This window comes from Arthrobacter sp. BC5 (assembly GCF_056680255.1).
The window spans coordinates 1,018,279-1,469,197 of the sequence record NZ_CM155273.1 but is presented as its reverse complement, the minus strand read 5'-3'; the positions used below and the strand labels follow the sequence as shown (position 1 = coordinate 1,469,197).

Annotated in this window: 431 protein-coding genes, 6 tRNA genes, 4 pseudogenes and 2 riboswitches (2 of these 443 running past the window's edge); of the genes and pseudogenes, 230 read left to right on the top strand and 211 right to left on the bottom strand. The window is 68.5% G+C overall.

What is annotated here, in order from left to right:
* On the top strand, positions 1-362 hold the 3' end of the coding sequence (locus AC1MFI_RS06740) for a glycoside hydrolase family 26 protein (RefSeq protein WP_479820812.1). The gene continues 781 nt to the left of window position 1, outside the view; only the last 362 of its 1,143 coding nucleotides appear in the window; its start codon lies beyond the left edge, outside the window; the stop codon is at positions 360-362.
* 40 nt (positions 363-402) lie between these two features.
* Here AC1MFI_RS06740 and AC1MFI_RS06735 read toward each other — a convergent pair whose 3' ends face one another.
* A complete protein-coding gene (locus tag AC1MFI_RS06735; protein WP_479820341.1) occupies positions 403-1,212 on the bottom strand; it encodes a DNA-formamidopyrimidine glycosylase family protein in 810 nt (269 codons plus the stop codon).
* A gap of 301 nt (positions 1,213-1,513) precedes the next feature.
* On the opposite strand from AC1MFI_RS06735, the gene AC1MFI_RS06730 reads away from it, so the two are divergent.
* Positions 1,514-1,765: a hypothetical protein gene (locus tag AC1MFI_RS06730; RefSeq protein WP_479820340.1), complete on the top strand. Its 252-nt coding sequence runs from the start codon at positions 1,514-1,516 to the stop codon at positions 1,763-1,765.
* On the opposite strand, the gene AC1MFI_RS06725 is transcribed toward AC1MFI_RS06730, so the two are convergent.
* On the bottom strand, positions 1,715-3,004 hold the full coding sequence (locus AC1MFI_RS06725; RefSeq protein WP_479820339.1) for a multidrug effflux MFS transporter: 1,290 nt from the start codon (positions 3,002-3,004) through the stop codon (positions 1,715-1,717). The genes AC1MFI_RS06730 and AC1MFI_RS06725 overlap by 51 nt on opposite strands.
* 183 nt (positions 3,005-3,187) lie before the next feature.
* Between AC1MFI_RS06725 and AC1MFI_RS06720 the strand changes: the two genes are divergently transcribed.
* Positions 3,188-3,616: a hypothetical protein gene (locus AC1MFI_RS06720; RefSeq protein WP_479820338.1), complete on the top strand. Its 429-nt coding sequence runs from the start codon at positions 3,188-3,190 to the stop codon at positions 3,614-3,616.
* A 105-nt stretch (positions 3,617-3,721) separates the two neighbouring features.
* On the opposite strand, the gene AC1MFI_RS06715 is transcribed toward AC1MFI_RS06720, so the two are convergent.
* Positions 3,722-4,687, bottom strand: coding sequence for an NAD(P)/FAD-dependent oxidoreductase (locus AC1MFI_RS06715; RefSeq protein ID WP_479820337.1), 966 nt, complete (start codon positions 4,685-4,687; stop codon positions 3,722-3,724).
* Positions 4,688-4,741: 54 nt separating this feature from the next.
* Positions 4,742-6,913 carry a 4-alpha-glucanotransferase gene (gene malQ, locus AC1MFI_RS06710; protein ID WP_479820336.1) on the bottom strand — a complete coding sequence of 724 codons (2,172 nt, stop codon included), beginning with the start codon at positions 6,911-6,913 and terminating at the stop codon, positions 4,742-4,744.
* Between the two features lie 196 nt (positions 6,914-7,109).
* On the opposite strand from malQ, the gene AC1MFI_RS06705 reads away from it, so the two are divergent.
* Complete coding sequence (locus AC1MFI_RS06705; RefSeq protein ID WP_479820335.1) at positions 7,110-7,424, top strand: hypothetical protein; 315 nt, start codon at positions 7,110-7,112, stop codon at positions 7,422-7,424.
* A gap of 5 nt (positions 7,425-7,429) precedes the next feature.
* Here AC1MFI_RS06705 and AC1MFI_RS06700 read toward each other — a convergent pair whose 3' ends face one another.
* From AC1MFI_RS06700 to AC1MFI_RS06680, 5 genes are all read right to left on the bottom strand, one after another.
* Positions 7,430-7,903, bottom strand: coding sequence for a MarR family winged helix-turn-helix transcriptional regulator (locus tag AC1MFI_RS06700; protein WP_479820334.1), 474 nt, complete (start codon positions 7,901-7,903; stop codon positions 7,430-7,432).
* Between the two features lie 62 nt (positions 7,904-7,965).
* Positions 7,966-8,985, bottom strand: a complete 1,020-nt coding sequence (locus tag AC1MFI_RS06695; RefSeq protein WP_479820333.1) for an MBL fold metallo-hydrolase — start codon at positions 8,983-8,985, stop codon at positions 7,966-7,968.
* Between the two features lie 110 nt (positions 8,986-9,095).
* The gene (locus AC1MFI_RS06690) at positions 9,096-9,590 is read right to left on the bottom strand and encodes a nucleotide-binding protein (RefSeq protein ID WP_479820811.1); all 495 of its coding nucleotides are present in this window, start codon (positions 9,588-9,590) and stop codon (positions 9,096-9,098) included.
* A 49-nt stretch (positions 9,591-9,639) separates the two neighbouring features.
* Positions 9,640-9,744 carry an MFS transporter small subunit gene (locus AC1MFI_RS06685; RefSeq protein ID WP_479820332.1) on the bottom strand — a complete coding sequence of 35 codons (105 nt, stop codon included), beginning with the start codon at positions 9,742-9,744 and terminating at the stop codon, positions 9,640-9,642.
* 1 nt (position 9,745) lies between these two features.
* On the bottom strand, positions 9,746-11,134 hold the full coding sequence (locus AC1MFI_RS06680) for an OFA family MFS transporter (protein WP_479820331.1): 1,389 nt from the start codon (positions 11,132-11,134) through the stop codon (positions 9,746-9,748).
* 179 nt (positions 11,135-11,313) lie between these two features.
* Between AC1MFI_RS06680 and AC1MFI_RS06675 the strand changes: the two genes are divergently transcribed.
* Complete coding sequence (locus tag AC1MFI_RS06675) at positions 11,314-12,642, top strand: APC family permease (RefSeq protein ID WP_479820330.1); 1,329 nt, start codon at positions 11,314-11,316, stop codon at positions 12,640-12,642.
* Between the two features lie 89 nt (positions 12,643-12,731).
* On the opposite strand, the gene AC1MFI_RS06670 is transcribed toward AC1MFI_RS06675, so the two are convergent.
* Positions 12,732-13,274, bottom strand: coding sequence for an acyl-CoA thioesterase (locus tag AC1MFI_RS06670; protein WP_479820329.1), 543 nt, complete (start codon positions 13,272-13,274; stop codon positions 12,732-12,734).
* Positions 13,275-13,374: 100 nt separating this feature from the next.
* On the opposite strand from AC1MFI_RS06670, the gene AC1MFI_RS06665 reads away from it, so the two are divergent.
* Positions 13,375-14,376 carry an NADP-dependent oxidoreductase gene (locus tag AC1MFI_RS06665; protein WP_479820328.1) on the top strand — a complete coding sequence of 334 codons (1,002 nt, stop codon included), beginning with the start codon at positions 13,375-13,377 and terminating at the stop codon, positions 14,374-14,376.
* Positions 14,377-14,499: 123 nt separating this feature from the next.
* Here the strand turns inward: AC1MFI_RS06665 and AC1MFI_RS06660 are convergent, their stop codons facing one another.
* Positions 14,500-15,132, bottom strand: a complete 633-nt coding sequence (locus AC1MFI_RS06660; protein ID WP_479820327.1) for a GNAT family N-acetyltransferase — start codon at positions 15,130-15,132, stop codon at positions 14,500-14,502.
* Positions 15,133-15,386: 254 nt separating this feature from the next.
* On the opposite strand from AC1MFI_RS06660, the gene AC1MFI_RS06655 reads away from it, so the two are divergent.
* From AC1MFI_RS06655 to AC1MFI_RS06635, 5 genes are all read left to right on the top strand, one after another.
* Entirely contained in the window at positions 15,387-15,692 is a 306-nt protein-coding gene (locus tag AC1MFI_RS06655; protein WP_479820326.1) for a hypothetical protein, read from the top strand.
* 312 nt (positions 15,693-16,004) lie between these two features.
* Positions 16,005-16,832, top strand: coding sequence for an aldo/keto reductase (locus AC1MFI_RS06650; RefSeq protein ID WP_479820325.1), 828 nt, complete (start codon positions 16,005-16,007; stop codon positions 16,830-16,832).
* A gap of 130 nt (positions 16,833-16,962) precedes the next feature.
* The gene (locus tag AC1MFI_RS06645) at positions 16,963-17,577 is read left to right on the top strand and encodes a Rho termination factor N-terminal domain-containing protein (protein WP_479820324.1); all 615 of its coding nucleotides are present in this window, start codon (positions 16,963-16,965) and stop codon (positions 17,575-17,577) included.
* Positions 17,578-17,710: 133 nt separating this feature from the next.
* Positions 17,711-18,487, top strand: coding sequence for a sulfite exporter TauE/SafE family protein (locus AC1MFI_RS06640; RefSeq protein ID WP_479820323.1), 777 nt, complete (start codon positions 17,711-17,713; stop codon positions 18,485-18,487).
* 32 nt (positions 18,488-18,519) lie between these two features.
* Entirely contained in the window at positions 18,520-19,542 is a 1,023-nt protein-coding gene (locus AC1MFI_RS06635; RefSeq protein ID WP_479820322.1) for a zinc-binding metallopeptidase family protein, read from the top strand.
* A 10-nt stretch (positions 19,543-19,552) separates the two neighbouring features.
* Here AC1MFI_RS06635 and AC1MFI_RS06630 read toward each other — a convergent pair whose 3' ends face one another.
* The gene (locus tag AC1MFI_RS06630) at positions 19,553-20,215 is read right to left on the bottom strand and encodes a pyridoxine/pyridoxamine 5'-phosphate oxidase (RefSeq protein WP_479820321.1); all 663 of its coding nucleotides are present in this window, start codon (positions 20,213-20,215) and stop codon (positions 19,553-19,555) included.
* A 122-nt stretch (positions 20,216-20,337) separates the two neighbouring features.
* On the opposite strand from AC1MFI_RS06630, the gene AC1MFI_RS06625 reads away from it, so the two are divergent.
* From AC1MFI_RS06625 to AC1MFI_RS06610, 4 genes are all read left to right on the top strand, one after another.
* Positions 20,338-21,132: a phosphatase PAP2 family protein gene (locus AC1MFI_RS06625; protein WP_479820320.1), complete on the top strand. Its 795-nt coding sequence runs from the start codon at positions 20,338-20,340 to the stop codon at positions 21,130-21,132.
* Positions 21,119-21,772, top strand: a complete 654-nt coding sequence (locus AC1MFI_RS06620; RefSeq protein WP_479820319.1) for a TetR/AcrR family transcriptional regulator — start codon at positions 21,119-21,121, stop codon at positions 21,770-21,772. The genes AC1MFI_RS06625 and AC1MFI_RS06620 overlap by 14 nt, the downstream gene beginning before the upstream one ends.
* Before the next feature lie 235 nt (positions 21,773-22,007).
* Positions 22,008-23,489 carry an amino acid permease gene (locus tag AC1MFI_RS06615; RefSeq protein ID WP_479820318.1) on the top strand — a complete coding sequence of 494 codons (1,482 nt, stop codon included), beginning with the start codon at positions 22,008-22,010 and terminating at the stop codon, positions 23,487-23,489.
* 100 nt (positions 23,490-23,589) lie between these two features.
* Complete coding sequence (locus AC1MFI_RS06610; protein ID WP_479820317.1) at positions 23,590-24,021, top strand: DUF4190 domain-containing protein; 432 nt, start codon at positions 23,590-23,592, stop codon at positions 24,019-24,021.
* Between the two features lie 24 nt (positions 24,022-24,045).
* Here the strand turns inward: AC1MFI_RS06610 and ppk2 are convergent, their stop codons facing one another.
* Complete coding sequence (gene ppk2 / locus AC1MFI_RS06605; RefSeq protein ID WP_479820316.1) at positions 24,046-25,104, bottom strand: polyphosphate kinase 2; 1,059 nt, start codon at positions 25,102-25,104, stop codon at positions 24,046-24,048.
* Positions 25,105-25,464: 360 nt separating this feature from the next.
* Here ppk2 and AC1MFI_RS06600 point away from each other — a divergent pair, with 360 nt between their 5' ends.
* Positions 25,465-26,283: a DUF1684 domain-containing protein gene (locus AC1MFI_RS06600; RefSeq protein WP_479820315.1), complete on the top strand. Its 819-nt coding sequence runs from the start codon at positions 25,465-25,467 to the stop codon at positions 26,281-26,283.
* A gap of 28 nt (positions 26,284-26,311) precedes the next feature.
* Here AC1MFI_RS06600 and AC1MFI_RS06595 read toward each other — a convergent pair whose 3' ends face one another.
* Both AC1MFI_RS06595 and AC1MFI_RS06590 read right to left on the bottom strand, forming a co-directional pair.
* Positions 26,312-26,542 (bottom strand): hypothetical protein, encoded by a 231-nt coding sequence (locus AC1MFI_RS06595; RefSeq protein ID WP_479820314.1) that lies wholly within the window; start codon positions 26,540-26,542, stop codon positions 26,312-26,314.
* 3 nt (positions 26,543-26,545) lie between these two features.
* Positions 26,546-28,048, bottom strand: coding sequence for a glycosyltransferase family 2 protein (locus AC1MFI_RS06590; protein ID WP_479820313.1), 1,503 nt, complete (start codon positions 28,046-28,048; stop codon positions 26,546-26,548).
* A gap of 238 nt (positions 28,049-28,286) precedes the next feature.
* On the opposite strand from AC1MFI_RS06590, the gene AC1MFI_RS06585 reads away from it, so the two are divergent.
* Positions 28,287-28,949: an alpha-ketoglutarate-dependent dioxygenase AlkB family protein gene (locus AC1MFI_RS06585; RefSeq protein ID WP_479820312.1), complete on the top strand. Its 663-nt coding sequence runs from the start codon at positions 28,287-28,289 to the stop codon at positions 28,947-28,949.
* Here AC1MFI_RS06585 and AC1MFI_RS06580 read toward each other — a convergent pair.
* Entirely contained in the window at positions 28,946-29,458 is a 513-nt protein-coding gene (locus tag AC1MFI_RS06580; RefSeq protein ID WP_479820311.1) for a mycothiol transferase, read from the bottom strand. The two genes, AC1MFI_RS06585 and AC1MFI_RS06580, sit on opposite strands and share 4 nt — an antisense overlap.
* Positions 29,455-30,090 carry a GNAT family N-acetyltransferase gene (locus AC1MFI_RS06575; RefSeq protein WP_479820310.1) on the bottom strand — a complete coding sequence of 212 codons (636 nt, stop codon included), beginning with the start codon at positions 30,088-30,090 and terminating at the stop codon, positions 29,455-29,457. The genes AC1MFI_RS06580 and AC1MFI_RS06575 overlap by 4 nt, the downstream gene beginning before the upstream one ends.
* A gap of 229 nt (positions 30,091-30,319) precedes the next feature.
* Here AC1MFI_RS06575 and AC1MFI_RS06570 point away from each other — a divergent pair, with 229 nt between their 5' ends.
* Positions 30,320-30,625, top strand: a complete 306-nt coding sequence (locus AC1MFI_RS06570) for a hypothetical protein (protein ID WP_479820309.1) — start codon at positions 30,320-30,322, stop codon at positions 30,623-30,625.
* 66 nt (positions 30,626-30,691) lie between these two features.
* Here AC1MFI_RS06570 and AC1MFI_RS06565 read toward each other — a convergent pair whose 3' ends face one another.
* Positions 30,692-30,994, bottom strand: a complete 303-nt coding sequence (locus AC1MFI_RS06565) for a DUF4193 domain-containing protein (RefSeq protein ID WP_400481972.1) — start codon at positions 30,992-30,994, stop codon at positions 30,692-30,694.
* A gap of 152 nt (positions 30,995-31,146) precedes the next feature.
* Between AC1MFI_RS06565 and AC1MFI_RS06560 the strand changes: the two genes are divergently transcribed.
* The 6 genes from AC1MFI_RS06560 (at position 31,147) to AC1MFI_RS06535 (ending at position 35,686) form a co-directional block, all read left to right on the top strand.
* Positions 31,147-31,728, top strand: a complete 582-nt coding sequence (locus tag AC1MFI_RS06560) for a DUF2243 domain-containing protein (RefSeq protein WP_479820308.1) — start codon at positions 31,147-31,149, stop codon at positions 31,726-31,728.
* Complete coding sequence (locus tag AC1MFI_RS06555) at positions 31,721-32,566, top strand: cytochrome c oxidase assembly protein (protein WP_479820307.1); 846 nt, start codon at positions 31,721-31,723, stop codon at positions 32,564-32,566. Before AC1MFI_RS06560 ends, AC1MFI_RS06555 begins: the two co-directional genes overlap by 8 nt.
* A gap of 46 nt (positions 32,567-32,612) precedes the next feature.
* Positions 32,613-33,401 carry a hypothetical protein gene (locus tag AC1MFI_RS06550; RefSeq protein WP_479820306.1) on the top strand — a complete coding sequence of 263 codons (789 nt, stop codon included), beginning with the start codon at positions 32,613-32,615 and terminating at the stop codon, positions 33,399-33,401.
* A gap of 96 nt (positions 33,402-33,497) precedes the next feature.
* Positions 33,498-33,932 carry a hypothetical protein gene (locus AC1MFI_RS06545; protein WP_479820305.1) on the top strand — a complete coding sequence of 145 codons (435 nt, stop codon included), beginning with the start codon at positions 33,498-33,500 and terminating at the stop codon, positions 33,930-33,932.
* Positions 33,933-34,014: 82 nt separating this feature from the next.
* Complete coding sequence (locus AC1MFI_RS06540) at positions 34,015-35,340, top strand: alpha-amylase family glycosyl hydrolase (protein WP_479820304.1); 1,326 nt, start codon at positions 34,015-34,017, stop codon at positions 35,338-35,340.
* Between the two features lie 79 nt (positions 35,341-35,419).
* Positions 35,420-35,686: a hypothetical protein gene (locus tag AC1MFI_RS06535; RefSeq protein WP_479820303.1), complete on the top strand. Its 267-nt coding sequence runs from the start codon at positions 35,420-35,422 to the stop codon at positions 35,684-35,686.
* 60 nt (positions 35,687-35,746) lie between these two features.
* Here AC1MFI_RS06535 and AC1MFI_RS06530 read toward each other — a convergent pair.
* Positions 35,747-35,819, bottom strand: a tRNA-Ala gene (locus AC1MFI_RS06530).
* A 113-nt stretch (positions 35,820-35,932) separates the two neighbouring features.
* Here AC1MFI_RS06530 and AC1MFI_RS06525 point away from each other — a divergent pair.
* The 4 genes from AC1MFI_RS06525 (at position 35,933) to AC1MFI_RS06510 (ending at position 41,024) form a co-directional block, all read left to right on the top strand.
* On the top strand, positions 35,933-37,510 hold the full coding sequence (locus tag AC1MFI_RS06525; RefSeq protein WP_479820302.1) for a DHA2 family efflux MFS transporter permease subunit: 1,578 nt from the start codon (positions 35,933-35,935) through the stop codon (positions 37,508-37,510).
* Positions 37,511-37,546: 36 nt separating this feature from the next.
* A complete protein-coding gene (locus tag AC1MFI_RS06520) occupies positions 37,547-39,031 on the top strand; it encodes a S10 family peptidase (RefSeq protein WP_479820301.1) in 1,485 nt (494 codons plus the stop codon).
* A 65-nt stretch (positions 39,032-39,096) separates the two neighbouring features.
* Complete coding sequence (locus tag AC1MFI_RS06515; RefSeq protein ID WP_479820300.1) at positions 39,097-39,219, top strand: hypothetical protein; 123 nt, start codon at positions 39,097-39,099, stop codon at positions 39,217-39,219.
* Between the two features lie 35 nt (positions 39,220-39,254).
* A complete protein-coding gene (locus AC1MFI_RS06510; protein WP_479820809.1) occupies positions 39,255-41,024 on the top strand; it encodes a glycoside hydrolase family 15 protein in 1,770 nt (589 codons plus the stop codon).
* Between the two features lie 3 nt (positions 41,025-41,027).
* Here AC1MFI_RS06510 and AC1MFI_RS06505 read toward each other — a convergent pair whose 3' ends face one another.
* Entirely contained in the window at positions 41,028-41,528 is a 501-nt protein-coding gene (locus tag AC1MFI_RS06505; protein WP_479820299.1) for a DUF456 domain-containing protein, read from the bottom strand.
* Positions 41,529-41,655: 127 nt separating this feature from the next.
* Between AC1MFI_RS06505 and AC1MFI_RS06500 the strand changes: the two genes are divergently transcribed.
* Positions 41,656-42,741: a YrzE family protein gene (locus AC1MFI_RS06500; RefSeq protein WP_479820298.1), complete on the top strand. Its 1,086-nt coding sequence runs from the start codon at positions 41,656-41,658 to the stop codon at positions 42,739-42,741.
* An 81-nt stretch (positions 42,742-42,822) separates the two neighbouring features.
* On the opposite strand, the gene AC1MFI_RS06495 is transcribed toward AC1MFI_RS06500, so the two are convergent.
* The 4 genes from AC1MFI_RS06495 to AC1MFI_RS06480 form a co-directional block, all read right to left on the bottom strand.
* Positions 42,823-43,740, bottom strand: coding sequence for an SDR family oxidoreductase (locus AC1MFI_RS06495; RefSeq protein ID WP_479820297.1), 918 nt, complete (start codon positions 43,738-43,740; stop codon positions 42,823-42,825).
* Between the two features lie 95 nt (positions 43,741-43,835).
* Positions 43,836-44,111, bottom strand: a complete 276-nt coding sequence (locus AC1MFI_RS06490; protein ID WP_479820296.1) for a hypothetical protein — start codon at positions 44,109-44,111, stop codon at positions 43,836-43,838.
* Between the two features lie 263 nt (positions 44,112-44,374).
* Positions 44,375-45,568, bottom strand: coding sequence for an MFS transporter (locus tag AC1MFI_RS06485; RefSeq protein WP_479820295.1), 1,194 nt, complete (start codon positions 45,566-45,568; stop codon positions 44,375-44,377).
* Between the two features lie 94 nt (positions 45,569-45,662).
* On the bottom strand, positions 45,663-46,466 hold the full coding sequence (locus tag AC1MFI_RS06480; RefSeq protein ID WP_479820294.1) for an SGNH/GDSL hydrolase family protein: 804 nt from the start codon (positions 46,464-46,466) through the stop codon (positions 45,663-45,665).
* Positions 46,467-46,594: 128 nt separating this feature from the next.
* On the opposite strand from AC1MFI_RS06480, the gene AC1MFI_RS06475 reads away from it, so the two are divergent.
* The 5 genes from AC1MFI_RS06475 to AC1MFI_RS06455 all read left to right on the top strand — a co-directional run bounded on the left by AC1MFI_RS06475 (position 46,595) and on the right by AC1MFI_RS06455 (position 50,029).
* Positions 46,595-47,434 carry an SDR family oxidoreductase gene (locus AC1MFI_RS06475; RefSeq protein WP_479820293.1) on the top strand — a complete coding sequence of 280 codons (840 nt, stop codon included), beginning with the start codon at positions 46,595-46,597 and terminating at the stop codon, positions 47,432-47,434.
* Positions 47,431-48,066, top strand: coding sequence for a flavin reductase family protein (locus AC1MFI_RS06470; protein ID WP_479820292.1), 636 nt, complete (start codon positions 47,431-47,433; stop codon positions 48,064-48,066). The genes AC1MFI_RS06475 and AC1MFI_RS06470 overlap by 4 nt, the downstream gene beginning before the upstream one ends.
* Before the next feature lie 116 nt (positions 48,067-48,182).
* Positions 48,183-49,265, top strand: a complete 1,083-nt coding sequence (locus tag AC1MFI_RS06465) for a fatty acid desaturase family protein (protein WP_479820291.1) — start codon at positions 48,183-48,185, stop codon at positions 49,263-49,265.
* Positions 49,266-49,437: 172 nt separating this feature from the next.
* Positions 49,438-49,605: a hypothetical protein gene (locus AC1MFI_RS06460; RefSeq protein ID WP_479820290.1), complete on the top strand. Its 168-nt coding sequence runs from the start codon at positions 49,438-49,440 to the stop codon at positions 49,603-49,605.
* Positions 49,606-49,798: 193 nt separating this feature from the next.
* Positions 49,799-50,029, top strand: a complete 231-nt coding sequence (locus AC1MFI_RS06455; RefSeq protein WP_479820289.1) for a zinc-ribbon domain-containing protein — start codon at positions 49,799-49,801, stop codon at positions 50,027-50,029.
* A 42-nt stretch (positions 50,030-50,071) separates the two neighbouring features.
* Here AC1MFI_RS06455 and AC1MFI_RS06450 read toward each other — a convergent pair whose 3' ends face one another.
* From AC1MFI_RS06450 to AC1MFI_RS06430, 5 genes are all read right to left on the bottom strand, one after another.
* Positions 50,072-50,824, bottom strand: a complete 753-nt coding sequence (locus tag AC1MFI_RS06450; protein ID WP_479820288.1) for an anti-sigma factor domain-containing protein — start codon at positions 50,822-50,824, stop codon at positions 50,072-50,074.
* Positions 50,811-51,374 carry an RNA polymerase sigma factor gene (locus AC1MFI_RS06445; protein ID WP_479820287.1) on the bottom strand — a complete coding sequence of 188 codons (564 nt, stop codon included), beginning with the start codon at positions 51,372-51,374 and terminating at the stop codon, positions 50,811-50,813. The genes AC1MFI_RS06450 and AC1MFI_RS06445 overlap by 14 nt, the downstream gene beginning before the upstream one ends.
* A 77-nt stretch (positions 51,375-51,451) precedes the next feature.
* Positions 51,452-52,108 carry a class F sortase gene (locus AC1MFI_RS06440; protein WP_479820286.1) on the bottom strand — a complete coding sequence of 219 codons (657 nt, stop codon included), beginning with the start codon at positions 52,106-52,108 and terminating at the stop codon, positions 51,452-51,454.
* A gap of 76 nt (positions 52,109-52,184) precedes the next feature.
* Positions 52,185-53,009 carry a DUF4397 domain-containing protein gene (locus AC1MFI_RS06435; RefSeq protein ID WP_479820285.1) on the bottom strand — a complete coding sequence of 275 codons (825 nt, stop codon included), beginning with the start codon at positions 53,007-53,009 and terminating at the stop codon, positions 52,185-52,187.
* 101 nt (positions 53,010-53,110) lie between these two features.
* Positions 53,111-53,959 (bottom strand): HpcH/HpaI aldolase/citrate lyase family protein, encoded by an 849-nt coding sequence (locus AC1MFI_RS06430; protein ID WP_400481946.1) that lies wholly within the window; start codon positions 53,957-53,959, stop codon positions 53,111-53,113.
* Positions 53,960-54,133: 174 nt separating this feature from the next.
* Here AC1MFI_RS06430 and AC1MFI_RS06425 point away from each other — a divergent pair, with 174 nt between their 5' ends.
* Positions 54,134-55,417 carry an MFS transporter gene (locus AC1MFI_RS06425; RefSeq protein WP_479820808.1) on the top strand — a complete coding sequence of 428 codons (1,284 nt, stop codon included), beginning with the start codon at positions 54,134-54,136 and terminating at the stop codon, positions 55,415-55,417.
* Positions 55,418-55,645: 228 nt separating this feature from the next.
* Positions 55,646-57,328: a thiamine pyrophosphate-binding protein gene (locus AC1MFI_RS06420; RefSeq protein ID WP_479820284.1), complete on the top strand. Its 1,683-nt coding sequence runs from the start codon at positions 55,646-55,648 to the stop codon at positions 57,326-57,328.
* Position 57,329: 1 nt separating this feature from the next.
* On the opposite strand, the gene AC1MFI_RS06415 is transcribed toward AC1MFI_RS06420, so the two are convergent.
* Positions 57,330-58,136 (bottom strand): PAS domain-containing protein, encoded by an 807-nt coding sequence (locus tag AC1MFI_RS06415; RefSeq protein WP_479820283.1) that lies wholly within the window; start codon positions 58,134-58,136, stop codon positions 57,330-57,332.
* 201 nt (positions 58,137-58,337) lie between these two features.
* Here AC1MFI_RS06415 and cynS point away from each other — a divergent pair, with 201 nt between their 5' ends.
* From cynS to AC1MFI_RS06400, 3 genes are all read left to right on the top strand, one after another.
* Entirely contained in the window at positions 58,338-58,790 is a 453-nt protein-coding gene (gene cynS, locus AC1MFI_RS06410) for a cyanase (protein WP_479820282.1), read from the top strand.
* Positions 58,791-58,814: 24 nt separating this feature from the next.
* On the top strand, positions 58,815-59,639 hold the full coding sequence (locus AC1MFI_RS06405; RefSeq protein ID WP_479820281.1) for a formate/nitrite transporter family protein: 825 nt from the start codon (positions 58,815-58,817) through the stop codon (positions 59,637-59,639).
* Between the two features lie 89 nt (positions 59,640-59,728).
* Positions 59,729-60,808, top strand: coding sequence for an NADP-dependent oxidoreductase (locus tag AC1MFI_RS06400; RefSeq protein ID WP_479820280.1), 1,080 nt, complete (start codon positions 59,729-59,731; stop codon positions 60,806-60,808).
* Between the two features lie 486 nt (positions 60,809-61,294).
* Here AC1MFI_RS06400 and AC1MFI_RS06395 read toward each other — a convergent pair whose 3' ends face one another.
* The 3 genes from AC1MFI_RS06395 to AC1MFI_RS06385 all read right to left on the bottom strand — a co-directional run bounded on the left by AC1MFI_RS06395 (position 61,295) and on the right by AC1MFI_RS06385 (position 63,972).
* On the bottom strand, positions 61,295-61,954 hold the full coding sequence (locus AC1MFI_RS06395) for a methionine ABC transporter permease (protein WP_479820279.1): 660 nt from the start codon (positions 61,952-61,954) through the stop codon (positions 61,295-61,297).
* Positions 61,954-62,982 (bottom strand): methionine ABC transporter ATP-binding protein, encoded by a 1,029-nt coding sequence (locus tag AC1MFI_RS06390; protein WP_479820278.1) that lies wholly within the window; start codon positions 62,980-62,982, stop codon positions 61,954-61,956. The genes AC1MFI_RS06395 and AC1MFI_RS06390 overlap by 1 nt, the downstream gene beginning before the upstream one ends.
* Before the next feature lie 90 nt (positions 62,983-63,072).
* Positions 63,073-63,972 (bottom strand): MetQ/NlpA family ABC transporter substrate-binding protein, encoded by a 900-nt coding sequence (locus AC1MFI_RS06385; RefSeq protein ID WP_479820277.1) that lies wholly within the window; start codon positions 63,970-63,972, stop codon positions 63,073-63,075.
* 50 nt (positions 63,973-64,022) lie between these two features.
* A riboswitch (SAM riboswitch) is annotated at positions 64,023-64,138 on the bottom strand.
* A gap of 830 nt (positions 64,139-64,968) precedes the next feature.
* Between AC1MFI_RS06385 and AC1MFI_RS06380 the strand changes: the two genes are divergently transcribed.
* Together AC1MFI_RS06380 and AC1MFI_RS06375 are read left to right on the top strand one after the other, a co-directional pair.
* On the top strand, positions 64,969-66,018 hold the full coding sequence (locus AC1MFI_RS06380) for a zinc-dependent alcohol dehydrogenase family protein (RefSeq protein ID WP_479820276.1): 1,050 nt from the start codon (positions 64,969-64,971) through the stop codon (positions 66,016-66,018).
* On the top strand, positions 66,008-69,313 hold the full coding sequence (locus tag AC1MFI_RS06375; RefSeq protein WP_479820275.1) for an HAD-IA family hydrolase: 3,306 nt from the start codon (positions 66,008-66,010) through the stop codon (positions 69,311-69,313). Before AC1MFI_RS06380 ends, AC1MFI_RS06375 begins: the two co-directional genes overlap by 11 nt.
* Here AC1MFI_RS06375 and AC1MFI_RS06370 read toward each other — a convergent pair.
* From AC1MFI_RS06370 to AC1MFI_RS06350, 5 genes and pseudogenes are all read right to left on the bottom strand, one after another.
* Positions 69,276-71,873, bottom strand: a complete 2,598-nt coding sequence (locus AC1MFI_RS06370) for a cation-translocating P-type ATPase (protein WP_479820274.1) — start codon at positions 71,871-71,873, stop codon at positions 69,276-69,278. The two genes, AC1MFI_RS06375 and AC1MFI_RS06370, sit on opposite strands and share 38 nt — an antisense overlap.
* Positions 71,874-72,107: 234 nt before the next feature.
* A pseudogene (locus AC1MFI_RS06365) lies at positions 72,108-73,436 on the bottom strand (AMP-binding protein).
* A gap of 42 nt (positions 73,437-73,478) precedes the next feature.
* Entirely contained in the window at positions 73,479-74,204 is a 726-nt protein-coding gene (locus tag AC1MFI_RS06360) for an IclR family transcriptional regulator (RefSeq protein ID WP_479820273.1), read from the bottom strand.
* A 1-nt stretch (position 74,205) separates the two neighbouring features.
* Positions 74,206-76,116 carry an FAD-binding monooxygenase gene (locus AC1MFI_RS06355; RefSeq protein ID WP_479820272.1) on the bottom strand — a complete coding sequence of 637 codons (1,911 nt, stop codon included), beginning with the start codon at positions 76,114-76,116 and terminating at the stop codon, positions 74,206-74,208.
* Between the two features lie 188 nt (positions 76,117-76,304).
* Complete coding sequence (locus tag AC1MFI_RS06350; protein WP_479820271.1) at positions 76,305-76,559, bottom strand: hypothetical protein; 255 nt, start codon at positions 76,557-76,559, stop codon at positions 76,305-76,307.
* A gap of 249 nt (positions 76,560-76,808) precedes the next feature.
* Between AC1MFI_RS06350 and AC1MFI_RS06345 the strand changes: the two genes are divergently transcribed.
* The 9 genes from AC1MFI_RS06345 (at position 76,809) to AC1MFI_RS06305 (ending at position 87,294) form a co-directional block, all read left to right on the top strand.
* Positions 76,809-78,278, top strand: a complete 1,470-nt coding sequence (locus AC1MFI_RS06345) for a fumarylacetoacetate hydrolase family protein (RefSeq protein WP_479820270.1) — start codon at positions 76,809-76,811, stop codon at positions 78,276-78,278.
* Positions 78,271-79,011 (top strand): GntR family transcriptional regulator, encoded by a 741-nt coding sequence (locus tag AC1MFI_RS06340; RefSeq protein WP_479820269.1) that lies wholly within the window; start codon positions 78,271-78,273, stop codon positions 79,009-79,011. The genes AC1MFI_RS06345 and AC1MFI_RS06340 overlap by 8 nt, the downstream gene beginning before the upstream one ends.
* Complete coding sequence (hpaE, locus tag AC1MFI_RS06335) at positions 79,008-80,558, top strand: 5-carboxymethyl-2-hydroxymuconate semialdehyde dehydrogenase (RefSeq protein WP_479820268.1); 1,551 nt, start codon at positions 79,008-79,010, stop codon at positions 80,556-80,558. Before AC1MFI_RS06340 ends, hpaE begins: the two co-directional genes overlap by 4 nt.
* A gap of 31 nt (positions 80,559-80,589) precedes the next feature.
* On the top strand, positions 80,590-81,669 hold the full coding sequence (hpaD, locus tag AC1MFI_RS06330) for a 3,4-dihydroxyphenylacetate 2,3-dioxygenase (protein ID WP_479820267.1): 1,080 nt from the start codon (positions 80,590-80,592) through the stop codon (positions 81,667-81,669).
* Positions 81,670-81,688: 19 nt separating this feature from the next.
* The gene (hpaH, locus tag AC1MFI_RS06325; protein WP_479820266.1) at positions 81,689-82,474 is read left to right on the top strand and encodes a 2-oxo-hept-4-ene-1,7-dioate hydratase; all 786 of its coding nucleotides are present in this window, start codon (positions 81,689-81,691) and stop codon (positions 82,472-82,474) included.
* Positions 82,459-83,259 carry an HpcH/HpaI aldolase family protein gene (locus AC1MFI_RS06320; protein WP_479820265.1) on the top strand — a complete coding sequence of 267 codons (801 nt, stop codon included), beginning with the start codon at positions 82,459-82,461 and terminating at the stop codon, positions 83,257-83,259. Before hpaH ends, AC1MFI_RS06320 begins: the two co-directional genes overlap by 16 nt.
* Positions 83,260-83,389: 130 nt before the next feature.
* Entirely contained in the window at positions 83,390-83,809 is a 420-nt protein-coding gene (locus AC1MFI_RS06315; protein WP_479820264.1) for a hypothetical protein, read from the top strand.
* Positions 83,810-84,021: 212 nt separating this feature from the next.
* Positions 84,022-84,771, top strand: coding sequence for an HAD family hydrolase (locus AC1MFI_RS06310; protein ID WP_479820263.1), 750 nt, complete (start codon positions 84,022-84,024; stop codon positions 84,769-84,771).
* 42 nt (positions 84,772-84,813) lie between these two features.
* A complete protein-coding gene (locus tag AC1MFI_RS06305) occupies positions 84,814-87,294 on the top strand; it encodes a glycoside hydrolase family 65 protein (RefSeq protein ID WP_479820262.1) in 2,481 nt (826 codons plus the stop codon).
* 44 nt (positions 87,295-87,338) lie between these two features.
* Here AC1MFI_RS06305 and AC1MFI_RS06300 read toward each other — a convergent pair whose 3' ends face one another.
* Together AC1MFI_RS06300 and AC1MFI_RS06295 are read right to left on the bottom strand one after the other, a co-directional pair.
* Complete coding sequence (locus AC1MFI_RS06300; protein WP_479820261.1) at positions 87,339-87,665, bottom strand: L-rhamnose mutarotase; 327 nt, start codon at positions 87,663-87,665, stop codon at positions 87,339-87,341.
* 89 nt (positions 87,666-87,754) lie between these two features.
* The gene (locus AC1MFI_RS06295) at positions 87,755-88,801 is read right to left on the bottom strand and encodes a LacI family DNA-binding transcriptional regulator (protein ID WP_479820807.1); all 1,047 of its coding nucleotides are present in this window, start codon (positions 88,799-88,801) and stop codon (positions 87,755-87,757) included.
* A 221-nt stretch (positions 88,802-89,022) separates the two neighbouring features.
* On the opposite strand from AC1MFI_RS06295, the gene rhaI reads away from it, so the two are divergent.
* From rhaI to AC1MFI_RS06275, 4 genes are all read left to right on the top strand, one after another.
* On the top strand, positions 89,023-90,189 hold the full coding sequence (gene rhaI / locus AC1MFI_RS06290) for an L-rhamnose isomerase (RefSeq protein ID WP_479820260.1): 1,167 nt from the start codon (positions 89,023-89,025) through the stop codon (positions 90,187-90,189).
* A 2-nt stretch (positions 90,190-90,191) separates the two neighbouring features.
* A complete protein-coding gene (locus AC1MFI_RS06285) occupies positions 90,192-92,261 on the top strand; it encodes a bifunctional aldolase/short-chain dehydrogenase (protein ID WP_479820259.1) in 2,070 nt (689 codons plus the stop codon).
* 1 nt (position 92,262) lies between these two features.
* Positions 92,263-93,768: a rhamnulokinase gene (locus tag AC1MFI_RS06280; protein WP_479820258.1), complete on the top strand. Its 1,506-nt coding sequence runs from the start codon at positions 92,263-92,265 to the stop codon at positions 93,766-93,768.
* Positions 93,769-93,831: 63 nt separating this feature from the next.
* On the top strand, positions 93,832-95,094 hold the full coding sequence (locus AC1MFI_RS06275; RefSeq protein ID WP_479820257.1) for an alpha-hydroxy acid oxidase: 1,263 nt from the start codon (positions 93,832-93,834) through the stop codon (positions 95,092-95,094).
* Between the two features lie 12 nt (positions 95,095-95,106).
* On the opposite strand, the gene AC1MFI_RS06270 is transcribed toward AC1MFI_RS06275, so the two are convergent.
* The 4 genes from AC1MFI_RS06270 to AC1MFI_RS06255 form a co-directional block, all read right to left on the bottom strand.
* A complete protein-coding gene (locus tag AC1MFI_RS06270) occupies positions 95,107-95,505 on the bottom strand; it encodes a DUF2256 domain-containing protein (protein ID WP_479820256.1) in 399 nt (132 codons plus the stop codon).
* A 7-nt stretch (positions 95,506-95,512) separates the two neighbouring features.
* The gene (locus AC1MFI_RS06265; protein WP_479820255.1) at positions 95,513-96,355 is read right to left on the bottom strand and encodes a DUF1206 domain-containing protein; all 843 of its coding nucleotides are present in this window, start codon (positions 96,353-96,355) and stop codon (positions 95,513-95,515) included.
* A gap of 258 nt (positions 96,356-96,613) precedes the next feature.
* Positions 96,614-96,871: a TipAS antibiotic-recognition domain-containing protein gene (locus tag AC1MFI_RS06260; RefSeq protein ID WP_479820254.1), complete on the bottom strand. Its 258-nt coding sequence runs from the start codon at positions 96,869-96,871 to the stop codon at positions 96,614-96,616.
* Positions 96,853-97,116, bottom strand: coding sequence for a hypothetical protein (locus tag AC1MFI_RS06255; protein ID WP_479820253.1), 264 nt, complete (start codon positions 97,114-97,116; stop codon positions 96,853-96,855). Before AC1MFI_RS06255 ends, AC1MFI_RS06260 begins: the two co-directional genes overlap by 19 nt.
* Positions 97,117-97,271: 155 nt before the next feature.
* On the opposite strand from AC1MFI_RS06255, the gene AC1MFI_RS06250 reads away from it, so the two are divergent.
* A complete protein-coding gene (locus AC1MFI_RS06250; RefSeq protein WP_479820252.1) occupies positions 97,272-97,697 on the top strand; it encodes a helix-turn-helix domain-containing protein in 426 nt (141 codons plus the stop codon).
* A gap of 25 nt (positions 97,698-97,722) precedes the next feature.
* Here AC1MFI_RS06250 and AC1MFI_RS06245 read toward each other — a convergent pair whose 3' ends face one another.
* Entirely contained in the window at positions 97,723-98,952 is a 1,230-nt protein-coding gene (locus AC1MFI_RS06245; RefSeq protein WP_479820251.1) for a PucR family transcriptional regulator, read from the bottom strand.
* Between the two features lie 266 nt (positions 98,953-99,218).
* Between AC1MFI_RS06245 and ald the strand changes: the two genes are divergently transcribed.
* Positions 99,219-100,331 carry an alanine dehydrogenase gene (ald, locus tag AC1MFI_RS06240; RefSeq protein WP_479820806.1) on the top strand — a complete coding sequence of 371 codons (1,113 nt, stop codon included), beginning with the start codon at positions 99,219-99,221 and terminating at the stop codon, positions 100,329-100,331.
* Between the two features lie 309 nt (positions 100,332-100,640).
* Here the strand turns inward: ald and AC1MFI_RS06235 are convergent, their stop codons facing one another.
* Positions 100,641-101,441 carry a GAF and ANTAR domain-containing protein gene (locus AC1MFI_RS06235; RefSeq protein WP_479820250.1) on the bottom strand — a complete coding sequence of 267 codons (801 nt, stop codon included), beginning with the start codon at positions 101,439-101,441 and terminating at the stop codon, positions 100,641-100,643.
* 88 nt (positions 101,442-101,529) lie between these two features.
* Positions 101,530-102,138, bottom strand: coding sequence for a TetR/AcrR family transcriptional regulator (locus tag AC1MFI_RS06230; RefSeq protein WP_479820249.1), 609 nt, complete (start codon positions 102,136-102,138; stop codon positions 101,530-101,532).
* Between the two features lie 114 nt (positions 102,139-102,252).
* Here AC1MFI_RS06230 and AC1MFI_RS06225 point away from each other — a divergent pair, with 114 nt between their 5' ends.
* A complete protein-coding gene (locus tag AC1MFI_RS06225) occupies positions 102,253-102,813 on the top strand; it encodes an NAD(P)H-dependent oxidoreductase (protein WP_479820248.1) in 561 nt (186 codons plus the stop codon).
* 106 nt (positions 102,814-102,919) lie between these two features.
* On the opposite strand, the gene AC1MFI_RS06220 is transcribed toward AC1MFI_RS06225, so the two are convergent.
* The 3 genes from AC1MFI_RS06220 to AC1MFI_RS06210 all read right to left on the bottom strand — a co-directional run bounded on the left by AC1MFI_RS06220 (position 102,920) and on the right by AC1MFI_RS06210 (position 104,350).
* Positions 102,920-103,111, bottom strand: a complete 192-nt coding sequence (locus tag AC1MFI_RS06220) for a hypothetical protein (protein ID WP_479820247.1) — start codon at positions 103,109-103,111, stop codon at positions 102,920-102,922.
* A gap of 40 nt (positions 103,112-103,151) precedes the next feature.
* Positions 103,152-104,126, bottom strand: coding sequence for a lantibiotic dehydratase C-terminal domain-containing protein (locus AC1MFI_RS06215; protein WP_479820246.1), 975 nt, complete (start codon positions 104,124-104,126; stop codon positions 103,152-103,154).
* An 83-nt stretch (positions 104,127-104,209) separates the two neighbouring features.
* A complete protein-coding gene (locus tag AC1MFI_RS06210) occupies positions 104,210-104,350 on the bottom strand; it encodes a hypothetical protein (protein ID WP_479820245.1) in 141 nt (46 codons plus the stop codon).
* A gap of 374 nt (positions 104,351-104,724) precedes the next feature.
* Between AC1MFI_RS06210 and AC1MFI_RS06205 the strand changes: the two genes are divergently transcribed.
* Positions 104,725-105,693, top strand: a complete 969-nt coding sequence (locus AC1MFI_RS06205; protein WP_479820244.1) for a helix-turn-helix transcriptional regulator — start codon at positions 104,725-104,727, stop codon at positions 105,691-105,693.
* 64 nt (positions 105,694-105,757) lie between these two features.
* Entirely contained in the window at positions 105,758-107,053 is a 1,296-nt protein-coding gene (locus tag AC1MFI_RS06200; protein ID WP_479820243.1) for an aminotransferase-like domain-containing protein, read from the top strand.
* Between the two features lie 11 nt (positions 107,054-107,064).
* Here AC1MFI_RS06200 and AC1MFI_RS06195 read toward each other — a convergent pair whose 3' ends face one another.
* The 7 genes from AC1MFI_RS06195 to AC1MFI_RS06165 all read right to left on the bottom strand — a co-directional run bounded on the left by AC1MFI_RS06195 (position 107,065) and on the right by AC1MFI_RS06165 (position 113,988).
* On the bottom strand, positions 107,065-107,289 hold the full coding sequence (locus AC1MFI_RS06195) for a hypothetical protein (protein ID WP_479820242.1): 225 nt from the start codon (positions 107,287-107,289) through the stop codon (positions 107,065-107,067).
* A 10-nt stretch (positions 107,290-107,299) separates the two neighbouring features.
* Positions 107,300-108,916 (bottom strand): dihydrolipoamide acetyltransferase family protein, encoded by a 1,617-nt coding sequence (locus AC1MFI_RS06190; RefSeq protein WP_479820241.1) that lies wholly within the window; start codon positions 108,914-108,916, stop codon positions 107,300-107,302.
* 9 nt (positions 108,917-108,925) lie between these two features.
* Entirely contained in the window at positions 108,926-109,900 is a 975-nt protein-coding gene (locus AC1MFI_RS06185; RefSeq protein WP_479820240.1) for an alpha-ketoacid dehydrogenase subunit beta, read from the bottom strand.
* The gene (gene pdhA / locus AC1MFI_RS06180; protein ID WP_479820239.1) at positions 109,900-111,120 is read right to left on the bottom strand and encodes a pyruvate dehydrogenase (acetyl-transferring) E1 component subunit alpha; all 1,221 of its coding nucleotides are present in this window, start codon (positions 111,118-111,120) and stop codon (positions 109,900-109,902) included. Before pdhA ends, AC1MFI_RS06185 begins: the two co-directional genes overlap by 1 nt.
* A gap of 135 nt (positions 111,121-111,255) precedes the next feature.
* Positions 111,256-112,404, bottom strand: a complete 1,149-nt coding sequence (locus AC1MFI_RS06175; protein WP_479820238.1) for a histidinol-phosphate transaminase — start codon at positions 112,402-112,404, stop codon at positions 111,256-111,258.
* Positions 112,388-113,683: a hypothetical protein gene (locus AC1MFI_RS06170; protein ID WP_479820237.1), complete on the bottom strand. Its 1,296-nt coding sequence runs from the start codon at positions 113,681-113,683 to the stop codon at positions 112,388-112,390. The genes AC1MFI_RS06175 and AC1MFI_RS06170 overlap by 17 nt, the downstream gene beginning before the upstream one ends.
* Positions 113,680-113,988 (bottom strand): hypothetical protein, encoded by a 309-nt coding sequence (locus AC1MFI_RS06165; RefSeq protein ID WP_479820236.1) that lies wholly within the window; start codon positions 113,986-113,988, stop codon positions 113,680-113,682. Before AC1MFI_RS06165 ends, AC1MFI_RS06170 begins: the two co-directional genes overlap by 4 nt.
* A 154-nt stretch (positions 113,989-114,142) precedes the next feature.
* On the opposite strand from AC1MFI_RS06165, the gene purB reads away from it, so the two are divergent.
* From purB to AC1MFI_RS06150, 3 genes are all read left to right on the top strand, one after another.
* A complete protein-coding gene (gene purB, locus AC1MFI_RS06160; protein ID WP_479820235.1) occupies positions 114,143-115,573 on the top strand; it encodes an adenylosuccinate lyase in 1,431 nt (476 codons plus the stop codon).
* 63 nt (positions 115,574-115,636) lie between these two features.
* Positions 115,637-116,512 (top strand): endonuclease/exonuclease/phosphatase family protein, encoded by an 876-nt coding sequence (locus tag AC1MFI_RS06155; RefSeq protein WP_479820234.1) that lies wholly within the window; start codon positions 115,637-115,639, stop codon positions 116,510-116,512.
* Between the two features lie 71 nt (positions 116,513-116,583).
* Complete coding sequence (locus tag AC1MFI_RS06150; protein WP_479820233.1) at positions 116,584-118,026, top strand: lipase maturation factor family protein; 1,443 nt, start codon at positions 116,584-116,586, stop codon at positions 118,024-118,026.
* Here the strand turns inward: AC1MFI_RS06150 and AC1MFI_RS06145 are convergent.
* The 5 genes from AC1MFI_RS06145 to AC1MFI_RS06125 form a co-directional block, all read right to left on the bottom strand.
* Positions 118,003-118,569 carry a 2'-5' RNA ligase family protein gene (locus tag AC1MFI_RS06145; RefSeq protein WP_479820232.1) on the bottom strand — a complete coding sequence of 189 codons (567 nt, stop codon included), beginning with the start codon at positions 118,567-118,569 and terminating at the stop codon, positions 118,003-118,005. The two genes, AC1MFI_RS06150 and AC1MFI_RS06145, sit on opposite strands and share 24 nt — an antisense overlap.
* 48 nt (positions 118,570-118,617) lie before the next feature.
* Positions 118,618-119,535: an FHA domain-containing protein gene (locus AC1MFI_RS06140; RefSeq protein WP_479820231.1), complete on the bottom strand. Its 918-nt coding sequence runs from the start codon at positions 119,533-119,535 to the stop codon at positions 118,618-118,620.
* Between the two features lie 14 nt (positions 119,536-119,549).
* Positions 119,550-119,804 (bottom strand): hypothetical protein, encoded by a 255-nt coding sequence (locus AC1MFI_RS06135; RefSeq protein ID WP_479820230.1) that lies wholly within the window; start codon positions 119,802-119,804, stop codon positions 119,550-119,552.
* Positions 119,805-119,935: 131 nt separating this feature from the next.
* Complete coding sequence (locus tag AC1MFI_RS06130) at positions 119,936-120,919, bottom strand: aldo/keto reductase (RefSeq protein WP_479820229.1); 984 nt, start codon at positions 120,917-120,919, stop codon at positions 119,936-119,938.
* Between the two features lie 9 nt (positions 120,920-120,928).
* Positions 120,929-122,464 carry a cryptochrome/photolyase family protein gene (locus tag AC1MFI_RS06125; protein WP_479820228.1) on the bottom strand — a complete coding sequence of 512 codons (1,536 nt, stop codon included), beginning with the start codon at positions 122,462-122,464 and terminating at the stop codon, positions 120,929-120,931.
* Positions 122,465-122,598: 134 nt separating this feature from the next.
* Between AC1MFI_RS06125 and AC1MFI_RS06120 the strand changes: the two genes are divergently transcribed.
* Complete coding sequence (locus tag AC1MFI_RS06120; RefSeq protein WP_479820227.1) at positions 122,599-124,086, top strand: FAD-dependent oxidoreductase; 1,488 nt, start codon at positions 122,599-122,601, stop codon at positions 124,084-124,086.
* Positions 124,087-124,228: 142 nt separating this feature from the next.
* Here AC1MFI_RS06120 and mscL read toward each other — a convergent pair whose 3' ends face one another.
* Complete coding sequence (gene mscL / locus AC1MFI_RS06115) at positions 124,229-124,648, bottom strand: large conductance mechanosensitive channel protein MscL (protein WP_479820226.1); 420 nt, start codon at positions 124,646-124,648, stop codon at positions 124,229-124,231.
* Between the two features lie 108 nt (positions 124,649-124,756).
* Positions 124,757-125,314, bottom strand: coding sequence for a TetR family transcriptional regulator (locus AC1MFI_RS06110; protein WP_479820225.1), 558 nt, complete (start codon positions 125,312-125,314; stop codon positions 124,757-124,759).
* A 61-nt stretch (positions 125,315-125,375) separates the two neighbouring features.
* Between AC1MFI_RS06110 and AC1MFI_RS06105 the strand changes: the two genes are divergently transcribed.
* Positions 125,376-126,965 (top strand): MFS transporter, encoded by a 1,590-nt coding sequence (locus tag AC1MFI_RS06105; RefSeq protein ID WP_479820224.1) that lies wholly within the window; start codon positions 125,376-125,378, stop codon positions 126,963-126,965.
* 258 nt (positions 126,966-127,223) lie between these two features.
* Here AC1MFI_RS06105 and AC1MFI_RS06100 read toward each other — a convergent pair whose 3' ends face one another.
* On the bottom strand, positions 127,224-128,192 hold the full coding sequence (locus tag AC1MFI_RS06100) for a TIGR03885 family FMN-dependent LLM class oxidoreductase (RefSeq protein ID WP_479820805.1): 969 nt from the start codon (positions 128,190-128,192) through the stop codon (positions 127,224-127,226).
* A 60-nt stretch (positions 128,193-128,252) separates the two neighbouring features.
* Positions 128,253-129,593 carry an NADP-specific glutamate dehydrogenase gene (gene gdhA / locus AC1MFI_RS06095; RefSeq protein WP_479820223.1) on the bottom strand — a complete coding sequence of 447 codons (1,341 nt, stop codon included), beginning with the start codon at positions 129,591-129,593 and terminating at the stop codon, positions 128,253-128,255.
* Between the two features lie 837 nt (positions 129,594-130,430).
* Between gdhA and AC1MFI_RS06090 the strand changes: the two genes are divergently transcribed.
* The 3 genes from AC1MFI_RS06090 (at position 130,431) to AC1MFI_RS06080 (ending at position 133,011) form a co-directional block, all read left to right on the top strand.
* Entirely contained in the window at positions 130,431-132,044 is a 1,614-nt protein-coding gene (locus AC1MFI_RS06090) for a peptide chain release factor 3 (RefSeq protein WP_479820222.1), read from the top strand.
* Positions 132,045-132,168: 124 nt separating this feature from the next.
* On the top strand, positions 132,169-132,465 hold the full coding sequence (locus tag AC1MFI_RS06085) for a hypothetical protein (protein ID WP_479820221.1): 297 nt from the start codon (positions 132,169-132,171) through the stop codon (positions 132,463-132,465).
* An 81-nt stretch (positions 132,466-132,546) separates the two neighbouring features.
* Positions 132,547-133,011 (top strand): GyrI-like domain-containing protein, encoded by a 465-nt coding sequence (locus AC1MFI_RS06080; protein WP_479820220.1) that lies wholly within the window; start codon positions 132,547-132,549, stop codon positions 133,009-133,011.
* A 45-nt stretch (positions 133,012-133,056) separates the two neighbouring features.
* On the opposite strand, the gene AC1MFI_RS06075 is transcribed toward AC1MFI_RS06080, so the two are convergent.
* The 7 genes from AC1MFI_RS06075 to AC1MFI_RS06045 form a co-directional block, all read right to left on the bottom strand.
* A complete protein-coding gene (locus AC1MFI_RS06075) occupies positions 133,057-133,896 on the bottom strand; it encodes a CPBP family glutamic-type intramembrane protease (RefSeq protein WP_479820219.1) in 840 nt (279 codons plus the stop codon).
* Positions 133,893-134,861 carry a bactofilin family protein gene (locus AC1MFI_RS06070; protein ID WP_479820218.1) on the bottom strand — a complete coding sequence of 323 codons (969 nt, stop codon included), beginning with the start codon at positions 134,859-134,861 and terminating at the stop codon, positions 133,893-133,895. Before AC1MFI_RS06070 ends, AC1MFI_RS06075 begins: the two co-directional genes overlap by 4 nt.
* Positions 134,858-136,138, bottom strand: coding sequence for a hypothetical protein (locus AC1MFI_RS06065; RefSeq protein WP_479820217.1), 1,281 nt, complete (start codon positions 136,136-136,138; stop codon positions 134,858-134,860). The genes AC1MFI_RS06070 and AC1MFI_RS06065 overlap by 4 nt, the downstream gene beginning before the upstream one ends.
* 267 nt (positions 136,139-136,405) lie before the next feature.
* Positions 136,406-137,506: an alanine racemase gene (locus tag AC1MFI_RS06060; RefSeq protein ID WP_479820216.1), complete on the bottom strand. Its 1,101-nt coding sequence runs from the start codon at positions 137,504-137,506 to the stop codon at positions 136,406-136,408.
* A 7-nt stretch (positions 137,507-137,513) separates the two neighbouring features.
* A complete protein-coding gene (locus AC1MFI_RS06055) occupies positions 137,514-138,254 on the bottom strand; it encodes an ANTAR domain-containing protein (protein WP_479820215.1) in 741 nt (246 codons plus the stop codon).
* A 185-nt stretch (positions 138,255-138,439) separates the two neighbouring features.
* Positions 138,440-139,093 (bottom strand): DUF3105 domain-containing protein, encoded by a 654-nt coding sequence (locus AC1MFI_RS06050; RefSeq protein WP_479820214.1) that lies wholly within the window; start codon positions 139,091-139,093, stop codon positions 138,440-138,442.
* A 131-nt stretch (positions 139,094-139,224) separates the two neighbouring features.
* Positions 139,225-139,887 (bottom strand): DUF305 domain-containing protein, encoded by a 663-nt coding sequence (locus AC1MFI_RS06045; RefSeq protein WP_479820213.1) that lies wholly within the window; start codon positions 139,885-139,887, stop codon positions 139,225-139,227.
* A gap of 165 nt (positions 139,888-140,052) precedes the next feature.
* On the opposite strand from AC1MFI_RS06045, the gene AC1MFI_RS06040 reads away from it, so the two are divergent.
* Genes AC1MFI_RS06040 through AC1MFI_RS06030 form a run of 3 tightly spaced genes read left to right on the top strand, consistent with a single transcriptional unit; the run spans position 140,053 to position 142,904 of the window.
* On the top strand, positions 140,053-140,382 hold the full coding sequence (locus AC1MFI_RS06040) for a metal-sensitive transcriptional regulator (protein ID WP_479820212.1): 330 nt from the start codon (positions 140,053-140,055) through the stop codon (positions 140,380-140,382).
* 40 nt (positions 140,383-140,422) lie between these two features.
* On the top strand, positions 140,423-140,647 hold the full coding sequence (locus tag AC1MFI_RS06035; RefSeq protein WP_479820211.1) for a heavy-metal-associated domain-containing protein: 225 nt from the start codon (positions 140,423-140,425) through the stop codon (positions 140,645-140,647).
* A 1-nt stretch (position 140,648) separates the two neighbouring features.
* Positions 140,649-142,904, top strand: coding sequence for a heavy metal translocating P-type ATPase (locus AC1MFI_RS06030; protein ID WP_479820210.1), 2,256 nt, complete (start codon positions 140,649-140,651; stop codon positions 142,902-142,904).
* A 467-nt stretch (positions 142,905-143,371) separates the two neighbouring features.
* Here AC1MFI_RS06030 and AC1MFI_RS06025 read toward each other — a convergent pair whose 3' ends face one another.
* The 4 genes from AC1MFI_RS06025 to AC1MFI_RS06010 form a co-directional block, all read right to left on the bottom strand.
* Complete coding sequence (locus tag AC1MFI_RS06025; RefSeq protein WP_479820209.1) at positions 143,372-144,298, bottom strand: carbohydrate ABC transporter permease; 927 nt, start codon at positions 144,296-144,298, stop codon at positions 143,372-143,374.
* Positions 144,295-145,167: a carbohydrate ABC transporter permease gene (locus tag AC1MFI_RS06020; protein WP_479820208.1), complete on the bottom strand. Its 873-nt coding sequence runs from the start codon at positions 145,165-145,167 to the stop codon at positions 144,295-144,297. The genes AC1MFI_RS06025 and AC1MFI_RS06020 overlap by 4 nt, the downstream gene beginning before the upstream one ends.
* Before the next feature lie 302 nt (positions 145,168-145,469).
* The gene (locus AC1MFI_RS06015; protein WP_479820207.1) at positions 145,470-146,789 is read right to left on the bottom strand and encodes an extracellular solute-binding protein; all 1,320 of its coding nucleotides are present in this window, start codon (positions 146,787-146,789) and stop codon (positions 145,470-145,472) included.
* Positions 146,790-146,834: 45 nt separating this feature from the next.
* On the bottom strand, positions 146,835-148,466 hold the full coding sequence (locus tag AC1MFI_RS06010; RefSeq protein WP_479820206.1) for a GH39 family glycosyl hydrolase: 1,632 nt from the start codon (positions 148,464-148,466) through the stop codon (positions 146,835-146,837).
* A 180-nt stretch (positions 148,467-148,646) separates the two neighbouring features.
* Between AC1MFI_RS06010 and AC1MFI_RS06005 the strand changes: the two genes are divergently transcribed.
* Entirely contained in the window at positions 148,647-149,693 is a 1,047-nt protein-coding gene (locus tag AC1MFI_RS06005) for a LacI family DNA-binding transcriptional regulator (RefSeq protein WP_479820205.1), read from the top strand.
* Positions 149,694-149,788: 95 nt separating this feature from the next.
* Here AC1MFI_RS06005 and AC1MFI_RS06000 read toward each other — a convergent pair whose 3' ends face one another.
* Positions 149,789-150,331: a MarR family winged helix-turn-helix transcriptional regulator gene (locus tag AC1MFI_RS06000; protein ID WP_479820204.1), complete on the bottom strand. Its 543-nt coding sequence runs from the start codon at positions 150,329-150,331 to the stop codon at positions 149,789-149,791.
* A gap of 252 nt (positions 150,332-150,583) precedes the next feature.
* On the opposite strand from AC1MFI_RS06000, the gene AC1MFI_RS05995 reads away from it, so the two are divergent.
* Entirely contained in the window at positions 150,584-150,907 is a 324-nt protein-coding gene (locus AC1MFI_RS05995) for a nuclear transport factor 2 family protein (protein WP_479820203.1), read from the top strand.
* A 1,004-nt stretch (positions 150,908-151,911) separates the two neighbouring features.
* Here AC1MFI_RS05995 and AC1MFI_RS05990 read toward each other — a convergent pair.
* The 7 genes from AC1MFI_RS05990 to AC1MFI_RS05960 are packed head-to-tail and all read right to left on the bottom strand — an operon-like array spanning position 151,912 to position 159,099.
* Positions 151,912-153,030: a Gfo/Idh/MocA family protein gene (locus tag AC1MFI_RS05990; RefSeq protein WP_479820202.1), complete on the bottom strand. Its 1,119-nt coding sequence runs from the start codon at positions 153,028-153,030 to the stop codon at positions 151,912-151,914.
* Positions 153,015-153,710, bottom strand: coding sequence for a ThuA domain-containing protein (locus AC1MFI_RS05985; protein WP_479820201.1), 696 nt, complete (start codon positions 153,708-153,710; stop codon positions 153,015-153,017). The genes AC1MFI_RS05990 and AC1MFI_RS05985 overlap by 16 nt, the downstream gene beginning before the upstream one ends.
* Positions 153,703-154,776 (bottom strand): sugar phosphate isomerase/epimerase family protein, encoded by a 1,074-nt coding sequence (locus AC1MFI_RS05980; protein WP_479820200.1) that lies wholly within the window; start codon positions 154,774-154,776, stop codon positions 153,703-153,705. Before AC1MFI_RS05980 ends, AC1MFI_RS05985 begins: the two co-directional genes overlap by 8 nt.
* Positions 154,769-155,950, bottom strand: coding sequence for a Gfo/Idh/MocA family protein (locus AC1MFI_RS05975; protein ID WP_479820199.1), 1,182 nt, complete (start codon positions 155,948-155,950; stop codon positions 154,769-154,771). The genes AC1MFI_RS05980 and AC1MFI_RS05975 overlap by 8 nt, the downstream gene beginning before the upstream one ends.
* A 22-nt stretch (positions 155,951-155,972) precedes the next feature.
* Entirely contained in the window at positions 155,973-156,863 is an 891-nt protein-coding gene (locus tag AC1MFI_RS05970; protein WP_479820198.1) for a carbohydrate ABC transporter permease, read from the bottom strand.
* A 2-nt stretch (positions 156,864-156,865) separates the two neighbouring features.
* On the bottom strand, positions 156,866-157,783 hold the full coding sequence (locus tag AC1MFI_RS05965; protein ID WP_479820197.1) for a carbohydrate ABC transporter permease: 918 nt from the start codon (positions 157,781-157,783) through the stop codon (positions 156,866-156,868).
* Positions 157,780-159,099: an extracellular solute-binding protein gene (locus AC1MFI_RS05960; protein WP_479820196.1), complete on the bottom strand. Its 1,320-nt coding sequence runs from the start codon at positions 159,097-159,099 to the stop codon at positions 157,780-157,782. The genes AC1MFI_RS05965 and AC1MFI_RS05960 overlap by 4 nt, the downstream gene beginning before the upstream one ends.
* Positions 159,100-159,377: 278 nt before the next feature.
* Between AC1MFI_RS05960 and AC1MFI_RS05955 the strand changes: the two genes are divergently transcribed.
* The 15 genes from AC1MFI_RS05955 (at position 159,378) to AC1MFI_RS05885 (ending at position 176,947) form a co-directional block, all read left to right on the top strand.
* Positions 159,378-160,409: a LacI family DNA-binding transcriptional regulator gene (locus AC1MFI_RS05955; protein ID WP_479820195.1), complete on the top strand. Its 1,032-nt coding sequence runs from the start codon at positions 159,378-159,380 to the stop codon at positions 160,407-160,409.
* Positions 160,410-160,476: 67 nt separating this feature from the next.
* A complete protein-coding gene (locus tag AC1MFI_RS05950) occupies positions 160,477-162,219 on the top strand; it encodes a dihydroxyacetone kinase family protein (RefSeq protein ID WP_479820194.1) in 1,743 nt (580 codons plus the stop codon).
* Positions 162,220-162,228: 9 nt separating this feature from the next.
* Positions 162,229-162,684, top strand: coding sequence for a ribose-5-phosphate isomerase (locus AC1MFI_RS05945; RefSeq protein WP_479820193.1), 456 nt, complete (start codon positions 162,229-162,231; stop codon positions 162,682-162,684).
* A 7-nt stretch (positions 162,685-162,691) separates the two neighbouring features.
* Positions 162,692-163,480, top strand: a complete 789-nt coding sequence (locus tag AC1MFI_RS05940; RefSeq protein ID WP_479820192.1) for a triose-phosphate isomerase family protein — start codon at positions 162,692-162,694, stop codon at positions 163,478-163,480.
* Positions 163,461-164,177: a GntR family transcriptional regulator gene (locus AC1MFI_RS05935; protein ID WP_479820191.1), complete on the top strand. Its 717-nt coding sequence runs from the start codon at positions 163,461-163,463 to the stop codon at positions 164,175-164,177. The genes AC1MFI_RS05940 and AC1MFI_RS05935 overlap by 20 nt, the downstream gene beginning before the upstream one ends.
* A 102-nt stretch (positions 164,178-164,279) precedes the next feature.
* Positions 164,280-165,224, top strand: coding sequence for a sugar phosphate isomerase/epimerase family protein (locus tag AC1MFI_RS05930; protein ID WP_479820190.1), 945 nt, complete (start codon positions 164,280-164,282; stop codon positions 165,222-165,224).
* Positions 165,221-166,174, top strand: a complete 954-nt coding sequence (locus AC1MFI_RS05925; protein WP_479820189.1) for a 3-hydroxyacyl-CoA dehydrogenase family protein — start codon at positions 165,221-165,223, stop codon at positions 166,172-166,174. Before AC1MFI_RS05930 ends, AC1MFI_RS05925 begins: the two co-directional genes overlap by 4 nt.
* A gap of 15 nt (positions 166,175-166,189) precedes the next feature.
* Positions 166,190-166,963: an SDR family NAD(P)-dependent oxidoreductase gene (locus tag AC1MFI_RS05920; protein WP_479820804.1), complete on the top strand. Its 774-nt coding sequence runs from the start codon at positions 166,190-166,192 to the stop codon at positions 166,961-166,963.
* A gap of 142 nt (positions 166,964-167,105) precedes the next feature.
* Positions 167,106-168,485 (top strand): MFS transporter, encoded by a 1,380-nt coding sequence (locus AC1MFI_RS05915; protein WP_479820188.1) that lies wholly within the window; start codon positions 167,106-167,108, stop codon positions 168,483-168,485.
* A 101-nt stretch (positions 168,486-168,586) separates the two neighbouring features.
* A complete protein-coding gene (locus tag AC1MFI_RS05910; RefSeq protein ID WP_479820187.1) occupies positions 168,587-170,065 on the top strand; it encodes a four-carbon acid sugar kinase family protein in 1,479 nt (492 codons plus the stop codon).
* Positions 170,066-170,111: 46 nt separating this feature from the next.
* On the top strand, positions 170,112-171,008 hold the full coding sequence (locus AC1MFI_RS05905; RefSeq protein WP_479820186.1) for an NAD(P)-dependent oxidoreductase: 897 nt from the start codon (positions 170,112-170,114) through the stop codon (positions 171,006-171,008).
* Between the two features lie 440 nt (positions 171,009-171,448).
* The gene (locus tag AC1MFI_RS05900) at positions 171,449-172,519 is read left to right on the top strand and encodes an extracellular solute-binding protein (RefSeq protein WP_479820185.1); all 1,071 of its coding nucleotides are present in this window, start codon (positions 171,449-171,451) and stop codon (positions 172,517-172,519) included.
* Between the two features lie 125 nt (positions 172,520-172,644).
* Entirely contained in the window at positions 172,645-173,700 is a 1,056-nt protein-coding gene (locus AC1MFI_RS05895) for an ABC transporter ATP-binding protein (protein WP_479820184.1), read from the top strand.
* A gap of 20 nt (positions 173,701-173,720) precedes the next feature.
* Entirely contained in the window at positions 173,721-175,550 is a 1,830-nt protein-coding gene (locus AC1MFI_RS05890; protein WP_479820183.1) for an ABC transporter permease, read from the top strand.
* Between the two features lie 509 nt (positions 175,551-176,059).
* The gene (locus tag AC1MFI_RS05885; protein ID WP_479820182.1) at positions 176,060-176,947 is read left to right on the top strand and encodes a serine hydrolase; all 888 of its coding nucleotides are present in this window, start codon (positions 176,060-176,062) and stop codon (positions 176,945-176,947) included.
* Positions 176,948-176,974: 27 nt separating this feature from the next.
* On the opposite strand, the gene AC1MFI_RS05880 is transcribed toward AC1MFI_RS05885, so the two are convergent.
* A complete protein-coding gene (locus tag AC1MFI_RS05880) occupies positions 176,975-177,943 on the bottom strand; it encodes an EamA family transporter (RefSeq protein ID WP_479820181.1) in 969 nt (322 codons plus the stop codon).
* An 89-nt stretch (positions 177,944-178,032) separates the two neighbouring features.
* Between AC1MFI_RS05880 and AC1MFI_RS05875 the strand changes: the two genes are divergently transcribed.
* The 4 genes from AC1MFI_RS05875 (at position 178,033) to mmsB (ending at position 182,751) form a co-directional block, all read left to right on the top strand.
* The gene (locus AC1MFI_RS05875; RefSeq protein WP_479820180.1) at positions 178,033-178,578 is read left to right on the top strand and encodes a CGNR zinc finger domain-containing protein; all 546 of its coding nucleotides are present in this window, start codon (positions 178,033-178,035) and stop codon (positions 178,576-178,578) included.
* A gap of 229 nt (positions 178,579-178,807) precedes the next feature.
* Positions 178,808-179,926, top strand: coding sequence for a multiple monosaccharide ABC transporter substrate-binding protein (chvE, locus tag AC1MFI_RS05870; protein WP_479820179.1), 1,119 nt, complete (start codon positions 178,808-178,810; stop codon positions 179,924-179,926).
* 72 nt (positions 179,927-179,998) lie between these two features.
* Positions 179,999-181,546 (top strand): multiple monosaccharide ABC transporter ATP-binding protein, encoded by a 1,548-nt coding sequence (mmsA, locus tag AC1MFI_RS05865; RefSeq protein WP_479820178.1) that lies wholly within the window; start codon positions 179,999-180,001, stop codon positions 181,544-181,546.
* Entirely contained in the window at positions 181,543-182,751 is a 1,209-nt protein-coding gene (gene mmsB / locus AC1MFI_RS05860) for a multiple monosaccharide ABC transporter permease (protein WP_479820177.1), read from the top strand. Before mmsA ends, mmsB begins: the two co-directional genes overlap by 4 nt.
* A gap of 81 nt (positions 182,752-182,832) precedes the next feature.
* On the opposite strand, the gene AC1MFI_RS05855 is transcribed toward mmsB, so the two are convergent.
* The 4 genes and pseudogenes from AC1MFI_RS05855 to AC1MFI_RS05840 form a co-directional block, all read right to left on the bottom strand.
* Positions 182,833-184,452 (bottom strand): AAA family ATPase, encoded by a 1,620-nt coding sequence (locus AC1MFI_RS05855; protein WP_479820176.1) that lies wholly within the window; start codon positions 184,450-184,452, stop codon positions 182,833-182,835.
* A 33-nt stretch (positions 184,453-184,485) separates the two neighbouring features.
* Entirely contained in the window at positions 184,486-184,854 is a 369-nt protein-coding gene (locus tag AC1MFI_RS05850) for a hypothetical protein (protein WP_479820175.1), read from the bottom strand.
* A gap of 46 nt (positions 184,855-184,900) precedes the next feature.
* Positions 184,901-185,512: a hypothetical protein gene (locus AC1MFI_RS05845; protein WP_479820174.1), complete on the bottom strand. Its 612-nt coding sequence runs from the start codon at positions 185,510-185,512 to the stop codon at positions 184,901-184,903.
* Positions 185,513-185,652: 140 nt separating this feature from the next.
* Positions 185,653-185,775: pseudogene (locus tag AC1MFI_RS05840) on the bottom strand (DNA alkylation repair protein); the annotation flags it as partial.
* Positions 185,776-186,168: 393 nt separating this feature from the next.
* On the opposite strand from AC1MFI_RS05840, the gene AC1MFI_RS05835 reads away from it, so the two are divergent.
* The 8 genes from AC1MFI_RS05835 (at position 186,169) to AC1MFI_RS05800 (ending at position 193,633) form a co-directional block, all read left to right on the top strand.
* Complete coding sequence (locus AC1MFI_RS05835; RefSeq protein ID WP_479820173.1) at positions 186,169-186,789, top strand: hypothetical protein; 621 nt, start codon at positions 186,169-186,171, stop codon at positions 186,787-186,789.
* 141 nt (positions 186,790-186,930) lie between these two features.
* Positions 186,931-187,803 (top strand): DUF2382 domain-containing protein, encoded by an 873-nt coding sequence (locus AC1MFI_RS05830; protein WP_479820172.1) that lies wholly within the window; start codon positions 186,931-186,933, stop codon positions 187,801-187,803.
* Positions 187,804-188,274: 471 nt separating this feature from the next.
* On the top strand, positions 188,275-189,030 hold the full coding sequence (locus AC1MFI_RS05825; RefSeq protein ID WP_479820171.1) for a GAF and ANTAR domain-containing protein: 756 nt from the start codon (positions 188,275-188,277) through the stop codon (positions 189,028-189,030).
* Between the two features lie 654 nt (positions 189,031-189,684).
* Entirely contained in the window at positions 189,685-190,230 is a 546-nt protein-coding gene (locus AC1MFI_RS05820; RefSeq protein ID WP_479820170.1) for a GAF and ANTAR domain-containing protein, read from the top strand.
* Positions 190,231-190,417: 187 nt separating this feature from the next.
* The gene (locus tag AC1MFI_RS05815) at positions 190,418-190,699 is read left to right on the top strand and encodes a hypothetical protein (RefSeq protein ID WP_479820169.1); all 282 of its coding nucleotides are present in this window, start codon (positions 190,418-190,420) and stop codon (positions 190,697-190,699) included.
* Positions 190,700-190,908: 209 nt separating this feature from the next.
* Positions 190,909-191,580: a PAS and ANTAR domain-containing protein gene (locus AC1MFI_RS05810; RefSeq protein ID WP_479820168.1), complete on the top strand. Its 672-nt coding sequence runs from the start codon at positions 190,909-190,911 to the stop codon at positions 191,578-191,580.
* Positions 191,581-191,667: 87 nt separating this feature from the next.
* Complete coding sequence (locus tag AC1MFI_RS05805) at positions 191,668-192,900, top strand: saccharopine dehydrogenase family protein (RefSeq protein ID WP_479820167.1); 1,233 nt, start codon at positions 191,668-191,670, stop codon at positions 192,898-192,900.
* A gap of 514 nt (positions 192,901-193,414) precedes the next feature.
* A complete protein-coding gene (locus AC1MFI_RS05800) occupies positions 193,415-193,633 on the top strand; it encodes an ANTAR domain-containing protein (RefSeq protein ID WP_479820166.1) in 219 nt (72 codons plus the stop codon).
* A gap of 55 nt (positions 193,634-193,688) precedes the next feature.
* On the opposite strand, the gene AC1MFI_RS05795 is transcribed toward AC1MFI_RS05800, so the two are convergent.
* The 3 genes from AC1MFI_RS05795 to AC1MFI_RS05785 form a co-directional block, all read right to left on the bottom strand.
* Positions 193,689-194,996 (bottom strand): hemolysin family protein, encoded by a 1,308-nt coding sequence (locus AC1MFI_RS05795; protein ID WP_479820165.1) that lies wholly within the window; start codon positions 194,994-194,996, stop codon positions 193,689-193,691.
* A 224-nt stretch (positions 194,997-195,220) separates the two neighbouring features.
* Positions 195,221-196,156 carry an NmrA family NAD(P)-binding protein gene (locus AC1MFI_RS05790; RefSeq protein WP_479820164.1) on the bottom strand — a complete coding sequence of 312 codons (936 nt, stop codon included), beginning with the start codon at positions 196,154-196,156 and terminating at the stop codon, positions 195,221-195,223.
* A complete protein-coding gene (locus AC1MFI_RS05785; protein ID WP_479820163.1) occupies positions 196,153-196,758 on the bottom strand; it encodes a MarR family winged helix-turn-helix transcriptional regulator in 606 nt (201 codons plus the stop codon). The genes AC1MFI_RS05790 and AC1MFI_RS05785 overlap by 4 nt, the downstream gene beginning before the upstream one ends.
* 105 nt (positions 196,759-196,863) lie before the next feature.
* Between AC1MFI_RS05785 and AC1MFI_RS05780 the strand changes: the two genes are divergently transcribed.
* Positions 196,864-198,081 (top strand): epoxide hydrolase family protein, encoded by a 1,218-nt coding sequence (locus AC1MFI_RS05780; RefSeq protein WP_479820162.1) that lies wholly within the window; start codon positions 196,864-196,866, stop codon positions 198,079-198,081.
* Between the two features lie 15 nt (positions 198,082-198,096).
* Here the strand turns inward: AC1MFI_RS05780 and AC1MFI_RS05775 are convergent, their stop codons facing one another.
* Positions 198,097-199,458 (bottom strand): MATE family efflux transporter, encoded by a 1,362-nt coding sequence (locus AC1MFI_RS05775; RefSeq protein ID WP_479820161.1) that lies wholly within the window; start codon positions 199,456-199,458, stop codon positions 198,097-198,099.
* Between the two features lie 80 nt (positions 199,459-199,538).
* Between AC1MFI_RS05775 and AC1MFI_RS05770 the strand changes: the two genes are divergently transcribed.
* Together AC1MFI_RS05770 and AC1MFI_RS05765 are read left to right on the top strand one after the other, a co-directional pair.
* Entirely contained in the window at positions 199,539-199,892 is a 354-nt protein-coding gene (locus AC1MFI_RS05770; protein ID WP_479820160.1) for a hypothetical protein, read from the top strand.
* Positions 199,893-200,060: 168 nt separating this feature from the next.
* Positions 200,061-201,161, top strand: coding sequence for a S1C family serine protease (locus tag AC1MFI_RS05765; RefSeq protein WP_479820159.1), 1,101 nt, complete (start codon positions 200,061-200,063; stop codon positions 201,159-201,161).
* Positions 201,162-201,235: 74 nt separating this feature from the next.
* Here AC1MFI_RS05765 and AC1MFI_RS05760 read toward each other — a convergent pair whose 3' ends face one another.
* From AC1MFI_RS05760 to AC1MFI_RS05740, 5 genes are all read right to left on the bottom strand, one after another.
* Positions 201,236-201,973, bottom strand: coding sequence for an ANTAR domain-containing protein (locus tag AC1MFI_RS05760; protein WP_479820158.1), 738 nt, complete (start codon positions 201,971-201,973; stop codon positions 201,236-201,238).
* Between the two features lie 363 nt (positions 201,974-202,336).
* Positions 202,337-203,107 carry a metallophosphoesterase family protein gene (locus AC1MFI_RS05755; RefSeq protein ID WP_479820157.1) on the bottom strand — a complete coding sequence of 257 codons (771 nt, stop codon included), beginning with the start codon at positions 203,105-203,107 and terminating at the stop codon, positions 202,337-202,339.
* 289 nt (positions 203,108-203,396) lie between these two features.
* Entirely contained in the window at positions 203,397-203,753 is a 357-nt protein-coding gene (locus AC1MFI_RS05750) for a hypothetical protein (protein WP_479820156.1), read from the bottom strand.
* 285 nt (positions 203,754-204,038) lie between these two features.
* Complete coding sequence (locus tag AC1MFI_RS05745) at positions 204,039-205,061, bottom strand: DUF808 domain-containing protein (RefSeq protein ID WP_479820155.1); 1,023 nt, start codon at positions 205,059-205,061, stop codon at positions 204,039-204,041.
* Between the two features lie 226 nt (positions 205,062-205,287).
* Positions 205,288-206,553, bottom strand: coding sequence for a DDE-type integrase/transposase/recombinase (locus tag AC1MFI_RS05740; protein ID WP_479816192.1), 1,266 nt, complete (start codon positions 206,551-206,553; stop codon positions 205,288-205,290).
* Positions 206,554-206,762: 209 nt separating this feature from the next.
* Here AC1MFI_RS05740 and AC1MFI_RS05735 point away from each other — a divergent pair, with 209 nt between their 5' ends.
* From AC1MFI_RS05735 to AC1MFI_RS05720, 4 genes are all read left to right on the top strand, one after another.
* Positions 206,763-207,596 carry an SRPBCC family protein gene (locus tag AC1MFI_RS05735; protein WP_479820154.1) on the top strand — a complete coding sequence of 278 codons (834 nt, stop codon included), beginning with the start codon at positions 206,763-206,765 and terminating at the stop codon, positions 207,594-207,596.
* A 229-nt stretch (positions 207,597-207,825) separates the two neighbouring features.
* Positions 207,826-208,002, top strand: coding sequence for a DUF1059 domain-containing protein (locus tag AC1MFI_RS05730; protein WP_479820153.1), 177 nt, complete (start codon positions 207,826-207,828; stop codon positions 208,000-208,002).
* A gap of 65 nt (positions 208,003-208,067) precedes the next feature.
* Complete coding sequence (locus AC1MFI_RS05725) at positions 208,068-209,144, top strand: EAL domain-containing protein (RefSeq protein WP_479820152.1); 1,077 nt, start codon at positions 208,068-208,070, stop codon at positions 209,142-209,144.
* A gap of 71 nt (positions 209,145-209,215) precedes the next feature.
* Positions 209,216-209,893, top strand: a complete 678-nt coding sequence (locus AC1MFI_RS05720) for a histidine phosphatase family protein (RefSeq protein ID WP_479820151.1) — start codon at positions 209,216-209,218, stop codon at positions 209,891-209,893.
* Here AC1MFI_RS05720 and aztA read toward each other — a convergent pair.
* Entirely contained in the window at positions 209,856-210,626 is a 771-nt protein-coding gene (gene aztA / locus AC1MFI_RS05715) for a zinc ABC transporter ATP-binding protein AztA (RefSeq protein WP_479820150.1), read from the bottom strand. The genes AC1MFI_RS05720 and aztA overlap by 38 nt on opposite strands.
* A 53-nt stretch (positions 210,627-210,679) precedes the next feature.
* Between aztA and aztB the strand changes: the two genes are divergently transcribed.
* Genes aztB through aztD form a run of 4 tightly spaced genes read left to right on the top strand, consistent with a single transcriptional unit; the run spans position 210,680 to position 215,004 of the window.
* The gene (gene aztB, locus AC1MFI_RS05710; protein ID WP_479820149.1) at positions 210,680-211,567 is read left to right on the top strand and encodes a zinc ABC transporter permease AztB; all 888 of its coding nucleotides are present in this window, start codon (positions 210,680-210,682) and stop codon (positions 211,565-211,567) included.
* The gene (locus tag AC1MFI_RS05705; RefSeq protein ID WP_479820148.1) at positions 211,554-212,813 is read left to right on the top strand and encodes an ABC transporter; all 1,260 of its coding nucleotides are present in this window, start codon (positions 211,554-211,556) and stop codon (positions 212,811-212,813) included. The genes aztB and AC1MFI_RS05705 overlap by 14 nt, the downstream gene beginning before the upstream one ends.
* Positions 212,810-213,724: a zinc ABC transporter substrate-binding protein AztC gene (gene aztC / locus AC1MFI_RS05700; RefSeq protein WP_479820147.1), complete on the top strand. Its 915-nt coding sequence runs from the start codon at positions 212,810-212,812 to the stop codon at positions 213,722-213,724. Before AC1MFI_RS05705 ends, aztC begins: the two co-directional genes overlap by 4 nt.
* Positions 213,725-213,747: 23 nt before the next feature.
* Positions 213,748-215,004: a zinc metallochaperone AztD gene (aztD, locus tag AC1MFI_RS05695; protein WP_479820146.1), complete on the top strand. Its 1,257-nt coding sequence runs from the start codon at positions 213,748-213,750 to the stop codon at positions 215,002-215,004.
* A 57-nt stretch (positions 215,005-215,061) separates the two neighbouring features.
* Here aztD and AC1MFI_RS05690 read toward each other — a convergent pair whose 3' ends face one another.
* Both AC1MFI_RS05690 and AC1MFI_RS05685 read right to left on the bottom strand, forming a co-directional pair.
* Positions 215,062-215,943, bottom strand: coding sequence for a DUF4031 domain-containing protein (locus tag AC1MFI_RS05690; RefSeq protein WP_479820145.1), 882 nt, complete (start codon positions 215,941-215,943; stop codon positions 215,062-215,064).
* Between the two features lie 10 nt (positions 215,944-215,953).
* Positions 215,954-216,511, bottom strand: a complete 558-nt coding sequence (locus AC1MFI_RS05685; RefSeq protein WP_479820144.1) for a dihydrofolate reductase family protein — start codon at positions 216,509-216,511, stop codon at positions 215,954-215,956.
* A 134-nt stretch (positions 216,512-216,645) separates the two neighbouring features.
* Here AC1MFI_RS05685 and AC1MFI_RS05680 point away from each other — a divergent pair, with 134 nt between their 5' ends.
* From AC1MFI_RS05680 to AC1MFI_RS05670, 3 genes are all read left to right on the top strand, one after another.
* On the top strand, positions 216,646-217,671 hold the full coding sequence (locus AC1MFI_RS05680; RefSeq protein ID WP_479820143.1) for a sigma-70 family RNA polymerase sigma factor: 1,026 nt from the start codon (positions 216,646-216,648) through the stop codon (positions 217,669-217,671).
* A gap of 139 nt (positions 217,672-217,810) precedes the next feature.
* Entirely contained in the window at positions 217,811-218,146 is a 336-nt protein-coding gene (locus AC1MFI_RS05675) for a histone-like nucleoid-structuring protein Lsr2 (protein ID WP_479820142.1), read from the top strand.
* Between the two features lie 67 nt (positions 218,147-218,213).
* Positions 218,214-218,519 carry an NIPSNAP family protein gene (locus tag AC1MFI_RS05670; RefSeq protein WP_479820141.1) on the top strand — a complete coding sequence of 102 codons (306 nt, stop codon included), beginning with the start codon at positions 218,214-218,216 and terminating at the stop codon, positions 218,517-218,519.
* Positions 218,520-218,532: 13 nt separating this feature from the next.
* Here AC1MFI_RS05670 and AC1MFI_RS05665 read toward each other — a convergent pair whose 3' ends face one another.
* Positions 218,533-218,961, bottom strand: coding sequence for a hypothetical protein (locus AC1MFI_RS05665; RefSeq protein WP_479820140.1), 429 nt, complete (start codon positions 218,959-218,961; stop codon positions 218,533-218,535).
* A 199-nt stretch (positions 218,962-219,160) separates the two neighbouring features.
* Between AC1MFI_RS05665 and AC1MFI_RS05660 the strand changes: the two genes are divergently transcribed.
* The 4 genes from AC1MFI_RS05660 to AC1MFI_RS05645 all read left to right on the top strand — a co-directional run bounded on the left by AC1MFI_RS05660 (position 219,161) and on the right by AC1MFI_RS05645 (position 223,336).
* On the top strand, positions 219,161-220,255 hold the full coding sequence (locus tag AC1MFI_RS05660; protein ID WP_479820139.1) for a WD40/YVTN/BNR-like repeat-containing protein: 1,095 nt from the start codon (positions 219,161-219,163) through the stop codon (positions 220,253-220,255).
* A 12-nt stretch (positions 220,256-220,267) separates the two neighbouring features.
* Positions 220,268-220,564, top strand: a complete 297-nt coding sequence (locus AC1MFI_RS05655) for a MoaD/ThiS family protein (protein WP_479820138.1) — start codon at positions 220,268-220,270, stop codon at positions 220,562-220,564.
* A 173-nt stretch (positions 220,565-220,737) separates the two neighbouring features.
* Complete coding sequence (locus tag AC1MFI_RS05650; RefSeq protein WP_479820137.1) at positions 220,738-222,033, top strand: ammonium transporter; 1,296 nt, start codon at positions 220,738-220,740, stop codon at positions 222,031-222,033.
* Between the two features lie 79 nt (positions 222,034-222,112).
* On the top strand, positions 222,113-223,336 hold the full coding sequence (locus AC1MFI_RS05645; RefSeq protein WP_479820136.1) for an NRAMP family divalent metal transporter: 1,224 nt from the start codon (positions 222,113-222,115) through the stop codon (positions 223,334-223,336).
* A 63-nt stretch (positions 223,337-223,399) separates the two neighbouring features.
* On the opposite strand, the gene AC1MFI_RS05640 is transcribed toward AC1MFI_RS05645, so the two are convergent.
* Positions 223,400-223,774 (bottom strand): GNAT family N-acetyltransferase, encoded by a 375-nt coding sequence (locus tag AC1MFI_RS05640; protein ID WP_479820135.1) that lies wholly within the window; start codon positions 223,772-223,774, stop codon positions 223,400-223,402.
* 245 nt (positions 223,775-224,019) lie between these two features.
* Here AC1MFI_RS05640 and AC1MFI_RS05635 point away from each other — a divergent pair, with 245 nt between their 5' ends.
* Entirely contained in the window at positions 224,020-224,334 is a 315-nt protein-coding gene (locus tag AC1MFI_RS05635) for a histone-like nucleoid-structuring protein Lsr2 (protein ID WP_479820134.1), read from the top strand.
* A 45-nt stretch (positions 224,335-224,379) separates the two neighbouring features.
* Here the strand turns inward: AC1MFI_RS05635 and AC1MFI_RS05630 are convergent, their stop codons facing one another.
* The 7 genes from AC1MFI_RS05630 to AC1MFI_RS05600 form a co-directional block, all read right to left on the bottom strand.
* Positions 224,380-225,078: a GntR family transcriptional regulator gene (locus tag AC1MFI_RS05630; RefSeq protein ID WP_479820133.1), complete on the bottom strand. Its 699-nt coding sequence runs from the start codon at positions 225,076-225,078 to the stop codon at positions 224,380-224,382.
* A 118-nt stretch (positions 225,079-225,196) separates the two neighbouring features.
* Complete coding sequence (locus tag AC1MFI_RS05625; RefSeq protein WP_479820803.1) at positions 225,197-226,768, bottom strand: 5-oxoprolinase subunit B/C family protein; 1,572 nt, start codon at positions 226,766-226,768, stop codon at positions 225,197-225,199.
* A 79-nt stretch (positions 226,769-226,847) separates the two neighbouring features.
* The gene (locus AC1MFI_RS05620) at positions 226,848-227,606 is read right to left on the bottom strand and encodes a LamB/YcsF family protein (RefSeq protein ID WP_479820132.1); all 759 of its coding nucleotides are present in this window, start codon (positions 227,604-227,606) and stop codon (positions 226,848-226,850) included.
* A 133-nt stretch (positions 227,607-227,739) separates the two neighbouring features.
* Positions 227,740-227,946 (bottom strand): CDGSH iron-sulfur domain-containing protein, encoded by a 207-nt coding sequence (locus AC1MFI_RS05615; RefSeq protein ID WP_479820131.1) that lies wholly within the window; start codon positions 227,944-227,946, stop codon positions 227,740-227,742.
* A 47-nt stretch (positions 227,947-227,993) separates the two neighbouring features.
* The gene (locus tag AC1MFI_RS05610; RefSeq protein ID WP_479820130.1) at positions 227,994-229,028 is read right to left on the bottom strand and encodes an iron-containing redox enzyme family protein; all 1,035 of its coding nucleotides are present in this window, start codon (positions 229,026-229,028) and stop codon (positions 227,994-227,996) included.
* A gap of 228 nt (positions 229,029-229,256) precedes the next feature.
* Complete coding sequence (locus AC1MFI_RS05605) at positions 229,257-229,718, bottom strand: DUF4383 domain-containing protein (protein ID WP_479820129.1); 462 nt, start codon at positions 229,716-229,718, stop codon at positions 229,257-229,259.
* A gap of 32 nt (positions 229,719-229,750) precedes the next feature.
* The gene (locus AC1MFI_RS05600) at positions 229,751-230,632 is read right to left on the bottom strand and encodes a manganese catalase (RefSeq protein ID WP_479820128.1); all 882 of its coding nucleotides are present in this window, start codon (positions 230,630-230,632) and stop codon (positions 229,751-229,753) included.
* 281 nt (positions 230,633-230,913) lie between these two features.
* Between AC1MFI_RS05600 and AC1MFI_RS05595 the strand changes: the two genes are divergently transcribed.
* From AC1MFI_RS05595 to AC1MFI_RS05585, 3 genes are read left to right on the top strand one after another with little or no spacing between them, the layout of a single operon-like run.
* Positions 230,914-231,783 carry a hypothetical protein gene (locus tag AC1MFI_RS05595; RefSeq protein WP_479820127.1) on the top strand — a complete coding sequence of 290 codons (870 nt, stop codon included), beginning with the start codon at positions 230,914-230,916 and terminating at the stop codon, positions 231,781-231,783.
* A complete protein-coding gene (locus tag AC1MFI_RS05590; RefSeq protein ID WP_479820126.1) occupies positions 231,783-232,235 on the top strand; it encodes a phage holin family protein in 453 nt (150 codons plus the stop codon). Before AC1MFI_RS05595 ends, AC1MFI_RS05590 begins: the two co-directional genes overlap by 1 nt.
* Complete coding sequence (locus AC1MFI_RS05585) at positions 232,232-232,963, top strand: DUF3618 domain-containing protein (RefSeq protein WP_479820125.1); 732 nt, start codon at positions 232,232-232,234, stop codon at positions 232,961-232,963. Before AC1MFI_RS05590 ends, AC1MFI_RS05585 begins: the two co-directional genes overlap by 4 nt.
* A 69-nt stretch (positions 232,964-233,032) precedes the next feature.
* Here AC1MFI_RS05585 and AC1MFI_RS05580 read toward each other — a convergent pair whose 3' ends face one another.
* Positions 233,033-233,650, bottom strand: coding sequence for a cysteine hydrolase family protein (locus AC1MFI_RS05580; RefSeq protein WP_479820124.1), 618 nt, complete (start codon positions 233,648-233,650; stop codon positions 233,033-233,035).
* A complete protein-coding gene (locus tag AC1MFI_RS05575; protein ID WP_479820123.1) occupies positions 233,637-234,017 on the bottom strand; it encodes a hypothetical protein in 381 nt (126 codons plus the stop codon). Before AC1MFI_RS05575 ends, AC1MFI_RS05580 begins: the two co-directional genes overlap by 14 nt.
* Positions 234,018-234,453: 436 nt before the next feature.
* On the opposite strand from AC1MFI_RS05575, the gene AC1MFI_RS05570 reads away from it, so the two are divergent.
* Both AC1MFI_RS05570 and AC1MFI_RS05565 read left to right on the top strand, forming a co-directional pair.
* Positions 234,454-235,341: a DUF2382 domain-containing protein gene (locus AC1MFI_RS05570; RefSeq protein WP_479820122.1), complete on the top strand. Its 888-nt coding sequence runs from the start codon at positions 234,454-234,456 to the stop codon at positions 235,339-235,341.
* A 263-nt stretch (positions 235,342-235,604) separates the two neighbouring features.
* Positions 235,605-236,027, top strand: a complete 423-nt coding sequence (locus AC1MFI_RS05565; protein WP_479820121.1) for a MarR family winged helix-turn-helix transcriptional regulator — start codon at positions 235,605-235,607, stop codon at positions 236,025-236,027.
* Here the strand turns inward: AC1MFI_RS05565 and dnaB are convergent.
* From dnaB to AC1MFI_RS05490, 15 genes are all read right to left on the bottom strand, one after another.
* A complete protein-coding gene (gene dnaB / locus AC1MFI_RS05560; protein ID WP_400483495.1) occupies positions 236,024-237,400 on the bottom strand; it encodes a replicative DNA helicase in 1,377 nt (458 codons plus the stop codon). The two genes, AC1MFI_RS05565 and dnaB, sit on opposite strands and share 4 nt — an antisense overlap.
* A gap of 637 nt (positions 237,401-238,037) precedes the next feature.
* Positions 238,038-238,487: a 50S ribosomal protein L9 gene (rplI, locus tag AC1MFI_RS05555; RefSeq protein ID WP_479820120.1), complete on the bottom strand. Its 450-nt coding sequence runs from the start codon at positions 238,485-238,487 to the stop codon at positions 238,038-238,040.
* A gap of 19 nt (positions 238,488-238,506) precedes the next feature.
* Positions 238,507-238,746, bottom strand: a complete 240-nt coding sequence (gene rpsR / locus AC1MFI_RS05550; protein ID WP_005273147.1) for a 30S ribosomal protein S18 — start codon at positions 238,744-238,746, stop codon at positions 238,507-238,509.
* A gap of 108 nt (positions 238,747-238,854) precedes the next feature.
* Positions 238,855-239,454, bottom strand: a complete 600-nt coding sequence (locus tag AC1MFI_RS05545; RefSeq protein ID WP_479820119.1) for a single-stranded DNA-binding protein — start codon at positions 239,452-239,454, stop codon at positions 238,855-238,857.
* 60 nt (positions 239,455-239,514) lie between these two features.
* Positions 239,515-239,820, bottom strand: coding sequence for a 30S ribosomal protein S6 (rpsF, locus tag AC1MFI_RS05540; RefSeq protein ID WP_043442549.1), 306 nt, complete (start codon positions 239,818-239,820; stop codon positions 239,515-239,517).
* A 167-nt stretch (positions 239,821-239,987) separates the two neighbouring features.
* Complete coding sequence (locus AC1MFI_RS05535) at positions 239,988-241,271, bottom strand: M18 family aminopeptidase (protein WP_479820118.1); 1,284 nt, start codon at positions 241,269-241,271, stop codon at positions 239,988-239,990.
* 33 nt (positions 241,272-241,304) lie between these two features.
* On the bottom strand, positions 241,305-242,015 hold the full coding sequence (locus AC1MFI_RS05530; protein ID WP_479820117.1) for a response regulator: 711 nt from the start codon (positions 242,013-242,015) through the stop codon (positions 241,305-241,307).
* A complete protein-coding gene (locus AC1MFI_RS05525) occupies positions 241,963-243,285 on the bottom strand; it encodes a sensor histidine kinase (protein ID WP_479820116.1) in 1,323 nt (440 codons plus the stop codon). The genes AC1MFI_RS05530 and AC1MFI_RS05525 overlap by 53 nt, the downstream gene beginning before the upstream one ends.
* Before the next feature lie 34 nt (positions 243,286-243,319).
* A complete protein-coding gene (locus AC1MFI_RS05520; protein WP_479820115.1) occupies positions 243,320-244,219 on the bottom strand; it encodes an ABC transporter permease in 900 nt (299 codons plus the stop codon).
* Positions 244,220-244,221: 2 nt separating this feature from the next.
* Positions 244,222-245,169: an ABC transporter ATP-binding protein gene (locus AC1MFI_RS05515; protein ID WP_479820114.1), complete on the bottom strand. Its 948-nt coding sequence runs from the start codon at positions 245,167-245,169 to the stop codon at positions 244,222-244,224.
* Between the two features lie 144 nt (positions 245,170-245,313).
* Complete coding sequence (locus AC1MFI_RS05510; RefSeq protein WP_479820801.1) at positions 245,314-246,099, bottom strand: ABC transporter permease; 786 nt, start codon at positions 246,097-246,099, stop codon at positions 245,314-245,316.
* 89 nt (positions 246,100-246,188) lie between these two features.
* On the bottom strand, positions 246,189-247,178 hold the full coding sequence (locus tag AC1MFI_RS05505; protein ID WP_479820113.1) for an ATP-binding cassette domain-containing protein: 990 nt from the start codon (positions 247,176-247,178) through the stop codon (positions 246,189-246,191).
* A gap of 32 nt (positions 247,179-247,210) precedes the next feature.
* Entirely contained in the window at positions 247,211-248,404 is a 1,194-nt protein-coding gene (locus AC1MFI_RS05500; RefSeq protein ID WP_479820799.1) for an MFS transporter, read from the bottom strand.
* Positions 248,405-248,542: 138 nt separating this feature from the next.
* Positions 248,543-250,225: an ABC-F family ATP-binding cassette domain-containing protein gene (locus AC1MFI_RS05495; protein WP_479820112.1), complete on the bottom strand. Its 1,683-nt coding sequence runs from the start codon at positions 250,223-250,225 to the stop codon at positions 248,543-248,545.
* A gap of 68 nt (positions 250,226-250,293) precedes the next feature.
* On the bottom strand, positions 250,294-251,019 hold the full coding sequence (locus AC1MFI_RS05490; RefSeq protein WP_479820111.1) for a response regulator: 726 nt from the start codon (positions 251,017-251,019) through the stop codon (positions 250,294-250,296).
* Between the two features lie 102 nt (positions 251,020-251,121).
* Between AC1MFI_RS05490 and AC1MFI_RS05485 the strand changes: the two genes are divergently transcribed.
* The 4 genes from AC1MFI_RS05485 to AC1MFI_RS05470 all read left to right on the top strand — a co-directional run bounded on the left by AC1MFI_RS05485 (position 251,122) and on the right by AC1MFI_RS05470 (position 255,033).
* Positions 251,122-251,946, top strand: a complete 825-nt coding sequence (locus AC1MFI_RS05485) for an alpha/beta fold hydrolase (RefSeq protein ID WP_479820110.1) — start codon at positions 251,122-251,124, stop codon at positions 251,944-251,946.
* A 129-nt stretch (positions 251,947-252,075) separates the two neighbouring features.
* Entirely contained in the window at positions 252,076-252,519 is a 444-nt protein-coding gene (locus AC1MFI_RS05480) for a MarR family winged helix-turn-helix transcriptional regulator (protein WP_479820109.1), read from the top strand.
* Between the two features lie 202 nt (positions 252,520-252,721).
* Entirely contained in the window at positions 252,722-254,182 is a 1,461-nt protein-coding gene (locus AC1MFI_RS05475) for an aminotransferase class I/II-fold pyridoxal phosphate-dependent enzyme (protein WP_479820108.1), read from the top strand.
* A gap of 119 nt (positions 254,183-254,301) precedes the next feature.
* Positions 254,302-255,033 (top strand): GAF and ANTAR domain-containing protein, encoded by a 732-nt coding sequence (locus tag AC1MFI_RS05470; protein WP_479820107.1) that lies wholly within the window; start codon positions 254,302-254,304, stop codon positions 255,031-255,033.
* A 71-nt stretch (positions 255,034-255,104) separates the two neighbouring features.
* Here the strand turns inward: AC1MFI_RS05470 and AC1MFI_RS05465 are convergent, their stop codons facing one another.
* Genes AC1MFI_RS05465 through gcvP form a run of 4 tightly spaced genes read right to left on the bottom strand, consistent with a single transcriptional unit; the run spans position 255,105 to position 261,329 of the window.
* On the bottom strand, positions 255,105-255,911 hold the full coding sequence (locus AC1MFI_RS05465) for a methylenetetrahydrofolate reductase (protein ID WP_479820106.1): 807 nt from the start codon (positions 255,909-255,911) through the stop codon (positions 255,105-255,107).
* 6 nt (positions 255,912-255,917) lie between these two features.
* Positions 255,918-257,291 (bottom strand): L-serine ammonia-lyase, encoded by a 1,374-nt coding sequence (locus AC1MFI_RS05460; protein ID WP_479820105.1) that lies wholly within the window; start codon positions 257,289-257,291, stop codon positions 255,918-255,920.
* On the bottom strand, positions 257,288-258,421 hold the full coding sequence (gcvT, locus tag AC1MFI_RS05455; RefSeq protein WP_479820104.1) for a glycine cleavage system aminomethyltransferase GcvT: 1,134 nt from the start codon (positions 258,419-258,421) through the stop codon (positions 257,288-257,290). The genes AC1MFI_RS05460 and gcvT overlap by 4 nt, the downstream gene beginning before the upstream one ends.
* A 13-nt stretch (positions 258,422-258,434) precedes the next feature.
* On the bottom strand, positions 258,435-261,329 hold the full coding sequence (gene gcvP / locus AC1MFI_RS05450) for an aminomethyl-transferring glycine dehydrogenase (protein WP_479820103.1): 2,895 nt from the start codon (positions 261,327-261,329) through the stop codon (positions 258,435-258,437).
* 154 nt (positions 261,330-261,483) lie between these two features.
* A riboswitch (glycine riboswitch) is annotated at positions 261,484-261,586 on the bottom strand.
* Between the two features lie 217 nt (positions 261,587-261,803).
* On the opposite strand from gcvP, the gene AC1MFI_RS05445 reads away from it, so the two are divergent.
* The 6 genes from AC1MFI_RS05445 (at position 261,804) to AC1MFI_RS05420 (ending at position 268,188) form a co-directional block, all read left to right on the top strand.
* Positions 261,804-262,841 carry an SGNH/GDSL hydrolase family protein gene (locus tag AC1MFI_RS05445; protein ID WP_479820102.1) on the top strand — a complete coding sequence of 346 codons (1,038 nt, stop codon included), beginning with the start codon at positions 261,804-261,806 and terminating at the stop codon, positions 262,839-262,841.
* A gap of 99 nt (positions 262,842-262,940) precedes the next feature.
* The gene (locus tag AC1MFI_RS05440; protein ID WP_479820101.1) at positions 262,941-263,972 is read left to right on the top strand and encodes an LLM class flavin-dependent oxidoreductase; all 1,032 of its coding nucleotides are present in this window, start codon (positions 262,941-262,943) and stop codon (positions 263,970-263,972) included.
* Between the two features lie 107 nt (positions 263,973-264,079).
* On the top strand, positions 264,080-266,563 hold the full coding sequence (locus AC1MFI_RS05435; protein WP_479820100.1) for a molybdopterin oxidoreductase family protein: 2,484 nt from the start codon (positions 264,080-264,082) through the stop codon (positions 266,561-266,563).
* Positions 266,560-267,021 (top strand): hypothetical protein, encoded by a 462-nt coding sequence (locus tag AC1MFI_RS05430; protein WP_479820099.1) that lies wholly within the window; start codon positions 266,560-266,562, stop codon positions 267,019-267,021. The genes AC1MFI_RS05435 and AC1MFI_RS05430 overlap by 4 nt, the downstream gene beginning before the upstream one ends.
* Positions 267,018-267,569 carry an HPP family protein gene (locus AC1MFI_RS05425; protein WP_479820098.1) on the top strand — a complete coding sequence of 184 codons (552 nt, stop codon included), beginning with the start codon at positions 267,018-267,020 and terminating at the stop codon, positions 267,567-267,569. Before AC1MFI_RS05430 ends, AC1MFI_RS05425 begins: the two co-directional genes overlap by 4 nt.
* A 196-nt stretch (positions 267,570-267,765) precedes the next feature.
* A complete protein-coding gene (locus tag AC1MFI_RS05420) occupies positions 267,766-268,188 on the top strand; it encodes a hypothetical protein (protein ID WP_479820097.1) in 423 nt (140 codons plus the stop codon).
* On the opposite strand, the gene AC1MFI_RS05415 is transcribed toward AC1MFI_RS05420, so the two are convergent.
* The 3 genes from AC1MFI_RS05415 to AC1MFI_RS05405 all read right to left on the bottom strand — a co-directional run bounded on the left by AC1MFI_RS05415 (position 268,158) and on the right by AC1MFI_RS05405 (position 272,950).
* Positions 268,158-268,958 carry a response regulator transcription factor gene (locus AC1MFI_RS05415; RefSeq protein WP_479820096.1) on the bottom strand — a complete coding sequence of 267 codons (801 nt, stop codon included), beginning with the start codon at positions 268,956-268,958 and terminating at the stop codon, positions 268,158-268,160. The genes AC1MFI_RS05420 and AC1MFI_RS05415 overlap by 31 nt on opposite strands.
* A gap of 102 nt (positions 268,959-269,060) precedes the next feature.
* A complete protein-coding gene (locus AC1MFI_RS05410) occupies positions 269,061-271,316 on the bottom strand; it encodes a putative bifunctional diguanylate cyclase/phosphodiesterase (protein ID WP_479820095.1) in 2,256 nt (751 codons plus the stop codon).
* Between the two features lie 149 nt (positions 271,317-271,465).
* The gene (locus AC1MFI_RS05405) at positions 271,466-272,950 is read right to left on the bottom strand and encodes an MFS transporter (protein WP_479820094.1); all 1,485 of its coding nucleotides are present in this window, start codon (positions 272,948-272,950) and stop codon (positions 271,466-271,468) included.
* A gap of 87 nt (positions 272,951-273,037) precedes the next feature.
* Between AC1MFI_RS05405 and AC1MFI_RS05400 the strand changes: the two genes are divergently transcribed.
* A complete protein-coding gene (locus AC1MFI_RS05400; RefSeq protein WP_479820093.1) occupies positions 273,038-273,595 on the top strand; it encodes a TetR/AcrR family transcriptional regulator in 558 nt (185 codons plus the stop codon).
* 39 nt (positions 273,596-273,634) lie between these two features.
* Here the strand turns inward: AC1MFI_RS05400 and AC1MFI_RS05395 are convergent, their stop codons facing one another.
* The 3 genes from AC1MFI_RS05395 to AC1MFI_RS05385 are packed head-to-tail and all read right to left on the bottom strand — an operon-like array spanning position 273,635 to position 277,832.
* Positions 273,635-275,074: a phytoene desaturase family protein gene (locus AC1MFI_RS05395; RefSeq protein WP_479820092.1), complete on the bottom strand. Its 1,440-nt coding sequence runs from the start codon at positions 275,072-275,074 to the stop codon at positions 273,635-273,637.
* Positions 275,075-275,115: 41 nt separating this feature from the next.
* Positions 275,116-276,225: a lipid II:glycine glycyltransferase FemX gene (locus tag AC1MFI_RS05390; protein WP_479820091.1), complete on the bottom strand. Its 1,110-nt coding sequence runs from the start codon at positions 276,223-276,225 to the stop codon at positions 275,116-275,118.
* On the bottom strand, positions 276,222-277,832 hold the full coding sequence (locus AC1MFI_RS05385; RefSeq protein ID WP_479820090.1) for a glycosyltransferase family 87 protein: 1,611 nt from the start codon (positions 277,830-277,832) through the stop codon (positions 276,222-276,224). The genes AC1MFI_RS05390 and AC1MFI_RS05385 overlap by 4 nt, the downstream gene beginning before the upstream one ends.
* A 191-nt stretch (positions 277,833-278,023) precedes the next feature.
* On the opposite strand from AC1MFI_RS05385, the gene AC1MFI_RS05380 reads away from it, so the two are divergent.
* Positions 278,024-279,109: an inositol-3-phosphate synthase gene (locus AC1MFI_RS05380; protein ID WP_479820089.1), complete on the top strand. Its 1,086-nt coding sequence runs from the start codon at positions 278,024-278,026 to the stop codon at positions 279,107-279,109.
* Between the two features lie 105 nt (positions 279,110-279,214).
* On the opposite strand, the gene AC1MFI_RS05375 is transcribed toward AC1MFI_RS05380, so the two are convergent.
* From AC1MFI_RS05375 to AC1MFI_RS05360, 4 genes are all read right to left on the bottom strand, one after another.
* A complete protein-coding gene (locus tag AC1MFI_RS05375; protein WP_479820088.1) occupies positions 279,215-280,882 on the bottom strand; it encodes a formate--tetrahydrofolate ligase in 1,668 nt (555 codons plus the stop codon).
* A 26-nt stretch (positions 280,883-280,908) separates the two neighbouring features.
* Positions 280,909-281,679, bottom strand: coding sequence for a phosphatase (locus AC1MFI_RS05370; RefSeq protein ID WP_479820087.1), 771 nt, complete (start codon positions 281,677-281,679; stop codon positions 280,909-280,911).
* A gap of 30 nt (positions 281,680-281,709) precedes the next feature.
* Positions 281,710-282,957 (bottom strand): D-inositol-3-phosphate glycosyltransferase, encoded by a 1,248-nt coding sequence (gene mshA / locus AC1MFI_RS05365; RefSeq protein WP_479820086.1) that lies wholly within the window; start codon positions 282,955-282,957, stop codon positions 281,710-281,712.
* Positions 282,958-283,046: 89 nt separating this feature from the next.
* Positions 283,047-283,409: a MerR family transcriptional regulator gene (locus AC1MFI_RS05360; protein WP_479820798.1), complete on the bottom strand. Its 363-nt coding sequence runs from the start codon at positions 283,407-283,409 to the stop codon at positions 283,047-283,049.
* Between the two features lie 290 nt (positions 283,410-283,699).
* Between AC1MFI_RS05360 and AC1MFI_RS05355 the strand changes: the two genes are divergently transcribed.
* From AC1MFI_RS05355 to AC1MFI_RS05345, 3 genes are all read left to right on the top strand, one after another.
* A complete protein-coding gene (locus AC1MFI_RS05355; protein WP_479820085.1) occupies positions 283,700-285,223 on the top strand; it encodes a SulP family inorganic anion transporter in 1,524 nt (507 codons plus the stop codon).
* A 199-nt stretch (positions 285,224-285,422) separates the two neighbouring features.
* A complete protein-coding gene (locus AC1MFI_RS05350; RefSeq protein WP_479820084.1) occupies positions 285,423-286,337 on the top strand; it encodes an ABC transporter ATP-binding protein in 915 nt (304 codons plus the stop codon).
* Positions 286,337-287,956 (top strand): ABC transporter permease, encoded by a 1,620-nt coding sequence (locus AC1MFI_RS05345; RefSeq protein ID WP_479820083.1) that lies wholly within the window; start codon positions 286,337-286,339, stop codon positions 287,954-287,956. Before AC1MFI_RS05350 ends, AC1MFI_RS05345 begins: the two co-directional genes overlap by 1 nt.
* An 864-nt stretch (positions 287,957-288,820) precedes the next feature.
* Here AC1MFI_RS05345 and AC1MFI_RS05340 read toward each other — a convergent pair.
* Together AC1MFI_RS05340 and AC1MFI_RS05335 are read right to left on the bottom strand one after the other, a co-directional pair.
* Positions 288,821-289,471 (bottom strand): histidine phosphatase family protein, encoded by a 651-nt coding sequence (locus AC1MFI_RS05340; protein WP_479820082.1) that lies wholly within the window; start codon positions 289,469-289,471, stop codon positions 288,821-288,823.
* Positions 289,468-290,913 (bottom strand): CCA tRNA nucleotidyltransferase, encoded by a 1,446-nt coding sequence (locus AC1MFI_RS05335; RefSeq protein ID WP_479820081.1) that lies wholly within the window; start codon positions 290,911-290,913, stop codon positions 289,468-289,470. The genes AC1MFI_RS05340 and AC1MFI_RS05335 overlap by 4 nt, the downstream gene beginning before the upstream one ends.
* Before the next feature lie 192 nt (positions 290,914-291,105).
* Here AC1MFI_RS05335 and AC1MFI_RS05330 point away from each other — a divergent pair, with 192 nt between their 5' ends.
* The 5 genes from AC1MFI_RS05330 (at position 291,106) to trxA (ending at position 296,565) form a co-directional block, all read left to right on the top strand.
* Entirely contained in the window at positions 291,106-291,585 is a 480-nt protein-coding gene (locus AC1MFI_RS05330; protein WP_400483456.1) for an NUDIX hydrolase, read from the top strand.
* Between the two features lie 59 nt (positions 291,586-291,644).
* Entirely contained in the window at positions 291,645-293,372 is a 1,728-nt protein-coding gene (gene murJ / locus AC1MFI_RS05325; RefSeq protein ID WP_479820080.1) for a murein biosynthesis integral membrane protein MurJ, read from the top strand.
* A gap of 72 nt (positions 293,373-293,444) precedes the next feature.
* Positions 293,445-295,004, top strand: coding sequence for an ABC transporter substrate-binding protein (locus tag AC1MFI_RS05320; protein ID WP_479820079.1), 1,560 nt, complete (start codon positions 293,445-293,447; stop codon positions 295,002-295,004).
* Positions 295,005-295,178: 174 nt separating this feature from the next.
* Complete coding sequence (gene trxB, locus AC1MFI_RS05315; RefSeq protein WP_479820796.1) at positions 295,179-296,213, top strand: thioredoxin-disulfide reductase; 1,035 nt, start codon at positions 295,179-295,181, stop codon at positions 296,211-296,213.
* A 25-nt stretch (positions 296,214-296,238) separates the two neighbouring features.
* A complete protein-coding gene (gene trxA, locus AC1MFI_RS05310) occupies positions 296,239-296,565 on the top strand; it encodes a thioredoxin (protein ID WP_479820078.1) in 327 nt (108 codons plus the stop codon).
* Positions 296,566-299,009: 2,444 nt separating this feature from the next.
* On the opposite strand, the gene AC1MFI_RS05305 is transcribed toward trxA, so the two are convergent.
* From AC1MFI_RS05305 to rpmH, 8 genes are all read right to left on the bottom strand, one after another.
* Complete coding sequence (locus AC1MFI_RS05305) at positions 299,010-300,302, bottom strand: ParB/RepB/Spo0J family partition protein (protein WP_479820795.1); 1,293 nt, start codon at positions 300,300-300,302, stop codon at positions 299,010-299,012.
* 342 nt (positions 300,303-300,644) lie between these two features.
* Positions 300,645-301,577 (bottom strand): ParA family protein, encoded by a 933-nt coding sequence (locus tag AC1MFI_RS05300; RefSeq protein ID WP_479820793.1) that lies wholly within the window; start codon positions 301,575-301,577, stop codon positions 300,645-300,647.
* Between the two features lie 262 nt (positions 301,578-301,839).
* Entirely contained in the window at positions 301,840-302,511 is a 672-nt protein-coding gene (gene rsmG, locus AC1MFI_RS05295) for a 16S rRNA (guanine(527)-N(7))-methyltransferase RsmG (protein WP_479820077.1), read from the bottom strand.
* A complete protein-coding gene (locus tag AC1MFI_RS05290; protein ID WP_479820076.1) occupies positions 302,504-303,094 on the bottom strand; it encodes a Jag family protein in 591 nt (196 codons plus the stop codon). The genes rsmG and AC1MFI_RS05290 overlap by 8 nt, the downstream gene beginning before the upstream one ends.
* Positions 303,091-304,053: a membrane protein insertase YidC gene (yidC, locus tag AC1MFI_RS05285; RefSeq protein WP_479820075.1), complete on the bottom strand. Its 963-nt coding sequence runs from the start codon at positions 304,051-304,053 to the stop codon at positions 303,091-303,093. The genes AC1MFI_RS05290 and yidC overlap by 4 nt, the downstream gene beginning before the upstream one ends.
* A 2-nt stretch (positions 304,054-304,055) precedes the next feature.
* Positions 304,056-304,412, bottom strand: a complete 357-nt coding sequence (yidD, locus tag AC1MFI_RS05280) for a membrane protein insertion efficiency factor YidD (RefSeq protein ID WP_479820074.1) — start codon at positions 304,410-304,412, stop codon at positions 304,056-304,058.
* 2 nt (positions 304,413-304,414) lie between these two features.
* Positions 304,415-304,786: a ribonuclease P protein component gene (gene rnpA, locus AC1MFI_RS05275; protein WP_479820791.1), complete on the bottom strand. Its 372-nt coding sequence runs from the start codon at positions 304,784-304,786 to the stop codon at positions 304,415-304,417.
* Between the two features lie 91 nt (positions 304,787-304,877).
* The gene (gene rpmH / locus AC1MFI_RS05270) at positions 304,878-305,015 is read right to left on the bottom strand and encodes a 50S ribosomal protein L34 (RefSeq protein ID WP_022892375.1); all 138 of its coding nucleotides are present in this window, start codon (positions 305,013-305,015) and stop codon (positions 304,878-304,880) included.
* Positions 305,016-305,476: 461 nt separating this feature from the next.
* On the opposite strand from rpmH, the gene dnaA reads away from it, so the two are divergent.
* The 12 genes from dnaA (at position 305,477) to AC1MFI_RS05210 (ending at position 318,345) form a co-directional block, all read left to right on the top strand.
* Complete coding sequence (dnaA, locus tag AC1MFI_RS05265; protein WP_479820073.1) at positions 305,477-306,889, top strand: chromosomal replication initiator protein DnaA; 1,413 nt, start codon at positions 305,477-305,479, stop codon at positions 306,887-306,889.
* A gap of 472 nt (positions 306,890-307,361) precedes the next feature.
* Positions 307,362-308,486, top strand: coding sequence for a DNA polymerase III subunit beta (gene dnaN / locus AC1MFI_RS05260; RefSeq protein WP_479820072.1), 1,125 nt, complete (start codon positions 307,362-307,364; stop codon positions 308,484-308,486).
* Positions 308,487-308,550: 64 nt separating this feature from the next.
* The gene (gene gnd / locus AC1MFI_RS05255; RefSeq protein ID WP_479820071.1) at positions 308,551-309,447 is read left to right on the top strand and encodes a phosphogluconate dehydrogenase (NAD(+)-dependent, decarboxylating); all 897 of its coding nucleotides are present in this window, start codon (positions 308,551-308,553) and stop codon (positions 309,445-309,447) included.
* 10 nt (positions 309,448-309,457) lie between these two features.
* Positions 309,458-310,729 (top strand): DNA replication/repair protein RecF, encoded by a 1,272-nt coding sequence (gene recF / locus AC1MFI_RS05250; protein WP_479820070.1) that lies wholly within the window; start codon positions 309,458-309,460, stop codon positions 310,727-310,729.
* Entirely contained in the window at positions 310,722-311,288 is a 567-nt protein-coding gene (locus tag AC1MFI_RS05245; RefSeq protein WP_479820069.1) for a DciA family protein, read from the top strand. Before recF ends, AC1MFI_RS05245 begins: the two co-directional genes overlap by 8 nt.
* Before the next feature lie 243 nt (positions 311,289-311,531).
* On the top strand, positions 311,532-313,559 hold the full coding sequence (gene gyrB, locus AC1MFI_RS05240; protein WP_479820789.1) for a DNA topoisomerase (ATP-hydrolyzing) subunit B: 2,028 nt from the start codon (positions 311,532-311,534) through the stop codon (positions 313,557-313,559).
* A gap of 142 nt (positions 313,560-313,701) precedes the next feature.
* Entirely contained in the window at positions 313,702-316,371 is a 2,670-nt protein-coding gene (gyrA, locus tag AC1MFI_RS05235; RefSeq protein WP_479820068.1) for a DNA gyrase subunit A, read from the top strand.
* Positions 316,368-316,901: a DUF3566 domain-containing protein gene (locus AC1MFI_RS05230; protein WP_479820067.1), complete on the top strand. Its 534-nt coding sequence runs from the start codon at positions 316,368-316,370 to the stop codon at positions 316,899-316,901. Before gyrA ends, AC1MFI_RS05230 begins: the two co-directional genes overlap by 4 nt.
* Before the next feature lie 87 nt (positions 316,902-316,988).
* Positions 316,989-317,062 (top strand) — tRNA-Ile (locus tag AC1MFI_RS05225).
* Positions 317,063-317,100: 38 nt separating this feature from the next.
* Positions 317,101-317,217 (top strand): DLW-39 family protein, encoded by a 117-nt coding sequence (locus tag AC1MFI_RS05220; protein ID WP_400483440.1) that lies wholly within the window; start codon positions 317,101-317,103, stop codon positions 317,215-317,217.
* 45 nt (positions 317,218-317,262) lie between these two features.
* Positions 317,263-317,335, top strand: a tRNA-Ala gene (locus tag AC1MFI_RS05215).
* Positions 317,336-317,421: 86 nt separating this feature from the next.
* Positions 317,422-318,345 (top strand): DMT family transporter, encoded by a 924-nt coding sequence (locus AC1MFI_RS05210; RefSeq protein WP_479820066.1) that lies wholly within the window; start codon positions 317,422-317,424, stop codon positions 318,343-318,345.
* A gap of 91 nt (positions 318,346-318,436) precedes the next feature.
* Here AC1MFI_RS05210 and AC1MFI_RS05205 read toward each other — a convergent pair whose 3' ends face one another.
* On the bottom strand, positions 318,437-319,345 hold the full coding sequence (locus AC1MFI_RS05205) for a hypothetical protein (RefSeq protein ID WP_479820065.1): 909 nt from the start codon (positions 319,343-319,345) through the stop codon (positions 318,437-318,439).
* Between the two features lie 152 nt (positions 319,346-319,497).
* Between AC1MFI_RS05205 and AC1MFI_RS05200 the strand changes: the two genes are divergently transcribed.
* The gene (locus AC1MFI_RS05200) at positions 319,498-320,040 is read left to right on the top strand and encodes a peptidylprolyl isomerase (RefSeq protein WP_479820064.1); all 543 of its coding nucleotides are present in this window, start codon (positions 319,498-319,500) and stop codon (positions 320,038-320,040) included.
* A gap of 4 nt (positions 320,041-320,044) precedes the next feature.
* Entirely contained in the window at positions 320,045-320,914 is an 870-nt protein-coding gene (locus AC1MFI_RS05195; RefSeq protein ID WP_479820063.1) for a rhomboid family intramembrane serine protease, read from the top strand.
* Positions 320,915-321,244: 330 nt separating this feature from the next.
* Here AC1MFI_RS05195 and AC1MFI_RS05190 read toward each other — a convergent pair whose 3' ends face one another.
* Complete coding sequence (locus AC1MFI_RS05190; RefSeq protein WP_479820062.1) at positions 321,245-321,493, bottom strand: cell division protein CrgA; 249 nt, start codon at positions 321,491-321,493, stop codon at positions 321,245-321,247.
* A 178-nt stretch (positions 321,494-321,671) separates the two neighbouring features.
* On the opposite strand from AC1MFI_RS05190, the gene AC1MFI_RS05185 reads away from it, so the two are divergent.
* The 3 genes from AC1MFI_RS05185 to AC1MFI_RS05175 are packed head-to-tail and all read left to right on the top strand — an operon-like array spanning position 321,672 to position 323,302.
* Positions 321,672-322,487, top strand: a complete 816-nt coding sequence (locus AC1MFI_RS05185) for a class E sortase (protein ID WP_479820061.1) — start codon at positions 321,672-321,674, stop codon at positions 322,485-322,487.
* 5 nt (positions 322,488-322,492) lie between these two features.
* A complete protein-coding gene (locus AC1MFI_RS05180; RefSeq protein WP_479820060.1) occupies positions 322,493-322,654 on the top strand; it encodes a hypothetical protein in 162 nt (53 codons plus the stop codon).
* Between the two features lie 3 nt (positions 322,655-322,657).
* A complete protein-coding gene (locus AC1MFI_RS05175) occupies positions 322,658-323,302 on the top strand; it encodes an aminodeoxychorismate/anthranilate synthase component II (protein ID WP_479820059.1) in 645 nt (214 codons plus the stop codon).
* On the opposite strand, the gene pknB is transcribed toward AC1MFI_RS05175, so the two are convergent.
* From pknB to AC1MFI_RS05140, 7 genes are read right to left on the bottom strand one after another with little or no spacing between them, the layout of a single operon-like run.
* Positions 323,299-325,236, bottom strand: coding sequence for a Stk1 family PASTA domain-containing Ser/Thr kinase (pknB, locus tag AC1MFI_RS05170; protein ID WP_479820788.1), 1,938 nt, complete (start codon positions 325,234-325,236; stop codon positions 323,299-323,301). The genes AC1MFI_RS05175 and pknB overlap by 4 nt on opposite strands.
* Positions 325,237-325,273: 37 nt before the next feature.
* Positions 325,274-327,064 carry a protein kinase domain-containing protein gene (locus AC1MFI_RS05165; protein WP_479820058.1) on the bottom strand — a complete coding sequence of 597 codons (1,791 nt, stop codon included), beginning with the start codon at positions 327,062-327,064 and terminating at the stop codon, positions 325,274-325,276.
* A complete protein-coding gene (locus AC1MFI_RS05160; protein WP_479820057.1) occupies positions 327,061-328,503 on the bottom strand; it encodes a peptidoglycan D,D-transpeptidase FtsI family protein in 1,443 nt (480 codons plus the stop codon). The genes AC1MFI_RS05165 and AC1MFI_RS05160 overlap by 4 nt, the downstream gene beginning before the upstream one ends.
* The gene (locus AC1MFI_RS05155) at positions 328,500-329,924 is read right to left on the bottom strand and encodes an FtsW/RodA/SpoVE family cell cycle protein (RefSeq protein ID WP_479820056.1); all 1,425 of its coding nucleotides are present in this window, start codon (positions 329,922-329,924) and stop codon (positions 328,500-328,502) included. The genes AC1MFI_RS05160 and AC1MFI_RS05155 overlap by 4 nt, the downstream gene beginning before the upstream one ends.
* Entirely contained in the window at positions 329,917-331,506 is a 1,590-nt protein-coding gene (locus tag AC1MFI_RS05150) for a PP2C family protein-serine/threonine phosphatase (protein ID WP_479820787.1), read from the bottom strand. The genes AC1MFI_RS05155 and AC1MFI_RS05150 overlap by 8 nt, the downstream gene beginning before the upstream one ends.
* 44 nt (positions 331,507-331,550) lie before the next feature.
* Complete coding sequence (locus AC1MFI_RS05145; protein WP_479820055.1) at positions 331,551-332,039, bottom strand: FHA domain-containing protein FhaB/FipA; 489 nt, start codon at positions 332,037-332,039, stop codon at positions 331,551-331,553.
* Positions 332,036-332,776 (bottom strand): FhaA domain-containing protein, encoded by a 741-nt coding sequence (locus AC1MFI_RS05140; protein WP_479820054.1) that lies wholly within the window; start codon positions 332,774-332,776, stop codon positions 332,036-332,038. The genes AC1MFI_RS05145 and AC1MFI_RS05140 overlap by 4 nt, the downstream gene beginning before the upstream one ends.
* A gap of 318 nt (positions 332,777-333,094) precedes the next feature.
* On the opposite strand from AC1MFI_RS05140, the gene AC1MFI_RS05135 reads away from it, so the two are divergent.
* A tRNA-Leu gene (locus tag AC1MFI_RS05135) sits at positions 333,095-333,177 on the top strand.
* A 59-nt stretch (positions 333,178-333,236) separates the two neighbouring features.
* On the opposite strand, the gene AC1MFI_RS05130 is transcribed toward AC1MFI_RS05135, so the two are convergent.
* The 4 genes from AC1MFI_RS05130 to AC1MFI_RS05115 all read right to left on the bottom strand — a co-directional run bounded on the left by AC1MFI_RS05130 (position 333,237) and on the right by AC1MFI_RS05115 (position 339,751).
* On the bottom strand, positions 333,237-336,656 hold the full coding sequence (locus tag AC1MFI_RS05130) for an error-prone DNA polymerase (RefSeq protein ID WP_479820053.1): 3,420 nt from the start codon (positions 336,654-336,656) through the stop codon (positions 333,237-333,239).
* 60 nt (positions 336,657-336,716) lie between these two features.
* Positions 336,717-338,324: a DNA polymerase Y family protein gene (locus tag AC1MFI_RS05125; RefSeq protein ID WP_479820052.1), complete on the bottom strand. Its 1,608-nt coding sequence runs from the start codon at positions 338,322-338,324 to the stop codon at positions 336,717-336,719.
* Positions 338,321-339,163 (bottom strand): hypothetical protein, encoded by an 843-nt coding sequence (locus AC1MFI_RS05120; RefSeq protein ID WP_479820051.1) that lies wholly within the window; start codon positions 339,161-339,163, stop codon positions 338,321-338,323. The genes AC1MFI_RS05125 and AC1MFI_RS05120 overlap by 4 nt, the downstream gene beginning before the upstream one ends.
* 195 nt (positions 339,164-339,358) lie before the next feature.
* Complete coding sequence (locus AC1MFI_RS05115; RefSeq protein WP_479820050.1) at positions 339,359-339,751, bottom strand: DUF5997 family protein; 393 nt, start codon at positions 339,749-339,751, stop codon at positions 339,359-339,361.
* Positions 339,752-339,806: 55 nt separating this feature from the next.
* Here AC1MFI_RS05115 and AC1MFI_RS05110 point away from each other — a divergent pair, with 55 nt between their 5' ends.
* Positions 339,807-340,514: a LysR family substrate-binding domain-containing protein gene (locus AC1MFI_RS05110; RefSeq protein WP_479820049.1), complete on the top strand. Its 708-nt coding sequence runs from the start codon at positions 339,807-339,809 to the stop codon at positions 340,512-340,514.
* An 89-nt stretch (positions 340,515-340,603) separates the two neighbouring features.
* Here AC1MFI_RS05110 and budC read toward each other — a convergent pair whose 3' ends face one another.
* From budC to AC1MFI_RS05090, 4 genes are all read right to left on the bottom strand, one after another.
* Positions 340,604-341,359, bottom strand: a complete 756-nt coding sequence (gene budC, locus AC1MFI_RS05105) for a meso-2,3-butanediol dehydrogenase (protein WP_479820048.1) — start codon at positions 341,357-341,359, stop codon at positions 340,604-340,606.
* An 8-nt stretch (positions 341,360-341,367) separates the two neighbouring features.
* Positions 341,368-341,562: a hypothetical protein gene (locus AC1MFI_RS05100; RefSeq protein ID WP_479820047.1), complete on the bottom strand. Its 195-nt coding sequence runs from the start codon at positions 341,560-341,562 to the stop codon at positions 341,368-341,370.
* Between the two features lie 158 nt (positions 341,563-341,720).
* Positions 341,721-343,121 carry a GntP family permease gene (locus AC1MFI_RS05095; RefSeq protein ID WP_479820046.1) on the bottom strand — a complete coding sequence of 467 codons (1,401 nt, stop codon included), beginning with the start codon at positions 343,119-343,121 and terminating at the stop codon, positions 341,721-341,723.
* Between the two features lie 33 nt (positions 343,122-343,154).
* Positions 343,155-343,673 carry a gluconokinase gene (locus AC1MFI_RS05090; protein ID WP_479820045.1) on the bottom strand — a complete coding sequence of 173 codons (519 nt, stop codon included), beginning with the start codon at positions 343,671-343,673 and terminating at the stop codon, positions 343,155-343,157.
* Between the two features lie 160 nt (positions 343,674-343,833).
* On the opposite strand from AC1MFI_RS05090, the gene AC1MFI_RS05085 reads away from it, so the two are divergent.
* Positions 343,834-344,553 carry a FadR/GntR family transcriptional regulator gene (locus tag AC1MFI_RS05085; RefSeq protein ID WP_479820044.1) on the top strand — a complete coding sequence of 240 codons (720 nt, stop codon included), beginning with the start codon at positions 343,834-343,836 and terminating at the stop codon, positions 344,551-344,553.
* Between the two features lie 20 nt (positions 344,554-344,573).
* Here AC1MFI_RS05085 and AC1MFI_RS05080 read toward each other — a convergent pair whose 3' ends face one another.
* Both AC1MFI_RS05080 and AC1MFI_RS05075 read right to left on the bottom strand, forming a co-directional pair.
* Complete coding sequence (locus AC1MFI_RS05080; RefSeq protein ID WP_479820043.1) at positions 344,574-345,305, bottom strand: GAF and ANTAR domain-containing protein; 732 nt, start codon at positions 345,303-345,305, stop codon at positions 344,574-344,576.
* Positions 345,306-345,518: 213 nt separating this feature from the next.
* The gene (locus tag AC1MFI_RS05075; protein WP_479820042.1) at positions 345,519-346,013 is read right to left on the bottom strand and encodes a Dps family protein; all 495 of its coding nucleotides are present in this window, start codon (positions 346,011-346,013) and stop codon (positions 345,519-345,521) included.
* 204 nt (positions 346,014-346,217) lie between these two features.
* Here AC1MFI_RS05075 and AC1MFI_RS05070 point away from each other — a divergent pair.
* Positions 346,218-346,667: pseudogene (locus AC1MFI_RS05070) on the top strand (SRPBCC family protein); the annotation flags it as partial.
* Between the two features lie 161 nt (positions 346,668-346,828).
* Here AC1MFI_RS05070 and pstS (AC1MFI_RS05065) read toward each other — a convergent pair.
* The 5 genes from pstS (AC1MFI_RS05065) to AC1MFI_RS05045 all read right to left on the bottom strand — a co-directional run bounded on the left by pstS (AC1MFI_RS05065) (position 346,829) and on the right by AC1MFI_RS05045 (position 350,001).
* The gene (gene pstS, locus AC1MFI_RS05065; protein WP_479820041.1) at positions 346,829-347,938 is read right to left on the bottom strand and encodes a phosphate ABC transporter substrate-binding protein PstS; all 1,110 of its coding nucleotides are present in this window, start codon (positions 347,936-347,938) and stop codon (positions 346,829-346,831) included.
* A gap of 74 nt (positions 347,939-348,012) precedes the next feature.
* The gene (locus tag AC1MFI_RS05060) at positions 348,013-348,234 is read right to left on the bottom strand and encodes a hypothetical protein (RefSeq protein ID WP_479820040.1); all 222 of its coding nucleotides are present in this window, start codon (positions 348,232-348,234) and stop codon (positions 348,013-348,015) included.
* A 101-nt stretch (positions 348,235-348,335) separates the two neighbouring features.
* Positions 348,336-349,133, bottom strand: coding sequence for an SDR family oxidoreductase (locus AC1MFI_RS05055; protein ID WP_479820039.1), 798 nt, complete (start codon positions 349,131-349,133; stop codon positions 348,336-348,338).
* Positions 349,134-349,249: 116 nt separating this feature from the next.
* Positions 349,250-349,720, bottom strand: a complete 471-nt coding sequence (locus tag AC1MFI_RS05050; RefSeq protein ID WP_479820038.1) for an Hsp20/alpha crystallin family protein — start codon at positions 349,718-349,720, stop codon at positions 349,250-349,252.
* A 207-nt stretch (positions 349,721-349,927) separates the two neighbouring features.
* Positions 349,928-350,001, bottom strand: a tRNA-Val gene (locus tag AC1MFI_RS05045).
* Positions 350,002-350,166: 165 nt separating this feature from the next.
* Between AC1MFI_RS05045 and AC1MFI_RS05040 the strand changes: the two genes are divergently transcribed.
* The 4 genes from AC1MFI_RS05040 (at position 350,167) to nhaA (ending at position 353,351) form a co-directional block, all read left to right on the top strand.
* Positions 350,167-350,418, top strand: a complete 252-nt coding sequence (locus tag AC1MFI_RS05040) for a DUF2630 family protein (RefSeq protein ID WP_479820037.1) — start codon at positions 350,167-350,169, stop codon at positions 350,416-350,418.
* Entirely contained in the window at positions 350,415-351,086 is a 672-nt protein-coding gene (locus AC1MFI_RS05035) for a haloacid dehalogenase type II (RefSeq protein WP_479820036.1), read from the top strand. Before AC1MFI_RS05040 ends, AC1MFI_RS05035 begins: the two co-directional genes overlap by 4 nt.
* A 98-nt stretch (positions 351,087-351,184) precedes the next feature.
* Positions 351,185-351,793: a flavodoxin family protein gene (locus tag AC1MFI_RS05030; RefSeq protein WP_479820035.1), complete on the top strand. Its 609-nt coding sequence runs from the start codon at positions 351,185-351,187 to the stop codon at positions 351,791-351,793.
* A 190-nt stretch (positions 351,794-351,983) separates the two neighbouring features.
* Positions 351,984-353,351 carry a Na+/H+ antiporter NhaA gene (nhaA, locus tag AC1MFI_RS05025; protein ID WP_479820034.1) on the top strand — a complete coding sequence of 456 codons (1,368 nt, stop codon included), beginning with the start codon at positions 351,984-351,986 and terminating at the stop codon, positions 353,349-353,351.
* Positions 353,352-353,430: 79 nt separating this feature from the next.
* Here nhaA and AC1MFI_RS05020 read toward each other — a convergent pair whose 3' ends face one another.
* Together AC1MFI_RS05020 and ku are read right to left on the bottom strand one after the other, a co-directional pair.
* Positions 353,431-353,688, bottom strand: coding sequence for a hypothetical protein (locus AC1MFI_RS05020; protein ID WP_479820033.1), 258 nt, complete (start codon positions 353,686-353,688; stop codon positions 353,431-353,433).
* Positions 353,685-354,524: a non-homologous end joining protein Ku gene (gene ku, locus AC1MFI_RS05015; protein ID WP_479820032.1), complete on the bottom strand. Its 840-nt coding sequence runs from the start codon at positions 354,522-354,524 to the stop codon at positions 353,685-353,687. The genes AC1MFI_RS05020 and ku overlap by 4 nt, the downstream gene beginning before the upstream one ends.
* A 69-nt stretch (positions 354,525-354,593) precedes the next feature.
* On the opposite strand from ku, the gene AC1MFI_RS05010 reads away from it, so the two are divergent.
* The 4 genes from AC1MFI_RS05010 (at position 354,594) to AC1MFI_RS04995 (ending at position 360,642) form a co-directional block, all read left to right on the top strand.
* Positions 354,594-355,094, top strand: a complete 501-nt coding sequence (locus tag AC1MFI_RS05010) for an SRPBCC domain-containing protein (protein WP_479820031.1) — start codon at positions 354,594-354,596, stop codon at positions 355,092-355,094.
* A 77-nt stretch (positions 355,095-355,171) separates the two neighbouring features.
* Positions 355,172-357,718: an ATP-dependent DNA ligase gene (locus tag AC1MFI_RS05005; RefSeq protein WP_479820030.1), complete on the top strand. Its 2,547-nt coding sequence runs from the start codon at positions 355,172-355,174 to the stop codon at positions 357,716-357,718.
* A 40-nt stretch (positions 357,719-357,758) separates the two neighbouring features.
* Positions 357,759-360,143: a phosphoketolase family protein gene (locus AC1MFI_RS05000; RefSeq protein ID WP_479820029.1), complete on the top strand. Its 2,385-nt coding sequence runs from the start codon at positions 357,759-357,761 to the stop codon at positions 360,141-360,143.
* A 34-nt stretch (positions 360,144-360,177) separates the two neighbouring features.
* A complete protein-coding gene (locus AC1MFI_RS04995) occupies positions 360,178-360,642 on the top strand; it encodes an SRPBCC family protein (RefSeq protein WP_479820028.1) in 465 nt (154 codons plus the stop codon).
* A gap of 193 nt (positions 360,643-360,835) precedes the next feature.
* Here the strand turns inward: AC1MFI_RS04995 and AC1MFI_RS04990 are convergent, their stop codons facing one another.
* A complete protein-coding gene (locus AC1MFI_RS04990; protein ID WP_479820027.1) occupies positions 360,836-361,945 on the bottom strand; it encodes a GTP pyrophosphokinase in 1,110 nt (369 codons plus the stop codon).
* A 73-nt stretch (positions 361,946-362,018) separates the two neighbouring features.
* Here AC1MFI_RS04990 and AC1MFI_RS04985 point away from each other — a divergent pair, with 73 nt between their 5' ends.
* The gene (locus tag AC1MFI_RS04985) at positions 362,019-362,912 is read left to right on the top strand and encodes an alpha/beta hydrolase (protein ID WP_479820786.1); all 894 of its coding nucleotides are present in this window, start codon (positions 362,019-362,021) and stop codon (positions 362,910-362,912) included.
* Positions 362,913-362,927: 15 nt separating this feature from the next.
* Here the strand turns inward: AC1MFI_RS04985 and AC1MFI_RS04980 are convergent, their stop codons facing one another.
* From AC1MFI_RS04980 to AC1MFI_RS04970, 3 genes are read right to left on the bottom strand one after another with little or no spacing between them, the layout of a single operon-like run.
* Positions 362,928-363,731: an isocitrate lyase/PEP mutase family protein gene (locus tag AC1MFI_RS04980; protein WP_479820026.1), complete on the bottom strand. Its 804-nt coding sequence runs from the start codon at positions 363,729-363,731 to the stop codon at positions 362,928-362,930.
* Positions 363,728-364,366: an alpha/beta hydrolase gene (locus AC1MFI_RS04975; protein WP_479820025.1), complete on the bottom strand. Its 639-nt coding sequence runs from the start codon at positions 364,364-364,366 to the stop codon at positions 363,728-363,730. The genes AC1MFI_RS04980 and AC1MFI_RS04975 overlap by 4 nt, the downstream gene beginning before the upstream one ends.
* Positions 364,363-365,352 (bottom strand): ring-cleaving dioxygenase, encoded by a 990-nt coding sequence (locus AC1MFI_RS04970; RefSeq protein WP_479820024.1) that lies wholly within the window; start codon positions 365,350-365,352, stop codon positions 364,363-364,365. Before AC1MFI_RS04970 ends, AC1MFI_RS04975 begins: the two co-directional genes overlap by 4 nt.
* 159 nt (positions 365,353-365,511) lie before the next feature.
* Here AC1MFI_RS04970 and AC1MFI_RS04965 point away from each other — a divergent pair, with 159 nt between their 5' ends.
* The 5 genes from AC1MFI_RS04965 to AC1MFI_RS04945 all read left to right on the top strand — a co-directional run bounded on the left by AC1MFI_RS04965 (position 365,512) and on the right by AC1MFI_RS04945 (position 369,257).
* Positions 365,512-366,009, top strand: coding sequence for a PGPGW domain-containing protein (locus AC1MFI_RS04965; protein WP_479820023.1), 498 nt, complete (start codon positions 365,512-365,514; stop codon positions 366,007-366,009).
* A gap of 71 nt (positions 366,010-366,080) precedes the next feature.
* On the top strand, positions 366,081-367,004 hold the full coding sequence (locus tag AC1MFI_RS04960; protein ID WP_479820022.1) for a carbohydrate kinase family protein: 924 nt from the start codon (positions 366,081-366,083) through the stop codon (positions 367,002-367,004).
* Positions 367,005-367,045: 41 nt separating this feature from the next.
* Complete coding sequence (locus AC1MFI_RS04955) at positions 367,046-367,573, top strand: YbhB/YbcL family Raf kinase inhibitor-like protein (RefSeq protein ID WP_479820021.1); 528 nt, start codon at positions 367,046-367,048, stop codon at positions 367,571-367,573.
* A 63-nt stretch (positions 367,574-367,636) separates the two neighbouring features.
* Positions 367,637-368,446 carry an HAD family hydrolase gene (locus tag AC1MFI_RS04950; RefSeq protein ID WP_479820020.1) on the top strand — a complete coding sequence of 270 codons (810 nt, stop codon included), beginning with the start codon at positions 367,637-367,639 and terminating at the stop codon, positions 368,444-368,446.
* Positions 368,424-369,257, top strand: a complete 834-nt coding sequence (locus tag AC1MFI_RS04945; RefSeq protein WP_479820019.1) for a glycerophosphodiester phosphodiesterase family protein — start codon at positions 368,424-368,426, stop codon at positions 369,255-369,257. The genes AC1MFI_RS04950 and AC1MFI_RS04945 overlap by 23 nt, the downstream gene beginning before the upstream one ends.
* Positions 369,258-369,413: 156 nt before the next feature.
* Here AC1MFI_RS04945 and AC1MFI_RS04940 read toward each other — a convergent pair whose 3' ends face one another.
* From AC1MFI_RS04940 to AC1MFI_RS04930, 3 genes are all read right to left on the bottom strand, one after another.
* Positions 369,414-370,868, bottom strand: coding sequence for a glycoside hydrolase family 43 protein (locus AC1MFI_RS04940; RefSeq protein ID WP_479820018.1), 1,455 nt, complete (start codon positions 370,866-370,868; stop codon positions 369,414-369,416).
* A 129-nt stretch (positions 370,869-370,997) separates the two neighbouring features.
* Positions 370,998-372,035 (bottom strand): hypothetical protein, encoded by a 1,038-nt coding sequence (locus tag AC1MFI_RS04935; protein WP_479820017.1) that lies wholly within the window; start codon positions 372,033-372,035, stop codon positions 370,998-371,000.
* 39 nt (positions 372,036-372,074) lie between these two features.
* Positions 372,075-373,403 (bottom strand): uracil-xanthine permease family protein, encoded by a 1,329-nt coding sequence (locus AC1MFI_RS04930; protein ID WP_479820016.1) that lies wholly within the window; start codon positions 373,401-373,403, stop codon positions 372,075-372,077.
* 98 nt (positions 373,404-373,501) lie between these two features.
* Here AC1MFI_RS04930 and AC1MFI_RS04925 point away from each other — a divergent pair, with 98 nt between their 5' ends.
* Both AC1MFI_RS04925 and AC1MFI_RS04920 read left to right on the top strand, forming a co-directional pair.
* Positions 373,502-374,353, top strand: a complete 852-nt coding sequence (locus AC1MFI_RS04925; protein WP_479820015.1) for an SDR family NAD(P)-dependent oxidoreductase — start codon at positions 373,502-373,504, stop codon at positions 374,351-374,353.
* Positions 374,350-375,717 (top strand): aldehyde dehydrogenase family protein, encoded by a 1,368-nt coding sequence (locus tag AC1MFI_RS04920; protein ID WP_479820014.1) that lies wholly within the window; start codon positions 374,350-374,352, stop codon positions 375,715-375,717. Before AC1MFI_RS04925 ends, AC1MFI_RS04920 begins: the two co-directional genes overlap by 4 nt.
* Positions 375,718-375,726: 9 nt before the next feature.
* Here AC1MFI_RS04920 and pgm read toward each other — a convergent pair whose 3' ends face one another.
* Positions 375,727-377,358, bottom strand: coding sequence for a phosphoglucomutase (alpha-D-glucose-1,6-bisphosphate-dependent) (gene pgm, locus AC1MFI_RS04915; RefSeq protein WP_479820013.1), 1,632 nt, complete (start codon positions 377,356-377,358; stop codon positions 375,727-375,729).
* 144 nt (positions 377,359-377,502) lie between these two features.
* Between pgm and AC1MFI_RS04910 the strand changes: the two genes are divergently transcribed.
* Positions 377,503-377,670 carry a hypothetical protein gene (locus AC1MFI_RS04910; RefSeq protein ID WP_479820012.1) on the top strand — a complete coding sequence of 56 codons (168 nt, stop codon included), beginning with the start codon at positions 377,503-377,505 and terminating at the stop codon, positions 377,668-377,670.
* Between the two features lie 52 nt (positions 377,671-377,722).
* The gene (locus tag AC1MFI_RS04905) at positions 377,723-378,937 is read left to right on the top strand and encodes a glycerate kinase (RefSeq protein WP_479820011.1); all 1,215 of its coding nucleotides are present in this window, start codon (positions 377,723-377,725) and stop codon (positions 378,935-378,937) included.
* On the opposite strand, the gene AC1MFI_RS04900 is transcribed toward AC1MFI_RS04905, so the two are convergent.
* The 3 genes from AC1MFI_RS04900 to AC1MFI_RS04890 form a co-directional block, all read right to left on the bottom strand.
* The gene (locus tag AC1MFI_RS04900) at positions 378,934-380,469 is read right to left on the bottom strand and encodes a long-chain-fatty-acid--CoA ligase (protein ID WP_479820010.1); all 1,536 of its coding nucleotides are present in this window, start codon (positions 380,467-380,469) and stop codon (positions 378,934-378,936) included. The two genes, AC1MFI_RS04905 and AC1MFI_RS04900, sit on opposite strands and share 4 nt — an antisense overlap.
* A 142-nt stretch (positions 380,470-380,611) precedes the next feature.
* Complete coding sequence (locus AC1MFI_RS04895) at positions 380,612-382,075, bottom strand: peptide MFS transporter (RefSeq protein ID WP_479820009.1); 1,464 nt, start codon at positions 382,073-382,075, stop codon at positions 380,612-380,614.
* Positions 382,076-383,515: an amidase gene (locus AC1MFI_RS04890; RefSeq protein ID WP_479820008.1), complete on the bottom strand. Its 1,440-nt coding sequence runs from the start codon at positions 383,513-383,515 to the stop codon at positions 382,076-382,078.
* Between the two features lie 146 nt (positions 383,516-383,661).
* Between AC1MFI_RS04890 and AC1MFI_RS04885 the strand changes: the two genes are divergently transcribed.
* The 4 genes from AC1MFI_RS04885 (at position 383,662) to AC1MFI_RS04870 (ending at position 386,408) form a co-directional block, all read left to right on the top strand.
* A complete protein-coding gene (locus AC1MFI_RS04885; RefSeq protein WP_479820007.1) occupies positions 383,662-383,988 on the top strand; it encodes a rhodanese-like domain-containing protein in 327 nt (108 codons plus the stop codon).
* Positions 383,985-384,920 (top strand): prephenate dehydratase, encoded by a 936-nt coding sequence (gene pheA, locus AC1MFI_RS04880; protein WP_479820006.1) that lies wholly within the window; start codon positions 383,985-383,987, stop codon positions 384,918-384,920. Before AC1MFI_RS04885 ends, pheA begins: the two co-directional genes overlap by 4 nt.
* Before the next feature lie 79 nt (positions 384,921-384,999).
* Positions 385,000-385,974: a DNA topoisomerase IB gene (locus AC1MFI_RS04875; RefSeq protein WP_479820005.1), complete on the top strand. Its 975-nt coding sequence runs from the start codon at positions 385,000-385,002 to the stop codon at positions 385,972-385,974.
* 86 nt (positions 385,975-386,060) lie between these two features.
* The gene (locus AC1MFI_RS04870) at positions 386,061-386,408 is read left to right on the top strand and encodes a hypothetical protein (RefSeq protein ID WP_479820004.1); all 348 of its coding nucleotides are present in this window, start codon (positions 386,061-386,063) and stop codon (positions 386,406-386,408) included.
* A gap of 13 nt (positions 386,409-386,421) precedes the next feature.
* Here AC1MFI_RS04870 and AC1MFI_RS04865 read toward each other — a convergent pair whose 3' ends face one another.
* Positions 386,422-387,570, bottom strand: coding sequence for a diacylglycerol/lipid kinase family protein (locus AC1MFI_RS04865; RefSeq protein WP_479820003.1), 1,149 nt, complete (start codon positions 387,568-387,570; stop codon positions 386,422-386,424).
* Positions 387,571-387,637: 67 nt separating this feature from the next.
* On the opposite strand from AC1MFI_RS04865, the gene serS reads away from it, so the two are divergent.
* A complete protein-coding gene (serS, locus tag AC1MFI_RS04860; RefSeq protein ID WP_479820002.1) occupies positions 387,638-388,927 on the top strand; it encodes a serine--tRNA ligase in 1,290 nt (429 codons plus the stop codon).
* A gap of 32 nt (positions 388,928-388,959) precedes the next feature.
* Positions 388,960-389,796 carry an HAD family hydrolase gene (locus tag AC1MFI_RS04855; protein WP_479820001.1) on the top strand — a complete coding sequence of 279 codons (837 nt, stop codon included), beginning with the start codon at positions 388,960-388,962 and terminating at the stop codon, positions 389,794-389,796.
* 20 nt (positions 389,797-389,816) lie between these two features.
* On the opposite strand, the gene AC1MFI_RS04850 is transcribed toward AC1MFI_RS04855, so the two are convergent.
* From AC1MFI_RS04850 to AC1MFI_RS04840, 3 genes and pseudogenes are all read right to left on the bottom strand, one after another.
* Positions 389,817-390,476 carry a dihydrofolate reductase family protein gene (locus tag AC1MFI_RS04850; protein ID WP_479820000.1) on the bottom strand — a complete coding sequence of 220 codons (660 nt, stop codon included), beginning with the start codon at positions 390,474-390,476 and terminating at the stop codon, positions 389,817-389,819.
* Positions 390,477-390,587: 111 nt separating this feature from the next.
* Complete coding sequence (locus AC1MFI_RS04845) at positions 390,588-391,217, bottom strand: hypothetical protein (protein ID WP_479819999.1); 630 nt, start codon at positions 391,215-391,217, stop codon at positions 390,588-390,590.
* Between the two features lie 266 nt (positions 391,218-391,483).
* Positions 391,484-391,954: pseudogene (locus AC1MFI_RS04840) on the bottom strand (inorganic diphosphatase); the annotation flags it as partial.
* Positions 391,955-392,133: 179 nt separating this feature from the next.
* Here AC1MFI_RS04840 and dacB point away from each other — a divergent pair.
* From dacB to dhaM, 25 genes are all read left to right on the top strand, one after another.
* Positions 392,134-393,573 carry a D-alanyl-D-alanine carboxypeptidase/D-alanyl-D-alanine endopeptidase gene (gene dacB, locus AC1MFI_RS04835; RefSeq protein ID WP_479819998.1) on the top strand — a complete coding sequence of 480 codons (1,440 nt, stop codon included), beginning with the start codon at positions 392,134-392,136 and terminating at the stop codon, positions 393,571-393,573.
* A gap of 80 nt (positions 393,574-393,653) precedes the next feature.
* Positions 393,654-394,793 (top strand): zinc-dependent metalloprotease, encoded by a 1,140-nt coding sequence (locus AC1MFI_RS04830; RefSeq protein WP_479819997.1) that lies wholly within the window; start codon positions 393,654-393,656, stop codon positions 394,791-394,793.
* Complete coding sequence (gene tilS, locus AC1MFI_RS04825) at positions 394,786-395,904, top strand: tRNA lysidine(34) synthetase TilS (protein WP_479819996.1); 1,119 nt, start codon at positions 394,786-394,788, stop codon at positions 395,902-395,904. Before AC1MFI_RS04830 ends, tilS begins: the two co-directional genes overlap by 8 nt.
* Before the next feature lie 3 nt (positions 395,905-395,907).
* Positions 395,908-396,459, top strand: coding sequence for a hypoxanthine phosphoribosyltransferase (gene hpt, locus AC1MFI_RS04820; RefSeq protein WP_400483368.1), 552 nt, complete (start codon positions 395,908-395,910; stop codon positions 396,457-396,459).
* A gap of 175 nt (positions 396,460-396,634) precedes the next feature.
* The gene (ftsH, locus tag AC1MFI_RS04815) at positions 396,635-398,692 is read left to right on the top strand and encodes an ATP-dependent zinc metalloprotease FtsH (protein WP_479819995.1); all 2,058 of its coding nucleotides are present in this window, start codon (positions 396,635-396,637) and stop codon (positions 398,690-398,692) included.
* A gap of 68 nt (positions 398,693-398,760) precedes the next feature.
* Complete coding sequence (gene folE / locus AC1MFI_RS04810) at positions 398,761-399,378, top strand: GTP cyclohydrolase I FolE (protein ID WP_479819994.1); 618 nt, start codon at positions 398,761-398,763, stop codon at positions 399,376-399,378.
* A gap of 10 nt (positions 399,379-399,388) precedes the next feature.
* Entirely contained in the window at positions 399,389-400,300 is a 912-nt protein-coding gene (gene folP, locus AC1MFI_RS04805) for a dihydropteroate synthase (RefSeq protein ID WP_479819993.1), read from the top strand.
* Positions 400,297-400,704: a dihydroneopterin aldolase gene (gene folB, locus AC1MFI_RS04800; RefSeq protein WP_479819992.1), complete on the top strand. Its 408-nt coding sequence runs from the start codon at positions 400,297-400,299 to the stop codon at positions 400,702-400,704. The genes folP and folB overlap by 4 nt, the downstream gene beginning before the upstream one ends.
* A complete protein-coding gene (gene folK / locus AC1MFI_RS04795) occupies positions 400,701-401,195 on the top strand; it encodes a 2-amino-4-hydroxy-6-hydroxymethyldihydropteridine diphosphokinase (protein ID WP_479819991.1) in 495 nt (164 codons plus the stop codon). The genes folB and folK overlap by 4 nt, the downstream gene beginning before the upstream one ends.
* Positions 401,196-401,201: 6 nt before the next feature.
* Positions 401,202-401,687 (top strand): DUF3180 domain-containing protein, encoded by a 486-nt coding sequence (locus AC1MFI_RS04790; RefSeq protein ID WP_479819990.1) that lies wholly within the window; start codon positions 401,202-401,204, stop codon positions 401,685-401,687.
* A complete protein-coding gene (locus AC1MFI_RS04785; protein WP_479819989.1) occupies positions 401,680-402,195 on the top strand; it encodes a PH domain-containing protein in 516 nt (171 codons plus the stop codon). The genes AC1MFI_RS04790 and AC1MFI_RS04785 overlap by 8 nt, the downstream gene beginning before the upstream one ends.
* Before the next feature lie 2 nt (positions 402,196-402,197).
* Entirely contained in the window at positions 402,198-403,853 is a 1,656-nt protein-coding gene (locus tag AC1MFI_RS04780) for a PH domain-containing protein (RefSeq protein ID WP_479819988.1), read from the top strand.
* Complete coding sequence (locus AC1MFI_RS04775; protein ID WP_479819987.1) at positions 403,840-404,790, top strand: Rossmann-like and DUF2520 domain-containing protein; 951 nt, start codon at positions 403,840-403,842, stop codon at positions 404,788-404,790. The genes AC1MFI_RS04780 and AC1MFI_RS04775 overlap by 14 nt, the downstream gene beginning before the upstream one ends.
* 182 nt (positions 404,791-404,972) lie before the next feature.
* On the top strand, positions 404,973-405,800 hold the full coding sequence (panC, locus tag AC1MFI_RS04770) for a pantoate--beta-alanine ligase (RefSeq protein ID WP_479820785.1): 828 nt from the start codon (positions 404,973-404,975) through the stop codon (positions 405,798-405,800).
* A gap of 58 nt (positions 405,801-405,858) precedes the next feature.
* Positions 405,859-407,361 (top strand): lysine--tRNA ligase, encoded by a 1,503-nt coding sequence (lysS, locus tag AC1MFI_RS04765; RefSeq protein WP_479819986.1) that lies wholly within the window; start codon positions 405,859-405,861, stop codon positions 407,359-407,361.
* 2 nt (positions 407,362-407,363) lie between these two features.
* The gene (locus AC1MFI_RS04760) at positions 407,364-407,561 is read left to right on the top strand and encodes a hypothetical protein (protein ID WP_479819985.1); all 198 of its coding nucleotides are present in this window, start codon (positions 407,364-407,366) and stop codon (positions 407,559-407,561) included.
* An 86-nt stretch (positions 407,562-407,647) separates the two neighbouring features.
* Positions 407,648-407,977: a histone-like nucleoid-structuring protein Lsr2 gene (locus AC1MFI_RS04755; protein WP_479819984.1), complete on the top strand. Its 330-nt coding sequence runs from the start codon at positions 407,648-407,650 to the stop codon at positions 407,975-407,977.
* A gap of 123 nt (positions 407,978-408,100) precedes the next feature.
* Positions 408,101-410,608, top strand: coding sequence for an ATP-dependent Clp protease ATP-binding subunit (locus AC1MFI_RS04750; protein WP_479819983.1), 2,508 nt, complete (start codon positions 408,101-408,103; stop codon positions 410,606-410,608).
* Positions 410,609-410,782: 174 nt separating this feature from the next.
* Positions 410,783-412,807, top strand: a complete 2,025-nt coding sequence (locus AC1MFI_RS04745) for an alpha/beta fold hydrolase (RefSeq protein WP_479819982.1) — start codon at positions 410,783-410,785, stop codon at positions 412,805-412,807.
* 194 nt (positions 412,808-413,001) lie between these two features.
* The gene (locus tag AC1MFI_RS04740; RefSeq protein WP_479819981.1) at positions 413,002-413,892 is read left to right on the top strand and encodes a bacteriorhodopsin-like; all 891 of its coding nucleotides are present in this window, start codon (positions 413,002-413,004) and stop codon (positions 413,890-413,892) included.
* A gap of 81 nt (positions 413,893-413,973) precedes the next feature.
* On the top strand, positions 413,974-414,483 hold the full coding sequence (locus tag AC1MFI_RS04735) for an amino-acid N-acetyltransferase (protein WP_479819980.1): 510 nt from the start codon (positions 413,974-413,976) through the stop codon (positions 414,481-414,483).
* Positions 414,484-414,606: 123 nt separating this feature from the next.
* Entirely contained in the window at positions 414,607-414,783 is a 177-nt protein-coding gene (locus AC1MFI_RS04730) for a CsbD family protein (RefSeq protein WP_400483352.1), read from the top strand.
* Between the two features lie 224 nt (positions 414,784-415,007).
* Positions 415,008-416,009: a dihydroxyacetone kinase subunit DhaK gene (gene dhaK, locus AC1MFI_RS04725; protein ID WP_479819979.1), complete on the top strand. Its 1,002-nt coding sequence runs from the start codon at positions 415,008-415,010 to the stop codon at positions 416,007-416,009.
* 2 nt (positions 416,010-416,011) lie between these two features.
* Positions 416,012-416,662 (top strand): dihydroxyacetone kinase subunit DhaL, encoded by a 651-nt coding sequence (gene dhaL / locus AC1MFI_RS04720; protein ID WP_479819978.1) that lies wholly within the window; start codon positions 416,012-416,014, stop codon positions 416,660-416,662.
* Entirely contained in the window at positions 416,659-417,405 is a 747-nt protein-coding gene (dhaM, locus tag AC1MFI_RS04715; protein ID WP_479819977.1) for a dihydroxyacetone kinase phosphoryl donor subunit DhaM, read from the top strand. The genes dhaL and dhaM overlap by 4 nt, the downstream gene beginning before the upstream one ends.
* Positions 417,406-417,434: 29 nt before the next feature.
* Here the strand turns inward: dhaM and AC1MFI_RS04710 are convergent, their stop codons facing one another.
* Entirely contained in the window at positions 417,435-418,364 is a 930-nt protein-coding gene (locus AC1MFI_RS04710) for an HhH-GPD family protein (protein ID WP_479820784.1), read from the bottom strand.
* Positions 418,365-418,664: 300 nt separating this feature from the next.
* Between AC1MFI_RS04710 and AC1MFI_RS04705 the strand changes: the two genes are divergently transcribed.
* Positions 418,665-419,321 (top strand): hypothetical protein, encoded by a 657-nt coding sequence (locus AC1MFI_RS04705; RefSeq protein WP_479819976.1) that lies wholly within the window; start codon positions 418,665-418,667, stop codon positions 419,319-419,321.
* Between the two features lie 79 nt (positions 419,322-419,400).
* On the opposite strand, the gene disA is transcribed toward AC1MFI_RS04705, so the two are convergent.
* The 3 genes from disA to AC1MFI_RS04690 all read right to left on the bottom strand — a co-directional run bounded on the left by disA (position 419,401) and on the right by AC1MFI_RS04690 (position 423,294).
* The gene (gene disA, locus AC1MFI_RS04700) at positions 419,401-420,477 is read right to left on the bottom strand and encodes a DNA integrity scanning diadenylate cyclase DisA (RefSeq protein WP_479819975.1); all 1,077 of its coding nucleotides are present in this window, start codon (positions 420,475-420,477) and stop codon (positions 419,401-419,403) included.
* A gap of 241 nt (positions 420,478-420,718) precedes the next feature.
* Positions 420,719-422,104, bottom strand: a complete 1,386-nt coding sequence (radA, locus tag AC1MFI_RS04695) for a DNA repair protein RadA (protein ID WP_479819974.1) — start codon at positions 422,102-422,104, stop codon at positions 420,719-420,721.
* A 62-nt stretch (positions 422,105-422,166) separates the two neighbouring features.
* Positions 422,167-423,294 carry an FUSC family protein gene (locus AC1MFI_RS04690; protein ID WP_479819973.1) on the bottom strand — a complete coding sequence of 376 codons (1,128 nt, stop codon included), beginning with the start codon at positions 423,292-423,294 and terminating at the stop codon, positions 422,167-422,169.
* Between the two features lie 223 nt (positions 423,295-423,517).
* Between AC1MFI_RS04690 and pstS (AC1MFI_RS04685) the strand changes: the two genes are divergently transcribed.
* From pstS (AC1MFI_RS04685) to pstB, 4 genes are all read left to right on the top strand, one after another.
* Positions 423,518-424,636, top strand: a complete 1,119-nt coding sequence (gene pstS, locus AC1MFI_RS04685) for a phosphate ABC transporter substrate-binding protein PstS (protein ID WP_479819972.1) — start codon at positions 423,518-423,520, stop codon at positions 424,634-424,636.
* Between the two features lie 146 nt (positions 424,637-424,782).
* Positions 424,783-425,715, top strand: coding sequence for a phosphate ABC transporter permease subunit PstC (pstC, locus tag AC1MFI_RS04680; RefSeq protein ID WP_479819971.1), 933 nt, complete (start codon positions 424,783-424,785; stop codon positions 425,713-425,715).
* Positions 425,715-426,821 (top strand): phosphate ABC transporter permease PstA, encoded by a 1,107-nt coding sequence (gene pstA / locus AC1MFI_RS04675; RefSeq protein ID WP_479819970.1) that lies wholly within the window; start codon positions 425,715-425,717, stop codon positions 426,819-426,821. The genes pstC and pstA overlap by 1 nt, the downstream gene beginning before the upstream one ends.
* 30 nt (positions 426,822-426,851) lie before the next feature.
* Complete coding sequence (pstB, locus tag AC1MFI_RS04670; protein ID WP_400483340.1) at positions 426,852-427,631, top strand: phosphate ABC transporter ATP-binding protein PstB; 780 nt, start codon at positions 426,852-426,854, stop codon at positions 427,629-427,631.
* Between the two features lie 145 nt (positions 427,632-427,776).
* On the opposite strand, the gene AC1MFI_RS04665 is transcribed toward pstB, so the two are convergent.
* The 3 genes from AC1MFI_RS04665 to AC1MFI_RS04655 form a co-directional block, all read right to left on the bottom strand.
* Positions 427,777-428,787: an inorganic phosphate transporter gene (locus AC1MFI_RS04665; RefSeq protein ID WP_479819969.1), complete on the bottom strand. Its 1,011-nt coding sequence runs from the start codon at positions 428,785-428,787 to the stop codon at positions 427,777-427,779.
* Positions 428,788-429,405: a DUF47 domain-containing protein gene (locus AC1MFI_RS04660; protein ID WP_479819968.1), complete on the bottom strand. Its 618-nt coding sequence runs from the start codon at positions 429,403-429,405 to the stop codon at positions 428,788-428,790.
* Between the two features lie 214 nt (positions 429,406-429,619).
* The gene (locus tag AC1MFI_RS04655) at positions 429,620-430,267 is read right to left on the bottom strand and encodes a hypothetical protein (RefSeq protein ID WP_479819967.1); all 648 of its coding nucleotides are present in this window, start codon (positions 430,265-430,267) and stop codon (positions 429,620-429,622) included.
* Positions 430,268-430,417: 150 nt separating this feature from the next.
* Between AC1MFI_RS04655 and AC1MFI_RS04650 the strand changes: the two genes are divergently transcribed.
* Positions 430,418-430,494 (top strand) — tRNA-Lys (locus AC1MFI_RS04650).
* A gap of 48 nt (positions 430,495-430,542) precedes the next feature.
* Here the strand turns inward: AC1MFI_RS04650 and AC1MFI_RS04645 are convergent.
* Entirely contained in the window at positions 430,543-431,298 is a 756-nt protein-coding gene (locus AC1MFI_RS04645) for a ZIP family metal transporter (protein WP_479820783.1), read from the bottom strand.
* Positions 431,299-431,498: 200 nt separating this feature from the next.
* Here AC1MFI_RS04645 and AC1MFI_RS04640 point away from each other — a divergent pair, with 200 nt between their 5' ends.
* The 5 genes from AC1MFI_RS04640 to AC1MFI_RS04620 all read left to right on the top strand — a co-directional run bounded on the left by AC1MFI_RS04640 (position 431,499) and on the right by AC1MFI_RS04620 (position 435,607).
* The gene (locus AC1MFI_RS04640; RefSeq protein ID WP_479819966.1) at positions 431,499-432,167 is read left to right on the top strand and encodes a hypothetical protein; all 669 of its coding nucleotides are present in this window, start codon (positions 431,499-431,501) and stop codon (positions 432,165-432,167) included.
* A gap of 81 nt (positions 432,168-432,248) precedes the next feature.
* The gene (locus AC1MFI_RS04635) at positions 432,249-433,517 is read left to right on the top strand and encodes an endonuclease/exonuclease/phosphatase family protein (protein WP_479819965.1); all 1,269 of its coding nucleotides are present in this window, start codon (positions 432,249-432,251) and stop codon (positions 433,515-433,517) included.
* Positions 433,518-433,770: 253 nt separating this feature from the next.
* Positions 433,771-434,007 (top strand): hypothetical protein, encoded by a 237-nt coding sequence (locus AC1MFI_RS04630; RefSeq protein WP_479819964.1) that lies wholly within the window; start codon positions 433,771-433,773, stop codon positions 434,005-434,007.
* A 143-nt stretch (positions 434,008-434,150) separates the two neighbouring features.
* Complete coding sequence (locus AC1MFI_RS04625) at positions 434,151-434,888, top strand: hypothetical protein (protein ID WP_479819963.1); 738 nt, start codon at positions 434,151-434,153, stop codon at positions 434,886-434,888.
* Positions 434,885-435,607 (top strand): hypothetical protein, encoded by a 723-nt coding sequence (locus tag AC1MFI_RS04620; protein ID WP_479819962.1) that lies wholly within the window; start codon positions 434,885-434,887, stop codon positions 435,605-435,607. Before AC1MFI_RS04625 ends, AC1MFI_RS04620 begins: the two co-directional genes overlap by 4 nt.
* Before the next feature lie 275 nt (positions 435,608-435,882).
* On the opposite strand, the gene AC1MFI_RS04615 is transcribed toward AC1MFI_RS04620, so the two are convergent.
* The 5 genes from AC1MFI_RS04615 to AC1MFI_RS04595 all read right to left on the bottom strand — a co-directional run bounded on the left by AC1MFI_RS04615 (position 435,883) and on the right by AC1MFI_RS04595 (position 440,540).
* A complete protein-coding gene (locus AC1MFI_RS04615; RefSeq protein ID WP_400483330.1) occupies positions 435,883-436,161 on the bottom strand; it encodes an HPr family phosphocarrier protein in 279 nt (92 codons plus the stop codon).
* Between the two features lie 51 nt (positions 436,162-436,212).
* Positions 436,213-438,315 carry a PTS fructose transporter subunit IIABC gene (locus AC1MFI_RS04610; protein WP_479819961.1) on the bottom strand — a complete coding sequence of 701 codons (2,103 nt, stop codon included), beginning with the start codon at positions 438,313-438,315 and terminating at the stop codon, positions 436,213-436,215.
* The gene (locus AC1MFI_RS04605) at positions 438,315-439,337 is read right to left on the bottom strand and encodes a 1-phosphofructokinase family hexose kinase (RefSeq protein WP_479819960.1); all 1,023 of its coding nucleotides are present in this window, start codon (positions 439,335-439,337) and stop codon (positions 438,315-438,317) included. Before AC1MFI_RS04605 ends, AC1MFI_RS04610 begins: the two co-directional genes overlap by 1 nt.
* Positions 439,334-440,101, bottom strand: coding sequence for a DeoR/GlpR family DNA-binding transcription regulator (locus AC1MFI_RS04600; RefSeq protein WP_479819959.1), 768 nt, complete (start codon positions 440,099-440,101; stop codon positions 439,334-439,336). The genes AC1MFI_RS04605 and AC1MFI_RS04600 overlap by 4 nt, the downstream gene beginning before the upstream one ends.
* Positions 440,102-440,285: 184 nt before the next feature.
* Positions 440,286-440,540, bottom strand: a complete 255-nt coding sequence (locus tag AC1MFI_RS04595; protein WP_479819958.1) for a DUF6458 family protein — start codon at positions 440,538-440,540, stop codon at positions 440,286-440,288.
* A 341-nt stretch (positions 440,541-440,881) separates the two neighbouring features.
* Here AC1MFI_RS04595 and AC1MFI_RS04590 point away from each other — a divergent pair, with 341 nt between their 5' ends.
* The gene (locus AC1MFI_RS04590) at positions 440,882-441,151 is read left to right on the top strand and encodes a GlsB/YeaQ/YmgE family stress response membrane protein (protein WP_479819957.1); all 270 of its coding nucleotides are present in this window, start codon (positions 440,882-440,884) and stop codon (positions 441,149-441,151) included.
* A 161-nt stretch (positions 441,152-441,312) separates the two neighbouring features.
* The gene (locus AC1MFI_RS04585; protein ID WP_479819956.1) at positions 441,313-442,134 is read left to right on the top strand and encodes a hypothetical protein; all 822 of its coding nucleotides are present in this window, start codon (positions 441,313-441,315) and stop codon (positions 442,132-442,134) included.
* Here the strand turns inward: AC1MFI_RS04585 and AC1MFI_RS04580 are convergent.
* Positions 442,131-443,378 carry a DUF445 domain-containing protein gene (locus AC1MFI_RS04580; RefSeq protein WP_479820782.1) on the bottom strand — a complete coding sequence of 416 codons (1,248 nt, stop codon included), beginning with the start codon at positions 443,376-443,378 and terminating at the stop codon, positions 442,131-442,133. The genes AC1MFI_RS04585 and AC1MFI_RS04580 overlap by 4 nt on opposite strands.
* Positions 443,379-443,506: 128 nt before the next feature.
* On the opposite strand from AC1MFI_RS04580, the gene AC1MFI_RS04575 reads away from it, so the two are divergent.
* Positions 443,507-444,373: a glycerophosphodiester phosphodiesterase gene (locus tag AC1MFI_RS04575; protein ID WP_479819955.1), complete on the top strand. Its 867-nt coding sequence runs from the start codon at positions 443,507-443,509 to the stop codon at positions 444,371-444,373.
* Between the two features lie 21 nt (positions 444,374-444,394).
* Positions 444,395-446,227, top strand: a complete 1,833-nt coding sequence (locus AC1MFI_RS04570) for a glycoside hydrolase family 15 protein (RefSeq protein WP_479819954.1) — start codon at positions 444,395-444,397, stop codon at positions 446,225-446,227.
* Positions 446,228-446,275: 48 nt separating this feature from the next.
* Here AC1MFI_RS04570 and AC1MFI_RS04565 read toward each other — a convergent pair whose 3' ends face one another.
* On the bottom strand, positions 446,276-447,466 hold the full coding sequence (locus AC1MFI_RS04565; protein ID WP_479819953.1) for a zinc-dependent alcohol dehydrogenase: 1,191 nt from the start codon (positions 447,464-447,466) through the stop codon (positions 446,276-446,278).
* Between the two features lie 98 nt (positions 447,467-447,564).
* Here AC1MFI_RS04565 and AC1MFI_RS04560 point away from each other — a divergent pair, with 98 nt between their 5' ends.
* Together AC1MFI_RS04560 and AC1MFI_RS04555 are read left to right on the top strand one after the other, a co-directional pair.
* Positions 447,565-448,356: an AzlC family ABC transporter permease gene (locus AC1MFI_RS04560; RefSeq protein ID WP_479819952.1), complete on the top strand. Its 792-nt coding sequence runs from the start codon at positions 447,565-447,567 to the stop codon at positions 448,354-448,356.
* Positions 448,353-448,664 (top strand): AzlD domain-containing protein, encoded by a 312-nt coding sequence (locus tag AC1MFI_RS04555; protein ID WP_479819951.1) that lies wholly within the window; start codon positions 448,353-448,355, stop codon positions 448,662-448,664. The genes AC1MFI_RS04560 and AC1MFI_RS04555 overlap by 4 nt, the downstream gene beginning before the upstream one ends.
* 41 nt (positions 448,665-448,705) lie before the next feature.
* Here AC1MFI_RS04555 and AC1MFI_RS04550 read toward each other — a convergent pair whose 3' ends face one another.
* The 3 genes in view from AC1MFI_RS04550 to pta are tightly spaced (at most 32 nt apart) and all read right to left on the bottom strand, a layout consistent with a single transcriptional unit that may run on beyond the window.
* Complete coding sequence (locus AC1MFI_RS04550) at positions 448,706-449,044, bottom strand: YnfA family protein (RefSeq protein ID WP_479819950.1); 339 nt, start codon at positions 449,042-449,044, stop codon at positions 448,706-448,708.
* Between the two features lie 8 nt (positions 449,045-449,052).
* Positions 449,053-450,168 carry an acetate/propionate family kinase gene (locus AC1MFI_RS04545; RefSeq protein ID WP_479819949.1) on the bottom strand — a complete coding sequence of 372 codons (1,116 nt, stop codon included), beginning with the start codon at positions 450,166-450,168 and terminating at the stop codon, positions 449,053-449,055.
* Positions 450,169-450,200: 32 nt separating this feature from the next.
* On the bottom strand, positions 450,201-450,919 hold the 3' end of the coding sequence (gene pta / locus AC1MFI_RS04540; protein ID WP_479819948.1) for a phosphate acetyltransferase. Its footprint extends 1,363 nt past the window's final position; 719 of the gene's 2,082 nt are visible here — the last part of the coding sequence; its start codon lies off the right edge, out of view; its stop codon occupies positions 450,201-450,203.

The window sequence follows — 450,919 nt, the reverse complement described above, 5'->3', positions numbered from 1 at the left end:
CGCCCCTGGACCAGCTGTTCCCCGGCACCGGCTACGTCGATCTCGTGGCTCTCGACGGCTACAACTGGGGTACCTCGCAGTCCTGGAGCACCTGGCAGGAACCGCAGGCACTGTTCGGGGAGGGCATCGCGCAGCTCCGCCGGATCGCTCCCGGCAAGCCCATCATGATCGCCGAGACGGCTTCCTCGGAACTGGGTGGATCGAAGCCCCAGTGGATCAGCAACCTCTTCAGCTACGTCTCCGCGCAGCAGGACGTGGTGGCCCTGGTCTGGTTCCACATCAACAAGGAAGCCGACTGGCGCATCAACAGCACCACCGCGTCGGCGGATGCCTTCGCGGCGGGCCTCGCCGCCCGCCGCTGACGACACGATGACGACACGCTGACCGGAACGCGCCGGGGCGTCACCCGGAGGAGGCCCTCCACGGTTGGCAGCGCGGGCACCACCAGGTGCGACGGCGGCCGGGATCGCCGGGCACCTCGCCCCTGACGAGCACCGTGGTCCCGCACCTCAGGCACGGCTTCCCGGCCCGGCCGGCCACCCAGTGCTTCCGACCCCTGCGGGTGTTCCCCGTGGTGACCTGGTGTGCATTCGGCTGCAGGGCGGAGAAACGGAGGCATCGGGCCCCGAGTACCACCAGCGCAGGGACGTCGACATCCGCCAACGCCGTGTCCGGATGGACGCCGCGCAGGAAGCAGAGCTCGTTGGCCCAGAGGTTCCCGAAACCCGCGATGTTGCGCTGGTCGAGCAGGGCGGCAGCGACGCGCTCCCCGGGGTTCCGGCGGAGCCTGCGGATCGCCTCGTCGGCGGACCAGTCCTCCCGCAGCGGGTCCGGCCCGAGGTGCCCGACGACATCGGTCTCGCTCCGGGTCGTCAGCAGGTCGACGACAGGGAGGTCGAGTCCGTACGCCGTCGGCCCGTCCTGCACCTCGAGGATCACGCGCGCCTCCGGCAGCAGCCTGTGCGGCAACGTCCTTCCCGCGGCCGTGACGGTCCAGGACCCCTGCATCAGCAGATGCGTGTGAAGCGTCAGTCCGCCGTGGAAACGGGTCAGCAGGTGCTTGCCGTACGTCGCATGGCCCGCCACCCGCATGCCGTCCAGGACATCGGTGGCATGAGCCGGAACACGGAGGTCCCCCCGACTGAGCGTCCGGCCGTCGAGTGATCTCCTGAGCCGTGCGGCCAACCGGAAGACACTGTCACCCTCGGGCATGCTGCCTCCCCTGCCTGGTCCTCGATCCAGGAGAAGGCTAGCCCCTGCCACCCACGCAGAACCCGCCCGGGGCGCCCGCGATGGTGGTGGCGCGCGTCCTCCGGCAGCTCATGGGCGGTGTCCTCGACGCGGTGCACGGACTGCGGGCCGGGAGGCGAAGAACGCTTCGAAGCAGGGCACGGCGGCTTCCGTTATCCACATGCGATCGATACTATTTCCCTTTGCCGGGTTCCGCCCGGCACGCGTGGTCTAGAAGCGGGCCCGGCACCAGATTCCACGTCGTACCACCGAACAGGCCCCCATGAATACCAGACTGTCGCCGTCCGAAGACTTCCCGGAAGACCTCACCACCCTCGACCTGCCCGAGATCGAGGTACTGAACAGCAAGATCAACCGCGAGCTCGACTTCGAGTACGCCCGTGACGGCGAGCCGTCCCTGGAGACCGAGATCCGGCGCGAGGAAATCACCGAGGAGCTGGACCGCCGTGACCAGCAGCCGGAGTCATCGCCCGTGAGTCCCGACGTCGTCGGATCCGCCCGCCGATCCTCCTGAGGAACGCACCCCGGTCACCAGGAACAGGCCTGCCACGACCGCGCACGCCAGCATGACGACGGCGGTGGGCACGGGCGAGGACAACCCGAACGCGCCGGTGGCCGGGGCCAGCACGGCCGCAGCCGCCATGTTGGACGCGCCCAGCACGGAGGCGGCGGTACCAGCGCGGAGCCCGTGATGCTCGAGCGCGGTGGCCTGCAGCGCCGGGTTCACCAGGCCGAACGACGTCGTGAATCCCATCACCGGAGCCATGAGCCCCCAGACGCCCAGTTGCGGAGCGAGCCCGACGCTCAGCAGCAGGGCGACGGCGCTGAGGACCAGGGCCACGGCGCCGATGCGGACCGCGAGGACGGGCGACGTGCGCCGGGCCACGAGACCGCCGGCCTGCGCGCCGACCACCATGAGGGCGCCCTGCGCCCCGAACAGCAGGGCGTACCCGGTGGGAGTGAGCCCGAAGACCTCCTGGAGCAGGAAGGCGCTGCCCGCCATGAAGGACATCATCGCGGCGAAGAGGAGCCCGCCCGCTACGGCGACCGAGCGGAACTGCACGTCCCTCCACAGGCTCCCGTAGTCGCTCCGCAGGCGCACGCCCCGCCGGAGCAGGCGTCGGTCCGGCGTGTTGGTCTCGTTCCGTAGCAGGATCACCCCGGCAACGCACAGCAACACGACGCCGTAGCCGAGGAGCACCCAGAACAGGCCCCGCCATCCCACCACCTGCAGGAGCTGGGCGCCGAGTGCGGGCGAGGCGACCACGAAGACTCCCGAGGCGATGGACAGGCGGGCGAGGAACACGAGCAGTTCCTTGCCGGCGTAGAGGTCCCGGACGATCGCGAGCGCGATCACCGCGCACGCCGCCGAGCCCATGCCCTGGAAGGCCCTGCTCGCGATGAGCCATCCCAGGGACGGCGCGAGGGCACAGGAGGCTGTCGCGACGCAGTACACGAGGATCATCACCGCGAGCGGACGGGCCCGTCCGACGGCGTCCGAGAGCGGACCGGAGGCGAGCTGGCCGAGTCCCATCCCGATGAAGGCCCCGGTCAGCGTGAGCTGGACGGCTGATTCATCCGCTCCGAACTCCCGGCGGATCGCGGGGAAGGACGGCAGGTACAGGTCCATGGTGAGTGGCCAGATCACCTGCAGCATCGCAAGGGCGGTCACGAGGAGCAGGACGCGCGGTCGGCGTCGCGAGCTCTCGTCGTCCCCTTCGCGGACCGGGACCGCTCGCACCCTCTGTTCCACTGACGCCCCTCCGTCTTGGATAACGCTTTCCCACCCCATCATCCTGCATGCCGCGGATGAACGGTAGGGCTTGCCGGGCGCGTATTCCCTGCACGGCAGGAACGGCTCGGAAAACTTCCCTCGCCGCCCCCGGCCGCGTGGTCTAGATTCGGATGCATCGCAGTCCACCGAAGGGAGAACGGCATGAAGAACAAACTTGTCTTCACGGCAGGTATGGCCGCTGGGTACGTCCTCGGCACGCGCGCGGGCCGGGAGAGCTATGAGCAGATCAAGACCAAAGCCCGGGAACTCTGGAACAGCCCGAAGGTGCAGGACCGCGTCTCCTCCACCACCGGCACCATCAAGAGCAAGGCCCCCGACGTCCAGGATTCCCTGAAGGGCGTGCTGAAGAAGCGCGGTGCGGGGAGCGACGACGGCGCGAAGGCCCCCCAGGACCCGGGCCTGGACATCGGCGCCAGCGGGGACCTCCCGCTGGACGTCCCGCCGGTCGTCACCGCGACGGACACGGGAAGCACCGGGCCCACCGGTCCGAGTGGCGGCGACCCGCGCCACGTCGACGACACACCCTTCCAGGCGCAGGATGAGGAGACCCGTCCCGACGTCGGCCGGTAGGGACGTCGGCGGGAGGGACGCTCAGCTGGGCCCGCCGGGCAGAGGAGGGCCCCGGCTGAACCGGGGCCCTCCTGCGTCCGGCCCGGATCACCGACGAGCCGGACGTCACACGCCTTCGCTGACCGCCTCCTCCGCCTCCAGGCACACCTCGCAGTCCTCTTCAACGAGCAGGGCGTTGATGGCGACCGCGACCCGGTAGGCGTCTCCTGCCGCGGGCACGAGCTGGGCGGCAGGATCCGCGGCGTTGCCGACAGCCCACACCCGCTCCACCGTGGTTCGCCCGATCTCGTCGGTGGACACGCAGCCGTCCTCGCGCATATCGCACCCGAGGGTGTCGATCAAGGGAAGGCCTGCGTCCGCCCCGGGCTCGCAGAACACCGCCGAGCACGGCACCAGGGAACCGTCCTCGAGGCGGAGTCCGCTGACCGGCCGCGGGGCGTCGTCGGCCGCAGGCCCGAAGGCGAAGCCCTGCACACGTCCCTTGGCGATGCGGACGCCCCGCCGGCGCAGACGGCGCTCGTCGTCCCCGGACAGCGGCCCGAGGGTGTGGGGGAAGAAGGTGACGTCGTCGGACCACTGGCGGACCAGGAGCGCCTGGTGGATCGAGGTGGGAGAGGACCCCAGCACGCCGAGAGCCTGGTCACGGACCTCCCAGCCATGGCAGTACGGACACTGCAGCAGGCCGTGCCCCCACGCCTCCCTCGCCCCCGGGACGTCGGGAAGGACATCACGGAGGCCCGTGGCCAGGACCACGTGCCGTCCCTGGAGCGATCCACCGTCAGCAGTGCCGACCGACCACCCTTCCGGTACCTGCCGGGCTCCCTCGGCACTGACGTCGACGAATTCGACGCCGTACGGCTCGAGGTCCTGCCGGGCCAGCGCGACGAGCCGCTCCGGAGCGGTACCGTCCCTCGTGATGAACCCGTAGGCGGCATCGGCCGGAGCGTTCCGCGGCGTTCCCTGGTCGATGACCACGACGTTCCGCCGGGCCCGTCCGAGGACGAGTGCCGCGCTCAGGCCCGACACTCCCCCGCCGACGATCACGACGTCGTACATATCCTGCCTGTCCATTCCTTCATCGCACCACGCGGCGCACGCTTCCGGGGACGGAATTGGTGCTTGCGATCAGGCGATGGGCCCTGTGTGCTCCCGGTCCCCGGCGGACAGGCCCAACGCGGCGACGAGCGAGGCGAACCGAGGGTTTCCGGCGAGGTCCTCGACGAGGACCGCCCTGCCGTCGGCATCGGCCAGGGGGATCCGCCAGTTCGGGTACTCGTCGTTGGTGCCGGGCTGGTTCTGCGTCCGGCGTTCCCCGACCGCGTCGGCAAGCGCGACCCCCAGGAGCACCGACGGGGTCTGGGCGATGAACGCGTGCAGCGCCTCGACGGTCTGCTGGACACCGGCCGTGCCGTCCGTCAGCAGGTTCCGCTCCCTCAGGAGCGAGAGGAACGTGTCCTGCACGGCGCGGTCCGCAGCCTGTTCCTCCGCCACCGGGCGGCTGAGCAGCCCGAGCTTCTCCCGCAGCACCACGTGCTCGCCTGCCAGGTAGCCCGCGCTCGGCGGGAGGTCGTGCACGGTCACCGTCGTCAGGCAGCCCGCGCGGTAGGCCTCCGGGAGCAGGGGCCCGTCCTCGTCCTGCTCGAACCAGAGGATCGAGGTGCCGAGGATCTCGCGTTCGGCCAGGTACTCCTGGACGCCCGGCTCGAACACGCCGAGGTCCTCGCCGACCACGATCGCCCCTGCCCGCTCCGCCTCCAGCGCCAGGATGCCGATCAGCGCCTTGTGGTCGTAGTAGACGTAGGCGCCTGCGCCCGGCTCCGCTCCCTGCGGGATCCACCACAGCCGGAACAGCCCGAGGATGTGATCGACCCGGATGCCACCGGCGTGGCGCAGGATGTTGCGGAGCATGTCGCGGAAGGCCGCATAGCCGGATGCGGCCAGGTGCTCCGGGTGCCATGGCGGCTGGCTCCAGTCCTGGCCGTGCTGATTGAACATGTCCGGCGGGGCACCCACGCTGATCCCCGACGCGAGCACGTCCTGCAGCGCCCACGCATCCGCCCCGCTGGGATGGACCCCCACCGCGAGGTCGTGCACCACGCCGATGGACATCCCGGAACCGGTCGCTTCGAGCTGGGCCTCCTGCAACTGCTCGTCGACGAGCCACTGCAGCCACTCGTGGAACTCGATCCGTGCGGCGTGGTGCTCGGCGAAGGCGCGGGCACCCTCAGACCCGGGGCGCCCGACGTCGTCCCATTCCGGTGCGCCCGGTGCGAGCTTCTCGGCGAGCGCCGACCACAACGCGAAATCGGCCAGGCCCTGGCCCTGGTGGGAACGGTAGGCGTCGAAGTCGTGCTGACGCTGTTCGGGGCGCTCGACGGCGAAGACGAGCTCGAGCGCCTCGAGTTTGGCGGCATAGGACGCGTTCCGGTCCAGCAGATCGGTGGCGGTGTTCGCCTCTGCGAAACCTGCGGCGAGCTCCGCGATCCTCGTCCGCGCTGCGGCATCGAGCCGGGCGTGCTCCGGGATGTCCTCTAGGCGCAGGTAGAGGGGGTGGAAGTAGCGCCGGGTCGTCGGTAGATAGGGTGACGGTTCCACCGGCGGCACGGGCTCAGCGGCGTGCAGGGGGTTCACCAGCACGAAGTCGCCGCCGTGGGCTGCGGCGGCCTGCGCGATCAGACCGAGATCGGCGAGGTCACCGATGCCCCACGAGGCAGAGGAGCGGACGGAGTAGAGCTGGGCCATGAGCCCCCAGGTCCGGTGGCGCATGAGCGCCGCGGTCGTGCTCAGCCGATCCGGGGTGATCACCAGGGTGCGGGAGGTCTCCTGCCCGTCCACGCTCGCATGCAGCGTGTGCCAGCCCAGCGGCATGGCATGCGGCAAGGTGCCTTCGCGCCGCTCCACGGCCTTTCCGTCGACGGTCCGGGTCGCCACCGCCCCGGCCACCGCTCCGGTGTAGCGGATGCCGTCCTCGTCGACGGCCCAGAACTCCACCTCCGCGCCGGCGGGCACGTGGAGCATCACCGGCTCCACGTCGCTCTGGCGCACCACGACGACGGCGGGCAGCACGGAGCGCCAGGGACCGGTTTCGACATCCTCCAGCGCCCGCTCGATCGCGGCGTGGGACGAGGCATCGACACCGAGCGCCGCGAGAACCGTGACGAGGGTCTCCGGGGTGACGCGGGCGGGCTCGCCGTCCCACCCCTTGAAGGTGGTTCCCACGCGGTGCGCCTCGGCGAGTTGCTCCAGGCGTGACGGAGCTTTCGGGGCTGCTTCTTCGTGCTGCGTTGTGTCGGCCATGGCTCCAATCTAGGCGTGCATCAGGAGCCTGTGCATCCGCGGCAGCACCCCCGTGACCGATTTGACGAGGGCGGTCCCGGGTCCTGACCGGCGCCTCGAGGGCCGTATCCCTACCAGCGGGCCGAGGGCCGGACAACCTGCGGGGCAACGCCGGTGCCACTGGCGACGGCGCCGGGGGCGGTGGCACTGTGGAGCAATGGCCTACTTCCTCGAATACCTCATCCCTACGGAGAACGGCGGGGCGGAGGTGCCCCTGGACGACGCCGGCGACGGCTTCACGATCCCTGTCAGCGAGACCGCCGAACGGGTGGTCCACCTGGACACCCTGCCCGCCCGCAGCCGCATCGCCGCCGGGACGCTCGAGGACGCCCGCTCGGAGGCGGAACAGCTCCTCCTGCACAGCAAGGCCGACGCGGGGGAGCTCTTCGAGGATCCGGGTGATTCCCTCGATGCCGGATCCGGCCGGCGCGTGGGGAGATTCCGTGAGGGCGAAGGCTGGAGCGAGGGCTGATCCCGCTACCAGGTGTCCTTGGTGTAGGTGCTGTTGAGCCGGGCGATCAGTGATCCGAGCGTCTCGACGTCCTCCGGGTTCCAGCTGCGCATGAGGGCGGTGAACGCAGTGCGCCGGCCGGCCTGGGCAGCGGCCAACTGCTGCTCGCCGAGCGCCGTCAACAGCACGCGCTGCGAGCGGGCGTCGTTCGGATCGAGTTGGCGGCTGACGAGTCCCAGCCGTTCGAGCCCGGCGAGCTGTCGGCTCACCGACGGCTTCCCCACTCCGATGCTCAGGGCGATGTCCGTCGCGCGCAGGGACCCCTCGCGCTGCAGGAGCGTCAGGATCCCGTAGGCCGCGGGCTCCATCTCGGGGTGCACGTTCTTCGCGAGCGCATGGGATGTCGTCCGTTCCCTGCGCCACAGCACGCTCGTCTGCTCCTCGAGCACCTCGATGGCGCGCTCGAACTCGACGCTGTCGCGTCCCTCGGGTGTCTCCATGGGAGAAGCGTATAGATGCCCGGAACGATCGGAACCGTCTTCACGGGAGAAATTCGAAAAAGTCAGCGGGCCGGCAGCCCGTGCGTCAGGATGAAGTCCTGATGCATCCGGGTCTGCGACAGCGCCGAGAGCAACTGGAATCCGTGCAGCCCGTCCCATCCCGCGGTCCAGGTCAGGCGCGAGGCGATCTCCCAGATGCTCGGCCCGCCGGCGCGGGAGCTGTCCTCCGCCAGGACGTTCGCCACTTCCCGGGCACGCTTCAACTGGTGTTCCGCACACTCACCCGCGCGCTCTGACAGCCCTCTGAACCGGTGGCCGTGGCCCGGCAGCGCCTCGTGGAGGCCGTAGCCACGGACGCGCTCGATCGATGCCAGGTAGTCGGCCAGGGGGTTGGTTCGCGTCGCGCCGCCGAGCCCGAGGCCGGCGAACACGGTCGGCAGCACGTGGTCCCCGGTGAAGAGGAGCGCGCGGTCGTCGTCGCGCAGGCAGATATGCCCGGCCGTATGTCCTGGCGTCGCCATCACCTCGACCCGGGATCCCGGGATGCGCAGGACGTCGCCGTCGGCCAGCACGCGGTCCACGGCGACTACGAGGCCTGCGGGCGACCGGTCGACGTACTGCGCGAGTTCGCTCCTCCGCTCTGCTGGGACGCCCCACTCCTCCAGGCGGCCGACCGCCTCGTCGAGGTCGAGCAACCGCGTGCTGTGCCGCTCGAGCGCCCGGCGCTCCGCTTCATGCACCGCGAAGTCCGCTCCCGAGGCCTCACGCAACCGGGCCGCCATCCCCACATGATCAGGGTGCAGGTGGGTCCCCGTGATGCCGGTGACCACGCCGACCCCCGGACCCCCGGGAACGACGGCGGCGAGCGCCGCCATCAGCCGGTCCCAGTTGTCGTCCGAGTCCCAGCCGGGATCGACCACGTGGACGCCGCCCTCGGCGTCGAGCAGGAGATAGGTGAAGGAATAGGCGAGGTGGCCGCCCGGCATCGGCTGGGCGAGGGCCCAGATGTCCTCGCGCACCCGGTCCAGCGGCGGCAGTCCCGGATCGGACGTCTCCATCTGCGGCGTAACGGTGCTGTCCATGCATCCTTCCGGGTGGCTTGTTCCCATCAAAGCAGAGCCGCCGTGCACCCGTGACGCCGCGTTCGCCGGATCGGACGGGCGCCCCGGGCCCTTCCCTGCTGTCCGGGGACCTACTCCCAGCCCAGCAGGGCGAGGATCTGAGCGGCGATGTCCTCCGGCAGGCGGGCCGAGGTCCGGATGCGCTGCACACCCGGGGGCGTGAGCTCCGCGAGGCGCCGGGCAGCGTCCGCGCTGCGATCACGGTGCTCCTCGAACCGGCGGCCACTCTCCCGCTGCGCGAGCCTGGCGTCCACCGTCGCCGCGTCCGCCTCGAGCAGGACGCCGACCACGGCGGCAGTGTCGCCCATCGCCCCTGCCAGGGCGGCGGACTCGAGGACGGACACGGTATTGGTGTAGATCAGGCGGCGGTAGCCCAGTTCCCGATAGTTGGACCACATGGCGGCGAGGTTCCGCTCGGCCAGTCCGTGCTCCCAGGGTGCCGGATAGGCGAGGTCCAGGACGTCACCTTCGATCAGGGCGTGCCGGACACCCCGTTCGGCAAGGAGGTGGTGCAGGGCCAGCGCCACGGTGGTCTTGCCCACGCCGGAGCGCCCACCGATGAACAGGACCGAACTGCCGGTGCTGTCCGAGGGCGGGCGCCCGGAGGGCTCGATGTCAGCCCCCGAACAGGGCCGCGACGCGGGTCAGGGTCTGGAAGATGCCGTAGGCGAGGGGCACTCCCACGAGCGCCCAGACGGCGGCGATGCGTGCTCCGGTCATGTCAGGCCTCCTTCGCGAATTCTCGGGACGAGCCCGGAACGGGCTCGTGGAAGCGGGGGTCGACGGGCTTGACGAGCAGGTTCGCGATGAAACCCACGATCAGCAGTCCCACCATGGTGAGCAGTGCGGGCTGATAGGCCCCGGCATCCAGTTCACCGGGCGTGCCCTGCGAGTCGAGGAAGGCGTTCACGATCAGCGGTCCGGCGATGCCCGCGGCGGACCAGGCGGTGAGCAGACGGCCGTGGATCGCGCCGACCTGGTAGGTGCCGAAGAGGTCCCGCAGGTAGGCCGGCACGGTGGCGAAGCCGCCGCCGTAGAAGGAGATGATCACGAAGGCCAGCACCACGAACAGCAGGGTGGTGGACGAGCCGGCCAGGGCGAGCACCAGGTAGAGGACGGCTCCGACGCCGAGGTAGATCATGTAGATCCTCTTGCGCCCGATGATGTCCGACGTCGTCGACCACGCGAACCGGCCGCCCATGTTGCCGATCGAGAGCAGGCCCACGAAGCCGCCGGCGACGGCGACCGAGACCGCCGTCGTGCCGTCCGCACCGCGGAAGAAGTCCTGGATCATCGGCGAGGCCTGCTCGAGGATGCCGATACCGGCGGTCACGTTGCAGAACAGGACGATCCAGACGAGCCAGAACTGCCGGGTCCTGATCGCGTTGGCCGCGGACACGTTGTCGGTGGTGACGAGCGGCTCGGACTTCAGCTGCGACGGGTCGAAGCCGTCGGGCTTCCAGCCGTCGGCCGGCACCTTGATGGTGAAGGCGCCGAACATCATGTAGATGAAGTACACGACGGCGAGCGTGAGGAACAGCTTCCCGACGGCGTCACCGCTCGCCACCCAGCCCTCGGAGCCGGAATTCGGGTCGTACATGCGCAGCAGCTGCGTGGAGAGGGGGCTCGCGATGAGCGCGCCGCCGCCGAAGCCCATGATGGCCATGCCCGTAGCGAGGCCGGGACGGTCGGGGAACCACTTGATCAGGGTGGACACGGGCGAGATGTAGCCGATGCCGAGGCCGATGCCGCCGATGAATCCGTAGCCCAGGTAGACGAGCCACAACTGGTCGGTGAAGATCCCGAGCGCGCCGACCAGGAATCCTGAGGTCCAGAACACCGCCGAGGTGAACATGGCCTTGCGGGGACCGTTGCGGTCCACCCAGGTGCCGAGGACGGCGGCGGACAGGCCGAGCATCACGATCGCGATCGAGAAGATGATGCCGATCTGCGTGAGGGTGGCATCGAAATGGGCGGTCAGCGCCGTCTTGTAGACGCTCGTCGCGTAGGCCTGCCCGATGCACAGGTGGACGGCCAGCGCAGCCGGTGGAATGAGCCAGCGGTTGAATCCCGGTGGCGCGATGGTGTGGTCACGGTCGAGCCAACTCATCAGTGCCCTCTCTGTCGGAATGAGTGGCCGCCCCCCGGCCATCGTTGATGAAGGCAATTATGCGGTGCGTCACACCGGATGGGGGGAAATGCACGCCCGGCGGTACGCGTGGCGCGGTGAACGGCATGCGTGTACCGCAGTAACCAGCAGGCTTAGCATCCTCACCTAAACTGTCGCTCATGGCCACAACAGAACAGGTTCAGGACACCAGACTGAGCCGCGGCATCTCCGGACCGCTGCTGTATCTCTTCATCCTCGGGGACGTCCTCGGCGCCGGCGTGTACGCCCTGGTCGGCGTGATCTCGGCAGAGGTGGGCGGCGCGATCTGGATGCCCCTCATGGTGGCCCTGGCGCTGGCCCTCCTGACCGCGGGCTCGTACGCCGAACTCGTCACCAAATACCCGAAGGCCGGCGGTGCCGCCGTCTTCGCCGAGCGCGCCTTCAGGAAGCCGTTCATCTCGTTCCTCGTCGGCTTCTGCATGCTCGCGGCGGGGGTGACAAGCGCAGCAGGCCTCGCCCAGGCTTTCGCGGGGGGCTATCTCACCACCTTCGTCGATGTGCCGGCCGTGCCCGCAGCCCTGGTCTTCCTCGCCCTGTTGGCGCTGCTGAACATGCGCGGGATCAAGGAGTCGGTCCGCAGCAATGTGGTCATGACCGTCATCGAGGTCTCCGGGCTGGTCCTCGTGATCGTCGTGGTCGGGATCTTCGTGGCAGGCGGGAACGGAGATGTCTCACGCGTCAACGAGTTCCCTCCCGGCGTCGGCGCGGCCTCCGCCGTCCTGGCCGCGTCCCTGATCGCGTACTACTCCTTCGTCGGGTTCGAGGTGTCGGCGAATGTCGCCGAGGAAGTCCGCGACGTCAGCCGCGTGTACCCCCGTGCCATCTTCGGCGCCCTGCTGACTGCCGGCGTCGTCTACCTCCTGATCGGGCTCGCAGCCTCTGCCGCACTCGCCCCGGACCAGCTCGCCGGGTCCAGCTCACCCCTGCTCGACGTCGTCGCCGCCACCGGCTCGGGCATCCCGGACTGGCTCTTCAGCCTGGTGGCGCTCATCGCCGTCGCCAACGGCGCCCTGCTCACCATGATCATGTCCAGCCGCCTGACCTACGGGATGGCGGAACAGGGGCTTTTCCCCTCGATCTTCGACCGGGTGCTCCCCCGCCGTCGTACACCCTGGGTCGCCATCGTCGCCACCACGCTCGTGGCCATGGCGCTGACGCTGACCGGAGGGCTCGAATCCCTCTCGCAGACCGTGGTGCTCCTGCTCCTGTTCGTGTTCCTGAGCACCAACATCGCGGTCCTCGTCCTGCGGAAGGACGAGGTGGGCCACAGGCACTTCCGCATCCCGGTGGTCTTCCCCTACCTCGCCATCGCCTCCTGCATCCTGCTCCTCACGCAGCAGACGGGCGAGATCTGGCTGCGGGCCGCCGTCCTGCTGGCCCTGGGGCTCGCCCTGTACGGCGTGCAACGCCTCGTGCGGGGCGGGGCAGCGGGGGCATCCGGCAGATGACGCCCCCAGCACGTTCCGCGCCGGCATGCCTGCCGGCGGCAGGGACGTGCGGGCACACACCGCACGGCCCCGGGCGGCGGCGCCTGCGGTCACCAGGAATGCGGGGCGGGCTTCCGGGTACTGGGCAGCGCGTTGTTGAGGCGCCACTCGTGGATCCACTCGGGCAGGACCGTGGTTTCCGGTGGTGCGCCGAAGGCGGAGATGATGTCCTCGTTGCTGACAGGACCGGCGGCGGAGACGAGGCGCGTGGCGATGAAGGCCCTGGCGTAGATCTCGCCACCAGCCACCGCCCTCTGCTCGAAGTAGATGGCACGCTCGTCGAGACCGAGGATGCGCGTCTCGACCGAGTACCGCTGGCCGAGCTGCAACGACTTGCGGAAGCTGATGGTCTCCCCCGCCGCGACGGGGGTCCACCCGCGCCGACGCATCTGCCGCCAGACGCCGCTGCGCACCATGAGGTCGAAACGGCCGAGGTCGAAGATCGAGAAGTACATCCCGTTGTTCAGATGCATCGCGATGTCGATGTCGGTCGGCAGGACGCGCAGGGCCACGCTGCTGGAGCACCAGATGCTCAGGGTCGGGCGCCGGCGGGACAGGAAGAGCTGCAGCACTGTGCGAAGGATCAGATGCATGAGGCCATATTACTCACCGGTAACATAGATAAACGGAATAACTTCTCCGGATAGCGGGTTGGAGCCTGCAGGAAACGACACACAGAGCAGGGAGAACACCATGACCACCAGCACACAGGTCCACCTCGTCCGTCGCCCCGTCGGCACTCCACGCGCCGAGGACTTCGACACGGTGACGATGGACCTGCCCGAGCTCGGGCAGGACGAGGTGCGCGTCCGCAACGCCTACGTGTCCGTCGACCCCTACATGCGCGGCCGGATGAACGACTCGAAGTCCTACATCCCCCCGTTCGGCCTGAAGGAGGCCATGACCGGCGGTGCCGTGGGCAGGGTGGTCGAGTCCTCCTCGGCTGCACTACCCGTGGGAGCCGCCGTCCTCCACAACTACGGATGGCGTGATCTCGCGCAGGGACCGGCCAGGCTCTTCACACCCCTGTCCGAGACGGACCTGCCCCTGTCCGTCTTCCTCGGAGCAGCAGGCATGACCGGGCTGACCGCCTACGCCGGGCTCAAGCGCGTGGCCGGGCTCAGGTCGGGGGACGTCGCCTTCATCTCCGGAGCAGCCGGCGCCGTCGGCTCGATCGCAGGCCAGATAGCCCGCAAGCTCGGCGCCTCCCGCGTCATCGGCTCGGCCGGCTCCGCGGCGAAGGTGGCGCTGCTGAAGGAGAGGTACGGGTTCGACGAGGCTTTCAACTACAAGGACGCGCCGGTGCGTGAACAGTTGCGCGGCATCACCCCGGACGGCATCGACGTCTACTTCGACAACGTGGGCGGGGACCACCTGGAGGCAGCGCTCGACCGCCTCAACACCGGGGGGCGTGCAGCCCTGTGCGGTGCGATCTCTCAGTACAACAGCACGGAGCGCACACCCGGTCCCGACAACATGGGCAATCTCGTGACGCGCTCCCTCAGGCTCGAGGGCTTCATCGTGGGGCAGCACCAGGACCTGCAGCCGGAGTTCGTCCGGCAGATGGCGGCCTGGCTGTCCGATGGCAGCGTGGTCTTCGACGAAACCGTGGTGGACGGCGTCGAAAACGCCGTCGGCGCCTTCTTGGACATGATGAACGGCGCCAACACGGGCAAGATGCTCGTCCGACCCTGACCACCCGGTCGGTTCGGTGGCGGAGCGCATACTGCTCCGGCCACCTCTGCCCAGCCCTGCCACGTCACGGCCGTCGCGCGGACCGTGGCACTCACCGATCGGTGAGCGTCACGGCCAGGCGGCTCAGTCGTCGCCGGTCACGCGCAGCGTCGCTTCGAGCCGCTTCCGCTGGTCAGCCGGCAGGAGCGCCCGGTACTGCGGGAACTCCGCCAGGAATCCCCGTACCCGCGGGCAGTAGGGAACCACGGCGATACGACGCCGGTGCGCATTGAGGAACACCTGGCGGATCAGCGCGGGCTCGACGTCGACGGCGTCGAATCGCGGGTCGACGACGGCCTGGATGAGCACCGCATGCGAGCCCTTCATCTCGTACTTCACATGGCCGACCATGGTGCCGTCGCTGAAGAGCTCGAAGCGGGAGAAGAGCGAGTTGTCGCGGAAGCCGCTACGGGTCCTCGCCGGGGCGGAGCGTGTCTCCGCCTGGACCTCCCGCCGCTCGATCTCCTCCACCAGCAGTTCGTAGTGGGAGATGGCGTCCATCGGCGGGAAGTCGCGGTCCAGCAGGCGGTAGGTCTGGTTGCACAGGACCCGCAACTGGCGGGTGGAGACAGCACCGAGGTCCTCCGGGAACTCCGCCTCCTCTGCACGGGGAGACGGACTGGGCGAGACCCTGGGAGCTGCGCCCCACCCGAACTGCTCCGGCTCAGCCGGCTGTACGGACTGTGGACGGTGTTCGACAAAAGAGGAAGTTTCCATGATCAGCTCCACGATGGTGGTTCGATGGCCCGCTGCTAGGCCCTGTGCGAAACTATAGGCCCATTCTTTCTCGATGTGAAATTAAGTACCCTTAGCAATCTCGGGGAGCGCATCGTGATGGCGGCGCTGACGGCGCGAGGAGGCCTTGAGAGAATCTTGAGATTCAGTTCGGTGAGCCTTGATGCCGGGCGAACTAGCCTGAGCGGAGCACCCTGCACCTCACGCCGGGTGATCCGGTATCCGAGGAGCCCGCCTTGCAGTTCGAGACCGCCCAGCTGGCCATGACGACGTCGTCCCTCACGGTCCCCGAAGTACACGCCCACTACCTCAACTCCGGCGGATTCTTCGACGAGCTGGAGGTCGACGCCTATCTCCACGGCCTCACGCCCCTGCCCCGCGAGGAGCGCGACTGCATCGCCCAGGCCGTCAACGAACTCATCGACGACCTACTCGCCGGCGGCACGGCGGCCCACCCTCCCCGCGCCTCCTACAGCCGTCCGCCGGCCCTTCGCGCTGCGGTTGCCACCCGCGCCCCCGGACGCCGTCGACTGGTCGGATAGCTCGACGGCCAGCGGGCTTGAGCAGAAGTTGAACCAGTCCTGACCCCGCGCTGATCGAGTGCACGGCTGCCGACGAGGTTCCCAAGTCACACTCGAGATATGCCATCGGTCGGACCGGCGTCAGCCGGGCACGCAGCGTGGACACATGGTCGCGACGATCCGCGCACGTGGGGCACCGTCCTGCGGTCAAGCAGCCGGCCGCAGGACAGGACTCGCCCGTCGCTTCGCATCGCGCGGCTCACGTCGTGTTGACGGAGCACTGGCCGCCGCGACAGGCTGGGCTGACATGCCCCCTCGAGCAGGAGTCCCACCATGGCACCCGCCCCCACAGTCCAGTTGCGCAGTGGCGCCCATCTCCCCCTCCTCGGCCTCGGCACCTGGCCACTGAACGACGACGAGGCGGCCGACGCCGTCCGCGTCGCAATCGAGACCGGCTACCGGTTGATCGACACGGCCGAGAACTATCGCAACGAGAAGGGCGTGGGCGAGGGCATCCGGCGCTCCGGCGTGCCACGCGAGGAACTGTTCATCACCACCAAGTTCAACCGTGAGCACCACAGCGTGGACGGCGTGCGGCGAGCCTTCGAGGCGAGCGCCCGCCTCCTGGGCCTGGAGTACGTCGACCTGCTCCTCGTCCACTGGCCGAACCCGGACCAGGGACACCACGTCGAGGCGGTGCAGGGCATCGCCGCGCTGGTGGAGCAGGGACTCGTGCGGGCGGTGGGCACCTCGAACTACAAGCCGGCGCACCTGCAGCAGGTGATGGACGCCGGCATCGTGCCCGATGTCAACCAGATCCAGCTGGATCCCCGGCGCCCGCGGATCCAGGAACGTGCCTTCCACAACGAGCACGGGATCGTGACGGAGTCCTGGAGCCCGCTGGGTCCGGGCAGCGGGCTGCTGGAGGACCCGGGCGTCGTCTCGATCGCGGAAGCCCACGGTGTCACGCCGGCACAGGTGGTGCTGCGCTGGCACGTCCAGCAGGGCATGGTCGCCATCCCCAAGTCAGCCAACCCGGAGCGACTGGCACAGAACCTCGACATCTTCGATCTCGAGCTCTCCGGGGCGGAACTCGCACGCCTCTATCTGCTCGACACGGGCGACGCCGACATCGCGGATTCGGACGCCTTCGGGCACTGAGCGACTCCTACCCCTTCGGAACTGCTTGACAGCACACCCCACCGCCGGGATGGTAGTAAGCACGCTTAGTTCTTCGTGTCCGACCAGTGATCGGCCGGGCACGGGAGCATCGACCGGAAGGAAGATCAGCATGGCGGACGAACCCGGCAACCAGACCCCGAACACTCCCGATGTCAGCGAGACGGAACTCCGCCGGATGAAAGTGGACGAGCTCCGCAAGGAAGCCAGGGAGGAGGGGCTCTCGGGCACCTCCGGGATGCGGAAGGGCGAGCTCGTGGACGCCGTCGCCCAGGCGAAGCAGGGCAGCGCCTCGGGAACGGACGGGTCCGGCAGCGGGTCCCAGGAGTCCGACGAGGTGGGCGCCGGGCCCGACGGCGGTAGGATCCGCACGGGCCCCGAGACATCGAAGTCCCTCAAGTACTCCCAGGAGATCACCTCTCCCGACGAGGACCCCGAGCGCGAGGGCCGCAGCCTGGCGACCACGCACCATGAGGTCATCAGGCAGTGGGCGGAATCCCGCGGCGCGCGACCGGCCACCGTGGACGGAACGGAGCACGGGGACCATCTCGGTGTTCTCCGCTTCGACTTCAACGAGGACACGGACAAGCTGCGCCCCGTGAGCTGGGACGAGTGGTTCAGGACGTTCGACGAGCGCCGGCTGAACTTCATCTACCAGGAACAGCGCAAGGACGGGAACCAGTCGAACTTCTTCATCCTCGAGAGCCCCGACCGCGAGGATGCCTGACGCGGCGCCCTGCCCGGAAGGAGGGGCAGCCGGGCATATCCTTGGCCTGGTGCCCTTTCCGCCGGCAGCCGCGCCTCGATGACGGCGATGCCTCGGAGCGGCGGGCGCCCCCCGCCCGCTGAGAGGACCCCGCTTGCTCGAGATCGCCGTGATCCTGGCCGCCGGCTTCTGGGCAGGCATGATCAACGTGGTGGTGGGTTCAGGCACCCTGGTGACCTTCCCGACCCTCCTGCTCTTCGGGTACCCGCCGATCGTCGCGAACATCTCGAACAACATCGGACTCGTGGGTGGCGGCCTGTCCGGCTCGTGGGGCTACCGCCGCGAGATCGCCGCGAACAAGCGGCTCCTCCTCCGCCTCCTCCCACTCTCCGTGCTCGGCGGCCTCGGCGGCGCACTCCTGCTCCTCGTCCTGCCCGCGGAGGCCTTCCAGGCGATCGTGCCGGTCCTCATCGTGATCGGTCTGGCCATGGTGGCCCTTGCGCCGCGCGTGCAGCGGGCCGCGGCGGCCAAGGCGTGCGAGGGTGCACCCGATGCCGTGCCGTCCCGCCGTCGTTCGCTGCTCCTGCTGGCCGGCATCGGCGTCCTCGGCGTCTACGGGGGCTACTTCGGCGCCGCCCAGGGCATCCTGATCGTCGGCCTCATGACCATGGTCACGATGGAGAGCCTGCAGCGGATCAACGCCATCAAGAACGTCCTGACCACCGCCGTCAACAGCGTCGCCGCCGGCGCCTTCATGGTTCTCGCCTGGGAGTCCATCGACTGGGCCCTGGTGCTGATCATCGCCGTCGGAGCCACCCTGGGCGGCCTCCTCGGGGCCCGGGTAGGACGCCGGCTCTCCCCCTTCGCGCTGCGCGCCACCATCCTCGTGATCGGTACCGCCGCACTCATCCGCATCGTCTTCTTCGGTTGACGAGCCACCACCTACGAACTCCCGGGAACCCCATGCAACGCTTCGCCTGCACCGTCTGCTCCGCACCCCTCTTCTTCGAGAATTCCCGCTGCCTCGCCTGCGGCACCGAGCTCGGGTTCCACCGCGGCGAGCACGCCATCGTCCCGCTCGACGACGACGGCGCCTACCGCGACCTCCAGGGGCAGCTCCTGCGCCGCTGCACCAACCTCAAGCTCTCGGGATGCACCTGGCTGGTGCGGGAGGAGGGCGACGAGTGCTTCAGCTGCACCCTGACGCGGACCCGACCCGATGACCACGACACCACCGGTCTGGCGCAGTTCCTCGACGCCGAACGCTCCAAGCGGCACCTGATCTACGAACTCGATGTGCTCGGCCTGCCGATCGAGGACAGGATCCGGAATCCGGAGCGGGGACTCGCCTTCGACCTCCTCTCGAGCGTCGAGGAGAAAGTGGTGATCGGGCACCAGAACGGGCTGATCACCATAGACCTGGCGGAGACCGTCGATTCCCACCGCGAGAAGATGCGGGCCACGCTCGACGAGCCCTACCGCACCATGCTCGGTCACTTCCGGCACGAGACCGGCCACTACTTCGAGGGCACGCTCGTCTTCTCCGATCCCGGCCTCACGGAGCGGGCCCGCAGCATCTTCGGTGACGACCGCAGCAGCTACAAGGACGCCATCAAGCGGCACTACGACGAGGGCGCTCCCGACGGCTGGGAGAAGGACCACATCTCCATGTATGCCACGATGCACCCCTACGAGGACTTCGCCGAGACGTTCGCCCACTACCTGCACATCTGCGACACGGTGGACACGGCCCTGCAGTACGGGCTCGCCTCCGGTCCTGGCCCGAACACCTCGGAGGACTTCGGCGACGTGGTCCGGGACACCTGGATCCCACTCTCCGTCGCCCTCAACCAGGTCAACCGCAGCATGGGCGCCAACGACCTGTACCCGTTCGTGCTGCCCCCCGCCGTGGTCGCCAAGCTCGACTTCGTGCACAAGCTCCGCGTGCGGGTCGGGGAGCCGGTGGCGGGACCGGCAGCCGGGTAGCGGACTCCCGCTAGGGCCAGAGCAGCTCCCGGCGCCAGCCCCCGCCGAAGCGCGTGTACAGGAGCCGGGTGTGCCGCCGTTCGTGGTCGGCCTGCCAGAACTCGACGGCGTCCGGCGCCACGGTGAAGACCGTCCAGGTGGTCGACGCGAGACCGTCCGTGGCCTCGATGCGCCGTACCTGCTGCTCGACCGCCGCGTCGAGTTCCTCCCGCCCGCCCAGCACGGCGCTCTGGCTGCCCGCGAGCACCAGCGCACGGGCCACAGGGTGGCGGCGCTGGAAATCGGCGTCGTTCTCCTCCGTGGTACCGGTCGAGACCGAGCCCCGGATCCTCACCTGACGGCCCGCCGCCGGCCAGAAGAACGAGAGCGCGGCGGTCGGGTTCGCCGCCAGCTGCCGGCCCTTCGGACTGTCCCTGCTGGAGGCCACCTGCCATCCGGAGGAGGTCAGGTCCTTGAGGACCACCACGCGTGCGTCCGGCCGGCCGTCCTCCCCGACCGTCGAGAGCGTGACCGCGTGCGGTGCCGTGATGCCGTCCTCCACGGCACGCTTCAGCCAGGCCACGAACAGGTCGATCGGCGAGTCGGGCGCCGCCTCCGGATCGAAGGGTGGCATCTCCTCGGGGAAGACCGGAACACTCCGGATGATGTCGCGGATCAGGCCTGGCTCGCTCATGCCTCCAGCCTAGCTGCGCGTCCCTACCGGAACGGCGGTGTCCCGGCACCGAACCGTCAACCCTCTCCTTCGCCGCCCGCCCCCGGCGTGCTCGCCGCGGCGCGGCGGCATAGAGTCGATGGATGCCAGCCCACCAGGACCAGTACGTCGGACCACGAGACCTCACCCGGTGGTCGTCACCGCCGGGCCGCCTCCTCGTGCGGTGTGTCCGCCCCCTCGCCCGGTGGGTGGGGCCGCACGCCGCCCTGCTGCTCATCATCGCGATCGGTGGCGGTATCGCGGCTGCCCTGACGGCGGCCTCGGCCGAGGTGTACGAGTCGGTCGTCGAGGCGGACGGCGTCGCAGCCCTGGACCGGCCCGCCCTGGACCTCGCCGTCTCGCTGCGCCAGGACTGGTTCAACGCCGTCATCACCGGCTACACGAACATCGGGGGCCCGATCGGCATGCCCATCCTGGCCGTCGGGGTCATGGTGCTGCTCGCAGCCCGCCGCAGGTCCTGGACGCCGGTGATCCTGATACCCGCGGCGGCCTTCGGGTCACTGCTGATGACGGTTGCCGGAAAGGACGCGATCGGGCGCCTGCGTCCGCCGATCGAACTCGCCGTCCCGCCCTACGAGTCCTCGCCGTCGTTCCCCAGCGGCCATTCGCTCAACGCCCTGGTGATCGCGGGCATCGTGGCATACCTGCTCGTGATGCGGCAGCACCGCAAGCGCACGCGCGCGCTCACAGTCACGCTCGCCGTCCTGTTCGCCGTGACCATGGGGCTCAGCCGCGTGTACCTCGGCCACCACTGGCTCACCGATGTGCTGGTCGCCTGGACCCTCGGCATCGCGTGGCTCGCCCTCGTCATCACCGCCCACCGGCTCTTCCTGACATTCCGCCTGCACCGGACGGCAGCACGTGGTGCCCCTGCCTGAGCAGCCGCCCGCGCCCGGCGCCGTCGTACGGCCCCTGCGACGGGATGCCCAGCGCAACCGCGAGGTGGTCCTGCGGGCGGCGCGGCGCATGTTCGCCGTCCACGGAGCGGACTGCAGCTTCGAGGACATCGCCAGGGACGCCGGCGTGGGCGTGGGGACCGTGTACCGCCGGTTCCCCGACCGGCGGGCCCTCATCGAGGCGATCCTCGAACAGCGCATCCTGGACGTCGACGCCGCGGCCACGGAGGCGATGGGGCTCGACGACCCGTGGGAGGCCGCGCGGTCGTTCGTCGGTTCCGCCGCACACATGCAGCGGGAGGATCGGGGCCTGCGCGAACTGCTGCATGATCCGGGTTTCGTGTCCGCGGGGCTTGCACTGCTGCGCCGCCGACTGGCTCCTGCCGCCGAGGAACTGGCTCACCGGCTCAGGACCGCAGGCTCTGCGAGGGCGGATCTCACCGGCCAGGACCTCCTGGTCCTCGTCCGCATGCTCGGCTCGCTCACGCCGGATCCCGCCCCCGCAGGCACGCTCGACCACGCCCCTGCCGGCACCTCTGCCGACACTCCGGATGGGAGCGGGGACGTCGAGCGGTACCTGGACCTCGTCCTGGACGCGCTCCGGCGCCGGTCCGAACACTGAGCGGAGCTGCCCGCGCTCGACCGGAGGCACCATCGACCGGTCCGCCGGGTGCCCCCTCCCGCTCGAGCCACGCCCTCCTCGAGCGCGGTGTACAACCTCTTCCAGCACGGAGAGTGATCTGGAGCCCGCCGCACCGTAACGAAGTGCGGCGGGCTTCGCCGTTCCCTATCCTCGATAGGGGCCGAATGCACTCCAGCCGCCCCCATCCCCTACCCAGTGAAGGATCAGCACCCGCATGGACCTCTTTCGGACCAAGTCCATCGAGCAGTCGATCAAGGACTCCGACGAGAAGGGACACGGCCTCAAGCGGTCCCTCACCACCTGGGACCTCATGATCATGGGGGTCGCGGTGGCCGTCGGTGCCGGCATCTTCTCGGTGGGCGCCCAGGCGGCCGCCTTCAACGCCGGACCCGCCGTGACCATCTCCTTCGTCCTGGCGGCGATCACCTGCGCACTCGCGATCATGTGCTACGCCGAGTTCGCCACGGCCCTGCCGGTCGCCGGCAGCGCCTACGTCTTCACCTATGCCACGATGGGTGAACTCCTCGCCTGGATCATCGGATGGAACCTGATCCTCGAGCTGCTCATGGCGGCCGCGGTCATCGCGAAGTTCTGGGGCGTCTACCTCACCGACCTCTTCGCCGTCCTGGACCTCGACATCCCTGCGGAGGTCGGCCTGCTCGGACTGGACCTCGCCTGGGGTCCGCTGCTGATCGTCGCGATCTTCACCGCCGTGCTCATCTACGGCACCAAGCTCTCGGCCCGCGTCAACAGCGTCTTCACCGTGATCAAGATCGGCATCGTCCTGTTCGTGATCGTCGTGGGGTTCTTCTACGTCAGCCCCGAGAACTACGCACCGTTCGTGCCCGCCTCGGAGCCCGCGGCGGAGAGCGGTGCGGGCTGGGCCGACCAGCCGTTCCTCTCCTTCCTCAGCGGCGCCTCACCGGCGGCCTTCGGCTTCACCGGGATCATCTCCGGTGCGGCACTCGTCTTCTTCGCGTTCATCGGGTTCGACGTCGTCGCCACCTCCGCCGAGGAAGTGAAGAACCCGAGCCGCACGCTTCCGCGCGGCATCTTCGCCGGCCTCGCCGTGGTCAGCGTCCTCTACATCCTGGTGACCCTCGTGGTCACCGGCATGGTCTCGTACAAGGAACTCGGCGCGTCCGGTGCGCCGTCACTCGCCACCGCCTTCCAGCTCGTCGGTGCGGACTGGGCGGCCGGCATCATCTCGCTCGGGAGCCTGATCGGCCTGACCACGGTGATCATGGTCCTGCTCATGGGACTCGCCCGCGTGATCTTCGCCCTCAGCCGGGACGGCCTCCTGCCCCGGGGCCTGAGCCGCACCTCGGACAAGCACGCCACACCGGCGCGCACGCAGATCCTGTGCGGCGTCGTCGTGGCCCTGCTGGCCGGTTTCACGCAGGTCGAGGTACTCGCGGAGATGATCAACATCGGCACGCTGTCCGCGTTCATCACCGTGAGCCTCGGGATCATCGTGCTGCGCCGGAAGCGCCCGGACCTCAAGCCCGCCTTCCGCGTGCCGTTCGGCACGGTCATCCCCATCGCCTCGGCTGCACTGTGCCTCTACCTCATGTTCAACCTGGCCACCATCACGTGGGTGTTCTTCGCCGTCTGGCTCGTGATCGGTTTCGCCATCTACTTCGCCTACGGCAACCGCCACTCCCGGCTCCGCACGGGGCAGCACGCCAACGCGTAGGACCGTCCCGTCCCGCGTGCATCACCGGGTGGAACACGAGATGATGGTGCCCCGGGGCAGAAGTCCCGGGGCACCCGCACGGCCGAGCAGGAGAACCACGATGTCCCAGGACCCCTACCCCAGCGAGCGTCCCTCCTCCGGCAGGCACCCGGATCCCTACGACGGCAGCACGTACGGCAGTACGTACGGCAGCAACCCGCCGTACCAGCCCCAGCCGTACCAGCACGGGGGATACCAGCAGCCCTACCAGCCCGGCGGCTACCAGGACCCGTACCGGTCCCTCGAGGGCGAGAAGGCGGCGCAGCTCTCGCTGATCCTCGGCATCGTCGGCTTGTTCGTCGCCGGGATCATCCTGGGGCCGCTGGCCATCTGGCAGGCGAAGAAGGCGGAACGCCTGGGCGTACCGGCAACGGCGGGGAAGGTCCTCGGCTGGATCAACGTCGTGCTGTACGGCCTCGCCATCCTGTTCGTCATCCTCATGGTGATCCTCATGTTCGCGGGCTTCGCAGCGACCTCCAGCTACAGCACCTGACCCGCGGAAGGCCCTGGATACCCGCTAGAGCGAGGGAAACAGGCGGGAGGAGCGTTCGTCCGCCTCGAACACCCCCGAGCGCGGCCCGGTCCCGACGATCAGCGGGTCCGGGACACCGACCACCTCGTGGTCCTTCTCGTCGTAGTCGAGGACCGAGAGGACATACCGCAGCGCCTCGATCCGGGCCCGCTTCTTGTCATTGCTCTTGATGACGGTCCAGGGGGCGTCGGCCGTATTCGTGTAGAAGAACATGGCTTCCTTGGCCTCGGTGTATTCGTCCCACTTGTCGAGGGACTGCAGGTCCATGGGGCTCAGCTTCCAGCGGCGCACCGGATCCGAGTGGCGCTGCGCGAAACGTCGTCGCTGCTCCTCACGGGACACCGAGAACCAGAACTTGATGAGGCGCATGTCGCTGCGGACGAGCATGCGCTCGAGTTCCGGAGCCTGCCGCATGAACTCGAGGTACTCGGTGGGCGTGCAGAAGCCCATGACTCGTTCCACTCCCGCACGGTTGTACCAGGAGCGGTCGAACAGCACGATCTCGCCGCCTGAGGGGAGCACCGAGACATACCGCTGGAAGTACCACTGCGTCTGCTCCTTCTCGCTCGGCTTGTCCAGGGCGACGACCCTCGCACCACGGGGATTCAGGTTCTCGGTGAACCGCTTGATCGTGCCGCCCTTGCCGGCGGCGTCGCGCCCCTCGAAGACCACGGCCACCTTGACGCGGTTGGCCCTGACCCATCCCTGCATCTTGAGCAGTTCGATCTGCAGCGCCCTCTTCGCCTTCTGGTACTCGCGCTCCGTCATCCGGGTGCCGTACGGGTAGTCCTCCCGCCACGTCGGCTGGTCGGGGTGCGGCAGGAGCACGTGGGCCCCGTCCTCCGCATGAGGGCTGGGGACGGGGATGGCCGGGGCATCGGACGCATCGACCCCGCCCGCCGTCGTTGCACCGGCCCGATCGGCGGGAGCACCCGTGGGTTCGTCCGTCAGTTCGTCCGTCAGTTCGTCCGTGGGTTCGTCCGTCAGCTCTTCCGTGGGTTCGCCCTCATCCACTCCGGTCGCAGTTCCCGGTCCATCGGTCATTCCGCCTCCTCCTCGTGCAGCCGGCGGCGGCAGCCGTCGCACGCGTCCGCCCACCCCCGCCCCGTTCCGGAGCAGGGCGACGAGCGGTGCGTGGGGACCCGCCGGCTCGCCCAGGTCGAGCATGCATGCCGCGTGTCCATGGTCGCAGACGGGTCCGGTCAGGGCACCCGGGCCGGCCGGCCGGCGCAGGCGGTGGACGGATCAGCGACGGCTTGATAGCCCGCGCGCCGCCGGTCATGCCGTCCGGACGGGAACCAGATGAACCGGAACCAGGGAGCCGTTTGCAGCGGCGACCCGGGAATGCCGGGAGCATGCACCGGGTTCTAGCCCGAGAACGTCCCGTCGAGCCAGGAGGACACCATGAGCACCACCACGCAGACCGCCGAAGAACGGTGGCTCCGCTTCCGGGCGGCCCGCAACGCGGCCCTGGCGGAGAAGCATGGCTGGCTCACCCTGACATCCTTCCAGTGGCTCGCCGACGAGCCGGAGGGACTCGACGTCGTGCCCGGTCTCTGGCACTCGGCCGACGGTACCGCGCACCTGACCGCGCGACCCTCGGACGCCCTGACCGACCTCACGAGCGGCCATCCGGTGGACGCCACCATCACGGCGACCCTCGACGACGAGGAGTCGCTGATGTGGGTCGCCTACGGCGGGGAGGACGGGCGGCGGGTCGTCGTGGAGCTGGCCCGCCGGGCAGGCCGCTACGCCGTCCGGACCAGGGATGCGGCGTCGCCCGTCCTGGCCTCGTTCACCGGTGTCCCCGCGTTCGGCTACCGCGCCGACCTCGTGGTGGAGGGGCGGTTCGAGCCCTATGACGAGCCCAGGGAGGAACGGATCGCAACGGCCCATCCGGAGGTCCCCGGGACGCACCCGACAGTGGGCGAGGTCGTCTTCTCGCTTCCCGGCGACGCGCGGGAGTTCCGGCTGCACGCCGCGCAGGAGGAGGGAGGGTCACTGGGCATCACTTTCCACGACACCACCAACGGCTCGTCCACTGCGCCCTGGCGCAAGGTGACCGCGCGCCGCCCCCGCCCGGACGGGACCGTGATCCTGGATTTCAACAGGACGATCAACTATCCGAGCGCGTTCACGCCCTACGGGACCTGCCCCATGCCGGTCAGCGGGAACATCATCGAGGCGCCCGTCGAGGCCGGGGAGAAGAACCCGGCGTCCTGACGACGACGCCGCGACCGCGCCACGCGCCTCACTCCACCGTGTCGGGGTAGATGCTCCGGGTCTCGGCCCGGCGGTTGCGGTTGGTGACCCAGTCCGCGGGGTAGATCTTCGGCAGGACATTGGCCAGCGCCAGGGAGGCGTAGATCACCGTGTTGATGGCGACGAAGGCCGCCAGGACGGCGAACAGGCTGCTGTGCAGCATCGACTCCGGCAGGAGGATGCCGGTGGGGATGACGGGTCCGACGACTGTGGTGATCATGGCCTAGGCCTCCTGGGGGGTGAGTGGGCGTGCCGGGGCGGCATGAGTGAGGTGCTTCCAGCTGGCCTGCCGGCCGAAGGAGATGTCGATGATGCCCTTGACGTAGACGAGGTTGAGGAACATGTCGAAGAACAGCTCGGGGAACAGGGCGAGGGCGAGCAGGCGGGCTCTCCAGCCGCCCTTCCAGGCCGTGAGCACCCGTTCGAGGGTGAACAGGAGGCCCAGCCCGAGCCAGAACGGGAACCAGATCCAGGACTCGAGGGCCACGAACGTGATGATGATGAGCGCCAGGTACGCACTCAGGGCGATCACGCCGTAGCCGATGCCCAGCTGTTGCGCCCAGTACCGCATGGTCGGCGAGGTGACCCCGTACGCCCCGATGTTCTCGAGGGCCCCACGCTGCCATCGCAGGCGCTGGTTCCAGAGCGTACGCCAGGACGGCATCAGCTCGGTGACGACGGTGCATTCCTGCGGCGAGACCATCAGGCCGCCCAGGGACTTGAGCGCGATGGTCAGCTCGTTGTCCTCGGTCAGTGCCGCGGTGTCGTAGACATCCCCCCGAGCCCCGGGAATGGCGGCGCCCCGGCTCTCGGAGATGGTGCGCAGCGCCACGGGCCGGAAGAGGGACGCCGTGCCCGTGAGGACGAACACACGGCCGCGGCGACGTCGCATCTGGCGCGCGTAGCGGATGTACTCGTTGCGCTGGAACTGCCCGATCAGGCCGTGGCCCTGTTCCCCGTAGAAGAGCCCGCCGATCGCCATGAGTGCGCGGTCGTTCTCGAAGCGCACCACCGCGTTGGCCAGGAAGCCGTCGTCGAGCTGGGTGTCGGCGTCCATGACCATGACGACGTCGTTGTCCCCCTGCTGAGGCAGGACCATCGCCAGTGCCTGGTTGAGGGCGCCGGCCTTCTTCTTCGTGTTGCCGACCGACTCGATGACCTCCACACCGGCCTCACGGGCCAGGCGGACGGTGGAATCGGTGCAGTTGTCGGCGACGACGATGATGCGCCCCGGCCGGTGCGACTGGCCCTGGAGAGACGCGATGGTCTGCGGGAGTGAGGCCTCCTCGTTGTGCGCGGGGATGAGCACCGTCACGGTGACCTCGCCCGCGAACCGTCCGCGGTTGGCGGCCATGATGACCTTGGGTGCCAGGGGCTGGTGGGTCGGGTTCATGGACCGGCGTGCCTTCGTGGCGATACGGCGCTCGACGACGGCGAGTCCGGCTCCGGCCAGCAGTGCGAGTGCGATGGCCGCCAGGATGACGCTCATCTCGGGGGCGTCCGAGTTGTAGAGGACGCGCCAGATGCCGATGACGGCGTCGTGCGGGTCGGCGATCGTGGTGTCCGGCCCCTTCGCCGCGACCGCCAGCCAGAGCAGGCCCGCCGCGGCGGTCACGATCCCGGCGATCACGATGCCGACGACGCGGTCCAGCCGGCCCTTCGACGGAGTCGGCTCGGTCGAGCCCTCCAGGGGGTCCGGATCGTGGTCACTTCGTGTCATCGTCATCGGTACTTCATCTCCTTTGAGACCGGATGCCCGCAGGGGCTACCTGGTAAGCCTGATATTGCCTTCGCCTGGCTGCCGACGCAGGGCAGCGCTTCTGGAACGAGTCTTCCGTGGCATCCTCGACCCAGTCCTTCGGTAAGGGCGAAGAATCCATCAACGAAGGGCGTAGGTTCCCCGGAGTCCACGGGCAGAACCGCCACCACACCTACCCTCGTGTGGGGCAGCGCACAATGGTGGTGTGACCGAACCGACCGATGCCCTGATCCCCCGTCCGCGGAGGGAACTGGCGCCCGGCGCCGTGCACCTCCCCGGCTGGCTCGATCCCGACCACCAGCGCGAGCTCGTGGCCCTCTGCCGCACGTGGGCGAGCGGCCCGGTGCCGATGCGGGCGGTGGCGATGCCCAACGGCGGGGTCATGTCCGTGAAGAGCGTGAGCCTCGGCTGGCACTGGCTTCCGTACCGCTACAGCCGCACGGCCGACGACGTCGGCGGTGGCGCCGTCGCGCCGTTCCCCGATGTCCTCCGCACGCTGGGACGCGACGCGGTGGCCGCTGCGTACGGGCCCGGGGCGGGCTCGTCCTACGAGCCCGATGCCGCCCTGGTCAACTACTACGACGACGCCGCGAAGATGGGCATGCACCAGGACAGGGAGGAGCGGATCAACGCACCCGTGGTGTCCCTCAGCCTCGGCACGGCGTGTATCTTCCGGTTCGGCAACACGGAGAACCGGAACCGTCCGTGGCAGGACGTGGAGCTGGCATCCGGTGACCTCTTCGTCTTCGGCGGCCCCTCGCGGTTCGCCTACCACGGGGTCCTCAGGACGCTGCCGGGCACGGCGCCCGCAGGCATCGGGTTCGACGGCCGGCTCAACATCACGCTGCGCCAGACGGGGCTCGGCTAGCCCTCGGCGAGGATCATGCCGCGCGCGTAGGCGGCCTGTCCCGCGTGCTGCACGGCATCGTCGAGCACGCTCACGAGACGGACGAGCAGCGTCACCGGCGGATCCCACCGTTCATCGACGACCCGGTGCAGAGCCTCCTCGTCGAGGCCCGCCACAAGGCCCAGGGACAGCTGGTGCACGGCGTCGAAGTAGTCCAGCAACTGCTGCGCCGAATCCACCCGCACGGCGTCGACCTGGTCCGACGAATGTCCGTACCCGGTGTCCCCGTGCTCGAGGCCGAGTCCCCAGCGCTCGGCATGGCCGCTTGCGAGCCACACCTCCTCGTGGCCGAAGGCCTCGGCGAGATGGCTGTCCCCGACGCGCGTGAGGTGCCACACGAGCCAGGCGATGGAGTTCGCCGAACCACCCGGGCGGGCGGACAACTGGTCCGCGTCGAGGCCCTCCACGGCGCCACGGACCAGATCGGGCAGCCGCCCGAACGCTTCGGAGAGCACCTCGGCGGACGTCATCTGCTGCCCTGCTCGCCGGCCGCGGTACGCGACGCCATGAGCAGCCTGAACCGCCGGCGCTGCCGCGCGGGGATGAGCGAGAGGAACTGCGGATGGGCGGTCAGGAATTCCTGCGCCTCGGGGCAGTAGGGCATGACGGCGAGGCGCCTGCGATGCGCGTTGAGGAAGACCGCCTGCATCAGCACCGGTTCGAGGCCCGTGCGCCGGAACCTCGGGTCGACGACGGCGTGCAGCAGGAGGACGTCCCCACCGCGCATCTCGTACTGCACGTAGCCCGCCATGGTGCCGTTGCGATAGAGCTCGAAGCGGGAGAACAGCGCGTTGTCGCGGAACTTCTCACGGGCATCCTCGCTCCCGCGCTGCTCGGCCTGCCCCTGGCGCCGCCCGAGCTCGTCGACGAGCGCGTCATAGCGCTCCCGTGTCGCGAGCGACGGGCGTTCGGTGTCGAGGAGTGCGTACGTCCGGTTGCAGAGCATGCGCAGCTGCCGCGTCGGCGCCTCGGGGAGGTTCTCGGGGAAATCCAGGTCGGCCTGCCGGACCGGCGTGAGGTGTGCCCGCCGGTTCTCCCCGGAGGGTGGCGGCCCGTCCTGGCGTGCGGCGGGAGGTTCGAGGATGTGCGGAAAAGTGTCCATGGCTAGCTCCACGTCCGGTGGGTCCATGGCCTCCTGCTCGACCAGTTCCTGCAGTCTAGGTGTCCTGCCTCCCATTGCAAAGCTCAGCAGGCTGTCAATAACCGGCCCGCTGATGGGGAATACGCACTCCGGCAAAGCCCCGATCGGGGTCTATCATTCATGCAGTGGCTCCGCCTGGGGCGGGCCCGGGAACATAAGTCTGGGGAGACGGAATATGGAGCGTGGGCGGATGCATTATCCGTTGCGTTACAGGCGCGCACGGTCGCTGCTCTACGTGGTCGGCCTGTTCTGGTTGTGGCTGTGGCTCGGCAGCGCGGCGATGATGGAGGGTCTGTACCAGTCACCGCTGCACGCCGCCCTCGCGGTGTGGGCACTCGCCGTCGTGGTCCTGGTGTCCATCCCCGCGGCGTTGCTCGCGGCGGCCCGGATGATCCTCACGCACCCGCGCCGCACCGCCGTCGTCGTGCCCCTGGACCTCGCTCCACGCCGGCCGCAGGAGACCGCCCACTGGTGGTACGGCGAGAAGGCGTCCTGATCCGCGCCGGGACCACGAACGGCGCCACCCCGAGGGGAAGCGCCGTTCGGTTCCCGAGGGGAGAAGTCAGCCCTCGCAGTCGCTGCAGTACTGCCGGCCGTCCTTCTCCAGTGCGATCTGGCTGCGGTGGCGGACCAGGAAGCAGGAGGCGCACGTGAACTCGTCCTCCTGGGGCGGGATCACCTGGATGAGGAGTTCCTCACCGGACAGGTCGGCGCCCGGCAGGTCGATGCCCTCGGCCGTGTCGCCGTCCTCGATATCGACCGACGACGACTGCGCGTTGCTGCCGCGGTTCGCCTGGAGCGCCTCCAGGGATTCCGCTTCCTTGTCCTCGTCGTTGTTGCGCGGTGCGTCGTAGTCCGTTGCCATGCCGATGCCGTTCCTTGTGGGGGGGTTCTGGTGCCGCTGGTGCTCGTGCAGCAACCGAGTCTAGTGGCAAAAATCCGAGCGGACGCCGGTTCTGGGGCCCCTTCCCGTGATGCTTCTCATACCCGTTGGGGCGAACCGTCACGGCTGCGAAAGTGGTGGACGCCGCGGGCCGGCCGCTGGCACGCTGGGAGGAGTCCGCACCCTCCGACGACGGGGACATGACCATCGCTTCGTCCGCCAGGCCCACCGAGCCCTCCCTGCGGGGCGGGGCAGTCCATCTCCAGCGCCGCAACGTCCTGGTGGGTGTCCTGTTCGGCTGCGGGATCATCGCCTTCATCGACGAGGCCGTGTTCCACCAGCTCCTGCACTGGCACCACTTCTACGACCGGTCCACGCCGGCCGTGGGGCTCGTGTCCGACGGCGTCTTCCACGCCTTCAGCTGGTTCGCGACGGTTGCCTCCCTGTTCCTGTTCGCGGACCTCAGGAGACGCAACGCCCTTCGTGCGCGTCCCTGGCTGGGTGGCATCCTGGTGGGCGTGGGCGCCTTCCAGCTGTTCGACGGCCTGGTGCAGCACAAGCTCCTCGACCTGCACCAGGTCCGGTACGGCGTGGAGTTGCTTCCCTACGACCTGCTGTGGAACGGCGCGGCCGTCGCCTTCCTCGCAGCAGGGCTCCTGGTCCTCCTGTCCGCCAGGCGGCGCGACGGCGGGCTCGCGCACGGGGTCGATGACTGAGCACCACCCCGGGGGTGCGGGGCTCGCGCCCGAGGATCCGGCAGGCTTCGCCCTGGGCGCCGCCGTCGTCCTCGTGTGGCTCGGACTCGCCGCGCTCTACCTCCTCGCCGGGCGTGCCGCGGCCCTGCGGGGACGAAGCGCCTGGCCCGTCCGGCGGTCCGCCTCCTGGTTCACCGGGGTGGGCCTGGGGCTCGTCGTCACGGTGGGCCCCCTCGCCCGCGCCGCCGGCGGCAGCCTCTCCGCACACATGGCGGTCCATCTCGTCCTCGGCATGCTCGTCCCGCTGCTGCTCGTCCTCGGAGCTCCGGCAACCCTGTTCCTGCGCGCCGTTCCCGGCGCGACCGGGCGGCGCTACAGCAGGTTGATGCGCACCACTCCGGTACGCCTGGCCGCGCATCCGGTGACCGCGGCCCTGCTCGCCGCGGGTCCCATGGCCCTGCTGTACTGGGACGGCGCGGCCCTCGGACTGCTCCACCACCCCGTGTCCGGTCCGCTGCTGCACATGCACTTCGTCGCGTCGGGCGCGCTGTTCGCCTACGCCGTCGTCGGGGTGGATCCGAATCCGCACAGGGCGGCCGTGGGGCTCAGGGCCGCCGCGATCGTCGCCACGATCGCCGTCCACGGCGTGGTGGCGAAGCATCTCTACGCCGTGGGGAGCCAGGGCGCACTGCCGGCCGACGTTGAGCAGGCGGCGCAGCTGATGTACTACGGCGGTGACGCCGTGCATGCGCTGCTGCTCGTGGTGTTCTGCGCACAGGTCTACCGGGACGGCGGGCGACACCTTCGACGCTCCGGCCCGCCGGGGACCGCCGCTCCTCTGCCCGGCCACGTTGTGTAGCCTTGCCCCAGCGGGCCCAGGGCCCGGCGCCCACCGAAGGATCACCATGCCACGCCTCGCACCTCTTGTGGGACTCTCCCTCGCGGCCCTGCTCGCCCTGACGGCCTGCTCGTCCCCGTCCGGGAACTCCCCGGACGCACCCTCCGGAGCCACGTCCTCCTCGGAGGCGTCGCCCGGGCCCTCCGCCGCGCCGCCGTCCGGCGGGCAGCAGCCGACGGCGCCCGGTGCCGTCACCTCCGGCGGAGCAGGCAGCTACTCATCCGAGGAGCTCGCGGGCATCCTCGGCGAGGTGGCCCAGGCCGACGGCCAGGCTCTGCAGGTCATCCCCGCAGCGCAGCTGGACCAGGGCATGGACCGGGCGCGGGATTTCCTCGAGTCGGTCGTGATCACGCCCGACGACTGCTCCGTGTTCGTCTCGAACAGCCTCGAAGCCCCGGACGGCGCCGGATTCGCCGCAGGGGTGTCGGGTTCCGACGGGGACGCCGTCCAGACCGTCGTCTCGGTCTCGTCCTCCTCCGACACCGCCTTCACGCAGCACCGCCTCGATGCCGCCGCAGCAGCGATGGACGCGTGCGCCTCCTTCAGCCTCGAGGCGCAGGGCGTGGTCCTCGAGCAGACGGTCCAGGCGGTGGACGCGGAGACGGACGCAGACGGGATGTTCGGCAACCTGACGCTGCAATCCTCCGCGGACGGCGCCCGGCAGGAGACCATGACCATCATCGGGACCCGCGGCGACCTCGCGGTGACCGCCGTCAGGACGGCCGGGGACACGCTGCCCGCAGGGACGCAGGACGAACTCCAGGGCCTCATCGACGAGACACTAGCCCGCATGTGAGATAGAGGAGTGGACAGCGGTATGTCAGTCCGCATATAACTAGTTTGCAGAACTAGTTGACAGTACGGTTCGTATTCTCGATCGAAAGGGCGCACCATGACGCAGACCATCAGTGACATCCTCGGCGCGGGAGATACGGCTGTCGGCGCTCCCCTCCACTGCGGGGAGCCCATGACCCTGCGCGAGACCTCCTACCGGGGTGCCGCGTACGGCATCGTCCCGCAGCCCGTCGCCGGCTTCGACGTCGAACTCGTCTGGGCCTGCTCGTGCGGCTTCCAGCTCTCCCACGAGGAGCCCGCCGAGCTCGCGCACCCCCTGTCCCCCGCCCTGCGCCGCGTCGCTGCGGCCGCAGCGGACGTCGAGTCGGCCCTGTGGCACCTCGACCAGCTGACCGGCGAACTCGAAGCCGCGGTGCTGCGGGCGGCCGACAGTGGCGCGGCAATCGTCGATATCGCCGAAGCGGCGCACCTCGAGCCCGCGGACGTGCAGCAACTCGCCTCGGGCGGCCATCTTCTCGGCAACGTAGGCTAGGAAGGGCGCCGGACCCCTCCGGGACCGGCCCGCCGCCGCCACCCGGGCCCCGGTGGCGCACCGACGGAAGGGCGATCGCCCCATGAACGAACCCCCCTGGATCCAGCACGCCGTCTGGTGGCAGGTCTACCCCCTGGGTTTCGTGGGCGCAGAGAAGAGCGCCACCACGGATCCTGCTGTCCCGCACCGCCTGCTGGACCTGCTGCCCTGGCTCGACTACGCGGTGGAACTCGGCGCATCGGGACTTGCCCTCGGCCCCGTCTTCGCCTCCGAGACGCACGGCTACGACACGACGGACTACTTCCGGATCGACCCCCGGCTCGGGACGCTCGAGGACTTCGACACCCTTGTCGGCGAAGCGCACCAGCGCGGCCTGCGGATCCTGCTCGACGGCGTCTTCAACCACACGGGGCGCTCCTTCCCGGCCTTCCAGGATGTCCTCCTGCACGGCCCTGCTTCCGCGAGAGCGTCCTGGTTCCGGCTCGACTGGTCCGCCGGTGCCACGCCCGGCACCGAACCGGGTTACCGCGACTTCGAGGGCCACCACCACCTCGTGGCACTGAACCATGAGGAACCCGCCGTGGCGGATCTCGTCTTCGAGGTCATGGATTACTGGCTCGGCCGGGGAGCGGATGGCTGGCGGCTCGACGCCGCCTACGCCGTCCCGTCCTCCTTCTGGTCAGCGGTCACAGCGCGGGTGCGGTCCTCGCACCCGGAGGCCTATTTCGTCGGCGAGTACATCCATGGCGACTACGCGTCGGAGGTCCGGGCCGGCGGCCTCGATTCCGCCACGCAGTACGAGCTGTGGAAGGCCGTCTGGAGTTCCCTCAACGATGCCAACTTCTTCGAACTCGCGGCCGCGCTGGAGCGGCACAACTCGCTCCTGGTATCCTTCGCCCCGCTCACCTTCATCGGGAACCACGACGTCACGCGCATCGCCAGCAGACTGACCGATCCGGAGCTGCTGCCGCACGCCGTCGTGATCCTGCTCACCACCGGCGGGACGCCGTCCATCTACTACGGCGACGAGCAGGGCTACCGGGGCGTCAAGGAGGACAGGGCGGGAGGCGACGACGACGTCAGGCCGCTCTTCCCGCGCTCGCCGGGAGACCTCTCCCCCCTCGGCAGGCCCGTGTTCGAGGTCCACCAGGAGCTCATCGGACTCCGGCGGCGCCATCCCTGGCTGCACCGCGCGACATCGGACATCCTGCACCTCTCGAACGAGGTGCTCACGTACCGCATGTCGGCGGGCGGGCCCGGATCACTGGTGGTCGCACTGAATCTCTCGCAGCAGGCCCAGTCGGTCGGGACCGCCGGCACGTCCTCCGTCCTCGCGGGCCGGGCCACCCTGGAGGGCGGCCCGGGCAGGGCTCTCCTACCGGCGCGGGGCTGGGCCGTCCTGGGCTGAGGCGCGACCGCCTCCGGCACCGCGACGCAGCGATGTCGCGGATGGATAATGGAGGCAGTCGTCTGCACAGGAGGGTCGCATGAGCTCGGAAGACCAGCGCGGAAATCTCGACACCGTCGATTTCACGCCGTGGCCGCGGCCGGTTCCGCCCCACGTCCTCAACGGCGCCAAGAAGCTGCTGCTCGTGGCCGCGATCCTCGTGAGCGTCCACCAGCTCTTCCCCTCCACGAGCATCGGATCCTCGCTGAGCAGCACCTTCACCCTGCTCGTGGTGATGTCCTGGCTCGGGCCGCTCGCCCGGACCCTGGCGGCACGGCCCTGGGCGCGCAAGACCGCCGAGGAGTGACGCCATCCCATGAAAGAAGCGAGGCTCCTGCGTACAGGAGCCTCGCTTCTTCGGAAACCGTGGAGCTTAGGGGAATCGAACCCCTGACCTTTTCATTGCGAACGAAACGCTCTACCAACTGAGCTAAAGCCCCGGACACCACATCCGAACACCAACACTGTACCCAAGAGGACGGCCTGATCCCAAAGTGGCCCTCCCGCAGGAACCGGAACCGGGGTGTCGGCATGCGGGCGTAGTCTTCTCCCCATGTCCAGCAATGCCCCGCAGGCTGCCCCTGCCCCGCTCCAGGACGACGACGTACGGCCCTGGCCCGCCCTGTGGTCGCTCGTCATCGGCTTCTTCATGATCCTCGTGGATTCGACGATCGTCTCCGTCGCCACCCCCGCCATCATGGAAGGGCTGGGCGCCGGTATCGACAGCGTCATCTGGGTGACCAGCGCCTACCTGCTGGCCTACGCCGTACCGCTGCTCGTGACGGGCCGGCTCGGCGACCGTTTCGGACCCAAGCGCATCTACCTGGTGGGGCTCGTGGTCTTCACCCTCTCCAGTGCCTGGTGCGGACTCTCGGGCACGGTGGAGGCACTGATCATCGCGCGCGTCCTGCAGGGCCTGGGCGCCGCCCTCATGACACCCCAGACCATGTCCGTCATCACCCGCATCTTCCCGCCCGAACGCCGCGGGGCGGCCATGGGCCTGTGGGGTTCGGTCGCCGGCATCGCGACGCTCGTCGGCCCCGTGCTCGGCGGCGTCCTGGTCGATTCCGCCGGGTGGGAGTGGATCTTCTTCATCAACGTCCCCGTCGGCGTCGTGGGGTTCATCCTCGCCGCCCGGCTCGTCCCCGCCCTCCCGACGACATCGCACCGGTTCGACATGCTCGGTGTCTTCCTCAGCGCCGTGGGCCTGTTCTGCCTGGTCTTCGGCATCCAGGAGGGCGAGAGCTACGAGTGGGGCACCATCGCCGGCCCGCTCTCGGTGTGGTCGCTCATCATCACGGGCATCGTGCTCCTCGTGGCCTTCGTCGCCTGGCAGCGCATCAATCGCGGGGAACCGCTCGTCCCGCTCAGGCTCTTCCGCGACCGCAACTTCTCCCTGGCCAATACCTCCATCACGGCCATGGGCTTCTCGATCACCACCATGGCGCTGCCGCTGATGCTCTACGCACAGACGGTCCGCGGTCTCTCGCCGACGCAGGCAGCCCTGCTCCTCACGCCGATGGCCGTCATCTCGGGCGTCCTCGCCCCGTTCGTCGGCAAGTACGTCCAGCGCAGCAATCCCAAGTACATGGCCATCGCGGGATTCGCCGGCATGTCCGCGGCCCTCTTCTGGCTCGGATCCATCCTCACTCCCGAGGTGGCGATCTGGCAGCTCCTGCTTCCCATCTCCCTGCTCGGCCTGTCCAGCGCCGGGATCTGGGCCCCCGTCTCCCTGACGGCCACGCGCAACCTCGCGCCCTCCCTCGCAGGGGCCGGCTCGGGCGTCTACAACACGACGCGCCAGATGGGCGCCGTCCTCGGCAGCGCGGCCGTCGCCGCCGTGATGCAGTCACGCCTCATGAACAACATCGGCGACGGGGGGATGAGCGCCACTCCCGGCGCCGCACTCCCGGACGAGGCGAAGGCCGGCTACGCCCTCTCCATGGGCCAGTCGCTCTACCTGCCGGCGACCGTGATCCTTCTCGGTTTCGCAGCGGCCCTGTTCTTCGCGAAGCCCCAGCAGAACCGCGCCTGGGAGCGCGACGCCGGCGCGGCCGGCGCACCCGCTGCGGGTGCTCCCCGCCAAGGGCGCGAGGACCGGCAGCGGACTGCGGCACGCGCCGACACGTGAGCCGTTGCCTCGGGGAACTACCGGTAGTCTTCTACCATGGCTGATGAGATCAAGGACACACCGGACGACGCTGCGAAGGCCGCAGGCAACTCGGAGGCGAAGGAGGTCTCGGACGACTTCGCGGTCCGGGAGCACACCTCGCCGTCGGGCCTGAAGTACACCACGACCGCCGGGCGCCTCGTGCTCCGCCGCGAGGAGACCAAGGACGGCAAGGCGGACGGGTTCAAGGCCAAGGCCGAGATCTTCATCGTCGCCTACACCAAGCAGGACGCCGAGCCGGGCCGCCCGGTCACGTTCGCCTTCAATGGCGGTCCCGGCTCCGCCTCGGTCTGGCTCCACCTGGGTCTGCTCGGCCCCCGCCTCGTCGATTCCGGTGATGTCGGTGCCATGACGCCTGCCCCCTTCGGCCTCGTCGACAACCCCGACAGCCTCCTCGAGTCGAGCGACCTCGTGCTGATCGATCCGGTCAACACCGGTTACTCCCGGGTCGTCGAGGGAGAGAAGTCCGACGAGTTCCACGCGTTCGTACAGGACAGGGACCTCGTGGCGGAGGTGATCCGCCTCTGGACAACCCGCAACAACCGCTGGCTCTCCCCCAAGTACCTCGTCGGGGAGTCCTACGGCACGCTGCGTGCGGTCGCCGTCGCCGGCCGCCTCTTCGATGCCTACGGGATGGCGGTCAACGGGCTCGGACTCATCTCCACGGTGCTCAACATGTCCACGCTGCGCTTCTTCCCCGGCAGCGACCTCCCCTACGCGCTCCACCTGCCCACCTATGCCGCCATCGCGCACTACCACGGCCGCCACGGCGAGCGCGAGCTCTCCGATGTGGTCCGCGAGGCCGAGGAGTACGCGGCGCGGGACTTCGGCTATGCCCTCACGCAGGGCAGCCGGCTGACCGCCGAGGAGTACGAGGAGGTCGTGGCGAGGCTGCACGCCATCACCACGCTCGACGAGGGCTTCATCCGCCGCACGGACTTCCGCTGGGCGTACCACGAGTTCGCCGCGGAGATCCTCCGCTCCGAAGGGCTCGCCGTCGGCCGCATCGACGGCCGCTTCACCGCGAGGCCGGACCACCTGCAGGCCTCGGATTCCTTCGACGACCCGAGCATCCGCGCCATCACCGGGCCGTACTCCGCGGCCATGAACCACTACGTGCGCGCCGAACTCGGCTACGAGAACGACCTCCCCTACGAGATCCTCACCGCCCGCGTGCAGCCCTGGAGCTACCGGACCTTCGAAGGTGCACCCGTGGACGTCTCGGGGGTCCTGGAACGGCTCCTCGTCCACAATCCCACCCTCCGCGTCCACGTGGACTACGGGTACCACGACGGCGCCACACCCCACTTCGCCGCCGAGTACGTCTGGGCGCACATGAACCTCGATGATGCCGCCCGTGCCCGCTTCACGCACCACTACCACGAGGCCGGTCACATGATGTACCTCAACCCGATAGCACGGGAAGCCCAGCTCCGCGCGCTGCGCGCATTCGTCACCGAGGCGCAGGACGGCCAGGAATAGTAAGTAGGATGATCATGATCTCCGGCGGCGGCCGTCGCCGGACACCCGACCGTAAGGATGTCATCATGCTGAAAAGGATCCTCTGGGCGCTCGTGCCCGTCATCGCCTCCCGCGTGCTCAGCAAGCGCCGGTCAGGGCAGCAGCCGCGGGCGGACAAGACGCGCTACAACAACAAGTACGGCAGGTAGCAGCCCGCGGCGCCGGGAACGGGAAGGGATCGGCCATTCCACTTCGTGACGGAGACGGCTTCGCCGATATCCGCTCCTACGCGGCGATCGGCGATGGGCGGACGGTGGCGCTGGTGTCGATGGACGGGTCCATCGACTGGTACCCGACGCCGGACCTCGACTCGACGCCGGCCTTCGCGCGCCTGCTGGATACGAACGAAGGCTTCCTGGCCCTGGCGCCCACCGACGCCTTCTCGGTGGAGCGGCGCTACGCGGACGGCACCAACGTCCTCGAGACGACGTACACGACCGCCACCGGCACCGTCCGCGTCACGGACTCCCTCAACACAGGCGTTGCCGGCAGGCTGCCGTGGGGGGAACTCGCCCGTCGCATCGACGGCCTCTCCGGATCCGTGGACATGGCCTGGTCGGTCGTGCCCGGTACCTGCTTCGGCTCCGCATCGCCCTGGCTCGACAACGGGCCGGATGATCCGGTCCTGCGCATCGACGCCGTCGGGCTCGCCGTCCGCGGTCTCGACCACGGGCTGAGGCCGCCGGAGGGACAATCCGTCAACGGCGCGTTCACGACGTCGGCCGGGTCCCGCCACCTCGTCGCCGTCATCTCCACGCACGGCGAGCCTCTCCCCCTGCAGGACCCGCAGACCATCGACGACGGCGTGGACCGCACCATCCGCAACTGGCAGTCGTGGTCCGACAACTTCGCCTACGACGGCGACTACCGGCACGCCGTCCTCCGCAGCGCGCTGACGCTGAAGCTGCTGCTGCACAGCCCGTCCGGAGCGATCGCCGCGGCCGCCACGACATCCCTTCCCGAGAGCGCCGCAGGCGGCAAGAACTGGGACTACCGCTACGCATGGGTGCGGGACACCGCGTACACGCTGCACTCCCTCACGCGGGCAGGGCTCCGCGAGGAGGTCCACGCCGCGGTGTCGTGGATGCTCAAGAACATGCGGACCCAGGGGGCGGACCTCGAGGTGTTCACCCGCTTGAACGGCGAGATCCCCGAGGGCACGTCCCGCCCCGACCTCACGGGCTGGCGGAACAACGGGCCAGTGGTGGACGGGAACCCCGCGGCGGGCCAGCTCCAGCTGGGTGTCTTCGGCGACGTGTTCGACATCGTCTGGCAGTACGTCCAGGCCGGGCACGTACTCGACCCGGCGACCATGCGGCAGCTCGCGGACCTGGCCGACCTCACGTGCGACATCTGGCGGCGGCGCGACGCCGGCATGTGGGAACTGCCCGAGGAACGCCACTACGTCACCTCGAAGCTCGGATGCTGGAACGCACTCCGCTGCGCCGTCCTGCTCGCCGAACGAGGGCAGCTGCAGGGTCCTGTGGAGCGATGGGCCGCCGAGCGCGACCGCATCCGCGACTGGGTGCACGAGCACGGCTGGTCCGAGGAGCGCCAGAGCTATATCTGGTACCCGGGCTCCACGGAGCTGGACGCCTCGATCCTGCTGCATGCGATGAGCGGATTCGACACCGGACCGCGGATGTCCTCGACCATCGATGCCCTGCGCGAGGAGCTCGGCGCGGGCCCCCTCCTCTACCGCTACAGCGGCATGCAGCAGGAGGAGGCAACCTTCGTGGCCTGCGCCTACTGGATGGTATCCGCGCTCGTCGCCGTCGGCCGGCGCGACGAGGCGGTGGACCTCATGGAGGCGCTCCTGCCGCTCGCCAACGACGTCGGCATCATGTCGGAGATGATCGACCCGTCGGACGGATCCTTCATGGGCAACATCCCGCAGGGCCTGAGCCACCTGGCGCTGATCGTCGCGGCCCTGTCCATCTCGGGCAAGGCCTGAGGCTCAGCCCGTCGCGAAGTAGACCCACACGCCGATCACCCAGGTGGTTCCCGCGAGGCAGGCCAGGGCCAGCTCGGCGAGGATGCCGAGGCCCGTCGCCTTCAGTGCGTGCAGGCTCGAGGTGAGGGCGGCTCGGGCGGTGCGCTGCCGGGCGAATTCGCTCGCGAACAGTCCGAGCGCGAACCCGACGAACAGTCCGACGACGGGAATGACGAACATGCCGACGATCCCGGCGAGGACGCCGATCGTCACCGACCTGCCCGGGATCCGGCGCTGCCTGAGCGTGCGGCCCGTGAGCACCACGCCCGCGGCGAGGCCGGCACCGGCCAGCACGGTGCCGATCGCGAAGACCACCCATCCCTCGGTAGCGCCCACGGTCAGCGCCCACGCGAGCAGCGAGACGATGATGAGGATGCTCCCCGGCAGCACCGGAACCACCACTCCCGCGATTCCTACCGCGATGAGCGCACCGCACACGACCGTCATGAAGACCTGTAGATCCATGAGCCCAGTCTTGCACCCCACCGAACGCTGCCGCGCCGGAACAGGACCAGGTGCCGTCCGCGTGGAATACTGGTGAAAATACTAAGCCGCCTTAGCGAGCCTGCGGGCCCTGAGATCAGGAGGACCGATGAGTACACCAGGAACAGGGAACACGGACGACGGCCGCCGGGATGCTGCCGGTCACGGCCGGAACACCGACAACCCCGACACTCCCACCGAACTGATGGACACGGGAGGAGCCGGCGCAACCAGTGCGGGCCGCACCGGTGACGGCGCGGCCGGGAGCAGCACAGCGGGTTCGAACCGGTTCGGCCAGGGCAGTACCGCCGACGACGCCGCCGGCGACTACGTGCCCGGCGCCTACTCGTCCGACGACGACACGAGCGGCGAGTACGTGCCCGGCATGTACTCCGACGGCTCCCACTCCGCGGACACGGCACCGACGCGCGAGCACACCCAGGCACCGATCTCCGCATCACGTGAATCGTCGGACTACCGCGAGAGGGAGCCGAGAACGCAGGCCCACACGCAGGTGGTGCCCGTGACGGCGTCGAGGTCCGATGCGGAGCCCCGCAGCGAGGACCGGGACCGGCGGCGACCGCCCCGCGGGGCAGCCGCCGGGTCGGGGCTTCCGAGCCTCGAGGACCGCAAGCTGCTCCACCAGCGCGAGAAGGAGCACTTCGGCGGCATGAAGTTCGGCTCCGCCTTCTTCGGCTGGCTGACCGCGACCGGTATGTTCGTCCTGCTCTCGGCACTCGCAGGAGCCGTGGCCGCTCTCTTCGGTGCCGGCGCGAACCTGTCCACGTCGGACCTGACGAGTGGCTCCGGCGAGGCGCAGACCACGGGCATCACGGCCGCCGTGATCCTCGGCGTCATCCTGCTGCTCTCCTACTTCGCCGGCGGCTACGTCGCCGGGCGCATGGCGCGCTTCAGCGGCATCAAGCAGGGCGTCGCGGTCTGGCTCTGGGCCGTCATCGTCGCCGTGGTCCTCGCGATCATCGGTTTCATCGTCGGCAACCAGGCGAACGTCTCGGAGCGGTTCCAGGGCCTCGGCGTCCCCTCCTCGCAGGACCTCACGGGCCCCGGGCTGATCGGCCTGCTCGTCGTGGCCGCCGTTGCACTCATCGGGGCGATCCTGGGCGGCCTCGCCGGGATGCGCTACCACCGGAAGATCGACCGCACCGACTTCGACGCCCTCGAGGACGCGGAGTAGCACCCGGCAGGCGGTACGCACGCGACAGCCCCGGGCTCCATGAGTCCGGGGCTGTCGTCGGCTCGCCTGCCGGCACGGGCCCTACGGCGTGGGCATCCCGCCGTTGACGTTGAGGGTCTCGCCGAGGACGTAGCTCGCCTCGGAGGATGCGAGGAAGACGTACGCCGGGGCGAGCTCGGTCGGCTGACCGGCACGACCCAACGGGGTGTCCTTGCCGAACTCGGGCAATGCCTCGGCGGGCTGGCCCCCCGAAGGCTGCAGCGGCGTCCAGATGGGACCCGGCGCCACGGCATTGACGCGGATGCCCTTGGGCGCGAGCTGCTGGGCCAGGCCCTTTGTGAAGTTGTTGATGGCCGCCTTGGTGCTCGCATAGTCGACGAGCGTCGGCGACGGCTCGTACGCCTGGATGGACGTGGAGTTGATGATCGCCGAGCCGGGCTGGAGGTGCTTGAGCGCTTCCTTGGTCACGCGGAAGAACGAATAGATGTTCGTCTTGTACGTGTGGTCCAGCTGCTCGTCGCTCAGCTCCTCGAGCGATTCCACGGCCACCTGCTTGCCTGCATTGTTGACGAGGATGTCGAGCCCGCCGAGCCCGTCCACCGCCTGCTGCACGAGGGCGGTGCAGTACTCGGGGTCCTTCAGGTCACCCGGGATACAGACGGCCGTACGGCCTTCCGCCTCGATGATGCCCTTCACGACCTGCGCGTCCTCTTCCTCCTCGGGGAGATAGGACAGGGCGACGTCGGCGCCTTCACGCGCGTACGCGATGGCGACCGCCGCACCGATCCCGGAGTCGGATCCGGTGATGAGGGCCTTCCGGCCCTGCAGCCGGCCCGTCCCGCGGTAGGAGGTCTCTCCCCGGTCCGCCTTGATCGCCAGGTCGGCTTCGAGCCCGGGCTCTGGTTGCTGCTCGGCCGGCGGCGTGATGCTCTCGAACCTGGTCACCGGGTTCTGGAAGGTGTACTGGTCGGTCGATCCTGCTGTGCTCTCGGAGGTCATAAGTGTTCTCCCTGTGCAGAGTGCGTATCCGGCGCCTCGACGGTCGCCCGGCTGGAATGTCGACTGAGCCGATGAAGCTAAGCCTACTTATTACCCTAGGGGCGAGGGGTAGCCCAGACAAGTTCGCCCGTGCGCTGCAGGCCGGTGGCGCGATGCGCTGCCGCCGGGTATGCCGGTACCGGGATGAGATCGAGCGTGGCCCTGCTCCCATGGATCGGCGGCGGAGCCATGACATCGAGGACGAGCGCAGTGACCAGCAGCGGAACGAAAAGAACCGACCCCACTCCGGCGATCAGGTAGAGGGAGCCCCACGACTCCCTGCGGCCTGCTGCCACCCGGTCACGCCTACTGCGGTGGGTTGGTGTGCTCATACCCTCCACGGTCGTCCGGTCACGATGGTCCGGACAGGGGCGTTCGACCTGTTCCTACCCGGCTCGCCGGAACCGACGACGGTTCGCGTTGCTCCGGGGGCGTCAGAAGACGACGGAGAAGAAACCTGCGCCGATGCTGAGGACCAGAGCTGCCACCAGGAGCCAGACGATCGGGGTTCGGAGCTTGCGCATATGGTCCATAGTTGGTCCAGTCTAGCCGCCGGGTCGGGAGGAGGACCTGCACGCTCGCCCCGTACCCGCCCTCAGCGGTTCTTCGGCACCCGCCGCACCGAGCCGGCGGTGCTGGCGAAGAAGATCAGCACGGAGGCCAGGAGGACCAGCAGGGCCGGGGTCCAGGACCCGGAGACGTCGTGGATGTGGCCCAGCAGGGGCGGTGCCACGGCGGCGAAGCAATAGCCCACCCCCTGGACGATGGCCGACATGCGTCCGGCAGACGCCTGGTCGCGGGCCAGCCGGATGATCGCGATGAAGATCACCGTGATGCCTCCGCCCTGGGCGATGCCGCCACTGATGGACCAGAGCCACCAGAACTCGGGGGCCAGGAGCAACCCGGCGGGGACGGCGGTCCACAGGATACCCAGCGTGACGGCCACCGCCGTCGTACTCATGAACCTGGCGACGAACGGCACCCCGAGTCCGCCCACGATGGCGAGGACCTGGAAGATGGAGGATCCGGCGCCGGCCGCGGCGACGGTCATGCCGAGCTGATCATGCAGGTAGCTGGGCAGCCACGCGGTCACCCCGTAATAGGAGAACGCCTGCATGGCGAAGCCCGCCGTCAGGCCCGCCGTGATCCATCCGGAGCCCCGCACCGGTGGCAGCGCGGTGCCACCGCGATCCTCGGCGGACACCCGGAACGCATCCCTCGGGCCCACGGCCAGGGTCCAGAAGGCGACCGCGGCCACCGCGACGACGGCGATCGCCGCGAGCGCGGCCCTCCACCCCACCAGCCCGGCGAGCGGCGCGGTCACCACCGAGGTGAGGAAGGACCCGATGTTCAGCGCCGCGGTGTAGATACCCATGGCCGTACCCTGCCGCGCCGGCGTGAAGTCGCGCCGGATGATGAGCGGCACGGCGATGTTGCCCACCGTGATCGCGAGCCCGATCAGCACCGTCCCTGCCACCACCAGCAGCGGGCCGCCCGAGGAGCGCACGACCACCCCCGCCAGCACGCCGAGGATGGTCAGCGTCACCGCGAATTCGGCACCCAGCCTCCGTGTCGCGAGGGACGCCAGCGGCGCGGCAAGGGAGAAGCACAGGACCGGGATGCTCGTGAGCAGCCCCAGCAGGGCGGGCGGGAAACCCAGGTCCGCCTGCATCTGGTCCACCACCGGGGCGATGGCAACGATCGGGCCCCGCAGGTTGAGCGCCACCAACCCGATGCAGGCGAGCAGGACGTAACTCTTCGGCACCCCGGCGAGGAGCCGGCCGCTCACGGGACGGCGGACGGGAGAGGTTGGTGTTTCATCACTCCCATTGCTATCACGCCCGTTATGGGCGCACCGACGCCGTCGGGCCTGCCCGCCCGCCTCAGGCCGGGGCCACCAGCCGGGCGCGCGCCAGGCGCTTCAGCCCGTCCGCCGGCCGGACGGGCTCGGGCCACCGCGGCTGCAGGTCGTCCCCGAGCGTCACCCTCCGCAGTCGCCTCCCGAACATCGGCACCACCCATTCGCCCAGCCAGGCTGTCTCGCGGCGCAGTCCCGCCACCAGCCCCGCGTACCCCTCCCGCTCCGGCAGCCCGGGTGTGAGCGAGTGGTCGACGCCGAGGATCCGCAGCACGTGGGCGGCGAGGTTGCGGTGCCCGGCGGGCGACATGTGGATCCGGTCCGCGTCCCACAGCCCCGGATCCGAGTACTCCTCGAAGCACCAGTAGTCGACCAGGACGGCGTCGTACGTCCGCGATATGCGCCGCACGTGCTCGTTGTACAGCCAGTTGCGGCGCTTCATCGGCTCGAAGACGGGACTCAGCGGGATGTCGAATCCCGTGAACAGGAGCGGCCGGGCGCCTGACCGGGCGATCCGCTCCACCATGGCCTCGTACTCGCGCATCAGGGCAGCCATGTCGGTTCGTAGCTCGAGGATGTCGTTGCCGCCTGCGTAGAGACTGACGAGCGTGGGTTCGAGCGCCAAGGCCCGGTCCACCTGCTCGTCGCGCACGTGGTGCAGGCGCTTGCTGCGGATGGCCAGGTTCGCGTACTCCCACCCCGGGTCCTGCCGCCCGAGCTGCTTGGCCACGCGATCCGCCCAGCCGCGCACGCCGTTCGGGAAGCGCGGGTTCCAGTCACCCACCCCCTCGGTGAAGGAATCGCCGATCGCCACGAACCGTCCAGCCATTCGAGCGAGCCTAACGGCGCCGGGCAACCCGGGGGCGACGGCGGGACGAACGGGCGGTGAACACCGGACGGACGGGCCCGGAGCCGGGGTCCGGAAATATTCCGTGCGCTGCAGCGGCTGAGGGGAGTATGGAGCAACGCATCGCAGTCACAGGTTCAACCGGGACGGTCGGCGGCGGCGTCGCCCGGATCCTCGCCGGCGAGGGGACGCCGCTCGTCCTGCCGGTCAGGTCCCCGGACCGGGCGCAGCATCTGCCCGAGTCGGTCGTGCGCCGCACCACCTATGCGGACTTCGAGGCGTCCGTCGAGGCGCTTGCCGGCGTCGACGTCCTGTTCATGGTGTCCGCCGCAGAGGAACCCGACCGTGTCGCGACCCACCGCACCTTCATCGACGCGGCGAAGGAGGCCGGGGTCCGGCACGTCGTCTACACCTCGTTCCTCGGCGCCGCCCCCGACGCCGCCTTCCTGCTCGGTCGGGACCACTGGCACACGGAGGAGCACATCCGCCGCTCGGGACTGTCGTGGACGTTCCTCCGGGACAATCTCTACCTCGACTTCGTGCCGTCCCTCGCCGAGGACGGCGTGATCCGCGGGCCCGCCGGGGACGGGCTCCTGTCCGCCGTCGCGCAGGCTGATGTCGCGCGTTCGGCCGCGGCGGTGCTCCGGGACCCCGAGGCCCACACCGGCGAGTCCTACCACCTGACCGGACCGGAGGCCTTCACCCTGGCCGACGCAGCAGCGACCATCTCCGGGCTGACCCCGGCGACCGTGAGGTTCGAGGACCAGACACACGAGGAGGCGATGGCGTCCCGCGCCCACCACGGGGCACCGCACTGGCAGGTCGAGGCGTGGGTGAGTACCTATACGGCCATCGCCCGGGGAGAGATGGCCGAGGTGTCGCCCGACGTCGAGCGGCTCACCGGGCGCCGTCCGCTGAGCCTTCGCGACCTCCTGGCGGGGCAAGCGTGAACCCGCGCCGGAACGTGGTCCCGGACCCCTCGAACAGCCGCTCGTTCTACAAGTTCCTGACCTCCGTCGTCGTGCCGCGCCCCATCGCGTGGATCTCCTCCACATCAGCCGAGGGCGTGGACAACCTCGCTCCGCACTCGTTCTTCACGATCGCCTCCGTCGATCCGCCCATCGTCCAGTTCACCTCGGTGGGCCGCAAGGATTCCGTACGCAACATCGAGGCCACGGGTGAATTCGTGGTCAGCTTCACCCCGGAGGACCTCTTCGAAGCCGTCAACGCCACCGGCACCGACTTCCCGCCCGACGTCAGCGAGTTCGACGCCGTCGGGATCACCCGCGAGCCCAGTGCGACCGTGACCCCGCCCCGCGTCCTGGAATCGCCCGTGGCCCTCGAATGCAGGCTGCACCTGATCCAGGACATGGGCGACTGCACCCTCGTCTTCGGCGAGGTGCTGCATGCGGTGGTCTCCGAGGAAGTGCTCGACGGCGCCCTTCCATCGATCGACGCACTCCGACCGCTCTCGCGGCTGGGGAAGAACGAGTGGGGTACGGCGGGGACCATCCGTTCCATCACGCGCATCCCGGTGGCATCATGGCCAGGCCACTTCGGCGGCACCGCTCCGGCCCCGTGACCCTCCTGTTACTCCCGCTCAGCCACTGCTCAGGGTGCTGACATAGAGTAGGAGCATCTGCGGGTTTAGCACCCCACCCCGGGCTGGGAAGCCACCGGCTACCCCCAGGGACCCCCATGAGCGTTACCGCCGCCCCGCGTACCGTCCGCATCTCCAGGCCGAACGACGTCGTCGCCTCCTACTCGGTCCTGCTCAAGCAGGTTCGCAAGGAAGGCCTCCTGAACCGCCGTCGGCGCTTCTACGTCTCGGTGTTCGCACTCCTGGCCCTGGCCATGGGCGCGGCCTGGACAGGCTTCGCGCTCCTGGGCGACACCTGGTTCCAGCTCCTCATCGCCGCCGTCCTCGGCGTCGTCCTGACGCAGGTCGCGTTCCTGGCCCATGAGGCCTCGCACCGCCAGATCTTCAGGACCCGCGGCGCCAACGACTGGTCCGGGCGCATCCTCGCCGCCGGCGTGGTCGGTATCAGCTACGCCTGGTGGATGGACAAGCACACGCGCCACCACAACGACCCCAACACGCGCGGCAAGGACCCGGACATCGAGGTGGACACCATCTCCTTCCTCGAGGAGGACGCCGCGAAGGCCAGGGGCATCCAGGCCTGGATCACCCGCCGCCAGGGCTACCTCTTCTTCCCGCTGCTGACCATGGAGGGCATCAACCTGCACGCCCGCTCCATCAGCACCCTCTTCGCCCGCCGCGCCATCAAGGGCCGCTGGGTCGAGCTCGCGCTCCTCGGCGCCCGGTTCGGCGCCTACCTCGGCGTCCTCTTCTGGTTCCTCCCCGTCGGCATGGCCTTCGCCTTCCTGGGCGTCCAGCTCGCCGTCTTCGGCATCTACATGGGCGCGAGCTTCGCACCGAACCACAAGGGCATGCCCGTGGTACCGGAGGACAGCAAACTCGACTTCTTCCAGAAGCAGGTGCTCACCTCGCGCAACATCCGCGGCGGGTCCTTCGTCAACAACGCCTTCGGCGGACTGAACTTCCAGATCGAGCACCACCTCTTCCCCGACATGCCGCGCCCGCACCTGCGCCGCGCCGCCGTCATCGTCAGGGAACACTGCGAGCGCCTGCGCGTGCCCTACACCGAGGTGGGCGTCGCCGCCTCCTACGGTGCGGTGGTCTCCTACCTGAACCGCGTGGGACTCGCCGCCCGGGATCCCTTCGACTGCCCCATGGTCAACCGCTTCCGCAGGCCCTAGGAGACATCCCACCCCGGCACCACAGCGTCCGCCGCACCTACCTCTCCCTGGGCGGGGTTGTCCTCCGCCGTCCTGCAGTCCCTCGTCGCACCGGCCCTGGGGCCATCGGCCAGGACCTGGGAGTCTCCACCAGTGTGGCGAGGCGGTCAGCGCCAACACGGTCCTGAGGACCATGGGCAGCAGCATCGGCACGGCGGTCATCGCGGCGCTCATCACGGCGCTCATCACGTCGAACACCACAGCTCAGGGTGCCCCGTCGGACGACGCCTTCACCCCTCGGCTTCTGGGCCTCCGCGGGCGTCGGGGCCCCGGTGCTCATCGCGGCCCTGGCCGCCCCTGACTGCGGGGAGCGTGGACGGCTCAGGCGTCGGCAGGTATCGACGCCTGATCCGGATGCTGCGCCGGCAGGGGCCCCTGCCGGTCGGGATCTGCCGGTCGGCGCGGCCTCCGCATACGCCGTCCGGGAAAGCAAGGCTGCGGCGCGACGGGAGGGGACCGGACGCCTTCTCCCCGGAGGCTGGTTACGGTGGAGTATGTTCTTCCTCTTCGGCCTCACCACGCGTGAGCACCTGCAGTTCACCCGTTCCGCCACCTGCCGCTACTGCCATCAGCACGCCCCGCAACAGGTGATCCAGCGCAGGACGAAGCTGTCGGTGTTCTTCATCCCGCTGCTGACGCTCAAGAAGGCCCGGCTGCAGGTCTGCACCAACTGCGGCGGCACCTCGCGGATCAGCGGCTCGGAGCAGCGCGCCCTGGCCTACTAGCCGTCCCGTTCCTTCCCCGCGCACCAAACCCGATGCGAGCCGCTACGAGCCCTGGAGGGTTCCCCTGACCATGCTGACGCTCGAATGGGAGGGGTCGCCGTCGAAGGGTTCGTCGGAGACGTCCACGATGGGGAACTGCGCCAGGTCGATGGCGGCGGGTACCGTGAACCGTCCGTGATCCCCGTCCATGAGGCCGATGCCATACATCTGCTCGAGGTCGGGAGCGATCAGCCACACCTGCCGGTATCCCTCCGGCACCGCGCCGGCCAGATCGATGTCCAGGCTCCGCATGCCGTCCCCGGTCCGGGAGATGATCACCTCTCCGGACCCCGACCGGCCCGGTAGCGGCTCCAGCTCGGCCCGCGCCAGCACAGCTCCTTCTCCTCTCCCGCCCAGGGACTGGAACCCCCACAGGGCACCTCCGCCCACCACGACGCCGATCCCGGCGGCGACGGCCAGCCACCGCACCGCGACGAGCCGCCGTGTGCGTCCGCGTCCACCTTCGCGCGGCACGAGCAGTGACACGCTCGCGTCCTGGCGGGTGCCCGGCGCCGATGCGTCATCGCCCAGCCCTGCGGGTAGACCGAGCTCGGCCTTGATGGCCGTCCATACCTCCGGCCCTGGTCGCTCCAGCACGGGTGCCGAGCCATCGGCCTTCGCCATCGCGACGACACTCCGCAGCTCGCCCACCTCGGCGGAGCAGTCGCGGCACTGTCCCAGATGTTCCCGGGACCATCGGTCAAGGGATTCGTTCAAGGCGGCGAGACCAACGGCATCCGGATCAAGATGCTGCATTCCATTCCCCCAATCGGTGACGCAGGTGCACAAGACTCCTCCGGATGTGGCTCTTCACGGTTCCCAGCGGGAGATCCAGGCGCGCCGAGATCTGCTGGTGCGTGAGGTCCTCGTAGAACGCGAGCTTGAGGATCGAGCTCTGCGGCTCCCCCAGCAGATCGAGCTCGGAACCGAGGACCACCCGATCGGTGATCGTATCAACGCCGCGCTCCTGTGCCGCACCGGACCCGGGTGCTATCCCGGATCGCACGACCACGTGCTGCTGCCGGCTCCTCGCCGACAAGGAATCGAGGACGACGTTCCTGCAGATTCCCAGGATCCACGCCGGCACCGCCCCCGCCTCCGGATCGAAGCTGCTTCGGAAGCGCCACGCCCGCACGAACACGTCCTGGGTCACGTCCGCGGCTGCCGCGTGATCCCCCAGGGCCCTGAGTGCGACCGTATAGACGATCGGCGAGAAGGTCCGGTAGGCAGCCGCCATGGCGTTCTCGTCTCCTGCGGAGAACTCCAGGTCGGACTGCCTCGTCCATTCAGGGCCCGGAGATGCCAAGGTCCACTCCTCAAGCGCGGGGTACGGGCGCCCCGCAAGCGCAGCGTCCTGTGATCCTACGCTCCTGCCCGACCGCATCAGAGGGGTAAGGCCGTGAGGACGACGTTGTCCTCATAGTCACCCTCGTCCGGAAGCCACTCACCCCCGCACGTGATGACCTTCAGCTGGTGGTCGCCGTCGCGGGCGAAGATCGACGATCCATCCAGCGTCGCCTTCGGGACGTTCCGCACGTCCGAGACCCGGTAGCTCAACGACCGGCCGTCTTCGAGGGCGACGGTGACGATGGTTCCAACGGGTACGTCCTTCAGCTGGGCGAAGGGCATGACCTCCGTCAGGCTGTCGACGTGGGCTGCCAGAACCGCGTTACCGGCCGGGGCACCGGGGGCAGGCCCGTACCGGTACCAACCCGCCTCCCAGAAACTGTCGGGTATCTCCATGGCGTCGTTCTCATCGATACCGACGTCGACGACCTCGACCGAGATGTCGGTGCCTGCGATATCGAGGCCGACAGGCGCTGGGCCCCGGGCCCTGAGTGCCGCATCTGCCTGCTGGACGGGAACAGGGCCGAAGGTCGTCGGCAAAGGTGCGCCGCCCTCCGCCGGCAGGGGAGCAACGGCCTTCGGTTCCGTGATGGGCCGTGGCTCCGCAGGAGACTGGGCGTCGTCCTGCGCGCACCCCGAGAGGAGGACGGCGGCGAGCACGGCGCCGGCTATCGCGGGTCGTCTGGGCTGCACGGTCCCGGATCCTTCCTGTGATGATGACGGTGGTGCCGGGTGGGGAGGCGTGGCGGCGCCTCCCCACCCTGCACGTTCAGCTGGAGATCCCGGCGGCTCGCCGGCGCGAGGCCGCTACCGCGCCACCGAGGAGAACCAGCAGGAAGGCGCCGATCCCGATGGCTGCTCCGTTGTCGTCCTGTGCTGCGAGGCCGGACTGGCCTCCCGGGACTGCACCCGGGGAGGAGTGGAGTCCCTCGATCACCTGGGTGGCCAGCGCGAGGTTGCCGGCTTCGAGGCTTCCCCACGCGTACACGATCGTCGAGGTCCCTTCGGCGAGGGCCACATCCGCAGGGCCGATGACGGGATCGGTGGTTCCTGCGGCTGCAACCGCAGCCGATACCGTGCCGGCGTCGGTGGTCAGCGAGGCCTCACCGGGGTTGCTGAGGTTCGGTACGAGCACAGCGCCCCCGGCCAGGACGTCGACTGCCGGGGCAGCCGCGATATGCCGCACGGTGAGCCGCGACTTACCGGCCTCGACGGTCGAGACATCGTTCGTGTAGAAGTTCGCCGTGGGGGTTCCTCCGGCATCGAGGTTGGCCGTCGCGGTGTAGTTCCCGCCGGCAGCCAGCGTCACGTCGACAGGTCCGATGAGCGGTGCGCTCGCATCCGCGGCATCCGCCGCCGTCACGGCCAGCTGGTAGTCCCCAGCGGGCAATTCGAGGGGACCCGCCAGTTCACCCGGAGCGAAGTCGTCCAGGGTGAGAGCACCGTTGACGTACACGTCGACGGTGAGATCGGGAACTCCGTGAAGTACCGACAGTGATGCGGCGGAGGGCGTTTCCGCGGCCGTTGCCGGCGCGGCGATGGATACTGCTCCCAGAACCGCGACGGCTCCTACGGCGTACAAGCGTCTTTGCATGACAACTCCTTGATCTGGCCCCTGCGGGGGCATTTTCGCTGACACCCGGTATTACCCGCGGGCCACACGATTTGGATGCAAGGAGTCGAGGATTTTTCGAGTCAGGCGTTCCAGAGGCCGTAGGAGTCGGCGAGCGAGGAGATCTTCTGCGCACGGGCCAGGCGTGGCAGGTACGAGCCGTCCCCCACCACCGCACCCGCGGCGTGTTCGCGCAGCAGTTCCGCAGCCCAGTTGATCTCGGACTCGCTCGGCGACAGACCGCGGTTGATGGTGTCGGTGGCGTCGGTCAGCAGGCACAGCTTGCCGGTCATGCCCATGGACGCCGTCACCTTGCATGCTTCGAGCAGTTCGTCACCCAGGGCGCCGACGGTGGGACCGTCGATCGGACCGGGAAGCTGACCGACGCGCGAGGCGACCACGAGCTTGGAACGCGCGTAGGCGAGCGCCATCGGATCATCCGACGCACCGGTGTCGCGCCGGAAGTCACCGACCCCGAAGGCGAGGCGGAAGGTGCCCGGCGCACTGGCGATCGCCGTCGCGTTCTCGATGCCGAGGGCGGACTCGATCAGCGCGAGCACAGGCGTGCCGGCCTGCAGTCGCATCGCCGTGTGCGTGACCTGCTCGGGCTTCTCCGTCATGGCGAGCATGACGCCGCGCAATCCGGGCGCCTTGGACAGCGCGGCGAGGTCATCCGCCCAGTACTCCGTCTCGATGCCGTTGACGCGCACCCAGGCCGTCATGCCCGTCGACAGCGCTTCGACCACGCGCTCCCGTGCTTCCGCCTTGCCCGCCGCAGGGACGGCGTCCTCCATGTCGAACACCACGGAATCGGCCTCGGAGGTGAGGGCGGGGATGAAGGTGTCCTCGGAAGCAGCGGAAGCCAGCAGCCAGGATCGGGAGAGCTTGGCGGGGAGCGCAGCGGCGCGGCTGTTTCTGAGGGAGGTGGCCATGCTCAAACAGTACTGAGGACTGCTGCGCATTATCCACCGCCGGACGCGCGGCGCCCCGTGAACACTACGACCAAAAGGGGCCGTGCCCGCCGCTCCAGGCCTCCGAGCACCGGAGGCGGGGCCTCGGCCGTCAGGCGGGTGGCCGTCCTTGGCGCGGAGGTCCTGGCGGGGACGATGGTCGGCACCACCATCGAGTGGTACGACTTCTTCATCTTCGCCCAGGCCGCCGGCCTCGTCTTCGCCGGTCTCTATTTCGGGCCGCTCGAGGGAGAGAGCCCGGGCCTCGCCCAACTCGTCGCCTGGGCCACGATCGGCATCAGCTTCTTCTTCCGCCCCCTCGGCGCGGTGATCGCCGGTCGCCTCGGTGACAGGATCGGGCGCAAGGCGATGTTGGTCTTCACCCTCGTGATGATGGGTTCGGCCACCGCACTGATCGGCCTGCTGCCCACCTACGCGCAGATCGGCGTGTGGGCTCCTATCCTGCTCATGCTGCTGCGCATCCTGCAGGGCTTCTCCGCCGGGGGTGAATGGGGCGGCGCAGCGCTCATGGCCGTGGAGCACGCGCCCGTGGGCAGGCGCGGCTTGTGGGGCGCCTACCCCCAGATCGGCGTCCCGGTCGGCATGATCCTCGCGACCCTCGTGCTCTTCCTGCTCCGCAGCTCGATGCCCCCAGAGGCCTTCCTGGCGTGGGGGTGGCGCATCCCGTTCCTGCTGTCGGTCGTCCTGATCGTCGTGGGGTACGTCATCCGGTCGGCAGTCGCCGAAAGCCCCGTCTTCAGGCGCATGATCGAACGCAAGCGGGACACCGCCACTCCCCTGCGGAGCCTGCTGCGGACCAACAAACGCGAAGTGATCCTCGCCGCCGTCATCTTCATCGGCAACAACGCCGCGGGCTACCTCGTGATCGCCTTCCTGTCCTCCTACGCGCAGAAGAGCCTCGGCATGCCTGCTGCCCCCGTGCTCCTGGCCACCCTGCTGGCCTCCTTCGGCTGGCTCATCTTCACGCTGTACGGCGGCATCCTCTCCGACAGGATCGGGCGGGTGCGGACGTTCCAGCTCGGCTACGCACTGATCTTCGTCTGGATGATCCCGATGTTCATGATGATCGATACCCGGAGCATCTGGGCCTACGGCATCGCCGTCTTCATCCTGACCATCGGCCTCGGCTTGTCCTACGGGCCCATGTCTGCGATGTATGCGGAGATGTTCCCCGCCAACGTGCGCTACTCCGGCATCGGCATCGGCTACGCCCTCGGAGCGATCCTGGGTGGAGCCTTCGCTCCGCTCATCGCCCAGGCACTGCTCGGCAGCACGGGCTGGTCCGGGTCCATCGGGCTCTACATCATGGGCCTGTGCGTCATCTCCCTCATCGGGGTGAGTCTGGTGAAGGAGACCAGCGGCGCACCCCTGGAAGCGGACGAGGAGCCGCTGGACGCAGCGCCCGCAGGCCGGCACTAGGACACCGCGGCAGGTGACCGAGAGGCACGTCCGCGCCGTCGCCTGCCTGCCGCCGGCGCGTCGGCTATAGTGGCGATCGTCGGGCGCCGTGGAGCGCCGTGCCTGAAAAAGAGGCAATAAGGGCGCTGCAGCCCGAGGCACATACGGAAATCGCCCACCAACGTCGTCCGGGTGACCGTGTGCATCACCTGCTGCCGCCGGAGGACGTTCGTCCCGAAAAGATTCCTGATGGCCTCAGTCTCCGCCCGCGTGGTGTCCGCCCTCCATTCCGCAGCCACCGAGGTCTTCGGCGTCATGGGGAACGGCAACGCCCATTTCCTCGACGCCGTGATGTCGTCCCCCGGCTCCCTGCACTACACCGCGGTGCGCCACGAGGCAGGCGCCGTCGCAGCCGCGGACGCCTATTACCGTGCCAGTGGCCGCCTCGCCGTCGCGACCACCACCTACGGAGCGGGCTTCACGAATGCCCTCACCCCGCTCGTGGAGGCGGTGCAGGCCGGTATCCCACTCGTGCTCGTCGTCGGCGATGCTCCCACCACGGGCACCCGGCCCTGGGACGTGGACCAGCCGCTGGTGGCCAAGGGGCTGGGCGCGACGACGTTCACGGCGTCCGCGTCCCGGCCCCGGGCCGTCACCGCCGCGGCGATCGACCACGCCCTGCGGTACCGGGAAGCCGTGGTCCTCGCGATCCCCTACGACCTCGCGGGCGTCGAGGCCGCGGACGAGGACGCCGGTCCGCCGATTCCTCCCCTGCCCCTGCGGGTGCCGGGCGCGGAGGACGTCGCCCGTGCGGCCGCGCTGCTCTCGGCCGCCCGCCGCCCCCTCGTCCTGGCCGGGCGCGGGGCATGGGTGAGCGGAGCGGGCCGGGCTGCGGCGGACCTGGCCGCACGGCTCGGAGCCCTCACCGCGACGACCGGGCTGGGCGCCGGGCTCTTCGGCGACGACGCCGCGGCTCTCGGTATCGCCGGCGGCTGGGCCTCCGTACGCACGGCGCACCTGATCGGGCAGGCCGACGTCGTGCTGGTGCTCGGCGCGCGGCTGAACCAGTTCACCCTGCGCTTCGGGCACTCGTTCGGGGCCGGGGCCCGGGTCGTCCAGGTGGACGTGGCGGCCGGTCCCACGTCTCCCGCCGTCACCGACTTCGTCCGTGCCGACGCGCGGCTCGCTGCCGAAGCGCTCCTGGCCGCCGTCGAACCACGCGCCGGTGAGGCACGGTGGAGCACGACCGCCGCGGACGCCGCCCTGCGCGCCCACGACGACCGCGACGACGGCGAGCCGGTGGCGCCCGACGGCCGCCTCGACCCGCGGAGCCTGTGCCGCACGCTGGACCGGATGCTGCCCGCGGACCGCACGGTCGTGCAGGACGGCGGCCACTTCATCGGCTGGGCGCCGGGCTACCTCCGGGTTCCCGCGCCGAACCGCCTCATCATGGTGGGCACGGCCTACCAGACCATCGGCCTCGGTTTCCCCAGCGCCGTCGGGGCCGCCCGCGCACTGCCGGACTCCACGATCGTCCTGTGCACGGGGGACGGCGGAGCCCTCATGGCGCTCGCGGACCTGGAGTCGTTCCTCCGGACCGCGCGGCGCGCGGTCATCGTGGTCTTCAACGACGCAGCCTACGGGGCTGAGATCCACCAGTACGCCGTTCGCGGGATCGCCGCCGGGCCCATGATGATCGACGAGGTCGACTTCGCCGCCGTCGCGGCCGCCTTCGGCGCACGATCCGCCACGATCGCCTCCCTCGATGATCTCGCCTCCGTCGCGGGCTGGCTGGCCTCCGACGACGACGGCGCACTCCTGCTCGACTGCAGGATCTCCCGGCAGGTCGTGGCGCCGTACATGCAGGAGATCGTGGCCGTCGCCACCGGCGGGCGGGGGTCGAACTGCAGCTTGAGTGCTGGGCCCGTATAGGTCAGGGACTGGGCTTTATGGTGCGTCGCTCCCTGTTCGTCTGGCTCGGGGTGTGTCCGTACCGCTGGCGAAACGCGCGGGCGAACGAGTTCGGGTCCGAGTAGCCACTGTTGATCCATGCGGCATGCACGCTGTGCCCGCGCTCGAGGATGGTGCGGGCGTGCTCCAGGCGTATGCGGCGGATCTCCGAGGCCGGTGACCGACCGACTTCCTGGAAGAGAGCTTGCACTGAGCGGGTTGAGAGGTGTGCCGCTGCCGCAAGCTCTGATGGCGAGAACGCTGGATCTGCGAAGTGATCTCGCATGATGGCCCAGAGTCTTGTGCGGACCGCTTCGCGGGAGGGGGTTGGTGCTGGTGGATGTACGTTTCGATGTAGACGTAGCTCTGCTGTGGATCGGGCAGTGTCGGCGTCAGTGGCGGCGAAGCTCAGGAGCGTCATCTCCCCGCGACCGATGGCTCGGGTGGACCATAACACCGGGCGTGCGTCACCGTCGCGGGTCAGGAACCATTCAGTGCTTGCGCTTCCTGATCCTTTCGAACGAACGATCGGGCATTCATCAGGTGAGTAGTCGGATCCGTCGAGCTTGCTGCGGTGCAGCAGGTCATGGCTAACCCCTCCCACGACGTCTGAAGCCGTGCGGTAGCCGAGGAACGTAACCGCAGCACGATTGGCGATCATGACGGTGCCCGTGGATTCAATGACCCACAACGGTGTCGGAGCGCTGTTGATGACTTCGGCGAGCAGGGATGCATCGAGGTGCCGGCTGGTCATCTGTGGTGCCGCGTCGATTGCCGTGAGCAATGCCATGTCCACCTCCGATCTGATGATTCACGGTATGCGCCGTCTTCGCGCTGAACAGTTGCGGGCATGTTTCCCCTGCGTAAATCCTGTTCTGGCTGCGCTTTTTGCAGGATGGTCTGCGCAGACGGCCTAGGGTTCGTCCTCATTCCCCTGCTGGAGTAGGCGTAGATCGGCGCAGTGCCGCCGCCCCTCGCAACTGGAGACTTCGTGACTTCCTGGAACACTTCTCGTGATGACGCCACCGAGACCATCCGTAAATCCCTGCAACGCACCGGGGTGAGCTGGGCTGCGGTGGCCGAGCACATCGACCGTCCTCTGGTTTGGACGATCGCTGCTCTGCTCGGCTCGCACCCCGTTCCAGCGGATACCGCGACGGCGGTCGGAGAGTTGCTGGGACTCGATGACGACACCGTGATGGCCCTGCAGCAGCAGCCGTACCGGATCATCGGAGACAGCCTCAAGGCCGATCCCACGATCTACCGGTTCTACGAACTCCTGGCCGTGTACGGTCCTGCGCTCAAAGAGGCGATACACGAGGAATTCGGTGACGGCATCATGAGCGCCATCAACTGCAACGTCGCCGTCGAACGCCGCGAAGACCCCGACGGTGATCGGGTGCGCATCACCATCGACGGCAAATTCCTCAAATACCAGTGGTAGACCGAGCCTGAAACGGAGACGCGCATGTCATACGTAACACCAAAAGACTTCGCCATCCGCATGGTCGACGCAGGCCAAGCAAAGGCACTGATGTCCACCCGCGACACGCTGATTCGCAGCTATATGGCAGGGGCAATTCTTGCCCTGGCAGCAGCCTTCGCAGTAACGATCAGTGTGCAGACGGGACAACCACTCCTGGGTGCCGTCCTGTTCCCGGTCGGCTTCTGCATGCTCTACCTGCTCGGATTCGACCTCCTCACAGGCGTGTTCACCCTGGTGCCGCTGGCCTGGCTCGACAAACGCCGCGGCGTGACCGGCGCGGCGATGCTCCGCAACTGGGGCCTGGTCTTCCTGGGTAACTTCGCCGGTGCGCTGACAACGGCAATCCTGATGGCCATTGTCTTCACCTACGGATTTTCCTCACCGCCGAGCGCGGTCGGTGAGGCCATCGGCACCATCGGCGAAGGCCGCACCGTCGGTTACGCGGACCACGGCCTGGCAGGCATGCTGACGCTCTTCGTCAGAGGCGTCTTGTGCAACTGGATGGTGTCAACAGGCGTCGTCGGAGCAATGATGTCCGATAGCCTCCCGGGCAAGGTCATCGCCATGTGGATGCCGATCATGCTGTTCTTCTACATGGGCTTCGAGCATTCGATCGTCAACATGTTCCTGTTCCCCATCGGACTGATGCTCGGGGGGAACTTCACCGTCACCGACTACCTGCTCTGGAACGAGCTCCCGACGGTAGCCGGAAATCTCGTAGGAGGACTGACCTTCGTGGGATTCGTCATCTACATTACCCACGCGAAAACGGCCCCTTCCCGTGAAGGCAAGCTTCAGTACAAGTAAGTACTCGCCTCTGATGGAAGAACCAGTCGGTATCCCATCCGGCTGGTTCTCCTTCTGCCATAAAAGTGAACTGACCAGTGATCGTAGGAATGCTTCGGCCCGACTCTCCGCTCTGGAACCGTCGGAGGTTTCCACCAGACACCATGAGCTGTGGACGCTATCGCACAACGACGCGCTGCCGAACACCACGGCGCTCGACGCCCGGCAGCACTGAACACGAGATTACGGAGTTGGTTTGTCTTGAAAGCAATCGGAGTTACAGAGTTCGGTGGTCCCGAGGTTCTCACCGTCCAGGATCTCCCGAGCAACATCCTGGTAAGGAGGAAGTACGGATCAGGGTGAGGGCTGCCGCCGTCAGTCCGACTGACACGAACGTCCGCACGGGTGCTTACGACATGAGCCAGTCGGAGCCGCCCTACATGCCAGGGATGGACGCGGCCGGTGTCATCGACGAGGTGGGTGAGGGCAGTACATGGAATGTGGGCGACAGAGTCATGGCCATCGCGTTGCCCCTCGGGCAGCACGGCGGAGCCTACCCCGAATACCTCATCGCACCCGACGACTCGATCGCGCGCATCCCGGCCAACACGACGCTCGAGGAAGCCGCCACTCTTCCGATGAATGGCCTGACGTCTGTGCAGATCCTCGAGCTCGCCGCGCTGCAGCCCGGGCAGGTCATCGCTGTGACCGGTGCGGCCGGAACGCTGGGCAACTACACCATTCAGCTCACGAAGCAGCTGTGCCTGGTGGTGGTGGCTGATGCAGCACCGAAGGACCGCGACCTGGTTCAAGGCCTCGGAGCCGACCACGTCCTCGACCGCGGCGACGGACTCGCAGATCGCATCCGGGAAATCTTCCCGGATGGTGTCCACGCCGTCGCCGACACAGCACTGCTGCACAACGACGTCGTGCCGGTCGTGCGCGACGGAGGCGTCTTCGTCTCGGTACGGGGCTGGAAGGGAGAACCGACCAGAGACATCCGTTTCGAAGCGGTATGGGTGTTCGACGAGTATCGCTCCGCCGCGAAGCTCGACGGACTGCGGCAAGCTGTGGAGGAAGGCACCCTGACGCTACGCGTGGCCGACACGCTGCCCACGGAGGAAGCACTCGAAGCGCACCGTCGCCTAGAAGCCGGAGGCGTCCGCGGTCGCTTGGTGCTGACTTTCTGAACCGGCTGAGACAGCCGCTCGGACTGCCGCGGCACTCTCGATGCTCACGCAGTGGTCGTGATCAATCACGACCACTGCGTGAGCATGCCACCAATCATCGGACCCTGGAATAGTCGTCTTTCTGATGGGGCATTGCCCGCGCGAGGACTACGGCATTGCCGCATCAGAGTGCGTGAACCCGGTTCGGGGCGGAGGTGATGCCCCGGAGAGCATCGCGGGTGCTTGTTGTCCGTTCGTCTTCTCCGGCTTCCATCCAGTTGGTGATGGACGCCGTACTCAAAGCCACCGCACACGAGTCAGGTAGTAGGGAACACGACGTCTGGCCGGATTTACACCGTGGGGTCTGCTGCACGATGGGGTAACAGGTGCTAGTCACGCCGCCACCAAGTTCACACGCCCCCGCGTAGGCACGCGACTCCCTTCAGCCCCTTGAGGATCACCTCGATCAGTGACACTGGCTGCACCGGTTGCATAGCTGAGGTTGGGTCAGCGCCGGAGGACTTTCCTCGCGAGGACGTTGCCGAGGAGCTGCACTGCTTGTACGAGTAGGACGATGACGAGGACGGCGGCCCAGGTGACGACAGGATTGAACTGGCGGTATCCGTATTGGATGGCGAAGTTTCCGAGTCCTCCACCGCCGACGGACCCGGCAACTGCTGACATGTCGACGAGGGCCACGAAGATGAACGTGTACCCCAAGATCAGTGGACCGAGGGCTTCGGGGATGAGAATGGTGAGGATGATGCGCAGTCTTCCGGCTCCGACGGAGCGTGCTGCCTCGATAACGCCAGGTTGGACGGTCAGCAGGTTTTGCTCCACGATGCGGCTGATGCCGAACGTTGCGGCCAGGGACAGCGTGAAGATGATGGCGCTGTTGCCGATACCGGTTCCTGTTACCGCCCTGGCGAGGGGCTGGGCTGCGGCGAGGAAGATGATGAATGGGATGGGTCGGAAGATGTTGACGATGACGTTCAGTGTTCCGAAGACGGCGCGGTTGCCGAGGATGCTGCCTGCCCGGGTGGTGTAGAGGCCGATGCCCAGGAGGAGCCCGCCGATGCCACCGAAGAGCAGGCTGAAACCGACGATGTAGAGGGTCTCGTAGGTTGCTTCCCAGAGTTGCGGGGTGAGGGGTAGGAGGTCTTCCATCAGGCGAGCTCTCTTACATTGATTCGGCTTACCATGTGCTGCAGAGTCGCGTCGATGGCGTCGTCCTGTCCGTTGAGGGCGAGGGTGAGGTGCCCGAAGGCGCGTCCACGGATGTCGTTGATACCGCCATATACGAGTTCGAATTCGATTCCGGCGGCTGCCAGTTCGAGGAACACGGATGCTTGGGAGGGGTCCCCGTCGCGGAAGGAGAAGGTGACGATGCGTCCTTCGTGTCGTTCGCGGAGTGCTGCCAGCTCGTCCGGTGCCGGGATGCCGCGGATCACGGTGGACACGAAACGTTGGGACGAGGCTTCGCGTGGGTTGGAAAAGACGTCGAACACGTCTCCCTGTTCGACGATTCGGCCGCGGTCCATGACGGCCACCTTGGTCGCCAGAGTTTGAATGACGTCCATCTCGTGGGTGATGATCACGATGGTGATACCCAGTTCCTCGTTCACGCGGCGCAACAGGCGTAGGACCTCATGCGTGGTCTCCGGGTCCAGTGCGGAGGTTGCCTCGTCGGCCAGGAGGATTTTCGGGGATGTAGCCAGGGCCCGTGCGATACCGACGCGCTGCTTCTGGCCTCCTGAGAGCTGTTCGGGATAGTTCGAGGCCTTGTCGCTGAGCCCGACGAAATCCAACAGTTCCGTAACCCGCTCCTGGATTTCGGTGCGTGTCCTGCCGGCGACGCGGAGAGGGTAGGCGATGTTGTTCCATACAGTTTTGGCGCTGAATAGGTTGAACTGCTGAAAGATCATGCCTATATCGAGGCGGAGGGTGCGCAGTTGCCGGTCGGGAACACCTGTTACGTGTTGGCCGTCCACCACAATCTCACCGGAAGTCGCTTTCTCCAGTGCGTTGATCAGGCGCACCAGGGTGCTCTTGCCGGCGCCGGAGTACCCGATGATGCCGTAGATCTCGCCGGCCTCGATGTCGAGGCTGACATTGTCGATGGCGTTAACGGGGGCCTCACCGCGGCGCCCCGGAGGGAAGCTCTTGGTGACGTTGCGCAAGGAGATGAGAGGCATGGGGTCCTAGGTGGGAGGTTGTGCGGCCGACCCGACGACGTCGGATGGTCCTGACATGTCCACGGGCCGGCCACACGGTGTCAGAGGTGATCAGCCCTGGGCCCGGGTATCTTCCTCGACCTTCTCCAGCGAGCTCTTCAACTCCTCCGTAGGTACTTTGAGGAACTCGGCCGTTCCACCGGACGTCTCCTGCACGGCACCGGTGACTTCTTGCGTGTCCTGGTAGATACTGACCAGCTTCTGGTACGTCTCGTTGTTCTCCTCACCGGCACGTGAGGCGAATACGTTGACGTAGGCGGCTGCGGCCGGGTCAGCGGGATCGTCCTTGGCCAGGGCATCCTCGAAGCTCAGACCCGCGTCCTCGACGAAATCGTTGTTGATGATGGCTGCGGCAACATCCGGCAGAGATGTCGGGGTCAAGGAGGCATCCAGGGTGGTAACCGTGACTTTCGACGCTCCTTCGTCGATGTCGTCGATGGTGGAGAAGGCGCTGCCACCGTCCTCAAGAGTGACTAGCCCGGCGGACTGCAGGACAAGCAGCCCGCGAGCAAGATTGCTCTCGTCATTGGGTACGGCCACCGTGGCACCCTCGGGGATGTCTTCGACCGATTCGTACTGTGTGGAGTAGAGACCCAGCGGGTAGATCGCCGTCGAACCGACCGGGGTGAGCTCCTCGCCGCTCGAGACGTTGTATCGGGCGAGGTACACGAGGTGCTGGAACTGGTTCAGATCCAGCTCGCTCTCGCTGAGGGCCGGGTTGGGTTGCGTGTACTCCGCGAAGTCGATGACTTCCAAGTCAATTCCCTCCTCTGCAGCCGCATCCGTGAAGATCGCCCACTCGGGGTCACTCGCTCCGACCACACCGAGGCGTACCTTCTCGTTCTCTCCGCCAGCACCCTCCTCGGTGCTGGCGCCGGAGGAGCCGCACGCGACAGTCAGGGCGAGGAACGGGGCAAGAGCGACGGCCAGGAACTTACGGGAGGAGGTCATAATTCTTCCTTCAAGAAAAAATGCCAGGCGGACAGCCCGGCACATCGGAGAGTCCATACTTGCCGTCCAGGACATGACCCGGCGGCCGAATCTTCACCTGGAGCACCCCACTACGGGAGAGGGTTGCTGCCCAGCCGGCCAGGGCCATCGACTGGAACTCTTGATTCTGTGATGACGATAAATGACCCCTCAGCTGAGAACCAAAAAGTCACGTCCACGAACGTCATAAAGGGTCCGAACGTTTCGGCGAGCCCGCCCGGAAGCCCTCAGCCGTCGATTCGCCTCCTGCTGAATGGGCCGGTGACTCGGTCGGCGATTCTGTAGGTGCGCGGGTCCGCTCGGCCTGAGGCTGCGCGCCCGTTGGCCCGTTCGAACCGGACCCCGCTGTTCCCGCCAGCACCACCGCTCCGTTGCCGGCAACGCTGATCGGTGACACCTCCGCCACAAACCGTTCCGGCCGCTGCTCTGCGTCCGGAGGACCACCGGAACTCTTACCGGAACTCCCGCCCGTTCGCCCGGACGGGCCGGACGCGTTCGAACCACCGAGTCCACCGGTGCTTCCGGCGCCCGGTCTTCCTCCTGTACCACCGCTACTGCCGGAGCTTGCAACGCCTGCGGCTTCACGACCGCCAGTGCCGCCGGTCAGTACCGGTGCGCTGCAAGAGCTATCGATCGCCCCCGGTCGCAGCGGTAGCTGAGGCATCCGTGGCCGCGGTTGTCGCAGCGGTTCCGGTTGCCGCTGCAGTGCCTCCGCCGTTGGTCACAGCAGGCACTGCGGATAATGGCGAGACCGGTGATAGGACCGCTCCCGCCGAGTCCGGGGTCCGCCCGGCGCGGACAGGGAAGAACCACCCCCGGAGTGCAGGGCTCGTGAAGCGTACGATGGGGGCTCTACACAGGGGAGTTCCCATGGCCCTCGAGGACGGTGCACAGATCCACGATCCGGCACGGCCTCGGACGGGCAACCCCGATCCGGCCCGGAAGGGCGGGTAGGCCATGCGGGCCTGGTGGATCGACTGCGACGCCCGGCATGCCCGCGACGCCGGGCCGGTGACCGGCGTCGGCGCCCCGCCGCTGGTGTTCGGCACCCGGCCCGACCCCGTCCCCGGTCCGGGCGAGCTCCTGGTGCGGGTCAGGGCCTGCGGGGTGTGCCGGACCGACCTGCACCTGGTCGAGGGCGATCTGCCCGCGAAGCACGCGCGAACGGTGCCGGGACACGAGATCATCGGTGACGTGGTGGAGACCGGGCCCGGTTGCCGGCTCTTCCGCCTCGGCGACAGGGTGGGAATCGCGTGGCTCCGCTCGACGTGCGGCACCTGCCGCTTCTGTGTCCGCGGCGACGAGAACCTGTGCCTGTCTCCGCGGTTCACGGGCTGGGACGACGACGGCGGCTATGCCGAGCTCGTCACCGTCCCGGAGGCCTTCGCGTATGCCGTGCCGCCGGAATTCTCCGACGAGGAAGCCGCACCGCTGCTCTGCGCCGGGATCATCGGGTACCGGGCGCTGCGCCGCTCCGGGGTACGGCCGGGCGGCCGGCTCGGCATCTACGGGTTCGGAGCGTCCGCCCACCTCGCCGCGCAGGTCGCGATGTTCGAGGGAGTGGAGGTAGCCGTGATGACGCGCTCCGAGAGCGCCCGTCGCCTGGCCTCGGCCCTGGGCGCAGCCTTCGTGGGGGAAGCGGCCGCGGAACCACCGCAGCCGCTGGACGCCGCCATCCTCTTCGCGCCCGCCGGCGCCCTCGTCCCCGCCGCGCTGCGGGCGCTGGACCGTGGTGGCACCCTGGCCATCGCGGGCATCTACCTCAGCGACATCCCGGAGTTGCACTACGCCGAGGAACTCTTCCAGGAACGCCGGCTCTGCAGTGTCACGGCGAACACCCGGACCGACGGCCGGGAACTCCTGGCACTCGCCGCCCGCATCCCGCTGCGTCCCACGATCCAGCGATATGCCTTCGCCGACGCGGACCGCGCCCTGGCGGATCTGGCGGAGGACCGCGTCAACGGTGCAGCGGTCCTGCACATGGCCGGCGGGCCCGGTGGAGCCTGAGGCCGGCGTCGGCATCCCCCGAGCCGGGCCGGCGCCCCGACCCGGCCGGCACGGCACCGTCGCCCCTACCGGCGCTCCCACGGTCACTCCCACCGTCACCCCTACCGTCTCTCCCACGGTTGCGGGCACGGTCTCCCCGTTCGACGCCGTGATCCTCGATCTCGACGGCGTCGTCACGGACACGGCGTCGGTGCACCGGGCCGCCTGGAAACACCTGTTCGACGCCGTCCTGGCGGATCCACGGGTCCCACCCGGCGCGGATCTGCGCCCCTTCGCGGACAGCGACTACTACGCCTGGGTGGACGGCCGCCCCCGGGAGCAGGGCGTGGAGATGTTCCTGCGCTCCCGCGGGATCGAGCTGCCGCCCGGCACGCCGTCGGACCCACCGGAAGCCTGGACCGTGCGGGGCCTGGGCGCGGCCAAGGACGCCCTGTTCCTCGACGAGCTGCGCCGGCACGGTGTGCTGGCCTTCCCGGGCACCGTCGAGCTGATCCACCGGCTGCAGGAGAGCCGTGTCCCGTGCGCCCTGGTCACGGCGAGCCGCAACGCAGTGTCGGTGCTCGCCGCCGCGGGGCTGCAGGGGGCGTTCGACGTCGTCGTCGACGGAACGATCGCCGGGGACCTCGGGCTGCCGGGCAAACCGGACCCGGCCACCTTCCTCGAGGCGGCACGGCGGCTGAAGGCGCACCCGTCCCGCACGGTGGTCATCGAGGATGCCACGAGTGGCGTGCGCGCAGCCCGCGACGGCGGGTTCGGGCTGATCGTGGGCATCGACAGAGCGGCGCAACGGACTGCTCTCGAACGTGCCGGTGCCGACATCGTGCTCGACGACGTCCGCGAGCTGGACATGGGCCTGGTCCTCACACATCGGTGGCACCTCATCTACGAAGGGTTCGACCCCTGGCACGAGGGCCACCGCGAAGCGCTGACCACCCTGGGCAACGGCCGCATGGCCACCCGCGGCGCCGCCCCGGAGGCCCACGCGGACGCCGCCCACTACCCCGGCACCTACCTGGCGGGCATCTACAACCGGTGCCCGGAGCTCGTGCGCGGGGAGGAGGCGGAGGGCGAGCACCTGGTCAACCTCCCGAACTGGCTGCCCCTCGACCTCCGGCTGCAGGCAGGCCCGTGGTGGTCCGAGGGGGGCCTGACCCTGCTGCAGCAGCGCCGGGAGCTGGACCTGAAGCGAGCGCTCCTGTCCCGGCGGGCGGTGCTCGAGGATGCGCACGGCAGGCGGCTGGACGTCCACCAGCGCCGGATCGTCTCCATGGCCCAGCCCGGCCTGGCCGTGCTGGAGACCACCCTGACAGCCCGCGGGTGGAGCGGGGCCGTGGAGATCCGCACGGGAATCGACGCGGACGTGGTCAACGGCAACGTCCCCGAAGATGCGGCATTGGGGGGCCGTCACCTCGACGTCCTGGGCCGCCGCGTGAGTTCCGGCGTCGAGATCGTGGAGGTGCTGACCCGGCAGAGCTGCCTCCGGGTCGCCGTCGCAGTGCGGGTCGATGTCACGGGTCCGGGTGGCACCCCCGTAGAGGTGGTCAGCAGTCCCGCTCCGGACGACGCCGGGGGGACCCGCGCCCGCTGGCTGCAGCACCACGCGGCCGCCCTCGCGGACGGAGTGCCCCTGACCGTCTGCAAGACCGCCGCCGTCATCAGTTCGAGGGACCGGGCGCTGTCCTCACCCCTGTCCGCGGCGCTCGCCGTCCTGGCCCGCGCGGCGGGAGGCTTCACGCCGGCGCTCGCCGCCCACGAGGACACGTGGCGGCCGCTCCTGGAGCTGTTCGGTTTCGACCTGCATGCCGACCGTCAGACCCAGTTCGTCCTGAACCTCCATGTGTTCCATCTGCTGCAGACCCTCTCCGAGCACACCGCGGATCTCGACGCGGGCGTGCCGGCGCGCGGGCTGCACGGCGAGGGATACCGCGGGCACATCTTCTGGGACGACCTGTTCGTGCTGCCGCTGATCACGTCCCGCCTCCCGTGGGTGACCCGCTCGCTGCTGGAGTACCGGTGGCGCCGCCTGGACGCGGCCCGCGATCGCGCGCGTGTGGCCGGGCTCGCCGGGGCCATGTTCCCGTGGCGCAGCGGCAGCGACGGGACCGAGGACACCCCGCCGTGGCTCTACAACCGCTTCTCCGGGTCGTGGACGCCGGATCATTCCCACCTGCAACGCCACGGCGGCCTCGCCATCGCCTACAACGCCTGGCAGTACTACGAGGCCACCGCCGACCGCGACTGGATCCTCGGACACGGAGCGGACCTGATCGTCGAGATCGCCCGCTCCTTCGCCGCCGCCGCGGAGTACGACGCCCAGGACGGCAGGTTCCATCTGCTCGGTGTCGTAGGGCCGGACGAGTACCACGACGGCTACCCGGACCGCGCCGGGCAGGGCATCGACGACAACGCCTACACCAACGTCATGGCCTCCTGGGTCTGCTCCCGCCCCGCGAGGATCATGAACGCCGTCCGCGGCCGTGATCGCAGGGACCTGCGCCGCCGCCTCCACATCACCGGCGCCGAGCTGGACCGGTGGGACCTCCTGGCACGCCGGCTGCACGTGCCCTTCCACGACGGCGTGATCAGCCAGTTCCGGGGCTATGGGCAGCTCCGGGAGCTGGACTGGGAGCATTACCGGCGGACCTACGGGAACATCGAGCGTCTGGACCTCATCCTGGGCGCCGAGGGGGACAGCACCAACCGGTACAGGCTCTCCAAGCAGGCCGACGTCCTGATGCTGTTCTACGTCCTGGGCAAGGACCAGCTGGTGCGCAGGCTCCGACGGATGGGCTACGCCCTCACGGAGGAGCAGCAGGCGCGGACGGTGGAGTACTACCTCGCCCGTGTGGCCCACGGGTCCACCCTCAGCCGGGTGGCCCACGCCTCGGTGCTGGCGGCGTCGAACCCGGAACGCGCATGGGCCACCTTCCGTGAAGCGCTCGACGCCGATCTCGACGACACCCAGGGCGGCACCACGCGCACGGGCATCCACCTCGGCGCCATGGCCGGCAGCGTCGACGTGATCCAGCGGAGCTTTGCGGGCCTGAGGATGAGCGCCGACTCGCTCGTCTTCGCCCCGCGCCTGCCCACGGACCTGCGGCAGGTCTCCTTCCGGATCCGGTACCGGGGGCTGCCGCTGGGCGTCACCCTCGAACACGACATGCTGACGGTGATCGCCGCCGAGAGCACCGCTGATCCCGTCCGCGTCCGCGTGGGACGGGACGTGATGCTGGTGGAGCCCGGCAGCACGGTGCGGATCAGCCTGCGGCCGCCGCCGCCCTCCTCCGGCGCCTGATCCGCTTGTGCCAGGAGTCCGCCGCCAGCAGCGCGGGCATCGACAGCAGCGCCACCAGCAGACCGGCCGTCGTGGGCGGCGCATGCCCCAGCATGTCGGCGACAGGCACGATGAGCAGGAACCCCAGCAGTGCCGCGAGTTCCACGCCCGCGGCCCGCAGCATGAGCGGATTCGTCCGCCAGCCCAGCTGCCACGGCGGGACGGACTCGCTGCGGCAGGCAAAGGCATTGGCCAGTTGCGCCAGGACCACGGTGGTGAACGCCGCCCCGGAAGCCGCCGCGAGGATCCCGGCGGCGGGGAACCCCTCCCCGGGCCGCCACCCGGCCAGCCAGAGGGTGAGGGTGAAGGCGGCCATCTCGAAGACGGCCTCCACCGGGCCGAGGACCGCGAAGACGCGCACCATCAGCCGCGTATCCATGAGGTGCCGGCGTTCCGGCGGGCGTCGCATGGCCCGCTTGTCGGCCCGCTCGCTGCCCAGAGCCAGGGCCGGGAGAAGATCCGTCCCGATGTCCAGGAACAGGATCTGCAGCACCCCGAGCGCCAGCGGGAAGCTTCCGCCGGACAGCGCCCAGACCACGAAGGGAGTGAGTTCCGCGACGTTGTCGGTCAGATGGTAGGTGAGGAAGCGGCGGATGTTCGCATAGGTGGCACGGCCCTGCTCGACGGCGGCGACGATCGTCGCGAAGTCGTCGTCGAGCAGCACGAGGTCAGCCGCTTCCCGGGCGACGTCCGTTCCGCTGGCGCCCATCGCCACCCCGATATCGGCCTCCTGCAGTGCCGGGCCGTCGTTGACCCCGTCCCCGGTCATCGCCAGGACGTGTCCGCGCAGCTGCAGGGCCCGCGCGACCCTCAGCTTCTGCTCCGGGGACACCCTGCTGACCACCACGCCGTCCCGGTCCAGGAGCGCGCCGAGCAGGTGCTCGTCCTCCGGCAGGTCCTTGCCCTCGAGGACGGTCCGGTCGGGACCGAGCAGCCCGATCTCCGCGGCGATCGCCGCCGCCGTCGTCGGATGGTCCCCCGTGAGCATGGCCACCTTGATCCCGGCGGTCCGCGTGGCGCGCAGGGCTTCGGCCACCGATGCCCGTGGCGGGTCGTGCAGGCCCACGAGCCCGAGCAGTGTCAGCTGCTGTTCGAGGACTCCCGGATCGTCCGGCCAGGCCCGGTCCCGCCCGGACGTGCCGGGTAGCACCCGCTCGGCCACGGCGAGGACGCGCAGGCCGCGCCGAGCCATGTCGTCGAGCGCGGCCGCGCAGGCCGAGAGGTCGGCGGGCGCCACACACAACGGGAGCACGGATTCGGGGGCGCCCTTCAGGAGCAGGCGCCCGGCGACTGCCACGGATTCGCGCTTCCGGGCCGGGTCGAACGGCCAGCGGACGTCGACCGGAACCTCCGGAGCGCCTTGTCCGCGGTCCAGCCGGCGGGCCAACGCGTCCAGCGCCGCCTCCATGGGGTCGCCCTCAGCGGTCCATTGGTCGCCGTGCAGCACCGCCCGTCCACGGGACGCGGCGCACGCGGCCAGTGCAAGCCCGCGCGCCCGTTCGACGGCGTCCGCGCCGCCCGTGATACTCGCGCTCGGGGAGTAGCCGGAGCCGCTCAGCGTCACGGCGCCCTCCGGGGTCCAGACCTCGACGGCGCTCATCCGGTTCTGCGTCAGGGTGCCGGTCTTGTCGGTGCAGATGAACGTGGTGGACCCGAGCGTCTCGACGGCCTGCAGATGCCGTACCAGTGCGTTCCGGCCCGCCATGCGCTGGGCACCCATGGCGAGGGACAGCGTGACCGTTGGCAGGAGCCCCTCGGGGATCAGTGCCACGGACACGCCGATGGCGAACAGGAACGCGTCCCGCCAGGACGTACCGGCCAGCAGGGAGACGGCGAAGAACAGGCCGCCGATCGTCAGGGCGACCACCGAGATGATGCGGACCACCCGGCGGAGTTCGACGTCGAGGGGGCTTCGGGGTGGATGCGCGGCGGCGGTCAGGGAGGCGATCGCCGCGAGCCTCGTGCGCCTCCCGGTGGCCGTGACCTCCGCCTCGGCATTCCCGTTGACCAGGAACGTGCCGCCGAACCCCTCATCGCCGGGCTTCTTGGGCACGGGCTCGCTCTCCCCCGAGAGCATCGACTCATCCACGGTGCAGGACTCGGTCACGGCGAATTCGACGTCGCCCGGGATCCTGTCCCCGGCCGAGAGGAGCACCACGTCGCCGTGGACGATCTCCGCGGCGGGGATGCCCACCGCCCTGCCGTCACGCCGCACCAGCACCTGGGCGGGGAGCATGGCCCGGAGCTGCGCCGCCGCGCGTTCGGCGCGGGCCTCCTGCGCGTAGGCGAATACCCCGTTGATGATGACCACGATCGTCACGGCCACACCGAGTTGCGGCATGCCGGCCACGAAGGCCAGGGCTGCAGCCACCCACAGCATCACGGCGAAGAAGTGGGTGAATTCCGCGGCGAACGCCCGCCACCGTGGAACGGTGCGCGCCTGCGGCAGGAGATTGGGTCCGTCCGCTGCACGGTGCCGGGCCGCGTCCGCCGTGCTGAGGCCTTCGGCGGTCGTGGTCATGGCCGGGAACCGCTCGCGGACGGGCAGGGGGTCACCACTGCGGCTTCAGAGCGCGGCGTTCCGGCCGGCCCGGTTCGACGAGCGAGGTCCACGATCTTCTCCGACCCTAGGGGCACCGGTCCAGTATGGGCTCCTGATCCGCCCTTGGGCAGGGCCCTCCGGCACTCGTCGCGGTTCCGGACGCCAGGTCGGCGAGGAGGCCCGGGTGCTGGCCGGGCGCGGGCCCGGTGCGGGTCAGGCGCGGGGAGGGAGGTCGTAGATCCGCCTGAGCTTCCCGCTGGACCGCACGAGTGAGCCCTGCTCGACGACGGTGACGGCGCAGGTCGAGCCGATCTGGGCCTTCACCTGGTACCGCAGCTCCACGGCGGCCGCTGCGGCGTCCGCGGCCGTGACCCCCTCCCGCGGCTCCACCTTGATGGTCAGCTGGTCCATGCGCTGCCCCTCCGGGCGGGTGAGTTCGAGCTGGAAGTGCGGGCTCAGGGCCGGGATGCGCAGGGCGAGCTCCTCGACCTGCGTGGGGAAGAGGTTCACCCCGCGCACGATCACCATGTCGTCGCTCCGGCCCGTGATGCGCTCCATCCGGCGCATGCCCGGCCGCGGTACCGGGCAGCAGGCGGGTGAGGTCGTGTGTGCGGTAGCGGATGATCGGCAGTGCCTCCTTCGTCAGGGAGGTGAGGACGAGCTCGCCCGCCTGGCCGTCGTCGAGCACGATCTCCGTGAAGGGATCGAGGATCTCGGGCGGAAGTGGTCCTCCCAGAGGTGCGAGCCGTCCTTGGACTCCACGCACTCACCGGCGACACCGGGTCCCATGACCTCGGACAGCCCGTAGATGTCGCAGGCGTCGAATCCCATCCGTCCCTCGAGTTCCTGGCGCATGCCCTCGGTCCACGGTTCGGCCCCGAGGACCGCGGTCCTCAGCGACGTCGCCGTCGGGTCCATGCCCGCAGCGGCCATCGTGTCGAGGATCGTCAGGAGGTAGGTGGGCGTGGCGAGGATCGCGTCCGGTTCGAAGTCCCGGATGAGCTGGACCTGCCGCTCGGTCTGCCCACCGGAGACCGGGATGACCGTGCAGCCGAGCCGCTCCGCGCCCGCATGGGCACCGAGCCCGCCGGTGAAGAGCCCGTACCCGTACGCGTTGTGGACCTTCCAGCCCGCCCTCACGCCGGAGGCGCGCAGCGACCGCGCCACCAGCGAGGCCCAGCGGTCCAGGTCCCCCGTGGTGTACCCGACGACGGTCGGCTGACCCGTGGTGCCCGACGACGCGTGGATCCGCGCCACCTGGGACTGCGGCACGGCGAACATGCCGAACGGGTACGTGCTGCGGAGGTCCTCCTTGGTGGTGAACGGGAATGTGGCCAGGTCCGTCAGCTCACGCAGGTCCTCCGGGTGGACGCCCGCGTCGTCGAACTTCCTCCTGTACAGGGGTACGCGTGCGTAGGCATGGGCGAGCGTGGACCGAAGCCGTTCGAGCTGGACGGACTCGATGTGGTCCCGCGACCACGTCTCCTCGACGTCGAGGGCGGCGGGATCGGCGGGATCGGCTCGCAGGGGAAGAGCGGGCATGGGGACTCCTTGGCAGCGTGGGTCAGGGGTGGCGACAGGACATCACAGGACGGCTTCGACGGCGCGGGCGGCCCGGGCGACGCGGGCACCGATCTCCTCCACGCTTCGGTCGCTGCGGAGGTAGACGACGGCGAGCGCGGCAGGAAGCTGCCCGCGGACGCGAATCGGTGCGGCGACGGAGCTCACGCCCGGAATCACCTCGTCCCTGCTGACCGCATAGCCGGTGGCGGCGGCGATCCTCGACTCCTCCCGGTACGGCTCGCCCGGTGCGAGGCGCTGCCAGGAGGCCTCCGCCAGCGCCGACTGGATGGCGATACCCGGAGCGCCGGCGTCGAACCGGTGGCGTGAGCCCGGCCGCTGGACGAGGGTCCCCTCGCCGTGCGGCGGCTCCACGGCCACCAGGGTGACGCAGTGGCGCCGGTCCCGCACGGCGATGAACGCCGTCATCTGCAGGTCGGCCGCCGCCGCCGTGAGCTCCGGGAGTGCGGCCGCCTGCAGCCGGGGTGCCACTCCCCTGGCCAGGTTCACGAGCCCGGGCCCGGCCTGGAACCTCCCGCCCGCGTCCCGCACGATGAGCGCATGCTCCTCGAGCGTCCGCAGGATCCGGTAGGCGATGGAGCGGTGGACACCCAGTGCATCCGCGATCTCCGCCGTCGTCCGGCCGTCCGGCGCGCCGGCAAGGATCTCCAGGGCGCGGATGCCGCGGGACAGCGTCTGGGACGCCGGGACAGCCGCCGTCGCTGTCCGGCCCTCGTCCGAGGCCCGCATGTCAGGCCGACGCCCGCGCGGATCTCCGCTCCGACCGCGGCGGCAGCAGTGGGGCGAAGAAGCGGGCAAGGCCTGCGGCGTCGGCCAGGGGCAGCACGTGCGCCACGTACTGGTCCGGGCGGACCACGACGACGACGCCGGTGCGGTCGATCCCGCGGAGGTCGAAGATGTCCGCGGCCGGGTCCGCGGCGTACACCTTCTCGTAGTCGGTGAGCCCGAAGGGCCCCACCGCGGGCTTGAACTCCCGGGGTACCTGCCCGATATCCACCTGGGTGTGGGCCTGCTGGTAGATCACCTTCACGTCGAACCAGGCGTCCCGATCGGCTCCCCGGGGTGTGGCAGCGAGGGGCGAGTCGGCGGCACCGCCGAGCCATGCGGCGAAGTCCGCCACTCCCGATGCCGTCCCGGGTTCCGCCCGGTCCGCGAACACATAGATGCGCCACCGCCCGTCCGCCGTCGCGTGGTGGCCCAGGTGCATCGGCACGCCGTCGCAGACGCGCACCACGGGAGCGGACTTGAAGCGCTTGCCGATCGGGAAGCCCCCCGCGAGGTCCTGGTGCGTGGGCTCGGCGACCAGCACGGACGGCGCGTACTGGGTTCTGAAGCCCGCCGGGAACTCCGCCGTCTGCACGTAGAAGTCCTCGAGCTCCGAGGGGTCGGCGAACTCCTCGGGCTTCTTCGCCATCAGCATGGACCACTCCCGGTCGAATGCGATGAGGTCCTTCGCCACGACCTGGCGCTCGGCGGAGTAGGTCGCCAGCAGGCTCTCCGGGCTGCGGCCCTCGAGCACGTGGCCGAGCTTCCAGCCGAGGTTGAAGCCGTCCTGCATCGAGACGTTCATCCCCTGGCCCGCCTTCGCGCTGTGGGTATGGCAGGCATCGCCCGTGATGAAGACGCGCGGGGTGCGCTCTCCCCTCTGCTCCGGCAGGACGTCGTCGAACCTGTCCGTGAGGCGATGGCCCACCTCGTAGACGCTGTGCCAGGCGACGTTGCGCACGTCGAGCGTGTACGGGCTGAGGATCCGGTTCGCCTTCGCGATGATCTGTTCCACCGTCGTGCTGCGGACGGCTCCGTTGTCCGCGGGGTCTACCTCGCCGAGATCCACGTACATCCGGAAGAGGTGGCCGCCCTCGCGCGGAATGAGCAGGATGCTGCCGCCCGCCCCCGACTGGATGGCGCACTTGCGGCGGATGTCGGGGAAGTCGGTGACCGCCAGGGCATCCATCACCCCCCAGGCGTGGTTGGCCTGGTCCCCCGCCAGCGTGCAGCCGATCGCCTGCCGCACCCTGCTGCGGGCGCCGTCGGCACCGACCACGTACTTCGCGCGCACGATGCGCTCGGCACCCCCGCGCGTGGTGTCGACGACGGAGACGCGGACGGGGTACTCGTACCCGTCGTCGACTGTCAGGCCGGCGAACTCGACGCCGTAGTCCGGTTCCATCCGGGTGGGTGCGTTCTTCATGAACTCGGCGAAGTAGTCGAGGACCCGGGCCTGGTTGACGATGAGGTGGGGGAACTCGCTGATGCCGGTCGGGTCGTCATCCGGACGGGCCGTGCGGATGATGCGCGAGGGGTCCTGGGGGTCCGGCTTCCAGAACGCCATCTCGACGATCCGGTAGGCCTCGTCGATGATGCGGCGGGCGAACCCGAAGGCCTGGAAGGTCTCGACGCTGCGGGCCTGGATCCCGTCCGCCTGGCCGATGACGAGCCTGCCCGGGCGTCGCTCCACGATGCGCGTGGTGATGCCCGGGAACTGCGAGAGCTGCGCTGCGGCGATCATCCCCGCCGGTCCGGTACCCACGATGAGGACGTCGACCTCGTCCGGGAGTTCCGTCGGACGGGTCAGGCCGACCCCGGCGGCCGGCTGGACGCGGGGATCGCCGGACACATAGCCGTGGTGGTGGAATTGCACGGGCTGGCCTCACTCCATCGTGGTTGTGCCGCTGCCTGCTCGTTCGATAATCGAACACGCCGTTCTGCTTTTGTAGGGCGATGGTAGCCGGGAGGGCGGCGGTACTCAACGTCCTGCCCACGAGCGTCAGTCACGGGCAGGACGAGGGGCAGCGGCCTCCGCTTCGAACCGGCCGCCGGTCGGGGATCTCAGCGTCGGATGCCCTTCCAGAAGTACGCGACCGGGCCGGCGAAGTTGATCGCGATGATGGCAGCCCAGATGCCCTTGGAGCCGTTGACCGCCTCCCGGGGACGGGTTGCCAGATCCGCCCAGGCGGTGGCGGCGAGGGACAGTTGCACGGAGGCGAGGATCATCACCCTCGCCTTCTGCCTGTCCGTCAGGTCGCTCCACCGCTTGCGGGTGGCGCGCTTCGAGGGGTGGGTGCGTGCGGTGCGGTCGGCCATGGGTGTCTCCCTAGTCGGAGCCCGTGTCGGACGCGGAGCTGAAGCCTCGTCCCCGGTGCACGGGCCGGACGGAACCTTCGGGTGCTCATTCCACCACGGACCGGGCCCCACCACCATGGCAGCGGTGGGATCGATCTGCGCTCCGGAGCCTCGCCGGGTGCAGGACTGCAGGACCAGCGCCGCCCTTGACGTGTCGGGAACGCCCACCTACTCTTCGTATACGATTTCGTACTCAATGAGGAGGAACGGGTGGATCTGCTCGACGACGGCGTCCTGGCCGCAGCCCGCAAGGTCGTCGCGGTCCACCTCAACTACCCCAGCCGGGCCGCCCAGCGTGGACGCACGCCCGACCAACCGTCGTACTTCCTGAAACCGCCGTCGTCCCTGGCTCTGTCCGGTTCGACCGTGGAACGTCCCGCCGGCTGCGAGCTGCTCGGCTTCGAGGGCGAGATCGTCCTCGTCATCGGCACCCCCGCCCGCAGGGTCCCCCTCGAGACGGCCTGGAGCCACGTCCGATGGGTCACGGCCGGCAACGATCTCGGAGTGTACGACCTGCGCTACGCGGACAAGGGATCCAACCTGCGATCCAAGGGCGGGGACGGCTTCACCCCGGTGGGCCCCCGCCTGATCCCGGCGTCCGACGTCGACCCCGCCGCGCTCCGGATCCGCACCTGGCACAACGGCGCCCTGGTGCAGGACGACACCTCCGCCGACCTCCTCTTCCCGTTCGCCCGGCTTCTCGCCGACCTGTCGCAGCTCCTCACGCTCGAAGCCGGCGACATCATCCTCACCGGCACGCCGGCGGGAGCGTCGGTCGCCCGTCCGGGCGACCTGCTGGAGGTCGAGGTGGTCTCCGGCGGCCTCTCCACGGGGCGTCTGGCCACCACGGTCAGCGAGGGTACGACGCCGCTGGCCGCGTTCGGTGCCCGCCCGAAGGTCGACGACCTCCAGCGCGAGGAGGCCTACGGCTCCCGCGAAGCGGCAGGGCTCAGCGAACCAGCGGGGCCGCGCGGGGTCCTCACACCCGGACTCAGGGAGAAGCTCGGGCAGGTCTCCACCGCCACCCTCTCCTCCCAGCTCCGGAAGCGCGGCCTGAACAACGTCAGCATCGACGGCCTGACCTCCACGCAGCCGGGCCGGCGCGTGGTCGGCACCGCCCGCACCCTCCGCTATGTGCCGAACCGCGAGGACCTCTTCGCCGCCCATGGCGCGGGCTACAACGCCCAGAAGCGCGCCATCGACACCGTGGACGGGGGCGAGATCCTCGTCATGGAGGCCCGCGGAGAGAAGGGCACCGGCACCGTCGGGGACATCCTGGCCCTCCGCGCCCAGGTGCGGGGCGCCGCGGCGATCATCACGGACGGAGGCGTCCGGGACATCACCGCGGTAGCGGCCCTGGACATGCCGACCTTCTATGCCAATCCGCACCCCGCCGTGCTGGGGCGGCGCCACATCCCCTGGGACACGGACGTCACCATCGCCTGCGGCGGCACGACCGTCCAGCCCGGCGACATCATCGTGGCCGATGCCGACGGCATCCTCGTGATCCCGCCCGCCCTCGCGGCAGAACTGGCCGAGGACGCCCTCGCACAGGAACGCGAGGAGGCGTTCATCGCCGAGATGGTGGCCGGCGGCCACGGCGTGGACGGCCTGTACCCGCTGAACGCCGCCTGGCGGGAGCGCTACGATCAGTGGCGCGAGGGACACGCCGATGACTGAGCCGGCCGGCAGCTCCGGCGACGCCCCCTCGGGAGCCAGCAAGTCGCAGCAGGCCTACGACGCCGTCAAGCAGCGGATCGTGGGGGGCAGCTATCCGCCCGGGCATCGTCTGGTCCTCGCTGCGATCGCTCAGGATCTGGCAGTCAGCGTGGTGCCCGTGCGTGAGGCTATCCGCCGCCTCGAAGCCGAGGGCCTGGTCACCTTCCAGCGGAACGTCGGGGCCACCGTCGCAGGGATCGACCCCACCGAATACCTCTACACGATGCAGACCCTGAGCCTCGTCGAAGGAGCCGCGACGGCGCTGTCCGCACCGCTGATCGGCGCCGGGGACATCGCGCGCGCCCGTGCGGTCAACGAGGAGATGCGCTCCTGCCTGCAGGACTTCGACCCCCTGCGCTTCACCCGCCTGAACCAGGACTTCCACGCCATCCTCTTCGAGCGCTGCCCCAATCCTCACATCCTGGACCTGGTGCACCGCGGGTGGAACCGGCTCGCATCGCTGCGGTCCTCGACCTTCCGTTCCGTGCCGGAGCGCGCGCGCGAATCCGTCGAGGAACACGAGGAACTGCTGGCCCTGATCGACTCGGGAGCCGATGCCACCACGATCGAGTGGGCGGCCCGGCGCCACCGCGGCGCCACCCTCGACGCCTACCTCACGCACCACCGTACCCACGACGGCGCTCCCGGAGGCGCACGTGACACCGCCCACCCCCACGGTCAGGACCACTCATGACGATCCCCGGTGCACCAGCAGCGGCAGTAACCCGGCAGCGCATCCCGGAGGGACTGCCGTCTGCCCTCCGGCACTACATCGACGGCCGGTTGGTCGACTCCGTGGGCGGGGAGACGTTCGAGGTCCTGGACCCCGTGTCCAACACCGCATACGCCACCGCCGCGGCCGGGCAGAAGGAGGACATCGACCTCGCGGTGGCCGCTGCCAGGGAGGCCTTCACCGACGGACCGTGGCCGAGGATGAAGCCCCGGGAGCGTGCCCGTGTGCTCAACCGGATCGCCGACGCCGTGGAGGCCCAGGAGGACCGGCTCGCCGAACTCGAGACCTTCGACACCGGCCTGCCCATCACCCAGGCGAAGGGCCAGGCGCTGCGTGCGGCGGAGAACTTCCGCTTCTTCGCGGACCTCATCGTCGCCCAGTTCGACGACGCCATGAAGGTGCCGGGCTCGCAGATCAACTACGTGAACCGCAAGCCGATCGGCGTCGCCGGGCTCATCACGCCGTGGAACACGCCCTTCATGCTCGAGTCCTGGAAACTCGCACCGGCCCTGGCCACCGGGAACACCGTGGTCCTGAAGCCGGCCGAGTTCACGCCCCTCTCCGCGTCCCTGTGGGCTCAGATCTTCCAGGACGCGGGCCTGCCCGACGGCGTCTTCAACCTCGTCAACGGGCTCGGGGAGGAGGCCGGCGACGCCCTCGTGAAGCACCCCGACGTCCCGCTGATCTCCTTCACCGGGGAGACCACCACCGGCCGGACGATCTTCCGCAACGCTGCGGATCACCTCAAGGGGCTGTCGATGGAGCTCGGCGGGAAATCCCCCTGCGTCGTCTTCGCCGACGCGGACATCGACGCGGCGATCGACTCGGCCCTCTTCGGGGTGTTCTCGCTCAACGGCGAGCGTTGCACAGCCGGCTCCCGCATCCTCGTCGAGCGCGCCGTGTACGACGAGTTCTGCGAGAAGTACGCCGCGCGGGCGAAGGCCATCGTCGTCGGCGACCCGCACGACCCGGCCACCGAGGTCGGGGCGCTGGTGCACCCCGAGCACTACGCCAAGGTGGCCTCCTACGTGGAGATCGGCAAGACCGAAGGGCGCCTGCTCGCCGGCGGTGGCCGCCCGGAGCACCTCCCGGAGGGCAACTACATCGCCCCCACGGTCTTCGCCGACGTGGTGCCGGATGCGCGGATCTTCCAGGAGGAGATCTTCGGTCCCGTCGTCGCCCTCACGCCCTTCGACACCGACGCCGAGGCCCTGGCACTCGCGAACACCACGAAGTACGGGCTCGCGGCCTACGTGTGGACGAAGGACCTGACCCGGGCCCACACCTTCGCGCAGAGCGTCGAGGCGGGCATGGTGTGGCTCAACAGCCACAACGTCCGCGACCTCCGCACGCCCTTCGGCGGGGTCAAGGCCTCCGGCCTCGGCCACGAGGGCGGCTACCGCTCCATCGACTTCTACACCGACCAGCAGGCCGTGCACATCACCCTCGGCACCGTCCACACGCCGAAGTTCGGCAGCATCGCAGACTCCGCAGCCAACGAAGGCTGACACCCCGCCCGCTCGACGAAGAGAGAACGCCATGGCCCAGCCCATCCCCGCGCCCTCGGTCCCCGCCCCGGACATCGTCCGTTGCGCGTACATGGAGATCGTGGTCACCGACCTCGCCCGCTCACGGGAGTTCTACGTGGACGTGCTCGGCCTGCACGTCACCGAGGAGGACGACGGTGCGATCTACCTGCGTTCCCTCGAGGAGTTCATCCACCACAACCTCGTGCTGCGCAAGGGTCCGATCGCTGCCGTCGCGGCCTTCGCGTACCGCGTGAAGTCGCCTGCCGAGGTCGATGTCGCCGAGGCCTACTACCGTGAGCTCGGCTGCCGCACCGAACGCCGCACGGGAGGCTTCACGAAGGGCGTCGGCGACTCGGTCCGCGTCGAGGATCCGCTGGGGTTCCCCTATGAGTTCTTCTTCGACGTGCAGCACGTGGAGCGCCTCACGCAGCGCTACGACCTGTACTCCGCGGGTGAACTGGTGCGCCTGGACCACTTCAACCAGGTCACCCCGGACGTGCCGCGTGGCCGGGCGTACCTCGAGGACCTGGGCTTCCGGGTCTCGGAGGACATCCAGGACTCCGACGGCGTGACCTACGCCGTGTGGATGCACCGCAAGCAGACGGTGCACGACACAGCGCTGACCGGCGGCAACGGTCCCCGCATGCATCACGTTGCGTTCGCCACGCACGAGAAGCACAACATCATCCAGATCTGCGACAAGATGGGCGCCCTGCGCATCAGCGACCGCATCGAGCGCGGGCCCGGACGCCACGGCGTCTCGAACGCCTTCTACCTCTACATCCTCGACCCGGACGGTCACCGCATCGAGATCTACTGCCAGGACTACTACACCGGGGACCCCGACAATCCCACCATCACGTGGGACGTCCACGACAACCAGCGCCGTGACTGGTGGGGCAACGCCGTGGTGCCGTCCTGGTACACGGAGGCGTCCCTCGTGCTGGACCTCGACGGCACCCCGCAGCCGGTCACCGAGCGGGACGAGCGCAGCGAAATGGCCGTCACCGTCGGCGCTGACGGCTTCTCCTACACCCGCCGGGACGACGGCGGCGCGGCCGAGGGCTTCAAACTCGGCGCCCAGCTCTGAGACCCGCAGGAGGACCCCCATGCTCGATCCCCGGACCATCAGCCGGATCGCCGATGAACTGCTCGACGCCGCCCGAACGCGCGCGCCCGTCCCCCTGCTCACCGCGCGCTACCCGGGCATGACGGTGGAGGACTCCTACGCCGTCCAGAGGGTGTGGCGGCAGCGCAACGAGGAGGCGGGCCGCCGGCTCGTCGGGCGGAAGATCGGCCTCACCTCGCGGGCGATGCAGGCGGCAACCGGCATCGCGGAACCGGACTACGGCGCCATCTTCGACGACATGGTGTTCGAGACGGGCTGCTCGGTCGAGTGGCGCCGGTACGCGCACCCCCGCGTCGAGGTCGAGCTCGCCTTCGTCCTCAAGCACGACCTCGCCGGACCGGGCTGCACGATCTTCGACGTGCTCAGGGCGACCGAGTACGTGGTCCCCGCGCTCGAGATCCTGGACTCGAGGATCGAGATGGACGGCCGGACCATCGTGGACACCATCGCGGACAATGCGGCGATGGGCGCCATGGTGGTCGGCGGGCGCCCGGTTCGACCCGACGCCGTCGACCTGCGCTGGGTGTCCGCCATCCTCTACAAGAACCAGGTCGTGGAGGAGACCGGCGTGGCGGCCGGGGTACTCGACCACCCGGCTGCCGGCGTGCACTGGCTCGCCAACAAGATCGCCGCCCACGGCGACGGCCTGAAGGCCGGGGACATCATCCTCGCCGGCTCCTTCACCCGACCCCTGTGGGTCTACGAAGGCGATACCGTCCACGCCGACTACGGACCACTGGGAGCTGTGACATGCCGCTTCGACTAGGACCCACCTTCGCCGGCGACCTCGCTGCCGCGGATCGGGCGCTCGCCGGCATGTGGGTGTGCTCCGGCAGCCCGCTCGTCGCCGAGGTCTGCGCCGGATCCGGGCTGGACTGGCTCCTCATCGACGCCGAGCACAGTCCCAACGGGCTCGAATCGATCCTCGCCCAGTTGCAGGCCGTCCACGGATACCCGGTGCAGGCCCTCGTCCGACCGCCGGTCAACGACACCGTGCTCATCAAGCAGTACCTCGACCTGGGCGTCCAGAACCTCCTGATCCCGATGGTGAACACGGTGGCCGATGCCGAAGCAGCCGTCGCCGCCACTCGCTATCCCCCCGAGGGCGTCCGCGGGGTCGGCTCGGCGCTGGCCCGCGCGGCCCGCTGGAACAGGATCCCCGACTACCTCGCGGCTGCCTCCCGGACGATCAGCCTCACGGTGCAGATCGAGTCGGCGACCGCCGTCGAGGCGGTGGAGGACATCCTCACGGTCGACGGCGTGGACGCGATCTTCTTGGGTCCTTCCGACCTGGCCGCGTCCATGGGCCTGCTCGGGCAGCAGGAACATCCGGACGTGCGCGCCGCCGTAGAGCACTGCCTCTCAGTAGCCCGGTTCGCCGGGAAGCCGGCCGGCGTCAATGCGTTCAGCCCGGTCATCGCGCGGGGCTATCTGGACGCCGGCGCCCGCTTCCTCCTCGTCGGCGCCGACGTCGCCCTCCTCGCCCGCGGGTCCGAAGCCCTCGCCGCCGCGTTCGTCCCGCCGTCCGGGGGTTCCCCAGCGAGCTACTGACGGAGCCGGCTGCTCCGCCTCCAGCCGCGCGCGTCTCCGGCAACCGCTCCGGCGGCGGGCGGCTGCCTGCTACAGGCTGTGCGCCGCGTCGATCCGGCGTCGGCACGGCGCGGGTCGCTACGATCCAAGCATGAGCCGACCTCCTTCCCCCGCCCCGGCGCCCAGAGGCCCCACTGTCCTCGCTGCCCTCCTCCTCGCCGTCGTCGCGGCGTTCCAGGCTGCGCTGGCGTCCGGAGCGCCGTGGGGAAGGGCCGCCTATGGAGGCTCCCACCGGGGTTCCCTGCCCGTCAGGTACCGGACGGTAAGCACCATCTCCTCGATCGCCTATGCCGCGCTGGCCCTGGTCACGCTCGGCAGGGGCCCCGGCGCGACGACGAGGCGTCGCGTCCTGACGGGCGCCTCGGGCCTGATGGCCGTGGGCACCGTGATAAACCTGGCATCACGATCCCGTCTGGAACGGATTCTGTGGAGCCCGGTGGCGGGAATCCTTGCCGTCACCCTGCTGCACGTGGCGCGGCGAGTCCCGGCCGATGAGCACGGACGACGATAAGCGCAAGAGCCATGGGCCGGTCGGATCGCCGGTCCATCGAAGGCTAGACTGAGCCTTTCGGAGACTCCCCGTTCGGGCGGATCCGCGAAAGGCCTCCTGCCCGGATCCGGCCCTCACCTTTCCCCTCCTCGTCGATGGCGACCGTCCTCGACCCATTCCTTCCGCGCGCGCGGAAGGAATGCCATCACCCCACCTCGGAAAGCTGCCGCGCCGTGCCCCAGTCCCCAGCCTCGACCCGCCTCGCATCCCTCGAGGCGCTGCTCTTCGACCTCGACGGCGTCCTCACTCCCACGGCCGACGTCCACCGGCAAGCGTGGTCGCGATTGTTCGGCGCATTCCTGGCGTCGAAGGGGCACCATCAGGCCTACACGGACGAGGACTATCTCACCTACATCGACGGCAGGCCCCGCTACGACGGTGTGCGCGCGTTCCTCGCCTCGCGCGGCATCTCCCTGCCGGAGGGACATCCCGAGGACGGACCGGAGCTCGAGACCGTCTTCGGGCTGGGCAACCGGAAGAACAGGACCTTCAACGAGACGCTCCAGGACCGGGGCGTCACCGCGTACCCGGGTTCCGTCAAGCTGCTCGACGCCGCCGCAGCGAGCGGCGTGAAGATGGCGGTGGTCACGAGTTCACGCAACGGCGTCGCCGTCCTGAAGGCTGCCGGGCTCAGCGACCGCTTCGGGGTCGTCGTCGACGGCCTGCTCTCGATGGAACGCGGCATGGCGGGCAAGCCGGCACCGGACACCTATCTCCACGCCGCCGGCCTCCTGGGGCTTCCAGCCTCTGCCTGCGCGGTCGTCGAGGACGCGCCGTCGGGGATCGACGCCGGGAGGGCCGGTCGGTTCGGACTCGTCATCGGCGTCGATCGCGGCGTGGGCGCGGAGACGCTGCTGGCGCACGGCGCCGATCTGGTGGTCGAGGACCTCGCCGAGCTGGTCCCCCTCCTCCCCGCCCCCTGAGTTCTGCCAACGCCCCCGCTCCCCGGACACCCAGGACTTCCCATGAACCTCATCACCACAGACCCCGTCGACCGCAACCGCTTCCCCGTCGACGAGTGGGCACTCGTCGAGACCGGATTCGATGCCGGGAAGCAGGGCCACAACGAGACGCTCTTCGCCGTGGGCAATGGGTACCTCGGCATGCGGGGCAACCTCGACGAAGGCAGGGACGGGCACGCCTACGGCACGTTCATCAACGGTTTCCACGAGACGTGGCCCATCCAGCATGCGGAGGAGGCCTTCGGCTTCGCGCGGGTGGGACAGACGATCGTCAACGCCCCCGATGCGAAGATCATCCGCCTGTACGTCGACGACGAGCCCTTCGTCCTGACGGAGGCCGACATCCTGCGGCACTCACGCCGCCTCGACTTCGCCGACGGCGTCCTGACGCGCGAGGTCGAGTGGCGGACCCCCTCGGGCAAGCGCGTGCTCATCCGATCCCGCCGCATGGTATCGCTCACCGACAGGCATCTCGCGATCATCGACTACGAGGTGGAGATGCTCGACTCCGAGGCGTCCATCCTCCTCTCCAGCCAGATCCTCAACCGCCAGGACGGCGTGGACGAGTATCAGGTCAACCTCCTCCCGGAGGGCGGGGCATTCGATCCGCGGAAGGCCGAATCGTTCCGTGACCGGGTCCTCCAGCCGCGCCTCAAGCGCGTTGTCGGCTCCCGCTACCTGCTGGGCTACAGCACGACGAACTCGCAGATGACGATTGCCTGCGGGATCGAACACGACCTGGACACGGACAACGAGTGGGATGCGACGTCCCACATCGAGGACGACCTCGCGAAGCATGTGTACCGGGTCAAGGCGAAGCCGGGCCGGCCCGTCCGCCTCGTGAAGCACGTCACGTACCACACCGCGCGCGCCGTCCCGGTGCGTGAGCTCGCCGACCGCTGCAGCCGCACCCTCGATCGCGCGCGTGAGACCGCGCTGCCTGAGCACTTCCGGAACCAGCGCGACTGGCTGGCGGACTACTGGCACCGCTCCGACGTCGAGGTCGAGGGCCAGCCGGTCATCCAGCAGGCCGTCCGGTGGAACCTCTTCCAACTCGCCCAGTCCACGGCCCGCACGGACGGCGGTGGCATCGCCGCGAAGGGCGTCTCCGGATCCGGTTACGGCGGGCACTACTTCTGGGACACCGAGGTCTATGTCCTGCCCTTCCTGAGCTACACCGCGCCCGGCGTCGCACGGAACGCCCTCCGCTTCCGGCAGTCGATGCTCGAGCCTGCACGGGCGCGTGCAGCCGAACTGAACCAGCGCGGCGCACTGTTCCCGTGGCGCACGATCAACGGCCAGGAGTCGTCCGCGTACTACGCGGCGAGCACCGCCCAGTACCACATCGACGCGGACATCTCCTATGCCCTCATGCAGTACGTGGCGGCGACGGGAGACAACGACTTCCTCAACCGCGGCGCGATCGACATTCTCGTGGAGACCGCGAGGATGTGGGCCGATCTGGGGTTCTGGCGCAGCAACGGCGATGACAACTTCCACATCCATGGCGTGACGGGGCCCGACGAGTACACGACCGTGGTGAACGACAACCTGTACACGAACGTGATGGCGCGAGCCAATCTGCGTTCCGCGGTGCACGCCGTCGGATCACTCCGGGCCGTCGATCCCGCCGCCTACGAACTCATGGTCGCGCGCCTCGACCTGCGGGAGGACGAGCTGTCCGAGTGGACGCACGCCGCGGCCAGGATGCACATCCCCTTCGACGAGCGGGCGGGCATCCACCCCCAGGACGCGGCGTTCCTCGAGAAGGAGCTGTGGGACCTCGAGAACACTCCTCCGAGCAAGCGGCCCCTGCTGCTGCACTACCACCCGCTCGTGATCTACCGCTTCCAGGTACTCAAGCAGGCCGACGTCGTCCTCGCCCTCCACCTCCAGGGGCACGAGTTCACCATGGCGCAGAAGCGCTCCGACTTCGAGTACTACGAGGCCCTGACCACGGGCGACTCGACCCTGTCCGCCGTCGTCCAGTCGATCATCGCCGCTGAGGTGGGGTACCACGACCTCGCCCTCAAGTACTTCATGTCCGCCCTGTTCGTCGACCTCGCCGACCTCCACCGCAACACGTCGGACGGCATCCATGTCGCTTCGACCGGCGGGGTCTGGAGCGCCCTCGTCTACGGTTTCGGCGGCATGCGCGATCACGGCGGCCGGATCACCTTCGAGCCGCGACTGCCGGAGGGCTGGACGCGCGTGAGCTTCCACGTCACCCTCCTCGGTACCCGGGTGCGCGTGGACGTGATGCAGGACGCCCTCACCCTGACGGTGGAGACGGGCGATTCGGCGACGGTCTCGGTGCGTGGCCGCACCGTCCGGGTGACCGCCGGAGCCCCGGTGACGGTCGGTCTCGACGGCCAGGGACCGCGCCTGACCGGAACACCCACCACCAGCGACATCGAAGGGAGCCGCCGCGCCGACGGTTCCCTGGTCACGGCGTCGATCCCGAGGATCACCGTCAACCCCTGACCCGGCGGGGGCCGCGGCGGTCGGCCGCGGGCCGCTCCCTCGGCCTAGAGCTGGTCCTCGAGGTGGAAGACCTCGTCCAGCCGCAGGAAGCCCTCGTCGGGCCTCCCCTCGAGCGACACGAAGAACGGCCCCATCTCCGCCTGCCATCGGGCATTGACCCCGGTGCCGGCCATGGCCGCTTGGGACGCCGCGAAGTCCTCGCACTCCACGTATCCGATCAGCAGGCCGTCAGGGCGCAGGAACAGGGAGTAGTTGTTCCACCCGGTGTCCTTGAGCGCACGCGCCATCTCGGGCCAGATCGCCGCGTGGCGCTTCCGGTACTCGGGGATGAGCTCGGGCCGGACCTGCAACTGGAAGCACACGCGTTCCATCGGCTGAGTTTCCTTTCGTCCTGCGGCCGCCGGTGACGTCGGGCGGGGTTGAATCGTTTCATAATACTCGCCGAGGTGCCAGTTCGAACTCACCCGGTGGCGGGCCCTGCCGGGACCGGAGCGAGCGCACTCGTGCTTCCGCGTTCCACGAGCTCGGGGTCGAAGATCACCTGACGCCGCTGCGAGGCCGGCCGCTCGATCTCCTCGAGGAGGAGTTCGACGGCCATGCGCCCCATGAGCTCCGTGGGTTTCCGGACACTCGTCAGCGGGACGACGGCGGAGGCCGAGAAGTCGATGTCGTCGTACCCGATGAGCGCCAGGTCCTCGGGGATCCGGAGGCCGCGGATCAGCAGGACCGCCTGCATGACGCCGATGGCGAGGAGATCATTGGCGCAGAAGATGCCATCGGGGAGTTTCCCCGCACGGCGCTGCGCGATCGCCTCGCCGACGTCGCGGCCCGCGAGGACCGTCATGGCATCCGCCTCGACGACCTCCAGTACCGCACCGTCGTGCTCCTCGACGGCCTGGCGCGCGCCCGTCAACCGGTCCGCCACCTGGCGGTAGTCCGCCCTGGTCCCGACGAAGACTATCCGCCGCCGCCCCGCCGCGAGCAGGTGCCGGACCGCCATGTAGCCGCCGGCGACGTCGTCCACGGACACCGAACTGCAGTGGCGCTGCGGATCGACGCGGTCCACGAGCACCACGGGCATGCCGCGCCTGCGCAGCGCATCGACGCGGGGGCCTACGTCTCCGACCGGCGAGATGAGCATGCCCTGCACGCGCTGCTGCTCGAAGACGTCGATGTACCTCGCCTCACGCCCGGCATCCTGGCCGCTGTCCCCCAGCACCACCGTGCTGCCGTTCTCGGCGGCGCAGTCCTCCGCGGCACGCGCCAGGGAGGAGAAGAAGGGGTTCCCGACGTCGAGCACGATGAGGCCGATGGTGCGGCTCTGGCCCGCCCGCAGTTGCCGGGCGGCGTCGTTGCGCACGAAACCGAGCTCGTCGATCGCCCCCTGCACGCGTTCCCGCGTGGCAGCGGAGACACGCGCGGGGTGGTTGAGCACGTTGGAGACCGTACCGATCGCCACGCCTGCCCGGTCGGCGACGTCCTTGATGCTGACTGCGCGGCTGTCCATGAATCCCTCGAAGCTCGTGTCCGGTCTCGGTTGCGGCACCGGCAGGACTGTTGACACTCGTCTAGGGCAAGGATAGCTTTGAAACGTGTCAATGAAACGATTCAATGGCGCGGCAATTCTGCTTCCCTCTCCCGACCCGTCCGGGGCGGAGGAAGATCCCGAGAAATCGCGGCCCGAGGTGTGATGGAGCACCCGGTCGCCATCCGAGCTGGAGAGAGTACATGACTGTCATCGACGACATCTCGGCGGAGCTGGAGCAGCTCGCCATCGAAGTGCCCTCGTGGGCCTACGGCAATTCCGGGACCCGCTTCAAGGTGTTCGCCACTCCGGGCACGCCGCGCACCGTGCAGGAGAAGATCGCGGATGCGGGCGTGGTCAACAGGCTGACCGGTCTGGCCCCGAGTGTGGCCCTGCACATCCCGTGGGACAAGGTGGATGACTACGGCATCCTCGCCGACCACGCGGCCGAGCACGGCATGCGGCTGGGCACCGTCAACAGCAACACGTTCCAGGACGACGACTACAAGTTCGGCAGCCTCACGCACAGCGATGCCGCGGTGCGGAACAAGGCGATCGACCACATGTACGAGTGCCTCGAGGTCATGAACGTCACCGGCTCCCGCGACCTGAAGATCTGGCTCGCGGACGGCTCCAACTACCCCGGCCAGGCCGACATGCGGTCGCGCCAGGACTGGCTGCAGGAATCCCTGCGGAAGGTCTACGACCGCCTCGGCGAGGACCAGCGACTGGTGCTGGAGTACAAGTTCTTCGAGCCGGCGTTCTACCACACGGACGTTCCCGACTGGGGAACCTCCTATGCTCACTGCCTGCAGCTGGGCGAGAAGGCCCTCGTCTGCCTCGACACCGGACACCACGCCCCCGGGACCAACATCGAATTCATCGTGGCGCAGCTGATCCGGCTCGGGAAGCTGGGATCCTTCGACTTCAACTCGCGCTTCTACGCGGACGACGACCTGATCGTCGGTGCTGCGGATCCGTTCCAGCTGTTCCGCATCATGGCGGAGGTGGTCCGCGGTGGCGGCCTCGACCCCTCCAGCGGGATCGCCCTCATGCTGGACCAGTGCCACAACCTCGAGGAGAAGATCCCCGGCCAGATCCGCTCCGTGCTGAACGTGCAGGAGATGACGGCCCGTGCCCTGCTCATCGACCGGCCTGCGCTGGCCGCCGCACAGGAATCGGGCGACGTGCTGGCCGCGAACGCCATCCTGATGGACGCCTTCTACACGGACGTCCGCCCGGGCCTCGCCGCCTGGCGCGAGTCGAAGGGGCTCCCCGCGGACCCCCTGGCGGCTTTCCGCGAGAGCGGCTACCAGGAACGGATCAACAGCGAACGACAGGGCGGCCAGCAGGCCGGATGGGGAGCATGACCATGACGACGACGACAGGGCTCGCGACCAACGCCACCACGAACCCGACGGTGACCGACCTCATCGAGCGCTCCAACAGGCTCGGCGCCGACAAGCGGACCACGAACTACGCCGGCGGCAACACCTCGGCGAAGGGCACCGGCTTCGACCCGGCCACCGGCGAGGACGTGGAACTGCTCTGGGTCAAGGGCTCCGGCGGAGACCTCGGCACCCTGAAGGAGTCCGGGCTCGCCGTCCTGCGGCTCGACCGGATGAGGGCCCTGCAGGGCGTCTACCCGGGCGTGGAGCGCGAGGACGAGATGGTCGCGGCCTTCGACTACACGCTGCACGGCAAGGGCGGGGCGGCGCCGTCCATCGACACCGCCATGCACGGGCTCGTCGATGCCGCGCACGTGGACCACCTGCACCCCGACTCGGGCATCGCCATCGCGACCGCCGCCGACGGCGAGGCACTCACCGCCACGATCTTCGGCTCGAGGGTCGTCTGGGTGCCCTGGCGCCGTCCCGGTTTCCAGCTCGGGCTCGACATCGCCGCCATCAAGGAGGCCAACCCCGAGGCCATCGGCACGATCCTCGGAGGCCACGGCATCACCGCCTGGGGCGACACGTCCGCCGAGGCCGAGGCGAACTCGCTGGAGATCATCGAGACGGCTGAACGGTACATCGCCGAGCACGGCAGGGCCGAGCCCTTCGGCCCCGCCCTCGAGGGCTACGCGGCACTGCCCGAGCAGGAGCGCCGGGCCAAGGCCGCCGCCCTGGCCCCGACCATCCGGGGCCTCGCCTCCACGGACAGGGCCCAGGTGGGCCATTTCACCGACGACCCCAGGGTGCTCGACTTCCTGGCCTCCGCCGCGCACCCCCGCCTCGGCGCGCTCGGCACGAGCTGCCCGGACCACTTCCTGCGCACCAAGGTCAAGCCGCTCGTCCTCGACCTCCCGGCGGACGCCGACGTCGAGAGCTGCCTGCTGCGCCTGCGCGAACTGCACACCGAGTACCGGGCGGACTACGCCGCGTACTACGACCGCCACGCCACGGCGGACTCCCCCGCCATGCGCGGCGCGGACCCCGCGATCGTGCTGGTGCCCGGCGTCGGGATGTTCTCCTTCGGTGCCAACAAGCAGACCGCACGGGTGGCCGGGGAGTTCTACCTCAACGCCATCAACGTGATGCGCGGCGCCGAGGCCATCTCCACCTACTCCCCCATCGAGGAGAGCGAGAAGTTCCGCATCGAGTACTGGGCCCTCGAGGAGGCCAAGCTCGCACGGATGCCGAAGCCCAAGTCCCACGCCGGGCGGATCGCCCTGGTGACGGGCGCGGCGTCGGGCATCGGCAAGGCCATCGCCACACGGCTGGCCGCCGAGGGTGCGTGCGTGGTCATCGCGGACCTGAACATCGAGAGCGCGAGCTCGGTCGCCGAGGAGCTCGGTGGTTCCGACGTCGCCATCGGCGTGCAGGCCGACGTCACCGACCCTGCCCAGGTACGCCAGGCCGTGCAGGCCGCCGTGCTGGCCTTCGGCGGGCTCGACCTGGTGGTGAACAACGCCGGCCTGTCGATCTCCAAGCCGCTCCTGGAGACCACCGAGAAGGACTGGGACCTGCAGCACGACGTCATGGCGAAGGGCTCCTTCCTCATGTCGCAGGCCGCGGCGAAGGTGCTGATCGACCAGGACATGGGCGGGGACATCATCTACATCTCCTCGAAGAACTCCGTGTTCGCCGGCCCCAACAACATCGCCTACAGCGCCACGAAGGCGGACCAGGCACACCAGGTCCGCCTCCTCGCGGCCGAACTCGGCGAATACGGCGTCCGCGTCAACGGCATCAACCCCGACGGCGTGGTCCGCGGCTCCGGCATCTTCGCCGGCGGCTGGGGCGCCAAGCGGGCCGCGGTCTACGGCGTGGAGGAGGACAAGCTGGGCGAGTACTACGCGCAGCGCACCCTGCTCAAGCGCGAGGTGCTGCCGGAGAACGTAGCCAACGCCGTCGCCGTCCTGACCTCCGCCGAACTCTCGCACACCACCGGCCTGCACATCCCCGTGGACGCGGGCGTCGCCGCCGCGTTCCTGCGCTGACATGGGCGTCGGTTCCGGAGCAGTCTTCGCCGCCGTCGACATCGGGGCGTCCTCCGGACGCGTGATCCTCGGGAAGCTGACGGATGCCGGTCCGGAACTCGTCACGGTGCACCGGTTCCCCAACGGCGTGCAGTTCCTCGGTGGTGCCCTGCGCTGGGACGTCGAGGCGTTGTTCGGCGAGGTCCTCGTGGGGCTCAGGGCGGCTGCCGAGGCGGCCGCCCTGGCCGGGGACGCCGTCGCGAGCATCGGGATCGACACCTGGGCGGTGGACTACGGCCTGGTCGACGGCGCCGGCACGCTCCGCCACCTGCCGTTCAGCTACCGGGACGGACGGACCGAGGCGAGCGTCGGCGTCGTGCACGCGTCGCTGCCGCCGGAACGGCTGTACGCCCGCACGGGCCTGCAGTTCCTGCCCTTCAACACGGTGTACCAGCTGGCGGCCGAGCGGTCCCTGGACGCGGTCCAGGCACTGCTCATCCCCGACCTGCTCGCCTACCGACTGACCGGCGAGCGCCGCACCGAGGCCACGAACGCGTCGACCACGGGGCTGCTCGACGCCGCCACCGGTACCTGGGCCACCGATCTCTTCGCACCACTCGGCCTGGCGCCGGACCTCTTCCCGCCGCTCGTGGAACCCGGCGCCGTCGTCGGTACGCTTCTTCCGGAGATCGCCGTGGCCACGGGATTGCCCGGGTCCACTCAGGTGGTCGCCGTCGGATCACACGACACGGCATCTGCCGTCGCCGCGGTACCCGCGAGCTCGCCGGGCTTCGCCTACATCTCCTCGGGGACCTGGTCACTCGTGGGCGTGGAACTCGACGCCCCCATCCTCACCGACGAGAGCCGCGCGGCGAACTTCACGAACGAGCGCGGCGTCGACGGCACCATCCGGTACCTCCGTAACACCGGGGGCCTCTGGCTCCTGCAGGAGTGCCTGCGGGAGTGGGGCATCGAGGGCCCCGAACCGGACCTGACGGGCCTGCTGGCCGCAGCGGCGGAACTGCCCGGCGGCGGACCCACCATCGACGCCGACAGCACGGAGTTCCTCGCCCCCGACGACATGCCCGCCCGCATCCGCAGGGCTGCGCTGGCAACGGGGCAGGAGGCGCCGTCCTCACGGGAGGCCACGGTGCGGTGCATCCTGGACAGCCTCGCCGATGCCTACGCCCGCACCCTGCAGGATGCCGCCCGGCTGTCCGGCCAGGCCATCGACGTCATCCACGTGGTGGGCGGCGGGTCACAGAACGCCCTGCTGTGCCAACTGACGGCGGACCGGACCCACGTTCCCGTCCTGGCGGGCCCCGTGGAAGCCACGGCTCTCGGCAACATCCTCGTCCAGGCGCGTGCAGCCGGGCTGGTAGCCGCCGGCCCCGGGTTGACCGGGATCCGGGAAGCCGCGTGCGCCGCCACCAGCGCGGTCCGGTACGAGCCCTCCGGCCGGCCGGCACTGCCACCAGGTGCGCCTTCCGCCCCGATGGGCTATCTTCATGACGCCCCGGCTCGCTGAGAACTCCCCTGCCTTCCCCCGCTCCCCCTCCAGCACCTCGACCGACGTCGAAAGGATCACTCCGTGACCAAGCGCCAACTTCCCGTTCCAGCCGAGATGCTCGAGCTGATGCAGTTCAGGAAATTCGAGCTCAACGGCAAGAAGCGGCGCCTGCAGTCGGCGCTCACCATCGCGGACCTGCGCACGATCGCCAAACGCCGTACCCCGAAAGCCGCCTTCGACTACACCGACGGCGCCGCCGAGGGTGAGCTGTCGCTGACCCGCGCCCGACAGGCGTTCGAGGACATCGAGTTCCACCCCTCGATCCTCCGCCCGGCCGAGCACGTCGACACCTCGGTGGAGATCCTCGGTGGACCCAGTGCCCTCCCGTTCGGCATCGCACCCACCGGATTCACCCGCCTCATGCAGACGGAGGGCGAGACAGCGGGTGCCGGCGCAGCCGCAGCAGCGGGCATCCCCTTCACCCTGTCCACGCTCGGGACCACCTCGATCGAGGGCGTGAAGGCGGCCAACCCCACCGGGCGCAACTGGTTCCAGCTGTACGTCATGCGCCAGCGGGAGATCTCCTACGACCTCGTGCGCCGCGCCGGCGAAGCCGGCTTCGACACCCTCATGTTCACCGTCGACACGCCCGTGGCCGGCGCCCGGCTCCGCGACAAGCGCAACGGATTCTCCATCCCGCCCCAGCTGTCCATCGGAACCATCCTCAACGCGGTCCCCCGCCCCTGGTGGTGGGTCGACTTCCTCACCACCCCGAAACTCGAATTCGCGTCCCTGACCGACACCGGCGGCACCGTGGGGGACCTGCTGAACGCAGCCATGGACCCGACCATCAGCTACGACGACCTCGCCATCATCCGCGACCTGTGGCCCGGCAAGATCCTCATCAAGGGAGTCCAGAACGTCGAGGACTCCGTACGACTGGTCAACATGGGCGTCGACGGCATCATCCTGTCCAACCACGGCGGCCGCCAACTCGACCGCGCCCCCATCCCCTTCCACCTCCTGCCGCAGGTCGTGAAGGAAGTCGGCTCCGACACCACGATCATGGTCGACACCGGCATCATGAACGGAGCCGACATCGTCGCCTCGATCGCCCTGGGGGCGAAATTCACCCTCATCGGCCGCGCCTACCTCTACGGACTCATGGCCGGCGGCCGCGACGGCGTCGACAGGACCATCGCCATCCTGCGGGACGAGATCGAACGCACCATGCGCCTCCTCGGCGTCTCCCACCTCGGCGAACTCGAACCCAGGCACGTCACCCAACTCACCCGCCTCGTGCCCGTCACCAGCGCGCCGAGCACCGTGTCGACGCTGACCTAGACGCACCACCCGTCAGCGGCGTGGGCGCAGGGACACCTGCCCTTTCGCCGTCGACGGATCGACGACGGCGCCATGCTGCACCATGTCCGCGACCCCCAGGTTCACGAGCCTGCGGGCGGCGCTCCGGGCGGGCTCACCCAACAGCCGCCCACCGTCCTGGCCGAGGGCCCGGGCGGCCTCTCCGGGATCTACGCCCTGCCCGTGCGGCAGGCTCCGGAGGCGCGCGAGGAGCCAGGCCTCGAGCTCCGCATCGATCGTTCTCACCTTGCGGGCACGGCAGGCGTCACTGCAGTAGAGCACCGAGTCCCACGTCCGTTCCCACTTCTTCCGCCACTCCATGCGCCGGCCGCAGGACCGGCAGTGCTTCGACCCGGACCGCTCCGCCGGGCGTGGGCCCGTGCGCGGGCTCACCGCCCCCTCACATGCGCCCGAAGACGGCGCGGACGACGGCGAAGATCCCGTAGCAGATGAGCCCGACAGCGATCGCCGTCAGCACATACACCCCCACGGGGTGTGACTGGAGTGCCTTGAGGCTTCCGTCGAGCCCCGTCGACTCCTGCGGGCGACGGTCCAGGCCTGCGATGACGAAGAGGCCGCCGACGAGGAGGAGCGCGATCCCCTTCGCCACGTGTCCCACGACGCCGAGCGCGTTGATCACCCGGCCGCCGGCCGTGTTCTCGAAGGCGCGCAGCTCGGGACGGAATCCCCGCCGCACCCCCTTGACGACGAAATGCACCCCGATCCCGAGCACTACACCCGCCGCCACGAACACGAGGAGCACCCCCACCCCCGAGGTGAGCAGGGACCGGGTGAAGTCCACGGTGGATTCGGAGGAATCAGGGCCGTCCCCCAGGGCGAAGCGCGCGAAGGTCCCGGCCATGGACCCGTAGATGATGACGAGTGAACCGGACGAGATGTGCTTGCCGAGGCGCTGGCCACCCGTGAGATGGCGTGCGCGCACGGTCGCCTCACTGAGCTGCCACAGCGCCAGACCCGCACAGCCCACGGCTCCGAGCCACATGATGGGCGGCCCCAGCCGGCCCTCGGCGACCTCCTCGAGGGCCCCTGTCGGCTCGGCCTCCCCCGAGCCTCCGAAAGCCAGGCGTAGGGCGATCGCACCGATCAGGATGTGCACTGCAGCGAGGGCTCCGAAGCCGAACCGTGCGGCGACGTCCAGGGCACGCGTATCGGAGGCCTGTTCGGCCGCATCGGCCACCTGTCTCGCCACGCCCTGCTCATCCGCGCTGCTGTCCGTCGTCACGACGATGCTTCCACTCCTCACTACGGGTTCTGCGGGCGCCGACGCGGGGAAGGACTGCAGCGCCGGAATGCCCCAAGCATAGGAGCAACGTTTCCCCTGCGCAGCGAAATCCGTGACCGCTTCGGGCGCGCCGCAGGCGATCACGACCTGCATCACGGTCAGGCTGTCCTGGTCCCGGGCCGCACCGGTGACGCCACGGGGGAACACCGTCGTCGTGCAGGGGAGCCCCCCCGAGGACGGAACCGCTCCGCCAGGCACTCAGGAGGAGCGCGTGAGCCAGGCCACGAGCGCGGCGCGCATGAATTCGGCCCCGCCCGCGCCGCCGTAGTTCGCCGCGAATCGCGGATCCTGGACGTACATCGCCCCGAGTCCCCGGACGTATTCGGGCAGGAGCGTCCCGTCCTCGTCGCGCCGGGTCCCCGGGACGGAGGACAGCCAGGCGTCCGACATCGCCGTCGTGGCGCAGCGCCCGGCTCGTGGTGCCGCCGGGAGGACCGTCAGCTGTACCAGAACCACTGCGGCGGTCGCCAGGACGCGGGCACCGCGTGGGCGTTGAACAGGCCGCACTCGGAGCAGGTGTAGCTCGCGCTCGCCGGGATGAGATCGGTGGAGTGTTCCGCCTGCCGAGCGGGGACGAACTCCTCGAAGATCAGGTATTCGTCGGTGCGGCACCGGGGGCAGAAGGGTGCTTCGCCCTGGTCCGCGAGGGTGAAAGGGGAACCGCTCGTGCGCAGGCTCCGCCCGTGATCGATTGTCGTCATGAGATTCACCGTTCCAGTCTTGCAACCGACGCTGGGTGCAAGTAGTAAGGGTACTGATACCTAAAATATAGACGCCCCCTACCCACAGTGGAAGCAACCGTTCGTGTCACCGGTCGGCGGGTACTCGACCGGGTCCGAACTGGCACAATGACCCCATGACGGCCAGAGCTCCGAGATCCGCAGCGGCACTTCCGCCCGAGCAGGCGGGGCCCCTCCGGCGCGCCCTCACCGGCAGCAGCGATGTGACGGTCTTCGTGGACGGTACCGCACACCGGCTCCCGGAGGAGGCGCAGGCCGCCGTCGTCGATCTCCTCGCCCGCCTCTCCGACGGGGACGCGGTCCAGGTCACCTCGGTGGCCGAACTGCTGACGACCTCGCAGGCTGCCGAACTCGCCGGCATCTCGCACAGCTACCTGCGCAAGCTCACCGACGCCGGCACGCTCCCGGTCGAGTATCGCGGGTCGCACCGGCGCATCCGTCGCGCCGACGTCGAGGAGTGGCTCCGCAGCCAGGTGCGCCGCACGGACCCCTCACCCGTCACCATCGCGGGAGTGGAGCCGGAGAACCGCGCGGCTCCCTGATCGGCGCCGGCCCTCTGCCTGCCCCCTAGGAGTGCTCGAACCGGGGCCGGGCCCTCCACCTGCGGGCCTTGAGGGCCAGATGCAGTTCGAGCCGCGCCATCCCGGCGAGGGGGTCCGCGCCGATGACGGAACGGATCCTCGCGAGCCGGTTGTACACGCTGCTGCGGTGCAGGTGGAGCTGGGACGCGACGTCCTGCACCGAGCCGTTCTTGTCGTACAGCAGTTCCAGGACCGGCAGGAGTTCGTCCACGCGGTCTGCCTCGCTCAATTCGGCGAAGTGCACGCTGCCATGTGTGGGCGCCTGCCAGCCCACGGCCCCGAGGAACTGGTAGACACCGATGTCCGCGTAGGAGGAGACGTCGCCGAGGTGCGGATCCACGGCGGCGGCCTGGACGGCGTGCCGGGCCTGGCGGGAGGCCTCCGCGAGGTCGCGGGGATCGGCGGCCGGCTCACTCAACCCGAGTACGAAACGACCCGCGGGCCTGCCCGCCCGCTTCGCCACCTCGGTGCGATACCTGTCGAGGACCTGGTGCAGGGCACCTGCGCTGACCCCGGGGGCGCAGAGGAGGACCGAATACGTGGACGCTCCGGCACTGAACAGCACGGGGACGACGCCGACCGTCGCCTGCAGCGCGAGGGTGCGCTGCAGGAGGGCGGCCTCCTGCGGGTCGTCAACATCGGGACGGCCCGCCGGTTCTGCCAGTTCATGGACCAGCGCCACGCGCCATGGGCCGCGCCCACCGAGCTCACGCCAGCCGCGGAGTTCGTCGACCGCAGCGGCGACACCGCGGCAGGCCGCGAGGAAGGTCGCTTCGCGCTGCGTCCGGCGCCCGGACGACGCCGCATCCGTCTCGAGGAGCAACTCGGCGAGGCGATCGATCGTCGGCCGGACAGCCGGCAGTGCCGCGAGGATCCCGGACGCCGGATCATCGTCCGACTGCTGCTGCACCCACAGGTAACCGACACGGAAACCGCGCACCAGCAGGGGGACGCAGACGCGCCCCAGCATCCCGAGGTCCTCGTTGGCCGGGACGGCGACGGCACGGACGGCCTGCGCGATCCCGTGCCGGAGCTGCCACTCGCTGACGTCCTCCGGCACCTTCTTGCTCAGCAGGAAGTTCACGCGCACGCGGTCCGCCGAGGTCTGGTGGCTGCTGTAGGCGAGGAGCACCCCGTCGGGGTCCTCGAGGGAGAGACCGCGCCCGAGCGTTCGGGCGATGGACTCGACGACGTCCTCGATGGCCTGGTTCTGCACGGTTCCACGATAGGCGTGCGGGACGCGTCGGACGACACTTGCCGCTCCCGGACTCGACATCTGTCGATGGCGGTGCGGATGCGCACCTGCTAGTGGTCCAGCTCACACGGGATGCGCGGCCCGGTCTGGCGGTCCGGATCGGAGCGACCCGGGCCGGTGTCGCATCGGAGCGGCCCATGCTCGTCCGAAGATCCCATGACCGCCTCCCCTGGCGGTACCTATTCTTGAGCTACCCCGTCCGCCCCGATCGCACCCCGGAGAACCCCATGATCATCGGCGTCCCCAGAGAAATCAAGAACAACGAGTTCCGCGTGGCCATCACGGCGTCCGGCGTCCACGAGCTCCAGGCACATGGGCACACGGTGCTCGTGGAGCGCGGCGCGGGCGTCGGCTCGAGCATCTCGGACACCGAGTACGAGGCGGCGGGCGCAGAACTGGTCGACGCCGCGGACGAGGTGTGGGGGCGCGCGGACATGGTCCTGAAAGTCAAGGAGCCCGTCCCCGCCGAGTACCACCGCTTCCGCGAAGGACTCATCCTCTTCACCTACCTGCACCTCGCGGCCGAACCCGCCCTGACCCGGGCACTCCTCGCCTCCGGGGTCACTGCGATCGCCTACGAGACGGTCCAGGACGGACGGGCCCTGCCCCTGCTCGCGCCGATGTCCGAGGTCGCCGGGCGCCTCTCCGTGCAGGTGGGCGCGCAGGTCATGACCGCTCCCGCCGGAGGCCCGGGCCTGCTGCTGGGCGGAGTCGCCGGAGTCCGGCCGGCCAAGGTCGTCGTGCTCGGAGCGGGCGTCGCCGGCACCAACGCGACCGCGATGGCCGTCGGCACGGGTGCGGAGGTGACCATCCTCGACATCGACATCGCGCGCCTGCGAGAACTCGACGCCCTGTACGCCGGCCGGGTGAAGACCGTCGCCTCCAACGCCCTGGAGATCGAGAAGTCGGTTCTCGAGGCGGACCTGGTCATCGGCTCCGTCCTCATCCCGGGCGCACGCGCTCCGAAGCTCGTCACGAACGCTCTGGTGGCCCGCATGAAGCCCGGCAGCGTCCTCGTGGACATCGCCGTGGACCAGGGCGGCTGCTTCGAGGACTCCCGGGTCACCACGCACGAGGACCCCACCTTCACCGTGCACGGCTCGCTGTTCTACTGTGTGGGCAACATGCCGGGCGCCGTCCCGAACACCTCGACCTACGCGCTGACGAACGTCACCCTCCGCCACGCCGTCGCACTCGCGGACAGGGGCGTCCGCGGGGCCTTCGAGGCGGACGCCTCGCTCGCCCGCGGTCTGAACATCGCCGCCGGCCAGGTGGCGCACCACTCGGTGTCGCAGGCGCACGGGCTCGAACTGGCGGAGGACTGGTCCGCACTGGTCTGAGGCAGTTCTGGCGGGTCCCAGTCGGAGCGGGAAGGAGGAGCAGCCCCCCGCACCGACCGCTAACGCCCTCCGCCTGCCCGTCCCGGCCGAAAGCCCGCGGTCCGGAAGGCGCTGCCCGTGACGCACTGCGCGGGGCGGGACTCCTGCTCCCAGCAATGCCTCCTGCGGGTCGGCACCCGTGACGGTGAGGCCCGCGGCAGAGCCCGCCATACGGAATCGGGGGCGGGCCAGGGGGACGAGCGTGCCCGCCTGCAGGTGACTCGGGGTCCAGCGCCGGTACCGCCCGTCCGCCGTCGGCGACGCGAGCCCTCAGGAGGGGTCGAAGTGCGCGCGGGGTACGGTGCCGTTGAGCCCCGCGACCATTCCCGCGGCGAGGACACGGACCTTGATGTTGCGTGAGTTCGAGGCCCGGCGCAGCTTGTCGAACGCGTCCTTCTGCGAGCAACCGTCCTGGCCCATGATGATCCCCACCGCGAGGTCGATCTCGGTGCGCGTCTGCAGCACGGAGTGCAGGTCCTCCGCCGTAGCGGCGTGCTGGGCCACCCGGACGGCCAGTTTCAGTGCCTGCGAGGCCTGGGCCGAGAAGGCGCGGGCGGCCCGACGGTAGGCCTCGCTGAACACCGAGGCATCCTCCGCGTACAGGTTGAGGGCAGCGCGCGCCGATCCCTCGAGGTCCAGGGGTAGGCAGAACATGGCGCCGACGCCGGCGCGGGCGATGTGCTCCATGAATTCGGGCCAGCGGTCCTCGGACCGCACGTCGGCGATGAACACCTCGTCGTGCACGCGGAGGGCGTGCAGGCACGGGCCGTCGTTGTGGTCGTACTGGACCTCGTCCATCGCCCTGGCCCTGTCGTCGCTGCTGCCGACGGTCAGCTGCTCGTTCGACGAGCGCTGCAGGGTGACGCCACAGTAGGTGTCCCCGTCCACCCCGAGGGTCCGCGCCGTGAACTCGGCCAGCTCCTGGAGGAAGGCCTGCACGTCGGGATGGTCGATCAGCAGGTCCTGGAGACGCGCGGCAACCTCGGCGGGCGGAACGGCATCGACGGCGTCGTCCACCACGGAAAGGCGGCGGACGGACGGGCTCGCAGTCGCGCGAGGGTCCTCGGACATCACCTCGGGTAACTCCTCCCTGCATCCACTTGGCCCTGACACCGCACGGGTGCCGGCACGTGCCAGTGTACAAGGGCATGGACGATCGTCAGGCGTCGTCGGCATTCGCCGCGAGGGCGGCCACGAGGACGCGCCAGGAGGACGCGAGCCTGGCATTGGACATGCCCCGGTTCTCCTGGAGGTGCATCAGGAGCCCTGCGTTCAGGAAAGCGGCGAGCTGGTAGGCGCCGAGCTCCGGATCGCCGATCCCCACTCCGCGGAGCAGCACGGTCAGGTGCAGTCGGATGAGCTGTTGAGTCGGGTGCTCGAGGTCCGGCCCGCCCTGCTGCTCCGCGGCGCGGAGGATCTGCCCGTCGAAGCGCATCCTCTCGATACTCGCCTCGCCGAAGGCGATGAGGCGCTCGAGCGGTGGCGCCCCGGGCCCCAGGGGTGGCGGACCCGCCATGAAGGCTTCCTGGAAGGCGCGGCCGCTCTCGTCGGCGAGCGCGTGCATGAGGCCCGCGCGGTTGCCGAACCTCCGGAAGACCGTGCCCTTGCCGAGCCCGGCACGGCGTGCGACGGCGTCCGTGGTCAGCTTGTCCGGCCCGCAGGACGCGACGATCTCGGCGGCGGCAGCGAGGAGGAGTCGCCGGTTGCGCGCCGCGTCCGTCCGCTCTCCGTCGTCGCCCGCGACGCGGAGCAATCCCTCGCCCTGCATTCCGCAACTATAGCGGCGGAATAAAGCGGACCGGGGTCCGCTTTATTATGGGAAGACGCAGGTCCTGCGTTCCCGTCAGCCTGACCGCGAGGTCGCACACACTCTGGAGTATGCATGTCCACCACGATCCTGACCCTCGTCGGCAGCCTGCGCGAGGGCTCCATCAACCGCCAGCTCGCCGAAGCCGCCGTAGAACATGCACCGGACGCGGTGGACGTCGTCACCTTCGACGCCCTGAACGACATCCCGTTCTACAACGAGGACATCGACAACGACACCGACCGCCCGAAGGCGGCCGATGACCTCCGCGCCGCCGCCGCGGACGCCGACGCCGTCCTGCTCGTCTCCCCCGAGTACAACGGCACCATGCCCGCCGTCCTCAAGAACGCCATCGACTGGCTGTCCCGTCCGTTCGGTGCGGGAGCCCTCTCCAGCAAGCCTGCCGCGGTCATCGGCTCCGCCTTCGGGCAGTACGGCGGGGTGTGGGCGCACGACGAGGCCCGCCGCGCGCTCGGGGTCGCCGGCGCGTCGGTGGTCGACGACGCCAAGCTGTCCATCGGCGGCTCCATCACCCGTTTCGCGGACCTCCACCCGAAGGACGACGCGGAGGTCGCCGGGCAGGTGGCCGTGGTGCTCTCCGCCCTCGCCGGCGCCACCACCCCTGCGGCGGCCTGATTCCGAACGGACGGAAGAGGACGCCGGCGCGCAACGCGCCGGCGTCCTCCTCCGTCCTCACCTCGGTGCGGGTTCGCCTTCGGGTGGTCCCTTGGCAGGCCCGCCGTCAGTGCCAGAGGCTGTCGGCCCAGGCGGCATCCCGCAGGTAGTCCCGCGCCGGCCCGATCTCCCATAGCTGGCCCTGGGATTCGAGGACGCCGTTGTTCTGCATGGACTCGACGGCTTCCGACGAACATCCGAGAACCTCCGAGAGATCGGCGTCGTCGGCTGCCAGCACGATGGTGTTCCTGGCGTTCATGGTGCAGTCCTTTTGCTCGAGGGGCCCGACAGGCCATGGCTTACAGCGGCTTCCGCGTCCCGGTCTTCTGGTCGACCTGCGGCTTCCAGGTCCGCGCGTAGAGGCCCAGCGCTGCCTCTTCCCGGGCCACGAACCCGAGGCGGTTCAGGGCCATGTGCGCCTGGTAGACGGTGAGGTGCTGCGCGCTGCGACTCACGCGCACCTTGTCCGCCCGGTACAGGTAGGTATCCAGCGCACGGAACCAGCGGCGCCTCCAGTTCTGCACGGCGGATTCGGAGGCCGTCGCCGCCATGAGCGCGTGGAAGCCGGTCGCCTTGGATGCGACCTGCACCGCCATGGCCTCGCGGACGTCGGAGCCGCGCGGCCCGACGTCGGCGGTGCACGTCCGCAGGTGGCTGTCCCAGTAGAAGTCCCAGGAGAGCCGGCGGCGGTCCGGCCAGCCCGCCGAACGGGGACCTCGCATCATGCCCTGCGCGGCATCGAACAGCACGAGCGCGCCGAGCGCCGAGCGGCTCTGCATCCGGGGGAAACGCTGGTTTGCCCATACGGCGAGTTCGGAGCTGAGTTCGAAGACCTCTTCGGCGAGGTGGAGTCCCTCGACCCCGCCGTACTTCACGAGGTTGGCTTCGAGCTGCGGATCCGCCATCTCCTGGCCGCCGGAGTAGTAGGTGTTGTTCGCCGGCGCCGTGAAGTGCTGACGGACGACGAGCAGGGGCAGTTTCCGGGCGCTGCGCGCCTGGAGCGCGCACTGGAAGGTGCGGAGCCTTTCCAGGACGCGGGGATGGGCGTGGATGCTGAGCCTGATCTGGCTCACGACCCCCGTCGACGGGTCCTCGTAGCGCGTGAAGTACCAGCGCTTGGCGCCGAGCGCCCGGGCCTGCGCCACCAGCGGGGTGACCAGCTCTTCGATGATGCCGTCCGCTACATCGAAGCCACCCGTGGAGAGGGAGAGATGCCACCACTGAGTGCTGACGACCGTTCGTGAGGCGGTTCGAACGGCAGTCACCTGGCTCATGGCTCTCTCCTTCAGGGTTCGTGATCACCCCCGCTGGGGCGGGCTCTGGGTGGGGTCTCCGGGCTCTAGTCCGGAGCTCCCTGTTACTTCGGCCAGTCCCAGCTGCCTGCTGTGATCTGGCCCTTGGGCCAGTCCCAGCTCGCTGCGCTGGCTGACTGGCCGGCCGGCACGACAGCTCCCACCAGGATCAACAGGCCTGCAGTTGCGCCGAGTACCTTCTTCATGGCGATCCTTTCCTGCCCGTCTCCCGGGAGGTCGAGCTGTTCCGCACTGCTGTTCCGCAGCGCCCGTTTCCTCCGGGAACGCCCTCTCGGGCTTCCCTGCGAACCGGCTTCATCAGAATGTCCGGCGCCGACAGGTAGTGTCCAGCAGTACGGGTGGCCGTTTGTGGACATGGCGCGAAGAGGACGTGGACAGGATGCCCGTGGAGTCGTCGGAGTCCGTCCGCCACGAGGAATCCGCGGAAATCCGGGGTTTTCCTGGTCGCGGCGGCACGCCGGATTGCCAGTGTCCGTGATCTGTCATTAACTGGACATGTCATGTTTTTCACGACGTATTGACGCCACTGACGGGCTGGCGGCCGGGACAAGGACTGCAGATGCTGGATGCGACGTCTCTCGAGGTCTACCGGTACGCCGTCGCGCACCCGGGCTGGACCCGGTCCGAGGCCTCGGACGCTCTCGGCCTGACACTGCGCCGCATCGACCAGGCGATCGGGGAGCTCTCCCAGCGTCGGCTGCTCAGTCCCCAGGCCGGCGATGGCCAGGGACTCGTCGCGGTCTCGCCCGACGTCGCCCTCGCGGACCTGGTGGACTCGGACGAGCGTGCGATGCAGGACCTCAAGGCACGCATCACTGGCCAGCGGCGCGAGCTGTCCAGCCTCCTGCCCACCTTCCTCGAAGCGCGCAAGAACGTCCTCGCCAGCACCTCCGTGGAGACGCTCGAGGATCCGCACGTCATCCACCGCGTCCTCATCGACTACGGGCGTGACGTCACGGAGAAGGTCTACATCGCTCAGCCCGGACAGGGCTCGACGGCGGACGTCCACGAGGAGAGTGTCCGGAAGGACCTCGACCTGCTGGAGAACGGGGTGCGCCGTCGGACGCTCTACGACACCAGCACGCGCGACCACGTCCCCACCCGCAAGGCGGTCGAGGCGATCGCCGCCGGTGGCGGGGAGTTCGGCGTCCTGCCGTTCATCCCCCTGCGCATCCTCATCTTCGACGAGAAGCTCGCACTCATCGGGCGGCAGCTGACCCGCGACGACAAGGCCGCCCTCGTCGTCAGGGACCACAGCCTGATCAACATCTTCACGCACCTGTTCGAGATCGCGTGGGAGATCAGCGAGTCCTTCCTCGCGCCCGCGCAGGTCGCGTCACCGCTCAGCAGCCTGCAGCGCTCCATCATCCAGGGCCTGGCCAACGGACTGTCGGACGAGTCCATCGCCCGACGCCTGGACATCAACGTCAGGACGTGCAGGCGGCACATCGCGTGGATGCTCGAGACCCTCCGCGCCGACAGCCGGTTCCAGGCCGCCCTGAAGGCACGCGAGGCGGGATGGGTCTGAGACGGCCGGCGTACTGAAGGCAACACCTGTTGCCTCTAGGTCAACCCGCGCCTAGACTCTGGGCGTGACGTCCTCCAGTGAAGCCTCCGCCGACCTCCTGCCAGCCGAGACCGAAGCAGCTCTCGAACGCGCAGTCGATTCGCACAACCGCCACGAGCAGCTCTTCTCGCTGCGGGCGGCCAACATCAAGCAGTCCGCAGTGCGTGATGTCTTCGACATCTCCATCCGACCGGGCCTCGTGTCCCTCGCCGGCGGAAGCCCGTACCTGCGCTCCCTTCCGCTCGAGGACCTCGGGCGCACCGCACAGACCATCATCGCCGAGCACGGCCTCGAGGCGCTGCAGTACGGCGGCGGGCAGGGGATGCAGGAACTCCGCGAGCTCGTCTGCGAGGTCATGGCGGCCGAGGGCATCGAGGGCGCCAGCCCGGACGACGTCGTCATCACCACCGGCTCGCAGTCCGCCCAGGACGTCGCCGCGAAGGTCTTCTGCAACCCCGGCGACGTGATCCTCTGCGAGGACCCCACCTACGTCGGCGCCCTGAACACCTTCGAGGCGTACGAGGTCGACGTCGTCACCGTGCCCATGGACGACGCCGGGCTGATCCCCGACGAGCTCGAGCGCACCATCGAGGAACTCGAGGCTCAGGGCCGCGCCATCAAACTGCTGTACACGATCCCCAGCTTCAACAACCCGAGCGGCATCACACTGGCTGCCGACCGCCGCCAGCGCGTCGTCGACATCTGCCGAGCCCACAACATCCTCGTCCTCGAGGACAATCCCTACGGCATGCTGCGGTTCGACGGCGAGCCGCTGAAGCCCATGCGGGCCGGCAACCCCGACGACGTCATCTACCTCGGCTCCTTCTCGAAGATCTTCGCGCCCGGCGTGCGGCTCGGCTGGGCGCTGGTGCCCAAGCACCTCTACCGCCGCTTCTACCTCGCCTGCGAGGCCGTGGTGCTCTGCCCGTCCCCGCTCACCCAGATGCTCGTGATCGCCTACCTCAGGGACTACGACTGGCGCGGGCACCTGCACACCATGCGTGACCTCTACCGGGAGCGGTGCGACGCCATGCTCGGCGCCCTGGCCGAGGCGCTGCCGGACGGCGCGCACTGGACCACGCCGGACGGCGGATTCTTCGTCTGGGTCACCCTCCCCGAGGGCATCGACACCTACCCGCTGCTGTACAAGGCGATCGACGCCGGGGTCGTGTTCATCCCCGGGGCCGCGTTCACGCCGTCGGACGAGCCGTCCAACAAACTCCGCCTCGCCTTCAGCGCCGTGGCGCCCGAGGACATCGTCGAGGGAGTCCGGCGCCTGGCTCCCATCCTGCGGACGGCCATGGAGGACGTCCGGGCCTAGCCTCGTACGCGTCAGCGTGGCGGCCGCTTCTGCCTGCGCAGCGTCACGGCGATCGAGATGAACGCGGCGACGATGACCAGGATGGACAGCCGGGCCACCGTGTCCAGGTCCGGAAAAGCCATCTGGACCACGATGGACGCGATGAACCCGATCACCACCACGAGCAGGAGCCTGCCGACGGTGTAACGCTGTCGCGGCCCGCTAGCGGGCCCCTCTCCGGGTGGCTGCTGGTTCATGACGCCCACCCTAGTCGAGCAGCAGCGCAGGTTCCTCGAGGATGGAGGCGACGTCGGCCATGAAGCGGGCGCTCAGGTCACCGTCCACCACCCGATGGTCGAACGAGCCGCCCAGCGTGGTGATCCAGCGCGGAATCACCTCGCCGTCGAGCACCCAGGGCTTCTGCTTGATGGTGCCGAACGCCACGATGGCCACCTCCCCGGGATTGATGATCGGCGTCCCGGTGTCGATGCCGAGCGCTCCGATGTTCGTGATCGTCAACGTCCCGCCCTGCATCTGGCCCGGCTGCGTCTTTCCGGCACGCGCCGTGGTCGCCAGCTCGTTGAGTGCGAGGGCCAGTTCCTTGAGCGAGAGGTTCTGGGCGTCCTTGATGTTCGGGACCATGAGTCCGCGCGGCGTCGCCGCAGCGATGCCGAGATTCATGAAGTGCTTGACGAGGATCTCGTCGTCGGTCCAGGTGGCATTGACCGAGGGATTCCGCGCGGCGGCCCAGATCACGGCCTTCGCCAGGATCAGCAGGGGTGAGACCCGGACGCCCTCGAAATCACGGGACGCCTTCAGCCGCTTGACGAACTCCATGGTCCGCGACGCGTCGACGTCGACGAAGATACTCACGTGCGGCGCCGTGAAGGCGCTCTGCACCATGGCCCTCGCCGTCGCCTTGCGGACCCCCTTCACGGGGATGCGCTCGATGCGACCGCCTCCGAGGAGCTTGCGGTCGGCCCAGAAGGAGTCGGCCCCGTCCTGTTCGGCCTCGCGCTGCGACTGGTAGCTCATGAGGTCCTGCTTGGTGACCTCGCCCGCCGACCCGGTGGCGGGGACGTCCGCGAGGTTGATGCCGAGATCGCGCGCGGCCTTCCGGACAGGGGGCTTCGCGAGTACGCGGTTGATCAGCTGGTTCAGCGGATTGGTCCGTGTTCCCGACCCCGACGCCGCCGCGGGTGCGGGTGCGGGGCGGGCATCACGGCTGTCGGACGGGGCCGGGTCCTGGGCGGGTAGCCGCCCCGGGTCCCCGGCGTTCCGCACGGCGCTATCGGCGGTCGGAGCGTCGGCAGCCGCCGACGCCGGAGCCCCCTTCGTCCCGGGACCGTGTGCGGGCTGCGGCTTGCGGGGGCGGCGCTTCACGGCGTCGGCCTTGGGCCCGGTGCCCACGAGCGGTCCGGGTGTCGTTCCGGGAGCGGCTGAGCCGGGCCCTGCAGCATCCGGTACCGGCTCAGGGTCCCACCCCGGATCGGCCTGCGGGCCCGCGAGTTCACCCGGCATCTCGGGTACGGGCACAGGGGCGTCGTCCGCGGATTCCTTGCCCTCTCCACGAGTCGACGACCCGATACCCGCGGAGGCCGTGGCGGCTTGGCCGCCGTCGTGCCCGCTGATGGGCGCGCCGGCGGTGTCGTCGACGGAGATGATCGGCGTACCGACCTCGATGGTCTCGCCCTCGGCGACCAGGAGTTCGGACACCGTCCCGGCGTAGGGCGAGGACAGCTCGACGAGGGATTTGGCGGTCTCGATCTCGCAGATCACGTCGTTGACCGACACCGTTGCCCCGGGGGCCACCTTCCACTGCACGATCTCTGCCTCGGTGAGGCCTTCACCGACGTCGGGCAGGTTGAACGTCTTGAGCGTCATGATGGTCCTTCAGTATGCGAAGGCACGGTCGAGTGCCTCGAGGATGCGGTCGATGTCCGGCAGGTACTGCTCCTCCACGCGTGCCACGGGGTAGGGCATGTGGAAGCCGCCCACGCGGATGACGGGTGCTTCGAGGGACAGGAAGGCACGCTCCGAGATCCGCGCGGCGATCTCGCCGCCGATGCCGCCGAAGGTGGGGGCCTCGTGCGCGACGATCAGCCGGCCCGTGCGGGTCACCGATTCGGTGACGGTGTCGAAGTCGATCGGTGAGATGGATCGGAGATCGATCACCTCGATGCTCCTTCCGTCCTCCTCCGCCGCCGTGGCCGCCGCGAGGGCCACGGGCACGAGCGGACCGTAGGCCACGATGGTTGCATCCGTCCCACGGCGCAGGATGTGGGCCGAGAAGGGATCGCCCGCCGGCGCCGAGGTGTCCACGTCGCCCTTGAGCCAGTAGCGTCGCTTCGGTTCGAACACGATGACGGGGTCCTCGCAGGTCACGGCCTGCTGGATCATCCAGTAGGCGTCCTGCGCGTTCGACGGAGTGATGATCCTCAGCCCGGCGGTGTGCGCGAAGAGTGCTTCGGGTGACTCCGAGTGGTGCTCGACGCTGCCGATGCCGCCACCATAGGGGATGCGGATGACCACGGGCGCGCTCAGCATGCCGTCACTGCGGGTGCGGAGCTTCGCGAGCTGCGTGGTGATCTGGTTGAAGCCCGGGAAGACGAACCCGTCGAACTGGATCTCGCAGATGGGCCGGTACCCGCGCAGTGCGAGGCCTATCGCCGTCCCGATGATGCCCGATTCGGCCAGCGGCGAGTCGACGACCCTCATGGCGCCGAAATCCTTCTTCAGGCCATCCGTCACACGGTAGACACCGCCGAGTTCGCCGATGTCCTCGCCCATCAGCAGGGTCTTCGGATCGTTCGCCAGCGAAGCGCGGAGCCCTTCGTTGATCGCCTTCGCGATGGTCATCGTCGCCATCAGGAGTGCTTCCCATCTTCGGCGAAGCCGGCCTCGTACTGCTGGAAGAACCGTAGCTCCTCCTGCACGAGCGGGTGGGGCTCGGCGTAGACCGAGGCGAACCGGTCCTCCAGGTCCGGTGCCGTCATGGCAAGCACCGCCTCCCTCAGGTCCGCCGCCATGGTGCGGGCCTCCGCGCCGAGTTCCTCGAAGAACGCCTCGTCCGCCAGGCCTGCTGATCGCAGGTAGCCCTCCAGGCGAGCCAGCGGATCCCGGGGCTTCCATTCCTGCTCGTCACGCGACAACCGGTACTTCGTCGGATCGTCCGCGGTGGTGTGGGCACTCATGCGGTAGGTGTAGGCCTCGATCAGCACGGGCCCCCTGCCGGAGCGCGCGTGGTCGAGCGCCCAGCGGGTGACGGCCTCCACGGCGACGACGTCGTTGCCGTCGACCCGGACTCCCGGGAACCCGTAGCCCTCGGCCCGCTGGGCCAGCGGGACCCTGGTCTGGACCGTCGACGGAACCGAGATGGCCCACTGGTTGTTCTGGCAGAAGAACACCACGGGAGCGTTGAAGGACGCCGCGAACACCATGGACTCGTGGATGTCACCCTCCGAACTCGCACCGTCGCCGAAGTAGGCGATGGACGCCGCCGGCGGCAGGGACGGATCGGCGAGCTGGTCGCGCTGCAGGCCCATCGCATAACCGACGGCGTGCAGCGACTGAGCCGCGAGCACGAGCGTGTAGAGGTGGAAGTTCCGCTCGCGCGGATCCCAGCCGCCATTGGTCACACCCCTGAACAGGCGGAGGATCTCCGGGAGCGCGACGCCACGCGTCAGGGCGACGCCGTGCTCACGGTAGGTCGGAAAGGCGTAGTCCTGGGGCTCGAGGGCGCGGCCGGAACCGATCTGCGCCGCCTCCTGGCCCGTGAGGGGCACCCAGAGCGCGAGCTGCCCCTGGCGCTGCAGGGCCGTGGACTCCTGGTCGAAGCGCCGGATCAGGAACATGTCGCGGTACAGGGAGCGCAGGTGGTCCGCATCGGCGGATGCGAGGTAGGGCGAGAAGTCCACCGGGACACCGGCGATCTCTGCCGTGAGGCTCCCGGCCATGGCGCCGTCCGGGGCGAGGACCTGCAGCATCTCACCGGCCGGCTCCTGCAGGCCCCCCTCCTCGGCGGCGTGCGTCGCACGCACGACTTCCTCGACCTCGAACTCCGCTGCCGGCAAACGACTGCTGTTCATTCCTGCTCCTCGCCCGACCCTGCACATTCCGCTTGGGGAATGTATGTCGTAAGTCATACACCGAAGAACATATCTTTCGGTGACATACTGACCAAGACTAGCCAGCACAGGCCCTCCGGCCTATTTAAGACGGCCTCAGCCACCAGCGGGGCGGTGCGTGTACTCTCCGCACAGCGCGAGAAAGCGGGTATTGGCCGCTTCCTCGCCGATCGAGACGCGTACGCCCTCCGATCCGAAGGCTCGCACCGAGAGCGCCCTCCGTGCCGCTTCCGCGGCGAAGTCCTGGCTGTGCTCCCCGAGCGCCAGCCAGACGAAGTTGCCCTCTGCCTCGGGAACGGTCCAGCCCAGCGCGCGCAGGCCCTCGAGCACCCTGACGCGCTCGTCGACGATCGACTGCACGCGCGCCTGGACGTCCTCGATGTGGCGCAACGACGTGACAGCGGCGCGCTCGGCGATCTGGGAGACGGCGAAGGGGACGGCGCTGACGCGGAGATGCTCGGTGAGCGCCTGCTGGGACACGGAATACCCCACGCGGAGCCCCGCCAGTCCGTGGGCCTTGGAGAACGTGCGGAGCACGATCACGTTCGGGTACTCCCGATAGAGGCCGATCCCGTTCACGGCGTCCGGGCGCCGGACGAACTCCTGGTAGGCCTCGTCGATCACGACCACGACATGCGGGGGTACCTTCGCGAGGAATGCGACCACGTCGTCGTGCGTGAGGATCGGCCCGGTGGGATTGTTGGGCGTGCAGAGCAGGACGACGCGCGTGCGGTCGGTGATCGCCGCGGCCATGGCATCGAGGTCATGGGTTCCGTCGGACAGCACCGGCACCTGCACGCCCGCTGCCCCGGCGAGACCCACACTGATGGGGTAGGCCTCGAAGGACCGCCAGGCGTAGACCACCTCATCGGGAGCATCGAAATCGTTCTGCCCGGCGAACGTCGCGAGGATCTGGTTCAGCGCTCCGAGGCTGCCCGCTCCGGTGACGATATCGGTGACCGGGACACCCAGGTACCCTGCCAGTTCCGTCCGGAGTGCGGTCGTCAGGGGATCCGGGTACCGGTTGATCGACGTCTCGGCGGCCATTGCCTCGAGGACGGAGGGCAGGGGCGGCAGCGGGTTCTCGTTCGACGAGAGCTTGAAACTCTCGAGTCCCTCGACGGCGGCGGGAGGCTTGCCTGCCGCATAGCGCGGAAGCCTGCCGAGCACTCCGCGCGGACGGACTCCGGCCACGCCGCGCGCCTCGCCGGAAGGTGTTGCAGGAAGGTCATCGATCGACGTCATGGCCATAGCCTAGACCGCCTCCCGGCGCCCCGCGCCGCCGCCGGACCTCCGCCGGGACAGGCCGTGGGCCCCGGGTCGCCGTGAAGGAGTAGCGGCGCGCGGTTCCGGTTGCGCCTGCCGTGGCGAGCAGGCCCACGGAAGGAGCCAGTGATGGTGCGCTACTGGCGTCGATGAGCCGCGCCCCCGCGGCGTAGTTCTCCAGCTTGTGGGCAGGGCCGAGGCCCACGGGTTCCCGCGACCCGTCGTCCCTCCGCGCCAGCGGGGGCACCGGGTTGTCGAGCCTGACCGTCGGCCGGTGGCGGTCGTCCTCGTTCGGGATCGAGTCGAGTTCCGGTACCGCGTCGTCGCGGTGCTCGAGATGGAGGTACTCGGCCCGGCCCGTCCCGTGCCAGCCCGTCGGGGAGCCGGCGGTCAGGACGAGCTGCACCTCGTACCGTCCTCCCAGCCGCTGCGAGCCGGCGAGGTTCACCGCATGGAGGCCGCCCTGGCTGTAGCCGGCGAGCACCAGGGCGTCCCCTTGCCTGGCACCGGCCTGCTCGAGGGCTTCCAGGACCACCGCTTCGGTGAAGCGGCTGTCCTCCGCGAGCGCCTCGGCGATCCCGCCGATATCGAAGGGGTTGCTTCCCGTGCCGCCGATGTGTCCTGACTGGGTTCCCGGCAGGACGACGACGTAGACCGGATCCTCGTCGGTCCCCCCGCGCAGCACCTCGAAGGTGCCCGGGTCCTCGCCCTCGACAGCGGACAGGCGATCGAGGATGCCCTCGACGGTGCCGTCGAACCGGACGGCACTGCCCGCGGTTCGCAGCCGCAGCCCGATGGGTCCGACGTCGAGTGCTCCCCCATCGATGGCTCCCCGGGCCGCAGCACGGGCCGCAGCCCCGCCGGCGGCCCGCACAGCCTCCGTCGCCGCCAGGGCTGCCGCGTCGGCCAGATGATAGGCCCGCAGCGCCGCCCGCAACCGTTCTTCGGTCGAAGCCAGCATCCGGCCGTCCCGCACGGTCGAGGTCCAGGCCCTGTCGAGGTGCGCGAGTGCCTGCTGGTACTGGGCGCCTGCCACTCCCCCGACGGGATGGAGATGCAGGACCCGCCATGGAAACTCGGCGACGGCACGGTCGAGGTAGCCGAGGGCGACGGCGACATCGCCCGTGTCCGCGGCGAGGAGCGTGAGAACCCGCGCCGCCTCCTCCAGTTCCTCCCACTGAAACCGTATTCCGCCGACGCCCCCTCGGACGGACAGTTCGCCGTCCGCCGGGGCCACGGGGCGCAGACCGTCCGTCACCGGCCCGCCTGCCCGTGGAGCCACTCCGCTTCCCGCAGCAGGCGGCCGTACTCGCCGAGTTCCCGCGCCGCGGTTTCCAGCAGATCGATGGTCCGGGACAGCTCCACGCAGCGCTCGGCGAGGTAGGTCCTGAATGTGCCGCCGGCCGGAGATTCCCACGAACCCAGGGCGACGGCGAGCGCCCGCCGACGGATGTCGCCCAGCTGCCCGGCATGCCGGAGTACCTCTGCCTCCAGCACAGCGACGTCCGCGCTGGCGGCCCCACCTGCTCCATAGGCGTCCGCCGCCGGCGTCCGACCATCCATTCCCGCACACCTCCTGCGTGCCTCCGTGCTTCCGCGCCCTGTCTTCCAGCTGTGCCTCCCACGCTAGGAGGATGGCCCGCACGAGCCGCCCGTCCGGCCCGCTATGTGGACAGCAGGGTGAGGCCCCCTGCCCCCTCCGTGAAAGGATGGGGCCATGGCTGACTCCGCACTCTCCCGGGTTGAATTCGCTGCACTGTCCCGAGGGGAGGGGACGTCCCTGACCCTCGGGCCGCTCGACGGCCGCTACCGCGAGGCGGTCGCCCCCCTCATCGACTTCCTCTCGGAGGCTGCGCTCAACCGCGACCGCGTCCACGTCGAGGTCGAATGGCTGATCCACCTGACCCGGGGGTCCGTGCTGCCCGGGACGGAGCCGCTGCGCCAGGAGCAGGAAACCGCCCTGCGGGCCATCGTCTCGTCCTTCGATGCGGGCTCGGTCGCCGAGCTCGGCGAGATCGAGGCCGTCACCGTGCACGATGTCAAGGCGGTGGAGTACTTCATCGGCCGTCGCCTCGAGGAAATCGGCATCGGGCACCTGAAGCCCCTCGTCCACTTCGGCTGCACCTCGGAGGACATCAACAACCTCTCCTATGCACTGGGAATCAAGGGTGCGGTCCTGGACATCTGGCTTCCCGCCGCCCGTAGCCTCGTGGCGTCCATCACGGACCTGGCGCGGACGTCGAGGGACACCCCGATGCTCTCGCGCACGCACGGACAGCCGGCCACGCCCACCACGCTCGGCAAGGAGATGGCCGTCGTCGCGCACCGACTGACGCGCCAACTGGACCGCATCGCCGCGACCGAATTCCTCGGCAAGATCAACGGCGCCACCGGCACCTACGCCGCGCACTACGCCTCGGCCCCGCAGGCGGACTGGCAGGACGTCGCCCGATCCTTCGTGGAAGGGCTCGGCCTCGGCTGGAACCCCCTCACCACGCAGATCGAGTCGCACGACTGGCAGGCGGAGCTGTACTCGGACGTCGCACGCTTCAACCGGATCCTGCACAACTTCTGCACCGACGTGTGGAGCTACATCTCCATCGGCTACTTCGCACAGATCCCGGTGGCAGGCGCCACCGGGTCCTCGACCATGCCGCACAAGGTCAATCCGATCCGCTTCGAGAACGCGGAGGCCAACCTGGAGATCTCCTCGGCGCTGCTCGACGTCCTCGCGTCGACCCTCGTGACCTCGCGCTGGCAGCGCGACCTGACGGACTCCTCCAGCCAGCGCAACATCGGCGTGGCACTCGGGCACTCGCTGCTGGCGATCTCGAACGTCGCGAAGGGCCTCGCCCGTCTCGACGTCGCCGAGGACGTCCTCGCGGCGGACCTCGACGGCAACTGGGAGGTCCTCGGCGAGGCGGTGCAGATGGTCATGCGGGCAGAGGCGATCGCCGGCGTGCCGGGGCTCGACGACCCCTACGAGCGCCTGAAGGAGCTGACCCGCGGGCACCGCGTGGACGCGGACCGCATGCGCGAGTTCGTCGGCAGCCTCGGCCTCAGCGACGACGCCGAGCAGCGGCTCCTCGCGCTGACGCCCGGCCGCTACACCGGGATAGCAGCGCGGCTCGTGGACCACCTCGACTGACCCCGCGCCCGCATGATGCCGGGCAGCAGTGAGGACCCACGAGCCGCACCCCGGAAAGGCGCCATGCCACGACCACCTGCAGCACCTGCGCTCCTCCGCGCCAGCGGGACAGCCCTCCATGCGATGAGCTTCAACATCCGGTACGACCGCCAGGCCTCCCAGCCCGGCGATGTCGATTACTGGCCGGACAGGATCGCGCCCCTGCAGGACCTGGTGCGCCGGGAGGTCCCGGCGATCCTCGCCGTGCAGGAAGCCCTCCACCACCAACTCGCGGCCATCGAGGAATCCCTGCCCCCGACGTACCGGATGATCGGCGCGGGCCGGGAGGGCGGCAGCCGGGGTGAGTACTCGTCGATCTTCTACGACGCCGAGCGGCTGCAGCTCATCGAATGGGACCAGTTCTGGCTCTCGGACACACCGAAGGTGATCGGATCCTCCAGCTGGGGCAACGGCGTGGCCCGCATCGTCACGTGGGGCCGCTTCCGGGACACCGCCGCGGACCGCGAGATCCTGCTCGTCAACACGCACTTCGACCACGACTCCGACAACGCCCGGGTCCGTGCGGCTGCTGCCGTGCTCGACCTCGTGCGGTTCTTCCGGCCCCGGTTGCCCACGATCGTGATGGGCGACTTCAATTCCGACGCCGGCTCCTCCGCCTACCGGAGCTTCCTGGCCTCCGGCGTCCTCGGCGATGCCTGGGTCCTCGCCAGGGAGCGCCTCACGCCCGACTACGGGACCTTCCCCCGCTACGGCCCGCCGGTCGAGGGCGGCCGACGCATCGACTGGATCCTCACGACCCCGGACGTGCTGGTGCTCCAGGCCGCGGTCAACACCTCGACCCTCGATGGCAGGTATGCGAGCGACCACGTGCCCGTCCAGGTCCTCGTCGACATCCCGCGCCTGCGCTCCGACGACGCCCGTCCGGCAGGGCACCGCTAGCACGCCGCGAACCTCCGCGGCCCACGGATGCCTCCTTGACCACCGGTCTGCGCGAACAGGACGCTGGATGGATGGAGTGGTTGACCGATGTCCTGGCGGCCGAGGACTACGAGGTGGGCCGGCAGATCGTGCAGCGTGGGGTGGCGGCCGTGTACCTCATCGCCTTCCTGTCGGCGGTCGCCCAGTTCCCCGCGCTTCTCGGCGAGAAGGGCCTGATGCCCGTCCCGGAGTTCCTGGAACGGGCGGGCAGGAGGGCCGGGCCGTCGCTCTTCCACCGCCGCTACTCGGACCGCCTGCTGCTGATCGTCGCGTGGTCGGGTGCGGCCATCTCGGCGTTGCTGGTCATCGGGCTCCCCCAGGCCGGGCCGCCGTGGGTACCCCTCGCTGCGTTCCTCGGAATCTGGTGGCTCTACACCTCGATCGTGAACATCGGCCAGACCTTCTACGGCTTCGGCTGGGAGAGCCTCCTCCTGGAGGCCGGATTCATCGTCGCCTTCCTCGGTTCCCATGAGGTGGCCCCGCCCTTCCTGGTCCTGCTGATGATCCGCTGGCTCGTCTTCCGCCTCGAGTTCGGGGCGGGCATGATCAAGATGCGCGGCGACCGCTCCTGGCGCGACCTCACGGCGCTCTACTACCACCACGAGACGCAGCCCATGCCGAACCCGGCCAGCCGCTTCTTCCATCTGCTCCCCAAGCCGCTGCACCGCCTCGAGGTTGCCGGCAACCATGTGACGCAGCTGGTGGTCCCGTTCCTCCTCTTCGCACCGCAGCCGGTCGCGGGATTCGCCGCACTCATCATGATCGTCACGCAGGGCTGGCTCGTACTCTCGGGCAATTTCGCGTGGCTCAACACGCTGACCATCATCCTGGCGTTCGCGGCCGTCCCCGATTCCTTCTACGAAGCGGTGTTCCCGGCCCTCGACCTGTCCGGCGCCTACCAGCCAACCCCCCTGTGGTTCCTGATCGTCGTGGTGCTCGCCATGCTGCTCCTCGCCTACCTGAGCTGGCCGTCGCTCGTGAACCTGTTCGCCCGGCATCAGCTGATGAACGCGAGCTTCAACCGCTGGCACCTCGGCAATGCCTACGGGGCGTTCGGGAGCGTGACGAAGGTGCGGTACGAGGTGATCGTGGAGGGCACGCTCGACGACATCGGGCCGGGGGCGCAGTGGCGGGAGTACGAGTTCAAGGGCAAGCCCGGGGATCCCTCCCGGATGCCCCGCCAGTTCGCGCCGTACCACCTGCGGCTCGACTGGATGATGTGGTTCCTCGCCCTCGGCTCGGAACGCGGCTGGTTCACGCCGTTCCTGGTGAAGCTCCTGCAGGCGGACCCACTGATCCTCAAGCTGCTGCGGAAGGACCCGTTCGACGGCGTGCGACCCAGGTACGTGAGAGCGCGGATCTTCCTCTACCGCTTCTCGACGCGCGAGGAGAAGCGGTCCACGGGACTGTGGTGGATCCGGGAACCCCAGGGTGTCCTGGTCCACCCGGCGTCACTGCGCGCCGAGGTCCCCTGAGCCGGCGAGCGAGGCGGAACCGCCCCCACCGAGCAGGATGAGCCGTTTCTCCTGCGCGTCCCACCGCCGCACGACGCCGGCGCCGAGCCGCACGGGCGGCCGGTTCCTGAGGATCTCGAGCGCGGCCGCCACCTGCTCCGCGGTGAGGCCGTGGGCGAGGGTGATGTGCGGCGTCCATGCCCCGGGGGCCGTGGTCGGAACCACCTCCGCCACGCCGTCCAGAGCGCACCAGATGCGGCGGTGCAGGGCGGCGAGTGCGGTGTCCGTCACGACCTGCCGCGCGAGCACGAACTTCCGCCGGCTCGGGAAGACCAGGAATCCTCCGGTCGTCAGCTCCTGCGGGGAGCCTGCCGCGGCTACCGCGAGGTCGCCGTCGTACCGCCCGCCGATCCGTGCCGCCGCCGCGAGCGTGATGTGGGGGCTGTTGCTCGAGGACTGGTGCCGTGACTGGTTGGGCAGGCCTTCGGCCTCCAGCGCAGCCCAGTCCTCGAGCAGGAAGAGATCCGACGGCGGATCCAGCAGCAGTTCGACGCTATCGGCCATACCGCGCGCCCCCTGCTGCACTCGGCGGATCCCCTCTCTGCACCCGGGTCAGCGCGGTTGCCGCCGGAAGTCGCCGATGCCTGCCGAACCGTCCACCTCGGTGGCCCCGGTCCGCGGATTGCGCTGCGGGCGCTGGTAGGAGAGCTCTCCCCCGTTGCGTCCGCCGAAGGGCCTGCCGTGATCGGCGTACTCCTCCCGGAAGAAGGCGAGCGCCCACTGGCCGAGCTGGATGCGCGCACCCGTGCGGAGCACGGAAGGCTCCCTGCCGTTGACGCTGCCCGTGATCGGGCCGCGCGGGAGCAGCACGTACTCGTCGTCCTCGGTGTGCACCACCTCGGCGTGGAGATCGTCGAGCCCGGCGAGCCTGAGCATGGCGTCCTCCCCGCTCCCGATGGTGGTCCGTTCGCCGGAGAGTTCGAACTCGCGCGGCACCTGGCCGTTCCAGCGTGCTGAATCCTGCACGAAGATCAGCCGCGGACGGCCGCTTCCGGGCACGTAGTGCGTGGTCGTGATGGTCCGCCTGATGCGGCGGTTGACCGTCGGCACCAGCGGGAACGGCGTGGACGGCGGGAGGAGCGACGGCGCATCGCCCTTCTCGAGTGCTCGTCGACCGATGCCGAGCAGCGGCGCGAGCGTTCCCGGGGAGCCCAGCCGGATGTGCGGCGAGCGGGTGATCAGCCGCTGCGTCAGGGAGGGCTTCACTGCGCCGACGCTCACCAGGAGCCCGTTGGGCCCGGTGACCGTGATCGAGAGTCCGCGCTCGGACAGTCCCTTCGCCAGGGAGCGGACCTGCCCGATGCTGGGCAGGTTGTTCCCGCGGAAGGACGCCGGATCATCGACGAAGATCTCGATGGAGGTGCCGGAGGCCTTCACCGTGCCGGTCAGTCCTGCCTCCGGCTTGCCGTCGACCGCCGGTTCGCCCAGCGAGAAGTCGATGTCGATATCGAACCTGAGTGTCGAGGCCATGTCGCTGGGGCTGTTCAGCCCGTGAAGGGATCGGAGCCGCCGGCTGCGTTGTCGCTCGTGGTGATGCGCAGCGTCCCGTTGAACTTCCAGGTGGCCCGGGGTGCGTCCGGGCCGATATCGCGCGGGACCTCGACGGTCATGTCCTCGAGCGTGTAGTTGATCGCGGCTCCGCGGCCGGTGAGGTAGGACCACATCTCTTCGGCGAGGTCCGTCCAGTCCCGGATGGTGTGCGATTCGCCGGCGCTGATGGGTGAGGTGTTCTCGGTCATGTCGATTCCTTCATCGGTGATTCAACAATGACAGACGTCCTCTAACTCCGTCTGACTTCGGTAGTGCACACCTTAGTCGAGGTCCCTGACATCCGGAACCCGCCCGCAGCGGGCGGGTTCCGTAGGGCCGCTCACCACTTGGGGTGGACGGTGGCCCTGAAGTAGCGGTCGTAGATGCCGCCGACGGCGGTGCTGATCTCGGCTCCGAGACCGGTGTGATCGGCGGCCGCGGCGTTGGCCCTCGCCTGTTCCGGATTGCGCGCTCCGGGGATGACCGTGCTGACGCCGTCCTGCGCGATGATCCAGGCCAGCGCGGCCTGTGCCGTGGTCACGCCCTCCGGGACGAGGTCGGCGAATTCCAGTGCCGCCTGCAGGCCGGTCTCGTAGTCCACACCGGAGAAGGTCTCGCCGACGTCGAACGCGTCACCGTTGCGGTTGTAGTTCCGGTGGTCGTTCTCGGCGAACGCTGTGTCCTTCGTGTACTTGCCCGAGAGCAAGCCGGAGGCGAGGGGCACGCGCGCGATGATGCCCACGCCCGCCGCTGTCGCGGCCGGCAGGACCTCCTCGAGCGGCTTGAGGCGGAAGGCGTTGAGGATGATCTGGACACTCGCGGTGTTCCCCCGGGCGATCGCCGCGAGCGCCTCGTCGGTGCGCTCCACGCTGACGCCGTAGTTCTTGATGACGCCGTCGCCGACCAGGGTGTCGAGGGCGTCGTAGACCTCGTCGGAGCTGTAGACGGCGGTCGGCGGGCAGTGCAGCTGGACGAGGTCGAGGGCGTCGACGCCGAGGTTGGTCCGTGAGCGGTCGATCCACTGACGGAAGTTGGCCAGCGAGTAGTTCTCGGGGGTCTGATCGACGCGGCGGCCCATCTTGGTGCCCACGAAGATGTCGAGGTCCGGGTTGTCGGCGAGGAAGGACCCGATGGTGGCCTCGCTCCGGCCATCGCCGTACACATCCGCCGTATCGAAGAAGGTCACGCCGGCCTCGACGGCGGCATCGAGCACGGCGACGGCGTCCTTGTCCTCCACCTCGCCCCAGTCAGAGCCGAGCTGCCAGGTGCCGAGGCCGACGACGGAGACGGGACGACCGGTTCTTCCAAGGGTTCGTTGTTCCATGATTGAAGACTATAGGCCGGGCAGCGTCGCCTCCGTCACCGGCGTCCCCGGCACGGACCGAAGCGCTTCCACCGCCGGCACGCCGTCTGCGAGCCATCGCGCGGCCTCGTGCCGCAGTTCGGCGCGGCGCCCGGCCGCCATGCGGTCGAGGAGCACCACGCTCATGCGGGATCTCGGATTGCGTGCGAACAGCTCCCGGTGGTCACCCACGAACTCCCAGTAGAGGGCGTCCCAGCTGAAGCGCCAGGGACCGTCCTTGAAGTCACTCATCTTCCTGATGTAGTTGCTGCCGCTCACATAGGGCTTGGTGGTGATCATGCTTCCGGCCGCGTACTGGCTCATGGCGTAGACGTTGGGCACCATGACCCAGTCGTAGGCGTCGATGAACATCTCCACGAACCACTCGTAGACGGCATCGGGCTTCGCACGCATCAGCAGTGCCGCGTTGCCGAGCACCATGAGGCGCTCGATGTGGTGCGCGTAGGCCGTGTCGAGGACTCGGGTGATCACGGAGTCCACGGGCCCGAGGCCCGTCTGCCCGGTCCACCACCGCTGGTCGAGCTCCGCGGTGAGGCCCAGCGTGTTGCCGGTCCGCATCTCCCTGCCGCGCAGCACGTAGGACGCCCGCATGTACTCCCGCCACCCGATCACCTGGCGGATGAAACCCTCCACGCTGTTGATCGGCGTACCGTGGCGTTCCGCGAAGTCCAGGGCGAGGTCCACGACATCGGCGGGGCTCAGGAGTCCGATGTTCAAGCTGGAGCTCAGGGCGGAATGGAACAGGTAGGTCCTCCCCTCGGCGATCGAGTCCTCGTACGGCCCGAAGAGCTCGAAGCGCTCCGTCAGGAAGACCTCCAGTGCCTCGAAGGCCTGCCGGTGCGTGACCGGCCAGTTGAAGGACCCGGCGTTGCCCGGGTTGTCCGGGAAGGCGGCCTGCACCCAGGCGATGGCGTCCACCACGTCCGGCGGCCGCTCGAACTCGGGCAGGTCCGGCAGGGGCAGCTTCTTCGGCAGCTTCCTGCGGTTGTCCGCGTCGAAGCTCCACTTCCCGCCCTGCGGGGAACCGTCACGCTCCACCAGGATGCCGAGCCGCTTGCGCTGCCATTCGTAGAAGCTCTGCATGCGCCAGGTGTGCGACGAGAAATAGGTGTCGATCAGGTCCCGCGGGGTGAGGAACTGCGGGGTCTCGAGGACGCGCGCCTCCACGCCGGCGTCGGCGAGGGTCCGGCTGAGCCGCCGCTCGAGCCAGTCGTCGACGACGTCGTAGTAGCTCACGACCGTGGCTCCGCGTTCCGCGAGCAGTTCCGCGAGCCGTTCCTGGCTGGGGGACTCCGCCGATGTCTCCACATAGTCCACCGAGAAGCCCGCACCCTCGACCCGGCGCGCGAAGAGGGTCAGGGAGGCGCGGTGCAGCACGAGTTTCTGCTGGTGGAAACGGAGGCTGCGGAACAGGAGGTCGTCCTCCAGGAACACGAAATGCGTGTGCGGGGATGCTTCGAGGTGCTCCTCGAAGAGCTGGTGCGGGAGGACGAGCTGGACATGCACGGCAGGTGCCTTCCTGGGGGCGACGATCGTCGGGCGCAACCCTAGCGCCCGGCTCCGACAGGGCGCGGAGCCCTTGACTGTAAGCAGGCTTAGTGGTTGCGTGGGATGACCGACCGGCTCCTGAAGGGACCACCATGAGATCGCTCTGGCTCGACACCGCCCCGCTCATCCCGTCCGATACGCTGCAGGACGGCGCCGCGTACGACTCCGTGGTGGTGGGCGCCGGGCTGACGGGCCTGACGACGGCTCTCCTGCTGGCTCGGGCCGGGCACCGGGTGGCGATCCTCGAGGCGCGGACCGCCGGAGCGGTGACGACCGGCAACACCACGGCCAAGCTCTCGCTCCTCCAGGGCACCAGCATCTCGACCATCCTCAAACACCACGACGCCGAACTCGCGCGCGCCTACGTGACCGGCAACCGTGAGGGCCAGAGCTGGCTGCTGCGCTTCTGCGACGAGCACGGCATCGGCTACGAGCGACGGGACGCCGTCGACTACGCGACCACCGACACCGGCGCACGCAAGCTCGCCTCGGAGCACGAGGCCTGTGTCGAGGCCGGCCTGGACACCGAGCTCGGCAACGCGGCGGTGCTCCCCTTCCCCGTGCGGAGGACGCTGCGCCTGAAGGACCAGGCGCAGTTCCACCCGATCGAGGTCCTGGCCGGGCTGGCCTCCGAGTTCCGGCGGCACGGCGGCGCGCTGATCGAAGGCGTCCGCGTCGAGGGGGTCGCGAAGACCGGGGCCGACGGCGTCGAGTTGAGGACCAGCGCGGGCGCGGTGACGGCCTCGAACGTGGTACTCGCCACGGGCATCCCCATCCTCGACCGCGGCGGCTACTTCGCCGTCCTGCAGCCCATGCGTTCGTACTGTGTCGCCCTGACCGTGGAGGACGACGTACCGGAGGACATGTACCTCAGCGCCGACTCTCCCACCCGGTCGCTCCGCACCGCCGTCGTCGACGGGACGAAGTACCTGATCGTGGGCGGGAACGGGCACAAGACCGGCCACAGCTCGAACACGCAGGCGAAGGTGGACGACCTCACGCGCTGGGCGCAGGAGTACTTCCCGACGGCGCGCCCTGCCTACGCCTGGTCCGCCCAGGACTACGCGCCGGCCGCGGCCGTCCCCTACGTGGGCAAGGTCCCGGCCGGCGGCGGGCACATCTACGCCGCGACCGGCTACAACAAGTGGGGCATGACCAATGCGGTCGCGGCATCCCTGGCCCTCTCCGGCGAGATCCTCGGCGGCAACATGCCCTGGGCGGAGACGCTCTACCGGACGAAGGTCAGCCCGGCGGACGCCCTGCAGACGGCGCAGGCGAACGCCGTCGTCGGGATGGAGATGGTGTCCGGGTGGCTGTCCGGCCTCGCGAAGACCGGCACATCCGTGCCCGGCGAAGGCGAAGGGCGCGTCATCCGCGAGGGCGCGCGGCCCATCGGCGTCTGCACGGTCGACGGCGTGCAGCATCGCGTCTCGGCGGTATGCCCGCACCTGCGCGGCATCCTCAACTGGAACGACGCCGAGCGGTCCTGGGACTGCCCGCTCCACGGCTCGCGCTTCACCGCGGACGGAAGACTGCTCGAAGGACCGGCCACGTCGGATCTGGCGGACACGCGGCGGTAGGGCAGATTCCTTCTGCGGGCCGACCTCGTGGTCCATGTGATCTCCGCGTGGCCGGACAGGCCGGCGGCGAGGAGGTCCCGGCGGGCACCGGTGTGGGCGCGCAGGGTTCGTCGCCGTGCGGCGTCGTCGTTCCCCTGGGCGCTCACCGCCGGGCCTCCCGGGCCGCCATCTCCTTCAGGAGGTCGCGCATCTCGGTGAGCAGGGCGGTGTCCACGGGGACGGGCCGCTCCTGCTGCTCCTGGGGGGCGGCGAGGGCCCGCAGGCGGGCGTTGGCCCGGTTCATCGGCACCACGAACAGGAAGTAGACGACCGCCGCGGTGATGAGGAAGGTCACCGCTGCGGTGATCACGGCACCGATATCGACGAACGTCGCATCGTTCCCGGGACGGATTGGGAAACCGAGGCCTGCGGCGTCGATGCCGCCCGCCGAGGCGATGACCGGGTTGATGATGTTCGCCGTGAACGCCCCGACGAGCGCCGTGAAGGCGCTGCCGATCACCACCGCGATCGCCAGTTCGACGACGTTGCCACGCAGGATGAAATCCCTGAAACCCTTGATCACGTGATTGTCCCCTGCTCGATGGTCCTGCCGGATGGAACTGCACGGACCACTCTAGTGAACAGCGGACACACCGGACCCGTTCCTTCCCTTCCGGACCTGCACGGACCCCTAGGACGCTCCGGCAGCACGTCCGCGTCCGGCGACGATCAGGTCGACGACATCGAGCAGTTCGTCGATCTCCGCGCGGCTGGTGCGCTCCGAGCCGGCTGCGGCGAAGAACGCGGCGTCGTAGTAGAGCCCGTCGCCGAGCAGCTTGATGGCGCGCGCTGTGGTCCGGTCCCCCAGCTGATGTTCCAGGGCATCCAGCCACCGGTCCTGGATGTCGCCGAGGGAGGCCTTCGCGATCGGGTGGCCCTGCTGCGCGAGGCGGGCCATCGAGACGAGGGCCCGGTCCAGCGCGCTGTCCTCGAACACGGACGTCCGGATGTAGTAGCGCGCCGCCCCGTCCGGAGCCGAGGTCATGGACTCGCGGTCCTTGTCGGCGAGACCGCGGAGCCGCTCCGCAAGGCCTTCCACGAGCGCTTCCTTCGAGGGGAAGTGGTACAGCAGACCGCCCTTGGAGACCTCGGCGGCGGCTGCGACCGCCTCCATGGTGGCGGCCCTCTCGCCGTCGCGGATCAGCGCGTTTTCGAAGCTGTCGAGGATGCGCTCGCGGGAACTGGACACCTCCTGATGATACCGGTCACTTTTGTTGTACTGTACCGGCTGGACGGTATAGCTTTGAGGCATGACCTCTTCACCTTCCTCCTCTGCACGTGTGTCCGGGGTGAACCCGCGTGCCGTCTCCTCCTCGCCCGTCTCCCTTGCCGGTCGGCGCGAATGGTTCGCCCTTGCCGTGCTGATGCTGCCGGTGCTGCTGGTCTCGGTCGACAACACCGTGCTGAGCTTCGCGCTGCCGGAGATCTCGCGCCACTTCGCCACGAGCGGTACCACGCTGCTCTGGATCGTGGACAGCTACCCACTGGTCCTCGCCGGACTCCTCGTGGCGATGGGCAGTTTCGGTGACCGCTTCGGTCGGCGCCGCCTGCTCATGATCGGCGCAGCCGGCTTCGCCCTGTTCTCCGTCGCAGCCGCGTTCGCCCCGACCGCCGGGTTCCTCGTGGCGTCCCGTGTGGGCCTCGGCGTCTTCGGCGCCATGCTCATGCCCTCGACGCTGTCGCTCATCCGCAACATCTTCACGGACAGGAACCAGCGCCGGATCGCCATCGCCGTCTGGGCCGCGGGCTTCTCTGCCGGTGCCGCCCTCGGCCCACTGCTCGGCGGCGCACTCCTCGAGCACTTCTGGTGGGGCTCCGTGTTCCTCCTCGCGGTGCCCGTCCTCGTGCTGATGCTCGCGCTGACCCCTGCCGTGGTCCCCGAGTCGAGGGACTCGAACCCTGGGCGGGTCGATTACGCCAGCATCGTCCTGTCCATCGCGACCATGCTGCCGGTGGTGTACGCGATCAAGAACCTCGCCAAGGGCGGGCCGCTGCTCGTCTCGGTGACGGCCGCGTTCATCGGGCTCGCGTCCGGAACGGTGTTCGTGGTGCGCCAGCTCCAGCGGCGTGATCCCATGCTCGACGTCCGCCTGTTCACCGTGCGTGCCTTCACCGGCGCCGTCCTGGTCAACCTGCTGGCCATCTTCTCGCTCGTCGGGTTCCTGTTCTTCGTCTCGCAGCATCTGCAGCTGGTTCTGGGCTACAGCCCGCTCGACGCCGGACTCGTCCTGCTGCCGGGCCTGTTGGTGACGATCGTCGCCGGCCTCGCCGTCGTCCCGCTCGCCCGCCGACTGGCACCGCACGTCGTCGTCTCGGTGTCGCTGCTCTTCTCGGCGGCCGCCTACGGGATGATCGCCTTTCTGGGCGAGGGTGGGTCCGCCGATTTCCTGATGGTCGCCTTCGTCGTCCTCGGGGTCGGCGTGGGTGCGTCCGAGACCGTCTCGAACGACCTGATCCTGTCCACGGTGCCTGCCGCGAAGGCGGGTGCGGCGTCCGCCGTCTCCGAGACGGCCTACGAGGTGGGCTCCGTACTCGGCACGGCCGTGCTCGGCAGCATCCTGCTCGCGTCCTACCAGCGCAACCTGATGCTCCCCGCAGGCCTCAGCAGCGCCCAGGCGGACACCTCCACCGAGACCCTCGGCGGCGCCGTCGAGGTCGCCACGCACCTCGGCCCGAGCAGCGCGTCCCTCCTGCGGGACTCGGCATTCTCCGCCTTCGACAGCGGGGTGACCGTGACCGCCGGGATCGCCGCACTGCTCATGGTCGGCGCCTCGGCGCTGGCAGCATGGAGCCTGCGGAGCAGGACGACGGTACCGGGCGGAGCTGCGGCCCGCTCCTGAGTACGACGGCAGTCGGAACGGCGTGGCCGCCGCCCGTGCTGGCTCCCCGCAGCCATCGTGAGATCACGCTCGCGCAGCCCGACGTCCAGGTCCAGCCCGGCATCCACCCCTGTACCCCCGTCATGCGTCGGGGCTCCGATCCCACCCGGCAACCCCTCACCGACCCCTGCATACACCTGAACCCACTGCTGGAGCAGTTCCCTGCTGTAGCCAGGTTCCGCTCGGCGGCGTCGGGACGCCCGGGGACCGGCGTCGCCGTCAGATGCCGCGGACCTGCGGCAGGACGTCCGTGCCGAAGATTTCCATGAAGGCGCGCTGGTCCTGACCGACGTGGTGGAGGTACAGCTCGTCGAAGCCGAGTTCCGCGTACTCATGGAGCCATTGGGCGTGTCGCCCCGTATCGGCGGAGATGTTGACCGTCCCGCCTACCTGCGCCACCGAGACACGCTCCTTCTCAGCGTACTCATCGAACTGCAGCGCGGTGGCGATGTCCCACGCCGCGGGAGGTCCGATCGAGTTCGTGCGCCACTGGTGCATGGCGATCGACGTGGCCTCGTCCTCCGTCGCGGCCCAGCTGAGGTGAACCTGCAGGACCGCCGGGCCTACGCCCCCTTCCTCCCGGTAGGCGCCGAGGAGTTCCTTGAGCCGCTCAGGAGGTTGATTGGTCGTGATCAGGCCGTCGGCCCACGCTGCAGCCCGACGCGCGGTCTCGATCGACATCACCGGGCCCAGAAGGGGCGGTGGTGTTTCGGGCAGGTCCCATACCCGAGCCCTGTCCACCGTCACCAACCCCTGGTGGGTCACTTCCTCCCCTGCGTGCAGGCGCCGGATGACCTGCACGCACTCCTCGAGTCGCTGTTGCCGCACTCTCTTGTCCGGCCAGGGATCGCCGGTGATGTGTTCGTTCATGTTCTGGCCGCTGCCCAGGGCCATCCAGAAACGTCCCGGGAACATGCTGGCCAGGGTGGCGGAGGCCTGAGCCGTAATGGCAGGGTGGTACCGCTGGCCCGGGGCGGTGACCACGCCGATCCGAAGGTCGGTGCTGGCAAGGGCCGCACCGAGCCACGCCCAGGCGAATCCGGCATGTCCCTGGACGGGGGACCACGGCTCGAAATGATCGGAGCACATGACCGCCTCGAACCCCACCGACGCGGCCGTCCGGACATACCTCAGGAGCCGCCCGGGCGGGATCTGCTCATGGGAGGCATGGAAGCCGATGGTACGCAGCATCAGCCCCTCCTTTCCCGACCATGGCCCCGACCGACGATCCGCTGGTGCCGGGGGCTGTCACACGACTCCGAGTGCGAGCATGGCGTCCGCCACCTTCACGAAACCGCTGATATTCGCGCCGGCCACATAGTTCCCTGGCATGCCGTATTCCTCAGCGGTAGCCGCGCACCGGTGGTGGATGCCCACCATGATCTCCGTGAGGCGCTCCTCCGTGTGCTCGAAGGACCAGGAATCACGGCTGGCGTTCTGCTGCATCTCCAGTGCGGAGGTGGCCACACCGCCGGCATTCGCAGCCTTGCCCGGCCCGAAGAGGACCCCGGCCTGCTGGAAGACCTCCACCGCCTCCGGGGTGCAGGGCATGTTCGCTCCTTCAGCAACGGCGAGCACTCCCGAGCGGACGAGTGACCCGGCAGCGGCTTCGCCGAGCTCGTTCTGCGTGGCACAGGGCAGCGCGACCGTCGCCCCTACATCCCAGATCGAGCCGTCCGCCACGAAATGGGCGCCCGACCCCCGCCGATGCGCGTACTCGGAAATCCGCCCGCGCTCGCTTTCCTTCACCTCGCGCAGGAGGTCGACGTCGATGCCGGCCTCGTCCACGACGTACCCGGAGGAATCAGAACAGGCCACGACCGTCGCGCCGAAATGTTGTGCCTTCGCGATGGCATGAACTGCCACATTCCCGGAGCCCGAGACGATGACCCTCTGCCCCTCGAACCCGAGGCCCCTGGTCAGAAGCATCTCGCGGGCGAACAGAACTGCACCGTAGCCGGTCGCTTCGGGACGCACGAGGGATCCACCCCAGCTCATGCCCTTCCCTGTCAGCACCCCCGACTCATACCTGTTCGTGATCCGCTTGTACTGCCCGAACAAGTAGCCGATCTCCCTCCCACCGACACCGATATCGCCGGCCGGCACATCGGTGTATTCGCCGATGTGCCGGTACAGCTCGGTCATGAAGGACTGGCAGAACCGCATCACCTCGGCATCGGACCTGCCCTTGGGATCGAAGTCCGAGCCTCCCTTGCCCCCGCCGATCGGCATCCCGGTGAGCGAGTTCTTGAAAACCTGTTCGAAGCCGAGGAACTTCACGATCCCCAGGTACACCGACGGGTGGAACCGCAGGCCACCCTTGAAAGGTCCCAGGGCGGAGTTGAATTCCACCCGGAAGCCCCGGTTGATCTGCACGGTCCCCACGTCATCGATCCACGGGACCCGGAAGATGATCTGGCGTTCGGGTTCGCAGAGCCGCTCCAGCACCGCTGCGTCCACGAACTCGGGATGCTTCACCAGCACCGGGCCCAGCGAGTCGAACACCTCGATCACGGCCTGATGGAATTCCGTCTCACCGGGGTTGCGGCGGAACACCTGATCACGCACAGCAGACAGAGCCGGATCCATGGAATCCCCTGATCTCGAGAACGGGGCCCTCGGCGAACGGAGGACCAGTGCTCCCTCTCCCGCCTGCGGGGCCCGGAAACACTAAGTGCACTGTATATCGCGGCGCACTCCAGTGCCCCCGCCTGTTGGGCATTGCGCTTCTCGCCATACCGGGCACCGTGCAGCCATCGGGCCAATCGTTGCATTAACGAGTTTCTTTTCTTTCTAGCAAATTCGGAATGTGCGCAGAATATCACTAGACGGATGAGCGATTTCGGTGGAGAAAAGGGCTGCGGAGAGAATATATATCCCCCAAGAACAGTCCTGCCCAACCCTTTTGTCACATCGCACTACCTGCTTTTTACATATACCACTACCTATAGGTCGGGGCGAAAAGAGCGTACATACTGTGGTCAGCAGATTGCGATCCGGGCAGTACCGCACCGAACGCCCCTTTGTACAGGGTCTGCTCAAATCAAACGAGGTGAGCTTCATGGCTTCAGCACTGATATCCGTCGACGTGCCTTCCTGCACCGCATGTGGCACCGATGAGTACCTGGCATACGAGGATTTCATTCCTGCTCGCACACTTCCCACCGGCGGAGTGGTTCCCCCGAGCGTGAACTACACCTGCACGAAGTGCGAGCAATACAGCGGACACGGCGTCCCCGACGGCTGGGAACCGCCGGGGTGGTTCTGTTACTCCTGAATTCCCCTTCAAGAGCACTGCACAAGAACGCCGACGCGCCGCGCCCGGCTCGTACCGCGAGGGCAGCTCCACGTACCCGGCGCCCACGCGGACAGCGAACAACCGGCCGCCCCGGCAGGTGCCTCACCGGGATCGGGGACAATGGATGTGTGGCCCTGTTAACCGAATCCCCCGTCCTCGACGCCGACGCGATCCGCCGCGAGGCCGGACGCCGTCGCACCTTCGCCGTCATCTCCCACCCCGACGCCGGGAAGTCGACCCTCACGGAGGCGCTTGCCCTCCTCGCGCGTGCCATCCAGGACGCCGGTGTCACGCACGGCAAATCGAGCCGACACGCCACCGTGTCGGACTGGATGGGCATCGAGCAGGAACGCGGCATCTCCATCAGCTCCGCTGCGTTGCAGCTGACCTACCGCGATACCGTCCTCAACGTCGTGGACACTCCCGGCCACGCCGACTTCTCCGAGGACACCTACCGCGTCCTCGCCGCCGTCGATTCCGCCGTCATGCTCATCGATGCCGCCAAGGGCTTCGAACCGCAGACCGTGAAGCTCCTGGCCGTCTGCAAACAGCGCAACATCCCGATCATCACGGTCATCAACAAGTGGGACCGCCCCGGCTTGGATGCCCTCGGCCTGATCGACGACGTCGGTGAGCGCACCGGCATGACGCCGGTCCCGCTGACCTGGCCCGCCGGGATCGCGGGCGACTTCCAGGGCCTGCTGGACCTGCGGGCGGAGCGCGCCATCGCACTCGAGGCCGTCGAAGCGGGCGCGCAGGCCGCCGCGGAGACGGAGATCGACATCGACGCGCTCGATCCGCGCGATGCCGGCGCCTGGCTGGACGCCCGCGAGGAGTCCGGCCTCGTCGAATCCTCGAACGGATCCTTCGATCGCGAGGAGTTCGAGGCTGCCCGCCAGACACCCGTCCTGTTCGCTGCCGCGGCGAAGAACTTCGGCGTCTCGCAGCTCCTCGACATCCTCGTGGACGTCGCTCCCTCGCCGACCCCGCGCCCCTCCAAGGAGGACGAACCGCGGCCGATCGACGCACCGATGTCCGGTTTCGTCTTCAAGGTCCAGGCCGGCCAGGACAGCGCGCACCGTGACCACATCGCGTACCTGCGCATCTGCTCCGGCACGTTCGAGCGCGGCATGGTCATCACGAACCAGCGGACCGGCAAGCCCTTCGCCACCAAGTACGCGCACCGCGTCCTGGGCCGCAGCCGCGAGGTGGTGGACACCGCCTGGCCGGGTGACGTCGTCGGACTCGTCAATGCGACCAGCCTCCGCGTGGGCGACAGCCTCTTTGCGGAAGAGCCCGTCCAGTTCCCCGACATCCCGCGGTTCTCACCCGAACTCTTCGCCGTCGCACGGGCGAAGGATCCCGGCCGGTACAAGCAGTTCCGCCGGGGCATCGAGCAGCTCGAGCACGAGGGCGTGGTGCAGGTGCTGCGCTCGGATCTCCGTGGCGACCAGGCACCCGTGCTCGCCGCCGTCGGAGCACTGCAGTTCGAAGTCGCCGCCGAGCGGCTCGGCACGGAGTTCAACGCCCCGACGTCGCTGGACAACCTCTCCTACACGCTGGCAATGCGGGTGGCTCCAGGGAGCGAGGGCGTCCCCCAGACCTTCCGGGGCGGAGAGATCATGTTCCGCGCCGACGGCGAGGTCGTGGCGGTCTTCGGCGACAAGTGGAAAGTGGGGCACTTCAGGAAGGACTTCCCCGACGTCGTCCTCGAGCCGATCGGCGCCGCCGTCGACCAGTAGGACCGTTCGGGGGCAGGTCTCCTGACCACGCGCCGGTCCTCCGCGGCCTGCCCGGACGGACAGCGGAGGACGGCCGGCGCGTTCCGGCAGCGACGTCGTTCCTGGCCCCGAATAGACTCAAGGGGTGCGCTATCCCGAGTTGGCTCGCAAGCACGATGGTGGCTTCGTGCTGTATGTCGTGGCTGCCGTCATTGCCGCGGTCGCGCAGCTCGTGGCGGGGTTCTTCTATCTGACGAGCGGGCTCCTCGCCCCGCTGTGGGCTGTGGCGTTGTTCCTCGTCTGGTGGCTGATCCTCACGCGTGTCGGCGTGAAGCTCGCGCTACGCCAGTCGTATTGGCTCCTTCTCGTGCCGGTGGTGGCGGCGGCCACCTGGTTCGTTGTGATGTGGGCCGGCGGCACATTCCTTGGCTGGACGCCCTGAGGGGCCTCGCAGTCCCGAGAGTCCGACCGATCGGGACCTTCGACACTGGGCGCCGACCGCCGGTGGGACGAGCGTTGGTCCATGACGACCATCCAGATGATCGAGCACGGTGAGCAACCCACGGCGGGCGTCCGGGAGCAGGTGCCGATGACCGAGCTGACCGGGTTCTTCTCCCGTGCGTACCGGGACACCATGGCGGTGCTGCAGGCCCAGGGCGTGCGCCCCGTCGGGGCCCCCTTCGGGAAGTACTACGGCCGGCCGGGCGCCGTCGTCGACGTCGAAGCGGGCTTCCCCGTCGCCGCGGCCATCGTGCCCGCCGGGAACGTGGTGTCCGGGACCCTGCCGGCCGGGACCGTCGTCGAGGCCATCCACACCGGCCCGTACGACACGATGACGGACACGTATGCGCAGCTCGACCGCTACTTCATCGATGCCGGGCTGAGGTCGGGATCCGTGATGTGGGAGAGCTACCTCACCGATCCGGACGCCGAGCCGGATCCCACGAAGTGGCGGACCGAGATCTGCTGGCCCGTCGACCGGGGCTGAGCCGCCGGCGGTCCTTCCGAGCATGGTGGCAGCAGCTGCCGGAGACTACCTGGCCGGCCTGCCCGCCACCGGAGTGGGCTCTCGCCGCACCCGCCGTGTGAGCACGACGATCGCCACGGCGGCCATGGCAAGAGTCACGAGCACTTCGGCAAACCGTTGCCCCGGGACGGAGACGAGCTCTCCGGCCGCGTTGGCCGCAGCGTGGAGCACGACCACCGCGAGGATGCTGCGCCCGGTGGCGAAGTAGACCGCCCCGTACACGAAGGACAGCGCGAGAAGGACCACCATGAACAACCAGAAACCCGTCGACCACCGACCCAGTCCGTGCTGGTAAGAGCCGGTGAGGAAGAACAGCGGCAGGTGCCACAGCGCCCACACGGCGCCCACGATCGCGGCTGCTGCCGGTGCGCCGTGCCGGTCGCTGAGCGCATCCAGGGCGTACCCGCGCCACCCCGGCTCCTCAAGGACTCCGGCGACGACAGCGGTGACCAGCACGAGCGCGGCTCCGGGCGCGAGCCACGGGCCTTCACCGCCCATGACTGCCCGTCCGAGGACGGAGGGCAGGAGCGCCACGACCGCGACAAGGACCCACCAGTGCGGCCGGACCCGGCGGACATCGAACACGCGCCGCCAGAAGTCGCGTTCCGTCTGCCCGCGGCCGGCTACCCGCAGCAGCAGCGCCGCGGACAGGAGCGGCCCGCTCCCGCCGAGGACGAAGAGCACGAAGGGCACCGGATCATCCCAGGTCCCGCCGGACCATGCGGCGAGCCACCAGAACGTCCAGCTCCATCCGAGGGTGATGGCCAGGAACCACCATGGGCGCAGTCCAGGACGGCGAGAGATCACCATGGAGCCCGAACCGGAGATACCCCTCGCCATGGTCATCCGCCCCCGCCTTCAGGATCATCCAGGCTGTCATCCGGTGGTAGGTATCGGCGCAGTCCGAAGCCGGTGAGGACCACCGCTCCGGTGGCCACCACGGCCAGCACTGCCGCTGCGAGGACACCGACAACCGGCACCAGCCCCAGAAGTTGCAGGGACGCAACCACCAGGGCCGCACCTAGTGCCGCTGCCCGTGGGGCCGGCCATTGCCTGCCGGTTCGCCGTGCAAGGCGTCCACCCAGAACCAGACCCAGGCCGACCGCCCCATAGAGAAGAGTCACCCCGGACAGGACGAGGACGACAGCCGCCAGCGGGATCAGGAAGAGGGTGAAGGCCATTGCCACGACGAGGGGCAGGACCGTGATGAGCACCAGCGTGCCGAGGGCGCCGCTGACCAGGGGGAACCCGGCTGCGGCCGCGGCCACGCGGCGGACCGGGCGTGGAACCAGCCGGGTGAGCAGCCAGGCGAGGGCAGCCGCAGCCAGGACAGAAACCGAAGCCCGCAGGGCACGCTCGGCAGGGGAAGCGGGCGTGGGGGCCCCACCGAGTATGCCCGCAGGTGTGCGTTCCTCCACGATCCGTCCCTGCACCACTGCGCCCGGCTCCCGGATCACCTCCCCGCCGGCAGCGCTGACGTCACCGGTGACCACAGCAGTCTCCCCGAGGGTCACCGTGCCTCCAAGGATGAGGACGTCGCCGGTGATTGTACCTTCCAGGCGGGCCTCGCCGTCGAGGATCGTGATGGATCCATGATGCTCGGCAGCGGATCCGAGCGTCATGGACCCACCGGCCACTACGGTGTCGCCGACCAGGGACTCGTTCCCGGAGAGATCATGGCGGCCCTGCGTGAACAGGGTGAACGAGTAGCGTCCGGTCTGGTCCTGGGGTCCACACCCGGTGATCACACACGCGATCATCACCCCCAGGAGGAGCGATCCCCCCGACCTCAGGGCGGCGCGCGCGGTCATCCTCGCTCCTCCTGCGTCGCCCGCCGGTTGCCGGAGGGCAGGACCAACAGGACCAGGACGACACACAACAGGGCGATGCTGATCGCCGATACCAGCCGCAGGTGCTCGGCGAACGGCACGCCTCCGGAGCGCAATGCCAGCGACAGAGAGGTGCTGAGGAAGGTCGCGAGCCATCCGGAGACGCCCACGCCCAGTGCGGCGTTGCGGGCGATGGTCCCGGGCGTCGAGAAATCCGCCCAGAGTGCGAAGTTCACTACGGTGTAGATACTCACCGCCACCGCGTAGAGCAGGGGCATGCCCAGGGTCGCGGGCAGCTCCGGGGTGGTCAGCGCATGCAGGACGTAGCCGACCTGGGCCAGGGCGAACAGCCCGAAGATCCAGGCCAGTAGGGCCCGCAGCCCCAAGGCCGGGTAGAGGATACCGGCGGCCGCGGCCGCGAGCACGTGGGTGAGGCCGATGGCCCATAAGATGCGCGGATCCGTCGAGTGCCAGGCCGAGCCGATGTAGACGGGGGTGTCCACGATGCGCAGGAACCCGAGACTGTCCACGAAATACACACCGAACATCAGCACCAGGGCCAGGGTGAAGTTCCGGCCGGGCCATCCCGTGCCCCCGACGCGGTCCCGCACGAACCGTCCGGCTCCGTAACGGCGGAGCTGGTGCTGCCGGGCGAGCTCCGCGGTCACCGGCAGGGGCGCGAATGCCAGGAGCGCGAGGCCTGCAGCAGCCGGGATCATCAGCCACAGGAGCTGCGCGGTGAACTGCTCGATCCGCCAGTCCGACGAGAAGACGGCTGCGGGCAGGAATGCCGCCGAAGTCACCACGGCAGCGACAGGACCGCGATGTCGAACCGGAACCAGGTCGCAGGTCAGCCCGAACATGGACGGCACCCCACAGCCCAGCACCACCGAGGCGGCCACAACCCAGCCCACGAGTGAAGCTTCATCGCGCAACCCGGGAGCCAGGGCGGTAAGCGCCGTCTGCAGCACCACGACGACGGACAGCAACCGCAGCTTGATCACGAAGACCCCACTCCAGCGGCGGAGGTGCATCACCATTCCCGCGCACAGCGCCACGAGCAGCGTCAGCCCTGCCAGCAGGGCCATCACGCGCGCAACACGGTCCTCCCGGAGCCCGACGACGCGTGTACCGAGGTCAGTCAGCCCCAACTGCACGAAGGTGAGGTTATAGAAGTAGCCCGCCGAAGCTGCGCCAACGAACAGCAGTATGCCGAATCGGGCTGTCCACTCCTCGCTCCACCACTGGGCGCCGAGCATCCGGCGCCGATGAGAAGTATGCAGCGCCCACACCGCCGACCCCCTTGGCCACGGCCCCATCCCGTTCACGCGCGCCGGATGGGCCCGATACTCTAGGGCCGGGACCAGGCGTTCGAGCCGGCCGATGGACTGGGTGTTTCAGCTTCAGCACATGTCCGGCCGACACACCGAGAACCGTTGCTGTCACCGGCCGTCGACCGACCCATGGCTGAAATCTGGAACAGCTGCGACTATACCGCAGCACCCCGGAGCAGGAGGAGGGGCGCCTCAGCTGTTCCGGCCCCGAGCCGCGACGGCCCAGCACTCCTCGACGACGCCGTCGCGCACCACCTGTACCTCGTCCACGAGGTTGACGGCCAGGCAGGCATGGTTCGGGACCACCCGTAACCGGGTACCCAGCGGGGGCAGAACCTCCCCGGCGGGCCACTGAACGGTGGCGTGGTGCTCGGAGAGGGCCACGATGCGGGCCCCGGGGTGGTCGAGGAGCCGCCCGAATCCCGTGGCCCAGGCGGCGCGATCGCTGCCCAGGACCTTGCTGCCGGCGTCGACGATGAAGTGGTCCTGGCCCTTGGCCGCCGGGCGTCGATGGCTCACGACCGTACTCTCGACCGTCAGCGCGATATCTTCGGGACGGCAGTGCCCGAGCTCCCACTGCTGTGCGTCGCCGAAGACGTAGACTCCCGGACGCAGCTCGGTCAGGGTGCCGCCGTCGGACAGGAGTGACGACGGCGTCGACCCTCCACTGACCGCGAGGTCGAGGAAACCGGCGGTCCGCAGCGAGGCGGCGGCCGCAGCCAGGGCTGCCTCCTCGTCCGCCGCCGCCGGTCCGGCAGCCCCCGGTCCGTAGCTGTGGCCGGGAAACGTGAAGATCCCGCCGACCTCCAGGCCGGCGGTCTCGGCGGCCTGCGCGACCCCGACCGCTTCCGACGGCAGCACTCCGCTGCGGTGGTGGCCGCAGTCCACCTCGACGCGGACCGCTACCCTCGCGGCAGCGGAGCCGAGTGTCCGGGCGAGCCGGCGGGCGCCCTCGGCCGAGTCCACACCCACCGCCACCCGCGCGAGCTCCGTCAGGGCGAGCAGCCTTCGGGCCGCGCGATCGTCGACCCACAGGGGATAGGCGATGAAGATGTCGCGGATGCCGCTGTCCGCGAAGACCTCGGCCTCGCCGATCGTCGCGACCGTCAGGCCCACGGCACCCGCAGCGATCTGCTGGTGCCCGATCTGCGGCATCTTGTGCGTCTTGGCATGCGGCCGCAGGGCGAATCCCTGCTTCCGCGCCCGAAGCGCCATGGCGGCGATGTTGCGCTCGAGGGCAACGACGTCGACGACGACGGCCGGCGTGGCGACGCCGGCCAGGATCGGGCGCACGAGTGGGTCAGGCTTCGAAGTGCGTTTCGGGAAGCTGCTGGCCGATCGACGTGACGACGGCCGCCGCGATGTCCGCGAGCTTCGTGTTCCGCCCGCTGGAGGCGGCCTTCAGGATGGTCATGGCCGCCTCGTGGCTGCACCGGTTCTGCCCCATGATGATGCCGGCAGCGACGTCGATCGTGGTGCGGGAGTTCATAGCGTCCTTGAGTTGCTTCCCCGTGTCGGCGAGGTGGGCGATCCGGACAGCCATCCGCAGGGACTTCGACGCCTCGCGGGCCATGTCCGTGGCAGCGATGATGGCTGCCTCGTCGAACGTGTCGGGCTGCGGTGAGTACAGATCGAGTCCGGCTGCCGCGAGACCGTCGAGGGGGATCGGCACTCCGAGCGCCGAACGCATCCCGTGGTTGATGATCGCCGAGGTGTAGTCGCCGAAGCGCGTTTCCGTCCGGAAGTCACGGACGTGGTAGACCTGCCCATCACGGGCCGCCCGGATGCAGGGGCCGTCATCGAACTCGTACTGGACCTCGTCCATGAGCTTCGCCTGCTCGCTGCTGCTCGCCACCGACGCCTTGGCCCGGGGCCTCAGCAGGGTGACCCCGCACATCACTTCCCTGCCGTCGGAGGAGAGCGCATCGGCGGCGAGCTTGGCCAGCCCGTCGAGGAACTCGGCGATGTCGGAGCTTTCCAGCACCATGTCCTGCAGCATCCCCTGAAGGGACAGTTCTCCGACAGTCCGGTCATCGGTCACAGCTGTCTACCATCCCATCGCGTCGAGTCGGGCCGGTTGAGGCGACCCGTCGTGCCACGCTACCGAATCGATGCTCTCGCGCCAACAGTCGGTTGGAGGGTGGTCAGGTGTTGCGGAGTGGGAACGACGACGGCGCGGCGCGTCGCTGGGGACCGCCGCACCGTCGGGGCACGTCCTGGCAGCAACTAGGAGGCGCGCCCTGCAGGAGTGATTCCGCCGGAGCAGGCAGCCCCGGGCTCGCGGGTCTGCTCACCCTGGATGTACTTGTCGAGGAAGGTGGCCAGCCGGGGATCGTCCGCGGAGTCGACCTTCAACTGCAGGCCCCAGGCGCTGGCGGCAATGGGCTGGTCGAGGCCGGGGAACGGGCTGAGCAGTACGTAGGAGCGCGTTCCCACGAGCTCGGTCAGCTTGTCGATCTCGGTCTGGCCGATCTCCGGGTCGTACGTGATCCAGACCGCACCGTGCTCCATCGAGTGCACCGAGTTCTCGTTCGGGATGGCCTCGGTGTACACGCCGCAGTTGGTCCAGACGGGGCTGTGGTCTCCGCCGACCGGAGGGGACTGCTCGTACTGGACGGCGTTCTCGACATGGTTGAACGTGACGTCGGGGTACTCCTGGACACCGTCGATGGGCTGTGAGGCAGCAGCATCCCGTTCCCGGTTGTCCTGCACCTGGTTCACGATCACCAGGGTCACCGCGAGGATGACCGCGAGGATCACTGCGCCGATACCGCCGAAGATCAGGGCGTTGCGCTTACGCTCACCCGCACGCTGCTGGGCTTGGATGGCGGCCAGGCGCGCCTGGCGGTCCTGGTTTTCCTGAGACCGTTTCTTGTTCAACGAGGTGTCCTTCGGTGCTGGGGGTGGCTGCGGCGGTCGCCGCGGGATGGGATAGCGCCGGAGACCAATGTACCGGCGGGGCCCGGCAGTTCCGTGGACCGACCCTGTGGGGAGACCACGGACGGGCGGGACTACAGGGCGTCGAGCATGTTCTGCATGAGGGTGATCTCGGCCTGCTGGCCCGACTGGATCTTGGCGGCCAGGGTGCGGACCTGCTCCGTCTCCGCTGTTTCCGCACCGGCCCTGGCCATGTCCACCCCCGCCTCGTGGTGGCTGATCATGAGTGTGAGGTAGAGCCTCTCGGCATCCTCGCCGCGGGCAGCCCGCAGTTCGTCGAGCTGCGCCTCCGTGGCCATGCCGGGCATGAGCCCGTCGGGCGTCAGCATCGACGCGGCGTCGGACCCCGAGTCCATGTCCATCCCGCCGTGCTCTCCCGAACTCCCCGCCATCCACTCCATGCGGGGCTGGGAACTGCTCTGGGCCAGGCCCCACTCCTCGAGCCAGGCATACATCTGGCCTGCCTGCTGCTGCTGGGTGAGGGCGATGTCATAGGCGATGGAGCGGAGCGTCTGATCGCTCGTGTTGTCCCGCACGATCATGGACATCTCGACCGCCTGGTTGTGATGCACCTGCATGTCGCGGGCGAAACCCGCGTCCGCACTGGTGTTGTCCGGGTAGGAGGGCCCGGCCGAGACGCGCCCGGCCGTGAACGCCAGTGCGAAGAGAGCGAATACCGCGATTCCCGCGAGGATCAGGAGGGCTCGCTTCTGCCAGCCCGACAGCGAGAGGGTCATGGACGTCCTTGGGTTGAGGGTGTGCCGGTTAGCCAACGTACGGCATCCGGCTGGATGTTCCCTCACAACCTGCCGCACCGACGGCATCCGGGCCGGGAATAGCGCCGAGGGCTGGCCGGTTATACCCCCGCAGGGTATGCTGGACGACATGCGAGGAACCACGACATGACCACTACCAGGACAACCGCGGAGAGCGCCGTACCGTACGGCTACACCGCGGACAAGGATGCCTACCTCAAGCGGCTGCGCCGCATCGAGGGCCAGGTGCGCGGTATCGCCCGGATGGTCGAGGAGGACAAGTACTGCATCGACATCCTCACGCAGGTCGCGGCCGTCAACAAGGCCCTCCATGCCGTCTCCATGGGACTGCTCGAGGAGCACATCTCGCACTGTGTCGTCGGAGCCGCCCAGGAGTCCCAGGTCTCCGGCAGCGACGAAGCCGTGCAGGAGAAGGTCCAGGAAGCCACGGCGGCCATCGGCCGCCTCCTGCGCTAGCGAACCCCCACCACCCATCCGACCAACCGAGGAGAACACCATGAGCACCACCACCATCAACATCACCGGAATGACCTGCGGCCACTGCGTCAGTGCCGTGAAGAGCGAACTGTCGGAACTCCCCGGCGTCGAGACCGTCGACGTCGAGCTCGTGAACGGCGGCACGTCCACGGCCACCATCTCCTCGTCCGCACCGCTGGATGCTGCCGCGATCGACGGCGCCGTCACCGAAGCCGGCTACACCGTGGTGCACGCCGGTTCCTGACATGGCCACGCAGCAGATCCAGGTACAGGGCGCCGCGCAGGAGCAGCGCGTCGTCGAACTCTCCATCCAGGGCATGACGTGCGCGTCGTGTGTGGGACGCGTCGAGCGCAAGCTCGGCAAGCTCGACGGCGTCGAGGCGAGCGTCAACCTGCCGCTCGAGAGCGCCGTGGTCAGGGCGCCCGCGTCCGTCAGCGACCAGGACCTCATCGACACCGTCGTCGCCACCGGGTACGGCGCGCACGTGGTGCACCCCGAGCACCCGGACCTGGATGGCCACGACCACGATGCGGCGCCGTCGCTCCTCGGAGCGCGCCTGATCCTCGCAGCCGTCCTGTCCGTGCCGGTCCTGCTGATCTCGATGGTGCCCGCCCTCCAGTTCGCGAACTGGGGCTGGGTGGTCTTCGCCCTGTCCGTGCCGGTGGTGACGTGGTCGGCGTGGCCGTTCCACCGCGCGGCGGCCATCAACGCCCGCCACCTGTCCTCCACCATGGACACGCTGGTCTCCATCGGGGTCACCGCGGCGTTCCTCTTCTCGGGCTGGCAGCTCGTCGCTGATCCCGCCCTGACCCGGCACGCGGGCATGGCCGGAATGGAGATGGACGCACACTCCCTCTACTTCGAGGTGGCCGCCGTCGTCGTGACGTTCCTGCTGCTCGGCCGCTTCCTCGAGGCGTCCGCGAAGCAGCGCGCCGGCAATGCCCTGAAATCGCTGCTGAGCCTCGGGGCGAAGGAAGCCCACGTGCTGCGCACGGTCGACGGCGAGCGCACCGAGGTCACGCTCCCCGCCGACGCGCTGATCCCCGGCGACGAATTCGTGGTGCGGCCGGGCGAGAAGATCGCGACCGACGGCGTCGTCGTCGCCGGTTCCAGCGCCGTGGACACGGCCCTGCTGACGGGCGAGAGCGTCCCTGTCGAAGTGGCGCCGGGAGATGCCGTCACAGGCGCCACGATCAATACCTCGGGCCGGCTCGTGGTGCGGGCGACGCGTGTCGGGTCAGACACCGTGCTGTCCTCCATGGGCCGCCTGGTGAGCCAGGCGCAGAGCGGGAAGGCGCGGATCGCCCGGCTCGCCGACCGCATCAGCGCGGTCTTCGTGCCGGTGGTCCTGGTCCTCGCGGTCCTCACGTTCGTCCTGTGGCTCGTCCTGACCAGGGACCTCGACGCCGCGTTCACGGCGTCCGTGACCGTGCTGGTGATCGCCTGCCCGTGCGCCCTCGGCCTCGCCACGCCGACCGCGCTCCTGACCGGTACCGGCCGCGGCGCGCAGCTCGGTATCCTCATCCGCGGACCCCAGGTCCTCGAGGACACGCGCACCGTGGACACCATCGTGCTGGACAAGACCGGCACGGTCACCACCGGCACCATGGCCGTGGACGACGTCGTCGCGCTGTCCGAGGTGTCCGCCGCCGAGCTGCTCCGCCTCGCCGGTGCCGTCGAAGCGGCGAGCGAGCACCCGATCGCGCAGGCCATCGCCCGGCGCGCGGCCGGCGAGGGCCGGCTGCCGGAAGCAGGGAACTTCTCGAGCGCACCCGGCGGCGGTGTGCGCGGCGAGGTGGACGGCGTGACCGTCACCGCAGGCCAGACGGGCTGGCTGGAGCAGCACGGAATCAACCCCGCCGCAGGACAGGCGGCAGCCTTCGGCTCGGCGCAGGACGCGGGGACGACGGCGGTGTGGGTCGCCGTCGGCGACGACGTCGCGGGCTTCATCACGCTGTCCGACACCGTGAAGGACGGATCCGCCGCCGCCATCGAGCGCCTGCGCCGGCTCGGACTGCGGCCCGTCCTGCTCACGGGGGACAACCGGGCGGTCGCCCTGCAGGTGGCGATGCTGGTGGGCATCGACGCCGAGGACGTCCGTGCAGGCGTGACGCCGGCGGGCAAGGTCGACGCCATCCGCGAACTCCAGGCGGCAGGGGCAACCGTGGCCATGGCCGGTGATGGCGTCAACGACGCCGCGGCGCTCGCCCAGGCGGACCTCGGAATCGCGATGGGCTCCGGTACCGATGTCGCGATCGAGGCGGCCGACCTCACCGTGATGGGCAACAGCCTGGGACAGGTGGCCCAGGCCATCGAGCTCTCGCGCCGTACGCTGGGCACCATCAAGGGCAACCTCTTCTGGGCCTTCTTCTACAACGCCGTGGGCATCCCCGTCGCAGCGCTGGGCCTGCTCAACCCGATGCTGGCCGGGGCAGCCATGGCCGCAAGCTCGGTGCTCGTGGTCGCCAACTCGCTGCGGCTGCGGAGCTTCGGCAGATAGACCCCGACGGCGATGGCGGGGCAGGAACGGGTAGAACGTGGAGGAACATGTGAGCATCGGGCGGACTCGTCCAAACCGGCGGCGTTGCTCTCGACGGAGTACCAGGCCAAATCGGGACGGCGAGTTCGCTGACGAGTTCCATGACCGTCCTGCCGGAAGCCTTCCGCGTTGGCCGTCGCGTGTCCTGGTTCGTCGATGCCGTCATAGGCGGATCGGCCGAGGTGTTCGACGAAGCTGCCACGAAGCCGACGATTGATGGGCCCGACCACGGAGTGAGGGTCTGGAGACAGATGGACCTGCCGCATAGGTTCTCCGAGTTCTTGTGTGGAAGCATGACAGGACTCCGGAGAACCCGATGCTCGGCTCGATATGTGATGGCGGATTCGTGGCGGAACTCCGTGCCGGGTTCGAGGTTGCAGCAGCACCACAACCGGATACCCGCGACAGGATGTGCGCGGGTGTGCGGGTCAGCCCTTAACCGCACCCTCCATGACGCCGGCGACGAGTTGTTTGCCCGCGAGGACCAAGACCAGAAGCAGTGGTAGTGCGATGAGGAACACGCCCGCCATCACCAACCCCGTGTCGGACGTGAAGGCGCCTCGGAGTTGAGGCACGACGAGCGGCATCGTCAACTGTGAGCGCATCACCACCGACGGCCAGAAGAAGCTGTTCCATGAACCGATGAAGGTGAACATGGCCAGCGTTGCGGCTCCGGGACGAGCTGCAGGTAACGCGATCGACCAGAAGATCCGGAACATCGATGCTCCATCGACCCGCGCCGCTTCGATCAGCTCGAAGGGCAGGGCTTCCTGGAGGTACTGCGTCATCCAGAACACGCCGAACGCGCCGATGAGCCCGGGGACGGTCAGCGCGAGGAGCGAGTCGATCCAGCCGAACTCGTTCATCATGATGAACATGGGGATAGTGCCGATCTGAGCCGGGATCACCATGGTGCCGATGACGGCGAGGTAGAGCACCCGCCTACCGCGGAACCTCAATTTGGAGAAGGTGAAGCCGGCGAGCGTCGCGAAGAACACTGTGGATGCGCTCACCGAGATGGCGACGAGCAGCGAGTTCGCAAATGCGACCCAGATGTTGAACTGTTCGGTCGAGAAAATCTGGGCGAAATTGTCGAAGAGGGTCAGCGTCGGCAGCCACGTCGGCAGGGTGCCAACGGACCTGGCGATTTCGGTGGTCGTTGATGAGCCGTACATCGCCGCGGCATAGAGCGGGAAGGCTGATAGGACGAAGGCAACGATCAGAAACGAGTATGTCACCCAGCCCGGCCGGCGGGCCGAGGGCTGGTTGGCGGCAGCCCCGCCGCGTGCTGTTCGTTTCCTCGCATATCTGGCGGCGCCTCGGCCCGCCGTGTTCTCGATGTATGCCGCATTCATCGCGGGTCTCCTTCGACTGATTGATCTGCGTCTACGGGCTGCACTGTGCGTCCCGTGGACGCCGCGCGGAGGAATCTGGGCATCCGGCTGGCGCTGGCATTCGACGAGGCGACTCTGCCCGTCAGGGCGATGTTCAGCAAAGAGAGCACCAGGATGATGAGTGCGAAGATCCAGCCGACCGCGGCGGCCTGACCGAGCCGATCCTGCCACTCGCCGAATCCGAGGTTGTAGAGGTACAGCACTACGGTGGTCCATTGGCTATCGGCACCACCGACGCCGCCACCCGTGCCTCCGCCGTCGAACATGCGGGCCTCGTCGAAGATTTCAAGGCCTCCGATCGTCATGGTCAGGACGACGAAGACCAGCGTTGGCCGGATGCTTGGAATGGTCACGGAAAAGAACTGTCGCAGGCGGCCGGCACCATCCACGGTCGCGGCTTCGTAGAGGTCTCGCGGCACCGCCTGCATGGCAGCGAGAAATATGAGTGCGTTGTACCCGGTCCAACGGAAAACGACCATCGAGCCGATAGCAATGTGGGACAGCAGGCGGTCCTGGAAGAACGGGGAGCTGTACTCGGTCCAGATGCCGAGCTCCTGCAGGTTCGGGACAAGAAGGCCGAACTGACCGAAGACCTGACCGAAGATCATCGCGGTGGCCACCGGCATCACAACGAAGGGCAACAGCACGCTCATGCGCCAGAACGTGCGGGCGCGAAGATTCTGGTCGAGGATCGACGCAATCAGCAGCGCCAGGATGATCTGTGGGATGCCACCCCAAAGGAAGATCGAGAACGTGTTCCCGAGCGACCGCCAGAACAGGGGCTGGCTCAGCACCCAGGCGAAATTGTCCAGACCCACGAAGTCGCCCATTCCTGAGCGACGGTGCCAATCGTGGAGCGCTACGACGACGTTGAAAGCTAGTGGGAACGCACCGAAGATCGCGAAGACGATAAAGAACGGTGAGATGTAGAGGTAGGGCGAGACCTTGATGTCCCAACGCGAGAGCTTCTGCCCCCAGCCGACGCGGCGCGGGGAGCGCGGTGCGGCCGTCCCAGTTGTAGCTGTGGCTGTACTTGTAGCCATGGCTCGAGCCTTTCCTGAATTCGAGGTGGTGGCCTGCCGCGCGGCGGTCCGGTCCCCGGAATCCGAGGCCGGACCGCGATACGGGCGGACTATCCCGCGGTGTCGAAGCCGAGTGCCTCGAACTCGCCGACGACCGACTGCCATGCCTCTTCCGGCGTGGCGCTGCCGGATTCCACGAGGGCGATGCCGTTCGTGACCAGTGTCTGGATGCCGGCGAAGTTCTCGCCTCGGAAGCCACCGGCCGCAGAATCACCTGCCGAAGCGGCGAGGCCGCCATAGATCTCACCGACGCGCTGGTTGCCGTAGAACTCATTCTCGGTCTCGGCGATATCGGCGCTTTCGATGGCTTCGAGCTGGGAGGGGAACTGTCCGGTCTCGTGGAACCACTGCACGGCCGCCTGGGATGTTGTGAGGTGGTCGGCGAGCTTGACAGCCCACCCGGTGTTCTCGCCTGTTGCTGGGACGGAGAAGAACGATCCGCCCCAGTTGCCGCCGCCGTCGGGGAAGGTGCTGGAGACGCGCCACCCCTCGACGCCGTCGGCATTCTCGGCGATGATGCCGGTCATCCAGGCCGGGGTGACCACCGTGGCCCATTCACGGTTCTGGAAGCCCGCGCCCCAGTCCGCGTGACCGATGGGAATTCCTGCAGATACGCCGTCTGCGGCCGCATCGGCGAACGTCATGAACAGGTCCTTGACCTCGGTGTTGTCTGCGAGGTTGTACGGGTTGCCCGACTCCGGGTCCTCGAAGGCGTTGGGAAGGAGGTTGATTGCAGCCTGGAAGGCGCTCGAGAGCGAGTCGATGAAGTAGTTATCAGATGCCGCGACGTATTCACGGCCGGCGTCGAGGTACGACTCCCACGTGGCGGCATCGCCACCGATGTACTCACCGAACGCTTCAGGGTCTGCAGCCACACCCGCAGCCGAGGTCATGTCTTGATTGAACGCAATACCAAGTGGACCGATGTCGGTGCCGTAACCGGTCATGACGCCCTCGACTGACCCTTGCTCGACCTTCCAGTCAACCCACCGCTCGGAGACCTCGGGAAGCTCGACCCAATCCTCTGGAGCCGCCATCATCTCTGTCCACCAGTCGAGTTCGATCAGGTGGACGTCCGACAATCCGGCCCCTCCCGAGGAGAGGCCATTACGTAGTACGGTCTGAGCTGATTCACCGTCGGGGAACGACTCGACGGCCACCTTGATTCCGTGTTCCTCCTCGAAGGAGGCGAGCAGTTCCGGTGGGAAGTCCATCCAGGCGGCGACTGTCAGCTGCTCGGGCTTGTTCTCCTCGGTCGCCTGCTCACCACCCCCGCCTGCACCTCCGCCTCCTCCCGAGCACGCCGTGAGGGCGAGAGCCGTCAGCGCGGCGAATGCGGTCGCTCGTACAGATCTCTTCGGGAATGTCATGATGCGGGTCCTTTCGATACTTCGTCGTATGTGGGATTCATCGGATCAGGGTGTGGCTTTGAAGATCGACATCACGGCCCAGGGTGCGAGCGACAGGTCGATCGTGAGCACGCCGTCGGTGTCGACGGTGAGCGTTCTACGGTCAAGAGCATCGGCGATCGACGCGAGATCGGTGACGTCCTGGCGTGACAGGTTGAGCGGCTCCCCCATCCGGTGCCATGCGGATACGACATCCCCGTGGTCCTGGTCGAGTATCTCCAGCTGATACGTATCGCCGGGGGGCAGCCCGGCGACAGTGTGAACAATGCGCCGGCCGGGACCTTCCCCGGTGAGATGCCGCGTCTGTTCGTAGGAGTCCGCAGCGCCCACGGACCTCGTGGCCATGGAATCGGGATAGTTGAAGAACACCGCGGCCACGGCATCATCTGCCGTGCGGGTAATGATGCCGTGCTCGGTCTGTAGCGCTATCCGGTCGCCGAGACGGTTGAGCATCGCCATCGCGTGGAAGGTCGGCTTGTGAATGCCCTGTTCGTTGACGAAACCGAAACCGCCGTGGAACGGCCCGATGCCGCCGCCTCCCTCCTCGAACACGTCCGTGAACGTCCAGTAGGAAACGGAGTCGGCGAGGTCGTGGCTCTGGAGGAAAACACGCGCGATGTATGTCGCGGCGAATACGGTGTCGTGCATCCGGTCCCGACTCGACGGCGACGTGGACCACTCGGTGATGTGCAGTTCGGCGTCCGGATAGGGCGACTCGGCGATAATCTGCCGCATGACTACAAGGTCGTTACGTGTGGCATCGCGTTGTCGGCTGATGGGGCGACCTACACCCTGAGTGTCGAACGCGAAATCGGTGGGATACAGGTGGGTCGAGAGGAAGTCGATGGGAAGGTCGCGTTCGGCGCAGTAGGCGATGAACTCATAGATCCACACCGGTTTCCACGGAAGGAGTTCGGGATCGGGAGCTTCTGCCGTGGCTGCCTCAACGGACCTGTCGTGATACTCGCCGTCATAGCGGGCGTCTGCCACGAAGACCGACGATGAGGGGCCGCCGACGCGAAGACCGGAATCAATAGCCTTGATGGCCTTGGCTGTCGCCTCATAAAGCTGGAAGTACTCCGTCCTGGTGCCTGTCCAGAAGTGGGGCACGAGGTTCGGCTCGTTCCATACCTCAATCGGCCAGGTGCGCACCTCGTCGATTCCGTAACGCTCAATCCAGTGCTCGATGGTCGCGGTGACAAGGGCGACCCAGGCATTCATGTCCTTCGGAGGGCTGCAGTGTGCCTTCCACCAGAAGAGTGTCTCTGTCTCCGTGGCAAGCTCACGCGGCATGAAGCCGAGCTCGACGAACGGGCGAGCACCAGTGTCAAGGATGGCGTCGAACACCTTGTCCACATAGGCAAAGGTGTAGATCGGTTCAGCGAGCGGCGTGGGCGGACCGAAACCACCACCATTCGACGCGCGGTACACGAACATGTCGTCATGGAAGAGGCCATGGAACCGCACGTAGCGCGCACCAAGCACGTCGACGGCTTCAGCGAAGTGGCGCTGCCAATCCGCGCGTAGTGCCTCGTTGGCTCGACCTGCGCCGATGCACTCGCTCCAGACGTGACGGAGCACAGAATCACTGGGAGGAAGTCCGTCGACCGATACGCTTGCCGATGATTCGACGGACATGAAGACCTCCCTTGGTCACGGACGGCGTGAGCCGTTTCGTTGTGCGAAATTGTTTCGCAACGTGTATCGTTAGGTTCAGGTTAGATTTCGCCGGAGTGACTGTCAATAGGGGCCGTAATTCCTTGACTGACCCGAATCCGGCGCTGTTAAAAACCGAAATAGTTTCGAAGGAGCGACTCCATGACATCTGGTGCCACACCGCGGCGAGCAACCCTGGAGGACGTCGCCGCGGCCGTCGGAGTCTCGAAGGCGACCGTCTCCAAGGCGCTTAACGGACGTAATGACATCTCGCCCAGCACCCGCGAGCGAGTCCTTGCGGCGGTCACCGCGCTGGAGTATCGGCCGACGACGCTTCCGGCGCCCGTCGCTGCGCGTCGCGTGATTGCAGTCGTCTTCGACCTACCCGCCTCGCCCTACATCATGGGCGTCCTGCAAGGCGCATTGGCGGAAGCCACCAATTCCGACGTCGACCTTCTGAGCCGCCTTGCCCCTGAGCGCACTTCGCGCACGCATCGCGCGGTGGCGCGGGACTGGATCGCCAGGCAGCGTAGGTCCGGTGTCGTCGGCATCATCGGCCTCACACTTTCCGAGCCCGACGGACTGATAGACGCAGCGAGCGACGCAAGCCTGCCCTTCATCGTTGTCGACCCGGTCGACACGCGGCATCATCGGATGGTGAGCGTGGGATCCAGCAACTGGGCTGGCGCGCGTACCGCAACCGAGCACCTCATTGGCCTGGGTCACCAACGCATCGCCTGGATCGGCGGTCCCGAGGCGTCCGACGCTGCCCGCGACCGGAGGCTCGGCTACCAGGCCGCGCTCGACTCCGCCGCCCTGACGATCGACCCCGCCCTCGTCCGATCCGGGCCCTTCGCGGTCGACGCAGGGATCGCCCACGCCCGCGGGCTGCTCACGTCCCCGCACCCACCCACGGCGATCATGGCGGCCAACGACGAGATCGCGGTGGGTGTGCTCACCGTGGCGCACGAGCTGGGCATTCCGGTACCTGAAGGGCTCAGCGTCACCGGTTTCGACGACACCCCTCAGGCCGCATGGACCACGCCGCCGCTCACGACGGTCCATCAGAACCTCGAGGGCATGGGCGCAATGGCGGTTCAGACGATCCTCGTCATGGAGGAGGGGCGCCGGCCCTCCTCCTCCCACGTCGAGCTGGCGACCTCACTGACGGTGCGCTCCAGCACGGGCGACGCCCCTGCGGACCACTGACCACCGCAACCTCCTCGCCCACCACTTCGTTGCCCCTAGTGTTTCGGCCCGGTCCGTCGACGGGCCGAGACACCAAGGATCAGACACTTCTGGCACTACTCCGGTGGGCGGAGCCCCCGTTCGCGCATCTGAGCGGCTGACCGGATTGCATCATTGACGAAGCGTTCCGTCAGGTCGGTGTAGCGGCGGACGTCGGAGGGTGACCAGTCGTCAAGCACTTCAGAGATCATCCGGTCCCCCAGTGCATAAACGCTTCGCGCGGCTTCCACTCCCGCTTCGGTCAGGCGGATCAGGCTGGCCCGGCGATCGGACGAATCTGCCGACCGCTGGACCAGCCCGTCAGCTTCCAGACGACCCACGATCTTGCTGACGTATGACGCTCCGACGCCGAGCTCGTCCGCGAGAGCGGTAGGGCGCATCGAACCCCACGCCAGAAGAAGCCGAAGCGTCTGGTGGGAGGGCTGATCCAGCGACTCACCGCTCTTTGCGAGTATCTGTCCCTGTAGGGCAGGAGAGTCCCACAGCAGGATCAGCGCACTGAGGTTAGCGAGGAGTCTCGACTGATAAGGGAAGTCACCTGCGACCAGCGGTCGGGATCGGTGCCGCTCCGACTCGCGTTCGTCATTCATCTCGGCCATCCCAGCACTCTAGCGGCACCGCTCCGCAGCGATACCCTCGGAAAAGTACTGTCCTACGAGACAGTACTTAGGTAGTGTGGTTCCACGTTGATCCATCACGCAGCGGGGTGCTCGTAAACGCATCCCTGTCCCCTGTGAGGATGTTCAGGCTGCCCTTGCACTGATGTCGCAGTCTTCAGGCGGTCGATGCCCTGACCCGAACCCTACCGGCGCGCGCGTCGCGTCCACCCCGTCAAGAAAGAGAACAACACCATGGCTGACATCACCCTTCCCAAGGCCGTCCACAGGTTCGTGGCCGCCACGAACGCCCATGATGCCGACGTGCTTTTCGACGTCTTCGCACCTAACGCGACCGTTGTCGATGACGGAACCACCTACGACACCGAGGCCGCGGTCCGCGAATGGATCAAGGTCCATCAGGTCGACCCCAGGATCGTCATCACTCCGATCTCATGTGCGGGAACCCGCCTTGTGGGGTCGGTCGACGGCGAGTTTCCCGGAGGCCCTCTGACGTTCGCTTTCGCCTTCACCATAGAAGACGACGTCGTCACCAAGCTGGCGATCGGGCCGGTCTGATCAACGGAACGGCCGGGCATGCGATCCCCTCGGCCTGGTCGACGTCTCGGCACCGGCACCCGACGCAGGGGAAACCACAGCGCAGCAGTACGAGGGCTTCGCCGAAACTCCTGACGTCGTCATCGCCGTCGGCCTGTAACGGATACGGCTACATCAGTCGCGATAAGTTCAAGGCCGGGTTCGCTCCCGACACCAACGACGACGACGCGGCTTTCCTCAGGGACTCGCAGGTACCCATGTACATGACGGTCTGTGCGACCCCACTGACGAACGCGGCATGGCGCACAGGCCGCCGCCTGATCGAAGCACCTTCGGGGTGCGGCAGTCGATGCTGCGCACCCCGAAGGAGGGTTCGGGAGGACCTTCTCCATCTCGATCATTGCCAGGCGGACCGCATGTCAGCACCGGCTGCTCGAAACCTTCTTCCGCATGGAGCGGATGACGATCCAACAGGGTTATCGGCTGCCCCGCGAGACATGGAGAGGGTCGGTAAGCCAGGAAACCACCCACCAGGACCCACCGATCTCAGGAAGAGTTGCGACCTCGTAGGGTTCCTGGTGTCTGATCGAGCCTCGTCGATCCTCGGCGCCGAATACATGATCGACGGTGGAACAGTACCCACCACATGACGTGACAGTTGGGATCTGCGGCGCACAGGCCCTCCCTTGTCAGGACAAGGGAGGGCGAAGGGCCGCGACGTACCAGTCACGTGTCTCACGGGCACGAGTTCTTCATGAGAAGGACGGCGTGGCTCCACGCAATCGTCCGACGGCCTGTTGGACGACTGCCTGCTCATCCCAGGACGCGTGCAACGCACCTCTTCCTGGTCAGATCGCCCAGGAAGAGACTGCCGGCGCAACCGAGCCAGACCGCCGCGAGTACGCAAAGGCCCCGTCGCGACACCAGGAGGACGGATTCACCTCCGTGTCATGCTTCCTCGTGCACCACCGGACCCGGGGTGCACGCGAAGGCCTGCAACTGCGACAAGTACTGCGCCACGTGCGCTACCGGAGCACGGATGATGCCAGGTCGGAGAGCGTCGTGAGGGGGACCTCCCTGGGGCGTTCGGCCGTGCTCCGCACCGGGATGGAGATCCCGCCGACCGTCGACTGCAGGAGCGACTCCATGACATCGAGGACGTGGTAGGCGAGGTCACCGTTGGCCCGATGCTGCTCTCCGGCGGGAGTGAGGGCCATGTCCGCGAGCCCGTAACCGCGGCCCGCCCCGATATAACCGGCGCTCGCAGGCAGGACTTCCCACCCGACCTCCCGATTCGGAAGGGTGCAGATCGACACCTCGCCGTCGAAGTAGTTCGGGTCAGGGACCGTCAGGCTCGCCAGTTCGCCGTGGATCTCGATGTTGGAGGACCGCGTCTGCACGGCGTCGAAACTCATGACCAGGGTGGAGAGGGCACCGGACTCGTGGACCAGCACCCCCGTGACGTGCGTGTCGATGGAGACGGGTACGGCCTCGCCGGCGCGCGGACCGGATCCGATGGTCCGTTCCTTCCGCGTGTGGCTGGCCGCACCGATGACGGACGTGACCGGCCCCAGCAGGGTGACCAGCGCGGTGACGTAGTACGGGCCCATGTCCAGCAGGGGGCCGCCACCGGGAACGTAGTAGAAGTCCGGGTTGGGGTGCCAGCGTTCGTGACCGGGCGTGACCATCGTCGCGGTGGCCGAGATGGGACGGCCGATCAGGCCGTCGTCGATGGCGTGGCGTGCCGTCTGGATGCCCGTCCCGAGCATGGTGTCAGGAGCACAGCCCACCCGGACTCCGGCGGACGCCGCGAGGGCGAGTACCTCCCGGGCCTCGGTCGTGTTCGCTGCCAGTGGTTTCTCCCCGTAGACGTTCTTGCCGGCGGCGATGGCGCGGGAGGCCACCTCGGCATGGGCGGCAGGAATCGTGAGGTTCAGGACGGTGTCGATCCCGGGATCGGCCAGCAGTTCGTCCACGGTCAGTGCCCGCACGCCCTCCTGCGAGTCAGCCACGGCTTGGGCCCGGCTCAGGTCGAGGTCGGCGACTGCCCTCAGGTTCACCGAATCCAGCGACGGCAGGGTCTTCAGGTACTGGGCCACGATCGCTCCGCAGCCGATGATTCCGACGTTCAACGGCTCGCCCACAGCAAACCCCTTTCGATGATGGTGCGTACGTTCGGATCGTCGAGGATCTCGACGCGGTGTCCCGGAGTGGAGACGAAGATCCGGCCGCTCCCCCACTGCCGTGTCCAGATGGCGGGCGAGGTGACCGGGCGGTGCCAGGGATCCCACGCGCGGACCGCCTGGGTCGTGGTCGCCAGGACGTCGATGTAGTCGTCCGCGAGCACCCAGTACTGTTCCGTGACGAGGTCGAAATCACCGATCCCGGCGGTGATCGGATGATCCGCCGCGGCCGGCAGCATGGTGACCCGGTACGGCACGTAGTTGTCGGACTGCTCGCCGATCCTCTCGTCCGGGTGCTTGCCCGGATGGCACGCGAACTGCCCCCCGATGAGGTGGAGGTAGTCGGACTCGTTGCGGTACGAATCGGCGATGCCGCCGTGCCAGCCCGCGAGTCCGGTCCCCGCCTCGACGGCCGCCCGCAGTCCGGCGAACTCGTCCTTCTCGATGGTGTTCATCGTGTTGCACTGCAGGATCAGGTCCACCGTGGACATGTAGTCCGCATCCGCGTAGATCTTCGGCGACTCCTCGATCCGGACCTCGAACCCGTTGTCCCGCAGGAACGGGATGAACCGGTCCGTGGCTTCGATGGGCTGATGGCCGTCCCACCCGCCGCGGACGACGAGGGCTTTTCTGTTACTCATGGATCTCCTTCATGGGGCTGTCGGCGTTGTTCGCGGGGGCTGAGAAAGCGGCGTCGAAGGCGGCAGCCGGGGGTGCGATCCCGGCGAGGTCCCGCACGAGCCGCAGGGCCCGCGGAGCGCCGACCAGGCGGTCCATGCCGGCATCCTCCCATTCGATGCTCGTGGGTCCGTCGTAACGGATGGAGTTGAGCATCCGGAAGACGGGCTCCCAGGGGACGTCCCCGTGACCGGCCGTGACGAAGTCCCAGCCCCTCCGCGGGTCGCCCCACGGCAGGTGCGACCCCAGCCGTCCGTTGCGTCCGTTCAGCTGCCGGACGGATTCCTTCACGTGGACGTGGAAGATGTGTGGTGCGAAGTCCTGCAGGAACATCACCGGATCGAGGTCCTGCCAGATGAAGTGCGAGGGGTCGAAGTTGAGCCCGAACCCGGGGCGGTCGCTCATGACCTCCAGGGTGCGCTGCGTGGTCCAGTAGTCGTAGGCGATCTCCGACGGATGCACCTCGAGGGCGAACCGCACGCCCTCGGCGTCGAACACGTCCATGATGGGATTCCACCGCGCGGCGAAGTCCTCGTACCCCCGGGAGATCATCGATTCCGGTGCCGGCGGGAACATCGCCACGCACTTCCAGATCGACGACCCGCTGAAACCGGTCACCGTCGTCGCGCCCAGACGTGCAGCTGCCCGGGCGGTGTCCTTCAGGACGTCGGCCGCCCGCTGCCGCACCCCCTCGGCCTCGCCATCACCCCAGACGTCGGTCGACAGGATGGCCTGGTGGCGCTCGTCGATCGGATCGTCGCAGACCGCCTGCCCGGTGAGGTGGTTGGCGATCGCGTGGACGGAGAGGTTGTTCCGCTCGAGGATCTCGAGCCTGTTCCGCACGTAGTCGTCGTCGTGGGCGGCCCGTACCGGGTCCAGGTGGTCCCCCCAGCAGGCGATCTCGAGGCCGTCGAAACCCCAGTTCCCGGCCATCCGGGCGACCTCCTCGAACGGCAGGTCGGCCCACTGGCCGGTGAACAGGGTCACCGGCCGGGGTGCTGGACCTCCGGCCTGCTGCGGCTCAGACATGCTGCCACCCCGAATCGGCGGCGGCGCTCTGCTCGACGGCGTGCAGGACCTTCTGGACGCGCAGCGCTTCATCGAAGGACGGTGACGGCGTGGTGCCGTCCGCGATGGCCTGCACCAGGTCCACGACCTGGTGCGTGAAGCCGTGCTCGTACCCGAGGCCGTGACCCGCGGGCCACCAGTTGCCGGTATAGGGGTGCACCGGCTCGGTGACGTTGATGGTGCTGAATCCCGCCGTCTCCGAGGGCTGCGAGCCATCGTAGAACTCGAGGGAGTTCATGTGCTCGAAGTCGAAGGCGAGCGAACCGAGGGTGCCGTTCACCTCCAGGCGCATGGAGTTCTTCCTGCCGAGCGCGAAGCGGGTGGCCTCGAAGACACCGACCGCTCCTCCCTCGAAACGCGCACTGAAGATCGCGGCGTCATCCACCGTCACCGTCCCCGTCCCACCGTCGCTGGAACCCTGGCCACCGAGGCCCACCAGGGTTCCTCCGAGGGGGCGTTCGTGCACGAAGGTGGTGAGGAGGGCGGAGACCCCCTGGATCGGCAGCCCGGTCACGTACTGGGCCGCATCGATGCTGTGCGCGCCGATGTCCCCGAGCGCACCCGATCCCGACTTGCTCCTGTCCAGGCGCCAGGTCATCGGTGCGGTCTCGTCCGACAGCCAGTCCTGGAGGTACTGCGCCCTGACGTGGCGGATCGTCCCGATCCTGCCCTGCTCGACGAGCCGCCGGGCGAGGGTCAGGGCGGGTGTGCGGCGGTAGGAGAACCCGCACATGGCGAAGACCCCTCGTGCCTCGGCGGCCCGGGCTGCCTCGGTCATGCGCTCCGCCTCCTCGACCGAATTGGCGAGCGGCTTCTCGCAGAGCACGTGCTTGCCGGCCTCGAGTGCCGCGATGGCGATCTCGGCGTGCGTGTCCCCGGGGGTGCAGATGTCGATCAGGTCGACGTCGTCGCGCTCGATCAGGGCCCGCCAGTCCGTCTCGGTGTCCCGCCAGCCCATCTTCTCGGCTGCGGTCTTGACGGCCGCCGGGTCACGCCCGGCCAGGACGGCGAGTTCGGGGTGGAGCGGGAGGTCGAAGAAGCGCGGCGCGGTGCGCCAGGCGTGCGAGTGCATCGCACCCATGAAGGCGTAGCCGACCATCCCGACCCGCAGTGCGGGCTGTTGCGTAGGAGTCATCAGGCTGGAGTCCCCTTTCGGTCTATTTGTTGAACCCGGCGGTCAGTCCGCTGACGAGCTGGCGGCGAGCCAGCGCGTAGAGGACCACCAGCGGGAGGGTGGAGAGCACGACGGCGGCGAGGACCGCCGGGATGTTCACGCTGAACTCGTCCTGGAACGCCCAGAGCGAGAGCGGGAGGACCCGCTTGTCGGGGCTCTGCGTGAGGATCAGCGGGAAGAGGAAGCCGTTCCAGACGTGCAGTGCGTTGTAGATGGCGATCGTGACCACCGCAGGGCGTACCAGCGGCAGGGCGAGGCGCCACATCATGGTGAACTCGGAGCAGCCGTCGAGCCGCATCGATTCGAAGAGCTCCCGCGGGACGTCCCGGAGGAAGTTCGACAGGATCAGCACCGAGATGGGGATGGCGAAGGCGATCGACGGCAGGATCAGCGCGAGCAGGGTGTCGTAGAGCTGCGCCTTGGTGATCATGAAGTAGATCGGGATGATGGTCGCCTGCAGCGGGATGGCGAGCCCCATGAGGAACAGCGTGTGCGCGGAACCGATGATGCGCCCGCTCCCCCTCACCACCGCATACGCCGCCATGAAGGAGACGATCACCGCCGGGATGACACTGCCCAGGGTCACCACCACGCTGTTGACGAAGTACCGGACGAAGTCCGCCTCGAGCACCGTCCGGTAGTTGGTCAGGGTGGGCTCCGTGGGCGGAGCGAGCGGGTTGGAACCGAAGAACCCGGCCTGGTTCTTCAGGCTCGTGATGATCACGTAGTACACGGGCAGGATGATCAGGGCGAGCCATACCCACCCCCCGAGCCCGCCCAGGACGTTGGGCGCACTCCTGCCGAGCCGCTTCCGCTGTGCCCGCTCCTTGGTATGCGCTGCGGCGCCCTGCGCCGTGTCGGTTGCCAGTGCCATGGTTACGCTCCTTCCAGCTGGCTCGAGCTGCGGCTGTTGCCGCCGAGCCGCTGCAGCACGAGGGCTAGGCCCAGGCCGATCACCACGAGGATCACGCCGAGGGCGCTCGCGGCTCCCATGTCATTGGCCCGGAATCCGGTGAGGTACATGTGCAGCGGGAGGAGCCGGGTGGCATACCCCGGACCGCCGGCGGTGAGGACGAAGATCAGGTCGAAATACGCCAGCGATCCCAGGACCATGAGGGTGGACGAGGTGATGATGGTGTATTTCAGCTGGGGCAGGGTGATGTGGAAGAACTGCTGGATCCGCCCGGCGCCGTCGATCTGGGCCGCCTCGTAGAAGGACGCCGGGATCTGCCGCACGCCACCCTGGTAGATGAGCGTGTGGAAGGGGACGAACTGCCAGGCGATGACGAAGATGACCACGAACAGCACCAGGTCGGCGCTGCCGAGCCAGTTCTGGGCGAGCACCGGGATACCGAGGCCCGGCCCCATGCCGAAGTTCGGATCCAGGAGTGCCTTGAACGCGATGGCCACTGCCGCCGAGGAGAGCAGGAGTGGGACGAAGTAGAGGACGGCCAGCAGGGCCCGGTAGCGCTGGTTACCCGCCGTGAAGACTCCCAGGAGGAGGCTGATCGGCACCTGCACCACGAGAGAGTAGACCATGATCTTCAGCGTGACGATCAGGGCATTCATCGTCACCGAGTCCGTAAGGGCCGTCCGCCAGCTCTCCAGGCCGGCCCAGGTGATGGCACCCAGACCGTTCCAGTTGGTGAAGCTCAGGAACAGCACGCCGAGCAGCGGTACGACGGCGAAGGTCAGGAAGAAGACCAGCGCCGGGACGACCATCCAGGCCGAGGGCCCTTCGGCCCGCGCACCCCGCACCTTCATCGCGGGTCTGGGCTTCAGCAGCGTGCTCATTTGCCCAGCGTTGCGTTCATGTTCTCGGCGAACTGCTCAGGGGTGATCTCGCCGATGAAGATCTGGTCCAGGTTCGCGAGCATGGCGTCTCCCTGGGCGGGGCTGAGTGCCTGGTCCCAGGAGAGCTGGAAGCTCGGCGCGTCCTGCGCGAGACCGTAGACGAACTCGACGAAGTCCTTGTCGTCCGAGGCTGCGAGCTGGTCCTCGATGCCGTTGACGGCGGGAACCGCTCCGGAGTCGATCATGGCCTGCGTGTACTCCTCGCTGAACAGGCCGTCCTTGAGGTAGTTCAGCGCGGATTCCTTCTGCTGGTCCGAGGCCGTCGAGGAGAGGGACCACATGTTCGCCGGGTTGCCGACGACGTTCGCGGGATCACCCGCACCGCCTTCGACCGCGGGGAAGGTGGTGAAGCCGACTTCGCCCGACTCGACGAACTCCGGGGCGTCGTTCTTCAGGTTCTGGTACACCCAGCCGCCGTGGAGCATCATCGCTGCCTTGTCGGTGTACAGGAGGGCACTGTCCGCGCCGGCGTCGGCCGCGATCGAGGAGAAGCCGTTGATGAACCCGCCGGCGTCGACCAGTTCCTGGATCTTGGTGAGGGCCTCGATCACGGCGGGATCGGACCAGGCGTCCTCTTCCCCGTCCAGGATCGCCTGGAAGACCTCCGGCCCGCCGATGCGGTCCACGAGGTAGGACAGCCACATCAGGTTCGGCCACTTGGACTGGCCGGCCAGGGCGAAGGGCGCGATTCCCGCCTCGTTGAACGTGGGGACCAGGTCCATCAGGTCCTCCCACGTCTCGGGAGGTTCGACGCCGAGGTCCTCGAAGACCTGCTTGTTGTAATAGAGGACGACCGGCTGCATGTTGTTGTTGGGCAGTGCGTAGGTCTTGCCGTCGATCACGCCGTTCTCGAGGACGGAGGGGATGTAGCGGTCCTTCACCTCGGGGTTGTCGGCGAGGAACTGATCGAGGTCGCTCACGTGCCCGGCGTCGACATAGGACTTGAGCACGCCGCCGCCCCAGCCGTAGATGAACGTGGGCCCCTCGCCTGCTCCGACCGCAGTGCGCACCTTGGTCTTGTAGGCGTCGTTGGCAAAGAACTCCTGGTTGATCTTGTCGTCCGCGTTCGCCTTGTTCCAGTCCTCGACCGACGAGCGGAAGATGTTCTCGCTGCTCCCGGTCAGGGCCCACATCGTCGGGGAACCGGAATCCGCGGCGGGGTCAGCCGGACCGCTGGAGCCGCAGGCGGACAGGCCGAGGGCGAGGGTGAGGGCGGAGGCCGCCGCGATCATGGAGGTGGTTGTTCGCATTTTCATCAGTTCTTCCGTAAGTCGACTCAGGACGGGGCACGAGGGCCGGCTGAGGTGGGCAGGTCAACTCCGCGGGTACGCGGTCGCTGACCGCCACGCTGCGGAAGAGATTTCGAAATGTTTTCGATAAGAACAAACTAACAAGCGTAAAGTTACCTGCATCACATCTATCGGTCAATGGCCCGCGATTAAAGGCTTCGAACCAGGCACTACCCGCCCAGCGGGGCGTGTTCTGGCTCAGCCAGCAGGCAGACGACGACGGCCCTGGAGAGGATTTCGAAACATTGTCGGAAAGTGAAGTTCGTGCGAGAGCCACCCTGGCATCCGTCGCAGCCCTTGCCGGAGTCTCCACTCCCACGGTCTCGAAAGTCATCAACGGGCGTGAGGACGTAGCGCCCGCCACCCGGAAGCGCGTGCTGGAAGCACTCAGGACGTCCGAGTACCAGCCCCCCGGACAGCGCCTCGCCCTTGCACCCCCGGCCTCCGTGCTGATCGACGTCGCCGTGGACAGCGTGACGACGGCGTACTACTCGGAAGTGATGGACGGGATCCTCGAGTGCGCGGAGACGCAGGGAGCGGAGATCGTCCTGTCGAAGGCGGGGCTGACTCATCTCTCCGCCGGCGAGCGGGCCGAGAAGATGCAGGCGTCGGGCCGCCGCGGCCTCCTCCTCGTCACGTCGCGGTGGTCTCCTCGGGAGATCAAGGACGTGAAGAAGCGCGGCATCGCGGTGGTGGTCATCGACCCCATCAATCCACCCGGACCGGGCGTGGCCAGCGTCGGCGCCACGAACTGGGCCGGCGGAAAAGCCGCCACGGAACACCTGCTCGGCCTGGGGCATACCCGCATCGCGTTCATCGGCGGGCACCCCAGCGCGGAGTGCAGCCAGGACCGCGAGCACGGCTACGTCGCCGCCCTCCTCGAGCGGGGTATCCCCATCTCGGAGGAGTACGTCCTGGCAGGCGCGTTCAATCCGGAGACGGGACGGCGGGGCCTGGCCCGGTTCCTCGACCTGGAGAACCCGCCCCGAGCCATCTTCGCTGCCTCCGACAGCATCGCGCTGGGCGTGCTCGCCGAGGCGCACGCGAGGGGGATCGGGGTTCCGGGTGAGCTGAGCGTGGTCGGCTTCGACGGAACGTACCTCAGCGAACAGTCGTCACCGCAACTCACCACCGTCGCCCAACCGCTGCGGGACATGGGCCGGACGGCTGTCCGGGCGCTCCTGCGGGAGATGGGCGGGGAGCCACCGGATTCGACCCGCGTGGAACTGGCCACCCACCTGGTCGTGCGCTCGTCGACGGCACCGCCGACGTCCTGATACCCCCGGGACACATGCCCTTTCGCCGGTTATCCTATAGAATCTACGAAAATCGGAAGGGATCGCAATGACGCGTCTGTTCAATGAACCGGAGAACTTCGTCGACGAGATGATGGGCGGATTCGCGGCTGCCGCCTCTCGCTGGGTCCAGCAGATTCCCGGAGGTGTGGTGCGCGTGGGCCGTCCGGCAGAACCGACGGTCTCCCTCGTCATCGGGGGCGGCAGCGGCCACTATCCCGCCTTCGGGGGACTCGTTGGACCGGGCCTGGCGCACGGAGCGGTGATGGGCAACCTGTTCGCATCACCGTCGGCACACCAGGTGCGCACCGTCGCACGGACCGCGGACCAGGGCCGGGGCGTCCTCCTGTCCTACGGGAACTATGCGGGCGACGTCCTGCACTTCGATGAGGCCCAGGCCGAACTGCGCGAGGCGGGCATGGATGTCCGCACGGTGACAGTGACCGATGACATCATCAGCGCGCCGCGGGGCGAGGAACACAAGCGGCGCGGGATCGCCGGCGACCTCACCGTGTTCAAGGTGGCGGGCGCAGCCTGCGAACAGGGCTACGATCTCGACGGCGTTGAGCGCGTCGCCCGCCTCGCCAATGACCGGACCCGCTCGCTCGGAGTCGCCTTCGGCGGCTGCACCCTCCCCGGGGCGGATGCCCCCCTCTTCGAAGTCCCCCAGGGGCGCATGGCCGTGGGCCTGGGCATCCACGGGGAGCCCGGCATCGACGAGGTGGACATCCCCACGGCCGCGGGGCTCGCCGAACTGTTCGTCACCAGCCTCCTCGAGGAGGTGCCGGACGGCATCGACCCGGCGGACGCGCGGGTCGTGCCCCTGCTGAACGGCCTCGGCAGCGTCAAGAACGAGGAACTCTTCGTCGTCTACCGCACGGTGCACGACCTGCTGCTCGAACGCGGCCTCAGCATCGTCGATCCCGAGGTCGGCGAACTGTGCACCAGCTTCGACATGGCCGGCTGCTCCCTCACCCTCCTGTGGCTCGACGACGAACTCGAGCGGCTGTGGACCGCACCGGCGGACACCCCGGGATTCCGCCGCGGGCAGGTCGCCGAGCAGAAGCGCATCGACGCGGTGGTGAAGGACGACGCCGAGGAGGTCGTCGGAGCCTCCTCCGCCGGGTCCCGCGCCTGCGCCGCGACCATCGTCACGGCCCTCGAGGCCCTTGCCCGCACGGTCGACGAGCACGCCGACGAACTCGGCCGCCTCGACCAGGTGGCGGGCGACGGCGACCACGGCATCGGGATGCAGCGCGGCGCCCATGCCGGGCGGGACGCAGCACGCGCCGCCGTCGAGCAGGGCGCCGGTGCCGAGACGGCGCTACGGCACGCGGCCGGTGCCTGGAGCGACCGCGCCGGTGGCACCTCGGGAGCCATCTGGTCCACCATGCTCAAGGCGTTCGGAGCGGTTCTCGGCGACGATGCGCGCCCCACCCCGAAGGACCTCGCGCGCGGAGTATCCGCAGCGCGGGACGCCGTGATGGCCTTCGGCAAGGCGAAGGTCGGCGACAAGACCATGGTCGACGCCGTCGTACCCTTCTCCGACGAACTGTCGGCACGCGTGGGGGACGGGTCCGGGCTCACCGAGGCATGGTCGGGTGCAGCCGCCGCGGCCACGGCCGCCGCGGGAGCCACCGCGTCGATGCGGGCGACCCTGGGGCGCGCCCGGTCCCACGGCGAGAAGTCCGTCGGCACGCCCGATCCCGGCGCGGTGTCCTTCGCGCTGATCTGCACCAGTATCGCGGACGTCATCAGTCAGGCTCCGGGCGCCCGCCCGGAGGATCACTAGGAGGAAGACATGGCCCTCAGGCTCATCGTCGGTTGCGACGACGCGGGATACCAGTACAAGGAGATCCTCAGGCAGGATCTCGAGCAGAACGGCCTCGTCGAGTCGGTGGTCGACGTCGGAGTGGGGCCGGACGGCCATACGTCCTACCCCAGGATCGCGATCGAGGCCGCCGAGCGCGTCGCCAGGGGAGAGGCCGACCGGGCACTGCTCATCTGCGGGACCGGGCTCGGCGTCGCCATCGCCGCCAACAAGGTGCAGGGCATCCGCGCGGCGACGGCCCACGATCCCCTCTCCGTGGAGCGGTCCGTCCTGTCCAACGACTGCCAGGTGCTCTGCATGGGGCAGCGCGTCATCGGCATCGAACTCGCCCGCAGGCTCGTCCGGGAATGGTTGACCTACACGTTCGACACCTCGAGCGCATCCCAGGCGAAGGTGGACGACATCTGCGCGTACGAGGGCGTCTAGCACACGCATGCCAAGGTTCACGATCGGCTCGAGCCTCAAGATGTACTTCGGTCATCAGCGCCAGCTCGAGTGGACGCGCCGGGTCGCCGGGATCGCCTCGACCCACCCGGCGGTCCACCAGGGCGTGGTGGAGCCCTTCGTCATCCCGACGTTCCCGTCCCTTGCTGCGGTGCGCGATCTCGCCGCTCCCGGGGGGCTCCTCGTGGGAGCGCAGGACGTGCACTGGGAGGACGCGGGAGCCTACACGGGCGAGGTGTCGGCTGTGGAGCTGGCGGAGATCGGTGTCCGGCTCGTGGAGATCGGCCATGCGGAGCGGCGATCGATGTTCGGCGAGACGGACTCCTCCGCCGCGCTGAAGGTCCGCGCGGTCCTCCGGCACGGGCTGGTGCCGGTGCTCTGCATCGGCGAGGAGGAACGCGGCGAGCACGCGGTGGCAATCCAGGCGTGCCTGCGGCAGCTCGAGGCATGCCTTGCGGCCACCCGCCGTGAGGGGATCGGCGGAGAGCTCATCGTGGCCTACGAGCCCGTGTGGGCGATCGGCCGCCCGGAACCCGCACCCGATACCCACATACGCGCGGTCACCGGCGCCCTCCGCGCCCACCTGGCGGATGACGACCTGGTGCAGCAGGGAAGGGTAATCTACGGAGGTAGTGCCGGCCCTGGCCTGCTGACGCGCATCGCTCCCGATGTCGACGGCATGTTCCTCGGCCGGTTCGCACACGATCCAGCTGCATTCGAGGACATCCTGGACGAGGCATGGGAGATTGGGTTCGGCGATGACAGCAGCACGTTCTGACCGTCCGGTGCCGGATATCGACCGGCGAGGCCTTCGGGACCGCGTGTACGACCGGATCCTCGACATCCTCCTGTCGAGCGAGATGGAGCCGGGGGCGAGGCTGTCGATCGACACCGTCGCCAAGCAGCTCAATGTCTCTCCGACGCCCGTCCGCGAGGCCATGGTCCAGCTCGAGCGCACCGGACTCGTGACCCGCGAGGCCCTCAAGGGCTATCGGGTTGCCCCTCCCCTCGGCCCCGAGCAGCTCGACGAGCTGTTCGAGGCGCGCATCATGCTCGAAGTCGAGGCGGCCCGGCTCGCGGCCCCACGCGCCGCCTCCTTCCTCCCCGCCCTCCGGCAGGCACACGAACACCACCGCGAGATGGGCGAGAGGGTCACCGCCGCCATGATGGACGGCGATGTCCCGATCCGCACCATCCACGACTACTTCGACGCCGACAACGCGTTCCACCTGGTCATCCTGGACGCCGCGGGCAACCGCTACGTCCAGGACATGTACGCCAACCTGGGCGCCCTGACGCACAGGATGCGCCAGGCCGTCATCAGGGGCACGAGTGACGTGTCCGAAGCGGCCGCCGAACACGCCGCGATCCTGGACGCGTTCACGGGCGGGGACACGCAGGCGCCCGTCGAAGCCCTGCGTGCCCACATCGAGGGCGTGCGCGCGCGTTCCCTGCACGACTCCCCCGACACCTGAGATCCGGTTCACCGAAGCCTTGCAGCGGCAGTAACCTGCGTCTATATTTCCTATAGGATCTTTCCTCTTTTCGTTTCCCCCCGATTGCAATGGAGCAAGAAGATGTCCCTGCACCCCGCGTTCTCGGCGCAGGACTGGCCGATCGCCACCTGCCTGCACGGCATTCCGACGGTCACCAAGGATGGCACCGCCCTCCACGACGCCGACCCCGAGGCATGGGACGACATGTTCAGCCAGGTGGAACACGTGGGATTCGCGCTGGCCGAACTCGCCGACAGCCACGTCCGGCCCGCTGATCTCGAACCGTCCCGACGCGACGAATTCCTGTCCATCGCCGCCTCCCACGGCGTGCGGATCCCGTCCGTCCACCTGCAGCGGCAGAGCGTCATCATGCCCGGCCAGGAGGAACGCAACCTGGCGTACGCGCACCGGACCATCGACGCGGCGGCCGAGTGGGGCATGGAGGTGTTCTCCACCGGGCTCCACCAGCCCTTCAGCGAGGCACAGCGGCGTGCACTCTGGTTCTGGACCGCGCAGGGCCCCAAGGACCCGGACGATCCGGAGGTGTGGCAGGCGGCGGTCGCCCGCCTGCGCGAACTCGGCAGGCACGCCGCCGACGTCGGCCTGAAGATGTCGCTGGAGCTCTACGAGGACACGTACCTCGGCACCGGCGACAGCGCCGTGCGGCTCGTGGAGGAGATAGGCCTCGACAACGTGGGCATCAATCCCGACATCGCCAACCTCATCCGCCTGCACCGCCCCGTGGAGGACTGGCGCGAGCTCCATGCCAAGCTCCTCCCCTACGCCAACTACTGGCACGTGAAGAACTACACGCGGGACGAGGCCGCCGACGGCTCGTGGGCCACGAGTGTCCCGAGCTCGATGGAGGCCGGGCTGATCAACTACCGCCAGGTGATCCGCGACGCTGTGGAGCTCGGTTTCGACGGCATCTTCCTGTGCGAGCACTACGGCGGGGACAGCCTCGGGAACTGCGCCACCAACCAGACCTACATCCGCTCACTCCTGCCTGGGAAGAAGGACGCATGACACCGAAGAGAATCGCCGTCGTCGGATCGGGCTACATGGGCGGCGGGATCGCGCAGGTCCTGGCCCTGGCCGGCCACACCGTGCGCATCGCCGACGTGAACGCCGACATCGCGGCGTCGAACCTCGAGCGCCTGCTGACCGAAGCGCAGCAATTCGCCGCCGACGGACTCTTCCCCGCGGACGCCCGCGAGCGCATCGAGGCGAACGTCTCCGCCGCCGACTCCATCGAGGACGCCGTGTCGGACGCGGAGTTCATCGAGGAGGCCGTGCCGGAGCGGATCGAGGTCAAGCACGAGACCCTGCGGCGTATCTCCGCGGCGGCCAGGCCGGACGCCATCATCGGCTCGAACACCTCCACCATCCTGATCGCCGGCCTGGCCGAGGCGGTGGAGCATCCGGAGCGGTTCCTGGGCGTCCACTTCTCCAACCCGGCCCCCTTCATCCCCGGCGTCGAGCTCATCCCGCACCCGGGGACGGACGACGCCATCATCCCGGTGGTCGAGGAGATCGTCGCCTCCACCGGGAAGGAGACGGCACGCGTGAAGGATGCCACGGGCTTCGTGCTCAACCGGCTCCAGTACGCCCTGTTCCACGAGGCCACGCAGCTCGTCGAGGAAGGCATTGCGACGGCGGACGACGTCGACACGATCGTCCGCACGACCTTCGGCTTCAGGCTCCCCGTCTTCGGGCCCTTCGCCATCGCGGACATGGCCGGGCTCGACGTCTACTCGTTCTGCTACGCATCACTGCAGACCCGCTGGCCCGAGCGCTTCGCGACACCCGACTCGCTGAAGCAGCTCGTGGACGCCGGGAACTTCGGCACGAAGACCGGTTCCGGCTACCTGGACGTCCCCGCGGAACGCACCGCGGAGCTGATCGCCTACCGCAACAGGGCATACGTGGCCATCAAGAAGCTCATGGACGAACTCGGCCCTGCACCCATCCACTGATCGCAAGGAGATTCCATCGTGGCATCAGCTTTCCCCGACTCCAGGTCGGCCATCCTCACCGGCGCCGCCTCGCCGCGCGGCATAGGACGCGCGTCCGCGCACTACCTCGCCGGTCTCGGCTGGAACATCGGCATCATCGACCTCGACGACGAGGCGGCGAAGGCGGTCGCCCGTGAGATCGCGGAGGAGCACGGTGTCACGGCAGCGGGGGCCGGGGCCGACGTCGCGAACGAATCCCAGGTGCGCGCAGCCTTCGACAGCCTCGAGGCCGGGCTCCCGCAGGTCGTCGCCCTGGTGAACCTCGCCGGCGTCTCCAGCCCGGTGCCGTATCTCGAGGTCACCACCGACGAGTGGAACCGCGTCATGGGCATCAACATGAACGGTGTCCACTACGCCACCCGGCGGGCCGTCGAGTCCATGGTCGGGAACGGCGTCGGGCGGGTGGTCAACCTGTCGTCGGTGTCAGCGCAACGAGGTGGCGGGACGTTCTCCAAGACCGTCTACTCCGCGGCGAAGGCCGGCGTCATAGGATTCACGCGCTCGGTGGCGCGTGAGCTGGGCGGGGCGGGCATCACCGTCAATGCCATCTCGCCCGGTCCCATCGACACGGACATCATGGGTGGCACGCTCACGGAGGAGCGGAAAGCCGCCATGGCGGCCGACGGCGTCCTCCCGCGCATCGGCACCCCCCGGGACATCGCAGCAGCCATCGCCTACCTCATCAGCGAGGACGCAGGATTCGTGACGGGCCAGACCCTGAACGTTGACGGCGGCCTCTACATGCACTGACATGGGCGACTGGTCGAAGTCCCGCATCCTGTTCCTCGCCGTCGGCGTCATCCTCGTCGGTATCGGGGCCTGGCTCATCTTCCCCTCGCTCGTGGGATGAGTCGCATCACCTCATTCCACCCATCGCACTAAGGAGAGTCCCATGTCCGCTACGGACACGGTCAAAGACGACCTGGACAGCACCGCGCTCGCCTCCGCCGTCAAGAAAGCCGCCCGGCACCTGATGCCGATGCTCATCATCCTGTACTTCGTCGCGTTCCTGGACCGCACGAACGTGGGATACGCCGAAGCCGCCCTCGAGATGGACCGCGGCATCAGTGCCGGCGCGTTCGCCCTCGGCGCCGGTATCTTCTTCATCGGTTATGCGATCTTCGAGATCCCGTCCAATCTGCTGCTCAAGAGGTTCGGAGCGCGCTGGTGGCTGGCACGGATCGCGGTGACGTGGGGCATCGTCGCGGCGGCCTTCGCCTTCACGACCGGCGACACCATGTTCATCATCCTGCGGTTCCTGCTCGGCGTGACCGAGGCCGGGCTCTTCCCGGGCGTCATCATGTTCCTCTCGGAGTGGTTCCCCAACAAGGTCCGCGTCCAGATGTTCGCGCTGTTCTACCTCGCGCAGCCCTTCTCCCAGATGCTCGGCAACCCGATCTCGGGTGCCCTGATCTCGTTCGGCGACACCTACACCCCCTGGCGCGGGTGGCAGGTCATGTTCTTCACGGAGGGCATGATGGCGGTCATCGCCGGTATCGCCGCGATCTTCTTCCTCATCGACAGTCCGCAGAAGGCGAAGTGGCTGGACAAGGACGAGAAACGAGCATTGCTTCGGGTCATGGAAGCGGAGGACGAGGTCCGCAGCACGGACGGCCCCTCCGGCATCCTGCGCGCCATGAGCAACTGGAAGGTCTGGTACTTCACCGTCATCTATTTCTGCCTGCAGGTCGCCGTCTACGGCACCACGTTCTACCTGCCGCAGCAGGTGCGGCGCATCATCAGCCCGGACGCGGAGTTCTGGCAGATCGGCCTCATCTCGGCCATCCCGTGGTTCGTCGGCCTGTTCGTCTGCTACTTCGTGGGCAAGAATGCCAACACCATCCGGCGTCGGCGCAGGTGGGGCACCATGTTCTACACCTCCACCGGCCTGGCGACCATCGGTGCTGCCTTCGCCGGCGAGAACGGGATGCCCGTCCTGGCGATCGCCTTCCTCGTGGTCTCCGTCTCCAGCTTCCTGGCGTGTGGTCCCATCACGTGGTCCTACCCGACGGCGTTCCTCACCGGCACGGCGGCGGCTGCGGGCATCGGGCTGATCAACTCGCTGGGCAACCTCGGCGGGTTCGTGGCCCCGATCATGCGCACCGCGATCGACGAGCGGTTCACCACCGAGACAGGGCTCTACGGCACCATCTCGGTGGGCGTCTTCGCCTTCCTGGCCGCGGTGATGTTCATCCTGACCCGCACCATGCGGTCCCGATCGGATGCCCTGCTGGCGGCCGAGGAGAAGGAAGCCGCCGTACCCGGCCATTGACGGGAACGGACCACCGGTGGCGGCGCTGATACGACCGCCGCCGCCGGGTGGTTCCCCGGACCACCTCCCAGGATTCCACCCACGGCACGACGGAGCACTGAATGCCCATCGAATCGGACCTGTTGTCCGGCTACCCGCCAGAAGTGCCCATCTCCGCACGGGAGGTCGCAGTGGTCATGCGGCCCTCCGGGAGACTCGCGCGGGTCTTCGTCGTCCTCGACGACGACCCGACCGGGACGCAGTCCGTCGCGGACCTCCCCGTCCTGACCCGGTGGGACGCCGAGGACTTCTCCTGGGCATTCCGCCAGGGAAAGCCGGCGGTCTACGTGCTCACGAACACCCGCAGCCTTGATGAACCCGACGCCGCCGCCCGGAACGAGGAGGTCGTCCGGAACGCCCTCGCTGCAGCAGCGGCCGAACCGGCGGCGGTATCCCTCGGCTTCGTCAGCAGGTCGGATTCCACCCTGCGCGGGCACTATCCCCTCGAACCGGACACCATCGCCGCGACCGTCCTCGATGCCACGGGGGAACCAACCGATGGCGTCGTGATCGTCCCGGCCTTTCCCGATGCCGGACGCATCACGATCGGCGGCGTGCACTACGTACGGGCCCCGAATCGCGGCGCGGATGAACTCGTCCCGGTGTCGGACACCGAGTTCGCCCGCGATGCCACCTTCGGGTACCGGAACGCCTCCCTCGCACAGTACGTGGAGGAGAAGACCGGCGGACGTGTCCCGGCGGATTCCGTGATCGTGCTGGACCTCGGCATCATCCGCGCCGGCAGCACCGGCGGCGGTGCGACGGCATCGGCCCATGCCATCGCGGATGCCCTCTCGGATGTGACCGAGGGGACGCCGATCGTCGCAGACATCGTGACCGAGAACGACCTCCGGGCCCTGGCGCTCGGCCTGGAGGAAGCGGAACGCCGCGGGAAGAAGCTCCTGTACCGGGTGGGGCCACCGTTCATGCGGGCCCGGATCGGCCAGGACATCCGCGCCGAGCTCACCGGCGAGGAGGCCTACGCCGGCCATGAACCATCCGCCGCCGGCGGGCTGATCGTGGTCGGTTCCCATGTCGGCGTCACCACCCGGCAGCTCGGCATCCTCAGCGAGCAGCACCAGCGGGCGCACACCGTCGAGATCGACGTCGAGAAACTCCTCGACGAACGCTCGGCCCACCACCTCGACGAGGTCGTGGCGGACGTCGTCGCGCAGCTCGCACAGGGTGACGTCATCCTGCACACGAGCCGCCTGCTCGTCAGGACCAGCGACGCGGCGGCCAGCCTCGGGATCGCCCGCACCGTCTCGGCCGCCGTCGTCGCCGTCGTGAATCGCACGCTGGGGCTCTTCCCACCGCGCTTCGTGATCGCCAAGGGCGGGATCACCTCCTCGGACGTCGCCGCGCACGGGCTGCAGATCAGGCACGCCATGGTCCGGGGACCGATGCTGCCGGGCATCGTGAGCCTGTGGGAGCCGGTGGACGGACCCGCGCAGGGCATCCCGTTCGTCGTCTTCGCCGGCAATGTGGGGGAGGATTCGTCCCTCGCCGAGGTGACCAGGAAACTCAGCTCCACCTTCTGACCAGTCCCTCCCGACAGCTCCTACCCAGCATTGGAAGACGAACCCCATGACCGAAAGCTATTCCGTCGCAGTCCTCGGCCTCGGCGCCATGGGCCTGCCGATGGCCACGCGCCTTGCCACGGCCCTCACGGTCCACGGCTTCGACATCGCCGAGCAGAGGCTCGCGCTGGCCCGGGAGGCCGGCATCCGCACCTTCGCCACCGCACGGGAGGCCGCGGCGGGCACGGACGCGCTGCTCCTCGCCGTACGCAACGGGGAACAGCTCGATGACGTCCTGTTCGGCGATCAGGGGGTGGCTCCCGTGCTGAGGAAGGGCGCCGTCGTCATCCTGACCAGTACGGTCGGAACCGACGCCATCCCGGTGACCGCGGCGCGGCTCGTGGAATACGGCGTAGCCCTGGTCGACGCACCGCTCTCCGGCGGCCCGAAGCGCGCCGGCGAGGGCGACCTCCTGATCGTGGTCGGAGCCGAACCTGCCGCGCTCGAGGCAGCCCGGCCCGTGCTGGAGCTCCTGGCCTCCACCCTGACCGTGGTGGGGGACAACCCCGGGGACGGACAGGCACTCAAGACGGTCAATCAGCTGCTGTGCGGCGTGCATATCGCAGCCGCGGCCGAAGCGATGGCGCTGGCCGACGCGCTCGGACTGGACCCGGCCAGGACCCTCGCCGCCCTCGAGGTCGGGGCGGCCGGGTCCTTCATGCTCTCGAACCGGGGGCCGCGAATGCTGGAGGCCTACTCGGAGGAGGGGGCCGAGGTCCTCAGCCGCCTCGACATCTTCGTCAAGGACATGGGCATCGTCGGAAACGCGACCCGGGCCGCCGGCCTCGCTGCCCCCGTTGCCGCTGCCGCGGAGCAGCTGTACCTGCTGGGCCAGGCGCAGGGCCTTGCCGCCGAGGATGATTCAGCGGTGGTCAGGGTCATCGCTCCCACCAAGCGTTCCTGAGTGACCGCGCGGATCGCGCGCCCGGCACGGGCGACGCGAGGCAGCTCGGTCCGGCTCAGCTCGGGTCAGCTCACCGCCATTCGAAGCAGCTCGGCGGGAGGCATGACAGTGGGACTGCTGCTGGGAGGCGAGCCGACCCGCGCATCAGAAACCAGAGCGTGCATCTTCGTCGTGCTAGGAGAACATGCCATGCGCCGGGTACGGGCGACCGCCGCCAAGAACCCAACTGGAGCTCGAACGGTACGCCTGGGCCGGTACGTCGAGTGCTTCCGAGCCGCCCGCAGGAGGTGAGTTAACCTCACGTTTGATGGCGAGCGGACGCCTGTTCATGAGGCAGGAGGACTGTTGGTTGTTGCACCAATCCTGAAGAGCGGGCTTTTTGGCTACTTTTGTGCGAGGTTGGTGCAAGCAGTGTCGCTACTAGGGAATCGAGTTCTTCCGTGTCAAAGAGAATTAGCTACGTCGCTCTTACCGCTTCGGCAGCCCTGCTGCTGACGGCCTGTGGCGGGTCCTCCGCCGAGAGTGAGGCTGGTTCCACGGCTGGTGCCGGTGAGCCGTTGATCGTCTACACGAACTCCAATTCCGAGGGGCGTGGCGAATGGCTGCAGGAGAAGGCCGAGGCAGCCGGATTCGAGATCGAGATCGTCGGCGCCGGCGGCGCGGACGCCACGAACAAGCTCGTCGCGGAGAAGAACAACCCGGTGGCCGACGTCGTATACGGCTTGAACAACGTGTACTACGAGCAGCTCAAGAGTGAGGACGTTCTCGAGGCGTACACGCCTGCGTGGTCCTCGGAAGTCGACGAGGCCCTCGCTGATCCCGGAGATGAGAAAGCGTACTGGCCCCTGGTCGAGCAGGCGATCGTCCTGGCCTACAACGCAGACGCTGTTGCGGAAGCCGATGCCCCGGAGGACTGGACGGATCTGTGGTCCAAGGATGAGTACAAGGACCGCTACGAGCGGGTCAGCGGCATGGGAGCGGCAACCACCCAGCTCGTCATGGCAGGCATCCTCAGCCGGTACAAGGACGAATCCGGCGACCTCGGGGTGAGCGACGAGGGCTGGCAGCAGATCGAGCAATACTTCCAGAACGGTGTTCCTGCGGTCACGGATTTGGACCTCTTCGCCCGTTTCGCCGAGGGTGAGGTCGATTTCGGGCAGATGCCTTCCTCCTCCATTCCCGGGCGTGAGGAAGCTTACGGTGTGACCTCGGGCGTCGTGAGCCCGGAAGATGGTGTCCCCTATGCGATCGAGCAGGTGGCCCTCATCAAGGGATCGGACAACCAGGACGAGGCCAAGGAGTTCATCGACTGGTTCGGCAGCGGTGACGTCCAGGGCGAATGGGCAGCACAGTTCAACTCGCTGCCGGTCAACGAGACAGCGCTCAAGAGCGCAAAGCCCGAGACTGTCGAGTTCGACGAGCAGTTCACCCGCCAGGACATCGACTGGGCCTTCGTTCAGGAGAACCTCGGCTCCTGGATCGAAAAAATCGAGCTCGAGTACATGCCCTAGCGGCTTCCGCCGCCGCGGCCTTGTCAGCCCTGATTCCTGACTCGGAGAAGGGTGCGCCATCTGGATCCTTCAGATCCGGTGGCGCATCCTCTTTCCTCTCCCCCTCCCACGTGAAGGAAGACCCCATGATCCGCTTCGACAATATAGGCGTCACCTTCGACAGCTTCACGGCGATCAGTGACTTGAACCTCGAAGTGTCAGAAGGCGAGTTCTTCACCCTCCTGGGCCCATCCGGCTGCGGCAAGACGACCGCGCTGCGCACCCTCGCCGGTCTGGTGAGCCCGTCCTCGGGTGACATCCTCATCGATGGGAAGAAGGTCACCGCCCTTCCCAGCGACAAACGGGGAGTGGGGATGGTTTTTCAGAACTACGCACTGTTCCCCTCCATGAGTGTCTGGGAGAACATCGCTTTCGGGCTGAAGGTCCGCAAGACCGGCTCCAGCGAGCGCGCCGAATTGGTGCGCGACATCGCACGCCGCGTGGACCTGACCGAGAATCAACTCGACAAGAATGTCTCCGAACTCTCAGGCGGTCAGCAGCAGCGGGTGGCCATCGCCCGGGCACTGGTCCTCAAACCCAAGATCCTGCTACTGGACGAGCCACTGTCGAACCTCGATGCCAAGCTACGACAGCAGCTGAGGGTGGAACTGAAGGACCTTCAGGTCCAGTCCGGCATCACCACGGTCTATGTCACGCACGATCAGGATGAGGCCCTGACTATGAGCGACCGCATAGCGGTCTTCAACAAAGGCAAGGTCGAGCAGGTAGGTACCCCGCAGGAGATCTACGAACGCTCTGCCACAGAGTTCGTCTGCAACTTCATCGGTGACAGCTCGAAGCTTGGCCCGGGCTTCGTCTCCCGCGTCAGTTCGTCGACGTCCGGCCGGCAACTGGATCCGCAGCAGCTCTCCTACCTCCGGGTGGAGAAACCGTCCATCGCTGCAGGCACGGGCACGATCCTCGGTAACCCTTCCGAGCCGGACGGCCGCACCGTCCCGGTAGAGGGCCGAGTGGTTGCACGCAGCTATCACGGGCAGCACAGCCGATACATCGTGCGAAGCCACGACTCGGACGTGAAGGTGCTCGTCAAGGAAACCGGAGCTCCCGCCCTGGACATAGGACACACCGTCCAGCTCCACGTCGATCCCCTGCACATCCTGCAGTACCAGGGAACCCCGTGAGCCGCGGGACGAGTTCGCGAATGTTCAGGTCACCCCTGGTCATCGTGACCATGCTCGTTCTGACGTGGTTCAGCGCCGCGTTCCTGCTCTGGCCGAACCTGAACCTGCTCGCCGAAACGTTCTTTCCCGGTGGCGAGTTCACCGGCCGCGCCGTGGAGCGACTGCTGTCCTCCGACCGGGCGATGAAGTCACTCGCCAACAGCTTCCTCCTCGCCGTCGTCCTCGCCGTCACGGTGAACGTCGTGGGCATCTTCGTCGTCCTGGTCACTCAGTACTTCCGGATCCGCGGCTCCAGGGTTCTCTGGCTGGGGTACGCGACGACCTTCCTGTTCGGGGGAATCGTTCTCGCGGCCGGCTACAAGTTCATCTACGGTGCGGACGGGATCGTCACGAAACTGGTGGCCAACTACTTCCCCGGCATGGACCGGGAGTGGTTCGGCGGGTTCTTCGCAGTCCTGTTCGTCATGACCTTCGCCACCACCACGAACCATCTGCTCTTCCTGGGCAACGCGATCCGCGACGTCGACTTCCAGACCATCGAAGCGGCGAGAAACATGGGCGCCTCGGACTGGACGACGCTCCGCAGGGTGGTCCTACCTGTTCTGAAACCGACGCTCTTCGCAGTCACCATCCTGTCGTTCCTCACCGGACTCGGCGCCCTCAGCGCGCCTCAGGTCCTGGGGGGCGAGGACTTCCAGACCATCACGCCGATGATCCTCACCTTCGCGAACACGTCCACCTCACGCGACATCGCAGCACTTCTGGCACTCATCCTGGGCGTCGCGACCATCGCGATGCTCGCCATCATGACACGCCTGGAACGCGGGGGAACCTACTACTCGGTGGCAAAGGTATCGGCGCCACTGCAGAAGCAGACCATCAGGAACCGCCCGATGAACATCATCATGCATGTCCTCGCCTACCTCCTGTTCTTCCTCTATATCTCGCCTCTGCTCCTGATCCTGCTCTACTCCTTCATGGACAGCGCCGCCATCAGCACCGGCGTCCTGGCACCTGACCGATTCACTCTCGAGAACTACGCCCGCGTGCTCTCCCAGGAGTCCGCGCTCCGCCCCTTCATCGTGAGCATCGTCTACAGCGGTCTCGCCGCGATCATCACCGTCGGCGGACTTCTCTTCGTCGCACGGATCATCCAGAAGTACCACACGAGGATCACCTCGACCTTCGAGTACCTGCTGCACATCCCATGGATCCTGCCGGCCGCCATGATCGCCCTCGGGCTCGTCATGACCTACGACGAACCCAACCCCCTCCTGGGCGGCGCAGTGCTCAGTGGCACGACCGTGATCCTCCTGATCGCCTTCGTCGTCGTGAAGATCCCCTTCACCCTCCGTATGCTCAAAGCCGCCTTCAGCTCGGTCAACGACTCCATGGAAGAAGCTGCAACCATCATGGGCGCGGGCGCCCTGTACACCTTCCGCAGAATCCTCCTACCGGCCGTGCTTCCTACTGCTGCCGCCATCGCTGCCCTGAACTTCAACAGCCAGCTCGACGACTACGACACCGCGGTCTTCCTCGCGCATCCGCTCTACCAACCCCTCGGGCTGCAGATCAAGGCCAACACCGACGGAGGTGCTGATGTCAACGCGATCGCCAACACCTTCGTCTACACCGTCCTGCTCATGATCCTGATGGGCCTGACCATGTATCTCGTCTATGGCCGTGGTGGGAAACATCGGCCAGGAAAGCGTCGGCCCGGTCAGCCCACGGTCAGCACCGGACCGAACAGCCCACTGGAAGGCGACGCCGGTCAAGCTCATCTTCCACTCGGGCCGGCAGCATCCGAGGAGAACCAACCCGTACCCACCGCTCCGGCGAAGGTTCTATAGCAACCTTCGCCGCCGATCCGGATGGCGGGCAGCTCCCCTGAGGCGTCGAGTCCATGGGCGTGCGTCTCGTCGTGATCCGGGCCGTCATGGGCAGCGCTCTTGCAGTGGCCGTCACCATTGCGGCCCAGCTGCGCAGGGTGCACCTTTCACGATCCCTCGCGGTCCTGCATCTCGGGAGCCGTCCTGGTGCTGGCCTGCGACGCCGCTGGCGCTGCTGGGCGTCTGCAGGTGCTGATGAGGGACGGCGGCCTGCCTACCGAACCGACGAAGAGCGGAACACCAGCGGCACTATGGGCTGGGTGGACGCCGGTCCCACCCGCTTGACACCCGCCACGCCCAGCCTGCGGTGTCGACGCCTGATCCCTCCGTATGATGGAGCGCTGTGCGACTGCTGCAGCAGCGCCCATGACGGGCAGGAAGGGGAGGTACATGGCACAGGGTCCCGACCCGGCGGTTCCCCGGCCGGTCCGCAGCCAGGAGCGCCGACCGCGACGACGGCGAGAGCTTTGGTGACCAGGCCGGCGGCGCGGCAGCCCCTTCGCCGTCCTCCCTCGCGCAGGGTCCGGCGCCGGCGGACGATCTGGGTCGCCGCGGCCCTGGCCGTCATCGTCATCGTGTACCTCCTGGTCGGCTCGCCGTCGGGCCCACCGGCGGACTCCATCCGCCCGGCCGGAGTTCCCACCGCGCCCGTCGCCGCTGCTCCCGCGTCCCTGGGCGACGACATCGCCGCGATCCTCGAGCAGGCAGGTGACTACCGGGTAGGGGTGGCACTCGCCGATGTCTCGGGGGACGCCACGCGGACCTTCGGGGACGAGACCGCCTTCTTCGCGGCCAGCACGGCCAAGATCATCACGGCCGCGGCGTTCTACCACCTCGTCGAGACCGGTGAGGCGAGCCTCGATGACGGCCTGGGCGATTACGACGCCGCGTTCCAGATCGAGGCGATGGTCAACAACAGCAACAACGACTCCTGGCTGCTGCTCATGGACGCCGTGGGCCACCCGCGGCTCAGGGAGTATGCGGAGTCCATAGGCATCACCTACGATCCCGAGGAGAATCTCCTCACGGCCGCGGACATGGCCGTCGTGCTGGAACGCCTGTACGCCGGGGACCTGCTCGACGAGGACAACACCGCCCGCTTGCTCGGGTTCATGCAGGACACCAACAACGAAGAGCTCATCCCCGCCGGTTCACACCCCGACATCACGGTTCATCACAAGTACGGACAGGTGGACGGGGAACTCCATGACGCCGCGCTCCTCAGCTACCACGGGTCGACCTTTGCGCTCGTCATCTACACGGAAAGCGCCGGGGGCAACGTCGAGGACGACCAGGTCCAGCTCATCCGCTCCCTGACCCGCGCCGTCGAGGACGCCCTGTTTCCACCGACTGCCTGACGGGGACACCGGGAGCCCTCGTCACACTCACGCGCGCGGCAGCGGCTCCACAGGATTGGGCTGCTCCAGCGCACCGGCACCGGCATCGGCGGTGCGCAGTTCGTCGAAGCGAACGCACACCACTCCCGCCACGATCAGGAGCCCCCCGAGCAACTGGATGGCACCGGGCAGCTCGCCCAGGATCAGCCAGGACGCGAGCACGGCGAACATCACCTCGGTCAGCGCCACGAAGCTGGCCACCTTCGAACCGAGTCGCTGCGCCGCAAGTATGCCGGTGACGTACGCGGCCACCGTCGCCACGAGTACGAGGACAGCCACGGGGACGATCCAGCTGTAGGTGGCCCCCGCGAGGGACACGTCGGAGAACACGAACCGGAACGGCATGATGTTCGTCAGTCCGAGGAGGAGGATGGTCGCCGCCGCGACCACCATCCCTCCGCCGGCCATGACGAGCGGCGGCAGGGATTCGTCCACCCGCGCGGACATGAGGAAGAACACCACGAGGCACACGGCTGCGCCGAGCCCGAAGAGGACACCCACGGGGTCCAGGCGCGCATCGCCCGTGAGGTCCAGGACCAGGAGGAGCCCGAGGATCGCCGTCACGGACCCGACGATCGTGAGGGCCTGCGGCGCCTTGCGGCTGCGCAGCCACAGGAAGCCGACGATCAGCACGGGTGCGAGGTATTCGAGCAGCAGCGAGACACCGACGGACATGCGCTGTACGGCGTTGAAGTAGAACAGCTGGCACAGGGCGATCGCCGTCGTCCCGTAGATTCCGATGGTGAGTGCGTTGCCGCGCAGCGTGGACCAGCGTCCGCGCATCGCCATCAGTACGGGGATCAGGAGTACGACGGCGGCGCCCCCGATGCGGAGACCGACGGCGGCGCCGGGGCTCCAGCCGATCTCGAGGAGGGATTTGGCGAACGGGCCTGATACCCCGAATGTCGCAGCGGAGACGAGTGCTATCCAGAGGCCGGCGGCGGGGCGCAGGGTCACGTCCGCTCCCTTCGGGTCGAATGGTTGGTGTCATGAGTAACGTATGGTTATGGTCGTGACACTAGGGGACCGCGATGTCAGGAGTCAACATGTCTTTCACCTATGACACGGAGGTGGCTCTCTCCTCTGCCGCCGCGTTGATCAACACGGCCAAGGACGACGTCGACCCGCTCGACACCCTCGAGGGCCTCGACCGCTTCCTCGAGGAGCAGCGCTTCTCGGGTTCGAGGACGCACACGGAGGACGAACTGCGCTCGGTCCGGGCACTCCGCGCAGAACTCCAGGCGATCTGGTTCGCGGAGGAGGACGACGCCGTCGAGCTCGTCAACGCCATCCTCCGCAGAGCCCACGCACTCCCCCAACTCGTCCGCCACGACGAGTGGGACTGGCACCTCCACGCCACCGCGCCGGAAGCCCCGCTCGAGGAGCGGATGGCCACCGAAGCCGCCATGGCCCTCGCCGACGTCATCCGCGGGCACGAACTCGACCGGCTGCGCTCCTGTGCGGCCGAGGATTGCGACGGAGTGGTCCTGGACCTGAGCCGCAACCGCTCCCGGCGCTTCTGCGACACCGGGAATTGCGCCAACCGCACGCACGTGAAGGCCTACCGCGCGCGGAAGGCCCAGCGCGTCTGATCCGCCGCGTGACGTTTCACTTCGGTAACGTTTCCGAGTCCTCTTGATGTAACCCTTGTCACGTGGATAAGTTGTCTTGGCCCACATTCTGTCGATGGCAACATCGGCCGGGCGCTACAGCGTTGTATCAGCTCGATCCAGCCATCAGGCGAACCAGGGCCGGCCGCCGCCATCGGCCCGTACCCGGGTTCACCCGCCACCGGTCGGATCCTTTTCAAAGGCTCAACCCATGACCACGATCAAGAACGTCTCGGCCTTCCTGCTGGCAGTCGGTGTCGCAGCGGGCATGTCGGCCTGCGCGCCGGCCGGATCGACTCCGGAAGCCGAAGGCGACTCCGCCAGCAGCTGCAATGTCGGCATTTCCATGCCCACGCGAAGTCTCGAGCGCTGGATCAATGACGGCGAGGGGCTCAAGGAGAAGCTCGAGGCCGCGGACTGCACCGTCGACCTCCAGTACGCCGACAACAAGACCGACCAGCAGATCAGCCAGATCCAGAACCAGGTTGCCGGTGGGGCGAAGATCCTCGTCGTCGCGGCCATCGACGGACAGACCCTCGGCCCCGCCCTCGAGGACGCTGCGTCCCAGGACGTCAAGGTCATCGCCTACGACCGCCTCATCAACGGCACCGAGGCCGTGGACTACTACGCCACGTTCGACAACTACAAGGTGGGCCAGCTCCAGGGCCAGTTCATCGAGGAGCAGCTCGGCCTCGCCGACGGCAAGGGGCCCTTCAACCTGGAGCCCTTCGCCGGCAGCCCGGACGACAACAACGCGGCCTTCTTCTTCGCCGGTGCATGGGACGTCCTCCTGCCCTACGTCGAATCGGGCCAGCTGGTCGTCCCCTCCGGCAAGTCGCCGGCGGACAACGACGGCTGGAAGGCCATCGGGATCCTCGGCTGGGGCTCCGACGACGCGCAGGCCGAGATGGACAACCGCCTGCAGTCGTTCTACACCGGCGGCGACAAGGTCGACGTCGTGCTCTCCCCCAACGACAGCCTGGCGCTCGGCATCGAGGCGTCCCTCGACGCCGCGGGCTACAAGCCCGGGAGCGACTGGCCCATCATCACGGGCCAGGACGCTGATGTCGCCAACGTCAAGGCCATCCTGGCCGGTCAGCAGTCGATGACCGTCTGGAAGGACACGCGCGAGCTCGGCAGCCAAGTCGAATCGATGATCGCCTCGATCGTCGCCGGCGACGAGGTCGAGGTCAACGACACCGAGACCTACGACAACGGCACCAAGGTGGTGCCCTCGTACCTCCTCGACCCCGTCGTGGTGGCCAAGGACGACGTCGAGCCGACGCTCGTGGAGTCCGGCTTCGTCAAGGCAGCAGACATCGGTCTCTGACCATCGGAAGGGACGGACGGGGCGCGGTCGTGAACCGCGCCCCGTCCTGCCCGAGAGCGAAGCGAGAACAGCATGAGTGACGTAATCCTCAAGATGGACGGAATCGTCAAGGAGTTCAACGGGATCCGGGCCCTCGACGGCGTCTCGGTGAGCGTGGAACGCGGCGAGGTCCACGCGATCTGCGGCGAGAACGGCGCCGGCAAATCCACCCTGATGAAAGTGCTGAGCGGTGTCTACCCGCACGGCAGCTTCGAGGGGACGATCACGATCGACGGAGAGCCGGTGGCCTACAGCTCGATCAACGACAGCGAGCGCGACGGCGTCGTCATCATCCACCAGGAACTGGCACTCAGCCCGTACCTCTCGATCGCCGAGAACATCTTCCTGGGCAACGAGGTGCAGCGCGGCGGGGTGATCGACTGGAACAAGACGAACCTCCAGGCCACCGAGCTGCTCGCCCGGGTGGGACTGCAGGAGAACGCCGCCACCAAGGTGCTCGAACTGGGCGTGGGAAAGCAGCAGCTCGTGGAGATTGCCAAGGCGCTCTCCAAGGAGGTCAAGATCCTCATCCTCGACGAGCCCACGGCTGCCCTGAACGACGACGACTCCGCGCACCTGCTGAACCTGATCGAGCAGCTGCGGACCCAGGGCATCACCTCGATCATCATCTCCCACAAGCTCAAGGAGATCCGCGCGATCGCCGATACCGTGACCGTCATCCGTGACGGCCGGACCATCGAGTCCTTCCGCGTCACGGACAGCGACGACATCGAGACCCGCATCATCCGCGCCATGGTCGGGCGTCCGCTCGACCACCAGTTCCCACCGCGGGAACCGGATATCGGCGAGGAGAAGTTCCGGGTCGAGGACTGGTCCGTGCACCATCCCATCGATGTGGAGCGGATCGTCGTGGACCGCGCGTCCTTCCACGTCCGCGCCGGCGAGATCGTCGGCTTCGCAGGGCTCATGGGCGCGGGCCGTACGGAACTCGCCATGAGCATCTTCGGGCGGTCCTACGGGAGCGGGATCTCGGGCCGGGTCTACAAGGACGGCGTGGAGATCCAGACACGCACCGTCGGTGAGGCGATCCGGAACGGGATCGCCTACGTCACCGAGGACCGCAAGCGCTACGGCCTGAACCTGATCGGCAGCATCACGGTCAACGTGTCGGCCGCGGCGCTCGGGAAACTCGCGCGCCTGGGCATCATCGACCGGCACCGGGAGTATGCCGTCGCCGACGAGTACCGCAAGCAGATGAACATCAAGACGCCGAGCGTCTCCTCCGTGGTGGGCAACCTCTCCGGCGGGAACCAGCAGAAGGTAGTCCTCAGCAAGTGGATCTACTCAGGACCGGACGTGCTGATCCTGGATGAGCCGACGCGAGGGATCGACGTCGGAGCCAAGTACGAGATCTACGGAATCATCAACGAGATGGCGGCCCAGGGCAAAGCGGTAATCGTCATCTCCAGCGAGCTACCCGAACTGATCGGCCTCTCGGACCGCATCTACACCATCGCGGAAGGCAAGCTGACCGGCGAGCTGGACCGCGCCGACGCCACCCAGGAGGAGCTCATGCGCCACATGACCGCCGCCAGGAACCAAGGAGCACAGGCCTCATGACCACCACCACGCCCGAGCAGGCCACTGCTCCCGTCCCGCCACGGCCCGACCCCGTGAAGAAGAAGAGGCGCCGGGTCGACATGCGCCAGTACGGCATCCTCGCCGCCCTCGCCGTCATCATCCTCCTTTTCCAGGTCCTCACCGGCGGCCGCCTCCTGTACCCGGGCAACGTCAGCAACCTGATCCAGCAGAACGCCTACGTGCTCATCCTCGCCATCGGGATGGTGATCGTCATCATTGCGGGGCACATCGACCTGTCCGTGGGATCGATCGTCGCCACGGTCGGCGCTGTGGCGGCACTCTCCATGAACAACTGGGGGCTCCCGTGGGGTGCCGCCGTCGCGCTGTCGCTCCTCGTGGGCGCACTCATCGGTGCGTGGCAGGGCTTCTGGGTCGCCTTCGTGGGCATACCGGCGTTCATCGTGACGCTCGCCGGCATGCTCGTATTCCGGGGCGTGGCCCTCGTGCTCCTGACCGGTGGAACCATCAGCGGGCTGCCGCGGGCCTTCAACTCGATCGGTTCCGGCACGCTCCCGTCAACCGGCACACCGGACCTCATCACGCTCGGCATCGGTGCCCTGGCCTCGCTGGCCCTGGTGGTCCAGCAGCTCAAGGGACGCGCGGACCTGCGCCGACTGAACCTGCCCCGCGAGCGGACGCTGTCCTTCGTCCTCAAGATCGCCATCGCCGTCGTCGCCATCATGTACCTGTGCTACCTGCTGGCGTACAACCGGGGCACGCCGATCATCCTCGTCATCCTCGCGACGCTCGTACTGCTCTATTCCTTCCTGCTCTCGCGGACGGTCTTCGGGCGGCACGTCTACGCAATGGGAGGAAACCTTTACGCAGCCATGATGTCCGGCGTGAAGACGAAGTGGGTCAACTTCTTCATCTTCGTGAACATGGGCTTCCTCGCCGGTCTCGCCGGCGTGGTCAGCACTGCCCGCGCGGGCAGTGCTGTGGCATCCGCGGGCGGAAGTTTCGAACTCGACGCGATCGCGGCCGTCTTCATCGGAGGAGCCGCCGTGCAGGGCGGCGTCGGTACGGTCGTCGGCGCAGTGATCGGCGGCCTGGTCATGGGCGTCCTCAACCAGGGGCTGTCCATCCTCTCGGTCGACGCGGCGTGGCAGCAAATCATCAAGGGGCTGGTACTGCTGCTCGCGGTGGCGTTCGACGTCTACAGCAAGCGCCGCACGGGCCGCTGAACCGACCGGCCACCGGCCTGCTGGTCGCTTCCTCCGACGCGACCAGCAAGCCGGTCCGGGGAACGCGAGGACCCGGTGCAGCTAATGCCCGCCGTCGTCCGCTGTGCCCTCGGCCAGACCGCCCGGATCGCCGGCAGCGCCGCCGATCACCTCGACCCCGTCGTCCGGGAACCCGTCCTCCGAGTAGCCGCCGTCGGCGAAGCCGGGCTGCTCCGGGGCGTCGAAGGAGAGGGTGACCGAGGACGCGTACGCCTGAGACGAACCGGAGGGCGCAGGCCCCGGACCGTACCGGAAGACCGGCTGCCCGTCCGCTCCGCCGTCCTCCCGTGCCGCACCGTTGCTGCCGAGCAGGCTCCTCGTGAGGGACGCGCTGTCGGCGGTCAGTTCGTCCACCGCGGCCAGCAGGTGGGCATCCGCCACCGGTACGCCCTGCAGCGCGGCAGCGAGTACGGCCCGCCGGACGAGCTCCCGCGTGAAGGACGCCGTCGTACCGTCGATCCTCCCGGCAGCCATCCCGATCACGTCCGCGCTGAAGGGCAGCCCACCGGCGTAGAGCCGCAGGAGGGCTGCGCGCTCGTACTCGGCGGGAAGCGGCACCTCGACCGCAAGGTCCACGCGGCCGGGCCGCTGCGCGAGCGCCCGCTCGAGCATGTCCACTCGGTTGGTGGTCAGGACGAACGTGACGTCCGCATCGGCGTCGAGTCCGTCCATGGCATCGAGCACCTCGAACAGCAGGGGCTTCGGTCCCTGGCCGAAGCTGCGGTCCTCGGCGATGAGGTCGCAGTCCTCGAGCACGACGATCGACGGCTGCAGTGCACGCGCCATGCGAGCCGCCTCACCCACGCTGACGAGGCTCCCGCCGGACAGGAGGATCGCCGTCGTCCCCTCGCTCCGGCTCAGGAGGAAACGGACCGTGTGCGTCTTGCCCGTGCCCGGCGGCCCGTACAGGAGGATACCGCGCTTGAGGTGTTGGCCGGCCGCGACGAGAGCTTCCCGGTGGGCTGCGATGCCGAGCGCGTGCTCCGTGACCCGGGCCAGGAGACCGTCGGGGAGGATGACGTCGTCGACCGTCAGGCTCGGCCGCGGGTGGAAGGTCACGCCGGCGCTGCTCGGGCCGAAGTTCTCCATGGTCAGGGACAGGATCTGCCCCTTGAGCACACTCTCGTGCTGCATCCGCCGCCGGAATTCCGCAAGGAGGTCGGCCGTCACCGCTGCGTCTGCGCAGAGCACTTCGATGGACGCCGCCTGCCTGCCGTACCTCGGCTCGGCCTTGCGCTGGAGCAGCGCGACCGGCACGCCGTCCCGGTGCAGGAGGCGCAGGCCCAGCGCGACGGTCTGCCGTTGCTCGTTCGGGCCCACGGGGAGATTGGCGTAGTCCGGTTGGGAGAGGGGGAAGTTCGAATAGGCGTCCGCCTGCTGGAGCATGTCGGACAGCGACATGTGGTGGCGCTGGTCGCCTCCACCGATGCCGACCAGCCGGCCCCGCCCGCCCATGAGGGAGGAGAGGACGATGTCCGCATCCACGAAACGGCTGGACGGGACATCCTCCACCACGACCGGCACCGTCCCCGGCTCGGCGCCGAGATGCGCGGTGAGCACGTCGAGGAGTTCCCTGCCCCGCGGGGAATGCGGCTGCGCTTCCTGTGCGAGGCGGACCATGGTGCTGAAACCATGAATGAATCCTGCTATATCGTCCCCCATGAGGGGAGGCTAGCAGTGCCGTCGAGAAGCGCGCTAGCCGTCCTTCTTCGGCAGCCGCACTCCGTAGCGGGGTTCGTCGCCGGGTTCGTCGTCGCGCGCGGGCTGCGCCTGGCGATCGGGAGTGGCGGAGGAACGATTGACGCCGGAGCCCTTGCTCAGATGCTCGGAGTTCGGCGTCTCGGCCATCATGAGCATCGCGCAGATCACGAGGGAGGCGATGAAGGCGATCCCGGCCGCCGTCAGGCCGAGATCCACGCGCAATTCGTTGGTGCCCCCGCCCGTGGCGAAGATCGACGTCGCCACCCCGGCCACCACGGCGAGGACCGCGGAGAAGACGAGCGGGGCCTTGATGCCGTGGCGGAACCGTCCCTGCGTGGGTTTCCCCGGCTGGCGCTTGGCCACGGGCACTCCTTCCGGTGAAGCAATACTTCTACGAGACGTAGAGCCTCTAGTTTACGGGGTCCGGCGCGCCGGGGGCGCCGGAGGCGGAGGGTGCGCTGAGCGCTGAATCGTGCCGGTAGCTGAGGGCGGCGATACCGAGGACGACGGCGGTGAGCAATGCGCCTCCCCCGGTCACGCCGAGCAGAGCATGGGCGCCGAGTGCATCGACGAGCGGGAGGATGGCCCCGGTGGCCAGGCTGACCGTGCCGACCATGATGAGATCGCGAGCGGCCACGTGGCCCCGCACCGCCGACCCGCGAACCAGCTCGGCCCCTCCCGAGACGGCCAGGGCGACGGCGCCCGCGAAGGCGAAGCTGCGGTCATCGATGAACACGAGGCTCGCGATGCCCGCGCCGAGGAGCAGCCCCCCGCCGACGTCGGTCAGGAGCTTCGCCCGGGGTCCCCAGTGCTGCATCCGGTGCGTCCAGAGGTACGCAGCACCGGTGAGCAGGAGGTAGATCCCGCCCACGACCGACAGCACCAGCGTGGAGGGCTCCCGCCAGAAGATGGTCACGAGCCCGAACACGGCACTCACCACGGCCCGGGCCAGGAAGGGCTTCCAGGCAAGGAGTTGGGCGGCGTCGGGGCCGGCACCCGGTGCAGGCGATGCGGCAGCCATCAAGGGCCTCTCTGGAGGGGACGCGGGGACCGGGCAATCTCCGGCAGAACCAGTTTAGTCCTCTGCCGCGGCGGGTATCAGGCGGAAGCGGGACGCCTGAAGGGGACACCGGGATCAGCGCCAAGCGGGCAGCGGCGCCATCAGGCGCCCTGGCGTCGCCCGACGACCTCCCGGATCCACATCGGCGCGAACGGCGACGTACAGTTCGGCGGCGTCGGATAGTCCTTGAGCACCTCGAGCCGCTCTCCGATGTCGAGGGCCCTCCCTGCGCAGCAGCCGTGACGACCTGTGCAGTTGCACTCGCGCTCACGCCTGGCCCGACCGCGGGGCGGTGGTCGCGAAGAACAGGCCGTCGGATGACGTCGAGAAGCACGCGAGCATCAGGAGTTCACCTCCGGGCGGGGTGCATTTCGTGGAGGCCGGAGACCAGGACGGCGACAAGCCCTAGGACGCCTTCAGGAAGAACCAAGCACTGCCAGCAGATGTCAACCTCACCACGGATCCCCCCGGGGATAATGCAAGTAGGCTTACTATCAGTAAGCTTAGGTATTGATCGGCTTGGGGGCGTTCGCTCTCTGTGATGACGTTTCTCGTCGATCCATGGAGTGAGCGCCAGCTCGACCGCACTTGCACACCTCAGATGAGAAGGGCATGTCATGGCAGATAACAACTCGGGAGCAAGTACCCCCAGGAGTCGCAGGAATGATGTCGTCGCCGCGGAGAAGGAACGCTTCGGCGGCATCAAGTGGGGTTCGACGTTCTTCGGCTGGTTGACCGCCATCGGACTGACCGTCCTGCTCAGCGCCCTGGCCGCCGCGATCGGTGTGGGTGCCGGGGCCGCCAACACTGCCGGCGCCCAGGATGCTGCGGACCAGGCACAGAACAACGCGCAGACCATCGGGATCGTCAGCGGGATCGTCCTCGCGATCATCCTGTTCGTCGCCTATTACTGCGGTGGCTACGTCGCAGGCCGCATGTCCCGCTTCGACGGCGTGAAGCAGGGCCTCGCCGTGTGGCTGTGGGGCATCATCATCGCCGTCGTCGTCGCAATCCTCGCCGCTGTCGCAGGGGATCAGTTCAACGTGCTGTCCCGCATCAACGGCGCACCCAGCATCCCTGTCGACGGCAGCCTGCTGACCGCCGGCGGACTCATCGCGCTGGCCATCGCCGTGCTCGTCCCCCTCATCGGGGCGATCATCGGCGGCAAAGCAGGTATGCACTTCCACCGCAAGGTCGACCAGGTCGGCATCGACCACCGATCAGGCCTGACCGACTAGCCTCACCTGCACCGACGCTGACGCCCGAACGGCGCCCAACGCGACCGCGCAAGCGTCAACCGGATACCGCTACGGGCGCCACCGAGACTTCCCATCAGACACGGCCGGGCATATTGCCTGGCTCACCACAGAAGGAACTCCATGCTTACGCAGAACGACATCGACACCATCCTCTCAGGCCACGGTCACGTCCTGGACAGCAATGGCGCAAAGATCGGCTCCATCGGCCAGGTGTACCTGGACGACCAGACCGAAGACCCGAGCTGGGTCACCGTCAAGACCGGCCTGTTCGGTACCTCCGAGTCCTTCGCGCCGCTGCAGGGCGCGAACGTCAAGGGCGACGACGTGACCATCGCCTACTCCAAGGAGCAGGTCAAGGACGCGCCCCGCGTGGAGTCCGACGGCCAGATCACCCCCGAGGAAGAAGACCGCCTCTACCGCCACTACGAGCTCTCCGGCCACACCGGAGCCTCCGGCAACATCGACTCGGACACGGCAGGTATGACTACGGGTACGACCACCGCGACGACAGGGACCGGGTTCGAGCCTGGTTTCCAGGCCGGCGACGAGCGTCACGACCGCAAGGACACCGTTGGTCACGACACCTCCGGTCCGACCACCGATGACGCGATGACCCGCTCGGAGGAGCAGCTCCACGTCGGCACCGAGCGCCGCGAGGTTGGCAAGGCCCGCCTGCGCAAGTATGTCGTCACCGAGAACGTCACCAAGACCGTCCCGGTGACGCACGAAGAGGTCCGCATCGAGCGCGAGCCCATCACCAACGCCAACCGCGGAGACGCCTACGACGGTCCCGCGATCAGCGACGAGGAACACGAAGTCATCCTCCACGCCGAACGCCCCGTTGTGGAGAAGGAAGCCGTCGCCGTCGAACGCGTCCGCCTCGACAAGGAAACCGTCACCGAGCAGGAGACCGTCACCAGCGACGTCCGCAACGAACAGATCGAATTCATCGACGCCGACGACACCACCGACACCACCGACCGACGCCACTAGTTCCTGGCGGGCTGATCGGTTGACCAGGTGATGTAGTGGGGCGCTGCGCAGGCAGCGCCCCACTACACCTGGAGAGCCGATCACCTTCTGCTGACGATCCGGTCCTGCAGGCGGCCGGCGGGTCATCCGGTTATGGGCCCTCAGGGACGACCGCCTTCCACCCCTCCTCCGGGTCCGGCGCACATCTGCGATGCCGCCTGACAGCGAGCCTCCGTCCCATCAGATCCTCCGGCGCACGGCAGGTTGGACAGCTCGTACGGGCGGCTCGTGGCTGATCTTGCGGCCGGCATTGCAATGGCCCTCTCTGGGACGCCACTGGATGAGATCCCGGGATGGGCTGCTGGAATGAGTTACTGAGACGGGTCCTGAGCGGGGCGGTGATGTGGAATGCCGTAACATTCTGTGGGCTTGTGGATAGGCCATTGGTTGAGCAGCAAGCCTTGGACCTTCTGATACGTGGACGAGGAATTGATGCCGGACGAGAATGAACTGGCCCGTGAGGCCGAGCGGGATACCTTTACCGCCCAGCTGCAGAACATGGTGCTCGAAAGCAGTGACGTCCAGGAATTCCTGACCGGGCTGGTCACCGTCGCGGCCGAAGCGTTCACCGGGCCATACGGGGACGTGTTCTGCGGGATCACACTGTTGCGGCCGCGCTCGATGATCACCGTGGCCAGCAGCAGCGAAAGGGCGCAGCAGGTCGATGAGGTGCAGTACGGGTTCGACGACGGACCTTGTCTGCGCGCGGCCCGCGAGGGCGTGACCATCCACATCTCCGACTTCCTGACCGAGACGCGGTTCCCGGAGTACCGCGAGGCGATCGCCTCTTACGGACTGCGATCGGCGCTGGGGATACCGATACGCCTGGACGAGGGGGCTGCCGCCGGCCTGGACTTCTACTCCACCGAACCCGGAACCTTCGACGCCACGGGCATCCAGGTCGCGGAGAGACTCGCCCGCGACGCATCCCAGTCCCTACGCCTGGCGGTGCGCGTCGCAAGACTTACCGATGCAGCCGCGAACATGCGGGCAGCCATGGAATCACGCACCAGCATCGACATGGCCATCGGGGCGATCATGGCGCAGAACCGATGCGGCCAGGAAGAAGCGACTGCCATCCTGCGTCGCGCTTCCACCAACCGGAACGTGAAGCTTCGCGACCTCTCCGTCGACATCCTCGGCTCACTCGGACAGCACAAACGTGTCACCACCCACTTCGAAACCTGACCGCGGACCGATGGACTGGTTCCCCTGCCTTTGACGCCTCCCCCACCGTCCACGTCAGAGCTGACGTGAGAGCGGCGTGAACATGGGTGCGGCCGGAGACCACGGCCGGGCGTATCGACGGCGTCTACTTTCACCCCGGGGTTGTCCCATCACCGTGACGAGCGCACGAGGAAACAGTGCCGCCCGCTGCTCGTCGACAGAACAAGCACCTACCTCTGCCAGGTAGTGGGCCTCCAAAGCCCTCCTACCGCGTGGGGCGTATCCTGAGGAGAGAAGGACTCGTATGGGTCCTTCGCCTTTGTTCTTCTCGATGATGCCCGCTGTTCTGACAGACGGGGCGCATCCTTTGGTCGGACCCGGACCCCTCGAAGGGGGCAGGATGAACGACCACGACCCTTCTTCCTCATCCGATTTCTCATCCGGAGACCATTCCGGGTCGGACGCTGACGCGTTCGATGCGTCCCCGCCACAGGATTCCCTGGAGGGCGCTTTCACCCGCGTCGCCCAGCACGCTGCCGAGCTGCTGTCCGTGAACGGCGCCACCGTCCTGTGCGGGGTCACGTTCCTCAGGGCAGGACAGGCCGGAACGGTCGTCAGCAACAACGACACAGCCCGGATGGTCGATGAGATCCAGTACCGGTACAACGAAGGCGCGTGCCTCACCGCAGCCCGGACCGGGCACCTCGTCCACCTCCCCGACATCACCACCACGGACACCCCCCCGCCCCGACCATCTCCTGGGACGACGCCTCCCGGCCTGACTACACGCCGGCCTGCAGGCCGGACTACACGTCAGAGGCTGGTAAGGCGTATCGCGAGGCCCTGCTCGGCGCCGGCATCGCCTGTGTCCTGGCCGTTCCCGTGGACCTCACCGAGGACACCCGGTGCGCCCTGAACTTCTATTCCACCGTTCCGCACGCCTTCACCCCGACCGCCGTGATTCTCGCGAAGCGCTTCGCCACCGACAGCGCCTCCGCGCTGCTCCATGCCGCCCAGACGGTGGAACTGGCCGGCGGCATGCAGGACCTTGCCGCGGCCTTCCAGTCCCGGGTAGTCATCGACGTCGCCGTCGGCCTGGTCATGGCCCGCTACACCTGCACCCGCGAACAAGCCCTCCGCCTCCTCATCACAGCCGCAGCGGAACGCTCCGTCAGCGTCCACAGCATCGCCGACGGCATCCTCACCACCACATCCCCCTGACCACGCCCTGTACTACCCGTCCGACCCGGACCGGGCGACCACTCGCCCCGCTTTCTCCCCGCTTCGACCTCATTGCGCAAGACCTGCACCCGGTGCCCGGTCACTCCACCTGTTCGTGCTGGTTCGCCTACCGTGAGGTCAAGGCCTCCGGCCGGGACCAGCGATGAGGAAGGAAACGGGTGAGCCAATGACCGACCCGCTTCATGCACCGCCGGCCAGGACGGCAACTCCGCCCATCCCGGCCGACCCGCATCTTCCGGTCCCCCCCGCCGGCCGGGACCACCCCGCCCTTCCCGGATTGGGCCACCTAGGGCTCGGCCCGTCCCAGGTGTGGTCCGAGTACTTCAGTCTCGGCGGCAATCTTGACCACTTCGCCATCGAGGCGTACCTCCACGGGATCGCGGGCCTCCCTCCAGGGGACGAGGACATCATCGTTCAGGCCCTCTGGGAACTCCGCCAGCAACCCTGACCTCACTGCGGACGGGCAGACGGCACGGAGATCCTCCTGCCAAGCTGACCATGACCTGCGTCCAAGGTCCTGGATGCCGGTCGGGTCGCTGTGAACGGCCTTCCTTTCACCGTGGTCGAACGGGTATCCATGGTGTTGCCCGTTGGTATTGTTCGGGGTGAACGGGGTTATGAAGCCAGCCTCGCGAGATCCACAGACAGTCGTGCCTCATGCCGCCCTTCCCCCCGCCATCGTTCGAGGAGATGCCCGCACCGGGTCCCGGCATCCCGGAGCCCTTCAGCATCTTCGAGAACTGCCCCACCGGCACCTTCCAGTACACCTACGCGACTGATGCCTTCCAGTGGTCCGACGAGATGTACACGATGCAGGGATACAGGCCCGGCGAGATCGTTCCGACCTATGAGCTCGGCCAAGGTCACGTCCACCCCGACATGCGCGACAAGAGCGCCGCGTTCTGGTCCGAGGTCACCGAACACGGCGGGCCCCTGTCCGCCTACCTCACCCTCCGGGACACCAAGGGCAAGGACCTTCAGGTGCTGGTCGTCGGGGACCAGATCATCAGCGACGGCACTCCCACCGGAGTATGGGGACTCATGATCGACCTGTCCCACTCCATCCACGCCGACTCCCACCGCCTCGCCGACGAAGCAGTCGCCGCGTCCATCGTCAGGCGAACCGTCATCGATCAGGCCAAAGGCATCCTCGCCGGCCACCTCGGCATCAGTACCGACGAAGCATTCCGCATCATCAGCCAACACAGCCAGGACACCAACCAGAAGGTCAAGACGATCGCCGAGGACATCCTTGCCAAAGCCCCCACCCGGATCCATCGTTCCCACACCGCACTCGAGCAGGCACGCACCTTTCTCCGAAATCTCTAACGCCCGTCGACTGCCAGAACCTTCAGCTACAGGAGAGGTAGGCGCTTCTCGGTGTCGGGCCGGGCGCTGCCATGGAAGACTGCTGGCATGGAGGCCCCAGCACGCGATCACGACCTCGTCCTCTTCGGCGCTACCGGATTCGTCGGTGAACTGATCGCCGGATACCTTGCGGACCACGCTCCGGCGGACCTGCGCGTGGGACTCGCGGGGAGGTCGAGGGTGAAGCTCGAAGCGGTGCGGTCGAGGCTGCCCGCCGCCGCACAGGACTGGGCCCTCATCGAGGCGGACTCGGAGCACCCTGACTCGCTCGCCGCGCTGGCCGCGGGCACCCGGGTGCTCTTCACCACGGTGGGTCCCTACGCGAAGTACGGGTTGCCGGTTGTCGAGGCGTGTGCCCGCGCCGGCACCCATTACGGGGACCTGACGGGCGAGGTGTCCTTCGTCCGCGAAGCCATCGACCGTTGCGACGCCCTGGCAAGGACTACCGGTGCACGGATCGTCCACGCGTGCGGCTACGACTCCGTCCCGTCGGACCTCGCGGTGCTCCTCCTGCACCAGGCCGCGGAGGCCGACGGCGCGGGGGGACTGACGGAGGTGCAGCTCGTCGCCAGGGCGAAGGGCGGCTTCAGCGGCGGCACCATCGAGTCCATGCGCGGACAGCTCGACGGCGCGCGGTCGGACCCTGTGCTGCGATCGCTCGCGGGCGATCCCTACTCCCTCAGTCCGGACCGGACGGCGGAGCCCCCGACCCGGCAGCCGAAGGACCTGGGGTGGGTCGGCCGGTCGGAGGACGGCCTGTGGGCCGCGCCCTTCATCATGGCGTCGGCGAACACGCGGATAGTGCGTCGCAGCAACGCACTGCAGGGTTGGGCCTACGGCCGGGGCCTGCGGTACGACGAGGTGATGGGTATGGGGCACGGGCCGGCCGGCGCAGCCATCGCCGCGGCGACGGCGCTCGGCCTACGGGTGTTCGCGGCCGCACTGGCCATACCTCCCACGAGGAAATTGCTGGACAGCGTCCTTCCGTCGTCCGGTGCGGGCCCGGACGAGGCAGCGCGGCGCTCAGGCTGGTTCCGTTCCCAGGTGACCGCTTCTACTGGGAGCGGCAGGCGGTACCGGGCGGTCGTGGCCGGGCCGGGCGACCCCGGATATGCCGCCACCGCCGTCATGGCCGGGGAGGCAGCGCTCTCCCTGGCCCTCGACGGCGCCCGCCTGCCGCCCGCCGCAGGATCGCTGACCCCGGCGGCCGCCCTCGGCGACGTCCTGGTGGAGCGGCTGCGCGCGGCAGGCCATACGTATGAGGTCATGTCCCTCACGTGAGGTGCTGGGCGTACCGGGCGCACCGGCGGCGACTCCTGGTGGGCTGTGAGTGCGGGATCGCGTATTTGATGAGAAATGGCATACTGGGGGCGCGTTCTGGATACCACGTATCGTGATCTGAACACAGCTTCGGGGTTCGCGTCACGTGCACTCCTGGCGCCCGATGCGCGGCCTGTAGCAGAGCGGGCCTGCCAGCCCGGCGGGAGGGACTACCATCCCGCCTTACTCAAGCAGGTTGACCATGCCAGCAGACGACCCCCGCATGCCGCTACCGGATCCTTCCCGGTCATGGGTCGGCACACGCCCCCTTCCACCTGTGGAGAGCTTCGTGAATGACCTTGCGGTGCCTGCCGTCACGGACGCCGTCGAGTATCGACCACCCGCGTCCTCACGAGGTCTCTCCGCTCGAAAAGGCGTTGCTGCGGTATCACAACCGGGTTCGGACCCAGCACGTGAAGCCGGCCCTGACGGTCCTACGGCAGAACTACGCCTGGTTGTGCAACGCCTGACGGAGGTGAACGAGAAGGTGGAGCACCTCACCCGAGCGATCCAGAGCCGGGACGTGATCGGGCAGGCCAAGGGAATCCTGATGGAACGGTATCGAATCACCGGCGAACAGGCATTCGAGCTGCTGGTCGCGACGAGTTCGGCCAGCAACAGCAAGCTGGCCGCCGTCGCCGCTCACCTCACAGCCACAGGAGTTCTGGAGCAGCCACCGCAGCCCCGACCGTGATGCCCCTGATTCCGTCGCTGCCGGACGGCTCGGCAGAGGAAGTCCTGCCCACTGGTCAGGGCCCTTCCTGCTCGTCATGAGGTTGCGTTCCTGCCGGTATCACGAGGATTTCGGCAATGCGCCGCCGATCGATGCTCACGACCTGGAGGGTCGCGCCCCCCACGTCGACCGTGTCTCCCGGTGTCGCGAGCCGGCCGAGGCGATCGAGGACATAACCGGCGACCGTGTCCCAGGTGCCGCGTGGCAGTTCGATCCCGGTGGTCTCGGCGAAGTCCTGCAAATTCAGTCGCCCGTCCACGATGCCCCCACCATCGGTGAGCTTGATGGGCGCGGCATCGGTGTCGTACTCGTCGAAGATCTCGCCCACGACTTCCTCGACGAGGTCCTCCAACGTGACGATGCCGTCGGTGCCACCGTACTCGTCGATGACGACGGCGATGTGCGTGTTCCGGGCGCGGAGCCTTGTGAGTGTCGGCAGAACACGAGCGGTAGCGGGCAGGTACGGGATCGGCCGGAGGATCTGCGCCAGGGGCGCGCTCCGGTCGTGCGCGGCGGCGTCATACAGGTCCCGTACGTGCACGAAGCCGGTGATGTCGTCGATGGACTGGTCCACAACCGGGTACCGGGAGAACGGCAGGTCCACGATGCGGGAAATCGCCTCACCGACGGTGTCGCTGCTGGGAATGGCGACGACTTCGGGCCGGGGACGCATCACTTCGCTGATCTGCCGGTCGCGCAGTGAGAGGACGTCGTCCAGGATGCGGCGTTCGTCCTCGGGCAGCCCTTCATGGCTGATGACGATGTCGCGGAGTTCCTCCTCGGTCATTTCTTCGCTCCTGCGGTGCGGGTCGCCTCCGAGCAGACGGACGACCGCGTTCGTCGACACGGACAGCAACCAGATGACCGGACGCATCAGTACCGCGAAACCGTTGAGCACCGGCGCCACCGCGTAAGCGAACTGCGCATTGCGTTGAATCGCCAGGCGTTTCGGTGCGAGTTCACCGAGGACGAGCGAGAGGTAGGCGACAACCAGGGTGAGCAGGATCGTGGCAAGGGTGAGGGCAGCCGCCTCGCCCAGTCCGAGCGACACCAGCAAGGGTGCGACGGAGGGGGCGATCGACGAAGCCCCGTACGCGGCCGATGCGAACCCGGCGACCGTCACTCCGATCTGCACCGCTGACAGGAACCGGTTCGGATTGCGCGCGAGCGCGGCGACCTTCTCGCCCCGCTTCCCACGCTGTGCTATCGCATTGACCTGACTGTCCCGAAGCGTCACCAGCGCCATCTCCGTCGCGGCGAACACGCCACCGATGAGGACGAACACCACGACCAGAGCGATGTTCAGCACCAGGTCACCGCTCATTCGGCCACCTCAGGGGCAGGAGGCCGGCCCGGCCTCCGCCGGGCGCCGGGTCTATCGCAGTCGGACGAGGTGTCAGGGGAACGGCTCATACCTCCACTCTAGGAAAGGGAAGCCACACCGGTCGACCTGAGGCCCAGGAAGCTGCACCTCACGCTCGGTGGTGGAGGGGACGGACACGGGGCGGCGGCTGCAGGGGGCGGGGTGGGGTGTGGCTGCGGACCGAGCTAAGCAGCCGTCGCCGTCGTCGGCCCCTGGCCGCCGTTCGTCACGTGCGCCTCGAGGACGTCGCGGGTGCCCGTCCAGACCTGCGGCCCGTAGCGGTCGTTGTCCACGTGGTGCAGCTGGGCCTCGCCACTGAACATGCTGACGAAGTACTGCATGCCCTGCCAGGCGGGAAACGCCGCCTCCTCGTCCGCTGACACGCGCCGCCCGATCCTGGCCATACCCGACAGCATGCCCGTGGTGCCGGCCCACTGGGTGGTGAACGGAACACCGGTGAGTTCGGTCATGATCCGCGCGATGCCCCGGGCCGTCACACGGTCCCCCGCCACCTCGACGAAGCGGGGCGCCGTGGCGTCGAGGGCCACGTGCGCGACGGTGCGGGCCACGTCGTCCTTGGTGGTGAAGTCCAGTAGCTGGTCCGGCGAGGACCAGTAGAGGACCTTGTGCCGCCTGAACAGGATCATCGGAGCCTGTCCGGTCAGCATGTCCGTGAAGGCGCCGTTGAGCACGGACGTGGCGCGGAGCGGCGCGGCATCGAGGTCGGCGGCGAACTCCCGACGCAGCTCGAAGTTGCGGTTGCTGCCCGGTGTGACACGGCGATAATCAGCCGAGTAATCGGACGGGATGAAGCGTGCCATGCCGGCCTCGACGGCCGCCGCCAGCAGCGCCCGCTGGGCGCCGAGGATGACGGAGCGCGCACCGCTGACCGCGGACACGACGACGTCGGCGCCGGCGAGAACACCGACGAGGCCGGCGTGGTCCGTGTAGGCGGCCTCGCGAATCTCCAGGCGATCACGCTCCCCGTGCATGGCGTGCGCGGTCGTACCGCCCGGGCGGGTCAGGACACGGACGAAGACTGCGGGGTCGGCGGCGAGCAGGTCGCGGACGATCCGGTGGCCGAGGTCACCGGTGGCTCCGGCGACGAGGACGGTGGTCATGATGAGGTGCTCTTCTCTGTGGAGGTGGTGTCGCGGAGGTCGGCACGACGTCGGCGGGCTGAGAGGTGGGGTGCGGCCACCGGCTGTTCGGTACCGGCGACGACCCCGATGCACGACTCCACCGCACCGGAGTCCAGGGCGACGCGGGCCATGAGGCGGCGCAGCTGCTCCTGTTCCTGCGGGCTGAGGTTCCTCATCAGCTGGCCTTCCACCCCGCGGAGTGCTGCCCGCGCCGCGTCGAGGAGGGCACGGCCCTGATTCGTCGGGAGGACCTGACGGATGCGGCGATCCCGTGGATCGGGCCGGCGTTCGACCAAGGACGCACCCTCGAGGGCATCGACGACGTAGACCATCGCCGTCTTGTCGATGCCGAGCCGTTGCGCGAGGACGAGCTGCGACGTCGGCGCCTCGGTCGTGATGGCGACCAGCACCTGGTATCCCCGCGGCCCACCGGGTACGTCCGCCACGGCACCGGTCGCGATCCGGGCGAAGCCCTGCGACATCGCCTGCAGCGACCACCCGAGTTCCGTCTCGATGCCCCCGGCATCCCAGTCGATGCTGGATGGCTCCAGGGGTCGGTCCGATGACGGCGAAGCAGGCATACCTCGAATCGTACCAAGAAGAGATCGTCTTAGAGGGAGACGATCTGTGATTATGATGATCGGTATCCACCGGTCGGCGCGCCCGACCCCAACCCGAAGGTCGCCATGCCCGACATCCAGCCCTCCATGACCGCTGAACGCCCCTCCAGCGGAGCCCCCGACATCACGCCATTCCGACTGCACGTCCCGGAGGTCGAGCTCGAAGACCTCCGCCGACGCATCCTGTCCACTCGCTGGCCCGACCGCGAGACCGTACCGGACACCTCCCAGGGCCCTCGGCTGGAGAAGCTCCAGGCCCTGGCCGGCCACTGGGCTTCCGCCTACGACTGGCGCCGGGCGGAGGCACTGCTCAACGCGTGGGGCCAGTTCACCACCAGCATCGATGGCCTGGACATCCACTTCCTGCACGTCCGATCTTCGGTGCCCGGAGCGCGGGCGTTGCTACTGACCCATGGATGGCCCGGTTCCGTCCTGGAGTTCCGTCACGTCATCGGGCCACTGACGGATCCCGAGGCCTACGGCGGGTCCGCGGCGGACGCGTTCGACGTCGTCATCCCCAGCCTGCCCGGATTCGGTTTCTCCGGTAAGCCCACCGGGGCCGGCTGGAACACCCGGCGGACAGCCAGGGCGTGGGCCGTCCTCATGGACCGCCTCGGGTACGCGCGGTGGTTCGCGCAGGGCGGCGACCTCGGAGCATCCGTCACGGCCGAACTCGCCGCATTGCAGGAGCGTGAGGACGTGGGCCTCGCCGGCATCCACCTGAACATGGCCCTCTTCATGCCTTCCGAGGAGGAGATGCGTTCGGCCTCCGAGGAGGAGCAGGCGATGCTGCAGGAGGGCCGGTACTACTGGCAGAGCCTCTCCGCGTACTCGCAGCAGATGTCCACCCGGCCCCAAACCATCGGGTACCCGCTCGCCGACTCGCCCATCGGCCTGGCGGCCTGGATCTACGCGATGTTCCAGGACGTCGGTGGTACCCACGACAGACACGGGAACGCCGAGGCGCTCTTCAGTCTCGACGAGATGATCGACGACATCATGCTCTACTGGCTTCCCAACACCGCGGCATCGGCTGCGCGCATGTACTGGGAGGCGGGCAGGAACGGCTGGGCCAATCCCGGGACGCTCGAGGAACCCCTCACCCTCCCCGTGGGGCTCAGCATCATGCCCGGCGAGTACATCCGCCGGTCGCGCCGCTGGGCGGAGCGGCGATACACGAACCTGGTGCACTTCGCCGAGGTGGCGGACGGCGGCCACTTCGCCCTGCTCGAGCAACCCCGGCTACTCGTCGACGACATCCGGGCCACCTTCCGCACGCTCTGATGGCCACCAGGGCGGCTACGCTCCGCGGACCGCCCTGGCCCGCGTCGCACCCGTCACCATCCACCGGTCGTCGCGGACACGCCACCCGAGCGTGCCCGCTCGAGCGAGCATGTAGCCGATGCCGAAGGCGAGCCACAACCACACCGTCCCCTCGCTCCCCGTCAGGTCCGCCAGGCCGACCAGGACCAGCAGCGGCAGGTAGGCCACGAGGTTCACGACGCCGGCGATCGCGAGGTACCGTGCATCACCGGCTCCGATGAGGACGCCGTCGAGCACGAAGACGAACCCGCAGACAGGCTGGGAGGCCGCGAGCACCCACAGCCCGGCCGCGAACGCCGACTGGACCGCCGGATCCGTGGTGAAGATCCAGCCCACGAAGGGCGCCACGGCGGCGAGCAGGCACCCCGTGATCACCCCGAACCCCACGCCCCACGTGATCATGCGACGCGTGAGTGCCCTGGCGAGTGGCCGGTTCCCCGACCCCAGCTCCTTCCCGATGAGGGCCTGTGCGGCGATGGCCAAGGCATCCAGCGCGAAGGCGAGGAAGGTGAAGACCGTCATGACGAGCTGGTGCGAGGCAAGGCTCAGGGGGCCCTGTGCCGTCGCCACGAAGACGGTGGCGAGGATGGCCACGCGCAGGGACAGGGTGCGCAGCATGAGCCACGAACCTATGGCCGCAGTGCTTCGGACGCCATGCAGCGAGGGTCGGAGGGGAATCCGTTCCCGTCGGGAGGAGCGCGCGATCATGACGAGGTACACGACCGCCATGCCCCACTGCGCGAGGCTCGTTCCCAGGGCGGAACCGGCGACCGATAGCCCGGCGCCGTAGACGAGCAGGTAGTTGAGCACGATGTTGACGCCGAACCCCGCGCCCGCGACGAGGAGCGGAGTGCGTGTGTCCTGCAGTCCGCGCAGCACGCCGGCCGCGGCGAGCACCACCAGCATGGCGGTGAGCCCGGGCATGGACCAGCGGAGGTAGTCGACCGCGAACGCGTGCACGGCGCCCTCGGCACCCAGGAGCTCGGCCAGCCGGGGCGCCGCCACCCATCCCACGGCGGACAGGAGGACGCCGAGGACGACGGCGAGGCCCACGCCGTCGCGCCCTGCTGCGAGCGCCTCGGGAAGGCGCCCGGCTCCGAGGAGGCGGGCGACCACGGGAGTGGTGGAATAGGCGAGGAAGACCATGAGCCCGACCGCCGTCTGCAGCACCGTGGACGCGAGGCCCACGCCCGCGAGCTCGTCGACACCGAGGTGCCCGACGATCGCCGAATCGGCGAGCAGGAAGAGCGGCTCGGCGATCAGGGCCCCCAGTGCCGGCACTGCGAGCCGCAGGATACTGCGGCTGAGCTGACGATTGCTGGGCAGGGTCTCATGCACTCGACCAGCCTAGGCGTGCCGGCGGCAGGGCCTAAGCTGGGGGGAAGCCCGAACCGCCCGCGAGGACACCCAGGGGAGTCATGAAACTCGGTGTGAAGCAGTATCTGGCAGGACTGGTCCTGCTGTTCATCAGCACCCTCTTCGTTCCACAGGCCGTCTCGGATTTCGCGCGTGCCGAGTCGACGGGCACGCCGGCGCCGTCGGAAGCACCCCTGCTGCTGGCCATCGGGATCCTGATCATCCTGGTTGCCGCGGCCTGCATCGGCTGGGGCTACTGGCTCACGCATCGCAGGGGCGCGCCGCGCAGGTCGAATCCCGAGGACGATCCCGACGAGCCGCTGCTACGCCCCGGTTACGGGTCGGACACCCCCGGGCGGGAGGCGTGGCGCGAGCACCCCCTGCGCAGGCCCGACCAGGGTGACGGGCGCCCGTAGGAGCCCGCCCGGACCCCCCGGTCACGGCAGGGTTGTTCTCCCTGCCCTGTCCAACCCCGCAGTACGGATTTTTCCTCCTTGTCCGCGGGATCGTCCCCTTCGTACGGTCATGAGTAGCCCGGGGAGACCGCACGCCGGACAACAGGCCGTATCGAGGAGGATCCGCTCATGACACCGAACACCAGGACGAGGATCCCGGTCGGGGCGTTGGGCCTCGCACTTCTGCTCGCGGTGGCGGGCTGCACCGACACCGGACCCACGGACACGGCCTCCAGCGCTCCGGCGCAGGTACAGGGCGACGGGACCGGGACGTCCTCGGCGCAGTCGTCGGATTCACCCTCGGGGTCATCCGGCAGCCGGCAGGGTGACATGGCCATCCCGGAGATCGTCGAGGCGGTCGAGCCGTCCGTCGTCACCATCTTCACGGAGGACGGGCTGGGCAGTGGAGTCATCTACACAGAGGACGGGCTCATCCTCACCAACGAGCACGTGATCCGCGGCAACGAGGACGTCGAAGTGGCCTTCGCGGACGGACAGCGGGTCTCCGGCGCCGTGGAAGCCGCGGACACCGTCTCCGACCTGGCGCTCGTGCGCGCCGACCGCACCGATCTCCCCGCCGCCACCTTCCAGTCCCGCCTCCCCCGCATCGGTGAACTCGCCGTCGTTATCGGCTCCCCTCTCGGCTTCGAGAACACCGTGACGTCCGGCATCATCTCCGGATTGCACCGTGAGATTCCGGGTTCAGCCTCCACGAGCCAGTCGCTCGTCGACCTGCTCCAGACCGATGCGGCGATCAGCCCGGGCAACTCCGGAGGGGCCGTCGTGAACGGACGCGGTGAGATCATCGGCATCAGCGAGGCCTACATCCCTCCCGCACGGGGAGCCGTGGCCCTCGGCTTCGCCATCCCCGCCCCCACCGCCCTGGAGGTGGCCGAGGAACTGCGCGAGGACGGCACGGCGGAGCACGCCTTCCTGGGCCTGGCTCCCGGGGCCATCACGCCGCAGATCGTCGAGCAGCTGAACCTCGAGGAGACGACCGGCGTGGTCGTCCTCTCGGTCTCGCGGGGCGGACCGGCCGATGACGCAGGGATCCGGCCGGGTGACATCCTCACCCGGATCGGCGAGGAGGAGCTGGCGACGCCCGAGGACCTCCTGTCCGCGCTGCGCCAGCGCGATCCGGGCGAGACCGTCTCCGTCGAGACCCGGCGTGGCTCGCAGACGCAGAACGTGGACGTGCGGCTCGCGGACCGGCCGGCAGCCGAAGGCTGAGCGCTTCCACGAAACAGCAGGTCCACGCCTTCAGGCCCGTGGCTCCCCGTTCCCCGATGCGTCGGGGATGCGTCCTACTCGAAATGGGTCTTCGCTGGCCCCTGGCCGAGTGATTGCAGAACGGAGGCCGCCACATCCCGGAGCTTGATGTTCCGCGCACTCGACGCCGTCTTGAGGATGGACATCGCCGTGTCCTGGGAGCACCGGTTCTGCCCCATGATCACGCCGACCGCGAGGTCGATGGTGGTGCGGCTCTCCATCGCGGCCCGCATGTCCGCGCTCGATTCCGTCAGCCGGGCGATGCGCACGGCGAGCCGGAGCGACGCTGACACCTCCTCGGCGAACCTCTCGGCGGCGTCGATGGCCCCATCCGCGAATGCGTCGGTGAGCGGCGAGTAGAAGTTGAGGGCCGCCGTCGCATCGCCTTCCAGCGGGATGGGCACCCCGAGTGCGGACTTGATGCCGTGCTCACTGATCGCCCGGCTGTACTCGGGGAAGCGCTCCTCGGAATCGAAGTCGGCGACGTAGTGGACCTCCCCCAGCCGGGCGGCACGCAGGCATGGCCCGTCGTTGAACTCGTACTGGACCTCGTCCATCTTCTGCGCGTCAGGGCTGTTGCTCGCGACCGTCGTCCTGGTCCGCGCGCGCAGGAGCGTGACACCGCACAGGACCTCGTCGTCCGCCGCGGACAACGCGTGACCCGCGATCTTGACCAGCTTCGTCAGGAACTCCTCGACGTCGTCGCTGTCGAGGACCATGTCCTGGAGCATGCCCGAGACCGCCGGGCCCTTGTCTTTCTCGTGTTCAACCAACAGGCAGACCTTTGCATCAACCCCCGCCGTCCACGCGCGATGCTGGGCAGGGAGAAGGTGGGTGGTCGCCTGCTGCTAAACGACCTAGAGAATATTACCCAATCGGAGGAGCTTCCTGCGCTCTCTGCTCGACGGGCCCCTTCCCGCTCACCCCGGGTCCGGAACCACCACCACGGGGGCGCCGCCGTCAACGTGACCTGGTCCCGACGCACTTCGGCGCATGCGTCGAGGAGCGCGGCGCACACTGGGTACACGCAGCAAATGGCCCGGACGTGTCCGCGGACTGATGTTGAATACATCGATGTGCTTGCACCGACATGGGGCGTCGGTCAGGGGTCAAGAAGCCGGCCCCTGGCCGACTGCTTATGCAGGTGCCGACTGCAGCAGCCCGAGCCGGGCGTGCTGGCCCCGGTAGATCGCCGTACGCAACTCGATCGCGTAGGCCTCGAGGGCCGGCATGCCGAGTTCGGCGGCGACGGCTATCTCCGCCTCGACGTCGTACGCGACCCTGACGAACTGGATGCCGAACGGATCCTCTCGCCTGCCGTCGGGCTCCCCTTCCAGGATCACGTAGGACGCCTGCGGTTCGTCCAGCGGATTGCCCACACTGCCCACGTTGACCAGCGTCCGGCTCCGATACGTGGAGGCGAAGGCGTCGTGGATGTCGCCGTAGCAGACCACGTCCGGTTGCGGTCCATGGCCCGTCAGGTCGGTCGCGGCGAACATCCCCTCGAAGTCGTCATCGGTGTGCCGGGCGTGCACGCGGTGGTAGACGCTCTTCGCAGAGGCGTGGAACATCCGCACGCGCCGGCCGCTCAGCGTGATGTCGTGGGACAGCGGGAGTGACTGCAGCCAGCGCCGGTCCTCCGGAGTCAGTTCGTTGTGCCACCACCAGCCGGCGTCGTCGCGCCACTCGGGCGACTCGTTGGGCAGGAAGTCGTCCCAGTTGCCGCGCACCGTCACGGCGCAGTGCAGGCGGCTGAGCCGCACGCACTCGGAGCCTCGCGGTCCCTTCCCTGCGACATCGCCGAGGTTGTACACCGTGCTGATGCCGCGGCGCCTGGCGTCCTCCAGTACCGCGGTGAAGGCAGTCGCATTCCCATGGAGGTCCGAGATCACCGCGATGCGTTCCATGCAGTCAGGCTATCCCAGCCCCCCGGAGCCGCCCTGATCGATGATCGGCGAGCGGAGGAAGGCCACGGGCGCACTCCTGGCGCAACCGTGGACGGTGCCGCGGTTCCGTTTGCCGCCCGGCCGCGGCCCTTCCTGGCGTTGAGTAGGCGCAGGGTGCGCAAGGCCGATGGAAGGACCGGGTACCACCATGAAGCACTGGATCAGGGATCACGGCCTTCTGCTCGCGAATCTCATGCTGTGGAGTCGAAACCCGTGGCGATGGCTCACGCCGAGACCGACACCTGATCCGTCATCCCGGAAGGTGGCGTTCTACCGGGACGGGTCGGCGGCAGCGCCCCTGTTCTCCTCCAGGCCCGCCGGCTGTCCGGCGCCGGTGCCTCCGGGAACCCGCTCCGACGCTGTCCATCGTGCTGTACGGCGCGCGGCAACAGGCCTCGTGCCCCATCATCGCGAGGTCGTCGAGTAGTTCGTTCACCGCCTGGGTGAGGCAATCGCGGTCGTCCACGGGCAGGGACATCAGTCCATGGAGGTAGGCGTCGACCTCGAGCTGCTCGATCGACCCTCCCATGTTGAGGAAGTGGTCCCAGACGAGCAGGACGGACAGGTCCGCGTGCCTCATCGCGGTGTGGGTGTGCAAGCCTTGCATGCGCAGCTTCCTTCGGGCGGCCCGGACGGGGGCAGGAAGCCTCCAGGGAACCACCGCCCCGAGGCAGCGCAACAAGGTCCCGTCAGCGGCCGGCTTCCTGACCATCCACGGGAAGCGCGGCACGAGCCGGGTCCCTGCTCCGTCAATTCTGGCATCCACCCACCACTTCACGCAGGGTTTCCTCCCGGTGTGGACAACCGCCCCTGCTGTGCAGAAGGCCGCCGATCAGCCGGGGCCGCAGGGCGGACGAGATGAGCCAGCCGGCCAGGACCCGCTCGGCACGTCTCAGGAGGAGGAATCAGCCTCGTGTTTCGTGCTCCGGTAGCCGGCGACGGCAGCGCGGACGTCGCCTTCCTCGTGCCCGCCCTTCTTCCTGCTCGACGGCAGCATGTTCAGCAGCGGGTGCACGATGGCCATGACCGCGAGGCCCCAGGCAGCTCCCAGGAGGGCCGAGCACACGGTGTTCACGAGCCAGGCCAGGAAGGCGCCCACTACCGGGATCCCGACGAAAGGGTGCTCCAGGGCATGGACCAGGTCGTACGGTGCGTGCCAGCCGAGGTCGTATGCCCCCTGCAGCATGATGTGGCCGCCGACCCAGAGCATGGCGATGGTCCCGACGACGGTGATCGCTGTCAGCACCGCCGGCATCCCCTTGACGAGCAGCGCGCCGAAGCGCTGAGAACCCTCGGACTCCTTGGTGGTCAGGTGCAGGCCGATGTCGTCCATCTTCACGATGAGCGCGACGGCACCGTACACGAGCACGGTGATCGCGAGGGCGACGACGATCAGGATGAGCGCGCGCGCCCACAGTGATTCGCCTCCCACTTCGTTCATCGAGATGACCATGATCTCGCAGGAGAGGATGAAGTCGGTGGTGATGGCCCCCTTGGTGACCTTGGCCTCCGCCTCCGGACCCCGCTCGACCGCCGGGGTCGTCTCGGCCGCGGCGTGGCCCCGGAGCTTGTGCCAGACCTTCTCCGCGCCCTCGTAGCAGAGGTAGGTGCCACCCAGCATGAGGATGAACGGGATGATCGCCGGGACGAAAGCGCTGACGAGCAGCAGCGCCGGCAGGATGATCAACAGCTTGTTCCGGAGCGAGCCCCAGAAGATCTTCTTGATCATCGGCAGTTCGCGGGACGGGTCGGCCCCGGAGACGTACTGCGGGGTGACGGCGGCATCGTCGATCACCACTCCCGCGGCCTTGGCACCTGCCTTGGCGGCCCCGGCAGCGACGTCGTCCACCGACGCGGCCGCTATGCGGGCCAGGGCTGCGACGTCGTCGAGCAGGGCGACGAGACCGCCGCTCACAGTTCGCCGCCGCACTGCTCGAGGGCGGACCGGTGGTCATGGGTACGTCGGTCGTCGGTCATGATCGGCATCCTCGGAGTATACGGGGGAGGCAGCCTATCAACTGGTGCCAGCAAAGGTGACGCCTTCGATCCATCGCCGCAGGAGTCCGTGATGCCTCACGGTCAAGTCCCCGGGAAGTGATCCCCCGTGCCTCATGTAAAAGTCCCCGCGAAACAGGTCCGGGTCAGCCGTAGAGTTTGATCCAATCGGCCTCGGGCATTGCCCGAGCGGCTTGGTCCTCGAGCTCCCGCTCCAGGCGCCGAGTCGGGATCGCGGCCAAGGCGATCAGCCGTTGCTGGATCGTGTCGATCTCAGCGGCGATCTCAACGACGTTCAGCGAGGCCTTGTAGGTGGCCAGCTCCTGCTGTTGGGCTGGGTTGAGGACTCCGGCATCGAATAGCCGCTGGTAGGGGGTGCGGGGTTTGTCGTAGACCCGGCGACGACGCCCGATGGCATCGGCGGTGTAGCCGGTGGGCTTGGTGGTGGGGGTGAAGTAGTTCAGCCGGTCACAGACCAGGTCCCAGAGTCTGTTAAGTAGTTCGCGTTGGATCGCGGTGTCGTAGCGGTAGTAGAACCCGTAGCGGCGGACCAGGTGGTTGTTCTTCGACTCGATGGTGGCCTGATCGTTCTTCTGATACGGCCGGGACCGGGTGTAGAAGATCTTCCGCTCAGCAGACCAACCCAACACCTGGTGGTTGATGAACTCGCTGCCGTTGTCGGAGTCGATGCCGGTGACCATAAACGGCACCGTGGTGATGAACTCCTCAAAGGCGGCGACGATGTTGACCATCGCGTTATTGCGGATCGCGCGGGTGAAGACCCACCCGGTATGCATATCGGTGAAGTTCACCGTCCGGGCGAACTCACCCTTCAAAGTCGGCCCGCAGTGGGCCACGGTGTCGACTTCGAAGAACCCTGGTTCGGCTTCGATTTCATCGCCTGCTTTGCGCACACTGATGGAGTTGCGCAGCAGTTTGCCCGGTTTGGTGGCGGACTTCCCTCGGATAGGGTCCCTGGCCTTCGCTGGTGCCAGGTACCGATCGATGGTGGCTGCGCTCATGGCCAGCAGTTCAGTCCGGACCTGCTGGCTATAGCGGTCTTGGCCAGGAACCAGGGCCCTGGCGGCTTCCATCGCCTGGATCCAGTCAGCCATTGAGGCGGCGAGGTATTTGCCGCAGATACCCCCGGCGGTGGCCCACACGTGCTGTAAGACTTTGATCGCGTCGTAGGAGTACTTCCGGCCCCGGCTCTTGCGCCGATCGATCACTGCCACAGTGGCGGTAGCGCGTCCTCTGGGCTGGGTCAGCCGGCGTCGTAGCTGCTGGCGGGCATGATCCCGGTTCCAGCCGGTGACCTCGACCAGTTGGTCCAGAATCTTCGACTTGTCCTTCTTCGAAGCGGCCTCGTAGGCGGCAGCGTATTTCTTGGTGATCTCGACCCTGGTGGCCAACGAGACATCCTTATCCGGCATACCCCATCGTCGCCGAACCCCACCCCGTCCTTTGCCGGGGACTTTTCTATGAGGCACGACCCCTGGCTACGCGGGGACTTTCTCTGAGTCTCGTCGCAGTCTCGCCAGCACCCGAGTCCCGACGTTATGCTAAGCATGCTGATGAACGGCGAAACGGGCTGTTCCGTGAACCGACCAAAGGAGATCCCATGAGCACGAAGGTTGAAAAGAGAATCCTCGTCAACGTGCCGCTGAGCGTGGCCTACAACCAGTGGACCCAGTTCGAGGAGTTCCCCCACTTCATGGGCGGCGTCAAGTCCGTCACGCAGCTCGATGACGAGCGCCTGAACTGGGTGGTGGAGATCGGCGGGGTGCGCCGTCAGTGGGATGCCACGATCCTGGAGCAGGTGCCGGACACGAAGGTTTCCTGGGCCGCGACGGAGGGTGCGACGAATGCCGGTTCGGTGTCCTTCGAGGACGTCGGCGGCGGACAGACCCAGGTGCACCTCGTGCTCGAGTACGAGCCCGAGGGCCTGGTGGAGAAGATCGGCGACAAGCTCAACGTGGTGGAGAACCAGGCCGAGGGTGACCTGGAGCGCTTCAAGGCCTTCATCGAGGACGAGGGCTACGCAACGGGAGCCTGGCGCGGCTCGCTCGGAGGACTGACGACCGGCGGCCGGCCCGGAGTCGAGGCCGCTGCCACCTCGCGTGGAGACAGCGGAAAAGCGGGCGTGTCCGGCAAGGTCGCGGCAGGTGTCGGCCTGGCGGCCGCCGCAGCGGTTGCCGGTGTTGCCGCCGGCAAGAAGAGCCATGGGTCCACCGAGGACATCGCACCCGACGTCACCATCACACCCGCCGATGGTGGCGCCCCGGAGGTGTACACCGACGCCGATGAGAGTCTCTCCTCGAGCACCCGGGAAAAGCTCCTGCCCGTCGACGGGACCGAGGCCTCCACCACCGGCACGGGAGAACCGGGCGCGACAGCCGACGTCCTGGATGATCCGCTCCTCGACAAGAACCGCACGACCGGCGGGGCTCTCTAGACCGGGCCCCGCGGCGACGCCCTCGCCGGTCCGGGTCGCTGCCGGGTTCCTCGTGGAGGCGCCCCGGTGGCGACCCGGCCGTGGAGTGACGGTGCCCGGCCCCGTCCCGGAACCGGCGTCCTCCTGCTGCTGCGCGACGACCTGCACGCGCTGCGCGTAACTCCCCTGCGGCCCGCGTAGAGTGCGGTGTGATTGAGGTTCAACGGGTCGATGAAGAACGGGTACGGCAGTGAAGGCTTTTGCGTGTGGAGATATTGTTCCGGGGTGTGATGCCCGGTGGGTGTGCAGCAGCGAGGATGAGATCGTGGGCCTGGTGGGAGGTCATGCCGCCGAGGTGCACGGGCTGGTCACCATATCGGATGACCTGGTGCGTTCGGTGAGGGCATCCATCGTCGATGTGACGTGACACCTCGACCCGATGCAGTGCCCGGGTCGCCGGGCCCGGCCAGTGCATCGCCGCGGATCACGAAAGTGGACCTTGAGCGCGCCCTCGGCGGGGACGGCGTGGAGGCCGCATTCCAGCCGATCGTGGACACGGCGCGCGGTGTGGTGGTCGGATACGAAGCCCTCGCTCGTTTCCCAGGTTTCAGCGAGCAGAACCCGGAGGCGTGGTTCCGGGCGGCGCGAACCCGAGGCCACGGCCCGGCCCTGGAATCGGTGGCACTGCGCCGGGCACTGAGCTACCGGGGAAGTCTTCCCCCGAACTGTTTCCTGACCGTGAATGTCTCACCGGACTTCCTCCTCGCGGACGCCGTGCAGAACGTCTGGCAGGCTGAGGGTGATCTCCGCGGTTTGGTCATCGAGCTGACCGAGCAGACACCGATCGATTCGTACGTGCGGCTCGAACCGGCCCTGAACGCACTGAAGTCGGCCGGGGCGCTGATCGCCGTGGATGATGCCGGTGCGGGATACGCCGGCCTGCACCACCTGCTCTCCATCAGACCTGCCATGATCAAACTCGACCGCAAACTCGTCGAGGGCGTCGACGAGGACGAAGGCAAACGGGCGCTCATCGAGATGCTCGGCACCTTCGCGGGCCGGATCGACGCTTGGATCCTCGCCGAGGGTATCGAACGGATCGAAGAACTCGACGCCCTGGCCGCCCTGAACGTCCCGCTCGTGCAGGGTTACCTGCTGGGCCGGCCAGGACCTCCTTGGCCGGGCCTCGACCTGGAAGTGGCTCACCGCCTGGTTGCCCGCCACAGCACCGAACACCCGGCACGGTTGCGGGACATCCTCGAACACGCCCCGGTCGCCCGACTGCTCGAGGACGCCTCGAGCGCCTTCGGCCTGGACGACAAGCTTCAGACGATCGTCCTGATCGATGAATGGTTGCGACCGGTATCCGTCATCGATCCTGATTCCGCAGGCTTGGGCGTCAGCGCACCGGGCCTGCGCATCAACATCGACACGTCCATCCGGGACGCCCTCGGACGCGCGATCACCCGACCCAGGCAGGATCGCCTCCAGCCCCTGATGGTGATCGACAACGCTGGACGATATGTGGGGATCGCACGCCTGGAACGCATGATCACCACCCTGCTGTAGGCCGGGTCGGTCATGGCCACTGGCCACGTTCCCGCGGGCGCGCGCATCGGAGACGCCGTAGGGTCGATGTCATGCGATTGTTGCTGATCCGTCACGGGCAGACTCCGAACAATGTCACGGGGGCACTCGACACCGGTTATCCGGGGGCGGGCCTGACCGCCCTCGGGGAGACCCAGGCCGCGGCCGTCCCGGCAGCGCTGGGACACGAGGAAGTGGCGGCCATCTACGTCTCGCCACTGGTGCGTACGCACCTCACCGCAGCCCCCTTGGCAGCAACGGGCAAGCTTCCGGTCACCGTCATCACCGGACTGGAGGAGGTGGGTGCCGGCACCCTGGAAATGCGAAGTAACCCCTCGTCCGTCCAGGCGTACGCCTCATGCCTGGTGGCGTGGATGGAGGGGGATCTCGCCCGGCGGATGCCCGGCGGGACAACCGGGCACGAGTTCATGGATCGTTACAGCGGGGCCATCCGCGACATCGTGCGAGCCCATGATCGGGAGGACTCCGTAGCGGTGTTCTCCCACGGTGCCGCCATCCGGGTCTTCTCCGCGATCTCGACGGGCATGGCTCCCGTGAAGGTCCGGTCCCTGGCCATCCGCAACACGGGGATGAGCGTCCTGACCGGAGGGGCGGGGCGGCGGTGGTCCCTCGAGAGCTGGCATGAGGAACCCCTGGGCGGCACGGCGCTCGAGAGCACCGCTGCCAGGGACATCACCGGCAGCGCGCCCCGGATTCTCGGCGGGGGATAGCGTCGCCGCGCATCACGCTCTGATGAGGAGAGGACTGCCGGTCCGTGCCCTGAACGGCATCCGACACCACCCGTCCGGCCTCCAGCCTGATCGTCCGGTCGGCGACACCGAGGGCCACCTGGTCGTGGGAGACGCACACCACGGCCGCCCCGCGTGCCTTCTCGGCCACCAGCACCTCGGCGACGACGGCGCGCGTGCCCGCATCGAGGCCGGTGGTGGGCTCGTCGAGCAGGACGACGTCGGCACGCTGCGCCAGTCCCTGCGCGAGGAAGACCCGCTGGCGCTGGCCGCCCGAGAGAGCCCGCAGCGGGCGCCCCTCGCTGCCGGCCAGCCCGACGATCCCGATGCACTCGTCGATGGTCCTGCGGTCCGACCTCGTCAGGCGGCGCAGGAGCCCGGCCTCCGGCCAGCGACCCATCGCGACGGCGTCGTGAACCGTCAGTGGCAGCCGGTCCGGGACCTCGCTGCGCTGCACCACGAGCGCGGTGCTCGCCCCCCGCGGCAGCGAGACGGTCCCCCTGCACGGAGCGAGCACTCCCGCGAGGACCGCGAGCAGGGTGGACTTCCCTGAACCGTTCGGCCCGGAGATGGCGGTGACAGCCCCCCGGCGGACGGTGAGGGAGACACCGCAGAGGGCATCGACTCCGTCATGATCGAGCCACACCCCATCGAGCACGAGCGGCGCATGCCGGGCTGCGGGTATCTGGGCGGGGCGTGAGCGGACGAGCGGCATGCCTCGAAGCTACCATGTTGAGAACGAGTGTCATTTACGTCTAGGGTTGCCCCGTGAGCCTGCTCCTCGAACCCTTCGCCGCCGATTTCATGCTGCGCGCCTTGATCGGCGGGTCGCTCTGCGCTGCGATCTGTGCGGTGGTCGGCACCTGGGTGGTGATCCGCGGAATGGCCTTCCTCGGCGAGGCGATGGCCCATGGCATGCTTCCCGGCGTAGCCCTCGCCACGCTGACCGGCGTGCCCGTGATCCTCGGAGCAGCGGGCAGCGCGATCGTCATGAGCCTCGGGGTGAGTCTTCTGGCGCGGCGGGGTCGGCTCTCGCACGACACGAGCATCGGCCTGTTCTTCGTCGGCATGCTCGCCGCCGGGGTGATCATCATCTCCCACTCACGCAGCTTCGCCACGGATGCCACCGCCATCCTCTTCGGGGACGTACTGGCCTTGGAGCCGCGCGGGCTCCGGCTGCTCGCCGTCGCCCTCCTCGTGACCATTCTCGTCGCGGCAACGTTCCACCGCGCCTTCGTGGCACTCGTCTTCGACCGCCGGGTCGCGGAGGTCATGGGGCTCAGACCGCGGCTCGCCCAGGTCCTCCTGGTGGGGCTCGTCACCCTCGCCGTCGTCGCCTCCTACCAGGCGGTCGGGGCATTGCTCGTCATCGGCCTGCTCCTGGCGCCGGCCGTCGCGGCCGCACCGTGGACTGCACGCATAGCCGGCATCATGGTGCTCGCTGCGTTCATCGGGATGCTCTCCGTGTTCCTCGGCCTCCTCGCCTCCTGGTACCTCGGCTCGGCCGCCGGCGCGTCCATCGCCCTGGCCGGCATCGCCTGCGCGGCGGTCTCGAGCATCACGCGCGGTCTCACGCGCCGCCTCTCAGCCACCCTCCTGCGCGGCGGACCGACGCCTGCCGCACCATCACAGAAAGCAGTTCGTGCACACGCCTAAGGCCCTGCTCGCCTCCCTGCCAGCCCTCGTCCTCTCCCTGGCCGCCTGCTCTGCGGCGATCCCGGGTGGCAGTCCTCCCCCCGAGTCCGCCAGTTCACCGAGCGCCGTCCCTCCCGGTGATGGCCATGGCGCGATCGCCGGCGCCGCCGAGGTGCCGGAACCACAACTGCACCTGCTGACACTGGACCCTGACGGTTCCGTGGACATGCTCGATCTCGCGGACGGCACGCTCGCGCACCTGACCGAGCTGGCCGGGGTCAGTTCGATCGCCACGGACGGCAGGTACGTGTTCACCTCCTCCGCCGCCACCGGTTCCGTGACGGTCATCGACAGCGGTGTGTGGACCTGGGACCACGAGGACCACTTCCACTACTACCGCGGCGAACCGAAGGTCGTGGGGACCGTCGAAGGCGAGGGCGAGGCGGTCGTCACGCCCGGCGCGTCGGCCACCGGGATCTTCTTCCCCCGGACCGGCGAGGTCACGGTACTGGACCATGACACGCTCGCTACCGGAGAACTCGGTGCCACCACCGCGCCCGCCGTCGGGCCCCACGCCGGGATGGCGGTCCCGTTGTCGCGATCGGCGCTCGTCACGCAGGCTGCGGCAGGCGGCACCGCCGGATCGGTGCAGCTCCGCGATGCCGACGGTGACCCGGTGGCCGGCGCCACGGCTGCGTGCGCCGGGGCGCAGGGCACCATCACGACGTCTGTGGGTGTGGTCATCGGCTGTGACGACGGCGCCCTGCTCGCCACAACCGACGGCGACGCCGTCTCCTTCGAACACATCCCCTACCCGGCGGGCGTGGATGCCCCGAGGGCCACGGAGTTCCGGGCCAGGGAGGGCCGCCCCACCGTCGCCGCGGTTGCCGGCGACCAGGGTGCCTGGCTCCTCGACACCAGGGAGCGCGCGTGGCAGTTCATCCCCACGGACGTCCCGCTGCTGCAGGTGGCTGCGGTCGACGACAGGGAAGGGCACGTGGTGGCTCTGGGCCTGGACGGCCGCGTCCGTGTGCTCTCGGCCGTGACCGGCGGAACGCTGGCGACCACCGGGCCGCTGCTCTCCGAGACACTCGCCGACCCTGCGCTCCTTCACGGCGTCGAACTGATCGCCGACCAGCAGCGCGCCTACCTGAACGCACCCGCTGAACGACGGCTCCATGAGATCGACTTCGCCGACGGCGCCCGGCTCGCCCGGTCCTTCGACACGGCGTCCGTGCCCGCCTTCCTCGCGGAGACGGGACGATGAGCGGGGCCCGGCGGACCGTTGCGCTGGTGCTCGCGTCGGTCGTGCTCGCCGGCACCGGGTGCTCCGCAGGCGGTCCCGACAAACCGGTCATCGTCGTCACCACCAACATCCTCGGCGATGTCGTGGGGAACGTGGTGGGCGACGAAGCCGAGGTGCGTGTCCTCATGCAGCCCAACGCGGACCCGCACTCCTTCGAGGTCTCCGCGCAGGACGGCTCGATGATGCGGGCGGCGGACCTGATCGTCACGAACGGACTCGGACTCGAGGAAGGGCTGCAGCGGCACATCGACAGCGCCCAGGCCGCGGACGTCCCTGTGCTCGTTGCGGGCGACCTGATCCAGGCGCTGGACTACGACGACGGCGAGTCCGCAGGCACACCGGATCCGCACTTCTGGACGGACCCGACCCTCGTGGTCGATGTGGTCGACGAGGTGGAGGAGCGCGCCGCAGCGATCGACGGCGTCGACCCGACGGCCATCGAGGCCTCGGCGGATGCCTACCGGACCGCGCTGGCAGAGCTGGACGTCGCCATGACCGGCGCCTTCGCAGCCATCCCGGCGGACCGGCGGAACCTCGTCACCAACCACCATGTCTTCGGATACCTCGCCGCCCGCTACGACTTCCGCGTCATCGGGGCCGTCATCCCCGGCGGAACCACGCTCGCCTCACCCAGCGCCTCGGATCTCCGCGACCTCGTCGCAGCGATCGAGGAGGCGCGGGTCAGCACGATCTTCGCCGAGTCGTCCCAGCCCGACCGTCTCGTGCAGGTGCTGGCCGACGGCGCCGATATCGAGGTCGACGTCGTCGAGCTCTTCACGGAATCTCTCACGAACCCCGGTGAAGGTGCTGACACGTACCTCGCCATGATGCGCGCGAACACCGAGCGCATCTCCGCCGGACTCTCGCCCTGAGAATCCAGACACAGAAAGACACCATGACACCGAACAAACGCCCGCTGCCCCCTCGCCGGCACCTCGCCCTCGCAGCCACCGTCGCAGGCTCCGCCCTGCTCATGACGGCCTGTGGTTCCTCCCCCGAAGCGGCGGCCGACGCTTCGGCCGCGCCCGGCACCTCTGCATCAGCCGCGACCGGCGAGCAGACTCCCCGCGTCGCCCTCACCTACGACGGCGGCATCGTGGTCCTCGACGGCACCACCCTGGAACTCGAGGGGGACCTGCCCGTCGACGGCTTCACCCGCCTGAATCCTGCAGGTGACGGGCGCCATGCCCTCGTCACCGTCCCGGCGGGCTTCCAGGTCCTCGACCTCGGTACGTGGACCGACTCCTCCGGATCGCAGCAGGCGGAGCCGGTGCTCACCGATCTGATGTTCGGGGCCGACACCGCAGGCCACGTGGTGCAGCACGGGGACAAGACCATCCTCTACGCCGACGGCACGAGCGACACGACCATCTACACCACCGACGACCTCCTCGAGGACCCCGACAACCTCCCGGCGACCGAGACCATCGAAGGCGGCGAAGCACACCACGGTGTCTCGATCGTCCTCGAGGACGGCACCTTCCTCACGACGGTCGGCAACTCCGAGAGCCGCTCCGGCATCAAGGCCCTCGACGCCGACGGCAAGGAGGTCGCCACGAGCGACGCGTGCCCCTCCATCCACGGTGAAGGCACCGCCATGAACGAGGTCGTCGTCTTCGGCTGCAGCGACGGCGCCCTCGTCTACGACGACGGGCAGATCACCAAGATCCCGGCACCGGACGAGTTCGGCCGCATGGGCAACGCCTACGTCAGCGAGACCAGCCCCATCATCGCCGGGGACTACAAGTCGGACCCGGACCTCGAGGGCTACCTGCTGCACCAGCTCACACTCATCGACACCGACACCAAGACCATGCAGGTCGTCGACCTCCCCGAGGGTGTCGAGTACACCTTCCGTGACGTTGCCCGCGGGCCCGACGGCGAGATCCTGATCCTCGCCTCGGACGGAGCCCTGCACAGCATGGACCCCGAGACCGGTGAGATCACCGACTCCCTGCCGGTCATCGACGCCTGGGAAGGCCCGGTCGAGTGGCAGGATCCGCACCCCGCCATCAAGGTCGTCGGCGGCACCGCCTACATCACCGATCCCGCGTCGAAGAAGCTGCACGCTGTCGACGTGGCCACGGGCGAGATCAGCTCATCGGACGAGCTTCCCGGCGTGCCCAACGAGATCGCCGCAGTCGAGGGCTGAACCGGCTGACAGCTCGAAGGGCCGGTTCCTACGCGCCGGTCCTTCGAGCTGTCCGGCCTACTCCAGTGTCAGCAGTTCCCGCATGAGGTTCGTCCTGGCCCGCTCCGTCCAGCGGTCCTGCGCCGCGGCGGTGCGGTACAGCGGGCGGAGGTCCAGGAGGCGCTGCAGCACGGCTCGCCGCCCGGCAATGAATTCCCTTTCGGGAAGATGCGCATACTCCTCCCGGATGGCGAGGGTGTAGCGGCCGTAGTCCTGGGGAGCGCCGGCGAGCACCGAGAGATCGGCGTCGCAGAGGAGATGCCCGGCCCGGTCCCCGGGTCCCGGATGGTGGGTGGCCGTCAGCAGGACCAGGCGCTCGACCTCCTGCACGGCTGCGGCGTCCACCTGTCCCGTCAGGTACTGGACGGCGAGGTCGGCAGAGCTCCGCTCGTCCTCGCCGGCCGCGCCGTCGTAGACGGCATCATGGAACCATGCGCCGAGCAGCACGCTCTTCCGCAGTGGCTCGTCCGCCGGCTCCAGCAGTTGGTCCAGGGCTTCCAGGACCGCCAGCAGGTGTGTCTGCGTGTGATATCTCCGGTGTGGCTCCGCCCAGCGGTCGAGCAGTTCCCCGCCCACGGCGGGGGCTCCCGGCAGGAGTGACGCCCACCGCACGGACAGGGCTGCACGCAGTTTCGGCCCGCGCCGACGAGCAGGGACGCGAAGACCACTGGCGATCAGCGCCCGCACGAGGTCCGCACCGCTCACCTCCTCCGCACCCTGGCGGACGAGCTCGCGATAGCGCCGAGCCGGAACGTCGTAGTGGTCCTCGTCGAAGGCACGGCGCGGGATTCCCGCGTCCGCGGCAAAGGCGTGCAGTTCCTCGAGCGACGACGTCGACACCAGGTGGGAGAAGACGGTTCCGTGTGCGGGCCAGAAGGGTGGATCGATGAGCACGGCCATGACCAGCAGTCTAGGTGCGCTCCGCGCGGAGACCGTAGGACGCCAGGACGTTGCCCTTGCTCGTGGTGGCGACCTCCTGGAGCTCCAGCTCCGTCACCGGATCCGACGGCTCGAAGAGATGGCGTCCCGCACCGGCGACGACGGGGTGGATCATCAGGGTCAGCGCATCGAGCAACCCCGCGAACAGGAGCTGGCGCACCAGGGAGATACTCGCGCAGATACCGATGTCCCCACCCTCGGTCTGCTTGAGCTGCCGGACGAACTCCTCGAGGGGAGCATCCATGAGGGACGCATTGGTCCAGCCCAGATCGCCCGTGAGGGTCCGCGACGCCACGAACTTCCGCACGGGGTTGATGAAACTGCCGAAGGGGTCACCGGCCTCCGCTGAGGGCCAGTACTGCGCCCACTCCTCGTACCCGTGCCGGCCCAGCAGCACGGTGTCCACCCGGCTGATCATGGCGTTCATGCCGGCGCCGAGTTCGGCGTCGAAGCTGTCGAACTGCCAGAGGTGGGGTGATTCGACCACTCCGTCCACGGAGGAGAAAAGTCCTGCTGTGAGTCTGCGCATCGGTGCTCCCTGGTTCGGTCCGGAGTGGTTCCTCCACACAGTAGACGGCGCACGTGCCGTGGAATCATCTGCGCGCGGAAGAAATACCTGCCGCCCTCCTCCCGCGGTGGCGCGGCCGTCGCTACGCTCGATGCATGCAACCTGCCGCCGCTGCACGAGGGACAACGCCAGGGCCGGAGCGTGATGCGGAGCCGTTCGAGCATCTCCTCGAAACCTCCCGGCGCGAGCTCACCGGATACTGCTACAGGATGCTCGGCGCGTCCTCGGAGGCTGAGGACGCCGTGCAGGAGACCATGATCAAGGCCTGGTCCCGGAGGGATTCGTTCACCGGCCAGTCCTCCCTGCGGACCTGGCTCTTCCGGATCGCCCACAACGTCTGCGTCGACATGCTCCGCAGCCCCCAGCGGCGCGCCCGGCCCATGGACCTCGGCCCGTCCACCCGCACAGCCGATGCCGTCCTCGGAGCACCGCTCACCGAGAGCGTGTTCGTGCAGCCCATTCCCGACGACCGGGTGATCGACACCTCGGGCGACCCCGCGGCCGTCGCCGAAGCGCGCGACTCCGTCAGGCTGGCCTTCGTGGCAGCCCTGCAGTACCTGCCGCCACTCCAGCGCAGCGCACTGATCCTGTGCGAGGTCCTGCGGTGGTCCGCGGCCGAGGTGGCCGCCCTGCTCGACCTCACCACTGCATCGATCAACAGCGCGCTCCAGCGCGCCCGCAAGACCATGGCCGGTTTTCAACCGGCGGCGTCGATGCCCCTCGAGGATCCGGCCCACAAGGACCTGCTCGCCCGATACCTGAGGGCATTCGAGGCCTACGACATGGACGTGCTCGTCGCGCTCCTGCGGGACGACGTCGTCCTCTCCATGCCACCCTTCGGCCTGTGGCTCACCGGGCCTGCTGATGTCCGGGCCTGGTTCGTGGGCGAGGGACGTGTGTGCGAGGGCGGGCGCCTCATCCCGATCGGCATCAACGGCTCGGGAGGGTTTGCCAACTACCACCTCGTGGAGCCGGGGCTGTGGGAGCCGTTCGCCCTCCAGGTCATCGAGACCGACGGCGGGCAGATCGTCGGCCATCACAATTTCCTGTACCCGGGAATGTTCGAGGAGTTCGGGTTGCCACTGGTCATCGACGAGCGGGAGACGCTCCACGAGCACTGACCCGCCTCTACCCATTCCTTCCACCCGGGATGCATTCTTTGTCCACCGATACAGCAGCAGGGTGCGTTCACCGCGAAAGACGGGATAGGGTCGGGAATAGGGGGCTGATCAATTCATTCGATAAGCACAGGAGAATGCAGTGGCGCAGCGCGTACAGGTTCAATTGGTCGACGACCTCAGTGGCGAAGAAGCACAGGAAACGGTCCGGTTCGGCCTCGACGGCACGAATTACGAGATAGACCTCACGGAGCAGCATGCGGAAGCGCTGCGGACGGCCCTCGCCGAGTACGTCGGCAGGGGGCGCAAGGCCGGATCCGGCCGGCAGCCCGCCGCGAACCCGAAAGCCGCCTCCTCGCGTTCGAAGCGCGAAGACACGCAGCAGATCCGCCAGTGGGCCCAGGAGAACGGTTTCAATCCGAGTTCCCGGGGCCGTATCACGCAGTCCATCATCGACGCCTACAACGAGAGCCGCTGATCCCCGGCATGGCCCCTCCCGCCCGCAGGGCCCTACCCCGGGCTCGGTCCTCGCGTGAGGGACTTCTGTGATCACGATCCACCTCCGCTACGAGATCGACCCCGGCAGGGTTGCCGATTTCGAGGAATACGGAAGGCGCTGGATACATCTCGTAGGGAAACTCGGCGGAAACCACCACGGATATTTCCTCCCCAGCGAGGGGGACAGCGATATCGCCTATGCGCTCTTCACCTTCCCCTCCCTCGCGGACTACGAGAGGTACCGCTCGGAAGCGCAGACGGACCCTGAATGCGTCGAAGCGTACCGATTCGCGCAGGACACGGGGTGCATCCGCCGCTACGAGCGCCGTTTCCTGTCTCCCGTGTTCGGGTGAACCGTCCCCGGCGTCACGCCGGGTCCTCGAGGGCCCAGGCCAAAGCCGCGTCGGGCTGTTCGAAATAGCGGGTCTCGCACATCGCCTGGTCCATGAAGGCGGCGATCACCTGGTCCACCGGTCCGGCGCCCACAACTCCGATACGTGAGCTGAGCGATCCCTCGAGGAGGATGGCGCGGGCTTCAGGCGTGATCCCGGCCGGGCCCTGCAGATAGACCACGAGCGGCAGGAGGTAGCCCTCGGACAGTGCGCGGATGCCCTCGCAGCAGGCGAGGACATCGCCTCGATCCAGGAGTGATCCCGGCACCCACCACAGCAGGAGCACGGCGGCGTGGCGCTCGATGCAGTGCTTACCGGCGCAGCACCGGCGCACCCGGGCGGCGTGTCCGGAACCGGGACAGGACCGCTCGGGCGCAGGTTGTTCGAGGGTCGACGAACTCAACGGGGCCTCCAGGACGAAACGAATGATCCGCTCCCCAGCGACCGAACAGCTCAACTCTCACACGGATCATCCGGCCTGATCCTGATTGCGGACAGAAGCGCGTAGTCGGGCCTGTACAAAACGAGTGGGGAGTGGCATTCTCCCAAGTGATCCGCATCACAGCGGGCCGCAGATCGCTTCGATGCCACCGGGGGCAGCCATGTCAGCAGCAGGAACAACACTCCTCGCCATCGGCACCAAGAAGGGTCTGTGGCTTGCCTCGAGTACCGACCGCGAGACGTGGACGCTGTCCGAGCCGATGTTCCTGATGGAGGAGATCCCGAGCGTCGCGATCGATACACGCGGCGGACGGACCCGCCTCTTCGCGGGCCGGATGTCCTGGCATTTCGGGCCGTGCATCGCCCATTCCGACGACCTCGGCGAGACCTGGGCGGAGCCGAAGGAGGGCAGCATCAGGTTCGATGCCGAGGACGGCGCTGCACTGGAACGGATCTGGCAGATCCAGCCGGACGCGGACAGCCGCCCCGGTGTGGTCTGGGCCGGGTGCCAGCCGATCTCGCTGTGGAAGTCGACCGATCACGGCGAGACGTTCGAACTCAACCGCGGGCTGTGGGACCACCCGCACCGCAGCGAGTGGGGCGCCGGATTCGGTGGCGCCGCAGCCCACACGGTCCTGCCGAGTCCCGTGGACGACTCGCTCCACGTCGCCATGAGCACCGGCGGCGTCTACCGGTCGGACGACGGCGGTGCATCCTGGAAGCCGCGCAACAGCGGCATCAGCGCCTACTTCATGCCCGATCCGAACCCCGAATTCGGCCAGTGCGTCCACAAGGTCTCCCGTGACGCCGTCGACCCCGATCGCCTCTTCGCCCAGAACCACCACGGCGTCTACACGAGCACGGACCGTGGGGACTCCTGGCAGTCCATCGCCGAAGGCCTTCCTGCGGACTTCGGCTTCGTGATGCTCTCGCACCCCCATCGCAGCGGCACCGCCTGGGTCATCCCACTGAAGGCGGACGGCGAGCGCATCCCGCCCGAGGGCCACCTGATGGTGCACCGGACGGACGACGGCGGCGCGACCTGGGAGGCCGGCCACGCCGGCCTCCCAGCGGCTGAATACAACGCCGTGCTGCGGGACGCCGCCTGCGTCGACACGGCCGACATCCCGGGCGTCTACTTCGGGACGCGCGGCGGATCCGTCTACGCGAGCGCGGACGAGGGCCGCTCCTTCCACGAAGTGGCGAGCCACCTGCCGGACGTGCTGTCGGTGCGCGCCGCCGTCGTACCCTCCTGACCGGAGGACGCGATGCCCGCGAGCGCTCCGGTGACGGTCCTGATCCCCACGCTGCTCCGACCCTACCTCGACGGTCGGAGCGAAGTCAGGATGAGTGTGGCGGACCACGCCGACGTCTCGGCGCTACTGGACGGTCTGGGCGAGGGGCGCCCCCTCCTCGATCAGCGGATCCGGGAGGAGACCGGAGCGCTGAGGCGGTACGTGAACATCTATGTCGACGGTGAGGACGTGCGCCGCCTCGACGGACTCGGAACGGCCGTCCCGGCGGGTTCGACCGTCATGATCATCCAGTCCGTCGCGGGCGGCTAGGGCTGGGGCGGGGCGTAACACAGAGTTAACTGCACCCGCAGAATGCTGAAACCTGCCGCTGCCTACCATTGCTCAGCGCGGCGTGCCATCCCCGTTCCGCACCCACCCCCAGTGCGGCCCCGGGCTCAGTCCCCTCCGGCACGTGCAAGCGCTATCACGGAAATGGACCTCCCATGGATTCTGGAAATGTCGCTTGGATTCTCGCCAGCGCTGCGCTCGTCTGCCTGATGATCCCGGCTCTGGCTCTGTTCTACGGAGGAATGGTCGGCTCACGCCGCATCCTCAACATGATGATGATGTGCTTCGGCGGGGCAAGCCTCGTCGCGGTGCTGTGGGCACTGTTCGGCTACTCGATGGCCTTCGGCAACTCGGTGGGCGGCCTCGGACTGATCGGTGATGTGGTCGAGTATGCCGGCATGGGTCAGCTGCTCGCGGAAGACCCGGCCGCCTCCATCCCGCCCATCCTGTTCGCAGCCTTCCAGCTCTTCTTCGCCTGCGTCACCACGGCGTTGGTGGCGGGCGCGGCGGCGGGGCGCATGAAGTTCGGCGCGTGGATGATCTTCGCCGGCGTCTGGGCGACCCTGGTGTACTTCCCCATCGCGCACTGGGTGTTCGCCTTCAGTTCGGAGGACGGTTCGGTGGTCGGTGGATGGATAGCCAACAATCTGGGCGCCATCGACTTCGCCGGAGGCCTCGCCGTACACATGAATGCGGGCATCGCCGCCCTGGCCCTGTCCCTCGTCCTCGGACGCAGCCATGGCTGGCCGAAGGTCGAGCACGCCAAGCCGCACAGCCGCCCGCTCGTCCTCGTGGGTGCGGGGCTCCTGTGGGTCGGCTGGTTCGGGTTCAACTCCGGGTCGGCGCTCTCCGCGGGGCAGTCCGCCTCGGTGGTCTTCCTGAACACGGCCGTGGCGGCGTCGGCCGGGCTGCTCGCCTGGGCCCTCGTCGAGCGGATCCGCAACGGAGCCACCACCAGCATGGGAGCTGCATCGGGCCTCATCTCGGCTCTCGTCGCCATCACCCCCGCCTGCGGAGCCGTCAGCCCCATGGGTGCGCTGGCTATCGGCGCGATCGCCGGAGCCGTCTGCTCCCTCGCGATCGAACTGAAGTTCCGGCTGGGCTTCGACGACTCGCTCGACGTCGTGGGCGTGCACCTGATCGGCGGCATCCTGGGCACGCTGCTGATCGGCTTCTTCGCCACCGAGGACGCACCGAACGGCGTCTCCGGCCTCTTCTACGGCGGCGGATTCGACCTGCTGGGCGTCCAGACGCTCGCGACCGCGGCGGTGCTCGCGTACTCCTTCCTGGTCACCTGGGTCATCGCACAGGTCATCCAGCGGACCATCGGCCTCCGGATCGAACAGGAGGACGAGCTGAGGGGCATCGACATCGCCGCGCACTCCGAGTTCGCCTACCTGACCGACGAGGACCCGGTGGATCTCGGCGCCCCCCGCACACAGACCTTGTGAAGATTGTTCAACAATCGGTAGACTCCCATAGCATGCGTGATGTCCGTCACGCAGGATGTTCCAGGACGACGGGGATCGCATGGCAGCCAAGGCAGTGAAGAAGAAGGCACCGCTGGCAGGGCGCCCCCAACGGGGCGCCCTGCTCGGCGCCATGTTCCTGATGGCCACCAGTGCGGTGGGCCCGGGGTTCATCACCCAGACCACGTCGTTCACCGTGACGCTCGGCGCTGCCTTCGCCTTCGCGATCCTCGTATCGATCCTGGTGGACATCGCCGTGCAGTTGAACGTATGGCGCGTCATCGGGGTCACGGGCCGCCGGGCGCAGGAGCTCGGCAATCTCGTGCTGCCGGGCGTCGGCTGGGTCCTGGCCGGCCTGATCTTCCTCGGCGGGATGGTCTTCAACATCGGCAACACCGCCGGTGCCGGGCTCGGCGTGAACGCGATGCTCGGTATCGACGCGAAGATCGGTGGCGTGGTCTCCGCAGTCATCGCGATCGCCGTCTTCCTGATCAGGCGGGCAGGCGCCGCGCTCGACCGCATCGTCGTCGTCCTCGGAGCCGTCATGATCCTCCTGACCGGCTACGTGGCGATCGTGTCGCAGCCACCGGTCGGGCTCGCGCTTCGGAACGCCGTCATCCCCGACCAGGTCGATTTCCTGGTGATCACCACCCTGATCGGCGGCACGATCGGCGGATACATCACCTACGCGGGGGCCCACCGCATGCTCGACTCCGGGGTCGTCGGGCCGGACAACGTCCGGCAGATCACACAGAGCTCCATCCTCGGGATCATCGTCACCGGCATCATCCGCGTGCTGCTCTTCCTCGCGGTGCTGGGCGTGGTCGCCGGCGGCGCGGAACTCGCGAGTCAGAACCAGGCAGCCGAGGCGTTCCAGGTAGCAGCAGGCGAAGTGGGCCTGCGACTCTTCGGCATCATCCTGTGGGCGGCGTCCATCACCTCCGTCATCGGAGCGGCCTACACCTCGATCTCGTTCATCACCTCGTCGACGACCGCCCCGCGGCGGCGCAGCATCTACACCTGCCTGTTCATCGCGGTCTCGGCCCTCATCTACCTGCTCGTGGGCCAGGCACCGACCACGCTGCTCATCGCGGCCGGTGCCGTCAACGGCCTCATCCTCCCGGTCGGGTTCGCGGTGATCCTGTGGGTCGCCTGGCGCCGCCGGGATCTCCTCGGCGGCTATGTCTACCCGGCATGGCTCCTGGCGGCGGGCCTCGCCGCCTGGCTGCTGACGCTCTTCCTCGGGTACCAGTCGCTCAGCGGCCTGGGGAGGCTGTGGGTGTGAGTCGAGCCGGCCGCTCAGGTGCCGCCTGAGGATCGGCCGCGACGACCGGCTCAGGGGCGGGAACTAGAGCCGGAGGGCGCTCAGCCGGGCGAGGGCATCGTCCGGTCCCACCGCCGCTATACCGTGAAGCCGCGCCCAGGACGCCAGTTCCTCCGTGATCGCCTGCGCCACCCCCGACCAGCGTGCGTACGGCAGCACATAGATGGAGTCGACATCCGCGCGTGCGGCGTCGAGAAGCCGGAGGCCCCCGCAGCCGACCGGCTGTCCCGTTGCCAGTTCGTAGGCGATCAGGAAGACGGCTATACCCGTCCCGTCATCGGCCGTCGGCGTGAGGGAGGCAGGCGACCGCCCCCTGTCACTCTCCGCGCGGAGCGCCTCACGCAATCCCATGGCCACGGGATTGCTCCAGGGGACCTGTCGAACCCTCAGCGTCTGCATGGCAGCCTCCTGTGGAAGTGGTGTCCTTCGCAACGCTACGGACGAGTGGTTTCGGTCGCATTTCCGTCCGCGAAACTCCGCGTGCACTCCTTCCACAGCTGCGTCCCCTGTCCGTGCCACCGACCGTCCCGGACTGATCCCCGCATACCGGCCTGCGTCAAGGGCACGCCCCGTACGCACAGCAGCCGCTTCCTTTGATTCAATTCGAAGGGTGGGGACGACAAGGCAGGACGCAGCACCTGCAGGTGCATCCGGTGGATGACCTCGACGGTGCGGAAGCACGGGAGACCGTCCGTTTCGGCCTGGATGGCGTCGACTACGTCATCGACCTCACAGGGGACAAGGCGGCGGCGCTCCGCGCGATCCTTGCCGGATACACCTCCCACGGCCGGCGGGTTGCCGGCGGGCGCGGCCGGAAGACGCCGCAGTCGGCCGATCGGGCCCCTGCCGACGAGATCCCGACAATCCGCCAGTGGGCGAAGGAGAACGGGTACGACCCGAGTCCGCGGGGGCGGCTCACGCAGTCGATCATCGACGCCTACAGGCAGCAACACCGGTAGGCGGTCGGCACGGCGCCGGCAGGCACGATCCCGTCGGCGCCGCCGTCAGGACTCCCGGCTGCTGATGGCTGCCAACAGCTGCGCCTCCGCACGGTCGAGGTACGCCCTCATCTCCTCCGCGGCATCCTCCGCCTTCCCGTCCCGCAGCAGTGCAGCGATGGCTGCGTTGGCGTCGACGTAGGGCGCATGGAAAGCGGGATCGTCGCCCATGCCATGGAACACGAGGCGCATCTCGGCGAGGACCTCGGACATCATCGCATCGAGACGGACACTACCGGCTCGCGCGACGACCCCCTGGTGGAAGTCCTGGTTGGCGCCGGCCATGGCTGCCACGTCTCCTGCTGCGCGTGCCACGCGGGCGCGGTCGACGACGCCGTCCAGCAGGGCATCGAAGCCTGCCGGCGCGGAGTCACCACCCCACCGGAGCGCTGCGGGTTCCAGGTACCGGCGCACGCGATAGATCTCGCGCACGTCCGCGGCGGAGGGCCTGGCGACGAACACGCCCCGGTTGGGCACCCGCGTGACGATGTTCTCGGCCGCGAGGATTCCGAACGCCTCACGCAGCGTGTTGCGGGACACCCCGAGCGCCGAGCCGAGCGCTTCCTCCAGCAGCTTGGTGCCGGGCGGAAGATCCCCTGCGGAGATGCGCGACCTCAGGACCCCTGCCGCCCACTGCCCGGAGTGCGCATGGCGGGCCCTGCCCGAGAGCGACCGCAGTGCCGCGAGGGCGTCGTCGAACGTCATTCCATCACCCTACTGGCGCACCCGCCGCCGGTGCTGTCCGGCGCAGGCAGCCGGCGAAGACCCGTTCGGCGGGATGCTGGTCCAGCGGCTGGGCCGTCAGCAGCTCCGGCCCCGGTCCTCACGTCCGGAACCGGACCACAGCCCCGGGCGGGAGTTGCGCAGCGCGGTCGAGGTCTGCGGAGGCGACGACCGCGATCACCGGATAGCCGCCCGTCACCGGATGGTCTGCGAGGAACAGCACCGGCAGGCCGGACGGCGGAACCTGCAGCGCACCACGTACGGTCCCTTCACTCGGAAGTTCTCCTGCGCGGACCCGCGTCAGGGCTGCACCATCGAGACGCAGTCCGATCCGGTCGGACTGCGCCGTGACGGTCCAGTCCGTCTCGCACAGGCGCTCCAGGGCACCGTCGCCGAACCAGTCATCCCGTGGGCCGGGGATCACCCGCAGCATCTCGGTCATCCCGGACTGTCGTGGCAACTCCGGCTCTCCCACCGTGGAGCCGGGGACGGGATGGCCGACGGACAGGGCCGACCCCCTGGACAGCGGGGCAGGGCCGAGCCCCGACATGGAGTCCGAGGACCGGCTGCCGAGTACCTCCTCGGCGTCGAAGCCGCCGCGCACGGCGGTGTAGGCGCGCAGGCCCGACGCCGGCGACGACTGCCTCAGCACCTCGCCCGCCCGCAGGAGGAAGGGGGAGCAGAGCGCATTCCGACGCTCGCGGCCATCGGGCATCACGACGGTGAGGCCCACGTCGGCGCCCGTCACGGCCAGCACCTGGTCCTGCCGTGCCTCGAGGGCCAGGCCACCATTGAGGGTCTCGATCACCGCGCTTCCGGCAGCATTGCCGACCAGCCTGTTCGCCTGACGCAGGGCCGCGCGGTCAAGAGCGCCCGCCCCGGCGACGCCGAGGTCCATCAGACCCGGCCGGCCGAGGTCCTGGACCGTGCTGTACATGCCGGGGTCGACGACGGTCAGCCCGGCCGGTACCTCACTGCCGGGCGCAGTGCCCGGCACGGAGGTACCGGGTGAGGCGGCCGAAGCAGTCGACGGGACCGAACCCGCAGGACCGGGGGCAGCGCCGGGTTGGGCCCGTTCCTGCCCAGGAACAGCACGAGCCTGCAGTTCGACGACCTCCCGCACCGCGGTGAACCGGACCCTGTTGCCGGGCGTGATGAGCGCGGGCCGGGTGCGGTGAACATCCCACAGGACGGCGCCGGTGCGTCCGATCAGCTGCCATCCGCCGGGAGACCGGCGTGGATACACAGCCGAGAAGTTCCCGGCGAGCGCCACGGACCCCGCCGGGACAGCCGTCCGGGGTGTTCCCCGCCGCGGGACCTCCAGGCGAGGGTCACCACCGGTGAGGTAGGCGAAGCCGGGAGCGAAGCCTCCGAAGGCCGCCACCCAGGGAGTCGAGGTGTGCGCGGCGACCACGGCCTCCTCGCTCAGCCCTGTCAGCTCGGCCACGTCCCGGAGATCAGCGCCGTCGTACTGGACCTGGATCGTGAGGAGCGTGTCCTCCCGCTCCACGGACACCGCTGGGTCGATCGAGCGGAGATACTCTGCGAGGTCCGCGACCTGCCGGGGGTCCCGTACGGTGACGAGGACGGTACGAGCCGCCGCGACGACGTCCACCTGGCCCTCCACGGGGCGCTCCTGCAGTTGAGCCTGCACACTGAGTACTTCGGCCAGGCCTGGCAGTTCGACGAGCAGTCCGTGGTCGCCGACGCGGCGGAGAATCAGGTCAGCCGGCCCTCGAGGGCCGGCGGCTTCAGGTGAACGCACCGACCGTCACGCCCGCGGAGACCAGGGCGTCGCGTACCGCCGCTGCCATCGCGATGGCCCCGTGGGTGTCTCCGTGGACGCAGATGCTCTCGGCGGCGATCCGGATGCGGGAACCGTCGATGGCGACCACCTCGCCGTCGGCCGCCATCCGCAGGACATGCTCGACGACGTCGGACTCCCTGTGGAGCACGGAACCGGGTTCGCGACGCGGGACCAGTGCGCCGTCCGGCATATACGCGCGGTCCGCGAACGCCTCCACGACCGTGCGCAGGCCCGCCGAGCGCGCCTCCGCCTCGATGACGGTGTTCGGCAGCACCAGCAACGGCAGGGCGTCATCGATCTCTCGGACCGCCCGGACCACGGCGCGGGCCTGGCGCTCGTGGACGGCAATCGTGTTGTACAGGGCGCCATGGGGTTTCACGTATCGGACGGCGGTACCGGCCGCCAGCGCGAGGGCCTGCAGCGCCCCGATCTGGTAGACCACCTCATCGGTCAGTTCCACCGGGTCGACGTCCATGAACCGCCGGCCGAAGCCGGCCAGGTCGCGGTAGCCCGGATGCGCACCGACCGCCACTCCCGCGGCGGCGGCGGCGGCGCAGGTGGTGCGGATCCCGGTGGGATCCCCGGCATGGAAACCGCACGCCACATTCACGCTGGAGACGGATTCGATGATTCGTGCGTCATCACCGAAGGTCCAGTTGCCGAAGGATTCCCCTACGTCGCTGTTCAGGTCGATCGCCGCCATGTGACCTCCATCTCATGTCCACGTCAAGCATGCCCGATGATGACAGATTGTTCAACAATCACTTGGCGGCCTCGCACCTGGATCTCAGGACAGGAGAAGTGCGACGACCCGGCGACACCGGCTTCCTCCCGCTTCAGGGATCCGACCTGAAGCCCGTCAGCTTGTGCGAGCCGTCGCAGTAGGGCTTCAGCACCGATGCGCCACACCTGCACAGCGCCACCGTCCGCCGCGTCCGGGGCAGCTCCTCGCCGTCCGCGCCGATCAGCTCGAAATCGCCACGGATGAGCAGCGGGCCATTCGGGCACGCGACCACCGAGACCGGAGCAGCACCGGAATTCAACGAACGTTCCGGTATCGGACCGGATGCCTCCGGAGACGGGTCGGCACTCATGACGCCATCGCGTCCGAAGCGCGAAGGGATGACCTGCCGGCCTCCCAGGCCTGCATGATGTGCACGGTCATGAGGCTGTCGACGGCGAGCCCGGCAGCAGCACCGAAGAGGACGTCCTGCAACAGGCGCGGATCGGACTCCACCAGCCCGCCCGCCATGTCCCGCCCGGCGATCTGCTCGTGGACGGCGTCGGCCTCGACGTGCTCGTCGAAGTACTCGGTGGCGTCCTCGCCATAGCCGTGGCGCTTGAAACCCCGGGAATACAGACGGTTGGGCTGGGACGAGGTCATCTCGTACGCCGCGAGGTGCCCGACGATCGCTCCCCGCAGCCGGCGGTTCAGGCCGAAGAGCGACATCAGGTTGTTGACGGCCAGCGTGATCGCCGGAGTCGCGTCGAGGTAGGCGCCATAGGTGTCCTCCATCCCGAGCTCGCGCATGGTGCGGGCGAAAAGGGCCGAGTGCATACGCGCCGGCATGCCGTTCCCGTACTCATCGGCCTGGATCTCCACCATCGCCGCTTTCGACCTGCCCGTCAGCCGCGGGATGGCGAAGGTGTGGGGGTCGGCTTCCTTCAGCTGGTAGATGGACTTGTGCACGAGGAACTCGCGCAACTGGTCATCGGTCGCGGCCTTCGCCACGAAGCGGGACATGCTGGGACCGGAATCCTCGCCGGTCATCCGGAAGAGCTCGGCGCAGACGGCCTCGCTGGTGGCCTGGGGCAGGTCACCGAGGACCACCTCCTCGCGGACCCGACGCTCGAACGCCTCTTCGATCCGGTGCCGCACCCCGAGGAGGCCGGGATTCCATTCCCAGTCGTCGCCCGCGTCGTCGATGCCGCTGTAGTGCAGCTCGTACAGGCAGAAGAGTGCCAGCTGGAGGTCATCGTCGTGAAGGATGTCGGGTGTCTCGTCCACGGCATCCCCGACGAGCACGGCGAGACGGTCGAGGGGGTCCTGCGCGGACTCGGCAGTGCCGGCGACGACGGCCAGAACGAGGGCGCTGATTTCTCCGCGCGGGGAGGGCTGCTTCACCAAGGACCTCTTCTGTCGATGTGCCGACCCGGTGGCTGGACCAGCAATGCTAAGCGTACTTGGCTTCGGCCCGATCGTGACGCCCTTTCTTGTGGGAGCACGGGAGACGACGACGCCGGGCCGGTCGGTGCGCGTGCGCACCCGCCGGCCCGGCGTCGTTCCGTACCCGGCGAAGCCGCCGGGGTTTGCCACCCCGGCGGGTGCCGATCGTTCCTGGACGCGTTGTTCCTAGACGCGGCGCTTGCCGTCGCGCGTGCCGCGGCTGAGGGCGAGCGCGAGCGCGATCATGCCCACCGCCAGCACGAAGTGCAGCCAGTTGTCCGCGCTGTTCACCGGGACGAAGTTGGCGGACGAGTCCTGACCGATGACAAGGCCGTAGATCCACAGGATGGCGTAGATGATGCCACCACCGAGGAGGTAGCTGCGCGCCCCCGAGACCGTCCTCGCCATGGCGAGGCCGGCGATGCCGAACAGCAGGTGGACGATGTTGTGGAGGATCGAGACCTGGAAGATCCCGAGCAGCATCGCCTCCGACTGGTGGCCGGCGAACATCATGCTGCCGTAGTTGGAGGTGATCCCCGGAATGAACCCCAGGATCCCGACCAGCAGGAAGACGACGCCCACTGCCTGCGCGGCACGCTGCAGGGTGGTACGGCCACTCTCCACCGTGCGGTTGTTCGTATTTGTCATGAGGATCTCCTTTTCTTCATTGGTGCGAACGGTTATTCGCGGTTGAGCTTGTCCTGCACCGTGCCGGCCATCTTCTCGACGGTGTTCGGGATCTCCGTGGTGCCGTAGAAGCGGGAGTCCGGGTGTGTCGCCGGTGGCATCGGGGCACTCGTGGTCGGACCCTCGTGGTAGGTGAACTGGCCCTTGCCGTCCGGGGTGGGGCCGGAGGCCCAGCTTCCCTGGGCCGCGGTCTTCCCGTCGGAGAAGTTCAGGTACTGGTACGAGACCTCGCGGGCCTCCTTCTTGATCGGGAAGTTGCTCGGCACCGGCAGTTCCTCCATCTTGGACTCCTGGAGCTCCCGCGCGGCGGCGATCCACTGGTTCTGGTGCATGGTGTCGCGAGCGAGCAGGAAGGAGAGCATGTCCCGGATGCCATGGTCATCGGTCATGTGATAGAGACGGGCAACCTGCAGTCGGCCCTGCATCTCGGCATTGGCATTGGCGGTGAAGTCCGCCAGGAGATTCCCACTCGCGGTGACGTAGCTGCCCTGCCAGGGGTTGCCCATGCTGTCCACGGGCCGGGCGCCTGCCCCTGCGACAATGGCATGCTGCATATCGGTGCCGCCGATGACCGCCGCGATGGCCGGGTCGGACTGGACCGCTTCCTCGGTGATACCGAGGGGGGACTTCTCGAGCAACTGGGCGATCATGGTCGCAAGCATCTCCACGTGGCCCATCTCTTCTGCGCCGATCCCGAACAGCAGGTCACGGTACTTGCCGGGGATGTGGGCGTTCCATGCCTGGAAGCTGTACTGCAGGGCCACCGTGATCTCACCGTACTGACCACCGAGGACTTCCTGCAGCTTGCGCGCATAGATGGCGTCCGGCCTGTCCGGGCTGGCCTTGTACTGAAGTTCTTGCTTGTGGAAAAACACTGATGTCTACCTCCCCACGTAGGGTCCCCCGGGTTTGGACCCACTCCTTCTGGAAGCGGCCGCAGGAGATCCTCTTGATTCGACGCTAACGGCGCCACTAGGATTTTTGGAAGATACTAAGTCTACTTATTTAGATGTTGCAGGATCGGGAAAAGGACTTGCACCGACGAACGTAAGCATGCTTAGCTTCAGTGATAAGTCCAGCACGAGATGCCGGACCATCGCATCGAGAACACGATGGAGCATCCGCTTTAACGGCAATATCAACGTTAGGAAGAACCATGACTACGCAGAATTGGCCGCAGGATCCCCTGGTTCCCTCCACCACCGGAAACGAGACGTCCACCTCGGACCTCGGAGCCCACGAGCTCAACACCACGGAGTTCACCGGCGGCAACTCCGGTTCGGGCGGCTCGAAGACCTCCGCAGCCAAGGACCAGGCCAAGCAGGTCGGCCAGGACGGCAAAGAGGCAGCCAAGAACGTAGCGGGCACCGCCGCTTCCGAGGCCAAGAACGTGGCCGGCACCGCGGCATCCGAGGCGAAGAGCGTCGCAGCCGAGGCCGGCTCGGAGGCCAAGAATCTGCTCGGCACGGTGACCTCCCAGGTCAGGGACCAGGCCGGCACGCAGCAGCAGAAGATCACCGAAGGCATCCGGGGCATCTCGAACGAACTGAAGTCGATGGCCGAGAAGTCGGACAACCACATGGTGTCCAGCATCGTGCAGCAGGCAAGCCAGCGAACCGAATCGGCAGCGGGGTGGCTCGAGGGCCGCGACGCCTCCGAGATCCTCGAAGACGTCAAGTCCTTCGCGCGGCGCAAGCCCGGCACCTTCCTCGCCATCGCGGCCGGATCCGGCCTCGTCGTCGGGCGCCTGACCAAGGGCCTCACCGGCAATTCGGCCGGCACCTCGACGACCCAGGGCCGTGCCTCGACCGGCACCTCGACCACCGGCACCTACCCCGGCTACACCGAGGTGGACTCCGACCTGTACAGCGGGACCCCCGCCACCGCCGGCTTCGGAGAGACCACTCGCGGCCAGCACGTCGCCGGCTCCAACCCGGCGTTCGTCGACCCCACGGACGACTACCCGACCATCCCGCCGGGAACCCCTCCCGTAGGAACCCTTCCGAATGACGGGAGCCTGCGCTGATGAGTGAGGCATACACGAGCGGCGCCCACCAGGCCGCCGCACCCCTTCCGACGGAGGCGGAGCAGCGCTCAGCGAACGCCTCGGTGGGTGAACTGCTCGGGGAGGTGACCAAGGACCTCTCCAAGCTGATGCGCCAGGAGGTCGCCCTGGCGAAGGCCGAGGCCACCGAGTCGGCGAAGAATGCCGGGAAGGGCGCCGGCATGTTCGCCGGTGCCGCCGTCGGGGGCCACTTCGTCCTCCTGTTCCTGTCCCTCGCACTCATGTGGGGTCTTGACGCCCTGATGCCGATCGGGTGGGCCGCCGTCATCGTGGCCGTTCTCTGGGGCATCATCGCCGCCGTACTGGCACTGCAGGGCAAGAAGGAAATGAAGCAGATCAAGGGTCTCCCCCAGACAGCGGAGACCGTCAAAGAGATTCCGCCGACACTGAAACCAGGTGAGCAGACACGATGAGCCAGACACCCGATGAGATCCGTGCAGATATCGAACGTACCCGTCAGGAACTGGGTACGGACGTGGACGCCGTTGCGGACAAAGTGAACCCCGCGAACATCGCGCACCGCCAGACCGAGAAGGTCAAGCACAGCTTCAGCAATGTGAAGGAGACCGTCATGGGCAAGGCCGAGGACGTCAAGGATTCCGTCATGGGTAAGGCCGAAGATGTCAAGGACTCCGTGGCAGGCAAGGCCGGAGACGTCAAGGACGGCGTCAAGGGCACGGCCGGAAGCGGAAAGGGTGCCGCGCAGTCGGCGACCGGAACGGCCAAGGACAAGGCCCTGCACGCCGGCCACGCCGTCCAGGGCGCTCCCCGTCAGCTGTCGAGCAAGGCGGCGGGCAACCCCCTCGCAGCCGGCCTGATCGCCTTCGGAGCCGGCCTCCTGGTGGCCTCGCTGATTCCTGCGAGCCAGAAGGAACAGGAGGCAGCATCACAGCTGAAGGAGCAGGCTGCTCCCCTGAAGGAGAAGGTCACCGAGGCCGCGAAGCAGGTCGTCGCGGACGTCAAGGAACCGGCACAGGAAGCCGTCCAGTCCCTCAAGGAGTCGGCAGCCGATTCCGTGCAGACCGTGAAGGACGAAAGCCAGAGCGCCGTGGGCGAGGTCAAGGGTGAGAGCCAGCAGGCCGCCACCGACGTCAAGGGCAGCGCGCAGGACGCGAAGTCGAACGTGCAGCAGAGCAGGTAGCTCCCCAGGTTCCATCGACAGAGGCCACCGGCAGATTCCGGTGGCCTCTGTGTTCGTGTCCGGCGCCATTCACCCCGGCGTCGACGGCCCTCGCCGGGCGAGCAGGGCCAGGGCCTCCGCCTGTCCGAGGATGGGTTGGCGGTACTCCACGGAGAGGATCTCGAGCATCGCCTCGGCGTACTCCTCATTGGTGCTGGCGATCGCGTCACGCGCGTAGCTGACGCGAAAATTGTGGGCGAACGCGTCGGCGCCCGTATGCGCCACGCAATTATGGGTGGCCACACCCGCCAGCACGAGCCACCCCACCCCCAGGCTCCGCAGCCGGTCCGCGAGGTCGGTGCCGAAGAACGCGCTGTCGCGGGTCTTCGTAACCGTTTCGAGCCCCTCCACGCGCAGGCCCTCGACGGCATCGGCCTGGGGCGTACCCCGGAAGATGAAGCCCTGATCGTCGTCGAGCATCGAGACGGTCCAGGTGGAGCGGTCCGGCAGGTGTTCGGTGCGCGCCACCAGCACGGGCGCATCATTCCGGCGCGCGGCGTCGATGAGCTCGTTGCAGGCAGCGACGAGGAATTGCTGCACTGCGGCAAGGACCGGGTCCTCGAAGAAGGCGTTCTGCATGTCGATGACCAGCAGGGCCGCCCTGTCCCCGCGATCGGCGGACGAGGGCGCAGTGTCAGCGAGCGACATCCGGCTCCCGGTGCATCCCGCCGGCGAGGCCCCTCCGGTCGCGTTCATCCCCCCGCTGCACTCCGCCGGTCCCTGCCGCGTGGAAGGAGATCAAGGATGGTTCCTCGACAGGGACGGGCCCGCTGATGCTCGAGGCACCGATGGCGGTCTCCAGGTTCCCTGACGGCGCCTCGGCCAGCCGAAGCACCTCGGCCTCCACCAGGTTGGCCGCCTGGCTGATCTGACCGAGGGTGGAGCCGCTGGACAGGGCTCGCCGCATCGCTTCTCCGCACGCGAGGGCACGTCTGTCGCGCTCGACCTCGGCGTCCTCGCGAGCGGCCGCGGCGATCATGACTTCGTTGATGTGCGGGGGACGTGCAGCTGACATGATGCCCTTCCCGTGGGCTTGGCGAGCCGGCCGGCAAGCAGGGTGGTCCGCCGGACGGAGGGCCCCTGGCAGCACCGCGAGGGACTGGAAGGTGGACCACGCTTCGCCGACGGCACGACGCGCAGTCCCGGAGGCTCCCGCGCACCGGATCCCTGCATGGGGACGACTCGGAGGATGTTCGGCCGGTGGCTGGACCTTCAAGTCATCATACGGAAGCACTCAGGGCCAGGGAAACGGGCGAAACCGCCGCCGGTAGGCCGATCGTGGCGGCCCGGCAGCAGACACCGACTCGAGGAAGAACGCTAAGCATGCTTCCAATTATCTACTAAGTGTGCTTACTCTAGAGGTCGGTGGTTCGCAGGGACTCCGGTCCCGGCGGAACCTACAGCCGAGAATTCCACACCCTCGCAGTGAGATTACTCAGAAGGAGAAGGAAATGATTACTCAGGAACACATCGACACCCTGCTCGGCAACGGCGGCAACGTCCTCGGTTCTGACGGAGAGAAGATCGGTTCGATCGGGCAGGTCTACCTCGACGACCAGACCGGTGAGCCCAGCTGGGTCACGGCGAAGACGGGCCTCTTCGGGACGTCCGAGTCCTTCGTTCCCCTCCAGGGTGCGGATGTCGAAGGACATGACGTGCGCGTGCCCTACACCAAGCACCAGGTGAAGGACGCCCCTCGCGTCGAGTCCGACGGCAACCTCAGCCCCGAGGAAGAGGATCGCCTCTACCGCCACTACGAGGTCGGCGGTGGCACGAGCGGCTACACCGACACGACGACGACCGGCACCACCGGCAACGTCGGCCGAGGCGACCGCGACGTGGACATCGATACGACGTCGGGCCGCCACTCCGGCCTGACCGACACCGACACGAGCACGCACTCCGACACCGGTCGCGGCACCGTGGGGCACGACACCTCGGGCCCGACCACCGACGAGGCGATGACCCGCTCCGAGGAGCAGCTCCGGGTCGGAACGGAACGCCGGGAAGTCGGACGCGCCCGCCTCCGGAAGTACGTCGTCACCGAGAACGTCACCCAGACGGTCCCCGTGAGCCGCGAGGAAGTCCGCGTGGAGCGCGAGCCCATCACCGACGCCAACCGCGGCGACGCCTACGACGGACCCGCCATCAGCGAGGAGGAGCACGAAGTGACCCTTCACGCAGAGCGTCCGGTCGTCGAGAAGGAAGCGGTTCCCGTCGAGCGCGTGCGCCTCGACAAGGAGACCGTGACGGCGAACGAGACCGTCAGCGGCGAAGTCCGCAAGGAAGAGATTGACGTCGACGGTGCGGACGACACGCGCCGCGGCAAGAACCTCTAAGCGGCATGCGACACAGGAGGGCCCGGGGCACAGCTCCGGGCCCTCCTGTTGTACGAGGACCGCGAAACACAGCGAAGAGGCACCACCGTGAGCGAAGCCCCTCAGATCCGGCGAGCCGGCGCACAGGAAATTGCTCGAAAATAATTGCCCGAAGTGCAGGAATGATAATAAGCCTGCTGTCTATTTCGGGTAGAGTTGTCTAGAGTACGTAATAGGAACAAGCGAAGTTCACCGCGTAGAACCGAGGGGAAGGACACGCCATCGTGCCGGAGTTGAACGATTGGTCGACCAGCCGCCTGCTAACGACCGCGGCCCGCATCGTCGAACACTCATGGAACGAGAAGCTCCTGAGCATCGGCATCACGCATGCAGGACTGACGACACTGGGAGTCCTCGAGCGGGAGGGCACGCTCACGGGCGTTCGCCTGGCCCAGCTCGTGCACGTCCAGGCGCAGACCGTGGGGCGAACCCTCGACCGCCTGGAGAAGAGGGGCCTCGTGACCCGCCTTCGCAACACCGCCGACCGTCGGAGCCAGAGGATCACCATCACCTCGGCGGGGCTGAAGGCCCTGGAACGGGCGAAGAACATCGAACACGAGCTGATGGCCGAGGACGGCCTGGCGTCGGAGGACCTGCGCAACCGCCTCAAGACCGTCATCAACGAGCTCGGACCCAAGAGGGACTAGTAGCCTCCGCCATCGGCTGCCATGTTGTTGAAGCGCGAGTAGTGGCCCTGGAATCCGACCACCAGGGTCTTGGTAGGACCATTGCGGTGTTTCGCCACGATCACGTCCGCTTCGCCCGCACGGGCCGACTCCTTGTCATAGACGTCGTCGCGGTGTAGCAGGATCACCATGTCGGCGTCCTGCTCGATGGAGCCCGATTCTCGAAGGTCCGAGACCTGCGGCCTCTTGTCCGTGCGCTGCTCCGATCCACGGTTCAACTGCGACAGCGCGACCACGGGGACGTTGAGCTCCTTCGCGAGCAGCTTGAGCGCCCTGGAGAACTCCGACACCTCCTGCTGGCGGGACTCCACGCGCTTGCCGGACGACATCAGCTGCAGGTAGTCCAGCACCACGAGCTTGAGGTCGTGCCGTTGCTTCAGGCGCCGGCACTTGGCCCGAATCTCCATGAGTGACATGTTCGGGCTGTCGTCGATGAACAGCGGAGCGTCATTCATGCGCCCCATCGTTGTCGCGATCTTGCCCCACTGCTCATCCTTGATGGTGCCCTTGCGCAGGTCCTGCAGACCGATGGTGGCCTCGGCAGAGAGAAGGCGCATCGCGATCTCGTTGCGGCCCATCTCGAGGGAGAAGAAGACCGTCGCCATATTGTGCTTGATGGCGGCCGATCGCGCCCAGTCCAGGGCGAAGGTCGACTTTCCCATGGCGGGGCGCGCGGCCACGACGATCATCTGGCCCCCGTGGAGCCCCTGGGTCAGCTCGTCGAGCTCGTAGAAGCCGGTGGGCACGCCGGTCATGCCTTCACCCCGATGTCCTGCCGACTCGATCTCGTCGACGGTCCCCTCGATGATGTCCTTGAGTGCCACGTAGTCCTCAGCGGTGCGGCGCTCGGCGACGGCATAGACCTCGGCCTGGGCTGCGTTGACGAGGTCGTCCACCTCGCCGTCGTTCGAATAGCCCAGCTGCACGATCTTCGTACCGGCGTCGACCAGGCGACGCAGGACTGCGCGCTCTCGCACGATCTCCGCATAGAAGCCGGCATTGGCCGCCGTGGGTACGGACTGGATCAGCGTGTGCAGGTACGCGGGCCCGCCGATGCGCGAGATCTCCCCGCGCTTGGTCAGCTCGTCCGACACGGTGACCGCGTCGGCCGGCTCGCCGCGCCCGTAGAGGTCGATGATCGCCTCGTAGATGCTCTCGTGCGCCGGCCGGTAGAAATCGATCCCTCGAAGGACCTCCACGCAGTCGGCGATCGCGTCCTTCGAGAGCATCATCCCGCCGAGAACCGACTGCTCGGCGACGAGGTCCTGTGGAGGCGTACGAGAGAAGTCCGGAGTACGAGTGTCCGATGATGAATCTGCATGTGCCAGGGACACTGAAGGGCCTTTCTCCTGCTGTCGAAGCGGCGGTCGCCGTAGCGCTCCGCCGGACGCCCGGGCCGGGTCCGACAGGACAGTCGTATCACCCGACACCCTCATTATTGGGAATCTCCCGCAACGGTAGCCCCCTCCCCGGGAGCGGCCAAGCGCTGTGCCAACAGGGGGTGTGGGTAAGTGTGAATAACCTGTGGATTGCGCGGCGTGTCTTGTGCACAGGATGGGGAAAACCCTGTGGACAGAAAAAACTTTGGTTCGACAAGTGCCCTCTGACCTGCGGCGATGCTATCCACCGCCTGTGGATCGAAAGTAGTTCGGCGCTCTCTCCATCCACAGGCGCGCTGTTGACAACCGTCGGAGATCTACTTCACTAGGCTCCCTAGGAGCACATAGTCTCCCTCGGGGATGGGCCGCATCCCCGAGGGTCCGGACTTCTCGGGTGCAGGATCGGTGCATATGCTCGGCGAGGAACATCTCAGCCGTCCGGGCGTCGCCCGAGAATACGCAGACAAGCATGGGTGCCGCACGCATACCTCGTCGACGATGCTCGCGATCCCGGTCAGGACGGGGTGCCAGACGCAGGAAGCCCCCGCGTCACACGCGGGGGCTTCCTGGCGAACCTGGTGTCGCAGCTGCGTCAGCTGGCGACGACGTCCAGGTCGATCACTGCTGCTACGTCCTCGTGGAGACGGACGTTGGCCTGGTACGAACCGACCGACTTGATGTGGGCCGGGATCTCGACCTTGCGCTTGTCGATCTTGCCGAGGCCGGCAGCCTCGACGGCCTTCGCGACGTCGTCGGCCTTGACCGTGCCGAACAGGCGGCCGGAGCCACCCGCCTTCACGGTCAGGGTGACGGGCTTCGCCGACAGGGCGGCAGCCTGTCGCTGGGCGTCCTCGAGCGATGCGTGCTCGCGGGCGGAGCGGGCAGCCTTGATCGACTCGACCTGCTTCTCGCCACCCTTGCTCCACATCAGGGCGAAACCGCGGGGCAGAAGGTAGTTACGTGCGTAACCGTTCTTCACCTCGACGACGTCGCCTGCGGCACCGAGTCCGGTGACTTCCTGGGTCAGAATGAGCTTCGACATTGTGTGTGTGTCCCTTTCCCTAGCCGCGGCCAGCGCCGGAGTACGGCAGCAGTGCGACTTCGCGGGCGTTCTTGATTGCCTGGGCGATCTTGCGCTGCTCCTGCACGGTCACGCCGGTGACGCGACGGGCACGGATCTTTCCGCGATCGGAAATGAACTTACGCAGCAGGGCTACGTCCTTGTAGTCGATGACGGTGACGTCAGCGGCCTTCAGGGGGTTGGACTTTGGTTTGGGCTTACGGAGTTCAGCCTTAGCCATCGTGGTGCTCCTTTTTTTCGTTGGAGCCCGCAGAACGATTCTGCGGGATGGGAATTACCAGTTCCGTGAGGAACTGCGGCAGGGGTTCCGGGAACGGAACCGCGCTGCCTAGAAGGGAGGCTCGGAATCGGCGCCGTTGCCCCAGCCCTGCGAGTTGCCGCCTGCGGGAGCACCCCAGGGATCGTCCGCGGGCTGCTGGGCCTGCTGGCCGCCGTTCCAGCCCGAACCGGAGTTCGAGCCGCCGGAGTTGCCGCCGAAGCCGCCACCGGAGTTGCCGCCGAAGCCGCCACCGGAGTTGCCGCCGGAGTTGCCACCGAAGCCGCCACCGTTCCCGCCGCCGGAGCGCTGGGTACGGGTGACCTTCGCGGACGCATAGCGCAAGGACGGACCGATTTCGTCCACCTCGAGCTCCATGACGGTACGCTTCTCGCCCTCTTTGGTGTCGTACGACCGCGACTTGAGCCGGCCCTGGGCAACCACGCGGGTTCCCTTCGTCAGGGTCTCGGCGACGTTCTCCGCAGCCTCACGCCACACCGATGCGCGGAGGAACAGCGTTTCGCCGTCCTTCCAGTCGTTGGTCTGGCGATCGAAGGTGCGAGGAGTGGATGCGATGGTGAAGTTGGCAACCGCCGATCCCGACGGCGTGAACCGCAGCTCGGGGTCGTTGGTGAGGTTGCCGATCACCGTGATGACTGTCTCGCCTGCCATGGTGCCTCCTTGGGTTCCTTCCCGCCGGAGCGGGGTGGATGGATGAGGAATCCGCCGAGATTATTCGGCAGAGACCTTCTGCTCCTCGGGGCGGATGATCTTGGTGCGCATGATCGTCTCGTTGAGGCTCAGCTGGCGGTCGAGCTCGGAAGCCACGGCCGGAGTCGCGGTGAAGTTGACGACGGCGTAGATGCCCTCGGTCTTCTTCTGGATCTCGTAGGCAAGGCGCCGACGTCCCCAGATATCCACCTTGTCCACGGTGCCGCCGCCGTTGCGGACGACATTCAGGAACTTCTCGAGTGTTGGGTCGATGGAGCGTTCCTCGACGTCGGGGTCGATGATTACCATCAATTCGTATGCACGCATGTGTGAACCCACCTCCTCTGGGCTAAGCGGTCGCGGTCTCTCCGCAACAGGAGGTTCTTTAGCGTTGTTCCGGCCACCGGTACGCGGTATTTACCGCCACCCGGCTCTGGCACGGACGTATCAATGTTACCGGACGAACGGCGGCCGTCGTACTCCTGTGGAAATCGCTACCGGCCGTCGCGGAAGAAGGCCGAGGTCGCCCTCGCCAGGTGGGCGGGGTCGTCGACGCCGCACAGTTCGCGGGCGGAGTGCATGGACAGCAGGGGTGTCCCGACGTCGACCGTTCGGATGCCGAGTCGGGTGGCGGTGAGCGGGCCGATGGTGGATCCGCACGGCATCACGTTGTTCGACACGAACTCCTGGTAGGGCACGCCGCTGGAACGGCACAGCGCGGCCCAGTAGGCCGCACCCGGCGCATCCGTCGTGTAGCGCTGGTTGGCGTTGATCTTCAGCAGCGGTCCACGGTTGAGGACGGGCAGGTTCACGGGGTCGTGGCGCTCGGCGTAGTTGGGGTGCACCGCGTGGCCCGCATCGGCGGATACGCAGAACGAGGCGGCGAGGGCCCGGAGGCGCTCTTCCGTCCCGGCGTCCAGGCCGAGCGATATCCGTAGGAGCATGTCCTCGAGGAAGGGACCGCCGGCACCCGAGCGCGAGCCGCTGCCCACCTCCTCGTGGTCGAACGCCGCGAGCACCGCGATGGGCCCGTCCACAGGTCCAGCAGCGGCTGCCTCGATGATGGCGGTGAGGCCCGCATGCACGGATGACAGGTTGTCGAGCCTCCCCGAGGCGAAGAACTCGCCCTGCGCGCCGAAGGTGCGCGGCTCCTGCGTGTCGGCGACGACGACGTCGAAACCGCCGATCTCGCGTGGATCGACGCCGGCGCTTGAGGCGAGGAGCCCGAGGAGGTCGGCGTCCGCGGGGTCGCCCAGGCCCCAGACAGGGTTCATGTGGCGCTGCTTGTCGAGGGACAGGCCGTCGTTGACCGCCCGGTCGAGGTGGATGGCGAGCTGCGGGAAGCGCAGGAGCGGCCCCGTTGCCACAAGGTGCTCGCTGCCGTCATGCAGCGTGAGGCGGCCGGCGAGCGCGAGTTCGCGGTCGAGCCAGGAGTTCAGGAGAGGCCCGCCGTACACTTCGACGCCGGCCTGCAGCCAGCCGTACTTCCCGGTGGTCGGTCGGGGCTTGAGCTTGAACGACGGCGAATCGGTGTGGGCGCCCAGGATGTGGAATGCGGTGGTGGGGCCGGCGCCGGAGGGGACGGTCCACGCGATGAGCGCCCCGTCGCGGATCACATAGTGGCTGCCGGTGCCGCCGGCCCAGGCGTCCTGCTCCACCAGGGGCCGGAAGCCGGCGGCGGCCAGCCGTCGTCCGGCCTCCGCTACTGCGTGGAAGCTCGAGGGGGACGCCGAGACGTAGGCCCCGAGATCCTGGATGTGCGCGGGTGTTGGGCTCATCCTCCGATTCAACCAGATGCCGGTCCCCGGCGATCAGTGCGTGCCTGCCGGGCCCGGCACCACGATCCCGTTCTCGTAGGCGTACACCACGGCCTGCACGCGGTCCCGCAGGTCCAGCTTCGTGAGGATCCGCCGTACGTGGGTCTTGATGGTCGCCTCGGACAGGAAGAACCGTGCGGCGAGCTCCGCATTGGACAGGCCCTCGGCGATCGCCTCGAGCACCTCGCGCTCCCGCGGCGTCAGCTCGGTCAGTCGCCGGTCGGGGACGGACGTGGCGGCGTGTGCCAGCGGCAACGAACGGACGTAGGTCTCGAGCAGGCGCTGGGTCACACGGGGGGCGACGACGGCGTCACCGCTCGCCACGATCCGGACCGCGTGCACCAGGTCCTCGGGTGCGGCGTCCTTCAGCAGGAAGGCCGAAGCGCCGGCCTGCAGTCCGGCGAACGCGTACTCGTCCAGATCGAAGGTGGTCAGGATGATGATGCGCGAGCAGGAACCGGATGAGGTGATCCGGCGGGTGGCCTCGATCCCGTCCCCCTGGGGCATCCTCACGTCCATCAGCACGACGTCCGGCGACAACTCCCCGGCGAGCCGCACGGCCTCGGCGCCGGTGGACGCCTCACCGGCGATCTCCAGGTCCGGCTCTCCCTCGAGGATGAGCCGGAACCCCATCCTCAGAAGTGGCTGGTCGTCAGCGAGCAGAACCCTGATGGGCGTGCCCGGCGTGCTGTGCTGCGTGGTCATCTTTCTCTTTCCCCCGTTGGTTCCCCGTTCCGCCGGCGGCGTCGGGGACTGTCAGTTGGACCTCGACGACCCAGCCGCCCGAGGGACGGCCGCCGCACTCGACCGACCCCGCGTAGATCGCGGCCCGCTCCCGCATGCCGGCGATGCCCTGGCCAGAGCCGAGCGAGACGACGGGTCCCATGCCGCCCCGGCCGTCGTCGGCGACACGCAGCCACACGGCTTTTCCCGTCCTGGCGATCGAGATGTCCACCAGCGTAACGCCCTTGCCGTACCGCAGGACGTTGGTCAGCGACTCCTGCAGGATCCGGTACACCGTCAGCTGGAATGCCGGATCGGCCGGCAGCGCCGGACCGCTCGTGGTGACGCGCAGGGGCAATCCGGCCGCACGGAAGCCGTCCAGCAGGTGCGCCAACGAGCTCGAGGCCGGCAGGGGCTCGAGTGATTCGCTCGCAGCCTCCGCCCTGAGGACACCGAGGACCCGGCGCATGTCGGCGATGGCCGTACGACCCGTTCCCGACAGCTCCTTGAGCACGGCGGCCGCCCGGTCCGGGTCCCGCTTCATGACGACGGCGGCGCCGTCGGACAGCGCCACCATGACCGTGAGGGAATGAGCGACGACGTCGTGCATCTCCCGCGCGATCCTGTTCCGCTCGCCCGCGGAGGCCAGTTCCGCGTTGCGCGCAGCCCATTCCCGCAGTTCCCGCTCGTGCTCCCGGTCGCGACGCACGGTGACGCCGACGCCGACGGAGACCGCGAGGAACATGACGACGAACCCGCTGAGCAGCCAGATCACGCCCGGCGCGTCGCCGAAGGTGCTGACGGGGATGAGGAACAGGGCGCTCACCGAGAAGACGGTCGCCACCGCCGCGGCGAGGAGCGCGGGTCGCAGCGGGTAGGCCGCGGCCACGGTGTAGAGGGCGAACATCGTCGCGATCCCACTGCTGCCGGCACCCTCGGTCAGGATGCTGACGGGGATGTCCAGTGCCGAGACGAACGCGAGGACGATCAGCGGCCGGTCGCGGCGGAAGGCCAGCGCCGCGGCGGCCAACGCCACGCCGGTCACGCCGAGCCAGTTGTCGTCGTCGAGGACGACGAGCAGGGCGTTCGGGAGGGCGAACAGGACGAACACCAGCATGACGACGGCGTCCATGGCGCGGGGGTGACGGCGGAAGAACCGCCGGAACGGCCCGAGCCGGCGGGCATTGAGCTCGGTGAAGGAGACCGCGGCCGTTCGTTCCGCGGTCTCCCCCACCAAGGGTCTGTCAGTCATGGCCACGCCTGGCGGGCTCCGGTCCCAGGGCTTCCTAGACGTCCCGCTTCTTCGTGACCATGAGGGATGCCACCAGGAGCACGAACGCCCAGGCGCCCATGACGAGGCCGCCCTGGAACTGGGTCAGCGCGTCGGTCCCGGTAGAGATGGCGATCAGCTGGTTGCCGGCATTCGTGGGGAGGAACCGGGCGGCGTCGGGGATCCAGTCGGCCAGCCCGGACAGCAGGTTCACGATGATGACGGGAACCACGAAGAACAGGGCGACCGCCGTGACCACACCGCCCGCGGTGTTACGCAGGAGGGTGCCGATGCCCATCGAGATGATGGCGATGAACGCCAGGTAGCTGCCGGAGTTCACGATGCTGGGGAGGACGCCCTCGGTGGTGATGGCGAAGTCGAGGTCCTCGCCCGCGAGGATCGGCTGGGCCACCGCGTAGGAGAGGAGGGCGGACAGGGCGCCGATGACGAAGGCGATGATCGCGATGATCGCGTTCTTCGCGAGCAGGGCCGGGGTGCGCTTCGGGACGGCGACCATCGTGGACCGGATCATTCCGGTGGCCCACTCCGAGGCGATGAGGACCACGGCGAGGGAGGCGATCAGCAGTTGCCCGAAGATCAGGCCGGACGACGGGATCTCCCAGGCCTGGCTGGCCGGGTCGAAGTCGCTGCCCGGCCCGCCCGGTCCGGCCGGGCCGCCCGGGGGCGCGCCGGCGGACTCGAAGTTCTGCTGCGTGATGGAGGTGGCCCAGGCGGCGAGGGCGGCCAGTCCGACCATCACGACGACGGTCGCGACGATCAGGATGACGGTCGAGGGGACCGTGGTCACCTTGATCCACTCGGACTTGAGGACCCGGCCGAAGTTCACGCCCGGTCCGTTGTCGCGCTGCTGCCGGGGCCGCTGCTGGGCGAGGGCGGGCGAGGTCGACGTTGCCATGGTCAGCGTCCTTCCGAGGTGGCCGCAGCCTGGTCGGCGGCGGGCAGGCTGTGCGAGTGGTACTCGACTTCGGTCTGGGTGAGCTGCATGTAGGCGTCCTCGAGGGATACCTGGAGCGGGGTGAGCTCGTACACGAGGACGTGTTCCCGCAGGGCGATCTCCGCGATGCGGCGGGGCTCGACGCCCGTGATCTCCACCAGTTCCGGCTCGAGGACCTGAGATGTGACGCCCTCACCGGCGAGGCCTCCGAGGAGGTCCTGCGGACGGTCCGCACGGACACGGACTCGGGCCCTGCCCTGTCCGTCGATGATGGACTGGATGGGGGCGTCCGCGATGATGCGTCCCCGACCGATGACGATGAGGTGGTCCGCCGTCAGGGCCATCTCCGACATGAGGTGCGAGGACAGGAACACCGTGCGCCCTTCGGAGGCGAGCCCCTTGGCGAGGTGGCGCACCCACTGCACGCCTTCCGGGTCCAGGCCGTTGACCGGTTCGTCGAGGATGACGGTGTGGGGGTCGCCGAGGAGGGCCGCCGCGATGCCGAGCCGCTGGCCCATGCCGAGCGAGAACCCGCCCACCCGCTTCTTCGCCACGGGCCCGAGGCCGGTGAGCTCGATGACATCCTTCACCCGGCTGTTCGGGATACCGTGCGTCGCCGCCATGGCGCGGAGGTGATTGTAGGCCGAACGCTTGGTGTGGACGGCCTTCGCATCGAGGAGCGCCCCCACTTCGCGCAGGGGAGCCCTGTGCTGGGCGTAGGGCCGTCCGTTGACCGTCACCCGGCCGGCGCTCGGGTTGTCGAGACCGACGATCATGCGCATGGTGGTGGATTTCCCGGCACCATTCGGTCCGAGGAAGCCCGTGACCTTGCCGGGCTGCACGGTGAAGGAGACGGCATCGACGGCGGATTTCGCGCCGTACCGCTTCGAGAGGGCCTGGGCCTCGATCATGGTGGATCCTTCGGCTGTCGTGGGACCTGGCCGCAGGAGCGGGCCCGGTACGTCCAACAGTAGGCCTGGGGCCGGTGAAGGGTCACCGGCCCCAGGGATGATCACGGCGCGGAGCTCCGTCCACCTTTCGGACGACCCTGCCGCCTACCGCGTGCTGATCGACGCGAACTTCCGGATGCACAGCGGTACGAAGACCACGAGCATGAGGACGGCCCCGATCAGCACCGTCAGCACGGCGTTCTGCATGGGCCACGCATCGGGAAGGGGTTCCGAACCGACATTGCCGAACAGCTCGCGGGCGGCCTGGACGAGCGCCGACACCGGGTTCCAGTTGGCGAACGTCTCGAGGGCGCTGGGCAGGTTCTGCGACTGCACGAACGCGTTGGAGATGAACGTGAGCGGGAACAGGATCATGAAGGAGGCGTTGTTGATGACCTCGGGGGACTTCACCGACATGCCGAGCAGCGCCATGACCCAGCTGAAGGCGTAGGAGAACAGGAGCAGGAGCCCCAGGCCGGCGAAGAAGCTGCCCAGGGGGGCGTCGACCCGCCAGCCCACCACGAAGCCCGTCGCCATCATGATGACCACGGACAGCGAATTGAGGACGAGGTCGCTGTTGGTCCGCCCGATGAGGACGGCGGAGGAGCTCATGGGCAGCGTCCGGAAGCGGTCGATGATGCCGTCCTTGAGGTCCTGGGCCATCGCCGAGCCGGAGAAGGTGGATCCGAAGATCACCGTCTGCGCGAAGATCCCCGCCATGAGGTACTGCGTGTAGTCGGTGCCCGCGACCTGGATGGAGCCGCCGTAGATCTGGCTGAACAGCAGCACGAACATGATGGGCTGCAGCACGGCGAAGACCAGCATGTCCGGCGAACGCTTGAGCTTGGTCAGGTTCCGCTTGGTGACGGTCCAGCCGTCGGAGAACCACATCGACACGTCGGACGGTGGCTCGGACGGAGGGGTGAAGCCCTCCCGGGATGGATGGTTCTCGGGCTGCCTGCCCTCGGGCGCGAGAACGCTCATGCTGCCGCCTCCTTCTGGGGAATCGCGTCTTCGGTCTCCTCGGCCCGGTGGCCCGTGAGCCTGAGGAAGACGTCATCGAGGCTCGGCCGCCGCATGCCGGCGTCGTGGAGTTCGATGCCGCCCTCACCGAGGTCCGACAGGATGTACTGCAGGGCGCGGGGTCCGTCCGTGACCGCCACCTCCACGGTGCGGCCGTCGCCGCCGACACCCGGTTCACCGCCGCCGTGGCGTCCGAGGATCTCGAGGGCTGCAGGGGCATCGGCGGCGTCGACGAGGGACACCACCACGCGGTGCCCCCCGATCTGCGCCTTCAGCTGGTCGGCTGTGCCTTCGGCGATGGTCCTGCCGCCGTCGATCACCGCGATGTCGTCGGAGAGCTGGTCCGCCTCCTCGAGGTACTGGGTGGTGAGGAGCAGCGTGGTCCCGTCCCTGACGAGGTCCTTGATGATCCCCCAGAGGGCGAGCCGGCTCCGGGGGTCCAACCCGGTGGTCGGCTCGTCCAGGAAGAGGATCTTCGGGTTGATCACGAGCGCGCCGGCGAGGTCGATCCGGCGTCGCATGCCTCCGGAGAACCCCTTGACCGGGCGGTTGCCGGCCTCCGTCAGCTCGAACTGGTCGATGAGCTCCTGCGCCCGGCGCTTCGACTCCCGGGCACCCAGGTGGTAGAGCCTGCCCACCATCTCGAGGTTCTCGAACCCGGTGAGGCCCTCATCCACGGCCGCGTACTGTCCCGATACGCCGATGATCCGGCGTGCCGCCTTGGGATCGCGCAGGACGTCGATGCCGTCGATGCGCGCAGTACCCGCCGTCGGCTGGACGAGGGTGGTGAGGATCTTCACGACCGTGGTCTTGCCAGCACCGTTCGGCCCCAGCAGGGCCTTGACCGTTCCCTGGGGAACGGAGAGATTCATGCCGTCGAGCGCGTGGACCGGGCCGCTCTTCGACGAATAGGTCTTCTTCAGACCGTCTGCCTCGATGATCGCCATGCAGAAAGGGTAGGACCGGCGGCGGCGCCTTCCTAGTGGCTTCGGTCAGAACCTGTCCGCAATGGTTCCCGGGCCTCTACGGTCCGCTCGCGGGCGGCCGGAGCTACGAGGAAGGATGCGAGGACGGCGATTCCGACGGCCAGCAGCGCGTTGCGGAGACCCACGGCGTCACCGAGGAAACCGATGAAGGGCGGGCCGGCGAGGAACGCCGTGTAGCCGATCGTGGAGACGACCGAGACCCGGGCGGCGGCGCGCTCGGGTTCGTCCGCCGCCGCGGACATCCCCATCGGGAACCCGAGCGCCGCACCCGCACCCCACAGGACGGCGCCGACGGCGGCAAGGGGCACGTTCGGCGCCGCGACGAAGAGCACGAGCCCGACGAGGGAGGATCCGAGGCTGGCCTGCAGGACCCGTACGCGACCGAAACGGTCGATCAGGCCACCACCCACGAAGCGCAGGGCCGTCATCGCGGCGACGAAGACCGCGAACATGATGGCACCGGTGCTCTCCGTGGTGCCCAGCCCGTCGACGCTGGCCTTCGCCACCCAGTCGTTCGCGGCTCCTTCGGTCAGCGCGGCTCCGAGCACCACCAGGCCGATCAGCAGGGTACGGGGCTCACCCCAGGCCCCGAATCCCTTGCCTCCGGTACCGGGCTGCGCTCCGTGCGCCGCGTCCGGGTGCTTCGCCTCGGGGAGGAAGGAGCGCGGCACCCACAGCGACACGGCGAGGCTGAGGACGGCGACGGCGACGAGGTGCGCGGAGAGGGAGACCTCGAGCGCCGACAACGCCGCCCCCAGCAGGGCACCCACGAACGCTCCCCCGCTGAAGGCCGCATGGAACCGGGGCATGATCGTCCGCCCGACCCGCCGCTCGACGTCGGCGCCCTCGATGTTCTGCCCCACGTCCCAGAGCGCGATCCCGCACCCGAACAGGAACAGTCCGACGGCGACCACCGGGACCGAGACGGTGACGAGGCCGAGCGCGACGGCACTCGCGGCCACCGCTGCAGCCGTTCCCCCGATACGGACGGTATTGGCGGTGCCGAAGCGGGCCGCGACGATCCCGGCCACGGGAAGGGACAGCACCGAGCCGATCGCCCCGACGAGCAGGAGACCCCCCGTCTGGCCGGACCCGAGGTCCAGGGTGCCCGACGCGGCGGGAATGCGCGCGGCCCAGCTGGCGAAGACGAGACCGTTGAGCCCGAAGATGGCATAGGTGGCGAACATGGCGGCTCGCACGGAGGGATTCACACTGCAACCGTAGGCGGGCGCTACCATCCGCCACAAACGGCACTCCGCCCGCTCCTGCTCATCCACTTATCCACCGACTGTGGATAACCCTGTGGAGGAGTTGTGGATGACCGTTCAGCGCGCGCGGACGACCCTGCTCTCGTCCCAGACGGGCTCCTTCGTCTCGTACACCTTGCCGTCGGACCCGAAGACGAGGAACCGGTCGAAGCTCCGGGCGAACCAGCGGTCGTGCGTCACGGCCATCACGGTGCCCTCGAACGCTTCGATGGCACGCTCCAGCGCCTCGGCCGAATGCAGGTCGAGGTTGTCCGTGGGCTCGTCGAGCAGCAGGAGGGTCGCCCCGGAGAGCTCGAGCAGCAGGATCTGCAGTCGGGCCTGCTGCCCGCCGGAGAGCGAGTCGTAGGGCTGCTCCGCCTGCGCCGCCAGTCCGTAACGGTCGAGCACGGCGGACGCCGCTTCCCTGCCCAGCCCCGACCGGTGTTCGTCACCGCGGTGCAGGATGTCGATGAGGGTGCGTCCGAGCAGGTCCGGACGGGAGTGCGTCTGCGCGAAGAACCCGGGCCGGATCCGCGCGCCCAGCTTGACGGAGCCCTCGTGCGGGACCGCCGCGATGTCGACGTCGGACACCGGCAGGTGCTCCCGGTCCGGATCGGAGCCTCCACCGGCCAGCAGGCGCAGGAAGTGCGACTTGCCCGAGCCGTTCGATCCGAGGACGCCGACGCGGTCCCCGAACCAGATCTCCGTGCTGAACGGCTTCATGAGCCCCGTCAGCTCGAGCTTCTGGGCGACGACGGCGCGCTTGGCGGTCCGCCCGCCCTGAAGCCGCATGGACACGTTCTGCTCGAGCGGGATCGCTTCGGGCGGACCGGCCTCGAGGAACTTCGCGAGGCGTGTCTGGGCTGCGTGGTAGCGGTTTGCCATGTCAGAGCGGAACGCGGCCTTGTTCTTGTACATGTTGACGAGTTCCTTGAGCTTGAGGTGCTCCTCGTCCCAGCGCTTGCGCAGCTCCTCGAACCGCGCGTTGCGGTCCTCGCGTGCCTTCAGGTAGGTCTCGAAGCCGCCACCGTGCGTCCACGACGACGCCCCGAGGGCCCCGGGCTCGAGCGTCACGATGCGGGTCGCAGCGTTGGCCAGCAACTCGCGGTCGTGGCTGACGAAGAGCACGGACTTCTTCGACTCGCGCAGCTTCGCTTCCAGCCAGCGCTTGCCGGGGACGTCGAGGTAGTTGTCGGGCTCGTCGAGGAGCAGCAGTTCGTCGGGGCCGGAGAACAGCGCCTCCAGCACGAGCCGCTTCTGCTCGCCGCCAGAGAGCGACGACGCCGCCCTGTACTGCGCGCGGTCGAACGGGACGCCGAGGGCGGCCATGGTGACCTCGTCCCACGTGGTCTCGAGCTCATAGCCGCCGGCATCGCCCCAGTCGGCGATGGCCTGTGCGTACCTCATCTGCGTGGGCTCGTCCTCGGCCTCCATCATGGCGAGCTCGGCGTCGTCGATCCTCTTCGCCGCGGCCGCCAGAACGGGTGGCGCGGCCGAGACGAGGAGGTCGCGGACGGTCGTGTCGTCGCGGACCTGGCCGACGAACTGGCGCATGATGCCCATGGTCCCCGATCGGCTCACCGATCCTTCGTCGGGCGCGAGGTCACCGGCGATGATCCGCAGCAGCGTCGTCTTGCCGGTACCGTTCGGCCCGATCAGGGCCGTCTTGTGACCGTCGCCGACCTTGAAGGCCACGCCGTTGAGCAGTTGCCTGCCGTCGGAGAGGAAGTAGTCGATACCGGAAATGTCGAGATGAGCCACACCTCCAGTCTTCCATCCACGGACAAACCGCGGCACAGGCGGCGTCCGATGCAGGCGCCGGAGGAGGGTCAGTGCGCGGAGTCGCCCGGCATCATGCGGTAGCCCACGCCGCGGACCGTCCGGATGAAACTCGGGTTGCTCATGTCCTCGCCGAGCTTCTTACGGAGGTTGCGGATATGCACCTCGACGAGGTGGTGGTCCTGGCTCCAGCCGTCGCCCCATACCCGGTTCAGGAGCGCCTCGCGCGTCCAGACCCGCTGGGCTCCGGTCAGGAGCGTCTCCAGCAGATCGAACTCGATGCGCGTCAGTGCCAGTTCCTGTCCGTCCAGCGTGACCACACGTCCCTCGACGTCCATCGTCAGGTTGTTGTGGCGGAGCAATTCATTACCCTCTGGTGGCGCACTGGCCGTCCCGGTACGGGGCCTGCGGAACATCGCCGAGACGCGCGCCGAGAGTTCCCTCGGACTGAAGGGCTTGCCGATGAAGTCGTCGGCCCCGATCTCCAGGCCGATCAGGCGGTCGATCTCGTCCTGCCGGGCCGTCACCATGACGATGTACGCGTCGCTGACGGCGCGGCACTGCCGGCAGACCTCGACGCCGTCGAGGTCCGGCAGGTTGAGGTCGAGCGTGATCAGGTCGGGTTTGTGCTCCTTCAACGCGGCCAGGCCGTCGAGTCCGGAGGCGGCCTCGATGATCAGGAAGCCGTTCATGCGAAGTGTGGTGGCGAGCAGTTCGCGGATATCCGGATCGTCCTCGACGATCAGCGCGGTGCGCTGGGGCGTGGAATCGGACATGAAACCAGCCTTCCACAGATCCGTGCCTCATAGGGTTCGCGAAGGGCGTTTCACCTGAACCGATCTTGAGGGAGGGACCGGGGCCCACCGTAGACTTCCCTGATGCAAGCGACGACACTCAGCACCGTGCAGGTGGAGGGCTTCACACTGCGTGTGCGGACGACGCCGGGACCGGAGGCGCCGGCCGCACCGAAGGCACCGTACGTCCTGATCCACGGCCTGGGCATGACGCACCGCTATCTCGACCGTCTACGCGCCGAACTGGCGGCAGACGCCGTCGTCCACTCCGTGGACCTGCCCGGCTACGGCCCCGACCCCCGACCCCCGACCCAGCTGGGCGTGCAGGAGCATGCCGCGCTGATCATCAAGGCACTCACGGCCCTGGGCGTGCGCTCGTGCACCCTCATCGGACACTCGATGGGCGTGCAGTTCGTCACGCAGGTCGCACTGCAGTCCCCCACCCTCGCGGAGCGGCTGGTCCTCATCGGGCCCGTGGTGGACCGGCGCCGGCGCACCATCGTCCAGCAGGCGGTCTCCCTCGGACACGACACGCTCCGCGAGAGCCCGTCCGCCAATCTCATCGTGTACTCGGACTATCTCCGCACGGGCGTGCGCTGGTACATGCGGCAGCTGCTGCCCATGATGGAATATCCGCTGGAACGCGCCATCGAGCGTGTCGGGTGCCCCGTGCTGGTGGTGCGGGGAGGCCGTGATCCGGTAGCGCGGCGACGGTGGTGCCGGGAACTCGTGGAGCGTGCCCGGCACGGCTCACTCGTGGAGATCGACGGGCAACCGCACGTCGTCCAGCACTCGGCAGCAGGCGCCGTTGCAGCAGCGATCATCGCGTTCAGTGGCCGCCCGGCCGACGGTGAGGCCGCTTTCTTGCCGGAAGCTTCGGACGGGTCAACGGGAAAACTTGAAGATTGAAGCGCATGATGGACCTAATGCAGTTGGTTCCGTCCCTTGTTCCACCGACCAGCTGCAAAGACACGACACCCGGCCGGCGCTGGTCTGCAGTACCGGCCGGGTGCTCCAAGCCCTCTGAAGGAGGATCCCATGCCTGAACTGGAAGAGTGGTCGACCAGCCGCCTGCTCACCACTGCCGCCCGGCTCGTCGACCACGCGTGGAACGAGAGGCTGCTCGACATCGGGATCACCCACGCCGGCTACACCACCCTCGGAGTGCTGTCCCGACAGGGCACGATGACGGGCGCGAAGCTCGCCCTCGCCGTCCACGTCCAGGCGCAGACCATCGGCAAGACCATCGAGAAGCTCGAGCGGCAGGGCTTCATCTCCCGCATCCGCGACAGCATCGACCGTCGGAGCCAGCGCATCACCATCACCCCGGCCGGCGTCGAGGCGCTCGCCAAGGCCGAGGACATCGAGCGCACGCTGATGGTGGGCGAAGGTCTCGAATCCTATGAGCTGCGGAGCCTCCTCCGCGGCATCGTCGGGGAACTCGCCCCTCAGCGCCAGAAACCCGCAGCCGCCATCATCTGAGCGGCCGCACAGGAAACCCCCGCACCACCACGAAGAACGGCCGTCCTGGGGACGGCCGTTCTTCTTCTGCGCGTCCCACCCCTTGCTGTTCCACTGCACAACCTGTTCCGATGCGCGGCAAGGATTCATCCTTGACGCGTTCCGGGCATGCTTGGCACGTTTGATCAGTAAGCATGCTTCGTGGTTGAACAAGGGAGACCCGATGGACCAGAACGAGACGCCTGTCCTGACCGCTCTGGCCGAGCACCAGAAACTCGGACGGTACGGTTTCACTCCGCCGGCGCACCGGCAGGGCCGGGGTGTCGATCCGCGGGTGCTGGAGGTCCTGGGCGAGCAGAGCTTCCGGTCCGATGTGCTGGCCAGTTCCGGACTCGATGACAGGAAGTCGTCCAACGGGTACCTGCAGCACGCGCAGGAGTTGATGGCGGAGGCTGTCGGGGCGGACCAGACGTTCTTCTCCACGTGTGGCAGTTCCCTGTCGGTGAAGGCGGCGATCCTCGCGGTCACGCACGGAGAGGGCGAGATCCTGATCGGTCGGGACGCCCACAAGTCCGTGGTCTCGGCCCTGGTCCTGGGAGGCCTCCAGCCGCGGTGGATTCGGCCGAGCTGGGACAACGACCTCAAACTCGCACACCCCCCGACCCCGGGCGAGGTCGAGGCGATGTGGGAGAAGTACCCCGACGCCTCCGCGGCCCTCATCGTCAGCCCGACCCCGTACGGGACGTGTGCGGACATCGAGGCGATAGCGAAGATCTGCCACGACCGGGGCAAGCCGCTGATCATCGACGAGGCCTGGGGGGCGCAGTTGCCCTTCCACTCGGACACCCCGACCTGGGCGATGTCCGCGGGCGCGGATCTGTGCGTGGTGAGCGTGCACAAGATGGGCATCGGTTTCGAGCAGGGCTCGGTCTTCCACCTCCAGGGAGACCTCGTGGACCCCATCCGGCTGGAGCACTGCAAGGACATCCTCTCCACGACCAGCGCGAACGTGATGATGTACGCGGCGATCGACGGGTGGCGGCGCCAGATGGTCCAGTACGGACACGACATCATCGAACGGACCCTCGCCCTGACCCGCCGGGTGCGGGAGCAGATCGAGGAACTGCCCGGCCTGCACGTCCTCGAGGAGGAACTGACCTCCCACGAGGCATCGAAGGATCTCGACATCCTGCACGTCCTCGTGGACGTCTCGGGCCTGCGCATCACCGGCTACCAGGCCCATGACTGGCTGCGGGAGAACTGCCTGCTGGACTTCGGCACCACGGACCACCGCCGGTTCGAGATCACGATGTCCATCTCGGACGACGAGTCGACCGTGGATCGGCTGATGGACGGACTGCGCCTGCTCATCGACGCCGCCCCGACCTTCCCGGAGTCACCTGCCGTCCTCATTCCCGAGGAGGGCGAGCTGGACCTGGAGACCGCCATGCTGCCGCGGGATGCGTTCTTCGGGCCGGTCGAGGACATCCCCGTGGCGGACTCGGTCGGCCGGATCGTCGCCGAGTTGGCCACGCCCTACCCTCCGGGGGTCCCCGTGTTCCTGCCCGGTGAGCGCATCAACGAGGCCTCCATCAAGTACCTGCGCAGCGGTGTCGAGGCCGGCATGGTCCTCCCCGACCCGGGCGACGCCTCTCTCGACACCATCCGGGTCGTCAGGGAGTAGCGCAGCGGCGTTGCCGGCACCCTGATCGTGGTCCTGCGCCCGGGAGGATGAGGCAGACGGCTCTCCGCGCGACGAGTCGTTTCGCTAGACAATCTAAGGAGGCGCCGTAAAATGACGAGGTGAACGCGGAACAGCACGATGCGGCGGCGATCGACGAACTCCAGGACCTCATGCTCAGCAACGAGAGCGTGGACCAGTTCCTGCAGGACCTCGCAGGCCTCTCGTCGCGTATCCTCGGTGCCTCGATGGAGGTCGAGTGCGGCGTCACGTACCGCCACCGGAACCTGGCGACGACCGTGGCCTGCAGCAGCGACGAGGCACGCATGCTGGACGAGATCCAGTACGGCTTCGGCGACGGCCCGTGCCTGCACGCGATCAGCACCGGCCACACCGTGATCGTCGACGACGTCCGGACGGACGGCCGGTGGCCCGACTACTTCGGCGTCGTGGCCGACCACGAGTACTACGCCATGATGGGCGTCCCCCTGGTGCTCGGACCGGAAGGTGGAGCCGCACTGAACTTCTATGCAGCCACCCCGAGCACCTTCACGAGCAGCACGCAGGAGCTGGCGGAGGGCTTTGCCGAGCAGGCCGCGAAGGCGCTGCAGATGGTGCTTCGCGTGTCCCGTCACGCCAACACCTCGACGAATCTCAAGGCGGCCATGGAGTCGCGGACCACGATCGACATCGCGATCGGGATCATCATGGGCCAGAACCGCTGCACACAGCCCGAGGCGTACGCCATGCTGACCCGTGCCTCGAATGCGCAGAACGTGAAGGTCCGCGAGATCGCGCGCCGCATCGTCCATGGCATCTCCACGGAACAGGCGCAGACGCACTTCGCGCCCTGACGGGATGTCCGTTGTCCGCGATCGCTCCGGGTGCACGGAACTCGCCGGCGAGCCGGGGGCGTCGCCGGACCTCAGCCGGCGGGGCGGGTCGGGTCGGACGCGGCCAGCCCCGCGAGGTCGTTGAAGGTGTAGACGTGGAGGCCCGCGTACCCTGCACCGTCGAGCGCCGTCACCAGGGGCGCGGGATCGTAGGACGCGGACGAGAGGAGCTGCCTCACCACGGACCCGGTGCCGGCACCCCCCACCGATCGCTTCAGGAAGCCGAGGGACTGTCCGACGCCGATACTGCCTGCCAGCCGGATCAGGCGGCCCATCCGCACGGGACCGGGGATACCCGCCCACACCGGCAGGGCGACGCCGTCCGCCCGCAGCCGCGTGGGGAAGGCCCCCAGCACCTCCGACGAGAAGCACAGCTGCGTCACGCACCAGGACGCGAGCTCCTGCTTCGCCAGCAGGGACCTCGTGAGCTCCTCGTCCGCGGTCGCGGGGTGTCCCTCCGGGTATACGGCGATGCCCATGCGGAGGGTCCCCCCGGACAGGTCCGCGACGTCCTCCATCAGGGAGCCGCTCCAGGCGTAGGAGCCGGCCGCGACCGCCGCATCACCGCCGACCACGAACACATCGGCGATGCCGGCGTCCAGGCACCGTGCGACGTACCCGGCGAGCTCCGCGCGTCCGCCAACGGACCGGGCCGCCAGGTGGGGGACGGCCGTGTACCCGGCTTCGGCCAGCTCCACCGCGAGATCCACGGCCTTCCGCGGACCGTGGTGGGGCAGGCACGTGACGGTCACGGCTGCGGGGGCGGGGAGGTGCGCGCGGAGACGCTCCGTCAGGCCCTCCCCCGGAACGACCTCGATGCGGACCGGCAGGTCAGCCACGCGCGGTCAGCACTCCACGACGTTCAGGGCGAGCCCGCCGCGTGCGGTCTCCTTGTACTTGTCCATCATGTCGGCGCCGGTGTCGCGCATGGTCTTGATGGCGACGTCGAGCGAGACATGGTGCTGCCCATCGCCGCGGACGGCCATGCGTGCCGCGGTGATGGCCTTCATCGCCCCGACGGCGTTCCGTTCGATGCAGGGGATCTGGACGAGGCCGCCGACGGGGTCGCAGGTCAGCCCGAGGTTGTGCTCGATCCCGATCTCGGCCGCGTTCTCGACCTGCTCCGGAGTCCCACCCAGCACCTCCGCCAGCGCCCCCGCCGCCATGGCGCAGGCGGAGCCGACCTCGCCCTGGCAGCCCACCTCGGCACCTGAGATCGAGGCGTTCTTCTTGAAGAGCGAGCCGATCGCCGTGGCGGCGAGCAGGAACCGGATGACGCCGTCGTCGTCGGCTCCCGGCACGAAGTCCACGTAGTACTTCAGGACGGCTGGGATGATGCCGGCCGCCCCGTTGGTCGGCGCCGTCACCACGCGCCCGCCCGCGGCGTTTTCCTCGTTGACGGCGAGGGCGAAGAGGGTGACCCACTCCATGGTGCCGAGACGATCGTCCGGGTCATCCGCCTTCTCCAGCAGTTGCCGCTGCCGTTCCGCCCGGCGCCGGACGTTCAGCCCGCCGGGCAGGATCCCGCCCGTCGTCGTGCCCCGCCGGATGGTGTCCTGCATGACACCCCAGATCTCGAGCAGCCCCACCCGCACCTCGTCCTCCGTGCGCCAGGACAGTTCGTTGGCCAGGACGACGTCGGAGAAGGACCAGCCGGTGGTCCGACAGATGTCCAGCAACTGGTCCGCGGTACCGAAGGGGTGGGACACCGGGACCGGCTGGAGGACCGCCGTCTCGGACCCGATCTGGTCCTCGTCCAGTACGAATCCGCCACCGACCGAGAAGTATTCCCTGGTTCGCATAACTGCCCCGGTCCTGGAATATGCCGAGAAACGCATGCCATTGGTGTGATAATCGAGGCGCTGTCGGCGGTGCAGGACGACGTCCGCCTGGGGGTGGAACGGAATGGGGTGACCACCCGCGAGGTTCAGCGTCAGGTCCTCGCCGATGCGGGTCACCCGGGCATCTGCCGAGGTCGGATCCACCAGGTGCGGCTGGTCGCCCTCGAGCCCGAGCAGCACCGCCTTGACCGTGCCGTGCCCGTGGCCGGTGGACCCGAGCGAACCGAAGAGCTCCACCTGCACGCGCTGCACGTCGGCCAGCAGGCTTTCGGTGCGTAGCACCTCCGTGAAGAGGTGGGCCGCGGTCATCGGTCCGCCCGTGTGGGAGCTGGAGGGTCCGATGCCGATCTTGAACAGGTCGAAGGCGCTGATCGTCACTGGGGCGTACCGGCGGGCTTCGCGCGCCTGTAGAACGGCGTGGGGATGACGGTGAAGGGTTCGGGCCGCCCCCGCAGATCCACCTGCACCTCGGTGCCGACGGCAGTATATGCCGCGTCCACGTAGGCGAGCGCCACGGGGTACCCGAGGGTGGGGCTCGGCAGCCCCGACGTCACCGTCCCGACGACAGCACCGTCCACGACGACGTCGTACCCGGCCCGCGCCGACCGGCGGCCGACGGCACGGAGCCCGACGAGGCGCCGCGCCGGCTCGACCGCCTTCAGGGGCTCGAGCACCGAACGACCCACGAAGTCGTCGGGCTTCTTCGTGCTGACCACGGGTCCGAGACCGGCTTCGAAGGGGTTCGTGTCGAGCCCGAGTTCGTGACCGTAGAGCGGCATGCCCGCCTCGAGCCGCAGCGAGTCACGGGCTGCGAGGCCGCAGGGCAGCAGCCCGTGCTTCCTGCCCGCCTCCAGCGCTGCGTTCCAGAGCCGCACCGCGACGTTATCGCCGAGGAAGATCTCGAAACCGTCCTCGCCGGTGTAGCCCGTGCGGGCCAGGAGCACGGGCAGGCCGGCCAGTTCGAGCTCCGCCACGGCGTAGTACTTCAGGCCGCGGATGACGGCGGCGTCCTCGGGGCGCGCCAGATCGAGGAGGACTGCCTCTGCCGTGGGACCCTGCACCGCGACGAGCGCCGTGGTGTCCGACTGGTCCTCCACTGCGACGTCGAACCCCTTGGCCCGTAGGCGCAGCTCCTCGGCGACCACGGACGCGTTGGAGGCGTTCGGCACCACGAGGAAGGAGTCCTCGGTCAGCCGGTAGGTGATGAGGTCGTCGATCACCCCGCCCGCCTCGTTGCAGATCAGCGAGTACTTCGCCTTGCCCACGGCGAGTACCGCGAGGTTGCTGACGAGGGCGTAGTTGAGGAACTGCGCGGCCTGCGGGCCGCTGACGAGCACCTCCCCCATGTGGGACAGGTCGAAGAGGCCCGCGGCCCTGCGCACCGTGTGGTGCTCTTCGAGTTCGCTCCGGTACTTCAGGGGCATCTGCCAGCCGCCGAAGTCGGTGAACGACGCCCCGTGCGCCTCGTGCTGGGTATACAGGGCGGTGTGCTTGCTCTGCTCGCTCATGGTCGGCGGATTCCTAGTCTTCGAAGGCTTCGATGGGCGGGCAGGAGCAGACGAGGTTGCGGTCGCCGTGGGCGCCGTCGATCCTGCGCACCGGGGAGAAGTACTTGTCGTGGCGCAGCGAGCGCAGCGGGTAGGCCGCGAGCTCACGGGAATAGGCCTGCGTCCACTCGTCGCTGACGAGCACCTGCGCGGTGTGCGGCGCCTGGCGCAGCGGGCTCTCCTCGATGCTGAACTCACCGGCCGCCACGCGGTCGATCTCTCCCTTGATCGCGATCATCGCATCGATGAAGCGGTCCAGCTCGGCGAGGTCCTCGGACTCGGTGGGCTCGACCATCAGCGTGCCCGCCACGGGGAACGACAGCGTCGGCGCGTGGAACCCGTAGTCGATGAGCCGCTTCGCGACGTCCTCGGCGGTCACGCCGGTGGCCGCGGTCAGCGGTCGGAGGTCGAGGATGCACTCGTGCGCCACGAGGCCCTGCACTCCCGTGTAGAGCACGGGGAAGTGCTCCGTCAGGCGGGCGGCCACGTAGTTGGCCGCGAGCAGGGCGTGCGCCGTCGCGCTGGTGAGCCCTTCGGAACCCATGAGGGCGATGTAGGCCCAGGAGATCGGCAGGACGCCGGCCGATCCGTACATCGATCCCGACACGGGCGTGCCACCCTCGGCGTCGCGGCCGCCGTCGGTCGCGATGTCCCGGTTCGCGTCACCGGGCAGGAACGGCGCGAGGTGCGATGCCACGGCGACGGGGCCGACGCCCGGTCCGCCACCGCCGTGCGGGATGCAGAAGGTCTTGTGCAGGTTCAGGTGGGAGACGTCGCCGCCGAACTCGCCCGGCTGGGCGAGCCCCACGAGCGCGTTGAGGTTGGCGCCGTCGATGTAGACCTGGCCGCCGGCGGCGTGCACCTTCTCGCAGACCCACCGCACGTCCTCCTCGAACACGCCGTGCGTCGAGGGGTAGGTGATCATGATGGCCGAGAGGTTCTCGGCGTGCTGATCGATCTTGGCGAGCAGGTCGTCGTGATCGATGTTGCCGTTGGCCGCCGTGCCGACCACCACGACCTTCATGCCGGCCAGGACGGCGGAGGCCGCGTTGGTGCCGTGCGCGGAGGACGGGATGAGGCAGACGGTGCGGTTCTCGTCGCCGCGCGAGCGGTGGTACCCGCGGATGGCGAGGAGGCCGGCGAGCTCGCCCTGCGACCCGGCATTGGGCTGCAGCGAGACGCGGTCGTAGCCGGTGATCTCGGCGAGGCGCTCCTCGAGGTCGGTGATGAGCTCGCGCCAGCCTTCGGTCTGGGCCTCGGGCGCGAAGGGGTGGATGGAGGCGAACCCGGGCCAGGAGATGGCTTCCATCTCGACCGTCGCGTTGAGCTTCATGGTGCAGGAGCCCAGCGGGATCATGGTGCGGTCCAGCGCCAGGTCCTTGTCGGAGAGGCGGCGCAGGTACCGGAGCATCGCCGTCTCCGAGCGGTGCAGCGAGAAGACGGGGTGCGTCATGAACCCCGATGTCCGGTGCAGGTCTGCGGGGATCCGCTCGCCTGCAGTCGCCGACCCGGTGTCGGTACCGCCGAAGACCGCCGCGACCGCCGCGATGTGCCCGGCCGTCGTGGTCTCGTCGCACGAGATGCCGAGGTGGTCGGCGTCGATGCGGCGGAGGTTGTAGCCCTGCGCCTCCGCCGTGTCCGCGTACTCGGCTGCCTTGCCGGGCACGCGGACCAGGAGGGTGTCGAAGAAGGCATCGTGCACGACGGCGGCGCCGGACCCGGCGAGGGCGTCCGCGAGTTCGACGGCCCGCCGATGCGTGGTGCGCGCGATCGCCTTCAGCCCCTCGGGACCGTGGTAGACGGCGTACATCGAAGCCACGATCGCCAGCAGTGCCTGGGCGGTGCAGATGTTGCTCGTGGCCTTCTCGCGGCGGATGTGCTGCTCACGCGTCTGCAGGGCGAGGCGGTAGGCGGGAGCGCCGTCGGCGTCCTTGGACACGCCGACCAGGCGTCCGGGCAGCATGCGCTCGAGGCCCTTGCGGACCGCCATGTAGGCGGCATGGGGGCCCCCGAAGAAGAGGGGGACACCGAAGCGCTGGGCCGAGCCGACGGCGATGTCCGCGCCCTGCTCGCCGGGAGGGGTGATGAGGGTCAGGGCCAGCAGATCGGCGGCGACCGTGACGAGTGCGCCGCGTTCCTTCGCCGCGCCGATGACTGCGGCATGGTTGCGCAGGGCACCGGACGCGCCGGGCTGCTGCAGGACCACGCCGTTGATGTCGCCGTCCGGCAACCCGGCCGCGAGGTCGGCGATCTCGACGTCGAACCCGAGCGCCTCGGCACGGCCGCGCACGACGGCGACGGTCTGCGGGAGGGCGTCGGCATCAATGACCGTGCGGCCCTTGTTCTTGCCGGAGCGGCGCATGAGGAGGACGGCCTCGGCGACGGCGGAGGCTTCGTCGAGCAGGGAGGCGTTGGCGATGTCGAGGGCGGTGAGGTCCTGCACCATCGTCTGGAAGTTCAGGAGGGCTTCGAGGCGGCCCTGGGAGATCTCGGGCTGGTAGGGCGTATAGGCGGTGTACCAGGCGGGCGACTCCAGGACGTTACGTCGGATGACCGGCGGAGTGACGGTGTCGAAGTACCCCTGGCCGATCATCTGGACGGCGGTCCGGTTGCGGCCGGCGATCCGCCGCAGCTGCGCCAGCACCTCCGTCTCACTGAGGGCCGCCGGCAGCTTCAGCGCGCGGTCGAGCCGGATGCTGGCGGGCACCGCCATGTCCACGAGCTTCTCGAGGCTCGGGTAGCCGAGGACCTCGAGCATCGTCCCGGCATCGGAGGTGCGGGGACCGATATGACGGTCGGCGAAGGTCGATGCGGTGCCGGATGCGGCGCCGGATGCGGTGCCGGATACCGAGTCGGGGAAGGCGGTCATGGGGAACTCCGTACGTCAGAAGGAAGCGCAGTCGCGCGTGCCTGGTCGAGTTCCTCCCCGCTCTGTAGGGGACCTGAGAGTTTCCGCAGGGCTCCGCGCCTGCTTGCACCGTCGGTGAGCGCCGGGCGTGCCCGATGCTGCTTTCCAGAGTTGCCTAGCCGCAGCGGTACTTTCGCCTGAGAGATTCCTGGGGAGGATTTGCTCCTACGGCGCCTACCGGTTTTGAGTCAACGGCAGAACTCTCCCGCTGCAGATCGATGGCGTATTCAGTTGGGGTATCGCGGCGTGTGAGCCGTCCCACAGTCTACCGCGCACGGCCGACGGGAGGCAAAGATACCCGGCTCAGCGGTGGAAGGGTAGCCCTCGCGGGCGTACGCCGGAAGGGTTGTGCTGAAGGCAGCCCTCGTCCTCCCTGCGGACCCTCCGGTGAGAATAGTGTTGGGGTAAACCCTGGCACCTGGAGTATCGATGTCGATGTCCCGTCTCCGCTGCGCCGTGGCCGTGGCCGTGCTGCTGGCGGCCGTCGCACGTCCAGTACAACCGGCCACCGCTGCCGGCGCCTCCTATGTCGCCCTCGGCGACTCCTACTCCTCGGGCACGGGGACGCGCGAGTACCTGGCGGACGGGACGAACTGCCGGCGATCGGTCCATGCGTATCCCCCGCTGATCGCGAGCGCTGCGGGATACGCGCTGAACTTCCGTGCCTGCTCGGGTGCCACGATTCCCGACGTCGTCACGGCCCAACTCAGCGCCCTCACACCGACGACGTCGTTCGTCTCCCTGAGCGTCGGCGGGAACGATGCGTCCTTCGTCGCCGTCCTGACCGAGTGCGCGAAGCCCGCCTGGATGAGCAACTGCAACGCGGCGATCGACCGCGCCCAGGCCGTCATCACCCAGCAGTTGCCCGGCGGCCTCGCCTCCCTGTATGCGCAGATCCGCGCCCGGGCCCCCCAGGCTTCCGTCACGATCGCGGGCTATCCACGGATCTTCAACGGTGAGGACTGCAACGCGGGCACCTGGTTCTCGCCCGCGGAGCAGGTCCGGCTGGACGCGACCGCGGACCTGCTGAACGCCACGACGGCGACGGCGGCCGCGGCGGCCGGCTTCACCTTCCGCAACCCCACGGCCGCCTTCGCCGCCCATTCGGTGTGCGACGACGTCGAATGGCTGAACGGGCTCTCGAACCCGATCTCGGATTCCTACCACCCCAATCGCACGGGGCATGCCGCCGGGTATGTGCCGCTGATCGGTTCCTCGCTGACGGAAGGCCCCATCGGTGTCACCCAGGCGACGCTGCGGTCCGCCGAGTCCTCCGCGCCGCGGCTCGCCCGGCAGCAGGCCGCGCATGCGGCCCTGGACGCGGGTATCACGCCGAAGGAATTCGTCCTGCCGGACCTGACCAGCCCCGCCGCCCGGGCTGCGGCGGCGCGTGCCGGTGTAGACCTCGAGGACCCCGCGAGCATCCGGCGGGCGGACCGTGCGGCGGAAGCCGGGCAGGATGCAGACCGTTAGCGGCGACTATATACATATGCATGGAATAACCCGGCGGCGGGGCAGGTTCAACCAACAGGCCCAGGGTGGGCCGGGAACGCCAAGCACGGGAGCGACACCATGGCACGCGAACTGGAACTCGGACTCGACACCTTCGGGGATGTCACGCGCGGACAGGACGGCAACCCCGTCCCTTACCCGCAGGTCATCCGGAACGTGATCGCCGAAGCGGTCCTCGCCGATCAGGTCGGTGTCGATTTCATCGGTGTCGGTGAGCATCACCGGGACGACTTCGCCGTCTCAGCACCGGAAACCGTGCTGGCGGCGATCGCCGGGCGGACGCAGCGCATCCGCCTCGGTTCCGCCGTGACGGTCCTCAGCTCGGATGATCCCGTCCGCGTGTACCAGCGCTTCGCGACGCTCGATGCCGCCTCGAACGGCCGCGCGGAGGTCATCCTGGGCCGCGGCTCCTTCACCGAGTCCTTCCCCCTCTTCGGCTATGAGCTCTCGGACTACGAACGCCTCTTCGAGGAGAAGCTCGACCTCTTCTCCGAGCTGATCAAGGAGGGCCCGGTCACGTGGTCCGGCAGCACACGCCCGGGACTGGACAACCACGAGGTCTACCCCAAGACCGACGGCGGTCGCCTCAAGACGTGGATCGGCGTCGGCGGCAGCCCCGAGTCCGTGGTGCGCGCCGCCCGCTACGGCATGCCCCTGATGCTCGCGATCATCGGCGGCGACCCCGCCCGGTTCGCCCCGTACGTGGACCTCTACCACCGGGCGCTCACGCAGCTCGGCCGGCCCACGCTCCCCATCGGCGTGCACTCGCCCGGCTACATCGCCGACTCGGACGAGCAGGCCCGCGAGGAGCTGTGGCCCGACAACCGCATCATGCGTGATCGGATCGGCCGCGAGCGCGGCTGGGGTCCGACGACCCGCGCGGAGTTCGACCAGGAGGCCGATTTCGGTTCGCTCTACGTCGGCTCGCCCGAGACCGTGGCGAAGAAGATCGCCGGGACGGCCCGGACCCTCGGCATCGACCGCTTCGACATGAAGTACAGCGCCGGCCCGCTGCCGCACGAGAAACTCATGCACAGCATCGAGCTCTACGGCACCAAGGTGATCCCGATGGTCCGGGAGATGCTGGCGTAGGCAAGGCCGATCGGGGAGGAACTTCTCCTCGCAGCGGCGGGAGGGCGGCGGTAGCGTGGGCGCGGAAACGCGCCACCCCGCGCCCCATCCCGTCGAGAGGCACCGCCATGATCGACCGCATTGCCGAGATCTGGGGCACCCGGACCCCTTACGCCCGGGACGAGCGCTGGCCCGTGCGCGTCGACCAGGCGCTCGCACCCGGCGTCGCGGAGGAGGACGTGGACCGCTGGGTGCAGTCCGCGTGCGTCCTGTGCAGCAACGGGTGCGGCTGCGACATCGCGGTCAAGGACGGCCGCATGGTGGGGATCCGAGGCCGCCAGGAGGACATCGTCAACCACGGCAGGCTGGGCCCCAAGGGCCTGTTCGGCAGCTGGCAGGGGGTCGAGCACCGTGACCGGCTCACCCGGCCGCTCATCCGCGTGGACGGCGAGCTCGTGGAGACGGACTGGGACACCGCGATGGGCCGCATCGTGGAGCGGAGCCGGCAGCTGCTGGACACGAAGGGGCCCCTCAGTCACGGTTTCTACACGACGGGCCAGCTGTTCCTGGAGGAGTACTACGCCCTCGGGATCCTCGGCAAGGCCGGTGTGGGGACACCCCACATGGACGGCAACACCCGCCTGTGCACCGCGACGGCCGCGACCGCCATGAAGGAGAGTTTCGGCGCGGACGGGCAGCCCGGCAGCTACGTGGACATCGACGAGTGTGACGCCATGTTCCTGTTCGGCCACAACATGGCGGAGACGCAGACGGTCCTCTGGATGCGCGTGCTGGACCGTCTCGCCGGGCCCAACCCACCGCGCGTGGTCTGCGTGGACCCCCGGGAGACGGAGGTGGCCCGGGTGGCCGAGGTCCACCTGGCCCTCCGCCCCGGCACCAACCTCGCCCTCATGAACGGCCTCGTCCGCGAACTCCTGGTCCACGGCTGGATCGACGAGCAGTACATCGCCGACCACACGCTGAACATCGACGAGCTGAGGGCGACGGTCGACCGCTGGACGCCGGAGGCCGTGGCCGAGACCTGCGGGGTCGACGCGGACGACGTCCGCCGGGCCGCGGAGATCTTCGGCACGAGCGAGCGCGTCCTGTCCACCGTGCTGCAGGGCTTCTACCAGTCCGCGCAGGCGACGGCGTCGTCCTGCCAGGTCAACAACCTGCACCTGCTGCGCGGATTGCTCGGACGGGAGGGGTGCGGCATCCTGCAGATGAACGGCCAGCCCACGGCACAGAACAACCGCGAGTGCGGAGCCGACGGTGACCTCCCCGGCTTCCGGAACTGGGAGAACTCGGACCATGTGCGGGAACTCGCGGAGCTGTGGGACGTGGAGCCGGACACGATCCCGCACTGGGCTCCCCCCACCCACGTCATGCAGATCTTCCGCTACGTGGAGCAGGGATCCATCGAGTTCCTGTGGGTCTCCGCCACCAATCCGGCGGTCTCCATGCCGCAGCTGGAGCGGATCCGCCGCATCCTGGACACGGAGGGCCTCTTCCTGGTGGTGCAGGACCTGTACCTCACCGAGACGGCGCAGTACGCGGACGTCGTCCTGCCGTGCGCGGCCTGGGGTGAGAAGACCGGGACCTTCACCAATGTGAACCGCACCGTGCACCTGTCCGAGAAGGCGGTGGAGCCGCCCGGTGAGGCCAGGAGCGATCTCGACGTATTCCTCGACTACTCGCGGCGCATGGGCTTCCGTACCCGCAGTGGCGCCCCACTGCTCGACTGGGCGGGCCCGGAGGACGGCTTCCGGGCCTGGCAGGAGTGCACGCGCGGCCGGCCGTGCGACTACACCGGGATCACCTACGAACGGCTGCGTGGCGGCAGCGGCATCCCCTGGCCGTGCAACGACGAGCACCCCGACGGGACCGTCCGTCTCTACGGGGACGGCGTCTTCCCCACGGATCCGGAGTACTGCGAGTCCTACGGCCATGACCTCCTCACCGGTGCCGCGACGGGCCCCGTCGTGTACCGCGCCAGGGTGGAGCCGGGAAAGGCCTGGCTGAAGAGCGAGGACTACCGGCCGCCGCACGAGGAGCCCAGCGAGGAGTACCCCCTGCGCTACAGCACCGGTCGCACCGTCTACCAGTTCCACACCAGGACCAAGACCGGGCGGAGCCGGCCCCTGAACCGGGCGGCTCCGGGCGCCTGGATCGAGATGTCCGTCCCGGACGCCGAGCGGCTGGGGCTTGTGGAGGGCGACGTCGTCGCGGTGCGGTCGGCGCGTGGACACCTCGAGGTGCCCGTACGGGTGGGCGACATCCGCGAGGGAACGGTGTTCGCGCCGTTCCACTACGGCTCGTGGGACCCCGACGGCGATGGAACGGACCACGCCGGCGCCTCCCACGCCGCGAACGAACTGACCGTGACGGAGTGGGATCCGGTGTCGAAGCAGCCCGTCTTCAAGAACGCCGCGGTGCGGATCGAGAAGCTGCGGCATGCAGGCGGGCCGGCACCGGCGCCCACCACGACCGCATCCCGGCCGGCACGGGCCGGGGTGCGGGCGACCGTGGGCGGAACGGCCGGCGAAGCCACCGAGAGGTTCCCGGACACCACCCCGCCGGCGGTCGCGACCCGCGAGGAGCAGCCATGAAACTCCCCGTCTACCTCGGCCTGCTGCAGGAGGCCGAGCACATCCTCGCCCGGTCGTTCCGTGTGGTCGCGGAGGGGCACGCCGACGAACCCGACGTCCATTTCATCGTCAGGACGCTCGCCGAGCAGTGCGACCGGCACATCGCGGCGCTGGGTCCCGTCATCGAGCGCTTCGGCGCCGATGTGGAGGGCGAGGAGGAGCACAGGGTCACGGCGGACGGCGTCGAGGAGGCGCGGTCCGGCCCGCTCGGCCTGCTGCTCGACCTGCAGGACCTCTACGTCCTCGTGCATCACCTGGACATCATGTGGACGATGACCGGCCAGGCTGCGGCGGGGAGCAGGGACCGGCAGTTGCTCGACATCGTGGCGGGCTGCGAGCAGGATTCCGACCTGCAGAGCAGGTGGCTCCGGACGCGGATGAAGCAGGCGGCTCCGCAGGCCCTGCTGGTGGCCCGGTGAAGGACGGCCCTTCCGCGCTCGACCGGATGCGCTCCCGGTACGGCACCGTGGGCGCCGGGGTCTACGCAGCGGCCCTCAGCCTCCTCACCCTGGCCGCCCTCGGACTCGTCGGCCTGGTGAGCCACCTGCCCTGGCTCTTCCCGAGCCTCGGGCCCACGGTCATGCTGTTCTTCGAATCCCCCGGACAGCCGGCATCCCGGCCCACCAACACGATCGTCGGGCACGGGGTGGGGCTCGCCGCCGGCGTGGCGTGCTTCTACGGATTCGGGACAGCTGACCTGCAGGCGGCACCGGTGGGAGGCCTCCAGGCGCCGCACGTCGTGGCCGGAGCGGTGTCCGTGGCCCTCACCACCCTCGTCCTGACGCTCCTGAGGATGCCCCACCCCCCGGCGGGAGCCACCACCCTGATCGTCAGCCTCGGCATCCTCCACACCCCGGTGCAGTTCGCGACCATGGCGGCCGCGATCGTGCTCCTGGCGGCACTCGGGTGGGCGCTGAACCTCCTGCTGGGCACACGGCCTGCGGGCAGGGACGGTGGCACCGCCTGACGTTCGCCTTTTCTTCGGTCTTCCTTCGCCCTTCGGCCACGGCGTGTTTGAAGACCGACGGCCAGAGTGGAACCAGGAGTGCAGCTCTCCGCGATCTTCCCGCCGGTCCCGGTCCGTCCACCGGGGCCGGCGGGGCAGCGTCGACGGGTGGCCCTCCGGACCGGCACAGGATCCAGCGGCAGCAGAAGGAGCAGGCGTGGCCACGTCCCACCTCCCCTTTCCCGTGGCCCAGGGCGTCCCGGCCGGTCCACGTCCCGCGACCGACAGGACCGAGGTGCTCCAGCTTCCCGTGCTCGACCGGCGGACCCTCGGGAACCTCGGGGTGGAACTCGCCAACCAGGCGGGCGCGCTGCAGTTCGCGGAGATGTTCGCGGCGATGCTGCCGCAGCGGATCGCCGCCGTGGAAGCCGCCTTCGCGGCCCGCGACACGGACGCCGCCGTCGTCGCACTCCTCAGCCTGAATGTCAGCTCGTCCATGGTGGGAGCACGCCGCCTGGAGGAGTCCTCCGCCGCGGCCCTGGGATCGATCGATGAGCCGACGGCCCACTCCGGGCTCGTCGCGCGCCTGCAGGGCCTGGCTGTGGAGTTTCAGTCCGCGCTGGGCGGCATCATCCGGTAGCCGACACCGCGGACCGTCCGGATGAACCTGGGCGCCTTCGTGTCCTCGCCGAGTTTCTTCCGGAGGTTCCGGATGTGCACCTCCACGAGGTGCTGGTCATTGACCCAGCCGTCACCCCAGATCCGCGACAGCAGGGTCTCACGCTGCCAGACCCTGCGGGGCCCGGAGACGAGCGTGGCCAGGAGGTCGAACTCGATCCGCGTCAGGGGCAGCTCGACGCCGTCGAGCATCGCGATCCTGCCCTCGGTGTCGATGGTGATGGGTCCGTGCACCAGGAGGCCCTCCACCTGTCCCGGTGCCCCCGTGACCTCTGCCGGCCTGTCCGACGCCGCCTGGGGCGCCGCTTCGGGCTCGACGCCCACCAGGGGCTGTGACACGCTGCGCACCGTGCTCCTGGGACGGCGGAACATCGCGTTCACCCGAGCGCCGACCTCGCGCGGGCTGAAGGGCTTCATCACGAAGTCGTCCGCCCCGATCTCGAGGCCGATCAGGCGGTCGATCTCGTCCTGCCGCGCCGTGATCATGATGACGTAGGCATCGGTCAGGGGGCGGATCTGCCGGCATACCTCGACGCCGTCGATATCCGGGAGGTTCAGGTCGAGCGTCACGAGGTCCGGGCGGCGTTCGCGCACGAGCGCGACACCCTGCCGTCCGTTCTCGGCCTCCAGGGTGGTGAAGCCGTTCATGCCCAGCGTCATGACCAGCAACTGGCGCACGTCGGCGTCGTCTTCGATGATCAGTGCAACGCGCGCATCGGGGTCCGAAGTCATAACTGACACACTGCCAGATGTTGAAAGCACCACCGAGCGCATCCGTCCCCTTGTCCCGATATTCCGACGAATCCTTCACGTGCGCCCCTGGCCTGTGACACGTCAGCCACGGCCGGCCCCCACTGTGTGTCCCCCGATCCAGGGACCCACCTCGCGCGCAGGAAGCGGCACGGCGAGGTGGAAGCCCTGACCGAAATCGCAGCCTCGCGCCCTCAGCTCCTCCTCCGTCCGCTCGTCGTCGACACCCTCGGCGACCACGCGCAGGCCCAGGCTGTGCGCGAGGTCGATGATCGACCCCACCAGCCCGTCGGCCCGGTCGTCGTCCCCCATGGCGGTGATGAACGAGCGGTCGAGCTTCAGCTCGTCGACCGGAAGAACGCGAAGGTAGGCCAGGGAGCTGTAGCCGGTCCCGAAGTCGTCGAGGGCGATCTGGACACCCGCGCCGCGGAGGGCCGCGAGGATGTCGGCGGTGCCGGTCGGCGTGGACATGAGTACGTCCTCGGTGATCTCCAGCATGAGGCACGACGGCGGCACGTCGAACTGCTCGAGCAGGGCGAGGATCTCGTGCGGCAGGCCCGGCAGGATGCAGGAGCCCGACATGTTGACCGCTACCGAGATGTCGAGTCCGGCGGCCCGCCACCGGGCGACCCGACGGACGGCGCGTCGTAGCACCAGGGAGGACAGGGCGGGCATGAGGCCGGCTTCCTCGGCGAGGGGCAGGAACGCGGTCGGGGGTAACTGCCCGCGCGTGGGGTGGTTCCATCGCACGAGGGCCTCCACGCCCGTCACCTCGCGGTCCGCCAGCCGGACCTTCGGCTGGTAGTGCATCTCGAACTGGTCCTCCGCGAGGGCGATCCGGAGCTCCTGGACGGTGCGCAGCCGGAGCTCACCGTCGTCGTCGTCCGTCGCGTCGTAGACGTGGTGGCCGCTGCGCGCGGACTTCGCACGGAACATGGCGATGTCCGCCTTGCGCATGAGCAGGCTCATGTCCGTGCCGTGCTGCGGAGTCAGGGCGATGCCGATGCTGGCGCCGGCCTGCAGCGCCGCCGTGCCCACCTGGACGGGGTCGGACAGCGCCGCTCCCAGGCGTTCGGCCGTGGCGACGGCGTCCTGTTCCGTCACGCCCTGGAGGAACACGGCGAACTCGTCACCGCCGAGGCGGGCGAGCATGTCCTGAGGGCGCAGCTGCCGCCTGAAGCGCCGGCCGACCTGGACCAGGAGCACGTCCCCGACGTCGTGCCCGAGGGCGTCGTTGACGTGCTTGAAGCGATCGAGGTCGAGCAGGAAGAGGGCTCCGGGCTGCCCGGTCCCGAGCCGCTGCGGGACGTCGGCCAGCAGGGCGCGCCGGTTGGGCAGCCCTGTGAGCTCGTCCGTCCGGGCGAGGGTGACGAGCATGCGATTCCGGAACGCGAGGGGGACCGCAGCCAGGGCGAGCGTGGATGCCGCGAAGACCACCGCGAGCAGGGGGATCCGCAGTTGGCAGCCGATCACGAGCACCGCGAGCGCCGATGCGGTGGATACAAGGGGTGCGGCGAGTTCCGGGATCCCGCGGCTCCGGTGGTGTGATCCCCTGCCGGTACTGGCCGCACCGTCGGTCCACGCGGCGATGGCCGCTATCCCTGCGACCCAGCCGGCGTCGATGACGGACCCCACGGCGTACTCCTGCATGCCCAGCGCGTAGGCGACATCGGCAGCGGAGAAGATGATCAGGCCCGAGACGAGGAGGGGCCAGCGGGGACCGATATCGAGGCCGCGGGAGGCGAGCACGCCGCCGACGGCGGTGATGAGGAGGAGGTCCAGGAGCGGATAGACGACGGCGATGATCACCTCGAAGGCCGTACCGCCCGAGCCGTCGATGCGGAGGACGGGCGCGAGGACCAGTGCCATGAGGGATGCCGCGGCCAGCGCCCCCACGATGCTGTCGAGCATCAACGGCCAGATCAGGTCCTTCAGCTTCCTGATCACCACCACGGCGACGGCGCCGAGCATGAGCGGATAGAAGGCGAAGTAGCCGACGTCCGCCCACGACGCGTAGCTCAGGGCCACCTCCCCGTCCAGGGAGGCGGCGTAGTAGGCGTCGCCCGCGGCGTAGGCGATCACGGCGCCCGCGGCCAGGAGGACCTGCCGTTGCGCGAAGCGGGTCCGCACCGCCGCGCTGATACACAGGGCGACGGCGGAGAGCTCCGTCAGGACGCAGAGCCAGCCGTCGAAGAGGGGATCGAACGTCTCCTGGTCCCCGAGCAGAAGGCCGCCGGTATACACGGCCAGCAGCACGACCATCATGGCGGTCAGCACCTGGGCATGGCCCGGCTGCGCAGGGCGACGGCCGTCACGTAGGGGGGCGTCGTCGCGCCGCATGCAGTCCCCGTTCTCGCTCCGGTGGTGGAATCGCAAGCATAGGGGCGCGGCGCCGGGCCGAGGGCGCGAACGGCCTGTAGCGGCTATATCCTGCACAAATACTTGGGTTGGACCGGAGCCCTCGCTTCCTCGCCCGGCGCTGCCCGCTCCTATCCGAGGTGTACGGCCTCACCCGACGTCGTGAATTCGTCACGCGCGACCCTGACCATGAACCAGGAGATCGGGGACGCGAGCGCGAGGGCCACTGCGGCAGCCAGGAACACCACGGAGTACCCGTCCACGAGGGACTGCAGCCCGCCCGCGGCTCCCTCGGCGGTACCGGTCCCGGCACCCACCGTGTAGAGGGCCGTGAAGACGGCGGTCCCGATGGATCCGCCGATCTGCTGCGTCGCAGTGACGGCGGCACTCGCCACGCCCGAATCCCTCGGTGCGATGCCCAGGAGGGCGACGTTCTGGAGGGGGACGAAGATGAAGGCGAGCCCCATCCCGAGCAGGATCTGCGCGGGAAGAACTTCGAGGGCGTAGGAACCGCCGACGGTGATGCGGCTGAGCAGCAGCAGCCCTGCAGCGGCGATGAGCGGGCCGACGGTCATGAGGATGCGGGGACCGACCGTGGGCAGGAGCCGCGACACGACGCCGGCGCAGACGATGATGGCGAAGGTCATCGGAAGGGACGCGAGCCCGGAGACCAGCGGGCTCATGCCGAGGACGATCTGGAAGTACAGCGTCAGGTAGAGCAGCGCACCGAGCAGCGCGGCGCCTACCGCGATCGAGGAAAGGTATGCGCCCGCCCGGGCACCATCGGTGATGATGCGCAGCGGCAGGAGGGGGTGGGCCGAACGGGATTCGACGAGGAGGAACAGGACCAACAGCACCACGCCGAGGGCGAGGAAGCCCAGCGTGTCGGCGCGGACCCACCCGGCTTCGGCCCGGGAGAAGCCGTAGACCACGGAGGCGAGGCCGAGGCTGACGAGGACCGCTCCGGGAACGTCGTAGCGCGTGCTTCCCTCGGCACGGCTCTCCCGCAGCACGGGGAGGCCCACGGCGATGGCGACGACGGCGATGGGCACGTTCACGAGCAGGCACCAGTGCCAGCTGAAGTACTCGGTCAGGACACCGCCCAGCAGGAGGCCGACGGCGGCTCCGCCACCGGCGATGGTTCCGTAGACGGCGAAGGCCCGGACGCGGTCCTTGCCGCCGGGAAATGTGACCGAGAGGATGGCGAGCGCCGCGGGAGCGAGCAGTGCGGCGAAAACGCCCTGGAGTCCGCGGGCCACCAGGAGCATCTCGCCCGAGGTCGCGATCCCGCCGATGGCCGAGGCGAGGGCGAAGCCGCCCATGCCGATGAGGAACGAGCGCTTCCGCCCCCAGAAGTCGGCGATACGGCCGCCGAGGAGCAGGAGCGCGCCGAAGGTGAGTGCATAGAGCGTGACGACCCAGCTGCGATCGCTGTCGGACATGCCGAGTTCGGCCTGTGCCTGCGGCAGGGCGATGTTCACGATGGTCCCGTCGAGGACGACGGTGAGCTGTGCGAGCGCAACGATGGCCAGCACGAGCCAGCGGTTGGCCGGGGCCTTGGCGGGGGCGTCCTCCACAGCGAAGGGGCTGGTGGCGCCCGAGGGTGGGACTGTCATGGATCTCCTCAGAAATGGTCTGGTTCCGAGGGTAGGGCTGCCCTCTCCGAGAGTCAAACGAACTAGTTCGTTTGGTATGCTGGGAGCATGCAGTCGACGACGGACGTACGCTCACGGATCCTCCTGGCCGCTCGGAGCGAGTTCGCCTCCTACGGGTTGGCGGGCGCGCGCGTCGATCGGATCGCCAAGGCCGCGAGTGCCAGCAAGGAACGCCTCTATGCGCACTTCACCGACAAGTCGGCACTGTTCCAGGCCGTGCTCGACACCAACGCCATCGCGTTCCACGACGCCGTGGTCCTCGATCCCCTGGACGTCCCGGCCTTCGTGGGCCGGCTCTTCGACCATACGCACGAGCATCCCGACATCCTCAGGATGCTGACCTGGGCCCGCCTCGAGGGGGTGGACTACGACCTGCCCGGGATGGGCGCGGACCCGGACGTCAAGCTGGTGGCTCTCCGGCAGGCGCAGGACCTGGGCCACGTCGACCCGTCCTGGGCACCGGAGGAACTCCTCCCGATCCTCTTCGGCATCGCGCAGGCCTGGGTGCAGGCTCCGCTGGTCGCGCAGCAGAACGCTTCGGGGACGCCGCTGTCGGCACATCGGGCCTCGGCGGTCGAGGCCGCCCGGCGGATCATCCAGCCGTGAGCCGGTCCACCTGGCCCTGACCGGCGACCGGTGCGGCGCTCAGAGCCCGAGGGCGGGCATGGGCAGGCCGAATTCCCGCTCGAGCGCGAGCCGGGCCGCATTCATCCCCGCCATTCCGTGGACTCCGGGGCCCGGCGGAGTCGACTGGGAACAGAGGTAGACACCCTTCATCGGCGTCGCCCAGGGCTGCAGGGACGGCACCGGGCGGGCGACGATCTGGCGCAGGTTCACCGCTCCGCTGCTGAAGTCGCCGCCCACATAGTTGGCGTTGTACGCCTCGAGTTCGCTCGCCGTCGTCGTGTGGCTGCTGACCACGACGTCGCGGAAGCCGGGCGCGAACCGTTCGATCTGCGCGGTCACGGCCGCTGCCATGTCCAGGGTGGAACCCCTCGGGACATGGCAGTACGTCCACAGCGTGTGCCTGCCCTCGGGCGCGCGGGTCGGGTCGAACGACGACGGCTGCGACAGGAGCACATAGGGGCTGTCCGGGTGCTGCCCCTGGTTGACCTGCTTCTCCCCGGCAGCGATCTCCTCCCGTGTCCCGCCCAGGTGCGCCGTACCTGCGCGGTGCAACTCCGGGTGGGTCCACGGCACAGGACCGGACAGGATGAAGTCGACCTTGCAGGCCGCGTTTCCATAGGTGAAGGCGGACAGTGCGGCCCGGTAGGCCGACGGCAGCCTGCCGCGCGACATGGCCTGGAAGGTCTTCGGTGCGACATCGAGAAGCACCACGGGCGCGTCCGAAACCTCGGCCAGAGTGTCGATCCTGCTGTTGGTGACCACCTCCCCGCCGTGCTCCTGAAGGTCCAGCGCCAGGGCGTCGGCGATGGACTGCGAGCCTCCCACGGGGATCGGCCACCCGACGGTGTGCGCGAGGAGGTTCAGCACCAGGCCCGCCCCCGCTGCAGTCACCGAGGGCAGCGTACCCACCGGATGCGCCATGACCCCCGTCACGAGGGCCTTCGCCTCGTCTGTGCGGAAGCGGCGGTTCCAGGACGGCAGGCCCTGGTCGAGGACCGCCAGGCCGAAGCGCAGGGCCGCCTCCGGCTTCTTCGGGATCCGCACCACGTGGTTCAGCGTGAAGGCCAGGATGTCCTGCTCCCGGTCCCGGAGAGGCTGCAGAAGCCGTCGGTACGCTTCGCCGTCCGCTCCGAGCCCTGCAACGGTCTGCTCCAGGCTCCGGTGGGCGACGCCGGCCCGGCCGCCGTCCAGCGGGTGCGCGAAGGACACCTCGGGGACGGCGAACCCGATGCGACGGCTCAACTCGAAGGCACGGAAGAAGGGTGAGGCGAGGGCCATCGGATGGACGGCGGAACAGAAGTCATGAAGGTGCCCGTCCTCCATCAGCTGGAGGGAACGCGACCCACCGCCGAGGGTCGGAGCGGCTTCGTGGATCCTGACGGAGAGACCGGCGCGCGCCATGACGACGGCTGCCGCAAGGCCGTTCGGCCCTGCTCCGACTACGACTGCATCTGGCATGGCGCTTCCTCTCCTGCCGCGGGGTGGCTCCCCGTCCGGCGCTACGTCTGCTCGGCCTCCACGCCGACGCGCTCCCGCCGTCCGACGGCACGTCGCGCGAGCGCCCTCGCACGGCGAACAGCTGACCTCGCCGTCGTGGGGGCCGTCCGCCGGGCGCCGAGCAAGGATGCGACCGCCGCGTAGCGCAGGGGGCTGAGCGGGATGTCGAAGGTGGTCGGGACCACCACCACGTTCTTCGAGAAGTTGCGTTTGAAGGTCGTGACGTTCGCGAGCCCGGGATAGTTCTCGCTCACGATCCCCGTCAGCCCGCATGCCGTGTTGCCGGCGGACTTCAGGACCTTGAAGGCCTCCCACAGGAGCAGGTACGGTGCGAAGGTACTGCGGGCCTCGTGCGTACTGCCTGCGAAGTAGTAGACGGAGTAGCCGCGGTACTCCGTGGTGATCAGCCAGCTGAGGGGGGTGTCCTCCCGATAGGCGACGAGGAGTCGCAGGTGGTCGCCCAGAGCGGCCAGCAGGGTCTCGTAGTAGGCCGAGTCGAAGGACTGGAAGCCGTCCCGCTCCGCGGTCTCCTGCATGATCGGAAACAGCTGCGTGGCGAAGACCACCTTCCATTCCTCGCGAGGAATGTGACGTACCTCGACGCCGTTGCGCTGGGCACGGCGGATGCTGTTGCGGGCGTTCGGCCGGAAACTCCGGAGCAGCTCCGGCTCCGAGGGCGTGAGGTCGACGACGATCTCGCGCTCGTACCATCCGTGCTCGATCGGACCCGTCGCGGGGGCCTGCGGCGTGGCGACCTGCATGCGGACATACAGCGGGTCCACGGAGGGGTCCTCGCGAAACTGGCGGCGTACCGACTCCATGAGCTCGCGCTCGGCCACGGGGGTACGCTCGGCGAACCAGACCGGACCGTTGACCACCACCACTGATTCCCTGAACCGGCGGACCACGTGGACATAGCTCGCCGTGGCCACGAGGATCCCGGCGGCATCCCTGTAGGCCCAGATGCCCAGGGGCTTCCGACCGAGGGCCCGCTCGAACTCGACCCAGTCGGGGGTCTGCTCGATGGGGATCACCACCTCCGGATGGGCTGCGGCGATCACGTCGAAGGCCGCCCGGTCGAGGGGGCTGTAGGTCAGGGGTGCTGCACTCACTGATGATCTTCCGCTGTTCGTGGTGATGGGACTGGAGGCTGCGACGGCACGGGCCCGTCGCCGTCGTCCGCGGGTGCCGGTAGGGCTCCCGCCTGGTCATGCCAGCCTATCGGAGCGACAGGGCCCGGCGGCCGGCCCGACGATCGCGACGGGATCCGCGCTGGCTCCGTGGCGGATGCCCGCGTGCCGAAGCGCAGGGTGAAGCGATCACGGGCCCCGTCGAACGGGCCTCCCTGCGGATCGTCGATGCCGATCCGCCGGACCACGTCCCGTTCGGGAGCGAGCACATCCAGCACCACGACCGCCATCACGTATGCCGTTGCAAGAATATGACCGAGTACGGCCCACGCGTACATGCCGAGTCCGAGGTTGTGCTCGGGGGCCCCGCCGCTCGTCTGTGCTCCGAGGTAGAGCCAGACGGCGACCCAGTGGAGGACCTCGACGAGCTGCCACGCGAGGACCACCCGCCAGCGGGGAACGGCCAGCGCGATGAGGGGAACGAGCCAGAGCGCGTACTGCGGTGAGTAGACCTTGTTGCAGAGGACGAAGGCCCCGACGATCAGCAGCGCGAGCTGCGCCAGCCGGGGCCGGCGCTGCGCACGCAAGGCGAGGACCCCGATGCCCGCGCAGGCGAGCGCGAAGAGGACGGCTGCGCCGAGATTGATCGCAGCGGGTGAAAGGGGTGCCCCGCCGGACTGCCGCGCGAGGGCGTTGTACACGTACCACCCCGAGGAGAACCCGGCATCGCGGTTCTCGGAGAACGTCAGGAAGTAGCGCCAGCCCGCCAGGTCACGGAGCATGAACGGCAGGTCGACCGCGAGCCATGCCGCCGTCGTGCCCGCCAGCGCACCGAGGAAGGCCCTGTAGCGGCCCGTCCTGATCGCCAGGAGCAGGACGGCCCCGAGCAGCAGGACCGGATAGAGCTTCACCGCCGTGCCGAGTCCCCACAGGACGCCCGCGAGCAGCGGACGGTCCCGGGCGAAGGCCAGCATCCCGGCCGTCGCGAGCAGGACGGCCCAGAGATCCCAGTTGATGGTTCCGGAGAGGATGATCACCGGTGCGGTCGCGACGATCGCCGCGTCCCAGGGCCGGCGGGCGGCCAGCCGGAGTGTCGCCAGCACGGTCAGGATCCATACCCCCGCCAGGAGGACCGCATTGACGTCGAAGTAGAGGAGGGACTTCGCCTCGGGTGAAGCGCCGCCGGCGGCGAGGGTGACGAGGAGGGCCGTGGCGGAGGCGATCAGGCCGAGCAGCACCGGATATTCGAAGAGTGCCCCCGGGCTGATGAAGGGAAGGACGCCTTCGCCGAGCCCGCGGCTCCGGTAGAGCTCCGGCCAGTCCGAGTAGCACGCGCGGTAGAAGTAGTCCGGCGACGACCACCCCTCCACGCGGCACGGGTTCTTGACGATCACCGCCAGGGCGGCGGCGCAGACGGTGAGGAGGATGAGCACCCGCTCCACGGTGAACCACTGAGGAGCGACCCGTCCCGGATCGGCGTGCCGGCCCAGCGGCCCTCCGATCCCTTCCACCAACGGCTGGAGGGCCGGGTCCGATCGGCTCGGGATGCTGATCCGGTAGGGCCCGCGCGCTCCCTCACCCGACGTCATCCACCGAGCCTAGTCGCCCTCCTGCGGCAGAAGGGGCCCGGTGTCGGGCCGCTTGACGCCGAACGGCTGCGGGCGCAAGGAATGCCTCCGCATGCATCGGCGTTGGAAACTGAACGTAGACTGGCACTTCCTGCCGACCGCGCCCGGGCGATGACGGCCGGAACATATTCAACGGGCTTTCGAGGAGAACTGTGGGACAGAACCCCATTCGCGTGGCAATCATTGGAGTCGGCAACTGCGCCGCGTCGCTGGTGCAGGGAGTGCACTATTACCGCGACGCGGACCCGTCCGGGAGCATCCCCGGACTGATGCATGTCGAGTTCGGCAAGTACCACGTAGGGGACGTCGAGTTCGTCGCGGCGTTCGACGTCGACGGCAAGAAGGTCGGCCACGACCTCGCCGAGGCGATCGGTGCCAGCGAGAACAACACGATCAAGATCGCGGACGTTCCGCCCACCGGCGTCATCGTCCAGCGCGGGCACACCCTCGACGGGCTCGGCAAGTACTACCGCGAGACCATCGTGGAATCGGACGAGGAGCCGGTCGACATCGTCGGCCAGCTCAAGGCCACCAAGGCCGACGTCCTGGTCTGCTACCTGCCCGTCGGCTCCGAACATGCCGCCAAGTACTACGCCCAGTGCGCCATCGACGCCGGCGTCGCGTTCGTCAATGCCCTGCCCGTCTTCATCGCCGGCACCAAGGAGTGGGCGGACAAGTTCACCGAGGCCGGGGTCCCGATCGTCGGCGACGACATCAAGAGCCAGATCGGCGCCACGATCACGCACCGCGTCATGGCGAAGCTGTTCGAGGACCGTGGCGTCACGCTGGACCGCACGTACCAGCTGAATGTCGGCGGCAACATGGACTTCAAGAACATGCTCGAACGCGACCGCCTCGAGTCTAAGAAGATCTCCAAGACCCAGGCCGTCACCTCCAACGTGAAGGCGCAGCTCCACTCCGACGACGTCCATATCGGCCCCTCCGACTACGTCGCCTGGCTCGACGACCGCAAATGGGCGTTCGTGCGCCTCGAAGGCCGCAACTTCGGCGACGCTCCCGTCTCCCTCGAGTACAAGCTCGAGGTGTGGGACTCCCCGAACTCCGCCGGCGTCATCATCGACGCCATCCGCGCGGCGAAGATCGCCCTGGACCGCGGCATCGGCGGTCCCATCCTCTCCGCGTCCAGCTACTTCATGAAGTCCCCGCCGGAGCAGTACGCGGACGACATCGCCCACGACAAGGTCGAAGCCTTCATCCGCGGCGACCTCGACCGCTAGCCGTACCGCGCGCCGGTGCGATCAGGGGCCGGGACGGCATCGCCGTCCCGGCCCTCGCCGTCGGCGCTGTGGCGGCCCCCGACCTCGCCGTGAGGCCCCGACCCGCTAGAACAGCCCGACGGCGTTGCCCTCGCCGTCCACGTCCATGCGCAGCGCGGCCGGTTCCTTCGGCAGTCCCGGCATGGTCATCACGGAGCCCGTCAGGGCGACGATGAACCCCGCGCCGGTCTTCGGGATGAGGTCCCTGACATGGACGGTGAAGCCCTTCGGAGCCCCGAGCAGGCTCGCGTCGTCCGAGAAGGAATACTGCGTCTTCGCCATGCACACAGGAAGCGCGGACCAGCCGTTGGCCTGGATCTCCTTCAGGCGCCGCAGTGCCGGTACGGAGAAATCGACGCCGTCGGCGCCGTAGATCTCCTGGGCGATCGTCCGGATCTTGTCCTCGACCGGAAGGTCGAGGGAATAGAGGTGCGAGAAGTCGACGGGACGCTCCAGGGCCGCGAGGACCTTCCCGGCGAGCTCGTCGCCGCCCGGTCCGCCGCCGCCCTGACCCCAGACGTCGGCGACGGCGGCGTCGATGCCCTCTCCCGAACACCACCCGAGCAGCCAGTCGAGCTCCTCCTGCGCGTCCGTTCCGAACCGGTTGATGGCTACGACCGGCGAGATGCCGAACTTCTCGATGTTCCGTACGTGGCGCGCCAGGTTGGCCGTCCCCTCCCGGAGTGCGTCCACGTCCGGCGTCGCGAGGTCGGCCTTCGCGACGCCGCCGTGCATCTTGAGCGCGCGGACCGTCGCGACGAGGACGACGGCGTCGGGTGCGAGGTCGGCGGCGCGCGCCTTGATGTCCATGAACTTCTCGGCTCCGAGGTCCGCCCCGAAGCCCGCCTCGGTGACCACGATGTCCGCGAGGCGCCGCGCGGTGCGCGTGGCGATGACCGAATTGCAGCCGTGGGCGATGTTTGCGAAGGGGCCGCCGTGCACGAGGGCCGGCGTGCCGGCGATGGTCTGCACGAGGTTCGGCTTGATGGCATCCTTGAGCAGCAGCGCCAGGGCGCCCTGGACCTGCAGGTCGCGGACGGTGAGCGGGGCGCGATCGTAGGTGTAGCCGAACGTGATGTCGCCGAGCCGTTCCTTCAGGTCCTCGAGGTCCTTCGCCAGGCAGAAGACGGCCATGATCTCCGAGGCCACCGTGATGTCGAAGCCGTCCTGGCGCGGAGTACCCTGCGCAGGACCGCCGAGCCCTACGACCACCTCCCGGAGCGCCCGGTCATTGACGTCCAGGACACGCTTGAACGTGATCCGCCGCGGGTCGATGCCGAGCTCGTTGCCCTGGTGGATGTGGTTGTCGATCAGGGCCGCGAGCGCGTTGTTCGCCGAGGTGATGGCATGGAAATCACCGGTGAAGTGCAGGTTGATCTCGTCCATGGGCAGCACCTGGGAGTATCCGCCTCCGGTCGCTCCGCCCTTCATGCCCAGCACCGGTCCCAGTGACGGCTCGCGGAGGGCGATCATCACGCGCTGTCCTGCCCGCGCGAGGGAATCCGCGAGACCGACCGTACACGTGGATTTGCCTTCTCCCGCGGGGGTGGGACTCATCGCGGTCACGAGGACCACCCTGCCGTGAGCCCCGGCCGTGTCGGGCAGCCGGCGTGGATCGATCTTCGCCTTGAAGCGTCCGTAGAACTCGAGCGCCTCCCGCGGTATCCCGGCGGCTTCGGCTATGTCCTCGATGGGTCTGACCGCAGCTGCGCGGGCAATCTCAAGATCGCTCATGCGGCAAATCTATCAGCGGTGGCGGGTCACGCCGGAGGCAGTCCAGCACGTTCGAGGACGTAGGCGATCAGCGGCTCGTACAGTCCCGGACAGACGTTGTCGTCGAGCGGGACGGCCACCTCGAGCTGGCCCTGCGCTTCGGAGACGAACAATCCCGGGTCGTTGCAGTCGGCGAATCCGATGGTGGGGAAGCCGGAGCTCGCCGCCTGTCCCGCCCACCCGTGGTCCGCCACCACGAGATCGGGCATCCCGATGCCCTCCCGTGCCAGGGTATCGATGCTCAGCCGCATGGGCTCGGGGAGGTGGGTGTGCATGAGGCCGCCGTGCTGGTGCCAGACGAGGACACCGAAGACCTGGCGGATGTCACCGGCCCCGAAGCGCCTGCCCTCGGCCACCTCGACCACGGTGGCACCTGCCGCGGCGGCGGCCCGCGCGAAGGCGGCGTGGACGGGCAGGAGGCCGGCGGGATGGCCCGTCGCGAAGAGGATCCGGTCCTGCCGTCGTACGGATGCGCCGAGCCTGTCGGCGAAGCGGTCGAGGGCGGCCACACACGTGCCGGCGTCGATGGTGTCCTGCCCCTCGGTGTGGGAGCGGTCGGGGCTCGTGCCCACCCGCTCGTGCATGAGGTCGAAAACGTCGTCGTACGTCCACTTCCGCGTGAGCTCCACGCCGAATTCGAGGTTCTCGTTGCCTTCGAGGAAGAGCCTCATGTGCTTGAGGTTGTCCTGCCGCGAGGTGGCCACCTGACCGGTGATACGAACGGAATCGAGGTATTCGGCGAGCTCAGCGGGATTCACGCTTCCATCCTAGGGGGCGGATTCGCTGCTTCAGCTCGCGGTGGCCGCAGGGAAACGCTCGACGGCGGTGCGGTAGCTCTGCGCCGTCAGCAGCGCGGTGCGCTGCCACCCGAAGGCGAGGGCATGGCTCGCAGCCCCGCGCCCGAGGGCCTCGCGCAGAGACGACTCGTCGTAGAGGCGTTCCAGGGCGTCCGCCCACCGCCCCGCCGAGTGGCCGTCGACGAGCAGGCCGCTGCGCCCGTCGCTGACGGCCTGCGGGAGTCCGCCCACATTGGCCGCGAGGACCGGCGTGCCGCACGCCTGTGCCTCCAGCGCCACGAGACCGAAGGATTCGGTGAAGGACGGCATGGCCACGACGTCGGCCGACCGGAACCACTGGGCGAGATGCGCAGCCGTGACCGGCGGGTACAGCCTGATGGCCTCGGCGAGGCCTGCACCCTCGATGAGGGGCTGGAGCGCGAGCGCCTCGGACCCGCTGCCCGAACCGAGGATGCTCACGGCGAGCGGGATGTCCGGCCGACGACGGCGGAGCTCGGCAGCCGCCGCCACCAGGACCTGCGGTCCCTTGAGCTTCTGGATCCTGCCGGCGAACACCACGTGGAACTGGTGAGGAGCAAAGGCAAGGGCGGCACGGGCGGCATCCCGGTCGCCCGGATGGAAGGTCGAGAGATCGACGCCGGGGGCCACCACATCGATCCGGTCGGCTGCGGCGCCGTAGAGCGACACGAGTTCGGAAGCCTCCGTGCTCGTGTTCGCGATGAGGCGCGCTGCTCCCGAGACGATGTCCTGTTCGCCCGCGATCCTGTCGGCCGGCTCCCGGGCACCGAGCGCCTTCATGCGCAGGTTCTTGACCTTGGCCATCGTGTGCATGGAGTGGACGAGGGGCAGGTTCATCTCCCTGCTGAGGGTGAGGCCCACGACCCCGGACACCCAGTAATGGGAGTGCAGGACATCGAAATGGCCGTCAGCGAGAAGGTCTGCGACGTCGGTGATCGCGCCGGCGAACGTGGACGCCAGACTCGGAAGGGCTTCCTTCGGAATGCGCCGCCGGGGGCCGGCATCGAGGTGGTGGACCACCACGCCGTCCCCCAGTACCTCGCGGGGCGGACGTCCCTCGCCGGCTTCACGGGTGAAGATCTCCACCTCGATGCCGACCTTGGCCAGCTCGAGCGCGGTGCTCCTGACATAGACGTTCATGCCGCCGGCATCGCCCCTGCCGGGCTGTTCGAGCGGAGAGGTGTGCAGGGACAGCATGGCTACCCGCCTGACGCCGGACACGCCCTCTCCTTTCCGACCGGCTGTGGGGAAGGGGCCGGTCGAGTGACCCTCACGACCCTATAACGCGCCGTCCGCGCCCCTCATTCCGGTCAGTAGCGGGTGAGGACGTCGATGAACTCGTCGGCACGGGCAAGGGTCTCCACCATCTTCGCGCGCCGCTCCACCGCAGCGTCCCGGAAGACGGCCAGGCGTGCTCGGAGCTCATCGGTGGCAGCCCGGTCCTCTTCCTGCTGCAGGGCGTCCAGGACCGCGAGGAGGTCCGTCATCTCCTCCAGCGAGAACCCCAGTGGCTTCATCCGGCGGATCACCATCAACCGCTCGAGGTCGGTCTCCGTGTAGACGCGGAAGCCGCCCTCCGTCCGGGACGTCGCGGGCAGGATACCCACCTCGTCGTAGTGCCGGATGGTCCGCAGGGACAGGCCCGTGCGCTCGGCGAGCTCGCCGATGTGCATGGTGCGCGCCCGGCCCTCCTCCGCAGGAGTATCCTCACCGGTCCCGCCGGCGTCGTGTGCGATCCGCTCGGCGGCCCGCTCGGCGGTTTCCGCTGATGCATCGCTCATCGCTGCCCCACTTCCCATCCCAACTGCAACCTCACGTGACGTTAGAGTAGAGTTTAACGGTTACTGCGGCGTCCCGCGGTCCTCCTGTACACCGGCGTACAGCCTAGCTTCCCGTTCCACCTCACGACGGCGGACCACACTCCTCCCGCCGCCCTGTACTCCGATGCACGAAGGAACCCACCATGTCCGCAGCCGCACCAGCCGCGATCACCGAGCCCACCCCGGTCGAACGCCAATCCGTCGCCCGGACGCTGAAGAACCCCCGGCTCCTGAAGACCGAGGTCCTCGCCGGCCTCGTCGTCGCCCTCGCCCTCATCCCCGAAGCCATCGCCTTCTCGATCATCGCCGGCGTCGATCCCCGCCTGGGCCTCTTCGCCTCGTTCACCATGGCCGTCTCCATCGCGTTCCTCGGTGGGCGCCCTGCGATGATCTCCGCCGCGACCGGAGCCATCGCCCTGGTCATCGCACCCCTCGTCGCCAGCCACGGCGTCGACTACTTCATCGCCGCGGTCATCCTCGGCGGGGCTCTCCAGGTGATCCTCGGCGTCGCCGGCGTCGCACGGCTCATGCGCTTCATCCCCCGCTCCGTCATGGTGGGCTTCGTGAACGCCCTGGCCATCCTGATCTTCCTGTCCCAGGTGCCCGAGCTCATCGACGTCCCCTGGCTCGTGTACCCGATGGTCGCCGTGGGCCTGGTCATCGTCTTCGGCCTGCCCCGCCTCACCAAAGCCGTCCCGGCACCCCTGGTCGCCATCGTGGTCCTGACGGTGTTCGCGGTCCTCGCGAACGCACTGGTGCCCACCGTCGGGGACAAGGGTGACCTGCCCGAGTCCCTGCCGTCCCTGTTCTTCCCGGATGTCCCCCTGACTCTCGAGACGCTGCAGGTCATCGCCCCCTTCGCCCTCGCCCTGGCCGCCGTCGGGCTCCTCGAATCCCTCATGACCGCCAAGCTCGTGGACGACATCACCGACACCCGCTCGAACAAGACGCGCGAGTCCTGGGGCCAGGGGGCCGCGAACATCATCACCGGGTTCTTCGGCGGGATGGGCGGCTGCGCGATGATCGGCCAGACCATGATCAACGTGAAGGCCTCCGGCGCCCGCACGCGCATCTCGACGTTCCTCGCCGGGATCTTCCTGCTCATCCTCGTCGTCGCCCTCGGCGACGTCGTCGCCCTGATCCCGATGGCAGCCCTCGTCGCGGTGATGATCTTCGTGTCCATCGCGACCTTCGACTGGCACAGCATCCGGCCCTCGACCCTGAAGCGCATGCCCAAGAGCGAGACCACCGTCATGCTCGCCACGGTGATCGTCACCGTCGCCACGCACAACCTCGCCATCGGCGTCGGCGTCGGTGTCCTCGTGGCCATGGTCGCGTTCGCCCGCCGGGTCGCCCACTTCGTCACCGTCGAGCGGACCGAGGACACCGTGAACGGCGGCCGCCACGCCACCTACACGGTGAACGGCGAGCTGTTCTTCGCGTCCTCCAACGACCTCTACACGCAGTTCGACTACGCCACGGACCCGCACAGGGTGACGATCGATCTGCACGGTTCGCACCTGTGGGACGCATCCACCATTGCAGCCCTCGACGCCATCCAGGAGAAGTACCGCACCCACGGCACCGACGTGGAGATCGTCGGACTCAACGAGGCGTCCGCCAGCATGCGCGAGCGCCTCGGCGGAAAGCTCGGCACAGGCCACTGACCTCGGGATGCCGATGAGCGTGGTACCGGTAGGTGGGCAAGGGATTCTCGGCGCTCGGTGATTGCTCTTCCCGGACGGGTCGGTCCGGACGTAGGGTGTGAGCGGAGAGCCGGGAGGCCTGGTCGGCCTGCGGGGTGTTGTGCCCGCGGAACGCCGTGGCGGCTGCCTCGGTGGGCGGTCCGAGGGAATGGTAGCCACCATGGCATCAGCGCCAGCATCACATCCGATCATCGACACCAGCGGTCTCGTGAAGGCTTTCGGCAGGATCCGCGCCCTGGACGGCCTGGATCTGCGTGTCGGAGAGGGCGAGGTGCACGGCTTCCTCGGCCCGAACGGGTCCGGTAAGTCGACAACACTGCGAATACTCCTCGGACTCATCCGCGCGACCTCCGGAACGGCCCACGTGTTCGGGCTCGACCCGTGGCGGGACCCCGTCCGCGCCCACCGGGACATCGCCTATGTGCCAGGGGATGTGAGCCTGTGGCCGAACCTCTCCGGCGGGGAAGTCATCGACCTGCTCACCGGGCTGCGCGGCGGTGCTGATGAGCGGCTGCGCCGGGAACTGATCGACGAGTTCGACCTGAATCCGCGGCGCAAGGCCCGGACCTACTCGAAGGGCAACCGGCAGAAGGTCGCCCTCATCGCTGCATTCGCCCGCCCCGCCCGGCTGTACCTGCTCGATGAGCCCAGCTCCGGCCTGGACCCGTTGATGGAACTGGTGTTCCGACGGCAGGTCCAGCGTGTCAGCGCTGCTGGTGCCACGGTGCTGCTCTCCAGCCACATCCTCAGCGAGGTCGAGCATCTCTGCGGCAGGGTGACGATCATCCGGTCCGGCAGGGCCGTGGAGACCGGCGCCCTGGCTGACCTGCGGCATCTGAAACTGACCCACTTCAGGGTCGAGGGGCCCGGGGCTGCGAAGCTGGCAGGCCTGCCCGGGCTGTCTGGCGTGCTGGCCGAAGGGGATGTAGCCGAGTTCGACGTGAATCCCGTCGATCTCCCACGGGTGCTGGAGGAGGCTGCGACCGCCGGGATCAGCGGGTTGAGTGTGTCTCCGCCGTCGCTGGAGTCCCTGTTCCTCAGCCATTACAACGACCCGACCGGCCAGGTGCCCTGATGTCCGGGATGGTGGCCCTGGTGCTGGCCCACGCACGAAGGGAACGGGTCGTCCTGCCCGTCTGGATCCTGTGTATCGCCCTCCTGGGGTTCGTCGTAGCCCGTGCCGTGGCCACGGAATTCGCGGACGAGTCGGCACGGGTGGCGATCGTCACTGTGGCGGCGGCGAGCCCGGCATTCCTGTTCATCCGCGGTGTGCCCGACGGCACCGGCATCGGGGCGGTCGTGTTCTTCCAGGGATATGCCTTCACCGCGGTGCTCGCAGGGCTGATGAGCACGTTCTTCGTCATCCGCAACACCCGTACCGATGAGGAGCTCGGACGCGCAGAGCTCATCGGTTCCCTGCCGGTGCGGCGCGCCGGCCCCCTGGTGGCAACCCTGATTCTCGGGATCGCTGCGAACCTCGTGTTGGCGTTGTGCGTGGCTGCGGGATTCATGGCCGCCGGGCTGCCCGGGCCCGGAGCCCTCACCGCAGGGGCAGCAGTCGGCGCGGTCGGGGTCTTCTTCGTGGCCGCCGCGGCTGCCGTAGCGCAGGTGATGCCCTCAGGGCGGTCTGCCAACGGTGCCGCTGCGGGCCTGGTGGGGGTGAGTTACCTGCTTCGCGGCATCGGTGACGCCTCCGGTACCCCGAACGCCGACCTGACCCAGGTGACGAGCGGGTGGCTTTCCCTGCTTTCGCCTCTCGGCTGGGGCCAGCGTGCCCGGCCCTTCTCGGACACCGATCCCGCGCCCCTCCTTGCCCTGACGGCAGCCGCAGCAACCATCGCCGTCGTCGTCGTCGTGCTGAGGGGACGCAGGGACCTGGGTGCCAGCCTGCTCTCCGAACGAACAGGCCGGGAACGCGCGGGCGCTGCCGGTGCCTCCTTGCTGGGTCTTGCCTGGCACCAGCAACGGGCTACCCTGACCGGCTGGTGTGTGGCCGCGGCACTGCTCGGAGGGACCGCCGGTGGTCTCGCGCCCGTTGTCACCACCGCGATCGATGGCAATGAATCGCTCAGTCAGTTGATCGCGCGGCTCGTCCCGGGCAGCCAGGCGGAGATCATCGACGTGTTCACCGCGGCCCTGCTCGGCATCGCGGGGGTCCTGGCCGCGGCCGCCGGCATCCAGGCGGTCCTGCGGCTCCGGGCGGAGGAAACCGAAGGCCGGGCCGAACTCCTCCTGGCCACGCCCCGCTCACGGACACGGTGGCTGGGTGCGAACCTGGCCCTTGCCGCGGCCTCGGTGGTCCTCGTGTCGCTCGTCTCCGGGGCCGCTGCAGCCATCGGTCTTGCCCTCTCCGACGCAGCGAACGGCTCGTCGTGGTCCCTGGTGGCGGCCGGGTTGGCACACGCCCCGGCCGCCGTCGTATTCGTCGCGGCAGCGACGCTGCTCTTCTCTGCGGTGCCCAGGGTGTGCATTCCCCTGGGGTGGGGAATCCTCGCAGGCGGGCTGGTGCTCGGACAGTTCGGCGATTTGCTGCGCCTGCCCGCCTGGCTGCAGGATCTGAGCCCGTTCCGTCACTCCGCGGCAGTGCCGGTCGAGGCCTTCGCTCCCGCACCCGCCCTTACCATGACGGTGATCGCCCTCACCGGAGCAGGGGTCGGCGCCTATCTGCTCGCCCGCCGCGACCTCACGCCCTGACGACGTCCCCCTCCGTCGGCGGCCGGGAGGATCCGACACATCGCACCGGGGCGCGCCGGGTCCAGGTGCTGGGAGTGGTCGCGGGGACGGGTCATCTGATGTGCATGGTGTGCTGGGGAAGCGTGAGGCGATGGGCTTCGTCCCACGGTCCGCGGGACTGGCTGGACAGGATCCGTCCCCAGAGCGAGGCACGTCGCCGCCACCTCCTCAGCATGAGCCGCACCTCTCTCCGGTGGTGGAAGCCGGGCATCGGAGCTGCCGGGACGCCCGGCAGCTCCGATTCCGGCCCCGCGCTGCAGGAGAGCGGGGTCAGTGATCCGCTCATGATGAATTCACCGCGGGGAGGACGAGCCGGCGGTGATGAATGCGCCGCGGGAAACACTGCATCGGCGATCGAGGAGGACCGAGCGAATTTGTCGTCGCATTGGGCAGGAACAGGCCGGGAATTGGGCATGACTGACTTTCGTGGCTGAAGAAAGGCGGCGAATTGCCGAAAGACGGCAGTGACGGAGAGGGAATGCACGAGGAAGGCGCGCACGGGAGCGGGCTACGCGGGGATGGGCCGGCTACTGCCGGTGCACCGACTTCCTAGTGCATATGGGCGACGAAGGCGGGATTGGCGCCGCGGGCAAAGGCTCCGCTGAGCATGATGTTCACAATCTCCACCTCCATCTCGTCGAGTGCACCTACGGGCGTTCGGCCGGTGCATCCCCCGATATCCGAGTTGGGAAGACCCAATGGCTTAGGTGCAAAGCTACCGCATGAAATATGCATTCGCATAGCCCGTCGCGCGAATTCATGAATGCATGTCTGCACAGGGCGGAATTCTTGCTGAACCGCAGTCGGACTGCGGCCCGGGGACGGCTAGAGGTTCCAGTGCACGATCGCCGGCGTGCGCTTGTCCCAGCCGAGGGCACAGACTGCCGCCGTGCCGAGGACGAAGTGACGGCCTTCGACGCCGCCGAGCTGCAGCCAGCGGGCCGCGACGATCCGGAGGAAGTGTCCGTGCGCCACGAGCAGGGCGTTCTCGACGGGTGCTGCTCCCGGATCTCGGTCCGCGGGCGTGCCACAGCCCGCCTGGACCCGTGCGATGACCTGGTCCGCGCGCTCCGAGACCTGGTCGAGCGTCTCCCCGTTCGGGACGCCGTCGTGCCAGATCAGGTAGCCGGGGTTCTCCTCGCGCACCGCTGCGCTGTTGCGGCCCTCGTTGTCGCCGTAGTCCCACTCGTGCGCATACGGCAGCACCTTGGCATCGGGGAAGCCGGCGAGTTCGGCCGTGCGCACGGCGCGCTGCAGGGGCGAGGTCACCACCAGGCCGAAATCGACGCCCTCGAGGTGCTCACGGGCGGCAAGCGCCTGTTCCTCCCCGTGCTGCGTCAGCGGGAGGTCCGTCAAACCCGTGTAGCGCCCGTCCCTCGACCACTCCGTCTCGCCGTGCCGCAGGAGCCACAGTCTCGGCAGCGGGGTGCCCGCGGGAGTGAGATCCGGTGCTGCGGCCCCTGTCATGGGCTTCATGCTGTGCTCTCCTGTGATTCGGGCTGCTCGTTCCACCACTGGCGGAGCTTGGTCTCGGCGTCCTGGGGCTCGTGCGGGCCGTGCTCCATCCGTTCCTCGAGGAGGAACCGGTACGCGCGTCCCACCACGGGGCCGGGCCGGATACCGAGCAGTGCCATGATCTGCTCCCCATCCAGGTCCGGCCGGATGGAATCCAGTTCCTCCTGCTCCGCGAGCGCGGCGATCCTCGCCTCGAGGTCGTCGTAGGCGAACGCGAGGCGCTCGGCCTTCCTGCGGTTCCGGGTGGTCACGTCGGAGCGCGTGAGGCGATGCAGCCGCTCGAGGAGGGGGCCGGCGTCGTTCACGTAGCGCCGCACCGCGGAGTCGCTCCAGCCGGCTTCGCCGTAGCCGTAGAACCGCATGTGCAGCTCCACGAGTCGCGCGACGGCCTTGATGGTGTCGTTGTCGAACCGCAGGGCACGCAGCCTCTTGGTCACCAGCTTCGCGCCGACGGCGTCGTGGTGGCGGAAGCTCACGGCACCGCCGGGCTCGAACTTCCGCGTGGCGGGCTTGCCGACGTCGTGCAGGAGCGCGGCGAAGCGCAGGACGACGTCGGGCCCGGGCACCGGGCCGTCGTCGTCGCTCTCGAGGGAGCAGGCCTGGCGCAGCACCGTCAGCGAGTGCTGGTAGACGTCCTTGTGGCGATGGTGCTCGTCCGTCTCGAGACGCAGTGCCGACACTTCCGGCAGCACGTGCTCGGCGAGCCCGGTGTCCACCATGAGGTCGATCCCGGCGTCGGGTGCCTTGCCCTGGATGAGCTTGACCAGCTCGTCGCGGACGCGTTCGGCGGAGATGATCGAGATCCGCTCGGCCATGGAGACCATCGCCTCGGACACCTCGGGGGCGACCCTCACGCCCAGCTGGGAGACGAAACGCGCGGCGCGCATCATGCGCAGCGGGTCGTCGGAGAAGGACGACGACGGCGTTCCGGGGGTCCGGAGGATACCCGCGTGCAGGTCCCCGACGCCGCCGAACAGGTCGACGAGTTCGAGCGATGGAAGCCTCAGGGCCATGGCGTTGATGGTGAAGTCACGCCGCAGGAGGTCGTTCTCGAGGCTCGACCCGAAGGCCACCGCCGGCTTCCTCGAGGCGGGGTCGTAGGCCTCCGCGCGATACGTCGTGATCTCGATCTGGAAGCCGTCCTTGCGCAGCCCGATCGTCCCGAAAGCCCGCCCGATCTCCCAGTACGCGTCCGCCCAGCGCCTGATGACGGTGAGGATCTGGTCCGGATCGGCATCCGTGGTGAAGTCGAGGTCGGGTGATGCCCTGCCGAGGAACAGGTCGCGTACCGGCCCGCCGACGAGGGAGAGCTCGTGACCGGCGGCATCGAAGAGCTCGCCGACCTCGAGGACCACGGGAGGCAGGGGTGCGGTAAGGGTCGAGGTGTCCAGCAGGTGCGCCATAGTCCCTTAAGGGTGCCAGATCGACCCCCTTTTCCCACACCGCGGGGGCCTTCGGTGCTGCCGGGAGGGATGCTGCAGGTGTGGGCCGGCAACGGGCCGCGCCGTCATCGCCCCTCCTTAAAGATCGTTAGAGTGGTCTGCATGGACCGACCCGTTCCAAGTGCTCCGAAGCGCACCCCGCTGACAGTGTCAATGGGAACCACGGGTATGCCTGCCGTGCAGCACCAGCTGCCCACGGTGGAGGAGGTGTCGGCCGGCGGGATCGTCGTGGACACCACGAAGGAGACGCTCGACGTCGCCATCATCGCCCGCCTGAACCGCGGGGGCCGGCTCGAGTGGTGCCTGCCGAAGGGCCACCCGGAAGGCGTGGAGAACAGCGAGGAGGCGGCGGTCCGGGAGATCGCCGAGGAGACCGGCATCGAGGGCAGGATCGTCTCGGCCCTGGGCAGCATCGATTACTGGTTCACCGTCAGCGGCCATCGGGTGCACAAGACCGTCCATCACTTCCTGCTGATCGCGACCGGCGGCTATCTCACCATCGAGAACGATCCGGACCATGAAGCCGTCGATGTCGCGTGGGTTCCCCTGCAGGAACTCGGGCGGCGCCTGTCCTTCCCCAATGAACGGCGCATCGCCGACCTCGCCCGCGAGGTCCTGCCCGAGCATCTCTGAACCGCCGCTCGTGCCCCCGCGAACGCCGTCGTCCTCTCCCGGTGAGACGATGGATGACGATGTCTGACACGAACACCACCTCGATTCCCCTGCAGGACGCCGGACGGCCGTCCCGCGACGAGCCCTCGGCCGCGCGGGATTCCTCCACTGCCCGGTCCAGCGCCATCATGGCCGCCGGCACCCTCGTCTCCCGGATCCTCGGCCTCGTCCGCGTTGCCCTCCTCGCCACGGCGATCGGGGCCGCGGGACAGGTGTCCGACCTCTTCACCTCGGCCAACAACCTGCCGAACTTCCTCTACCTGATGCTCGCCGGTGGCGTCTTCAACGCCGTCCTGGTGCCCCAGATCATCCGGGCCAGCAGGCTCCCCGACCGGGGAGCGGACTACGTGAGCCGGCTCCTCACCCTGGCGGCCGCAGCACTGCTCGTGCTGACCGTGCTCGTGACTCTCGCGGCTCCGGTCATCGTCGGCCTGACCACCAGTTTCACGGGCGCGAACCTCGCCCTCACCACGGCGTTCGCCTACTGGTGCCTCCCGCAGATCTTCTTCTACGGGATGTATGCGGTGACGGGGCAGATCCTCAATGCCAACGGATCCTTCGGACCGTACATGTGGGCGCCGGTCGTCAACAACATCGTGTCGATCGCCTTTCTGGTGGTCTTCATCGTGCTCATGGGGAGCGAGCAGGTGGAACGGCACACACCCGGGACCTGGACGACGGCGCAGACCGCCCTGCTGGCCGGTGGCACCACCATCGGTATCGTCATCCAGGCCCTCGTGCTGTTCATCCCCCTGAAGCGCCTGAACCTCGGGCTGAAGCCGATGTTCGGCATCCGGGGAACAGGGCTGGGCCGTACGGGCAAGCTCGCGTCCGTCACGATCGTGACGATGCTGATCGGCAACGGCCTGTACATCGTGAACCAGCGCATCGCCACCATCGCCTCCGACGCCCGGCCGCGGCTGCTCGCGCAGGACCCGCCCGTGGAGATCGCCGGCTCGACGAACCTCGAGTTCGGCGCCATGGTCTACCAGCTGCCGCACTCCGTCATCGCGTTGTCCCTGGCCACGGTGATGTTCAACCAGCTGTCGTCGGCTCACGCCGACGGCGACCTGCCGACCGTACGGGCCACCCTCTCACGGGGCCTGCGCATCATCGGCGTCGCGACGGTCTTCGGTGCAGCCGTCCTGCTCGCGTTCGCCGGTCCCCTCGGGATGCTGTTCAGCGAATCACCCGAGAGCGCAGCCATCAACGGAGTCATCATTGCGATACTCGCCGTGGGAGCCCCGTTCCTGAGCGCCAACTTCTTCCTGAACCGCGTGTTCTATGCGAGCGAGGACGTGAAGACCCCGCTGAAGATCCAGCTGATCCTGTCCGTCGTCGGCGTCGTTCTCGCACTCACCGCCGGCATGTTCGATCCCCGGCTCATCGTGCCGATGCTGGCCGTCGCCTACTCGCTCGGCAATGCGATCGCCGTCGTCGTCAGCCATGTGTTCCTGACGCGGAAGATCGGGTCCTACGGTGCAGGGCACGTCTTCGACGTCCACGTGAAGCTCACCATCGCCGGCATCCTCGCCGCAGCCGCCGGAACGGCGCTCTGCTGGGCCTTCGGCGGCTACGACGCCGCAGGCTTCCTCTGGCAGTCCAAACTCAACGCCGTCGTCGTGCTGGTGATCGGCGGGATCGTCATGACGGCGATCTACCTGGGCATGCTGAAGATGCTCCGAATCACCGAATTGGACGAGTTCATGGGGCCTCTCCTCGCGAGATTCCGCCGGAGTGGCGCCTGACGTACCGGCCGGGGAATGGGTTGGCCGACCGGTAGCATGGGTAGAAATCAGCCAGGTCTCGGGGAGGAACACGTGCCAGAAGCAGTAGACGTCGGTTCAGTGCTGGGCGGCCGGTACAAGGTGACCGCCTACGTGCTGGCATCTGCTGAGAAGGACCTCGTGCTCGACGGCGTCGACCAGGTGCTCAACCGGCCCGTCAGCATCCTCGTCGCGTCGGCCGGCAACGCCTCACAGGTCGCCACGAGTGCCCGTGAGCTCGCAACCGGTGACAGGAGCGAGAACATCCAGGTCCTCGACCTCGGTATCACCGAGTCCGGCACCTATCTGGTGACCAACAGGACCCCCGCGGCCGACATGCTGGACCTGATCGTCCAGCAGGATGCCCCGGTGCAGGAGGATCCCTACGTCGAGCCGTTCTTCACGGACACCCTCGGCTCGGAGATCTTCGGCCGGCCGCGCTCCACGGAGCCGGAGACGTACGACGACCAGGACGAGTACGAGGAGCACGACGCCGGTCAGCAACGCCAGCGGAAGCCTCGCTTCTCGGGCCTCACGCGGCGATTCGGCCGGGGCGGAGCCGACGACTCCCGGCAGGAGGACACCTCCGACCTGCCCCCGATCCCTGCAGAAGCCGCGGCGGAGCGTCGGCAGACCCAGCACCTCGTTCCTCCACCCCCCAGCCAGAGGCCGGGCGGCGCGTCTGCCGCCCCCGCCGCACCCCGCGAGGACCGGCAGAAGCAGGACGATGACGGGCACCAGCGCCGGGCGGCGGCCGTCGCAGGTGCCGGTACAGCCGGAGTCGCCGGTCCTGCGGCCGCGGTAGTCTCCCGGCAGCCCGAGAGGGCAGCCTCACGTTTCCCGCTGTCCGGGATCCGCGATGATCCGGACAGCTACGACGACTACGACCACCCGGACGCGTCGGACGGCTACGACGGTCGCGGCGAGGACGACGACGACACTGGCGGCCGGACCTTCACCCGCGTCCTCGTCGGCGTGGTCCTCACGATCGTCCTCGTGGTCGCCGTCGTGCTGGCAGCGACGCAGATTGGCTCCATCTTCGGAGGGACGAACGTGGCGGACGAGCCCGATGGACAGACCACCAGCAGCCCCGCGACCGAGGACCCGACAGCGCCTGCTACACCAACGGCTGCACCGACACCCGACGCGGTAGCGCCCGTCGTCGCGGGTGTCACCCGTCTGGTGCCGGACAATCCGGGGCTCGATGCCGCCAACGACGTGAATCTGCCCCTCGTCACCGACGGTAATCCGGCGACCTTCTGGGGCAACCAGGTGTACGCCAGCGATACATTCGGTGGCCTTGCCACCAATCTCGCCCTGGTTGTCGAGCTCGAGCAGGAATCCACGATCTCGCAGGTAGCCATCGCGCAGCTGAACGGCGCCGGCGGCAACTTCTCGGTACTCGTCAACGACGAGCGATCGCTGGAGGGTGCCGAGCAGATCGCCCAGGGAGGATTCACGGCTCCCACGGTGACCCTTCCCATTCCCGACGGACCCGATGGGCCGACCACGGGGCGGTACGTCATCATCAACTTCACGCAGCTGCCGCGGCTGTCCAACATCCAGGCGCAGTACCCCTTCGGCCTCCGGATCGCCGAGATCACGGTCAGCTGACCAGGCGGGCTCCAACCGCTCGGTCGGCAGGGCTGGGCATCTCGTGTCGACGGAATAACCGCCCGCGTGGTTCCGTTGAGGGGAGTGTCCGCTGATATGTCCGGCCGGGCAGGATCGGCGAATGAGAAGACAGAAAGGTCTTTCGAGAACGTGACAACCCAAACTGGTGTCCAGGTGGACACGCCCACTGCAGACCACTCCGGCAACGAGCCGAAGATCCACGACGTCATCATCGTGGGCTCCGGGCCCTCCGGCTACACCGCGGCGGTCTACACCGCCCGTGCCAACCTCAAGCCCGTCATGATCGCGAGTTCGGTCAAGGCCGGCGGCGAGCTCATGAACACCACCGATGTCGAGAACTTCCCCGGTTTTCCCGAGGGCGTCATGGGTCCTGAACTCATGGAGCAGTTCGAGAAGCAGGCGCGCCGGTTCGGGACCGAGATCCTCTTCGAGGACGTCGTCTCCGCCGAGCTCGACGGCGACATCAAGAAGCTCACCATCGCCACCGGCGAGGAGTTCCTCGCCCGGGCCGTCATCATCTCGACCGGTTCGGAATACCGGGAGATCGGCCTCGATGACGAGAAGCGGCTGTCCGGTCATGGCGTCAGCTGGTGTGCGACCTGCGACGGGTTCTTCTTCCGGGACCAGGACATCGCCGTCGTCGGCGGTGGTGATTCCGCGATGGAAGAGGCGCTGTTCCTGACCAAGTTCGCACGCTCCGTGACCGTGATCCACCGCCGGGACACGCTGCGCGCGTCGAAGATCATGCAGGACCGAGCTTTCGCACACGACAAGATCCGCTTCCTGTGGAACTCGGAAGTAGTGGGTATCCACGGTGCCGACAAGGTCACCGGCGTCAAGGTCGCCAGCACCGTCGACGGGACCACCACCGACCTCGCTGTCACCGGAATTTTCGTTGCCATCGGCAACGACCCGCGGGTGGACCTCGTGAAGGACCAACTGGAGCTCACGACGGAGGGGACCATCGCGGTACAGGGCCGGACGTCCAAGACCTCGCTTCCCGGCGTGTTCGCAGCAGGCGACGTGATCGACCCGACCTACCGCCAGGCCATCACGGCCTCCGGGAGCGGCTGTGTCGCGGCGCTGGACGTGGAGCACTACCTCGCGGACACCGTCAGCGCTTCCCTCACGGCAGCACGCGTGCCGACGCCTCCGGCCGAGGCAGTATCCGAATCAGCTTCCCTCTGACCGACCAACCACAAGGAGTATCGCCATGAGCAACGCAAAGGATGTGACTGACGCGTCATTCGACGCAGACGTCCTCAAGGCAAGCAAGCCCGTCATCGTCGACTTCTGGGCGGAGTGGTGCGGCCCGTGCCGCATGCTGTCCCCGATCCTCGACGACATCGCGGCTGAACACGCGGACAAGGTCGATGTCGTCAAGGTGAACGTCGACGACAACCCGGCGATCGCCGCCAAGTACGGCATCACCTCGATCCCTGCGGTCTACGTCTTCCAGGGAGGCGAGGTCGCAGCCACTTCCATCGGCGCCAAGCCCAAGCAGGTCCTGGAGCAGGAATTCGCTGCATTCATCAACTGATCCCACGTTGATGGAAGGAGGGCTCGCCGGTTCGCGGCGGGCCCTCCTTCGCATTGAGAGCGGCCGCGCCAGGGAAGGCGTTGCGGCACCCCGACCAGGCCGGCCGTAGCTCCATGGAGTCGGGCCGTGATCCGTGCATGACGACGTCCACAAAGGTCGACGCGGGTCCGACCCGACCAGGGTGCTGCACGAGCAGCCGTGGCCCGGGTGACGGCGGTCCAGGGCAGGCTGCACCACCGGTGTGTGATTTCCGCAAAGACAGCCTGGTTGTCTTCCATAGCGAACCACACCTGCCATCTGCTAGTCCCGTCCGCTGTCGGACCGGTCGCAGCTGCGCATCGGAAGCCCCGCGCCGTTGTGCCGGGACATCTCTCCGCGGTCCGGGACGGGCGAGACGAACAATCCACTGACCTCGGCCCGCGCAGCGCCGGCGGCGCGTCTTCCGATCAGATTCCCGCGCACTCCCAGCTTCTCGCGCCGCACCTCGGCCGATAGGAGCCACCGGGCTCTTGGAGCCTCATGAACGATGACGAGGTGCGTTCCACGTGAAACAGGAACCGAAAAGAGCCTGTGCAAACCTTTGAGTGTGATACTCCCGCGATTTTCACCGTAGGGCGTGGCTCAGGCCGGACAGCCCGGCCTGGGCTCCTGCCAACAACGGGTGCAACCGGATGCTCGTCAGCCGGGCAGTCAGGCATAGCCGACCGCGGTCCGGCGCCTTCTGTGGTGGGATCCGCACTGCCCGAAGAGGTTCGATCAGATCGCTCCTGCCATGGCGGCCCGCGAAGAGGACCTACGGTGCAGCTTACCCCAGAGATCTCCTTTCGCATATGGAGACCAGATAACAGGGCTACACGCCATCAGCCGCGCCCGCTCTGTGCGGGACGATCCCTCGCTTTCAGGATGCCGGTTTCACGTGGAACAAAAGGCACCGTGCGGGGTCCGTGATGCCGGACCTCAGCCTGGAACGACCCGTGACCGCACCGAGGAAATCGACAACCGCACAGCACGCCGGCACACCTCTCCCTGGACGTAGCCGTGATCTGTTTGCACCAGGCAGGCCGACAGCATCGCAGGGATGCACATCCGAAAGCTCCACGTCATCTCCGACAGCTATTACTGGCATGAGGGCGGAGACGGAGTCCGGCTCATGCCGGCTCGGGGCCAGTCCGCCGGCCGATATCACCACCTCGTCAAGTCTGACCACGCAGCGTCGAGGTGCTCCTGGAGTGCAGGCGGCCTTCCATCGAGGTGAACCCACCGGCTATACGCCGGCTGTCCCCGCTGGCGAGGTTTCACGTGGAACCGCAGAAAGCAGCGATCGGAGGCCTTCCAAGTCCTGCTCGCCGAGAACCAACAACCGTTCGCGCCGTCTCGCCCATCAGGCGATGCCGGCCCGAAGCGCGCGACCGGCGAGTAGTGGAGCAATAACATGGCTTGCCTGGACGCTGCAGCACCGCCCAAGACCCTCCCCGGCCCAGCAGCGGCAGCGAGGGACCGGGACTACCTGAAGCGCCCGGAGCGCCCGAGACAGCGCCAGCATGGCAAACCCCTTCCGGTCAGACCCTGCCTTTGGATACTTTCTCGAGCCCGCCCAGAAGCAGCACTGCAGCACACCGGATGTGTCCGTCTTACTCGGCCCGATATTGCCACGCTCTGACGGGGCAGGAGTCTTCGGTACACGGGATCAGCGATAGCTCACTGAATCTGGCCCTACGGGGATCTGCGCGACTGTTCGACGTTCGACGGTTTTCGGAGCCCCGGTGCACAGGCAAAACACTCCCATTCCCGCTTCACAACGATCGGCGTTCTTGGTTTCACGTGGAACATGGGCCTACCCCCTCGTGCACCCATGAGTTCACCGGGCGCGCCCGCAGACGATAGCAGTCAGCGCGACGGGTGTGGGTCCGCGAGGTGCTGGACCGAGAACGACCGCCGCACACTGACCTCGCTGGGGCGCCTTCCTCTTCCGACTCCGTGTTTTCACTCGCGCGGGCCTGTGATCGAGAGGCGTCAGGGCACAGTCGTCGTCCCTTCCCTCCTCACCAAGGCGAAGCGGACGACCCGAGTGTGCGGCTGCCCGGCGGCGAAGATCCGAGCGGCCACTCCCAGGTAGGCTGGTCCGAGTACTCAGGCGCCAGCATGAGGCCGAGAGGATGTTGGATCACAAGTTTCACGTGAAACGACCCTGTGGCGGGCGCGCGGCCCGTCACTCCCGGATGCGTTCAGTCCTCCGTCTTCCCTGCCCAGGGACTACTCATAGCCCAGCGAGTCCTGGGAGCAGCCGACGGTAACGGTACCGGGAGTACGGCCGCTAACGCTGCGACATGGCAGCATGTGAGGGAAGCCCCACCCGGGAGAGACCCCATGACGACGTCGCCAAGAATGCATCCCCGCGACGACGTTGTTTCACGTGGAACAAACGCTCTCCGGATCAGCGCCGGCTACTCGGCGGCGGGCGAGAGAACCCCGATGATCCTATTGAGGTCATCAACGCTGGCGAACTCGATACTCACGCGACCCTTCTTGGCGCCCAGCGTGATCTTGACGTTCGTGTCCAGCCGGTCCGAAAGGGACGTAGCCAAGTAGTCCAAGCGCTCGTGTCGAGCACCATCCCGCGGCGAGGTCGGCTTGGAGGGCCGGCGCAGACCGCCGCTGAGCGCGACAATCTCTTCCGTTGACCTGACCGACAAACCCTCTGACACGATTTTCTGCGCTAGCTTCTCCATCTCCGCAGCGTCGCCGAGCCCGAGGAGCGCCCTCGCGTGTCCAGCGGACAGCACGCCGGCAGCAACCCTCCGCTGGACAAGAGGCGGCAGCTTCATCAGACGGATGGTGTTGGAGATCTGCGGCCGGGACCGACCCAGCCTCCCGGCCAGCTCGTCGTGCGAACAGCCGAAGTCTTCGAGCAGTTGCTGATACGCCGCCGCCTCCTCGAGGGGGTTGAGCGCGCTCCGGTGAAGGTTCTCGAGAAGCGCGTCGCGCAGCAGATCGTCGTCGAGGGTAGAGCGGATGATAGCTGGGATCGTTTCCATACCGGCCTCGCGCGAGGCACGCCACCGGCGTTCTCCCATGACGAGCTCGTACTTCGCCTCACCATTCTCCTGGGAAGGCCGAACAACCACAGGCTGCAGTACGCCGATCTCACGGATCGAATGGACGAGTTCCGCCAGCTCATCCTCGTTGAACTCCACCCTCGGCTGCTTGCGGTTCGGGTGGATCGCCCCCACGGGCAGGTCGGCGAACGTTGCACCAGGAACCTCGACAAGATCGGGCTGCGCCTCGGCCTCCGGAACCACCTCGGCGTCCGCGGCAGCCTCGCCTACCAACCCGTCGCGGATCCCGTTTCCTGTCGTTTCACGTGAAACTGACGACCTCGCGCCGGTGACAGCGGCATCCGAGCTCTCCACAGTGCGAGCTGCGTCGTCCTGATCCGGACCGTCCAACGCGGGCTGTGCGCCTTTCCCCGATAGGGAGGGGGCCGGGGGGACGACCTGGTCCCGGGTCGATACTCCCTCATTCTCGGTGGCAGCACGGTCGGGAGCTCCCCGCCTCGGTGATTCGGCCACCGCGGCGCTCTCTCGGCTCGGGAGTCCTGGGGGCACGGCTGCCGATCCGGCCTCGGCTCCCTCGTCCCTGGACGTGGTGGGCACCGGCCGCGCGACCTTCGATTGCTCGCTCTTCGCTGATGGCTTCCGCGTCGACGTCTTCGCAACCCTTTTCGTTTGCGCTTCCAGAACATTCCTGTTGATACCGCTGCGGAGCGCTGAGGAGTACGAACGGGGCTGATCGGCTACGTCGTCCTCCGTCACGCGTTCGAAGAACAGATCGACAGGACGCCCGCCCTGCCTCCTCGAACTGTCCGAGCCACCCCTTGGCGAGGACTCCCGCTCTTCGGGCTCAGGCCCGGGATCGGGCTGAGGCGTCTCGAGGATCTCCTCAGCAGGTGCGCTGGGAATGAGGGCTCCCAACCCTCGTCCGAGTCCGCGACGCTTTTCCGCCATGTCATTCCTTCCAAAGTGTGGAGCATCGCCCCACCGCTACTTCTGATCGTCCGTGAGGACCGGTACTCCGAGGTGTCAGGAGCGCGAGGCGATTTCCGCCGCGGCTTCCTGATAGGAAAGCGCTCCGCTCGAGGACGGATCGTAGGTCATGACGGTCTGCTGGTAGCTGGGGGCTTCAGAGATCCGCACGGACCTGGGCACCACCGCCTTCAGGACCTCCTCGGGAAAGTGTTCACGCACCTCGGCCGCGACCTGGGCGGCAAGGTTGGTCCGCCCGTCATACATCGTCAGCAGGATCGTCGATACGGAAAGATCCGCGTTCAGGTGCTTCTGGATCATCTCGATGTTCTTCAGCAGCTGGCTCAGCCCCTCAAGCGCGTAGTACTCGCACTGGATGGGAATGAGCACCTCCTTTGCCGCGACGAAAGCGTTGACGGTCAACAACCCGAGGCTCGGCGGACAATCGATGAACACGAAGTCGAGACGTGGCTCTCCCTTCTCCTCGCGTTCCTTCGCATAGACGTCGATTGCTCGGCGAAGCCGCTGCTCTCGCGCGACGAGGGAGACGAGTTCGATCTCAGCGCCGGCGAGGTGGATGGTCGCAGGAGCACAGATCAGGTTCGGCACATCGGGGCAGGGAGCGACGACGTCACCCAGCGGCACATCATCGATGAGCACGTCGTAGATCGAATCCACATCCGCGTGATGGTCGATGTTGAGGGCCGTCGACGCGTTGCCCTGAGGGTCGATGTCGATCACCAGCACCTGCAGGCCGGCCGTGGCGAGAGCGGCGGCGATATTGACCGTCGTCGTCGTCTTGCCCACGCCACCCTTCTGGTTGCTGATCGTCATGATCCGGGTGTTCTTCGGCTTGGGAAGGGCTTTGCCCAGGAGCTTCTCCCGGCGCTTCGCCTCGCTCGCCAACTCCCGGCCCAGGGGCGAAGACTCATCCATGGCTTCCATGACGTTCTTCCCCTTGGCCGACTTCTTGGCGGGCGGGCTGTCCACGGCGCCCGAGGCCGCGAGCACGGTTTCACGTGGAACCACACCGGTATTCGCGGGGTCCGCAAACGCTCCAGGTTGTATTTCTCGCAGGCCGACGGCGAGAGCGGACCCGGCCGCCAGAAGGGACTCGGTATTCTTCGCGGGGGCGTCCTTGATGGTCACTCAGTTGCTCACTCTCACATGCCAGACGTCGTTATCTACAAGGGTAGCCGCTAGTGCGAGGCTGGTCGGGACAACGAGCGGTGTGACCAGCTGGACGTCAGGCTCACGCGACGCGAACGGGAATCCGGACGACCGTCGTGGGCTCCTCGAGCACGTCGACACCGACCGTCACGATCTCCGCGGGTCCTCCGCCGAGCTTCCGAATCAGCTTGCGGGCCTTCTCGATCTCTTCGGCGGCACTCCGGCCCTTGATCGCAAGGACCTGTCCGCCGGACCTGGTCAGGGGAATGGTCCACCCGGCGAGGGTGGACAGGGCGGAGACCGCACGTGCCGTCACGTAGTCACCGGACACCTCGCCGATCATCTGCTCAGCGCGGCCCCTGTGGACGGAGACGTTCGCCAGGGAGAGGTCCTCCACGACCTCCTTCAACCAGGTGACGCGTCGCTCGAGTGGCTCCACCAGATGCACCTCGAGGTCCGGCCGAGCTATCGCGACGGCCAGCCCCGGAAGTCCGGCTCCACTGCCCACGTCCACGACGGACGACTCCCGGTCCATCAATTCTGCGACCACAGCACAGTTCAGGACATGCCGCCCCCAGAGACGCGGCACCTCCCTGGGACCGAGCAGCCCGCGCTCGATCCCGGAGGATGCGAGATGGCCGACGAACCCATGAGCGAGGTCCAGCCGGGAGCCGAAGATCCTCGACGCAGCAACCTGCTCCTCAGCCGTCGGCACGGGAACGGAACCGGCCGTGGAGAGTGATTCCTCAGTCATCGCTGGGGGAGACGACGATGTGCCGTGCCTGGCCCTCGCCCTCGGACTCACTCACGAAGCCGAGGTCGGCGACCACGTCGTGGACGATCTTCCGCTCATAGGCGGACATCGGCGCCAGCGCTACGTCGTCACCGGTCTCCCTGACCTTCTCGACGGCCTCCTGGGCGATCCTCATCAGCTCGCCCCCGCGGCGGTCGCGGTAGCCGTCGACGTCGAGCACGAGACGGGAGCGCGCATCGGTCGCGGTCAGGACGCTGAGGCGGGTCAGCTCCTGCAGCGCTTCGAGCACCTCCCCATCACGACCGACCAGTGAGCTCAGGCCGGCATCGGAACGGTCCTCGGACACGATCGAGATGTACGTGCGGCCGCTACGGACCTCGATGTCGATATCGCCGTCGATATCTGCGATATCCAGGAGTTCCTCGAGGTAGTCGGCGGCGACATCGCCCTCTTCATCGAGCCTCGACGCCTTGGTTGCGGCAACAGCCTCGCCGTCACCCTGGACGTCCGTGCCGTCCGCGTCCGTACCGCCGGACTCCGTGCCATCGAGCTCGGGCGTGTGCTCTTCGTTGTCGACCGTCATCGCTTCTTCCTCTTCTTGCGCTGGGGCTGGACACGCTGGCCACGTGGCTCCGGAACCGATTCGATGGCCGGCTCGGTCTTCCGCTCACCGAGAAGCGGGACCATGGGCAGGCCCTTCTTCGCGCGCCGGTCCGCAAGCGCCTTCGCCGCCGGGGACCCGGGCGTGGGCATCTTGCGGATGACGTAGAACTGCTGCGCCATCGTCCACACGTTCGTGGTGGTCCAGTACACCAGCACACCGAGGGGGAAGTTGATGCCACCGACGCCGAACACCAGGGGAAGGATGTAGAGCATGATCTTCTGCTGACGCATGAAGGGACTCTGCATGGCCTCTTCGGACATGTTCTTCGCCATGATCTGCTTCTGCGTGATGAACTGCGATGCGGTCATCGCGATGATCATGAGCAGGGACAGGATGATGACGCTGATGTTCCCGTCGGCGCCGAAGCTGCCGAGGAAGGTGGAGGAGAGCGGCGCACCGAAGATCGTGGCGTTGTCGAACTGGCGCACCGATTCCGGGGACAGCGCCCCGATCGTGGCTCCCTCGGCGCTGGCGCGCGAGATACCGTTGAGAACCGTGAACAGCGCGAAGAAGAACGGCATCTGGATGAGGATCGGCAGGCATGCCGCGAACGGGTTGGTCCCGTGCTTCTTGTACAGGGCCATCTGTTCCTGCGTCATCGCCTGACGCGAGAGCTGGTCCGTCTTGCCCTTGTACTTCTGCTGGAGCTTGCGGAGGTCTGGCTGCAGTGCCTGCATGCCCCGCTGCGCCTTGATCTGCTTGACGAAGACGGGAATCAGGGCGGCGCGGATGACGACGACGAGACCGACGATCGACAGCACCCAGGTCCAGCCGGATGCAGGGTCCATTCCGAGGAACGTGAAGCCCTCGTGGAACATGAACATGATCCACGACACGAGCCACCTGAACGGCGCCAGGATCGTCTCAAAAAAACCCATAATCAGTTAGCTCCTCGAGCCGCGGGGCGGCTTTCGTCATCGGCCGGGATGACCGGATGGTTCAACACAACAATCGAGGGGACCTTCCCTGCAGGGAAGGTCCTGGAACCCGCCGGCACGTGGTCCACGCCGCCGTCGTTCCACGGGTGGCAGCGCACCAGCCGCCGCGACGCGAGAGCCAGCCCGCGCACGAATCCGTGAACCGTCACGGCTTCGAGTGCGTAGGCGGAACAACTCGGGTAGAAACGGCACACGGGGCCATACAGCGGAGAGACGACCTTCCGGTACACGATCAGGAGTCCGATCGCAGCCAGGCGAGGCAATCCGAGGAGGAAGGCCAGCACACGTGCGGCGACCACGTTCACGATACTCTGCCCTGCCTTTCCGGTGCGTCGGAGCGGTCCAGCCTGCGGGAGACCGCAGCCAGGCAACTCGTGAAGTCCTTCTGCAGGGCCGGCCAATCACTGTCCGCCGCCGCGGGCAACGCACGGACCACGATGTCGTACCCGTGGGGGTGGGCGGCGACCCACTCCGCCGAAGCGTGGCGAAGCCTTCGTTTAACGAGGTTGCGGGTGACTGCGTTCCCTACGTTCTTGCCGACGATGAAGCCGACCCTCGAGGGCACTGAATCCGGTGTCCTGGAGCCGTATAGCACGACGTTCCGGCGCCCTGATCGGGCGCCGGAACGTACGGTACGTGCAAAATCCGCTGCCGTCCGCACCCTGTGGATCATCGGAAGCACTGGGGGTTCCTGTTCACTGTTGAAGGAAGGAGCCCGGTGCCGTCGCGATCACCCGAAGGATGCATGGCGTGGGAGGAACCGCTTATGCCGAGAGTTCGGTACGGCCCTTGCCACGGCGCGCCGACAGGATGGCACGGCCTGCGCGCGTGCGCATGCGAAGACGGAAACCGTGCTTCTTGGCACGACGGCGGTTATTCGGCTGAAAAGTCCGCTTGCTCACTGTAGTTACTCCAGAACGATCTTGAGATGCGTCCGGCCCATTGCAACAAGGGGGAAGAACAGACTGACGCGATGAAGGTGTACATCCGACATTCGCGGAGGAGCTGTCACATCCCGAGGCCTCTTAGTACCCGGAAAAATCTGTGATGGCATGCGAAATGCAGACATGTTGGACTACATAACGTTAGGGGACGCAGCTCTGGGGCGTCAAACCCGCCGCTGTGAGCCTGTGGGCTACTTTTCCCACTGCCTGTGGACAACCGGCGTCCGGATCACACTACACGCATGGCCGCGGGGTCCGCGTGAGACCCTTCACAGTGCCCGTCCTGCCGCGCCAGTCCGCTATCTTCTGCAGTTTTCATCCTCTAGTCTTGCCTCTGGTCCGTTTATCCACGACATGTGCACAACCCTGTGGATGACGGACCTTTTCGAGCGGTTGTGCAGCCAAGAGGGGTTTTTTTCGTGGGTACAGATGAGGTAAACGACGTCGGGAGCTCCTGGCGTAAAGTCATCCGGACCCTCGAGCAGGACGATCGCGTCACTCCGCGGCAGCGCGGCTTCATGGTGCTCGCCCAGGCCCAGGGCCTCATCGGGACCACCATGCTGATCGCCGTCCCCAACGAACTGACGCGCGAAGTACTCCAGACCCAGCTGAAGGCAGCCCTCGACGAAGCACTGCGGGACGTGTTCCGTGAGGACATCCAGTGCGCTTTCGTCATCGACCCCGAGCTGACCCCCGTCGCCGAGGACGTTCCCGAGCAGGAACCCGCGCCGGTCTCACCGGAACCCAAGGGCGAGGCGAAGCCGTCCCCTACTCCTCCCAGCAACTCGCACGAGTTCGGCCGGCTCAATCCGAAGTACATCTTCGACACCTTCGTCATCGGCTCCTCCAACCGGTTCGCACACGCAGCGGCGGTCGCCGTCGCCGAGGCACCGGCGAAGGCCTACAACCCGCTGTTCATCTACGGTGATTCCGGGTTGGGCAAGACACACCTCCTCCACGCCATCGGGCACTATGCGCGTCACCTCTACACCGGTATCCGGGTGCGGTACGTGAATTCCGAGGAGTTCACCAACGACTTCATCAACTCGATCCGTGATGACGAGGGCTCGAGCTTCAAGCAGACCTACCGCAACGTGGACATCCTGCTGATCGACGACATCCAGTTCCTCTCCGGCAAGGACCGGACCATGGAGGAGTTCTTCCACACCTTCAATGCGCTGCACAACCACAGCAAGCAGGTGGTCATCACCTCCGACCTCCCGCCGAAGCAGCTCATCGGGTTCGAGGAGCGCATGCGGTCCCGTTTCGAGTGGGGTCTCCTGACGGACATCCAGCCGCCGGAACTGGAGACCCGCATCGCCATCCTGCGCAAGAAGGCGATCAGCGACAGCCTCAGCGCGCCCGACGACGTCCTGGAGTACATCGCCTCGAAGATCGCGACGAACATCCGCGAACTCGAGGGCGCCCTGATCCGGGTCACCGCCTTCGCGAGCCTGAACCGCCAGCAGGTCGACGTCAACCTCGCCGAGATCGTGCTGAAGGACCTCATCTCGGACGACGGCGCGCAGGAGATCACCTCGACCGTGATCATGGCGCAGACCGCGGACTACTTCCAGATCAGCATGGAGGAACTCTGCAGCAAGTCGCGGACGAGGACCCTGGTCACCGCACGGCAGATCGCGATGTACCTGTGCCGGGAGCTGACGGACATGTCCCTGCCGAAGATCGGACAGGAACTCGGCGGCCGGGACCACACCACCGTCATCCACGCCGACAGGAAGATCCGGGAACTGATGGCGGAGCGGCGCGCGATCTTCAATCAGGTCACCGAGTTGACCAACCGGATCAAGCACAAGCAACGCGAGGCCTGACCGCCCCTGCGCCGTCCCACCGTAATTAACAGGTGTGGACACAGCTGTGGATAACCAGGGGTACATCACCGCCCAACCTGAGGAAAACCCACCTCCTGCCTGTGGATCCGCGAAATGACAAGGATTTCGCCCACAGCCACCTCCTGCCGGCCGTCGGCTGGACACACACCTTGTCCACAGGCAGGATCCGCGACAGCAAGCGGACCAGCTGACTTATCCACAGAATCCACAGCAGTTATTAACACTACGAACCTTAAACTTCAAAAGCTCGTCAAATAACATTCCACGTTCCGTTCGACCCCGCCCGCCGAGCCACCGGGCCTGCTCCGCAGCCCCGCTACCCGGCTAAGCTTTCACCCAGTAGGGTTGTAATTCCCCGTGCCCGGGCTCCTCCGTGGACGATTCGACCCACCATCCGCCAGCGATCCGCCGGTGGCTGTTCTTTTGATCTGGCGAAAGGCGGCACTGCTCCGTGAAATTCAGAGTTGAACGGGACGTACTTGCGGAGGCTGTGTCCTGGACCGCCCGCTCGCTGTCACCGCGGCCGCCCGTCCCTGTGCTCGCGGGCCTGCTCATCAAGGCCGAAGGCGGCTCGCTGAGCCTCGCCAGCTTCGACTACGAGATCTCCGCCCGGCTCGAGATCGCGGCGGATGTCCTCGAGGAAGGGACCATCCTCGTCTCGGGCCGCCTGCTTGCCGATATCTGCAGGAGCCTTCCCTCCGCACCGGTCGAGGTGGCGACCGACGGCTCGAAGGTGACCCTGACGTGCCGCAACAGCCGCTTCAACCTCGCCACCATGCCGGAGGGGGAATACCCCGAACTGCCGAAACTCCCGGCCGTGAGCGGAGTCGTCGACGGCGATGCCTTCTCGCAGGCGGTCTCCCAGGTGATCATCGCGGCGAGCCGTGACGACACGCTGCCCATCCTGACGGGTGTCCGCATGGAGATCGAGGACGACCTGATCACGCTCCTCGCCACCGACCGCTACCGGCTTGCGCTCCGTGAGGTGTCCTGGAAGCCGACCACTCCGGGGATCTCCACCAGTGCCCTGGTCAAGGCGAAGACGCTCAACGAGGTCGCCAAGACCCTCGGCGGCGCCGGCGACCTGAACATCGCCTTCTCGGACGACTCCGAACTCATCGGCTTCGAATCGGGCGGGCGCCGCACCACGTCGCTGCTCGTCGACGGCGACTACCCGAAGATCCGTTCGCTCTTCCCGGAGAACACACCCATCCACGCCACGGTGCGGACCAGCTCCCTGGTGGAAGCCGTCCGCCGCGTCTCCCTCGTCGCCGAACGGAACACCCCCGTTCGGCTCGCGTTCACGGAGGGCCAGGTCACACTCGATGCCGGCACAGGGGAGGACGCACAGGCATCCGAAGCGATCGAGGCAGTCCTCGACGGCGACGACATCACGGTCGCCTTCAATCCGCACTACCTGAGCGAAGGCCTGGGCGCGTTCAACAGCCCCTACGTCAGGTTCTCCTTCACCTCACCGCCCAAACCCGCGGTGATCTCGGCACAGGATGACGCGACCGGCGAGGACAGGGAAGACTACAAGTACCTGCTGATGCCCGTGCGGCTACCCAACCAGTAGCCGCCCGGCAGGCACACCGACTGGCCGGACCGGCAGCCGGACATATCGTCAGAAAGAGAACCTCATGCACATCGGCCTCATTGGACTCGGAAAAATGGGATTCAACATGAGGGAGCGGCTGCGGGAGAAGGGCATCGAGGTCACGGGTTTCGACAGGAACCCCGACCTCACCGATGTATCGAGCCTCGACGAACTGGTCGGCGCACTTCCCGCACCACGGATCGTCTGGGTCATGGTTCCGGCCGGCCAGATCACCGACGGCGTCGTCAAGGACCTCTCCGAGGTCCTCTCGAAGGGCGACATGGTCATTGACGGAGGCAACTCCAAGTTCACCGATGACCAGATCCACGCCACCCTCCTTGCCCAGAAGGGCATCAGCTTCGTCGATTGCGGCGTGTCCGGCGGCGTCTGGGGGCTCGAGAACGGCTACGGCCTGATGGCGGGCGGTAGCCAGGACGATGTGGATATGGCCATGCCCATCTTCGACGCGCTCCGTCCCGAAGGTGATCGGGCCGAGAGTTTCGTCCACGTGGGCGACGTCGGCGCGGGACACTACGCGAAGATGGTGCACAACGGCATCGAGTACGGTCTGATGCAGTCCTACGCCGAGGGCTACGAGCTGCTCGAGGCCAAGGACATCGTGAAGGATGTCCACGGCACCTTCGCCGCCTGGCAGAAGGGCACCGTCGTCCGCTCCTGGCTGCTCGACCTCCTCGTCAAGGCGCTGCAGGAGGACCCCGGGCTGTCGAAGATCGCCGGTTTCGTGGAGGACTCCGGTGAGGGTCGATGGACCGTCGAGGAAGCGATCGCCAATTCGGTTCCGGCCCCCGCCATCACCGCCGCACTGTTCGCCCGGTTCGCGTCGCGGCAGGAGGACTCGCCGTCGATGAAGATGGTGTCGGCGCTCCGCAACCAGTTCGGCGGCCATGCAGTGAAGCCGGCCCAGCCGAAACCCGAGTAAGTGGTGCCCGGTGTACGTTGAGCACCTCTCGCTCACCGGGTTCCGGAGCTATGGGCAACTCGATACGGCGATCGAACCCGGAGTCACGGTCTTCGTGGGACCGAACGGCGTGGGAAAGACCAACATCGTCGAGGCCATCGGCTACCTGGCGACTCTCTCGTCCCATCGCGTCAGCACCGACAAACCGCTCATCGCGTTCGGGGAGGAGCGCGCGATCATCCGCGGCAGGTTCGTCCGGGGATCCCAGCGCACCGGTGTCGAGGTGGAGATCAACGCGGAGGCGGCGAACCGGGCCCGGATCAACAGGTCCAATCCGGTGCGGGCCCGTGATGCCGCCGGAATCCTGAAGACCGTCCTGTTCGCACCCGAGGACCTGTCGCTGGTGAAGGGAGACCCGTCGGGACGCCGTCGTTACCTGGACGACGTCATGGTCTCCCTCCTGCCGCACCATTCGGCGTTGCGCGCCGACTACGAGCGTGTCCTCAAGCAGCGCAACGCCCTCCTCAAATCGGCCCGGGCCGCCGGCAGGTTCTCGACGGCGCACGAGTCCACGCTCGATGTATGGGATCAGCACCTGGCAGAAGCCGGGGCACGGCTCCTGTCGGCCCGCATCGTCCTCGTCGACCAGCTACGCCCGCACGTGGAGCGGGCGTACAAGGAGCTGACGGACGGCTCGAAGCACGCGGAGATCGCCTACGTCTCGAGTGTCTCGTCGTCGCAGGACCTCGCTGCCGAAGACGACGGCCCGGGTACCGGACACAGCCGTTACGAGGAGGGGCTGCGGGACCTCACCCTGCCCGAGCTGACCGAGCTGTTCCTCGCCAGCCTCCTGCGCCACCGCAAGAAGGAGCTCGAGCGGGGAATCTCCCTCGTCGGTCCGCACCGTGATGAGCTCGATCTGCTGCTGGGGAAGGCACCGGCGAAGGGTTATGCATCGCACGGCGAGACCTGGTCGATGGCGCTGGCCCTGCGGTTGGCCTCGTACTACCTGCTGCTCGAGGAGGACCACACGCCCGGGGGGAATCCGGTCCTGATCCTCGACGACGTCTTCGCGGAACTCGATACCCAGCGCCGTACCCGCCTCGCCGCCATCGTCGCCCCCGCGGAACAGGTCCTGGTCACGGCCGCCGTCGGGGACGACATCCCCGCAGCGCTCCTCGGCCGGCAGATCCGGGTCGTGCCGGGTGGCATCGAGGTACCGGAGCAGGGCGGCGGGGACATCGGGAGCCTCGACCGGGATGCTTCGGCCCCCGGTCCCGGCGCAGGAGGACCACATGTCTGACGACCGCCCGGACGACGACGCCCCGGCGCAGGACAGCCCGGAGCAGCCGGGAGCCCAGGACTTTCCTGAGCAGGATGCCCCGCAGGCCCTCCTCAACAGGCTCCGCAGCGCGTCCCAGGCCAGGGGCACCCCTCGCGAGGCGGCGTCGAAGCGGACCACGAAGGCTCCGAAGCGCCGATACTCGCCCGAGCCCGTATACGGCGGACGGGATCCCGAAGGCGTGGGGAACGTCTTCTCGAGGATGCTCGCCGAGCGGGGCTGGAAATCCCCCGTGGCGATCGGATCCGTGCTCTCACGCTGGGACGAGATCGTCGGAGCCGACATCGCGGCGCACTGCGTCCCCGAGAGCTTCGACGCCGATACCGTCCTGGTCAGGTGCGACTCGACGGCGTGGGCGACACAGCTGCGCCTCATCACGCCGCAGGTGCTGCAGAGGTTCGAGGCCGAACTGGGCGCCGGCGTCGTCACGCGGCTCTCCGTCGTCGGGCCGTCGGCTCCGAGCTGGCGCAAGGGCGGGCGCTCCGTCAAGGGACGAGGCCCGCGTGATACGTACGGGTGAGTCGGAGCACCGACCGCTGCGCCCGCTGGACGGCCTGTAGCGCAACTGGGGGTCCGCCCGGCGTATCCGTCCTCATGGAAGGACCCTCTATCGGCTCTGGCGCCGCTTTATTGGCCAGTGAGGGCCTGTTGGTGCGGGATTGCAGGCCTCCACAGGGTAGAATAGGACGAGATCATTTTGGTCCATCCAGTTGAGGAGCCGTCTACGCCTGTGGCACACGAGAACGAGTTGAATGCAAGTGATGTGTTGATCGGCGAAGGCGAGTCCCCGATCCTGGAGGCGACCACCGAACACGCATACGGTGCCAATGAGATCACGGTGCTGGAGGGCCTCGAAGCGGTCCGTAAGCGCCCGGGCATGTACATCGGATCGACCGGACCACGCGGTCTTCACCACCTCGTGTACGAAGTCGTGGACAACTCGGTCGACGAGGCCCTGGCCGGCTACTGCGACCACATCCAGGTCACGCTCCAGGCGGACGGCGGCGTCAAGGTCGTCGATAACGGCCGCGGCATCCCCGTGGACATGCACCCCACAGAGGGACGCCCCACCGTCGAAGTGGTCATGACCATCCTCCACGCCGGTGGCAAGTTCGGCGGCGGCGGGTACGCGGTATCGGGCGGCCTGCACGGTGTCGGTATCTCGGTCGTCAACGCCCTGTCCAAGCGGGTCGAGACGGAAGTGCGGCGCCAGGGCCACGTGTGGCGCCAGTCCTTCGCGGACGGCGGCAAGCCCGTCGGCGAGTTGAGGAAGGGCGAGGAGACCTCCGGGACCGGGACCACCCAGACGTTCTACCCCGACGACTCCATCTTCGAGAGCACGGAGTTCGACTTCGAGACCCTGCGGGCGCGGTTCCAGCAGATGGCGTTCCTCAACAAGGGGCTGCGCATCACGCTCACCGACGAGCACGTCGACGAGGTCGAGGACGAGATCACCGTCGAGACCGGCGAGGACTCCACACCCAAGCACCGCGAGGTGGAGTACCTCTACGAGAACGGTCTGCTCGACTACGTTCGGCACCTGAACTCCTCGAAGCGGGTCGATGTCATCCACGAGGACATCATCGCCTTCGAGACCGAGACCCCCGACCGCACCATGTCCGTGGAGATCGCCCTGCAGTGGACCTCGGCCTACTCGGAGAGCGTGCACACCTACGCGAACACGATCAACACGCACGAGGGTGGAACGCACGAGGAAGGCTTCCGTGCAGCCATGACCACCCTGATCAACAAGTACGCGCGCGAGAAGAACATCATCAAGGAGAAGGACGACAACCTCACGGGTGACGACATCCGCGAGGGACTCACCGCGGTCATCTCGGTGAAGCTCTCCGAGCCGCAGTTCGAGGGGCAGACGAAGACGAAGCTCGGCAACTCGGAGGTGAAGGGCTTCGTGCAGCGCGTCGTCACCGATCAGCTGGGCGACTGGCTGGAGCGCAACCCGGGGCCCGCCCGCGACGTCATCCGCAAATCGATCCAGGCGTCCCAGGCACGTCTGGCGGCCCGCAAGGCCCGCGAATCGACGCGCCGAAAGGGGCTCCTCGAGTCCGGCGGCATGCCGGGCAAGCTCAAGGACTGCCAGTCCAAGGACCCGGCGCGGTCGGAGATCTACATCGTGGAGGGTGACTCGGCCGGTGGTTCCGCCGTCCGCGGACGCAATCCCGAGACGCAGGCCATCCTGCCACTGCGCGGGAAGATCCTGAACGTCGAACGGGCGCGCCTCGACCGGGCCCTCGGTAACAGCGAGGTCCAGGCCATGATCACGGCGTTCGGTGCCGGTATCGGTGAGGACTTCAACGTCGAGAAGGCCCGGTACCACAAGATCGTGCTCATGGCCGACGCGGACGTGGACGGCCAGCACATCACCACCCTGCTGCTCACGCTGCTGTTCCGCTATATGCGGCCGCTGATCGAGAACGGCTTCGTCTACCTGGCGCAGCCGCCGCTGTACCGCATCAAGTGGTCCAACGCGAAGCACGACTACGTGTTCAGCGACCGTGAGCGTGACGAGGTCATCAAGATCGGCCTCGCGAACAACCAGAGGCTGCCCAAGGACAACGGCATCCAGCGGTACAAGGGCCTCGGCGAGATGGACTACACGGAACTGTGGGAGACCACCATGGATCCGGACCATCGCACCCTGCTCCAGGTCACCATGGACGATGCCGCCGCCGCGGACCAGGTGTTCTCGGTACTCATGGGCGAGGACGTCGAGTCCCGCCGCAACTTCATCCAGCAGAACGCCAAGGACGTGCGTTTCCTCGACATCTGAGTGCCGATGCCCGGCGTCTCGCCGGCGCGACGGGATCTGCTCGTTCCTCGCAGATGTCAAAGCGCCTACACAGTATGTCGGGCACCGGCCGGCGACCGCGTCTCCTGTGCGGTCGAGAACCTTTCACGAACGGAACTGATTCATGAGTGACGACATCACCGGTAACGGACCGGACGAGCCCATCGAGGGTGAGGTCCTGACGGACCGCGTCGAGCAGGTGGACCTGCAGACGGAGATGCAGCGGTCCTACCTGGACTACGCGATGGCCGTCATCGTCGGCCGGGCCCTGCCCGACGTCCGGGACGGGCTGAAGCCCGTGCACCGGCGCGTGCTCTACGCCATGTTCGACGGCGGCTACCGGCCGGACCGCTCGTTCAACAAGTGCGCCCGCGTGGTCGGCGAGGTGATGGGCCAGTACCACCCGCACGGTGACTCCGCGATCTACGACGCCCTGGTCCGCCTGATCCAGGACTGGACCATGCGCTACCCGCTCGCGCTCGGCCAGGGCAACTTCGGTTCGCCCGGCAACGACGGCGCCGCGGCCCCCCGATACACGGAAACCAAGATGGCCCCGCTCGCGATGGAGATGGTGCGGGACATCGACGAGGAGACCGTCGATTTCCAGGACAACTACGACGGCAAGAACCAGGAGCCGACGATCCTGCCGTCGCGCTTCCCGAACCTGCTGGTCAACGGGTCCTCCGGCATCGCCGTGGGCATGGCCACGAACATCCCGCCGCACAACCTGCGCGAGGTGGCGGACGGTGTGCAGTGGTACCTGGAGCACCCGGACGCAACGAAGGAAGAACTCCTCGAAGCCCTGATCCTCCGCATCAAGGGACCGGACTTCCCTACCGGCGCGCAGATCCTCGGCCACAAGGGCATCGAGGACGCGTACCGGACAGGACGCGGCTCGATCACCATGCGCGCGGTGGTCAACGTCGAGGAGATCCAGAACCGGACCTGCCTCGTCGTCACCGAACTGCCCTACCAGGCGAACCCGGACAACCTGGCGATCAAGATCGCAGAACTCGTCAAGGACGGCAGGATCAGCGGCATCGCCGATCTGCGTGACGAGACCTCCGGGCGCACCGGCCAGCGTCTCGTGATCGTGCTCAAGCGCGACGCCGTCGCCAAGGTCGTGCTGAACAACCTCTACAAGCACACGCAGCTGCAGGACAACTTCAGCGCCAACATGCTCGCCATCGTGGACGACGTCCCCCGCACGCTGAGCCTCGACGCGTTCATCCGCCACTGGGTGAACCACCAGCTCGAGGTCATCGTCCGCCGCACCCGGTACCGCCTGCGCAAGGCGGAGGAGGAAGCGCACATCCTGCGCGGCCTCCTGAAGGCGCTCGACGCCCTGGACGAGGTCATCGCCCTGATCCGTGCATCCTCCACCACGGAGCAGGCGCGCGACGGGCTGATGGGACTGCTCTCCATCGACGAGCTGCAGGCCACTGCCATCCTGAACATGCAGCTGAGGCGCCTCGCCGCCCTCGAACGGCAGAAGATCCAGGACCGGCACAGGGAACTGGAGTCGATGATCACCGAGTTCAACCGGATCCTCGCCTCGGAGGACGTGCAGCGCGGCATCGTCAGCACGGAACTGGCGGAGATCGTCGGCAAGTTCGGCGATGACCGGCGGACCGAGATCCTCATGGGCTACGACGGCGACATGAGCATGGAAGACCTGATCCCCGAGGAGGAGATGGTCGTCACCATCACCCGCGGTGGCTACGTCAAGCGCACGCGCAGTGACAACTACCGCCAGCAGGCACGCGGCGGCAAGGGCATCAAGGGAGCCCAGCTGCGGGGCGACGACGTCGTCGAGCACTTCTTCGTCACCACCACGCACCACTGGCTGCTGTTCTTCACGAACCTCGGCCGGGTCTACCGCGCGAAGGCGTACGAGCTGGTCGAGGCCGCCCGTGACGCCAAGGGACAGCACGTGGCGAACCTTCTGGCCTTCCAGCCCGACGAGACGATCGCCCAGGTGCTGGACCTGCGGGACTACCGGCAGTCTCCCTATCTGGTCCTCGCCACCAAGCGCGGCCTGGTCAAGAAGACGCGACTCGAGGATTACGACACCAACCGGACCGCGGGCGTGATCGCGATCAACCTCCGTGACAACGACGAACTCGTCTCGGCGCAGCTCGTGTCCGGCGTCGACGACATCATGCTCGTCTCCCGCAAGGGACAGTCGCTGCGCTTCACGGCCGACGACGACGCCCTCCGGCCCATGGGTCGGGCGACGTCGGGTGTGACCGGCATGAAGTTCCGTGAGGACGACGAACTGCTCGCCGCCAGCGTGGTGACGGACGACTCCTACGTCTTCATCGTGACCGAGGGTGGTTTCGCGAAGCGCACGAAGGTGGACGACTACCGTGTCCAGGGCCGTGGCGGCCTCGGCATCAAGGTGGCGAAGCTGGCCGAGGAGCGCGGGGACCTCGTGGGCGCCCTCGTGGTGCAGGAGGAGGACGAGGTGCTCGTCGTCATGGGTGGCGGCAAGGTCGTCCGCTCCGCCGTCGCCGGCGTACCGGCCAAGGGACGCGACACGATGGGTGTCATCTTCGCGAAGCCTGACAAGGCAGACCGCATCATCGCCGTGGCTCGGAACAGTGAGCGCAGCGTCGCCGTCGAGGAAGGCCTCATCGAGGACCCGTCCGAGGGCAGTCCCGACGTCGACGTGATCGATACGGTCACGCCCCAGGAGGATCCGGCAGAGTTCACAGCCGATGAAGTACGGTTGTCGACAGAGGAAACGGCTGAGCCTGACGCTGAGTCGCCCGAACACGGAGGTATCGAGTGAGCTCGGCCAACACCAACCCGCGGTCGTCCAGTGGACAAGTGCGCGCGCCCGGGGCACCGCCGCGTGTGAACGCTCCTGCACGTCCCGCCCAGCGCCCGGCATCCGCGGGCCAGAGCGGGCGTCCGACGCAGCGCCCGGGGCTCGTGAAGCCGGCCCCCAAGGCGAAGGCCCGCAAGGCCCGCCTGCTCGTCAGCAAGGTGGACCCCTGGTCCGTGCTGAAGATGTCGTTCCTGCTGTCGGTCGCCCTTGGAATCGTGACCGTGGTCGCAGCGATCGTGATCTGGACCGTCCTGGACCTGACGGGTATCTTCGACGGCGTCAACGATCTCCTGAGTGAGATCGCCGGATCGGAGAGCGGTGGGTTCGACCTGCGGCAATTCGCCTCGCTGACACAGGTGGTCTCCTTCGCCACGATCATCGCCGTGGTGAACGTGGTGCTCCTCACGGCGCTCGCTATGCTTGCGGCCGTGCTCTACAACATCTCGTCCGCCCTGGTCGGCGGTATCGGCGTCACGCTGACCGACGACTAGTGCACCGGCCTCTCCGGCGCCGTTCCGGCGATTTGAGAAATGCCGAGCCACTACTGTAAAGTCGTATCTCGGCCCGAAGAGGTATCGGGGCGTATAGCTCAGGCGGTTAGAGCGCTTCGCTGATAACGAAGAGGTCCCAGGTTCAAGTCCTGGTACGCCCACGGATCCACCACTCGCAGGAGACTGCAAGGAGACTGTTGTGAAGAAGTTGCTCATCGCGGCAGCAGCTGCAGCCGGTGTCCTCGTGTACAAGCAGTGGCAGGATTCACAGAAGAGCAAAAGCGTCTGGAGCAATGCGACGGACGACGTAGCCTAGCAAGGAGCACGGTCCAGCGTACGTATACTGGATCAGGCTCGTCTCGGGGGCATGGCGCAATTGGTAGCGCACCTGCTTTGCAAGCAGGGGGTTCGGGGTTCGAGTCCCCGTGCCTCCACCGAAGGGAAGTCCCGGTCATCGGCCGGGACTTCCTGCGTTAAGTGCTGATGCCGAGCTTCCGACCGCGTGCAATAGGGTGGCCCAGTGATCATCTTCCTCTCGATCCTGGGTGTCATCGGGGTCTCGGCCTCCGGGCCGATCATGGCCGCCACGGCGGCACCCGTGCTGGCCATCGCCTTCTGGCGGAACCTGCTCGGTGCCGCTCTCATGGGAGGCCCTGCCGTTGTGTCCAAGCGGGCGGAGTTCGCGGCTCTCAGAAGGGCCGACTACCGCCGGCTGGCGATCGCAGCCGTCGCGCTGGCTCTCCACTTCGTATGCTTCATCACCGCCCTCAAACTCACGTCCGTGGCAGCAGCGACGGCTCTCGTCTGTCTCCAGGTGGCCTGGATAGCGCTGTTCAATGCGGTACTCGGTTCGAGGGCTCCGCGCGCGGTGGTGGCCGGGCTCGGCGTGGCCTTCGTCGGCGTCGTCGTTATCACCGGGTTCGATCTCTCACTCTCTCGGGACGCACTCCTCGGCGATGTGCTGGCCCTTGCCGGAGGGGCGCTGGCGGGTGTCTACCAGATGGCCGGGGCATCGGCCCGAAGAACGATGTCGACGGGTACCTACACCACCCTCTGCTACGGAGCCTGCGCGGTGATCCTGCTGGCACTGTGTGCACTCACCGGCCAGCCCGTCGTGGGCTTCACACCCGCCGCCTGGGCCGGCATCCTCGCCGTCACCCTTCTGGCGCAGATCATGGGCCACTCGGTCTTCAACCACCTGCTCGCCGTCATGAGTCCGCTCGTCGTCTCGATGATCATCCTGCTGGAGATCCCCGGGGCGGCGATCCTCGCGGCCGTATTCCTCGGCGAGAAGCTTCCCGGAGGGACTTATGGCGGGCTGGTGCTGATCCTCGTCGGCCTCGCCGTGGTGATCCGCGGCCAGCAGCGGCTCAAGGGATCCCGCCGACCCCTGGCTGAAGAGGCTGCGGCGGTGTCCCCTCCCGTGCTCGGCGGGGAACAATAGCTCATTCGGTATATAACGGCTTCAGCATAAACAGGGCAATGAAAAGGACCCCCGGCATGATGCCGGGGGTCCTTCGCGGTCTTCCTCGGGATCAGGCCTTGGGCTCGTCCGTCGGCTTCGTAGCGTGCTTGGCGGACTGGCTGACGTTCTTCGTAGTCTCAGCGGCGGTCTGTGCTGCCCCCGCTGCCGCGTTCTTGCCCTCGTCGGTCGCGTCGTCGGACTTCGCAGCGCGTTCAGCCGCTTCCTTGACCTCTGCGACGACGTCCTTCGCTTCCTGTGTCTTCTCGGCGGAGACCGGTGCGGGGGTGGCCTTGATGGGTGCGGGAGTCTTCCACGGGTCCTCGACGGGCTTGGAAGCCCGCCAGGCCGCGATACCGGCGACGATGGCCGATGCGAGGACGCCGAAGATCAACCACCCCTTGCCGGACTTGCGTGCCTGGCTCTTCCTCAGGTCCTTCGACGCCTGATGGGTCGCTGCGACGAGGCGCTTCTGGGCGTTCTTCACGGCCTTCTTGTCACCGGTCACCTTGATGACCGCCTTCTCCACCGCCGGAGGCACGGTTGCCCCTGCGAGGGAGCGGGAGGCACTGTCTGCTGCTTCACCGAGCTTGGCGGACATGGCCGGCAGGTACTCGTCGACGACCTTGAGCTTGGCCGAGTTCAGTGCAGGGGCTGCCTTGTCGAGCGTTCCCTGGATCTTCGGGGTGGTCTCGTCGATCACCTGGGTGATTCGCGGGCCCACCTTCTCGATCCGGTCCTGAAGCAGGGGGGTGACGACGGCGATGCCACCGGAAACCCCTTCCGTCGCTTTGCGTACCGTGTCGTGCAGGGCCGGTCCTGCCGTCTCGACACCCTTGTCCCACCGGGGCTTGGCCCAACCGTAGGCGGCGTCGACGTGCGGCGATGCCCAAGCCCGCGCCGCGGCTACACCGGCAGCGAATGCTGCTCCGATGGCGACGGTCTCCTCCAGGTCATGGCTGGTGCGTACGTTGTTCTTCACAAAAACCTCCAGGGGGTGGTTACTCGTTTTGATCAGCCTACGTTGCATAGGTGGCAGGTGCTATCGGAGGCCGGCATGGCCGGGCCGTTTCACTGTGCGCGGAATGGGACTCCTCCAGCTTATTGTCAGGGCACGCATGAAAGAATGGCCCAATGACTGCTATCCCAACCGCAAAAGCGACCATCCACACCAACCAGGGCGACATCGAGGTCAATCTCTTCGGCAATCATGCGCCGAAGACCGTGAAGAACTTCGTAGGACTCGCCACGGGCGAGATCGCCTGGACCCACCCGCAGACCGGTGAGGAGAGCAACGCCCCCCTCTACAGCGGGACGATCTTCCACCGCATCATCAAGGACTTCATGATCCAGGGTGGAGATCCCCTGGGCCAGGGTATCGGCGGCCCGGGCTACAAGTTCGATGACGAGATCAATCCGGACCTGGACTTCAACGAGCCGTACAAGCTGGCCATGGCCAACGCAGGACTGCAGGGTGGCCGCGGAACGAACGGGTCGCAGTTCTTCATCACGTCCGTACCCACGACCTGGCTGCAGGGCAAGCACACCATCTTCGGTGACGTCACTGACGAGGAATCACGCAAGGTGGTCGACAGGCTCAACGCCATCGGTACCGACATGAGGGACAAGCCCCTCGAGGACGTCGTCATCGAGAGCATCACCGTAGAACAGCTCTGACCGGATGTCCTACGGGGTCCCCGCGCCCGACGCCGGTAGCCAGCAGGCGCCGGTCTGCCCTCGGCACACCGACCGCGTCAGCTATGTGAGGTGCCAGCGGTGCGGGCGTCCGGCGTGCGCGGAGTGCCAGCGTCCCGCCGCCGTAGGGTTCCAGTGCGTGGACTGTGTGCGTGAGCAGGCTGCCGCCGCGCCGGTCCGCAGGAACGCCTTCGGCGGCGTCGCGCGCGGCGGCACCCCCGTCACCTACACGCTGATCGGCCTCTGCGTCATGGTGTTCCTGCTCCAGCTCGTGGTGCCCGGACTCACGCGGACCTTCGCCTACGCACCGGTGTTCACCGCCGGTGCCGGTGGGGTCATTCCCGCCGAGCCATGGCGGATGCTCACTGCGGCCTTCCTCCACTCGCAGGGTTCCTTCCTGCACATCGCCTTCAACATGTATGCGCTGTACGTGCTGGGGAAGGTACTCGAGCCCGCGATCGGCCGGGCGCGGTTCCTGGTCCTGTATGTCGTCTCCGCGGTCGGGGGATCCCTCGGAGTGCTCCTGCTGAGCTCGCCGATGCAGTACGTCGTCGGTGCCTCCGGTGCCGTTTTCGGGCTCTTCGGAGCGCTGTTCGTCGTTCAGCGGAAGCGCGGTGGGGACATACGGCAGATCGTCGTCCTGATCGCCATCAACGCCGTGCTGGGGTTCGTGGTCCCGGGGATCGCCTGGCAGGCGCATCTGGGCGGACTGCTCGCGGGTGCTGCCTGCGCAGCCGTCATCGCCTACGCACCACGGGGCCCGCGCCAGGCACGGCTGCAATGGCTCGGCCTGGCTGTCGTCGTCGCGCTGATCGGGCTCCTGACAGTCGTGGGAGTCTCGCGGCTTCCCGTCTAGCCACGGCATCGATCGGTGAGGGGGCCGGCACGCGATGTGCCGGCCCCCTCACTGCGTTATCCACACCCCTTATCCACACGGGGGATAACTTACACACATGTAATTCCACACCTGTGGATAAGCGGGGCCCGGAATCTCGGGCAGATCCGTGAATCATCAACAATGATGTGCACATCTGTGGATAACTTCGTGCACATGGTGTGTATAGAACGGAACCAGGCCCGAAGGGTGCATGACAGTACCCTTCGGGCAGCACGGCTCACAGCAGCAGGCTGCGGGCGGGGGGAAGGCTGCATGCTCGACGGTGCCGGACGCGGGGCTGCGAAGCGGCTACCGCCAGCGCGTGGTCATGAGGAAGCCGACGATGGCGATGCCGAACCCGACGAGGATGTTCCAGGACCCCCAGGCCGCAACCGGCAGGGTGGACATCGAGATGTAGAACGTGATGATCCACAGGAGGCCGATGATCATGAGCCCGAACATCACGGGCTTGTACCAGACCGGGTTCGGCTTGGGCTGCGAGGACTTCACGGCGGGCGCAGCGGAGCTGGCTCTCTTGCGGGGCTTCGACTCGGGCACGGATTCTCCTCGACGGGGCGCAACTGCGGATCAGCGGCACCGGTGGTCTCGCCGGGCGCCACGGTGCGTCCAGACCCGCAGGCTATCCTGAAGGAAGAACGTCCGGCGGCCCGGTTCTCGGAACGATTCTAGCCAAGAACCACCGGATCCCGGTGCATCCCGAACGGCAGGAGCGGCAGTGACCAGGTCAACCCTCGACGCCGCACCCGATACTCGGGCTGCGCGCGCCCGACCGGTGCGCCGTCGCCGTACCCCGGTGCAGGTGATCGCGCAGGTACTGGGCGAACTCCTGATCACCGCTGGCGTGGTCCTCCTGCTCTTCGTCGGCTGGGAGCTGTGGTGGACCAACATCGATTCCGGCATCAAGCAGGAGCAGGCCCTCGAGGGATTCTTCTCCGAGGTGCCACCCGTCGCCGATCCTCCGCCACCCGGTGGCGAGAGCGCGGGTACACCCGCTCCCGAGGTCTTCGGCGAGCCCGTCGTCCTCCCCCGGGGCGACCTCACCCGAACCTTCGGCGTGGTGTACATCCCCCGGTTCGGCGAGAACTACTCGCGACCCGTCACCTCCGGGGTCGGCACGGATGTGCTCGACAACCTCGGACTCGGCCACTACCCGGGTACGGGAGCGCCGGGCGAGGTGGGGAACTTCGCACTCGCGGGGCACCGCCAGACCCACGGCCAGGTGCTCGACCAGATCCACACGCTCGTGCCGGGCGACCGCGTCTACGTGCAGACCCGCGACGGCTACTACACGTATGTGTTCCGCAACACCGAGATCGTCCTGCCGGATCGCGTGGACGTGATCGCACCGGTGCCCACGGATCCCGCAGCCCGGCCCGTGGACCGGATCCTCACCCTGACGAGCTGCAACCCACGCTTCGGCGCCCAGGAGCGTATTATTGCTTACTCGGTGATGGAGTCCTGGCGTCCACTGGATGCCGGCCCACCGCCTGAGATCGCGGAGCAGGTAGCCCGCGCTGCAGGACAGGGATGACCACCATGTACGGATGGATTTTCCGGGCGCTCCCCGGCCCGCTCTGGATGCGCATCATCCTCTCGGTGATGCTGATCCTCGGCGCCGTCGCGGTACTCATGCTCTTCGTGTTCCCCTGGGTCTCCCAGTTCAACCCGCTCACCGATTCAACGATTGGTTCCCCCTAGCTCATGGCCGACACCACCCGCATCCTCGTCGTCGACAACTACGACAGCTTCGTCTACACGCTGGTCGGTTATCTCCAGGAACTCGGTGCCGAGACGACCGTGGTCCGGAATGACGACGTCACCCTCGCCGAGGCGGAGGAGATGGCCGCGTCCCGCGACGGCGTGCTGATCTCCCCCGGTCCGGGTACGCCTGCCGAAGCCGGTGTCTGCGTGGACCTCATCCGCTGGTGCGGCGAGCACGCGAAGCCGATGCTGGGTGTGTGCCTCGGACATCAGGCGCTCGCGGAGGCCTTCGGCGGAACCGTGACGCACGCCCCTGAACTCATGCACGGAAAGACCTCCCTCGTGGAACACGATGCGACGAGCGTGTTCGCGGGCCTCCCGTCCCCGGTCACGGCCACCCGCTACCACTCGCTGGCGGCCGTCAGCGACGACGTCCCGCCCGACCTCACGGTGACGGCGCGTACCGCGAGTGGGATCATCATGGGCCTGGAGCACAAGACGGCACCGCTGTGCGGCGTCCAGTTCCATCCCGAGTCCGTCCTGACGGAGGGCGGCTACCAGATGCTGGGGAACTGGCTCGAATCGCTGGGACTCGAGGGTGCTGCCGTGAAGGCTGCGGGGCTCAGCCCGCTCATAGCACGTTAGTCCTGGCCCTCCGTGGGCCTCGGGGATGATGCATCATCGGTTCCCTCGCTGGGTTGGCCGCTCGGCTGCTCCGACGGCGGCGCGGTCGGCCGCTCGGAGGGTTCCGGCGCCGGCTCCTCCGCCGGTGCCTTCGCTACGGTGAGCACGATCTCGGTGCCCTGATCGACCTCGGAACGTGCCTGCGACGACTGCGCGGTGACGATTCCCGGTGCCACGACGCTGTTCTCGACCTCACGGACGGAGGAGGGCAGCTGCACGGCGGGATCGGCCAGCAGGGCCTGCGCCTGCTCGACCGTCAGATCCGTGAGCAGCGGAACGGTCACCTTGCCGTTGGACAGCACCAGGTCCACGGAACTGCCGACGGGAACGGTCTGTCCGGCCTGCGGGCTGGTGGTGATGACCCTCCCCTGCGGGACTTCGGCGCTGGTCTCCTCCGTGATCTCGCCGCCCCTGAGGCCCAGCTCCTCGAGTTCGTCCCTGGCCGAGGACTCGGTCAGTCCGGCGAGCGAGTCCGGCAGCACCACGTTGGCGGGGCCGAGTGAGACGTTGATGTTCACCCGGGATTCCGGCTTCACGGACGCTCCCGCGGATGGCTCTGAGCTGATGACGTTCCCGGCCTCGACGGTCGCGTTGTACTCGTCGTCCGACGACGGGACCAGGCCGGCGTCCACGATGGCATCGGTGGCATCCGCCTCCGTCATGCCCGTGAGGTCGGGAACGGAGACGGTCGCCACCTCTTGCGCGGGTTGGTCCGTCGAGAGGTTGTTGAGGACGAAGTACCCGCCGGCGAGCACGAGCAGGACCGCCACGAAGAAGACGGTGATCCAGGCCGCCCTCGATGACTTCCGGCGCTGGTCCTGGCGCAGGTCCTCCTCGTTGGTCCTCCCCAGCACATCGAGCCGGTCGTCGTCCCTGTGATCCGTCAGCGCACGCTCCGCGGCAACACGATCAATGGCACGGGTGTGCCGATCGGAGGAAGCGGATGGAGCGGCGATACCAGCGGCGCGGACGGACGCCGCACGTGTCGGCGGCGCGGAGACGTCCATCGCCCGGGTCGGCGCCCCGATCGCAGCGGGGACCGCGATGCCGCGGCCGGCGTCGAGCAGGGCCCTGCGGAAGGACGCGGCGTCCTGGAACCGGTGGTCGCGGTCCTTCTGCAGTGCCCTGGCGAGGATGGAGTCGAGGGCCGGGGTCACTGCGGCATCGAGGCTGCTGGCAACGGGTGGGTCCTCCCGCACATGCTGGTACGCCACCGATACCGGGCTGTCCCCGATGAAGGGTGGGCGGCCCGTGAGGAGTTCGAACAGCAGGCAGCCCGCCGAGTAGAGGTCGCTGCGAGCGTCCACCGTCTCGCCGCGCGCCTGCTCCGGGGAGAGGTACTGGGCCGTGCCGAGGACGGCCTGGGTCTGTGTCATGGTCGCCTGCGAATCCGCCAGGGCGCGCGCGATGCCGAAGTCCATGACCTTGACGGCGCCGTCGGGGGTGATCATGACATTGGCGGGTTTGATGTCCCGGTGGACGATGCCCGCCCTGTGGCTGTACTCGAGGGCATCGAGTACTCCGGCTACGTAGGTGATGCTGTCCTCGGGAGTAAGGTCCCCCGCCTTGACGTGGTCGCGCAGGGTGCGTCCGGCCACGTATTCCATGACGATGAACGGAACCCGGACCTCGTGCTCCGGACGATCAGGGATCTCCTCCTCGCCCGTGTCGTACACGGCGACGATGTTCGGGTTGTTCAGCCCGGCCACGGCCTGCGCCTCACGCCGGAACCGCGACTGGAAGAGAGGATCGCGCGCCAGGTCCTGGCGCAGCACCTTGATCGCCACGGAGCGCCCGAGCCGGAGGTCACGGCCCAGGTGCACGTCGGCCATCCCCCCGCGGCCGATCAGCTCCCGGACTTCGTACCGCCCGTTCAGGATGCGCTCCGTGGTCATCACGCCGTGCCCTTCCGGCGCCGACTGCCTGTCCGGATCATGGTCCGGTGGTCGCCGTCGGCGACGGAGTCGGGCTTGTCGGGGCGGTAGGCGCTGCCGGGCTCGTGGAGGCGGGGGGCGCTGGAGGACCGGTCGAGACGACGTACCCGACGTTCGACCCGGCGGGCAGGACGGTTCCCGCCCCCGGATTCACGAGCAGCACGGTTCCGGGGGGCTGCTGCGATGTCTGCGTGCCGGTGTTGACGGGCACGAGACCCAGATCGACGAGGATGCCTTCGACCTCCGCGGCGTCGCGCCCCTGCAGGCCGGCGGGCACGGTGACCTGCTCGGGACCGCTCGACGACGTGACGGTGATGGTCTCGCCGGGACTCAGGCTGCCCACCGGGTCCACGCCGATGACGTAACCGGCGGCGATGTCGGCGGACGGTTCCCGCTGTGTCTCCACCCGGAAGCCCAGGGCACCGAGTTCCGCGGCGACCTCCGCTTCGGGACGGCCCAGGTACTGGCTCGGGGTGATCACCACCTCCTCGGCCTCGGTGGTGCTCGGCGAGGGTGACGGGCTCGCCGACGTGGTCGACGGAGAGGGTGCTGGCGTGCGGGACCGGGAGGGCGTGGCGGCGGCAGAGGTGCTCGTCTCGACCGGCACGGTCTCCGGATCGTCTCCGGCCAGCAGCGGCTGGAGGATCAGGAAGGCGATCGCCGCCAGGGCGAGGAGGAGCAGCACGATGAGCGGGAGGAGCCACGGACTCCGCCGGTTCTCCTCCTCGGGGCGGTAGGGCCGGCCCGGCTCCACGGCGTCGATGTCCTCCTGGGACCAGTCCCTGGACGCGGCCAGACCCGCCGCGCCACCGGCGGCCGCAGGCGCCGCGACCGTCGGCAGTGCGGAGGTCGTCGGCGCGGGAACCGCCGTCGTCGCCTGCGTGTCCTGGCGCGGAACGGCCGCCGTTGCGACGTCCGCACCCGCGCCGAAAGCGAGCATCCCGGGAACAGCGGCCTCGGCCGCACGGATGTTGCCGGCACGGATGGCATCCACGGCACGGGCGAGGGACTCGGCATCGCGTGGCCGGTCCGCAGGATCCTTGGCGAGCATCGAGCTGATCAGAGCCCGCACGGGGCGCGGGATGGACTCCGGCAGGGGTGGAGGCGCGTCGTTGACCTGCGCGAGGGCGATCGCGATCTGGGACTCGCCGGAGAACGGCCGGCGGCCGGCAAGGAGCTCGTACCCGATGACGCCCAGGGCGTAGATGTCGGAGGAACCCGTGGCGGGCTGTCCCGTCGCCTGCTCGGGCGCGAGGTACTGGGCGGTGCCCATGACCTGGCCCGTGGCCGTCAGCGGTACCTGGTCCGCGAGCCGCGCGATCCCGAAGTCGGTGATCTTGACCCGTCCGTCCGGCATCACGAGGATATTGCCGGGCTTCACGTCGCGGTGCACGAGTCCCTGCCGGTGCGCCACCGCGAGGGCGGTGGCGGTCTGGCCCACGATCGAGAGCGTGCGGTCGGGAGAGAGGACCTGCTCCTTCTCGATCACGGCCGACAGCGGCTGGCCGGGAACGAGTTCCATGACGAGATACGCCGAGCCTCCCTCCTCGCCGTAGTCGAACACGTTGGCGATGCCCTCATGGTTGAGCAGCGCCGTGTGGCGCGCTTCCGCCCGGAAGCGGTTGAGGAACGCGGGATCGCCCGAGTACTCCTCCTTGAGGATCTTGATGGCGACGACGCGGCCGAGGATCTGGTCCCGTGCCTTCCATACTTCACCCATACCGCCGATGGCGATCCGCTCGGTCAGTTCGAACCTGCCGCCCAGGGTGATGCCTGATGTGGGCCTCATCTGTTCAACACCGCCTCTATGAGTCTCTTGGCACTGGGTGAGGTCAACTGCTGACCAGTGGGGATGTCCACGTTCTCCATCACGATCGATACCGCTACCTGTGGGTCGTCCGCGGGCGCGAAGCCCGTGAACCACGCGTTGTCCCCTGTCTCGGTGACCTCCGCGGTTCCTGTCTTGCCGGCGACCTCGACGCCCGGGATACGGGCGCCGGTCGCCGTGCCGTTCTCCACCACGTTGACCATCCAGTCGGTGAGCTGGTCCGCGGTCGCCTGGCTGATCGACTGGCGGAGCACTTCCGGCTGGGGCGACTCGATCAGCTCGAGGTCGGCCGCACGGATCGCCTTGACGAGCTGCGGCTTCATCTGCTGCCCGTCGTTGGCGATCGCCGAGGCCACCATGGCCATCTGGAGCGGAGTGACCTTGGTGTCGAACTGCCCGACGGCGGACTGCGCCAGTTCGGGTTCCGTCAGGTCCGAGGGGAACGTGCTCGCGACGACCCGGGTGGGGATGGTCAGCTTCTCCCCGAAGCCGAACTTCGCGGCCTGGTCCTGGATGGCTTCCTCGCCGAGGTCCAGCGCGATCTGGGCGAAGGGCGTGTTGCAGGACTGCTCGAGGGCGAACTCCAGGTCCGCCGTCGTCCTGCTCGCGCAGCCGCCCGTGACGAAGTTCGGCAGGGCGTAGTCGATGCCGGGGAACTCGAGTGCGGGCGGGTTGGGGATCTCCGACTGCGCATCGTAGTTCCCGGACTCCAGGGCTGCGGCCGCATCGATGAGCTTGAACACCGAACCAGGGGACACGAGGGACTCCGTGGCGGGGTTGGTGTAGATCGAGAGCCCGGGCTGCTCGGAGAGGACGGCCGCGTTCTCGGAGATCACGGCGGTGTCGTGGCCGGAGAGGAGATTCGGGTCATAGGTGGGCTTGGAGACCATGGCGAGGATGTTGCCGGTGCCGGGCTCCATGGCGACGATCGAACCGCGCTGCCCGTCGGGGATCAGGTCCGATGCCAGCTTCTGGATCTCGGGGTCGATCGTCAGTTCGACCGAAGCTCCCTCGGAGTCGACGCCGGAGAACAGGCGGACCACCCGGTCGTAGAACAGGGAGCTGCTGGTGCCGGCGAGGATGTCCGACTCCGCGGCCTCGAGCTGCGTGGATCCCAGCGACAGGGAGTAATAGCCGGTGAGGTGGGCGTACAGCTCGGGTTCGTTGTACACGCGCTGGAAGTTGAACTGATCCTCCGACGGCACGGACTCGGCGATGGCGCGGCCGTCCACGAGGATGGCACCTCGCTGCCGGCCGAAGTCCTGGTACAGCTGGCGGCTGTTCCAGTCGTTCTCGTTGAGCTCCTGCGCCTGGAAGAACTGCACGTAGGTCAAGGCGCCGAGGACGAGGGCGAACATGCCGATGGCGACGACCCATGCACTGCGGATGGCCTGGTTCATCGGTTCGCCTCCTTCGTCGTCCTCTTCTTTACGGGCTTTCCGTTCACGCCGATCGCCTCGGGGAAGGAGTCATTCATGGGCGCCGACGGTGCCGGCCGCCGCGCAGCCTCCGAGATCAGCAGGATCAACGCCACAATGAGCCAGTTTGCCAGCAGGGAAGACCCGCCGGCGGACATGAAGGGTGTGGTGAGCCCTGTGAGGGGAATCAGGCGCGTGATGCCACCGATCACCACGAAGCACTGCAGGGCGATGGTGAACGAGAGACCACAGGCGAGCAGCTTCCCGAAACCGTCCTTCGTGCCCAGGGCTGCGCGGATGCCGCGGGACACGAGGATCACATAGAGCATCACGATGGCGACGACGCCGATGAGGCCGAGTTCCTCACCGAGGGCCGCGATGATCATGTCGCTGTTCGCGTACGTGACGAGGTCCGGCCGCCCTTCGCCCAGTCCGGTGCCTATCAGTCCGCCGTTGGCCAGGCCGAAGAGTCCCTGCACCACCTGCGCACTGCCGCCGGGTGCCCGGTTGTAGACCTCCGGCGCGAAGGCGTTGATCCAGGAGTCGAACCGCAGGGCGACGTGGCTGAACAGCTCGAGCGCGACGAAGACACCGACGCCGATCATGGCCAGGCCGATCAGGACCCAGCTCACCCGGCTCGTGGCCACGTAGATCATGACCATGAAGAGGCCGAAGAACAGGATCGACGAACCGAGGTCCCGCTGGAAGATCAGTACCCCGATGCTTACCAGCCACGCCGCTGCCATGGGGGCGAGATCCCGGAATCGCGGGAGCTGCAGGGGCCCGATCTTCTTGCCGGCCAGGAGGATCAGGTCGCGGTTGGTCGATAGATAACCCGCGAAGAATATGGCGAGGGTGATCTTCGCGATCTCGCCCGGCTGGAAGGTCCCGAAACCCACCGAGATCCAGATCCGCGCTCCGTTGATCTCGAGACCGAGCGGCGTCAGCGGCAGCAGGAGCAGGACGGCGCTGACGATCAGGGAGATGTAGGTGAACCGGCGCAGGATCCGGTGGTCCCGGAAGAGGATCAGCAGCAGTGCCGCCGCTCCCATCGCCACGGCCGTCCAGAGGACCTGCTGCGGAGCGACAGGAGTGAAGTCAGGGTTCATGCTGGCGGCGGACAGGTCCAGGCGATGGATCATCGCCAGGCCGATCCCGTTCAGTGCGATGACGATCGGAAGTATCACCGGATCGGCATATTTTGCTCGGAACCGCAGGATGACGTGGAGGAAGAGACCCATCAGGCCGAGTGTGAGCGCCTGTGACCAGAAGTAGTCGGTGAACGCCCCTTCCCGTCCGGTGCCTGCCAGGTAGTTGGCGCCGACGGCGACGCCGAGGGCGAGCACCAGCAGGGCGAGCTCGACGTTGCGCCGGGACCGGGGAACGGTCAGAACATCACTCACTGGCTGCACCTCCACAGTCGACGGCGGGGGACGAGGGATCCGTGCCGGGCGAGGCCGACGCACCGGGCGGCACCGGAGCAGCCGGTCCGGCAGAGGCGCTCGGACCCGGTGGGGCCGATCCTGCCGGGGACGGTTCTCCGCTGACGGACGTGGTGGGGGTCGGTTGCGGCACAGGAGAAGCACCGGGGCTACCGGTGATGCCCGGCAGGCCGGACACACCCGGAGAGGGCGAGGCCGTCGCTGAGGTCGCAGGCCCGCAGGCAATGGCGCGCAATTCGCTGCGGAGATCACCGACGATGCGCTGTGCTTCCTCGAGGCTCGCTGCCGGAAGGGTGTTCGACACCTGGGACCGCTGGTACTGGGGGAGGTTGGAGACGGGGATGTCCGTGGTCTCGTAGGTCTCGCTGAGGCTGATGGGTCCGATCCGCTGCGGTACGCCCTTGTAGATCGCGACGCGGTTGTCCGCTTCCGCCACGTAGTAGCGCGTCTGGGTCCACGTGTAGCCGAGGCCGATGACCGCGACCAGGATCAGGCTCATGAGCGAGAGGAACGCGGGGACGAGCCACCGCCGCTTCCGTGATGCCGCGGGCTCCTCCGTGTCACCCGCCTCGGTCTCGGCCTTGTGGGTCAGCATCATCGCCGCGCGGCGTTCGGAGGAGCGCTGCGTCACGATCGGGATCTGGCCGGTCTCGGTGGCGAGGGCTGCTGATCCCACGAGCACATGGGGCCTCGTCAGCAGGTCCTGGCGGATGATGTCCGCGCGGATGGCCGTGCCGGGGAGGCTTGCGTCGTCGTCGGTCCCTGCAGGCGCGGCACCTGCCGTACCCGAGTGACTCTCGCGTTCACCTGCCGCTTGCCGCGCCGGCGGGATCGAGGCGGGTGGAGGTGTGTCGGCGTCGTCGGCTTCGGTGACCTCGACCACGGCGATCGTGATGTTGTCGGGTGACCCGCCCGCGAGGGTCAGCTCGACGAGCGTGTCGACGCACGCCCGGATGTCCTTCGTCTCGCGCATGACCTGTTCCACGATGCGGTCGTTGAGGACGGCGTTCAGGCCGTCGGAGCACAGCAGCCAACGTTCCCGGGGCTCTGCGTCGAACTGCTCGAGGTCCAGCTCCGGGCTTGCATCGACATCGCCCAGCACCCGCATCAGGACGTTCTTGTGCGGATGGATCTCCGCTTCCTCCGGTCTGAGCCGCCCTTCGTCGATGAGTCGCTGGACGAAGGTGTGGTCGGTGGTGATCTGCTCGAAGACGCCGTTCTTCAGGCGGTAGGCACGCGAGTCGCCGATATGGGCGAGCTGCAGCCTGTCTCCGTCCAGCAGGATCGCCGTCACGGTGGTGCCCATGCCCGCCAGTTGCGGATTGGTGGACACGAGTTCGGAGAGCAGGGAGTTGGCGGTCTGGATCTCGTCGGCGAGGTGTGTCCCCGCGTGGCCGTCATGCCTGTTGTGGTCGAGGTGGATCAGGTCCAGGACCGTGGAAGCAGAGGCGACATTGCCGCCCGCATGCCCGCCCATGCCGTCGGCGACGACGGCGAGGTATCGGCCCACGTAGGCGGAGTCGTCATTCTTCGCACGCACCATGCCCACGTCGGAGCGGGCGGCGAACCTCAGCGCGAGCGGCACCCCTACGGCCTCAATTCGATGACCGTCTTACCGATCCGGATGGGGACGCCCGGCTCGACGGGCAGGGCACGCGTGAGCTGGGTGCCCGCGAGGTAGGTGCCGTTGGTGGACCCGAGATCCTCGATGAACCAGCGGCTGCCCTGGGGGAACAGTCGGGCATGCCGACCGGAGGCGTAATCGTCCTCGAGTACCAGGGTCGCCTCCTGGGCGCGGCCGAGGAGGATCGGGCTCGCGGCGAGGTCCAGGGTCGTCCCGCTGAGGGGGCCCTCCGTGACGACCAGCCGGCTGGCGGAGACACGTACGGGTGCGGGTTCCTCGCGAAGGTCGGGGTTCTTCCGGATGTCCCGGGCCGTGGGGGTGCCGACCTTGTTGCGCCGGCCGACCACCAGGTCCCGACGCAGGGCCCCGACCGTGCTGAGGACGAGGACCCACAGCAGGATCAGGAAACCGAAGCGCAGGAGCGTCACGGTCAGTTCTCCGGCCTCGCTCATCGCTGGACTCCGCCTTCCTGCGTGGGCACGAGGCGGAAGGTCAGCCGCGATCGCCCCATGGTGATCGTCGAGCCGTCCGTGAGTTCCGCCTGCCCGTTCACGCGCTGCCCGTTGACGTAGCTGCCGTTGGTGGAGCCGAGGTCGACGGCGTAGATCCGGCCCCCCTGGGCGCGGATCTCGAGGTGGCGCCGGGACACGCCGGTGTCGTCGACGAGGATGTCGGCCTCCGAGGAGCGCCCGAGGACGATGGACCCGGAGTTGATGGAGTAGCGCCGGCCGTCGATCTCGAGGATCGGCTGGTAGCGCGTGGGCTGGCGGCGTGGTGCGACCGGCGCGGCGGGGCCTGCGGGGCGACGGACAGCGGCCTGCTTCTCGATCGACGAATCGATCTCGAAGACACCTGCCCTGAGATCGGGATCGTGTTCGAAGGAGACACGGACCGGTCCCTGCAGGCTGTACTGCTGACTGTTCACGTGCGCGATGACGACGTCGCACAGCTCTTCGGCGAGGGCTGACCCCCACTGCTGGGCGAGTTCGAAATCGGAGTCGGACAGGCGTGTCGTGAAGACGTTGGGGGCGAGGGTGCGGCCCTGCGACAGGACGAGTGATCGGTTGTCCAGCTCCTTGCGGAGGGCGCTGGCGATCTCCAGGGGCTGCACCTGGGAACGCGAGCCCGTGGTGAAGGCTCCCCGGACCAGCTTTTCGAGTCCGCGCTCCACGTTGTCGAGAATGCCCATCGTCCGCCTCCTCCCCTTGTCGCACTGTGGTTTCGGGCCCCGGCAGCAGTGGGCTGCGGGGCTTCTCCCGGTCCTGGGGACGGCGATGTCCAGCCGGGCATGTTCCCTTCGATACTACTGGGAGGCTCTGGTAATGGGCTCCACGTGGGCGCCCGGAGGGTTGCTTTGTCCTAACGATCCCGGCGGGCTGCGGAGTTGCCCGCACGCGTCATGGGCCGTGGTCCCGGCGCTGTTTAGGTAATTGCGGCCCGGCTCGGCTATGCTTGTCTCTGCTGTTCACAACACCTGCGCCTGGCGCAGGAGTTGGATTCTCGAAATGCGCGAGTGGCGGAACGGCAGACGCGCTGGCTTCAGGTGCCAGTATCCGAAAGGGTGTGGGGGTTCAAATCCCCCCTCGCGCACGCTGCAGGACATGAAAGGGCTCCCACCCGGTGGGGGCCCTTTCGTATGTCCGGACCTTTCAGCGGAAGTCACGTGATTTGGTGGTGGCCTTGAGCTGCAGGACCTCGATGCGGTCCGCGACGAGGTTGACGATCCCCTCGGGGGATCGCTCGAGGACGCCCCTCACGATCACGCTGCCTGCTTCCCGTGCCACTCGGCGGTAGTGCTGCCAGACCCCCACCGAGCAGATGACGTTCACCAGCCCCGTCTCGTCCTCGAGGTTCATGAAGGTGATGCCGCTCGCCGTCGCAGGCCTCTGCCGGTGCGTGACGACTCCCGCCACCTCGATCCGGCGGCCGTTCTCGGCCGTCTTCAGCTGCGCCGCTGTCAGGGCACCGCGGCGTTTCAGCCTGCCCCTGGCATGGCGCACCGGATGGTCGTCCGGCGTGATGCCGGTCGACCACAGGTCGGAGCCCACCTTGTCGATGTCCGAGAGCTCGGGCATCAAGGGAGGCTGGATGTAGACGGCGGTCCCCTTGATCTGGCCTTCGCGTTCGGTCGATGCGGGCCCGGCGTTCCAGAGAGCCTCGCGGCGGCTCAGGCCCATCGAGTCGAAAGCACCTGACGCCGCGAGGGCCTCGAGCTGCCCCGCGTTGACGCCCGTACGTCGCGCGAGGTCCGGCATGTCCTCGTAGGGCCCGTTGCGCTCCCGCTCCGTGACGATCCTCTCTGCCAGCTTCACCCCCACGGATTCCACGCTCGCCAGTCCGAGCCTCACCGCATAATTTCCATCACGGCGGTGGGGTGTGGAATCGAACGGTGTGTCCTGGTCGAAGGAGCCGACAGGAGGCTGCTCGTCCTCGGTGCAGCAGTCCGTCCCGGTGGTGCGCGCGCGGGGATCGGCGGGAGGGGCATAACCTTCGAGCGGCTCGAGGTCGGCATGCACGCCGGAGTGCAGGATGTCGGGTCGCAGGACGACGGCGCCATGCCGCCGGGCGTCCGCCACGAGGGTCTGCGGCGAGTAGAACCCCATGGGCTGGGCGCGCAGGAGTGAGGCGAGGAATGCACCGGGATAGTGCAGGCGCAGCCACGCGCTGACGTAGACCAGCAGGGCGAAGCTGATCGAGTGGCTCTCCGCGAAGCCGAAGTTCGCGAAGGCATGGATCTTGTCGTAGATGGTGTCGGCCACGTCGCCGGTGATGCCGTTGGCCTCCATCCCCTCGTACAGCTTGGCCTTCAGCGAATCGATCCGCTCCTCGCCCCGCTTGGATCCCATGGCCCGGCGCAGCAGGTCGGCATCCGCTCCGGTGCAGCCGCCCACGACCATGGCCATCTGCATGAGCTGTTCCTGGAAGAGCGGAACGCCGAGGGTCCGCTCGAGGACCGGCTTGAGGTCGGGATGGAGGTACCGGACCTCCTCCTCGCCCATCTTCCGCTTGATGTAGGGGTGGACCGCGCCGCCCTGAATGGGCCCGGGACGCACGAGGGCGACCTCGATGACGAGATCGTAGAACTGGCGGGGCTGCAGGCGGGGGAGCATGCCCATCTGGGCACGGCTCTCCACCTGGAAGACCCCCACCGAATCGGCGAAGCACAGCATGTCGTACACGCCCTGCTCCTCCTTGGGGATGGTGTGCAGCTCCCACTTCTCCCCGAAGTGCCGGTCCACGAGGTCGAAGTTGTACTGGATGGCTGCGAGGATGCCGAGGCCCAGCAGGTCGAACTTCACGAGTCCCATCCAGGCGCAGTCGTCCTTGTCCCACTGGAGGACCGTCCTGCCGTCCATACGTCCATGCTCGATAGGGCATACTTCACCCACGGGCCGGTCGGTCAGCACCATCCCTCCCGAATGGATGCCGAGGTGGCGGGGGAACTTCAGGACCTCCTGGGCGAGGCCGACCACCGCTTCCGGGATGTCGTGGTCGTCGCTCGAGACGAGACCGCCCCACCGCTCGATCTGCCTGGACCACGCGTCCTGCTGTCCCGGACTGTGGCCCAGGGCCTTGGCCATGTCCCGGACGGCGAACTTGGGGCGATAGGTGATGACGTTGGCCACCTGGGCGGCGTTGAACCGCCCGTACTTCCGGTAGACGTACTGGATGACCTCCTCACGGCGGTCCGAGTCGAAATCCACGTCGATGTCCGGCTCCTCGTCACGCATGCTCGAGAGGAACCGCTCGAAAGGAAGCTGGTACTTGATGGAGTCCACGGCGGTGATCTCCAGCAGATAGCAGACCGCCGAATTGGCAGCCGAGCCCCGGCCCTGGCACAGGATGCCGTTGCGTCGCGCATAGTGCACGAGGTCGTGGACGATCAGGAAGTATCCCGGGAAGTTCTTGCTCTCGATGACCTCCAGTTCGCGCTCGATACGCTCGCGGACATCGGTCCGGTTCCCGTAGAGCTTGTCGGCGCCCTGCCAGACGAGCTCCCGGAGGTAGCTCATCTGAGTGTGGCCCTCCGGCAGGTCGATGTTCGGCAGCCCGGGCCGAACGCTGCGCAGCGTGAAGGAGAGATCGGCGGCGATATCGACCGTGCGCTCCACCGCTCCGGGGTAGCCCCTGAACCGTCTCGCCATCTCGGCACCGCTGCGCAGGTGGGCGGCACCGGCCGCGGGGAGCCAGCCATCCATCTGGTCCAGGCTCCTGCGGGCCCGTACCGCGGCAAGGGCTGCGGCGAGCCTGTGCTGCTGGGGGGTCGCATAGTGCACGTTGTTGGTTGCCACGGTGGGAAGCTTCAGGCGGGACGCGACGGCGGCCAGGGCGTCATTGTGCGCCGTGTCCAGGGGATTGCCCTGGTCGACGAGTTCGACGGCGACCGAATCCCGGCCGAACAGCTCGACGAGCTTCCGGAGTTCGGCCTCGGCCGCGGGTTCACCGTCCGCGACGAGCGCCGAACGCACCGACCCCTTCCTGCAGCCCGAGAGGACCATCCACTGGCCAGCTGCGTGCCCGGCGAGGCGCTCGAGGTCGTAGCGGGGCTTCCCCTTCTCGGCGGCGGCATCGAGCTGTGCCTCGGTGATGGCCGTGGACAGGCGGTGGTAGCCCGCCGATCCGCGGGCGAGGACCAGGAGGTGCTGCCCCTCCGGATCCGCCTCGCCGTTCTGCGGCTTCGACAGCCCGAGGGACAGTTCCGTGCCGTAGAGGGTGGAGAACCCGGGAAATTTCTCGGCAGCTTCAGCGAAGTGCACCGCGCCGTACAGCCCGTCATGGTCGGTGAGGGCCATGCCGGTCAGGCCGAGCCGCCGGGCCTCCTCGGCAAGGTGTTCGGGACTGGACGCGCCGTCGAGGAAGCTGAAGTTGGAGTGCACATGCAGTTCCGCGTACGGCACCACCGGGCCCTCGGGGGCCGCAACCTCGGCAGGAGCAGTGTAGGGCCGGCGCTTCCGGGACCAGGCGGGGCTGTCACCGCCGTCCGCTCCGAGGGGTGGTGCGCCGGGTCGGGTGGTGGAGAGGGTCCGTTCGAAGTCCGACCATGGAATAGGTGGATTGTTCCAGCCCATGGCGTCCCTCCCTGTCCTGGATGTCCTGCGGTTGTCGGTGGTGCCGGCATGCCCGTGCCGTCAGTCGTAGCCGGCTTCCACCCACCACGCGTGGTCCTCGAGCAGCAGCAGCCATGCGGATCCTGACTGGTCCACCAGCTGGAAGCGGTTGAGCACCCGACCCTTCGGGTCCCACCAGCGCTCGTTGATGGGCCAGGGGCCCGCCCAGGAGTGCACGGGCCGCCGGCCGTCGTCGGGCCCCGCGCTGAAGAAGGCGGGATCGGCGCTCAGGTGGCCGCGGGGATCGACGTCCACCGGGTTGCCGCGGGAATCGACGACGACGGCGGGTACGGGATCGGCGAACACCGTGGCCGGTGCCGGGCCGGGCAGGCGGCCGGGCCAGGGCTGGGCGCGGTCCTTCACGGGGACCGTGGAGGGTGAGGACGGGGTGTCCCCCCACGGGATGAAGACTCGGCGGTCCGCCAGGAGCCGCCCGCCGGCGATGACCGCGGTGAGCACGGCTCCGTGGCCCAGCATGCTCTGCACGCGGGCCAACCCGTGGTGGATGCCTTCGTCCGGTCCCGTTCCCCACAGTCCGTCCGCGTGGTCGCCGAGGTCCTCGACGACGTCGGGCACGACATGGACACGCGTGATGCCGGAGGTCAGGCCGTGATCGGATGCGGCGGTGCCCTGGAGCTGCCAGCGCACGCGGTCCACGACGTCGTCCGCATCGAACCAGCGCGGATGCTGCCAGCGGCGCTCGGACACCTCACCGGACTCCGTGTGGAGCGAGACGTGCAGCGCCGTACACACCAGCCCCGCCCCGCGCAGTGCGTCGACGAATGCGTCCGCCCGAGTACGGAAGGCGAACGCGAGCTGGTCGATGCGCGCGAGGGGCGGCTCGAAATCGGCGATGGTGTCGAGGTGGGGTGGCGGTTTCCGTGCGACGACGCTCCGGTGGTCGAGGCCGCTCGCCTGGCGGTGGGCGAGGGCCCCCTCGATCCCGAAGCGGTTGCGGACGTCGGAGGCCTTGAGTGCCGCGAAGTCACCGAGGGAGCGGATGCCGAGGCGCTTGAGCAGCACGGTGAGCTTCGGCTGTTCGAGGACTTCCAGGGGGTAGCTGCCGAGGAACCACGGCGAGCCGGTCGGGGGGATGACGACCAGCGGATCGGCGTCGTCGTCCAGCTGGTCGGTGGCCTTGGCCGCCTGCTCGGCGGCGAACGGACCGTCCGCGATACCGATCCGCACGTCGGTGAGCCCGATGGCGGCGAGAACCTGGAACACGACGTCCGCTGCCTTGCCCTCGCTGCCGTAGTAGCGCGAGGGTCCCTTGACCCTGAGGGCACACAGTCCCGGGCGGAGGACCTGGACGCCGGGCATGATGGTCTCCACGGCCGCGGTCACGGGCTCGAAGGTCCGCTCGTCGAGCGAGGGATCGTAGGGACGGCATACGAGGCCCGTGCTGCGGGCCTGGGCCTCCCGGATGCGCAGGCCCCGTTTCACGCCGTCCTGGCGGGCTGCGGGAGAACAGGCGAAGACCTCACCACGGTCCACGAGGACGAGGGCCGCGTCGGTGGGCAGCGAATACTCCCGCAGTGCTGCCGTGATGGGCCAGTCCGGAAACCAGAGCATCATGGTCCGTGTTGCCGGTGCCGTGCCTGTGGCTGCTGCGGGCAGGGGTGATGTCATGAGGACTTCATCAGCCGGGGTTCGAACAGGGTGCCGGACGTGGAACCGGACGCAGAAGCAGAGGGAGTACCGGGGATGCCGTCGGGTCCCTGCGGTACCCCGGTGTCCTGAACCACGGTTCCCCCTGCGGTGGCGCCCTGCAGGTCCGCCAGTCCCACATAGGCATGGCGGAGCCGTCCGGAGGGCTGCGTGGCGGTGATCTTCATGCGGCGCGACCTCAGATGGCCGTTTCCCGAGCCGAGGCCCTCCCAGGCACTCTCGGCCACACCGAGCGTGGAATCGCTCTGCTTCCAGGCACCGAGGGTGATCAGGGCCGCACCCCGCTGGCGCAGCCGTGCCTTGAGCCGCGCCCATTCGGTGGGCGCCAGGTGTTCGGGGGTGCGGGTCAGGATGATCGGGACCACGTCCACGAGGGCGGCCGTGACGGTGAGCCACTGGGACCCGGGATCGGGGACCAGGACGAGGCGCTCGAGATTGATGCCGAAGCCCTGTGCCGCTTCGACGCTGAAGTCCGGCATGCCGATCACGCTGCACCATGTGCCTGTCGCCGAAGGAGCGGCCAGCAGGGCCATGGCGAGGGTGGTGGAGTTACGGACGGAGTAGGAGCCGCCGGACTGGAGGCCGCCGCCGGGCAGGATCCGCGCGAGGGCCGGAACCGTGGGCAGCAGGCGGGAGTCGAGCTTGCCGGCCTGCATGCTGTTGATGCGCGCCTGGAGGCCGAGTGCGACGTCGGCTGCGGAGGTTCCGCGGCGGCCGGCAGGTTCCGGGCGGGACGCGTCCTCGAAGTCGGAGGAGGGCTCATCCCATTCGAGGGCATGGCCGGCAGCTGGAGGCGTCACCTCCTAATATTCGAATACGTGTTCGATTAAGTCAATCGGCGCGCCTCCGCTGAAAAAGGGCATAGCCATGGTAGGGGCAATGCCGGATCGGGGTGCGCGCGGCCATGTCAGGGCCGTCATGCCAGGAAGCACGTCGGGAGTTGGGCGTTCCGTCGGGAGACGGGCGGGTGCGGGCAGCAATCCTGCCCGGGTGGGTCAGGCGTCGGACGGCTTGCGTGAGGCGTCGCGTTCCTTGACCCGTGCGGCTTCCGCACGGACGGCGGCCTGGGTGGACCGCTCCGCGACCAGCCAGGCGGGCGGATCCTGCAGCAGGGCGGTGATCTGCTCGCTCGTCAGGGGGTCCGTGATACCCCCGCGGGCCAGTCCGCTGATGGAGATCCCGAGCTTCTGCGCGACGACGGGACGCGGGTGCGGACCCGTGCGGCGCAGCTCGGCGAGCCATTCCGGAGGGCTCTGCTGCAGTTCGTTGAACTCGGCCCGCGTCAGCTCGGTCTCCTGGAAGTCCTCGGGAGCGGCGGGCAGGTAGATTCCCAGCTTCTTGGCCGCGGTGGCCGGCTTCAGGGTCTGGGGGGTTTTCGCGGGAGTCATGGTTCCAGCTTAACGGGCCGCCTCGACGGTCGGCGTCAGGCGCTACTGTGATCAGGTGCCCACCGACCAGCCCCGTACCCTGTCCGTGGGCTTCGTGCCGGGTGTGACACCGGGCAAGTGGGTGTCGAGGTGGCGCGAACGACACCCGGAGGCACCCCTCGAGCTCCACCAGCACGACGACGACGCCCTGGCGGCCCTCAGGGAGGGCTCCGACGACGTCGTCTTCGTCCGGCTGCCCGTGGACCGCGCCGGGCTCCACCTGATCCCCCTCTATGAGGAGCAGCCCGTGGTGGTGGTGTCGCGGGACAACGAGCTGTCGCTCTATGACGACGTCCCGGTCGAGGAACTCGAGGGCGAGACCCTGCTCGACGTCGCGGAATGCGGCGGGCCGAAGACGGCCATGGAGGTCGCGGCATCCGGTGCGGGCGTCGTCGTCCTGCCCATGTCGCTCGCACGCCTGCATGCGCGCAAGGACGCGGTGCACCGACCCGTCCCGGGCCTGCCGACGACGACCATCGGTATCGCCTGGCGCGTGGAGGACGAGTCCGGCGACGTCGAGGAGTTCATCGGCATCGTGCGCGGGAGGACGGCCCAGAGCTCCCGGCAGCCCTCGCAGCGCGAGGCGCCGAAGAAGACGGCGTCGCAGAAGGCGGCCGCGAAGAAGGCCGGCGCCGGTGGAGGCGGCAAGGAGCAGAAGGGCGGCAGGAAGCCGCCGTCGGGCCGGCAGGCCCGCCCCTCAGGAACCCGGGGGAAGCGGCGCTGACCTCCGCGCCCGGCACGCACGGTCAGGAGGGAGGGACGGACCGCCCGGCCCGGGACGTGCGCTCGCGGCGCTGCTCCCGCGGTGCCGCCTCAGGCCTGCGCCGGCTGCCCGTTGCTCGCCATCGTCCCGCCGTCCACGGGAAGGACGACGCCGGTGATGAAGCGAGCGTCGTCGCTGGCCAGGAAGGTGATGGCGGCGGCGACCTCCTCCGGCAGTCCGCCGCGCCCGAGGGCGATGCGCCGGGCGAATTCCTCGGAGATCCCGTGCGCCTCGCCGTCGTCGCTCGTGAGCTCGGTCCAGATGAATCCGGGGGCGACGGCGTTCACCCGTACGCCGTCCTTGCCGTGGTCCAGGGCGACGGCGCGCGTGAAGTTGCTGACCCCGCCCTTGGCCGCGTTGTAGGCGCTCATGTGCCAGTCCCCGGCCAGGCCGGAGACCGAGGAGACGTTGACGATGCACCCCTTGCTCTGCAGCAGGTGTCCGAGGGCCGCCTTGGTGCTGTAGAAGACGCCGGAGAGATCGGTCTCGATGACGCGGTGCCAGTCCTCCACGCTGGTGCCCTGCGTGATGGTGCCCGCGTTGTTGACGAGGACGTCGAGGCGCCCGTACCGCTCGACGGTTTCCTGCACCATCGCCGCCACCTGCCCGACGTCGGATGAGTCCGCCGGCACCGCCGTCGCCCGTCCTTCCGGCAGGGATGCGACGACGTCGTCGATCTTGCCTGCGACGGAGTCCGTGAGGACCACCTTCGCCCCCTCGGCGACGAAGCGCCGCGCCGTCGCCTCACCGATGCCGGAACCGGCGCCGGTCACGACGACGACCCTGCCCTCGAATCGTTGCTCCATGCCGCGGCTCAGTCCGGGGTCTCGGACTGCAGGGCGATGAACTGCCAGTCGTCGTCACCGAGACGATCCGCCCCTGACGGTCCGCCTGCCTCCGACACGGCTTCCCGTACGTGGCCGGGTAGTTCCTCGGCACCGTCGTGTGCGCGGAGCCATTCCTTCGTCTCGATGTCCACGCGGGTCCACCACTGTTCTATGGGGTCCATTCCACACTCCTTCCGGTCCTCCCACCGTGGCACCGAGCCTCCCGGCCCGCAACGGCCGCATCGGATCACCGCGGCGGCGCCGGACCTGCTACCGGACGCCGGAAGACCCGCCCCGCCTGCGCGGGACGGGCCTTCCTGGGTGGTTCCGGTGCCGCTGGTCAGCCGAGGGACGCGAGGGCGAAGACGGCGGCCGCGATGCCGAAGCCCATGAGGCCGATCGTCGTCTCCATGACCGTCCAGGTCTTGAGGGTGGTCTTGACGTCCATGTTGAAGAAACGGCCCACGAGCCAGAAGCCGGAGTCGTTGACGTGGCTGGCCACCACCGATCCGCCGGCGACGGCGACGACGAGCGCGGCGACCTGAAGTGCGTTGTAGTCGCCGGCGAGGATCGCCGGGGAGATGAGGCCGGCAGCGGTGGTCAGCGCCACCGTGGCCGAGCCCTGGGCGATCCGGAGGATCGCCGCGATGAGGAAGCCCGCGAGGATCAGGGGGATGCCGAGGTCCCCCAGGACGTCGGCGAGGGCGTCGCCGATACCGCTGGTGCGCAGGACACCACCGAACATGCCGCCCGCGCCCGTGATGAGGATGACCGAGCAGACCGGGCCGAGCGCGGATTCCAGTGTGCTCTCCAACACCGTCTTGTCGATGCCGCGCCGGCGCCCGAGGACGTAGGACGCCACGAGGAGCGAGATCAGCAGGGCAACGGGTGTCTCTCCGAGGGTCCTGAGCAGTTGGAACCAGGCCTGGTCGGTGAGGCCCTCGTCCACGGCGCCCGACCTGGCGACGGTGTTGAGTCCGGTGTTGAGGAAGATCAGCACGAGGGGGAGCAGCAGGATCCCGACGACGGTGCCGAACCTGGGCGGGTTGGCCTCGGCGTGTTCGTCGGCCGTACCGAGCAGCTCGGGGACGGGCAGGACGTATTTCCTGCCGGACCACAACCCGTACAGGTAGGAGGTCACGTACCAGGTGGGGATGGCGGCGAGAAGGCCCACCATGATGACGATGCCGACGTTCGCACCGAAGAATTCCGACGCCGCGACGGGACCGGGGTGCGGGGGGACGAAGATATGCATGACGGAGAATGCTCCGGCTGCGGGGAGGCCGTAGCGCAGGACGCCACCGCCCAGGCGCCGGGCGACGGAGAAGACCACGGGCAGCATGACCACGAGTCCGGCGTCGAAGAAGATCGGGAAGCCGAAGATCAGGGATGCGATACCGAGGGCGAAAGGAGCCCGCTTCTCGCCGAAGGCCCGGATGAGGTGGTCCGCGAGCACCTTCGCGCCGCCACTGGTCTCCACCAGCCGGCCGAGCATGGCGCCGAGCCCGACCAGGAGGGCCACGGCGCCGAGGGTGGATCCGAAGCTGCTGACCAGGACGGTCACGATCTGCGACGTCGGAATGCCGGTGGCGAAGGCCGTGGCCAGGCTGATGATGATCAGGGAGACGAACGCATGGACGCGCAGTTTGATGATCAGGAACAGCAGGGCGAGGATGGCCGCTGCGGCGATCAGGAGGAGCGGACCGGCGGTGAGGCTCTGGGTCCATCCTTCGAGTGTCATGTTTTCTCCGTTGAAAGTTGCAGGGTGGTGGGACTAGCTGCGGTGCAGGCCGAGCCGGTCGATGACGAGGTCCGTGACCTGATCGGGCGTGCCGGTGTTCTCGATCCTGATGCCCTGCTCGTCGGACTCCAGCGGTTCGAGAGTGCTGATCTGGGACGGCAGGAGCGATTCCGGCATGAAGTGCCCGCTGCGGGTCTTCATGCGATCGAGGATGAGATCGGTGTCGCCGAGCAGGTGGACGAACCGGACCCGGCCCTCGGCCTGCGTGAGGATGTCACGGTAGGAGCGCTTCAGGGCCGAGCAGGTGACGACCGTGCTGCGGTCGGCCTGTGCCTGGGCCGTCATCCAGTCCCGCATGGACTCCAGCCATGGCCAGCGGTCCTCGTCCGTGAGCGGCGTCCCTGCGGTCATCCTGGCGATGTTGGCCGCGGGGTGGAAATCATCGGCCTCGGCGAACACCCAGCCGAGCCGCTCGGTGAGCCGGGTGGCGATGGTGGTCTTGCCGGATCCGGAGATTCCCATGACGACCACATGGCAGGGTTGTGCATCCATGCTGACTCCCTTGTCGATGCTGTGCGGCAGGTCACGATGATCCTGATGTCGAGTAAAGGTAGCACCTTTCAGGAATCAAAGGTAGTACCTTTGCGGACCGGACGGATCGATCTATGGTTGGGTGACCGGCTCGACGGCCGGGAGCCCACCGAGGAGGACGATGGCGTCGCATCTGGTTCCGGCGGGAACACCCACCGAATCTGCAACTCTGTTCCACACGCGCATCATCGACGCGCTCGGCCAGGACATCGCGGACGGGGTACTGCCGGCGGGTACCCGCCTGACGATCGAGGGACTGCAGCAGCAGTTCGGCGTCTCGCGCACGGTCGTCCGCGACTGCATGCGCGTGCTGGAGGCCATGAACCTGATCGTGCCCAAGCGCCGGATCGGGCTCGTGGTGCAGGGGCCGGAGAGGTGGAACGTCTATGACGCGCGCGTCATCCGGTGGCGGCTCAACGGGCCGGGACGAGCGGACCAGTTCCGATCCCTGACACACCTGCGCCGCGCCGTCGAACCCGTGGCCGCCGCGCTCGCGGCCCGCCATGCCTCGCCCGCCCAGCGGCTGCGGATCGTCGAACTCGGGCAGGACCTGCGGCGCCTGGGTGAGGCGGGTGAGCTCGAGCAGTTCCTGGGGGTGGATATCGAGTTCCACACGCTCATCCTCGAGGCCAGCGGCAACGAGATGTTCCTCGCCCTGCGCGGAGTGATCGCCGAGGTGCTCTCCGGCAGGACCTATCAGGGTCTCATGCCGCACAATCCGAAGGAACATGCGCTCCGTACGCACCAGCAGGTGGCCTCCGCCATCAGCGAGGGCGACCCCGTCACGGCCGAGTCCTGCATGGAATCGCTCCTGGCCGAGGTCAGCAGCGCCATCGACTAGCGATTCTGCCCCTGCGGGCGTCAGAGATCGAAATGCGTCTCGGGCTCGGCCTGGCCGATCGATCCGACGATGGAGGCCGCGATGTCCCGAACCTTCTGGTTGCGGCTGCTGGAGACGGACTTCAGGATGGTGAAGGCCTCCATCTGGCTGCAGCGGTTCTGCGCCATGATGATGCCGATCGCGATGTCGATCGCGGTGCGGGACTGCATCGCGGTCCTGAAATTGCCGATCGATTCGCTGTGCTGGGCCAGCCGGACGGCGAGCATCAGGGCCCTGGAGGTCTGGGCCACGAAGGTCTCGGCGGTGGCGATGTCCTCGGGGCCGAAGGCACCCGGCTGCAACGAATAGACGTTGAGCGCGGCACGGGCACCGGCCTCGAGGGTGAAGGGGACCGCCAGGATGGAGCGGACACCGTGCGCGGCGACGTCGGCGAGGTAGCCGCTCCAGCGTTCGTCGGTCGTCGTGTCTGCGACGTGCACCGAGCGCTGCTCCTCGCACGCAGTGAGGCACGGCCCTTCGGTGAAGTACTGCAGTTCGTCGAGCTTCGTCGCGGCTTCGTTGCTGCTGGCGACCGTGCCGGCGCGTTTGCTCCGCAGGAGGGTGATGCCGCAGAGCGTCTCCCCGGACTGCGGGAACAGTCGGGAGGCTGCGAAGCGGGCGAGTTCCGTGAGGAACTCCTCGACTCCATCGGTGTCGAGAAGGAGGTCCTGGAGGTAGTCGGTGGTGGACTGCCCCGTAGCCTGGTCGGCCATGTGTACTGGTCCTGTTTCGTTCAGCCGCCGAGCCACGTGTGCATCGCGCCGTTCGGGCGTCCGGACCGTGGTCCGCAACCGATGCACGAACCCAGGGAGTTCGTGATCGGCCGTCTGCTAGACCGTTAGTCAGCCTACAGACTACAAGAGGCGATCCCGCAGGGCCTGCCCGACCGGTTCCCGCAGGGAGCCGATCGAGCAGGGAACTGCCGGTCAGACGGTCGCGTGCTCCGTGCCGGCGGGGGTGACGACCTCGGCGGTCGGCTCCATGTTCTCGGCGTCGACCATCCAGGCGTACTGCTCGAGCTTGGCGATGAAACCGTGCAGCAGGTCGGCGGTGGTGGGGTCTTCCTCGTCGATCTGGTCGTGCACGTCACGCATCGTCTTCACGGCCGCATTCAGCATCCGGACCACGAGGCCCACGGTGTCCTTGGTCGAGACCAGGCCTGCCGGGAACGGATCGATCTTGGTGCCTTCGGCGACGGCCACGCTGCGGCCGTCGGGGACGGCGTGCAGGGCGCGCATGCGCTCCGCCATCTCGTCCGCGAACAGGCGGGCGTCGTCGATGATCTCGTCCAGCTGCAGGTGGAGGTCGCGGAAGTTCTTGCCGACCACATTCCAGTGGGCCTGCTTGCCCTGCAGGTGCAGTTCGATGAGGTCGACCAGGACGGCCTGCATGTTGTCGGTGAGGGTGGGTGAAGCCTTCATGAGTCCTCCAGTGCTAGAGAAATGTGCTCCTTCCGGCGGTGCGCCGAGGCGCCGAATCCCGCCGGTGGACTCCTTTCACCCTAGACCTGCCCGTTGGCCAAATCCAACCGATCTGCCTACGCTAAGGGAACTTACGGTTTTGCCGCGCCGAACCCCGAAAGGGGCTATGGGCGGTGCCGGAGTCTCTACGAAGGAGGAACCCTTTTGGCTTCAGTGCAGGAATCTATCGACGTAGCAGTACCGGTCAGCACGGCCTACAACCAGTGGACCCAGTTCGAGAGCTTTCCCCGGTTCATGGGCGGCGTCGAGTCGATCACGCAGACCTCCGACACCAGCACCCACTGGGTGACGAGCATCGGTGGCGTCAGGCGGGAGTTCGATGCCGAGATCACCGAACAGCACCCCGACGAGCGGGTGGCCTGGAAGAGCACCGACGGCGAGTCCCACGCCGGCGTGGTGACCTTCCACCGCCTCGACGAGAGCACCACGCGGCTCATGGTGCAGATCGACTGGCACCCGGAGACGTTCACCGAGAAGATCGGCGCCGTCGTGAACGCGGACGCAGCCCAGGTGAAGGGCGACCTCAAGAGGTTCAAGGAGTTCATCGAGAAGAGCGGTGGGGAGACCGGCGCCTGGCGCGGCGACGTCGATGCCCCGCCGACCGGCGGCACGTCGGACGCCGCGCCGGCCAACAGCACGTTGCCCGATGCATCGACGAACGACCCCGATTCGGGCGGACCTCGCATCAGCTGAGGCACGGCCCACAGGACGAGGCGGACCCATCGGGGTCCGCCTCGTCCTTTTCCATGGGTGGACTAGGGGATGTCCCCGACGGTGATCGATCCGATCGCGTCGGTGGCCTGTCGGGAGAGCTCCGGCGAGATGGGCGAACTCTTCGCGGCTTCGGCGGCTTCGGCCTGTCCTTCAGCGCTGACCGCGTAGGTGCCGAAGGCACGGACGACGGCGGCGGTCGCCTCGTTCTCGTAGCGCGCGCAGTACACGTGGTAGGACACCAGGACCAGCGGGTAGACGCCGGGTTCGGTGGTGGTCCGATCGAGATCCAGGGCGATGTCGTAGTCCGCACGGCCCGGGACGCGGGTGGCGAGGTCGACGGCGGCAGCGGCCGCCTCGGAACTCACCGGCACGTAGGCCTCGCCGACCTTCAGGGCCACGCGTCCGAGCGGATCACCGACGGCGGAGTCGTCGGCGTAGGTCACTGCGCCCACGGTGCCGGCCACTGTGCTGACCACGCCCGCATTGCCCTTGGCGTTCTCGTTCTCGAGTCCCGACGGCCAGGTCCCGTCGGGCTCCTCCGCCCAGATGTCGGGGACCACGGCGTGGAGGTAGTCCGTGAAGTTCTCGGTGGTGCCCGAGTCGTCGGACCTGCTCACGGCCGAGATCGGCAGCGCGGGGAGGTCGACGTCGTTCTGGGCCGCGATCGCGGGGTCGTTCCACGTGGTGATCTCACCGCGGAAGATGCGCGCCACGGTGGCGGCGTCGAGGTCGAGCCGGGAGATGCCGGGCAGGTTGAACGCGACGCTGATCGGCGAGACGTAGGCAGGGATGTTGAAGGCTCCGCCCGGCCCACAGGCCTCGGTGGATTCGGCGAGCTCCTCGTCGCTGAGGTAGGCATCCGACCCGGCGAACCCCACGGCTCCCGCGAGCAGGGCACCGCGGCCCGCTCCCGAGCCGTCGGGGGAGTACTGCACCTGCGCGCGCGGGTACAGGGTTGCGAACCCGGACCGCCAGGCGTCCATGGCCGGTCCCTGCGCGGATGACCCGGAGGCGGTCACGGCACCCTGCAGGCTCGGGTCACCGCGCCGCGCCGCGGCTTCCTGCTCCGCGCCGAGGGGGTAGTCGGAGCCACAGGCGGTCAGGCCGAGGGCGGCGGCGAGGGACAGTGACAGGGTGGCTCGGGTTCTCACCGGAGCAACGTTACAGGTGGCTAAATGGTGAACCCAAGGTGGACAGCGGGTGAACCGGCCGATGCGGCTTCGGCCTACCCCCGGCGGAGGCGGTAGCCGTCACCCCGGTGCACGAGGCGGCGGCCACCGCCGTCGTGCAGCTGGATCCACACGACGGAGGAGTCGTCGGTCCTCATGTCGAGGACCCCGCGGAGCTGTGCGCCGGCCGCGTGCTGGAGGGTGACGTGCTCGCCTCGCTTGAAGCCCGACCAGTCCTGCGTCTCGGAATCGGCGGTCGGGGTGAGGGGCGTGTCCATGGCGGGCCTTTCGGGAGGTTCCGGGCTTCCCACGCTAGCCTCGGCTCCTGAACGCCGCATGAACGCCCGCTGAAGGTTGGCGCGTCCTCACGGGGACGGGGTCAGAGGGTGCGCCAGTCCCCGCTGGTGAGGTGGGAGCCTGCCTGCGGTCCCATGAGGAGCATGCCGCCGTCCACCACGAACGAGGCGCCGTTGACATAGCTGGAGGAGCCGGACGCGAGGAAGGCGACGACGTCGGCGATCTCCTCAGGAGCGCCCGGCCGGCCCAGCGGGATCCCGGGGCGGTCCATGGTGCGCGGATCCTGTTCCTCGGAGTCGTTCATCGGGGTGTTGATCTCGCCGGGCAGGACTGCATTCGCAGTGATGCCGCGGTCCGCGAGTTCGAGGGCGATGGTCCGGATGAGGCCCCCGAGCCCGTGCTTGGAGGCGTCATAGGCGGCCGATCCCACGCGTGGCTGCTCCTGGTGGACGCTGGTGACGGCGATGATGCGCCCACCCCTGCCTCCGTCGATCATGTGGCGGGCCGCACGCTGCAGGCAGACGAAGGCGCCGTCGAGATTGGCGCCCATGGTGCCGCGCCAGGTGTCCCAGTCCGTCTCCATGAACATGGTGCCGCCATTGACGCCCGCGTTGTTGACGAAGACATCGAGCCCGCCGAGCTCCTTCGCGAGCTGGTCGACGACATCACCGCACGCCGGCGCGTCCGTGGTGTCGAGCTGAGCGACGGCGGCCCGCACGCCCTTCTCCCGCACGAGGCGCGCGGTCTCCTCCGCGCCCTCCTGGTCGGAGTGCCAGGTGACGCCGACGTCGCAGCCCGCTGCTGCGAGGGCGATGGCGGTGGCCCGTCCGATACCGGAGTCGGAGCCGGTGACTATTGCCTTGCTCGGTGTGAAGTCCATACTCCATCCTTTGCACCCGGCCCGACGGCCCGCAAGGAAAATCTGGGCGGAGGCGTGCGTCAACGGCCGGTACCCCCGGGCGGAAGCCCGGGGGTACCGGCCGTGGCCGAGAGGTACTACGCCTCGACGGCCCCCTGGCGTCCGGCGTCGGAAGCCTCGACGGTCGTCGACTGGACCGCAGCGGAGGACTCCCCGCTGACGACCTCGATCTTGCGGGCCTTGGCGCGCTCGCTGACGGGGATCATCACGTTGAGGACCCCGTTCTCGTAGCGGGCCGAGATCCCCTCGGTGTCGATGCCCTGGCCCAGGTTGAGCTGGCGCAGGAACGAGCCGCTCTCGCGTTCGCGGGTCAGCCACTTGACGCCCTCGGCACCGCGGAGCGTGCGCTCGGCGCGGATGGTGAGGAGCTGGCCGTCGACGTCGATGTCGACCGAGCCGGGATCGATGCCCGGGAGGTCCGCGGAGAGGATGTAGTGGTCCTTCTCGCGGTAGAGGTCCATCGGCATGAGACGGAGACCGGGGCGGCTCTCCAGCAGGGCGCCGGCAACGCGGTCCAGCTCACGGAACGGATCGAATTTCATGGCCATGGGAAACAACTCCTTCGCATGTGCCACCGGGTGGTGGTTCTTCTCCTGGGTTGAGCGCCCTCCGCTCAACTACGAAAAATGTTAGCACTCGGTCCCTTTGAGTGCTAAGGGGAGAATCTTCGCCCTGGACGAACGCAGACACGCGGAAGGCCCGTACCGATGATTCGGTACGGGCCTTCCGCGTGTGCTGTCTCCAGCCGATCCTCGTGCCTGCGCGGGGCCTCGATCCCCGGGCCTTCCGCGTGTGAAGCGGATGCTCTACCAGACTGAGCTACACAGGCAATTGGTTCTCCCATAGCTTAGGCCATCCGGGCGCCGCGCCAAATTCAGGTGCCGCACGTCGCGCCACCGGACGCTGGCCATCGGTCCCTGGCCTCAGTAGCCTGAAGGAAAGCATGCTGATCATCCACCCGTGCCGGCACGGCAGACGACGAAGGGACCGCACCATGGACAACCAGGACCTCCTGCAGCGCATCCAGGCACTCGTACAGGAGGAGCACGACCTCCGTGACCAGCCCCAGGACGCCGGAGCCGGCGCCGAGCACCAGGATCACGCGGCCCGGCTGAAGCGCGTCGAGGAGGATCTCGACCAGTGCTGGGACCTGCTCCGCCAGCGCCGTGCGAAGGCCGATGCCGGTGAGGATCCCGCCGATGCCGATGCCCGTCCCATCGGCCAGGTGGAGGGGTACCGCCAGTGACGGCGCCGCCCGTGGTGCTGTTCGACGTCAACGGCACGCTGTCGGACATGGAACCCCTGTCCCAGCACTTCGAGGAGATCGGCGCGCCTCCGCAGCTGGCCGCGCTGTGGTTCGCCTCGGTGCTCCGGGATGGCTTCGCGCTCACCGCCGTCGGGCAGAACCCTGCCTTCCGGGAGGTCGCCGAGGGTGCGTTGCAGGCGGTCCTCACCGGCCAGATCCTCAACCGGGACCTCGACGACGCGGTCGCCCACATCATGTCGGCGCTGCAGGGGCTCGCCGTGCACCCGGATGTCGTAGAGGGCATCCGTGCCCTAGCCTCCGCGGGCTTCGGCGTCGCCCTGCTGACCAATGGCGCGACGGCGACGGCGGAGGCACTCCTGGAACGGGCCGGTGTCCGGGACCAGGTCCTGGCCATCCTGTCGGTCGAGGACGCGCCGCGCTGGAAGCCCGCGCCCGAGTCCTATGCCTACGCCCTCGACACCCTGCAGAGGGAGGCGGGCGACGTCGTGCTCGTCGCCGTCCACCCCTGGGACATCGATGGCGCTGCGCGGGCAGGGCTCCGGACCGCCTGGCTCAACCGCGACGGCTCGCCCTACCCTCCCGTGATGACGGCACCCGATCACGAGGTGCCCTCGATCACCGGCCTGCCCGGCGCCCTCGAGGGGTGAGTGCCGTCGGCCATCCATCGCGCGGGTGAGCGTCGCCCACCTCCCGTGACCGGCCGCCGTCCCGGTGGCCGCGTGATCCCCACCAGTAGGAGCAACCCATGCCAGACCTGACCGCGTTCGCGCTGATCTGCAGTCTCACGCCGTCCCCTGCACCGTCCAGTTCCGACCTGATGGCCCGGCACATCCTCGACCGGTTCGCCGAACGGGGCATCGCCACATCCAGCGCCCGCGTGGTGGACCACGACGTCGCGCCCGGGGTGCAGAAGGACATGGGCAACGGCGACGAGTGGCCGGTCCTCCGCGAGAAGATCCTCGCCGCCGACATCCTCGTGCTGTCCACGCCGATCTGGGTGGGACACCCCTCCAGTCTCGCGCAGCGGGTCATGGAACGGCTCGACGCCGATATCGCCGAGACGGACGAGGAGGGGCGGCCGGTCATGGCCGGCAAGGTGGCCGTCGTCGCCGTGGTGGGCAACGAGGACGGTGCCCACAAGACGGTCGCCGACATGATGCAGGGACTGAACGACATCGGCTTCTCCCTGCCGTCGCAGGGCTCCACCTACTGGGTGGGCGAGGCCATGCAGTCCGTCGACTTCAAGGACCTCGCCGAAGTGCCGGAGGTGGTCGCCACGACGGCGGCCGGTGTCGTCCGCAACGCCGAGCACCTGGCGAAGCTGCTGCGCCGTGAGAACTTCCCCCTGGAGTAAGCGGTGGTATCACGAAAGCCGGGCTCCTCGGCACCGGCATGGAAGGGACGGGACGCCGGTTGGGAGGCTAGGCTGGAAGCTCTGGTGAGCCGGGAAGTCTGGTCGGCGCTCCCACGAGCGCGCCCGATCGAAGGATCTTCCCATAAGTGACCAGCCCTCGCACCAGCAGCCGTCCCCACCCGGCAGCCACGTGTTCACGCGCAGCAGCTATCCCGAGCACCTGCGCGTCACGAGCATCCTGCGCAAGGAGACCGTCGGTGGGGCGCTTCTCCTGGTCGCCACCGTGGTGGCCCTCGTCCTGGCCAACTCCCCGGCGGCGGACGCCTACTTCGCGGTGAGGGACTTCCGGTTCGGCTACGAGCCCTGGCATCTCGAACTCAGCGTCGGTGCGTGGGCTGCGGACGGATTGCTCGCCATCTTCTTCTTCCTCGCGGGCCTCGAGCTGAAGCGTGAGTTCGTCGCGGGGGACCTCCGGAAGTTCGATCGAGCCATCGTGCCGATCGCCGCTGCGCTCGGCGGGGTGATCGTGCCGGCGCTGGTCTACGTGGCCATCACCCTCGGCGCCGGGCCGGAGGCGCTGCGCGGCTGGGCGATCCCGACGGCGACCGACATCGCCTTCGCCGTGGCCGTCCTCGCCGTCGTCGGATCCCACCTCCCGAGCGCGCTGCGCATCTTCCTGCTCACGCTCGCCGTCGTCGACGACCTCCTGGCCATCAGCATCATCGCGTTCTTCTACTCGGAGGACATCTCCGTCCCGCCGCTGCTCATCGCGATCGTGCCGCTGGCCGTCTACGCCTTCCTTGCGCAGCGCTTCCCCACCTTCTTCCAGCGCAGGGCCTGGGCGCCCTGGGTCATCCTCCTCCCCATCGGGTTCGTGGTGTGGGTGCTCGTGCACGAGTCCGGCGTCCATGCCACGGTGGCCGGGGTGCTGCTCGGCTTCATGATCCCCGTGCTGCCCAAGGAGCCGAAGCCCGCGGCGGGTGTCGGGATCGAACCGATCACCGTGGAGGACGACGACGGTCCCCTGCAGGCGCATGATGTCACTCCGGACGGACTGGCCGACACCCTCGAACACAGCATCCGCCCGCTGTCCGCGGGGTTCGCAGTGCCCGTCTTCGCGTTCTTCTCGGCAGGCGTGGCGATCGGCGGCGTCGAGGGCCTCATCAGCGCCGTCACCGATCCCATCGCCGTCGGCATCATGGTGGCGCTCGTGATCGGCAAGCCGGTGGGCATCCTCCTTGCCACCCTCGCCGTCACGAAGACCACGAAGGCCAGTCTCGATCCGGATCTCCGGTGGGTCGACGTCCTCGGCGTCGCGATGCTGGCCGGCGTCGGCTTCACGGTCTCGCTGCTCATCAGTGAACTCGGCTTCGGGCAGGGTACGCCGGAGGACGACCACGCGAAGGTCGCCATCCTCGGCGGTTCCCTGATCGCCGCGCTCGCCGCAGCCGCCCTGCTGCGACGGCGCAACAGGCGCTACCGGGAGATCGAGGAGCAGGAGAAGATCGACGCCGACGGCGATGGCGTCCCGGACGTCTTCGAGCGCCACCAGGGCTGAGTCCCCCGGAGCACGGCGCCGACGCCGCCGGGCCCCCCGCGGCGGAGAACCCGGGGGCGCGACCGCGGTCCGGACGGGGTCAGGCCGGCCTGCGGCGCCAGAGCCAGGCCAGCGTCAGCGCGCCGGCGCTGCGCCGGAAACCGCTCTGCCCGGAGACGACCTCGAGCGCCGCCCAGATCGCCAGGCACGCGGAACTCGCGAGGCGCAGGCGCACACGGTTCCTGTCCTCGAGCGCCAGAAAGGACGCGCCACCGAGCAGGGCCCATCCCAGGATCGGCGCGTTCGGCTTCTGTACGACCGTCTGGCGGCCGAGGCTGTCCGTGAAGAATCCCATCATGCGCCCTTCTGCTTGGAGGTGCCGGCTGCCTTCTTGGCACCTGCCTTCTTCTCGCGGTTCTTCTCCACGCTGCGGCGCAGGGCCTCCATGAGGTCCAGCACGTTGTCGCCGTCGTCCCCGTCCTTGTCCGCGCCGAAGGTGGCCTCCGTGTCGATGGTGTCGCCCTTCTCGATCTTGGCGTCGATCAGGGTACGCAGCTGGACCTGGTAGTCGTCGGTGAAGTTCTCCGGATCGAAGTCGGTGGAGAAGGACTCGACGAGCGCCGCCGACATCTGCTTCTCCTTCGCGGAGATGCGTACTTTCTCCTCCAGGGCGGGGAAGGATGCCTCCCGCACCTCGTCGTCCCAGAGCAGTGTCTGGAGCATCAGTACGTCGCCGCGCACGCGCAGCGCGGCGAGGCGGCTCTTCTGGCGCAGGGAGAACTGCACGATCGCGGTGCGGTCCGTCTCCTCGAGCGTGCGCCGCAGCAGCACGTAGGCCTTGGTCGAGGTGCTGTCGGGCTCGAGGAAATAGGCGCGGTCGTACATGATCGGGTCGATCTGGTCGCTCGGTACGAACTCGACCACCTCGATCTCCCGGCTCCGCTCGACCGGCAGGGAGGAGAGGTCCTCGTCCGTCAGGACCACCGTGTGCTCGCCGTCGTCGTACGCCTTGTCGATGTGCTTGAAATCCACGACCTCGTTGCAGATCTCGCAGCGCCGCTGGTAGCGGATGCGGCCGCCGTCCTTGTCGTGCACCTGGTGCAGGGAGATGTCGTGGTCCTCCGTGGCGCTGTAGACCTTGACCGGCACGTTGACCAGGCCGAACGCGACCGCACCCTTCCAGATGGCTCTCATGGGTCAAGTGAACACCAAGCAGGCTTACCGGGCCAGAGGATGCCCGCCGCCCACCCCTAGACTTGGGGGGTGACTTCCGAGACCGTAGAGCCCATCGTCAGCAAGACCACCAGCGACGACGGCGGCACCGTACTGCGCCTGGAGTTCCAGTTCGCGTTCCCCCCGACCGTCCTGTGGAAGCACCTGACCGAGACCGACAAGCTGAAGTACTGGTTCCCGTGCGAGATGGAGTTCGAGCCGCGCAGGGACGAGGAGATCCTCTTCCGCTATGCCGACCAGAAGCCCCTGCGCGGCACCGTGCTGGAGGCCGAGCGGCCCTCGGTGCTCGCCTACACCTGGGAGACGGACAGCCTGCGCTGGGAGCTGGCACGGACGGGCGACAACGGCACGCAGCTCGTACTCCTCCTGACTCCCGGCAGTCCGCGGCACTCCGCGACCATGGCTGCCGGCTGGCACCTGACCATCGCCGGGCTCGACGACTTCCTGAACAAGCGCAATCTCGGGCAGGATCCGGCGCTGTGGGACATCTACGTCACGCGCTACCGCGAGCAGTTCGCCGACCAGGCATAACCCCTGCGGCCTCCACCCGGTGTGCTCCGCCAGAATCTGTACTGGACCGCCGCGGGCATCCGGTCAAGACTGGGGGAATGGCTCCCCCACGCTCGGCACGGCAGCAGACCGTCACGGTGGAGGGGCGTACGCTCCGGTTGTCCAACCTGGACAAGGTGCTGTACCCGGCGACGGGAACCACCAAGGGGGACGTGCTCGCGTACTACGCGGCGGTGGCTCCCCACCTCATCCGGCATGCGAGCCGTCGTCCCGTCACGCGGAAGCGGTGGGTCCACGGTGTGGGCACGCCGCAGGAGCCCGGCCAGGTGTTCTTCCAGAAGAACATCGACGACAACGCGCCCGACTGGGTACCGCGCAACGCCATCCAGCACAAGGACCACGTCAACGTCTACCCGATGGTGGACGACCTCGCCACGCTCACCTGGCTCGGGCAGATCGCCGCACTCGAGATCCACGTGCCCCAGTGGCGTTTCGACGGGGACGGCGCCAAGGGCAACCCCGACCGCCTGGTGCTGGACCTCGATCCCGGCTCCGGGGCGGGACTGGCGGAATGCGCAGAGGTGGCACGGCTCGCCCGGCCCATCTTGCAGGACATGGGGCTCGAGCCGTTCCCCGTCACCAGCGGTTCGAAGGGCATCCACCTGTACTGCGCCCTGGACGGCAGGCAGACCTCCGAGCAGGTGTCCGCCGTCGCGCACGAACTGGCGCGGGCCCTCGAGGCCGACCACCCGGACCTCGCCGTCAGCGACATGAAGAAGGCGCTGCGCCCCGGCAAGGTGCTCGTGGACTGGAGCCAGAACAACGTCAACAAGACGACGGTGAGCCCCTACTCGCTCCGCGGGCGCTTCGAGCCGACAGTTGCCGCGCCGCGCTCCTGGGAGGAGCTCGAGCAGGAGGGGCTGGGTCATCTCGACTACAGGGAGGTCCTGCAGCGGATCGACGCGATGGGGGACGTCCTCGCCCCCGCGACGACGCCCGTCCCGGCCGGAGGGGACGGCGGGAACGCCCGGGCGGATCGGTTGTCCACCTACCGGGCCATGCGCGATGCATCGAAGACCCCCGAGCCGGTTCCCGAATCGGTGGGACCGCCTGGCGGCAACAGCTTCGTGATCCAGGAGCATCACGCCCGCCGCCTCCACTACGACTTCCGCCTGGAGCGTGAGGGCGTGCTCGTCTCGTGGGCCATCCCGAAGGGTCCACCCCTGACGCCCAGCAAGAACCACCTCGCGGTGCAGACCGAGGACCATCCCCTCGACTACGGCTCGTTCGAGGGAAGTATTCCCAAGGGCGAATACGGCGCGGGGGAGGTCTCCATCTGGGACGCCGGAACCTACGAGCTGGAGAAGTGGCGGGACGGCAAGGAGGTCATCTGCACGCTCCATGGGAAGCCGGACGGAGGCCTCGCCCGGGGTGGCACCGCCGTCCGGCGCTACGCCCTCATCAACACCGGTGGTGGAGCGAACGGCAGGAGCAACTGGCTGATCCACCTCATGAAGGACCAGCCCGCCGGCGCACAGCAGGACGGCCGGCCCGCCGAGGCGCCGCAGGAGACGGGTGGGGATCGTGGTGACACCGCGGCTGCCGCGAGTCCGGCAGCCGCGCCTCGGCCGCAGCAGGGTGGCGCGGCGGAAGCACCGGCCCCATCACCCCGGGCAGGAGCGGGCGCCCTCCGGCCCATGCTCGCCACCCTCGGTTCCGAGCAGGGGATCCCTGATCCCGGTGCGTGGGCGTACGAGATGAAGTGGGACGGCGTGCGCTGCATCGCGACGGTCCGGGACGGCAAGGTCTCCCTCGCCAGCCGCAACGGGATCGACGCCACGCCCACCTACCCGGAGCTCGGGGACCTCGGCGAGTTCCTCAGCGCGGACAGCGCCGTGCTCGACGGCGAGATCGTGGCGCTCAACGCGCGGGGCAGGCCCGACTTCAGCCTCCTGCAGACACGCATGAAGCTGACGCACCGCGCCGAGATCGAGGCAGCCCGCCGAAAGACGCCCGTCCGGTTCATGCTGTTCGACCTGCTGGAACTCGACGGCAACGACCTGACGGGGCTCGAGTACTGCCAGCGGCGGGAGCTGCTCGAGAAGGCGGTCGACGAGGCGGAGGACGGGCACATCCAGGTGCCTCCGGCCCTGGACGCGACCCTCGAGGAAGCCGTGGAGGCGAGCAGGCAGCTGGGTCTCGAGGGCATCATGGCCAAGCGCCTCGCAAGCGATTACCAGCCCGGTGCGCGGTCGTCGTCGTGGGTGAAGATCAAGCACCTGCGGACGCAGGAGGTCGTGGTGGTGGGCTGGCGGCCCGGAAAGGGCACACGCGCCGCGAAGGTCGGTTCCCTGCTCGTGGCCGTTCCGGACGGCATCGACCTGCGGTATGTAGGGCGGGTCGGTTCCGGGCTCACGGAGCGTGACCTCGCGGAGGTGGGCGCGCGCCTCAAGAAGCTGGCCAGGAAGACCGCTCCGCTCGGTGACGTGCCCGGACCGGACGCGTCCGACGCCCACTGGGTCCGGCCCTCGCTCGTGGGCGAGGTCCAGTACAGCGAGCACACGGGCACCGGCCGCCTGCGCCACCCCGTATGGCGTGGGTGGCGCCCGGACAAGACGCCGTCCGATGTCGTCGTCGAACTCTGACATTCCCGCTCCGTCCCGTTGCATCACCAAGGAGGCATATATGACCAGTCTTGATATCCCGGCACTGGATGCGTGGTGGAGGGCTGCCAACTACATCTCGGTGGGCCAGATCTACCTGAGGGACAACGCGCTGCTGACGCGTCCGCTGGCGGGCGCGGACGTGAAGGAGCGCCTGCTCGGGCACTGGGGGACGACGCCCGGGCTCAACTTCGTCTACGCGCACCTCAACCGGGTGATCGCGGAGCGCCGCCAGGAGATGCTGTTCGTCACGGGACCCGGACACGGCGGGCCGGCGAACGTGGCGAACGCCTGGCTCGAGGGCACCTACTCGGAGATCTACAGTCACATCGGGACGGACGGCACCGGCCTCAATGCCCTGTTCAAGCAGTTCAGCTACCCCGGTGGCGTCCCGTCCCATGCTGCACCGGAATCGCCCGGCTCCATCCATGAGGGCGGGGAGCTCGGGTACACCCTCGCGCACGCCTACGGCGCCGTCTTCGACAACCCGACCCTCATCGCCGCTGCCGTGGTCGGCGACGGCGAGGCGGAGACCGGGCCGCTGGCCACGAGTTGGCATTCGAACAGTTTCGTGGACCCTGCGGTCGACGGGGCCGTGCTGCCGATCCTGCACCTCAACGGCTACAAGATCGCCAACCCCACGGTGCTGGCCCGCATGCCGGAGGAGCAGCTCCGCCAGCTGATGTACGGCTACGGGTACGATCCGCACTTCGTCACGGTGTCGGATCCCTCGGCCACCCAGGAGGCGCACCGGGACTTCGCGGCCGTGCTGGATGCCTGCATCGACGACATCCACGCCATCCAGGACGCCGCGCGCACCTCGCCCGCCGGGGCCGACGCCGCCGCCGCCCGGTGGCCGATGATCGTGCTGCGCTCGCCGAAGGGCTGGACCGGCCCCGCTGTGGTGGACGGCAAGCAGGTGGAGGGCACCTGGCGGGCCCACCAGGTGCCGCTGTCGGAGATCCACGCCGATGAGGCGCACCTGCACCAGCTCGAGGAGTGGATGCGCTCCTACGACCCGGCGTCGCTCTTCACGGAGAACGGAGAACTGAGGCCGGAGATCGCGGACCTCGCCCCCGACGGCGACCTGCGCATGAGTGCGACCCCGTACGCCAACGGCGGCCGGCTCCTCCGGGACCTCGTGCTGCCCTCGTACGCGGACCATGCCGTGGAGGTCTCGCACCCTGGGTCGGAGAAGGTGAGCCCCATGATCACGGTGGGCGGGTACCTGAGGGACGTCATCGAGCGCAATCCGCACAACTTCCGCCTCTTCGGGCCGGACGAGACGGCATCCAACCGGCTGTCCTCCGTCTACGAGGTCACGGACAAGGTCTGGCAGCCCCGCATCGAGGACGTCGACGAGCACCTCGCCCGCTCGGGACGCGTGATGGAGGTCCTCAGCGAGCATCTCTGCCAGGGCTGGCTCGAGGGGTACCTGCTGACCGGCCGGCACGGTGTGTTCAACTGCTACGAGGCCTTCGTGCACATCGTGGACTCGATGTTCAACCAGTACGCGAAGTGGCTCAAGGTGCACCGCACGCTGTCCTGGCGGCAGCCGGTCGCCTCGTTCAACTACATGCTCTCGAGCCACGTCTGGCAGCAGGACCACAACGGGTTCTCGCACCAGGATCCGGGATTCATCGACCACGTGGTCAACAAGAAGGCGGACATCATCCGGGTCTACCTGCCGCCGGACGCCAACACCATGCTCGCGGTCACCGAGCACTGCATGCACACCAGGAACACCGTCAATGTGATCGTGACGGGCAAGCAGCCCACGCCCACGTGGCTCGGGCCGGAGCAGGCACAGCTGCACGTGAAGCGCGGCATCGGCATCTTCGAGTTCGCGGGATCGGAGGAGCCGGGCCTGGAGCCCGACGTCGTGCTCGGCTGCGCCGGCGATGTGCCGACGCTCGAGACGGTGGCCGCGGCGGGACTGCTGAAGGCGGCCATCCCCGGGCTCAAGGTCCGCGTGGTGAACGTCGTGGACCTGATGCGCCTGCAGGACGAGACCGAGCACCCGCACGGGCTGTCGGGCCGCGCGTTCGACACCCTGTTCACGACGTCGAAGCCGGTGGTCTTCGCCTATCACGGCTACCCATGGCTGATCCACCGGCTGACCTACCGGCGGAACAACCACGGGAACCTGCATGTTAGGGGTTACAAGGAGGAAGGCACGACGACGACGCCGTTCGACATGGCGATGCTGAACCAGATCGACCGGTTCCAGCTCGCCATCGACGTGATCGACCGCGTGCCGACCCTCGGAGCGACCCAGGCCCGGTTCCGGCAGGACCTGCAGGACCAGCGGCAGCGCGCCTGGCAGTACACGCGCGATGCCGGGAAGGACCTCGAGACCATCACCGGGTGGACGCTCGACGAATCTTCGCCGGACGACGCGAAGTAAAACACGTCGTCCACGACCAGAAGGAGAACACCGTATGACAGAGTCCCGTATTTCCTCGACCCGGACCATCGACGCACCCGCGGGTGCGATCTTCGACATCCTGTCCAATCCCGCCCACCACGCCGCGCTCGACGGCTCGGGCATGGTGCAGTCGGACAGCAAGTCCGACCGCATCACGGCGGTCGGACAGACGTTCACCATGAACCAGAACTGGGACAAGATGGGCGGTGATTACCAGACGGACAACCATGTGGTGGGCTACGACCCGAACAAGCTGCTCGCCTGGAAGACGGCTCCTGCCGGGGAGGTCCCGCCGGGATGGGAATGGGTGTGGGAACTGCAGCCCTCGGGCCCGGACTCCACCGAGGTCTCCGTCACCTACGACTGGTCCGCCGTGACGGACAAGGAGCTGCTGAAGACGATCAGCTTCCCCGCCGTGCCGCGGGAAGCCCTCGACTCGACGCTGGCGAACCTCGCGGCGCAGGTGTCCGAGGCCTGATCCACCGGATCTCCCACCAGTAGTCGTGGTGACGGCCGGCTCCCTGAGGGGCCGGCCGTCGCCGTGTCCCGCCGCCCCGACCGAGGACCGGCTGGAGCGCCGGGCGGGCAGGAACCAGGGGTGGTACACCCGGACACGAGCGCGACTGACACGCGCAGCCGGTGGGGGTCGCCCGGCCGGGAGGCTCCGGGGATCAGGCGCCCGGGTGCTGCGCCCGGTAGATCTCCATCTGCCGGTACCGGCGCTGCAGGCTGTCCCGCCGCGGGGTGCTCTCCGCGTCCCGTGGCTCGGCGGTGAGGTCGATGTGGCGCTCACCGTAGTGCCAGAGCAGCATGTCGTCGAGGAGCCGGTCCGGGCCGGGGGAGTACCGGTGGTCCAGGGCCTTGCGGACGGTGGTGATGGTGTCGGCCTGCAGCAGGGAGACGAATTCGAGGGTCGTCCTCAGTCCGTGGGCGGCGAGGAGCTCGGCGGCCCAGCCCCAGTTGTCGTCCGCTTTCCGGTCCACGTGCGGCAGCAGCGTCTGCCACACGTCCCGGATGCGGTTGGGCGTCAGCGGTGCGCTGCCCTCGCCGTCCTCGTCCCAGAACCCGGTGACGGTCTCGTACCGCTCGTGCAGTTCGGCGAACGCGGATTCCACGGTCTCGAGCATGGCCGCGGTGCCGGTGAACTGGCGGTCGAAGTAGGGGCTCCAGGCTTTCGGGTTGGACGCCTTGAACCGGATGTCGTGCTCGATCTCGGACCACGCGTGGGCCAGGACCGTCCGCACCTGCACTTCGAACAGATAGCTGCCGGCGGCCTTGGTGTCCGGGTCCACGGCCTGCTGGAACGCTCGGACGACCTCGTTGTGGATGGTCCGCATGATCAGGTGCCTGCTGGAGTAGCCGTACGTGCCCGACTCGATGGACCCGATGTCCTTCTCTCGGTCGCCGCGGCAGTCGAACTCGCTGCGCTGGCGTTTGAGCAGGTTCGCGGCGAGGTCCACCTCGTGCGGGAGCGTGGTGATGATGCGGACGCCCACCAGGTCCGTGAGGTTGCGCATGGGATCGGGGAACACGAGCATGGGTGGCGCGCCGGCTTCGGGCGAGGGCAGCGTACGTGAGGCCTTGTCTCGGAAGGATTCGACGGTCTTGGTGCGTGCCGTGACGAACAGCGGCTTGAGGTCGGTCCCGTCGAAGATCGCCTCGATGCTGTCCCGCATGGCTGCGGTGACCCGGTCGAGGGCAGGTCGGACGCGCTCGTACTCCCGCGTATGCGCCTCGACCGCAGGCCTCAACCGCTCGTCGAGATCATCCCACGCGCCCATGTTCCGTGCCTTTCCCTGAAGAGTCTTCATCGTAGCCAACGCGGGTGAACGTTACGCTTCCCCTGTGAATCGTATGGACCCCGTGGGTCGGCGCTCCGTCCTGGCACTGCCGGCCGCTGCCGGCGCCGCCCTGCTCACGGCCTGTGGCATCAGGACAGGACCCGGGGCGCGGAAGGCGACGCCGCAGCGCTACCGCTACGGCGACGATCCCAGCCAGTTCGCCGACCTCTACCTCCCGTCCCGCGAATCGGCGGCGCGAGGCGTCGTCGTCATCATCCACGGCGGCTACTGGCGGTCCACCTACGGCGCGGAGCTCGGGGAGCCCCTTGCGCAGGATCTCACCACCCGAGGCTGGGCGTGCTGGAACCTCGAGTACCGGAGGGTGGGCGACGGCGGCGGCTGGCCCGCCACGTTCGACGACGTCGCCGCCGGGATCGACCATCTGGGCGCAGCCGCGCAGGAGCACGGCCTCGACCTCCGCTCGACGACGGCGCTGGGTCACTCGGCCGGCGGACACCTGGCGGTGTGGGCCGCGGGCCGGGCGAAGCTGCCGCCCGGTGCGCCCGGCGCCGGCATGCCGGTGGTGCCGCTCACCGCCGTCGTGAGCCAGGCCGGGGTGCTGGACCTCCGCGCGGCACGCGAGCTCGGGTTGAGCGACGGCGCCGTGGAGAACCTGCTGGGCGTCCCGGAGGCGGAGGACCCCGAGCGTCATCGGCTCGCGGACCCGATGACCTCGATTCCGCTCGAGGTCCCCGTCCATGCCGTGCACGGGAGGAATGACACCACGGTGCCGCTGAGCCAGTCGGAGAGCTATGTGGAGGCTGCGACCGCAGCGGGTGCCACGGCCGAACTCGTCCTGGTGCCCGGCGACCACTTCGCCGTCATCACCCCTGGTTCCGAAGCGTGGGAGGCGATCGTCGCACTGCTCGACCGCGCGGCGGACCCCGGCCGGCCCACAGCGGGCTGACCGGGGTCCGGGGGGTCAGTTGAGCGGCAGGGTGCCCTCGGGCAGGGCGCCGTCCGCGAGCAGTTCGCGCGCGGAGTCGGCCAGTGCGGTCAGGGCGACGCGCTGGGTCCACGGTCCGTAGGAGATGCGTGCCACGCCGAGCTCCTGCAGGCGCGACGGCGCGAGGCTGCCGGGCACGTTGATGACGCTGAGGCGCTGAGGGCCGAAGGCCTCCACCAGGGTGGTCACCGCGCGCTCGTCGAGCAGTCCGGGAACGAACACGTTCGTGGCACCAAGAGCCAGATACGCCCTGCCCCGCTCGACGGCGTCGGCCAGGACGTCCGCGGGGTCGCGGTCACCAGCCTTCACGAAGGCGTCGGTGCGGGCATTGAGCACGAAGTCGATGCCCTCGGACCGCCCTGCCTTCAGGACCGACTCCATCTGCGCGACGGCATCGGCCAGCGGCCGCATCTGGTCCTCGATGTTCGCTCCGACGATGCCGACGCCGATCGCCCTGCGGACCGTCTCCCCGGGGTCGCCGTAGCCGGACTCGAGGTCCGCGGAGACCGGGAGGTCCGTCGAGGCCGCGATGCGTCCCACGGCCGCGATCATCTCCGCCACGGGAATCTTTTCGCCGTCCTCGTAGCCGAGCGACGCCGCGATGGAGTGGCTCGCGGTGGCGAGGGCCTTCGTCCCGGGGATGTCCGCGATGGTCTTCGCGGTGATGACGTCCCAGACGTTGACGACCTGCAGGATCTCGGGGGCCGTATGGAGGCCGGCGAGGACGTTCGCCTTCGCGGCGAGGTCGCCGTGCGCCGTGCTGGTGGTCGTTTCGGTCATCGGGCTACCTTCTGCGTGTGGGAGGCGATCCAGGCGGCTGCGCCGTCCATCTCGGTGGGGTGGATCCCGTGGCCGCCCTCACGGACGTTCCGGTCTACTTCGGCGCCGCGGCTCTCGAGGATTGCACCGACGCGGACCACGCTGTCGGTCGGGGCCATGGGGTCCGCCGTCCCGTTGAACAGGGCGACCGCCGTGTCGGAGAGATCCGCCTCGATGGTCCGCCCTTCCAGCGGGTACATGCCGGAGAATGCGACGACGTTCGCGACGGCGGCCGGGTGGAGCAGCGCGGTGGCGAGCGCGATGTTCGCCCCGTTCGAGAAGCCGACGGCCACGAGCGGGCGATCGGCGATTCCGTAGCGGGTGCGCGCCCAGTCGATGAAGGCGGCGAGCTCACCGGCGCGGCGGACGACGTCGTCGACGTCGAACCTGCCCTCGCCGAAGCGGCGGAACCATCGGTTCATGCCGTGCTCCCGGACCGGACCGCGCGGTGCGAGGTACCCGGCCCCGGGCGCCAGGCGCTCCGCGAGCGGCAGGAGGTCGTGTTCGGTGCCGCCCGTACCGTGCAGGAGCAGCAGCACGGGGGTGCCTGCTTCGCCTGGGCCGAAGAGGTGTGGCCAGTCATGCGCGGTGGTCATGGTCGCCCGTCCTTGACGAAGGCCTGGATCGCGGGATTGTTCTCGCCGGGCAGCTCGATCCGGGCGACCGCGTGCGAGATGGCCTCGCGGTTCGGCTCGAGCCACGGCGGCAGCTTCAGGGAGCGCCCGAGTTCCAGCAGGGGTTCGTCGATGTCGAAGCCCGGGGTGTCCGTCGCGATCTCCAGGAGCGTGCCTCCCGGCTCGCGGAAGTAGATGGAAGTGAAGTACTGGCGGTCGAGGATCGCCGTCACGCCGTACCCGCGCTCGGCCAGTTCCTGGCGCCATACTTCCTGCGTCTGCTGGTCGGGGACGCGGAAGGCGATGTGGTGCACCGTCCCGCCGGCCACGAGGCCGCGCTCGCCGCGGGGATCCGTGACGACGTCGACGACGGTGCCGGGCTCGCCGCCGTGCGTGCTCAGGCGGTAGCGGCCGTCCTTCTCGGCGAGGATGCTCATGCCGAGGTCACGTGTCAGCGTCTCGAGGGTGCGCGTGGGGTCCTGGACCGTCAGGACGGAGGAGTGCTGGCCGCGCACGGCGTACTCGGCGGGGACGGAGGCGGAGTCCCACGGGTTGCGGGGGTCGGAGACGGACGAGGCCACGAGGTCGATCTGCAGCCCGTCCGGGTCCCGGAGCGAGAGGCGCTCCTCCTCGGACGAGGCACGGGAGACGGTGGACTCGACGCCGATCGCCCTGAAGTGCTCCTGCCACCAGCCGAGGGTTCCCTGCGGCACGGAGAACGCGGTGGTCGTCGACTGCCCGCTGCCCACGCGGCCGCTGCGGATGCCCTGCCAGGGGAAGAAGGTCAGCAGGGAGCCGGGACGGCCTGACTCGTCGCCGTAGTAGAGGTGGTAGGTGCCCGGGTCGTCGAAGTTCACGGTCTTCTTGACGAGGCGCAGCCCCAGTCCCTTGATGTAGAAGTCGATGTTCTTCTGCGGGTCACCCGCGATCGCGGTGACGTGGTGGAGACCTTCGGTTCGTGCGGTCACGCTGTCCTCCTCGGTAGGATCCGGCCCGGATGCGCCGGTATGTCCATGCAAACGCATGAACCTTTCTCTTTGTTCCTCGGGCTGCCCGCTGTCCGGTCGGGCTGTTCGCCAACCTGCTGAGCGTCGTAAGAGTTCAGCCTCCTGTGTCATCCTGTGAGCATGGCAGCGAAAGAGCGGGTCTCGGGATGGATCCGCCGCACCGGTATCGAGGTGATCGGGTGGACCCTCGTGGTGCTCGGGGTCGCTGCCCTCGTGCTTCCCGGGCCCGGGCTCCTGATGGTCGCGGCCGGCCTCGCGGTCCTGTCGCAGCAGTACCACTGGGCGCGGCGGTACCTGAAACCGCTGAAGGCCAACGCCTACCACGCGGCCGCGCTCGGGGTGAAGACCATCCCCCGCATCGTTGCGAGCTGCGCCAGCGCGCTCTTCATCATGAGCCTCGGTGTCGTGTGGATCCTGCAGCCGGGAGTTCCCGCCTGGTGGTTCCTCGAGGACGAGTGGTGGCTCTTCGGGGGTGTCGGAACGGGCGTGAGCCTCATCGGATCGTCGATCATCGCGCTCGTGCTCATCGTGTACAGCGTGAGGCGGTTCCGCGGGAAGCCGATTCCCCCGAGGTGGCGGCGACTGCGGGCGGACGCCGGGGGGCACGCTGCGCCCTGAGCGTCAGCCACGGGCGGCGGCCGGGGAAGAGCCCGGGTCGGCGCCAGCTGGGGGGCTGGTACGTTGAAGGAGTGCTCACCGTTATCGGGGAAACCCTCATCGACGAAGTCGTCAGCGACACCGCTTCCATGCGCTCACACGTGGGCGGCAGTCCCATGAACGTGGCCGTGGGACTGGCGCGCCTCGGTCATCCTGCCCAGTTCGTGGGACGGTACGGGGACGACGCGTACGGGCGCATGGTCCAGGAACACCTGCGCGACAACTCCGTACCCTTCCCCATGGAGCCCGACGGCGCACCCACCAGCGTGGCCACCGCGCGCCTGGATCCCGCGGGCGGGGCGTCCTACGACTTCCGGCTGGTGTGGGAGCTTCCCGACCTGGCGGCGCGGAAGGACGCGCTCCTCGACGGGACCACCCTGCTCCACACCGGCTCGATCGCCACGATGCTCGCTCCGGGGGCCGGCGACGTCCTGGCCCTCGTGACGGCGGCCCACCCCCTCGTCACGATCACGTACGACCCCAACTGCCGGCCCACCATCATCCGGGACGTCGCGTTCGCGCGGGGCCAGGCCGAGAAGTTCGTGGCCCTGGCGGACGTCGTCAAGGCATCCGACGAGGACCTCGAGTGGCTGTACCCGGACCGTACGCCCGAGGACTCCGCGCGCGCCTGGCTCGAGGCCGGCGCCGCCGTCGTCGTCGTGACCCGCGGGTCGAAGGGTCCCTGGGGTGTGTGCCGCGCGGGCGAGGTATCCGTGCCGGCGCCGTCCACCAGCGTCGTCGACACGGTGGGCGCCGGGGACTCCTTCATGGCCGCCCTGCTGGGAGCCCTCGTGGATCTCGAACTCGACGGCGCCCATCGACGCGACGAGTTGCGCCGAATCAACCTCGGACAGCTGACCGGCATGCTGCAGTATGCGGCCCGTGCGGCAGCCATCACCGTCTCCCGTGCGGGCGCGAACCCGCCCACCCGGGACGAGATGGCACGCGCGGTCTGAGCGCCACCCCGCAGGACGACGACCACCAGAGGAGCACAGTGATGACCCGCGACCCCTACGCAGACCTTCCGCAGGTACCCGAGTTCGACCTCACGAGCGACAGCATCACCCACCACCGGCCGCTCGACGCAGCCCAGGCCTCCGGCATGATGGGCGCCGGTGGCAGGGACGAGTCACCGCAGCTCAGCTGGAGCGGCTTCCCGGAGGGCACGAAGAGCTTCGCGGTCACCGTCTACGACCCCGACGCGCCGACCGCGAGCGGATTCTGGCACTGGGCTGTGGCCGACCTGCCCGTCACCACCACGTCCCTGCCCGCCGGTGCCGGCACGGAGGGTTCCAGGCTGCTGCCCGAGGGTGCCGTCCAGCTGCGGAACGACGGCGGATTCGCCGGCTTCGTCGGTGCTGCACCGCCGGAGGGTCATGGCCCCCACCACTACCACGTGGTGGTCCACGCCGTGGATGTCGAATCGCTCGGCGTCCCGGCCGAGGCGACGCCGGCATACCTCGGTTTCAATCTGTTCTCCCACACTCTCGGCCGAGCACGGCTGATCGGCACGTTCGAGCAGTAGGCGGCGAGCACGGCGGGCACGCACGCCGGTAGGGTGGAAGCCCAGGACCTGAAGGAGTCAGCGATGCGCCTCGTGGCGAGCGACATGGACGGGACCGTCGTAGGTCACGACGGCAAGATGAGCGAACGCACCATCCGGGCGTTCCGGGCGTGCGTCGAGGCCGGGGTCGACGTCGTCTTCGTCACGGGCCGCCCGCCGCGCTGGCTGCACCCGCTCCGCGACCAGCTCGGCCACACGGGCACGGTCATCTGTTCGAACGGTGCCCTGACGTACGACCTCGAGGCGGAGCGGGTCCTCGACGCGCAGCTCCTGGCGCCGGAGGACGTCTACGCTGCCCGTGACATCATCCGCGGGCTCTTCCCGGCCGCGACCTTCGCGGCGGAGACGGTCTCGGGCTTCAAGGTGGAATCCGGCTTCGCCGACACGGCAACCTCCGAACTGCTCGGCGGCCTCACGGCGCAGCCCTTCGAGCAGTCCCTGCCGGGCGAGGACATCGTCAAGTTCCTGGCACGGGAGAAGGAGATCTCACCCGATCGGTTCCTCGCCGCCGTGCGGCCCGCCGTCGCGCATCTCGTCTCCACCACCCATTCCGCCCCGACGATCGCCCTGCTCGAGATGGCCGTGCCGGCGATCGACAAGTCGGTCACACTCTCGAGGTACGCGGCGGAGCGCGGGATCAGCGCGGCCGACGTCGTCGCCTTCGGGGACATGCCCAACGACGTCCAGATGCTCGGTTGGGCGGGCCATGGCTACGCGATGGCATCCGGCCACCCCGATGCGCTCGCGGCCGCGAACCTCGTGGCTCCACCGTTCGAGGAGGACGGCGTGGCGCAGGTGCTGGAGGAACGCCTTGCGGCCCTCCACGAGGCCTGACCCGGGCCGCTACCCCTACCTGGACCACCGCGCCGGGCCCCATGACGGCGCGCTTCCCCTCGCCCTGTCGCATCGGGGGTTCGCCCCCGGCGGCGGTGAGAACACCATGACCGCCTTCGAGCGGGCGGTCGAGCTCGGCTTCGCGTTCCTCGAGATCGATGTCCGGGCATCCAGCGACGGCGTGGTGATGGTCTTCCACGACGAGGACCTCGGCCGCGTCACCGACGTCTCAGGCCCGGTCGCCTCCCACACCGCGCAGGAGCTGGGCGAGCTGCCGATCGGTGGATCGGGCGGCATCCCCACGCTCGAAGCCGTCCTCAGGCGCTGGCCCGCCCTGCGCCTGAACATCGACGTCAAGAGCGAGGACTGCGTGCGCCCTTTCGCCGAACTCGTCAACCGGCTCGCAGCCCACGACAGGGTGCTCGTCGCCTCGTTCTCCGACCGCCGGAGGCGCGCCGTGCTGCGCCTGCTGGACCGCCCCACGGCGTCGTCGGCCGGCATGGCGGTCAATGCGGCCCTCAAGCTGTGCGCGCCGCTCGGGCTGGCCGGGCCGCTCGCGCGCATCATGGGCGTCCAGGCGCTGCAGGTGCCCGAGACCTACCGTGGCGTACGCGTGGTGACACGCCGGTTCCTGCGCTCCTGCCATGCTGCGGGCCTCCAGGTGCATGTCTGGACCGTCAACGAGCGCCGGGACATGGACCGACTGCTGGATCTCGGCGTGGACGGCCTCGTGTCGGACGCGGCGGACGTCCTCGCCGACTGCATGCACGACCGGCTCGCCTGGCCGCAGGGCCGTCCGGGCCGCCGGTAGGCACGGCCGTCCGGCCCGACGCCGGACATGCAGGAGCCCGGTCGCGGCCACTCCCGCAACCGGGCTCCCTGGTATCGGTGCATCACCGCAGGTATCGCGCCCACCGGTGATCCACCGAGTCTGGATGCGGCGCCCGTGCTCCGGGCACCGCGTCGGCTATTTCCGGCCCTTGCCGGGCTTGGGCTCGACGGTCAGTTCCACGGGTTCCGTGGTCACCGAGCCGTGGGGATTGGAGAACGTCGCACGGAACAGGCGCCCGTCATCCGCCGCCTGTGCCTTCTTGACCTCGGCGACCGAGGTGTAGGTGCCGTCATCGCCGCGTTCCGCCCGCCGGCTGACGTCGGCCGTCTGCCAGGTGGCGCCGTCGTCGTCCGAACTCTCCCAGACGGCGACGGGCTCCGGCGTACCGGTGGCGCTCGCCGTGAAGGACGCCTTGTGGCCGTCGCGGACCGTGGCCGATACGGGTGCGGTGAGGAGCTCCGGCAGTGCGACGCGCTGGTCCACGGTGGGCCAGCCGTCCTCCCAGCCCATCTTCTGCAGGCCGAGGGTCGGGGCGTATGCGTTGGAGCGGTCGTAGTAGTGGAAGGCGAGGTAGTCGCCGAACACGGACTGGCCGCCCACGCCGTTCATCGCGCCGTGGGATTCGAGGAGGATCGATCCGCCGCCGCCGACCATGTTCCGGCCTTCCTTGTCCAGGTAGGGGCCGGTGATGGACTCCGAGCGGCCCACGGCGATCTTGTACGTGGAATCCGCGCCGCGGCAGCAGAAGTCGAACGAGGTGAACAGGTAGTAGTAGCCGTCGCGGTGCATGATGTAGGGCGCCTCGATGGGGTTGCCCGGGATGAAGCGGTCGGCGATGTTGACGGTCCGCGACTGCCAGTCCTCAACGGGCTTGCCGCTCGGCCACTCGAGCGGCACCAGGAAGATGCCGTACCAGAAGGACCCGATGGACATGTAGGGGTTGCCCTCCGCGTCCTCGACGATCCCGGCATCGATGGCGTTGAAGGTCTTGCCCGGATTGCTCGGGTCCAGGCCGGTGGCCGGTGATTCGACGACGACGCCCTGGTCCACCCACTCGTAGTCGGGATCATCCGGGTCCAGCGTCGTATTGGTCGCCAGCGCCGTCAGGGAGTTGTTGCCGCCGAACCGGGAGGCCGAGTAGTAGAGGTAGTAGGTCCCCTCGTTCTCGTAGATCTCCGGTGCCCAGAGGTTCTCGGGGAGCGTCCCGCCGGCGAAGTGTTCGTCGATCCAGGCAGGGATCTCGTCCCACACCGTACCCGTGTACTCCCATGTGGTGCCTTCGTCGTGCGAGGACCAGATCTGGACGGTGCCGCCGTTCTCACGGGCGAGAAGCCCTGTCGAGTAGACGTACCAGGTGCCGTCGTCGTCGATGATCAGGGCCGGGTCGTGGATGGGGCTCGTCTGGCCGACCACCGACTTGCCTCCGACGAGGTCGTCGGGGCTCGCGGCCGCCGACTGCCGGGCCAGCGGCACGGGCGACGACGGTACCTTCGGCTCCGCCGTCGCGGGCATCATCGCAGTGGTGAGGGCGAGGGCCAGGACGGCGAGGACGCCTGCTGAGCGCGACCAGGGCTTGCTACGTGACGTCATTATCACGTGGTCCTTTCGGAGGAAGCGGAACGGGCGGCCGCTGTGCTGCCCGTCTACATCGTTGTCTACATCGTTGTAGAACATTTGCACGGCTTGGTGGCGGCCGTCAAGGAGGAGTTCTGCCGAGTCCTACGGCGTCCGACCGGCACCCAGCACGGGATCGGCCAGCGTCCGCAGGTAGTGCAGGGCCGCGGGTGCATAGGCGCGCATCGCATCGTCGTCCGCGTAGACCAGCAGGCGGAGCCACGACCCGTAGCGGTGCACCCCCGCCAGGCGCAGGGCGGGTTCGACGGCGGTCCGGAGCTCCGCCAGCGGCGCGTAGGCCGTCCATCGTCCGAGATAGGCGTCCACCACCGCCGCGATGCGGGGATCGTCCGCCGTCGTCCGCCACTGTTCGCGCATCCGGGTGACGGGGACGAGCAGTGCGCTGAAGGGGTGCGCCCAGTAGGAGTCCGCGAAATCGAAGAACCGCAGCGGGTCGGCGCTCGTCCCTGGCAGGAAGCAGTTCCGGGCGTGCAGGTCGTTGTGGTCCAGCGAGAGCGGCACCGCCACGCCGCGGAGCACCTCCACGGCTTCGTGGATGGCCGGAAGGCGCCCGAGGACGTCGTCCGCCTCCTCGGCGGACAGGTACAGCGGGTGCTCGGGCGGCAGCCCCGTGTGGAGCAGCAACTGGTTCTCGACGAAGTTCGCGGCCACCTCCGGATTCATGAGGACCAGCCCGGCCTGGGAGAGACGCTCGCCGTGAGGCGCCACGATCTGCTGCAGGTCGGCGAAATCGCCCGTGATGCGGGCCCAGGCGGAGGCGTCGCCGGAGCCGGGACCGTCCAGCGTGGCACCATGATCGGCCGTGAGCATCCAGCCGCGGGACGGTTCGATGGCCAGGGGTGCCGCCACGTGGTCGGGCGCGAGCTGGCCCAGCACGGACAGGATGGAGGCTTCGGCGAACTGCCCGAGGTTGTTCTCCTTGAACCACAGCGTGCCGTGGTCGGTGGGGACGGTCAGCTGCGTGGACCAGAAGCGGATGCGCGGCTGCTCGGACGGTCCCGTCCGCGTGACCCCGAAGCCCTCCAGCACCAGGTCGATCCACTGCTCGGCCTGCCGGCGCCACTCCGGCGTGGCCCAGACCTCGCGGGTGTTCATCGGGCGCCGGAGACGGGGGAGCAGCACATGGGCCTCATTGTGCCATCGGGGCGCCCGGCGGGTGCGTCAGCCGAGCTTGGACGGCCTGCTGCCGTGGTCACTGGACTCGAGTTCCCCAGGTCCGGCGACGTGCTCGCTCCCGCGGGCGCGGGCGATCGCCGTCATGCCATGGAAGATGACGAGCGCCGCGGCCGTCCCGAGCGCGATGCCGGCGAACGTCAGGTCACCGATCTGCCACGTGAAGTCCGCGATGCCGATCACCAGGGCCACGCCGGCGGTGGAGAGGTTGATGGGGTTCGAGAAGTCCACCTGGTTCTGCACCCAGATCCGCACGCCCAGGATGCCGATCATGCCGTAGAGGACCACGCCTGCGCCGCCCAGCACTCCCGGCGGGACGGTCGCGATGAGCGCCCCGAACTTCGGGAGGAGGCTCAGCAGGACCGCGACGATACCGGCCACCCAGTAGGCAGCCGTCGAGTAGACACGCGAAGCGGCCATCACCCCGATGTTCTCGGCATAGGTGGTGGTTCCCGATCCTCCGCCGGCACCGGCGATCATGGTGGCCAGCCCGTCGGCCATGAGCGCCCGGCCGGTCAGCGGGTCGAGGTCCCGATCGGTCATGGCAGCCACCGACTTCACGTGGCCGATGTTCTCGGCGACGAGCACGAGGACCACCGGGACGAACAAGCCGACGACCGAGAGGTGGAACTCCGGCGCCGCGAAGTCCGGGAGGCCGATCCAGGCCGCGTTCCTGATCGCGGCGAAGTCCACCTCACCGCGGAGCATCGCGACGACGTAGCCGGCGAGTACTCCGACGAGGATCGAGAGCCGCCCCAGGATGCCCTTGAACAGCACCGTCACCAGCAGGATCGCGATCACGGTCACGAGTGCGGTGAGCGGTGCCTGCTCGAAGCTCGCCTTGGCCGTCGGGGCGAGGTTGAGGCCGATGAGCGCGACGATGGCACCCGTGACGATGGGAGGCATCGCCACCTGGATCCAGCGGGCACCGGCGGTGTGGACGACGAACCCGATGAGCGCCAGCGCAGCCCCGGCCATGATGATGCCACCGAGGGCTCCGGCCGCTCCGTGCTGCGACTGGGCGGCGGCGATCGGCGCGATGAAGGCGAAGCTCGACCCGAGGTAGCTCGGCACCTTCCCCGCGGTGATGACGAGGAACAGGATGGTCCCGATGCCGGAGAACAGCAGCGTGGTCGACGGCGGGAAGCCGGTGATCAGCGGGACGAGGAAGGTGGCGCCGAACATCGCCACCACGTGCTGGGCGCCGATCCCGATGGTCCTGGGCCAGCTGAGGCGTTCCTCGGGAGCGACGAAACCGCCCGGGGTCACGTTCCTGCCGTCCCCATGGAGGGTCCAGCCGATTCCTCGTGCGCTCATGGGTATGCCTTTCAGAAGGGTCGCGGGTTCCGGGAAATCCTATCCGGAGCACGTGACCGGGATGTTACGTTGCTGGGACTCGAGGGAAGGGCAGGGCGATGGTATTCACGGTTCGGGGACGCACCGTACTGGTCACCGGCGCAGGGAGGGGCATGGGCAGGCTGTACGCCGAACGGGCCGTGAAGGAGGGTGCCGCGGCCGTCGTGCTCTGGGACGTGGATGCGCGCGCCCTCGAGGAGGCGGTGGCCGGCCTCGCCCCGAGCCCGGCGGCGGTGCACGGCTACGTGGTCGACGTGGCATCGGTGGAGTCGGTCCGGGCGGCCGCCGGCGTGGTCCTCGACGACGTCGGTGTGCCCGACGTCCTGGTGAACAACGCCGGGATCGTGCGCGGCAAGTACTTCTGGGAGCACGACCACCTCACGGACATCGACCTCACCCTCCGCATCAATACGGGCGGCCCGATGCACGTCGCACGCGCCTTCCTCCCGGCGATGATGGAGCGCGGCACTCCTGCCCGGATCCTCAACGTGGCGTCGGCCTCCGGAACACTGTCGGTCCCGCGGATGAGCGTGTACGCGGCGTCGAAGTGGGCCGTGATCGGGTGGAGCGATTCCCTCCGGCTGGAACTGGCCTCCACGGGCCACCCCATCGCCGTCACCACGCTCATCCCCAGCTACATCAGGACCGGCATGTTCGAGGGCGCCCGCGGCCCGCTCATGACACCGCTGATGGAGCCGGAGTACGTGGTGGACAAGGCATGGCGCGGAACGCTCGCCGGCAAGGCACGCGTGCAGCTGCCCTGGACCGTGCAGCTCGCGGGAACACTCCGTCATCTCCTGCCGCAACCGGTATGGGACCTCGTGGCCGGGCGCGTGTTCAGGGTCTACAGCTCGATGGAGCACTTCACGGGCCGCCCCGGGACTGCCTCCACCGGGAAGGGTGACCGATGAACGCCGCAGCAGTGCTGGCCGGCCGGCGCCGCTCCTTCGACGCCGGGGAGACCCGCCCCGCCGGGTGGCGCCGGCAGCAGCTCCGTGCACTCCTGCGGCTGCTCACCGAGCGTGAGGAGGAGCTGACGGATGCGCTCGAGGAGGACCTCGGGAAGAGCCGCACGGAGGCGTTCCTCTCCGAGGTGGCCGTCGTGCGGGCCGAAGCGGACTACGCGCTCAAGCACCTCGACCGCTGGATGTCGCCGCAGAAGGTCGCCGTGCCCGGCGGCCTCCTGCCGGCCCGTGCCTGGACCCAGGCCCGGCCCCTCGGCGTCGTCCTGATCATCGGGCCCTGGAACTACCCGCTGCAGCTGGTCCTCGCCCCACTCGTCGGGGCGCTCGCGGCGGGGAATGCTGCCGTCCTGAAGCCCAGCGAACTGGCCTCCGCGACCTCACGGGCACTCACCCGCCTGGTCCCGCTGTACCTGGATCCGGCGGCGGTCGCGGTCGTGGAGGGCGGCCCCGGCACCAGCACGGCGCTGCTCGCCCAGCCGTTCGACCACGTGTTCTACACGGGCGGCGAAAGGGTGGGCAGGATCGTCCTGAAGGCCGCGGCAGAGCACCTGACCCCCGTGACGCTGGAGCTGGGCGGAAAGTCACCCGCCGTCGTCGTGGGCGGGGATGTGCGCGCGGCGGCCCGGCGGATCGCGTACGGCAAGTTCATGAACGCGGCCCAGACCTGCGTGGCGCCGGACTACGTCCTGACGACGCCGGCTGCCGCTCCCGTGCTGGCCGCAGCGATCGCTGATGCCGTGCGGGACTTCTACGGCACCGATCCGAGGATGTCCGGCGACTACGGGCGGATCATCAGCGAGCACCACTTCGACAGGCTCCTGAACCTCATGGCCGGGGGCACGGTGGTCTCCGGCGGCCGGCACGCGCGTGCGGAGCGGTACATCGAGCCGACCGTCCTGCGGGGCGTGGACCCCGCATCGGCGCTCATGCAGGAGGAGATCTTCGGTCCTCTCCTGCCCATCCTCGAGGTGGAGGACCTGGCCGAAGCGATCCGCTTCATCGGCGCGCGCCCCCACCCGCTGGCGGCCTACCTGTTCAGCGACCGCGAGGAGCACCTCCGCGAGTTCACCGAGCGTGTGCAGGCGGGCGGGATCGCCCACAACGTCTGCACCATCCAGCTCGCGGTGCCTGGACTGCCGTTCGGCGGAGTGGGCGCCAGCGGCACCGGCAGCTACCACGGGCGGCAGTCCTTCGAGGTCTTCAGCCATGTGCAGCCGGTGTTCTCCAAGCCCACGCGGGTGGACACGCTGCGCCTCGCGTATCCACCCTTCGGCCCCGTCAGGAGGAGGCTGCTGCGCAGGTTCCTCTAGGATCGCCGGTCAGCTGATGACGCCGTCGACCAGCGCCTTCGCCTCGGCCTGCACCTGCCTCAGGTGCTCCTCGCCCTTGAAGGACTCGGCGTAGATCTTGTAGACGTCCTCGGTGCCCGAGGGCCGTGCCGCGAACCAGGCGTTCTCGGTGGTGACCTTCAGGCCGCCGACCGGGGCACCGTTGCCCGGCGCCTGCGTCAGCCGCGCGGTGATCTCCTCGCCGGCGAGGGTCGTGGCGGTGACGTCCGACGGCGAGAGCTTCCCCAGTGCCGCCTTCTGTTCCCGTGTGGCAGCGGCATCGATGCGCGCGTACACGGGTGCTCCGAAGCGGTCGGTCAGCCCGGTGTAGTGCTGGGACGGCGTCTTCCCGGTCACGGCGGTGATCTCCGAGGCCAGGAGCGCCAGCAGGATGCCGTCCTTGTCGGTGCTCCAGGGCGTGCCGTCATGGCGCAGGAAGGAAGCGCCCGCGGATTCCTCGCCGCCGAAGGCCAGGTCGCCGGTCAGCAGGCCCGGGACGAACCACTTGAAGCCCACGGGGACCTCCTGCAGGACGCGGCCGAGGTCGAGGGCGACGCGGTCGATGATCGACGACGACACGAGGGTCTTGCCGATCACGGCGTCCGCACGCCAGTTGGGGCGGTTCGCGTAGAGGTACTGGATGGCGACGGCCAGGTAGTGGTTCGGGTTCATCAGCCCGGCGTCGGGCGTGACGATCCCGTGGCGGTCGGCGTCGGCGTCGTTGCCCGTGGCGATGTCGAACTCGGTGGCCCTCCCGATCAGCGAGGCCATGGCGGACGGCGAGGAGCAGTCCATGCGGATCTTCTCGTCCCAGTCGAGGGTCATGAACGCCCACTGGGGATCGACGGTCGGATTGACCACCGTGAGGTTGAGGTTGTGCCTCTCGCCGATGGCACCCCAGTAGTCCACCGATGCGCCACCCATCGGGTCCGCGCCGATGTGGATGTTCGCGGAACGGATCGCATCCAGGTTCAGGACCGAGGGCAGGTCGTCGATGTACTGCTGCAGGAAGTCGTAGCTCCCGATGCCCTCGGCGGTGCGGGCCTGCGAGATCGGCATGCGCCGGACGTCCCGGAGCCCTCCCTCGAGCAGTTCGTTGGCGCGGTCCGCGATCCAGGTGGTGGCATCCGAATCGGCCGGTCCGCCGTGCGGGGGATTGTATTTGAAGCCGCCGTCGCCCGGGGGGTTGTGGGACGGCGTGATGACGATCCCGTCCGCCTGCTCGATCTTGGCTGCGTTGTAGGTGAGGATGGCGTGCGAGACGGCGGGGGTGGGGGTGTAGGCTCCGCGGGCATCGACGAGGACCCTCACCCCGTTGGCTGCGAGGACCTCCAGGGCCGTGTTCTGTGCCGGTTCGGAGAGGGCGTGCGTGTCCTTGCCCATGAAGAGCGGCCCCGTGATGCCCTGCCCTGCCCGGTACTCGACGATCGCCTGGGTGATCGCCGCGATGTGTCCCTCGTTGAAGGAGGACTTCAGCGAGGAGCCGCGGTGTCCCGAGGTCCCGAAGGCCACGCGCTGCGCGGGATCTCCCAGGTCCGGTGTGAGCTCGAAATAAGCGTCGAGGAGCCTGGTCACGTCGATGAGGTCGCTGGGAAGGGCTACGGTGCCCGCTCGGTTTGCCATGGCCCCAGCATGCCAAAGAATGCGCCCTTTTACACCAGCCACCTCAGCAGGCCTCCGGAAGCGGCGGTTGCCGGGACCCCGATCATCAGTAAGCTGAGTATCAGCACCCAGTCAGGGGGCACACGCATCACGGAAGGCAGCACCATGAGCGAGAAGTCCAACGAGACCCCGACCGGCGATCCCGAGGAGCAGGGCGCGGAGGAGGCCGGCAAGCTCGAGGAGCAGACAGCGGGCGGCTATGGCGGGCCCGGCACCGAGGATGAGATCGCCCCCGGTTTCGAGGCGGACAACAACGACGGGTCCGGTACCTGACTCCTGCCGCCGCGGTCTCGAACGCGGCCGGGCCCGCCGCTAGGGTGGACGGGTGACCACGCCAGCGTTCCAGCGCCCGCTCAAGATCGTCCTTGCACCCGATTCCCTCAAGGGCAGCCTTCCCGCCGGGGAGGCTGCCCTCGCCATGTCGGCGGGTGTCCTCGCCGCCGCCGCGCGCCTCGGCCATTCTGCGCCCGAGGTCGTCCTGGCCCCGCTGGCCGACGGCGGTGAGGGAACTCTCGATGCCCTGCTCGCCGCCTGGGGGGCCGAACCGCGGACCACGCGGTGTCATGACGCCGTCGGCCGGGCACGGACGGCGCGCTACGGTATCTCCGCAGTCCGTCCCAGGACTCCCCGGGACGGCGTGGAGCCGGACCCCGTGCGCGGAGTTCTCGAGGCGGCGGAGGCCAACGGCCTGCCGCTCGTCGCCGACCTCCCCCTCGACGCGCTCACGGCGACGAGCTACGGCGTCGGCGAGATCGCCGCGCGGCTCCTGGAGGACGGCGCGGAGGAGATCCTGCTGTGCATCGGCGGCTCCGCGACGACGGACGGCGGCGCGGGGCTCCTGTCCGCTCTCGGTGCCCGCTTCCTCGACGCCGACGGGGACATCCTGCCACCGGGGGGCGGCGCGCTCGCGGCCCTCGCGTCCATCGACACGGTGAACCTCCATCCACGCGCCCGGGAGGTGCGCTGGCGCATCGCGGTCGACGTCGACAACCCGCTGTGCGGGCCGCGCGGGGCCGCGGCGGTCTTCGGGCCGCAGAAGGGAGCGACACCGGACGACGTCGTCGTCCTCGACGTGGGCCTGGCACACCTCGCCGGCGTCGTCTCCGAGCAGACCGGCGTCGACATGACGGACGTGGCCGGTGCGGGCGCCGCCGGCGGGCTGCCCGCGGTGCTCGTCCCGTTCCTGGGCGCGGAGATCGTGCCCGGCTCCGCCCTGGTGGCGGACGCCGTCGGACTGGCGGGTGCGCTGGCCGACGCCGACCTCGTCCTGACCGGGGAGGGATCCTTCGATGCGCAGTCCCTCGGCGGCAAGGTGGTGCAGGCCGTCGTCGAGAATGCTCCTCGGGGATGCGCCGTGGTGGCCGTCGCGGGGCGCGTGCAGCTCACGGCGGCACAGGTGCAGGGCGCCGGGCTGGCGGCGGCGTTCTCCATCGCGACCGGTCCCATGGAGCTCGACGAGCTGATCCAGGGGGCCGCGGAGCTCATGGAGGACGCCGCCGCGCAGGTCTACGGCGTGTTCAGTGCGGTCCCGCGGCGCTAGCTGTACTGCTGGACCTTGATCTCGCGCTTGAGGATCTTGCCGGTGGGGCCCTTGGGCAGGGCCTCCACGAGCACCACGCGGCGCGGGTACTTGTAGGCGGCGATCCGGTCCTTCGCGAAGGCGACGATCTCGGCGGCGAGGGACTCGCTCGCGGTGCCGTCGGCCGGGGCGTGCTCCGCCCTGACGCCGATGACGGCCACGATCTCCTCGCCGTGCAGCTCGTCCGGCACGCCGATCACCGCTGCCTCCGCCACGGCGGGATGCTCGTACAGCACTTCCTCGACTTCGCGCGGGTACACGTTGTAGCCGCCGCGCAGGATCACGTCCTTCTTGCGGTCCACGATGAAGATGAGGCCGTCCTCGTCCACGCGGGCCAGGTCCCCGGTGCGGAACCAGCCGTCGGGGATGGCGGCCGCGGTGGCCTCCGTGTTCTCCCAGTAGCCCTTCATGACGCAGTGCCCGCGGACGGCCAGTTCCCCGATCTCGCCCTGCGGCACCTCGGCGCCCTCCGGGTCGAGCATGCGCACCTCGACGCCGTCCACGGGGGTGCCGATGGAACCGGGCTTCCGCAGCCGGCCCACCCGGTTGAAGCTCACGATCGGCGAGGTCTCCGACAGTCCGTAGCCCTCCAGGAGGTCCGCCTCGAAGACCCGCTCGAACTCGTGCAGCACCTCGACGGGCAGCGCGGACCCGCCGGAGACGGCGACGCGCACGGAGGAGAGGTCCGTGCCGGCGACGCTGGGGTGGCGCAGCATCGCGACGTACATCGTCGGGACGCCCTCGAAGATGGTGACGTGGTCCCGGGCGATGATCTCGAGCGCCTTGCCCGGCTCGAAGCGCGGCAGCAGCGTCACGGTGGCGCCGGTCAGGACGGCGGCGTTGAGGGCGCAGGTCTGCCCGAAGATGTGGAAGAACGGCAGCCCGCCGAAGAGCACGTCGCCCTCGGAGGTGCCCATCAGGTCGCGGGAGATCTCCGTGTTGCGGGCGAGGTTGGCGTGGGAGAGCGTGGCCCCCTTGGGCCGGCCGGTCGTGCCCGAGGTGTACAGCACGACGGCGGTGTCCTCGCCGTCGAGGTCGACGACGGCCGGCGTCGGCTCGGCGGAGGCCACACGCTGCAGGAAGGCCTCGCTGTCCACCGTGAGAACGACGACGTCGTTCCCGGTCTCGGCACCGGACGCCTCGGCTCCTGACCGGGCCTCGCCGAGAATGCCCTCCCAGGCGAAGACGAGCCGCGCGCCCGAGTTGGTCAGGTGGTAGGCGACCTCCCGGCCCTTGAGGAGGGGATTGAGCGGGACGACGACGGCCCCGGCTCGCAGGACCGCGTAGTAGATGAATGCCATCTGGGGGATATTCGGCATGATCAGGGCCACCCGGTCACCCCGCTGGACGCCCTGCTCCGCGAGGAGGGTGGCTACCTTCTGGCTGAGCACCTCGAGCACCCCGAAGGTGACCTCGACGTCGTCGAGCTTGATGGCCACGGCCGAGGGACTCCTCGTTGCGGTGGCCACGAGGTTGTTGGCGAGGTTCGACACGTGATCTCCTGTGATCCTTCGACACGGTGCTGCAGCGCCGGCGCGGAAGTTACCGGTGGGTAGAAGTCTGTGCGATGGGCGCCGCGCACGCAATAGGGCCGCCCGCGCGTGGGGGCGGCCCTGTCGCTGACGGGGGAGATGCCTAGCGCACGCCGCTCATGGCCCTGCGGATGGCCGGGGCGCCGGCGAGGAGGGCACCTCCGAGGATGATCGCGGTGACCCCGCTGAAGGCGAAGTACGGGACCTCGGCCTCCTCCGAGTAGAAGCCGGCCAGGAGGCCCGACACCGTGGTGCCGAGGGAGATGGACAGGAAGAACAGGGCCAGCATCTGCGTGCGGAAGGCCTCCGGCGCCAGTTTGGTGGTCACGGACAGGCCGATGGGCGAGATGAAGAGCTCCGCCCAGGTGAACAGCAGCAGGATCGCTGCCAGCCCGATCAGCGGGGTGCTGTTGGGTCCGCCGCCGGCGAAGGGAATGAACGCGAGGAACGCGAGGCCCATGATGATCAGGCCGACGGCGAACTTCAGGGGCGATGACGGCTGGCGGCTGCCGAGCCGGGTCCAGAGGGCCGCGAAGATCCCGGCGAAGATGATGATGAAGACGGGATTGATGGACTGCACCATGCCCGGGGGCATCTCCCAGCCGAAGATGTCGCGGTCCAGGCGGCTCTCCGAGTACAGTGCCACCACGGTGAACTGCTGCTGGAACAGGGACCAGAAGGCCGCGCTCGCCAGGAAGAGGGGCATGAAGGAGTAGACCCGGCGCCGTTCCACGTGGGAGACCCTGCTGCTCGAGAGGATGACGGCGAAGTAGGCGATGGTCGCTGCGATCGCGGTGTACGCCATGACGTCGGCGAGGTTGCCCGCAGTGAGCAGGCCCGTGGCCAGGACCACACCGAGCAGCACGACCACGGCGGCGGCGATGACGATCCAGCGCCGGTACTCGGCGCGGGGGAGGGGATTCTCGACCTCGTGCGCGGCTGCCGGCAGGTTCTTGCGGGCCACCGCGTACTGGACGAGCCCTGCGGCCATGCCGACGGCGGCCAGCCCGAAGCCGACGTGGAACCCGTAGGCGTCCCAGGCGAGGTTGGTGAGAAGGGGGCCCACGAGGGCGCCGATGTTGATGCCCATGTAGAAGATCGAGAAGCCGGCGTCGCGGCGCTCGTCGCCCTGCGCGTAGAGCGTGCCCACGAGAGACGAGGCGTTGGCCTTCAGTCCGCCCGAGCCGACGCCCACGAGGACGAGTCCGACCGTGAGGCCCAGCACGCCCGGCAGCAGGGCGAGGGCGATGTGCCCGCACATGATGATGATCGCGGAGGAGAACAGCACCCGTTCGGATCCGAGCACGCGGTCCGCGAGCCAGGCCCCGAGGATCGTGGAGAGGTAGACGCCTCCGCCGTACGCACCCACGAGCCCTGCCGCGGTGCCCGAGTCGAAGCCCAGGCCGCCCTCGGCGAGGGAGTACGTCATGTAGTAGAGGAGCAGTGCCTGCATGCCGTAGAACGAGAACCGTTCCCACAGTTCGACGCTGAAGAGGTTGGCCAGCATGCGGGGGTGGCCGAGGAACGTCTTCGCGCCGGTACCGGCGGTCCGCTGGGTTGTGCTCATTCACTCCATGGTGCCACCGGGCACGGGCGATGTGAATTCGGAGCCGTCCTGCCGGAGGGCCTCGATCTGTGCAGTGACGGCGAGCAGCTGCGCTTCCTCGCCGGGCCGTCCGATGAGCTGCACGCTCATCGACAGCCCGTCCGGGAGGCGCAGCGTGGGGACGGTCACTGCGGGTAGCCCGCAGACGTTCACCATCGACGTGTAGGGCGAGTACTGGCACTGCCGGAGGTAGTCGGTGTCCCCGTCGGCATCCGTGTACCAGCCGATCGGGCGGGGCGTCATGGCTACTGCCGGCGTCAGGACCATGTCGTAGTGCGAATACTGCTCGATCGTGTCCTGCTCGAACTGCCGGAGCACGTCGACGGCGCCCGCGAGCTGCGCAGCCGTGCGTCCCAGGGCGCGACGGCGCAGGACCCGGGTGATCTCCGTCAGGCGGTCCTCGCGATCGTCCGGGATCGGCGCGGTCGCCAGGCCGGCGGTCCAGACGAGTTGGAAGGCGTCGTGGTACCGGCGGTCGTACCGGAGGTCCGCATCGACGACGTCGTGCCCTGCCCGCTGCAGGACCTGGATCCCGGCGGAGAACGCGTCGGTCGCGGCGCTGTCCAGTCCGATGTCCATCGCCCCGGAGAAGGGCGAGGCCGTGCTGACGCCGATGCGGAAGCGCCCCTCGGCCCGCAGGGCCGCGTCGGTGAAGGAGCCGGGATACCGCGAGGCCGCACTCGTGGGCCGGTAGTTCGGTTCCCGCACCAGGGCGTCGAGCAGCAGCCCGGCGTCGGCGGCGGAGTGGGCGAGCGGGCCGGCGACCACGAACTGGCCGAGATCGGCCTGCCCCGATCCTGACGGGACGCGCCCGCGGTTGGGCTTGAGTCCCACCAGGCCTGTCGCGGCGGCAGGGATGCGGATGGAGCCGCCGCCGTCGGTCCCGGGCGCGAACGGGATCATCCGGGCCGCCACGGCGGCCGCGCTGCCGCCCGAGGAGCCGGCCGGGCTGAGCCGGCGGTCGAGCGGGTTCCGTGCGGGCGGGGCGATGCGGTTCTCGCTGTAGCAGCTCAGCCCGAATTCGGGCACCTGGGTCTTGCCGAGGCTGATGGCACCGGCGCGCCGCAGGACGGCGGCGAGCGGGGCGTCCTGCCGGGCGACGGCGTGCTCCAGGGCCGCCGTGCCCAGCGTGGTCCTCACTCCGACGACGTCGGTGAGGTCCTTGTGGGCGAGGGGTACCCCGTGCAGCGGGCCGAGGGCCGCCCCGGAGGCGCGCACCCGGTCGGCGTGGTCGGCGGCGCGGCGGGCGTCCTCGTGCGTGATGGTGATGAACGAGCCGAGGCCAGGGTCCAGGGCATCGATGCGCCGGAGGAAGTGCTCCGTCACCTCGCGGGCACTCACGACCCCGCGGGCCAGCGCATCCCGAAGGGTGAGGGCGGAGAGTTCGTGCAGTTCGCTCATGGGGGCTCCAGTCGGAGGCGGGCCCGGACGGGACCCGCCGCGCCGTGGGCCCTGGGGAGGACGACAGGCACAACTATGCCGCAGTACGGTCCCGGATGGGTCCGTAGCAATGGCGATGCCACGCCGACGCGTGAAAAGGTAGGCACATGAGCGAACCCCAGAACGTACCGGTGACAGCCGTGCCCGACGACGCACGCATCCTCGACGTCCGCGAGGACTACGAGTGGGAGGCCGGCCACGTCGACGGCGCCCTGCACATCCCGCTCGACCAGTTGCCGGCCCGGCTCGGCGAGCTGGACCCTGACGAGGACCTGCACGTGATCTGCCGCAGCGGCGGCCGCTCGCAGCGCGCGGCCGAGTGGCTCGAGGGCAATGGCTACACCGCCACCAACGTGAGCGGCGGCATGGGCGCCTGGCTCGAGGCCGGCAAGCCGATGGTGGCCGAGACGGGCAGCGAGCCCACCGTCCTGTGACGCATCCGGACACCACCTCCTACGCCTACCTGGGACCGGAGGGTACCTTCACCGAGGCCGCCCTCCTCCAGGTGCCCGGCGCCTACACCGCCCGCCGCGTCCCGGCGTCGACCGTGGCGTCGGCGCTCGACGCCGTGCGGTCCGGGTCCGTGGACGCCGCGATGGTGCCCATCGAGAACTCCGTCGAGGGCGGCGTGAGTGCGACCCTCGACGCCATCGCCGTCGGCGAGCCCCTGCGGATCCTGCGCGAGGAACTCGTGTCGATCACGTTCGTGCTCGCCGCCCGGCAGGGAGCCACGCTCGGGGGGGTCCGGCGCATCGCCACCCACGGCCACGCCTGGGCGCAGTGCCGCACCTGGGTGGACGCGAACGTACTGGACGCGGAATACTTCCCGGCGTCGTCGACCGCTGCTGCCGCCTACGGACTCGCCGGCGACGGCGGCTACGATGCCGCGATCTGCTCCCCGCTCGTCGCGGAACGCCTCGGGCTGGCCGTCCTCGCGACGGATATCGGCGACATCGCCGATGCGGTGACCCGCTTCATCCTCGTCGGCCGTCCGCACGCCCTGCCCCCTCGCACCGGAGCGGACAAGACCACGCTCGTGATCCCCCTGCCCGAGGACCACCCGGGTGCCCTCATGCAGATCCTCGACCAGTTCGCGGCCCGGGGTGTGAACCTCAGCCGCATCGAATCCAGGCCGACCGGCCAGTTCCTCGGTGACTACTTCTTCAGCGTGGACGCCGACGGCCACGTCGAGGACGCCCGCGTCGCCGACGCCCTCAAGGGACTCCACCGCATCAGCCCGGGCCTGCGGTTCCTCGGGTCCTATGCGCGCGCCGACCGCCGCGCGCCCGCGGTCGAGCGCCACACCACCGACGACGCCTTCGGCGCGGCCGATGCATGGCTCGGCGAGATCCTCGGGGGCCGCTGAGGGCGCTGCGCGGGAAGGAGTAAAGCACAGTAGGCTTACTATCGCAGGTCCTCCTCCCACCAGAAGGTTGGTTCTCCCGATGGCTCGATTGCGCCGCAGCAACACGCGCAGGCCCGGTATCACCCGTCGTCGCCACGGCAAGGGCTTCAGCTACCGCGCGCCGAACGGGGAACTGCTGCAGGACCGCGACGAGATCGAGCGCATCAGGGACCTGGTGATCCCGCCGGCGTGGAAGGACGTGTGGATAGCGCCGTACCCGAACGGGCACGTCCAGGCGATCGGCACGGACGACGCCGGCCGGCGCCAGTACATGTACCACCCGGCGTGGCGTGAGCAGAAGGACCGTGAGAAGTTCGACCGCGCCCTCGATTTCGGTGCCAAACTCCCCAGCGCGCGTCGGGTCATCACGCAGCACCTGCGCAGCGACGGCGTGACGAGGGAGCGTGCCTTCGCCGCGGCACTGCGGATCGTCGACGCCGGTGCCCTGAGGATCGGCTCCACGCAGTACGCGGAGGCAAACGGCTCGTTCGGCGTCACGACGCTGCTCGTGGAGCACTGCACGGTCGAGGGTGACGTGGTCACCTTCGATTTCCCGGGCAAGAGCGGCCAGCACTGGGACACGCGCCTGGAGGACGGGGACCTCGCCGGCGCGCTGCGCCCCATGATCCAACGCGAGGACCCGGACACGGTGCTCGCGTACCAGACGGACGACGGCAAATGGCACCACGTCGACGGTTCGCAGCTCAACGAGTTCCTGCGCCAGGTCACGGGAGGCCCCTTCACCGCGAAGGACTTCAGGACGTGGCAGGCCACCGTCGTCGCGGCGATGGCCCTGGCCAAGGAGGACCTGAAGGCGACGAGTCGCACCGCGCGGCAGAAGGCCGTCAGCGCCACGATGAAGGCGGTCGCCGATCACCTCGGCAACACGCCGACCGTGGCCCGGAGCTCCTACGTGGACCCGAGGCTCGTGGACCGGTTCATGAGCGGGGAGGTCATCCCGATCACCACCTACTCGGCCTCGGAGAAGGCCGTGCAGGAGCTCCTGCGGGACTGACCCCCGCATTTCCAACCATCCCGTTCGTCAGTACGCTGGCAACGGGCGCCCAACGAGGAGCGCATCCTTCGACGAAAGGCAGCATCATGACCGAGAACGCTCATGGAGGACACATCGTGAACCCCAACGAGGGTGACGGCTCGACGTCGGATCCGAACTGGCAGGGCGACGCCGGCGACCAGGGCAACGATCTCCGCTTCGCCGAGGAGCAGGCCCTCATCGACCAGCAGGCCGATCGCGCCGACCGGGACGCCTCGGAAGCGGTGGACGCCGCCGAGCAGGAGGGGCACTACACCAGCAGCGAGCCCGCCGGCGGATCCGGTGGCTACACCTCCGCCCAGAAGCCGGAGGAGGAGGGCGAGTACACCGACAAGGACAAGCCCCTCATCGACGAGCCCGAGGGACAGGGCGAATACACGGACCGCGACCGCTAGGACCGCCGTCCTGCTAGGAACCGCGAAGGATCCGCTGCCGGCCCCGCTGCCACGTCCTGCGCCACGCCGGCAGGGGTAGCACCGAGGTCGACCCTGATGGTCCGGGAGCCGGAGCAGGCACCCGGACCATCAGTGCGTCCGGGTCCACACGGGCCGTCATCGAGGTGATGGCCCCGGAGGCATCGCCGTCGAGCTGGGTCGCGATCGGGTCGGCCGACCGCACGGTGACCTCCTTCGCGCGGTAGTAGCTGATCACCGGGGTCCCGCCGCGGTGCCGCAGGAGGATCGTCGCCGCCATCCACGTCCAGCCCAGGAGGCTGCGCGGACTGAGTACCACCACGTCGAGGTAGCCGTCGTCGATCACGGCGTCCGGCACGAAGTCGACACCCGCGGGGAGTTTCCCGCAGTTGGCCACGAGCAGGCTGCGGACCTTGCGGCTCTGCGGCGGCTGGCCGTCGAGGCTGATGGAGATCCGGCGCCGCCGGCCGGGCAGGTGGCGGACGCCCGCCTCGCTGTAGGCCAGCCAGCCGAACTTGTCCTTGAGGTCCTGCTTCGCGTCGGCCACCACGCTCGCGTCGAAACCCACACCGCCCATGACGAGGAACGGATGCTCCGACGTCACATCGGTGCGGTCGTTCCGAAGACCGATCCGTGCCATGTCGATCCGCCGCTCGTGTCCGTGGAGGGCGAGGCGGAGGCACCCGGCGATGTCGTGGTACGGCAGGCCGAGGTTCCGCACCAGCAGGTTCCCGGTGCCGAGCGGCAGCAGCCCGAGTGCGGCCGGCCGATGCGCGAGCGCCTGCGCCACGGCCCGCACCGTTCCGTCGCCGCCGGCTGCGATGACGACGTCGGCACCCGCTTCCAGGGCCCGCTCCGCCTGGCCCGTCCCGGGATCCTCGACGGTGGTCTCGAGGACGAGTGGAGGCTCCCAGCCTGCGTCCGAACACGCCTGCTCGACGAGGGCGCGGGTCGTCCCGGCCTGCAGCTTGGAGGGATTGAGCACCAGGGCGACACGCTGGGGGCCTTCGGCCACCGGCTCGGGCTCGTGCACCGATGCGGTGGGCGTGCGGGTCTGCTGCAGCCGCCGGACGGACCAGTAGGTCTGGACGGATGCGACGGCGGCTGACGCCGCGGCGGTTCCGGCGAGCAGTTTGCGGCGCATGGTCATCCACAATAGCGGCCCGGCCCCGCGGCCTGCCGCCCCTGCGGATTTGGGTAGTCTTGACGGTGTGATCGACGTCAACGACCTCCGCCTGAATCCCGAGCAGTTCCGAGCATCGCAGCGCGCCCGACGGGCGGACGAGTCGCTCGTCGACGCCGTCCTCGCAGCGGACACGAAGCGCAGGGAGTCCGTCACGGCGTACGAGACGCTCCGCGCCGAGCAGAACGCCTTCGGGAAGAGGGTGGCGCAGGCCAAGGGTGAGGAGAAGCAGGCACTCCTGGCCGAGGTCAAGGAACTCGCCGCCTCCGTCAAGGCCGCCGCAGCCGGTTCCGAGGAGGCCAAGGCCGAGCAGGAGGCACTCCTTCGCAAGCTGCCGAACCTCGTGCAGGAGGGTGTGCCCGAGGGCGGCGAGGACGACTACGTGGTGCTCAGGAAGGTCGGCACCCCGCGGGACTTCGCAGCCGAGGGCTTCGAGCCCCGCGACCACCTGGAGATCGGCGAGCTGATCGGCGCGATCGACATGGAGCGCGGGGCCAAGGTCTCAGGATCACGCTTCTACTTCCTCAAGGGCGTCGGCGCGCGCCTCGAGATCGCACTGCTGCAGATGGCCCTCGACCAGGCGATCAGGTCCGGTTTCACGCCGATGATCACCCCCACCCTCGTACGGCCCGAGACCATGCAGGGCACCGGCTTCGACATAGCGCACGACGCCGAGATCTACCGGCTCGAAGAGGACAACCTGTACCTCGTGGGCACCTCGGAGGTGGCCCTCGCCGGCTACCACTCCGACGAGATCATCGACCTCGGTGCCGGGCCCGTGCGGTACGCGGGCTGGTCGTCCTGCTACCGCCGCGAGGCCGGCTCGCACGGCAAGGACACCCGCGGCATCATCCGGGTCCACCAGTTCAACAAGGTGGAGATGTTCACCTACACCACGGTCGAGGATGCCGCCGCGGAGCACGAGCGCCTCCTCGCGTGGGAGGAGGAGATGCTCGCGAAGGTCGAGCTGCCCTACCGCGTCATCGACACGGCCGCCGGCGACCTCGGGATGTCCGCGGCCCGGAAGTTCGACTGCGAGGCATGGGTCCCCACCCAGGGCGACTACCGCGAACTCACCTCGACGTCGAACTGCACCACGTTCCAGGCCCGGCGTCTCAACATCCGCGAGCGCCAGGAGGGTGAGGGCGCCAAGGGCACGCGGGCCGTCGCGACCCTGAACGGCACGCTCGCCACCACGCGCTGGATCGTGGCGATCCTCGAGCACCACCAGAACCCGGACGGCTCGGTCACGGTGCCTGCTGCGCTGCGGCCGTACCTCAACGGTCTGGAAGTCTTTCCGGTACTGTCGCCGCGCTAGCCGGGCGTCACCGCGGTCTGGTTCACTGATGTATGAGCACTTTGATCAATGCCGGCATCGATGACCGGCAGGAGAACCGTAAACGCCACCTCATAGCCCTCGACGTCGACGGCACCCTCGTGGACCACGAGGGGTCGATGACGGAGGAGGTGCGCGACGCCGCGCGGGCCGTCATCGAAGCCGGGCACGACGTCATCATCGCCACGGGCCGGTCCCTGGGGGCCACGCTCCCGGTGATCCGGCTCCTCGGGATCACGCGCGGTTACGCCGTGTGCTCCAACGGCGGGGTCACCCTGCGGATCGACACCGCACTTCCGGACGGCTTCGAGGTCCTCGATCGCGTCACGTTCGATCCGAAGCCTGCGCTGTCGGCCCTCCGCGAGAAGCTTCCCTCGGCGAAGTACGCCCTCGAGGACGACCGCGGCCGCTTCCTCTCCACGGAGAGCTTCCAGGATGCCAGCTTCGGTTCCGAGGCCGAGAGCGTCGACTTCGAGGAGATGCTGGAGAGCCGCGCCGTGCGCGTCGTCGTCTTCAGTACCGACAGCTCGGCCGACGAGTTCGGCGCCGCGGTCGGTTCCATCGGCCTGCACGGGGTGACCTACTCCGTGGGCTGGACCGCGTGGCTGGACATCGCGGCCTCCGGAGTCACGAAGGCGAGCGCGCTGGAGGTCCTCCGGCAGCGGCTCGGAACGGACCGGAGCCTCACGGTGGCCATGGGCGACGGCCGGAACGACATCGAGATGCTCCAGTGGGCGGCGCGGGGCGTGGCCATGGGACAGGCACCCGACGAGGTCCGTTCCGCCGCCTCCGAGGTCACGGGCACCGTCTTCGACGACGGCGCCGCGAAGGTCCTGCGCTCCCTGGTCTGACCGTTCCCTGGTCTGACCGCTCACGGGGCGGCGCGACGCGAGAGGACCAGATGGAGCACCCCGGAGGGTGAAGGGGTCGCTTCGATGTCGAAGCGCTCTTCGAGTCCCTCCAGTCCGTCCCAGAGCCGTTCACCCCTGCCCAGGACGATCGGCACGAGGACCACGTGCAGGTGGTCGATCAGATCGGCCTCGAGGAACTGTCGGACCGTGCTGACGCCGCCACCGATCCGGATGTCGAGGTCGCCGGCCAGGGCACGCGCCTGCCGGAGCGCGGAGGCGGGGTCGGCGTCGACGAAGTGGAAGGTGGTTCCGCCCTCCATCTCGAGTGTCGGCCGCGGGTGGTGCGTCAGGACGACGACGGGGGTGTGGAAGACAGGGTCATCCCCCCACCATCCCTTCCATTCCTCGTCCTCCCAGGGGCCGCGCTGCGGGCCGAACTTGTTGCGGCCCATGATCTCCACGCCGATCCCGGCACCCCATCTGCTTGCAAGCGCATCATCGACGCCGAAAGACGCCTCGGACGTGCCCGGGATGCCCATCTCGCGGAAGGTGCGCGTGTCGACGGCCCAGTCCATGAGCCGCGAGCCGGCATGGCCGAACGGAGCGTCGAACCGTTGCCCTTCGCCCGTGCCGAAGCCGTCGAGGGAGACCGAGAAGTTGTGCACGCGGACGAGGGACATGTCATCTCCTGGGGTGCTTGTCGTTCGCACCACGGTAGGGTGATCGACCCGACGACTCAAGACCCTCGGGGGGCCGCTCCGTCACGGGACCGCCGGCCGGTGTCCGGTGCGTCAGTACGCCAGGCTCGCCTCGGGGAGCGACGCCGGCCCGTAGGTGAGGTCGAGCAGTCTGGCTGCGGCGGGGCGCGTGGCCCACTCCTCCATCCAGTGCGAGCGGACGACGGCCCGGCTCACGGCCTGCGTGGTGATGCCCAGTTCCTGGGCGACGTACTTCTGCTGACCCCGGGCGCCCGGGGTCAGCAGGTCCAGGACGGTCCACTCGGCCTCGGTGCGCGTATGGACGATCTGCCCGAGCAGCCGGAGGACCGCCTCGGCCTCCGCTGCGATCTCGCCGTCGGGCCCCTCGACCGCGAGGGGGATGCGCTCGCCGGTCTTCCGGGCCCGGTTGACCGCGCGGCGCGCATAGACCAGCCCGTAGCCCTCCGCCTCGGCGAGCCGCTCGGGGACCGGGGGAGTGAGGCCGCCGACCCCGATGCCCACGTGCCAGCGCCGGTGGCGGACGGCCCGCAGCGCGGCATCCACCGCCGTCGACGCCGAATCGACCACGCCCTGCACCTCGTCCCCGACCGAGCGCTGGAACGGGACCACTGTCGGCAGGTTGCGCAGGGCCTTGAGCAGGTCGCCCACGAGGTCGCCGACCTCGCGCGAGTCGCGCTGGTTGATCGTCAGGACGTAGTGCATGGCAACAGTATGGATGCCGGCGCCAGCACATCAACTCATTCGGGTCGGTTTCTGCGCCCGGTCCCCCGGGGTGGCGAGGCTGCGACGTGCTGCCGCCCCCGGAGACGCAGGCGCTCCCGCCATCGATGCCCGGAAGGGGCCGATGGCGGGAGCTGCCGGAAGGACCGGGGCTAGCGGCCCTCGGGGGTCTCGGTGGCGTTCTTCGCCTCGACGTCGACGGAGCGGCCCTGCGGCTCGTCCTCCTCGCTGGCATCGCCGATCTCCTTGAAGCGCTTGAGCGAGGCCTCGATCTCTGCCTCCGCCTCCTCGCGGCCTGCCCAGTCCGCGGCCTCGACCCACTTGCCCGGCTCCAGGTCCTTGTACTTCGTGAAGAAGTGCTTGATCTCGTCGAGCAGGAAGTCCGAGACGTCGGACAGCTCCTGGATGTGGTCGAAGCGCGGATCCACGGGCACGCAGAGGACCTTGGCGTCCCCGCCGCCGTCGTCGGTCATGTTGAAGACGCCGATCGGCCGCGACTCGACCAGGACGCCGGGGATGAGGTCGAAGTCCTGCAGGAGGACCAGCGCGTCCAGGGGGTCGCCGTCCTCGCCGAGGGTGTTCTCGAAGTAGCCGTAGTGCGTGGGGTACTGCATGGCCGTGAACAGGACGCGGTCGAGGCGCAGCCGGTGGGTGTCGTGGTCGATCTCGTACTTGACGCGCGAGCCCTTCGGGATCTCGATGGTGACGTCGAGCTTCATGGCAACTCCTGGTGGTAGGTCGGTGGTGCGAGGGTGACCGGCTGCCGCGCCCTCCGGAGGAGGGCCGCCCTGGCGGTCTACTGTTTAATCGTCAGCCCTAACATATCGGTCGGCCGGCGGTACCAGCGCATTTGCCCGCGGTTCCCGGGTTGCTCGGCGAGACCTTGCGAAAGGACACCATGAAGCGCCCGCTCCGCCTGCTGGCCGGCCTCCTCCTGGTCCTGGTCATGACGGCGATCGCGGTGCCCGTGGCGGCCCGGCTCACTCCGGCAGTGCTGGCGGTGGTCGATCCGGCACCGCCGGTGGCGCCTCCCGTCACCCCCGCGCCCCAGGTCCCGCCGGCCGACGTGGCCCAACCCGACGTCGTCACCCCGCTCTCCCCGTCGGCCGCCCCACCGGAGGCTGCGGTCCTGGGCCCGGCGCTCGATGCGGCCCTGCAGATCCCCGGCCCGGGCGGTTTCGCGGGCACGGTCGTCGACTCCGTGGACGGCAGCGTGCTGTACGGGAAGGACCCGGACCGCCTCCAGGCGCCGGCATCCAACATCAAGCTGTTCACCGCCGTCGCCGCCCTGACCTTCGGGCAGCCCGGGAAGACCCTGAAGACGACGGTGCTCGCCCCCGAGGCCATGCCCGGGGCGCTGTACCTGCAGGGCGGGGGAGACGTGCTCCTCGGCTCGGGCCCGTCCGATCCCGGGGCCGTCGTCGGGCGCGCCGGGCTGGGGACACTCGCCGCCGACACGGCCGCGGCCCTTCCGGACGACTCCGGGCCCTACACCGTCTACCTCGACGACACCCTCTTCGCGGGCGCCGCCCTGAACCCCACCTGGGCCCCGGGTGACATCGACGCCGGGGAGATCGCCCCGCTGCACGCGCTCGCGGTCAACTCGGCCTGGCTCGAGGAGGGCCGGACCGCGGGCCCCCGCTCGGAGGACGCCGCCCTCGAGGCCGCCCGGATCTTCACCGCAGCCCTCACCGCCGCGGCCGCGGACCGCGGCATCACCGTCCGCCCGGATGTGGAGCGCCAGGCCGCGCCCGAGGCGGCGGAGACCCTCGCGGCCGTCGAATCGGCGCCCCTCGAGGACCAGGTGCGCCGCATGCTGGAGATCTCAGACAACTACCTGGCCGAGGCCCTCGCGCGCATCGCCGCGCTGGACAGCGGGCGCCCGGCGTCCTTCGGAGGAGCCACCGAGGCACTCGCCGCCGCGGCCGCACGGCTGGGTGTGCCCGAGGAGGGGCTCGTCATCGGGGACGCGGCAGGGCTGTCCACCCGCAACGCCGTCTCGCCCGCCCAGCTCGCCGTGCTCGTCCGCGGGACCACCACCTCGGAGGAGCAGGGGCTCGCCGCCGTCGCGCAGTCGCTGCCCATCGCCGGGCTGACCGGCACGCTCGCCACGCGCTTCAACGCGGACGACGGGCCGGCCGTGGCCGGGGCGGGAACGGTGCGCGCGAAGACCGGGACGCTCAACGCCGTCACGGGGCTCACGGGGCACGTGGTCACGGCGGACGGCCGTCTGCTCGTGTTCTCCTTCCTCGCGGCGGGACTCGACGGGAACACGGTGGAGGCGCGCGCGGCAGCCGATCGAGCAGCCGCCGTCCTGGCGGGGTGCGGCTGCCGCTGATCCGTTCGCCATCAGACGAACAGCCCGCTCCGTCCGACCCCCTGGGAGCGGCCGTCGGCGGGGTGTGATCGAATAGGCGCATGTCCAGGAACGAGTCCGCCGAACCCCGCCCGCAGCTGGTCAACTGGGATCTCGCGGCCTCGACCGCCGCGTCCCTGGCTCCGGCCGGGCCCTCCATGAAACCGGCGGAGATCGGCCGCGCCGTGCAGAACATGCGCGAACTCGCGGACGCGTCGGTGAACCACGTCCACGCCATCTCGCGGCTGGACGCGGCGCGGGACCTCCGCGATTCCGAACTGCTGATCGTGGACCGCGCGTCGTGGTCCAGGGCCAACTCGCAGAGTTTCCGCATCCTGATGGAACCCGCGCTCGACCAGCTCGCGGAGTCGCGACCCGAGGCCCTGAAATCCGCGTCCCTGGCGCTCGGCGGGACGGTGACGGGCGCGCAGCTCGGTGCCATCCTCGCCTTCCTCTCGAGCAAGGTGCTGGGACAGTACGACCCGTTCGTGCCCTCGCGCAACGGCCAGGGCGGGCGCCTCATGCTCGTGGCACCGAACATCATCTCGGTGGAGCGGGAGTTGAACGTCGATCCGTCCGACTTCCGGCTGTGGGTATGCCTGCACGAGCAGACGCACCGCGTGCAGTTCGCGGCCGCACCCTGGCTGAAGGACCACATGACCAGCCATATCGGGCAGCTGACCTCCGGGCTGATGGACAAGGCGGACTCACTGTCGGAGCGCCTCGGTGAGGCCGTGAAGAACATCACCACGGCCAAGGCCCGTGCCCGCGGGGAGCACACCGCCCCGGACGACGCTCCGTCGCAGAACGTCGGCGTGCTGTCCATCCTGCAGGACCCGGACGACAAGGCCCGCCTGTCGCACCTCACCGCAGTGATGAGCCTGCTCGAAGGCCACGCGAACGTCGTGATGGACGGGGTGGACGGCAGCATCGTCCCGTCGGTCAAGACGATTCGCCGCCGCTTCAACGCACGTGGCAAGTCCCGCGGGCCGCTGGAGAAGGTCATCCGGCAGCTGATGGGACTGGATGCCAAGATGCGCCAGTACAGCGACGGCGCCAAGTTCGTCCGCCGGGTGGTCAGCCAGACCGGCATGGACGGCTTCAACGCGGTGTGGGACGCGGCGTCGCACCTGCCCACGGAACGGGAGATCCACGCCCCCGACGAGTGGATCGACAGGATGAGCCTGCGCCGGCATGGCTAGGCGCCCACGGCTGCTGCCCGCCGTCGGTACGGCGCGGAACCTGCTTGCAGCGAGCCTCGAGGGGATCCTGCCTGATCCGCTGCGAAACTCAGGCGGCCCGCCCTCCGCCGGTCTGCCGCTCGTCCTGGTCGCCTGCAGCGGTGGTCCTGACTCGCTCGCGCTCGCGGCCGTGGCCGCCCATCTCGCCTCCACCGGGCGCTGCCGGGTCGGCGCCGTCGTCGTCGACCACCAGCTCCAGCCGGGCAGCGGCGCGACGGCGCGCCGTGCGGCAGATGCGGCCCGGAACCTCGGCCTCGATCCCGTCGAGATACGCACAGTCAGCGTGGACCGCGACGGCATGGGCCCGGAGGCGGCGGCCAGGAGCGCCCGCTACGCCGCGCTCGACGACGCCGCAGCCCGCCTCGGCGCCGCCGCGGTGCTGCTCGGGCACACGCTCGACGACCAGGCCGAACAGGTGCTGCTCGGTCTGGCCCGCGGTTCCGGCACCCGGTCCCTCGCGGGCATGCCCGCGCGCCGGGGCCTGTACCTCCGGCCGTTCCTCGACCTGCGGCGTGCCGATACCGAGGCGATCTGCGGCTTCTACTCCCTGGAACCGTGGCACGACCCCACCAACCTCGACCCGGCCTACGCCCGTTCGAGGGTCCGCGGCGAGGTGCTGCCGTTCCTCGAGGACCGGCTGGGCCCGGGGATCGCCCAGGCCCTCGCGCGTACCGCCCGCATCCTGGGGCAGGACGCGGACCTCCTCGAACGGCTGAGCGCCGAAGCGTACGCCTCACTGCGGATTCCGGGCGACGACGGTTCGGTGCTCCTGCCGGAGGACGGCCTGCGGGCACTGCCCGCGGCACTCCGGCAGCGGGTCCTCGCCCTCGCCGCCCTCGAGCTGGGAGCGTTCCAGCCGAGCTTCGAGCGGCTCCGCGCCGCCGAATCGCTGCTCGGCAGGACCGGCTCCGCGGGGCCCGTGCAGCTGGGCGGGAAGGTGAGCGTACACCGGCAGGTACGGGGACGGGCGGTTCTTCGCGGGGAACCAAGCTATGGCAATCTTGTCCTTAGAAACAATGGCAGCAACTATGGCCCCGGCGTGAAGCAGTCGCGCCGTCCAACCCAGGAGTAATCGGTGGATTCCAACGACGTCCAGTCAGATCTCAAGCACGTCCTCTACACCAAGGAAGAGATCCAGCAGCGGATCGACGAACTGGCGCAGCAGATCGATGCCGACTACGAGGGCCGGGAGATCCTCCTCGTGGGTGTCCTCAAGGGTGCGGTGATGGTCATGGCGGACCTCGCGCGCGCGCTCCACTCCCACATCACGATGGACTGGATGGCCGTCTCCTCCTACGGCTCGGGAACGCAGTCCTCCGGCGTCGTCCGGATCCTCAAGGACCTCGAGACGGACCTCATGGGCAAGCACGTGCTGATCGCCGAGGACATCATCGACTCCGGCCTGACGCTGTCCTGGCTCAAGGCGAACCTGCTGTCCCGCGGTCCCGCCTCGGTCGAGATCTGCACGCTCCTGCGCAAACCTGCCGCCGCGAAGGTCGATATCGACGTCAAGTACGTCGGCTACGACATACCGAACGAATTCGTCGTCGGCTACGGCCTCGACTTCGCGGAGAAGTACCGCAACCTCGATTTCATCGGTACGCTGGCGCCCCACGTCTACGAATAGGACGTCCCCCGCCGCATGCGGCGCTACGCCAAGAGGGAACTATTGGCGAGATCCGCGCGTGGTGAATCGGAGACGGTGTATATGTTGAGGTGCTCACAGGGCACCCGTACAGCAGTGCGCCCGCACATTTTTACTTGCATCAGCAGGAGGGACAGGGCTTGCTGCCCTGAGACGAATGAAATTCAAGAACATCTTCAAGGGGCCCATCTTCTGGATCGTCCTGGCGGTCGTGGCGCTCCTGCTGGTCCTCCCGAGCCTGTTCGGCACCGGCAGCTCCCGCGTCGACACCAACGTCGGCCTGCAGCTCCTCGAAGATGACCAGGTGTCGCAGGCCAAGATCTACGACGGCGAGCAGCGCGTGGACCTCACGCTGCGCGAGGACTACGACGACAAGGGCAAGAGCGTCCAGTTCTTCTACAGCACGGCGCGTGCCGAGGGTGTGGTCGACGCCATCAACGCCTCGGACACGGACGGATTCACCGACCAGCCGGCCGAGAGCAACTGGCTGCTCAGCCTCGCGGGCCTGATCTTCCCCATCCTGATCCTCGGCGTCATCTTCTGGTTCCTCCTCAGCCGCATGCAGGGTGGCGGCTCGAAGGTCATGCAGTTCGGCAAGTCCAAGGCCAAGCTGATCTCGAAGGACATGCCGCAGGTCACGTTCAACGATGTCGCCGGCGCGGACGAGGCGGTCGAGGAACTGCTCGAGATCAAGGAGTTCCTGCAGGAGCCTGCCAAGTTCCAGGCCCTCGGTGCCAAGATCCCCAAGGGTGTCCTGCTGTACGGCCCTCCCGGTACCGGCAAGACCCTCCTCGCCCGCGCGGTCGCCGGAGAGGCGGGAGTGCCCTTCTACTCGATCTCCGGTTCCGACTTCGTCGAGATGTTCGTGGGTGTCGGTGCCTCCCGTGTCCGGGACCTCTTCGAGCAGGCCAAGAACAACTCGCCGGCCATCATCTTCGTGGACGAGATCGACGCGGTCGGGCGCCACCGCGGAGCCGGCGTCGGCGGCGGCAACGACGAACGCGAGCAGACCCTCAACCAGCTCCTGGTCGAGATGGACGGCTTCGACGCAACCACCAACGTGATCCTCATCGCCGCGACCAACCGTCCCGACGTCCTGGACCCCGCGCTCCTGCGCCCTGGCCGGTTCGATCGCCAGATCGGCGTCGAGGCCCCGGACATGAAGGGGCGCGAGCACATCCTCACCGTGCACTCCAAGGGCAAGCCGATGGCGTCCGGCGTCGACCTCAGGGGCGTTGCCAAGAAGACCCCGGGATTCACCGGTGCGGATCTCGCCAACGTCCTGAACGAGGCCGCACTCCTCACGGCCCGTTCGAACGCGCAGCTCATCGACGACCGCGCCCTGGACGAGGCGATCGACCGCGTCATCGCCGGTCCGCAGAAGCGCAGCCGCGTGATGAAGGAACTCGAGCGCAAGATCACCGCATACCACGAGGGCGGACACGCCCTGGTGGCTGCGGCGCTGCGGAACACGGACCCGGTGACCAAGGTGACCATCCTGCCGCGCGGACGGGCCCTGGGATACACCATGGTCATGCCGAGCGACGACAAGTACTCCGTGACCCGCAACGAACTGCTCGACCAGCTCGCCTACGCGATGGGCGGCCGGGTCGCCGAGGAGATCGTGTTCCACGATCCCTCGACCGGAGCCTCGAACGACATCGAGAAGGCCACCGGGACCGCACGCAAGATGGTCACGCAGTACGGGATGAGCGAGCGCATCGGCGCCGTGAAGCTCGGACAGGGCGCCGGAGAGCCGTTCCTCGGCCGCGACATGGGCAGCGACCGCGACTACTCCGACCAGATCGCCCTCGTCGTCGACGAGGAAGTGCGCCGCCTGATCGACAACGCGCACGATGAGGCGTACCAGATCCTCACCGAGAACCGCGACGTCCTCGACCGCCTCGCCCTCGAACTCCTCGAGCGGGAGACCCTGAACCAGGCCGAGATCGCCGAAGTGTTCCACAACGTGCGCAAGCGCGAACTGCGTGAGGTGTGGCTGTCCAAGCAGACCCGCCCCGTGCACTCGCTGCCACCGGTGACGTCCCGCAAGGAACGCGCGGAGGCACTCGAGGGCGGCCAGCCGGCACCCGAGACGGTCGCGCCGCAGGACCAGATCGCCGACGCCGACATCCCCGGTGGTTTCGACGTCCAGGGCTCCGACCTCCCGTCTCCCGAAGCCGGCGACGGCCCCAGGGAGACCCGGGACAGCTAGTCCGCAGCGATACGCCTCCGGCCATGAGGCCGGAGGTGAGCAGTGCCCTACGAGGGGGGAGATGACGTATGACGGATTTCGACGACGAAGTGGTGGACGCCGCACTGATGGCGACAGGATCGCCGGTGGACCAGCCTCGCATCCAGCGCGCTGTCCGGGAGATCCTGGCGGCCATCGGGGAGGATCCCGACCGCGACGGTCTGCTCGACACCCCGCAGCGCGTGGCCAAGGCGTACGCGGAGATGTTCGCCGGGCTGCACCAGGACGCCGAGGACGTCCTCTCGACCTCCTTCGACCTGAACCACCAGGAGCTCGTCCTGGTCAAGGACATCCCGTTCTACTCGACCTGCGAGCACCACCTGGTGCCGTTCCACGGTACGGCGCACCTCGGCTACATCCCCTCGAGCGATGGACGGGTGACCGGCCTCAGCAAGCTGGCGCGGCTCGTGGAGGTCTACGCCCGACGCCCCCAGGTGCAGGAGCGGCTGACCACGCAGATCGTCGATGCGATGATGGAACACCTCAAGCCCAAGGGCGCTATCGTCGTCATCGAGTGCGAACACATGTGCATGTCGATGCGCGGGGTGCGGAAGCCCGGCGCGAAGACCGTCACGTCGGCCGTACGCGGCCAGATCCGCGAGACGGCGACGCGCGCCGAGGCCATGAGCCTCATACTCGGAAAGTAGGACCTACCCCATGGACTCTCTCGCCGCAGCGCCCGGAACCGGACCGGCAACCTCGCCGTTGCCCGTCATCCGGCCCGTCCGCGCAGCCAAGACGGTCCGGGACCTGCCCGCGGACCGCGCCGTCGTCATGGGAATCCTCAACGTCACGCCTGATTCGTTCAGCGACGGCGGCAAGTACGCCACCACGGACGACGCGATCAGCCACGGACTGCGGATGCACTACGGCGGCGCGGACGTCATCGACGTCGGCGGCGAGTCCACGCGCCCGAACGCCCGCGAGGTGCCGGTCGAGGAGGAACTCGCGCGCGTGCTCCCCGTGGTCCGGGCGCTCGTGAAGGCAGGGGCCCTCGTGAGCATCGACACCATGCACGCCGAGACGGCGCGGCAGGCGCTCGACGCCGGTGCGGCCATCGTCAACGACATCTCGGGAAGCGAGCACGATCCCGCGATGCCGGCGCTCATCGCCGAGCGCGGAATCCCGTACGTCCTGACGCACCGCAGGGGCACCGCGGCGACCATGGACAGCCTGGCCGACTACGGCGACGTGGTCGCCGAGGTGACGGCGGAACTCGCCGAACTGCGGGACCGCTTCGTCGCCGCCGGAGTCGCCGCCGAGCAGATCATCCTCGATCCGGGGCTGGGTTTCGCGAAGACCGACGCGCACAACTGGGCGATCCTGAGGAACCTCGACGCCTTCATCGGGCTGGGGCACCGCGTGCTCGTCGGCGCGTCCCGCAAGCGGTTCCTGGGGACGCTGCTCACCTCGGCCGGGAAGGCCGCCGCGCCCGTCGAGCGTGACGCCGCATCGCTCGCCGTCGCCACCCTGGCTGCTGCCGCCGGCGCCTGGTCCGTCCGGGTCCACGATCCCGCCGCGACCCTCGACGCCGTCAAGGTGGCTGCTGCCGCCGGTTCCCGACCGTGACCGGCACACCGGCCCCCAGCCGCCCCGGCTCGCCCTCGGGACTCCTCGACGCCGTGGTCCTGAAGGGCATCACCGCGAAGGGATACCACGGCGTCTTCGACCACGAGCGCCGGGACGGGCAGCCCTTCGTCGTGGACCTCGTGCTCCACCTCGACCTGCAGCCGGCCGGCACCAGCGATGACCTGTCGCGGACGGCGCACTACGGTGAACTCGCCGAGCTGGTCCACGGCATCATCGGAGGCGACCCCTTCGACCTCATCGAAGCCCTCGCGGAGACCCTTGCGGCGGCGGTCCTCGGAGCCTTCCCGGTCCAGGCGGTCGACGTCACCGTGCACAAGCCGAAGGCGCCCATCGAGGTGCCGTTCGGCGACGTCGCCGTGACCCTCCGCCGGAGCCGGCCGTGAGCAGCACGGTGCGGTCGGTGCTCGCCCTCGGAAGCAACCTGGGAGCCAGCAGCGACACGCTCGTCCTGGCTGTCGCGGACATCGTGGAGCCCGGGAACGTCCGGCTGCACGCGGTGTCCCCCGTGGTGCGGACCAAGCCCGTGGGCGGTCCGGACCAGCCCGACTACCTCAACATGGTGATCGAGGTGGAGACGGACCTCGGACCGTACGAGCTCCTCGCGCACTGCCAGGCGGTGGAGGACCGGCACCATCGCAAGCGCACCGTCCGCTGGGGTCCCCGCACCCTCGACATCGACATCATCACGTACGGCTCCTGGACGTCGCAGGATCCCGCCCTGACCATCCCGCACCCTCGTGCGGCCTCCCGCGCCTTCGTCCTGCAGCCGTGGGCCTGGATGGATTCGGGTGCGCAGCTCGACGGCCGGCCCGTGATCGAACTGGCCGCGGAAGCCGGGGACCTTGCGGGCCTGGCGCCCTTCGAGGGAGTCTAGGACGCTGTGAGTACCCTTCGGTTCAGCTGGCTGGCCCTGGTGGGACTGGTGGCCGGACTCGCGGGCTGGCTGGTCAACTGGCTCGCGACGCGGAACGGCTACGGGACGCCGACCCTGCCCCTGACATCGCTCGTCACGACCGCGGTGATCATCGCCATCACCCTCGTGTCCGGCCGCCGCGTCCTGCTGTGGCGCAACGGCAAGCGCGACCGGCCACTCGATCCCATCCTCGCGACCCGCACCCTCGTCCTCGCCCAGGCGTGCGCGTATGCGGGCGCCCTGAACCTCGGCTGGCACGCCGGGATCTTCGTCGACCAGGTGATGCTCCTCTCTGTCCGCTCCGTCACGGCACCCCTGTGGGGATCCGTGGCGCTCATGGTGGGCGGGATCGTGATGATCATGGTGGGATTGGTCGTGGAGAACTTCTGCAGGCTTCCGCCCGACGACGACGGCACGGGAGCCGCGGGCCACAGCGAGGGGGAATATGCGTAGGGAACCGATCGACCCGTCCGGGCTCGAGTGGTCGAGGGTGTCGCCGAAGTACCTGCGCGTCAGGCTCCTGGGCTGGCTCATCGGCTCGCTGGTCTGGCTCGTCCTCGCGAGCGTCCCCCTGGTGCTGCGCCTCACCGGAGTGTGGGAGTCCTTCCCGCCCTCCTGGCTCGCGTGGGGACTGCCCGCCGTCGTGCTCGTCATCGCCGCCTGGCGCGGCCTGCTGCTCCCCCGCCAGGTGGCGGCGATCGGCTACGCCGAGCGCGACGACGATCTCCTCGTCCGCCAGGGCGTGTTCTTCCAGCGCACCATGGTGGTGCCCTACGGCCGCATGCAGTACGTCGACGTGGCCGTCGGGCCCATCGAGCGCGCCTTCGGGATCTGCACCCTCAAGCTCCACACCGCGTCCCCCGCCACGAACGCCTTCCTTCCCGGACTGCCGGCCGAGGAGGGCACGAGGCTGCGCGAGCACCTGTCCGCGCGGGGAGAAGCCAGGCTGGCCGGGCTGTGACCATGCCGGGACCATCCGAGGATGCGCCGGCCGCGGCGGGGGGGCCCAGGGACGGAGTTCCGGGCACCGACGCGTGGCAGCGCGTCCATGTCATCTCCCCGCTCGTACGCGGCTGGATAGCCCTCGTCGCCATCCTCTACTTCGTGGGCAGGGACTGGTTCGAGGGTCTCTTCGACGCCGGGAGCCGGAACGGGAGACCACTCCCCGAGGGCCTCGGGCTCCTGGTGGCGGGCGGGATCGTGCTCGGCGTCGTGGTGGTCATCGCGGCGGCGTTCCTCGTCTCCTGGTACTTCACCCGCTACCAGGTGACGGCCGACCACGTGCGGGTCCACTCCGGCGTCGTCTTCCGGCAGCAGCGACAGGCGAGGCTGGACAGGGTCCAGGCCATCGACATCGTCCAGCCGTTCCTCGCCCGGATCTTCGGGCTCGCGGAGCTCAAGTTCGAGGTGGCCGACGCGGGGGAGTCCGCCGTCCGGCTCGCATTCCTGAAACTCGACGACGCCCGGAAGCTGCGCGCCACGATCCTCGCCCGTGCGGCGGGCGTGGAGACCGACCCGGACCATCCCGAGCAGATCGTCGAAGCGCCCGAGCGTGAAGTGGTGGCGATCCCGCCGCGCCGCGTCATCGGCGCTGCGGTCCTGTCCGGCACGACCCTCGCCCTCGTGCTGGCGGCCGCCGTCGTCACCACCCTCGGCGTCGTCTTCGAGAGACCCATCATCGCGACGTCGTTCATCCCGATCCTCATCGGCGTGGTCGGCGCCTACTGGTCGGCGCTCAACACGGGCTACAACTTCCGCGCCGCCACCTCGCCCGACGGCATCCGCATGCGGTACGGCCTGCTCGACACGCGGTCGCAGACGGTACCACCGGGACGCGTGCAGGCTCTGGGCATCACGCAGTCGCCGCTGTGGCGCCTCAAGGGCTGGTATCGCGTCACCGTGAACGTGGCGGGCTACGGAGCCGCCGCCTCGAGCGAGGGGCAGGCCCGCGCGACGCTCCTGCCGGTCGGCACCCGCGACGAGGTGCTGCAGATCCTGGCCCTCGTGCTCCCCGATCCGGGGACGCCGCGCCCCGTCGAGGTCTTCTCCGCCGGCATGGCGGGCCGCGACGGCGGCGAGGGCTTCACCACCACGCCGCGCCGCGCACGGCTGCTCGCACCGTTCGCCTGGCGCCGGAACGGTTTCGCGGTCACGCGGACGGCGCTGCTCATCCGCTCCGGCGTGCTGTGGCGGCAGCTCGTCGTCGTGCCGCACGAGCGCACCCAGTCGCTCTCCCTCCACCAGGGGCCCGTCGACCGCCGCTTCCGGGTGTCCGACCTGCAGTTCCAGACGACGCCGGGCCCGGTCACCCCACGCCTGCTCCAGGTCGATGCCGCGACCGCATGGGAGCTCTTCCACGGGCAGGCGGTGCGCGCTGCGGAGGCGCGGCGCCGCAGCGGCCCGGAGCAGTGGATGAGGCCCGTGCCGGTCGCGCAGCCCGATGCGCCGGCCAGGCCCGCAGCGTCCGCCCGGCAGCCCGACGGCGCGTCGGACCAGCCCGGACCGGAGGTGCGCGAGGCAGCCCCCGAGGTCATGCCCGATCTTCCGCGCTACGTCCCGGCGACCACCGACCCCACCGGGGCCACCGATGTGCAGGAATCCGTCGATGGCCGGCGCTGACGCATCCCGCCGCCCGGGACGGCTCGGCGTCGGGATCGTGGGAGCCGGCAGGGTCGGCTCGGTCCTGGGAGCCGCGCTGAGATCCGCGGGCCATGCCGTGGTCGGTGTCTCCGCCGTGTCCGAGGCCAGCCGCGAACGCGCCGAGAGCCTCCTGCCGGGAGTGCCGGTGCTCGAGGTCCCGGACATCGTCGAACGGGCCGAACTGGTGTTGCTCGCCGTGCCCGACGACGCCCTGCCCGAGCTGGTCGAAGGGCTGGCACGGCTGGACGCCTGGCAGGCGGGGCAACTGGTGGTGCACACGTCGGGGCGGTACGGCACCTCCGTGCTGGCGCCCGCCCGGGCGGCCGGCGCCATCCCCCTGGCGATCCACCCGGCCATGACCTTCACCGGGATGAGCCTCGACCTCGGTCGCCTGCCGGACAGCATGTTCGGCATCACGGCGGCCCCGGCCGTGCTCCCGATCGCCCAGGCCCTCGTGGTGGAGATGGGAGCGGAGCCCGTGGTCATCGAGGAGGAGTCCCGGGCGCTGTACCACGCGGCCCTCGCGCATGCCTCGAACCACCTCGTCACGATCACGGCCCAGTCCGCGCAGCTCCTTGCCGACCTCGGCGTCCGGCACCCCGATCGCCTGCTCGGGCCGCTCATGAAGGCATCCCTCGAGAACGCCCTGTCCTCCGGCGAGGGGGCGCTGACGGGGCCGGTCGCCCGCGGAGATGCCGGAACGGTCCGTGCCCACCGCGCGGCCCTCGAAGCGCACGACGCCCCCGACACCCGCCAGGCCTACCTCGGCATGGCGCGTGCCACGGCCCTTCGTGCACTCGAGCGGGGGCTGCTCTCGCCCGGCCAGGGCGAGGCCATCCTCGCTGCGCTCGCCGACCTCCCCGGCGAGGGCGGGCCGGTCCCGCCGCCGCACGGCGCCTCCGGCCCGCCCTCCTGACCCCTCCGAAGACTGGTGGTTCCGCGCCGCCAGCGTGCCCGCTCGATTCCCCGAAGGACCCCATCGTGACCCCGACCCCGACCGGACCAGTCGTCCCGGCCACTCCGCTCCTCGTCACCACGCCCGCCGATCTACGCGCGGCCACCACAGCCCTGCTGGACCGGGCCCGCTCCCGCGGTGCCATGGACGCCGGGCAGCAGCCCTCGCTCGGCCTCGTGCCCACCATGGGGGGCCTGCATGCCGGACACGCGGAGCTGGCCCGCGCCGCACGGAACGGCAACGACGTCGTCGTCGCGTCCATCTTCGTGAACCCCCTGCAGTTCGGCGACCAGGGGGACCTCGACCGCTACCCGCGGACGCTCGACGAGGATCTCCGGCTCCTGGGCGGGTGCGGCGTCGACGTCGTGTTCGCCCCGTCCGTGGAGGACATGTACCCGGGCGGGGAGCCGCTGGTCCGCGTGGGCGCCGGACGAATGGGAGAGGTGCTCGAGGGAGCGTCCCGGCCCGGGCACTTCGACGGCATGCTCACGGTCGTCGCCAAGCTCCTGAACCTCGGGCTGCCGGGCACCGCTGCGCACTACAGCGCGTACTTCGGCGAGAAGGACGCGCAGCAGCTGGCGCTCATCCGCCGGATGGTGCTCGATCTCAACATCCCGGTCCGCATCGAGGGCGTACCGATCGTGCGCGACGCCGACGGCCTCGCCCTCTCGAGCCGCAACCGCTTCCTCGGGGCGGACGAGCGCCGTGCGGCCCTGGTCCTGTCGCGGGTGCTGCGCACGCTGCGTGAGCGGGCGCTCGACGGACGGCCGCTCGACCTGGCCGCGGCCCGTGCCGAGATCGCCGGTGAGGACGGCGTGGAGCTGGACTACCTCGAGGTGGTGGACCCGTCCTCGTTCACGCCGCCCACCCGGGCACACGAGGGTCGTACCGGTACCCTGCTCGCCGTGGTCGCGGCGCGCGTGGGCACCGTGCGGCTCATCGATAACACCTTCCTGACCGGTGTGGCCTGACGCACACCGCCCGCCCCTGACACGGCGCGACCGGCGTGGAGCCGTAAACTTGTCTTCCGTGACCCACGACGACACCCTCCCCGCGGACGACCTCAACGAGCAGATGCGCTTCCGGCTGCAGAAGCGAGCGGCACTGCTCGACGCCGGGATGGAGCCCTACCCGGTCAAGCCGGAGCGGACGCACTCGCTCGCCGAGGTGCGGGAGCAGTTCGCCGGCCTCGAGGCGGGGGAGTCGAGCGGACAGCAGGTCGCCGTCGTCGGACGCGTCGTGTTCATCCGCAACTCCGGGAAGCTGTGCTTCGCCACTCTGCAGGAGGGCGACGGCACCAGGCTCCAGGTCATGCTCAGCCTCGCCGAGATCGGCGCCGAAAGCCTCGCCGAGTGGAAGTCGCTCGTGGACCTCGGCGACCACGTGCAGGTGCACGGCGAGGCCATCAGTTCCCGCCGTGGCGAGCTGTCCGTGATGGCCGGCTCCTGGGCCATGGCGTCCAAGGCGCTGCGCCCGCTTCCCACCCTGCACGCCGGCGTCAACGAGGAGACCCGCGTCCGCCAGCGCTATGTGGACCTGATGGTGCGCGAGGAAGCCCGCCAGATGGTCAGGACGCGCGCCGACGTCACCCGCACCATCCGCGAGACCCTCCATCGGCACGACTACATCGAGGTGGAGACGCCCATCCTCCAGCTCGTGCACGGCGGAGCGACGGCCCGCCCCTTCGAGACGCACCTCAATGCGTTCGACCAGAAGATGACGCTCAGGATCGCCCTCGAGCTCTACCTGAAGCGTGCCGTCGTCGGAGGGATCGACCGCGTCTACGAGATCGGCCGCATCTTCCGCAACGAGGGCGTGGATTCGACCCACAGCCCCGAGTTCACCATGCTCGAGTGCTACGAGGCCTACGCCGACCAGTTCGTGATGGCCGACCGCATGAAGGAGATGATCCTCGCCTGCGCCGACCTGCTCGGGTCGCGCACCATCGAGACCGCGAAGGGCACCATCGACCTCGACGGCGACTGGGCATGGCTCGGCGTCTACCCCGGACTGTCCACCGCGGTGGGCCAGGAGGTGACACCGGAGACCGGCCTCGAGGACCTGCGGTCCATCGCCGATCGGCACGAGGTCTCCCTGGATCCGGCGTGGGGGGCGGAGAAGGTGGTGCTCGAGCTGTTCTCGGAGATCGTCGAGCCCACGCTCCTCCAGCCGACCTTCGTCTACGACTACCCGCCCTCGGCCCAGCCTCTCGCCCGCCCGCACCGTGAGGATCCGCGGCTCATCGAGGCGTGGGACCTCATCATCGGCGGCATGGAGCGCGGTACGGCCTTCTCGGAACTCATCGATCCCGTCATCCAGCGCGAGCGGCTGACGGAGCAGTCACGCCAGGCCGCCGCCGGTGACGACGAAGCCATGCAACTCGACGAGGACTTCCTGCGGGCCCTGGAATACGGCGCACCCCCGATGGGAGGGATCGGGCTCGGGATCGACCGCCTGGTGATGCTTTTCACGAACGTCGGAATTCGGGAGTCGATCCTCTTCCCCATTCTCAAGCCCGAGGCAGGGCAGTAGCCGTGGAATATGTGGCCGTGCTCCTGCCGTCAGCCTGCTTGGCAGTTCTTTTCTACTTTGTGATCAAGGCCATATTCAACGTCGACCGCTCCGAGCGGGAGGCCATGGCCCGCGCGGAGGAATTGCAGGACGCCGAGGAGGCCCGTCGGCGCGACTCCCCGGGCGAAAAGAATGGCAATCAGGAAATCGACCCCGGTTAGAAATGCTTGTTCTTTGACCTCGATTCAATAGTGGCCCATACTCATTCGAGGGGGCGTTGATATCGAGGAACTAATAGGAGAGCATTGTGGCGCAGAAGGTAAAGATCATTCTCATCGATGACATCGACGGCGGGGACGCCGACGAAACCGTCCGATTCGGACTCGATGGCGTCCAGTACGAGATCGACCTCTCCGAGACGCACGCCTCGGAATTGCGCTCGACCCTCGCCGAGTACGTGGGGGCCGCACGTCGCAGCAGCTCCTCGAAGCAGCAGCGCTCGGCCGCACCGGCCCCGTCGCGCAACCAGGAGGCGGCCCAGATCCGCGAGTGGGCCAAGGAGAACGGCTACAACGTCTCCTCCCGCGGCCGCGTCAACAGCGAGATCGTCGAGGCATACCGCGCGGCGCAGCGCTGACCACCCCCACTGGACGCCGGAGCGGAAGCCCTCCGGCGTTATCTCGCCTGTGGCGAACACGGACCCAAAGCACACCCCGTACCCGTAGCATCGAATTACGCGTTAGCTAGGAGTGTGTGTCTCATGTTTGAGAGATTTACAGATCGTGCCCGTCGAGTTGTTGTGCTGGCCCAGGAAGAGGCCCGCATGCTCAACCACAATTACATCGGCACCGAGCACATCCTGCTTGGCCTGATCCACGAGGGCGAGGGTGTTGCCGCCAAGGCTCTGGAGTCACTCAGCATCTCGCTGGGTGCTGTGAGGGAACAGGTTCAGGAGATCATCGGGCAGGGCCAGCAGGCTCCGTCCGGTCATATCCCGTTCACGCCCCGGGCCAAGAAGGTACTGGAGCTCTCCCTGCGGGAAGCCCTCCAGCTCGGTCACAACTACATCGGTACCGAGCACATCCTGCTCGGTCTCATCCGCGAGGGTGAGGGCGTCGCCGCGCAGGTCCTCGTGAAGCTCGGCGCCGACCTCAACCGTGTCCGCCAGCAGGTCATCCAGCTGCTGTCCGGTTACCAGGGCAAGGAGCCGGCGGCTGCCGGCGGCCCGCAGCAGGAGGGGACTCCCGCCGGCTCGGTGGTGCTGGACCAGTTCGGCCGCAACCTGACCCAGGCCGCGCGCGAATCCAAACTCGATCCCGTCATCGGGCGCGAGCAGGAGATGGAGCGCGTCATGCAGGTCCTCTCCCGCCGCACCAAGAACAACCCCGTCCTGATCGGTGAGCCCGGTGTCGGCAAGACCGCCGTCGTCGAGGGCCTCGCCCAGGCGATCGTGCGTGGCGACGTCCCGGAGACCATCAAGGACAAGCAGCTGTACACGCTCGACCTCGGCTCCCTCGTGGCCGGCTCCCGTTACCGCGGTGATTTCGAGGAGCGCCTGAAGAAGGTCCTCAAGGAGATCCGCACCCGCGGCGACATCATCCTGTTCATCGATGAGATCCACACCCTCGTCGGCGCAGGTGCCGCGGAGGGCGCCATCGACGCCGCATCGATCCTGAAGCCCATGCTCGCGCGTGGTGAACTCCAGACCATCGGTGCCACCACGCTGGACGAGTACCGCAAGCACATCGAGAAGGATGCGGCCCTCGAGCGCCGTTTCCAGCCGATCCAGGTCGCCGAGCCCTCCGTGGCGCACGCGATCGAGATCCTCAAGGGCCTGCGGGACCGCTATGAGGCGCACCACCGCGTCTCGATCACCGACGGCGCGCTCTCCTCGGCCGCCACGCTCTCCGAGCGCTACATCTCGGACCGCTTCCTTCCTGACAAGGCGATCGACCTCATCGACGAGGCGGGAGCGCGACTGCGCATCCGCCGGATGACCGCACCGCCGGAACTCAAGGAGATCGACGAGCGCATCGCCGACGTCAAGCGCGAGAAGGAGTCGGCCATCGACTCCCAGGACTTCGAGGGTGCTGCCTCGCTCCGCGACAAGGAGCAGAAGCTGCACGACGAGCGCTCCGACAAGGAGCGCCGGTGGAAGTCCGGTGGGCTGGACGACATCGCCGAGGTGGATGAGGAACTCATCGCCGAGGTGCTCGCCAACTCCACCGGTATCCCCGTGTTCAAGCTGACCGAGGCCGAGTCCTCGCGGCTGCTCAACATGGAGGCGGAGCTGCACAAGCGCGTCATCGGGCAGAACGAGGCGATCAAGTCCATCTCGCAGGCCATCCGCCGTACACGCGCCGGCCTGAAGGATCCGAAGCGTCCCGGCGGTTCCTTCATCTTCGCCGGCCCCACGGGTGTCGGCAAGACGGAGCTCGCCAAGGCACTCGCGGAGTTCCTCTTCGGTGAAGAGGACGCCCTCATCACGCTCGACATGTCGGAGTACTCGGAGAAGCACACCGTCTCACGGCTCTTCGGTGCCCCTCCGGGCTACGTGGGCTACGAGGAGGGCGGGCAGCTCACGGAGAAGGTCCGCCGCAAGCCGTTCTCCGTCGTGCTGTTCGACGAGGTGGAGAAGGCACACGCCGATCTCTTCAACTCGCTCCTGCAGATCCTCGAGGACGGCCGCCTGACGGACAGCCAGGGCCGCATGGTGGACTTCAAGAACACGGTGATCATCATGACCACCAACCTCGGTACCCGCGATATCTCCAAGGGTGTCATGACGGGCTTCCAGTCCGGTTCCGACACCACCACGAGCTACAACCGGATGAAGGCCAAGGTGCAGGAGGAGCTCAAGCAGCACTTCCGCCCCGAGTTCCTCAACCGCGTGGATGACACCGTGGTGTTCCCGCAGCTCACCCAGGACGAGATCGTCCAGATCGTGGACCTGTTCCTCGAGCGCCTGAGCCGCCGCATGGCGGACAAGGGCATGACGATCGAGCTCACCCCGGCGGCCAAGGTGCTCCTGGCCACCCGCGGCTACGATCCCGCGATGGGCGCGCGGCCTCTGCGCCGCACCATCCAGCGCGAGATCGAGGACCAGCTCTCGGAGAAGATCCTCTTCGGCGAGATCAAGTCCGGCGAGCGGATCGACATCGACGTCGAGGGTGAGGGCGCGGAAGCCTACTTCACCTTCGTCGGGCACGGGGCGCCCAAGGAGATCGAGGATTCGCCGGCTGCGCTCGAGGCGACCGTCTCGGAGTAGTACCTGTCCCTGCAACATCCGGAACCCGCCCTGGTCACCAGGGCGGGTTCCGCTGCTTGACGGGCCGGTGCACGGTGTCTCCGTGAGCCGTGGGGATTGAGTGCCCGCAGCAACGAGATTCTCCCCTGAGTGAACTCCTGTGAGCCAGGCCACAGGCGGTGGTAGAGATGGTCCATGACCACTCCCTTCTCGTCACTCGACGACTTCGTCGCACTGCCCCGTCTGAGCGGGCTCGTCCTCAATCGACAGGGCACGCGCCTCGTCACGTCCGTCGCCACCGTGAACCCCAAGAAGACGGCGTACCAGACCGCCCTCTGGGAAGTGGACCCCACCGGAGAAGGCCCTGCGCGCCGACTGACGCGCAGCTCCGCCGGTGAATCCGGCGCCGCCTTCCTGTCGAGCGGCGACCTCCTCTTCACATCGGCGCGTCCGGACCCGGACGACGCCGAGGGCGAGAAGCGTGCGGCGTTGTGGCGGCTCCCGGCGGCCGGCGGGGAGGCTTCGCTGCTGCTGACGCGCGAGGGCGCCGTGGCCGGGGTGTCGACGGCGGCTGCGGCGGACGTCGTCGTCGTGACGGGGAACGTGCTGGCCGGCTCCGCGAACGAGGAGGATGACGCCGAGCGCCGGAAGGCGCGCAAGGAGGCCGGCGTCGCCGCCGTCCTGCACTCGGGCTATCCCGTCCGATACTGGGACGCGGACCTCGGTCCGGACGAGCCGCGGTATTTCGGGCTGCAGGACCTGGGGAACGACGGCGGGCCAGCGCTGGACGACCTGATCCCCTCGGCGGAGGGAGGCCTCCGGGATGCCCACCCCGTGCTGAGTCCCGACGGATCACTGCTCTTCTCCTCCTTGACCGTCCCCGAGGAGCGCGGCTCCCAGCGCTCCCTGCTCGTCCGCGTGGACGTGGCGACGAAGGAACTCACCGTCCTGCTCGACGACCGGGAGAACGACTACTCGCCCGGGCCCGTCAGCCCCGACGGCCGGTATCTCGTGGTGGTCCGCGATCGGCGCACCACAGCGGAGCTCGCGCCGCACACCAGCCTGCTGCTGCTTCCTCTGGACGGCGGCCAGCCGGTACCCCTGGCCGCCGAGTGGGACCGCTGGCCCGCTCCCGCCGCCTGGCTGCCGGACGGCTCCGCGCTGGTGGTCACCGCCGATGACGACGGTGCTGCCCCGGTCTTCGTGATCGACGTCGCCACGGGATCGGTGCGACGCGTGACGCAGGACGCGGCAGCGTATTCGGATGTCCAGGTGTCCCCGGACGGCTCGACGGCCTATGCGCTCCGCAGCTCGTACCTCTTCCCCGCGGAGGTCGTCCGCATCGACCTCGCCTCCGGTGGGGCCGAGCGCCTGCCCAATCCCGCGGAGCGCCCCGGACTTCCCGGTTCGCTCGAGCGCATCGAGTCCGTCGGCGAGGACGGGCAGGCCGTGAAGTCCTGGCTCGTGCTCCCCGAGGGTGCCTCCGCGGAGTCCCCCGTTCCTGCCCTGCTGTGGATCCACGGCGGGCCCATCGGATCCTGGAACGCCTGGACGTGGCGCTGGTCGCCCTGGGTTCTGGCTGCTCGCGGGTACGCCGTCCTGCTGCCCGACCCCGCGCTGTCCACGGGCTACGGCCAGCACATGGTGGATCGCGGGTGGGGCCGATGGGGTGAGGCTCCCTACACGGACCTCATGGCCGCGACGGACAGTCTCGTGGCCCGCGACGACATCGACGGGGAGCGCGTGGCCGCGATGGGAGGCAGCTTCGGCGGCTACATGGCGAACTGGGTGGCCGGCCACACGGACCGCTTCACTGCGATCGTGACGCATGCGAGCCTGTGGGCGCTGGACCAGTTCGGCCCCACGACCGATGCCGCCTTCTACTGGGAGCGGGAGATGACGCCCGCTGCCAGGGAGGAGAACTCCCCGCACCACCACGTGGAGAAGATCAGCACGCCGATGCTCGTCATCCACGGGGACAAGGACTACCGGGTCCCGATCGGCGAGGGCCTGCGGCTCTGGTACGAGCTGCTGTCGAAGTCGCAGCTGGCCGCGGACGCGGACGGCCGGACACCGCACCGGTTCCTCTACTTCCCTGACGAGAACCACTGGATCCTCAAGCCGCAGCACGCCCGGATCTGGTACGGCGTGGTCGAGGCCTTCCTGGCCTCGCACGTCCTGGGCGAGGAGCACGAACTGCCCCCCGAGCTCGGCCTGTAGGTTCCAGCGGCCGGGGAGGCCCCGATGCTCTCGCCGGCCGCTGGAAGAGATCGGCGAATCGTGAGGGACTACCTCTGGACTTCTTTTCTACAGAACGTAGAATTGATCCACACTTCGCGTGGAACAGGACAGTTTCCATCGTCCACCGGTGTGCAGGGTTCATTTCGATAGATTCTGTGCAAAGGAGCACGTTCATGATTCCAGACGCCCTCACGCAGGGCCAATACGACACGGTCTACAACTTCCTGTCGCTCGTCATCGCGGCCCAGTTGTTCACCGCGCTGTTCCTGGTGCTCGCCCTCCAGCGGGTCCTTCCCCGGTACCGGCAGGCCCTGGTCATCGCCGCCGTGGTCTGCGGCATCGCCGCGTACCACTACTTCCGCATCTTCGACTCGTTCCGGGAGGCATTCGTCACGGACGCCGTCGGCGGCCGCGGCACCTACTCGCAGGCAGCCGGCTCCTCCTTCAACGAGGGATACCGCTACGTCGACTGGCTGCTGACGGTGCCGCTGCTGCTGGTGGAGCTCATCGCCGTACTCGCCCTCGCCCGCACGGTGCAGGCGCAGCTGCTGTGGAAGCTCATCCCGGCCGCGACCCTGATGATTCTTCTCGGCTATCCCGGGGAGATCAGTTCGACGGACGGTTCCCGGGTGCTGTGGGGGGTCCTCTCGACCATCCCGTTCCTGTACATCCTGTACGTGCTGTTCGTCGAGCTGACGAGGTCCCTGGATCGGCAGCCGGCCGGGGTCGCATCCCTGATCAGCCGCCTGCGCATCCTGCTCCTCGCCAGCTGGCTCGTCTACCCGCTGGCCTACGCCCTTCCCCTGCTGGGCATCTCCGGTGCGGACGCCTGGGTCCTCAAGCAGGGCGGGTACTCCATCGCCGACATCGCGGCGAAAGCCGTGTACGGGCTCATCATCTACCGCCTGGCGAAACTGAAGTCGTACGCGGACGACCCCGCCTTCGCTGCGGTCGAGGGGGCAGCCCACGGCGAGGAGGCACTCGAGGAGGTGCGGCCGAGGCGCCGTGGCGCCGCCGCAGGATCCGCGCCGGTCGAACGTGGCGAGTCGAGCCGGACCGCCTGAGCCGGAGTCCCGTGGCAGCGGGGCCGGCCCGGGGTCGCCGGCCGGCCCCGCTGCGGGGCGGGGCTCAGTAGAGTGGGGTGGATGACCGCGTCCTTCACCATCCGCCCCGCCCGCACCGCGGATGTCCCTGCCATCAAGGCGCTCGTCGAGCCGCTCGCCGAGGAGCGCATCCTGATGGCGAAGGAGACGGTCGCGTACTACGAGGGACTGCCCGAATTCCGCATCGCGGAGTCCGACGACGGCGAGGTGCTCGGCTGCGGGGCGCTGCACATCATGTGGGAGGACCTCGCCGAGGTGCGCACCCTGGCGACGTCGGTGGCTGCCCGCGGGCGGGGCGTCGGGCACGCCCTCGTCGAGGAGCTCCTGCAGGAGGCCCGCGGCTTCGGGGTGAGCCGCGTGTTCTGCCTGACCTTCGAGGTGGAGTTCTTCCGGCGCCACGGCTTCGAGGTCATGGCCGACCAGTCCGCCGTCGACCCGCAGATCTACTCCGAGCTCCTGCGGTCGCATGACGAGGGCGTCGCGGAGTTCCTCGACCTGGCCCGCGTCAAGCCCAACACCCTCGGCAACACCCGCATGATCCGGCAGTTGTGAGGCGGGTCGGCTGGCTTTCCGGCGACCGACGGGGATAAGGTAAGAGTACTTAGCATTTCCGCGGGGATGCTGGCAGGCCACCGGAACCGGCGGCTGTACACCGAACTGAAGGAGGTCCGAATCATGGGACTGGATGACAAGATCGGGAACAAGGGCGAAGGCCTGGGCGGCAAGGTCAAGGAAGGCCTCGGCAAGGCCACCGGGAACGAGAACCTGGAGGCCGAGGGCCACAAGGACCAGGCGACGTCGAGCCTCAAGGATGCCGGCGAGAACGTCAAGGACGCCTTCAAGCGCGACTGATACGGCGCAGGCCGACCCGCACGGCGGGCGGCATGGCCACCTGAGGGGGGGAGCCCGGTTCTCGGGCCCCTCCCTCAGGCGTGCCGGACCGGGACGGTGCCCGGCTCCGCCCGGGCTATAGGCAGGGGCGGGAACGGGCGGTAACGTTTCCAGTGGCCGGGGCGGTCCACTGAAGGCGGGCTGCAGGCTGTCAGAATGTCCGTCCCAGGCAAGGAGCAGCCGCCGTGAAGAAGCTCATCAATGACCCCAGGGCCGTGGTCGACGAATCCGTCGAAGGATTCGGCATCGCCCACGCAGACCTCGTGACGGTCCATCCGGATCCCCTCTTCATCACCCGCAGGGACGCCCCCGTCCGGGGCAAGGTGGGAATCGTCTCGGGGGGCGGAAGCGGCCACGAACCGCTCCACGCCGGCTTCGTCGGGCGGGGGATGCTCGACGCCGCGGTGCCGGGCGCCGTCTTCACCTCGCCGACACCGGACCAGATCATCCCAGCCACCACCGCCGTCGACGGCGGCGCGGGTGTCCTGCACATCATCAAGAACTACACCGGCGACGTCCTCAACTTCGAGACGGCGGGGGAGATGGCCGAGGCCGAGGGTGTCACCGTGCGCTCGGTGCTCGTGGACGACGACGTCGCCGTGGAGGACTCGCTGTACACCGCAGGGCGCCGCGGCGTCGGCGGGACGGTCTTCGTGGAGCGCATCGCCGGTGCCGCTGCCGAACGCGGCGACGACCTCGACGGCGTCGCGGGCGTGGCGCAGCGGGTCGTGGACAATGTCCGGTCGATGGGCGTAGCCCTCGCGGCCTGCACCGTCCCCCACGCAGGGGTTCCCAGCTTCGACCTCGCGGAGGACGAGATCGAGATCGGCATCGGCATCCACGGCGAGCCGGGCCGGCACCGGATCGCCATGGAGGATGCCGACGGCATCACGCAGCGCCTCCTCGACCCCATCGTCGCGGACCTCAGGCTCACCTCCGGCGACCGCACGCTCGTCATGGTCAACGGCATGGGTGGAACGCCCGCCAGCGAGCTGTACATCGTGTTCCGGAAGGTCGCCCAGCTGCTCGAAGGCCTCGGCGTGAGGATCGAGCGGTCACTCGTGGGCAACTACATCACGGCCCTCGAGATGCAGGGGGCGTCGCTGACCATCCTGCGGGTCGACGACGAGATGCTCGACCTCTGGGACTCACCCGTCCACACGGCCGCCCTGCGCTGGGGGGTCTGAGAATGGCGAGCACCCTCGATACGCAGTGGGCTGTCCGGTGGATCCATGAGACGGCTCGCGTCGTCGCCGAGAACCGTGCCCTCCTGATCGACCTGGACCGCGCCATCGGCGACGCGGACCACGGCGAGAACCTCGACCGTGGCTTCAGCGCCGCCGTCGCGAAACTCGACGCCGGCGACACACCCGTCACGCCCGCGGCGGTCCTCAAGCAGGTCGCGATGACCCTGATGTCCACCGTCGGCGGAGCCGCGGGCCCGCTGTACGGGACGGCCTTCCTGCGCGCCGCGACCTCCCTCGGGGAAGCCGGGGAGATCGACCCCTCGGCGGCGGCCGGCATGATCAGGGCCGCACGCGACGGCATCGTCGCACGTGGCAAGGCCGAGGTCGGGGACAAGACCATGGTCGATGCCTGGACCCCCGCCACCGAGTCGGCCGAGACGGCTGCGCAGGCCGGGGCCACCGTCCCGGAAGTGCTCGCCGCAGCGGCCAACGCCGCCCATGCCGGAGCCGTGGCGACCGAGCCCCTGATCGCCCGCAAGGGCAGGGCCAGCTACCTCGGTGAGCGCAGCGCAGGCCACCAGGACCCCGGAGCGGTGTCGTCGGCCCTGATCCTGCAGGCGGCAGCGGACACCGCCGGAGGAGTCGTCGCGTGAGCGTCGGCCTGGTCATCGTCTCCCACAGCGCGAAGATCGCGGAAGGCGTTGTGGAGCTCGCAGCACAGATGGCGCCCGACGTCGTGCTCGTCGCGGCCGGGGGAACCGGCGACGGCGCCGGCCCCGCGCGCATCGGTACGAGTTTCGACCTCGTGCAGGCGGGGATCGAGCGTGCATCCGGCGGCGACGGCGTCGTGGTCCTCACCGACCTCGGTTCCGCCGTCATGACCGCTGAGATGGTCCTCGAGTTCCTCGATCCCGAGGCCCGGGAGTCCGTGCGGCTCGCGCAGGCGGCACTCGTGGAGGGAGCTGTTGCTGCGGCCGTCCAGGCCCAGGGCGGGTCCTCCCTCGACGAGGTGGTCCGGGCGGCCGAAGGAGCAGTCGTCTCCATCCGGCCCGAGGACCTGGAACCCTTCGTCTCCCACGCCGCGGCCGCGCCCGGGCAGGGTGATCCGGCTCCGGCATCCTCCTCGGAGGGCGCGCCCACCGCGAGCGGCTCGTGGACCCTGCCGAACCAGATGGGCCTGCATGCCCGCCCTGCTGCCGCGCTGGCAACGGGGCTGACGGAGATGGACGTCGAGGTGACGGTCAACGGCGTCGACGGCAAATCGGTGATGCTCCTGATGAGCCTCGGACTGGGACAGGGGAAGACCGTCACCGTCGAGGCCAGCGGCCCGGATGCGCAGGCGGCGGTGGACTTCGTCGGGCAGGCGGTCGAATCGGGGTTCGGCGAACCTTCCTGACCTGCCGCCGACCGCACGGCGCGCTGCTGCTAGCCGGGCAGCCGGATCCCTCGTCCGGTCTCCTCCGCGAGCCCGTCCGAGAGCAGGCCGGCGAGGGCTCGTTCGAGTTGCTCGCCCGGTGCCCGCAGTCCGTGCAGGATGCCGAGCGCAGCCGGTCGCCCGGCCGGTACCGAGAGGTCCGTCGCCGGTCCGTCCATGTCGAGGTCCACAGGTGCCTCCATGAGCAGGGCCCGCGGCACCGGATCATCCGCATCCCGCAGGACGGCCACGATCGCGCCGCGCACCTGCCGGTCCGTGCCGGCCCAGGACTGGCCCTTCGGCACGTACTCGGGGGCCGGACGCCCCGCTGCCACCCAGGCGCAGGCGTCCCGGACCGGGCAGGCATCGCACGCCGGCGCCCGCGCCGTGCAGATGACCGCACCCAGTTCCATCACCGCGGCATTCCAGCGCACGGACAGTGCGTCGTCGGCGGGCAGGAGCGCGGCGGCCCGTCTCGTCTCGGCGGCCGTCAGCGCCGGAGCGGGCAGCGCACTGCCTCCGAAGAGCCGCGCATGGACCCGGCGGATGTTGGTGTCGACGACGGTCTCCCGCCTGCCGAAGGCGAACGCCGCGACCGCCGCGGCCGTATAGGTGCCGACACCGGGCAGGGACAGGAGCTCGTCGTGCTTCGCCGGGACGGCGCCACCGTGGTCGGCGACGATGGCCGTCGCCGCGGCGTGGAGGCGCAGCGCGCGGCGCGGGTACCCGAGGCGGCCCCAGTGCCGGACGGCGGCGCCCGACGGTTCAGCGGCGAGGTGGGCGGGGGAGGGCCAGCGCTCCAGCCACTCACGCCAGACCGGCAGGACCCGCACCACCGGGGTCTGCTGCAGCATCACCTCGCTCACGAGGATGCCCCACGGCGAGCACGAGGGCTCTCTCCACGGCAGGTCCCGCGCCGCCTCCGCGAACCAGTGCGCCATGCGCTCGTGGACGCTCTCCGGGGTCGCCGTCGGGGTCGGGGTCGGGGTCGCCGTCGGGGTCGGGGCCGGCGTGGCTCGGCCGGCAGGGCGTGCGGCAGCGACGGGGCTTCCGTTGCCGGGGTTCATGGGGTGTTCCTGGATCATGGTCGTGAATACTCTATCCACCGGCGTGGTGGCAGGCGGAATGCGCCGGCGCCTCCCTAGCATTGATGGATGGAATCTTCGGGTGGTCACGGCTCGCACAGTCAGGCAGGCGGCAGGCGGGGCCCCGGTGCCGCGGTATATCGCCGGCGCCGGTTGGTGGTGACTATCCTGGCCCTGCTCGTCGTCGCCGTGCTCGTGGCCGGAGGAGTGGCCCTCGCAGGGGTGCTGGGCCGGGACGCGGACGGTGGGGCGGTGGGCTCATCCACGTCCCCAGCAGCTGCGGGACCGGCCACGGCGGATCCTGCTCCGACACCCAGCACTGCTCCGACGAGCACGGCATCACGCGCGACACCGTCCGCCACGGCGTCGCGCAGCGCAACCCCGCAAGCCACGCCATCGCCCACGGCGACGGCCTCACCCTCGTCCGACACCTGCGATTCCGCCGCGGTCACGGTCACTGCGGAGACGGACAAGCAGAGCTACGGGCCCGCCGAGAACCCCGTCCTGTCCCTCGTGGTGCGCAACGGCGGAAGTGCGCCGTGCACCGTGAACGTCGGCACGTCCCAGATGGAGTTCGTCCTGACCCGTGCCGACGAACGCGTCTTCTCCTCGACGGACTGTCAGCAGGCGTCCCAGGACCTCGAGCGGACCATCGAGCCCGGCGGTGAGGAGCGGGCGACCTTCGAATGGTCACGGGACCGCTCGGTGCCGGGATGCACGCTGGTGGACGAGGTGCCCGGCGCCGGCAGCTACACGCTCACCACTCGGCTCGGTGCCCGGAGCAGCACACCCGTGACGTTCGAACTCCAGTAGCTCGCCCGCGAGGTGGCGGGTCCCGCGGCCGGGGCACCGGCGGGTGCGGCCCGCCCGGCGCCCGGACGGGCGGTGGCTGCTACATGAAGCGGTCGAGCAGACTCGTCTCCGCGATCCGAGAGAGGCCCTCGCGGACGGTCCGGGCGCGCTGATCGCCGATGCCGTCCACGGCCATGAGGTCCTCGATGTTCGCGGCCATGAGGTTCTGCAACCCGTCGAAATGGTCCACGAGGCGGTTCGCTACGGCCGGCGGTACGGCCTTGATGCCGGAGAGCAGCCGGTAACCCTTCGGCTGGATCACGGCCTCCAGCGAGTCGATCGAGGGGTTGAAGCCCAGCACGCTCGCGATGGTGCCGAGGTCGATCAGGTCCGTCGAGCTGAAGCCCTGCAGGGTGGCGACCCGTTCCTCGACCGGCGCCGTGCTGGAGCCGAGGTCCATGTAGTCCCGCAGCACCATCTCGCTGCCCGGTCCGAGGCCGGTGGTCAGTTCCTCCACCTGCAGGGAGAGGAGGCGGCCGTCGACGCCGAGTTCGAGCACGTACTGCGAGATCTCCTCCGAGATCCGGCGCACCATCTCCTGGCGCTGCAGGGTGACGGCGACGTCGCGCACGGTGACCATCGCCTCGATCTCGAGTGCGGAGAGTGAATTCGTGACCTGGTCGAGCCGCGCACGGTAGCGCTCGAGGGTGGCCAGTGCCTGGTTGGCGCGGGCGAGGACAGGCTCGGAGCCCTCCAGGACATGGCGGATGCCGTCGATGTAGAGGGCGATGATCTGCATGGACTGGCTGACGCTGATCACGGGGAGGCCGGTCTGCTTGGCCACACGCTCGGCCGTGCGGTGGCGCGTACCGGATTCCTGCGTCTCGATGGTGTGGTCGGGCACGAGTTGGACTGCTGCGCGGAGGATCCGGCTCGCATCCTTGTCACAGACGATGGCGCCGTCCATCTTCGCCAGTTCGCGCAGGCGCGTCGGCGAGAACTCGATGCCGATATCGAAGCCGCCGGAGCAGATCGAGTCCACCGTGCGATCGAAGCCGAGGACGATCAGCGCTCCGGTCCGTCCCCTCAGGATTCGCTCAAGACCGTCACGCAGGTGGGTTCCAGGGGCTACTCTGGCGAGGGTGGCTTTGAGCGAGTCCTCCGGACTACGAACCATGGGCCTATCCTTTCACCGCCCGCGCTGTCGAAGGCCCGGCGCAGTCGGGCTGCCGCCGTCGAACCACGGACGGCGGGCAGTGGCTACGGGTGTGCCCGCGCAGCCGAGGATAATACTACTGGCGCGCGCGAATTCCTCCATACCGGGTGCTGTAACAGATCCGTGACGCCCATGCCCGCGTGGAGTGCCCCGAGGGCGTACGCGGCTCCGGCGGGCCCGCTCCTTCCGCCGGAGCCGCCTCCTAGAAGAGGAGTGCCAGCGCCTCCGTGAGGGTCGATACTTCCCGGACCGAGAAGCCCTTCGGGACGGGACCCGTGCCCCCGGGCGACGCGGGGACGATCGCATGGGTGAAGCCGAGCCGCTCCGCCTCCTGGATGCGGCGGCCGATACCGGGAACAGGACGTACCTCCCCCGCGAGGCCCACCTCCCCGAAGGCGATGAGCCGGGCAGGCAGGGGGTGGTCCGTCTTCGCGGACGCGATGGCCAGGGCGACGGCGAGGTCCGTGGCCGGTTCGGTCAGTCGGACTCCGCCCACCGTGGCGACATAGCTGTCGTCCTTGTGGAGGCTGACGGATGCTCGGCTCTGCAGCACGGCCAGCAGCATGGCGACCCGCGAGCTGTCGAGGCCGCTCGTGGCGCGCCGTGGCTGCGCGTTGGGGGATTCGGCGAGCAGCGCCTGCACCTCGGCGAGGAGGGGGCGGCGGCCCTCGAGGGTCACCGTGATGCACGTGCCGGACACCGGGTCCTTGGTCCGCGACACGAAGAGTCCGCTGGGGTCGGCGAGTCCCTCGATACCGCCGTCCGTCAGGTCGAAGCAGCCGACCTCGTCGGTGGGTCCGTAGCGGTTCTTCACGGCCCGCAGGAGTCGCAGGCGCGAGTGTCGCTCGCCCTCGAACTGGCAGACGACGTCGACGAGGTGCTCGAGGAGCCTCGGGCCGGCGATCGAACCGTCCTTGGTGACATGGCCCACGAGCAGGGTGGTCATCCCCCTCGCCTTCGCGGCCCCGATGATCGACGCTGCGACCTCGCGTACCTGCGTGACCCCGCCGGCACTGCCGTCCACCGCGGCGCTGCTGAGGGTCTGCACGGAATCGACGATCAGCAGGGCCGGGTCGATCTTCTCCACCTGGCCGAGGGCCTGGCCGAGGTCCGTCTCCGCGCTGAGGTACAGCGAGTCGGCGACGGCGTCGATCCGGTCCGCCCGGAGCTTCACCTGGGCCGCCGACTCCTCACCCGTGACATAGAGGACGTCCTTGCCCAGCCGGGCGACGCGCGCGGCGACGTCGAGCAGGAGCGTGGACTTGCCGACGCCGGGCTCCCCGGCGAGCAGGATGACGGCGCCGGGCACCAGCCCCCCGCCGAGCACGCGGTCGAGTTCGTCGATCTTCGTCGGCTGGAACCCGGACAGCGTGGCGTCGACCTCGGCGATCCTTCGCGCGGGCGTGGTCACCGCCGTCGCGGCCGTGGTGCGCGCGACGACCTGCCCCGTCTCCTCGACGCTTCCCCAGGCCTGGCATTCGCCGCAGCGGCCCACCCACTTCGCCGTCGTCCACCCGCATTCCGCGCAGCGGTAACCGGGGGTGTTGCCGCGGCTCGCGCGGGCGGCAGGGGAGGTCTTCGTGGCCATGGTTTCAGGCTACCGGCGGGCACCGACAGACACGGCCAGGCGGTCCCAGGCACGCGCAGGGGTCAGAGCCGGGGGAGGTAGTCGGCGGCGTCCTCGTGCGAGAGCCCGGTGGCCTCGAGCAGGTCCACGACGAGCGGGCGCAGGAGCAGGACGAGCCCTTCGCCCTCGAGGCGGCTGATCCTGAGGGTCGCGGGATGGAGGTCGGTCGCCACCGCCGCCAGGTCGTTGCGGGCCTCGCGGAGGTTGAGGCGGCGCTCGGCGGAATCACTGGCCGACAGGGCTCGGCTGAGCACGTCGACGGCGTCGGCCGTGTCCTCGAGCGACTGGCCGAGGCTCTCGATCGCCTCGTCGGTCAGTGCCGCGTGGTTGATGGCGGACGCCAGCCGGCGCGAGAAGACGCGGCTGTTGCGGATGGCGAGGTCTATCGATTCGATGGCGCTCCGCAGGGACCCGAGCTCGTCACGGTGGCGCCGGTAGGCCGGGGAGATGCGGGCGACCTCCTGGGCGGCCTTCATGCTGCCCGTCAGGCCGTCGAGCTTGGACTGGGAGTTCCGGGCCCGGACGAGCGCGTGCCAGGCCAGGGTGGAATCGCTCTGCCGGAGGGCGGAGGCGCCGTCCCGGAGAACACCGGAGAGCTCCTCCAGGAGTCCGCGCACGTTCGTCTTCGGCTCACGGCGCGGATCCCGCGGCAGCAGCATGGTGATCACGAGTGCGAACAGGCCGCCCACGATCGCGTCGACGCTGCGTGTGAACGGCCCGCCCTCCGGTGCCGGGAGCAGCACCACGAGCAGCGACTGCAGCCCGAGCTGCGTGGTGAAGATGGTCCCGCTGTCCAGGAACCGGGCCAGCAGGATCGAGATGAACAGCACGACGGCGGCCTGCCAGAGCCCGGTGCCGAAGAACGTGAGGAGGAGATCACCCACCGAGATCCCGAGGGTGCAGCCGATCGCCACCTCGAGGACGCGCCGGAGGCGCGGATCCCGCGAGAAGCCCAGAGAGATCATCGACGACGTCGCGGCGAACAGCGGTCCGTTGTGGCCGAGCACCTCCTCCGCGAAGGCGTAGGCGCCGACGGCGCAGACCGTCATCTGGAGGGCGGTGACCACCGAGTTGGAGCTGCGCTTCAGGCCGATCCGCGAGCGCTTGCGCAGGAACGCGAGGGTTGCTGTGATTCCCTGGCGCGGCGGCATGCGTCCAGTCTAGGAGGTGCACACGAAGGAGACTTCCGTCTCATTGGCCAGTGCGAACCGGCTGCACCGGGCAATGGACCTGCGCTGTTCACCTTCCGTTCATATGGCTTGGCCAGTCTCTTTACCTGCACTGCCTAGCTTCGAGGATGTACAAGAACGCGTACATCTCTACCGAGTGCCATTCGTGCACCGATGAATACATCCCTGGAAGGGGCAAAATCTAGTGAAGGCTCTTCGCTTTGGCCGCGCTGCGGCAGTTATCTCCGTAGCCGCGCTGGCGCTGACCGCATGTGGTTCCGACAACGCCACCAACGAGCCAGCCGCAGAGGGACCTGCGTCCTCCGCCGCAGGCACCGCGGTCACGGGAACGCTGACCGGTATCGGCTCCTCGGCGCAGAACTCCGCGATGGAGGCCTGGAAGACCGGCTTCGAATCCACGAATGATGGCGCGATGGTGCAGTACTCACCCGACGGATCGGGTGCCGGCCGCAAGGCCTTCCTGAGCGGCGGCGCCCAGTTCGCGGGCTCGGACGCGTACCTCAAGGACGAAGAGATGACCCAGGCCATGGAGGTCTGCGGCCCGGACGGCGCGCTGAACGTCCCGACGTACATCTCTCCCATCGCGATCGCCTTCAACCTGGGTGAGGTCACCGAACTGAACCTCGATGCCCCGACCATCGCGAAGATCTTCAAGAAGGAGATCACCACCTGGAACGATCCCGCGATCGCTTCCCAGAACGAGGGCGTCGAGCTCCCCGACACCCCGATCACGGTCGTGCACCGCTCTGACGAGTCCGGGACCACCGAGAACTTCGTCGACTACCTCGCCGCTGCGGCTCCCGAGGACTGGACCTACGAGGTCGCGGGCGCCTGGCCTGCCGAGCTGCAGTCCGAGAACGCCAAGGGCACCTCGGGTGTCGTCCAGACCGTCACCTCGACCGACGGCGCCATCACCTACGCCGACGCCTCGGCCGTGGGAGACCTCGGCAAGGCCAAGGTCAAGGTCGGCGAGGAGTACACCGAGATCAGCTCCGACGCGGCAGCCAAGGCCGTCGAGGTCGCCACCCCGGTCGAGGGCCGTCCCGAACTGGACATGTCCCTCGAGCTCGAGCGCGATACCACCGAGTCCGGCGCCTACCCCGTCGTCCTGGTCAGCTACCACGTGTACTGCACCACCTACGACAGCCAGGAGACCGTCGACCTCGTGAAGGCGTTCGGCTCCTACGTCATCAGCGAGGACGGCCAGGCGGAAGCAGAGGCATCCGCCGGCAACGCCCCGCTGTCCGAGTCGCTCCGCGAGAAGGCCCAGACGGCCATCGACTCCATCAAGGTCGCCTCCTAGCGACGGCCCTCCGGTCCCGTCTGGTCTAATGGAGACCGGACGGGACCGTCCGCCGTTCACGGCTGGAATCCGCAGTGACCTTCCCTTCTCGGCCCGGTACCCGGGCCGGCACTGCACCTGAAATCGACCGCCTGGAAGGCAAAGACGTGTCAACCAACTCGCTGAAAGCGTCGACAGATCGAGGCCGCGCAGGCGACAAGATCTTCTCCGGAATCTCCCTCACCGCCGGTGTCCTGATCCTGGCAGTGCTCTTCAGCGTCGCGGTGTTCCTGCTCGTGCAGGCTGCCCCCACCTTCACCGCCGATCCCACCGAGGTCACCGGCGGCAACGGGTTCACCGCCTACATCCTGCCGATCGTCATCGGCACCGTCGTCGCGGCCGCCATCGCCCTGCTGATCGCGACGCCGGTCGGCATCGCCGTCGCCCTCTTCATCTCGCACTACGCTCCCCGGCGGTTCGCACGGGCCTTCGGCTACGTGATCGACCTGCTCGCGGCCATCCCGTCGGTCATCTACGGCGCGTGGGGCTACATCGTCCTCGCCCCCCAGCTCGCGAAGGCCTACACCTGGCTCGCCGAGAACCTGGGGTGGATCCCGATCTTCGCCGGACCGGCCAGCCAGACCGGCAAGACCATGCTCACCGCGGGTATCGTCCTCGCCGTCATGGTCATCCCCATCATCACCTCGCTCAGCAGGGAGATCTTCCTGCAGACCCCCAATCTCCACGAGGAGGCGGCGCTCGCCATGGGCGCCACCCGTTGGGAGATGGTCAGCATGGCGGTCCTGCCCTTCGCCCGCCCCGGGATCATCAGCGCCACCATGCTCGGCCTCGGCCGCGCACTGGGCGAGACCATGGCCGTGGCCCTCGTCCTGTCACCGGGTGCGCTCGTCGCAAGCCTCGTGAAGTCCGGCAACCAGACCATCGCAGCCGAGATCGCACTGAACTTCCCGGAGGCCTTCGGCCTGCGGCTCAACGAACTGATCGCCGCGGGTCTCGTGCTCTTCGTCATCACGCTGATCGTCAACATGATCGCCCGCTTCATCATCACCCGGCACAAAGAATTTTCGGGAGCTAACTAATGGCAGCGAACCAGACGCTCCAGCGTCGCCAGTCCCAGCTCACGCGCGGGCACCTCCCCTCGTACGCCGTGTGGGTCGTCCTCGCGGCCTCCGTCATCCTGGGAGCGGCGCTCGCCTCCCTGATCGGTTTCAGCGTCGTCGGGTGGGCGATCATCTCCGCGATCGTCTTCGTTGTCGCCGCGACACTCGTCACCGCCGTCGCCGAAGGGGAGCGGAAGGCCAAGGACCGGCTCGTCACGTTCCTCGTGTACGGCGCCTTCCTGATCGCCCTGCTCCCCCTCGTCTCGGTCATCTGGACCGTGCTGGAGCGCGGTGTGCCGGGCCTCAGCTACAACTTCCTCTTCACTTCCATGAACGGCGTGACCGGCGCCGTGGACAACCAGGCCATCGAGAACGGCACCCCGGTGCTGGGCGGGGCGTACCACGCCGTGCTCGGCACGCTCCAGATCACGCTCTGGGCCACGCTGATCTCGGTGCCGATCGGCCTGCTCACGGCGATCTACCTGGTCGAGTACGGCTCGGGCAAGAACCTCACCAAGGCCATCACGTTCTTCGTGGACGTCATGACGGGCATCCCCTCGATCGTCGCCGGCCTGTTCGCCGCGGCCCTGTTCTCGCTCCTGTTCGGGCCGGGAACCCGCACGGGCTTCGTGGCCGCCGTCGCCCTCTCCGTCCTCATGATCCCCGTGGTGGTGCGTTCCACCGAGGAGATGCTGAAGATCGTGCCGAACGAGCTCCGCGAGGCGGCGTACGCGCTGGGCGTGCGCAAATGGCGCACCATCACCAAGGTGGTGATCCCGACGGCGATCTCCGGTATCGCCTCTGGCGTAACCCTCTCGATCGCCCGGGTCATCGGCGAGACCGCCCCTATCCTGGTGACGGCGGGGTTCGCGAGCTCCATCAACTGGAACGTCTTCAGCGGCTGGATGAGCACGCTGCCCACCTTCATCTACTACCAGATCCTCACCCCGACGTCCCCGACGTCGCCGGATCCGAGTACCCAGCGCGCCTGGGCCGCTGCGCTCCTGCTGATCCTCATGGTGATGCTGCTGAACCTGGTCGCCCGGTTCGTCGCCCGTATCTTCGCCCCCAAGACCAGCCGCTGACAACGCGCGGTAACTACCGATAAGGAAGCAATGTCCAAGCGAATCGACGTCAAGGACCTGAACGTCTACTACAGCAAGTTCCTTGCCGTGGAGGATGTCAACATCAACATCGAAGCCCGTTCGGTGACGGCGTTCATCGGTCCCTCGGGCTGCGGCAAGTCGACGTTCCTCCGCACCCTCAACCGCATGCACGAGGTCATCCCCGGCGCACGCGTCGAGGGAGAGGTGCTGCTCGACGGCGACAACCTGTACGACACCGCCGTGGACCCCGTGACCGTGCGCGGCCAGATCGGCATGGTCTTCCAGCGGCCCAACCCGTTCCCGACGATGTCCATCCGCGACAACGTGCTGGCCGGCGTGAAGCTCAACAACAAGCGCATGAGCAAGTCCGACGCCGATGCGCTCGTCGAGAAGTCCCTGCAGGGCGCCAACCTCTGGAACGAGGTGAAGGACCGCCTGGGACGCCCGGGGTCGGGTCTCTCCGGCGGGCAGCAGCAGCGCCTGTGCATCGCCCGCGCCATCGCGGTGTCGCCGCAGGTGATCCTGATGGATGAGCCGTGCTCCGCCCTGGACCCCATCTCCACGCTGGCCATCGAGGACCTCATCAACGAGCTCAAGGCCGAGTACACCGTGGTGATCGTGACGCACAACATGCAGCAGGCGGCGCGCGTGTCGGACAAGACGGCGTTCTTCAACATCGCCGGCACGGGCAAGCCGGGCAAGCTGATCGAGTACGGCGACACCACGACGATCTTCAACAAGCCCGCCGTTAAGGCGACCGAGGACTACGTCTCGGGTCGCTTCGGATAGAGAGCGGCACCGGAATCCGGTACTGATGGCCTGACGACGACGGCGGCTCCCGAGGGGGCCGCCGTCGTACGTTCCGGGGGACGCGTGCACCGTGGACGATGCCGCGCCGGGTCGGCGGGGTGGAGCCGGCCTGCGTGAGTGGCTGTTACAGGAGCGGGCTCAGCGCCAGGAAGAACACCGCACCCATGAGTGCCGTCGCCGGTGCCGTCCCGAGCCAGATCGCCACGATCCGCGCCACCCGCGGCCGCTGGACGGAGGCGAAGCGCTGGTTGGCGCCGGCCCCGACGATCGCGGACGTCATGGTGTGGGTGCTCGAGAGCGGGAAGTGCAGCGAGATGGCGCCGATGAACAGCATCGCCGAGCTCACGCCCTGGGCCGTCATGCCGCGCAGCGGATCGATGTGCACCAGCCTGTTGCCGAGCGTGTGCGTGATGCGCCACCCGCCGAGGAGCGATCCGGCCGTCAGCAGCAGGGCGGCGAAGAGCTGGACCCACAGGGGCATGTCGGAGCCGGTCGCGTAGCCCGAGCCGACGAGGGCGAGCAGCATGACCGCCATGGTGCGCTGGCCGTCCTGGAGCCCGTGCCCGAGGGCGAATGCGCCCGCGAGGACCGACTGCGCCATGCGGTTCCCGCGGTTGACCTTCGCCGGTGATCCGTGGCGCAGCAGCCAGGTGGCAGGGAAGACGGCGGCGTACGCCAGGAGGTAGGCCACGACCGGTGAGAGCACGAGGGGCAGCACGATCTGCAGCAGGACGGTTTCCCCGGCGCCGCTCATGGCCGGGCCGTCGGTCAGTTGGGAGGCTGCTCCGGCTCCGATGATGCCGCCGAGCAGCGCGTGGGTGGACGACGACGGCTTGCCGCGGTACCAGGTGACGAGACCCCAGATGCACGCCGACACCAGGGCTGCGATGAGGATCCCGAGGCCCGTCGAGCCGGGCGGAAGGCCGATCCCGGCGTCCGTGAAGAACAATGCCAGCGATGTGCTGAGCAGCGCCCCGACGAGATTGAAGAGCGCCGCGAGCAGGACGGCGACGGTCGGGGTCAGCGCCCGCGTCCGCACCGCGGTGGCAACCGAGTTCGAGACGTCGTGGAAGCCGTTGAGGAAGGCGAAGCCGCCGGCGGCGACGATCACCACACCGAGGAGGAGTGGCTCCACCTACGATTCCTTGACGAGGATGCTACCCACCTGGGTCGCGACCCGCCGGATGTCCTTGGTGACGTCGACCAGCTGGTTCGCGACGTCGCGGTGCCGCGCGTACACGAGGGGTTTGTGGTCGTCGAGGAGCTCGGCGCACCAGCTGCGGTGCGTCCGCTCGGCCCGGCGTGCCAGGCGGAGGATCTCGATCCAGTACTCCTCGAGGTCCTCCATGGAGTTGAGCCTCTGCATGGCGACGGCGGTCAGCTCGGCCTGCCGGTTGATCACCTCGAGCTGGTCGGCGGCCCGCTGGCTCAGCTTGCTCAGCTTGTACAGCGCGATCAGCTCCCCGGCGCCGTCGAGCTTCTCGATGGCCTCGTTGAGCAGGCGGGACAGCACGTAGAGGTCCTCGCGCGGGAGCGGGTTGATGAAGGACGTGCGCATGGAGGTCAGGAGCGCGAAGTGCAGGTCGGTGGACGCCGATTCGTGCTGGTGCAGTTCCTCGGAGAGGCGGTCGTACTCCTGCGTGGATGCGCCGAGGATCGCGGACATCGTTCCGACGCCGAGCACGAGTTGTTGTGCCATGCGGGAGAGCAGTTCCAGCCCAGCGTTCTCCTGAGGAAAGAGGCGTAATTTCACGGAGTCTTCCTCGGAGGATATGGAGGTGTCAGCGCTCCGGCCGGAGCCGCGCTGTGTGCAGGAGAGCAAAGTAGTGGCGTCGAACCGGGAGCGCCTCTCGGCGGAAGGCCGCTCGGAGCGGCTGAGTGTTGAAGCCCGGGGGTTCCACGGTCCGACGCCGATTTAAGTCTTGCCCTTCCCGGAGCCGCTGTCAACATCGGCGCCGGCGGGCGGGTCAGTCGAGCTCTCCGCGCCGCCACGACGCCGCGGCGTGCTCCAGGTCCTCGGCGGTCTTGATCAGCTGGTGCGAATTGCGCGTCAGTTTCGAGGCATGGGGACCGTTGGCGAGCTCGGCGTCGTCGGCGTGGTTGGCCTGGCCGAGTGCGACGACGCGGCAGAACGCGGCGAACCGTTCGAGGGCGACATCGAAGTCCCCCTCGAAGGCACCGGACAGGATGGTGTCGGCCATCGTGGTCATCTCGGTGGCTCCCGGCGGCTCGGCCACGCCGGCCACGACCTTCGACACCTGGGCCGCTTCCTTGCCCGAGGCGAAGTAGGCGGCGATGCGATCCGGGTTCTGCTGGGTGGCTGCCCTCAGCGCGTACAGGCGCCAGAGGGCTCCGGGCAGCGAGCGTGCGGGGCTCTCGGCCCACATCTCCGCGATCGCCTCGAGGCCCTGCCGGTCGGCGAGTTCGACGAGGCGGCGGGTCACGTCCGGGTCCTCGGCGTCACGCCCGTGGTGCACCAGGGCATGCGCTGCCATATGGGCGGCCTCGGACACGCGCGAGGGATCGACTCCGCCCGCGAAGACCTCGAAGTCCGCAGGAGCGAAGGGCTTCGGCTTGTGGGGCCGTGGGCTGTTGTTCGTGTAGTCGCCGTCCATGGAACGAGGATACTCCTGCGGAATTTCGGGCCGGAAGGCGTGGTTCGGGGCCAGTCCTCGGAGGGGGAGCGATTGCGATAAAGTTAGCGGGTCATCGCTCCTGGCTGCGGATTCATGGATGGACGGGTACGCGGCGGGTGGCGGTGTGGCGGGCCCTTAGCTCAGTTGGCTAGAGCAACGGACTTTTAATCCGTGGGTCGAGGGTTCGAGCCCCTCAGGGCCCACCACGCGAGGAAGGACCCCGGGATGCCCGGGGTCCTTCCTCGTCCGGAGGCCTAGCCGGAGACCTCGTGGACGACGAAGGCCGTGAGGAAGCCGAGGGCGGCGATGAGCCCGGTCAGCATGTGCTGCTTCTCGAAGGCCTCGGGGATCATGGTGTCCGCCACCATCGCGAGGATCGCGCCGGCGGCGATCGCCGTGATGATCGCGACCGTGACGCCGGAGGCCCCTGCCAGCAGGGAGTACCCCGCGAGGGCCGCGAGGCCCGAGACGAGCGCGATCCCGCCCCACAGGCCGAACACATAGCGCGAGCTGCGCCCCGCGTTCTTCATGCCCGCAGTGCTCGAGAGCCCTTCGGGGACGTTCGAGATGAAGATCGCGACGAGGACGGCCGGGTTCACCGCCCCGCCCGCCACGAGTCCGAGACCGAGGACCACCGACTCCGGGATGCCGTCGAGCAGTGCTCCGAGCGCGATCGCATTGCCGCTGCCGGCGTCGTCGGACTCCGACGGCTGCTGGGCGCCGGACCGCTTGCGGTGCTGCGCGCCCTGGCGTGCGAGGACCGCGTTCGCGCCGACGTACGTCACGGCCCCGACGAGGAAGCCGAGCGCCGTCGGGGCGAGCCCTCCGCTCTCCTGCGCCTCGGCGACGAGTTCGAAGGCGAGCGCGGAGATGAGGACCCCTGCGCCGAAGGCCATCACGAAGGATACGGTGCGGGGCGGCACCTTCCATCGCCAGGCGATGGCGGAGCCGAGGAGCAGGGCGCCTCCGGCGATCGCCCCCCAGCCGAATGCCTGCAGCCACAGCGGCACGAACCACTCCTTCCCGGTGCCCGCGGGCACGACGACGAAAAACCTGGCCCAGCCTGTCACAGGACTCCTGCCGACGGCAGGGCGCGCTCCGGGCGACGTGGGGATTGACGGGCAGCCGCCGCTCGTTTGGACTTGTACGAAGAACTACTCGACGGCTGGAACAGGCGCCGGAGGCGCCACGGCCGGGCAGGGAGGTATCCATGGACACTGTCGGCACCGCGGGAAGCCTGGTCGCCTGTTTCGTGATGGTCGGCGCCGCTGCGCTGGCGGGTTGGCGTCTCGACGAGGTGTCCCGCCGCAGGGGAGGTGCGGACGACTACTTCTGGATCGCGTTCGGGGGAGCCGCCGTCATCGCGGGGGCGGGGGCCGTCCTAGCGTTGCCCGGCGGGCCGGGCATCGCCCTGGCGCTGGTGGTGGGCCTGGTCGCCTCGGCCGCAGCCGCCGGCTGGGCCTGGTGGCGCCAGGCCAGGCGGAGCCGGGCGGCCGCGCAGTCCTCGCGAGCAGCCGCGTGGGCGGAACTGCACCGGCGCCACGACGAGGTGATCCGGCGCTGGGCGGACTACGACCTCGATCCCTGGAAGGCGATGCGCTACCCGGCTATGCACGATTCCGCCCGGCCCGAGGGCCGGGCCGTCGTCCGTGCCCTGCGTGCGGCGGCCGAAAGCGGCACGGGCGTCCACTCCTCCGGGGAGGATTCGGTTGATCGGAGGCGGTACGCAGAAGCCGTGGCCGGCCTCGAACAGGCGTTCGCGCGAGCCGAGCAGCGTGTCGGAGCCTGCCGGGAGGGGGTGGGGGCTCGGCACCGGGCGGCTCCCGTCGACCTTCAATCGTTACCTCCGAGCCGGTTGCAGGGCACCTTGCGCGGCTAGGGTTAAGTTACCGAAACGAACCACTGTGGTCGCCGGCCGTCTTCCGGACCGGCCGGCACGCGAACCGGGAGAGGGGGCACCATGCGCGTCCTGGCGCAGTGCTCAGCCGCAGTGCTGGCCGTATCCCTTCTTCTCGCCCCGGCGCCGGCCGCGCTCGCCCGCCCCTCGGAAGAGAGCCGCTCCGTGCTTCCGGACGGCGGGCAGGGCCAGCAGGGCGTCCGGTTCGCCACCTACAATGCAAGCCTCAACCGCCAGGCCCCCGGGGACCTCGTGCGGCACCTCGGCACACCGGACGATGCCCAGGCGCGTGCGATCGCCGAGGTGGTCCAGATCAACCGGCCCGACGTCGTCCTCCTCAACGAGTTCGACTACGCGCCCGGCAACAGGGCCGCCGACCTGTTCAACCGGAACTACCTCCAGGTCAGCCAGAACCGGCAGGACCCGGTGGAGTACCCGTACGTCTTCACCGCTCCGTCCAATACGGGGGTCCCGAGCGGTTTCGACCTCGACAACGACGGCGGTACCGGTGGTGCGGGTGATGCGCTCGGGTTCGGCGCGTTCGAGGGCCAGTACGGCATGGTCGTCTACTCCAGGTACCCCATCCAGATGGAGTCAGTACGCACCTTCCAGGACTTCCTGTGGAAGGACATGCCCGGGGCGCTGCTTCCCGACAACCCGGCCACGGATACGCCGGGCGACTGGTACTCGTCGGCCGAGCTCGCCGTGCTTCCCCTGTCCAGCAAGTCCCACTGGGACATCCCGGTCGTGGTCGGTGGCAGGACGGTCCACGTGCTCGCAAGCCATCCCACGCCTCCTGTGTTCGACGGCGAGGAAGACCGCAACGGCAAGCGCAACAGCGACGAGATCCGGTTCTGGTCCGACTACGTGACCGGCGGAGCGGGCGCGGCCTACATCCAGGACGACCGCAGGGTGGCAGGTGGCCTCGCGCGCGGGGAGCGCTTCGTCATCATGGGTGACCAGAACAGCGACCCTCTCGACGGCGACTCGCTCCCGGGGTCCATCGACCAGCTGCTCGGGAACAGGCTGATCCAGGATCCGTTGCCGTCCTCGAACGGCGCCACCGAGGCGTCCGCGCTGCAGGGCGGCGCGAATGCCGCCCACCGCGGGGACGCGCAGTTCGACACGGCGGACTTCGAGGACCGCACGGCCGGCAACATCCGCGCGGATTACGTGCTCCCGTCACGCAGCCTGCGGGTCTCCGGCTCCGGCGTCTTCTGGCCCCGGGTGGGCACGCCCGGCTCGGAGCTGACCGGCATCTTCCCCTTCCCCACGAGCGACCACCGCCTGGTCTACGTGGATGTCACCGTCACCGGTGCCAGGCAGCGCTAGGCCCGGTCCGGGCTGCAGGGCCCGGAAGATACCTTGTCGCGGCACGACGGCCGGTGTACGGTCGATGGCATGAGGACGATCCTTTTTCAGTAGTCGAGCGGGCTCCGGCTCCGCTCCACGCCACTTGTCGATGACAGCACTCCAAGGGCGCCCACTGATTCTGTCCGGTCCTCCGGCACCCGCAGCTCGACCCCCGCACGGTGCCGCTCTGTTCCGAGCCGTTCCGTGGGTGCACGCACCAGGAAGGAACACCATGACCAGCACGCCCCAGAACAAGCAGTCCCACGCGGATGGGCAGGAGGCCTCGAGCACCGAGGGGACGGTGAAGGGCCCGGCTCCCCGGAAGCTGCAGGACGATCCGCGCGCACAGCTTGCCCTCGCGAAGAAGAACCAGACGGCCAAGCCGACGGCGGCGACAGGTGCCGGCCACGCCAAGGCAGCCCATGAGAGCAGCAAGCAGGGGAAGAAGGAGAAGAAGGTGCGCTGGTAGGCACCGGCCGGGCGTCTCGAGCGGACTGACGAGCCGCTTAAATGGAGCTGGCTCCGAGTTCTGCGTATGGGGGAATCGCAGAAATCGGAGCCAGCGATCTAAGTATACTTCGACACCAGACCGAAAAGTCCAATCGAAAGGTGATGATGGCCGTCACAGCCAAAGCCTTCCAGTTGTGGCGCTCCCAGATCGCTCCGCAGGACACGGTGTCCGATGCCTGCCGCTTCGCCGGCATCAAGCGTTCGACCCTCGCCCAGCAGCTCGTGCGGGGCAAGGTGTCGGTCTCCACCGTCGTGGCCATCGCCCGCGGGTACGGGGTCCCACCGGTGGACGCGCTTGCCGTCTTCGACGGCTACGGGGACCTTCCCGCCGGAAGGAGGGAGCCTACGGACGCGGAACTCGTCAGCCAGGTCTCCCACATCGACATCCTTCGCCTGCTCGTGGCGCGCAGCGAGGACAGGGAGTGCATGGGGACCGATCTGCAGCAGGGCCTCGCCCCTTTTCCCCACCGGAACTCCGTCCGGGCCTGGATCGAGGCCATCGATCCGGGTGACCTCCGCCAGCAACTCGCCGCGAGCACGGGAGTCGCCCGGCAGAACCTCTCCGCCCAGCTCACGGCAGGGCGGCTCGCTCCCGGGATCGCCGTGCAGGCAGCTCGTATCGCGGGCGTCTCTCTGACCAGCGGGCTCGTGGTGACCGGACTGCTCACTCCGGAGGAGGGCGGGTGGCCCGAGGACGGGCGCGCCCGAGCCCTCTGCGCCCTGAGCGACCTCGATCTCGTGTTCCTGGCCCGCGACCGGCTCGACGTCCTCGGCAAGCAGATCCGGCGCGCGGAGCTCGACGACGGCAAGGACCGCGTGATGTGGGAGAACCTCGGATGACGGTCATCGCCATCCAGTGGATCGCGCTCGTCCTGTGTGCGGTCGGAGCCGCGCTGCGAGTACCCGGTGCGCGCAGGGGGCAGGGGCGGACGGTCTTCCTGGCCCTCGTGCTGCTCACCGTCGCGGTCGGCCTGTCGCTGGGGCCGATCTACGACGCCGCGGACGCCCTCCTGGGCGGAGCGAACATCGCGAACCTGCTTCTCCGGTTGACGCTCTACGCCGTCTTCGTGCTGCTCGGGATCCGGATGGCCGCAGCCTTCCAATCCCCCCTGGCGCGCCGCCTGATCGTGGGGCCTTTCGGCCTGGCGATCCTCGGCCTGACCGTCGCGGCGACGCTCTACTTCTTCATCGCCAGTGAACTGGCGGGCAGTTCGACGGGTCTGGCCGACTTCGAGGACCAGGACACGGTGCAGCAGTATGCTGCCGTAGGCCGTCTCTACCCCGGGTACGTGGCGGCCTGCCTGGTGATTCCCGCGGTGGCCGCGATGGCCGACCGGCACGCGCGCATCATCCATCGGGTGGCGTCCGCGTTCCTGGCGCTCGGATTCTCGCTCGTGGTGGTGTTCGTGCTGCTGAGGCTGACACCCCTGGAGCTGATGGCCTGGGACATCCTCCTGCCGTTCTCGGCAATCGTGCTGACGGTCCTGGGACTGTGCCTCATCTGGCTGAGCCACACCCTCGGCAGGAGGCGGAACAGCGAGTCCAACAAACTCGCCTAGCCGGACCGGTTCATGGAGTCCGGGTCACTGTGCCCTCAGTGCAGAAAAGTGACGCAATCGTGTCCTTGCCGTATTCACGGTTCTATGTCGGCGTGCAAAAATAATGATTATGTAACTGCCGCTGTCCGTGGGGGGTCAGCGGATCGTTACCCGGCAGGTAGGTGTGTCCATTAGAACGGGTGGACCCACCTACCTGGTCCTGAGCGCAGGGGACGCCGAAAAGGGCACCACCCGCCACGTATCGACGGCGGATGGTGCCCTTTTCGGTATGCGGCCTACTCGGCGTCGTGGTCCGTCTCGATGATCCGGGCCAGGCCCTCCAGCGCGTCCGCCGCACCCTCGCCTTCTGCTCGCAGCACGATGACGTCGCCGTGCGATGCCCCGAGGCTCATGAGCGAGAGGATGCTCGAGGCGTCCATCGCCTCCTCCGCGGGCTCGCCGTCCATGGCGATGGTGACCTCGAGGGGCAGCTCACCTGCGGCCTCCGCGAAGATGGAGGCCGGGCGGGCGTGCAGTCCCACGCGACTCGCCACGGTTGCCTTGCGTTCTGCCATGATGTGCTCCTTCGATAGGTGGATTCCCAGTACAGCCAACCGGACTGGGGGTCAGGCTGCAACCGGCTCTGCGCCGACGGCGTCCTTCTTGCTGGTGGCGTAGCGCTTGAGCGCCATGACGGCGAGGGCCGAGATGACCGTTCCCACGAGGATCGCGGTCACGAACATCAGGATGTTGCCGATGGCGAAGAAGACGAAGATGCCGCCGTGGGGTGCCTGCGACGTCACTCCGCTGCCCATGACGATGGCACCGGTGACGGCGGATCCCAGCAGGGAGGCCGGGATGACGCGCAGCGGATCGGCTGCGGCGAAGGGGATCGCGCCTTCCGAGATGAACGCCGCTCCCAGCAGCCAGGCGGCTTTGCCGTTCTCGCGCTCCGCCACGGTGAAGCGGCGGCGATCGAGGGTGGTGGCGAGCGCCATGGCCAGCGGAGGGACCATGCCGGCGGCCATGACGGCGGCCATGATCTGCCAGGGAGCCTGGTTGTCGATCGACCCGGCGCTCAGCCCGGCGACGGCGAAGGAGTAGGCCACCTTGTTGACCGGCCCGCCCAGGTCCACGGCCATCATGAGGCCGAGGATGAGGCCGAGCCCGACGGCAGCGGTGCCGGTGAGGCCCGAGAGCCAGTTGTTGAGCCCGTCCGTGATCGCGGCGATCGGACCGCCCAGCACGAGGAACATGAGGCCCGAGGCCACGATGGACGCGACGAGCGGGATGATGACGACCGGCATGAGGCTGCGGAGCCAGCGGGGTACCGAGAGGCGCCCGATCATCATCGCGACGTAGCCTGCGAGCAGGCCGCCGACGATGCCGCCGAGGAACCCTGCTCCCATGAAGCCCGCCACCGCGCCGGCCACGAAACCGGGGGCGATGCCGGGACGATCCGCGAGGGCGTAGGCGATGTACCCGGCGAGGGCGGGGACCAGGAACCCGAGGGACAACTGGCCGATCTTGAAGGCCACGGCACCGAGGTACTCACTCAGTCCGCCGTCCGGCAGGTTCGCGAGGCTGTTCTCGAGCACGACCGCGTCGGCCGTCTCGGTGATGAGGTACCCACCGAGCAGGAAGCCCAGCGCGATCAGCAGGCCGCCACCGGCGACGAAGGGGATCATGTAGCTGACACCGGTGAGCAGGGCACGCTTGAGGGTGCTGCCGATGCCGTCCCGGCCGCCGTCGTCGTCGGCCTGCTCGCCACCGGCCGTCCCGGCGACCCTGCGGGCGTTGGGGTTCTGTGCGGCGGCGACCGCTTCCTCCACCATCTCGCCCGGCTCGTCGATGCCGCGCTTGACGGGTGCGCTGATCACCGGGAGGCCGGCGAAGCGCTGCTTGTCACGGACGTCGACGTCGACGGCGAAGATGACGGCGTCGGCGGCCGCGATGACAGCCGGATCCAGGGGAGTGGCGCCCGAGGAGCCCTGGGTCTCCACCTGGAGGTCGATCCCGCGCTCCTTGGCGGCGGCGACGAGGGAGTCGGCGGCCATGTAGGTGTGGGCGATCCCGGTGGGGCAGGCCGTGACGGCGACGATACGCCGCACCCTGGTGTCCGTCGCCCGGCCGGAGTCCACGGCGGGTCCGGTGGTGTCGGTCCCGGCGGGGGAGGTGCCCAGCGTGGCGGCGGCCTCACTCGCACGCGCCGTGGTCGCGGGCTGCCCGGAGGCACCGGCGGCGTGGGCTCCTGCGCCCGCCGTCGCGGGAGCGGCCCCGATGCCGAGGGCGCCGTTGACGAGCGCGACGACGTCGGCCGGTGTCTGCGCGGCGCGCAGCGAGGCGGTGAAGTCCTTCTTGATCAGGGACCGGGCCAGCTTGGACAGCAGCTTGAGGTGCTCCTGGTCGGCGCCGTCGGGGGCCGCGATGAAGAAGACGAGGTCCGCGGGGCCGTCCTTGGCCCCGAAGTCCACCGCCGGTGAGAGGCGCGCCATGGCGAGCGTCGCCTCGGAGACCGCCTTCGAGCGGCAGTGCGGGATGGCGATACCGCCAGGGACACCGGTCGAGGTCTTCTCCTCCCGGGCGAGGGCGTCCGCGTACAGGCCGTCGACTTCCGTCGAGCGGCCCTGCGCGGCGACCTGCTCCGCGAGGTGGCGGATCACCGAGGACCGTTCGGTCCCCAGGTCCTGGTCCAGAGTGACGAGCTCCGGAGTGATGAGATCGGACATCAGAATTCCTCCTGTGCAGGGGGCCCGTCAGTGGACCCGGTAACGCTTGGTTCGATCACGGGAAGGGTGACCATGAGGGGTGTGACCACGACGGCGGCCGGCGTCGTCTGGTCGAGCGATGGAACGGTGGAGCCGGGAAGGGCGGCGGCCGCCGATCCATGGGCGACGGCCTGGCGCAGGCAGTTCTCCGGGAGTTCGCCTGCTGCATGCGCCAGCAGGTAGCCGGCCAGTGCGGAATCTCCCGCGCCGACCGTGGAACGCGCCGTGACGGGCGGATGCACGGCATGCCATGCTCCCGTGTTCGTCACGAGCAGGGCACCCTTGGACCCAAGGGTCGCCAGCACCGCTCCGACCCCCGCGGTGATGAGCACCGCGCAGGCCTTGGCGGCCATTTCATGATCCTGCTCGAGCTCGTCGCCCGTGCCGATGCCCGTGAGTTCACTGAGCTCCTCGGCGTTGGGCTTGAGCAGGTCCGGCGCGGGGACGCCCGCAGCAGCTTCGATCAGCGGCTCGCCCGAGGAATCGATCGCGACGCGGGGCGCCGACAGGCCGTACGTCCCGCGGACGGCTGCTGTGACCCTCGTGTAGAAGGTCGGCGGCACACCCGGGGGGAGGGATCCGGCCAGGACCAGCCAGTCCGCTCCGTCGCTCTCGGCCACGACGACGGCGAGGAGGTCCTCGAGGAGTTCGGCGGAGAGTTCGGGGCCGGGCTCGTTGATCTTCGTCGTCGTGCCGTCGGGCTCGGTGATGGCCGTGTTGGTGCGGAGGGCCGCGCCGATCGGGAGGTTGCGGAACGGGACCTCGATCCCGCGCAGTCCCGCGAGGACGGCGTCGTCGTCATCTCCGGGCAGGATGGCGAGCGTGCTGATGCCCGACATGGCCAGGGCGCGGCTCACGTTGACACCCTTGCCGCCCGCCTCCTGCACCACGTGCACGGCACGCTGGACCGCGCCGCGGGCCAGGGGGGCGCTGAGTTCGACGGTGCGGTCGATACTGGGATTCGCCGTGAAGGTCACGATCACGCGAGGATCACCTCCACGTCGGCGTCGGCGAGTGCGTCCGCGAGGGCGCCCCGGGGTGCGTGGTCGGTGATGAGTGCATCGATTTCCTCCAGGTGGGCGAAGCTGATGAGGGTCTCCTCGTCGAACTTGGACGAGTCCGCGAGGAGTACCACGCGGCGTGCCGAGCGGACGATCGCCGTCTTCACGGCCGCCTCGTCGACATCAGGAGTGCTGAGGCCGAAGCCGGCGCCGATGCCGTTGGTACCCACGAAGGCGACGTCGGCCCGAAGGCGCGTGAAGTGTGCCACCGTGCTGCTCCCCACGGCGGCGCTCGTCAGCGCCCTGACCCGGCCGCCCACGAGCTCGACGCTCAGGCCGGCGCCGGAGACGAGCGCTGCGATGGGAACGGAGTGGGTGACGACCGCCAGTCCCGGGCGCGCCTCCTCGACCAGCAGTTCGGCGAGCGCGCCGGTGGTGCTACCGGCGTCGAGCACGACGGCGCCGGTCACGGGCGCCATGGAGAGTGCGGTCCGGGCGATGCGCTTCTTCTCGGGCGAGTGCTGGGAGGAACGGCTGGTGAGGCTCGCTTCCTTCGTCGTGGCTCCGCTGCCGGCGATGGCGCCGCCGTGGACACGGCGCAGGACGCCGTCGTTCTCGAGGAGGGCGAGGTCCCTGCGGACCGTCTCCTTGGTGATGCCGAAGCGTGAGGAGAGGCCGGCAACGGTGACGCGGCCGTCTGCGGAGACCAGGCTGCTGATCTGGCGATAGCGCTCTTCCGCGAACATGAGGACCTCGTCGTCTTCGGCCGGAGTAGGGACCCGGGATGTGGGTTTGTTTTTGGTTTAGTGACTATATCTTCGGTTCGCGCGGTGGGTCAAGGACTTTCGGTGCTGTCCAAACGAGAACGCAGATGAAGAAGGGCCGGACGGTCACGTCCGGCCCTTCTTCGTCTGCTCTTCTGACGGGATGTCAGATCCCGGTGTCGCGGGACTCCCTGCGCGTGATGGTCTCGCCGGTGCCCGGATCCACCACGGATCGCGACTCCGAGACACGCGCCTGCCTACGTGGGGCCGCCAGGACCAGGGAGGCGATGAGCCCGATCACACCGACAGCCATCAGGATGTAACCGACGAGCACGAGATCCACGAAGCTGACCTGCACCCGGACCGCGAAAGCAAGAACTGCACCGAGTGCAATAAGGAAAATGGATGAACCGATTCGCATTAGAAAAACCTCCGCTATGTCTTTGTTGGCAGTTTCGAGAGAATTCCCCAGCGGTTTCACTGACCCTGCCGCTTACTCCCGAGGCGGCCCGCTTGTGCCCATCATACGGTCGATTCGCCGCAATACCGGGCTTTGCGTCACCGCTGTCCGCCCCGTCGGCTCCTGCAACAGTTCGGGAAAGATTCATCCGGAAGCCTTGGTAAGCAGGATTAGCTTGGTGCTACGATTGCACCCTAAGCATGCTGATGAAGTACAGTTGCAGCTAGTTGCACTTCGATGCACCGGATTATTCGACAGCAGCTCGTCCTCGGGCGGGTGGCTCATCACTCAAGGAGCACCACATGAGTTTCATCGCATTCCTTATCCTCGGCCTCCTCGCCGGCGCACTCGCCAAGCTGATCATGCCCGGCAAGCAGGGCGGTGGCATCATCGTCACCATGATCCTCGGCGTCGTCGGCGCCTTCCTGGGCGGTTTCATCGGCGGCAGCATCCTCGGCATCGACATGGGTAGCACCTTCTCCCTGCCGTCGATCCTGTTCGCCGTCCTGGGCGCGCTGATCGTGCTCTTCATCTACGGCCTCATCACCGGACGCAAGGGCTCGCGCGTCTAGCCTTAGGCACCACGTAGCTGCACCGTGGGGGAGCGGCTGCGAGAAGGGCGTCACCGGAGAACGGTGGCGCCCTTCACCGTTAAACGCATCGTCCCGGAGCGGCCGGCCTGCGCCACCAGCAGAACGCCCACCCGCCCGGGGCCGCCCCACCCTAGACTCGGGTGCAGCGACCACCGACCCAGCTGTGGAGGACCAACATGTTCGGCCGTAACAAGGAGAACCCCGCCGTCAAGGCAGCCAACGGGACGCTGTTCGACAAGGACGGCAACCCCAAGCCCGGAATCCTGCGCGGGATCGAACGGGCGCTGGATGTCCAGCGGCCGCTGATCCTCGCCAACCTGAACCGACTTCGCCGCCGCAACCCGGACGCCTCCCCGGCGGAACTGGCGCGGCTGCTCGAGCGGGACTACCTGCGGGCCACGACGGCGGCCGGAGCCGCTGTCGGTGCCACCGCTGCCGTGCCCGCGGTCGGCACCATCGCCTCCCTGGGGCTCTCCGCCGCCGCGACGGTCGGTTTCCTCGAGGCCACGGCGCTGTACGCCGAGTCCGTCGCCGAGCTGCACGGGATCAACACACAGGATCCCGAGAGGTCCCGCGCCATGGTGATGGCGATCCTGATGGGCGAGGAGGGCACCGCGCTGATCCGGTCCATCCTCGGTGCTTCCGCCGGGCAGGGTGCCCCGCAGTACTGGGGCCAGCTGGTCGACAAGTCCGCACCGACCTCGCTCGTGAAGACCGTCACCGGGTCCATCCAGCGCCGCTTCCTCAAGAAGTTCCTCGCGAAGCAGGGAGGCTTCATGCTGGGGCGGGCCCTGCCGTTCGGCGTCGGCGCCGTCATCGGCGGTACCGGCAACCACCTCATGGGCAAGACGGTCATCCGGACCACGCGGGAGGCCTTCGGCCCGCTGCCGCAGACCATTCCCGGGGAGCTGGCCGATGTCCTCCGGCTTCCCGAGCCGGGCACCGCCCAGAAGAGGGCCTAACCGAAGATCGCGTGCGCGACGGCGAAGATCACCAGGCCGGCCAGCGAGCCGACCACGGTGCCGTTGATGCGGATGAACTGCAGGTCCTTGCCGACCTGCAGTTCGATCTTCCGTGACGTCTCCTCGGCATCCCACCGGCCGACCGTCTCGGAGATGACGCCGGCGATCTCGCTCCGGTAGGTGCGCACCGCGTAGGAGGCGCCGTCGGCGATCCACCGGTTGACCTTGCCGGCCAGGTCGTCGTCGCTCGTCAGGCGTGAACCGAAGTCGCGTACGGCGGCCTTGAAGTTGGACGTCAGTTCGCTGTCCGGGTCATTGACCGCCTCGAGGAGGGCGTTCTTGATCGTGGCCCAGGTGCGGGCGGTGAGGTCGCGGACGCGGGGGTCGTCGAGCAGTTGGCCCTTGATCTCCTCGGCCTTGGCGATGGTCTCGGGCTTGTGCTGGAGATCCTGGGCGAGGTCCCGCAGGTACTTGTCGACGGCGAGACGGACGTCGTGCTGAGGATCGTCCTGCACCGCGCGGATGAACTTGGACAGCTCGGCATGCACGCGGTCGCCGACGACGCCGTCGACGAGGCGCGGCACCCAGGTGGGGGAACGCTGCGCCACGACCCGCGTGACCACGGCGTAGTTCGCGTCCACCCAGTCGCCGGCCCGGTCCACGAGCAGGTCCACCAGCCTGTGGTGGTGCCCCTCGGCGAAGATGCGCTCGGCGATGCTGCCGATGGGAGGCCCCCAGGGCGGATCGAGCAGGTGCTTGCGGACCATGGACTCGATGACGCCCTGCACGGCGTCGTCGTTCAGGACCGTGAACATGCCACGGATCAGGGCGGCACCCTCGGCGGCCACGCGGTCGGCGCTCTCCGGCTTCTCCAGCCAGGCGCCCGCCTTCTGGGCTATCCGCGCGGAGTCCAGCTTGGCGCGGACCACTTCCTCCGACAGGAAGTTCTCCTCCACGAACTGGCCGAGTGACTCGCCGATCTGGTCCTTCTTGCGCGGGATGATCGCGGTGTGCGGGATCTTCAGGCCCATGGGGTGCTTGAAGAGTGCGGTGACGGCGAACCAGTCCGCGAGTGCGCCGACCATCCCGCCCTCGGCTGCCGCCCGCACGTATTCGAGCCAGGGGTAGGTGTCCTGCAGCGCGAAGGCCACCACGAAGATGACGGCCATGACCGCCAGGAGGCCCGTGGCCAGCAGTTTCATGCGGCGGAGGGCGGCCGCACGCTCCGCATCGGTGCCGGTCATCTGAGCATTCACCCTCCCGAGTCTATCGAGCGCGCCTTCCTGTCCGTCGTCGGGCGCCGGCCGATGGTGCACCGGATAGCGGTCACGTACCGTGATAGGACCACCACCGACGACCGAAGGGATGGTCCGTGCCTCCTGTGATCTTCGCCCACCGTGGCAGCAGCGGCGTCTTTGCCGAGCACACGCGGGCGGCCTACCTGCAGGCGCTGGCCGACGGCGCCGACGGCGTGGAGTGCGACGTCCACCTGACCGGTGACGGACAGCTCGTGTGCATGCACGACACGACGCTGGACCGCACCACGAACGTCTCAGGGAAAGTGGCGGACCGGACGCTGGCGGAGCTGCGCGTACTGGACGTGTCCTCCTGGAAGGGCGTGTCGATCCCGGCGGAGTACGGGGACGCGGCGGACCAGCTCCTGTCCCTCTCCGATCTCCTGGCGATCCTCCGCCGGGCAGGGCGGCCGATCAGGCTCGCCATCGAGCTCAAGCACCCGAGCCCCTTCGGGCTGCGCCTGGAGGAGGCACTCATCGCGTTCCTCATGGACGAGGGATGGGATCCGGAATCGTCGACGCTCGGGACCATCGAGGTGAGCTTCATGAGCTTCAACCCGGACTCGATGCGGCATCTGGCCGAGTCCGCACCCCACCACCTGCTGTGCCAGCTGGTGTCCGATGTGAGCCCGAAGGAGGTCCGGGCCGCCCTGAGCTTCGGGGCGATCGCCGAAGGAGCGCTGATCACCATCATGAAGAGGGCGCTGAAGGAAGGGGAGCGGCTCGTCGACCACCAGGAGGTCGGCATGGCCGGCCCGGGCATGAGGTACATCCGCAGCCACCCGGAGCGGGTGCGGCGGTGGATCCGGGACGGCGTGCGCGTACGGGCGTGGACGGTCAACTCCGTGAAGGACGCCCTGTTCCTCGCGGAGCTCGGGGTGCAGGAGATGACGTCGGACTACCCGGCGCGGATCCGGATGGCCTTCGAGGGCAACAGCAGGTAACCGTTCAACCCCCGTGGGCCGTTGTGGTTGAGTGGAGAGATGCAATCACCGATCGAGGACTACGCGCTCGTCTCCGACCTCCATACCGGTGCGCTCATCTCCCGGGACGGCAGCGTGGACTGGCTCTGCTTCCCCCGGTTCGACTCGGGCTCCGTCTTCGCCGCCATGCTCGGCACCCCGGAGCACGGCCGCTGGCTCGTGGCACCGCTGTCCACGGAGGCCGAGGTGGTGGAACGCAGCTACATCTCGTCGACCTTCGTCCTCCAGACCCATTGGCGGACTCCGGGGGGAGAGGTGCTGGTCACCGACTTCATGCCGCTCACGGACCGGCGGGCCAACGTGGTGCGGCGCATCCAGGGCCTGCGCGGCAGCGTCACCCTGCGGCAGGAGCTGGAGATCCGGTTCGGCTACGGCGATATCGTGCCGTGGGTCAGCCAGGGGACGGAGGACGGCGTCCCGGTGCTCCTCGCCATCGCGGGCCCCGATGCCCTGCTGCTGCGCGGACCCCGGCTGACGGCGGCGGACCACCGCCATGAGGGCACGTTCGAGGTGGCCGAAGGCGACGTCGTCGACCTGGAACTCGTCTGGTACCCCTCGCACCGTGACAAGCCGCCGGCACTGGATATCGACGAGGCGCTCGACAGCGTGATCAGCTACTGGCGGGCCTGGGGTGCCAGCTGCCTGGACGACGGCGAGTACGCCGACGCCGTCCAGCGCTCGCTCCTCGTGTTGCGCGCACTCACGCACGAGGACACCGGGGGGATCGTCGCCGCTCCGACGACGTCCTTGCCCGAGCAGTTCGGTGGAGCCCGCAACTGGGACTACCGCTTCTGCTGGCTGCGTGATGCTGCGCTGACCCTCGAGGCGATGATGACGCACGGGTTCGCCGAGGAGGCGCTGGAGTGGCGCAACTGGCTGCTGAGGGCCGTCGCCGGTGATCCCGAGGACCTGCAGATCATGTACGGGCTGGCCGGTGAGCGGCAGCTGCCCGAGCGGGAACTGGGCCACCTGCCCGGGTACGCGGACTCGGTGCCCGTCCGGGTGGGAAACGGTGCGGTGGACCAGTACCAGGCCGACGTCGTGGGCGAGGTCATGGTGGCGCTGGAGAAACTCCGCGGCCACGGCGTGACCGAGGACAGCTTCTCCTGGCCCCTGCAGCGGGCGCTGCTGGGGTTCGCGGAGAAGCATCTGAACGACCGCGACCACGGGATCTGGGAGATGCGCGGCGATCTGCAGTACTTCACGCACTCCCGCGTGATGATGTGGGCGGCCTTCGACTGTGCGGTCCGGGCGGTGCGGGACCACGGGCTGAGCGGTCCGCAGCAGCACTGGACGGACATCCGGGACGGACTGCGCGAGGAGATCATGCAGCGTGGCTTCAACCATGAGCTGAACAGCTTCACCCAGGTCTACGACGGATCCGAGCTGGATGCCTCGCTGCTGCAGCTACCGCAGGTGGGGTTCCTGGACTACGACGATCCGAAGATGCTCGGCACGGTCGAGCGGATCGAGAAGGATCTGCTGGACGCGCAGGGACTCCTGCTCCGCTACCGCACCGACAGCTCGGACGACGGACTCGAGCCCGGTGAGCACCCGTTCCTGGCGTGCTCCTTCTGGCTCGTCGAGCAGTACGCGCACGGGGGCCGGCTGGACGAGGCGAAACACCTCATGGACCAGCTGGTGGGTTACTCCAACGAACTCGGACTGCTGTCCGAGGAGTACGACGCCGTGAACAACCGCATGGCGGGCAACTTCCCCCAGGCCTTCTCGCACCTGGCCCTGGTGCGGGCGGCGGATGCCCTGCAGATAGCCCGGGGCGAGGCCGATTCCCACGAGTCGATGGCCCGGGAGTGATCCCGGGCCATCGCGTGGGATCCGCCGTCGTTCCCTCCGCCTGGGTGGCTAGACCGTGACGCCCTGCGGCTTCAGGACCACCTTGATGGCGCCGTCCGTCTTCTTCTGGAAGTTCCGGTAGGCGGCAGGGGCCTCGTCGATCGAGACCTCATGGGTCATGAGGTCGGTGACGCCCAGCGGGTCGGAGGGCTCCTCGACGATCGGCAGGAGTTCGTCCGTCCAGCGGCGCACGTTGCACTGGCCCATGCGGAACTGGAGCTGCTTGTCGAACATGGTGAGCATCGGCATCGGGGTCGCGGCACCGCCGTAGACGCCGCTGAGGGAGATGGTGCCGCCCCGGCGGACCGCGTCGATCGCCGAATGGAGGACGGTCACGCGGTCGCTGCCGCCGGTCTCCATGACCTTCTGGGCGAGCTTGTCGGGCAGGATGCCGACGGCGTGCTGGGCGAAGGCGCCGACGGGCGAGCCGTGGGCTTCCATGCCGACGGCGTCGACGACGGCGTCCGGCCCGCGGCCGTTCGTCATGCTACGCAGCTCCTCGGCGGTGTCCTTCGTGAAGTCGATGGTCTCGACACCGTGGCGCTTGGCCATGTCGCGGCGCTCCGCAACGGGTTCGACGGCGATGACACGGTGGCCGAGGTATTTGCCGATACGGGCCGCGAACTGGCCGACCGGCCCGAGGCCGTAGACCGCGAGGACGCCGTCCTTCGGCACATCGGCGTACTGCACGCCCTGCCATGCGGTGGGCAGGATGTCCGAGAGATAGAGGTAGCGCTCGTCGGGCAGCTCCGAGCCGACCTTGACCGGGCCGTAGTCGGCGAAGGGCACCCGGAGGTACTCCGCCTGCCCGCCGGGCACGGAGCCGTAGAGCTCCGAGAATCCGAACAGGGCCGCGCCGGATCCTGCCGAATGGACCTGGGTCGTCTCGCACTGCGACTGCAGTCCGCGCTTGCACATGAAGCAGTACCCGCAGGAGATGTTGAACGGTATGACGACGCGGTCGCCGACCTTGAGCTTGGTGACGCCCGCGCCGACCTCCTCGACGATCCCCATGGGCTCGTGGCCGAGGATGTCACCCTTGTGCATGTACGGGCCGAGGACCTCGTAGAGGTGGAGGTCCGAGCCGCAGATGGCGGTCGAGGTGATGCGGATGATCGCGTCCGTGGGTTCCTGGATCGTGGGATCGGGGACGTTCTCGACGCTGACGTTGCGCTTGCCCTGCCATGTCACTGCCTTCATGTGGTGCTCCTCCGGGTAGTAAGTAGGCTTTCCTTTCCTACTATTCCCTTCTTCGACACGAATGGGAAGCCGGGCAGCATGTCGCCTAGCCTTGTCGGGTGGTGCTTCTCCAATCTCCGGCGGTCCGAGTCGCACTCTCCGTGGCCATCGCGACCGGGTTGTACGGCCTGTCCTTCGGCGCGCTGTCCGTCGCGGCCGGCCTCGACCTCCTGCAGACCATGGCGCTGAGCCTGCTGCTGTTCAGCGGCGGCTCCCAGTTCGCCTTCATCGGCGTCATCGCCGGGGGCGGCAGCGGGATCGCCGCGATGTCCGCCGCCGCCCTGCTGGGAATCCGCAACGGCGTGTACGGGATGCAGGTCAACGTGCTGCTGCGGCCGTCGCGCCGGCAGAAACTGCCGGCCGCGCATCTCACCATCGACGAGTCCGTGGCCACGGCAACGGGCCAGACGGATCCGGCCGAGCAGCGCCGCGGATTCTGGGCCGCGGGCATCGGCGTGTTCGTGCTGTGGAACCTCTTCACCCTCGTCGGGGCGCTCGCGGGCAATGCGATGGGTGACCCCGCCCGGTGGGGCCTCGACGGTGCAGCGGTCGCGGCGTTCCTCGGGCTGCTCTGGCCCCGGATCCGTACTCGCGACCCCGCGGCGATCGCCGTCGTATGCGCCGTCGTCACGCTCATCGCCGTGCCGCTCGTCCCTCCCGGCGTGCCGATCCTGATCGCCGCGGTGGTGGCCGCGGGCCTGGGGCTCTCGGGCCTCGGCCCGGCGACGGAAGGCCTCGAGCCCGACGTCGAGCCCTACCCCGCCACGTCGGGAAGCAACGCGGCGGCCCCGGGAGCCCGCCCGGTGGAAGGCTCCGGGGGCGGTCCCGGCGCGCCGAAGGGGGGCGCATGAGCCTCTGGGGATGGATCCTGCTCGCGTGCGCGATCTCGATCGCGACGAAGTTCCTCGGGTTCCTCGTACCGGCGAAGCTGCTCGACAATCCGAGGATGCTGCGGGTCGCGGGGTCCGTGACCATCGGCCTGCTCGCGGCGCTGACGGCGGTCAACACGTTCGCGTCGGGACAGCTGCTCGTGGTCGACGCGCGGGTGGCCGCCCTGGCTGCTGCCGCCGTCGCGCTCTGGTTGCGGGCGCCGTTCCTCGTCGTGGTCGTGGTCGGGGCGCTCGCGGCCGGGCTGGCACGCCTGCTGGGTGCGGCGTAGGGCCGGACGGTCCGACTGCCCGTGCCCGACCGGGGCCCGGACTAGGCCGCAGGACGCGGCACGAACATGATCACGGCGACACCGGCCAGGCAGACCGCCGAACCGATGAGGTCCCACCGGTCGGGCCGGAATCCGTCGACGAACACGCCCCAGGCGAGTGATCCTGCCACGAAGACGCCCCCGTACGCGGCGAGGATCCGCCCGAAATTCGGTTCCGGCTGCAGTGTCGCGACGAAACCGTAGGCGCCGAGGGCCATGATCCCGAGCCCCGCCCACCACCACGGACGCCCCTCACGGACGGCCTGCCAGATCAGCCAGGCGCCGCCGATCTCCGCCCCGGCCGCGAGGACGAACAGGAGGGCCATGCGCAGGATCGTCATGGCACCGGTCAGGACGTGCTGACGACGGCGGCGGTCGCCTCCGCGATCGCGGCTTCCTCGTCCGTGGGCACCACGAGGACGGGGAAGGCGGACGACGCCGTGCTGATGACACGGGCCTTCTTGCTGCGCTCGCCGTTCCTGGCCTCGTCGAGTTCGAGGCCGAGGGCTCCGAGCTTCGAGACGACGGCGCTGCGGAAGGCCGATGCGTTCTCGCCGATGCCGGCCGTGAAGACGAGCGCCTCTGCGCCGCCGACCGCGACGTGGTAGCCGCCGATGTACTTCGCGAGCCGGTAGGAGGCCACCTCGATGGCGAGCTTGGCGCGGTCCTCGCCGGCTTCCGCAGCCTCGGTCACCGAGCGCATGTCGTTGGTGCCCGTCAGTCCCTTCAGCCCGCTGTTGCGGTTGAGGAGCGTGTCGAGGTCCTGCTCCGAGTACCCCTCACGCAGGAGGAACAGCAGGATGGACGGGTCGATGTCGCCGGAGCGCGTTCCCATCACGAGTCCTTCGAGGGGCGTGAAACCCATCGAGGTGTCGATGCTCTCGCCGTCGCGCACTGCCGTGGCGGAGGCGCCGTTGCCGAGGTGCGCGATCACGCCGGTGAAGGTGCCGGCGCCGAGCAGCTCGGCGGCACCGCGGGCCACATAGGCGTGCGAGGTCCCGTGGAAGCCGTAGCGGCGGATGCCGAACCTCCGGTACAGCTCGTCCGGCACCGCGTACCGCCAGGCGTGCTCGGGCAGGGTGCGGTGGAACGCCGTGTCGAAGACCGCCACCTGCGGCATCTTCGGCCACTTCCCGGTGATGGCCCTGATCCCGGTGACGGCGGCGGGGTTGTGCAGGGGTGCCAGCGGGTTGAGCCGCTCGATGGCACGCGTGATCTCGTTGTCGATCAGCACGGGTTCGCTGAAGCGCTCACCTCCGTGCACCACGCGGTGTCCGACGGCGTCGATCCCGCGCCCGTCGAGGGCCGCGGCGACCTCGCCGTCCACGCGGTCGAGCGCCGCCGCGTGGTCCGGCACCTCGGCCTCGCCGATGCGCTCCACCAGGCCCTCCGCGAGGATGTCGTCGCCCTCGCGCACCTGGTACTTGAGCGAGGACGAGCCGGAGTTGATGACGAGGATGATCATGGGGGGTCCTGTCCTGGGAGGGGCGGGGGAGGCTAGGAGGCGGCGGGCTGCTGGGCCTGGACCGCGGTGATGGCGACCGTGTTGACGATGTCCTCCACGGTGCAACCGCGCGAGAGGTCGTTGACCGGCTTCCGGAGGCCCTGGAGGACGGGCCCGACGGCGACGGCACCGGCCGACTGCTGCACGGCCTTGTAGGTGTTGTTGCCGGTATTGAGGTCGGGGAAGATGAAGACCGTCGCCTGGCCTGCCACCGAGGAGCCCGGGAGCTTGGAGGCGGCAACCGAGGCGTCCACGGCGGCGTCGTACTGGATGGGCCCCTCCACCGCGAGATCGGGCCGCTGCTGCCGCACGAGCTCGGTGGCGCGCCGCACCTCGTCCACGGCTCCGCCGCTGCCGGACTCGCCCGTGGAGTAGGACAGCATGGCCACGCGGGGCTCGACGCCGAACTGCGCCGCCGTCTCGGCCGAGGCCACTGCGATGTCCGCCAGCTGCTCCTCGTTGGGGTCCGGGTTCACGGCGCAGTCGCCGTACACCAGCACGCGGTCCTGCAGAAGCATGAGGAACACCGAGGAGACGATCTTCACGCCGTCCTTGGTCTTCACGAATTCGAGCGCGGGCCGGATGGTGTTCGCCGTCGTGTGCGCGGCACCGGACACCATGCCGTCGACCTTCCCGAGCTGGACCATCATCGTGCCGAAGTATGCCCCTTCGAGCATGCGCTCCCGGGCCTGGTCGAGGGAGACATTCTTGT

What these genes read in the sequence shown, in the direction of transcription:
- AC1MFI_RS06735 (WP_479820341.1), bottom strand. Translation starts at nt 1,212, where the DNA reads ATGCCCGAGGGTGACAGTGTCTTCCGGTTGGCCGCACGGCTCAGGAGA.
- AC1MFI_RS06730 (WP_479820340.1), top strand. Translation starts at nt 1,514, where the DNA reads ATGAATACCAGACTGTCGCCGTCCGAAGACTTCCCGGAAGACCTCACC.
- AC1MFI_RS06720 (WP_479820338.1), top strand. Translation starts at nt 3,188, where the DNA reads ATGAAGAACAAACTTGTCTTCACGGCAGGTATGGCCGCTGGGTACGTC.
- AC1MFI_RS06715 (WP_479820337.1), bottom strand. Translation starts at nt 4,687, where the DNA reads ATGGACAGGCAGGATATGTACGACGTCGTGATCGTCGGCGGGGGAGTG.
- malQ (WP_479820336.1), bottom strand. Translation starts at nt 6,913, where the DNA reads ATGGCCGACACAACGCAGCACGAAGAAGCAGCCCCGAAAGCTCCGTCA.
- AC1MFI_RS06705 (WP_479820335.1), top strand. Translation starts at nt 7,110, where the DNA reads ATGGCCTACTTCCTCGAATACCTCATCCCTACGGAGAACGGCGGGGCG.
- AC1MFI_RS06700 (WP_479820334.1), bottom strand. Translation starts at nt 7,903, where the DNA reads ATGGAGACACCCGAGGGACGCGACAGCGTCGAGTTCGAGCGCGCCATC.
- AC1MFI_RS06695 (WP_479820333.1), bottom strand. Translation starts at nt 8,985, where the DNA reads ATGGACAGCACCGTTACGCCGCAGATGGAGACGTCCGATCCGGGACTG.
- AC1MFI_RS06685 (WP_479820332.1), bottom strand. Translation starts at nt 9,744, where the DNA reads ATGACCGGAGCACGCATCGCCGCCGTCTGGGCGCTCGTGGGAGTGCCC.
- AC1MFI_RS06680 (WP_479820331.1), bottom strand. Translation starts at nt 11,134, where the DNA reads ATGAGTTGGCTCGACCGTGACCACACCATCGCGCCACCGGGATTCAAC.
- AC1MFI_RS06675 (WP_479820330.1), top strand. Translation starts at nt 11,314, where the DNA reads ATGGCCACAACAGAACAGGTTCAGGACACCAGACTGAGCCGCGGCATC.
- AC1MFI_RS06670 (WP_479820329.1), bottom strand. Translation starts at nt 13,274, where the DNA reads ATGCATCTGATCCTTCGCACAGTGCTGCAGCTCTTCCTGTCCCGCCGG.
- AC1MFI_RS06665 (WP_479820328.1), top strand. Translation starts at nt 13,375, where the DNA reads ATGACCACCAGCACACAGGTCCACCTCGTCCGTCGCCCCGTCGGCACT.
- AC1MFI_RS06660 (WP_479820327.1), bottom strand. Translation starts at nt 15,132, where the DNA reads ATGGAAACTTCCTCTTTTGTCGAACACCGTCCACAGTCCGTACAGCCG.
- AC1MFI_RS06650 (WP_479820325.1), top strand. Translation starts at nt 16,005, where the DNA reads ATGGCACCCGCCCCCACAGTCCAGTTGCGCAGTGGCGCCCATCTCCCC.
- AC1MFI_RS06645 (WP_479820324.1), top strand. Translation starts at nt 16,963, where the DNA reads ATGGCGGACGAACCCGGCAACCAGACCCCGAACACTCCCGATGTCAGC.
- AC1MFI_RS06635 (WP_479820322.1), top strand. Translation starts at nt 18,520, where the DNA reads ATGCAACGCTTCGCCTGCACCGTCTGCTCCGCACCCCTCTTCTTCGAG.
- AC1MFI_RS06630 (WP_479820321.1), bottom strand. Translation starts at nt 20,215, where the DNA reads ATGAGCGAGCCAGGCCTGATCCGCGACATCATCCGGAGTGTTCCGGTC.
- AC1MFI_RS06625 (WP_479820320.1), top strand. Translation starts at nt 20,338, where the DNA reads ATGCCAGCCCACCAGGACCAGTACGTCGGACCACGAGACCTCACCCGG.
- AC1MFI_RS06615 (WP_479820318.1), top strand. Translation starts at nt 22,008, where the DNA reads ATGGACCTCTTTCGGACCAAGTCCATCGAGCAGTCGATCAAGGACTCC.
- AC1MFI_RS06610 (WP_479820317.1), top strand. Translation starts at nt 23,590, where the DNA reads ATGTCCCAGGACCCCTACCCCAGCGAGCGTCCCTCCTCCGGCAGGCAC.
- ppk2 (WP_479820316.1), bottom strand. Translation starts at nt 25,104, where the DNA reads ATGACCGATGGACCGGGAACTGCGACCGGAGTGGATGAGGGCGAACCC.
- AC1MFI_RS06600 (WP_479820315.1), top strand. Translation starts at nt 25,465, where the DNA reads ATGAGCACCACCACGCAGACCGCCGAAGAACGGTGGCTCCGCTTCCGG.
- AC1MFI_RS06595 (WP_479820314.1), bottom strand. Translation starts at nt 26,542, where the DNA reads ATGATCACCACAGTCGTCGGACCCGTCATCCCCACCGGCATCCTCCTG.
- AC1MFI_RS06590 (WP_479820313.1), bottom strand. Translation starts at nt 28,048, where the DNA reads ATGACGATGACACGAAGTGACCACGATCCGGACCCCCTGGAGGGCTCG.
- AC1MFI_RS06580 (WP_479820311.1), bottom strand. Translation starts at nt 29,458, where the DNA reads ATGACGTCCGCCGAGGTGCTCTCCGAAGCGTTCGGGCGGCTGCCCGAT.
- AC1MFI_RS06575 (WP_479820310.1), bottom strand. Translation starts at nt 30,090, where the DNA reads ATGGACACTTTTCCGCACATCCTCGAACCTCCCGCCGCACGCCAGGAC.
- AC1MFI_RS06570 (WP_479820309.1), top strand. Translation starts at nt 30,320, where the DNA reads ATGCATTATCCGTTGCGTTACAGGCGCGCACGGTCGCTGCTCTACGTG.
- AC1MFI_RS06565 (WP_400481972.1), bottom strand. Translation starts at nt 30,994, where the DNA reads ATGGCAACGGACTACGACGCACCGCGCAACAACGACGAGGACAAGGAA.
- AC1MFI_RS06555 (WP_479820307.1), top strand. Translation starts at nt 31,721, where the DNA reads ATGACTGAGCACCACCCCGGGGGTGCGGGGCTCGCGCCCGAGGATCCG.
- AC1MFI_RS06550 (WP_479820306.1), top strand. Translation starts at nt 32,613, where the DNA reads ATGCCACGCCTCGCACCTCTTGTGGGACTCTCCCTCGCGGCCCTGCTC.
- AC1MFI_RS06545 (WP_479820305.1), top strand. Translation starts at nt 33,498, where the DNA reads ATGACGCAGACCATCAGTGACATCCTCGGCGCGGGAGATACGGCTGTC.
- AC1MFI_RS06540 (WP_479820304.1), top strand. Translation starts at nt 34,015, where the DNA reads ATGAACGAACCCCCCTGGATCCAGCACGCCGTCTGGTGGCAGGTCTAC.
- AC1MFI_RS06535 (WP_479820303.1), top strand. Translation starts at nt 35,420, where the DNA reads ATGAGCTCGGAAGACCAGCGCGGAAATCTCGACACCGTCGATTTCACG.
- AC1MFI_RS06525 (WP_479820302.1), top strand. Translation starts at nt 35,933, where the DNA reads ATGTCCAGCAATGCCCCGCAGGCTGCCCCTGCCCCGCTCCAGGACGAC.
- AC1MFI_RS06520 (WP_479820301.1), top strand. Translation starts at nt 37,547, where the DNA reads ATGGCTGATGAGATCAAGGACACACCGGACGACGCTGCGAAGGCCGCA.
- AC1MFI_RS06515 (WP_479820300.1), top strand. Translation starts at nt 39,097, where the DNA reads ATGCTGAAAAGGATCCTCTGGGCGCTCGTGCCCGTCATCGCCTCCCGC.
- AC1MFI_RS06505 (WP_479820299.1), bottom strand. Translation starts at nt 41,528, where the DNA reads ATGGATCTACAGGTCTTCATGACGGTCGTGTGCGGTGCGCTCATCGCG.
- AC1MFI_RS06500 (WP_479820298.1), top strand. Translation starts at nt 41,656, where the DNA reads ATGAGTACACCAGGAACAGGGAACACGGACGACGGCCGCCGGGATGCT.
- AC1MFI_RS06495 (WP_479820297.1), bottom strand. Translation starts at nt 43,740, where the DNA reads ATGACCTCCGAGAGCACAGCAGGATCGACCGACCAGTACACCTTCCAG.
- AC1MFI_RS06490 (WP_479820296.1), bottom strand. Translation starts at nt 44,111, where the DNA reads ATGAGCACACCAACCCACCGCAGTAGGCGTGACCGGGTGGCAGCAGGC.
- AC1MFI_RS06480 (WP_479820294.1), bottom strand. Translation starts at nt 46,466, where the DNA reads ATGGCTGGACGGTTCGTGGCGATCGGCGATTCCTTCACCGAGGGGGTG.
- AC1MFI_RS06475 (WP_479820293.1), top strand. Translation starts at nt 46,595, where the DNA reads ATGGAGCAACGCATCGCAGTCACAGGTTCAACCGGGACGGTCGGCGGC.
- AC1MFI_RS06465 (WP_479820291.1), top strand. Translation starts at nt 48,183, where the DNA reads ATGAGCGTTACCGCCGCCCCGCGTACCGTCCGCATCTCCAGGCCGAAC.
- AC1MFI_RS06460 (WP_479820290.1), top strand. Translation starts at nt 49,438, where the DNA reads ATGGGCAGCAGCATCGGCACGGCGGTCATCGCGGCGCTCATCACGGCG.
- AC1MFI_RS06455 (WP_479820289.1), top strand. Translation starts at nt 49,799, where the DNA reads ATGTTCTTCCTCTTCGGCCTCACCACGCGTGAGCACCTGCAGTTCACC.
- AC1MFI_RS06450 (WP_479820288.1), bottom strand. Translation starts at nt 50,824, where the DNA reads ATGCAGCATCTTGATCCGGATGCCGTTGGTCTCGCCGCCTTGAACGAA.
- AC1MFI_RS06435 (WP_479820285.1), bottom strand. Translation starts at nt 53,009, where the DNA reads ATGCAAAGACGCTTGTACGCCGTAGGAGCCGTCGCGGTTCTGGGAGCA.
- AC1MFI_RS06430 (WP_400481946.1), bottom strand. Translation starts at nt 53,959, where the DNA reads ATGGCCACCTCCCTCAGAAACAGCCGCGCCGCTGCGCTCCCCGCCAAG.
- AC1MFI_RS06425 (WP_479820808.1), top strand. Translation starts at nt 54,134, where the DNA reads ATGGTCGGCACCACCATCGAGTGGTACGACTTCTTCATCTTCGCCCAG.
- AC1MFI_RS06420 (WP_479820284.1), top strand. Translation starts at nt 55,646, where the DNA reads ATGGCCTCAGTCTCCGCCCGCGTGGTGTCCGCCCTCCATTCCGCAGCC.
- AC1MFI_RS06415 (WP_479820283.1), bottom strand. Translation starts at nt 58,136, where the DNA reads ATGGCATTGCTCACGGCAATCGACGCGGCACCACAGATGACCAGCCGG.
- AC1MFI_RS06405 (WP_479820281.1), top strand. Translation starts at nt 58,815, where the DNA reads ATGTCATACGTAACACCAAAAGACTTCGCCATCCGCATGGTCGACGCA.
- AC1MFI_RS06400 (WP_479820280.1), top strand. Translation starts at nt 59,729, where the DNA reads ATGCTTCGGCCCGACTCTCCGCTCTGGAACCGTCGGAGGTTTCCACCA.
- AC1MFI_RS06395 (WP_479820279.1), bottom strand. Translation starts at nt 61,954, where the DNA reads ATGGAAGACCTCCTACCCCTCACCCCGCAACTCTGGGAAGCAACCTAC.
- AC1MFI_RS06390 (WP_479820278.1), bottom strand. Translation starts at nt 62,982, where the DNA reads ATGCCTCTCATCTCCTTGCGCAACGTCACCAAGAGCTTCCCTCCGGGG.
- AC1MFI_RS06385 (WP_479820277.1), bottom strand. Translation starts at nt 63,972, where the DNA reads ATGACCTCCTCCCGTAAGTTCCTGGCCGTCGCTCTTGCCCCGTTCCTC.
- AC1MFI_RS06380 (WP_479820276.1), top strand. Translation starts at nt 64,969, where the DNA reads ATGCGGGCCTGGTGGATCGACTGCGACGCCCGGCATGCCCGCGACGCC.
- AC1MFI_RS06370 (WP_479820274.1), bottom strand. Translation starts at nt 71,873, where the DNA reads ATGACCACGACCGCCGAAGGCCTCAGCACGGCGGACGCGGCCCGGCAC.
- AC1MFI_RS06360 (WP_479820273.1), bottom strand. Translation starts at nt 74,204, where the DNA reads ATGCGGGCCTCGGACGAGGGCCGGACAGCGACGGCGGCTGTCCCGGCG.
- AC1MFI_RS06350 (WP_479820271.1), bottom strand. Translation starts at nt 76,559, where the DNA reads ATGGCCGACCGCACCGCACGCACCCACCCCTCGAAGCGCGCCACCCGC.
- AC1MFI_RS06340 (WP_479820269.1), top strand. Translation starts at nt 78,271, where the DNA reads ATGACTGAGCCGGCCGGCAGCTCCGGCGACGCCCCCTCGGGAGCCAGC.
- hpaE (WP_479820268.1), top strand. Translation starts at nt 79,008, where the DNA reads ATGACGATCCCCGGTGCACCAGCAGCGGCAGTAACCCGGCAGCGCATC.
- hpaD (WP_479820267.1), top strand. Translation starts at nt 80,590, where the DNA reads ATGGCCCAGCCCATCCCCGCGCCCTCGGTCCCCGCCCCGGACATCGTC.
- hpaH (WP_479820266.1), top strand. Translation starts at nt 81,689, where the DNA reads ATGCTCGATCCCCGGACCATCAGCCGGATCGCCGATGAACTGCTCGAC.
- AC1MFI_RS06320 (WP_479820265.1), top strand. Translation starts at nt 82,459, where the DNA reads ATGCCGCTTCGACTAGGACCCACCTTCGCCGGCGACCTCGCTGCCGCG.
- AC1MFI_RS06315 (WP_479820264.1), top strand. Translation starts at nt 83,390, where the DNA reads ATGAGCCGACCTCCTTCCCCCGCCCCGGCGCCCAGAGGCCCCACTGTC.
- AC1MFI_RS06305 (WP_479820262.1), top strand. Translation starts at nt 84,814, where the DNA reads ATGAACCTCATCACCACAGACCCCGTCGACCGCAACCGCTTCCCCGTC.
- AC1MFI_RS06300 (WP_479820261.1), bottom strand. Translation starts at nt 87,665, where the DNA reads ATGGAACGCGTGTGCTTCCAGTTGCAGGTCCGGCCCGAGCTCATCCCC.
- AC1MFI_RS06295 (WP_479820807.1), bottom strand. Translation starts at nt 88,801, where the DNA reads ATGGACAGCCGCGCAGTCAGCATCAAGGACGTCGCCGACCGGGCAGGC.
- rhaI (WP_479820260.1), top strand. Translation starts at nt 89,023, where the DNA reads ATGACTGTCATCGACGACATCTCGGCGGAGCTGGAGCAGCTCGCCATC.
- AC1MFI_RS06285 (WP_479820259.1), top strand. Translation starts at nt 90,192, where the DNA reads ATGACGACGACGACAGGGCTCGCGACCAACGCCACCACGAACCCGACG.
- AC1MFI_RS06280 (WP_479820258.1), top strand. Translation starts at nt 92,263, where the DNA reads ATGGGCGTCGGTTCCGGAGCAGTCTTCGCCGCCGTCGACATCGGGGCG.
- AC1MFI_RS06255 (WP_479820253.1), bottom strand. Translation starts at nt 97,116, where the DNA reads ATGACGACAATCGATCACGGGCGGAGCCTGCGCACGAGCGGTTCCCCT.
- AC1MFI_RS06250 (WP_479820252.1), top strand. Translation starts at nt 97,272, where the DNA reads ATGACGGCCAGAGCTCCGAGATCCGCAGCGGCACTTCCGCCCGAGCAG.
- ald (WP_479820806.1), top strand. Translation starts at nt 99,219, where the DNA reads ATGATCATCGGCGTCCCCAGAGAAATCAAGAACAACGAGTTCCGCGTG.
- AC1MFI_RS06235 (WP_479820250.1), bottom strand. Translation starts at nt 101,441, where the DNA reads ATGTCCGAGGACCCTCGCGCGACTGCGAGCCCGTCCGTCCGCCGCCTT.
- AC1MFI_RS06230 (WP_479820249.1), bottom strand. Translation starts at nt 102,138, where the DNA reads ATGCAGGGCGAGGGATTGCTCCGCGTCGCGGGCGACGACGGAGAGCGG.
- AC1MFI_RS06225 (WP_479820248.1), top strand. Translation starts at nt 102,253, where the DNA reads ATGTCCACCACGATCCTGACCCTCGTCGGCAGCCTGCGCGAGGGCTCC.
- AC1MFI_RS06220 (WP_479820247.1), bottom strand. Translation starts at nt 103,111, where the DNA reads ATGAACGCCAGGAACACCATCGTGCTGGCAGCCGACGACGCCGATCTC.
- AC1MFI_RS06215 (WP_479820246.1), bottom strand. Translation starts at nt 104,126, where the DNA reads ATGAGCCAGGTGACTGCCGTTCGAACCGCCTCACGAACGGTCGTCAGC.
- AC1MFI_RS06210 (WP_479820245.1), bottom strand. Translation starts at nt 104,350, where the DNA reads ATGAAGAAGGTACTCGGCGCAACTGCAGGCCTGTTGATCCTGGTGGGA.
- AC1MFI_RS06205 (WP_479820244.1), top strand. Translation starts at nt 104,725, where the DNA reads ATGCTGGATGCGACGTCTCTCGAGGTCTACCGGTACGCCGTCGCGCAC.
- AC1MFI_RS06195 (WP_479820242.1), bottom strand. Translation starts at nt 107,289, where the DNA reads ATGAACCAGCAGCCACCCGGAGAGGGGCCCGCTAGCGGGCCGCGACAG.
- AC1MFI_RS06190 (WP_479820241.1), bottom strand. Translation starts at nt 108,916, where the DNA reads ATGACGCTCAAGACGTTCAACCTGCCCGACGTCGGTGAAGGCCTCACC.
- AC1MFI_RS06185 (WP_479820240.1), bottom strand. Translation starts at nt 109,900, where the DNA reads ATGGCGACGATGACCATCGCGAAGGCGATCAACGAAGGGCTCCGCGCT.
- pdhA (WP_479820239.1), bottom strand. Translation starts at nt 111,120, where the DNA reads ATGAACAGCAGTCGTTTGCCGGCAGCGGAGTTCGAGGTCGAGGAAGTC.
- AC1MFI_RS06175 (WP_479820238.1), bottom strand. Translation starts at nt 112,404, where the DNA reads ATGACGTCGATCGATGACCTTCCTGCAACACCTTCCGGCGAGGCGCGC.
- AC1MFI_RS06165 (WP_479820236.1), bottom strand. Translation starts at nt 113,988, where the DNA reads ATGGATGGTCGGACGCCGGCGGCGGACGCCTATGGAGCAGGTGGGGCC.
- purB (WP_479820235.1), top strand. Translation starts at nt 114,143, where the DNA reads ATGGCTGACTCCGCACTCTCCCGGGTTGAATTCGCTGCACTGTCCCGA.
- AC1MFI_RS06155 (WP_479820234.1), top strand. Translation starts at nt 115,637, where the DNA reads ATGCCACGACCACCTGCAGCACCTGCGCTCCTCCGCGCCAGCGGGACA.
- AC1MFI_RS06150 (WP_479820233.1), top strand. Translation starts at nt 116,584, where the DNA reads ATGGAGTGGTTGACCGATGTCCTGGCGGCCGAGGACTACGAGGTGGGC.
- AC1MFI_RS06145 (WP_479820232.1), bottom strand. Translation starts at nt 118,569, where the DNA reads ATGGCCGATAGCGTCGAACTGCTGCTGGATCCGCCGTCGGATCTCTTC.
- AC1MFI_RS06140 (WP_479820231.1), bottom strand. Translation starts at nt 119,535, where the DNA reads ATGGCCTCGACACTCAGGTTCGATATCGACATCGACTTCTCGCTGGGC.
- AC1MFI_RS06135 (WP_479820230.1), bottom strand. Translation starts at nt 119,804, where the DNA reads ATGACCGAGAACACCTCACCCATCAGCGCCGGCGAATCGCACACCATC.
- AC1MFI_RS06130 (WP_479820229.1), bottom strand. Translation starts at nt 120,919, where the DNA reads ATGGAACAACGAACCCTTGGAAGAACCGGTCGTCCCGTCTCCGTCGTC.
- AC1MFI_RS06120 (WP_479820227.1), top strand. Translation starts at nt 122,599, where the DNA reads ATGAGATCGCTCTGGCTCGACACCGCCCCGCTCATCCCGTCCGATACG.
- AC1MFI_RS06105 (WP_479820224.1), top strand. Translation starts at nt 125,376, where the DNA reads ATGACCTCTTCACCTTCCTCCTCTGCACGTGTGTCCGGGGTGAACCCG.
- gdhA (WP_479820223.1), bottom strand. Translation starts at nt 129,593, where the DNA reads ATGGATCCGGCTCTGTCTGCTGTGCGTGATCAGGTGTTCCGCCGCAAC.
- AC1MFI_RS06080 (WP_479820220.1), top strand. Translation starts at nt 132,547, where the DNA reads ATGACGACCATCCAGATGATCGAGCACGGTGAGCAACCCACGGCGGGC.
- AC1MFI_RS06075 (WP_479820219.1), bottom strand. Translation starts at nt 133,896, where the DNA reads ATGACCATGGCGAGGGGTATCTCCGGTTCGGGCTCCATGGTGATCTCT.
- AC1MFI_RS06070 (WP_479820218.1), bottom strand. Translation starts at nt 134,861, where the DNA reads ATGACCGCGCGCGCCGCCCTGAGGTCGGGGGGATCGCTCCTCCTGGGG.
- AC1MFI_RS06065 (WP_479820217.1), bottom strand. Translation starts at nt 136,138, where the DNA reads ATGCTCGGCGCCCAGTGGTGGAGCGAGGAGTGGACAGCCCGATTCGGC.
- AC1MFI_RS06045 (WP_479820213.1), bottom strand. Translation starts at nt 139,887, where the DNA reads ATGACCCTCTCGCTGTCGGGCTGGCAGAAGCGAGCCCTCCTGATCCTC.
- AC1MFI_RS06040 (WP_479820212.1), top strand. Translation starts at nt 140,053, where the DNA reads ATGACCACTACCAGGACAACCGCGGAGAGCGCCGTACCGTACGGCTAC.
- AC1MFI_RS06035 (WP_479820211.1), top strand. Translation starts at nt 140,423, where the DNA reads ATGAGCACCACCACCATCAACATCACCGGAATGACCTGCGGCCACTGC.
- AC1MFI_RS06030 (WP_479820210.1), top strand. Translation starts at nt 140,649, where the DNA reads ATGGCCACGCAGCAGATCCAGGTACAGGGCGCCGCGCAGGAGCAGCGC.
- AC1MFI_RS06025 (WP_479820209.1), bottom strand. Translation starts at nt 144,298, where the DNA reads ATGAATGCGGCATACATCGAGAACACGGCGGGCCGAGGCGCCGCCAGA.
- AC1MFI_RS06020 (WP_479820208.1), bottom strand. Translation starts at nt 145,167, where the DNA reads ATGGGCGACTTCGTGGGTCTGGACAATTTCGCCTGGGTGCTGAGCCAG.
- AC1MFI_RS06015 (WP_479820207.1), bottom strand. Translation starts at nt 146,789, where the DNA reads ATGACATTCCCGAAGAGATCTGTACGAGCGACCGCATTCGCCGCGCTG.
- AC1MFI_RS06010 (WP_479820206.1), bottom strand. Translation starts at nt 148,466, where the DNA reads ATGTCCGTCGAATCATCGGCAAGCGTATCGGTCGACGGACTTCCTCCC.
- AC1MFI_RS06005 (WP_479820205.1), top strand. Translation starts at nt 148,647, where the DNA reads ATGACATCTGGTGCCACACCGCGGCGAGCAACCCTGGAGGACGTCGCC.
- AC1MFI_RS06000 (WP_479820204.1), bottom strand. Translation starts at nt 150,331, where the DNA reads ATGGCCGAGATGAATGACGAACGCGAGTCGGAGCGGCACCGATCCCGA.
- AC1MFI_RS05995 (WP_479820203.1), top strand. Translation starts at nt 150,584, where the DNA reads ATGGCTGACATCACCCTTCCCAAGGCCGTCCACAGGTTCGTGGCCGCC.
- AC1MFI_RS05985 (WP_479820201.1), bottom strand. Translation starts at nt 153,710, where the DNA reads ATGAGTAACAGAAAAGCCCTCGTCGTCCGCGGCGGGTGGGACGGCCAT.
- AC1MFI_RS05980 (WP_479820200.1), bottom strand. Translation starts at nt 154,776, where the DNA reads ATGTCTGAGCCGCAGCAGGCCGGAGGTCCAGCACCCCGGCCGGTGACC.
- AC1MFI_RS05975 (WP_479820199.1), bottom strand. Translation starts at nt 155,950, where the DNA reads ATGACTCCTACGCAACAGCCCGCACTGCGGGTCGGGATGGTCGGCTAC.
- AC1MFI_RS05970 (WP_479820198.1), bottom strand. Translation starts at nt 156,863, where the DNA reads ATGGCACTGGCAACCGACACGGCGCAGGGCGCCGCAGCGCATACCAAG.
- AC1MFI_RS05965 (WP_479820197.1), bottom strand. Translation starts at nt 157,783, where the DNA reads ATGAGCACGCTGCTGAAGCCCAGACCCGCGATGAAGGTGCGGGGTGCG.
- AC1MFI_RS05960 (WP_479820196.1), bottom strand. Translation starts at nt 159,099, where the DNA reads ATGAAAATGCGAACAACCACCTCCATGATCGCGGCGGCCTCCGCCCTC.
- AC1MFI_RS05950 (WP_479820194.1), top strand. Translation starts at nt 160,477, where the DNA reads ATGACGCGTCTGTTCAATGAACCGGAGAACTTCGTCGACGAGATGATG.
- AC1MFI_RS05945 (WP_479820193.1), top strand. Translation starts at nt 162,229, where the DNA reads ATGGCCCTCAGGCTCATCGTCGGTTGCGACGACGCGGGATACCAGTAC.
- AC1MFI_RS05940 (WP_479820192.1), top strand. Translation starts at nt 162,692, where the DNA reads ATGCCAAGGTTCACGATCGGCTCGAGCCTCAAGATGTACTTCGGTCAT.
- AC1MFI_RS05935 (WP_479820191.1), top strand. Translation starts at nt 163,461, where the DNA reads ATGACAGCAGCACGTTCTGACCGTCCGGTGCCGGATATCGACCGGCGA.
- AC1MFI_RS05930 (WP_479820190.1), top strand. Translation starts at nt 164,280, where the DNA reads ATGTCCCTGCACCCCGCGTTCTCGGCGCAGGACTGGCCGATCGCCACC.
- AC1MFI_RS05925 (WP_479820189.1), top strand. Translation starts at nt 165,221, where the DNA reads ATGACACCGAAGAGAATCGCCGTCGTCGGATCGGGCTACATGGGCGGC.
- AC1MFI_RS05915 (WP_479820188.1), top strand. Translation starts at nt 167,106, where the DNA reads ATGTCCGCTACGGACACGGTCAAAGACGACCTGGACAGCACCGCGCTC.
- AC1MFI_RS05910 (WP_479820187.1), top strand. Translation starts at nt 168,587, where the DNA reads ATGCCCATCGAATCGGACCTGTTGTCCGGCTACCCGCCAGAAGTGCCC.
- AC1MFI_RS05905 (WP_479820186.1), top strand. Translation starts at nt 170,112, where the DNA reads ATGACCGAAAGCTATTCCGTCGCAGTCCTCGGCCTCGGCGCCATGGGC.
- AC1MFI_RS05895 (WP_479820184.1), top strand. Translation starts at nt 172,645, where the DNA reads ATGATCCGCTTCGACAATATAGGCGTCACCTTCGACAGCTTCACGGCG.
- AC1MFI_RS05890 (WP_479820183.1), top strand. Translation starts at nt 173,721, where the DNA reads ATGTTCAGGTCACCCCTGGTCATCGTGACCATGCTCGTTCTGACGTGG.
- AC1MFI_RS05875 (WP_479820180.1), top strand. Translation starts at nt 178,033, where the DNA reads ATGTCTTTCACCTATGACACGGAGGTGGCTCTCTCCTCTGCCGCCGCG.
- chvE (WP_479820179.1), top strand. Translation starts at nt 178,808, where the DNA reads ATGACCACGATCAAGAACGTCTCGGCCTTCCTGCTGGCAGTCGGTGTC.
- mmsA (WP_479820178.1), top strand. Translation starts at nt 179,999, where the DNA reads ATGAGTGACGTAATCCTCAAGATGGACGGAATCGTCAAGGAGTTCAAC.
- mmsB (WP_479820177.1), top strand. Translation starts at nt 181,543, where the DNA reads ATGACCACCACCACGCCCGAGCAGGCCACTGCTCCCGTCCCGCCACGG.
- AC1MFI_RS05855 (WP_479820176.1), bottom strand. Translation starts at nt 184,452, where the DNA reads ATGGGGGACGATATAGCAGGATTCATTCATGGTTTCAGCACCATGGTC.
- AC1MFI_RS05845 (WP_479820174.1), bottom strand. Translation starts at nt 185,512, where the DNA reads ATGGCTGCCGCATCGCCTGCACCGGGTGCCGGCCCCGACGCCGCCCAA.
- AC1MFI_RS05835 (WP_479820173.1), top strand. Translation starts at nt 186,169, where the DNA reads ATGGCAGATAACAACTCGGGAGCAAGTACCCCCAGGAGTCGCAGGAAT.
- AC1MFI_RS05830 (WP_479820172.1), top strand. Translation starts at nt 186,931, where the DNA reads ATGCTTACGCAGAACGACATCGACACCATCCTCTCAGGCCACGGTCAC.
- AC1MFI_RS05825 (WP_479820171.1), top strand. Translation starts at nt 188,275, where the DNA reads ATGCCGGACGAGAATGAACTGGCCCGTGAGGCCGAGCGGGATACCTTT.
- AC1MFI_RS05815 (WP_479820169.1), top strand. Translation starts at nt 190,418, where the DNA reads ATGACCGACCCGCTTCATGCACCGCCGGCCAGGACGGCAACTCCGCCC.
- AC1MFI_RS05810 (WP_479820168.1), top strand. Translation starts at nt 190,909, where the DNA reads ATGCCGCCCTTCCCCCCGCCATCGTTCGAGGAGATGCCCGCACCGGGT.
- AC1MFI_RS05805 (WP_479820167.1), top strand. Translation starts at nt 191,668, where the DNA reads ATGGAGGCCCCAGCACGCGATCACGACCTCGTCCTCTTCGGCGCTACC.
- AC1MFI_RS05795 (WP_479820165.1), bottom strand. Translation starts at nt 194,996, where the DNA reads ATGAGCGGTGACCTGGTGCTGAACATCGCTCTGGTCGTGGTGTTCGTC.
- AC1MFI_RS05790 (WP_479820164.1), bottom strand. Translation starts at nt 196,156, where the DNA reads ATGACCACCGTCCTCGTCGCCGGAGCCACCGGTGACCTCGGCCACCGG.
- AC1MFI_RS05785 (WP_479820163.1), bottom strand. Translation starts at nt 196,758, where the DNA reads ATGCCTGCTTCGCCGTCATCGGACCGACCCCTGGAGCCATCCAGCATC.
- AC1MFI_RS05780 (WP_479820162.1), top strand. Translation starts at nt 196,864, where the DNA reads ATGCCCGACATCCAGCCCTCCATGACCGCTGAACGCCCCTCCAGCGGA.
- AC1MFI_RS05770 (WP_479820160.1), top strand. Translation starts at nt 199,539, where the DNA reads ATGAAACTCGGTGTGAAGCAGTATCTGGCAGGACTGGTCCTGCTGTTC.
- AC1MFI_RS05765 (WP_479820159.1), top strand. Translation starts at nt 200,061, where the DNA reads ATGACACCGAACACCAGGACGAGGATCCCGGTCGGGGCGTTGGGCCTC.
- AC1MFI_RS05755 (WP_479820157.1), bottom strand. Translation starts at nt 203,107, where the DNA reads ATGGAACGCATCGCGGTGATCTCGGACCTCCATGGGAATGCGACTGCC.
- AC1MFI_RS05750 (WP_479820156.1), bottom strand. Translation starts at nt 203,753, where the DNA reads ATGCAAGGCTTGCACACCCACACCGCGATGAGGCACGCGGACCTGTCC.
- AC1MFI_RS05735 (WP_479820154.1), top strand. Translation starts at nt 206,763, where the DNA reads ATGAGCACGAAGGTTGAAAAGAGAATCCTCGTCAACGTGCCGCTGAGC.
- AC1MFI_RS05720 (WP_479820151.1), top strand. Translation starts at nt 209,216, where the DNA reads ATGCGATTGTTGCTGATCCGTCACGGGCAGACTCCGAACAATGTCACG.
- aztA (WP_479820150.1), bottom strand. Translation starts at nt 210,626, where the DNA reads ATGCCGCTCGTCCGCTCACGCCCCGCCCAGATACCCGCAGCCCGGCAT.
- aztC (WP_479820147.1), top strand. Translation starts at nt 212,810, where the DNA reads ATGAGCGGGGCCCGGCGGACCGTTGCGCTGGTGCTCGCGTCGGTCGTG.
- aztD (WP_479820146.1), top strand. Translation starts at nt 213,748, where the DNA reads ATGACACCGAACAAACGCCCGCTGCCCCCTCGCCGGCACCTCGCCCTC.
- AC1MFI_RS05690 (WP_479820145.1), bottom strand. Translation starts at nt 215,943, where the DNA reads ATGGCCGTGCTCATCGATCCACCCTTCTGGCCCGCACACGGAACCGTC.
- AC1MFI_RS05685 (WP_479820144.1), bottom strand. Translation starts at nt 216,511, where the DNA reads ATGCGCAGACTCACAGCAGGACTTTTCTCCTCCGTGGACGGAGTGGTC.
- AC1MFI_RS05680 (WP_479820143.1), top strand. Translation starts at nt 216,646, where the DNA reads ATGCAACCTGCCGCCGCTGCACGAGGGACAACGCCAGGGCCGGAGCGT.
- AC1MFI_RS05660 (WP_479820139.1), top strand. Translation starts at nt 219,161, where the DNA reads ATGTCAGCAGCAGGAACAACACTCCTCGCCATCGGCACCAAGAAGGGT.
- AC1MFI_RS05655 (WP_479820138.1), top strand. Translation starts at nt 220,268, where the DNA reads ATGCCCGCGAGCGCTCCGGTGACGGTCCTGATCCCCACGCTGCTCCGA.
- AC1MFI_RS05650 (WP_479820137.1), top strand. Translation starts at nt 220,738, where the DNA reads ATGGATTCTGGAAATGTCGCTTGGATTCTCGCCAGCGCTGCGCTCGTC.
- AC1MFI_RS05645 (WP_479820136.1), top strand. Translation starts at nt 222,113, where the DNA reads ATGGCAGCCAAGGCAGTGAAGAAGAAGGCACCGCTGGCAGGGCGCCCC.
- AC1MFI_RS05640 (WP_479820135.1), bottom strand. Translation starts at nt 223,774, where the DNA reads ATGCAGACGCTGAGGGTTCGACAGGTCCCCTGGAGCAATCCCGTGGCC.
- AC1MFI_RS05630 (WP_479820133.1), bottom strand. Translation starts at nt 225,078, where the DNA reads ATGACGTTCGACGACGCCCTCGCGGCACTGCGGTCGCTCTCGGGCAGG.
- AC1MFI_RS05620 (WP_479820132.1), bottom strand. Translation starts at nt 227,606, where the DNA reads ATGGCGGCGATCGACCTGAACAGCGACGTAGGGGAATCCTTCGGCAAC.
- AC1MFI_RS05605 (WP_479820129.1), bottom strand. Translation starts at nt 229,718, where the DNA reads ATGACAAATACGAACAACCGCACGGTGGAGAGTGGCCGTACCACCCTG.
- AC1MFI_RS05595 (WP_479820127.1), top strand. Translation starts at nt 230,914, where the DNA reads ATGACTACGCAGAATTGGCCGCAGGATCCCCTGGTTCCCTCCACCACC.
- AC1MFI_RS05590 (WP_479820126.1), top strand. Translation starts at nt 231,783, where the DNA reads ATGAGTGAGGCATACACGAGCGGCGCCCACCAGGCCGCCGCACCCCTT.
- AC1MFI_RS05585 (WP_479820125.1), top strand. Translation starts at nt 232,232, where the DNA reads ATGAGCCAGACACCCGATGAGATCCGTGCAGATATCGAACGTACCCGT.
- AC1MFI_RS05580 (WP_479820124.1), bottom strand. Translation starts at nt 233,650, where the DNA reads ATGTCGCTCGCTGACACTGCGCCCTCGTCCGCCGATCGCGGGGACAGG.
- AC1MFI_RS05575 (WP_479820123.1), bottom strand. Translation starts at nt 234,017, where the DNA reads ATGTCAGCTGCACGTCCCCCGCACATCAACGAAGTCATGATCGCCGCG.
- AC1MFI_RS05570 (WP_479820122.1), top strand. Translation starts at nt 234,454, where the DNA reads ATGATTACTCAGGAACACATCGACACCCTGCTCGGCAACGGCGGCAAC.
- rplI (WP_479820120.1), bottom strand. Translation starts at nt 238,487, where the DNA reads ATGTCGAAGCTCATTCTGACCCAGGAAGTCACCGGACTCGGTGCCGCA.
- rpsR (WP_005273147.1), bottom strand. Translation starts at nt 238,746, where the DNA reads ATGGCTAAGGCTGAACTCCGTAAGCCCAAACCAAAGTCCAACCCCCTG.
- AC1MFI_RS05545 (WP_479820119.1), bottom strand. Translation starts at nt 239,454, where the DNA reads ATGGCAGGCGAGACAGTCATCACGGTGATCGGCAACCTCACCAACGAC.
- rpsF (WP_043442549.1), bottom strand. Translation starts at nt 239,820, where the DNA reads ATGCGTGCATACGAATTGATGGTAATCATCGACCCCGACGTCGAGGAA.
- AC1MFI_RS05535 (WP_479820118.1), bottom strand. Translation starts at nt 241,271, where the DNA reads ATGAGCCCAACACCCGCGCACATCCAGGATCTCGGGGCCTACGTCTCG.
- AC1MFI_RS05530 (WP_479820117.1), bottom strand. Translation starts at nt 242,015, where the DNA reads ATGACCACGCAGCACAGCACGCCGGGCACGCCCATCAGGGTTCTGCTC.
- AC1MFI_RS05525 (WP_479820116.1), bottom strand. Translation starts at nt 243,285, where the DNA reads ATGACTGACAGACCCTTGGTGGGGGAGACCGCGGAACGAACGGCCGCG.
- AC1MFI_RS05520 (WP_479820115.1), bottom strand. Translation starts at nt 244,219, where the DNA reads ATGGCAACGTCGACCTCGCCCGCCCTCGCCCAGCAGCGGCCCCGGCAG.
- AC1MFI_RS05515 (WP_479820114.1), bottom strand. Translation starts at nt 245,169, where the DNA reads ATGATCGAGGCCCAGGCCCTCTCGAAGCGGTACGGCGCGAAATCCGCC.
- AC1MFI_RS05510 (WP_479820801.1), bottom strand. Translation starts at nt 246,099, where the DNA reads ATGTGGTTCTCCGACGGCTGGACCGTCACCAAGCGGAACCTGACCAAG.
- AC1MFI_RS05505 (WP_479820113.1), bottom strand. Translation starts at nt 247,178, where the DNA reads ATGGCGATCATCGAGGCAGACGGTCTGAAGAAGACCTATTCGTCGAAG.
- AC1MFI_RS05500 (WP_479820799.1), bottom strand. Translation starts at nt 248,404, where the DNA reads ATGTTCGCCACCTATGCCATCTTCGGGCTCAACGGTCTCGTCTTCGCC.
- AC1MFI_RS05490 (WP_479820111.1), bottom strand. Translation starts at nt 251,019, where the DNA reads ATGTCCGATTCCACGCCCCAGCGCACCGCGCTGATCGTCGAGGACGAT.
- AC1MFI_RS05485 (WP_479820110.1), top strand. Translation starts at nt 251,122, where the DNA reads ATGCAAGCGACGACACTCAGCACCGTGCAGGTGGAGGGCTTCACACTG.
- AC1MFI_RS05480 (WP_479820109.1), top strand. Translation starts at nt 252,076, where the DNA reads ATGCCTGAACTGGAAGAGTGGTCGACCAGCCGCCTGCTCACCACTGCC.
- AC1MFI_RS05475 (WP_479820108.1), top strand. Translation starts at nt 252,722, where the DNA reads ATGGACCAGAACGAGACGCCTGTCCTGACCGCTCTGGCCGAGCACCAG.
- gcvT (WP_479820104.1), bottom strand. Translation starts at nt 258,421, where the DNA reads ATGAGCGAGCAGAGCAAGCACACCGCCCTGTATACCCAGCACGAGGCG.
- gcvP (WP_479820103.1), bottom strand. Translation starts at nt 261,329, where the DNA reads ATGACCGCCTTCCCCGACTCGGTATCCGGCACCGCATCCGGCGCCGCA.
- AC1MFI_RS05445 (WP_479820102.1), top strand. Translation starts at nt 261,804, where the DNA reads ATGTCCCGTCTCCGCTGCGCCGTGGCCGTGGCCGTGCTGCTGGCGGCC.
- AC1MFI_RS05440 (WP_479820101.1), top strand. Translation starts at nt 262,941, where the DNA reads ATGGCACGCGAACTGGAACTCGGACTCGACACCTTCGGGGATGTCACG.
- AC1MFI_RS05435 (WP_479820100.1), top strand. Translation starts at nt 264,080, where the DNA reads ATGATCGACCGCATTGCCGAGATCTGGGGCACCCGGACCCCTTACGCC.
- AC1MFI_RS05430 (WP_479820099.1), top strand. Translation starts at nt 266,560, where the DNA reads ATGAAACTCCCCGTCTACCTCGGCCTGCTGCAGGAGGCCGAGCACATC.
- AC1MFI_RS05415 (WP_479820096.1), bottom strand. Translation starts at nt 268,958, where the DNA reads ATGACTTCGGACCCCGATGCGCGCGTTGCACTGATCATCGAAGACGAC.
- AC1MFI_RS05410 (WP_479820095.1), bottom strand. Translation starts at nt 271,316, where the DNA reads ATGCGGCGCGACGACGCCCCCCTACGTGACGGCCGTCGCCCTGCGCAG.
- AC1MFI_RS05405 (WP_479820094.1), bottom strand. Translation starts at nt 272,950, where the DNA reads ATGACAGTCCCACCCTCGGGCGCCACCAGCCCCTTCGCTGTGGAGGAC.
- AC1MFI_RS05400 (WP_479820093.1), top strand. Translation starts at nt 273,038, where the DNA reads ATGCAGTCGACGACGGACGTACGCTCACGGATCCTCCTGGCCGCTCGG.
- AC1MFI_RS05395 (WP_479820092.1), bottom strand. Translation starts at nt 275,074, where the DNA reads ATGCCAGATGCAGTCGTAGTCGGAGCAGGGCCGAACGGCCTTGCGGCA.
- AC1MFI_RS05385 (WP_479820090.1), bottom strand. Translation starts at nt 277,832, where the DNA reads ATGACGTCGGGTGAGGGAGCGCGCGGGCCCTACCGGATCAGCATCCCG.
- AC1MFI_RS05375 (WP_479820088.1), bottom strand. Translation starts at nt 280,882, where the DNA reads ATGAGCGATCTTGAGATTGCCCGCGCAGCTGCGGTCAGACCCATCGAG.
- AC1MFI_RS05360 (WP_479820798.1), bottom strand. Translation starts at nt 283,409, where the DNA reads ATGCACATCGGCGAGCTCGCCGAGCGCACGGGCCTGTCCCTGCGGACC.
- AC1MFI_RS05355 (WP_479820085.1), top strand. Translation starts at nt 283,700, where the DNA reads ATGTCCGCAGCCGCACCAGCCGCGATCACCGAGCCCACCCCGGTCGAA.
- AC1MFI_RS05350 (WP_479820084.1), top strand. Translation starts at nt 285,423, where the DNA reads ATGGCATCAGCGCCAGCATCACATCCGATCATCGACACCAGCGGTCTC.
- AC1MFI_RS05345 (WP_479820083.1), top strand. Translation starts at nt 286,337, where the DNA reads ATGTCCGGGATGGTGGCCCTGGTGCTGGCCCACGCACGAAGGGAACGG.
- AC1MFI_RS05340 (WP_479820082.1), bottom strand. Translation starts at nt 289,471, where the DNA reads ATGAAGCCCATGACAGGGGCCGCAGCACCGGATCTCACTCCCGCGGGC.
- AC1MFI_RS05335 (WP_479820081.1), bottom strand. Translation starts at nt 290,913, where the DNA reads ATGGCGCACCTGCTGGACACCTCGACCCTTACCGCACCCCTGCCTCCC.
- AC1MFI_RS05330 (WP_400483456.1), top strand. Translation starts at nt 291,106, where the DNA reads ATGGGAACCACGGGTATGCCTGCCGTGCAGCACCAGCTGCCCACGGTG.
- murJ (WP_479820080.1), top strand. Translation starts at nt 291,645, where the DNA reads ATGTCTGACACGAACACCACCTCGATTCCCCTGCAGGACGCCGGACGG.
- trxA (WP_479820078.1), top strand. Translation starts at nt 296,239, where the DNA reads ATGAGCAACGCAAAGGATGTGACTGACGCGTCATTCGACGCAGACGTC.
- rsmG (WP_479820077.1), bottom strand. Translation starts at nt 302,511, where the DNA reads ATGACTGAGGAATCACTCTCCACGGCCGGTTCCGTTCCCGTGCCGACG.
- AC1MFI_RS05290 (WP_479820076.1), bottom strand. Translation starts at nt 303,094, where the DNA reads ATGACGGTCGACAACGAAGAGCACACGCCCGAGCTCGATGGCACGGAG.
- yidC (WP_479820075.1), bottom strand. Translation starts at nt 304,053, where the DNA reads ATGGGTTTTTTTGAGACGATCCTGGCGCCGTTCAGGTGGCTCGTGTCG.
- rnpA (WP_479820791.1), bottom strand. Translation starts at nt 304,786, where the DNA reads ATGATCCACAGGGTGCGGACGGCAGCGGATTTTGCACGTACCGTACGT.
- gnd (WP_479820071.1), top strand. Translation starts at nt 308,551, where the DNA reads ATGCACATCGGCCTCATTGGACTCGGAAAAATGGGATTCAACATGAGG.
- AC1MFI_RS05245 (WP_479820069.1), top strand. Translation starts at nt 310,722, where the DNA reads ATGTCTGACGACCGCCCGGACGACGACGCCCCGGCGCAGGACAGCCCG.
- gyrA (WP_479820068.1), top strand. Translation starts at nt 313,702, where the DNA reads ATGAGTGACGACATCACCGGTAACGGACCGGACGAGCCCATCGAGGGT.
- AC1MFI_RS05200 (WP_479820064.1), top strand. Translation starts at nt 319,498, where the DNA reads ATGACTGCTATCCCAACCGCAAAAGCGACCATCCACACCAACCAGGGC.
- AC1MFI_RS05195 (WP_479820063.1), top strand. Translation starts at nt 320,045, where the DNA reads ATGTCCTACGGGGTCCCCGCGCCCGACGCCGGTAGCCAGCAGGCGCCG.
- AC1MFI_RS05180 (WP_479820060.1), top strand. Translation starts at nt 322,493, where the DNA reads ATGTACGGATGGATTTTCCGGGCGCTCCCCGGCCCGCTCTGGATGCGC.
- AC1MFI_RS05175 (WP_479820059.1), top strand. Translation starts at nt 322,658, where the DNA reads ATGGCCGACACCACCCGCATCCTCGTCGTCGACAACTACGACAGCTTC.
- pknB (WP_479820788.1), bottom strand. Translation starts at nt 325,236, where the DNA reads ATGACCACGGAGCGCATCCTGAACGGGCGGTACGAAGTCCGGGAGCTG.
- AC1MFI_RS05165 (WP_479820058.1), bottom strand. Translation starts at nt 327,064, where the DNA reads ATGAGGCCCACATCAGGCATCACCCTGGGCGGCAGGTTCGAACTGACC.
- AC1MFI_RS05160 (WP_479820057.1), bottom strand. Translation starts at nt 328,503, where the DNA reads ATGAACCAGGCCATCCGCAGTGCATGGGTCGTCGCCATCGGCATGTTC.
- AC1MFI_RS05150 (WP_479820787.1), bottom strand. Translation starts at nt 331,506, where the DNA reads ATGGTGCGTGCGAAGAATGACGACTCCGCCTACGTGGGCCGATACCTC.
- AC1MFI_RS05145 (WP_479820055.1), bottom strand. Translation starts at nt 332,039, where the DNA reads ATGAGCGAGGCCGGAGAACTGACCGTGACGCTCCTGCGCTTCGGTTTC.
- AC1MFI_RS05140 (WP_479820054.1), bottom strand. Translation starts at nt 332,776, where the DNA reads ATGGGCATTCTCGACAACGTGGAGCGCGGACTCGAAAAGCTGGTCCGG.
- AC1MFI_RS05130 (WP_479820053.1), bottom strand. Translation starts at nt 336,656, where the DNA reads ATGGGCTGGAACAATCCACCTATTCCATGGTCGGACTTCGAACGGACC.
- AC1MFI_RS05125 (WP_479820052.1), bottom strand. Translation starts at nt 338,324, where the DNA reads ATGACATCACCCCTGCCCGCAGCAGCCACAGGCACGGCACCGGCAACA.
- AC1MFI_RS05115 (WP_479820050.1), bottom strand. Translation starts at nt 339,751, where the DNA reads ATGACTCCCGCGAAAACCCCCCAGACCCTGAAGCCGGCCACCGCGGCC.
- budC (WP_479820048.1), bottom strand. Translation starts at nt 341,359, where the DNA reads ATGGAGCAACGATTCGAGGGCAGGGTCGTCGTCGTGACCGGCGCCGGT.
- AC1MFI_RS05100 (WP_479820047.1), bottom strand. Translation starts at nt 341,562, where the DNA reads ATGGACCCCATAGAACAGTGGTGGACCCGCGTGGACATCGAGACGAAG.
- AC1MFI_RS05095 (WP_479820046.1), bottom strand. Translation starts at nt 343,121, where the DNA reads ATGACACTCGAAGGATGGACCCAGAGCCTCACCGCCGGTCCGCTCCTC.
- AC1MFI_RS05090 (WP_479820045.1), bottom strand. Translation starts at nt 343,673, where the DNA reads ATGGATGCACAACCCTGCCATGTGGTCGTCATGGGAATCTCCGGATCC.
- AC1MFI_RS05085 (WP_479820044.1), top strand. Translation starts at nt 343,834, where the DNA reads ATGGCGTCGCATCTGGTTCCGGCGGGAACACCCACCGAATCTGCAACT.
- AC1MFI_RS05080 (WP_479820043.1), bottom strand. Translation starts at nt 345,305, where the DNA reads ATGGCCGACCAGGCTACGGGGCAGTCCACCACCGACTACCTCCAGGAC.
- AC1MFI_RS05075 (WP_479820042.1), bottom strand. Translation starts at nt 346,013, where the DNA reads ATGAAGGCTTCACCCACCCTCACCGACAACATGCAGGCCGTCCTGGTC.
- AC1MFI_RS05060 (WP_479820040.1), bottom strand. Translation starts at nt 348,234, where the DNA reads ATGGACACGCCCCTCACCCCGACCGCCGATTCCGAGACGCAGGACTGG.
- AC1MFI_RS05055 (WP_479820039.1), bottom strand. Translation starts at nt 349,133, where the DNA reads ATGGACTTCACACCGAGCAAGGCAATAGTCACCGGCTCCGACTCCGGT.
- AC1MFI_RS05050 (WP_479820038.1), bottom strand. Translation starts at nt 349,720, where the DNA reads ATGGCCATGAAATTCGATCCGTTCCGTGAGCTGGACCGCGTTGCCGGC.
- AC1MFI_RS05040 (WP_479820037.1), top strand. Translation starts at nt 350,167, where the DNA reads ATGGACAACCAGGACCTCCTGCAGCGCATCCAGGCACTCGTACAGGAG.
- AC1MFI_RS05030 (WP_479820035.1), top strand. Translation starts at nt 351,185, where the DNA reads ATGCCAGACCTGACCGCGTTCGCGCTGATCTGCAGTCTCACGCCGTCC.
- AC1MFI_RS05020 (WP_479820033.1), bottom strand. Translation starts at nt 353,688, where the DNA reads ATGATGGGATTCTTCACGGACAGCCTCGGCCGCCAGACGGTCGTACAG.
- ku (WP_479820032.1), bottom strand. Translation starts at nt 354,524, where the DNA reads ATGAGAGCCATCTGGAAGGGTGCGGTCGCGTTCGGCCTGGTCAACGTG.
- AC1MFI_RS05005 (WP_479820030.1), top strand. Translation starts at nt 355,172, where the DNA reads ATGGCTCCCCCACGCTCGGCACGGCAGCAGACCGTCACGGTGGAGGGG.
- AC1MFI_RS05000 (WP_479820029.1), top strand. Translation starts at nt 357,759, where the DNA reads ATGACCAGTCTTGATATCCCGGCACTGGATGCGTGGTGGAGGGCTGCC.
- AC1MFI_RS04995 (WP_479820028.1), top strand. Translation starts at nt 360,178, where the DNA reads ATGACAGAGTCCCGTATTTCCTCGACCCGGACCATCGACGCACCCGCG.
- AC1MFI_RS04990 (WP_479820027.1), bottom strand. Translation starts at nt 361,945, where the DNA reads ATGGGCGCGTGGGATGATCTCGACGAGCGGTTGAGGCCTGCGGTCGAG.
- AC1MFI_RS04985 (WP_479820786.1), top strand. Translation starts at nt 362,019, where the DNA reads ATGGACCCCGTGGGTCGGCGCTCCGTCCTGGCACTGCCGGCCGCTGCC.
- AC1MFI_RS04980 (WP_479820026.1), bottom strand. Translation starts at nt 363,731, where the DNA reads ATGACCGAAACGACCACCAGCACGGCGCACGGCGACCTCGCCGCGAAG.
- AC1MFI_RS04975 (WP_479820025.1), bottom strand. Translation starts at nt 364,366, where the DNA reads ATGACCACCGCGCATGACTGGCCACACCTCTTCGGCCCAGGCGAAGCA.
- AC1MFI_RS04965 (WP_479820023.1), top strand. Translation starts at nt 365,512, where the DNA reads ATGGCAGCGAAAGAGCGGGTCTCGGGATGGATCCGCCGCACCGGTATC.
- AC1MFI_RS04955 (WP_479820021.1), top strand. Translation starts at nt 367,046, where the DNA reads ATGACCCGCGACCCCTACGCAGACCTTCCGCAGGTACCCGAGTTCGAC.
- AC1MFI_RS04950 (WP_479820020.1), top strand. Translation starts at nt 367,637, where the DNA reads ATGCGCCTCGTGGCGAGCGACATGGACGGGACCGTCGTAGGTCACGAC.
- AC1MFI_RS04940 (WP_479820018.1), bottom strand. Translation starts at nt 370,868, where the DNA reads ATGACGTCACGTAGCAAGCCCTGGTCGCGCTCAGCAGGCGTCCTCGCC.
- AC1MFI_RS04930 (WP_479820016.1), bottom strand. Translation starts at nt 373,403, where the DNA reads ATGAGCGCACGAGGAATCGGCTGGACCCTCCATGGGGACGGCAGGAAC.
- AC1MFI_RS04925 (WP_479820015.1), top strand. Translation starts at nt 373,502, where the DNA reads ATGGTATTCACGGTTCGGGGACGCACCGTACTGGTCACCGGCGCAGGG.
- AC1MFI_RS04920 (WP_479820014.1), top strand. Translation starts at nt 374,350, where the DNA reads ATGAACGCCGCAGCAGTGCTGGCCGGCCGGCGCCGCTCCTTCGACGCC.
- pgm (WP_479820013.1), bottom strand. Translation starts at nt 377,358, where the DNA reads ATGGCAAACCGAGCGGGCACCGTAGCCCTTCCCAGCGACCTCATCGAC.
- AC1MFI_RS04910 (WP_479820012.1), top strand. Translation starts at nt 377,503, where the DNA reads ATGAGCGAGAAGTCCAACGAGACCCCGACCGGCGATCCCGAGGAGCAG.
- AC1MFI_RS04895 (WP_479820009.1), bottom strand. Translation starts at nt 382,075, where the DNA reads ATGAGCACAACCCAGCGGACCGCCGGTACCGGCGCGAAGACGTTCCTC.
- AC1MFI_RS04890 (WP_479820008.1), bottom strand. Translation starts at nt 383,515, where the DNA reads ATGAGCGAACTGCACGAACTCTCCGCCCTCACCCTTCGGGATGCGCTG.
- AC1MFI_RS04885 (WP_479820007.1), top strand. Translation starts at nt 383,662, where the DNA reads ATGAGCGAACCCCAGAACGTACCGGTGACAGCCGTGCCCGACGACGCA.
- AC1MFI_RS04875 (WP_479820005.1), top strand. Translation starts at nt 385,000, where the DNA reads ATGGCTCGATTGCGCCGCAGCAACACGCGCAGGCCCGGTATCACCCGT.
- AC1MFI_RS04870 (WP_479820004.1), top strand. Translation starts at nt 386,061, where the DNA reads ATGACCGAGAACGCTCATGGAGGACACATCGTGAACCCCAACGAGGGT.
- AC1MFI_RS04865 (WP_479820003.1), bottom strand. Translation starts at nt 387,570, where the DNA reads ATGCGCCGCAAACTGCTCGCCGGAACCGCCGCGGCGTCAGCCGCCGTC.
- AC1MFI_RS04855 (WP_479820001.1), top strand. Translation starts at nt 388,960, where the DNA reads ATGAGCACTTTGATCAATGCCGGCATCGATGACCGGCAGGAGAACCGT.
- AC1MFI_RS04850 (WP_479820000.1), bottom strand. Translation starts at nt 390,476, where the DNA reads ATGTCCCTCGTCCGCGTGCACAACTTCTCGGTCTCCCTCGACGGCTTC.
- AC1MFI_RS04845 (WP_479819999.1), bottom strand. Translation starts at nt 391,217, where the DNA reads ATGCACTACGTCCTGACGATCAACCAGCGCGACTCGCGCGAGGTCGGC.
- dacB (WP_479819998.1), top strand. Translation starts at nt 392,134, where the DNA reads ATGAAGCGCCCGCTCCGCCTGCTGGCCGGCCTCCTCCTGGTCCTGGTC.
- AC1MFI_RS04830 (WP_479819997.1), top strand. Translation starts at nt 393,654, where the DNA reads ATGTCCAGGAACGAGTCCGCCGAACCCCGCCCGCAGCTGGTCAACTGG.
- tilS (WP_479819996.1), top strand. Translation starts at nt 394,786, where the DNA reads ATGGCTAGGCGCCCACGGCTGCTGCCCGCCGTCGGTACGGCGCGGAAC.
- ftsH (WP_479819995.1), top strand. Translation starts at nt 396,635, where the DNA reads ATGAAATTCAAGAACATCTTCAAGGGGCCCATCTTCTGGATCGTCCTG.
- folE (WP_479819994.1), top strand. Translation starts at nt 398,761, where the DNA reads ATGACGGATTTCGACGACGAAGTGGTGGACGCCGCACTGATGGCGACA.
- folP (WP_479819993.1), top strand. Translation starts at nt 399,389, where the DNA reads ATGGACTCTCTCGCCGCAGCGCCCGGAACCGGACCGGCAACCTCGCCG.
- AC1MFI_RS04785 (WP_479819989.1), top strand. Translation starts at nt 401,680, where the DNA reads ATGCGTAGGGAACCGATCGACCCGTCCGGGCTCGAGTGGTCGAGGGTG.
- AC1MFI_RS04780 (WP_479819988.1), top strand. Translation starts at nt 402,198, where the DNA reads ATGCCGGGACCATCCGAGGATGCGCCGGCCGCGGCGGGGGGGCCCAGG.
- AC1MFI_RS04775 (WP_479819987.1), top strand. Translation starts at nt 403,840, where the DNA reads ATGGCCGGCGCTGACGCATCCCGCCGCCCGGGACGGCTCGGCGTCGGG.
- panC (WP_479820785.1), top strand. Translation starts at nt 404,973, where the DNA reads ATGGACGCCGGGCAGCAGCCCTCGCTCGGCCTCGTGCCCACCATGGGG.
- AC1MFI_RS04750 (WP_479819983.1), top strand. Translation starts at nt 408,101, where the DNA reads ATGTTTGAGAGATTTACAGATCGTGCCCGTCGAGTTGTTGTGCTGGCC.
- AC1MFI_RS04745 (WP_479819982.1), top strand. Translation starts at nt 410,783, where the DNA reads ATGACCACTCCCTTCTCGTCACTCGACGACTTCGTCGCACTGCCCCGT.
- AC1MFI_RS04740 (WP_479819981.1), top strand. Translation starts at nt 413,002, where the DNA reads ATGATTCCAGACGCCCTCACGCAGGGCCAATACGACACGGTCTACAAC.
- AC1MFI_RS04735 (WP_479819980.1), top strand. Translation starts at nt 413,974, where the DNA reads ATGACCGCGTCCTTCACCATCCGCCCCGCCCGCACCGCGGATGTCCCT.
- AC1MFI_RS04730 (WP_400483352.1), top strand. Translation starts at nt 414,607, where the DNA reads ATGGGACTGGATGACAAGATCGGGAACAAGGGCGAAGGCCTGGGCGGC.
- dhaL (WP_479819978.1), top strand. Translation starts at nt 416,012, where the DNA reads ATGGCGAGCACCCTCGATACGCAGTGGGCTGTCCGGTGGATCCATGAG.
- AC1MFI_RS04710 (WP_479820784.1), bottom strand. Translation starts at nt 418,364, where the DNA reads ATGGCGCACTGGTTCGCGGAGGCGGCGCGGGACCTGCCGTGGAGAGAG.
- disA (WP_479819975.1), bottom strand. Translation starts at nt 420,477, where the DNA reads ATGGTTCGTAGTCCGGAGGACTCGCTCAAAGCCACCCTCGCCAGAGTA.
- radA (WP_479819974.1), bottom strand. Translation starts at nt 422,104, where the DNA reads ATGGCCACGAAGACCTCCCCTGCCGCCCGCGCGAGCCGCGGCAACACC.
- AC1MFI_RS04690 (WP_479819973.1), bottom strand. Translation starts at nt 423,294, where the DNA reads ATGCCGCCGCGCCAGGGAATCACAGCAACCCTCGCGTTCCTGCGCAAG.
- pstA (WP_479819970.1), top strand. Translation starts at nt 425,715, where the DNA reads ATGGCAGCGAACCAGACGCTCCAGCGTCGCCAGTCCCAGCTCACGCGC.
- pstB (WP_400483340.1), top strand. Translation starts at nt 426,852, where the DNA reads ATGTCCAAGCGAATCGACGTCAAGGACCTGAACGTCTACTACAGCAAG.
- AC1MFI_RS04655 (WP_479819967.1), bottom strand. Translation starts at nt 430,267, where the DNA reads ATGGACGGCGACTACACGAACAACAGCCCACGGCCCCACAAGCCGAAG.
- AC1MFI_RS04640 (WP_479819966.1), top strand. Translation starts at nt 431,499, where the DNA reads ATGGACACTGTCGGCACCGCGGGAAGCCTGGTCGCCTGTTTCGTGATG.
- AC1MFI_RS04635 (WP_479819965.1), top strand. Translation starts at nt 432,249, where the DNA reads ATGCGCGTCCTGGCGCAGTGCTCAGCCGCAGTGCTGGCCGTATCCCTT.
- AC1MFI_RS04630 (WP_479819964.1), top strand. Translation starts at nt 433,771, where the DNA reads ATGACCAGCACGCCCCAGAACAAGCAGTCCCACGCGGATGGGCAGGAG.
- AC1MFI_RS04625 (WP_479819963.1), top strand. Translation starts at nt 434,151, where the DNA reads ATGATGGCCGTCACAGCCAAAGCCTTCCAGTTGTGGCGCTCCCAGATC.
- AC1MFI_RS04620 (WP_479819962.1), top strand. Translation starts at nt 434,885, where the DNA reads ATGACGGTCATCGCCATCCAGTGGATCGCGCTCGTCCTGTGTGCGGTC.
- AC1MFI_RS04615 (WP_400483330.1), bottom strand. Translation starts at nt 436,161, where the DNA reads ATGGCAGAACGCAAGGCAACCGTGGCGAGTCGCGTGGGACTGCACGCC.
- AC1MFI_RS04610 (WP_479819961.1), bottom strand. Translation starts at nt 438,315, where the DNA reads ATGTCCGATCTCATCACTCCGGAGCTCGTCACTCTGGACCAGGACCTG.
- AC1MFI_RS04600 (WP_479819959.1), bottom strand. Translation starts at nt 440,101, where the DNA reads ATGTTCGCGGAAGAGCGCTATCGCCAGATCAGCAGCCTGGTCTCCGCA.
- AC1MFI_RS04595 (WP_479819958.1), bottom strand. Translation starts at nt 440,540, where the DNA reads ATGCGAATCGGTTCATCCATTTTCCTTATTGCACTCGGTGCAGTTCTT.
- AC1MFI_RS04590 (WP_479819957.1), top strand. Translation starts at nt 440,882, where the DNA reads ATGAGTTTCATCGCATTCCTTATCCTCGGCCTCCTCGCCGGCGCACTC.
- AC1MFI_RS04580 (WP_479820782.1), bottom strand. Translation starts at nt 443,378, where the DNA reads ATGACCGGCACCGATGCGGAGCGTGCGGCCGCCCTCCGCCGCATGAAA.
- AC1MFI_RS04565 (WP_479819953.1), bottom strand. Translation starts at nt 447,466, where the DNA reads ATGAAGGCAGTGACATGGCAGGGCAAGCGCAACGTCAGCGTCGAGAAC.
- AC1MFI_RS04555 (WP_479819951.1), top strand. Translation starts at nt 448,353, where the DNA reads ATGAGCCTCTGGGGATGGATCCTGCTCGCGTGCGCGATCTCGATCGCG.
- AC1MFI_RS04550 (WP_479819950.1), bottom strand. Translation starts at nt 449,044, where the DNA reads ATGACGATCCTGCGCATGGCCCTCCTGTTCGTCCTCGCGGCCGGGGCG.
- AC1MFI_RS04545 (WP_479819949.1), bottom strand. Translation starts at nt 450,168, where the DNA reads ATGATCATCCTCGTCATCAACTCCGGCTCGTCCTCGCTCAAGTACCAG.